We start from the raw sequence: 454559 nt of genomic DNA on the forward strand, positions 1-454559 counted from the left end.
TCCGACTTCCTGCGCGTGCTGGAGCCCTTCGGGATCCGCGAGCTCGTGCAGTCCGGCATGGTGGCCATCGGCCGCGGGCCGCGCTCCATCTCGGAGCGCAGCAAGCCCGTCGCCGTACCGGTGCCGCCTGCCGCCAACGCCTGAAATCACCCCACCACCCCAACCAGCAAGGAGAAGCCCGACGTGGCTGAGATCTACTACGACGACGACGCCGACCTGTCCCTCATCCAGGGCAAGCACGTCGCTGTCATCGGTTACGGCAGCCAGGGCCACGCGCACGCGCTGAACCTGCGCGACTCCGGCGTCGACGTCCGCGTCGGCCTCAAGGAGGGCTCGAAGAGCCGCGCCAAGGCGGAGGAGGAGGGCCTGCGCGTCCTCACCCCGCGCGAGGCCGCGGAGGAGGCCGACGTCATCGTCATCCTCGCCCCCGACCAGGTGCAGCGCCACCTGTACGCCGACGACATCGCGCCGGCGCTCGCCGAGGGCGACACCCTGGTCTTCGGCCACGGCTTCAACATCCGCTTCGGCTACATCCAGCCCCCGGCCGGCGTCGACGTCATCCTCGTCGCCCCGAAGGCCCCGGGCCACACCGTGCGCCGCGAGTACGTCGCCGGCCGCGGCATCCCGGACATCATCGCCGTCGAGCAGGACGCCTCGGGCAAGGCCTGGGACCTCGCGAAGTCCTACGCGAAGGGCATCGGCGGCACCCGCGCCGGCGTCATCAAGACCACCTTCACCGAGGAGACCGAGACCGACCTGTTCGGTGAGCAGTCGGTCCTCTGCGGTGGTGTCTCGCAGCTGATCCAGTACGGCTACGAGACCCTCACCGAGGCCGGCTACCAGGGCGAGATCGCCTACTTCGAGGTCCTCCACGAGCTCAAGCTCATCGTCGACCTGATGTGGGAGGGCGGCATCGCCAAGCAGCGCTGGTCGGTCTCCGACACCGCTGAGTACGGCGACTACGTCTCCGGCCCGCGCGTCATCGACCCGCGTGTCAAGGAGAACATGCAGGCCGTCCTCGCCGACATCCAGAGCGGCGCGTTCGCCGAGCGCTTCATCGCCGACCAGGACGCCGGCGCGCCGGAGTTCACGGCGCTGCGCGAGAAGGGTGCCCAGCACCCGATCGAGGCCGTCGGCAGGACCCTGCGCTCGCACTTCTCGTGGGCGCACACCGACGACGACTACACCGAGGGCTCGGCCGCGCGCTGACCTCCCGTCGTACTCCGCTCGACACCCCCGGACCCGTCACGGCCGGGGGTGTCGGCGTCTCGTGGCAAGGTGCGGCGCATGGGCTACCCACGGCTGCGCAGCACCGTCCTCGACACCACCGACGTCCCGGTGCTGGCGGAGTTCTACCGCCGGCTCCTCGGCTGGTCCTACCCCGAGGGCTTCGACATCGAGGAGTTCACCGACTGGCGCTCGATCGTCGGCCCCGACGGCGAGCGGCTGTCGTTCCAGCAGGTCGACGAGCTCGCTCCCACGACCTGGCCGAGCGCCGAGGTGCCGCAGCAGCTGCACCTCGACTTCCAGGTCGACGACCGCGCCGACCTCGACGAGAGCCACGAGCGCGCCCTCGCGCTGGGTGCGGTGGTCCGCCTCGACCAGTCCGACGACCCCGAGGAGCCGTTGCGGGTCTACGCCGACCCGGCGGGGCACACCTTCTGCCTGTTCACCCGCTGACCACCAGCAGCACCGCCCCCGCGCCGACCAGGGCGATGCCGCCCCACTGCAGGAGCGAGAGCCGCTCGCCGAGCAGGGTCACGCCGAAGACCGCCACGAGCACGACGCTCAGCTTGTCGACCGGCGCCACGAGCGAGGCGTCGCCGAGCTTGAGGGCGCGGAAGTAGCAGATCCACGACGCACCGGTGGCGAGCCCGGACAGGACGAGGAACACCCACGTCCGGGCGCCGACCGCGCCGGGGGAGTGGAACTTGCCGAGCGCCAGCAGGATCAGGCCGAGCGTCACCAGGATCACGATGGTGCGGATGAAGGTCGCGACGTCAGAGTCGATCTGCTTGACGCCGACCTTCGCGAAGATCGCCGTCAGGGCTGCGAAGACCGCGGACAGCAGGGCCCAGAACCACCAGGTCGAGGTCAGCTCCATGCCCGGATCCTCGCACGGCCGCGCCCGGTGCGGGCGCGGCCTGCGTGGTCGAGCGGGCCGGGTCAGTGCAGCGCGATCGTGACGCTGGTCCCCTTCGCCGAGGAGTCGGCGGTGGCGACCTGGTCGCCGTACTGACCCGCAGCGACGGGACCGCCGGTGTCGGCGACGAGCTGGTCGGCGTGGCCGCCGCCGGTGCCGATCAGGCGCTGCCGCATGGTCGAGCCGGCGGGCTCGGCGAAGGCCGTGGTCGCGGAGGACCGGTCGGACCACACGGTGACCACCCAGTTGCCGGGCGTGCTGACCAGCGGACTGTGGTGCGTGGTCGTCGCGGTGGTCTCGGCGAGGCCGGCGACAGCGGCGACAGGACCTCCGGGGTCGGTGCCCGAGTAGGCCAGCACGGTCAGCGTCGCCTTCACCGCCGTGGCGCCGAAGCTGACGGTCACGTTGCGGCCGGCGTCGTCGGCCGCGGCCACCTTCTGCCAGACCACGGTCGTCATCGCGTCGGTGGCGGCAGGAGAGCCGACCTGGGTCCAGCCCGCCGGCGCCGCGGGTACGGCGGTCGTGGCTGCCGAGACCACGGCGACCAGGCCGTCACCGGCCTGCGCGGTCGCGGGGATCGGCGACACGATGCTCGTCGCGTTGGTGACCTTGCCCGTGGAGTCCCGGTAGCCGATCTGGCTGGTACCACCCTGGATCACGACGGGCTGCGTCGTGGTGCCCGTGCCGCCGTTCTCGTCGGTCACGGTGAGCGTCACGGAGTAGGTGCCGGGCGCGGCGTACACGTGGCTGGGCTGGGCGCCCGTCGCCGTGCCGCCGTCACCGAACGTCCACGCCCACGAGGTGACCGTGCCGTCGGCGTCCGTCGAGGCCGTGCCGTCGAAGGAGCAGGACTGGCCGGAGCAGGTCGGAGTGAACGCAGCGGTCGGCAGCTGGTTGGCGAGCGGGCCGAGGAACATGGTGCCGCTCGACCACACGGGGCTGGTGTCGATGCCGTTGCCGGTCACCCGCGTCCAGGCGCCGCTGGTGACGCCGTCCGCGACGGGCAGGCGCCACAGCTGGTTGGTCGACATGCCGGCCCACAGCTGCCCGTCGGCGTACACGAGGTTGCGGACGTCCTGGAGCAGCGGGAAGTTCGACGACGCGACCGTGAACTCAGCCGCTCCGACGATCAGGCTCTGCGGCGAGAACCAGCGCCAGAACACCTTCCCCTGCAGGCTGCGCGTGTAGTAGAGCCGGCCGTCGGCGTACGCCATGCCGGTGACGTTGGACAGCTGCCCGTACAGGTTGGGCACCCGTCCGCGATAGGTCGCCGTGCCGCCGCTGCTGGTGACATCGCTCCAGTACGGGTCGTTGTAGGGGTCGATGACGTTGTCCGGTCCGAACGCGGTGCCGTCGAAGGTCCGGTAGTGCAGCTTGTTGTCGGTCGACCCGTAGACCAGCTTGGAGCCGATCATGAAGGCGCCGCGCACGCTGTTCCAGTTGGTGCCGCCCGTGGTGGTCACCGTGGTCGGCGTCGTGATCGAGCTGCCCGAGAACTGACGCGTGGTGACCGTGTTCGCGGAGAGCCGGTACATGCTGCGCGGGAGTACCGGGTCGGCCTGGGTGACCGGGGCCGTCCCGCCTTCCACAGGGAAGAAGGCGAGGCGGGCCCGGCGGTACTCACCGTTGCCGATGTACTCGGTGTCGCTGCCGACGTACACGCCGTTGTCGGTGGCCAGCAGCTCCTCGGCCCCGATGCCCCGCGGGTGCCGGCCCGGGTTCCAGGTCAACGGGATGCCGTTCTGCGGGTCGAGTGCGGCCAGGCCGGGCCGCGGCACCTGGCCGGCCTGCTGGTCGGCACCACTCTGGATCGCGTTCATCCACTTCTGGTGGCCGCCGACGTAGACGACGTTGTCGGCGATCGCGACCGACAGCAGGGAGTCCTGGCCGGTCGCGGCCTGCCAGGTGGGCTGCACGTCCTGCCCGGTCACCGCGGTGTCGAACCGTGCCGCGGAGTCGCACAGCGTGCCGTTGTAGCCGGCGCCGCTGGCGGCGATCACGAAGTAGGAGCCGTCGGGGGAGTAGTCGACGTCGCGCACGTAGGAGTCGAAGGAGTTCTTGCTGCACGCGGGGGTGTAGCGCGTCGTCTTCCAGTCGGGGTCGACGTACGCGTTGTCGACGCCGAGCCGGATCAGCGCGACCTGGTCGCGGTCGAGCCCGTCGGCGTGCTTGAAGTTGCCGATCGCGACCAGCCGGGTCCCGTCGGGGCTCGCGGCGAGCTTCCCGACACCGACGGGCGCCTTCGCTGTACCGGAGGGCCAGTTGTGGTTCGTGTCGACGGCGATCTTGAGGTACTCGTCCACGTCGCCGGTGGTCGCGTTCAGCGACGCCAGTCCGGCCCGCGGCAGGGTCGCGACGGTCGTGAAGGTGCCGGCGAGGAACAGCCGGCTGCCCACGAGGGCGAGGTCGAGGACGCTGCCGTTGGGGCTGGGGTTCTTGAACCCCGGCACCAGTGCCCCGGTGGACGTGTTGATCTTGATGATGTTGCGGACCTTCGTCGTACCGGCGAGCTTGAAGGTTCCGGCGACGTACAGCTCGCTGCCGTCCGGCGACGCCACGATCGCGGTCACCAGGCCGTCGAGTGCCGGTGCGAAGACCGGGTCGATGACGCCGGTGCCGCGGTCGTATGCGAACAGGTACGGCGTCGGCAGCTGCGCGCTCGTGTCCGGGTTCTGCGCCAGGGTGAACGTGCCACCCACGAACACCTTGCTGCCGACCTCCGCGATCGCCAGGGTCCGGCCGTCCAGGATGTTCGGCGTCGCCGCCGGGACCGCCGACGGGATGAGCCGTTGGTGAGCGGGTTGTCCGATTGCCGGCGGCCCGCCGGTGGCGAGCGTCGTGAGCGCGGTCACGATCGCGGCGAGCAGGACGACCGCAGTACGGATGCGGTGCTGACGGTGACGACGCACAGTGGCCCCCAAGGTGAGTCGGTCGAGACCCCACGACGCTCGCACGTTCCCGCCAGCGGCGACTCACCCATGTTGGGCATCTGCATGCACGCCGACCCGGCAGAAAGTGGCTCGGGAATTGCATCGACCCGGCAGAAACTGGCTCGGGAATTGCATCGACCCGGCAGAAAGTGACGTCCGGGGAGGTCATTTTCTGCCGGGTCGGCGCTGTTGGCGAGCTACTTCGGGCCGGGTCGGCGCTGTTGGCGAGCTACTTCGGGCCGGGTCGGCGCAGTTGACGAGCTACTTCGGGCCGGGTCGGCTACTTCACCTCGGAGCGCAGCACCAGCCGGGTGCCGATGAGCAGCGGCAGCACGATCCACAGGACCGAGGTGACGCCGAGCTGCGCCCACTCCTGGCCGGTGAGGTTGCTGTCGAAGAGCAGGAAGCGGGTCTGGTTCAGGTCGAACCAGCCGGCGTTGTCGGCCCACCACTCCTGGGCGGAGGCCAGCGCGCCGGACAGGCCGGGCAGGACCAGGTTGACCACGAAGTAGCCGACGATCGCGGCAGGCGAGCTGCGGAACAGCAGGCCGAGGGCGAAGCCGAGCAGCATGCCCATCTCGTTGGCGAGCACGATCTGGGCGAAGGTACCGACCGAGATGTCCCACACCGGGTCGACGCCCGTGATCATCGAGGTGATCAGGTTGCCGAGGGCGCCCACGCCCAGCGCGATGAGCATGCCGGCGAAGCCGATGGCCAGCGTGTTGAGCAGCTTGGCGGCCAGCACGCGGGAGCGGCCCGGGACCAGGGTGAACGTGGTCAGCGTCGTGCGCTGGCTCCACTCGCTGGTGACCGCGAGCACGCCGATCACCGGGAGGATGATCGACATCGGGCTGCCGATGGCGGCGGCGAACGAGTCGAAGGTGAGGTCGTCGCGGTTGCCGACGAGCAGCGTGACCACGGTGGCGATCGCCGAGGTGATGACGATGCTCGCCATCAGCCAGAAGCCGGAGCGGGTGTCGAACATCTTGCGCAGCTCGACGCGCTGCACCCGGCTGAACGGGGTCCGCGCGGGCACGGGACGCGTCCGCTCGGTGGTCGGTACGACGCCCGGTGCGGCGTCGAGGGTGGTGGCGGTCATGCCGCTGCTCCTTGCGTGGTCGTGGCGTGGTTGACGGTCTCGCGCTGGCTCTCGGCGGTGAGGGCCAGGAACATCTCCTCGAGGCCCTCCCCGTCGGCGGCGCGCAGCTCGGTGACGGCGATGCCGGCCGCGAAGGCGGCCTGGCCCACGCGGGTGAGGTCGGCCTCGGCGAGGACGGCGCCACCGGAGGTGGGCCGCGCGGCGATCCCGGCGGTGACGAGCGCACCGGCGAGCGCGGTGCCGTCGGCGGCGCGAACCAGGGTGCCCGCGCCGGCGAGCAGCTCTTCCTTGGTGCCCTGGGCGACGATCCGGCCGTTGCCGATGACGACGAGGTCGTCCGCGATGACCTCGATCTCGTGCAGCAGGTGGCTGGAGAGCAGCACGGTGCCGCCCTGGTCGGCGAAGCCGCGCAGCAGGTCGCGCATCCAGCGGATGCCGGCCGGGTCGAGGCCGTTGGCGGGCTCGTCGAGGATGAGCACCTCGGGGTTGCCGAGCAGCGCCGTACCGATGCCCAGCCGCTGCCGCATGCCGAGCGAGTAGTTGCGGACCCGGCGGCTGGCCTCGTCCGGCGTCAGGCTGACCCGCTCGAGCATCTCGTCGACGCGGGTGCGCGGCAGGCCCATGGTGAGGGCCGCGATGGTGAGGATCTCGCGGCCGGTCCGGCCCGCGTGCTGCGCCGAAGCGTCGAGCAGCACGCCGACCTCGCGGCCCGGGTCGGGCAGGTCGGCGAACCGGCGCCCGAGGACGCGGACCTCGCCGCTTCCGGGCGCGGTCAGGCCGACCATCACCCGCATGGTGGTGGACTTGCCGGCGCCGTTGGGTCCGAGGAACCCGGTGACGCGGCCCGGCGCTGCGGTGAACGACACGTCGTCGACGGCGGTGAAGCTCCCGTACGACTTGCTGAGGGACTCGACTGTGATCATGTCCCGAAGCCTGTCGCCGGTGGGCCTCCCGGCGCTTCGGGCACATCCCTTGACCCGTCCCTGACCTCGACCCCGAGGCCCCTAGGGGATCTCCGGGGAAGCAATCAGGGGTACGACGCGTTGGACCCCACGTGCGTATCGAGATCTGGGCCGACGTCGTGTGTCCGTGGTGCTACATCGGCAAGCGCCGACTGGAGAAGGCGCTCGCCTCGTTCGAGCACCGCGACGAGGTCGAGGTCGTCTACCGCTCCTACGAGCTGGACCCCTTCGCCCCCGAGGTCGGCACCGAGACCACCGTGCAGGTGCTGGGCCGCAAGTTCGGCGCCGACGAGGCCGGGACCCGGGCGATGATGGCCCGCGCCGACGAGGTCGCCGCGGGGGAGGGCCTGGAGTTCGCCCACGCCGACGCGCTGCACTCCCGGACCCTCACCGCGCACCGCCTGCTCCACCTGGCGGCGGCCGAGGGCCGACAGCACGAGCTGATGGAGCAGGTCCTGGCGGCGTACTTCACCCGTGGTGAGTCGCTCGGCGACCACGACGTGCTCCGCAAGGCCGCGGCCGAGGCGGGCCTGGACGCCGGCCGCGTCGAGGAGGTCCTCGGCAGCGACGAGTTCCGCGACGAGGTGATGGCCGACGTCGCGCAGGCCCGGGCCTACGGCTCGAGCGGCGTCCCGTTCTTCGTCCTCGACGGCCGCTTCGGCATCTCCGGCGCGCAGCCGACCGAGCTGTTCGAGCAGGCGCTCGCCCAGGCCTGGGACAGCCGGGTCACTGCCTGATCAGGGCAGCAGCAGGACCACCGTCTCGGCGACGCAGGCCGGCTTGGTCTCGTCCTCGATCTCGATCGTGTGGTGCACGGTGAGCTGCTTGCCGCTGGGGATGTCGACCACGTCGCCCATCGTCACGTGCAGCCGGATCCGCTTGCCCACCAGCAGGGGCGCGGGGAAGCGGACCTTGTTGACGCCGTAGTTGAGCTTGGCGCCCGGGGTGCGCAGTGTGAACACCTGGCTGCCGAGCCACGGCACGAGTGACAGGGTCAGGTACCCGTGGGCGATGGTGCCGCCGAACGGTCCCTCCTTGGCGCGCTCCAGGTCGACGTGGATCCACTGGTGGTCACCGGTCGCGTCGGCGAACTGGTTGACCCGGCGCTGGTCGATGGTGACCCAGTCGCTGGTCCCGAGCTCGGTCCCGGCGGCCTCGGTGAGCTCCTCGAACGTCGTGAAAACGCGCATGGCCTGACTCCTTCGTCGACGGCGAAACCTGGTACGTCGACCTTAGGACTCCAGAGGTACGACGGTCAGCCACCGCCGCGCCGTCGTCTCACGTCCCGACGCATGACGGGGGATCGACGGGGGATCGCCGGGCAAGTGAGGGCACCCTCCATTAGGCAAGGCTAACCATGCGGAGTAACCTCCACGTTCGTGCTCGCCAACTTCCTGATCGGACTGCGCGAAGGCCTCGAGGCCGCGCTGGTCGTCAGCATCCTGGTGGCCTACCTCGTCAAGTCGGAGCGCCGTGAGCTGCTGCCCCGGGTCTGGGCGGGCGTCGGCATCGCGGTCGCGGTCGCGCTCGGTTTCGGCGCCGCACTGACCTACGGGCCACGCGGCCTGACCTTCGAGGCCCAGGAGGCGATCGGCGGCACCCTGTCGATCGTCGCCGTCGCGTTCGTCACCTGGATGATCTTCTGGATGTCGACAGCCGCCCGCGGGCTCGGTGCCGAGCTGCGCGGCCAGATCGACCGGGCCGCCGAGGGCGGGCGCTGGTCGCTCGTCGTCGTCGCGGTCCTCGCGGTCGGTCGCGAGGGCCTCGAGACCGCGCTCTTCCTGTGGGCGGCCACCCAGGCCGGCACCCGCGACACGATCGGGTCGGTGACCCCGACCTGGGAGCCCCTCGTCGGCGCGATGCTCGGCATCCTGGTCGCCGTCGCGCTGGGCTACCTCATCTACCGGGGCGCGATCCGCCTCAACCTCACGGTCTTCTTCACCTGGACCGGCGCCTTCCTCATCCTGGTCGCCGGCGGCGTCCTCGCCTACGGCATCCACGACCTCCAGGAGGCCGGGATCCTGCCGGGCCTGCACGACCTGGCCTTCGACGTCTCCGACGCGATCCCGCCGTCGTCCTGGTACGGCACCCTGCTCAAGGGCGTCTTCAACTTCTCGCCCGCCACGACCTGGCTCGAGGCCACCGCCTGGGTGCTGTACGTCGTCCCCGTGGGCGCGCTCTTCCTCCTCCGGACCCGCACCAAGCGACCGACCCGTCCCTCCCGACAGCTTCAGGAGCACTGATGATGCGCAAGACCCTGCTCGCCTCGGTGGCCGCCCTGGCCGTCGTACCGATGCTCGCCGCCTGCACCGAGAACGCCTCCTCCGGGAACGACGGCAAGAAGGGAGACGCCCGCGCCCTGACGGTCGGCTCGAGCGCCGACGCCTGCGAGCTCTCGGCGACCAGGGCACCGGCCGGCACGCTGAGCTTCGACGTCACCAACACCGGCTCGGACGTCACCGAGTTCTACCTGCTCGGCAGCGACGGGCTGCGGATCGTCGGCGAGGTCGAGAACATCGGCCCGAACCTCACCAAGAAGCTCACGGTCAACGCCCCCGAGGGTGACTACTTCACCGCCTGCAAGCCGGGCATGGTCGGCGAGGGCATCCGGGCTCCGTTCACCGTCACCCACTCCGACGACGAGCAGCAGGTCAGCGCGTCCGACCAGGAGCTGATCGACCAGGCGCAGGCCAACTACCGCGCCTACGTGCAGGACCAGTCCGCGCAGCTGCTGGAGAAGACCAAGCAGTTTGTCCAGCTCTACGAGGCAGGCAAGGACGACGAGGCCCGCGCGCTCTACCCGGTCGCCCGCGAGCACTGGGAGCGGATCGAGACCGTCGCGGAGTCCTTTGGCGACCTCGACCCCAAGACCGACGCCCGCGAGGCCGACGTCGACTTCGCCGCCGGCGAGAAGTGGACCGGCTGGCACCGGATCGAGAAGGACCTGTGGCCGCAGGACGCCAAGGGCTACACCGCCCTGACGCCCGCCGAGCGCACGACGTACGGCGACGACCTGCTCGCCAACGTCACCGAGCTCGACGGGCGGATCCGGGCCACCGGCGCCGACGCGCTGACCTACCCGATCGACGCGATCGCCAACGGCTCGATCGGCCTGCTCGAGGAGGTCGCCAACGGCAAGATCACCGGCGAGGAGGAGGCCTGGTCGCACACCGACCTGTGGGACTTCCAGGCCAACGTCGACGGTGCCCGGGTCGCCTACGAGGGTGTCCAGGGGCTGCTCGAGGGCAAGGACCCGGCGCTGGCGAAGGAGCTGACCGCGAAGTTCGACGCGCTGCAGGCGGTGCTCGACGAGTACCGCGACGGTGACGGCTTCGTGCTCTACATGGCGCTGGAGCCGGCCGACACGAAGAAGATGACCGATGCGGTCAACGGGCTGTCCGAGCCGCTCTCCAAGCTCACTGCGGCGGTGACCTCCTGACCGGCAACGGTCGCGTCAGCCGGCGCGGACTCCTCGGCGGTGGCGCGGCTGCCGCCGGGGTCGCCGGCGCCTTCGCGGCCGGACGCCTCGCTGCTCCCGAGACCGAGAAGGTCGCGGCTCCGGCGGCGTCGTACCCGTTCCACGGGGAGCGCCAGGCGGGCATCGTCACGCCCGCCCAGGACCGGCTGCACTTCGTCGCGCTCGACGTGACGACCCAGGACCGCGACGAGCTGGTCGCGTTGCTCAAGGCCTGGACCGAGGCGGCTGCCCGGATGACCGCGGGCGAGTCGGCCGGCCCGCTCGGAGCTGTGGACGGCCCGGGCAACGCGCCACCGGACGACACCGGCGAGGCCCTCGATCTGACGTCGAGCAGGCTCACGATCACCTTCGGCTTCGGCCCCGGCCTGTTCGTCGACGCCGACGGCAAGGACCGGTTCGGCCTCGCCGATCGCCGCCCGGAGGCGCTCGAGCAGCTGCCCCGGTTCTCCGCCGACGTGCTCGACCCGGCCCGCAGCGACGGCGACATCTGCATCCAGGCCTGCGCCGACGACCCGCAGGTCGCCGTCCACGCGATCCGCAACCTGGTCCGGATCGGGTTCGGTACGACGACCGTGCGCTGGTCCCAGCTCGGCTTCGGCCGCACCTCGACCACCTCCACCAGCCAGACCACGCCACGCAACCTGTTCGGCTTCAAGGACGGCACCGCCAACATCAAGGCGGAGGAGACGAAGGCCCTCGACCAGCACGTCTGGGTCGGCGCCGGCGACGACCCGAAGGCCGCCTGGCTGGCCGGCGGCTCGTACCTCGTCACCCGCCGGATCAACATGACCATCGAGGTCTGGGACCGGCAGTCGCTGGAGTCCCAGGAGCAGTTCATCGGCCGCACCAAGGGCACCGGTGCGCCGTTGTCCGGCGGCGAGGAGATGACCGAGCCGGACTTCGACATGTCGGGAAGCGCCGGGCCGATCATCCCGGTCGACGCCCACGTCCGCGTCGTGCATCCCGACACCAACGACGGGGTGCGGATCCTGCGCCGCGGCTACAACTTCGTCGACGGCAGCAACGACGTCGGCGGTCTCGACGCCGGCCTCTTCTTCATCGCCTACCTGCGCGACCCGCGCACCCACTTCATCCCGCTGCAGCGGGCGATGTCGAAGTCCGACGCGCTGATGGAGTACCTGCGCTTCACGGGCCAGGCGCTGTTCGCCGTACCCCCCGGCGTCGGCAAGGGCGAGTACGTCGGACAGGGGCTCTTCGAGGCCTGAGCACCCCCCTTCGGACTTGTCTGCGGGCGTGCGGGCGGTGCGAGTAGGCTGGCGGCACCGCACAGCGCCGTGCACCCCTTCTCGAACCGCACCTGCGAAGGACCCCGCTGTGACCGACCCGACCGTGCGTCCCGCCGTCCCCGTCGTCCTGATCGCCGAAGAGCTGAGCCCCGCCACCGTCGAGGCGCTCGGCCCGGACTTCGAGGTCCGGCACTGCAACGGTGCCGACCGTGCGGAGCTGCTGGCGGCGATCGTGGACGTCGACGCGATCCTGGTGCGGTCCGCGACCAAGGTCGACGCCGAGGCGCTGGCCGCCGCGGCCCGGCTCAAGGTCGTCGCGCGGGCCGGGGTCGGCCTCGACAACGTCGACGTCAAGGCCGCGACCCAGTCCGGCGTGATGGTCGTGAACGCCCCGACCTCCAACATCGTGTCCGCCGCCGAGCTCGCCGTCGCGCTGATGCTCGCCGCCGCCCGGCACGTCTCGCCCGCGCACGCCGCGCTGCGGGCCGGCGAGTGGAAGCGGTCGAAGTACACCGGCATCGAGCTGTTCGAGAAGACCGTCGGCATCGTCGGCCTCGGCCGGATCGGCGTCCTGGTCGCCCAGCGTCTCGCCGCCTTCGGCATGAACGTGATCGCCTACGACCCCTATGTCCAGGCCGGTCGTGCGGCCCAGGTCGGCGTCCGTCTGGTCGACCTCGACACCCTCATGGCCGAGTCCGACTTCATGTCGGTCCACCTGCCCAAGACCGCCGAGACGATCGGCCTGATCGACGCCGACGCGCTCGCGAAGGCCAAGCCGTCGCTGGTCCTGGTCAACGCTGCACGCGGCGGCATCGTCGACGAGGGTGCGCTGTACGACGCCCTCAAGACCGGCCGGATCGCTGCCGCCGGCCTCGACGTCTTCACCCAGGAGCCCTGCACCGACAGCCCGCTGTTCGAGCTCGAGAACGTCGTCGCGACACCGCACCTCGGCGCCTCCACCGACGAGGCCCAGGAGAAGGCCGGCATCGCCGTCGCGAAGTCCGTCCGCCTGGCGCTGTCCGGCGAGCTGGTCCCCGACGCGGTCAACGTCCAGGGCGGCGTGATCGCCGAGGACGTCCGACCGGGCATCCCGCTGACGGAGAAGCTCGGCCAGATCTTCACGGCGGTCGCCGGCGAGGTCGCCCAGCAGCTCGACGTGGAGGTCCGCGGCGAGATCGCCGACCACGACGTCAAGGTGCTCGAGCTCGCCGCCCTCAAGGGCGTGTTCGCCCACGTCGTCGAGGAGCAGGTCTCCTTCGTCAACGCGCCGCTGCTCGCGGCCGAGCGCGGGATCGTCGTACGCCTCGTGATGGACAGCGAGAGCGGCGACCACCGCAACCTCATCACCCTGCGCGGCACGCTCGCCGACGGCACCCAGGTCTCCGTCAGCGGCACCCTGGTCGGCATCGCCCAGAAGGAGCGGCTGGTCGAGGTCAACGGCTACCTCGTCGACATCGAGCCGACCGAGCACCTCGCGTTCTTCACGTACGTCGACCGGCCCGGCATGGTCGGCACGGTCGGCCAGATCCTCGGCGACGCCCTGGTCAACATCGCCGGCATGCAGGTCTCCCGCGAGACCAAGGGCGGTGAGGCGCTGGTCGCGCTGTCCGTCGACTCCGCCATCCCGGCCGACGCGCTCGCGCAGATCGAGACCGCCATCGAGGCCACCTCGATCCACGCGGTCGACCTGGCCTGAGTTGCCGGCGGCGGTGCAGGAATCGCCGCTTCAGCGGTGATTCCGTCGCTCCTTGCCCGTTGCAACGGTCAAGAAGCGACAGCAGCGGCCAAGAAGTACCCCGCTCAGGCGACCAGGAACGGCTCGGACCCCGACGGCGGCGTGGCCACACCCACCCGTCCCGAGGTGACGACCGCCCAGGCGTCCGCGATCCGTCGTACGGCCTCGACCAGCTGGGGCGCCGCGATCGCGTAGGGGAGCCTGATGTAGCGGTCCAGCCCGCCCTCCGGCGCGAACGACGGGCCCGGTGCGAGCAGCACGCCGTGCCGCTCGGCCTCGGTCGACAGGGCGGTCGCGCCAGCGACGGGCAGGTGGCACCACAGTGCCATCCCGCCGGCCGGCGGCCGGAACTCCCAGTCGGGCAGGTGCTCGGCGAGCGCGCCGGCCATCGCGTCGCGCTGCTCACGCAGGCGCGCCCGCTGGCCGCGCAGCACCGGCTCGAGGTCCCCGGTCAGCAGCCGGGTGAGCACCAGCTGCTCGAGGACGGGTACGCCGAGATCGAGCCCGACCCGGGCCCGGGTGAGCCGGTCGACGAGGGCGTGCGGCGCCCGGATCCAGCCCAGCCGCAGCCCGCCCCAGATGCTCTTGCTCGCGCTGCCCACGCAGACCGCGTCCTTCGCGAGCGCCGCGAGCGGGGTGCCCGCGCTGGCCTCGTCGTCGAGCGCCAGCAGGTGGTGCGCCTCGTCGACGACGGGAACGGCGTCGTGGCGGGCGAGCAGGCCGGCGTACCGCTCCCGGTCGGGCTCGGACATCACGAGCCCGGTGGGGTTGTGGAAGTCGGGCATCACGTGGACCAGCCGCGGCCGGTGCCGGGTCACGGTCGCGGTGACGGCGTCGAGGTCCCACCCGGACGGGTCCAGCGCGATCGTGGTCAGCCGGCCGCCGCCGGTGCGCAGCGCCTGCACGGCGTTGGGGTACGTCGGCGACTCGACCAGCACGCGGTCGCGCGGGCCGGCGAGCGCGCTGCCGATGACCGCGGTCGCCGCGAGCGCGCCCGGGGTGACGATGATCTGCTCGGGTGCGGTCGGCAGCCCGCGGGCGTCGTACGTCGCCGCGACGGCGGCCTGCAGGTCCGGCATCCCGGCGGGGAAGTAGCCGTGACCGCCGAGGTGGGCGGGCAGGTCGGCGGCCGCCTCGGCGTACACCGCCGCGATGCCCGGGGGAGCGGTCGCGGCCGCGCAGACCAGGTCGATCACGCCGTTGCCGACGTCGCTGGGCCACAGGGCGCGGTCGAGCGCACGGGTGCGCCCGCCGGGCAACCGGGTGAAGGTGCCCGCGCCCTGGCGGGCCTCGGCGTAGTGGGAGTCGCGCAGCACCGCGTAGGCCCGGGTCACCGTCGTCCGCGAGACCCCGAGCGCGTCGGTCAGGTCGCGCTCGCTGGGCAGACGGGTGCCGTAGCCGATCCGCCCGTCGCCGATCAGCTCGCGCAGGGCGTCGGCCAGCCCGACGTATGCCGGCGACCGGTGGAACCCGTCGACGAGGGAGGCCAAGCGCGGGGCGGACAGCGAAGTGGACTGCTCCATGCAGGCCACCCTCTCACGATTGGCTATTTTGGAACAGTCCAATCCCCGTCACGCTGGTGTCATGTCGATCGCCGCGCCTGCCCCTCGGGTCGCCGTCCAGCTCACCGACCTCGGCCCCGTCGCCCAGCTCCGCGCCGGGCGGCTGCCCCGCCGCGTCGTCCAGCTGTACGTCGGCCTGTACCTCTACGGCGTCAGCCTGGCCCTGATGGTGCTCGGCAACATCGGCCTGGCGCCGTGGGACGTGCTGCACTCCGGCTTCATTCGCCAGGTCCCGATCACTCTCGGGGAGGCGGTCGTGCTGTTCAGCTTCGTGGTGCTGGTGCTGTGGATCCCGCTGCGCGAGAAGCCCGGCCTCGGCACCATCTCCAACGCGATCGTCGTCGGCATGTCCGCGGACCTGACGCTCGGCATGTTCGACGCCCCCGACAACCTGGCTGCCCGGATCGCCCTCATGGTCGGCGGCATCCTCCTGTGCGGCCTCGCCACCGCCCTCTACATCGGCGCCCAGCTCGGCCGCGGCCCCCGCGACGGCCTGATGACCGGCCTGCACCGTCGTACCGGACTGTCTATCCGGCTGGTCCGCACCGGCATCGAGATCGCGGTCGTCGTCATCGGCCTGGTCCTCGGCGGCACCCTCGGGCTCGGCACGGTCGTGTTCGCGCTGACCATCGGTCCGATCACGCAGTGGATGATGCCGTGGTTCCTGGTGGAGCTGGAGTCCTGACCGGACCAGTCGAAGAAGACGTGGCGGAGACTGGATCCGCCGAGCGCGATCTGCTTGCCTGTCGCGATGGCCGTCAGCCGCTCCCCAGGTCACGACTTCGTCGCGCAGCAGGCGGTCCTGGACTCCGCCCTTCGGCTGTTGACGCATCGAACGCTGGCACTCGAACGGATCGCCTCCAAGGGACTATCGCCCGACGCGTCGATCGTCGCCTCGGGAGGTGACCTCGCGCGCTGGACCGTGTCCGCGTCGCGGGACTGGTCGAGCCTGCTCTCGACACGGCCGAGCGCATCGGTGATGGACCTGGCGCGTTCCTTGCCCAACAACCGGGCGATGGTCGACCGCGGCCTGAAGATGCGCAGCGTGTTCGACTGGGGAGGCACCGAGCCCGCGCTGTGGGAGCTCCTCGCGGCGGAACCGAACGCGGAGCGCCACTACTTCGCGAGCTTTGCCCCCGTCCTGATGCGGGTCGTCGACTACGAACAGGTGTTCCTGAGCGGGCCACCGGCCACCCGTTCCATCCTGCGGCTCTCGTCCCCGGCCGCCGTCGAATCAGCGCTCCTGCACTGGAACGAGGTGTTTGCGCACGCACAGCCGTGCCGACCGGACAACACCGTCTCTCGGCCGACGCCGTTGTCGACGCGGCAGGCTCTCGTCCTGGAGCTGCTGAGGCGCGGAGACACCGACCCCCAGATCGCGTCGATCCTGACGGTCAGCGTGCGGACGATCCAGTCCGAGATCGCGAGGCTCATGCGCCTCTACGAAGCCGGCTCCCGCTTCGCGTTGGGCTATGCCTACGCCGAACAGAAGGGTGGCTGGCCCGGCTGAGGACCTGAGCGGTTGCGGGAACCCGCAACGTGGGTCGGCCCTGCGCCCCGGTTGCCTAGCGTGCCGTAGCCAAGGTCAACCTCGACGAAAGAGCAGATGCATCATGAGCGCCATCCTCAAGCTGTTCCCGGTCACCGCCCTCCTCGCGGCCGTGCTGGCCATCCCGTCCGCGGCAACGGCGACCACAGACCCCGGCGGCGGCGGATCCGCTTGTTCCGTGCTGCTGGTCAAGGTCGTACGGTCCACGACGGTGACCGTGACGCTGAAGGGCTACTGCGACCACCGGTTCACGCGGTGGAACCACGGCATGACCCTCCAGCGCCCCGGGAAGACCGTCACGTCCACGACCGGATGCACGAACTTCTCGGGCATGACGACGTGCACGAAGACCATCTCCATCTCCAACCCGGCGGGGAGCCAGCAGTTCGTCATCAACGACGAGTGGAGCGACTACCACGCGTGGCCGGCCGACAGCGTCGTGCACCACGGCCGGTTCACCCTCGCCTTCACCGCCTGACACGTCGCCGAGGGTTCTCCGTCAGGACACGAGTGGGGCTCACCTGGTCCTGGGCACGACGTCCAGGACCAGGTGGGACCGAGATCGACCCGAGGGATCCCCCTGAACCGGACCCTGATTTGCGCCGCTGACCCTGCATGAGGAGAGGGTTCGCTGGATAGGCTCGGGCCATGACCACCGACGGTTCCCAGGCCGCTGCCCCCGAACCCGCCCCGCTCGCCCCTCCCGAGCCTGCGATCACGCTGACCGCGGCGGAGGCGCCGGCCCCGGTCGTGGAGACCCAGGCGCCCAAGATGGCGCCGCAGGTCGAGGCGGCGATGGTGCCCGAGCTCGACGCGAAGGTCGACAGCTTCATCACCGCGCTGACCTCCACCAAGGCGGGCAGCCCGGAGTTCGCGGCACAGGCCGAGAACGTGCGCACCATGGGCGACGCCGACATCCGCAAGGCGGCCGAGACGTCCAACCGGATGCTCGACAAGCCGGTCACCGCGCTCAAGTCGGGCGGCATCGCGCAGGGTTCCACTGTCGGCAAGACGCTGCTGGAGCTGCGTCGTACGGTCGAGGACCTCGACCCGGGCCAGGCGACCGGCGTGAAGAAGTGGTGGGACAAGCTGCCCTTCAACGACAAGATCGAGGACTACTTCCGCAAGTACCAGTCCTCGCAGAGCCAGCTCAACGGCATCCTCCACTCGCTGCGCAGCGGGCAGGACGAGCTGACCCGCGACAACGTCGCACTCAACCTGGAGAAGACCAACCTCTGGGGCGTGATGGGCCGGCTCAACCAGTACATCTACGTCGCCGAGAAGCTCGACGCGAAGCTGTCGGCCAAGATCGCCGAGCTCGAGCTGAGCGACCCCGAGACGGCCAAGACACTGTCGCAGGACGTGCTGTTCTACGTGCGCCAGAAGCACCAGGACCTGCTCACCCAGCTCGCGGTGTCGATCCAGGCCTACCTCGCCATCGACATCATCATCAAGAACAACATCGAGCTGATCAAGGGCGTCGACCGGGCGACCACGACGACCATCTCCGCCCTGCGTACGGCGGTCATCGTCGCCCAGGCGCTGAGCAACCAGAAGCTGGTCCTCGACCAGATCACGGCGCTCAACACCACGACGTCCGCGATGATCCAGCGCACCTCGGAGATGCTCAAGGAGAACTCCGCCGCGATCCAGGAGCAGGCGGCCTCCTCGACCATCGGCATCGAGCAGCTGCAGGCCGCGTTCGCCAACATCTACGCCACGATGGACTCGATCGACGAGTTCAAGCTCAAGGCGCTCGACAACATGTCGACGACCATCGGCGTCCTCGAGAACGAGGTGCAGAAGTCGAAGGCCTACCTGGAGCGGGTCCAGCAGCACGACGCCCGCAATGCCGCCGGCACGCTGGACATCGGCTAGGCCGAGGGGATCAGGGGACAGGACACATTTCGGGTGGGGCTGAAGTCGTGGTGGCGCAGGAACCGGGGCGCCGCGCAGGAGCCGGCGTACGTCGTACCGCCGGCGCCGACCGAGCAGGACATCCGTGCTGCGCTCAACCAGGTGGCGGCGATGCTCACCGAGAACAACGCGCCGCCGGTGGTCGTGTCGCGCGTGCAGCGGATCGCGCGCACGGTCAACCAGACGCTGCCGCGTCTCAGCCAGCTCGGGCTCGGCAGCGAGGAGAGCTACTCGGTCGTCGCGACGGCGACCGACTACCTCCCTGAGGCGCTGCAGGCCTACCTCCGGCTGCCGCGCGACTGGGCCGACACCCGGCCGATCGACGGGCCGAAGACGGCGCTGCTGGTCCTCATCGAGGCGCTCGAGCTGCTCGGCGTGACGATGGACCAGATCCTCGACGCCGCCAACCGTGCCGACGCGCAGGCACTGATCGCCCACAGCCGCTTCCTCGACGCCAAGTTCGGCCACTCCTCCTCGGGCGGCCCCGACCTCACGCTGGGAACCCCATGACGACGCTCACCGAAGCCCTCGACGACCTCGTCGCCGCGGCCCGTGCCGCCGGGCTCGACGAGGCCGCCGCCCGTGCCGAGGGCGAGGCGGTCGCCGCCACCGTCTCCGAGCGCTCGCGCGGCGCCTTCGTCGACTGGTGCGCGCAGACCGGGCGCGAACGCTCCGCCGAGGAGCACATGCTCGCCGCCAAGCGCGGCAACCGGTTCCGTGCCGGCCCGACGCCGCTGATGGCCCAGCTGCTGCTGGAGAAGTCCGCTGCGTCGGCCGACTACGCCGGTGCCCTGGCCGACGTCGCCCTCGCCGGCTCGGCGCTCGGCGAGCCCGGACCTGACGCGGTCGGCGCCGCCACCACGGTCACGACCGCCCAGCTCGGCGGGGGAGCGGCCGGGCTGACTCCGTCGTCGAGCGCCCCCGGCGCCTTCGACCTGCCGACCCGTCAGTCGGTCCCGGGCCTCGGTGACCAGGTGCTCGACCAGGTACGCCGGGTCGGTGAGCAGGTACGCCGTCAGCTCGGCGCCCTCAACGACGCGGCCCCGACACTGCCGACGCCCACGCTCGACGCCGGAACGACCTCGACGGACGTGCCGCAGCCCGCCGACGGCGTCCAGACGCAGGCAGCCGAACCGGAGACCCCGCCGGTCGAGGAACCCAAGCCGGAGGAACCGACCAAGTCGGTCGAGGAGCTGCTCGCCGAGCTCGACGGCCTGATCGGCCTGGCCAACGTGAAGGGCGAGATCCACCGCCAGGCCGCGGTCCTGCGGGTCGAGGGCCTGCGCAAGAAGGCCGGCCTGGAGAGCCCGACGATCACCCGGCACCTCGTCTTCAACGGCAACCCCGGCACCGGCAAGACCACGGTCGCCCGTCTCGTCGCCGGCATCTACCGCGCGCTCGGCCTGCTCACCAAGGGCCAGCTGGTCGAGGTCGACCGCTCCGAGCTGGTCGCCGGCTACCTCGGGCAGACCGCCGCGAAGACCGCCGAGGTCGTGAAGTCTGCCGAGGGTGGCGTGCTGTTCATCGACGAGGCGTACTCCCTCTCCGGCGACCAGTACGGCAAGGAAGCGATCGACACCCTGGTCAAGGAGATGGAGGACAAGCGGGACGACCTCGTGGTCATCGTCGCCGGGTACCCGCTCCCCATGGCCATCTTCATCTCCGAGAACCCCGGTCTCGAGAGCCGGTTCCGGACCACGATCGACTTCGCCGACTACACCGACGACGAGCTGACCGCGATCTTCGAGTCGATGGTCAAGGGCTCCGACTACGACGCCGGCGAGCCGGTGCTGGCGCGGCTGCGCGAGATCCTCGGTGCGACCGAGCGCGGGCCGTCCTTCGGCAACGCGCGGTTCGTGCGCAACCTGATGGAGGCCGCGATCGGCCGCCACGCCTGGCGCCTGCGCGACATCACCGAGCCCACGCTGGAGCAGCTGCGGGCGCTCGAGCCCGAGGACCTCGTGGTCGACCCGAACGACGAGACCCCCGCCGAGCCCGACGCCCCGCCCGCCGAGCCGGTCGACCCGTTCGGCGACGACGCCACGGTCGCCCGCAAGCCGAAGGACCCCCAGGCCGAGACCCCCGAGGAGGAGTCGTGAGCCAGACCGCCACCCCCGCGGCCGCCCCACCCGCCGCCGCACCCGCGCCGGCCGCAGCGGCACCCGCACCTGCGGCCCAGCCCGCGTCGTCGTACGTCGACACGCCGGCGCTGCTCAACCGCTGGCAGCTGATCGGCATGAGCGTGGCCATCGTGTTCGGCATCGTCAGCGCGCTCGTGCAGTTCGTCGGCTGGCAGTCCGACGGTCGCGCGGCCGACGACACCGAGCAGCTGTTGAGGGTGCAGGAGGTCAAGACCTCGCTGCTGCGCGCCGACGCACTCGCGACCAACGCCTTCCTCAAGGGTGGTCTGGAGGACCCCGCCCAGCGCAAGGAGTACGACGACGCGATCGACGGCGTGCTCAAGGACATCGCCGACGCGGCAAAGGCCCAACCCGCCGACCGCAAGGCGCTTGCGGCGCTCAACGTCGAGGTCACCGAGTACACCACCGGTGTCACGCAGGGGCGCGACAACAACCGGCAGAAGTTCCCGATCGGCGCGGAGTACCTCAACACGGCCAGTACCAACCTGCGCGCGGGCGCGCTGCCGATCCTCGACGAGCTGATCAAGGCCAATCAGGAGCGAGCCGAGGACGCCATGAACGGGCAGCACCCGATCTGGCTGTTCCTCTTCGGTGTGGTGATCCTGGTGGCGCTGGTGTGGCTCAACCGCGAGCTCGCCCAGCACTTCCACCGGCGGATCAACAAGGGCATCGCGTTCGCGGCGGTCATCGTGCTCGCGGTCACGCTCGTCACAGTGGCCGGCGCCTGGATCAGGGACAGCTCCAACGACAGCCTGCGCGCCGGCGAGTTCGCGACGGCCGTGCACGAGGCGGACGCCCGCACCGCCGGCAACGACGCCAAGGCCAATGAGAGCCTCCGGCTGATCAAGCGGGGTTCAGGCAATACCTACGAGGATCCGTGGAAGGCGGCGGCGCAGGATGTCACCGCGTCGGGCACCGACGCGATGGGCGAGTGGGACGCATACAAGGCCGTCCACGGCGAGATCGTCAAGCGTGACAACGACGGCAACTGGGACAGCGCCCGGGACCTGGCCATCGCGGACAGCGGCAAGGCATTCGAACCGTTCGACGCCGCCACCAGCGCGGCGGTCGAGAAGAACGGCGCTGCCGCGACCGACGACCTGCGGAGTGGCCGCTGGTTCGCGCTGCTGATGAGCGGGTTGACCCTGCTCCTCGGCGTGGCAGCCGGGCTCTCGGTGGCCCGAGGTATCGGCGAGCGACGGAGGGAGTTCTCCTGATGAGGATCCGAGTCCTGGCGGTGACGCTGACCGCGACGGCGGCTCTCCTGGCGGGGTGTGGCTACGACGCCACGCCGCTGCCGAAGGCCGACAAGAGCCCGGAGGCCTCAGCGGCTCCCGCTGCCACGCCCGTGGAGTGCGACAACGCCACTCAGTCCTACAAGCCCAGCAACGACAAGGGTGCGGCGCTCAGACAGCTCATCAACGACAAGCGGCTGATCGTCGGCGTCTCTGGCGACACCTACAAGATGGGCTTCACCGACCCGACCGACGGCGAGCTCAAGGGCTTCGACATCGCATTCGCCCAGGAGATCGGCAAGGCGCTCGGCGTCCCGGTCGAACTTCGCGTCATTCAGGCCTCCGACCGCATCGAGATGCTCGACACGGGCAAGATCGACATGGTGGCCCGCAACATGACGGTCAACTGCGAGCGCTGGACCCAGGTCGCGTTCTCGGCCGTCTACTACAACGCCACCCAGAAGGTGCTGGTCGGCACCGATGAGGCCGACAAGTACACCGGACCGGCGGACCTCGCCGGCAGGAGAGTCTGCGCGCCGAAGCAGACGACCAGCGTCGCCAACATCAAGAAGATCGAGCCCGACGTGATCGCGGTCGAGGCCGCCAACCACACCGGCTGCCTGATCAAGTTCCAGAACAGCGAGGTCGACGCGATCACCGGTGACGACACCGTGCTCGCCGGCCTCGCCGCGCAGGACCCGTACACCGCGGTGCCGCCGCAGGAGAAGCTGACCGACGAGCCCTACGGCCTGGCCTTCAACAAGAAGGACACGGACCTTGTGGCGTTCGCCAACTCCGTGCTCGACCAGATGCGTGCCGACGGCCGTTGGGCAGCGATCTACGACGAGTGGCTCAAGCCCACCCTCAAGGTGGACGCCACGCCCCCCACGCCCGCCTACGGTCGGCCGAAGTGAGCGTGCAGGCCACCATGACCACCACGGCCCCCGTCGCCCCCGGCAAGCTGGGGGACGCGCTGGAGCCTGCCGCGATCCAGGCCTACCTTGGCCAGCTCGACACCTGGCTGCGCGTACGACGCTCCGAGCTCGACGAGCTCGACCAGGCCGCGCTGGCGGTGGGACGCGGGGGAGAGCTGGCGGGCGACATGTCGTTGGCTCTGGCGCTGTGGAAGGCGACGTCCGACCGCTATCAGCTGGTCTTCGCGACCTGGGACGGCGGACGGGTGCTCCAGCAGGAGCGGGAGCGGATCTCGGCGCTGGTCTGGGGTCGGCTCGACGGCGCCAGCGAGCTGCCCGGTGGGCTGGCGGTGTCGCTGCCGGAGGCCGGGCGGCTGTGCGACGCGCTGACGGGTCAGCTGCGCGGCCGGCTGGCGCTGGTGCCCGGGGCCGACGCCCAGGCGGCGCGGATCCGGGAGCTGCGGGCGCAGCTGGAGCGGATCCGCGACCAGGTGGGGCTGGAGCCGGCGCTGACCCGCGACGCCGCCGTCAACCGGCTGGCCGAGCTGATGTCGCGGCTCGAGGGGATCACCGCGAAGGCCGAGCGCGGCGGCGACGCCGGCGGCATGCTCGGTCCGCTCGAGGTCGAGGCGACCACGTTCGAGCGCGACCTCATCGTCGGCAACGCTCGGCGTCGTGACGCCCGCGACCAGGTGATCTCCGCGCGCGAGCTGCGCACGGACCTGGAGGCGCGCGAGGCCGCGCTGCAGAAGCTGGCCGAGACCTGCGTGGCGACGGTCGACCCCGCGCCGCGGTACGCCGTACCCGACGTCGACCTGCTCGGCCCGGTGCCGGTCACACCCGATGCGATCGGCCCCTACCTCGAACGCCTCGACCGCGTCTCGCAGGCGCTCGAGGTCGCCCAGCACGCCTACGCCGCGGCGCTCGACGAGCACACCCAGCTGCTCGCCCTGCTCGACGCGTACGTCGCCAAGGCGCGCGCGGCCGCGGTCGCCGACCACCCCGACCTCGTCGCGAGCGAGAAGTCCGCCCGCGACCTCCTCGAGCGCCGACCGACCCCGATGGCGGTCGCGAAGCAGCTCGTCACGACGTACCAGACCTGGCTGATCAAGGAGACGAGCGCATGAGCACAGGTGCCTGCACCCAACCCGGCTGCACCGGCAGCATCGTCGACGGCTACTGCGACGTGTGCGGCATGCCCGGGGTCTCGACAGGCTCGACCGCCTTGTCGCCGTCGACCCCGGCTACCGCTCCCGCCGCTGTCGCGCCTGCCGGGGACGCCACCGTCAAGGCCCCGATCGCCGCCGCGGTCGCGGGCAACCCGGCCAGCGTGGCGGCCTCGACCTGCCAGCAGCCCGGCTGCACCGGCACCATCCTCGACGGCTACTGCGACGTGTGCGGTACGCCGGCCGTCCCCGGCGCGAAGGTCGCCGAGGTGACGGCGCTGGCAGAGTCCCAGCCGCTCTCCGGTCGCGAGGGCACCTCCGCCACCGCGGCCAGCCGGGTCCAGTCCGCGGCGATCGGCTCGAAGCGCGCCGGCGCGACGGGCAGCACGTCCACCCGACGCACCCGCACCGGCTCGCAGCGGATGCGTGCCGCCCGGATCGGCGCCGGGCTGACCGTCGTACCTCCTGCGCCGCCGGTCGACGCCGCCAAGGCGATCATGGCCAACCCGCAGGTGCCCGAGGACAAGCGCAGCTGCGCCAAGTGCGGCAACGCAGTCGGTCGCAGCATCGACGGACAGCCCGGTCGCAGCGAGGGTTTCTGCCCCAACTGCGGCCAGCAGTTCTCGTTCACCCCGAAGCTGCAGCAGGGCGACCTCGTCGCCGGCCAGTACGAGGTCGCGGGCGCGCTCGCCCACGGCGGACTCGGCTGGATCTACCTCGCACGCGACCGCAACGTCTCCAACCGCTGGGTCGTGCTCAAGGGCCTGCTCAACTCCGGCGACCCCGACGCGCTCGCCGCGGCGATCGCCGAGCAGCAGTTCCTCGCGCAGGTCGAGCACCCGCTGATCGTCGAGATCTACAACTTCGTCACGCACGAAGGTGCCGGCTACATCGTGATGGAGTACGTCGGCGGCAAGTCGCTCAAGCAGATCCTCAAGCAGCGGATGGTCGCCAACAACGGCGCCTACGACCCGTTGCCGGTCGACCAGGCGCTCGCCTACATCCTCGAGCTGCTGCCGGCGTTCCAGTACCTCCACGACCTCGGCCTGGTCTACTGCGACTTCAAGCCCGACAACATGATCCAGGTCGGCGACGCGATGAAGCTGATCGACCTGGGCGGCGTACGACGCATCGACGACGAGGAGTCGGCGATCTACGGCACGGTCGGCTACCAGGCGCCCGAGGTCGCCGAGGTCGGCCCGTCGGTCGCCTCCGACATCTACACGATCGGCCGCACCCTGGTCGTGCTGTGCATGGAGTTCCGCGGCTACCAGGGCACCTACCTGCACACCCTGCCGCCGGTCGATGCGACGCCGTTGTTCCAGCAGTACGACTCCCTCTACCAGCTCATCGCCAAGTGCTGCGCGCCCGACCCGGCCGACCGGTTCGCCTCCGTCGACGAGATGCGCACCCAGCTCCTGGGCGTGCTGCGCGAGGTGGTGGCGCGCACGCGGCAGGGGACGGCGACCACGTCGGCCGCGTCCGTGCTCTTCGAGTCGCCCGCGACCGCCCGCCCGATCACCGAGTGGAGCCAGCTGCCCGACCTGCGCACCGACACCACGGACGCGCAGTACGGCTGGCTGAGCACGATCGGCGACGACGACCCGAAGCAGCGGCTCAAGGACCTCGAGTCTGCGCCGGAGGACACCGCCGAGGTGTGGCTGGCCCGGGCCCACGCGGCGCTCGCGCTCGGCGACCCGGTGCTGGCCAGGAACCACGCGCAGAAGCTGCTCACCGACGATCCGTGGGAGTGGCGGGCGCTGTGGATCGAGGGTCTCGCCTCGGTCGAGGCCGGTGACTGGGAGACCGCGAAGGCGTCGTTCAACGCCGTCTACCAGCAGGTGCCCGGTGAGCTCGCGCCCAAGCTGGCGCTGGCGTTCGCCTGCGAGCGCGGTGGCCTGCCCGAGGTGGCCGAGGGCCTCTACCTCGTGTGCGCGTCGACCGACGCCGCCTACGTGCCACCGGCCGCGTTCGGCATGGCGCGGGTCCGCGCCGACCGGCACGACGTTCCCGGTGCCGTGGCCGCGCTCGACCTGGTGCCGACGACCAGCCGGGGCTACACGGAGAGCCGCCAGCAGCGGGCCGAGGTGCTGCTGTCCGGCAGCGCGCAGGACATCACCGTGCTCGACCAGGCGATGCGGACGATCGACTCCTCGAGCGTCGACCAGGCCACCCGGCAGCGCTTCACGGTGCGGATCCTCAACGAGGCGCTGCCCGTCATCTCCGCCGGCAAGGTGCCCGCGGGCGCGCGGATCGGGGCCGTCGAGGCGACCGAGGCCGGCGTACGTGACGGGATCGAGAACGCCCTGCGGCTGCTCGCGCGCGACGCCGTCGACCTCAAGGAGCGGGTCACCCTGGTCAACCAGGCCAACGCCGTCCGGAACTGGAGTCTCACGTGAACTGCCCCTCCTGCCAGGCCGCGCTCGCGCCGGGTGCCCGCTTCTGCGAGAACTGCGGTGCGCAGCTCGGCGGTGCGGCCACTGCGGCGGCTCCCGCGGCGGCTCCCGTCGACCACCCGCTCGGCGACGCCCCGATCAGCGCCCCCACCCGCAAGCCGGCGGCCTCCCTGCCCGACCCGCCGGCCCCGGCCGGACGGCGTCCCTGCACCGAGTGCGGGGGAGAGGTCGGCCCCGACCTCTACTGTCTCGAGTGCGGCACCAAGGCGCCCAGCGAGCGCGACCACTTCCAGGAGCAGCCCGCACCCTGGGTCGCCGGCGTGTGCGACAAGGCGATCGGCAAGAACCGCAACGAGGACGCGATGGCGCTGCTCGCCGGCGCCGAGCCGGGCTCGCGGGCGGTGCTGATCGTGATGGACGGGGTCTCGAACTCGATCGACTCCGATGTCGCGTCCCTGGCCGGCGCGCGTGCGGCGCGCGAGGTGCTGCGGATGCCGTTGCCGGCGGGGATGGGTACGCCGGAGAGCCGCGACGCCGCCGTGCGCAAGGTCTTCACGGATGCCGCGGCCGCCGCCAACACCGCGATCGTCGCGGTCACCGACCCCGACTCGACCAACCCCGCGTCGGCGACCTTCACGACCGCCGTCCTCGAGGGCCGGCGGATCACCTGGGCCAACATCGGCGACTCCCGCTCGTACTGGCTGCCCGACGACGGCACCCCCGTCCAGCTCACCGTCGACGACTCGGTCGCGCAGGCCCAGATCGCCTCCGGCGTGGCCCGCGAGATCGCCGAGACCGGACCGCAGGCGCACGCCATCACCAAGTGGCTGGGCCGCGACTCCGAGGACCAGAAGCCCACCGTCGGTGCGCTCGAGGTCGACCGGAACGGCTGGCTGCTGGCGTGCTCCGACGGCCTGTGGAACTACGCCTCCGAGCCGGAGGCGCTGGCCGCGCAGGTCCGCGCCGCCGCCACGAGGGACCCGCTCGCCCTCGCGCTGGCGCTGGTCGCCTTCGCGAACGGCGCCGGCGGGCACGACAACATCACCGCTGCCGTGGCCCGGGTCGACCTGACCCCGCCCCCGCCGCCCCCGCCGCCGCCACCGGCTGTCGGGCAGAATGACCAGACGCCGACCCCAGGAGGAGAGCCGAGCGATGGCTGAGTTCAGCGCCGCCGTCTACCAGAACGAGTTCCTGCCCGACGGCGGGACCGACGTCAACGCGATCGTCACGATCACCTGCAAGGGCGCCGGCACCGCCGGACAGTCCGGTGCGGGCAGCGCGGGCGAGATCATCATCGTCGACACGTCCGGCTCGATGGGCCCGGCGACGATGGCCGCCGCCAAGGAGGGCGCCCAGGCCGCGCTCGCCGAGATCGTCGACGGCACCTACTTCGCAGTGATCGCCGGCGCCGACCGCGCGATGCTCGCCTACCCGCAGGTCTCCAGCGGTCCGGGCATGGTCCAGATGGACGTGCGCACCCGCCACGAGGCGTCGTTGGCGATCGACCGTTTCGTCGGCAGCGGCGGTACGGCGATCAGCACCTGGCTCGACCTCGCCGGTCAGCTCTTCTCCTCGGTCAGCGCCGTCACCCAGCGCCACGTGCTGCTGCTCACCGACGGCGAGAACCGCGAGCGCCCGGGTCGTCTCGACGACGCGATCAACCGCGCCACCGGCTACTTCCAGGCCGACTGCCGCGGCGCCGGCACCGACTGGCAGGTCGCGGAGATCCGCCGGATCGCGCAGGCGCTGCTCGGCACGGTCGACATCATCCCGAGCCCGGCCGAGATGAAGGCCCAGTTCGAGGAGATCATGCGCAACGCCATGGCCCGCGGTGTCGCCGACGCGTCGCTGCGGGTGTGGACGCCGCAGGGCGCCGAGGTGCTGTTCGTGCGCCAGGTGTCGCCGACCGTCGAGGACCTGACCAGCCGTCGTACGCCGGTCAACCCGCTCACCGGCGACTACCCGACCGGCGCGTGGGCCGACGAGTCCCGCGACTACCACGTCGCGGTCCGGGTGCCAGCCAAGGCGATCGGCCAGGAGCAGCTCGCCGCCCGCGTGCAGCTCGCGCTGGGCAGCGACGTCGTCGCCCAGGGCCTGGTCAAGGCGACCTGGTCCAACAACTCCGAGCTCACCACCCGGATCGACCAGCAGGTCGCCCACTACACCGGCCAGGCCGAGCTCGCCCAGGCCATCCAGGAGGGCCTCGCGGCCAAGGCCGCCGGCGACGAGGCGACCGCGACCACCAAGCTCGGGCGCGCCGTCCAGCTGGCCGCCGAGACCGGCAACGACGAGGCCACCTCCAAGCTGCGCAAGGTCGTCGACGTCGACAACGAGGAGACCGGCACCGTCCGGCTCAAGCGGTCGGTCGAGAAGGCCGACGAGATGGCCCTCGACACCGCGTCCACCAAGACCACGCGGATCCGCAAGGAGCCCACGGCATGAACACCTGCCCGTCCGGGCACGAGTCGGCCTCGGACGACTACTGCGACGTCTGCGGCCTGCCGATCCCGGCGGGCGGCGGTACGCCGGCACCGGACGGGGCGGGTGCGCCGCCTGCTCCCGAGCAGCCGGCCGCTCCGGCGGCTCCGGCCGCGCCCTCGGCGGCCGAGTGCCCGAACTGCCAGGCGGCCAACCCGCCGAACGCCCTGTTCTGCGAGGCCTGCGGCTACGACTTCACCACCGGCTCGATGCCGCGCCCGATCACGCCGTCGGTCCTCGACCTCGGTGTGCCGGCACCGCCGGACCCGGCCGCACCTGCCGGCGCCGACGACGCCGGCACGGCCGACGCGAAGAAGCTCGCCGCGCCGGACGCATCGATCGCGCCCCCGCTCGCCGACGCGTGGGTGGCCGAGGTCTGGATCGACCCGGACTGGTACACCGACCAGGAGTCGACCGACCCGCTCCCGTCCGCGGGCGTGCCGACCGTCGTACCCCTGAGGACGACGTCGGTCCTGGTCGGCCGCACCTCCCGCAGCCGCGGGATCCACCCCGACATCGACCTCGCCACCGACAACGGCATCAGCCGGCGCCACTGCCAGCTCACCACCGACGGCAGCCGCTGGTGGGTCGAGGACCTGGGCTCGTCCAACGGCACCTACCTCGGCTCGGCCGTCGGCCCACTGCCCAAGGACCCGGTGCCCGCGGGGGAGAAGCGCGAGATCGCCCCGGACGCGCGGGTCTACCTCGGCGCCTGGACCCGGATCGTGATCCGGAGGGCCCAGCCCGGCGAGGTGTGAGCGTCCCGCCCCTGGGGTAGGTTCGGCGCCAGCATCGCGTGCGGGTGACGGACTGCGTCACGCATGGAGGTGCCGGACCAGGAAGGCGATGATCATGACGATCACGTCGACTTCCTCGTTCCTCGCCGATGGCTGAGGGACGAGAGCACGCCAGGCTGGTCGCCTGGCACCACGAGATGGAGAACGCGCACGCCCGGCTGCGGCGGGCGCTCGAGGTCACTCGACAGGCCCTCGCCACGGGTGTCGAGGTGCCCGCCGCCGAGCGGGACCTGCTGCTGTACTGCCACGGTTTCTGCGCGGCTCTCGACGGCCACCACCGGGCCGAGGACGACGGACTGTTCCCGGCGCTGCTCGCTCAGCGGCCCGAGCTGGCCGGCGTGGTCCGGACGCTGGAGCAGGACCACGGGATGATCGCCCACCTGCTGCACGCGCTCCGGGCGGCGCTGGACGACGGCCGGAGCGGCGTCGACCTGGAGCGGCACCTCGACGGGATCGGGGCGATCATGGAGTCGCACTTCAGGTACGAGGAGCGGCAGCTGCTCGGGGTGCTCGCCGGCCTCGACCTGCCGCTCGGCGTACCCGAAGGACTGGGTCCCCTGTGAGCCCGGATTCTGCGAGCATGCGTCCATGGCGATCAAGGACCAGGTCATCCTCATCACCGGCGGCGCGCGTGGCATCGGGCTCGAGACCGCGAAGGCGCTGGCGGCCGGGGGCGCCCGACTGGCCCTGACCGACCTCGACGCACCGGCGCTGGCCGACGCGGTCGCGGCCATCGGCGCCGACCGGTGCGAGGGGATCGTGGCCGACGTGTGCGACCTGGCCGCGATGGAGGCGGCGGTCGCGACGACGCTGGAGCGGTTCGGCCGGATCGACACCGTGCTCGCCAATGCGGGCATCGCCAGCTACGGCTCGGTGATGGCGATCGACCCGGCCGCGTTCCAGCGCACGATCGACATCAACATCGTCGGCGTCTTCAACACCGCCCGGGCCTCGGTGCCGGCGCTCGCGGAGAGCAAGGGCTACCTGCTGGTGGTCTCGTCGCTGGCCGCCTTCGCGGCGGCACCGGGCCTGGCGGCGTACAACGCCAGCAAGGCCGGGGTCGAGCACTTCGCCAACGCGCTGCGGCTCGAGGTCGCCCACCAGGGGATCGCGGTCGGGTCGGCACACATGTCGTGGATCGACACCCCGCTGGTGCAGGACGCCAAGAGCGACCTGCCGACCTTCCAGGAGCTGCTCAGCAAGCTGCCGCCGCCGCTCAACCGGACCACTGGCGTCGAGGCGTGCGTCAAGGCGTTCGTGAAGGGCGTCGACAAGCGCTCGCGGCACGTCTACTGCCCCGGTTGGGTGCGCGGCGCCGGCCTCAATCGCAACGTCATCAACTCCGCCGCCGGCAACCGGCCGATCCTCAAGCTGGTGCCGGACCTGCTGCCGCGGATGGACGCCGAGGTGCGGGCGCTCGGTCGCTCGACCAGCGCGCGCAACATCGCCAACGACGCGCGCACGGCCCGCGAGGAGGGCTGAGCAGCGCGCGGAAGGTCAGCGACGCGTCGCGATCAGCGCCGACGCGTCGGGCGCGACCATCACCTCGACGGTGGTGAACCGCTCGTCGGTGAGCCACTCCTCGCGCAGCGTGTCGACCCGGCCGCCGGTGATCGGCGGCCACATCTCGCACGGGAAGAAGTCGTCGAGCACGACGATGCCGCCCGGCTCGACCAGGTCGGCGATCTTGTCGACCCCGACGGCCGACGGGTCGCCCGAGTCGAGGAAGAGCAGCGAGAACGGGCCCTTGTCCATCAGCGTGGACCAGTCCGCCTCGAGGACGTCGACCAACGGGTCCTCGTCGAAGATCTCGATCGCGGCTGCCGCGAGCTTGGGGTTCAGCTCGGCGGTGAGGATCCGCGCCTTGTCGTTGCGTACGCCGGAGCGCAGCCAGGCGGTCCCGACACCGCAGCCGGTGCCGAACTCGGCCATGGTCCCCTCGCGGGTCGCGGCGAGCGCGGCCAGCAGCCGGCCGGTCTCGTTGCGGCAGAACGACACGTAGCCCGCGCGCCGGGACACGTCGAACGCGCGGTGGACCACGTCAGGAAGCTCGGGGGGCGCGCTCATACCTTGAGTCTCACCCGTGGGTTCAAGGGGCGGGACACCGGTCTCGGATCTTGGTCGGGTCGCACCGCGACTTGTCGGGCACTTCCTGCAGCCCGCCGCCCGCATGCTGGACGAAACAGGGACAACGACCAGTCGGCTCCTCTACAGTCTTCTCATCATGCGGAGCGCTCTTCTCGTAATCGTGCGCCGCGGCGAGGCCTGAGAGAGGCCACCTCGCCGCGGTGATTGCGGCGTTCCCGATACCGCGTCGGGCTTCTCGATCAAACCGAAGAAGTCCTGACGCATCTCCGATCCGCACCGCGGCGGGCCCACCGGCCGGCAACGCGTGATCCGTATCCCCGTCGTAGTCGAGCTCCCGTGAGACCCACGAGCTGACGCCCCACCCGCCGTGGTGGGAGACGCGCAGGACAGCAGTCGTCCAGCACCGTCCTCAGCACCCTCAGCTCTCACGGAGACCCAGCGATGTTCACCACCTCGACCCGCCCCGACGCCCAGTACCGCGACTCCCGCGAGTGGGGCCCCGCCAAGCACGACCCCGAGCACCCCTTCCACCTCGCCCAGCTCGACACGCCCGCCGCGGGGACTGACCTGCGAGACGGTGACGCCGGGCTCCCTGACGACAACTAGGTTTTCCTCCCATGACCGACTCCTCTGCTGCAGCCCCCGTCGCCACCGGCCAGGTCGCGCTCGGCGTCATCCCCGGCGACGGGATCGGCCCCGAGGTGACCGCCGAGGCACTCAAGGTCCTCGAGGTCGCGGCGCCGGCCGACCTGAAGTTCGCGCAGACCCAGTACGACCTCGGTGCCGAGCGCTACCTGCGCACCGGCGAGGTGCTGCCCGGCAGTGTGCTCGAGGAGATCCGCAACCAGGACGCCCTGCTGCTCGGCGCGGTCGGCGGCAAGCCCAACGACCCGAACCTGCCCCCGGGCATCCTCGAGCGCGGCCTGCTGCTCAAGCTGCGCTTCGAGCTCGACCACTACGTCAACCTGCGCCCCTCGCGCATCTACCCGGGCTCGGTCTCGCCGCTGTCCGACGAGGTGCTGAGCAAGGGTGAGGTCGACTTCGTCGTCGTCCGCGAGGGCACCGAGGGCCCCTACACCGGCAACGGCGGCGCCCTGCGCGTCGGTACGCCGGCCGAGGTCGCCACCGAGGTGTCGGTCAACACGGCGTACGGCGTCGAGCGGGTCATCCGCGACGCGTTCGAGCGCGCCCGCAAGCGCCCCCGCAAGAAGCTCACCCTCGTCCACAAGACGAACGTGCTCGTCCACGCCGGCCAGGTCTGGTGGCGGCTGTTCCAGCAGGTCGGCCAGGAGTACCCGGACGTCGCATGCGACTACAGCCACATCGACGCGGTGATGATCTACCTGACCACCGACCCGCAGCGCTTCGACGTCATCGTCACCGACAACCTGTTCGGCGACATCGTGACCGACCTCGCCGCCGCAATCAGCGGTGGCATCGGCCTGGCCGCGTCCGGCAACGTGAACCCGGACCGCACCGCGCCGTCCATGTTCGAGCCCGTGCACGGCTCGGCGCCCGACATCGCGGGTCAGCTCATCGCCGACCCGACCGCCGCGATCCTCTCCGGCGCGCTCCTGCTCGACCACCTCGGCCACCCCGAGGCGGCGGCCCGCATCGAGTCGGCGGTGCTCGCCGACCTCGAGGCGCGCGAGCCGGGCCAGCAGCGTCGTACCCCCGAGGTGGGCGACGCGATCGCTGCGCGAGTAGCCGGCTGAGTCCGCGCCGGGGCAGATCGCCCCGGACGCGGGCAGACGGCCCACTCCCGACCCGCGTTAACGAGGACTAACCTGATGACCATGCAGATCACCACCACGCTCTCTGCGACCCCGACCGACGACGCCCGCCTGGCGGAGATCCTGGCCAATCCGGGCTTCGGGGTGCACTTCTCCGACCACATGTTCACCGCCGAGTGGACGCCGGAGCAGGGCTGGTACGACGCCCGCATCACGCCGTACGGCCCGATCACGCTCGACCCGGCGGCCGCCGTCCTGCACTACGCGCAGGAGACGTTCGAGGGCATGAAGGCCTACCGCCACGACGACGACTCGCTGTGGCTGTTCCGGCCCGAGGCCAACGCGGAGCGGATGAAGCGCTCCAGCCACCGCCTCGCGCTGCCGGTGCTCGAGGTGCCCGACTTCCTCCAGGCCGTGGAGGAGCTGGTGAAGGTCGACGCCCGCTGGGTGCCCGGCAACCCGGACGGTGGCGAGAAGAGCCTCTACCTGCGGCCGTTCATGTTCGCCTCGGAGAAGTTCCTCGGCGTCCGCCCGGCCCAGCACGTCACCTTCATGGTGATCGCGAGCCCGGCCGGCGCCTACTTCAAGGGCGGCATCAAGCCGGTCACCCTGTGGCTGACCGAGGACTACACCCGCGCCGGGCGCGGCGGCATGGGTGCGGCCAAGACGGGCGGCAACTACGCCTCGTCGCTGGTCGCGCAGCAGGAGGCCTACGCCCAGGGGTGCGACCAGGTGGTCTTCCTCGACGCCCAGGAGGGCACGTACGTCGAGGAGCTCGGCGGGATGAACATGTACTTCGTCTTCGACGACGGCTCGATCGTCACCCCCGAGACCGGCACCATCCTCGAGGGCATCACCCGCTCGTCGATCATCGAGCTCGCCGGCAAGATGGGCCACCAGGTCACCGAGCGGAAGTTCGGCATCGACGAGTGGCGCGACGGCGTCGCCAGCGGCCGGATCACCGAGATCTTCGCCTGCGGCACCGCCGCCGTGGTCACCCCGGTCGGCTCGCTGAAGTACGCCGGCGGCGAGACCCCGGCGCCCGCCAGCCAGGACCTCACCATGCGGATCCGCGACGCGCTCGTCGGGGTCCAGCTGGGCCGTGCCGAGGACACCTTCGGCTGGATGCGCCGCATCGACTGACAGCTCCGCAACAGCGACACGGACACCCGGGACCAAGGTCCCGGGTGTTTCCGTTCGAGGTCCCTGCCGGGGCAGGATGAGCGCATGTCTTGGTGGAGGGTCTCGGGAACCGCCGTCGTCGCGTCGCTGCTGCTGCTCGGAGGGGGAGTGGTCACGCCCGCCACGGCGATGACCGACACCTGGGCGGCCTGGACCGCGCCGACCGGCACGTCCAACGCCTACACCGCGACGATGCGCCAGCAGGCCGCCGGCTTCCCGGTGGCGACGATGGTCAGCGACTCGCGCGCCAACGTGCAGCTGCCGACCGGCGCCTCGACCTTCCTCGGCGCGAGCACCCCGCCGGGCGCGAAGTACGGCTCGAGCAAGGACCGGCCCTACGTCGTGCTGCGCCCGAAGGCCGACACGGCGACGACGCCCTCCACGACGACGTACACCTTCGCGCACCCGACGCCGGAGACGGGCTGGGCGTTCGTCCTCGGCGACATCGACGCCGACGCCGTCCGGGTGAGTGCGACCGACGCCAACGGCGACACCGTCCCGGCCGCGCGCGTGGATTCCTGGTTCCGCGGCACGTTCAACCACGCCGGCGGCGCCGACCTCCCGACCTGGAACGGCGGCACCAGCACGCTCACCGGCAACGCCGGCGCGATCGACACCGACGGCGCCTCGGGCTGGTTCGAGCCGAACGAGCCGATCACCAGCCTGACCTTCACGTTCACCCGGCGCGCGGGCTTCCCCGTCTACCAGACCTGGTTCGTCAGCCGGGCCCGGCCGATCGGCGGCACCGTCGACGATGTGTCGGTGGTCGGCACCTGCGCGGTCGAGAACAGCACGGTGACCCTGCTGTCGCCGTACGGCGAGGAGCTCGCCACCACCCAGCCGGCACCGGACGGCAGCTACTCCTTCGGCGAGTACGCCACCCAGGCCGGCTACACGGTCCGTCTGGACGCACCGGCCGACTGCGCGACGGTCGGGCCGGTCGAGCAGACGGTCTCCAATGCCGGCAACGACAACGACCCGGCCTCGCGGGCCGACTTCGACGTCCGCGCGATCATCCCGCACCCGATCAGCGGCACGGTCCGCGACGACGACGGCAACCCGGTCGCGGGCGTCGAGGTCACGCTGACCCGGCCCGGCGGCGGCACGGTCACCACCACGACCGGGGAGGACGGCGGCTACCTCTTCGACGACAACCTCGCCGCCACCGGCTACGCCATCGCGATCGGCGTCCCCGACGGGTACGCGGCCGGCCCGGCCGGCACGACCATCACCGGGGTCGACGTGGTCGCCGCGCCGGTCACCGGCCAGGACTTCGTCGTCGTCGGCCTGCCGTCGGTCGCCGGCACCGTGACCGGTGGTGGCCACCCGCTCGGCGGCGTGCAGGTCACGATCACCCCGGCCGGTGGAGGTACGCCGGTCACCACGGTCACCGACGGCGACGGCCACTACCTCGTCCCCGGCCTGCCCGCGGGCGACTACACGATCGTGATCGACGCCCCCGCCGGCTATACCGGTACGACGACGCGCCCGGTCACCGTCGCGGCCGCGGACGTCACCGGCCAGGACTTCGCCCTCGGCCGGCCCGGCGCCCTCGGCGGCACGGTCGCCCAGGACGGGACCGGTGTCCCGCGTCCGGGCGTCACGGTCACGGTCGACGGCCCCGGCGGCACGCGGACGCTGACCACCGACGCCGACGGCGGGTACTTCGTCGACGGTCTGGCGCCGGGCAGCTACACCGTCCGGGTGACCGCGCCCGACGGCAGCGACGTGGTCGGATCCGCCGAGCGCACGGTGACGATCACGGCCGCAGGGGAGATCCGCGGCGGGCAGGACTTCGTGCTCGGCGCGGAGCCGGTCACCCCGACCCCGACACCGACGCCCACGCCGACGCCGACGCCGGCACCCGGGGGTCACGGTGGATCGGGTGGCGCCAGCGGTGCCGGCGCGGGGACCGGCGGCAACGGGACCGCGCTGCCCGACACCGGGGGCCCGGACCGCGGCTGGCTGGCCGTCGGCGGGGCCGTGCTGCTGGTCGGCATCGGCCTGGTCAGGTGGTCGCGACGCTGTCCAGGAACCGCCTGATCCCGGCTGCGGCCGCGGCGGCGTGGGTGACCGCGAAGCCGTGATCGGCGCCGGGGACCACCACGTCACCGGCACCGGGGAACCACGCCAGCACCTGCCGTCGTACGGCGGCCCACCACGGCCCGCTGGCGTCGCCGCCGACGTACAGCACCGGGCAGGCGACCCGGGCCGCGGCCTCGTCGCTGAACGACCAGGCCAGCAGGGCGGGCAGGTCCGCGTCGAAGAAGGTCGCCGCCTCGCGCCCCGCCTGCGCGCGGGCGCCCGGGACGACCCGCTCCAGCACCGCCCACCAGGCGGGCGGCGCCAGCATCGCGAGGGCGGCGTCGAGTGCGGCGTCGAGACCCTGGTGGCGACGCAGGTCCAGCAGGTCCGTCACGACCGCCAGGAACTCGGCGCGGTGCTCCGCCACGCTCGGAGGTGGCTCGAGGAGGAGCAGGCTCGCCGCCCGCTCCGGGTGGGTCACGGCCAGGTCGAGGGCGACGGCGGCGGAGTAGGAGTAGCCCAGCACGTGGGCCCGGTCGAGGCCGAGGTCGTCGAGCAGGCCCACGCAGTCGCGGGTCTCCGCCGCGATCGAGGGCGGGTCGTGTGCCGGCCCGCTGCCGCCGTACCCGCGCCGGTGCAGGACGAGGCGGCGCCAGCCCGCGAGGTCGGGCTGCAGCGCGAGGGGGAGCAGCTCGTCGGCGGTCAGCCCGGTCTGGATCATCAGCACCGGGGCGCCGTCGCCGAGGTCGTGGACCTCCAGCGTGGGAGCCATGACCCATGGTGGCACGTGATACTGGCGGGCATGGCCCACCCGATCATGTTCAGCGACGACGACCCCGGGCTCGCCGCGCTGCGGGCGATCTGCCTGGCGCTGCCGGGCGCCGAGGAGCGGGTCAGCCACGGCCGGCCGACCTTCCGCGCGGGCAAGATCTTCGGTGCCTTCGGAGGCAGCGAGAAGCTGAGGCCGGGGGAGCACCGAATGGTCCCGAGCGCCTTCATCTTCACCCCCGACGCCGTCGACCTGCCGGCGATCGACGAGGATCCGCGCTTCTTCGTGCCGGCCTACTACGGCCCGTACGGCGGCCGGGCGATCGACCTCGCCGGCCCCGACGTCGACTGGGCAGAGATCGCCGAGCTGGCCGACGCGTCGTACCGTCGCGTCGCGCCGAAGCGACTGGTCGCCGAGCTGGACGCGCGGTCCTAGGATCGCGCCATGAACGATCTCTGGGGGACGATCGCGCAGGAGCGGGGCGCCCTCGCGGCCGACCTCGCCGACCTCGCCGGCCTCGGCGAAGCACGGTGGAGCACGCCGTCGCTGTGCGACGGCTGGTCGGAGCGCGACGTGCTGGCGCACATGACCAACACCGCGCACACCAGCCCGATGGGCTTCCTCGGCGGCATGGCGAAGGCCGGCTTCAACTTCGACAAGTTCGCGAACGCCGGCATCGCCCGCCAGGTCGGCACCTCGCCGGCCGACACGCTCGCGCGCTTCACGGCGATCCAGGACTCGACCACCTCGCCGCCCGGACCGCGGACGACCTAGCTGGGCGAGGCCATCGTCCACGCCGAGGCCATCCAAGCGCCGCATCGACGGGCTCACCCTGCGCGCCACCGAGACATTGCGCACCCGGTGAGCCCATCGGTGTGCCCGGGCCTGATCCGGTGCCCGGCTGGGTAGCCTCGGGACGTGACCCTCCAGCCGGACAGCAGCGCACCCACGTACGTGGGCCGCTACGCGCTGCTCACCAAGCTGGGCGAAGGTGGCATGGGCATCGTCCACCTCGCCCAGGGCCCCGACGGGCAGCGCGTCGCGCTCAAGGTGCTGCGCCCCCAGATCGTGGGCGACCAGGAGGCCCGCAACCGGCTGGCGCGCGAGGTCGGCTCGCTGACCCGGGTGCGCAGCCCGTGGGTCGCGGAGATGCTCGATGCCGACCCGTGGGCCGAGGTGCCGTACGTCGTCACCCGCTACGTCCCCGGTTTCTCGCTGCACGAGCACGTCGCCACCGAGGGCCCGGTCACCGGCCGCGATCTGCTCTGGCTCGCCGGCTGCCTCGCCGAGGGCATCGCCGCGGTGCACGCAGCCGCGGTCCTGCACCGCGACGTCAAGCCGGGCAACGTGCTGATGGAGGGCCGCACCCCGATCCTCATCGACTTCGGTCTCGCGCGCGTCGCCGACGACGTCCGGCTCACCCAGACCGGCTGGCTGCTCGGCACGCCCGGCTACCTCGCTCCCGAGATCCTGTACGGCGACGAGGCGACCCCCGCCGCCGACGTGCACGCGTGGGCCGCGACGGTCGCGTACGCCGCGAGCGGGCGGGCGCCGTACGGACGTGGTCCGTCGATGGCCGTCATGGACCGCACCCGCCGTGGTCAGCACGACCTCGCCGGCATCGAGAGCCCGCTGGCCGAGGTGCTCGCCGCCGCGCTCGACCCCGAGCCGCTCGAGCGGCCGCTGCTCGAGGAGCTGCTCGCGTGGCTGCGTCCCCTCAGCACCCGTCCCGAGATGCCGCCCGCACCGCCGCCCGGCGCGCTGTTCACCCCGTCGGGGCCCGTGGCCGACGACTTCACGCTCCCGCTGGCCCTCGCCGCGCAGGGCGGTGCGCCGGTGCCGCCCGGTCCGGTCACGCCGCCGACGGTGCCCGAGCCGGCCGCCCCCGGCACCCAGGTGCTGCCGACCGCGGTCGAGCCGACCACGGCCGGTCCCACCGCTCCCGCGTTGCCGCCGCCGCCGCCCGTGCCGCCGGGCGCGGCGATGGTGCGGATGGAGGAGCAGTTCGACCAGGCGTGGGACCTCGAGCAGGCGTTCGTCGCGCAACCGAAGCCGCCGCTGGCCGAGCGGCTGCGTCGCTGGACGGCCGTCGGCCTCGGCGCGGTCGCGCTCGGTGCCGGCTTCGCCGCCGCACCGTGGGTCGCCACCGCCGTGGTCGTCGTGACGGTGTGGCTGCTGCGCGCCGGATCGCTCGCCGCGTCGGCGGTCGCCAGCCGTCGTACCGTCCGCGGCGTCAAGTGGTACGACGGCCTGCGCTGGGTCACGACGAGTCCGTGGCACCTCGTGCGGGCCGTGACCGGCACCGTCGTGCTCGTGGCCTGGAGCGCCGGCCTCGGGGGCGCGGCGGGGCTGCTGGGCTACGCGCTCGCGCTCGACGTACCGAGCACCCTGCTGGCCGGCGGGGCCACCCTCGGCGTCGCGCTGTGGTCCGGGCCGGGCAGCAGCCGGTTCCGCTCGCCGGTCTCGCGGGTGCTCGACCCGCTCGCGCGCCGGCCGGTGCCGTGGCTGCTGACCTGCGCGCTGCTGCTCGCGGTCGCCGCCGGACTCGGTGTGCTCGTCGTCGGCAACGGCGTCGCGTGGTTCCCGTGGGCCACGGGACCGTTTGGACTCTGAGCCGGGGGACCGGGCATCCGTGGCACACTGACCTCGTGAGCACCATCACCGTCATGATCCTTGGATCGAGGAGGTCGCGCAGCGACCGTCTCGAGATCATTAGTTAGCGCGTCCGACGCCCCGTCGGACGCGCCAGCCTCTCGTTCTCGGGAGGCTTTTGTTTTGCCCAGGTGACACCCAGCGAGAGATCCACGATGAACCAGCAGCTCGACCTCCACGGCGCGTTCCACGTCTACGACACCACCCTGCGCGACGGCATGCAGCAGGAGGGGCTCAACCCCACGGTGGCCGACAAGCTCGCCATCGCGCGGCACCTGGACGGGCTCGGCGTCGGGTACATCGAGGGCGGCTGGCCGGGGGCGAACCCCAAGGACACCGAGTTCTTCCGCCGCGCGGCGCTCGAGCTGGACCTCAAGCACGCGCGGCTCGCGGCCTTCGGCTCGACCCGACGTGCCGGCCTGCTCGCCGCCGACGACCCGCAGGTCGCGGCGCTGCGTGACAGTGGTGCAGGCGTTGTCACGCTGGTCGCGAAGTCGCACGTGGGCCACGTCGAGAAGGCGCTGCGGACCACGCTCGAGGAGAACCTCGCGATGATCCGCGACACCGTCAGCCACCTGCGGGCCGAGGGCCAGCAGGTGTTTCTCGACGCCGAGCACTTCTTCGACGGCTACCGGCTCGACCGGTCCTACGCGCTCGAGGTGCTGCGGACGGCGTACGACGCCGGCGCCGAGGTCATCGCGCTGTGCGACACCAACGGCGGCATGCTGCCGGGCTGGGTCTCCGACGTCGTGAACGACGTCCTCGAGACCACCCAGGTACGGGTCGGCATCCACTGCCACAACGACACCGGCCTCGCTGTCGCCAACACGCTCGCCGCCGTCGAGGCGGGCGCGACCCACGTCCAGGGCTGCATCAACGGCTACGGCGAGCGCACCGGCAACGCCGACCTCGTCAACGTCGTCGCCAACCTCGAGCTCAAGCTCGACAGGCAGGTGCTGCCGCCGGGCCTGCTCACCGAGGCCACCCGGATCGCGCACGCCGTCGCCGAGGTGACCAACGTGCCGCCCGCCGCGCGCCAGCCGTACGTCGGCGCCTCGGCCTTCGCGCACAAGGCCGGCCTGCACGCCAGCGCGATCAAGATCGACCCCGACCTCTACCAGCACATGGACCCGGCCGGCGTCGGCAACGACATGCGCCTGCTCGTCTCCGACATGGCCGGCCGCGCGACCATCGAACTCAAGGGCAAGGAGCTCGGCTTCGACCTCTCCGACAACCCCGAGCTGGTCACCCGGGTGACCAACCGGGTCAAGGAGCTCGAGCTGAGCGGCTACACCTTCGAGGCCGCGGACGCGTCCTTCGAGCTGCTGCTCGCCGAGGAGGTGGACGGCCAGCGGCCGTCGTACTTCGACGTCGAGAGCTGGCGCGTGATCACCGAGACCCTCACCCACGCCGCGCCGGGCGAGGAGGCGGTCTCCGAGGCGACCGTGAAGCTCACGGCCGCCGGCGTGCGCTACGTCGTGACGGGGGAGGGCAACGGCCCGGTCAACGCGCTCGACCAGGCGCTGCGCTCGGCGATCGAGCAGGCGTACCCGGAGATCGCGAAGTTCGAGCTGATCGACTTCAAGGTCCGCATCCTCGACCAGGGCCACGGCACCGACGCCATCACGCGGGTGCTGATCGAGACCACCGACGGGGTGTCCTCGTGGGTGACCGTCGGTGTCGGCGCGAACGTCATCGAGGCGTCCTGGGAGGCGCTCGTGGACAGCCTCACCTTCGGGCTGCTGCGGCACCACCGGGACTGAGCTCTCCCGGCAGCCGATGACTCCTGCCCGCCTCGCCGGTCCATCCTGCATGGACATCCTCGTGAGCGGGCTGGGCCTGGTGGAGTCGCCGCGGTGGCACGACGGCCGGATCTGGTTCAGCGACTGGACCCACGGCCGGATCATCGTGGTCGACGAGCACGACTGCGTCGAGGTGGTCGTCGAGCACACGTCGCTGCCGCTGTGCTTCGACTTCCTGCCCGACGGGCGGCTGGTCCTGGTGTCCAACCAGGAGAACGCGCTGCTCGTGCGGGAGCCCGACGGCACGCTGGCGCCGTACGCCGACCTGGCCGGGCTGTCGTCGTACGGCCACAACGACATCGTCGTCGACCGCCTCGGCCGGGCGTACGTCAACAGCTGCGACTTCGACTTCGCGGTCGGCCCGCCGGACGCTGATCGGGCGCCGGGCTTCGTGGCGCTCGTGCTGCCCGACGGCACCGCCCGTGTGGTGGCCGACGACCTCGCCTTCCCCAACGGGATGGCCGTCACCGCCGACGGCAGCACGCTCGTCGTCGCGGACTCCTACCGCTCGCAGCTGGTGGCCTTCGACATCGCCGACGACGGATCGCTGTCGGGACGGCGGGTCTGGGCCGACCTCGGCACCGACAACCCCGATGGCATCTGCCTCGATGCCGAGGGAGCCGCCTGGTACGCCGACGTCCCGCACCAGCACTGCGTCCGGGTCGCCGAGGGTGGGCAGGTGCTGCGCACCGTCGAGCTGGACCGCGGCGGCTTCGCCTGCGCGATCGACGGCGACCGGCTCTACGTCGTCGCCGCGCACTGGCCCGGACCGGCGGAGCTCCCCACCTTCCAGGACTGGGACGGTCAGCTGCTGCGGGTGTCGCTGGGCTGAGCGACGACCCGGGCGACCAGGTCGTTCCAGCCGGCGACGACCTGCGCCTCGCTCATCCCGCCGGCGTCGATCTGCTGGCGCAGCACCGGGACGGCCAGCGGCGCGACGAGCGCCGTGGACAGGTAGCCCAGGTCGCCCTGCACCCCGAGCTGGGAGAGCAGCATCCGCACGTGCAGCGACACGAAGCCGAGCACGGCGTAGTTCTCGCCCCACGTGCTCCCCGCTGCCTCGATCAGCGCGGCCTGCTCACGGTGGTGGCGCAGCCGGGACGCCCCGAACGCCAGCAGCCGGTCCATCGGCGGCGCCCCCGGGCCCAGCGGCGGGGGACCGCTGATCACGCTGGCCTGCCACTCCTCCTCGCGGTGGTTGAGCAGCGAGGCCATCAGCCCCTCACGGCTCCCGAACCGCCGGAACACCGTGCCCTTGCCCACGCCCGCCCGAGCGGCGACTGCCTCGGTGGTGAGGTCGTCGACCCCACAGCTCTCGATCAGCTCGGCCGCCGCCTGCAGGAGCGCCTCCCGGTTGCGGGCGGCGTCGCGTCGTACGACGGGCGCGCTGGTGAGCAGGGGGAGGTCCTTGGACATGGTGAGGCCACCCTAGGCGGCGGCGTCGACAGCCGTTCGGGAAGAACTTCTCCCACCCCGGGAATGAAAGCGGACCACGGTCCGTTTCGACCTTCATGACTGACACCCAGAGCACCCGCGTCGCCGTTCTCGTCGGATCCCTCCGGGCCGACTCCCTCAACCGCAAGCTCGCCGAGATCCTGCGCGACGAGGCGCCGGCCGGCGTCACGCTGGACATCGTCGAGGGTCTCGACCAGGTCCCGTTCTACAACGAGGACATCGACGGCGAGTCCGCCCCGGCCGCCGCCGTCGCCCTGCGCGACCGCGTCGCCGCCGCCGACCGCGTCCTCGCGGTCACTCCCGAGTACAACGGCACCATGCCCGCCGTCCTCAACAACGCCATCGACTGGATCTCGCGCCCGTACGGCGCCGGCGCCGTGGTCGGCAAGCCGTTCGGCGTCATCGGTGCCACCCCGACGCCGTACGGCGGCAAGTGGGCCCACGGCGACACCGTCCGCTCCGCGGGCATCGCCGGTGCGATCGTGGTCGAGGACGTCACCGTCTCCCAGCCGGCCGTCGACGTCGACCCGACCACCGACCCCGAGGTCCGTGCCAAGCTGCTCGCCGCGCTCGGCACCCTGGTCGAGTTCGCCCCCGAGGTGACCGCGGCCTGACCTGGCCTAGGGTCGGGTCGTGGCCGAACTCCACGACCTGACCGCCCTCGAGCAGGGGGCGCTGATCCGCAGCGGCGAGATCAGCCCCGTCGAGCTCACCGAGCACTACCTCGAACGCGCCGCGCGTCTCCCGCAGGAGTACGTCGACGGCGCGTTCGTGTTCCGTGACCCGGATGCCGCGCGGCGCCGCGCGCGGGAGGTCGCCGCGGTCGGACCGGTGGGGGACGGCGCATCCCCGCTGGCCGGCGTACCGACGGCGATCAAGGACCTCAACCTCACCCGCGGCATCCCGACCGCCTTCGGGTCCCCGGCGTTCGCGGGCTACGTGCCCGACGTGTCCGACAGCGTCGCGCTGGCGATCGAGGACGCCGGGATGGTCAGCCTGGGGAAGACGAGCACGCCCGAGTTCGGCTCGCCCTGCTACACCGAGCCGGAAGGCCGCCCGCCCGCCGTCACGCCGTGGGACACCACGCGGATGGCAGGCGGCTCGTCGGGCGGCGCCGCCTCCGCCGTCGCGGCCGGGCTGGTGCCGGTCGCGCAGGGCTCCGACGGCGGCGGCTCGATCCGGATCCCGGCGTCCTGCTGCGGCCTGGTCGGGCTCAAGCCGACCCGGGGCCGGATCAGCGGCTTCCCGATGTACGGTGACCCGGTCGGCCTCGCCGTCTCCGGCCCGATCGCCCGGACCGTCGCCGACGCCGCCGCGCTGCTCGACGTGCTCGCCGGCCGCCGTGCCGGCGACCCCACCTGGGCGCCCGACCCGACCGGGACCTTCCTCGCCGCCGCCGGCCGCGAGCCCGGTCGGCTGCGGGTCGCCCGCTTCGACCGGCCGGTCATCGCGGACGTCGAGGTGCACCCCGAGGTCCAGCGGGCCTACGACGACGCGTCCCGCCTGCTCGCCTCGCTCGGTCACGTGATCGAGGACGTGCAGGTGCCGCTGCCGCCCGAGGCAGTTGCCGTCTTCGAGACCTGCTGGGCGGTGCTCACCGCGCTCTCGACCGTCCCGCTCGACCCGGCCCAGCGCCAGCAGGTCCGGCCGCTGACCCGCTGGCTCGGCGAGCGCGGCGAGGCGGTGACCGGGCCGGAGTTCGGGCTGGCGATCGGGGCGATGCGCCGCTACGCCGCTGACGCGCTGGTCGCGCTGGCGCCGTACGACATCGTGCTCACGCCGACCCTCGCCACCCCGCCGTTGCCCGTCGGTGCGATCCGCGACGACGCCGACCCGGCGGCCGACTTCGAGGCGCAGAAGCGCTTCACGCCGTGGACCTCCGCGTGGAACGTCACCGGCATGCCGGCCATCTCGCTGCCGCTCCACCAGACCCCCGAAGGGCTCCCGGTCGGGGTCATGCTGGCCGCCCGCCCCGCCGAGGAGGAGCTGCTCATCTCGCTGGCCGCGCAGGTCGAGGCCGCGGCCCCGTGGAAGGACCGCCACCCGCCGCTGTGGTGACCTGCAGGAATCCCCGCTTCAGCGGGTATCCCTGCGCTTCCTGACGGTTGCAACGGGCAGGAAGCGCCAGTTTCCGTCAGGAAGTGGGGGCGAACCAGTCGGGCGCGGCCTCCGCGAACGCATCGGGATGCAAGGCCCCGGCCCCCGCCGGTAGGACCGCCAGCACCGGGACGCCGGTGAGCCGGGTGAGGTCGGTGCGGTTGCAGGTCTCGGCGACGCCGGGCTCGGCCGGCCAGGCGCCGATGATCAGTCCGGCGGGCTCGACCTGGACCGCCCGCAGAGCGGTGGTGGTCAGCTCGGTGTGGTTGAGGGTGCCGAGGCCGGCGCGGCACACGACGACGACCTCGACGGGGGAGGAGACGACGTTGCCCGTGCGCCGCCGCAGGGCGAAGGTCAGGTCGCGGGCGAGGTCGAGCAGCGTGCCGCCCTCGGTGTCGAGACGGACGAGCAGGCCGCCGGCCCCCTCCACCACCACGAGGTCGTACGCCGGTTCGGTGGTCAGCAGCTCCCGGATCCGCGCGACGTGCTCCCGCACGGTCGGGATGGCCACGCCCTGCCGCCGCGCGGCGGTGTCGGGAGCGAGCGGCTCGTCGAGCGCGACGAATTGCACGGTGTCGGCTCCGGTGAGGTCCCGGACGGTGTCGACGTCGGGCACGTCCGGCTCGGCCCCGCCGATGCCGGTCTGCACCGGCTTCACGACGAGCACCCGGTCACCCTCGGCAAAGGCGCGCGCGGTGATCGCCGCGGTGGCGACGGTCTTGCCGACCCCGGTGTCGGTGCCGGTCACCACGACCACTCGGGTCACTGGTGCTCCTTCACGAGGTCCACGAGCACCGCGACCGCACGCGCCCAATCGTCCTCGGAAACCCCCGCGGTGACGGTGATCCGCAGCCGCGAGATGCCGTCGGGCACCGACGGCGGGCGGAAGCAGCCGACCCGCAACCCGGCCTCCAGCGCGGCGGCCTGCGCGGCGACGGCGGCCTGCGGCGAGGACATCGGCACCGAGAGCACGGCGCCGGCGGGTGCCACGACGCCGAGGGTGTCGGCGAGCGCGGCGACCCGGGTGCGTACGGTCGCGCCCAGCTCGGGCCGCTCGCGGATCGCCCGCAGTGCGGCCAGTGCGCCGGCGGTGGGGGCCGGCGCGAGGCCGGTGTCGAAGATGAAGGGACGGGCCCGGTTGACGAGGTGCTCGCGCAGCGCGGGCGAGCCGAGCACGGCGCCGCCCTGGGCGCCGAGCGACTTCGAGAGGGTCGCGGTCACGACCACGTGGGGGAGCCCGGCGACCCCCAGCGTGGTGACGAGCCCGGGACCGTGCACGCCGACACCGTGCGCCTCGTCGACGACCAAGAGGGCGTCGTACTCCTCGCACAGGGCGGCCAGCTCGACCAGCGGCGCGGCGTCGCCGAGGACGGAGTAGACCGACTCGACGAGCACCATCGCCCGCTCGCCGGCTTCCGCGGCGGCGGCCAGGCCGGTGTGGACGGCGTCGACGTCGCTGTGCGGTACGACGCTCAGCTGGGCCCGCGACAGCCGGACCGCGTCGACCAGCGACGCGTGGATGTGGGCGTCCGAGAGGACCCGGGTGGTGCGGTCCGCGAGTGCGGTCACGATCGCCAGGTTGGCGTGGTAGCCGGTCGAGAAGACCAGCGCGGCCGGCTGCTCGAGGTAGACGGCGAGCTCGCGCTCGAGCTCCTCGTGCAGCGCGAAGGTACCGGTGACCAGGCGCGAGGCGCTGGCGCTGGATCCCCACTCCAGCGCGGCATCCGCGGCCGCTTGCCGGACGCCGGGGTCGCGCGCGAGGCCGAGGTAGTCGTTGCCGGCGAGGTCGATCGTCGCGTCGTCGGCCGCTCGTGCGCGCAGCCGGCGGGTGAGTCCCGCGGCCTCCCGCTTCTCGGCCTCGGCCTCGAGCCAGTTCTCCCAGGTGGTCATCCTGCCTTCACCGCCTCCGTGATGCCGCCGATGAGCTGGTCGATCGCGTCCGGCCCGGCGACGTACGGCGGCATCGCGTACACCAGGTCGCGGAAGGGCCGCAGCCACACGCCCGCGGCGAGCGCGGCGTCGGTCGCGGCGACGACGTCGACGGCGTGGTCGAGCTGCACGATGCCGACCGCGCCGATGGTGCGGACGTCCGCGACGCCGGGCAGGTCGCGCAGGGGAGTGAGGCCGGAGGCGAGCCGGTCGCCGATCGCGGCGACCGTCGCCTTCCAGTCGGACGCGAGCAGGACGTCGATCGACGCGCTCGCGACCGCGCAGGCCAGCGGGTTGCCCATGAACGTCGGGCCGTGCATGACGACGCCCGCCTCGCTGCCGGAGATCCCGCGCGCGACGGGGTCGGTCGTGAGCACGGCCGCGAGGGTGAGGTAGCCGCCGGTCAGCGCCTTGCCCAGGCACAGGACGTCGGGCGTGACGAGCTCGCTGACGAACAGGTGGCCGGTGCGGCCGAAGCCGGTCGCGATCTCGTCGAACACCAGCAGCAGGCCGTGCTCGTCGGCGACCTCCCGCAGCACCTCGAGGCACGCGACGGGGTAGGGCCACATGCCGCCGGCACCCTGCAGCAGCGGCTCGACGATGATGCCGGCGAGCTCGTGGGCGTGGCGCTCTGCGAGGGTGCGCACGGCGTCGGCCCACTCGGCGACGGTGGCCGCGTCGGCGTCGTACGACGGCGGCTGGGGCGCGAACACCTGCTCGGGCAGGAGCCCTGCCCACAACGAGTGCATCCCGCCGACCGGGTCGGTGACGCTCATGCAGTCGAAGGTGTCGCCGTGGTAGCCGCCGAGGACGGTGAGCATGCGGGTGCGCTCGGGCCGGCCGACGCCGCGCTGGTACTGCAGCACCATCTTCATCGCGACCTCGACGCTCACCGAGCCCGAGTCGGCGAGGAAGACCCGCTCCAGCGGCTCCGGGGTGATCTCGACGAGGCGTCGGCCGAGCGCCACTGCGGGCTCGTGGGTGAGGCCGCCGAACATGACGTGGCTGAACCGGCCGGCCTGCTCGGCGACCGCGGCGTCCAGCGCCGGGTGCCGGTAGCCGTGGATCGCCGACCACCACGACGACATCCCGTCGACGACCCACCGGCCGTCGACCTCCAGCTCACAGCCGCGGGCGGCGGTGACCAGCCGGACCGGGGTCGGCTCGGTCATCGACGTGTACGGGTGCCAGAGGTGCTCGCGGTCGAACGCGAGGGTTTCGACAGGCTCAACCAACGGGGGGACCTCAGCCATCAGGGAACCTCAGGCGTTGGCGGCGACTTCGGTCCCCGCGCCCCGCGCGCGGATGACGGGCTTGGCGTCGGCCTTGTCGGTGGCGACCGAGCAGCCGCCGCAGCCGTCGCCGCAGCCGGTGCCGGCCGAGGAACCGCACGGGGTGGTCGCGTGGGCGCGGTGGGTCACCCCGGCCTCGTGCGAGGCGATCAGCTCGTCGAACGCGCCCTGGTCCATGCCGAGGATCGAGAAGCCGTTGTCGCGCAGCATGTGCAGGTCGGTCAGCGCGTCCTGACCCTCGGAGGTGAGGTAGTCGCCGAGGAAGATCGAGTTCGCGACCTGCAGGGCGGTGGCCTGCAGCGTGCGCAGGTGCATCTCGCGGCCGCCGGCGATCCGGATCTCCTTGTCGGGGCACACGAAGCGCGCCATGGTCAGGATCTTCACGCAGCGGATGGGGGAGAGCTCCCAGGTGTTCTGGTACGGCGTCCCGTCGAACGGCATCAGGAAGTTGACCGGGATCGAGTCGGTGTCCAGCGCCTTGAGCGCGAACAGTGCCTCGACCAGCTGCTCGTCGGTCTCGCCGAGACCCGCGATCAGGCCGGAGCACGGCGACAGACCGGCGTCCTTGGCCTTGCCGATCGTGTCCACGCGGTCGTCGTACGTGTGGGTCTGGACGATGTTGTCGTGGTGCGACTCGGCGGTGTTGATGTTGTGGTTGTAGGCGTCGACGCCGGCCGCCTTGAGCCGCGCGGCCTGCCCGTCCTTGAGGAGGCCGAGACAGGCACAGACCTCGACGCCGTCGTACTCGTCCTTGAGGGCCTCGGTCATCTCGACGACCTTGTCGATGTCGCGCTCCGAGGGACCGCGGCCCGAGGACACCATGCAGACGCGGGTCGCGCCGCCGCGGAGGCCGGCGCCGGCCTGCTTGAGGGTCTCCTCCTTGGAGAGCCAGGAGTACTTGAGGATCGGCGCCTCCGAGCCCATCGCCTGTGAGCAGTAGTTGCAGTTCTCGGGGCACAGGCCGGACTTGAGGTTGACCAGGTAGTTGACCTTCACCGTGTTGCCGAAGTGCTCGCGCCGCAGCCGGCCGCCGGCGGCGACGATCGACATCAGGTCGCCGTCAGGCGCCTGGAGCACGGCGAGCGCGTCCGCCTCGGTGGCCGCGCCTCCGCCGAGGATGCGGGTGGCCAGCTCGTCGAAGTTCGGGGCGGTCTTCGTGGTGGTCATGGTGCTCCTCGTGCGGGTCCTGGATCCGAACTGAACAGTGTTCAGGTCGCTCAGGATAGCCGGGATCCGTACGGACGTCGAGGTTCAGTCGTCGCCGAGGCCGCGCGCGTGCAGCGCGTCCCCGGTGGCCCGGGCGTGCGCGACGACCCGGATGACGAGCGGCGTGAGGTAGGCCCGCGGGTTGCGCTCGAGCCCCCGCGCCCGCGCGGCGTCGCGGGTCTCGCCGGCGATGGCGAGCGTGAGCGGGATGCCGCGGATCATCAGCGAGAAGGCGAGGGCGACCAGCTCCGGGTTGACGCCGAAGCGGCGGAACGGCCCGAGCCAGCGGGTGATCGCGTCGACCATCCGCTCGACGGAGGTGGTCGTGGTGAAGACGGTGGCGAGCAGCAGGAGCGCGATGAGGGCACCGACGACGACGAAGGCGTGCTCGGCGCCCCGCTGCCAGGTCTGGTACGCCGCCAGCAGGGTCATCGCGACCACGACCCCGCGCAGAGCGCGGACCGCCCGGCCCAGGCGGACCCCGGCGACCACGCAGCACAGGGCGGCGAGCGCCAGGAGCCCGCCGGTCGTCCAGGCGCCCCGGAAGGTCACCGCGACGATGCTGAGCACCAGTAGGCCGAGCAGCTTCGCGCCGACCGGCAGCCGGTGGAAGACGGAGGTGCCCGGCTGGTAGTCGCCGAGCGGGCTGGCGCTCAACCCGCGCTCGCGCGGTAGTGGTCGACCACCTCGCCGGGTGCTCCGTCCGCGACGACGGCCCCGTCCTCGACGAGCAACACCCGGTCGCAACGCAGCGCCAGGTCGAGGTCGTGGGTGGCGAGCACCAGCTGCTGGGGGAGGCCGAGCAGCAGGTCGCCGATCATCCGGGCGTTGCGGAGGTCGAGCAGGGTGGTCGGCTCGTCGGCGACCAGGATCGCCGGGTCGGTGGCGAGCACTCCGGCCAGGGCGAGCAGCTGGCGCTGGCCGCCGGAGAGGGTGTGCACGCTGCGATCGGCCAGCTCGTCGAGTCCGTACGACGCCAGCACCTCGCGTGCGGCGGTTGCCCGCTCCTCGCGCCTGCGCACCTGGTGGCGCAGCGACAGTGCGACGTCCTCGACGACGGTCGGCATGACCAGCTGGGCGCTCGGGTCGGTGAAGACGAAGCCGACGCGGCGTCGTACCTCCCGGCCCTTCTTCGCCACGTCCAGCCCGTCGACGCCGACCCGGCCGGACGTCGGCTCGACGAGTCCGTTGACCAGGCGGGCGAGGGTCGACTTGCCCGAGCCGTTGGGGCCGATCAGCGCGATCCGCTGCTCGGTGAGGTCGAGCGTGGTCTCCCGCAGGACGGTGACCTCGGGGACCGGGCCGCCGGGCGTCGCGGCCCGGACGACGACCCGGTCGAGCTCGATCCGGCTCACGCCGCGGAGGTCTCCACGACCTCGGCAGGGCGCTTGCGGGCGGCGAGGTCGGGGAACGCGCGGTGCACGGCGGTCGCGACGAGCGCCATCACGACGTTCTTGGCGATGTCGCCGGGGAAGTAGGCGGCGTCGAAGCTGAACGCCTCCTTGAGGCTCAGGTCCGCGCGCCAGGCGAGGTTGAGCGGCCCGAGGGTGTGCACGACGAGGAAGCTGCTGAGCAGGCCGCAGGTGAAGACGAACGCGAACTGCGTGGCGTTCCGCCGGTTGCGGTAGACGAGGAAGCCGCACAGTGCGGCCGCGATCGGGAACGCGACGAGGTAGCCGGCGGTGACGCCGCTGTAGTGCGAGATGCCGGACGCGCCGCCGGAGTAGATCGGCAGCACCAGGCCGGCGACCAGGTAGAGCACCACGCACAGGAACCCGCGCACCGGGCCGAGCACGGCGCCCGCGAGCAGAACGCCGAAGGTCTGCAGCGAGTACGGGACGCCGATGCCGGTCTTGATGTCCGGCAGGATGGCGCACACCGCGATGAGCGCGGCGAAGCCAGCGATCAGGGCGACGTCGGTGGTGGGGGTACGGCGGGTCATCGGGGGTCACTCTCGGTTCCGGGGGAGCGCGGTGGCGCGCAGTTGAACGGTGTTCAGGTTAGGCTGGGCGTCGCACCGGGGTCAACGCGGCCCCGGGCTGGGACGAGGAGCAGCAGGGTGCGGTACCGGAGGGACGACGTGGTCGCGCGGGCGATCGAGGTGCTCGACGCGCACGGTCTCGACGCGCTGTCCATGCGTCGCCTGGCCGGCGACCTCGGCGTCCAGCCCGGCGCGCTCTACCACCACTTCACCAACAAGGACGCGCTGCTCGCGGCGATCGCCGACGAGATCCTGCGCCGCGGCCGGCGCCCCGCCGAGATCATGGCCTGGGACGCCGAGGTGCAGCTGCTCTGCCTCGGACTGCGCGACGCGATGCGCCGCCACCGCGACGGCGCCGTCCTCATCGCCCAGGTCAACCGCGCCGACGCCGAGGCCCTCGAGCGCCCGTTGCGTGAGGCCCTGGGGCGCGCCGGCGCCGAGGCCGACCTCGCCGGGGTGGGTGCCCGCACGCTGCTGCGTTACGTGCTCTCCCACGAGGACGCCGACGACGCCGACTTCGCCCTAGGCCTCGGCCTGCTGCTCGACGGGCTGCGGGTACGGGTCGGTTGAGCGCTACTCGCCTTCGCTGAAGGTGATGCTGTCGGCGATCCAGGCGACGGCGTCCACCTCGGCGGCCGTGCACTCCCAGCAGGCCTGCTGGATCACGACGCGCTGCCCGTCGACGTCCAGGACCCACCAGTGGCCGACGTACGGCGCCGGGCTGTCGACGGCGCTCGTCGCCGTGCCGGGCAGTCGCACCTTCCCCTCCATGCACCGGCTCACGTCGTACGACGCGGGCAGGGTGGCCTCGAGGTAGGTGCCCCGGGCGCCGCCGAGGGTGACGGGACGCGGCTCGCTGACCTCGTAGGGGGCGAGGTTCCGGAGCGCCTGGACGAGGTCGTCGACGCTCGGGCCGACGGGGACGATGCGGTGGTGGGTGCAGGCATCGGCCGGCACGCCGTAGTCGGCACCGGCGAGCTCGGTCTTGAGGACGACCGGCCCGCTGGCCACGAACACGCCACGGTCGTGGGCGTAGGTGTCCTCGGGGACGGTCACGTCGAAGGCCAACGTGGCGCCGAGCGGGATCCGGTAGCGCGCGGCCGCGAGGGTCGCGAACTGTTCCCCGGCATCGTTGCGGGGGAGCTCGCGGGCGGCATCCGGCAGGTCGGTGACGTGCTGGGTCGGATCCTTGGCGGGCAGGCCGGCGTCGTCGCGGCCACGGTCCAGCGCGGCCACGCCACCGCCGGCCAGCACGATCCCGGTCAGCACCCCGACAGCGGCACGAGCCCGCCGCGCCCGGCGCCGGGCCGTGCGCGTCAGCGTCCCGAAGTCCGGCGGCACGATGTCGTGGCCCATCTCCTGCAGCCTGTCCCAGTCAGCCATGGCTCGGCTCCTCCCTCTCGGCCAGCAGCTCCCCAAGCCGCTGCCGTCCTCTGCCCAGTCGTGACTTCACGGTTCCGACCGGGATCTCCAGCTGCTCGGCGATCTCGGCCACCGACAGGTCGGCCAGGTGGTGCAGCACCACCACCTCACGCTGCCCGCGGTCGAGCAGGGCCAGTGCGGCGACCAGGGCGACGTGGTCCGGACCGACCTCGCCCGAGCCGGTACCGGTGTCGGGGGAGATCGCTGCCTGGTGGCGGCGTACGACCGCACGGTGCCGCCAGCCGCGGTGCAGCCGGTGCAGGGCGACCGTGCGGATCCACGCCTCCGGGTTCTGCACCGACCGGAGGGTCCGGCGCTTGCGCAACGCCGTGATGAAGGCCTCCTGGACCGCGTCCTCGGCATCGGCGCGGTCCCCGCAGATCGCGTACATCTGAACGACGAGCCGACGGTACGACGCGGCGTAGAGGGCGTCGAGGTCGTGGACCTCGCCCGTGTCGGCCATGAGTACCCCCGTCATCCTCGTCAACCGTCCCGCATCAGCTCGCCGGTGTGAAGGCGATGCTCTCGGGGATCGATGCGACGGTGTCGACGTCGGTGGCCGTGCACTCCCAGCAGGCGTGTTGGACCACGACGCGCTGTCCGTCGACCTCGAGGACCCACCAGCGTCCGACGTACCTCGCCGGGCTGTCGACCGCGGTCTCTGCGGTGCCGGGCAGCCGCACCTTCCCGTCCGTGCACTGCGTGAGGTCGACCGATGGGGGCAGCGTGGCCTCGAGATAGGTGCCCTGGGCGCCGCCGAGGGTGACGGTCCGCGGCTTGCTGACGTGGAAGGGCGAAAGGTCGCGGAGCGCTTCGACGAGGTCGTCGACACCCGGGCCCGCGGGGACGATCCCGTGGTCGGTGCAGGCGTCGGCCGCGACGCCGAAGTCGTCGCCGGCGAGCTCGGTCTTGAGCACGACCGGTCCGGTGGCGACGAAGAGGCCGCGGTCGTGGGCGAAGCTCTCGCCGGGGACGGTCACGTCGAAGGCCAGCGTGCCGCCGAGCGGGATCCGGTAGCGCCCGGCCGTCAGGGTGGCGAAGTCGGCTCCTGCGTCGTTCGCGGGCAAGGTGATCACCCCGGCGGGGAGCGGTTCCGTGGATGGCGCGTCGGCGGCGTCGGTCGCGTCGGCGTCGTCATCCGAGCAGGCGGTGGCGAGCGCGCTCACTGCTGCGAGGGCGGCCGCCGTCGAGAGAAGGGTGGTTCGGTTCATGACTCAGCGAGGTCTGAGAGCCCCGGCAGGTTCCCGGTGACCGCGAGTCCTTGCCGGGCTGTCGGCGTACGTCGCTCGTTATCGTTGCCGTAACCACGGGGAGCACACGAGGAGGCAGAGTGGACGACATGGCACCGAAGACCCAGAAGCCCGTGACGGTCGTGCTCTTCGGAGCGACGGGAGACCTCGCCCGACGCAAGCTGCTGCCGGGGATGCTGCACCTGTTCGAGACCGGGTTGCTGCCCCAGCTCCAGATCATCGGCACCTCGCTCGACGAGCACGACACCGACTCCTTCGTGCAGTTCGTGCACGAGGCCGTCCAGGAGTTCTCCGGGGACGACGGCGACATGGCGGCCTGGCCGGAGTTCGCCAAGCTGCTGCACTGGGCGCCGGGCAGCGAGGGCCCGGCGGGGCTGAGGGCCGCGGTCGAGAAGGCCGAGTCGGAGTGGTCGGGCGACCGGGTGCGGCTGCACTACCTGAGCGTCCCGCCGAAGGCCGCCCTGTCGGTGGTGAAGACCCTCGACGACGCCGGCCTGGCCGAGGGCAGCCGGATCATCATGGAGAAGCCGTTCGGCGTCGACCTCGCCTCGGCGAAGGCGCTCAACGCCGAGCTGCACAAGACCTTCGACGAGTCGCAGATCTACCGGATCGACCACTTCCTCGGGAAGGAGGCCGCGCAGAACATCCTCGCGTTCCGCTTCGCCAACGGCCTCTTCGAGCCGATCTGGCACCGCAACAACATCGACCACGTGCAGATCGACGTACCCGAGGAGCTCGGGCTCGAGCAGCGCGCCAACTTCTACGAGTCCACCGGCGCCTACAAGGACATGGTGGTCACCCACCTGTTCCAGGTCCTCGCGTTCACCGCGATGGAGCCGCCGACCTCGCTGCACCCCGACGCCATCAACGAGGAGAAGAACAAGGTCTTCCGCTCGATGATGCCGATCGACCCGGCGAACGTCGTACGCGGTCAGTACCAGGGCTACCGCGACATCGAGGGCGTCGCCGCCGAGTCGGAGACCGAGACCTTCATCGCGCTCAAGTGCTTCATCGACAACTGGCGCTGGGCCGGCGTGCCGTTCTACCTGCGCACCGGCAAGCGGATGGCCGAGGGCGCGCGGATCATCTCGATCGCGTTCAAGGAGCCGCCTCGCTCGATGTTCCCGAAGAACTCGGGCGTCGGCGACCACGGCCCCGACCACCTGACCTTCGATCTCGCCGACAAGGCCAAGATGTCGCTGTCGTTCTACGGCAAGCGCCCGGGACCGGGCATGAAGCTCGACAAGCTCTCGATGCAGTTCGCGATGGGCGACACCACCTGGGCCGGCTCGGTGCTCGAGGCCTACGAGCGGTTGATCTACGACGCCGCGCGCGGCGACCAGACACTGTTCACCTCCGCCGAGGGCATCGAGCGGCTGTGGGAGGTCTCCGAGCCGCTGCTCGAGAACCCGCCGGTCGTCCGGCCGTACCGGCAGGGCAGCTGGGGACCGAACCAGATCCACCAGCTCGTGGCGCCGTACGCCTGGCGGCTGCCCTTCGAGCGGCAGTGGCGCAACCCGAACTCGATGGGCGGCTGACCCGGGCCGTGCTCCGGCGGTGCGTGGTCGCACTGGCCCTCGTGCTCGTCGCCTGGGGGCTGATGGTGGCCGCCCGAGACCCGGGGCCGGTGCAGGTCGGAGCCACCGGCCCGTCGGCGCGACGGGGCGCGTACGTCCTGGCGCTCGGTGACTCGGTCCCGGCAGGCAGTGCCTGCGACTGCGAACCCTTCCCGGTGCGGTACGGCGACCTGCTCGGCGCCACAACGCACACCCGGGTCACCGTCGACAACCGCGCCGTCGGCGGCAGCGACACCGCGGACCTGCTCGGCGCGTTGCACAGCGCGGACCTGCGGTCGGCCGTCCGGCGTGCCGACATCGTGCTGGTCACCATCGGTGCCAACGACTTCGGCGACCAGCACGACGACATCGTCAGCGGTAGCTGCTCACCCGACGACCCCGACTGCGTCGGCGACGAGCTCATCGCACTCGACGACCGCCTCACCTCGGTGCTGCGGATCATCCGGATGCTGCGGGGAGACCAGCCCACGACGGTGCTGGTGACCGGCTACTGGAACGTCTTCGAGGACGGCGACGTCGCGCGTGACGACTACGGCCCGGCCGGCCTCGCCGCCGCCCGCGAGCTGACCGTGCGCGCCAACACGGTCATCCGGACGGTGTCGGACGCGACCGGGGCGCGCTACGTCGACCTGGCCGCGGCCTTCAGCGGCGCCGGCCCCGACCCGACCGCGCTGCTCGCCGACGACGGTGACCATCCCGATGCAGCCGGCCACGAGCTGATCGCGCGGGCCCTGCTCGCGGCCGGGACGGTCACGGACGGAACCCCGCCACGTTCTGCCCCAACCAGCGCAGGGACTGGGGCAGCAGGCTGATCCACACCGAGTCGCGGTGGCCGGCGTTCTGCAGGATCACGGCCCGCACGGCCGTGGGTGCTGCGGTCGCCCGCAGGAACTGCGCGCTGGACTGGTAGCTGACCGGGTCGGCGTGGGAGGTCTCCAGCCACAGCGACACTGGCGGGTGCCGGTCGGCGACCGCACGGACCAGGTCGTAGTGCCGGGCGGAGGCACTGGTCGGCCCGAAGGGTTCGTAGAAGGGACCGAACTCGGGGTGGAAGTAGCCGCCCAGCAGGATCCCCGCGCCGTACTGCGCCGGGTGCAGGACCGTCGCCATGGCCGCGTCGAAGCCGCCGGCGGAGTAGCCGACCGTCGCCCACGCATCGCGGTTCGCGACCACCCGGAAGTGCTGGCCCAGCCAGGCGGGTACGTCGCGGGTCAGCCAGGTCTCGACCTGCGGCAGGCCTGCCGGGCCGTCGACGCCCTCGGTGTCCACCCCGCGCGGGAACTCGATCTGCGGCATCACCACCAGCGCAGCCCGCAGCCGGTGCGCGGCGACCGCCTGGTCGACCAGCTGGGGCAGGTGGAAGACGCTCACCCAGCTCGGCGGGTCGCTCGGGTAGCCGTGGAAGGCCTCCAGCACGGGGTAGCGGGTCGACGGCGGTGTCGATGCGTAGTCCGCCGGCAGCTGGACCAGGACCTTCCCGGTGAGCCCGCTCGTGGCGCCGTGGACGACGTACTCGGTCAGGCCGGACGGGTCCGCAGGCAGCGCGACCGGATCGGTCGCGACCGGCTCGACGTGTCCGCGCACGGCGGTGCCGGGTGCCGCCTGCTCGGCCCCGCCGCGGTGCTGCGAGGTTTGGGTGAGGGTGCCGGTCAGGGCGCCGCGCAGGTCCGCCCAGTCCGCGAAGAAGAGGTACGTCGCGTTCAGCTGGGTGGCCGCGGTCAGCAGCACCAGAAGGTTCACCGCAGCGAGACTGCCGGCACGACCGGCGACGTGCCACGGCGTACCCCGGGTGAGGCGCGGCCACAGCCAGACCACCGCGACGAAGGCGGCGACGGTCAGCGCGATGATCCCGTCGAGGAAGATCGGTCCGGTGAGCGACATGCTGTCTCCCAGGTGCCGCATCGCCTGACGCGGCCGATGCGCCCATCAAAGCGCGGGAACCTGAGACCAGCCTGATCGCCTGGTGCCTAGCGGACCACCGCGTCGCTGTAGCTGAGCGGACCGCCGAGCAGGCTCCGGCGGGAGACCGGGGTGCGGCCGTCGACGTCGGTCACTCCCAGCTCGACCGCGAGCTCGGCACCGATCAACGCGCGCCCTGACCTCTTCCGCTTGGCGTTGCTGGGTCCGGTGTCGAGGGAGGCGATCGCCCGGCCGGTGAGCTCGGGGTGCTCCATGATCGGCAGCGACGCGGCGTACAGCTCCGGGTCGGCGTCGACGACCCGCATCGTGCGCTCGGTGCGCAGCAGGCCCGGCCACAGCGACACGACACTGACCCCGAGCCCGTCGAGGTCGACGGCCATGTCGTGGGTCATCTTGTCGACGCCGGCCTTCACCGCGCCGTACGCCGGACCGTGGAGGTAGCAGACCGCACCGAAGCCCGAGATGTTGACGACGAGCGGTGCCCGGTCCGCCGACTCCAGCAGCAGGGGAGTCGCGTGCCAGGTGGTCGTGTACGTCGAGCGCAGGCCCACGTCGAAGGTCGCCACCGCGTCCAGCGACTTCTCCCAGAAGTGACCGCTCGCGGTGATGTCGTCGGGCACCGCGAACGCGTTGTTGACCAGCAGGTCCAGCACCCCCTGCTCGCGCCGCACCTTCTCGACCAGGGCCGCGCCCGCCGCGTCGTCGCGGTGGTCGCACGCGACCGCGATCCCGGTCCCGCCCCGCTCGGTCACCTGCTCGGCGGTCTCGCCGACGGTGCCGCCGAGGTCGTGCGCCCCGGACTCGACGCTGCGGCCGGTGACGTAGACGGTGTAGCCCGCGTCGCCGAGGGCGAGGGCGATCCCCTTGCCCAGCCCACGGCTGGCTCCGGTGACGACGGCGACGCGGTTCTGTGGTGCAGGCACGCGGCGACGCTAGCCGACGGCACCGGCGTGTGGGATCGCCGCATCCGTGGCGTCAGGGATCATCTGAGCATGGCCAGCAGGGACCGCTACGAGATTCGGACCGTCGCCGAGGACTGCAGCGCCCTCCTGGCCCTGCGGCAGAAGTGGTTTCCGGTCGCAGACGATGGTTTCGCGGACGAGTTCCGCACCTGGTGGTCGCGCGAGCGCCACCACCGACACGCCGTGGTCGCATACGCAGGCGACGCCCCCGTGGGCATGGCGAACGGGCAGATCTTCTCTCGCATGCCTGTCCCGGGGCGGGCTGGCGCACGGTGGTTGTACGGAGCGAACGTCTATGTCTCCGAGCGCCACCGTCGCGAAGGCATCGGACGTTCGCTCATGACGGCGCTCATCGATTTCGCCCGTGACCAGGGCATGGTCCGAGTGGTGCTCGCACCTTCCGAGATGTCGATACCGCTCTACGAGTCGCTCGGTTTCTGCACCGCGCACGACCTCATGCGTCTGGACTTGGTCGGCACTGCCTTCCCGCACACGCCCGGCTGAACGGTGCGCTCAGGCGGCGCGTGGTCGTGCTGGTGCGTAGGTGATCCCTGCCTTGCGGTGGTCCTCGCGGGTGTTGCGGGGCGGTGGGGTCCAGACGGGTTGTCGGGTGTCGGTGTCGATGTGGACGGCCCAGGGGGTCTGGTGGATGAGGACGTGGTGGTGGCGGCAGAGCATGACGAGGTTGTCGAGGCTGGTGGGGCCGCCGTCGGCCCAGTGGACGACGTGGTGGGCGTCGCATGCGAGGGGCATGCGGGTGCAGCCTGGGAACGCGCAGTGTCGGTCGCGGATGACGAGGGCGAGCCAGATCGCGGCGGTGACGAGTCGTTGGGTGCGGCCGACGTCGAGGACCTGGCCGTGGGTGCCGAGCACGGTGGGGATGATCTCGGCGTCGCAGGCCAGGCGTCGTACGGCGCTCGCGGAGAACCTGGCGCCGGTCGGGCTCGTGCCGTTGCGGGCCAGGCCGGCGTCGATGATCTGCTGCTTGAGTGATTCCTGGTCGATGAGCACCATGATGCGGGGCTTCGAACCGTGGTCACGCGGTAGCTGGTCGTCGGTCGCGGCGAGCCGATCGCAGGCGTCGACGAGGGCGTCCCACAGTCGGGCGCCCGCCTCACGCGGGTCACGCCCGTCGTGCCCACATCCCGGCGTCAGACACGCCGCGCTCGTGGCGACACCATCCTCGTCGAACATCGCCTCACCCGGTGCACGGCTCACCCCACCGCACGAGCCCGGCTCGGACGCGACCGGTGCAGCGAGCGGGTGGAGGGTGGCCTTGATCTTCTCGGCGTCCTCGACCGTGCCGTAGCCCTTGACCCGCACTCCGCCGTGGCCGTCCTCGGCGAAGGAGAGGTGCCGGGCGTGGTGGGCAGCGCGTTCGGCCTTCGCGCGTTCTTTCTCGGCGTTGACGAGGGCGCTGTCGGGGTCGAGCTCCCGCACCACGTCAGTGAATGCAGACTGCAGATCGGAGGCATCGTGGCCGTGCGCGTCGACCAGGTCGAGCATCGCTCCAGCGACGGCAGTGCGGAACTCCGCCACTCGGGGCAGGGTGTGCACCTTCGACGCGATCGCGCGGGCCTGGGGCAGCGTCACCCGGCCGGCTTCGAGGGCGGCCTGGACCTCGGGCAGGTCATGCAGCTGCTCGGCCGCGCGGACCAGCCCACCACCGGTGCCCTTGTGCCCGCCGGTGACATGGGTCAGGTAGTCCTTGACCGACGCCCACCCCAACGGCCGTACCGCGTCGGTGGCTTCGAGCCGAGCAACCCCGCGCAACAGTGCGGCGTCCAGGAACGACCGCGCCGCGGTGATCGCCTCCACGCCCGCGACCGCCTCGGGGCCGTCGAGCAGACCCCAGTCGGCGCCGGCCAGCTCCGCGGCGCGCTCGGCCACCGCAGTTGCCGTGTCGAGCGCCCCGAGAGAAGACATGCGCTCATCCTACTCGAACATATGTTCGACCACAAGGGATCTGGGGACTGGCTCACGGCCGAGCGGCCTCAGGTCGACTCCGGATGCCTCGAGCTCGCTTCGTGGCTGCAAGCTCGGGGGACGACGATCGCGATGCCGTTGCGCGCGTGATGCGTGTCGACGGGGAGGGCGATGACGCCTGCGTGTCTTCCAGAGGGAATGAGGCGAACTGCTTACCCAGCGGACAGTTCGCACTGCTCTTGAAGTCGAGACTGAGGCTGGCGTTCCAGTGGGCGATGTCGATGCGGTCGAGAGGGCCCCCGGAGTACGGAAAAGTCCCGGTGACGGAGTCGCCCTCGACCAGCAAGGCGTCATCAAGGTCGGTGATCCCGCTGCTGTCCTTCGAAAGGTCCGACACGGTGTAGCCGCTCTGTTCGCCGTCTCGGAACCTCATTGCCAGTTCCGCGCCGTGCTTGAAGTCCTCGTCCCATATGACGATTGAGGCCCACCACGACTGATCGTCGGGGATGGGCATTCCTCGCACCGTTACTCGGAGCGCATTCGATGCCTCGGTCAGGGTCACCTCGCCGCTGCGGCCCAACCGGCATGAGGCTTGGGACTTGTGATTGTTCGAGTCCGAGCCGGCACGCGTGCTGCAGGCCGAAAGGGCGAATGCCGGCATTGCCACCGTGGCCAGGAGCGCCGACATGCATGCAATCGCGAAGCGGCGAAATCTGGAGTGAGGTCTGCGTCGTACCGTCGATTCGTGCGTCAGGCGAGCGGAATCGTTCGGCGGGAACACGTCGTCCATGTCTGCCGTGTCCGCGTCCCGCGTTCGCGTCGTCTTCCATGCCATTCGGACATTGTCTGCGCGCGCGACTGCGCTCCGCGGGGATCTCGGCAGATCGGGATGCTGGCGGGACGACCGCCGGGCCACCCGCCTACTCGATGACGCCGGCCTCCCGCGCCAGCCGTACGGCGTGCACGCGGTTGGTCGCGTGCAGCTTGCGCATCGCGTTCTTGAGGTACGACTTCACGGTGCTCTCGACGAGCCCGAGTGACGCCGCGACCTCACGGTTGCTCTGGCCGAGGGCGACCTGGGCGAGCACGTCGATCTCGCGGGCGGCGAGGCCGGTCGGCATGGCGGCAGAGGTACGACGGGCGGCGGGCTCCGCGGGGGAGCGGCCATGGTCCACGCGGCTGCGGACCTCCTCGAGGCGGGCGCGCAGGGCATCGTCCTGCACCAGCGAGGCGAGGTCGGCGAGCTCGTCGGAGATGTCGCGCAGGTCGGCGCGGGTGAGCTGTACATCGGGTTGGGGCGAAGGGGCTGCGGGCCGGCCGAGGGAGCGCAGGGCGCCGACGCGGCGGCGTACCTCGTCGTCGACGGCGATCTCGCGCTCGAGGCGGCGCACGAGGGGCAGGAAGGCGTCGTACCAGACGTCGCCGAGGACGACCTGGGCCCGGTGGCCGACGTAGACGACCATCCGCGGCATCCGGTCGACGACGATCGGCAGGGCCGTCACGGTCTCCAGCTGCTCGGCGCGGACCGGCCCGTCGTACTGGTGGGTGATGCCGCGGGCGTCGTGGTAGTTGGTGACCGACACCGGCCGGCCCATCATCAGCGCCTTGCCGCCGAGACCGTAGCCGGAGCGCACCCGCAGGCCCTGCAGCGAGCGGGTCTGGGCGCTGTGCAGGCCGGTGATGGCGAGGGTGCTGCCGTTGTCGACGACCGGGCCGCCGAACGCCATGTCGCTGTGCCCCGTGGCCCGGAAGGCCGCGAGCGTGCGCAGCAGCCGGCCGCCGTCGTGCGGCGCCTCCTGGACGAGGTCGAGGGACATGCGCTCCACGGTAGGTGACTGCGGTCACAAGCGGCAACGACGGCACCCTCCTTGGGAGGTAGTACCCCCTTCGAGGGGTTCGGGTCGGCTGTGGCCCGGCTCACACTCCCGGCGATCGACCGAACCCCGAGGAGTGGATTCCATGACCGAACGACCGACCCCGATGCGGCGGGTGGCCTTCGCGAGCTGCGCCGGCACGACCATCGAGTTCTACGACTTCTTCATCTACGGGACCGCCGCGGCGCTGGTCTTCCCGACGGTGTTCTTCCCGGCGCTGGGGGACTCCGCCGCGAGCGTGGCCTCCTTCGCCACCTTCGCCGTCGCGTTCATCGCCCGGCCCCTGGGTGCGATCGGCTTCGGTCACTTCGGTGACCGGCTCGGCCGCAAGAAGACGCTGATCAGCACGCTGCTGCTCATGGGCGCGGCCACCGTTGCGATCGGGCTGCTGCCCGGCGCCGCGACGATCGGCATCACCGCGCCGATCCTGCTGGTGGCGCTGCGCTTCCTGCAGGGCCTGGCGGTCGGCGGCGAGTGGGCGGGCGCGACGCTGCTCGCGGCGGAGTACGCCCCGGCCCACAAGCGCGGCCTGTACGGCGCCTTCCCGCAGATGGGCCCCGCCCTCGCGTTCGCCCTGTCCAGCGGGACCTTCCTCCTCGTCAACCGCGTCGTCGGCGACTCCAGCCCGGCGTTCCTCGACTGGGGCTGGCGGGTGCCGTTCATCGCGAGCTCGCTGCTCGTGGCCGTCGGCCTCTACGTGCGGCTGAAGGTCGAGGAGACCCCGATGTTCAAGGAGAACGCCCACACCCGCGCCTCGACGCAGGGTCCGCTCGCCTCGGCGCTGCGTCACCAGTGGAAGGAGATCCTCCTCGGCGGTGGCTCGCTCGCCATGCTGTTCGCGTTCTTCTACGTCGGCACGGCCTTCCTGACGTCGTACGGCGCCACCACGCTCGGCCTGTCCCGACCGACCGTGCTCACCATCGGCGTCGCCGCCGCCTTCGTGTTCGGCTCGATCACGCTGCTCTCGGCCGTGTTCAGCGACCGGATCGGTCGCAAGAAGGTCGTCCTCGGCTCGTGCATCGTCGCCATCCCGTGGGGCTTCGCGCTGTTCCCGATCCTCGACCACGGCACGACGGCGTCGTTCGCGATCGGCCTGTTCGGCACGCTGGCGATCTTTGCGATCTCCTACGGCCCGGCCGGCGCGATGCTGCCCGAGATGTTCCGCACCGAGTACCGCTACACGGGCGCCGGGATGGCGTACAACCTCGCCGGCGTGATCGGCGGCGGCACGGCGCCGTACCTCGCCTCCGACTTCGCGGAGGCGGGCAACACGTCGGCGATCGGCTGGATGCTCGCGGCCTTCGCCCTCGGCAGCGTCGTGTGCGTGCTGCTCATGCCGGAGACCCGGCACCGGGCGATGACCCGGGCCGGGCAGGACGATCAGGAGGCCGAGGCGGCGACCCTCGCGCCGGTGAACGTGTAGTCCTCCAGCGGGAAGCGGGTGGCCTCGCGTGCTGCGCTCAACGTCGACGTCGGGCGCAGCAGCACCGCCTCCCCGTGCTGGTTGAAGTAGTAGCTCCGTGCGGTGGCGCAGCTGCCGGCGTTGAACACGGAGTTGTCGAGGAGGCCGGTCATCCGGTCCAGGAACTGGTCGTTGGCCTCCTCGGTGACCTCCACGACGTCGGCGCTGCGCTTCCGCATCGTCCGCAGTACCCGCCCCATGTGGGCCATCTGGGTCTCGATGGTCGTGAAGTACGACAGGCCCGAGTAGGAGTAGGGGCTGTTGAGCGAGAAGAAGTTCGGGAACTTCGGGATCGTGATGCCCTCGTAGGCGCAGAACCGGTTCTCCCGCCACCAGGCGCCGAGGTCGCGTCCCTCGCGGCCGACGATCCGGATCGCCGGGAAGTTCACGTCCCACAGGTTGAAGCCGGTGGCGAGCACGAGGACGTCGAGGTCGACCCGGTTGCCGTCGGCGGTGACGATGCCACTCGCGTCGACGTGGTCGATGCTCGTCGTCTCGAGGTCGACGTGCGGCTTGGTGAACGTCGGGTAGTAGGTGTTGGAGAACGTCGGTCGCTTGCAGCCGAAGTCGTAGTCCGGCGTCAGCTTCGCGCGCAGCTCCGGGTCCTTCACCTGGCGCTTGAGGTGGGCGTCGCACACGCGCTTGCCGGTCGCGTTCGCCCACGGCAGGTCGCGGAAGTGCAGCACCCCGGCGACCATCAGCACCTCGAGGATCGAGGTGCTGACCAGGCGCGCGGCCCGCTGGGTCAGCGGCACCTTCGCGAACGCGCCACGGACGACGCCCGGCACCGGACCGTCCATCTTCGGGCTCACGTAGATCGGCGTGCGCTGGTAGACGGTGAGGTGGTCGGCCACCTTCGCGAGCTCGGGGATGAGCTGGACGGCGGTCGCGCCGGTGCCGATGATGCCGACCCGCTTGCCCGCGAGCTCGACGTCGTCGTCCCAGCGGGTGGTGTGCATGACCGTGCCCGCGAAGTCCTCGACCCCGGGGATGTCCGGGAGCTTCGGCTGGGACAGGAAGCCGGTCGCGGTGAGCAGGAAGCGGCCGCGGACCACCTCGCCACCCGCGATCGTCACCTCCCAGGCCGAGGCCTCCTCGTCCCAGTGCGCGCCCTCGACGACGGTGCCGAAGCGCATGTGGCGGCGCAGGTCGTACTTGTCGGCGACGTGCGCGGCGTACCTCTTCAGCTCCGGACCCGGCGCGAACAGCCGCGACCAGTGGGGGTTCGGCTCGAACGAGTAGGAGTACGTCGAGCTCGGGATGTCGACGGCGAGGCCGGGGTAGCGGTTGACGTGCCAGGTGCCACCGAGGTCGTCCTCGCGCTCGAGGATGACCAGGTCGTCGTACCCCTGGCGGTGGAGCTCGATGGCGGCGCCCATGCCGCCGAAGCCGGCGCCGACGATCACGGCGTCGTGGAGGGTCTGGGTCATCGGGTGGTCCTCTCGGTGGCGGCGCTGCTGAGGCGCGCGGTGTAGCCGGCTCGTTCGGTGGTGTCGGTGTGCAGGGCGCGGTCGTCGCGGACGACCCTCCGGATCCGGTCGAGCACCCCGACCGGGACCAGCACGGTGCTGGCGGCCAGCGCGCCGACGTACCTCGGTACGGCGATCTCGGCCTCGCGGGTGCGGACCGACGCGACCACCGCGTCGGCGATCCGCTGGGGGCTGACCTTGGGGATCGGCTTCATGTCGAGGCCGGAAGCGAGGTCGGTGTCGACGGCCGACGGCAGCACGGCGGTCAGGGTGACGCCGTGGGGCGCCATCTCCAAGCGGGTCGCGGCGGTCAGACCGACCACTGCGAACTTGCTGGCGTTGTAGACCGCGAGTCCGGGGATCGGGAACTTGCCCGCGAGCGAGGCGACGTTGACGACGTGGCCGCGGCGGCGCTCGACCATGCCGGGCAGCACCCGGCGCATGCCGTGCAGCACGCCGTGGACGTTGACCTCCATCATCAGCCGGTCCAGCGCGGGATCCATGTCCAGGAACGCACCGTTGGGCATCACGCCCGCGTTGTTGACGAGGACATCGAGTGGACCGTGCTCCTTCTCGGCCGCACTGACGAACGCGTCGTACGACGCCCGGTCGGCCACGTCGAGGTGGTGGGCGCTCGCGCCGGTCTCCCCGGCGGTCGCCCTCGCGAGGTCGAGGTCGAGGTCGCCGAACGAGACCTTGGCGCCGCGAGCCAGGAAGGCCTCGACGGTGGCGCGGCCGATGCCGCGGGCGCCGCCGGTGACGACGATGTGCGCACCGGCGAGGTCGATCGGGGTGGGACGGGTCATCGGAGGACCTCCTGCTGGGAGACGAGGGTGCGGGCGGAGCGGGCGGCTTCCTCGCGGACCCGGGGGAGCCGGGAGCCGTCCATGAAGTTGGCTCCCATCGCCTCGAGGTCGGCGGCGGTCGGCTCGATCCGCACGACGCGGGCGCCGGCGGCGCGCAGCTGCGCGACCTCGTGGTCGACGCGGCGGGTCATCGGCCGGCGCAGCAGCCGCTCGACCCGGGTGAGGCCGCGAGCGGGAGCCCCGCCCTGGCTGGACATCGGGGCCACGACGACGACCTCGTCGATGCTGCCGTCCTGCACTTGCGGGAGCAGGAGGTCGGCCGAGGTGGGGGAGACGGCGCCGCCGTCGAGGAACCGACGGTCGTCGATCCGGACCGGCGGGAACCAGCCGGGGATCGCCCAGGAGGCCGCGATCGCCTGTCCCAGTGCGGCCTTCGGGGCGTCGGCGCGACCGAGCGCGACCCGCTCGCCGGTGCGGGCGTCGGCCGCGACCAGCCAGGTCTGCGGGTGCGTCGTCCAGCCGGTCGCCGGGTCGGTGAGGGCCTCGCCGAGGTCGACCAGCCACTGCGCGTCACCACCGCCGCGCGGGAGCAGGCCGGCGAGCCCGGCGAGCAGGTCGGTGCGGCGGGTGAGCGCGGCGCGGGTCAGGCCGAGGCCGGGCAGAGCAGGGCGGGGGAGCCCGGGCAGCGCGCCGGGTGCGCGCGGTGAGGACAGGTGGGCGGCGACGAGGTGGTCGGTGCCGTCGTGGATCGCGGTGCCGGGTACGCCGGAGCCCAGCAGGGCGACCAGCTCGGCACCGGCCGACGTACCGACGAGGACGTCGGCGGTGCGCGGGTCCCAGCCCTGTCGTTCCAGCTCGGCGAGCACGGCGGCGGTCCAGGCGAAGCCCAGCGTGCCGCCGCATCCGATGACCAGTGCGCGCCCCATGCGACCACCTCAGATCCAGAAACGGAATAGAATGTCAGTTTCGGAACGTATCGTCAGATCTGGTCCATTGCAATAGGCTCCGGTGTCATGACGGCGACCACGGAGGGACTCTCGCGGCTGGAGCGGCGCAAGGCCGAGACCCGGCGCGAGATCATCGACGCCGCCTTCACCTGCTTCGCCGAGAAGGGCTACCACGCGACCGGGATCGCCGACATCGCCGCGCGTCTGGGCATCGGGCACGGCACCTTCTACCGCTACTTCGAGAACAAGCGGGACATCGTCGAGCACGTCATCGACGACCTGATCGGCCGCATCGTCGAGGCGCTGGGAGCGGAGAACGCACCGGACGCGGTCAGCACCCTGGAGGAGTACCGCGCGCAGACCGCGCGGATCGGCACCGCGCTGGCGCAGATCTTCAGCGAGGACCCGCGGGTCGCCCAGCTGCTGCTGTCGGCGGCCGGCATCGACGACGCGATGCGGGAGCGGATGCTCGACCTGTTCGCGATGACCACGCCGCTCACGGCGGCGTACCTCGAGCACGGCGTGCGGCTCGGCTACCTGCGCCCCGACCTCGACGTCGAGCCGACTGCCCAGTCGATCAACGGGATGATCCTCGGCTCGGTGCTGGTCGGCATGCGCGACCCCGCGCCCGCTCAGCAGGAGCGACTGAGCGCCGCGATCCGCGCCGTGATGTACGACGGGATCGCGGCGCGCTGAGGCCCCTGAGCCGCTGAGTGACGGGACCGACGCCGTCGTCGAACTGATGGTTGTCGCCGGACTCAGCCGACTGACAGCAACCGCTCGCACTCCTCGACCAAGCGCGCCCGCAACGGCGCACCCCGCTCGCTGAACCCCCGCTGCGCCTCGACGTACACCGCCTTGCCCTCGGCCGTCTCGATGCGTACCGGCTCGAACCCCAGGTCCGCGAGGTCGTACGGCGCCGCGCGCATGTCGAGCGTGCGGATGTCCCAGGCGAGCTCGAAGCAGTCGGCCACCAGGTCGGAGGACACGAGCGGCGAGAGCCGGAAGGCGTGCTTGTAGAGGTCCATGCCGGCGTGCAGGCAGCCGGGCTGCTCGAAGGCGGGGCGGTCGTCGCGACCCGGGGCGAGGGTGTTCAGCGGGCGGGCCGGGGGAGTGAAGAAGCGGTAGGCGTCGAAGTGGGAGCAGGCGATGCGGTGGCCCTCGACGACGTCGTCGGTGCCGGTGGGACCCAGGCGCAGGGGCCAGTCGGCGTGGCGGGTCTCGTCCTCGGCGAGGCGGTAGACCATGGCCCACTCGTGCAGGCCGAAGCAGCCGAGGTGCGGGGCGCGGCCGGCGGTGGCGGTGAGCAGCCGGTGGATCGACTCCACGAGCGGCCGCTGCGAGGTGACGTACTCCTCCATGACGGTGAGTTGGGTGGCTGAGGGTGACCCAGGGGTCACGGTGGCACACCCGACTCCGTAGCCCTTGAGGTTCGCGTACTCGGCTGCGTCGTCCATCGCCACCCCGTACCCCGGGTGCCAGCGGCGCAGCTGGGCCGGCCGGTACGAGTAGTAGGTGAAGAGGAAGTCGAACACCGGGTGCTTCACGGCCGCCCCGCGGCGGGCGAGGTGCGGGGCGACGTAGCGGTCGATGCGGGCGGCGTGGTCAGCCGCTCGCCGACGCCATTCCTCCGCATTCACGACCAGCAGCGTAGGTCGATAGGCTCACTGGGTGCGCATCGTCAGATTCACGACAGGCGAGGAGCCGTCGTACGGCGTCCTGACCGGCGACCTCGACGAGTACGGCCAGCCCGGCGACGACGCGGTGATCGTCGGTCTCGTCGGTGACCCGCTGTACCAGGGGATCAAGCTGCTCGAGAAGGAGTACCGGCTCGAGGACGTGCGCCTGCTGGCGCCGGTCCTGCCGCGCAGCAAGGTCGTCGGGATCGGCCGCAACTACGCGGCCCACGCGGCCGAGCTCGGCAACGACGTCCCCGACGAGCCGCTGATGTTCCTCAAGCCGAACACCAGCGTGGTCGGGCCCGGCGACGCGGTCCTCTACCCGCGCCAGACCCAGGACCTGCACTACGAGGGCGAGCTCGCCGTCGTCATCGGCCGGATCTGCCGCGACGTCCCGGCCGAGCAGGCCACCGACGTCATCCACGGCTACACGATCGCCAACGACGTCACCGCCCGCGACCTGCAGCGCTCCGACGGACAGTTCACGCGCGCCAAGGGCTTCGACACGTTCTGCCCCCTGGGGCCGTGGATCGAGACCGACCTCGACCCCCACGACTTCAACGAGGGCCGGCGGGTCCAGACCTTCCTCAACGGAGACGTGGTCCAGGACGGTACGACGGCCGACATGGTCTTCGACGTACCGGCCCTGATCGCCCACGTCTCCAGCGTGATGACGTTGCTGCCCGGCGACGTCATCCTCACCGGCACCCCCGAGGGTGTCGGACCCATGCAGGTCGGCGACGAGGTGGAGATCTCGATCGAAGGCCTCGGAACCCTCACGAACAAGGTGGAAGCACGATCATGAGCAGCAACGTCCGCGTCCGGATGGCACCCTCCCCGACCGGGAGCCCCCACGTCGGCATGATCCGCACCGCCCTGTTCAACTGGGCGTTCGCGCGCCACCACGGCGGCACCTTCGTCTTCCGCATCGAGGACACCGACAAGGAGCGCAGCACCGACGAGTCGCTCGACTCGATCCTCGACCTGATGCGCTGGCTCGGCCTCGACTGGGACGAGGGTCCGGGCGTGGGCGGCCCGTTCGCGCCGTACAAGCAGAGCGAGCGCAGCGACCTGTACGTCGACGCGCTGGCCCGGCTCAGGGACAGCAGCTTCACCTACGACTGCTACTGCACCAACGACGAGGCCGCCGCGCGCCGCAAGGCCGCCGGCTCCAAGGTGCAGGGGTACGACGGCTTCTGCCGCGAGCTGAGCGCCGAGCAGGTGGCGGCGTTCGTGGCCGACGGCCGCCAGCCGGTCGTGCGGTTCCGGATGCCCGACGGCTCGATCACCTGGAACGACCTGGTCCGCGGCGAGGTCACCTTCGAGACCGAGTTCGTCCCCGACTTCGCGCTGTGCCGCGCCAACGGCGACCCGCTGTACACCCTGGTCAACCCGGTCGACGACGCGCTGATGGAGATCACCCACGTCCTCCGCGGCGAGGACCTGCTCTCGTCGACCCCTCGCCAGATCGCCCTGTACGAGGCGCTCAAGGAGGTCGGCATCGCCAAGGCGACGCCGGAGTTCGGCCACCTGCCCTACGTCATGGGCGAGGGCAACAAGAAGCTCTCCAAGCGCGACCCCGAGGCGCACGCGCTGGCCTACCGCGACCAGGGCTACCTGCCCGAGGGCCTGCTCAACTACCTCGCCCTGCTGGGCTGGGCGATCGCGGCCGACCGTGACATCTTCAGCCTCGAGGAGATGGTCGAGGCCTTCGACATCACCGACGTCGTCGCCAACCCGGCCCGCTTCGACCTCAAGAAGTGCGACGCCATCAACACCGCCCACATGCGGCTGCTCTCGATCGAGGAGATCACCCACCGGGTGCTGCCGTTCCTCAAGCGCGACGGTGTCGTGAGCGACCCGGTCACCGACGCCGACGCGCAGCTGCTCGAGCTCGCGATGCCGCTCGTCGGCGAGCGGATCAACAAGCTCGCCGAGGCCAGCAGCATGCTCGGCTTCCTGTTCGTCTCCGAGGACGCCTTCGAGGTCGACCCCGAGGACGCGGCCAAGCAGATCGGCGAGGCCGGCATCCCGGTCCTGCAGGCGTCGTACGACGCGCTGGCGGCGCTGCCGACCTGGTCGACCGACGCGATCCAGGCCGCCCTGCAGGGTGCCCTCGTCGACGGGCTCGGCCTCAAGCCGCGCAACGCGTTCGGCCCGGTCCGCGTCGCCGTCACCGGCCGCCGGATCTCGCCGCCGCTCTTCGAGTCGATGGAGCTCCTCGGCCGCGACCGCAGCCTCGGGCGGTTGCAGCGTGCCCTCGGCTGATCCAGCCGAACTGAGGTACGACGAGCTCCAGCGGCGCGGGCCGGCGGGCGCCTGGCGCCCGCTGGCCGGCATCCCGCTGCTGCTCGTGATCTTCTTCGCCGCCCAGCTCGTGCTGAGCCTCGTGGTCACCCTCGTGCTCGTCGCGGGCGGCGACTCGTCCACCGAGGCCGTCGACAAGCTCTCGGGCGACGTGACGACGCCGTCCTTCCTGGCCATGGTCAACCTGGGCTGGGCGGCCGCCATCCCCGCGGTGTGGGCGGTCGCCCGGCTGCTGCACGGGCAGACGCCGGGCTGGGTCACGTCGGTGGCCGGGGCGTTGCGCTGGCGCTGGTTCGCGGTCTGCCTCGGCCTCGCCGTGGTCGCCCTCGGCCTGACGCTGGTCGCCTCCGCCGTGCTGCCCGACCAGGGCACCGGCTCGCTCGACACCGGCGGCAGCATCAACCCGTGGACCTCGACCGTGCGCGACTTCCTGCTCGTGATCGTGCTGCTGACGCCCCTGCAGGCAGCGGGGGAGGAGTACGTCTTCCGCGGCTACCTCGCGCAGGCCTTCGGCGGGCTCGCCGCCCGCGCGGGATCACGCGGCGGCGCGGCGGTCTCGGTCGTCGTACCGGCCCTGCTCTTCGCGCTCGCCCACGGCTTGGGCCAGGACGTGCCGACCTTCTTCGACCGGTTCGCGTTCGGGCTCGTCGCGGGAGTCCTGGTGGTCCTCACTGGAGGCCTCGAAGCCGGTATCGCGATGCACGTGCTCAACAACTTCCTGGCCTTCGGCTTGGCCCTCGCGTTCAGCGACATGACCGAGGCGCTCAACCCGACCGGCGGCAGCTGGTGGTCGATCCCGGTGACCCTCGTCCAGTCCGTCGGCTACCTGCTCCTCGCGGTGTGGGCGGCCCGCCGGATAGGGGTCCAGAACCGCACCAGGACGCCCGAGGGTGGGGCCATTTTGGTCGCCGAGCAGCCCGACAGGTAAGGTAAGTTCTCGGTTCGCCGGCTTCGGTCGGAGACCGAAACCATTGGGATATGGTGTAATTGGCAACACAGCTGATTCTGGTTCAGTCGTTCTAGGTTCGAGTCCTAGTATCCCAGCGAGGCTCTCGCGAGAGACAGGTCACTCCGTCAGGATTTGGCCGGTCAGGCAGGAAATCGCTAGAGTTCACGACGTTGTCACGGAGAGATCCGGAACAACGAATGCCCCCGTTGTGTAGCGGCCTAGCACGCCTGCCTCTCACGTAGGTAGCGCCGGTTCGAATCCGGTCGGGGGTACAGCTTCGGGCCCGGTCCATCTGGACCGGGCCCGACTGGTTTTTCCCCTCACCGCGCAGGCCGGCGCCGTCCTCATCTTGTTGCAATGCTGCAACTTGCACGCCCAGGTCCATTGACCGTGGATTCGACCAGCCACGAGGTTGTGCTCTGGCCGCCCGGCATCCACCTCTCGCCGAGCCGGCCATCCACCCGGCTCGCCACTCCCCGGACCTCGAGGCGCGAGCGAGCCCGACTCTCAAGAGGAGTGTTGGTTCGAAGTGAAGCGCAACCTGATGGGTGGCCTGGTCGCCACCCTCGTCACGGCCTCGGCACTCGCCGTGGCGCCCCTCGCCCCACCGTCCGCCCACGCCGATCCCGGTGCGGTGGTGAAGACGAAGCCGCGCGACGACGCACACCAGAAGGCCCGCCGGTCCGCCAAGGCGCTGATCGCGAGCCAGGCTCCGCAGCTGCGGACGGGGGACGACGAGAAGTTCGCCGCCGCGCCCGTCGTCAGCGGTGGCGCGGGGCTGCAGTACGCCTCCTACACCCGGACCTACGACGGCCTGCCGGTCCGCGGTGGCGACTTCGTCGTCGTCACCGACCGTGACGGCAAGATCCTCGACACGAGCGTGGCGCAGAAGAAGGTGATCGGCCAGCTGTCGGTGACCCCGACGCAGACCGCGGGTGCCGCCACGACGACGGCGAAGGGGACGTTGCGCAACGCCGAGCTGCGGGGCACGCCCGAGCTCGTCGTCCACGCGTTGGCGTCGCCCCGGCTCGCGTGGAAGGTGACGGTCAGCGGCCTCACCACCGACGGCGACCGCTCGGTCCGCGACGTGTACGTCGACGCGAAGCAGGGCTCCGTCATCGAGTCCGACGAGCTGGTCCACTTCGCCACCGGCACGGGCAACGGCCACCACAACGGCCCGGGACTGGCCATCGAGACCACCCAGGCGTCCGCGTCGTCGTACACGCTGGCCGATCCCGGCAATCCCGGTGTCGACTGCCGCATCGACAACAACACCACCAACAGCGTCCCGGTCGTCTCGGGGCCGGACAACAGCTGGGGTGACGGCTCCGGCACCAGCACGGAGACCGGGTGCGTCGACACGCTGTACGCGCTGCAGGTCCAGGACCGGATGCTCAGCCAGTGGCTGGGTCGTGACGGCTTCAACGGCAACGGCGGCGGCTGGCAGGCGCGCGTCGGCAAGGACGAGGTCAACGCGTTCTACTGCCCGCCGGGCCTCAGCGAGCCGGGCTACTGCACCGGCACCGAGTGGGTGCGGATCGGCCACAACCAGGCCGGCACCGAGTGGCTGACCAACCTCGACGTGGTCGGTCACGAGTACGGCCACGGCGTCGATCAGAACACCCCCGGCGGCCACTCCAACGGCAACACCGGCGAGTTCGTCGGTGACGTCTTCGGCGCGCTGACCGAGCACTTCGCCAACGAGTCGAGCACGTACGACGAGCCGGACTACCTCGTCGGCGAAGAGGTGAACCTCGTCGGCGACGGCGAGATCCGCAACATGTACGACCCGTCGGCCAAGGGCGACCCGAACTGCTACTCGAGCTCGATCCCCAACGCCGAGGTGCACTCGGCTGCCGGTCCCGGCAACCACTGGTTCTACCTGCTCGCCGAGGGCACCAACCCCGCCGGCGGTCCCACCAGCTCGACGTGCAACAACGGCGGGACGCTCACCGGCATCGGCATCCAGAAGGCCGGCAAGATCTTCTACAACGCGATGCTCATGAAGACCACGAGCTCGAGCTACCTCAAGTACCGCACCTGGACGCTCACCGCCGCGAAGAACCTCTTCCCGGGCTCCTGCGCCGAGTTCAACGCCGTCAAGGCAGCGTGGAACGCGGTCTCCGTGCCGGCCCAGACCGCTGACCCGACGTGCACCACGGCCGGCAACACCGTCACCGTCACCAACCCGGGCAACCGCACCGGGACCGTCGGCACGGCCACCACGCTGCAGCTGACCGGGTCGTCCTCCGGCGCCGGGCAGACGCTGACCTGGTCGGCCACCGGCCTGCCCGCCGGCCTGACGATCAACGCCGGCACCGGCCTCGTCTCCGGTACGCCGACCACCGCCGCCACGTCGAACGTGACGGTCACCGCCAAGGACACCACCGGCGCCACCGGGTCGACCAGCTTCACGTGGACGATCAGCACGAGCGGCGGGACGACGGGCAACCTGCTCCAGAACCCCGGCTTCGAGTCCGGGGCCGTCAGCTGGACCGGCACCGCCGGACCGATCACCAACAACACCGGCCGCGCGGCGCGGACCGGCACCTGGAAGCTGTGGCTCGGCGGCAACGGCAGCACCTCGACGGAGAACGAGAGTCAGACGGTCACGATCCCCGCGACGGCCACGACGGCGTCGCTGACCTTCTGGGTGGCGATCGACAGCGCGGAGACGACCTCGTCGACGGCGTACGACACGGCGAAGGTGCAGATCGTCAGCGGTACGACGACGAGCACCCTGGCGACGTACTCCAACCTCAACAAGTCGAGCGGGTACGTGCAGAAGACGTTCGACCTCGCTGCCTACAAGGGGAAGACGATCTCGCTGAAGTTCCTGATGAACGAGGACTCGTCGCTGCAGACGAGCTTCGTCATCGACGACACCGCGATCAGCGTCGGCTGACCACTCAGGCGTTGCGGCGGGCGGTCACCGGTCTCCGGTGGCCGCCCGTCCGTCCTTGGTGGCCGCGCTCTTCGCGGTGGCCGTCTTCCTGGAGGCCCGGGTCTTCGGCGGCGTCGGCTCGGTGCCGACGATCGCGAACACCGGCGCGGTGACCTTCTCCAGCGCGGCAACGGCGTCGGCGTGCCGCTCGGCGAGCTTGGCGACGACGCCGGCGAGCTCGGCCTGCGCCTCGGCGAGGGTGTGCACGGTGTCGGCGAGCTCGCGCTGGCGGACGATGAAGTCCTGCAGCGGCTGCGCGGTCGAGCTCGCCAGGCTGGTGACCGCGCCGGCCATTCCGGCGACCGCACCGGCGAGGTCGCCGACTTGACGGGCGAGCTCGTCAGGCTGGGTGACACCGGTGACCGCGGTGTCACGCACGCCCTTGAGGACGTCGGTGGTGAGCTTGAGGGCGATCTGCTGGGACTTGATCAGCAGGTCGAGGGGATTGATCGGAGCGTCCGCCATGGGAGCAGCGTGGCAGAACCGGCCCCCTCGCGGTCACCGTCATGTCCGATTTCCGCGAGAGACTGTCGGTGGCGGACGGCAGGATGGACGACATGGAGAGCACTGTGACCACGCCGGAGCAGCTCGACTTCGGACGTTGCTACACGGCCGTGCAGTCGCGCGACCGTCGCTTCGACGGCGTCTTCTACACCGCGGTGCGCTCGACCGGCATCTACTGCCGGCCGTCCTGCCCGGCCCGCACGCCGGCCTCCCGCAACGTCTCCTTCCACCGCACCGCAGCGGCTGCCCAGGCGGCCGGCTACCGCGCCTGCAAGCGCTGCCTGCCCGACGCGACGCCCGGCAGCCCGGACTGGGACGTCGCGGCCACCGTCGCCGGCCGGGCGATGCGGCTGATCGCCGACGGTGTCGTCGACCGTGAAGGCGTCGAGGGACTCGCAGCCCGGCTCGGGTACACCTCCCGCCACCTGTCGCGGCTGCTGACCAGCGAGCTCGGCGCCGGCCCCCTCGCGCTCGCGCGCACCCAGCGTGCCCAGACCGCCCGCGCGCTCGTCGAGAGCACGACGCTCAGCCTCGCCGACGTCGCATTCGCAGCAGGCTTCTCGAGCGTGCGGCAGTTCAACGACACCATGCTCGAGGTGTACGACGCGACGCCGAGCCACCTGCGCGGCCGCAAGGCGCCCGCAGGCAGCCAGGTCCCGGGCGCCATCGACCTGCGGATCGCCGTCCGTACGCCGTTCCGCGGCTCCGCACTGCTCCGCTTCCTCGCCGACCGCGCCGTGCCCGGCGTCGAGGTCGCCGAGGTCGCGGCCGACGGCAGCGGCTCCTACTCCCGCACGCTAGCCCTGCCCCACGGGCCGGGCGTCGCCCGGGTCGAGCTCGCCGACCTCGACGGAGTCGGGTCGTCGTACCTGCCGCTGCGCCTGGTCCTCGACGACCTCCGCGACACGACGGCCGCGCTCGCCCGGATGCGGGCGCTGCTCGACGCCGATGCCGATCCCGTGGCCGTTGACGCCCACCTGTCCACCGATCCGCTGCTGGCGCCGCTCGTCGCTGCCCGGCCGGGACTCCGGGTGCCGGGGCACGTCGACGGCGCCGAGGTCGCGGTGCGCGCCGTCCTCGGGCAGCAGGTCACCGTCGTCGCGGCCCGCACCGCCGCGGCCCGGCTCGTCGCCGCCCACGGGCGTCCCGTCGAGACCGGGATCCCCGGACTGACGCGCCTGTTCCCCGACGCGGCGACCGTCGCGGCGCTGCCTCCCGAGGAGTTCCGGATGCCCCGCGCCCGCGGGCGGGCGCTCGTCGGGATGTGCGCGGCGATCGCGGCGGGCGACGTCGTGCTCGACCGCGGCCCGGACCGCGGCGACGTACGCCGCACCCTGCTCGCGCTGCCCGGCATCGGACCCTGGACGGCCGACTACATCGCGCTGCGCGCACTCGGTCACCCCGATGTGTGGCTGCCGACCGACGTCGGCGTGCGCAACGCGCTCGCCCGCCACCCCGACACCGACATCACCCCGGAGGGATGGGCGCCCTGGCGCTCGTACGCCCTCCTCCACCTGTGGACCTCGCTGGAAGGATGAGTACTGCCATGTGGACCGTCATCGAATCGCCCATCGGGCCGCTGCGCCTCGTCGAGCAGGACGGCGCGATCACCGCGATCGAGTTCTCGCCGTTCCGCGACGGCGTCCGCCCGCTCGGCACCGAGGGCACCGATCACCCCGTCCTGGTCGCCGCCGCGCACCAGCTCGCCGAGTACTTCGCGGGTGACCGCACCGAGTTCGACCTGCCGCTCGCGCCCGCCGGCAGCGCCTGGCAGCGCTCGGTGTGGGCTCAGCTGCTCGGCATCGGGTACGGCGAGACCGCGTCGTACGGCGAGATCGCCGCCCGCCTCGGCAAGACCAACGCCGCTTCTCGCGCCGTCGGCACCGCCAACGGCGCCAACCCGATCCCGATCGTGATCCCGTGCCACCGCGTGATCGGCGCCAACGGCACGCTCACCGGCTACGCCGGGGGACTCGAGCGCAAGCAGCTCCTGCTCGACCTCGAGCGGGACGAGGACGCCGCCCTGTTCTGACGATCAGGACGGGTCGTCGTAGGTCACCTGCACCGCGCAGAGACCGTTGTTGAAGCTCTTCAGGTTCGTGAGCTGGACCGCGAAGGAGTGCTGGGCGTCGACGACCTGGTCGAGGTTGACGGTGCTCGTCGTCACGACGAGGGATCCGCCTCCGCCGGAGCCGAGCGGGGTCGAGCTGTCGACGTTCAGCCCCGTGGGTGTCGGGACGTAGCGCACGAGCGTCACCGTGTAGGTGTCGGCGGAGAAGCTGTCGAACACCGAGGTCGTGATCGAGGTGATCCTCGAGCCGACCGGCAGGTTCACCGGCACGTACCCGTTGGCGGCGGCCCCGGCGTCGAAGTTCGTCACGCAGCCGTTGATGGTGCCGTAGGCCGCCGTGGCGGAGTTGGTCAGCACCATCGTCCACGGGTTGATCGAGATCGTGTGGCTCGTCGGGAGCCGGCGGTAGTAGCCCACGACATCGGCCTGCACCTTGGTCTTTCCCCTGGTCCCGGCGAGGGTGACGCGACCGCCGCCGAGGCCGGCGACGGCCTGGGTCGCCACTGCCTTGCGTGCCGAGGACCAGGCGAGCACGGGAGTGCGGGGCCGGGTGCCTCCGGTCGCCCAGACCCGGAGTGCACCGGGCGCGGACGCCTTCGCCTGGAGGTCGAGGGTGACGGCGACCGCGTCCTGCGGGACCCCGCACTGGCCGGCGACGGGTACGACGACCTGGCGCTTCTTCTTCAGCTTGACGACAGGCAGCGCGCACGGGGCGACCGGCGTGAACGCCGCCCTGTCCGGCGGGCCCGCAGGCCGCGCGAGTGCTGGTCCCGTCGAGAGAACGGTGGTCGCGACGGCGACCGCCAGACTGACGGCGACGGTGGTGAGGCTCGACCTGGACATGGGCGTCTCCGGAAGGTGAGGTGAGGGGAGCGTACTGCTCCTCGGGACACCTTCGGAAGGACTCCTTGAGCCGTTCCGCCGCCAGCTCGGCGGTTGCTGCCTAGCATCCGTCCATGCGTCCACTCCTGGCGATCCCGCTGCTCCTGGTCGTCGCTGTCGCGGCTGGCTGCGGATCGCTCCATGTCGTCGTCCCGAGCGAGTCGATGGAGCCCACGGTGACGAAGGGCGAGCGCCTCACCGTGGACCGGGTCGGCGACGACTACGAGCCGCGCGTGGGGGACATCGTCCTGTTCTGGGACGCCAACGACTGGCTGGGACCGACCGCCGGCAAGGACGGCATGCTCCTCAAGCGGGTCATCGGTGCGCCCGGCGACGTCGTCTCGTGCTGTGACGAGCGCGGTCGGCTCTCGGTCGACGGCGAGGTTCTCGACGAGGACTACATCGCCGACGACCCGGGCGCCTGCGATGCTGAGATCATCGACTACCTGCCCGCCAACGGCACGGCGCTGCGAGGCCCGTGTGACTGGACCGTCGGCCCGGTGCCCGGCGGAAAGGTGTTCGTCCTCGGCGACAACCGCGGCCACTCAGCGGACTCACGGACGTACCTGTGCCCGGAGGCCGAGGACCCGTGCGATGTCGACCCCTGGATCGACCTCGACGAGGTGCGGGGCACGGTCGACGTCGACTGAGTCAGGGCCGGGGCGGCTACTCCGCAGCGGCGCGGCGCAGCGACTCGGACAGCCGCTCGGCGGCCGCGAGCACTGCGGGTGCGTGCATCCGGCCGGGCTGGCGGGACAGGCGCTCGAGCGGGCCCGAGACCGACACCGCGGCGATCACCTTGCCGCCGGGGGAGCGGACCGGGGCGGACACCGAGGCCACGCCCTGCTCGCGCTCGCCGACCGACTGTGCCCAGCCACGGCGGCGGATCGCGGACAGCTCGGCCGCGGAGAACGCGGAGTTCTGCAGGCCGCGGTGGATCCGCTCCGGGTCGTCCCAGGCGAGCAGCACCTGCGCGGCTGAGCCGGCGCGCATGGTGAGCTGGGAGCCGATCGGGATGGTGTCGCGCAGGCCGGAGGGACGCTCGGCGGCGGCGACGCAGACGCGGTGGTCGCCCTGGCGCCGCCACAGCTGGGCGGACTCGCCGGTGATGTCGCGCAGTCGCGCGAGGACGGGGCCGGCCGTCGCGAGCAGTCGGTCCTCGCCGGCTGCCGCGGAGAGCTCCGCGAGGCGCGGGCCGAGCACGAAGCGGCCCTGCATGTCGCGGGCCACGAGGCGGTGGTGCTCGAGGGCGACCGCCAGCCGGTGGGCCGTCGGCCGGGCCAGGCCCGTGCCTGCCACCAGGCCGGCCAGGGTGGCCGGGCCGGACTCCAGTGCAGTGAGCACCAGGGCCGCCTTGTCGAGAACTCCGACGCCGCTCGAGTTGTCCATATGGCAATACTGCCGTCTCGGATCCTGGGATGCAAGAGTACGCTGGATCTCGGTCGGCGGCAGAGGTGCCGTCGACGACCCGAACGAGGAGGAGCGAGTCATGGGCAAGACCCTGGCGGAGAAGGTGTGGGACGAGCACGTCGTCCGATCGACCCCGGGGGAGCCGGACCTCCTCTACATCGACCTCCACCTCATCCACGAGGTCACCAGCCCGCAGGCCTTCGACGGCCTGCGCCTGGCCGGGCGCAAGGTGCGCCGTCCCGACCTGACCCTGGCGACCGAGGACCACAACGTCCCGACGCTCGACTGGGACAAGCCGATTGCCGACCCGGTGAGCAAGACGCAGGTCGACACCCTGCGCAAGAACGCCGAGGAGTTCGGCGTGCGGCTGCACCCGCTCGGCGACGTCGAGCAGGGCATCGTCCACGTCGTCGGCCCGCAGCTCGGCCTGACCCAGCCCGGGATGACGATCGTGTGCGGCGACTCGCACACCAGCACTCACGGTGCTTTCGGTGCGATCGCGTTCGGCATCGGTACGTCGGAGGTCGAGCACGTGCTCGCCACGCAGACCCTGCCGCAGGCCAAGCCGAAGACCATGGCCGTCACCGTCAACGGCAGCCTCGCCGAGGGCGTCACCGCCAAGGACCTGATCCTCTACCTGATCACGCAGACCGGCACCGGTGGTGGCCAGGGCTACATCGTCGAGTACCGCGGCGACGCCATCGAGGCGCTCTCGATGGAGGGCCGGATGACGGTCTGCAACATGTCCATCGAGTGGGGCGCCAAGGCCGGCATGATCGCGCCGGACGAGACCACCTTCGCCTACATCGAGGGCAAGGCCGAGGCGCCGAAGGGCGCCGAGTGGGACGCCGCCGTCGCGCACTGGAAGACGCTGGTCACCGACGCCGACGCGACCTTCGACAAGGAGATCGTGATCGAGGCGGCCGACGTCACGCCGTTCGTCACGTGGGGCACGAACCCCGGCCAGGGCGCGCCTCTCGGCGCCAACGTCCCGACCCCGTCCGACTTCGAGGACGAGCAGGACCGGATCGCCGCCGAGAAGGCGCTGGAGTACATGGGCCTCGAGGCCGGCCAGCCGCTGCGCTCGGTCAAGGTCGACACCGTCTTCGTCGGCTCCTGCACCAACGGCCGGATCGAGGACCTGCGCCTCGCCGCCGAGATCATCAAGGGCCACAAGGTCGCCGAGGGCACCCGCCTGCTCGTCGTCCCCGGCTCGGTGCGCGTGCGCAACCAGGCCATGGCGGAGGGCCTCGACAAGGTCTTCATCGAGGCCGGTGCCGAGTGGCGCGGTGCGGGCTGCTCGATGTGCCTGGGCATGAACCCCGACACGCTGCAGCCGCAGGAGCGCTCGGCGTCGACGTCCAACCGCAACTTCGAGGGCCGGCAGGGCAAGGGCGGACGCACCCACCTGGTGTCCGTCCCCGTCGCGGCCGCCACCGCCGTCAAGGGCACGCTGGCCTCCCCGGCCGACCTGTCCGCCGAGCTGGTCTGAGAAGGAGACAGAGTCATGGAGAAGTTCACCTCCCACACCGGTACGGCGCTCCCGCTGCGTCGCAGCAACGTCGACACCGACCAGATCATCCCGGCGGTCTACCTCAAGCGCGTGACCCGCACCGGCTTCGAGGACGGCCTGTTCGCCGCGTGGCGCAACGACCCGGAGTTCGTCGCCAACAAGCCCGAGTACCAGGGCGTCTCGATCCTGGTCGCCGGTCCCGACTTCGGCACCGGATCGTCGCGTGAGCACGCGGTCTGGGCGCTCATGGACTACGGCTTCAAGGTCGTGCTCTCGAGCCGCTTCGCCGACATCTTCCGCGGCAACTCGGGCAAGGCCGGACTGCTCTCGGTGCCGGTCGAGCAGGACGTCATCGAGCAGCTGTGGGCGGCGATCGAGGCCGACCCGACCACCCAGATCACCGTCGACCTCGAGTCCCGCACGGTCACCTGTGGCGAGGTGGTCGCGCCCTTCGACATCGACGACTACACCCGCTACCGCCTGCTCAACGGCCTCGACGACATCGGCATCACCCTGGGCAACGAGGGCGACATCGCGGCGTTCGAGAGCGGGCGTCCGAGCTGGAAGCCGGTCACCCAGCACGCCTGAGAAGAGGCTGAAAACCGCTCTACGACGGGCCGATCCGCGACTTTCGCGGGTCGGCCCGTCGCGTTTCCCGCATTCGTCGTGAAGACCGCGAAGAAGGCCCACAGGGCGAAAAGGGCCCGAAATGGCCGAAATAGCGCTGAAATCGCGAAAAAAGACGTACCAACTTCGGCGTGGTGATTGTGAGTGTGCCCACTAGTGCCTAGCGTTCCCATGAAAGGACGGCTGGGCGAGGGCTCGGCCGCATCAGCTCAAGGGACGCCCAGCGCGGCGTTTCGGAAGGACAGGTAGTGAACAAGTCTCAGTTGATCGACGCGCTGGCCGACCGGTTCGAAGGCAGCCGCAAGGACGCGGCTCACGCTCTCGACGCGGTTCTCGACACGATCACCCGTCAGGTCGCGAAGGGCGAGAAGGTCGCCATCACCGGCTTCGGCTCGTTCGAGAAGGCCGTCCGCAACGCCCGTTGGGTCCGCAACCCGCAGACCGGCGAGCGCGTGAAGACCAAGAAGAAGTCCGTCCCGAAGTTCAGCGCCGGCGCTGACCTCAAGAACGTCGTCTCCGGCGCGAAGAAGCTCGCGCCGCTGCCGAAGCCGGCCAAGAAGGCCGCAGCTCCGGCGAAGAAGGCCGTCGCTGCTGCTGCCGCTCCGGCCAAGAAGGCTGCCGCCCCGGCCAAGAAGGCCGCGACCGCTGCCGCCAAGAAGGCCGCTGCTCCGGCGAAGAAGGCCGCTGCCACCGCGAAGAAGGCGGCTCCGGCGAAGAAGGCCCCGGCCAAGAAGGCGCCCGCCGCCAAGAAGGCCCCGGCTGCGAAGAAGGCGGCTCCGGCCAAGAAGGCGCCCGCCGCCAAGAAGGCCCCCGCCAAGAAGGCTCCGGCCAAGAAGGCTCCGGCCAAGAAGACCGCGAAGAAGGCCTGACGCCGACTTCGACGATCACCCCGAACGGGCCGCACTCCTCATGGAGTGCGGCCCGTTCGTCATGTCAGGACCCCCGCGCGAGCAGGCCGATCGCGCGCAGCACCTCAGCCGAGGAGTCGCCGACGCCGAGCGCGATCGCGTCGGCCAGGCTGTCGACGTCGTCGACGTCGCGGCGCAGCGTGGGCAGCTCCCCGGCCAGCGGACGCGCGCCGGAACCCGCGTGGGCGGCGGCCGATCCCGCTCCGAAGCGCGGGGCGAAGTCGTCGTACGCCGCGCAGTAGAGCGTGGTTCCCGTCGCATCGGCGTCGCGGACGAAGCACGGACCGGGGTCGCTCGCCGCATCGGCCAGGGCCGTGGCGAGGTCGCCGGGCACCAACGACGGCAGGTCGCCGCACAGCGCGACGGGCCGCAGGTCGGGGCGCCGCTCGTGCAGGTGTGCGGCGGCGTGCCGAAGCGCGGCATTCAGGCCGCCGCCGGGATCGGCACAGGTCGCCGCACCGCGAGCCGCCAGGGTGGCGGCGAACGCGGCGTCGTCGCTGACGACCAGCACGCCGGCGACGCCGTCGGTGCGCAGGCACGCGTCGACCACGTCGGTCGCGAAGGCCGCCGCCAGCCGGGCCCGCTCGGCGTCGCGCAATGTCGAGAGCCGGGACTTCCCGGTGCCCGGGGACTTCACCGGAAGCAGCACGGCGAAGGCGCCCGAACGGGTGAACACCCCTGAATCCTGACAGGTCGGTCGTGCCCGGCCGTGGCCGGTGTCACCGACCGGTAACCTGCATTCTCGTGAGCGTGCGGAAGCTGCAGGAGAAGCGGGGCTGGGCCTTCAACATCGCCGTACCCATCATCAAGCCCACGCTCCTGGCCACCACCCGACGCGAGTGGATCGGCGGCGAGAACATCCCCGAGAGCGGCGGTTTCATCATCGCGCTCAACCACATCTCCCACTTCGACCCGCTCACCGCCGCGCACCTGGTCTACGACCACGGCTACAAGCCGCGCTACCTCGCCAAGTCCGGCCTGTTCGACAACAAGGCGCTCGGCTTCTTCCTGCGCGGCGCGGGCCAGATCCCGGTGCGGCGCGAGACCAAGGACGCCGTCGGCGCGTACGCCGCCGCGGTCGAGGCCGTGCGCGAGGGCCAGTGCGTCGTGATCTACCCCGAGGCCACGATCACGCGTGACCCCGACATGTGGCCGATGAAGGGGAAGTCCGGCGCCGCCCGGATCGCCCTGGAGACCGGCTGCCCGGTCATCCCGGTCGGGCAGTGGGGGGCGCACGAGATCCTGGCGCCGTACACCAAGCGTCCGCACCTGCTCCCTCGTCACGAGGTCGTGATGCGCGTCGGGCCGCCCGTCGAGCTCGACGACCTGCGGGCGAAGGAGCGGACCACCGCCGTCGTCAACGAGGCCACCGCCCGGATCATGGCGGCGATCACCCACGAGCTCGAGCTGGTGCGCGGCGCGACCGCGCCGGCCGAGCGCTACGACATGGCCGTGCACGGCGACCGGTTCAAGAAGAACAAGAAGGCGGCGAGCTGATGGGCAACAAGATCGCGGTGCTCGGCGCCGGTTCCTGGGGTACGGCGTTCTCGATCGTGCTGGCCGACGCCGGCAACGACGTGTGCATCTGGGCCCGCCGCGAGGAGGTCGCGGCCGCCATCAACGAGCGGCACGAGAACGTCGACTACCTCTCCGGCATCGAGCTGCCGCGCCGGATCACCGCCACCCACGACCCCGAGCAGGCCCTCGCCGGTGCCGACGTCGTCGTCCTGGCCGTGCCGTCGCAGTCGCTGCGCGACAACCTGCCGACCTTCCTCCCGTACGTCGAGAAGGACGCCGTCCTCGTCTCGCTGATGAAGGGCGTCGAGCTCGGCACCCTCAAGCGGATGTCGGAGGTGATCGCGGAGGTCGGCGACGTCAGCGCCAGCCGGATCGCCGTCGTCAGCGGTCCCAACCTGGCCCGCGAGATCGCCCGCCGCGAACCGGCCGCCTCGGTCGTCGCGTGCGCTGATGAGAACGTCGCCACCATGCTGCAGAACCGGCTCCACTCGCCGGCGTTCCGTCCGTACACGAGCGTCGACGTCCTCGGCTGCGAGTACGGCGGCGCCTACAAGAACGTCGTCGCCCTGTGCGTCGGCATGGCCGTCGGCCAGGGCTTCGGCGACAACACGACTGCCTCGTTGATCACGCGTGGCCTCGCCGAGACCGCCCGCCTCGCCATGAATCTCGGCGCCAACCCGCTCACCCTGATGGGCCTCGCCGGCCTCGGCGACCTCGTCGCCACCTGCTCCTCGCCGCTCTCGCGCAACCGCACCTTCGGCGAGAAGCTCGGCCAGGGCATGACCGTCGAGGAGATCTACGCCTCGACCCGCCAGGTCGCCGAGGGCGCCAAGTCCTGCTCCTCGCTGCGTGCGCTCGCTGCCCGCACCGGTGTCGACGCGCCGATCGTGGACGCCGTCGACGAGGTCGTGCAGGGGCGGTTGACCACCTCGCAGCTGATGGACGCGTTCATCTCGCGCGACACCAAGGCCGAACTGTCCTAGACCCTCAGCCGAGGGTGGAGCGCGATGCCGCACGTTGCGCTGAGCGCTTTCCGTCGGGCGCCCCGCGTGATCTGGACTGAGTGGAGCGAGCGACCGAGGAACGAGGGAGCGAGCGCAGCGAGGGAAGATCACGCGCCAAAGGGCGCCCGACATGCGCGAGCGGAGCGAGCGCCAAAACAGACACCGTGAGTCGCTCACGCAGCGCATCGGCCCGAGGCCCTACGCAACCCCGCACGGGCCGCCGAGCATCAGGCGGAGATGCGATCCAAGGCCTGCTCGAGGTCAGCCCACAGGTCCTCGACGTCCTCGATCCCGACGGACAGCCGCACCAGCCCCTCGGGGATCGTGGCCGGCTCGAGCTTCCACCGCCGCCGGCGCTCGAAGGTCGACTCCACGCCACCGAGCGAGGTCGTGTGCACCCACAGCGACGTGGCGCGGACCAGGAAGTCGGCGGCGTCGGCGCCACCTGCCAGCACGGGCGCGACGATGGCGCCGAAGCCCGGGTAGCGGACCTCCTCGACCGACGGGTGGTCGGCGAGGCGGCGGGCCAGCTCGGCGGCGTTGGCGGCGGCGCGCTCCAGGCGCACGTGCAGGGTGCGCAGGCCGCGCAGCGCCAGCCAGGCCTCGAACGGACCCGGTACGGCGCCCGCGAGGTCGCGGCGGCCCTTGAGGGCGCCGTACACCTCGTCATCGGTCCCCTCGGACGGGACGACGATCGCACCCATGAGGACGTCGCTGTGCCCGGCGATGTACTTCGTGGCCGAGTGCACGACGATGTCCGCGCCCAGCGACAGCGGCTGCTGGAGCAGGGGAGTGGCGAAGGTGTTGTCGACGACGACCCGGATCCCGAGCTCGCGGGCGGCCGCGGACAGTGCCGGGATGTCGGCGATCTCCAGGGCCGGGTTGGTGGGGGACTCCAGCCAGAGCAGGCCGCAGTCCTCGTCGGCCTCCATCGCGGCGATCACGGCCGCGGTGTCGGTGATGTCGACCAGTGTGGCCTTCAGCCGGCCGCGGGACTCGGCGTCGGCGAGCGCGGTCACCGAGCCGTTGTAGGCGTGCCGCGGTGCGATCACGCTGCTGCCGATGCCCACCAGGTCCAGGATCGTGGTCACCGCGGCCATGCCCGACGAGAACGCCAGCGCCCGGCCGCCCTCCAGCGCGCCGAGGGTCTCCTCGAACGCCGCCCAGGTCGGGTTGCCGAACCGGCCGTACTCCAGGTCGCCGGTCGCGCCGTAGGTCGACGTCATCGTGATCGGCACGTTCATCGGCTGGTCGGGCCCGTGCGGGGGACGTCCCGCCGTGACGGCGACGGTCGCGGGGCGGAGCGGACGAGGCGGTCGGGGTGCGGACTCGGGACCGGGCATGTCCCAAAGGTAGGGTCATCGGCGATGAACGCTCCTACCGGCCGCCGTGTCCGCGTCGCTGTCGTCTTCGGCGGCCGCTCCAGTGAGCACGCCATCTCGTGCGTGACCGCGGGCAGCGTGCTGCAGGCGATCGACCGTGAGAAGTACGACGTCGTCCCCGTCGGCATCGCCACCGACGGACGCTGGGTGCTGGAGGCCGACGACCCGCAGCGGCACCGGATCACCGGTCCCGGCCAGCTGCCGTCGGTCGACGGCGGCCGCGCGCCCGTCGCGCTCGCGCCCACGAGTGACGGCACCGGCCTGGTCGTCAGCGAGCCGGCCGAGACGCCGCGCGCGCTCGGTGACGTCGACGTCGTCTTCCCGCTGCTCCACGGCCCCTGGGGCGAGGACGGCACGATCCAGGGCCTCTTCGAGATGTCCGACGTCCGCTACGTCGGCTCCGGCGTGCTCGCCTCGGCGGTCAGCATGGACAAGGCGTTCATGAAGGTCGTCCTCAAGGACGCCGGCCTGCCGGTGATGCCGAGCGTGACCGTCACCGCCCGCGAGTGGAAGGCCGACCCGCAGTCCGTGCGTGAGCGGGTCGCCGTGCTCGGGTACCCGCTGTTCGTGAAGCCCGCCCGCGGCGGCTCCAGCATCGGCATCGCCAAGGCCCACACGCCCGACGAGATCGACGCCGCGATCGAGGGTGCGCTGGAGCACGACCCGAAGGTCCTCGTCGAGGTGTCCGCCGAGGGCGCCCGCGAGATCGAGTGCGGCGTCCTGGAGGCCCTCGACGGCGGCGTCGAGACCAGCCTGCCCGCCGAGATCCGGATCACCGGCGAGCACGAGTTCTACGACTTCGAGGCCAAGTACCTCCCCGAGGAGCACACCGAGCTGGACGTCCCCGCGATCCTGCCCGAGGGTGTCGAGGAGCGGATGCGCGCGATGGCCGCGGCCGCCTTCACCGCGGTGGGCTGCGAGGGCCTCGCCCGCGTCGACTTCTTCCTGATGCCCGACGGCTCGCTGGTCGTCAACGAGCTCAACACGATGCCCGGCTTCACGCCGTTGTCGATGTTCCCGCAGATGTGGGCCGCGACCGGGGTGTCGTACGGCGAGCTGGTCGACCGCCTCCTCACGCTGGCCCTGCAGCGCGACACCGGCCTGCGCTGACCTGACTAGCCGCACACCGGGAACGACGGCGGCATCAGGGTCGCGACCGGGCGCCGCAGCGCGTCCCGCTCGGTGAACGACGCCCGGTAGTCGTCGAAGACCCGCTGGGCGCGCGCCCGCATCGCCGGTACGTCGACCCCGGGCACCGCGCCGTCGCGCACGACGAACCGGCCGTCGACCACCACGTGCCGCACGTGCTGGCCGCCACCGTGCGCCACGATCGAGCGGATCGGGTCCTCGACGGGCCCCAGCCGCAGGTCGTCGAGTCCGACCACCACCACGTCGGCCTTCGCGCCGACGGCGAGCCGACCGAGGTCGGTGCGCCCGAGCGCGGCGGCACCGCCCAGGGTCGCCGCCCGGAACAGGTCGGCGACCGACCCGGCGGTGTGGTCGTGCTCGACCACCTTGGTCAGCGCCGAGCCGAGGTCGAGCGCGTGGAGCACGTTCGGCGGGAAGGTGTCCGTGCCGATGCCCATCCGGACGCCGGCGCGCCGGTAGGAGTCGAAGGACTCCAGCACGATCCCGTAACGGCCGCAGACGATCGGGCAGAACACCACCGTGGTGCCGGACTCGGCGAGGCGCCGCACGTCCCTCCCGGCAGCCGCCCCGGAGCCCCCGGTCGAGCTGTGCCCGTCGACCGCCCAGCAGTGCGGGACCAACAGGTCGGGCCCGAGCAGGCCGAGCCGGTCCAGCACCTCGACCGGGCGGGCGTCGTACCGCTCACGGAGCAGGGCGACCTCCTCGTGCGACTGGCCGGCGTGCAACCTGACCGGGACGCCGAGCCGCTCGGCTGCCTCCCGCGTGCGGACGAGCAGGTCCGGTGTCTGGGTCTCGATCCGGGCCGGTGCCAGCAGCCCACGGATGCGGCCGTCGTGGGCGCCGTCCCAGCGCTCGACGAACCGGATCGCGCCGTCGAGTCCGCGCTCGCCCTCGGCCTCGTCCCAGTGCATCGCCCGGGTGCCGTCGGCGTCGGTGGTCGGTACGCCGGCGCGGTAGCTCGGCCCCAGGTACATGCGGATCCCGAGCCGCCCGGCGATCTCGGCGAGGTCGTCGAACTCCTCCTCGGTCTCCGCCCAGGCACGGTAGGTCTCGGCGGCGATCGGCAGCGCCGTGGTGACGCCGTTGAGCAGGAGCTGGACGACGGCGTACTCCCGGCGGAACGCGAGATCCACGCGGTCGAAGACCTCGTGCCGCGCGTGCCGGGCGTAGTCGGGGGACCAGTCCTGGCCGGCCAGCAGGTCGTCGGGCTGGAAGCTGTCGAAGACCGCGTGGTCGATGTCGCCGAGCGCGTTGAGGTCGACGAAGCCCGGGATGACGACGGCCTCACCGCAGTCGACCGTCTCGTCGACCGGCCCGTCGTAGCGGCCTCCGACGTGGACCAGCCGGTCGTCCTCCCAGACCACCTCGCCGTCGCGGATCAGGCAGTGGTCGCCGTTCTCGTGCCCGACGACGTGCCGGGCACGCAGCAGGGTCCTCACGACAGGGCCGTGCTGCGTCGGGGCGTCCAGCCCGGACGCGGGACCGCGTCGATGAGGCGGCGGGTGTACTCCTCGGTCGGGGCGGAGAGCACCTGGGCGGTCGGTCCCTCCTCCACCACCTTCCCGCCACGCATGACCAGGGTCCGCTCGCAGACCTGGTTGACGACGGCGAGATCGTGGGTGATGAACAGGAACGCGATCTCGCTGCTCTCGCGGATGTCGCAGAGCAGGTTGAGCACCTGCGCCTGCACCGACACATCGAGGGCGGCGACGGCCTCGTCGAGGACGAGCACCGAGGGCTGCGCTGCCAGCGCCCGGGCGATGGCGACGCGCTGTCGCTGGCCGCCCGAGAGCTGGCGGGGGTACACGGTGGCGTGGCGGGGGAGCAGGCCGACCTGCTCCATCAGCTCGTCCACCCGGGCCCGGCGGGCCTCGCGGGAGAGGTCGAACTGCAGCCGGACCGCGGTGTCGAGGATGTCGCCGATGCGTTGCGACCGGTCCAGGGACAGGTACGGGTCCTGGAAGACCAGCTGCATCTCCCTGGCTCGGCGCCGTCGCTCCGCGGCGCGGGGGCGGCCGCCGCTGCGCGACCGGCCGCACACCTCGATCGTGCCGCTGGTGCGCTGCTCGAGGCCCATCAGCATCCGCGCGACGGTGGTCTTGCCGGACCCGGACTCGCCCACGACGGCGAGCGCCTCCCCGGCCCCGAGGTCGAAGCCGACCCCGTCGACGGCCACGACAGGGTGGTGCCGGTCGTGGCCCGGGAACTCCTTGCGCAGGTCACGCACTCGGACGACGGGTGTGGGGTTCTGCTCAGACATCGGCGGTCGCCTCCTGCGACGTCGGGACGGTGACCGGCCCCGAGAGGCCGGAGAGCTCGGCGTGCCGGTGACACGCGACGTGACCGGTCTCGGTCGCCACCAGCGGCGGTGCCGAGGTCCGGCAGACGTCGGCGACGTGGGCACACCGGCTGGCGAAGGCGCAGCCGGTGCCGGCCTCGAAGGCCGCCAGCGGACGGCCGGGGATCACCGGCAGCCGTCGGAGGGAGGTGTCGAGGCCGGGCCGGGCGACGAGCAGCCCCGCGGTGTACGGGTGCTGGGGGTGGTCGGAGAGGGACGACGAGGACTGCTCCTCGACGATCCGGCCGGCGTACATGACGTTCGTCCGGTCGCAGGTGGCCGCGGCCAGCTCGAGGTCGTGGGTGATGAACAGCATCGCCAGGCCGCGCTGCGTCCGGAGGTCGCCGAGGATCGCCATCACCTCGGACTGGGTCGTGACGTCGAGCGCCGTCGTCGGCTCGTCGGCGAGGATGAGCTCGGGCTCGATCGCGATCGCCGTGGCGATCATGACCCGCTGCAGCAGGCCGCCCGACAGCTCGTGGGGGTACTGGCGCAGCCGCCGGTCCCCGTCCGGGATGCCGACCTCGCCGAGCAGGTCGACGGCTCGCTTCTCGGCCGCGGCCCGCTTCATGCCGAGGTTGCGGCGCATCGCCTCGGTCATGAAGTCGCCGACGCGGTGCACGGCGTTGATGTGGGCACGCGGGTCCTGGAAGATCATCGCGACCCGCCGCTCCCGCGCCGCCCGCAGCGCCTTGCGGTCACCGAGGACGGGAGTGCCGCCGACCTCGATCCGGCCGCGGACGTCGGCTCCGGGCGGGAACAGGCCGAGCACCGAGCGTGCCGTCATCGACTTGCCGGAGCCGGACTCGCCGACCAGGCCGACCGCCGTCCCGGCGTCGATCGAGAGGTGGACGCCGTCGACGATCGTGCGGTGACCGCCCTGGAAGCGGACCCCGACGCTGAGGTCCTCGATGGACAGGACGGTGTTCACGCGCGCTCCTCCGAACGACGGGTCAGGCGGTCGCCGAGCACGATGACCGAGCCGACCAGCAGGGCGATGCAGGCGCCGGCGAAGACCGCCTCGCCCGGCTGGTTGCGCAGCATCCCGTCGAGTCCCGAACGCATCGTCAGGCCCCAGTCCGGGTCGGGCGCCTGGACGCCGAGGCCCAGGAACGACAGCGCCGACAGGTCGATCAGCGCGAAGCCCAGTGAGCTGACGGCCTGGGCCACGATCAGCGGCATCAGGTTGGGCAGCAGGTGCCGCAGGCAGATCGCCGTGCCGCCGCGGCCCTGCACCCACGCAGCCGCGATGTAGTCGAGCTTCGCCTCCCGCAGCACCGCGCCCCGCACCACCCGGGCGACGTACGGCGTGTAGCCGATCGTGAGGCCGAGGACGACGCCCGTCGTGCCGGGGCCCGCGATCGCCACTGCCGAGAGGGCGAACACGATGCCCGGGACCGCGAACAGGATGTCGAGGACCCGGGACACGAACGCGTCGACGAGTCCGCCGATCCAGCCGCTCGCCAGCGCGATGGCGGTGCCGACCACCGTCGACAGCACGATCACCGAGACCGAGGCGACCAGCGCCACGCGGCCGCCGTACATGAGCCGGGAGAGGAGGTCGCGGCCGAGGGCGTCGGTGCCGAGCAGGTGCGCGCCCGAGGGTGGGGCGTACGCCTCGAGCGGTGCCGGCAGGTTCGGCGGGTAGGGGGCCAGCCACGGCGCGAGCGCCGCAGCCAGCACCACCAGCAGCAGGTACGCGACCGCCAGCGTGCCGCTGGGACCGAGCGTGCGCCAGACCGCTCGGAACGGCGTCCGACGGACGCGTGGCGCGGGCACCGCGTGGTCGAGAACGAGAGCGTGACTCATGGTTTCCTCCGTCAGGAGAGCGAGATGCGGGGGTCGACGAGTACGTAGACGACGTCGACGACCGTGTTGACGACGACGAACGTCGCGACCAGCGCGAGGATGACGGCCTGCACCACGACGAAGTCGCTGCGCAGGATCGCCTCGACCAGCAGCGAGCCGAGCCCGTCGAGGGCGAAGACGTTCTCGACGACGACCGCTCCCGCGATCAGCGTCGCGATGGTGAGGCCGAGGACCGTCGTGATCGGGATCATCGAGTTGCGCAGCACGTGGTGCCGCAGCACGTAGCCACTGCCCAGGCCGCGGCTGCGCGCGGTCTCCACGTGCTCGCTGCGCAGCTCGTCGGACACCGCTGCCCGGGTGATCCGGGCGAGGTACGCCGACGACGCGAGGCTCAGCGTGACCGCAGGCAGGACCAGGTGCACGAACCGGTCACCGAAGCCGGACCCCGCGCCGTAGAGCGGCAGCCAGTCCAGCTGGCTGGCGAAGACCCAGATCAGGGCCACTCCGCTGACGAAGACCGGCGTCGCGAGGAAGGAGGTCGTCACGAAGGTGACCACGCCGTCCACCGGGCCGGGCCGGGTGCCCGCGAGCAACCCGAGCCCGACTCCGGCGACCGCGATCAGCAGGCCCGCGAAGACTACGAGCCCGACGGTGGTCAGCACCCGCGGCCCGAGCAGGTCGAGGACGTCCTGCTTGTAGGCCACGCTGCGCCCGAGGTTGCCGTGGAGCACGTCGGTCAGCCAGGTCCAGTAGCGCACGAGGAACGGGTCGTCGAGGTGGTACTGGGCCTTGACCCGGGCGATCTGCTCGGGGGACGCGCTGCGGTTGCCCAGCAGGAAGGTGAGCGGGCTGCCGGGAGCGAGCTCCATCAGGCTGAACACCAGGAACGAGGCGGCCAGCATCACCACGAGCAGGCTCGCGATCCGCTTGCCGGCGAACGTCAGGACGGTCACGGCGTGCCTCAGCGGGTCCCGATGGCCGAGGCCCACGGGTAGTAGAGGTAGTTGGACGTCGCGATCGACCCGGTGATCCGCTTGTTCTGGACCAGGATGACCGGCAGGTACTCCAGCGGCATCCAGGCCTCGTCGGTCACGGCCTTGTGCTCCAGCTCGGCGACCAGCCCGGCCCGGGCGTCGTCGTCCATCTCCGAGCGCGCCGCGACCAGCTGGTCGGCGATCCCGTCGTACTGGCCGTAGTTGTTGTAGGCGTCCTTCTCGAACATCAGGTACGAGTCGAGCGGGTCGGCGACGCTGTAGTACGTGCTGAGGAAGGCGTCGATGCCCTTGCGTGCCTGCGGGTCGACGTAGATGTTGCCGTACTGCTCGACCGGGATCGTCTTGATCTCGATGTGGAGACCGATCGCCTCGCCCGCGGCCTGGAGCAGGTTGGCGGTCTGCTCGTGGACGACCGAGCTGCCCTGCACGGCGATCGTGATCGGCGCGTCGCCGACGCCGGAGTCCTTGACCAGCTTGGTCGCGGCCTCGATGTCGACGTCGGTACCGGGCAGGTCGTCGTACGCCTTCTCGAAGATGCTCTTGCCGTAGGTCCAGGACGCCGGCGTGGCCAGGGAACGGGCCGGGATGGCGGTGTTCTGGAGCACGGTGGCCGCGATCGCGGCCCGGTCGGTCGCCATCGACAGCGCGCGGCGGACGTCCGGGTCGGCGAACGGCCCGTCGGAGGCGGCGCCGAGGAGGTACCAGCCGGCGAGCGAGTTGCCGAGGACGACCTCGGTGTCCTTGCCCTTGCGCAGCTTGTCGAGGCCGGCCGGGGGCAGGTAGAAGAACTCGCCGTCGAGCTCGCCGTTCTCCAGCGCGAGGACGGCGGTCGACTCGTCGGTGACGAACGAGAGCTCGAGCTTCGCGGAGAGCGGCTTCAGCGCGTCGTCCCAGTAGGAGTCGTTGCGTGTCAGCTCGATCGCCTGTCCCGGCTTCCAGACGTCGAGGCGGAACGGGCCGGTGCACATCGGGAGGTGCTGCGGGGTGCCGAAGTCCTCACCTGCGGCCACGCTGGACGCCTTCTCCGTGACGATGCCGCCCAGGGAGGCCAGCGCCTGCGTGAGCAGGGCGTCGGGCTTCTTCATCTTCATCGTGACCTCGAGCGGTCCGCTCGCGGTCACGGAGGCGACATTGGTCAGGTACGTCGCGACGTAGGACCCGGAGTCGGGGTCGAGGTGACGGCCGATGCTCCAGGCGACGTCCTCGGCGGTCAGCGGCTTGCCGTTCCAGAAGGTGACGCCGGAGCGCAGGTGGAAGACCCAGGTCGTCGGGTCGGGCTGGTCCCACTTCTCGGCGAGGCCGGGACCGACGGTGAAGTCGGGGTTCGCGCGCAGCAGCGACTCGCAGGAGTTGGCCAGTGCGGTGTTCTCGGCGTAGTTGAAGGTCTTGATCGGGTCGAGGCTGAGCGGCTCGTAGGGCAGGTTCCAGTGGATGGTGCCGGCGTCTCCGGTGCCGGCCGGCGTGTCCTGGGCGAGGTCGGAGAAGTCGAGTGCGTCGGCGGGGTCGGGGGACGCCGGCGTACCGGCGTTGCAGGCAGTGGCGACCAGGAGCACGGAAGCGGCTGCGGTGGCGCGGAGGGCGGTGCGGGTGCGGGACATCTGGGTTCTCCCTGGGGTCAGGCCCGAGCGGCGGTGGTGGCGGCGGGGGTGAGGTGACCGTCGGTCGCGACGACGCGGCCGGCGCGGAGCACGAGGCGGGGGAGCGGGCGGTCGACGACGGCCTGGGCGGCACACTCGGCGTCGAGGACCATGAAGTCCGCCGGGTCGCCGACCCGGAGGCCGGAGTGCGGCAGGCCGAGCAGCTCGGCACCCCCGTGGGCGGCGACATCGAGGCACGCCTCGAGCTCGTCGTCGGTGGCGGCGCCGAGCTGGTAGGCGAGGATGTGGGTGCGGTCGATCATGTCGGCGTTGCCGAACGGCGACCAGGCGTCACGGATGCCGTCGGAGCCGAGGACGACGCGTACGCCGGCCGCGCGGAGCTCGGCAACGGGCAGCGCGAGGTCCGGGCCGCCCAGCGCACAGGTCGCGAGGGTGACGCCCGCCTCCGCGGTCGCCGCGGCGAGGTCGGCGAGCGCGGAGCCCGTGAGGTCGGCGTAGTAGAACGCGTGCCCGAGGGTCATCCGGCCCTGCCAGCCGGCCTCCACCGTCCGGCGCAGGACGGCCTCGACCTGGAGCCGGCCGGTCTCACCGGTGTCGTGCAGGTGGATGTCGAGGTCGACGTCGAGCTCGCTGGCGAGCCCGAAGACCACGTCGAGGTGGCCGTCGAGGTCACCGTCGAGGCCGAGCGGGTCGATGCCACCGAGGACGGTGGCGCCGGCGCCGACCGCATCCCGGAGCAGCTCGGCCGTGCCGGGCGTGCGGAGGATCCCGAGCTGCGGGAAGGCGACGATCTCGACGTCGAGCGCCGGGCCGATCGCCGCCGCCGCGTCCGCAACTCCGCGGACGTTGTCGAGGCCGTGGACCGGGGCGACGTCGACGTGCGCCCGGATCGCGCGGGCGCCGTGGGCGACGTACCGCTCGAGGAGGCTGCCGGAGCGCTCGGCGACCGATCGGGTGAGCTGCTTCTGCACCCGCACGTCGTTGTCGATCAGGTCGGACAGGCTCTGCGCGGGCTGCCGGGAGAGCCACGGCTCACCCCAGGTCGTCTTGTCCGGGTGGCAGTGGCCGTCGACGAGGGTCGGCAGCAGCAGGCCGCCGGCGCCGTCGATGACGTCGTCCGCCTCCGGACGCGGCGCGCCAAGGGGGAGGAAGGCGGCGATGACGCCGTCCTCCAGCACGACGGCGGCCGGGCTGCCGGCGGCCGTGGCGCGGACGTCGGTGAGCAGGGTCGTGGCCACGCGAGCTCCGTTCATTAGTGGTATACCGTTAATGGCAGAACGTAACAGCGCGCGTCGGCGATGTGAAGTGCCTCACCTCGAAAATCCCGATAGCATCGCCAGATGGCAAGCATCTGATCGTCTGCAACAGGCGTTGATTGCGGCATACCAATGGGTCACAGAAGGAGTGCTGATGGCGACAGCAGAGGGGCACCGCTCCCTGGCCGTCCAGGCGTTCGAGCGGATCAAGGGCGAGATCGTCTCGTTGCAGCGCCCACCCGGGCAGCGCCTCGTCGAGCGCGATCTCGCGGCCGAGCTCGAGATCTCCCGGATCCCGTTGCGCGAGGCGCTGCGCCAGCTCGAGGCCGAGGGGCTGGTCGTGATCGTGCCGCGTCAGGGCGCGATGGTCGCTCCGTTCACCGCCGCGGACGTGCGCCACCTGTTCGACGTCCGCGAGAGCCTCGAGGTGCTCGCGGTGCGGCTCGCCGCGCAGCAGGCCGACGGCCGCGGCCTCGCTGCGCTCCAGGCCCATCTCGTCGCGGCGCACGCCGCGATCGCGGCCAGGGACGTCAACGCCCTCGCTGATGCCAACGCCGGCTTCCACGAGACCGTGATCGCGATGTCCGCCAATCCGCTGCTGCAGTCGATCATGCAGCCGCTCAACGCGCGGGTGCGCTGGCTCTTCCACCTCGCGCAGGGGCCCGACGAGGACGACGACATGTGTGCCGAGCACGAGGCGATCTACCGGGCGATCGCCGCCGGGGACGCGGACCGTGGCGCGGCGCTCGCCTACGAGCACGTGCGGGAGACCCGCGAGTCGACCTTGGAGATGGCGGCCGGGTGGACGGTGCCCGACCTGGACCCGGTCGCGGTCACCCGCACCCGGCAGCGCGAGCGGCGCTCCTGAGCGGGCCTGGCCCTAGCTGCAGTCGTCGACCAGGGTGAGGTGCTGCTTGACCAGCGGGGCCAGCACGGCCATCGCGGCGGGCCCGGCGTTCGGCCGGTAGCGCGCCGGGATGCTCACCTCGACCCGCGGCCGGTAGCCGGCAGCGGTCAGGGTGAGGTCGAGGTCCTGGTCGGTGTACTGCTCGTCGGGGATGTAGTAGCCCACCCCGTTGGCCGACTCGCAGGACGCGGTCTCGTCGAAGCCCTTCGGCTCGCCGACGCCGCAGCGCACCACGATCGCCGGGTCGCCGTACGCCGCCGCGGGCGCGTCGGGAGGCTCGATGTCGACCCGCTTCTCGTCGTACAGCGTGGCGGGCAGGTCAGCGGCGAACGCCTCGCACGCCGCCTTGTCCGCCTCCGAGAGCTGGGGTACGTCGACCTGCACCGGTCCGCCGCACCCGGCCACCAGGAAGGTGAGGGGCAGCGTGAGACCGGCGAGCGTCAGATGTGGACGACGGGGCACGTCAAGGTGCGGGTGATGCCCTCGAGGCTCTGCACCTTGGACACCACGAGCTTGCCCAGCTCGTCGACGTTGCGGGCCTCGGCGCGCACGATCACGTCGTACGGACCGGTGACGTCCTCGGCCAACGTGACGCCGGCGATCTCGCCGACCTCGCGGGCGACCTCGGCCGCCTTGCCGACATCGGTCTGGATCAGGATGTAGGCCTGCACCGTCATGGGGTCACGCTCCCGCCGGATTGGATTGGTGGAACGCCTCAACCTACCGCGCACCCCCGGCGGAACAGAACTCGCGAGCCGAGGAACTTACTCATCGGTACGTCTGGTGGGATGGGGGCATGGCTGACGCGATCAACCAGGACACCACGCTGGCGGACCTCGGCGAGTTCGGGCTGATCGCCCGGATCGGCGAGCTGGTCGCCGCCATCGCGCCCGGCGAGGACGTGCTGCTGGGGCCGGGTGACGACGCCGCCGTGCTCCGCGTCCGCAAGGGCCACGTGGTCGTGTCGACGGACGTGCTGGTCGAGGGGCGGCACTTCCGCCGCGACTGGGTGGAGGCGTACGACGTCGGCCGCCGGGCCGCCGCCCAGAACCTCTCCGACATCAACGCCATGGGTGGGCGGGCCCAGTGGCTCACCGTCGGCCTGGCCGCGCCCGCCGACCTGCCTGCCCAGTGGGCGCTCGACTTCACCCGCGGCTTCGCCGAGGAGTGCGCCCTCGTCGGCGCCGGCCTCGTCGGCGGCGACGTCACCCGCGCCGACCAGGTCGTCATCTCGGTGACCGCCCTCGGCGCCTGCACGGTCTCCCCGGTGCTGCGCTCCGGTGCCGCACCCGGCGACGTGCTCGCCCTCTGCGGCCGCCAGGGCTGGTCCGCCGGCGGCCTCGCCGTCCTGGGCCGCGGGTTCCGCTCGCCGCGCGTCCTCGTCGAGGCCTACCGCCGCCCCGAGCCGCCGTACGACGCCGGCCCGGCCGCCGCCGAGGCCGGGGCCACCGCCATGATCGACGTCTCCGACGGCCTCCTCGCCGAGGTCGGGCACCTCGCGGCCGGCTCCGGGGTCAGCATCGACGTCGAGACGGCCGCGTTCGACGTACCCGAGCCGTTGCTCGCCGTCGGCCAGGCCACCGGCGCCGACCCGCTCCAGTTCATCCTCGGTGGGGGAGAGGACCACCCCCTGCTCGCCACCTTCCCGCCCGACGTCGCCCTTCCCGAGGGCTGGATCCGGATCGGCTCGGTCGGCGCCCGCGGCGACCTCCCGGTCACCGTCGACGGTGGCGCGTACGACGGCCCCACCGGCTGGACCCACTTCTGACCGACCCGGCACGAACTGGCTCCTGAATCACGCCGACCCGGCAGAAACTGGCTCCTGAATCACGCCGACCCGGCAGAAAGTGGCGTGCTGTGCATGGGCGCACGGGCCACTTTCTGCCGGGTCGGCGCCGTTTCCGGGCCACTTCGAGCCGGGTCGGCGCGAATCCCGGGCCACTTTCTGCCGGGTCGGCCAAAACACATCGACCCGCCGCGGATCGCGGCGGGTCGGTGGGAAGAGCTCAGGTCAGCGGGAGACCTTGCCGGCCTTCAGGCAGCCGGTGCACACGTTCATGCGCTTCGGGGTGCCGTTGACGACCGCGCGGACGCGCTGGATGTTGGGGTTGAAGCGGCGCTTGGTGATCTTGCGCGACCACGGCCGGTTGTTGCCGAAGGTCGGCTTCTTGTCGCAGATGTCGCACACGGCGGCCATGGTTGTCACTCCTGGATCGCGGATCTAAGTTTCACGGGGCAGCCCGTGCGCTCAGAAGGCGCTTCGGGCAACCGGAAGAGAATAGCCGACCGGGTCGCACCGGCCGAAATCGGCGGACCTCCTCTAGGGTGACCCCGATGGACGAGCGGACGGTGCCCGGGGAGGGGCGGAGCGGGATCGCGCTCTCGTCCGTGGTCCGGTTCGTCGACATCGCGGTGGACGCCCTCGCGGGTGCGCGCGAGGAGGTCGACGCCCTCAACGTCTACCCGGTGCCCGACGGCGACACCGGCACGAACATGTACCTCACCGTCGTCGCGGCCCGCGACGCGATCCGCACCGCCCTCGGCGAGCACGCCGACCACCCGGACGACGCCGGGCCGGCCGACGTACCCCTGGCGGCGCTCGCCCGCGGCGCCCTCCTCGGCGCCCGGGGCAACTCGGGGGTGATCCTCAGCGAGATGCTCGGCGCCGCCGCCCGCCGGATCGCCGGCGCCCACAGCGACGAGCGCAACGCGGTCGTGATGGCCGAGGCGCTGCGGCAGGCGTCGACCGCGAGCTACGCGGCCGTGGGGGAGCCGGTCGAGGGCACCATGCTGACCGTGATGCGTGCCGCCGCCGAAGCCGGTACGACGACCGCCACCGACCCCGACGCGCGCACCAGCGACGTGCTCACCGCCGCGGCCGCCGCCGCCCGTGAGGCGCTGGGCCACACGCCCGAGCAGCTCGAGGTGCTCGCGCAGGCCGGTGTCGTCGACGCCGGCGGGCGCGGGGTGTCGGTGATCCTCGACGCCGCCGAGACCGTGCTGACCGGGCGCCGCCCGATCCCGGTGACCGCGCCGCTCGGCAGCCACCTCATCCCGGTGCCCCACGTCGAGCACGCGAGCGACGAGCTGAGCGCGGACGGCCCGGCGTACGAGGTGATGTACCTCCTCGACACCGACGACGACCAGGCGCCGCGGCTGCGGGAGCGGCTGGGGCAGCTCGGGGACTCCGTCGTCGTGGTCGGGCGCGACGGGCTGTGGAACGTGCACGTGCACACCGACGACGTCGGCGCCGCGATCGAGGTCGGCCTGGGAATCGGGCGACCGCACCGGATCCGGGTCACCCACTTCGCCGAGCAGATCGCAGCCCAGTCAGCGCCCGCAGAAGCACCGGCGCCCCTCGCCGGCCGCCGCGTCGTGGCCGTCGCCGCCGGCCCCGGTCTGGCCGCGCTGTTCGAGGAGGCCGGTGCCGAGGTGGTGCGCGGCGGTCCCGGCCGTCGTCCGTCGACCGGTGAGCTGCTCGAGGCGATCACCTCGTGCGGCGCCCGCGAGGTCGTCGTCCTGCCCAACGACGAGCCGACCATCCGCGCTGCGCTGGCCGCCTCGAGCACCGCCGAGGCCGACCACGGCACCCGCGGCCTGCGGGTCGCGGTGATCCCGACCCACACCCAGGTGCAGGGCCTGGCCGCGGTCGCCGTCCACGAGCCCGGCCGCGCCTTCGACCAGGACGTCACCGAGATGACCGCGACCGCCCGCCACGTGCGCCACGGTGCGGTGACCATCGCCGCCCGGCAGGCGATGACGATGGCCGGTCCGTGCGAGCCCGGCGACGCGCTCGGCGTCATCGCCGGCGACTTCGCCGTGGTCGGCGACGACCTCGGCTCGGTCGCGCTGGTCGTCCTCGACCGGCTGCTGGCCGCCGGCGGCGAGCTGGTCACGATCGTCAGCGGTGTCGACGGCGAGGGCCTGGCCGACCGGGCGACCGCCTGGGTCGAGGAGTTCCACCCCCATGTCGACGTCGTGGTGTACGACGGTGGCCAGGAGCGCTACCCGCTCCTGATGTCCGTCGAATGAGAGAGCAGCACCCGTGGCGATCACCCTCGACTCCCCGCTGACCGCCGTCCTCGGCGCGGCGACCCCGGCCAAGCGCAAGCGGTTCGCGGACGGTCTCGGCCTGCAGACGGTCGGCGACCTGCTGCGCCACTTCCCACGCCGCTACCTCGAGACCGGCTCCCTGACCCGGATCGACAACCTGCGGATCGGGCAGCTGCTGTGCGTCGTCGGCGAGATCGACGAGTGCGACATCAAGAACTACACCGATCGGCGCACCGGCCGCACGGCGTACCGCGTCGAGGCGGTGCTGCGCACCGGCGGCCCCCGGCTGAAGATGACCTTCTTCGCCAAGAACCAGGGCACCGCCGGCTGGCAGGCGGGCCGGGTCGCGGTCGGCAACCGCGGCGTCTTCCTCGGCAAGGCCGACCGGTTCCGCGACCAGTGGCAGCTGGTCAACCCGGCCATGACGATCTTCGGGATGGGCGACGAGGCCGAGGGGGAGGGCGACGGCGTCGAGGACGTCCTCGACTTCGGCCCGCTGTTCCCGATCTATCCGCTCACCAAGGGCGTCGAGACCTGGGACATCGCCCGCGCGGTGACCTTCGCACGGCAGGTCATGGAGCCGGTCGCGGAGCTGCTCCCCGACGCCCTCCGTGAGGAGTACGACGTCCTCGGCATCCAGCAGGCCTACGACTGGGTGCACCAGCCCGAGGACCGCGACCAGGTCGCGCTGGCACACCACCGGTTCCGGTTCGAGGAGGCCCTGGTCACCCAGCTGGTGCTCGGCCGGCGCCGGCGCGCCCGCCAGGCCGAGGGCGCGACCGCCCGGACCGGGGGAGTCAGCGACGTCCTCGCCGCCTTCGACGCCCGGCTGCCGTTCGAGCTCACCGCCGGCCAGACGTCGGTCGGCAAGGAGATCGACCACGACCTCGGCCAGCCGCACCCCATGAACCGCCTGCTCCAGGGCGAGGTCGGCTCCGGCAAGACCCTCGTCGCGCTGCGGGCGATGCTCCGCGTCGTCGACTCCGGCGGTCAGGCCGCGCTGCTCGCGCCGACCGAGGTGCTCGCCCAGCAGCACTACCGTTCCATCGCCGCCATGCTCGGCGACCTCGGCGAGGGCGGCACCATCTTCGGTTCGGGGGACGGCACCCGCGTCGAGCTGCTGACCGGCTCGATGAACAAGACCCAGCGCACCGGTCCGCTCTCGCGGATCGCCAGCGGCGAGGCCGGCATCGTGATCGGTACCCACGCCCTGCTCCAGGACCAGGTGATGTTCGCCGACCTCGGCCTGGTCGTGGTCGACGAGCAGCACCGCTTCGGCGTCGAGCAGCGCGCCGCGCTCACCGACAAGGCCGCCGCGCCGCCGCACCTGCTGGTCATGACGGCGACCCCCATCCCGCGCACGGTCGCGATGACCGTCTTCGGCGATCTCGAGACCTCGACGCTGAGCGAGCTGCCGGTCGGCCGCGCGGCGATCCAGACCAATGTCGTCCCCCTGGCCGAGCAGCCGGGCTGGATCGGCCGGGTCTGGGAGCGGGTGCGCGAGGAGGTCGGCAAGGGCCATCAGGTGTACGTCGTGTGCCCCCGCATCTCCGGCGACGAGCACGAGGCCGGCCAGGTCGACGCGGTGGACCTGCCCGACGAGGACGCCCCGGTCGAGGACAAGCCGAAGCCGCCCGCCGCGGCCGTCGAGGAGGTCGTCGGCCGCCTCGCCCAGGGCCCGCTGTCCGGGATTCGAGTGACCGGCCTGCACGGCCGGCTCCCGGCCGACGAGAAGGACGCCACCATGCGCGCCTTCGCGGCCGGCGAGGTCGACGTGCTCGTCTCCACCACCGTGATCGAGGTCGGTGTCGACGTCGCCAACGCCACGACGATGGTCATCCTCGACGCCGACCGGTTCGGCATCTCCCAGCTCCACCAGCTGCGCGGCCGGGTCGGTCGAGGCGGCCTGCCGGGCCTGTGCCTGCTGGTGAGCCACACCGAGGCCGGCTCGCCGTCCCGCGAGCGGCTGGAGGCGGTCGCCTCGACCACCGACGGCTTCGTGCTCAGCCGGATCGACCTCGAGATGCGCCGTGAGGGCGACGTGCTCGGAGCCTCCCAGGCCGGCGGCCGCTCGAGCCTCGAGAACCTCCGGGTGCTGCGCGACGAGGACACCATCGTCACCGCCCGCCAGGCAGCCGAGGGCCTGCTCGACGTCGACGCCGACCTCGACCAGGCGCCGGAGCTCGCCGCCGCAGTCCGTGACCTCGAGCAGTCCCAGCTCGCCGAGTTCGTCGACAAGTCCTGAGGAAGGCAGATGACCCGCATCATCGCCGGCCGCGCCGGCGGCCGCCGGCTGCAGACACCCAAGGGTGACCAGACCCGCCCCACCAGCGACCGCGTGCGCGAGGCGCTGTTCTCCGCGATCGAGGCCTGGGCCGGCTCGCTCCACGACCTGCGCTTCCTGGACCTGTACGCCGGCTCCGGCGCGATCGGCCTCGAGGCCTGGTCCCGCGGCGCCGCGGCCGTCACCCTCGTCGAGGCCGACCGCCGCACGGCCGAGCTGATCCGCGCCAACGCCCGCTCGATCGACTGCGACGTCGCCGACGTGGTGGCGCGCTCGGTCGCGACCGTGCTCGCCGAGTCGGCCCGGTCGTCGTACGACCTGGTGTTCGCGGACCCGCCCTACCCGCTGTCCGACGACGCCGTCGCCACCGACCTCGCGCTGCTCGTCGAGCACAGCTGGCTCGCGGCCGGCGCCCTCGTGATCGTCGAGCGGTCGCGCCGCAGCCCCGAGCCGGACTGGCCCGCAGGCCTCACGCCGCTCGCGGGCAAGCGCCGCCTCAAGAAGTACGGCGAGACCAACCTGTGGCTGGCGGAAGCAGGCCCGGCCGATAGCCTCGCCCCATGACCCGCGCGGTGTGCCCCGGCTCCTTCGACCCGGTCACGTACGGCCATCTCGACATCTTCCGCCGTACCGCGGGGCTCTTCGACGAGCTCGTCGTCGCAACCGGCACCAACATCTCGAAGTCGCGCCTGTTCGACCCCGAGGAGCGCCTCGAGATGCTCCGCGAGGCGTGCGTCGACATGCCGAACGTCACGGTCAGGGGCTTCACCGGCCTGATCGTCGACTTCTGCCGCGAGATCGGCGCCAGCGCCATCGTCAAGGGCCTGCGCGGCGGCAACGACTACGAGTACGAGCTGCCGATGGCCCAGATGAACGCCCACCTCACCGGGATCGAGACCATCTTCGTCCCGACGACCGCGAGCCTGGGCTACGTCTCGTCCAGCCTGGTCAAGGAGGTCGCCTCGCTGGGGGGCGACGTGTCCGAGTTCGTGACCCCCGCGGTGCACGAGCGACTGACCGCGAAGCTCGCCGCCCGCCGGTGACGAACGAGGGGTGATTTGGTCGCGTTGCCGACGCCCCACTAACATCGACCTGATCTGTTGTGCCCGGACCTGGAAGTGAGACCCTGAACAACCTGGACCCGAGAGCGCCGCTCGTGCTCGACACTCGCGAGCTCGGCCGCCGCCCGGGGTCCCAGCGTCAGGTGTCACGGACAGTTCCGGCACCAGCAGATCTGGGCATCGAAGTCCTCTCCGTCCCCGAGGGCGCGCCGGTCGAGCTCGACCTGCGCCTGGAGGCGGTCATGGAAGGCGTGCTCGTCACCGGGACGGCCTCGGCCGTGCTGGAGGGTGAGTGCGTACGGTGCCTGGAACCGATCCACGACCAGTTCGAGGTGAGGTTCCAGGAGCTGTTCGTCTACGACGACATCCGTGACTCCGAGGGAGCAGAAGAGGACGACGAGGTCAGCATGCTCCAGGACGACCTGCTCGACCTGGAGACCGTGCTGCGGGACGCGGTGGTGCTCGCACTACCGTTCCAGCCCTTGTGCCAGGACGACTGTCCCGGGTTGTGCCCCGAGTGCGGGGTACGACTCATCGACGAGCCGGACCACACGCACGAGGCAGCGATCGACCCGCGATGGGCGGCGCTCACGGAGCTGACCAGCGAAACCCAGCAAGACCACCCCACGGACTGAAGAGGCGCTCGACCCCGAGCGCACCCGAACCAAGGAGAAGACAGTGGCTGTTCCGAAGCGGAAGATGTCGCGCAGCAACACGCGGCACCGTCGCTCGCAGTGGAAGGCTGTCGCCCCGTCGCTGGTGACCTGCGCCAACCCGGCCTGCGGTGCCAAGCACCTCCCGCACCGTGCCTGCGGCACCTGCGGCCAGTACGGCGCGCGCGCCGACCGTCGCCAGGTCCTCTGACCCACCCGGTCGAGCCAGGACCGTCGAGTCAGGTCAGCGGCATCACCAACTACGTCGAGCTGCGTCGAGCGCTCGGGGATCCGACACTGGACCCCGAGCTGCTCGAACGCGCGATGACGCACCGCTCCTTCGCCTACGAGAACGGTGGTCTTCCGACCAACGAGAGGCTGGAGTTCCTCGGCGACTCGGTGCTCGGCGTGGTGGTGACCGAGACGCTCTACCTGGCGCACCCGGACCTCTCTGAGGGCCGGCTCGCCAAGCTGCGCGCGGCGGTCGTCAACGCCCGTGCGCTCGCGGTCGTCGCCCGTGACATCGGGCTCGGCGCCCACATCAAGCTCGGTCGTGGCGAGGAAGCCACCGGCGGTCGCGACAAGGCGTCGATCCTGTCCGACACCGTCGAGGCGGTGATCGGCGCGATCCACCTCAGCGGCGGTATCGACGTCTCCTCGATCGTCGTGCACCGGCTGTTCGACCCGCTCATCGAGGCGGCGTCAGCCCTCGGTGCCGGCCTCGACTGGAAGACGTCGCTGCAGGAGCTGGCGGCCGACCAGTCGCTCGGCGTGCCCGAGTACGTCATCGAGGACGACGGTCCCGACCACATGAAGACCTTCACCGCGCAGGTCCGGGTCGGCGACAAGCTCTACGGCAACGGCACCGGCCGCTCCAAGAAGGAGGCCGAGCAGGGCGCCGCCGAGACGGCGTACGGCGAGATCGCCACCGCCCTCGGCCTCGACGCCAACGGCCGCCCGATCACCTCCGGCAGCTGACCTCCACGCGAGCATGCCCGAGCTCCCCGAGGTCGAGGTCGTCCGCGCCGGCCTCGAGCGCCACGTCACCGGCGCCACCATCGCCGCGGTCGACGTCCTCCACGACCGTCCCGTACGCCGCCACCCGACCGGTGCGTCCGGCTTCGCGGCTGCACTGACCGGCCGCCGGATCGAGGGCGCCCGCCGACGCGGCAAGTACCTCTGGCTCCCGCTCGACGACGGGAACGCGATCCTGGGCCACCTCGGGATGAGCGGCCAGATGCTGGTCCAGCCCGTCGACGCCCCGGCCGAGCGGCACCTGCGCGTCCGCTTCGCCCTCACCGGCACCGAGCACGGTCGTGAGCTGCGCTTCGTCGACCAGCGCATGTTCGGCGGCCTGTCCGTCTCGCTCGGCGGCGCCGACCTGCCGCCCGAGATCGCGCACATCGCCCGCGACCCGCTCGACCCCGAGTTCGACGACGACGCCTTCGTGGCCCGGCTGCGCAAGCGCACGTCGGGCGTGAAGCGACTGCTGCTCGACCAGGGCCTGATCTCCGGCGTCGGCAACATCTACGCCGACGAGTCGCTGTGGCGGGCCCGCCTCCACGGCGAGCGCCCCGGCAACCGCCTCACCCGCGCCCAGGCGGTCGAGCTGCTCGGCCACGCGCGCGACGTGATGAACGCGGCGCTGGCCCAGGGTGGCACGTCCTTCGACGCGCTCTACGTCAACGTCAACGGTGAGTCGGGCTACTTCGACCGCTCGCTGCACGCCTACGGGCGCGAGGACGAGCCCTGCGACCGGTGCGGTACGGCGATCCGCCGGGTCGCGTTCATGAACCGGTCGTCGTACTACTGTCCGCGCTGCCAGACGGCTCCGCGCTCGGCGAGGCCGGGGCCGAGGGCGACGGCGTAGCCGACGGGAGCCGCGGCACGCGCACCGTGATCCACCGCTGGACGGCGGTGTGGGTCGAGGTGCCGAGCACCCGGACCAGGACCCGCACGCGTCCGGTCCAGGCGGACAGGTCGTAGCTCGCGTCGCCCTGGTCGTCGAGCCTGCGGATCCCGATCCGCACCAGGCGGCCGTCGGCAGCGCGCCGGCTGATCGTGATCGCGTCACCGGAACCCGCGCCGAGTGTGTGGACGTCGACGACGGGGCCGCTCGAGCTCAGCGTGAGGATCGGCTGCACCCCGATCCGGCGCTTGCGGGACAGCAGGACACGGTCTGCCTCGGCGTCGCCGTCGGTGTCGACCTCGACCCGGAACCGGAAGCTGGTCGTCTCGACCAGGGGACCGATCGCGAAGATCGCGGTGCCCTCCTCGCCGGTGACCGCGGTCCCGGCGCGGGTCCAGCCGCTGGTGCCGTCGCGCTGGAGCAGCGTGATCTCGGCGCCCTCGACCAGGGCGCCGTGGTCGCGGACCAGCCCGGTGATGCTCGCGCGCCCGCCGGTGACGACGCGCCGGGTGGATGCCGTCGCGCCCACGCTGGTCGCGCTGACCGGGGTGGTGGGGGAGCCGGTGGTGGGGTCGCCGGTGCCGGGGCTCGAGGGCCCGGTCGGGCCACCCGTCGAGGGGGTGCCGGACCCGGAGGGGGAGCCGGTCGCCGTCGTACCGGTGGCGTCGGAAGTGGCGGTCCCGGTCGTGTCGACGGACGCCTCGCCACCGGTGGAGGACCGCCCACCTGGGCGGGGCGACCGCTTGTCGTCAGGGGTACGACGCTCCTCGGGCCGCTCGCTCGCGGTGGCGCTCGGCGTCGGCGTCGGCGTGGGCGTGGGCCGGGGCGCCCGGGTCTGCGGCGTCACGGGGCGGGCCGGCGGCACCCCGACCCCGCCGAACGCGTCGTGGGCGATGACCTGCACCGAGTGCGGGAGCCGCTGGGTGTAGGCCGCCGCGGCCATCCCACCGGTGAGGGTGACGGTCGCGAGCAGGGCGGCGCCGCCGACGCCGATCCGCCCGACGATCCGGCCACCCCGACCGGCCCGCCCGCCGCGGCTGCTGGGTGCGACCGACGGGTGCGCCGCACTGAACGCGGCGACGAAGCGCGCCTCGTCGGCCAGCTCCTCGGGCGAGCCGGGGGCGCGCAGCGCCCGGACCAGCGGGGAGTCCTCGAACTCCTCCAGGCCGTCGTGCTCCGTGCTCATCTGCTCACCCCCCTCGTGGTGCGGCTCTCGTGCGTGTGGGCCAGCTTCTTCAGCGCGCGGTGGATGTTGACCGCCACCGTGCCGGGTTTCTTGCCGACGATCGCGGCGACCTCTGCCACCGAGAGGCCGGCCACCACCCGCAGCATCACCATCTCTGCCTGGTGGGCTGGCAGCGTGGCCACCAGGCGGACGGCCGCCTCGGTGTCGACCCGTTCGAGGGCGGCCGCCTCGGCGCTCGGCGCCGTACCGATGTCGATCACCTCGGCCGTGGGTGTGCTCGGCCGCGCGGCCCGGGCCCGGCCGGCATCGATCGCCCGGTGCCGGCCCAGCGTGAACACCCAGGCCCGGAACTCCGAGGGGCCGCCGGAGAACCGGTGCAGGTCGCGCACGACGTGCAGCCAGGTCTCGGCAGCGACGTCCTCGGCGGCGTCGCGCTCCCGCACCTTCAGGTAGCGCAGCAGCGGTGGGTGGAGCAGGCGCCACACCTCGCCGAACGCGTCCTCGTCGCCGTCGAGTGCCCGGGCGAGCGGCTCCCCGAGGGGATCGGTGGGAGGGCGGTCGGGCGGGATCAGGACGCCTCCTCGCTCGGTGGTCAGGGCACGGACGGCAGGAGGAACCGGGACGTCCCCGAGCTCGCCCACCGCCATCGATCCTGACACACCACGGTGAGCGGGCCGGGCGAGCGATCCATTACACCTGCGATCCCACCAGCCCCACCTGTAATGCCCCACCGGCGCGATCCGCTGTGGGGGGTGTCATGTTCGACGACACCCAAGGAGTACGAACCATGAACACCAATCTTCGGCGTACGGCCGGCGCCCTCGCCCTCGTGACCGGCGGCGCCCTGTGGGCCACGACCGTCGCGTCCGGTACGGCGTACGCCGTCGACGCACCGCTGTGCAACGGCAAGGCGGCGACGATCCTCGGCACCGACGGCGACGACACCCTCACCGGCACGGCCGGCGACGACGTCGTCTTCCTCGGCAAGGGCAACGACAAGTTCGACGGCCTCGCGGGCAACGACACGATCTGCGGCGGCGAGGGCAACGACACCCTCGACGGCGGTGCGGGCGACGACTGGATCGACGCGGGCCTGGGTGACGACAAGGTGAGCGTCCTGGCCGGCAACGACTACGTCAACGGCAACGACGGCGACGACACCATCACCGCCACCGTGCCCGTGGCCGACATCCACGCCGGCCTGGGCGACGACATCGCCTACGTCACCCACCTCACCAGCGCGCTGAGCATGAACGCCGGCGACGACACCGTCGTCTTCGACCGCACCTCGGGCGAGCTGCGCGGCGGCAAGGGCGAGGACGCCTACCTGGTCGCCACCCCGAAGCCCGCGGAGGGCGAGCCGACGCCGGGCCTCAACACCGTCACCACCTCGGTCATGCGGGGCGGCTCGGGCCTCGACACCATCACCTTCGCCCCGCTCACGACCCAGGTCCGCATCGACGCGGCAGCCGGCACGGCCACCTGGGAGGGTGGCAACAGCGCGAAGCTGAAGGGCCTCCAGGCCTACGTCGGCGGTGCCGGCAACGACACGCTGCTCGGCAGCGACCGTCCCGAGACGATCCGCGGCAAGGGCGGCGACGACGTGATCCGCGGTCGCGGCGGCAACGACACCCTGCGCGGCGGCGCCGGCACCGACGTCGTCTACGGCGGCACCGGACGCGACAGCTGCACCGGTGAGGTCCAGCACGGCTGCTGACCCGGGGCATCCCTGAGCGTGTCGGGAAGGTCCGGTCTCCGGGCCTTCCCCGTTGCGGCGACCGCGGCCTTCCCGACACTTTGCCGAAGCCTCCCTGACCCGGCCGGCCCAGGTTTGACCCGGCCGTCTCGAAGTGGGACTCTTGGAGACGGCCCCCCACGGGCCGACACCCGTCGAACCGGAAGGCTCAACTTCATGGCCAAGGCGCTGATCGGCCACCTGAACAGCGACCTCCGCGACCCCCGTATCGCCCTCGAGAACGCTCGACTGCGCAACCGGGTCGCTGAGCTGGAGTCCCTCGTCCTCCGCCTCTCCGAGGAGAACGACAAGCTGATGTCGGCCCGCGCGGCCGAGATCCTGACCGGTGACGCGGAGATGCAGCCGGCCTGATCCAGGACTCCGACGACGAGCTCCCGTCGTCGCCCGCAGGTGCACCAACAACGGACCACCCCACGCCGAGTACCGGCGCCGGGTGGTCCGAGTGTCTTTTCGACCGCGCTCGCGGGGTGCAGCGAAGCGCCGAGCCCGCGGGGTAACGTGACGCCTGCCGAGCTTCCCCCGCGTCGGAACCACCTTGCCCGACCCCGAAGGGAGACCGCGTGTACCTGAAGAGCCTGACCCTCAAGGGTTTCAAGTCCTTCGCCTCCGCGACGACCCTGCAGCTCGAGCCCGGCATCACCTGCATCGTCGGCCCCAACGGCTCCGGCAAGTCCAACGTCGTCGATGCCCTCGCCTGGGTGATGGGCGAGGCCAGTGCCAAGAGCCTGCGCGGCGGCAAGATGGACGACGTCATCTTCGCCGGTACGTCGGGCCGCCCGCCCCTGGGCCGGGCCGAGGTCGTGCTGACCATCGACAACTCCGACGGCGCGCTGCCGATCGACTACACCGAGGTCACCATCAGCCGGACGATGTTCCGCACCGGTGGCTCCGAGTACGCCATCAACGGCACCACCTGCCGCCTGCTCGACGTCCAGGAGCTGCTCAGCGACTCGGGCATCGGCCGCGAGATGCACGTCATCGTCGGCCAGGGCCAGCTCGACCAGATCCTGCACGCCACCCCCGAGGACCGCCGCGGGTTCATCGAGGAGGCTGCGGGCGTCCTCAAGCACCGCAAGCGCAAGGAGAAGGCGCTGCGCAAGCTGGACTCCACCGAGGGCAACCTCAACCGGCTCAACGACCTGCTCAGCGAGATCCGCCGCCAGCTCAAGCCGCTCGGACGTCAGGCCGAGGTCGCCCGGCGCGCGGCGACGGTGCAGGCCGACGTACGCGATGCGCGGGCGCGGCTGCTCGCCGACGACCTGGTGACCGCCCGGACCTCCCTCGAGCAGGAGCTCGCCGACGAGAGCGTGCTGCTCGCCCGCCGCGAGGAGGTCGAGACCGGGATCGCGACCGCCCGCGAGCAGGAGGCCGTCCTCGAGGCCGCGCTGCGCGAGGACCTGCCCGCGCTCTCGGCGGCGCAGGAGACGCTGTCGTCGCTGACCGCCCTGCGCGAGCGGTTCCGCGGCACGCAGAGCCTGGCCGCCGAGCGGGTCCGCAACGCCGCCGGCGCAGAGGCTGAGGGCGAGCAGGCCGGAACGGGCCGGGACCCCGACGAGATCGAGGCCGAGGCCGGGCGGCTCGCCGCCCAGGAGGCGGAGATCGCCGCGCAGGTCACCGCGCAGCAGACCGCGCTCGAGCAGGCCGTGGCCGCCCGCCGGGGGGCCGAGGAGGCCGCGGCGAACGAGGAACGGCGGGTCGCCGGCCTGCTCCGCGCCGCCGCCGACCGGCGCGAGGGCCTGGCCCGACTGCACGGCCAGGTCAACACGCTGCGCTCGCGTGCCCACGCGGCCGAGGAGGAGATCGGCCGCCTCGAGTCCGCCCGGGCTGACGCGCTGACCCGCGCCGAGCGCTCCCAGCGTGACTTCACCGCGCTCGAGACCAAGGTCGCGGGCCTCGATGCCGGCGAGGAGGGCCTCGACGCCGAGCACGAGGCCGCGGTCGCCTCGCTCGACGACATCGAGGAGCGGCTGGTCAAGGTTCGTGAGGAGGCCCAGCAGGCCGACCGAGAGAAGGCCGGCCTCAGCGCCCGCAAGGAGGCCCTCGAGATCGGCCTGGCCCGCAAGGACGGCGCCGGCGCCCTGCTCGCCGCCTCCGACACCGTCTCCGGCCTGCTCGGCTCGGTCGCCGCGCTGGTCACCGTGCGCGGCGGCTACGAGGGCGCGGTCGCGGCCGCGCTGGGTGCTGCTGCCGACGCTGTCGCCGTGGCCGACGCCGACACGGCCGTCGCGGCCATCGACCACCTCAAGAACGACGACCTCGGCCGCGCCGGGCTGCTGCTCGGCGGGGGAGAGGCCGAGACCACCGACGGCTGGCCGGCGCTCCCGCCCGGGACGTCGTACGCCGTCGCCGTGGTCGAGTGCCCCGCCCAGGTCCGGCCCGCGCTCAACCGGTTGCTGCGCAAGGTCGCGGTCGTCGACGACCTCGGCGCCGCCCGCGCCCTGGTCGACGACCTCACCGACGTGGTCGCGGTGACCCGCGACGGCGACCTGCTCGGCGCGCACTTCGCTTCCGGTGGCTCCCATGCCACGCAGAGCCTGATCGAGATCCAGGCGGCGGTCGACGAGGCCACCGAGTCGCTCGTCGAGGCCGTCGCGGCCGCGGAGCGGCTCGGCTTCGACGTGGTCCGGCTCGAGAACGAGCGGCTCGAGTCCCGCCAGCGCGTCGACGTCGCGCTGGCCCGGCTCCACGAGTCCGACGCGACCCTGGCCGCCGTTGCCGAGGAGCTCGGCCAGCACGGCTCGCTCGCCCGCGCCGCCCGCGCCGAGGCGGAGCGGATGACCGAGGCGATCGCCCAGGCCGAGACCTCCCGCGAGCAGGCCCTGGTCGGCCTCGCCGAGCTGGAGCAGCGCCTCGCCACGGCCGAGCAGGACACCGACGAGGAGCCCGACACCACCGAGCAGGAGCGCCTCGTCGAGGCCACCCGCGCCGCCCGGCAGAGCGAGATGGAGGCCCGGCTGTCGCTGCGGACCTCCGAGGAGCGGGCCCGCGCGCTGCACGGCCGGGTCGACCAGATGCGCAAGGCCGCCGAGTCCGAGCGTCAGGCGCGGGCCCGCGCGGCCGAGCGTCGTACCCGACTGCTCGCCGAGGGCCGCGCCGGCCAGGCCGTCGCCACCGCGGTGACCTTCGTGCTCGCCCGCCTGGAGCGCTCGATCGAGGAGGCCACCGCCCGACGCCAGTCCGTCGAGGACTCCCGCCGCGGCCGCGAGCAGGAGCTGATGGTCGTGCGGCAGACGCTGCGCGACCTCGGCAACGAGCACCAGGACCTGGTCAGCTCGGTGCACCGCGACGAGATGGCCCGCGCCCAGCAGCGGATGCGGATCGAGCAGATCGAGACCAAGGCGCTCGAGGAGCTCGGCCTCGAGCCCGACGGCCTGGTCGCCGACTACGGCCCCGACCAGCCGGTGCCGGTGCTCGAGCCGCCTGCCGAGGGGGAGTCGGTCGATGCCGACGCCGAACCCCGGACCGTGCCCTACGTGCGCGAGGAGCAGGCCAAGCGCCTCAAGACCGCGCAGAAGGCGCTCGGGATGCTCGGCCGGGTCAACCCGCTCGCGCTCGAGGAGTTCAGCGCGATGGAGGAGCGCCACCAGTTCCTCTCTGAGCAGCTCGAGGACCTGCGTGCCACCCGCAAGGACCTGCTCGACATCGTCAAGGACGTCGACGTGAAGGTCGAGCAGGTCTTCACCGAGGCGTACGCCGACGTCACCAAGGCCTTCGACCAGACCTTCGCCCGCCTGTTCCCGGGCGGCGAGGGCCGCCTGGTCCTCACCGACCCCTCCGACATGCTCGCGACCGGCGTCGAGGTCGAGGCCCGGCCCCCGGGCAAGAAGGTCAAGCGCCTCTCGCTCCTCTCCGGCGGCGAGCGCTCGCTGGTCGCCGTCGCCTTCCTCGTCGCCCTGTTCAAGGCCCGGCCCTCGCCGTTCTACATCCTCGACGAGGTCGAGGCCGCCCTCGACGACACCAACCTCGGCCGCCTGCTGGAGATCTACGAGGAGCTGCGCGAGAACTCCCAGCTGCTCGTCATCACCCACCAGAAGCGCACCATGGAGGTCGGCGACGCGCTCTACGGCGTCACCATGCGCGGCGACGGTGTCTCGGCGGTCATCAGCCAGCGGCTGAGGGACGAGTCCGCGTGAGCGGACCCCTCCCGATCCGGTTCGGTCCGGTCGTCCGCTGGGCCCACGTGGTCGTGGGCGTCGTGTTCCTCGGGGTCGGCTTCGTGGCAGACAGCGGCCTGATCGGCTACCTCCCGGGCGTGATCGTGCTGGCACGGGCGCCGTTCCTGTGGCGCCTTCCGTACGTCGAGGTCCGTCCGGACCTGGTGATGGTGCGCGACAGCTACCTGCTGGTGCGCGCCCGCCGGGTCCCTCTCGAGCCGTCGCAGCGGGTCTACGTCGAGGGCCGTCAGCTGCGGCTCTGGCCGGGTGGTCGCGACATCGCGGACCTGCGCTGGTGCGGCGATGTTGATCTCCCCGACCGTGCGACGCTGCTCCAGAGCATCGTCGATGAGCACAGGAGCACCACCGCGTGACCACTCCCGACCGCACCCGGCCCGACCGGTCGTCGTACCGCGCCTGGCGCACGGCGACGACCCGCTGGTCCGATGACGACGTCTACGGGCACCTCAACAACGCCCGCTACTTCGACCTCATCGACACCGCAGTCAACGCGCACCTGCACGAGGCGACCGGCACCGACATCCGCCGGCTCCCGGCGATCGGGGTGGTCGCCGAGGTGTCGTGCCGCTACTTCGCCGAGATGGGCTACCCGCGCCCGATCGAGCTCGGGCTCGCGGTCGAGCGCCTCGGCACGTCGTCGGTGATCTACCGCGTCGGACTGTTCCAGGGCGACCCCGCGGGTGACGGTGCGCTGGCGTCCGCGGAGGGCCGGTTCGTCCACGTGTACGTCGACAACACCGACCCCGCGCGGCCGGTCACGCCCGTGCCGGACGTCGTCCGTTCCGTACTCGAACCGTTGGTGGCGGCGCAGGCTCGCTGAGGCTCGCTCGCCGTACGTGCTCCACGACGCGATGCGCGGCGCCGTCGTCGGCGAGACCGGCGAGGAGATCGCGGCATCGTGCGTAGCGCTCGAGCTCCTCCGGGGTGCGCTCGGCCAGCGCTCGGTCCAGGGCAGGGACGAGGTCGGCCCCGGTGCGGCACACCGGGCCGGGCAGCTCCCGCTCGGCGTGGGCTCCGTCGAGGAGGACGACAGGCTTGCCGGTGAGCAGGAAGTCGGCCAGGTGGTGGGAGTCGTCGGTGACCAGCAGGTCCGCCGCGCGGAGGAGCATCTCGACATCAGGGAACCGGCGTGCCATCAGCAGCAGCGGGTCGAGGTCGGTGAACACGTGGCCGTCCGCGTTGCTGCGGACGCCGATGACCGAGTCGGTGCGCTGCGCCCACTCGCCCAGGGCGGCGATCGCGGAGTCGCCGAGCCCGGGGATCCGGGTGCCGCCGGAAGGGAGCCACAGGACCAGGCGGCGACCAGCAAGCAGGGCCCGCAGGTCGGCGAGCTCCCTGCGCAGGTCGTCGGGCAGGGCGTCCTCGGGCCGCAGCAGGAACGCGTGCCGCGGCTGGCCGGTCGCCCACACCTCGATGGACGGGGTCACGCCGTCCCTGGTCTCCACCGGTACGGCGTCGAGCGGGCCCGTGGTCACCACGACGTGCCGCTCGGGCCGGGTGGAGCGCCGCTGCCGGTCTGTGGCGTCGGGCGAGAGTGGATGCTGCTGGCTCCCGGATCGCGGCCGTGGCAGGCCGGCGCCGACATCGATGATCCGGTGCTGGTCCATGTCCAGCTCCCAGGGGAAGGTCAGGTCGGCGCTGTGCCGGACGAACACCTGTCCCGCGCGGGCGAGGAGCTCCTGTCCGGACCGGCTGTCGAGCGGCACCGTGACGACGTTCTCGCCGGCCAGGTCGACCTCGCGGGATCGAGTCAGCACGATCTTCCTGATCGACGGGTCGTGCCGGACCTCTTCGAAGATCGCGCGCTCGTTGCCGGTCAACGACGGCTCGCCCACCGGGACCGGGAACGCCCACCAGTGGTCGAACCGGGGTGCCACCCGGTTCTCCACCCGGAACTCCTTCTTGCTGAGCCGCCGTTGGTAGTCGACCAGTCCGTCGGGCAGCGTGCGGACCCGGCCGGTGCGGTGCAGCTTGTCGGCGGGTGCGACCCGTCGCAGGTTGCGCTCGAACATCTCGACCGGTGCGTCCGGGACGTGCTCCAGCACGCGCTCCTTCCACCGGCCCAGGTCGGGCGTGCTGACGTGCTCCCCGATGAAGTTGCGCTTGAGGAGCGGGAAGCCCTGCGCCACCAGGTCGAAGTAGTCGGCCGAGTAGAGCGGGTGGAAGGGGTACAGGTCGGGGACGAAGGTCTCGAAGTCGAAGCCGGCCTTGATCAGGTAGTCGCTGAGCCCGATCTCGTACTTGAGGATCACCAGCTCCTTGTGGTCCTGCTTCACCACGTCGCCCAATCGGCGCCGGAAGCCGGGGTCGGTGACCACCGGGCGCCGGAAGGTGAGCAGGTAGGAGCTCAGGTGCATCCGGTAGTGCGGGTTCCAGTCCTCGAGGTCCGTGTGCAGCCGCTTGCCCTCGGCCAGTGGGACGGGGGAGAGGTGGCCCTCGGCGCGGGAGAAGTCCATCTTGGTGGCCTGCAGGCCCCACCAGTCGGCGCGCCGGGCGTCCATCCGGGTGAAGGTCTCGTCGAGGCTGCGCAACAGGTAACAGCTGTCGTTGGCGAACACCAGCTCGTCGTACCGGTCGATCGTCTCCCAGCCGACGAGCTCGGTCGCGAGCAGCGAGAACGAACCGAAGTCGTAGCGAGCGTGAGGGATCGACCAGGCCGCAACGGTCACGTCGGCCAGCTTCGCCAGCTCGGAGCGTGGCATCACGCCGTCGGCGAGGTAGTAGACGTCAGCGTGCCGGCTCAGCTCGCGCAGGTAGTGCAGCACGTAGTCGTCGACGATCCCGTCGGCGTCGTAGGCGGCGTACAGGCAGATCCGCCGCGGACCCGGAGCCTGCGGGAGCGTGGCCGGTCGTGCGGCGACCCTGGGCGGGGCGGTCGACAGACCGGCCCGGCGCCCGACGAGCAGGTGGAAGAGCAGCGGATTGATGTCGTCGCGCGTCGGATCGAGGTGCTCCGACCAGTACCACCACACGTCGAAGTCGGGGCGAGGACTGCGCAGCCAGCGCCACCCGACCCGGCAGAAGTGCTCGACCGGGTCCATCTGCTCCTCGCGCATGACCTTGAGATCGCGGTTGGCGCGGGCGTAGCGGCGTGGCCTCAGCGCACGAGCCCGGCGCACGACCTCGATCTCGCAGGCGAGCAGCGCCTCGGGACCCGGGTCCGCGAGGGTGTCGCCCGTGTCGGGAAGCAATCCGTGGCGGACGACATCGGCGAGGAGCGCATCAGCGGCCTTGCGGTCCTCGGTGGCCAGGGTCTCCCACCGGCCGACCAGGGCACGCCAGGCCCGGGTGAACTGCTCCGGGCTCATCGCCGCGAACGCAGGTGGTGGACGAGGGGGTTGTCCTTCGGGTCGAGCTCGGGGTGCTGGCGTCGGTAGGCACGGGTGTCGAAGCCCGGCCCCGGGTCCTTCCCCGATCCGGCGCCCCGGCGCAGGTAGTGCAGGGCCGGAGTGGCGCCGCTGCCGGCCGCCGCGGGGTACGTGCGCAGGTACCAGGCGCCGTCGAACAGCTCCGAACTGTTGATGATGGCCAGGTCCGCCCTCTCGGCGCGCGTCGGCATCTCCGGGGCCAGCCACCGGCGCAGTGGTCCCCACCAGCGCGACCTGCGCTCGCGCTTGGCGAGCCAGGTGTCGAGTGCCACCGAGAGCTTGGTCAGCTGCTCCTCGGCGCGCGCGGTGACGGCGATCAGCTCGCGGTCCGTCTCCTGCTGCTCGCGCACGGCTGCCAGCTCGAGTCGGCACGTGCGCAGGTCCTCGCGGAGCTGCGAGGGCTCACGCTGGCTGTCGGCAAGGATCTCCGGATCCACGGTCTGCTGCCCTCTTCGTCGCCTTGCTGTCGGTCGCTCGACGCTAGCATCCGAGCGCCCGCGAGAGGGAACGGGCGCGCGGGGCCGGCGGTGGCCGGCCAGGGGCCCGACGTACGATGGAGGCACCCGTTCGCCCGCTGCGATCCCTACTCGGAGGAGTCGAAGGTGCTGTTCGTCGCGCTTGCCGTGCTGCTGAGCTTGGCCGTCTCTGTCGTCGTCGCCGTCTACGTCGCCTATCCGGGCCGTGGCGAGCAGATGCCCGTCGTCCCGTGGCTCGGCGACGCGCTCGGTCGGGCTGTCGACTCCGCGCCGGTGCTGGCCGACGACGAGCGGGACCTGGCCCGCCTGGGCTGACCTCGCGGACCCCCGTGCGAACCTGAGCGGCGCCACCGGATTCCGACCCGGGCGAGCGGCGTGATGGGATGACCGCATGCAGGAGTGGCTCTACCTCGTCATCGGGGTCGCCGTCGTCGGCGTCCTCGCGATCGTCGGCTTCGTCGGGACCCGGGTCCGCCGTACGCCGAAGGCCCCGGAGGCGACGACCGATGTCATCGCCCCGCCGGCCACGCCGGCCGAGACCGAGGCGCCCGTTGCCGAGGTCGCGGTCGAGGCACCCGAGGTCGAGGCACCCGCGGAGCCGGCTGCTCCCGCCCTCGAGACGCCGGAGAAGCCGGCCTCGCGGCTGGTCCGGCTGCGCCAGCGGCTGGCCGGGTCCAACGCGCTGGGCCGTGGGCTGCTCGGGCTGCTCAGCCGCGAGAAGCTGGACGAGGACACCTGGGAGGCGATCGAGGACCTGCTCCTCGCCGCCGACATCGGCGTCGCGCCCACCCAGGAGCTCGTCGAGAAGCTCCGCACCCGCCTGCGCGTCGAGGGCGGTCAGGCGCCGGACGCCCGCACCGTGCTCCGTGAGGAGCTGATCAACCTCGTCGACCCGACCATGGACCGATCGCTCAAGGTGAGTGGCGAGGGCGACGCCCCCGGCGTGGTGCTCGTGGTCGGCGTCAACGGCACCGGCAAGACGACCACGGTGGGCAAGCTGGCCCGGATCCTGGTCGCCGACGACCGTACGGCGCTCCTCGCCGCCGCCGACACCTTCCGCGCGGCCGCGACCGAGCAGCTCGCCACGTGGGGCGAGCGGGTCGGTGTCGAGGTCGTCCGCGGCCCCGAGGCCGGCGACCCGGCCAGCGTCGCCTTCGACGCCGTCAAGCAGGGCGTGGACCGCGGCGTGGACACCGTCGTCGTCGACACGGCGGGCCGGCTGCAGAACAAGCAGGGCCTGATGGACGAGCTCGGCAAGGTCAAGCGGGTCATCGAGAAGCTGGCGCCGGTCACCGAGGTGCTGCTCGTCCTCGACGCCACCACCGGCCAGAACGGCCTGATCCAGGCCAAGGTGTTCTCCGAGGTCGTCGACGTGACGGGCATCGTGCTCACCAAGCTCGACGGTTCCGCGAAGGGCGGCATCGTCGTCGCGGTGCAGCGCCAGCTCGGCGTACCGGTCAAGCTGGTCGGCCTCGGCGAGGGCCCGGACGACCTGGCGCCGTTCGACGCGGCCGCGTTCGTCGACGCGCTCCTCGGCTGACGTCCGGACCCGCCCCGGGCGGCCGTCACCGGACCGTAACCGCTGTGCGGCACCCGTTACAGGCGTGAAACATCCGGTCGCCTGAGCCGAAACCTGCGCCGCCGAGTCTTCGGGCATGGAAAACGGCTACTACACCTGGATGCTGGTGTCGGCCTCGCTCGTCCTCTTGATGACCGCCCCTGGCCTGGCGCTCTTCTACGGCGGCATGAGCCGGACCAAGTCAGTGCTCAACATGATGATGATGTCCTTCAGCGCCCTCGGCGTGGTGGGCATCGTGTACGCCCTGTGGGGCTGGTCGATGTCGTACAGCACGACGTTCGCCACCGCCGGGGGTACGACGGGCAAGGAGATCGGCAAGCTCTTCTCCAACCCGTTCACGCAGTTCGGCCTCGAGAGCACGGATCCCGCGAACTACGTCTTCGTCGCCTTCCAGCTGACCTTCGCGGTGATCACCGCGGCGCTGATCAGCGGTGCGGTGGCGGACCGGATGAAGTTCTCCGCGTGGCTGGTGTTCCTGCCGATCTGGGTGACCCTGTCGTACTTCCCGCTGGCGCACATGGTGTGGGGCGGCGGCTTCCTCAGCGGGGTGGAGAACGGTCTGGCCGACCTGGTCTTCCCCGGTGACGGTGGCGCCCAGGTGGCGCCGATCGACTACGCCGGCGGCACGGTGGTCCACATCAACGCCGGTGTCGCGGGCCTGGTCCTCGCGCTCCTGCTCGGCAAGCGGCTCGGCTTCGGCAAGGAGCCGATGAAGCCGCACAACCTGACCCTGACGATGATCGGCGCGGGCCTGCTCTGGTTCGGCTGGTTCGGCTTCAACGTCGGCTCGATCGTCAACCTCGACGACTACACGACCGAGACCGGCCTGGTCTGGCTCAACACCACCCTGGCCACCTGCGCCGCGATGATGGGCTGGCTGCTCGTCGAGAAGATCCGTGACGGTCACGCCACCTCCCTGGGTGCTGCATCCGGCGCGGTGGCCGGCCTGGTCGCGATCACCCCGGCCTGCGGCAACCTGGTGCCCTGGAGCTCGATGGTGCTCGGCCTGGTCGCCGGTGGCGTCTGCGCCCTGGCGGTCGGCCTGAAGTACCGGTTCGGGTACGACGACTCGCTCGACGTCGTCGGTGTCCACCTCGTCGGCGGCCTGATCGGCACCATCGGTGTCGGCTTCCTCGCCTCCAACGACGGTGGCCTGCTCACCGGCGGTGGTGCGAAGCAGCTGGTCGTCCAGGTCCTGGTCGCGGCGTTCGCGATGGTCTGGTCGGGTGTCGCGACCCTCGTGGTGGGCCTCGGCATCAAGGCCGTCATCGGCCTGCGGCTCCCGGAGGAGGACGAGGTCGACGGGATCGACTTCGCCGAGCACGGCGAGGCGGCCTACGATCTCACCACCGGCGGCGGTGCCGCCCGTCGTACCTCGCTCCTGAGCACGTCGTCGACCACCCCTTCGGAGGTAAACGCATGAAGCTGGTCACCGCGGTCATCAAGCCGCACAAGTGGGAGGACGTCCGGGAGGCGCTCGAAGCCTTCGGCGTCACCGGGATGACGGTCAGCGAGGTCAGCGGCTACGGCCGGCAGAAGGGCCACACCGAGGTCTACCGGGGCGCGGAGTACGACATCGCGCTGGTCCCCAAGATCCGGATCGAGATCGTCGTCGACGACGCCGACGCGGCCGACATCGTCGGGATCATCACCAAGACGGCCCACACCGGCCGGATCGGTGACGGCAAGGTCTGGGTGAGCCCGGTCGAGTCGGTGGTGCGGGTCCGCACCGGCGACACGGACACCGCGGCTCTCTGAATCAGATGAACCCCGAGCCGGGGTCCGCCCACGCGGCGGGCCCCGGCTTCACGGGCGTGTAACCGCTGTCGGGAGACGCGTTACACGCTCGAAACATTCGGACTTCACAGTGTCCGGATGCCCGATCTGCTCCTCGCCACCGCCACCGCGGCCCCTGCTTCGGCGGCCGGTGACACTGCCTGGCTCCTCGCTGCGGCCGCCCTGGTCCTGTTGATGGCGCCGGGCCTGGCGTTCTTCTACGGCGGCATGGTGCGCTCCAAGAGCGTGCTCAACATGATGATGATGGTCTTCGGTGCCCTCGCCGTCGTCATGGTCGTGTGGGTCGTCGTCGGCTACTCGCTGGCGTTCGGCGACGACCTCGGCGGCGGGCTGCTCGGCGACCCGGCGCAGTTCTTCGGCTTCAAGGGGATGCTGGAGGCCGACCCGGCGGCGTCGTACCCGATCACGCTGTTCGCCGCCTTCCAGGGCCTGTTCGCGGTGATCACCGTGGGCCTGATCGCCGGTGCGATCGCCGACCGCACCCGGTTCGGGACCTGGCTGCTGTTCGCGGGGCTGTGGACGGTGCTGGTCTACGCCCCGGTCGCGCACTGGATCTTCGGCGGCGGCTGGATGGCTGCCAGGCTCGGCGCTCTCGACTTCGCCGGTGGCACGGCGGTCGAGATCAACTCCGGCGCCGCCGGACTCGCCGCGGCGCTCGTGCTCGGTCGCCGCGTCGGCTTCGGGCGCGACCCGATGAAGCCGCACAACCTGACCCTGGTCATGGTCGGCGCCGGCCTGCTGTGGTTCGGCTGGTTCGGCTTCAACGCCGGCTCCGCGCTCGCGGCGAACAACACGGCGGCGATCGTCTTCGTCAACACGCTGCTCGCCGGCTGCACCGGCCTGCTGGCCTGGCTCGGTGTCGAGCGCTACCGCGACGGCCACGCCACCTCCTTCGGCGCCGCGTCCGGTGTGGTCGCGGGCCTGGTCGCGATCACCCCGTCCTGCGGCGCGGTCACCCCGATCGGCGCGATGCTGGTCGGCGTCGCGGCGGGCGCGATCTGCGCGCTGGCGGTCGGCCTCAAGTACACCTTCAAGTACGACGACTCCCTCGACGTCGTCGGTGTGCACCTCGTCGGCGGGCTCGTCGGCACCATCGCCATCGGCCTGCTCGCGTCGTCGTCGGTGACCGGCGTCGACGGCCTGTTCTACGGCGGGGGAACGCACCAGCTCGGCAAGCAGCTGGTGGCGGCGGGCGTGACTCTCGTGTTCTCCTTCACCATGACCGCGCTGCTGGTGTGGGTGCTGGAGAAGACCGTCGGCTTCCGGGTCGACCCGGAGCACGAGGTCGCCGGCGTCGACCTCGTCATCCACGCCGAGACCGCCTACGACCTGCACACCGCTACCGGCGGCGCTCGCCCGCACTTCGGCCAGGGATGACCTCAGCCGAGCGGGCCGCCCGGACCGAGGCGGCCGACGCGCTCTGCCTGGGTGCGTACGACGCCGCGGGCGGCCCCGACACGGGCATCGCCCTGGTGGCGGTCGGCGGCTACGGGCGGGGCGAGCTAGCGCCGTACTCCGACCTCGACGTGGTCCTGGTCGCCGACGAGGGCGTCGACGAGGAGCTGTGGCACGAGCTGGCCAGCCAGGTCTGGTACCCGCTGTGGGACTCGGGCGCGAAGCTCGACCACGCGGTCCGCACGCTGCCGGAGATGCTCGCGGCGGCCGAGGGCGACGTGCGGGTGGCCTCCGGGCTGCTCGACGTGCGGCACGTCGCCGGCGACCACAGCCTGGCGCTGCGGCTGCGTACGACCACGCTCACGCACTGGCGCCGGCAGGCCCGCGAGCGGCTGCCCGAGCTGCGCGAGCTGGTCCGCAGCCGGCACCGGCTGGTCGGCGAGCTCGCGCACCTGTCCCTGCCCGACCTCAAGGAGGCCGAGGGCGGGCTGCGCGACGCGACCGTGCTCAAGAGCCTCACCGCGACCTGGCTGGTCGACGTACCGGCGGCTGACCTCGAGCGCTGTCGTCAGCAGCTGCTCGACGTGCGCGACCTCCTGCACGACGCCGCGGGCCGCGCGTCCGACCGGATCGCCCCCGAGCACTGGGGACCGCTCGCGGAGGGGCTCGGGCTGCCCGACGAGGCGGCGGCGCAGCGCTACGTCCGCGAGCTCGGACGCCGGGTGACCCACCTGTCGCGACTGGCCTGGCGGCGTACCGACGACGCGCTGCGACGTACGCCGGCCGCCCGGCCCCGGCGTCCCGAGCTGGAACGGGTCGCCCCGGGCATCGCGCTGTCGCGGGGCGAGATCGTGCTCGAGTCGGGCGCCAAGCCGGCCGCCGATCCGGTCCTGCTGCTGCGCGCAGCGGCCGAGGCGGCGGTGCGTGACGTCGTCCTCGCGCCGCCGACCGCCGCCCGCCTGGTCCGTGAGTGCCCTCCGCTGCCCGAGCCGTGGCCCGACGAGGCCCGCCAGCAGCTGGTGCGGCTGCTCGCCGCGGGCCCGGGTCTGCTGCCGGTCTGGGAGACCCTCGACGAGACCGGCGCCCTCGACCGGATCCTGCCCGAGTGGGAGCGGATCCGGATGCTGCCGCACGCCTCGGCCATCCACCGCTTCACCGTCGACCGGCACGTCGTCGAGACCTGCGTCGAGGCGGCCGCGCTGATCCGGGACGTGTCCCGGCCCGACGTGCTCGTCGTGGCGGCGCTGCTCCACGACATCGGCAAGGGCGAGCTGACCGAGCACAGCGTCGCCGGCGCCCCGATCGCGCGCACCATCGCTGCCCGGATGGGCTTCGGCCCCCACGAGGTCGACCTGATCGGCCAGCTGGTCCGCTGGCACCTGCTGCTCGCCGACATCGCCACCACCCGCGACCCCGACGACCCGGCGACCATCGACGCCCTGCTCGAGCACGTCGACAGCCTCGACGCGCTGGCGCTGCTGACCGCGCTCAGCGAGGCCGACGCCAAGGCCGCGTCGCCGAAGGCCTGGTCGTCGTGGCGGGCCGGCCTGGTGCTCGACCTGTCCCGACGGGCACGGGCGGCGCTGGAGCGGGGGAGCGCGCCGCCGGCGTTCACCGTGGATGAGATCCCGGTCCCGGCCGGCGTCGTCGACGGCGACGTCTCGATCGTCGTGGAACCGGTCGTCGACGGCTCGCGGGTGACCGTCGTGGCCCTCGACCGGGTGGGCCTGCTCGCCGACGTGGCCGCCGTGTTCGCGCTGCGCCGGGTCACGGTGCGGGCCGCCAGACTGTGGGCCCAGGGGGAGTACGCCGTCTCGGTCTGGGACGTCGCGGAGGCCGGACTCGACCCTCGTGCGCTCGGGGACCAGCTGGACGCGATCACCTCGCGTCGCGTCGATCCCGCGGCGCGGCTGGCGGCACGGCACGTGGCGGGCGAGCTGGACCCAGCGGTCGTCGTACGGCCGGAGGCCAGCGACCACGCGACGGTGATCGAGATCCGGGCCGCCGACCGCCTCGGTGTCGTGTACGTCGTCAGCGCGGCGCTCGCTGCCCTCGACATGACGGTGCGCTCGGCGCACATCTCCACGTTGGGACCTCAGGCCGTGGACGTGTTCTACGTCCAGGAGGTCGCGGCCGGAGGGCTCTCCGAGACGCGGGCGGCCGAGGCCGCCCGCGTCGTACGGAAGGCGATCAGCTCGAGCTGATCGCCGGGTTGGTCAGGAGAGCGGCGACGTCACCTGGGTGGCGACGCCGGTCACCGGGTCGACCTCGTAGTAGTAGTGCGGCGAACCGTCGCGGTTCGGCATGCTCGCCGGGTCGGGGCTGACGCCGAACGCGGTGCAGACCAGGGTGCCGTTGGGGTTGAGGTGGGCCTTGATCATCTCCGTGTTGCCCGGGAACCGCTCCGAGAACGGCAGCTGCGGCTTGTTGGCGCAGGTCTCGGGCAGCATCAGGCCGTAGATGCCGCCGTGGGCGACGACGACGCCGGTGCCGCGGTCGTTGCGGTGCTCGCGGGCGTACTGGGTCCGCCAGCGGTCCCAGCGCTGCTTGACGTCGTAGTAGTTCTCGGCGCCTCCGAAGCTGTTGCCACGGGTGGACGGGTCCAGCACCCAGCTGGCCAGGATCCCGCCCGCGACGCGCTCGTCCTTGGAGACGAGCTCGACCTCGCGGAGGTCCTCGTCGGCCAGCACCGGGACGTCGTGGTCCGCGGCGACACCGTCGGCGGTCTGGTAGGTCCGGACCATGATCGAGGAGTCGACCGACTCGATCGGCTGGTCGTGGAGGAACGTGACCAGCTTGGCCGCCTGCTGGATGCCGAGGGGCGACAGCTCCTCCTCCGGGACGGGGTAGGTGCTGTTGGCGTGGCGGACGAAGAGGATGTCGTAGCCGGAGTTCGCCAGCTGGGGCTTCGGGTCGGCGTCGGCGCCCTGCAGGCCCACCACGGCGGGCGTCGTGGCGAGGACGGCGATCGTCGCGGCGAGGGCGGAGAGTCGGGTACGGCGCTTCATGGTGCCTCCGGTCGGAAGTGGTACGGAGCGCCGAGCATCGGGAGGCGGGACTGCGCCGGGGCGTGGGGTCCCGGTGAGTGAGACCTGCGTCACGTTCGCCCGGGCTGCTGCCGGGTGTCCGGTCAGCGGGGCCGGCGCACCCTCGCCACGCCGGAGGCGAGGTCGACCCGGACCGGGCGGTCGTCGTCGTCCGGGTCGGGGGTGACCGTGCCCTGGTTGTCGTGGGACTTCAGGTCCCGGTCCGCGCGGGCCCGGGCAGGGTCGAAGACGTCGATGAAGCTGCCCATCCCGTCGGCCATGCCGCTGCCGGTCGGGCCGCCGTGGCGCAGTGTGCGGTGGCCGGCGACGAGCACCAGCACGAGCAGCAGGAAGCCTGCGCCGAGGAAGACGGCGACGGTCATGCTGGCGAGTGTAGATGGCTCAACTAGAGTGGAGCCCGCCGCTTTCCGTCTGCACCGAGGACTCGCTCTTGTTCGCCACACTGTCCGACCGCCTCAACGCGACCTTCAAGAACCTTCGCGGCAAGGGGCGGCTCTCCGAGGCCGACATCGACGCCACCGCCCGGGAGATCCGGATCGCGCTGCTCGAGGCCGACGTCGCGCTGCCGGTCGTCAAGGAGTTCGTCGCCGCGGTCAAGGAGCGCGCCCGTGGCGAGGAGGTCAGCGGTGCGCTGAACCCCGCCCAGCAGGTCGTCAAGATCGTCAACGACGAGCTGGTCGAGATCCTCGGTGGCGAGACCCGCCGGCTGCGCTACGCCAAGACCGGCCCGACGGTCATCATGCTCGCCGGTCTGCAGGGTGCCGGCAAGACCACCCTCGCGGCCAAGCTCGCGCTGTGGCTCAAGGACCAGGGCAAGACCCCGATGCTCGTGGCCTGCGACCTGCAGCGCCCGAACGCCGTCCAGCAGCTCCAGGTCAACGGCGAGAAGGTCGGCGTCCCGGTCTACGCCCCCGAGCCGGGCAACGGCGTCGGCGACCCGGTGTCGGTCGCGAAGGCCTCCATCGAGGAGGCCAAGCGCAGGCTCCACGACGTGGTCATCGTCGACACCGCGGGCCGCCTCGGCGTCGACGCGGAGATGATGGGCCAGGCCGCCGCGATCCGCGACGCCGTCCAGCCCGACGAGGTCCTCTTCGTCGTCGACGCGATGATCGGTCAGGACGCGCTGGTCACCGCACAGGCGTTCCTCGACGGTGTCGGGTACGACGGCGTCGTGCTCACCAAGCTCGACGGTGACGCCCGCGGTGGTGCCGCGCTGTCGATCCGCCAGGTCACCGGCAGGCCGGTCATGTTCGCCTCCTCCGGCGAGAAGATGACCGACTTCGACGTCTTCCACCCCGACCGGATGGCCTCGCGCATCCTGGACATGGGTGACGTCCTCACCCTGATCGAGCAGGCCGAGAAGGCCTTCGACCAGGAGGAGGCGCTCAAGGCAGCCGAGAAGCTCACCCAGGGTGACTTCACGCTCGACGACTTCCTCGCCCAGATGCAGCAGCTGAAGAAGCTCGGCTCGATGCAGAAGATCCTCGGGATGCTGCCCGGCATGGGCCAGGTCCGCGAGCAGCTCGAGAACTTCGACGACCGCGAGATCGACAGGATCGAGGCGGTCATCCGCTCGATGACGCCGGCCGAGCGCACCAACCCCAAGCTCATCGACGGTTCGCGTCGCGCCCGCATCGCCAAGGGTTCGGGCCGCAGCGTCTCCGACGTCAACACTCTCGTCGACCGCTTCTTCGAGGCGCGCAAGATGATGATGCAGATGGCCCGTGGCGGCGGCATGCCCGGAATGCCGGGCATGCCGGGCATGGGTGGCCCCGGTGGCGGCAAGCGGGTCAGCGCCAAGCAGAAGGCCAAGCAGACCAAGGGCAAGGGCGCGCGTCGCTCCGGGAACCCGGCCAAGGCCGCCCAGGACGCCGCCGCCGCGAAGGCGAAGGCTGCCGAGGCCACGCCGAACCCGTTCGGCATCGGCCAGGACATCGACTACGAGGCTGCTGCCGAGAACCTGCAGCTGCCGAAGGACTTCTCCAAGTTCCTGAAGTGAGCACGCTCATCGTCGACGGCGCCAACGTCGTCGGCGCGCGCCCGGACGGCTGGTGGAAGGACCGGGCGGGCGCGGCGGCACGCCTGCACGAGCAGCTCCTCGTGGCCGACGTCGAGTACGACGTCGTCGTGCTGGTCCTCGAGGGCCAGGCCAAGGGCGGCGTCCGGGCCGGTCGTGACGCGCACGTGCGGACGGTGCACGCCCCGAAGGACGGCGACGCGACGATCCTCGCCGAGGCCCGCAAGGCCGCCGAGAAGGGCGACCGGGTCGTGGTGGTGACCGCCGACCGGGCGCTGGACGCCCGGGTCCACGGCGTCGGTGCCACGACGCTCTCGCCCACCTGGCTGCTGTCCCACCTCTGACTCCCTTCGGGGGCATCGGTCGCGCGGCGGGCGTTGGTAGCGTCGCCCGCGTGAGTGCGCTGCGGTTCTCCGGTCCGGTCCTGCCCGACGGCGAGACGCGGGAGGTGTACGTCGTCGACGGACGGATCACCTACGAGCGCCCAGCCGGGCTGGAGGGCGCCGAGACCGCCGCCGAGGGCTGGATCGTCCCGGGCCTGGTCGACGCCCACAACCACCTCGGCCTCGAGGACGGGGGAGCGGTCGACGACGCCGAGATCGAGCGGACCGCCATCGCGGACCGCGACAACGGCGTGCTGCTCACCCGCGACTGCGGCTCCCCGGCCGACACCCGCTGGGTCCACGAGCGCGAGGACCTGCCCCGGCTGATCCGCTGCGGACGCCACGTCGCCCGCACCCGCCGCTACCTGCGCAACTACGGGGTCGAGGTCGAGCCCGACGGTCTGGTCGACACGATCGCCGAGCAGGCGCTCGACGGCGACGGCTGGGTCAAGCTGGTCGGCGACTGGATCTCCCGAGACGAGGGCGACCTGACACCGTCCTTCCCGGCCGACGCCCTCACCGCCGCGATCGAGGTCGCGCACGCGCAGGGCGCCAAGGTGACCGCGCACTGCTTCGGCGAGGACGCGATCGGCCCGCTCCTCGACGCCGGCATCGACTGCATCGAGCACGGCACCGGGCTCACCGCCGCCCATCTCGAGCAGATGGTCGCGCACGGCGTCGCGCTGGTCCCGACCGTGCTGCAGACCGCCAAGTTCCCGGAGTTCATCTCGGCCGCACGCGACAAGTTCCCGACGTACAGCAGCACCATGGAGACCCTCCTCGCCCGCCGCCAGGCGGTCCTGATGGACGCCTACGACGCCGGCGTGGCCCTCTACGTCGGCAGCGACGGCGGCGGCTCGGCCCGCCACGGCGTGCTCCACGAGGAGATCCTCGCGATGGCGGCGATGGGTCTGCCCAACGCCTATGTGCTCGGTGCCGCCTCGTGGCGCGGGCGCGCCTGGCTCGGCTGGAACCCCGGCCTCGATGAGGGCGACCCGGCCGACTTCGTGGTCTACCCCCGCGACCCGGTCGAGGACCTGTCGGTGCTCGCCGAGCCGTCGCGCGTGGTGCTGCGCGGCAAGGTCGTCGCCTGACGACCTCGCAATCCGGCGTATCAGGCACGCCACCCCCGGGCTCCTAGGAAGGAGCGACCACTCGGTCGCGCCCCCTCTCCAAGGAGCCCACCATGCACCGCTACCCCGAGCACCTCACGCACCCCTCCGGTGTGGAGCTCACCCCCAAGCCCGACCGCGTGCTGCTCTCGCCCCGCTCCGGCGGTCCCGCCGCCGCGGGCCAGGCCGACGTCCTCGACTCCCTCGGCCTGGTCCGCGAGGGTGCCGACAGCCAGGGCGGCCCGGCGGCCGCCGCCGACGACGGGGCGCGCAAGCAGCCCGCCAACGAAGGGCCGGACTTCCTCTTCGCGCGCACCGCCGACGGCGCCGATGTCGACGGCGACGCGATCGCCGCGGCCACCACGAGCGGCAGCGTCGCCTGGTCGTCGCCCGTCTACACGGCCGACTTCGGTGCCGGGGCCGAGGAGCTCGCGCCGGCCGCGGACGCCGTCGTGCTGCTGCACGCCGACGTCGCCGACCCGGACGACCTGGCCAAGGTCACCGCGCTCGGCCTGCAGCGCGACGAGGTCCGCTCGGCGCTCCTCGGCGACCACGACTACTTCACCGTGACCGACCCGGCCGCCAGCCCGGCCTACGACCTCACCGAGCGCATCGGCGAGGCGTTGGGGCGCCCGGTCGAGGTGCGCCTGGAGTGGGTGCCGGCGCGGGTGCCGGTGGCGTACACGCCCAACGACCCGATGTACGTCGACCAGTGGAACCTGCGCCAGATCCACGCCGGAGGTCCCGGCACCACCGGTTGGAACCTCACGACCGGCTCCTCGGCGGTGACCGTGGCGATCCTCGACGAGGGCGTCGAGCTCGGCCACCCCGACCTCGTCGGCGGCTTCCTGCACAACGGCATCAACCTCGGCACCATGTCCGGCACCGGCGCCCCGACCGGCAACCACGGCACCGCCTGCGCCGGCATCGTCGGTGCCCGCATCGGCAACGGCGTCGGCGTCTCCGGGCTCGCGGGCGGCTGCCGCCTGCTGCCGATCGCGTTCTCGCGGTGGACCGACACCGAGGTCGCGGCCGGCCTGCGCTACGCCCGGATGCAGGGCGCCCAGGTCGTGTCGATGAGCTTCGGGTGGAACGCGTGGAGCCACGCGGTGATCGACCCGGCGATCCAGGAGGCGTTCAACGCCAACATGGTCATGTGCGTCGCCACGCACAACCAGAACCTGGCCAACGGCATCACCTACCCGGCGACGAACCCGCTCGTGATCGCGGTCGGCGCCAGCGACCAGGTCGACAACCGCAAGTCGCCGACCAGCCCGGACGGCGAGCAGTGGGGCGCCAACTACGGCCCGCAGATCTCGGTGGTCGCCCCCGGCGTCCGGATCCCGACCACCGACCGGCTCGGCGCCAACGGCTACACGGGCACCGACTACACCGGCACCTTCAACGGCACGTCGGCCGCGACGCCGCACGTGGCCGCGCTCGCCGCGCTGATCCGGTCGCGGAACTCCTCGCTCAGCAACGTGCGGGTCCGCCAGATCATCGAGACCACCGCGGACAAGACCGGCACCGTGGCGTACGCCAACGTCTCGGGCCACCCGAACGGCACCTGGAACGAGCAGACGGGCTACGGCCGGATCAACGTGTACGACGCCCTGGTGGCGGCCAGCCGGATCGTCAAGCGGTTCCACTTCGAGGACGACCTGATGAAGCACGTGCGCGACGACGTGTTCGAGAAGCGGTTCAAGGAGATCCGCGAGATCGACATCTACAAGCGCGCCGGCCGCGAGATCGACCACCTCGACCCGGGCGACCTGGTCATCAACCCGGTGATCGACGAGCGGGAGGGTCTCGAGGAGGTCATCCAGCGCCTCGACCGGATCGAGCGGGTCGTCGGCAGTCTCGGCGCCCCGTTCGTCGGGGCCGAGGACCGGCCCGACGTGTCCGGTGAGGTGGTCGAGGCCGCCCTCAACGGCGCCCACGCCGAAGGGGCGTCGTGATCCTGGTCCTCGCCTCCGAGCGGGACCCCGGGGCCGCGGCCCTGGTCGCGGGGTGGGCGGGCGCACGCCTGCTCACCCCGGCGGACCTGTCGCTGCCCGGCTGGGAGCTCGCGGCGGGCCCGTCCTCCCGGACGGGCCCGTCCGCGGGCCGGGGGATCGCGGACGGCGAGCCGTTCACCGATGACCGGGTGCGCTGTGTGGTCTCGCTGCTCGCCGGTGTCGAGGCCGGGGACCTGGCCTGGATCGCCGAGGAGCACCGGACGTACGTCGCCGGCGAGATGACCGCCTTCCTCGGGCACTGGCTCGAGACGATCGGCGACCGCTGCCTGGTCGCGCCGTCCCACGCCAGCCTCGCCGGTCCCTGCCTGCCGACGTCCGTGTGGGCGGCGTCCGCGGGCCTGGCGATGACCGACGACGAGGAGCCGGTCGCCCCTGTCGTGGTGACCGTGGTCGGCGGCGAGGTGTTCCGGGTCGCGGGCGACGGCCCCGCCCCGAGCGCCGAGCTGCGCCGCCGCCTGGTGCGGATGGCGATCACCCGCGCAGCGCCGCTGCTGACCGCAGTCGTCGACCTCGGCGGTGGTCGTGCCCTCCCGCGGCTGCACGCGGTGTTGCCGGCACCCCTGGCCCGGACCGCCCCGGTCCGCGCTGCGATCCGCACCCAGGTCCGCCGGGTGATCGGCGTGGAGGTGGCGTCGTGATCGTGCTGCACGGCTTGCGGACCGACACCCCGCTGGACGACGTACGCCGGGCGCTCGCGGACCGCGGTACGCCGTACCTCTTCGTGGACCAGGCTGCCTGCGCCGACACCGTGGTCGAGCGGACCGAGGAGGGGCTGGTCCTGCTCGTCGGTGGTCGCGAGGTCGTGGTCGAGGACGTGCGGGGGATCTACCTGCGGCCCTACGACCTCGGCGACGCCGTCGACGCGGCGGAGCGGGTCCGGCTCCTACGGCTCGCGACGGACCTGCGCGAGTGGGCCGAGTCCGCACCGGAGTCGGTGCGGGTCGTCAACCGGCCCTCCGCCGGACTCAGCAACCACTCCAAGCCGCGCCAGTCCCGCGCGATCGCCGCGGCCGGGTTCGCCGTACCGGAGACGTTGCTGACCACCGACCCGGAGGCCGCGGCCGCCTTCGTCGCCCAGCACGGCCGGGCGATCGTGAAGTCGATCAGCGGCACCCGCTCCATCGTGCGCACGCTCGGTCCCGGCGACGACTTCACCGCGGTCCGCTGGTGCCCGACCCAGCTGCAGCGGTTCGTCCGCGGTGCGGAGTACCGCGTGCACGCCGTGGGGGAGCGGCTGTTCGCGAACCGGATCCGGACCGAGGCCGTCGACTACCGGTACGGCGGCTTCAGCCTCGAGCCCGCCGACCTTCCGGACGTCGTCGCCGAGCGCTGCCGGGCGCTCACCGCCGCGCTCGGGCTCGAGCTCGCGGGCATCGACCTGCGCTTCGGCGAGGACGGACGCTGGTACTGCTGGGAGGTGAACACGTCGCCGGCGTACACCTGCTTCGACACCGACGACCGGGCCATCGCCACCGCCCTCGCCGAGCACCTTGCGCAGGGTCCGGTCCAGGGGTGAGCCTCGATCCACCGATGCGCCGCGTCGTGAGCGTGCCCATCCGGTGAGGCGCAGCAGCGGGGAGTCGGTGGTTCGAGGCTTAGGGTGGATTCGTGCCGTACGTCGGGCGTCTGGCAGACTGTCCGACTGAGTTCTGCGACTTCCGGTCCCTCTCTACCGGTGGTGGCAGAACCCGTCCGAGTCCGGGCGCCGGTGTTCCCCACCTGGTCGTCCCTGGCTCACCCACCACCAGTTCTCAAGGAGACACCACAAACGTGGCCGTCAAGATTCGTCTGAAGCGCCTGGGCAAGGTCCGGGTCCCGCAGTACCGCATCGTCATCGTCGACTCGCGCAAGAAGCGCGACGGCGCGGTGATCGAGGAGATCGGCAAGTACCACCCCAAGGAGGACCCGTCGTACATCGACGTCGTCTCCGAGCGGGCGCAGTACTGGCTGGGCGTCGGCGCGCAGCCGTCGGAGGCCGTCGAGGCCATCCTCAAGGTCACCGGCGACTGGCAGAAGTTCAAGGGCATCGATGGCGCCGAGGGCACCCTCAAGGTCAAGGAGCCCAAGCGCGACAAGCTCGAGATCTTCAACGAGGCCCTCAAGGAGGCCGCCAGCGAGCCCAAGGCTTCGGCGACCACCGCGAAGAAGAAGGCCGAGAAGAAGGCTGACAAGGTCGAGGCCCCCGCCGACACCGCCGAGGCCAAGGCCGAGGTCGAGGAGCTCGTCGAGAACCTCGCCGCCGAGGAGCAGGCCGCCGACGTGGCTGCCCTCGCCGACGCCCCGGCCGAGACCCCCGAGGCCTGAGCCGATGCTGGCTGACGCGCTGGAGCACCTCGTCCGCGGAGTGGTCGACCACCCCGACGACGTCGTCGTGCGCGACAAGCAGCTGCGCCGCGGCGCCGTGCTCGAGGTCCGGGTCCACCCCGACGACCTCGGCAAGGTGATCGGTCGCAACGGTCGCACCGCGACCGCGTTCCGCACCGTGATCTCCGCGATCGCCGGCAACAGCAGCGCCCGGATCGACTTCGTCGACACCGACCGCCGCTGAACCCAGCACCACACCGAACGGGCGTCTCCCTCAGGGAGGCGCCCGTTCGGCGTTCCCGGGGCGGTGGCCCTAACCTCGGACGCGTGGAGAGCATCGAGGTCGTCGTCGGCCGGATCGGCAAGCCGCACGGCATCCGGGGCGAGGTGACCGTCGACGTCCGCACCGACGAGCCGGAGCGCCGCTACGCCGACGGTGCCGTGCTCGACGTCGAGGCGCCGCGCGGCTCGGCGTTCGCTGCCCGCACCCTCACCGTGAGCCGCACCCGTTGGCACCAGGGCGTGCTGCTCGCGACCTTCGCCGAGCTGTCCGACCGCAACGCGGCCGAGGCCGCGCGGGGCGTGGTGCTGCGGGCCGTCGTACCTGCCGACGAGAGCCCGGACGACCCGGAGGAGTTCTACGACCACCAGCTCGTCGGCCTCGCCGCCCACGACCTCGAGGGCACGCACCTCGGCGAGGTGGTCGGTCTCACCCACGGCGCCCAGGACCTGCTCCGGATCAGGACGCTGGACAGCCGTGAGGCGCTGGTGCCGTTCGTGACCGCGCTGGTGCCCGAGGTCGACGTCGCCGGCGGCCGCGTGGTCATCGCGGACCGGCCCGGCCTGGTCACGCCGTTCCCCGACGACGAAGCGGACGAGGGCGACGACGCGTGAGGCTCGACTACCTCACCATCTTCCCCGACTTCTTCGCGCCCCTGGAGCTCTCGCTGCCGGGCAAGGCGGCGGCGAGCGGGCTGCTCGACTTCGCTGTCCACGACCTGCGGGACTGGACCCACGACCGGCACCGCAAGGTCGACGACACCCCGTACGGCGGCGGCGCCGGCATGGTGATGAAGCCCGAGCCGTGGGGTGAGGCGTTCGACGAGCTGCTCGTCCCGGGCGCGACCGTCATCTTCACGACCCCGTCGGGGGAGCCGTTCGACCAGCGCCTGGCCGAGGAGCTCGCGACGCGCGAGCGCCTGGTCTTCGCGTGCGGGCGCTACGAGGGCATCGACCAGCGGGTCATCGACCACGCCCGCGAGATCGCCGAGGTCCGCGAGATCAGCCTGGGTGACTACGTCCTCAACGGCGGCGAGGTCGCGGCGCTCGCGATCACCGAGGCCGTCGTCCGCCTGCTGCCGGGCTTCATGGGCAACGCCGAGTCGCTGGTCGAGGAGTCGCACGCCGAGGGCGGGCTGCTGGAGTACCCCGTCTACACCAAGCCGCCGGAGTGGCGCGGCCACGAGGTCCCCGCTGTGCTGCGCTCGGGCGACCACGGCAAGGTCGCGAACTGGCGCCACGAGCAGGCCGTACGACGGACGGCCGAGCGCCGCCCGGACCTCCTGGCGCCGTCCGTGCTCGACGACGGCACCCCGATCGTGCGGGCCACGCCCGGCGACGCGGGCGAGATCCTCACCCTCCAGCGGGCCTGCTGGGTGCAGGAGGCGCAGGCCAACGACACCCTCGACATCCCGGCCCTGCAGGAGTCGCTCGACGACGTCCGCGCGTGGCTGGGGGAGTGGGACACCTGGGTCGTGCGGCGCGCCGGACGCCTGGTGGGTGCCGTGCGCGGTCGGCTCGAGGGCGAGCACACCTGGGACATCGGCCGGATCATGGTCGCGCCGGACCTGCAGGGCAGCGGGCTCGGGCGGGTCCTGCTCGAGCACATCCAGGCCGTGGCGCCGGCCGGCGTGACGTCGTACTTCCTGTTCACGGGGGCGGCGAGCGCCCGCAACCAGCGCCTGTACAAGAAGGCCGGCTTCCGGCTGCGCACCGACCTCCCCGCTCCGCCGCACACGGTGGTCCTCACCAAGCGTCACTGACTGCGCCGGCTTTTGGGGCGCCGGTCCCGGCTGTGCGAGGATTGCTGGTCGGTGTCACGGACGCTTCTGCCACAGGGGAATCGCCGATCGTGACGCTCTCATCCGTTTCCATCACCACCACCGCGGCTGACCTGTGCGCATTCGCGAGGAGAATCATGAGCAACCCCACCCCCGCCGTGGTCACCGACCTCGGCAACGCCGCCAAGCGCTCCGACGTCCCGGCCTTCCGCGCCGGTGACACCGTCAAGGTCCACGTCAAGGTCATCGAGGGCAGCCGCTCGCGTGTCCAGGTGTTCCAGGGCGTCGTGATCCGCATGCACGGTGCCGGCATCGGCCGTACCTTCACCGTCCGCAAGGTCTCCTTCGGCGTCGGTGTCGAGCGGACCTTCCCGCTCCACTCGCCGATCTTCGAGTCCATCGAGGTCGTCACCCGCGGTGACGTGCGTCGCGCGAAGCTCTACTACCTGCGCAACCTCACCGGCAAGAAGGCCAAGATCAAGGAGCGCCGCGAGGTCTGACCTCTGCGAGAAGCGCTACCACGAAGGCCCGACCGGAAACGGTCGGGCCTTCGTGCTTCCTGCGTGGGCCGTGCTCCTAGAGTGTGTCTCGTGACGACCGACGACCCCGCCGCGGAGCCCGCCGCCCAGGTCCCCGACCCGAAGGCGACCGACGAGGCAGGCTCCCGGTCCTCCTCAGCCCCGCGCAAGCACCTGCCGGTGTGGCAGGAGAGCATCCTGCTGCTCGCGGTGGCGCTGGGCCTGGCCGTCGTCATCAAGGCGCTGTTCGTCCAGGCCTTCTACATCCCGTCGGAGTCGATGGAGCCGGGCCTGGTCAAGAACGACCGGATCCTGGTCCAGAAGGTCTCCTACTGGTTCGGTCGTACGCCGAAGCGCGGCGACGTCGTCGTCTTCCAGGACCCGGGCGAGTGGCTCGGGCCGACCGACAGCCAGGGCCCCACCGGTGTCGCGAACCTGCTGTCCAAGGTCGGGCTCTACCCGACCGGCGGCCACCTCGTGAAGCGCGTCATCGGCACCGAGGGCGACGTGGTCGAGTGCTGTGACGCCCAGGGCCGGATCAAGGTCAACGGCAAGCCCATCGACGAGACCGAGTACCTCGCGAAGAACCCCGGGCAGTGCAACGCCGAGATCGACGACTTCATCAGCGAGCGCGAGACCGGTCTGTCCCAGCCCTGCGACTGGATCATCGGGCCGATCCCGCAGGGCAAGCTGCTCGTCCTCGGTGACAACCGCGGTCACTCCGCCGACTCCCGGGCGCACCTGTGCACCCCCGGCGAGGATCCCTGCACGCAGAGCCCGTGGGTCGACACCGACCTCGTCGTCGGCAAGGTCTTCACCCTGATCTGGCCCCGCGACCGCTGGCGCTGGATCAGCCGCCCCGAGGTCTTCGACAGCGTCCCCGACAGCCCGCCGGCCGACCTGCTGGAGAAGGCGAAGAAGGCCGACACCGTCCCGGGCAACTGACCTCGGAGGGAGAGCACAGGGCATGTCCACGCTGCCCAGGGGAGCGACGGTACGGCGTGACGCCGGCATCTACGGCTACGAGCGCGCCCTGCGCCGGCACGGGTTCGAGCCGATCGCCGGGGTCGACGAGGCCGGCCGCGGGGCCTGCGCCGGCCCGCTCGTGGCCGGGGCGGCGATCCTGCCCGCCGGCAAGGCCGGCATCGTCCCCGGCCTCGCCGACTCCAAGCTGCTGACCGCGGCCGCCCGCGAACGCTGCTACGACCAGGTCGTACGTCGGGCGCTCGCCTGGTCGGTCGTGGTGATCCCGCACGACGAGTGCGACCGCCTCGGCATGCACGTCGCCAACGTCCAGGCGCTGCGGCAGGCCGTGGCGAAGCTGGACCTGCCGGCGTCGTACGTGCTCACCGACGGGTTCCCCGTCGACGGCCTCGGCGTCCCCGGGCTCGCGGTGTGGAAGGGCGACCGGGTGGCGGCGTGCGTCGCCGCCGCGTCGGTGCTCGCGAAGGTCACCCGGGACCGGATCATGCTGGACCTCGACGAGCAGTGGCCGGCGTACGACTTCAAGACGCACAAGGGCTACATCACCGCCACCCACACTGCGGCCCTCGACGAGCACGGCCCCTCGCCGATCCACCGGATGCGGTTCGTCAACGTGCGACGCGCGGCGGGACTCGAGCCGCTGCCGGGCGGCGAGGGCTAGGGTGGGATCGTGAGTGCAGAGGAGCTCGAGAAGTACGAGACCGAGCAGGAGCTGAACCTCTACCGGGAGTACCGCGACGTCGTCGGCATCTTCAAGTACGTCGTCGAGACGGACCGCCGCTTCTACCTGTGCAACTCGGTCGACGTGAAGGCCCGCTCCGAGGGCGGCGACGTCTTCTTCGAGGTCACCATCGCCGACGCCTGGGTCTGGGACATGTACCGCCCGGCGCGCTTCGCCAAGAACGTGAAGGTGCTGACGTTCAAGGACGTCAACGTCGAGGAGCTGGCGACCTCCGACCTGGAGCTGCCGAAGCCTTGATCCCTCGGTGGGTGGCGTAGCGAGCGCCGCCCCAGGGGTGTGATCGCAAGGCGTGGGCGCGACGACGTGCTTGTCCGCCCTTCGAGCGTCCGCAACGCAGCGAGCGCGCCGCTGGGGTGGCGCGCAGTAGCCACCCACCGAGGGATCAAGGCTGTGTCTTGAGGCGGCTCAGCCGCTGAGGTGCAGGCCCGACGGTGGCCGGCGCCACTCGCGGTCCAGACCGTTGGTCACCTTCAGGTGGGAGTTCTGGCCGTTCATGTAGAGGTCGTTGACGACGATCGAGCCGCTGGTCACGCCGTTGCCCGAGTTGCCGTTCGCGTAGAGCATCGAGCTCAGCGCGTAGATGCTGCCGAAGATGTTGGTCTGGCCGTTGCCCTGCACGTGGACCGGGCTGGTGTTGTGCCGGTCGTAGACGATGGCGAGGTCGCTGAAGCCGAGCGCTCCGGCCGTCAGGCTCAGCTCGTTTCCGTTGCTGGCGTCGAACTGGCCGCCGGCCTCGCCGGTCGTGGCGCAGAACCGCGGTGCGGTGGGCGTGCCGCACACGACGTACAGGGTCACGCCCGTGCCACGGAAGACGGTGTTGTTGCCCATGTCCCAGGTGCCGGTCAGGACGTACAGCCCGGGGGTCAGCACGCAGGTCTCGTTGTTGCCGAAGGTCCGGGACCCGTAGACGCCCGGTCCCTGCGTGCAGGGGTTGGTCAGTGCCGGCCCTGAGGGAGCCGGGAGGACCATGCCTGCGAGCGGGTCGCCCATCTTGGTGGCGACGTGCTCGGCGGGTGGGTCGTAGTTGCCGGTGGCCGTGTTCTCGACGGTGATCTCGTTGCCGTCGCCGATCGCCTCGACGATGCCGTTGGGTCCGGTCGAGACGCTGCCGTTGAAGTGCACGCTGCTCGCCGTGACCGTGGCGTCGCCGTTGCCGAGGGTGTGCGTCCCGTCTCCGAGCACGCACAGCGAGCACTTGAAGACCACGCCCGGGTCGAGGGTCGCGGTCGCTGTCGCGCCGATGTGGAACTCGCTGACCCCCATCAGGCCGGCGAGCGCCGTCTTCACCGTGCGGTCCGGAACCCGCACCCGGACCCGGCTCGGGCGGTCCTGGTCGTCGAAGGAGATGCACTGCGAGACGGGTGCGTACGTCAGGTGCCCCGGGTCCTTGCAGGACCCCCACGACGCGGCGGCGACGCCGAAGTTGTCGGCGGCGTAGGCCTGTGCAGCGGCGCTCGCCACGGCGACCTGGGCCTGACCCTCGTCGTCGTAGAGCACGTTGCCGGCCGCGAGCGCCGAGGCGTCTGCCGCGTTCTGGGCCTGGCCGCGGACGTCACGGGCCAGGCCGAGGTCGATGACGAGGGAGGCGGCCATCAGCAGCACGACGGCGATCAGAGCGGTCAGGACGGCGACGACACCGCGCTCGTCGGTCGTGTCCCGGCGGCTCGGGCGGCGGCTCACTTGCACCACGCCCAGCTCTGCCCGGTCGGCACGGCCTCGGCGGACCCGGTCCCGCTGGGCTTGGTGGTGTCCTCCTCGATCGACATCCGCAGGCTCGCCCGGACGTAGCCGCCGTTGGGCATCGGCAGCATGCCGAAGTCGCCGCGCGACCGGACCAGGACGCAGACCTGGAGGAGGTTGCCGCGCGCCCAGCCGTCGGGCGCGGAGATCTTCACGTAGGTGTCTGCAGGTGCCCGGTCGACCATCGTCTCGACGGTGCACGAGATGCCGGGCCAGCCGAGCGTCGTACTGCAGCCGGAGGAGGTCTTTCCGACCACCGACATCCGGGCCGTCTCGCGCACGCCCTGGTTGGCATTGAGCGAGTCGTCGAAGTACAGGCCGTACTGGAGGATCCCGAAGACGATCATCACCAGCAGGCCGCCGACGAGGGCGAACTCCACCGCGGCGGCACCGCGCTCGTCGCCGGTCACGCCGGCGCGACGCGCACGTCGTCGTCCCAGAGCCATGTCTGCCTCCCCCTCGTCGGCCCGAGCCGACCGAACTCCCAGTTCGATTGTCGGCACCGGGACCGCCCGAGCGAAGCCCGAACGGGGGTCATTTCCCCGCTGGGCGCGAAGTCGGGTCGACCGACAGGGACCCCCGTGACGACGTGGCACCATGGGCGGGACCTGAACGGGTGAGGCTCCTGAGGACCATCGTCCCGGGCGACAGGGACCACGGGCCCTAGTCAGAACGAACTAGCCCGCTCCCGTCGTCCGAGTGGAATGACCCGGGATTCGTTCCACGGCTGTTCTCCGCGCCACTACTGTGTGCGCAACGCCGCTCGGGGGCGTCATGGGAGCGAGTCCGGGGGAGGCCGGCCGATGAGGCGTTGTGTGCGAGGGACGGGTGTGCTGCTGCGCCGTCGAAGGACGAGCGACAGGGGTGCAGCTGCGGTCGAGTTCGCGCTGATCCTGTTCCCACTGATGCTCATCGTGTTCGGCATCATCAACTACGGCGACATGCTCAGCGTGCGTCAGTCCGTGAGCCAGGCTGCGTCCGAGGGGGCGCGGGCGGCGGCGGTCGAGCTGGACGCGGCCAAGCGCACCATCAGCGCGCAGAACGCCGTCAACGCCGCGCTGGCGACCCAGGGCAGCCAGTACAGCTGTACTTCCTGGGGGTCGGGAGCGAACGACTGCAGCGTGTCGGTCGCTGCCTGCAGCAACGACGCCACGAAGTCCTGCGCGACGGTCAAGGTCGTGATCCCCTACGACGGGATGATCCCCGGATTCGGCCTGGTGCTTCCTGACTGGCTCCGCTACACCGCCGTCGCGAGGGTGAGCTGACGTGAGCCGGACCGCCCGGGACGAGCGCGGGGCGGCGGCGCTGCTCATCGCCTTGCTGATGTCGAGCGTGCTGCTGGTGTCCGCTTCCTTCGCGGTCGACATCGGGATGCAGCGGGTCGCCCGGACCGACGCCCAGACGCTGGCCGATGTCGTGGCCCTGGACCTCGCCCAGGAGCTGAACAAGGGGAAGACGCTCGCGCAGCTGACGGCAGCCGCCCAGGACCAGGCCCTTGCGAACGCGAGTCGCGACCGCAACAGCAGCGTTCTCGGCACCCACCAGGGGCGGGTGCCGACCCTGGATGTCGCGTGGGGCGTCATGGAGGACGGTTCCTTCAAGGCGTATGTCCGGCCGGCGGACGACGCCAAGATCCCGACTGCGGTCAGCGTCGTCGCCCACACCGAGACCGGCTTCTCCATCGAGGTGGCGAAGACCGGCAAGGCACAGCGGCGGGCTGTGGCGTCGGCCGACAAGGGGGCCTGCTTCCGCATCGGCTCCTTCATCGCGCGGGTGAGGTCGGGTGACAGCGCCCTGCTCGCGACCCTGCTCGGCGGACTGCTCGGCTCCAACCTCGACGCGACGGTCGGTGGCTACTCAGGTCTCGCCGACGCGAACGTCAGCCTGCTGGACCTGGTCAAGACCGGGCAGCTGGGCGTCGGAACCGTCAGCGAGCTGCTGAAGGCCGACCATGTCAACGTCGCCGATCTCATCGGCGCCTCTCTCGACGTGCTCTCCTCGCCCGGGCACGGTGCCAGCGCCGCCACGGTGACCGCGCTCGGGGCGATCAAGGCCGCCGCCCTGCTCAGCGGGCTGACGGTCAAGATGGGGGACCTCATCTCCGCAGCGCCCAGCGATCCAGCTGCCCTCGCATCCAGCGTCAACGTGCTCGACCTCGTGACCGGGGCGATCATCGTCGCCAACAAGGACCACCTGGTCGACATCCCGGGGCTCAAGGTCGGTCCGATTGCAGGCGTCACCGCGACCACGACCCTGAAGGTGATCGAAGGTCCGCGAAAGGTCTGCTCGGGCGACCCGAACGACGTGGCGCACACGGCTCAGGTGCAGCTGACGACGACGATCCACTCGGACGCGCGGGACATCGGCGTCTCCATCGGTGGTCTCGCCAGTGCCAAGGTGCACGTCGATGCGATCGACCTGACACTCGAGACGCGCCTGGCCCAGGCGAATGCGAGGATGCTGAGCCTGAACAACTGTGATGCCACGGGTGCGCAGAGCGTGACCTTCCAGGTGAACTCGGCCGCGGTCGGGGTCCCCACCCTGACTTCTGGCACGATTCACGCCTCCGTGTCGGGCGATCTGCTGACCGGCACCGGAGCGAGTGCGTCGCTGATCGACAGCCTGCTCTCCGGGCTCTCGGGGATCCTCAGCCCGCTCGCTCCCATCGTCGCGGTGAACTCGACGATCCTGAAGGGTGCGCACCTCTCGCTCGACGTCAACGCCGGGGTGCAGCTCAACGGGACGCCCGGCGTGGCGCCCACGGATCCGACGTACACCGTCGACGCACCGCATTGGGACCTGACCAACCCGACCGCCTTCACGGTTCCGGGAACCTTGATTCCGTCGATCAGCGCGTTCTCACTCACGCCGTTGAGCGTTGCCGTGGGCGGGACGTTCAGCACGCAGCAGGCGTTGGTGGTGCTCCTGGGCGTGCCCATCAGCCTCGGCCCGCTGGTCACCAAGCCGCTCAACAGCCTGGTCGCCGGCCTGTCGACGCAGCTGCAAGGCGTGGTGACGTCTGCGGTGACTCCGCTGCTCAACGGACTGATCTCGGAACTCCAGTCCAAGGTGATCAACAAGGTGTCGGCGATGCTCGGCCTCAACATCGGTGGGTTCGACCTGTGGGTCGAGCATCAGCCGAGGTGCGGCGCCCCGCGGCTCGTCAGGTGACGGGTCGTCACATGATCGCCTCATCGTTCCGTCGAGTCGCCTGCGGTGACGTCAACTGTCCACAGCGGGCCGTCTCGACCTGACTCTCCACAGCCGGAGCGGTGCTGATCCGCGGCCCGGTCCTGGCGTGCCGATGCTGGGGGCATGACGACAGCACAGGCCCGCCGGGCGATCGGCGCGTACGGCGAGGACGTGGCGGTGCGCCACCTGACCGGGCTCGGGATGGTGCTGCTCGAGCGCAACTGGCGTTGCGCCGACGGCGAGGTCGACGTACTGCTGCGCGACGGCGCCACCTTGGTGGTGTGCGAGGTCAAGACCCGCACCTCGCTGGTGGCCGGCACCCCGCACGAGGCGATCACCGACGCCAAGCTCGACCGGTTGCGCCGGATGGGGGAGCGGTGGGTGCTCGAGAGGGGCATCCGGCCCGACGGGATCCGGGTCGACCTGGTCGCCGTGCTGCGCCCGGCCCGTGGACCCGCGGTCGTCGACCACGTGCGGGGGCTGTGCTGATGCCGTTCGCGACCGCGCGGTGCGTGGCCCTCGACGGTGCGGTGGGGCACCTGATCGACGTCCAGACCGACGTCTCGGTCGGGCAGCCCACGACCGTCGTCGTCGGGCGGGCCGACACGTCGCTGCGCGAGGGCGTCGACCGGGTGCGCATGGCGCTCGTCAACACCGACCTGGCCTGGCCGGCGACCAAGCGGTGCACCTTCCTGTTCTCGCCTGCCGACCTGCGCAAGACCGGCACCCACTTCGACCTGGCGATGGCGGTCAGCCTGCTCGCAGCCGACGCTCAGCTGGAGCCGCAGTGGCTGGAGGGCACCGTCTTCATCGGCGAGCTGACCCTGGCGGGCGGTCTGCGGCCGGCACTGGGCGTGCTGCCGATGGTGCTGGCCGCCGCGGCCGCCGGGATCGGCCGCGTCTACGTTCCCGAGCCCCAGGTCGCCGAGGCGACGATGGTGCCGGGTGTGGAGGTGATCGGCGTTCGCTCCCTCGGACAGGTGGTCGCCGAGCTCCGGTGCGACGAGCTGCCGCTCGCCCCACCCGTGGCCGCCTCGACCGGCCTCCGGCTGATCTCGTGGCGCGGCGACGAGCGGCTCGACGAGCTGGACCTGGCCGACCTGCGCGGCATGACCGAGGAGAAGTACGCCCTCGAGGTCGCCGCTGCCGGCGGCCACCCGCTCCAGCTCTCCGGGCCGAAGGGGTGCGGCAAGACCAGCCTTGCCGAACGGATCCCGACGATCCTGCCCGATCTCACGCCCGAGGAGTCGCTCGAGCTCACCGCCCTCCACTCGTTGGCCGGGGTGCTCGACCCCGGCGGCGGGATGGTGGTGCGACCGCCCTTCGCCGCGCCCCACCACGACGCGAGCAAGGTCAGCGTGATCGGCGGCGGCTCGGGCCGGGTGCAGCCCGGCGAGCTCAGCCGGGCCCATTGCGGAGTCCTCTTCCTCGATGAGTTCGCCTTGTTCCGCTCTGACGTCATCGAGGCCCTGCGCCAGCCCCTCGAGAACGGCGACATCACGATCGCCCGCCGCGACGAGTCCGTGACCCTTCCTGCCGGCGCGCTGCTGGTGCTCGCCAGCAACCCGTGCCCGTGCGGCAACTGGACCAGGACCTCCCAGACCAACCGCTGCACGTGCGCCGAGACCGTCCGGCGGGCCTACCGGGCCAAGCTGTCCGGCCCGATCATCGACCGCATCGACGTCGTGCGCAACGTCGTTCCGGCCTCGCCGTCGAGCCACGACCCGTTCCGCACGGTCGAGACCTCGGCCGAGGTGCGGCTGCGGGTCGGTGCTGCGCGTCTGCGACAGCACGAGCGGTACGCCGGCCGGGGCTGGCGCCTCAACGGCCACGTGCCCAGCCCACGCCTCAAGGACACCTGGCCGCTGCCGCCCGCCGCTCAGCAGGTCATCGACGCCGAGATGCTGGCCGGTCGCCTCAGCGCCCGCGGCGCCGTCCGCGTCCACCGGCTGGCGCTCACCGTCGCCGACCTCCGTTCGGTGCGGGCCGGCCGTGACGTCGAGGCCGGTGTCGACGAGGTCCGCACCGCGCTGCGGCTCCGGTCCGGCCAGCCGCTGGACCTCGCGATGTTCCGGGCCGACGCCGGTACGGAGGGGGTGGCATGACCGACCTCGAGCGCGAGCGGTTGGCCCGCGCCACCATCAACCTGGTCACCGAGCCCGGTGACCTGCGCTGTCTGGGCCTGACCCGCGAGCTGGGCGGTCCGCGCTTCCTCGAGGTGCTGCGCGAGCAGCCCGACCTGCGCCCCGAGCTCACCGCCGCGGCCGGTCGGCTCTCGAGCGCCCAGCCCGACCGGGTCCTCGAGCGCGCCGCACGCCGCGGGATCCGGTTCGTGATCCCCGGCGACGACGAGTGGCCGGCCTCGCTCGACGACCTGGCCGGTGCCGGCGTGCTGCACGCTCGCGGCGACGTACCGGTCGGGCTGTGGGTGCGTGGTCCGTACCGGCTCGACCAGCTCGAGACCGCGGTCGCCGTGGTGGGCTCGCGCTCGTCGACGCAGTACGGCGACCAGGTGGCCGGCGATATGGCGGCCGTCCTCGGTGCGGCGGGACGCCCGGTCGTCTCCGGGGCGGCGTACGGCGTCGACTACGCCGCCCACCGCGGCGCCGTCACCGCGGGTGCGCCGACCGTCGCCGTCCTGGCCTGCGGCGTCGACCGGGTCTACCCCCTCGGCCACCGCCAGATGCTCGACCACCTCGCCGAGCACCACGCGATCGTCTCCGAGGCCCCACCCGGCTCGGCGCCGTTCCGGATCAGGTTTCTCTCGCGCAACCGGATCATCGCGGCCCTCACCCGCGGCACGGTCGTCGTCGAGGCCGCCCTCCGCAGCGGCGCGCTCAACACCGCGTCCTGGGCCGACCAGTTGCACCGGACCGTGATGGGCGTTCCCGGGCCCGTCTCCAGCGCCGCGTCCGAGGGCGTGCATGAGCTCATCCGCGCCGGCGCCGCATCGCTGGTCACCCGCGGGGAGGACGTGCTCGAGATGCTCGGCGCCTCCGGCGAGGACCTCGGCGAGATCGCCCGCGCTCCCGCTGGCCCCCGCGACCGGCTCTCCGTCCGCGCCCGCCAGGTGCTGGACGCGGTCCCGGTCTCCTCGCCGGCGCCCACCACCTCCGTCGCGGTCGTCGCCGGCCTCGGAGCGGTGGAGGTCGAGCGACTGCTCGGCGGGCTCGCGGCCGACGGCCACGTCGAGCGACTCCCGGCGGGTTGGCGGCTGCCCGGAGGTGATCGACCTACGATCGAGCGGTGAGCGTCGACCCAGTGAGCGTTGCGGCCGAGGACGCGGCCGAGGAGCAGGCCGACGTCCTGCCCGAGGCGTTCGCGCGCGTCCTGGGGGAGTACGAGCGCCACCTCGTCGCCGAGCGCGACCTGACCCAGCACAGCGTTCGGGCCTACCTCGGCGACATCGCCGGCTTGCTCGAGCACGCCGGGCGGCTCGGCCTGGCCGACGTCGACGAGCTCGACCTGCGGACCCTGCGCAGCTGGCTCGCCAAGCAGCAGACCATGGGCCTGTCCCGTACGACGCTCGCGCGCCGGGCCACCGCGGCGCGGGTGTTCACCGGGTGGCTCGCGCGCACCGACCGTACGCCGAACGACGTCGGCTCGGCGCTCGGGTCGCCGCGCCCGCACCGCACGCTGCCCGACGTGCTGCGGGTCGACGAGGCCACCCGGCTGATCAGCGCCGCGACCGAACTCGCCGACGACGGGAGCCCGGTCGGCCTGCGGGACGTGGCGATGCTGGAGCTGTTGTACGCCACGGGCATGCGCGTCGGCGAGCTCTGCGGGCTCGACATCGACGACGTGGACCGCGACCGCAACGTCGTGCGCGTCTTCGGCAAGGGCCGCAAGGAGCGCACGGTGCCCTTCGGCCAGCCGGCGGCCGCGGCCATCGACCGCTGGCTCGGCCAGGGCCGCACCGCCCTGGCCCGTCCGGGCTCCGGTCCGGCCCTCTTCCTCGGTGCCCGGGGCGGCCGGATCGACCAGCGAGCGGTCCGCACCCTCGTCCACCGCCGGCTCGCCGACGTCCCGGGCGCCCCCGACCTGGGCCCGCACGGACTCCGGCACACCGCCGCTACCCACCTCCTCGAGGGCGGCGCCGACCTGCGCTCGGTGCAGGAGCTGCTCGGGCACGCGTCCCTGGCCACGACCCAGCGCTACACGCACGTCACCACCGACCGCCTGCGCCGTGCCTACCAGCAGGCGCACCCGCGGGCGTGAGCCAGGGGCGGCGCTGTTCAGGCCGGTGTTGCCGTCGTGAGCCCTCGCTGTCTGGCCGCCTCGCCCAAGCGGAGGTCATAGGTCACGTCTCGGTCACCTCGCCTGCTCGGCGCCGTGGCGGGTCGCAGCCCGGCGGGTCTCGGTCGCCAGGAGGGCGGACGAGAACACGCCGCCGTCGGGCACCGTTGCCAAGAAGTCGACCAGTGCCTCCGACTCCGGTTCTTCGACGATCGGCTTCACTACCGCGGACGTGTCGAGGTAGGTCCTCACAGCCGCTCCTCACGTAGCTCGGCGAGCACGTCTTCGCTGCGGAGTGCCGACCGCACGCGCTTCACGTTGCGCCAGCTCTGATGCTTGGTCGCAGGCGTTGAGATCTGGGAGCGCCAATGCTCGTCGTTCGTCGGCTGGCGCAGGATCGCCACCATCTCGCCGTGATTGGTGATCTCGAAGGACTCGCCGGCAGCCACCCGTCGCAGGATCTCGGCGCTGTTGTTGCGCAGCTCGCGATGGGGAATCCTCTCCACGGCTCTGGTCCTGACGTTCGCGGCCTTCATCGGGCCGCCCCGAAGGCTGTGGCAATCGTGGCAATTCCGCGAGGGGCGATCGCGCGGGCGACAGGCAGGTCCCGCCACAGCGGCAGCAGCCGGACCGGTCCGGCGCCGACCAGCCGGAGCGGGTCGAGGTACGTGTCGCCGGCGACCCAGCCCCAGTGCAGGCAGGCCCGCGGGAAGCAGTGCGAGCCCGGCAGCTCGAGAGTGCCGATCACGTCGCCCGCGGCGAGCCTGGTGCGGACGGTCACGACAGCGGTCACGGGCTCGTACGTGGTGCGGGTGGCGCCGTGGCTGACGACGACCACGCCGCGGCCGGCGATCCGGCCGGTGAAGACCACCGTGCCGGAGAGCGCGGTGCGGACCGGCTGGCCGGCGTGCCCGGCGAGGTCGACCCCACGATGCCCGGAGCCGTAGGGGGAGTCGGGTGGGTCGAAGTGGCGCACGACCTCGGGCACGGGCGCGAGCGGCCAGACGCCGACCGGGTCCTCGGAGCCAGGTGCAGCTCGGGCCGGGGCGGTGTGCAGGAGCAGTCCGAGGAGAAGGGCGAGCAGCGGGAGGAAGGGAAACGGGCGGGGCATGGGACGAGCATGCGCGGCGGGTCCGGCAGGACCCGGTCGGAGCGGGTAGGGGTTGTGGAGAAGGGGTGGGGACAACGGGGGTTGTGGAGAGCCCAGGTCACGGATTGGTGCGACCAGCGCCCGACGCCGTACGCTTGGAGGCACCGGTCCGCCCTGGGCCGGAATTCGCTCGTCCGCAGACCACGTCGGCACCTCTCCGGAGCCGATCACCCGTGGGCGTCGATCCTCAGTCCGTCAGACCTCCGGGTCGGGCGGTCGGATCACGCGCAGGCGACAGGCTCAACTGAAAACACACAGGAGAAAACATCATGGCTGTCGTGACCATGCGCCAGCTCCTCGAGAGCGGCGTCCACTTCGGACACCAGACCCGTCGTTGGAACCCGAAGATGAAGCGATTCATCCTCACGGACCGCAACGGCATCTACATCATCGACCTGCAGCAGTCGCTGGCCTACATCGACCGCAGCTACGCCTTCGTCAAGGAGACCGTGGCCAAGGGCGGGACGATCATGTTCATCGGCACCAAGAAGCAGGCGCAGGAGTCGATCGCCGAGCAGGCGACCCGCGTCGGCATGCCCTACGTCAACCAGCGCTGGCTGGGCGGCATGCTCACCAACTTCGCGACCATGAACCAGCGGATCAACCGCCTCAAGGAGCTCGACGACGTCGACTTCGACGACGTGGCCGGCTCGAACCGCACCAAGAAGGAGCTCCTGCAGATGAAGCGGGAGCACGCCAAGCTCGAGAAGACCCTGGGCGGTATCCGCGAGATGTCCCGGGTCCCGTCGGCCGTGTGGATCGTCGACACCAACAAGGAGCACCTCGCCGTCGAGGAGGCGCGCAAGCTGCGCATCCCGATCATCGCGATCCTCGACTCCAACTGCGACCCCGACGACGTCGACTTCCCGATCCCGGGCAACGACGACGCCATCCGCGCCGTGGGCCTGCTGACCCGCGTCATCGCGGACGCTGCGGCCGACGGCCTCATGTCCCGCTCCGGCGCCGGCTCGGCCTCGAGCACCGCCGCCGAGGAGCCCCTCGCTGCGTGGGAGCGCGAGCTCCTCGAGGGTGACGCTGCCGCTCCGGCCGCCGAGGCTGCTGAGGCCACCGAGGCGCCCGCCGAGGCCACCGAGGCGCCCGCCGAGGCTGCCGAGGCACCCCTGACCGAGGCCGTCGCGACCGACGCCGAGGTCACCGAGGCGACCGACGCTCCGGCCGAGGCCTGAGCTCTCCCCGTCCACCCCTGAGAATCGAACGAGGATCCATGGCATTCACTGCTGCTGACGTCAAGAAGCTCCGCGAGCTGACCAGCGCCGGCATGATGGACTGCAAGAAGGCGCTCGACGAGACCGACGGCGACTTCGACAAGGCCGTCGAGCTGCTCCGCGTCAAGGGCACGGCCAAGGCCGCAGCTCGTGCCGCTGAGCGCGAGGCCTCCGCCGGTCTGGTCGCCGCCTCCGGCAACGCCCTGATCAGCCTCAAGGCCGAGACGGACTTCGTGGCCAAGAACGAGGCGTTCATCAACGCCGCGCAGGCCATCGCCGACGCCGCCGACTCCACCAAGGCTGCCGACATCGAGTCGCTGCGTGCCGCCGCGCTCGGCGACACCACGGTCGGCGAGACCGTCGACGAGCTGGCCCGCACGATCGGCGAGAAGATCGAGCTCGGTGAGGTCGCCTACTTCGAGGGCCCCGTCGCGGTCTACCTGCACAAGAAGGCCTCCGACCTGCCCCCGACCCTCGGCGTCATCGTCGAGTTCGAGGGCGACGAGGCCGCGGCCAAGCAGGCCGCGCAGCAGGCTGCTGCCCTCAAGGCGCAGTTCCTGACCAGCGACGAGGTCCCCGCGGACGTCGTCGCGGCCGAGAAGGACGTCCTGACCAAGAAGACGCTCGAGGAGGGCAAGCCCGAGGCTGCCGTCGCGAAGATCGTCGAGGGTCGGATCAACGCCTTCTTCAAGGAGATCGTCCTGCTCGACCAGGAGTCGGTCTTCGAGGCGAAGAAGTCGGTCAAGCAGGTCCTCGACGCGGCCAACACGACCGTCAAGCGCTTCGCGCGCTTCGAGGTCGGCGCCTGATCGCGCACTGATCGCACCGGACGGCCGGTGGTCACCTCGGTGACCACCGGCCGTCTGCTTTTTCGCCTGTGCCGCCACCTGCCAGGAGGTAGGTTTGTGCCGCCCGGCCATCGGACATGTGTCGGACCTGCGCGCCCGCACTCGCGGGTGCACTTCGGTGTCAGAAGGAGAGCGTCACGTGGGACTCATCCAGGCTGCAATCGGTGCCATCGGCGGCACCCTCGCCGACCAGTGGGTCGACTTCTACGGCGTCCCGGACGGCGTGGGCTCGACGGTCGCGATCTTCCCTGCCGTCGCGAAGGGCCAGAACGCCGGCCGCGGCAGCAACACCCAGGGCTCCGAGGGCGTCATCACCAACGGGTCCAAGATCATCGTGCCCGAGGGCTACGGCCTGGTCCTGATGGAGGACGGCGCCTTCACCGGCTTCGCCGCCGAGCCGGGCGCCTACATCTGGAACTCCGACGACCCGGCCTCGCAGTCGATCTTCACCGGCGGTGGCCTGGTCGACTCGCTGATCAAGCAGAGCTGGGAGCGCTTCAAGTTCGGCGGTCGTCCCTCCGCGCAGCAGTCGGCGATCTTCGTGACGCTCAAGGAGCTGCCCAACAACAAGTTCGGCACCCAGTCGGAGATCTACTGGGACGACGCCTTCCTCAACACCCAGGTCGGCGCGATCACCCGCGGCACCTACACCCTGAAGATCACCGACCCGCTGACCTTCATCCGCAACTTCGTGCCCGCCGACGTCATCGGCGGCCGCAGGTCGTTCGACTTCACCGACATCGACAACCCGGCCGGCGAGCAGCTGTTCAACGAGGTCGTCGGGTCGCTGGCGCCGGCGTTCTCGATGTACACCAACGACCCCGCCAAGGGGAACCGGATCACCAAGCTCCAGCAGGACTCGATCGGCTTCGCCCAGTCGCTGTCCGCGGCCGTCGAGCAGAACTACCAGTGGCGTACCGACCGCGGCCTCGAGATCGTCAAGACCGCGATCATCGCGATCGAGTACGACGCCAACACGCGTGAGCTCCTCAAGAACGTCCAGCGGGCCGACGCGCTGTCCGGGTCGCGCGGCAACTCCAACCTCCAGGCGTCGGTCGCGGCCGGCATCGAGGCGGCTGGCGAGAACGCCGGTCCGGGCGGCCTGATCGGCATGGGCATGGCGACCGGCGGCATGGGCCTGGGCGGCCTGCAGCAGCCCGTCGCGCCCGCGCCGGCCCCGGCCGCCCCCGCCGCTGCCGCGCCTGCTCCCGCGGCCCCGGCCGCTCCCGCCGCCGACGACCCGATGGCAGTCCTCAAGCGCGCCAAGGAGATGCTCGACGCCGGACTGATCACCCAGGAGGACTACGACGCGGCGAAGGCGAAGGCGCTCGGTCTGTGAGCCAGGAGTCCGCCGAGCCGAAGCAGCCCACCTTCGACGGGCCACCCCTGTCGCTGGAGGAGGAGCTCGCTGCGGCCAAGGCCGAGCCGGAGGCCGGCCCGAGCATCGAGACCGTCAACGAGTCGCTCAAGGACGGCCTCAACCGCTGCCCGAAGTGCGGCTCGACCGACGTCCAGCTGCGCGGCTCGACGGGCATGCTGGTGTGCCTCTTCTGCCGCAACGAGTGGCAGGAGGCCCGCGTCGAGGAGGAGTTCGGCCTCGGCGAGGGGATCGACCAGCTCGAGGGCACCGTCATCGCGAGCGGTGCAGGCGACATCGCGGCCGACGCGGCGGACCAGCTCACCTTCAAGTGCGAGGCGTGTGGTGCCGAGGTCGTCGTCGATACCGCCCACGCGCTCAACGCCCGCTGCCACTGGTGTCGCCACACGCTCAACGTCAACCAGCAGATCCCCAACGGCGCCGTACCCGATGCGGTGCTGCCGTTCCGGTTGACCAAGGACGAGGCGGTCGAGAAGATCCGCGAGTTCGCCTCGAAGCGACGGCTCTTCGCGCACAAGCGGTTCAAGAAGGAGTTCGTGCCGGAGAACGTCCTGGGCGTCTACCTCCCCTACCTCGTGATCGACGCCCGCGCGGAGTCCCAGTACTGGGGCAAGGGTGAGGTCCAGACCCGGCGCTGGACGGAGAAGCAGGGCGACAACAACGTCACCTACTACGCCGCCGACGTCTACCAGGTGGCGCGGCAGGTGTCGTTCACGGTCGACGACCTGACCGTGGAGGGCTCGTCCGAGCGCGCCCAGATCGGTCCGGCCAACACCAACAACATCATCAACACGATCCTGCCGTTCGACACGAAGAACGCGGTCCAGTGGAACGCCAGCTACCTCGTGGGCTTCACCAGCGAGAAGCGCGACCTCAACGTCGAGGCGGTCCGCCCGCACCTCGAGGACCAGCTGCTCTCCATCGGCCGCTCCGAGGTCCGGGGATCGCTCGGCCGGTTCGACCGGGGGGTGCGCTGGGAGCAGGAGAAGCTTGACGTGGGCGGCTCCCGCTGGGTGGCGATGTACCTCCCGGTGTGGATCTACTCCTACCGGCAGGAGAGCAACGGCCTGCTGCACTACATCGCGGTCAACGCCCGCACGGGGGAGACGATGGGCAGCATCCCGGTCTCCCAGCCCAAGCTGCTCCTCGCAGCATTCACGGTCGGCACCTTCCTCGAAGGCATCGCCGGCGCGATCCTGGTGGCGACGGCATGACACTCGACCTGATCACGGCCCTGGTCCCGCTGTCCGGCGACAGCAACCCGGTCTGGCTGCTCGCGGCCGGGCCGGCCGGCGGCGCGGCGACGTACTGGGCCTTCTACCGCTACTACCGCAACACGGACAAGTCCCACCAGTTCGAGCGGGACACGCTGATCGCGGCGCAGCCCGTCCAGGGCGGCGAGGAGAAGGTCGGGCACATCTCGAAGACCCGGGACTCCGACATCGACGGCGACAACAGCGGCAACTACCGCCAGCGGGTCCAGCGGGTGCAATGACGAGGTGCCGCCTCCACCCCGGTAAGGTCACCCCGTGCCCGGTTACAAGCGCGTCCTCCTGAAGCTCTCCGGTGAGGTGTTCGGCGGTGGCAAGGTCGGGGTCGACCCCGACGTCGTGCAGGCCATCGCCAAGGAGGTGAAGGCCGTCGCCGACGCCGGCGTGCAGATCGCCGTCGTCACCGGCGGCGGCAACTTCTTCCGCGGCGCCGAGCTCCAGACCCGCGGCATGGACCGCGTCCGGGCCGACTACATGGGCATGCTCGGCATCGTCATGAACTGCCTCGCCCTCCAGGACTTCCTGGAGAAGCAGGGCGTCGAGACCCGCGTGCAGACCGCGATCACGATGGGCCAGGTCGCCGAGCCCTACATCCCGCGGCGCGCGATCCGGCACATGGAGAAGGGCCGCGTGGTCATCTTCGGCGCCGGCATGGGCCTGCCGTACTTCTCGACCGACACCGTCGCCGTCCAGCGCGCGCTGGAGAGCAAGTGCGACGTGGTGCTGGTCGCCAAGAACGGCGTCGACGGCGTCTACAGCGCCGACCCGAACGTCGACCCGACCGCCACGAAGTACGACGAGCTGACCTACGACGACGCGATCGCCCAGGGCCTGCGGATCATGGACCAGACCGCGTTCGCCCTGTGCGGCGAGAACAAGCTTCCGATGATCGTCTTCGGCATGGAGCCCGAGGGCAACATCCTGCGGGTCGTGCAGGGTGAGAAGATCGGCACGCGGGTCAGCGCAGGCTGAACAGGCTGAGGTCTCGACAGGCTCGACCAGCTCTTAGACGAAGGAGAACCGGTGATCAACGACACCCTCAACGAGGCCGACCAGAAGATGGGCAAGTCGGTCGACGCGACCCGTGAGGAGTTCGCGGCGATCCGCGCCGGGCGTGCGCACCCGAGCATGTTCAGCAAGATCATGGTCGAGTACTACGGCACCCCGACGCCGATCCAGCAGCTCGCCTCGTTCACGGCTCCCGAGCCGCGCATCATCATCGTCGCCCCGTTCGACGTGGGCGCGATCGGCAATGTCGAGCGGGCGATCCGCGACTCCGACCTGGGCATCAACCCGTCCAGCGACGGCAAGCAGCTGCGCTGCGTCTTCCCCGAGCTGACCGAGGAGCGCCGCAAGGAGTTCATCAAGCTCGCCAAGGAGAAGGCCGAGGGCGGCAAGGTCGCCGTGCGCCAGGTGCGCCAGAAGGCCAAGCAGGGCCTGGAGAAGCTCGAGAAGGACGGCGAGGTCGGCAAGGACGACGTCACCGGTGCCGAGAAGCGTCTCGACGGCCTCACCAAGAAGCACACCGACGCGATCGACGAGCTGCTCAAGAACAAGGAAGCCGAGCTGCTCGAGGTCTGACCTCCAGCTGCTCCCACACCTCATGTCATCGACAACGCCGTCGACGCCTGCCCCGAAGAAGGACCACGGCCGTGCCGGCCGGGACCTGAAGGCCGCGGTCGGTTCCGCGGTCGTGCTGCTGGGCGCGATCGCGGCCTCGCTGCTGTTCTGGAAGCCGGCGTTCATGGTGATCGTCGCGATCGCCGTGGTCGTCGCGGTGTGGGAGCTGCGCAAGGGGCTGCTCGCCAAGGACATCGACCTGCCCGAGCAGCCGTTGATGATCGGCGGCGTCGTGATGGTCGTCGTCGCCTACCTCTGGGGCTCCGCGGCCCTGGTGACGGCGACGGCCGTCAGCGCGCTGGTGATCATGCTGTGGCTGCTGCGCCGCGGCATCGACGGCTACGTCAAGAACGCCACCGCCTCGGTGTTCGCGCTGGTCTACGTGCCCTTCCTGGGCTCGTTCGTGGCGCTGATGCTCGCCGAGGGCGGCCGTGACGGTGGCGGCCTCGACGACCCGGGCGTGAAGGGCATCATCACCTTCATCCTGGTGACGATCGCCTCCGACATCGGTGGGTACGTCGCCGGCGTGCTCTTCGGCAAGCACCCGATGGCGCCCGTGATCTCGCCCAAGAAGTCCTGGGAGGGCTTCGCCGGCTCGACCCTGGCCACCGTCGGCGCCGGTGTGGCGCTCGTGGTCTACCTCCTCGACGGCGACTGGTGGATCGGCGTCGCGCTCGGTCTGATCGCCGTCGTGATGGCCACGCTCGGCGACCTGTGCGAGTCGGTCATGAAGCGCGACCTCGGCATCAAGGACATGAGCCAGGTCATTCCAGGTCACGGCGGCCTGATGGACCGCCTCGACTCGCTGCTCGCCACGATCGCCCCGATCTGGCTGCTGCTGCACTACGGCATCTTCACCTGAGTCACCCTCGGGCGGCCGCGACCTCCCCGAGCACGCCCATCGCCTCGATGAGCTGGTCGTCGGTGAGGTACGGCGCCGGCCCCAACCGCAGGTGCTGCCCGCGGTTGTCCGCGTGCACCCCGCGCTCGGCCAGCGCTGCGCGCAGCCGCGCTGCGTGGGGTGACACGAGCGAGAGGAAGCCACCGAAGCGTTCGGCCGGGGTGACCCGGTCGCGGGTGAGGATCTCGTCGGGCAGGTCGAGCGCGTCGAACTCGCGGGCCAGCAGCCCGCGCTGGTGCAGCGAGATCTCGCGCAGCCGCGCGGGCGTCAGGCCCTGTCCGACGAAGAAGTCGAGGACCCGGGCCGCGCGGTAGTGGCTGGTCGGGTCGTACGTCGACCCGGCGAACCGGTCGCCGTCGTGTGCGAACCAGCCGGTGACCACCGGCTCCATGCCGCTCGCGTGCGGCGGGATCCGTAGGAAGCAGTTGCCCTCGCCGAGCTGGAGGTACTTGTAGCCGCCGCCGAGGATCCAGGCGTCACGCAGCCCGTCCGTCTCCACGGACAGGGGCACGACTCCGAGCTGGTGGTAGGCGTCGACCAGCAGCTCGGTGAGGGTGACGTCGCACGCCTCGGCGACCGCCGCGAGCCCCGGCACGACCTGCGAGGTCTCGAACAGCACGGACGAGATGACGACACCCGCGGTGCGGCTGTCGACCGCGGCCGCGACCCGCTCGGCGAGCGTGTCCACGGGCGCCACCGGAACCCGCACCACCTCGACCCCGACCTCGGCGAGCCGGTCGAGCTGGCGGCGGGCCGAGTCGAACTCGCCGTCGGTGGTGACCAGCCGGGGCCGGGTGCGCAGGGGCAGGGCGGACAGGAAGCGCACGAGCAGCTCATGGGCACTCGCGCCGAGGGCCACCTCCGCACCGGGGTCGTCGACGAGCATCCGTACGCCGGCGCGCAGCCGTTCCGCGCGGGCCTCGGCCCGGGCCCACTTGCGGTCGACGTCGAGCGCGGCGTCGTCGTACGCCTCGATCACGCCCTCGCGGGCGACGTCGGGCCAGGCCTGGTGGGCGTGGCCGGTGAGCAGCAGCCGGTCGGCGACCCGGAACCGGGTGTAGTGCCCGGCCAGGTCGCCGCCCAGGCTCACATCTCGCTCCGGATCGCCCACAGGTCGGGGAACAGGGCCTGGGTGACGGTGCTCCACAGGTACGCCGCGCCCGAGGAGCCACCGGTGCCGGGCTTGGCACCGATGGTGCGCTCGACCATCTTCACGTGCCGGTAGCGCCACTCCTGGAGGCCCTCGTCGAGGTCCACGAGGCGCTCGGCGACCTGGGCGGCACCGCCGTCGTCGTCGTACGCCGCCAGCAGCAGCCGCTGCACGTCCGGCGACGGCTCCCACGGGGTGGTGAGGTCGCGCTCGAGGGCGGCCGCGGGGACGTCGTACCCCTGGGTGACGAGGTAGCGCAGGAAGGAGTCGAAGATCGACGGGCGTGACATCGCCGCGGCGATCCGGGTCCGGCCGTCGCTGCCCTCGGGGTAGTGCTCGAAGACGCGCGGATCGCGGCGCCCGAGGGTGGCCTCGAGCTCGCGGAACTGCGCGGACTGGAAGCCGCTGGAGGCGTCGAGGCGGCCGCGGAAGCTGGTGAACTGGCGCGGGGTCATCGTCTCGAGGACGTCGACCTGCGCGACGTTGACCTTGAGGATGGTGCGGACCCGGCCGAGCGTGTGCAGCGCGCGGGGCGTGTCACCGTCCTCGAGCCGCTGCTGCAGTCCGGTGATCTCGTGGAGCATCTGCTTGAACCAGAGCTCGTAGACCTGGTGGATCACGATGAAGAGGAGCTCGTCGTGCTCGTCCGAGCGGGGGTGTTGCGCGGAGAGGACGTCGTCGAGGGCGAGGTAGCTGCTGTAGGTCAGCGACGGGTGTGGATCGGTCACCGCCCCACTCTCACAGAGCGGCCAGCTTCGCGGCCAGTACGACGCGCTCGGACTCGTTGCGGCACAGGCCGAGCGCCAGCTCGAGCTCGGCACGGGCGTCCTCGGTGCGGCCCATCCGGCGCAGCAGCTCACCACGTACGCCGGGCAGCAGGTGGGACCCGGCGAGCGCTCCCTCGGCGGCCAGCTCGTCGACGAGCGGCAGCGCCGCGGCCGGCCCGGACGCCATCGACACGGCGACTGCACGGTTGAGCTCGACGACGGCCGACGGCGCGATCCGGCCGAGCGCCTCGTAGAGCAGCACGACCCGGTCCCAGTCGGTCTCGGCGACCGATGCGGCCCGGGCGTGGCAGGCGGCGATCGCGGCCTGCAGCCCGTAGGCGCCGAGGCCGCGGCCGACGGTCTCGGCGCGGGCGAGGGTGGCCAGGCCGCGCTGGATCGCCCGGTGGTCCCAGCGGCGGCGGTCCTGGTCCTCGAGCAGGACGGGGGTGCCCGTGGCCGTCGTACGCGCCGGGAAGCGGGCCGCCGTCAGCTCGAGCAGCACGAGCAGGCCGTGGACCTCCGGCTCGTCGGGGACCAGCCGGGCCAGCACCCGCGCCATCCGGATCGCCTCGCGGGCCAGGTCGGCGCGGATCCAGGCGTCGCCGGAGGTGGCCGAGGAGCCCTCGGTGAAGATGACGTAGACGACGCCGAGGACGGCGCGGAGGCGCTCGCGTCGCTCCTCGGGAGGAGGTACGACGAACGCGACCCGCGCCGCCGCCAGGGTCTTCTTCGCGCGGGTGATCCGGGCCTGGACGGTCGCGGTCGGCACCAGGAACGCCCGGGCGATCTCGTCGCTGGTGAGACCGCCGACGGTGCGTAGCGTCAGCGCGACCTGGGACTCGGGGGAGAGGGTGGGGTGGCAGGCGATGAAGACGAGGGCGAGCAGGTCGTCGTCGATCCGGCCGGGGTCGGCGAGCAGGTCGAGGTCGCCGTCGTCGGCCGCCGACGCACGGGTCGCGAGGTCGCGGCCGAGGGCGGCGTACCGCTCGTCGCGGGCGGCCCGGCGCCGGAAGCCGTCGATCGCGCGGCGCCGGCCCACGGTCAGCAGCCAGCCCGCCGGGCTCGCCGGGACGCCGTCGCGCGGCCACGCGACGAGCGCCTCGGCGAACGCCTCCTGGGCGAGGTCCTCGGCGAGGGTGAAGTCGCCGGTGTAGCGGGCCAGCGCGCCGACGATCCGGGCGGACTCGATCCGCCAGACCGCCTCGACGGCGCGCCGGCCCTCAGCGCCCTGCCCGGAGGGGGTGGTCACAGCTGGCCGGTCGCCTCGCGCCAGGCGCGCTCCTTCTGGATCCACGGGTTGTCCTGCGGGAACTCGTCGATCGAGGTGATCCGGCGGATCTCGGACTTCATGCCGGGACCGGCGAGCGGTGCTCGCTTCGCCCACGCGGCCGCCTCCTCGAGGGAGGCGACGTCGACGATCCAGTAACCGCCGAACAGCTCCTTGGTCTCGCCGTACGGGCCGTCGGTGACGACCGGGGGCTGGCTCGAGTAGTCCACGACCAGCCCGGTGGCGGGGTCCGGGTCGAGGCCCTCGGCGGCGATCAGCACCCCGGCCTGGAGCATCTCCTCGGTGAACCGGCCCATCGCCTCCATCACCTCCTCGAAGGGGAGGTTGCTCTCGGCGAAGGCGGCCTCGGCCTCGGCGGTGGCGCGCATGATGAGCATGTACTTCACGGTCGGTCTCCTCAGGACTGGGGGTCGCGTCTCGACCCTTCCACCCCTCGGTCGATCGGGGAACCTCCGGATCGACACTCGCCGGATATCCGATCCTTGGTGTGCGGCCGCTACGATCGCCCGGACATGACTGAGGCAGGCGAGGGCCGCGTGGGCGGCGAGGCGGAGACGCTGGACGAGAAGTCCCGGCGCCCCGACTGGTTCCACCGCGGACACCCCGTCTTCTTCCCGCTCGCCGGGTTCTTCACCGGCATGGTGGCGGTCATCGTCGTACCCGGCCTGTACGCCGCCATCATCAAGTGGGTCGCCGGCTACAAGCGCGTCGAGGAGCTGTTCCCCTTCGTGCTGCTGATGTTCGTGGTGCCGATCGGGATGCTGGTCCCGCAGCACACTCGCCGGTTCGGGCGCTACATGCTGCTCGGGATGCTCGCCACGCTGCTGGTGGTGGTCGGGGTCGGGGCCGCCGTCGTGTGGTTCCTGCTCAACAAGGACGCCTGAGCGCGCTCCCCGGGCGGGTTCCGGGGGTCTGCAGGGGATTGGGTCACCGCGCTCCCGGGTGGGAGAATCGTCGGGCCATGTCCGAGCAGCCCGACGCGCAGCCCCGCAACCTCCCCCTCGTCTTCACCGAGCCACGGGGACGCAAGAAGCCACCCCGGCACCTCGCGGACCTGAGCGACGCGGAGCGCAAGGACCTGCTGGTCGAGATGGGCCTGCCCGGCTTCCGGGCCAAGCAGCTCGGCATGCACTACTTCGGCCGGCTGGTCCACGACCCCGCCGAGATGACCGACCTCCCGGCCGCCCAGCGTGCCGCGCTGGTCGGCGCCCTCCTGCCCGACCTGATGGACCCGATCCGGCAGCAGAGTGCCGACAAGGGCAAGACGGTCAAGACGCTGTGGAAGCTCTTCGACGGCTCGCTGGTCGAGTCGGTCCTGATGCGCTACAAGGACCGCGCGACGATCTGCATCTCGAGCCAGGCCGGCTGCGGCATGGCCTGCCCGTTCTGCGCGACCGGCCAGGGCGGCCTGCAGCGCAACATGTCGACCGCCGAGATCGTGCACCAGGTGGTCGTCGGCGCCCGCGCCATGGCCAGCGGTGACGTCGCCGGCGGGCCGGGGCGGCTCTCGAACGTCGTGTTCATGGGCATGGGCGAGCCGCTCGCCAACTACAAGGCCACCCTGGGCGCCGTACGCCGCCTCACCGAGCCGGCCCCGTCCGGCCTCGGCCTGTCGGCCCGCCACGTCACGGTCTCGACCGTCGGCCTGGTGCCCCGGATCAGGCAGCTCGCCGACGAGGGCATCCCCGTCACGCTCGCGCTGTCGCTGCACGCACCCGACGACGAGCTGCGCAACGACCTGGTGCCCATCAACACCCGGTTCTCGGTCGCCGAGACCGTCGACGCGGCGTACGAGTACTTCGAGAAGACCGGTCGCCGGGTCTCGATCGAGTACGCCCTGATGCGCGACATCAACGACCAGGGCTGGCGCGCCGACCTGCTGGCCGACGTGCTCTCGGGCGACGGCCGCGGCACGGGCTGGGTCCACATCAACCCGATCCCGCTCAACGAGGTCCGGGGCTCACGGTTCACCCGCTCGCGCGAGGAGGACATGGACGAGTTCGTCCGCCGCCTCGAGGCCAAGGGCATCGCCACGACGATGCGCGACACCCGGGGCAGCGAGATCGACGCGGCCTGCGGGCAGCTGGCCGCTCTGGAGAACTGACAGGGAGACTGGCGCCGGGTCGAAGGCGCAGCGAGGGGCCTTGTCGGTGGCCACGCCTAGCATCCGGTGACGTGTCTACTCTCCCTGATGTCATCTCCCGCTACTACGCCGCCGCTGCTGTCGGTGACCTGGGCACCCTGATCTCCTGCTTCGCCCTCGATGCGCATGTGCTCGACGAGGGGGCTGACTACAACGGTGTGGACGAGATCCGCCGCTGGCGGGAGGCTGTCGCGACGAAATACACGTACACCACCGCGATCACCGCAGTCGAGATGCCGGCGGACGGTGCGTACGTGGTCTCGACCCACCTCGAAGGCGACTTCCCCGGTGGAGTCGTCGACCTGGAGCAGCGGTTCACCGTGAGCGGCGAGTTGATATCCGAGCTGCTGATCTGAGTTCGCATCAGGTCGACAAGGGCCCTGCGACTGGTTCTCGGGCGCTGCCGCCCCGCTCGTGCCCATTGGTGGCAGGTCCGCTGACCGATCGAGCATGATCGGACCATGACACATCAGGCTCGGGAGCGTGTCGACGCCGCGAGCGCGGCGTGGGTCTTCGTGCCGGTGGGAGCGCCGCGGGTCGAGGCGGAGGAGTACCTGCTCGTCCGCCATCCCGACTGGAACGAGCGCCCGGTCCAGGTCGCCCGCACCGGTGCCGGCCGGCCGGTCGCGGAGGTCGTCGACGAGGTGCTGGTGCGCGCCCGGGACCTGGTGGACCCGGCGGCGCCGGGCACGGCCGAGGTCGCCTGGTGGGTACTGCTGGACGCCCCGGAGGGGCTGGAGCGCGAGCTCGTCGACCGGGGAGCGGTGCTCGACGAGACGGTCGACGTGCTGGCGATGGAGCTCACCGACGCCGACCCGTCGACGCTGGCGCCTGCAACGGACGTCGAGCTGCGCTGGAGCGACGACCTCGACGTGTTCGTCGATGCCGTCGGGCTGACCACCGCGGTGCTCGGGGGTGCCGTCACCGACCGTGCGGTGCTCGCGGACGTCTTCCCGGGGGAGGCGGCCAAGGTCCGCGGCGGGGGCGGCGGAGCCGTGGTGGCCTACCTCGACGGGCGCCCGGTCGGGTCCGGAGGACTCACGGTCGTCGGGGCCGACGGCCGGCTGTGGGGTGGGGCGGTGCTGCCCGAGGCGCGTGGGCGGGGCGTCTACCGGGCCCTGCTCGCCGCCCGACTGCGGTACGCCGCCGATCACGGTGCCGACCTGGTGATCGTGAAGGGTCGGGTGCAGACCTCCGGACCGATCCTGCGGCGCGCCGGCTTCACCGCTCACGGCCAGGAGCGCTCCTGGCTGCTCCCGGTCGGCTGACGGGCACATGTAACTAAGTGTTACGGCACGAAATCCACGGCAACGACGCCCGGGTAGTGGCCACAGCACCCGGGTAGTTGCGGAAACCAGCGCCGCTGATGTCGGCGACCACCCCTCCTTGGGGATCTCCGTGCCCGCACCATCTACCTCGGTGTTGTGACACCTGCCCGGGCGTTGTTGCACCGGTTTTCGCGATGTAACACTTAGTTACAAGCGGCTCAGGCCAGCGGGTTGCCCACCAGCAGCTCGACGTTCCGGTCGTCCGCGCTGCCGAGGCCCGCGCCGTGGTCGTGCCAGTCGTTGGCGGCGAGCTCGCGGGCCAGGCCGGCGAGCTGCTCGGCGTTCGCGGTGCCCGCACCGGCAGAGGCGGGGCCGGCGTGGTCGACCATGGTCGTGAAGATCGACAGGGTGCCGTCGCGGTTGTCGGCGACCTCGATGATCCGGGCCTGCTGCGGCCAGTCGATGTGGGAGGCCGTGGTGATCTCCCACAGGCCGCCACCGCCGGTGCGCGGACGCGGGGTGATCTTGTTGCGGTGGGTGTGGCCGTTGACCCAGGCGATGACCGACGGCGTCGCGAGCAGCGCGTCGAGGACCTTGGCGCCGGTGACCCGGGTCTCCAGGGAGCCGCCGGTGGCGATCAGCGGGTTGCCCATGGTGTCGGAGGTGTGGTGGCTGAAGACGAGCACCACCTTGTCGGAGGACTGTGCGAGCAGCGCGGTGAGCCAGGCGAACTGGGTCTTGTCGAGCGAGCCGTCGGCGTACCCGTTGGGGTTGACGGTGTCGAGGACGATGAAGCGGAACTGCCCCTGGTCGAAGGAGTAGTACGCCGTGCCCTGCTGCCGGTTGGTGCTCGTGAAGCCGTGGCCGAAGGGCGCGCCGCCGAGCGCGAAGTGCTGCTCGACGATCTGCTTGCGGGTGAGCAGGCGGCGGTTCAGGTCGGGGGCGACGGCGCGGACGCCGGCGTTGGTGACGCCGCTGAGCAGGCCGGTGAGGACGGCGCCGGGGTCGGCGGTGAGGTCCTGCAGCAGCTGGCCCGGGTCGAGGCCGAGCGGCGGCGACACGATCTTGAGGGCGCCGAGCGCGATCAGGTTGAGCTGCAGCGTGGAGGCGGGGAAGTTGCCCTGGGCGAGGCCGTCGTGGTTGCCGAAGACGGAGTACCACGGGATGGTCAGGCCCTCGGCGGTGAACGGGCGACGGGCGGCGTCGAGGAGGCCGGGCACGACGGGGAAGCCGTACTCCGAACGCGGGTGGTCGACCGGCTTGCCGGCGGGGTTGCCCTCCGGGTGCCAGTACGCCGGGTCGTAGGTCAGCGGGGTGCTGTCGGCCACGCCCTCCCACCGGGTCAGGTTGCCGGAGTCGAAGCGGACCGGGCCGCCGTTGAGGACGTTGATGTTCCAGCGGACCTCGTTGAGCTGCGAGTTGTCCGAGTTGTCGCCGGTCTGGATCGCGAGCGCGAACGGCGTGCCGGTGACCGGGCCGCTGCCGATCCGGTTGATCGCCCTGACCATCGAGTCGGCGACGTGGCCCGTGAGCATCTCGTGCGTCCGGTACGACGAGGTGAACAGCCCGGTCGACGGCAGCGGGCTCGGGTCGTCGAGCCGGTCGGTCCACTCCAGGCGCAGCGGCGACTGGGCGTCGACGACGTGGATGTCACTGAGCTGCACGAAGGAGATCAGCCCCTGGCGGCGGCCGGTCCGGCCGGCGTCGCTGAGCACGCCGAGCGCCGTGCGCGCGACGTGCGGCTCGCCCGAGGCCGTGATCACGCTGCGGTAGCCGCCGGTGCCGGCCGGCCCGTGGGCGAACGTCCGGCCGAGGGTGGCGGGCGCCGGGGCCGGGTCGGCCGAGGCGGAGGAGCGGAGCACGCCCGGGAGCGTGGTGGCGGCGGCCGCGAGACCGCCGGCGGCGATGGCGTTGCGGATCAGGTTTCGGCGAGAGATCTCCACGAAGCAGGCAACGAGGCGAGGGTGAACCGGGTCACGTCGTACCCCAGCCGTTCACGAACGGGACGCCCGACACTTGCGCAAGTCCGACTCCGTGTTGACGCGCGCTTCCTAGCGTCGGTGTCATGAGCAAGGCCATGAACGAGGTCATGGGGGAGAAGAGGAAGCTCCGCGTCCTGGTGGTCGCCGAGTCCTTCCTCCCGCAGGTCAACGGGGTGACCAACTCGGTACGGCGGGTGCTCGAGCACCTCGCGGCCGAGGGCCACCACGCCGAGCTCGTCGCTCCGACCGGCCCGGACACGTACGCCGGCTTCCGGGTCCGTCGCGCCCGCGGCGCCAACCTGCCGTTCTACCCGGACTTCCGGCTCGGCCTGGAGACCCGCCGGCGGCTGCGCCAGCGGATGCTCCAGTTCCGCCCGGACGTCGTCCACATCGCGTCGCCCGCGACGCTCGGCTTCCAGGCCGCTCGTGCCGCCGGGGAGCTGGGCATCCCGACCGTCGCGATCTACCAGACCGACCTGGTCGGCTTCGCGGAGCGCTACGACGTCCCGGGGGGTGTGCGTGCGGCAGCCGGCCTCACGCGGCGCATCCACCAGCACGTCGACCGCACCCTCGCGCCGTCGACCGCCAGCATCGACCAGCTCGAGGCACTGGGCGTCCCCGAGGTGCACCGGTGGGGCAGGGGCGTCGACCTGGTCGCCTTCCACCCCCGGCGCCGCGACGAGGCTCTGCGGCAGCGGCTCGCGCCGGACGGCCGCCTCCTGGTCGGGTACGTCGGCCGACTGGCTGCCGAGAAGGAGCTGGACCTGCTGACCCACCTCGCCGACGACCCGCGCTACGCGCTCGTCGTCGTGGGCGGCGGACCCGAGGAGCAACGACTGCGCGGCCTGCTCGGCGACCGGGCGAGCTTCCTCGGCCTGCTGCACGGCGACGAGCTGAGCCGGGCCTACGCCTCGCTCGACGTCTTCGTGCACACCGGCCGCTACGAGACCTACTGCCAGTCGGCGCAGGAGGCGCTCGCCTCCGGCGTACCGGTGGTCGCTCCCGCCGCCGGCGGACCGGTCGACGTCGTCGCGCACGGCGCCACCGGCCTGCTCTACCGCCCCGGCGACGGTGCGGACCTCGCGGCGTCCGTCGACCGGCTGGCCCGCGACGCCGAACTGCGCGGCCGGATGGGCGCGACCGCGGTCCGGGCCGTGCAGGACCGGTCCTGGTACGCGATCAACGAGCAGCTCGTCGCCCACTACCGCGCGGTCCTGGGTGAGCAGGTCAGCGCACGGGCTGCCTGAGCTCGTCGAGTAGCCGCGAGCGCCAGCGAGCGGCGTATCGAGACGTCTCGCCGTGCGTCTCGATACGCCGCCTCCGCTCGTCCCTCGCTGCGGCGGCTACTCGACGAGCTCAGGGGGCTGCCTGACGAACAGGGCCGCAGCCTCCTCGACCGTGTCGACGAGATGGACGTGTTGCTCCATCGCGCGACCCCGGGACAGGGACCGCAGCAGCGGCCACGCGGGGAGCTCCTCGGTCCAGTAGCGCCGGCCCACGAGCACCATCGGCGCGACGGCGTCGTCGGTCGCGTAGTAGTTCTCGCACGCGTCCTGGAAGATCTCCTGGACCGTGCCACCGGCGCCGGGCAGGAACACGATCCCGGCGTCGCACACCATCAGCAGGATCGCCTCGCGCAGCGCGTTGCGGAAGTACTTCGCGATCGCCGTCGCGAACAGGTTCGGCGGCTCGTGCCCGTAGTGCCAGGTCGGGACGCCGAGCGACGGTGTCGGGTCCGCGACGAGTGCGAGCGCCTCGCGGGCCGCGCTCACCCAGTCGTCGACCGACGGCCGGAAGGAGGGTACGGCGGCCACCCGGCGCAGCGCCTCGGCGAGTGCCTCCGGGGGAGCCGCCGCCATCCGGCCGCCGAGGTTGGCCGCCTCCATGGCGCCCGGCCCGCCGCCGGTGGCGACGACGTGGTCGCGGCCGAGCAGCGCCCCGAGGCGGGCCGCCTCGTCGTACCCGGGCGTGCCGCGGTCGGCGGCGTGCCCACCCATCACGCCCACCAGCCCGCGGCCGGCGCCGGCGACCCACGCGCCGAGCGCGTTGTCGATCGCCTGGTCGTGCAGCACCTCGGCCAGTGCCTCCGCCGGGCCCGAGGTCGCCAGCGCCCAGCGGTACGCGCGGCCATCGAAGGTGTCGGCGTAGCGCGGCGCGTCGTACAGCTCGTCGGCGGTGTAGAGCCGGGCGCGGGTGATGTCGAGGCCGGCGACGTGGGTGCCGGCGACGGCCCCGGCACCGGCCTCGAGGGCGTGGTCGTCGTCCGTGCGGCACTCGACGACGACGCTGCGGGTGCGGGGTCTCCTCACCGTCCGGAACCTACCGGAGTCCATCTCGCGGACAGCCCCTCTGAATTAATTGGAGTAAGTAACTACAGTTAGATCAGAAATGTCACCGCCGACAAGGAGCCCCCGATGACCCACCGCCCCGAGACCCTCGCCGTGCACGCCGGCCAGGAGCAGCCCGACCCCGCGACCAACGCGCGGGCGGTGCCGATCTACCAGACGACGTCGTACGTCTTCAACGACACCGAGCACGCCGCCAACCTGTTCGCCCTGGCCGAGCCGGGCAACATCTACACGCGGATCATGAACCCGACCCAGTCGGCGTTCGAGGAGCGCGTGGCGCAGCTCGAGGGCGGCGTGGGGGCCCTCGCGGTCGCCTCGGGCTCGGCGGCGATCACCTACGCGGTGCTCAACCTCACCTACGCCGGCGACAACATCGTGGCCATCTCCACGCTGTACGGCGGCACCTACGCCCTGTTCGCGCACACGCTGCCCCAGTACGGGATCGAGGTCCGCTTCGTCGACCCGAACCGGCCCGAGGACCTCGCCCAGCACGTCGACGAGAGGACCAGGCTGGTCTTCGCCGAGACCGTCGGCAACCCGAAGATCAACGTGGTCGACATCCGGGCCTGGGCCGACGCCGCCCATGCCGAGGGGCTGCCCCTCGTCGTGGACAACACGGTCACGACGCCGTACCTGGAGCGGGTCTTCGACCACGGCGCCGACGTGTCGGTGCACTCGGCGACGAAGTACATCGGTGGTCACGGCACCTCGATCGGCGGCGTCATCGTCGACTCCGGCAGCTTCGACTGGGCCGCGCACTCCGATCGGTTCCCCGGCCTCACCACCCCGGACAGCGCGTACCACGGCGTGGTCTGGACCGAGGCGGTCGGCAACCTCGCCTACATCATCCGCGCCCGCACCGTGCTGCTGCGCAACACCGGCGCCGCGATCGCCCCACTCAACTCGTTCCTGTTCCTGCAGGGCCTCGAGACCCTGCACCTGCGCCTGGAGCGGCACAGCGAGAACGCGCTCGCCGTCGCGCAGTACCTCCAGCGCCACGAGGCCGTCGCGTGGGTCAACTACCCGGGCCTGCCGACCGACCCGTCGCACGCGATCGCCAACCGGCTCTTCACCGGCAAGGGGTACGGCGGCCTGGTCTCGTTCGGGCTGAAGTCCGGGCGCGACGGCGGCAAGCGGTTCATCGAGTCGCTCGAGCTGTTCAGTCACCTGGTCAACATCGGCGACGCCAAGTCCCTCGCGGTGCACAACGCGACCACCACGCACTCGCAGCTCACGCCGGGGGAGCTCGAGGCGGCCGGCGTACCCGAGGACCTGGTGCGGCTCTCGGTCGGCATCGAGAACGTCGACGACATCATCGCCGACCTCGAGCAGGCGCTGATCGCGGCCAAGTGAGCACCACTGCCGCGACCGGATCGGTCGGGCTCGTCACCACCCGGCGGGCCGTGCTCACGCAGCACGGCCCGCTGGTGCTGGCCTCGGGCGCTCGCCTGGAGCACGTCGAGGTCGCCTACGAGACGTACGGCGAGCTGTCACCCGCCCGCGACAACGCGGTGTTCGTCTGCCACGCCCTCACCGGTGACGCGCACGCCGCGGGTTGGCACGACGGCGCGCGCCGCCCCGGCTGGTGGGACAACCTGATCGGCCCGGGCAAGGCGCTCGACACCGACCGGTTCTTCGTCATCTCCGCCAACCTGCTCGGCGGCTGCTCGGGCACGACCGGACCGTCGTCGCTCGACCCGGCGACCGGCCGCGTGTACGGCCCCGACTTCCCGGCCCTCGACATGGCCGACTTCGTGAGCGCCCACCGCGGCCTGCTCGACCACCTCGGCATCGAGCGCCTGCACGCGGCGGTCGGGGGATCGCTCGGCGGGATGCAGGTCCTGGAGTGGGTGCTGCAGGAGCCGGACCGGATCGACCGTGCCGTGCTCGTCGCCGCGAGCTCGCGGCTGACCACGGAGAACATCGCGTTCTCGGCGGTCGCCCGCGCGGCGATCCTCGAGGACCCCGACTTCCGCGAGGGTCGGTACGCCGAGCACGGCGTCACGCCGCGGCACGGCCTCAAGGTCGCCCGGATGATGGCGCACATCACCTACGTCTCCGGGACCTCGCTCGCCGAGAAGTTCGGCCATGCCCGCGACACCTCCGGGACCGAGAAGCGGTTGGCTGCCGACTTCGAGGTCGAGCGCTACCTGCAGCACCAGGGGGAGAGCTTCCTGAATCGGTTCGACGCGTTGTCGTACCTCCACCTGACCCGTCCGATGGACTACTTCGACCCGTTCGCCGCTCACCCGGCCGTCGTACCGTCGACGCGGTTCCGGCTGGTCTCCTTCGACTCCGACTGGCGCTTCCCCACCGCCCACTCGCTGCGCATCCGTGACGAGCTGCTCGCCCGCGGCGGCGCCGTCGACCACACCGAGGTCGTCTCGCCCTGGGGGCACGACTCGTTCCTGCTGGAGCCCCCGGGCTACCACCACCTGGTGCGATCCTTCCTCGCCTGACGGTCGCCGCCCTACCATGGCGAGGTGACGACCCGCCCGGTGCTCGAGAGGTTCTCGGTGGTCGATGCCGACGACCTCGACGAGTTCCGGGCATCGGTGTCGCGGGCGCTCACGCCCCACCGGCTCGTGCCGCTCGACCACGCCGGACGCGTCGAGCACGCATCGGTCGCGGTCGCGCCGCTCGGCTCCCTCTCCCTCGTGTACGGCGAGCACCGCGGCACCGAGCTCGGCGCGACCCTGACCGAGCAGGTCGACTACTACGACGTGAATCTCTCGTGGGGTGGACGCAACCTGATCAGCTGCGGTGACGACGAGGTGGTCGTCGACCCGCACACGGCCGGGATCATCTCGCCGCGGATGCAGGCCACCATGCGGCTCAGCGACGACTACCGCCAGCTGCACGTGCGCTTCGAGCGGTACGCGCTGGAGCGGCACCTCGAGCAGATGCTGGGTCGGACGGTGGTCGCGCCGATCCGGTTCCGGATGGCGATGGACCTGCGCGGACCGGCAGCGGCCTCGTGGGCGCGCGCGGTCCGGCTGCTGGTCGACGACCTCGACGAGCCGATGGGGCTGGCCGGAACGGTCGACGCCGCCAACCCGTTCGCCGGGTTCCTGATGACCGGCCTGCTGCTCGCCCAGCCCCACAACTACAGCGACCGGCTCGCGGAGCGGCGCCGCGGCGCACACCGGCCGACCCCGGTCAAGCGGGTGGTCGACCTGATCGAGGCGCACCCCGAGGAGGAGCTGTCCGTCGAGCGGCTCGCCGAGGAGGCCGGCGTCAGCACCCGCTCGCTGCAGCGCCACTTCCACGACCACGTCGGGATCTCGCCGCGCCAGTACCTCCAGCAGGTGCGCCTCGCCCGGGTCCACGCCGACCTGCGCGCCGCCCGGCCGGGGAGCGGCCTGACCGTCGCCGACGTCGCGCTGCGGTGGGGCTTCACGCACGTCCCGCGGTTCGCCGGCGCCTACCTCGAGCGCTACGGCGAGTCGCCCTCGACGACCTTGCGCGGCCTGCCCGGGTGACCGTCGGCACACTCGTGTCGCTCACCGGATCACCCTGACGCGAAGCGGATCGCCCCACGCCGTTGCCGAACCTAGCGTCGCCGTCATGAGCAACGAGTACGACGTCGCGATCGTCGGATACGGACCGGCCGGCCTGGTGCTGGCCTCTGCCCTCGGGAAGGCCGGCCACAAGGTGGTCGTCTTCGAGCGCTGGCCCGGCCTCTACGGCCTGCCGCGCCTGACCCACATCGACGGCGAGACCGCCCGGGTCATCGCCTCGGTCGGGGACATCGACCACGCGCTGCGCGACGCGCTCCCGGTCGACCATTTCCGCTTCTTCAACGCCGACGGGGAGCAGCTCGTCGAGCTGGACTGGCGGGGCACCTCCGCGGGCTTCCCCGCCCACATCTCGATGTACCAGCCCGACATCGAGGACGCCGTCGACGCCGCCGCCCGGGCGAGCGGCAACGTCGAGGTCAACCAGGGCTGGTCGGTCGTCAACATCCGCCCGCACGACTCCGGTGTGGAGGTGACCGCCCGGCCGTGGAGCCAGTCCCGGACCGGGCAGTGGTCGCACGCCGACGAGGAGCGGACCTTCACCGCGTCGTACCTGGTCGGCGCCGACGGCGCGAACAGCTTCGTGCGGGCCACGCTCGGCATCGAGCGCAGCGACAACGGGGTGGACGACCGCTGGCTCAACATCGACACCGAGCGGCTGCGGGAGCTCCCCGAGCACTTCAGCCGCACCACCCAGTTCTGCATCCCCGAGCGTGGACACATGTTCATGCCGATCGGTCGCAGCCGGCAGCGCTTCGAGCTCGCCGTCCTGCCCGGCGAGGACCAGGCGGCCTTCGAGGACCCTGACTTCGCCTGGCGGTGGCTGGAGGAGACCCACGGGATCGGCCCCGAGGACGTGAAGATCCTGCGGCAGGTCGTCTACACCTTCCAGGGCCGGATCGCCGAGCACTGGCGGGAGGGGCGCGTGCTGCTCGCCGGCGACGCGGCGCACACGACGCCGCCGTACATGGGCCAGGGCGCCTGCTCCGGCATGCGCGACGGCATCACCCTCGCCTGGAAGCTGGACCTGGTCCTGCGGTGCCTGGCCGGCGACGCACTGCTCGACAGCTACGAGGCCGAGCGGCGCCCGCACGCCACCGCGATCACCGAGATCTCCACGATGCTCGGCACGGTGGCCAACACCCACGACCCGGTCGAGGGGGCCGCTCGGGACGAGGCGTTCCGGACCGGCAACGTGCCGCCCCCGCCGCCGTTCCCGACCCTGGTCGCCGGCGTGGTCCACCATGACGACGCGGGTGCGGTGAGCCCGCTCGCCGGCACCCTGACCCCGCACGGCGTGGTGCGTCACGGTGACATCGAGGGGCTGTTCGACGACGTCCTCGGCCGCGGCTTCAACCTGGTCACCGCGACCGCCGCATCCCTCGACGCGACCGACCTCGCGTTCCTCGACAAGCTCGGCGTCGTGGCCGCCTCCCTCGACACCGTCGCCGACGTGGACGGCACTTATGCGGCGTGGTTCGCCGAGCACGGCGTCGAGGCGTTCCTCGGCCGCCCGGACCACCACCTGTTCTGGGCCGGTGCGCTCGCCGACCTCCCGGCCGCGCTCGGCCAGCTCCGCGAGCGGCTCGACTGGACCGTCGCGTGACGCCGCCGGCCGACGTCCTGTGGCGGTCGATGTCGCCGGAGCGGCTGGTCGACGGAGGGCTGGCTGCGGCTGACGTACGACGGCTCCGGGCCGCGACCGACGCCGGCACCTCCTGGGACGAGGCGCTCGTCGCGATCGCCGACGACCGCGCGGCGCAGGCCGATAAGGCGCTGGCGGCCGGACGCGTCGCGACGGCCCGCGAGGCGTTCCGCTGGTCGGCCGCCGCTCTGCTGTTCGCGCAGATGGCGTGGAACGACGACAGCCCGCACCGTTCGGCGCTGTACGCGCGGTTGACCGCGACGGTCGCGCGGGCCGGTGCGCTCGCCGAGCCGGCGTGGGAGCAGGTCGAGCTGCCGTTCGGCGAGGGACGGCTCTTCGGCTGGCTGCTCCGTCCGCAGGGAGAGGCGCGGGGGACGGTGATCGTGCTCGGCGGGCAGAGCGGCTGGGGTGCGACCTACCTGCGCGCCGCCGATGCGCTGCTCGACCGCGGCCTCGCCGCCTTCCTCGTCGAGGGACCGGGGCAGGGGGAGTCCCGGATGCGCGGCGGCGTGCTGCTCGACGTCGACGTGCGGGCGGCGTACTCCACCTTCGTCGACCACGTCCTCGCCGACCCCACGCTCGGTGGCAGCGTCGGCATCTGGGGCAACAGCATGGGCGGCCTGTTCGCCGGTACGACGGCCGCGAGCGACCCGCGGATCTCCGCTGTCTGCGTCAACGGCGCGCCCGCACGCCCGCGGCTGCTGGGCTTCCGGACCTTCGGCGAGCAGGCCGCGGCCATGCTCGGCGGAGCCGACGAGGCCGCCGTGCAGGCCAACTTCGACCGGATCGCGCTGCAGGACGACGACCGGATCGCGGGAGCGGTGCTCGTCGTCCACGGCGGCGAGGACCCGATCGTGTCGCGCGAGGAGCAGCAACCCTTCCTGGACGCTGCGCTCGGCGTGGCCGACCTGTGCGAGTGGGAGGACGGCGACCACACGATCTACCGGCACGGGGAGGAGCGCAACGCCGTCGTCGCCGACTGGTTCGCCGACCACCTCGCGCCGCCGCGCGCGACGCTGCTGGACGAGGTCCGGGCGAGCTTCGCCGCGACGCCGGACCTGCGGACCCGGGCGGTCCTCGACGCCGTCACCCGGCACGTGCACGCGCTCGTGCGGGAGGTGCGGCCGACGCTCGCCGAGTGGGGGCAGGCGGTCGACTTCCTGACTGCGGTGGGCCAGAAGTGCGACGAGACCCGGCAGGAATTCGTCCTCCTGTCCGACGTGCTCGGGGTCTCGATGCTCGTCGAGACGCTCAACGGCGGGGACCACGGCACGGAGAGCACGGTGCTCGGCCCGTTCCACATGACCGAGTCGCCGCGGCGTGCGCTCGGGGACTCGATCAGTGAGGTCGGCCTCGACCGGCCCGCGGTCGTGACGGGTGTGGTCGTCGACCTCGACGGCCGGCGGGTCCCCGGTGCCAGCGTGGACGTGTGGCAGTGCGACGAGGACGGCTTCTACGACGTCCAGCGGCCCGACGTCCAGCCTGCGGGCAACGGGCGGGGGATGTTCACGGCCGACGGTGATGGTGCCTTCTGGTTCCGCACGGTGGTGCCCTCGCACTACCCGATCCCGACCGACGGCCCGGTCGGCCGGCTGCTCGCGGCCAGCGAGCGGCACCCGTACCGTCCCGCGCACGTGCACCTCATCGTCGACGCCGCCGGCTTCGAGCCCGTGACCACGCACCTGTTCGTCGCCGACAGCCCCTACCTCGACAGCGACGCGGTCTTCGCGGTCAAGCCCAGCCTGGTCCGCGACTTCGCGGTGAGCGAGGACCCGGCGGAAGCGGAGAGGTACGGCGTGAGCGCGCCCTTCCGTCGGGCACACTTCGAGGTGCAGCTGGTCGGCCAGCGAGACGAGGAGACAGCGTGACCGGGTTCGTGCACGACGCCCTGCCGATGCGGGTGGTCTTCGGCTGCGGAGCCGTCGACCGCGTCGCCGAGGAGGTCGACCGGCTCGGCCTGCGCCGGGTGCTGGTGCTCTCCACGCCCCGGCAGGGCGCGCTCGCCGCGCGGGTCACCGGCCTGCTCGGGGAGCGGGCCGCCGGTACCTTCGACGGGGCTCGGATGCACGTCCCGGTGGAGACCGTCGCGACTGCTGTCGAGGTCGTCGAGGAGCTCGGCGCTGATGGCTGCCTCGCGATCGGCGGCGGTTCGACGATCGGCCTGGCCAAGGCGCTGTCCCTGCGGCTCGGCCTGCCGTCGGTGGCCGTGCCGACGACGTACGCCGGCTCCGAGATGACCCCGGTCTGGGGCCTGACCGAGGACGGGCGGAAGACGACCGGCCGCGACCCGGTCGTGCTGCCGAGCTCGGTCGTCTACGACCCCGACCTCACCCACGCCCTGCCCGCCGCGGTGTCCGGGCCGAGCAGCCTGAACGCGATCGCCCACGCCGTCGAGGCGCTCTACGCCCCCAACGGCACTCCGGTGACCAGCGCGATGGCCGAGCGCGGGGTGCGCGACCTGGCGGCCGCGCTGCCGCTCGTCGTGGCCGACGGCTCGGACGGCGCCGCGCGCAGCCTGGCCCTGGAGGGCGCGTGGTTGTGCGGCGCCTGCCTCGGTGCGACCACGATGGGCCTGCACCACAAGCTGTGCCACGTCCTCGGCGGGATGCTCGACCTCCCGCACGCCGAGACCCACGCGATCGTGCTGCCGCACGTCGCCGCGTTCAACCTGCCCGCCGCGCCCGAGGCCGACGCCGTGCTGCGGCGCGCGCTCGGCACCGACGACGTGCCGGCGGCGCTGCTCTCGCTCGCCGCGGCGGTCGGGGTACCGGACGGGCTGCAGGCGCTGGGGGTGCGGCACGAGGACCTCGCCCGGGTCGCGGACGAGGTCCTCGCGGCGCCGTACAGCAACCCGGTCGCGCCGACCCGGGCCGACCTCGAGGCGATCCTCGACGCCGCCTGGCGCGGGGGCCGCTAGAACGCCTGCGCCATCAGGTCGCCGAACAGCTCCTGCGGGTCGACCTCGAGCCCGCGGCGCTGGAACCACGTGCACACGTTGGTGCAGTCGCGCAGCAGGAAGTCGAAGCCCTGGACGTTGCCGACCAGGTCGACCAGCTGGGGCAGGTCGATGATGACGACGCGCTCACCGGCGGCGAGGATGTTGTAGGGCGACAGGTCGCCGTGCACCAGCCCGTTCCGCACCAGCGTGGCCATGGCCTCACGCAGCTGGTCGAAGTACGACGCGAGCAGCGCCGGCTCCGGCCGGGTCTGCGCAAGCCGTGGCGCGCTGTCGGTGCCGTCGGGGCCCTCGACGCTGATCCACTCCATCAGGATCTCGGTACCGTCGATCTGCACCGGGTAGGGGACCGGCAGCCCGAGCGACCAGCAGCGGTTGAGCGCCGACCACTCCGAGATCGCCCACTCGCCGGCGGCGACCTCGCGACCGAACGTGCTCTTGCGCTTGACCGCGCGCTCGTCGCGGGAGCGCTTCATGCTGCGGCCCTCGGTGTAGGTGGCCGAGCGGTGGAAGCTGCGGTGGTCGGGGGAGCGGTAGCGCTTCGCCGCCATCACGACGCCCTGCCGCGGGTCGTGCGGGTCGGAGCGGTCGAGCAGGAAGACGTCGGCCTCCTTGCCGGTCTTCAGGATGCCCAGATCGGTGTCGATCGCGCCCTGGGACGTGACGACCCACTCGGGGCGCGGCTCGGGGCCGCGGGACAGCGGCTCGACGTCGAGCCAGGTGGACCAGCGCTGGCCGGGGCCGAGGTCGTCGTACGCGTCGAAGGCGAAGACGAAGCGCGGATCGATGTCAGAGGTGCTGACGTCGGTGACGTCAGAGGTGGAGATGTTCTCCTGGAACAAGGTGGATCCTCGGGGTCGAGAGGGTGCGGACTGAGGGCAGGCCGACGACAACGATCGACATGTCACGCTCCTCTCGACGGGGGTCCGCACGGACTGCGCGGACCAACGGGCCCACCCTGCCGGTCCGCTGCTTCGGCTCGCAACCGATTTACGGCGGCACGCTCCCGGTGACAGGGAGCGACCGCGGCGGGTGCGGTCCGGTCGTGCCTACGGTGCGGGCCATGGCCACCACGACGGGACGCAGGACGGCACTGGTCACCGGCGCCAGCCGGGGGATCGGACGGGCCACGGCACTCGCCCTGGCCGAGGCCGGGTACGACGTCGCCTTCACCGCCCGCACCGTGCACGAGGGCGAGGGCACGGTCGCGGCCCGCACCTCCCGTGAGGGCGGGGTGACCCATGCGGTCGCCGGGAGCCTCGCGACCACGGCTGCCGAGATCGAGGCCAGGGGAGTGCGCGCCCTGCCGCTCCGGATGGACCTCACCGACCCCGGCGCGCCGGCCGCGGTCGCCGGCGAGCTCCTCGCGACCTGGGGAGCGCCGTACGTGCTGGTCGGCAACGCCGTGCACCACGTGCCGCACGCCCGCTTCCTCGAGCTGGACCTCGCGGCTCTGCGCGAGAGCCTCGATGCCAATCTCGTGCACCAGGTGGGCCTCGTCCAGGCCCTGCTGCCGGCGATGGTGGGCGCCGGCGGGGGCGTCATCGCCAACATGTGCTCGGGATCGGCGGTCCTCGACCCGCCGGCCCCGCCGGGCGAAGGCGGCTGGGGGCTCGCGTACGCGGCGGCGAAGGCGGCCTTCGGCAGGATCGCCGGTGCCGTGAACGCGGAGTACCGCCAGGCAGGGATCCGCGCCTTCAACGTGGAGCCGGGCTTCGTCGTCACCGAGTCCGGGCGCGCCCGCGGCGGCACCGAGGAGATCGAGGCGAAGGCGGTCGCCGGCTCGAGCAGCGACGCGTCCGGTCGCGTGATCGCCTGGCTCGCCGCGTCCGACGTGGACGACGCCGAGGTCAACGCGCTGCTCGGCACCGTGATCTCGGCGCCGCGGATGGCTGCTCGCCTGCCCTCATCAGCCGCGCGGGCGGGCGCGTAGATTGACCGGGTGCGCCGACTCGTAGCCCCGCTGGGCCTCCTGCTCGCCCTCCTGCTCTGCCTGCCCGGCCTCGTCGGCCTGGCCGGCCCGGCGCCTGCCTCGGCCCTCCCGGGCGTCGAGGCGAGCGACGTCGGCAACGGTTCGGCGCAGGGCACCGATCCGTACTGGCCGCTCGACGGCAACGGCGGCACCGACGCCCAGCACTACGACGTCCGGGTGGGCTACGACTTCGCGACCGGCCGGCTGCGCGGGCGCACCGCGATCACGATGGTCGCGACCGCCGACCTGCGCAGCTTCTCCCTCGACCTGCTGCTGCCGACCACCGCGGTGAAGGTCGACGGCCGCACGGCCCGCTTCCGCAAGGTCGGCAAGCACGAGCTGCGCGTCGTACCGAAGGCCCCGATCGCCGCCGGCGCGTCCTTCCGCGTCGTCGTGCGGTACGCCGGCAAGCCGGGCACCTACCGCTACGCCGGCGAGCGCAACTGGCTCGCCAGCCGCACCGAGGTGGTCGCGATGAACCAGCCGCACATGGCGCCGTGGTGGTTCCCGTCCAACGACCACCCCAGCGACAAGGCCACCTTCGACGTACGGGTCACCGTGCCGAAGGGCAAGCAGGTCGTCGGCAACGGCGTCCGGGTCGGCCGCACGGTCAAGCGCGGGATGGCCACCACGCACTGGCGGATGAGCGACCCGATGGCGACCTACCTCGCCTTCTTCGCCGCCGGGAGCTACGCCATCGACCAGGGCACGACCGCCGCCGGCATCCCCTACTACAACGCCGTCTCGCGCGGCCTCGAGCCGAAGCTGCGCGCCTACGTCCGCGGCCAGCTCGCCCGCACCGGCGCGATCACCGACTGGCTGCAGTCCGAGCTCGGTCCCTACCCGTTCGCCACCACCGGTGGCCTGGTCACCGGGCTCGACGTCGGGTTCGCGCTGGAGAACCAGTCGCGGCCGACGTACGGCAGCTGGATCTACCCGGGCGTGATCGTCCACGAGCTGGCCCACCAGTGGTTCGGGGACAGCGTCGCCGTCCAGCGCTGGCGCGACATCTGGCTCAACGAGGGCTTCGCGACGTACATGGAGGCCGTGTACGCCGCCGACCACGGCGGGCCGCCGGTGCTGTCGTACCTCGACAAGATGTACGACAAGGAGTGCACCTCCCCAGCCACGGACTTCTGGCGACTCGACATCGCGAACCCCGGCGCGGACCACATCTTCGACGGGGCGGTCTACGACCGCGGCGCGATGGTGCTGGCGGCGCTCGGGAACCGGATCGGTGCGGGCGAGCTCGACACGCTGCTGCGGACCTGGGTGGCCTCGCACCACGACGGCAACGCCACCGTCGAGCAGTTCGAGGCGCTCGCCGAGAGCGTCTCGGGCGAGGACCTGGACGGGTTCTTCGCCGCCTGGCTGAGCGCCGGGACGGTGCCGCCCGCGACGGCTGCGAACGGGCTGGCCGGGGTCACCTGCGGCTGACCCCCGCGCGCCTCCCGTGTGACCCCTGGTGCCTTTGGTACCAATGTGGGGATCTGTGCCCTCGGGGGCGCGCCTGCACACGGATGGAGAAGCCCGCACATGGACGCCAAGAAGCTGATCGCGCTCGTGGTGATCGTGTTCCTCGGGTTCTGGATGTTCACCGACCCGGCGGGCCTCGCGGACACCTCGAAGTCCGCGGCCAGCAGCGGGTGGGACCTGACGACCCAGGCGTTCAACGGGGTCATCGACTTCGTCGGCGCGATGGACTGACCCGCGGCGTCGACCGATGGTCCTGTCCTTCGTCTCCGGCGTCGTGGCCCGGATGGGTGACCCGAAGATCGGGAAGCACCTGCTGCGCGACGAGGGCGAGGTCGTCGTCGACGAGGTGACCCACCACTGGTTCGCCTACGTCCGGCCCGCACTGGAGACCGGCCTGGCGTTGGTGCTGCTCGTCGCCAGCTGGTTCGTCGACGTCCACGTGGCGTGGGCGCTGATCATCGTCGCGGTGGTGTTCCTGCTCCGCGCCGGCTGGGTCGCGCTCGGGGTGGTCCGCGACCGGTTCGTGATCACCAACATGCGCGTCTTCCGGGTCCACGGCGTGCTGTCGCAGAGCCTGGCGACGATGCCGCTGAGCCGGATCCTCGACATCTCGGTGCAAAAACCGCTGCACGGGCGCATCCTCGGCTTCGGCCACTTCTGCTTCGAGTCCGCCGCGCAGGAGCAGGGCCTGCGTGACATCAGGTACGTCGGCCGCCCCGACGACCGCGACCTCGCCATCCAGCGCGTGGTCCAGCGGGCGGGACTGCGGGGACCCCGCGTCCCGAACTGAGGCTCCTCAGTCGAGCAGGTGCCTGCTGAGGTCGCCCCAGAGATCGAACCGGGTGTAGTCGCGGTAGCTGAACCGCCAGATGCCGTCGACGCGCTCGAACTCGTCGCGATAGCGACCGGCGGCGACCACCTGGAGCGCGAGCCCGTCGGCGGCCTGCAGCACCGTGTAGTAGGACTGGCAGGTCGCCCGGTCACCGGAGGGATCGATCTCGAGGATCGGATTCGTGATGACGTGCTTCGTGCGGGGGTGCCGTCGGCGTGGATCTGCACCCTGCGGCGGAAGGTCTCCAGCATCTCGGCCGCACCGACGAGCTCGTCGGGCCCCATCCGGAGCCGGGCGTGCTCGAACATCCCGGCTGCGCGCTCGAGGTCGCCGGTGTCCATCGCGTCGGCATACCGGTAGAGAAGATTGGTGATCGCGGTCTCGGCGTTCATCGGTTTCCTTCCTCGACAGGTTGTGCCCGGTCGAGCTGGGGCAGGCGGCAGATTGGCAAGGGCGTCTGATCCGCGGTCAGGGTGTCCCGCTGACCGGACGCAGAGGCCCGGCGCTGGCCCCGCGGGGTGCTCCGTAGGATTGCGCCCATGACGCAGCAGCCGTTCTCCCGCCCCGGAGCGATCGACCTGTCCGCGATGAAGCGCACCCCGCCGGCCGGTGCCGGTGCTGCGGGTGCACCCGCGGGCGGAGCCGCAGCGGGCGGCGGCTCGACGTCGGCGTACTCCGTCGCGGTGGACGAGGCGAACTTCCAGGCGGTGCTCGAGGCGTCGATGACCGCGCCGGTCGTGCTGGTCTTCTCCTCGCCGTCGCAGTCGCCGGAGAGCGCGCAGCTCGCGCTGGACGTGGCGACCGTCGCCGACGAGTACGACGGCCGGTTCCTCGCGGCGACGATCGACGTCGACGCCGTGCCGCAGATCGCGCAGGCGATGCAGATCCCGCAGGTCCCGCTGATGCTGGTGCTGCTCGACGGTCGCCCGGCGACGCAGCCGATCCCCGGTGCCGCGCCGATCGACGACATCCGCGCGCTGTTCAACCAGCTCGCCCAGCAGCTCACCGCGCAGGGCATCTCCGGGCGCCACCAGCCCAACGCCTTCGGTGCCGCCGGTGGTGAGGTCGCCGAGGGCGAGGAGCCGGCGATCGACCCGCGCTACGTGCCCGCGCAGGACGCGCTCGCGTCCGGTGACATCGATGCCGCCGTCGCGGAGTACCAGAAGCTCGTCGACGCCAACCCCGCCGACCACGAGGCCGCCGCCGGCCTGGCGATGGCCAAGGTGCTGCAGCGCACCCAGGGCGTCGACCTCAACGCAGCCCGGGCCGCGGCCGCCGCCAACCCCGACGACGTCGACGCGCAGACCATGGTCGCGGACATGGACATGCTCGGTGGCCACGTCGAGGACGCCTTCGCGCGGCTCGTCGAGCTGGTCCGTCGTACGGCGGGCAAGGAGCGCGACCAGGCTCGCGAGCACCTCGTCGGCCTCTTCGGTGCCGTCGGCAACGACGACCCGCGGGTCCTCAAGGGCCGCCAGGCGCTGGCCTCCGCGCTGTTCTGACCCGCTGACATGGGCTTCGGGCGCGGTGCCGGCTACCTGCTGCGCGGGCTGCGGCTGTGGCGCGAGCGCCCGGCCCTGATGCTCCTCGGCATCGTGCCGGCGCTGATCGTCGCGGCGTTCGTGGCCGCGGCACTCGTCGTCCTCGTCATCTACGCCGACGACGTGGTCAGCTGGGCGACGCCGTTCGCCGACGGCTGGGACGACGCGGTGCGCGGGCTGTTCCGCGGCGCGCTCTACCTGGTCGTGCTGGCCGGCGCGGCCATGCTGGCGATCATCACCTTCACCGGTCTCACCCTCGCCGTCGGCGATCCCTTCTACGAGAAGATCTGGAAGGAGGTCGAGCTCTCGCTCGGCGGCGACGTCCCCGACCGGGGGGTCGGCTGGATCCGCGGTGCCATCGACGGCCTGGCGCTCGTCGTCCTCGGCATCGCTACGGCGATCGTGGTCTTCCTGATCGGGCTGCTGCCCGTCATCGGGACCATCGTCGGGGCGGTGCTCGGCCTCGTCGTCGCCGGCCGGCTGCTCGCCGGCGAGCTCGTCTCCCGCCCGCTCGAGGCGCGCGGCATGGACCGCGCAGCCCGCGCTGCCCTGATGCGCAGCCACCGCGGGGCGATGCTCGGCTTCGGGGTCTGCGTGCAGGCCTGCTTCCTCGTGCCGTTCGGTGGCATCCTGGTCATGCCCGCGGCGGTGGCCGGGGCGACGTACCTCGCCCGCGAGGCGCTGGAGGGTCAGCGGGTCGGCGGCAGCTGACCCAGGGCGCCGGTCCGCAGCAGGCCGTGCGCCAGCTCGTGGCCGTCGAGGAGGCGGCCGGTGCGCACGGTCGCGCGCCAGCCCTCGTCGGTGCGGCGCAGCTGCCAGTGGTTGGCGGTCGCGCGGTTGACCCGGAACGCGCCGTCCTCGTGCAGCACCATCAGCGAGTGGGTGACCGCGATCGCCGTGTCGCCGTCGACCTGCACCGAGACCGGCCCGTTGAAGTGGGCGCAGCCGCCCGCGATGAAGCCCTGATGGGACGCCGAGCGGACCATCGCGCGGATCTCGTCACGCCCGGTCATCACGATGACGTCGTTGTCGTAGACGCCGTCCTCGGTCCAGATCGCCGCCACCTCGTCCGCGCAGCCGGAGTCCACCAGCGGTCCGTACGTCGTCAGCAGCTGCACGATCTCGCGCTCGTCCTCCAGGCGCTGGAGCCGGCGCTCGAGTGCGGCCAGGCGGTCGTCGGTCATGAGATCTCCTTCGCGAGGACGGCCAGCGCTTCGAGCTGGTCGCAGTAGTGGTCGGCGGACGTGGCCTCGACGGCCGTGGTGACGAGAGTGGCACCTGCGTCGCGGACGCGGGCCAGGCGGGTCGTCGTACCGCTGGGATCGCCGATCGGGTCGACCATCCGGCCGGGGGAGAGGATCACCTCGAAGCCGTCGGGCAGCTCCCGGCTCGCGAGCATCGTGCGCAGCTCGTCGAGGCCGAGGCCGAACGGCACCCAGCCGTCGCCGAGCTCGACGGCGCGGCGCAGGCTGCGCGCCGTACGCCCGCCGATGAGGAGCGGGACCCGCTCCTGGACCGCGTGCGGCTCGACGACGAGGCCGTCGAAGTCGTAGTGGGTGCCGTGGTACGACGGCTCGCGCCGCCCCAGGCTGGCCCGCAGCGCGCGCAGGGCGTCGTCGGCGCGCTCGCCGCGACCCGCGAACGGGGCGCCCAGGAGGGTGAACTCCTCCTCGAGCGAGCCCACCCCGATGCCGAGCATCAACCGGCCGCCGCTGACCAGGTCGAGGGTGCCGTAGCGCTTCGCGATGGCGAGCGGGTGGTGGTAGCCGATCACGAGCACCTGGGTCATCAGCCGCAGCTGCTCGGTGACGGCGGCGAGGTGGCCGAAGGTCGCCAGCGGGTCCCAGTAGGTGCCACCGCGCTCGTCGGCTGCCGCGGTGGGTACGGCGACGTGCTCGCTGCAGGTGAGGTGGTGGAAGCCGAGCCGGTCGGCGGCCTGCGCGACCTGCACGAGCTCGGCGATGCCGGCCTTCTCCTCCCAGGGCGCGTGCGCGCCGGGGTTGGCGGTCACGATCGGGCTGACGATGCCGAGCTGCACGGTGCTTCCTTCCGGTGGGGACGGCCGGCAGTCAAGCAGTCCGCCGGCCGCGGAGGGCGGCGCGCTCCCGGTGAGTGGCCGGCCCCGCCGCTCGCGAAGGGGGCTTGTGATGACCGTCTCCTCTTGCTACCTTCGGATCCAGAAAACAAGAATTCATTTCAGTTTTGACCCAGGGGAGCAGTCATGAGCGCTCAGATCGTCGAGCCGGTCGTGCAGGGTGCCGCCACCAGCGCGGGCCGGGACCTGCCGCCGTCCATGGTGGAGCGGATGTCGCTGATCCTGGACGCCTTCGAGTCGCCCGCTGCGCGGCTCACCCTCGAGCAGGTCTCGCGGGCCACGCACCTCCCGCGCTCGACCGCCCACCGGATCCTCGACCAGCTGGTCCGCCTCGAGTGGCTCGCCCACACCTCGTTCGGCTTCTCGCTCGGGCCGCGCTCCCTCGGCCTGGGTGGCGGCGGCCGCGCCGACACCGAGCTGCGCGAGGCAGTGGCGCCGTACCTCCACGAGCTGCAGGTGCGCACCGGACTGGTCGCCCACCTCGCCGTGCTCGACGGCCCCGACGTGCGCTACCTCGACAAGATCGGCGGCCGCTTCGCCGTCCGGGTGCCCTCCCGCGTCGGCGGCCACGCCGCGGCCCACGCCACCGCCCTCGGCAAGGCGATCCTCGCCTGGTTGCCGGCCGAGCGCGTGGACGAGATCGTCGAGGCGCGGCCCGCCCGGCTGACCAAGTCGACCATCACCGACCTGACCCTGCTCCACCAGGAGCTGCACCGGATCCGTGGTCGCCACGGCGTCGCGTACGAGCGCGGCGAGGCGCACCCCGACATCGCCTGCGTCGCGGCCGCCATCCGCAGTCCCGAGGGTGCCGTCGGGGCGGTCTCCCTCGTCGGTGACCTGCGCGCTCCCGTCGAGCGGGTCGCCCCCCTCGTGCTCCGTGCTGCCCGGCAGACCGCGGCCGACCTGTTCCCGGAGCCGGTGCCCGCGCCCGCTCCGGTCCGCCCGTCGCGCGCCCCCGCGTCGGCCCCCGTGCAGCCCACCTGGTCCGCCGCGACCATGGAGCGGCTGGTCGCCGACGCTGCCTCGGGCGCCTGGTCCTAGCCGACCCGGCTCGAACTGGCTCCGGATTTCGGCCGACCCGGCACAAACTGGTCACGAAAAGTCGCCGACCCGGCAGAAAGTGCTTCTGCGGAAGCCACTTTCTGCCGGGTCGGTGCGATTTCGGAGCCAGTTTCTGCCGGGTCGGCGTGATCTGGGAGCCAGTTCGAGCCGGGTCGGCGTGATCTGGGAGCCAGTTCGAGCCGGGTCGGCGTGATTGGGGAGCCAGTTCGAGCCGGGTCAGCCCCAGTGGTCGCCCCAGCCCCACAGGTCGGGAGCGAGCTGCTCGTGCTGGTCCTCGACGCCGAACTTCCCGCGGAAGAACAGCATCGGGGTGGTCCGGTGCGGGGTCTCGAGCCGGGTGACCCGGCCGATCACGACGTCGTGGTCGCCGGCGACGACGACGTTCTCGACGGTGGCGTGCACGCGCATCAGCGTTCCGGGCAGGCTCGGGGTGCCCTCGGGGGAGAGGTCCCAGTCGAGCTCCTCGAACTTCCGGCCGCGGCTCGAGCCGAACCGCTGGCACAGGTCGGCCTGGTCCTCGCCGAGCACGTTGACGGTGAACCGTCCCGAGCGCCGGATCCGCGGCCAGGCCCGACCGGAGTGGTCGGCGCAGAACAGGACGAGTGGCGGCTCGAGCGAGACCGAGGCGAAGGACTGGCAGGCGAAGCCGACCGGCTCGCCGTCGTCCTGTCCGGTCACGATCGTCACGCCGGTCGCGAAGTTGCCCATCGCGGCCCGCATCTCCAGCGGGGACGGCTCGATTGCGGTGCTCATGGCGACGACGCTAGCGACGGCTTCCCGCGGTGGGCGGGGACGTCCCGGTGAGTGACGGACGGGCCTGCAAGCGGACCGCGGACGGCGTACGACGGACCGGAATCGCCCTACAGCACAGGGCTTTCCGGTCACCGGAAAGGCCGCGGACCCGTGCGCGCACCGCCACCTAGCGTGCGGAGCGTGACCGACCTGACCCACGATTCCACGCGACGCGAGCTGGCCACCGACGCCGGCGTGCTGCGCTACCACGAGGCCGGAGACGGCCCGCCGCTGCTCATGCTGCACGGGTCGGGCCCGGGCGTCACCGGGTGGCGCAACTTCGGCGACAACCTCCCGGCGTTCGCGCCGCACTTCCGGTGCCTGGTGCTGGAGCTGCCGGGCTTCGGCGTCAGCGACACCACCGACCAGCACCCGATGGTGGCGGCGCTGCCGGCCGTGCAGCGCTTCCTCGACGGGCTCGGTCTCGACCGGGTCGACGTCATCGGGAACTCGATGGGTGGCGGTGTCGCGACCCGCCTGGCGATCAGCCAGCCGGAGCGGGTACGACGACTGGTCACCGTCGGCGGCGTCGGCCGCAACATCTTCAGCCCCGCCCCGGGCGAGGGCATCAACCTGCTGGTCGAGTTCGTCGAGAAGCCGAACCGCGAGAACCTGGTCGCCTGGCTGCGCTCCATGGTCTTCGACCAGTCCATGGTCACCGAGGAGCTGATCGAGCAGCGGTGGGCGCTGGCCACCGAGCCCGACACCCTCGAGGTCGCGCGCCGGATGTACGGCCGGGCCGCGATCACCGCCGCGTTCGCCGGTGCCGGGAGCTCGGCCCAGGCGACGCCCGGCTGGGCGCAGTTCGACCAGATCAAGGCGCGCACGCTGCTCACCTGGGGCCGTGACGACCGGGTCAGCCCGCTCGACATGATGCTCATCCCGATGCGGACGATCCCCGACGTCGAGGTGCACGTGTTCGCCAACTGCGGCCACTGGGCGATGATCGAGCAGAAGCGCGCCTGGGAGCGCACCGTCCTCGCCTTCCTCACCGAGCAGGACGGGGAGGGCGGCCGGTGAGCGAGTGGACCGAGGAGTTCGACCTCGTCGTCGTCGGCAGCGGTGGTGGCGGCATGACGGCCGCACTGGCCGCGGTCGACGCCGGCCTGTCCGTCGTCGTGATCGAGAAGGGCGCGAAGTTCGGCGGCAGCACCGGCATCTCCGGTGGCGGCATCTGGGTGCCCAACAACCCGACCCTGCGCAAGGCCGGCCACGACGACTCACGCGCGTCGGTGTTGGAGTACCTCACCACGATCACCGGCTGGACGGTCCCGGCGACCCGGCTGGCGGCGTACGTCGACCACGGACCTGCCGCGATGGAGCTCCTGGAGCGGTCGCGGTGGGTGAGGTTCGCCTGGACCAAGGGGTACGCCGACTACCACCCCGAGCTCGCCGGCGGCCGCCCGCAGGGCAGGTCGATCGAGGCCAAGCCGTTCGACACCCGCAAGCTGGGGGAGGACGAGGCGTTCCAGCGGCCGAACAACATGAAGGGCCCGCTCGGGCTCTGGGTGACCGCGAAGGACTACCACGACCTCGCCATGGTCAAGCGGACCTGGCAGGGCCGTCGCGCCTCGCTGCGCGCGGCCTGGCGGGTCAGCTCGAACGCCGTGCGTCGCCGCCACATGGCGACCGGCGGCCGGGCGCTGGTCGCCCGGATGCGGATGGCGCTCAAGGACGCCGGCATCCCGCTGTGGCTGGAGACCACCATGACCTCGCTGGTCGTCGACAACGGATCCGTGACCGGAATCGTCGCGACGCGCAACGGCGCCGAGGTCCGGATCCGCGGCCGCAAGGGCGTCCTGCTCGCGGCCGGCGGCTTCGACCACAACCCGACGATGCGCGACCGGTACCTCCCCGCGGGAGCCCGCCCCGACCACAGCCTCGGCGCGGTCGAGAACACCGGCGACGCCATCACCGCGGGCCAGGCGGCCGGTGGCGCGGTCGACCTGATGGACGACGCGTGGTGGATGCCGTCGGTCACGCATCCCGCCGGCGCGACGATCCCGCTCGTCTCGGAGCGCGCGATCCCCGGGCAGGTGATCGTGGGCACGGACGGGAAGCGGTTCACGAACGAGGCCTCGCCGTACGTCAACTTCGTCCACGACCAGCTCGCCAGCGGCAACGAGTTGGCCTGGCTGGTGATGGACTCGCGGGCCCGCTCGCGCTACCCGTTCGCGCAGATCCTGCCGGGAGCTCCCTTCCCACAAGGGTTCTACGACCAGGGGATCGTGCACCGCGCGGACAGCATCGCGTCGCTCGCCAACGAGATCGGCGTACCTGCCGACACGCTCGAGGCCACCGTCACCCGGTTCAACGGCTACGCACGGGCAGGGAAGGACGAGGAGTTCGGACGCGGTGAGAGCGCCCATGACCGGTACTACGGCGACCCGACGCTGGCCAACCCGAACCTGGACGTGATCGACCGGGCGCCGTACTACGCCGTCCGGATCGAGGTCGGCGACCTCGGCACCAAGGGTGGCCTCGTCACCGACGACCGCGGCCAGGTGCTGCGCGAGGACGGCACCGTCGTCGCCGGGCTCTACGCGACCGGCAACTGCGCCGCGTCGGTGATGGGCAACGACTACGCCGGCCCCGGCGCCACCATCGGTCCCTCGATCGTCTTCGGCTACCTGGCCGCGCGCCACGCCGCCGGCCTTTCCGATGACCGGAAGACCCCGCCCGTCGCAGCCGCGCCGGGTGCCACCGTGCAGAGCCACCGCTGAGGAAGTGAGTTCGTGATGAGTGAGGTGCTCGAGAAGATCGAGGCCCGCGCCGAGGAGATCGCCGCGCTGGGTCCCAGCAACGAGAAGCTGGGTCGGCTCGACGACCGCGCCGCCGAGCTGCTGCGCGAGACCGGCGTGATCCGGATGCTGCAGCCCGCGAAGTACGGCGGTGCCGAGGCGCACCCCGCCGAGTTCGCCGAGGCCGTGATGCGGCTGGCCAGCCTGGACGGCTCGACGGGCTGGGTCGCCGGCATCGTCGGCGTGCACCCGTGGGAGATGGCGATGTGCGACCCGCGCGTGCAGGAGGAGGTGTGGGGCGAGGACAACGACACCTGGATCGCGTCGCCGTACGCACCGATGGGCGTGATCCGCCCTGTCGACGGCGGCTTCGTCTTCAACGGTCGCTGGCAGTTCTCGTCGGGCACCGACCACTGCGACTGGATCTTCCTCGGCGCCTACCTCGGCGACGAGAACGGCGAGGCGATCATGCCGCCGCGGGTCCACCACGTGATCCTGCCGCGCTCGGGCTACACGATCGTGGAGGACTCCTGGGACGTCGTCGGCCTGCGCGGCACCGGCTCCAAGGACATCATCGTCAAGGACGCGTTCATCCCCGACTACCGGGTCGTCGAGTTCTCCCGGTTCACCGACGGCAGCCAGCCGCGCGAGGCCGGACTGACCAACCCGACGTACCACATCCCGTTCACCACGGCCTTCCCGCTCGGCATCACCTCGGCCGTCATCGGCATCGCCGAGGGGGCGCTCGCCGCCCACCTCGCCTACCAGCGCACCCGAGTCCAGATCACCGGCACCAAGGTGAAGGACGACCCGCACGTGCTGTTCGCGATCAGCCAGGCTGCGGCGGAGATCCACGCGTCGCGGGTGACCATGCTCGACAACGCGCGCCGCTTCTACGACAAGGCCGAGCGCGGCGAGGAGGTCACCTTCGCCGAGCGGGCCGAGTCGCGTCGTACCCAGGTCTCGGCGGCGTGGCGCGCGGTCGCCGCGATGGACCAGGTCGTCGCCCGCTCGGGTGGCAACGGGATGCGGATGGACAACCCGATCCAGCGGTTCTGGCGCGACGGGCACATGGGCCTCGCCCACGCCATCCACGTGCCCGGCTCGGTGTTCCACGTGCAGTCGCTGACCGCGATGGACGTGACCCCACCGCCCGGACCGATGCTCTCGATGATCTGACCCCCTGAGACTGAGGAGAACAAGATGACCGCGATCCGTGGCCTCGGCTACCTGATCGTGCAGAGCCAGGACCTGCCCCGCTGGCGCGAGCTGACGGTGGACTGCCTGGCGATGCAGGAGACCACCGGGCCGGTGGCGGACGGCCTCTACCTGCGCATGGACGAGCGGTACGCGCGGCTCGTCGTGCTGCCCGGGGACGTGGACCGCGTGGTCGCCGTCGGCTGGGAGGTGCGCGACCAGTTCGGCCTCGCCGAGGTCGCCGCCGCCGTCGAGGCCGCGGGCGTGTCCTTCAAGGAGCTCAGCCAGGCGGAGTGCGACGAGCGCCGGGTCGAGGCGGCCATCCGCTTCGACGACCCCGCCGGTACGCCGGTCGAGGTCTTCTTCGGCCCGGTGCTCGACCACAGCCCGGTCCTCACCGGCCACGGCCAGACGTTCGTCACCGGTGACCAGGGGATGGGCCACGTCGTCCTCCCGACCACGGTCGCCGAGGACACGGTCGCGTTCTACACCGAGGTGCTGGACTTCCTGCCGCGCGGCTCGATCCGGATGGGGGCGGCGCTGCCGCCGCGCCGGGTGCGGTTCATGGGCGTCAACCGGCGCCACCACAGCCTCGCGGTCTGCCCCGCGCCGCACGGCGAGGCGCCCGGCCTGGTGCACCTGATGATGGAGGTCGACAGCCTCGACGCCGTCGGCCGCGCCCTCGACAAGGTCAACAAGGCCGGGTTCTCGCTGTCCTCGACCCTGGGCCGGCACACCAACGACAAGATGGTGTCGTTCTACGTGCGCGCGCCCGGTGGCTGGGACCTGGAGTACGGCTGCGAGGGCGCGCTCGTCGACGAGGCGTTCTACACCGCCGAGGAGATCACCGCCGACAGCTACTGGGGCCACGACTGGTCCGGCTCCGAGCCGCTCGCCGCCTTCCTCCCGCCGGCGTGAGCGTGGACGTCGACGTTGTCGTCGTCGGCTTCGGGTGCGCCGGTGGCGCCGCGGCCCTCGAGGCCCGGCGCTCCGGCGCGTCTGTCGTCGTCCTCGAGCGGGCCAGCGGTGCGGGTGGCTCGTCGGCGCAGTCCGGCGGCGAGCTCTACCTCGGCGGCGGGACTGCTGTACAACGTGCCCTGGGGTTCGAGGACGACGCCGACAACATGCTGGCCTTCCTGCGCGCGGCGCTCGGTCCGCATGCCGACGAGGAGAAGCTGCGCCTCTACTGCGCGGGCAGCGTCGAGCACTTCGACTGGTTCTGCTCGTTGGGGATCGACTTCGAGAAGTCGCTCTACGACGCGCCCTCCTGGATGCCGCCCACCACCGACGGGCTGATGTGGCTGGGCGAGAACGCCTGGCCGTACGACGAGATCGCGCGGCCCGTCCCGCGCGGACACCGGCCCGCCACCGGCGGCTTCGGCGGCTGGCTGGTCATGGACCGCCTGGTCGCCGCGTGCGCGTCGGCCGGCGTGGTGACCGAGACCGACACCCGCGCGGTGTCGCTGGTGGTCGAGTCCGGCCGGGTGGTCGGCGTACGTGCCCGCCGGTTCGGCGAGGACGTCACCTACGGCGCCCGCCGCGGCGTGGTCGTCACCACCGGCGGCTTCGCCGACAACCCCGAGATGCTCGCCGCGCACGCGCCCGACCTGTTCGGCCACGGCGTGGTCAGCGACGGGGGAGACGACGGCAGCGGCATCGTGATGGCCCAGGCGGTCGGCGCCGCCGTACGCCGGATGTCGGTGGTCGAGGTCGCCTACACCGCGCTCCCGGCACTCGCGTGCCGCGGCATGCTGGTCAACGCGCGCGGTGAGCGGTTCATCAACGAGGACGTCTACCCGGGGCTGTTCAGCCATGCCGCGCTGCACGAGCCCGGCCCCTGTTGGGTGGTCGTCGACGCGCAGGCGCTCGAGGAGGTGGACGAGGCCGACTTGTGGGGCACCGTGCCGTCGTACGCCGCCGAGACGATCGAGGAGCTCGAGGCCGACCTCGGCATGCCGGTGGGCTCGCTCGCCCGCACCCTTGCGGGCTACAACGAGGGCGCTGCCGCCGGTGGGGACCCGCTGTTCCGCAAGAACGCCCGCTGGACGCGGGTCCTGGCGGGTCCGTTCGCCGCGATCGACCCGCGAATCGGCTTCCACAACCCGACCCACCGAGCCGCTCCCGGCGCCACCGGGTTCGCCGGCTTCACCCTCGGCGGTCTGCACACGACGGTGGACGGGCAGGTGCTGTCGCTCGACGGCGACCCGATCCCCGGGCTGTACGCCGCCGGCCGGGCCAGCTCCGGCATGCACGGGCACGGGTACGTCTCCGGTACGTCGCTCGGGGACGGCACCTTCTTCGGCCGCCGGGCCGGTCGGGCGGCTGCTCAGTCCCGCTGACCCGGCGCGAAGTGGCTCCTGCAACCCGCCGACCCGGCAGAAAGTGGCGCGCGAATCGCACCGACCCGGCAGAAAGTGGCACACCTCAGTCGCAGCGGCCACGACCGCGCCGGGCCTCCGCGACGCCGCGACGCAGGACTGCCTCGACATCCGCACGCGGGCCGAACAGGTTCTCCTTGCGTACGGCGGCGATCCGGAACGGGGTCTCGCTCTCCACGAGGGCGCGGCGCGCCCGGTCGTGCCGCAGCTGGTCGGGACTCGAGTGCCACTCGTCGCTGTCGTACTCGGCGCCGAAGGCGAGCTCCTCGTTCCCGAGGTCCAGCCTGGCGAGGAAGGTGCCCTCGACGTCGTACACCTCGAGCTGGGGGACGGGCGCCGGGAGATGCGCCTGGATCCAGCGCAGCCGCAGGATCGATTCCGGCGGCGACTCGGCACGGCCGTCGACGTACTCGACCATCACGCGCAGCACAGTCACCCAGCGCATCCCCTTGAACCGGGGTACGCCGGCAGCGAGCTCGGCGGCGGAGAACAGGCCTAGGCGGAGCATCTGGTCCATCGCGGCCAGTGACGGCTCGACGTACCGCTGGCGGCCGAGGTCCCACGTCGTCCGCAGCGGCGAGGTGACACGCAGTCCATTGAGCTCCACGACGTCGCCGGGTGCGAAGCTGCGCTCCCCGCTGGCTGTCAGGCAGTTGCGCAGGCGGCGGCCGGGCGCGGGCAGGAAGACACAGACCGGCACGAGGTGCAGGTGCTCGTTGGGAGCGAGCACCATGTCGGCGCCGTGCAGCCATCCGGCGTGACGATCGCACACGACCGCGTCCTCCGGTACGACGAGGCGCAATGCTGCGCAGCGCAGCTCGAGGCTGTCGGGGACCGGACTGGCGACGTACACGCTGCGGACGAGGCGGCGCAGGAATCCCTGCTCGACGAGCCAGGCGAGCTGGTGTGAGGACAGCCCGGCCTCACGGCGCGCAGTCGTCGTCGTGAACGGTACGTCGAGCGGCAGTGGGAAGTCGGCGGGCAGGAAGGGCAGGTGTTCGAGGTCGGTGTGTCTCATGGTTGGCCGCGTGCCTCGCGGGGGCAGCGGCCAACCATGGGCCTTCGCGGCCTGTGGACGGGAGCGTGAAATGACTGTCGCGAGCGACCAAACTCGTCCGGGTCGGCAGAAATCTGAGGACACTTTCTGCCGGGTCGGCGGAAATCCGGAGCCACTTTCTGCCGGGTCGGCGGAATGCAGGAGCCAGTTCCTGCCGGGTCGCGCTACTCGGAGGCAGCAGGCAGCAGCTTCTTCGACTTCGCCAGCGCATCCCGCACGAGCGCCGACCGGTCGTGGCCGCTGCGGATCTCCGCGACCTTCTCGTTGCCCTCCGCGACCCGGACCGGACCGTCCTGCAGCAGGGAGAGGGCCTGGCGGGCGACGTCGTCGGGCTCGGAGACGTGCATGCCGGGGATGTCGAAGTTCAGGCCGGCGCGCTCCATGGCGGGGGTGCGGGTGACGCCGAGGACGAACTCGAGGACGTCGACGTCGTACTCCTGCATCTCCAGCCACAGGCCCTCGGCGAAGACCCGGCAGAACGACTTCACGGCGGCGTAGATGCTGATCTGGGCCGAGCCCATGTATCCGGCGAGGGAGCCGATCAGCAGGATGCCGCCGCGGCGTCGCTCGCGCATCGGGGCGCCGAAGAGCTGGACGAGGGCGAGCTGGGCGGTGACGTTGAGGTCGATGACGCCCTGGAAGCGGTCGAGGTCGCCGGTGACGAACTCGTGTCCGTAGGTGTTGGCGCCCGCGTTGAAGACGAGCAGGCCGACCTCCAGGCCGTCGGTGACCTCGGCGACCTGCTTGATCGCGTCGGGGTCGGTGAGGTCCACCGCCAGGGTCCGTACGTCGACCCCGAGCGCGCGGCATGCCGCCGCGGTCTCCTCCAGCGGGCCGGGCTTGCGGGCCAGCAGGACCAGGTTCAGGCCGGTCTCGGCGAGCTGCCGGGCGAAGGACGCGCCGACGCCCTCCGAGCCGCCGGCGATGACGGCCCACGGGCCGTGGCGTTCCAGGTCGACGCCCATCAGGCGTGCACCTCCGTGTCGTGCTGGTCGGGATGATGGTCGGGGTTGGTCCTGAGCGGCTCGTCGTCCACGACGTCCAGGGTGCCGCGTACGGCGGCCTCCCGGATCGCGTCGCGCAGGGCGGCGCACCCGGTGAAGGTGGCGCCGTTGGGGCCGGGCCGCGGGGTGGAGGCGCGGCGCTCGATGCAGGTGGCGAGCGCCGCGTCGTTCCACTGGATGCTGGTCTGGTCCCACGAGCTCTTCCGGGCCTCGACGAGCGCCCCGCAGGTCCCGCACGGGACGGGCTGCATGGGGGCGTCGTCGAGCCGGACGTCGGGCCGCACGGCCATCAGACCGGCTGGCCGGAGGCGGCCGCGCGCTTGGCGATGTTCTCCTCGACCTCGTGCCGCCAGGCCTCGTTGGGCTTGGTGGTGTCGATCTCGAACTCGAAGCGCTCGACCATCTCGGGGGTGACGGCGGCGGCGTCGACGTAGAACTGCTCGTACCAGCGGCGCAGCTGGTAGACGGGCCCGTCCTCCTCGCACAGCAGCGGGTTCTCGATGCGGGCCTTGTTGCGCCAGATCTGCACGTCCTGCTCGAAGCCGATCCGGATGAAGTCGCCGAGCTTGCGGGCAGTGGCGGTCGCCGCCTCGTCCTCGACGCCGGCCGGCTTCTTCGTCATGATCCCGTACTGCAACACGAACGAGTTGGCGTCGATCGGGTAGTGGCAGTTGATCAGCGTCGTGGGCATGTCGTTGCCGTCGCTGTAGTGGTACGTGACGTCGTCGATCATGAACGACGGGCCGTAGTACGCCGCCGTCGACGTCGTCCCGGTGCTCCTCGGGCCGTCGCCGCTGTTCTGCGGGCGGGCGACGTCCTCGCGGCCGGTGCCGGTCATCAGCTGGGTGGCGACCGAGCCCTCGAAGATGTTCTTGAAGTACGTCGGGAAGGTGAAGTGCACGTAGAAGAAGTGCGCCATGTCCACGACGTTGTCGACGATCTCGCGGCAGTTGGAGCCCTCGATCTTCGTGGTGTACCAGACCCAGTCGGTCCACTCGGGGTTGTCGTAGCCCTCGATCCGCGGGATGACGGCGTCCTCGGTCGGCGGATTGCCCTCCGGGTCGTTCCAGACGAAGAGCATGCCGTCCTGGGTCATCGTCTGCCACGCGGCGGTGCGGGCGCGCAGCGGGACCCGGCGGGCGTAGGGGATCTGCTTGCAGCGCCCGTCGCCGCCCCAGCGCCAGTCGTGGAACGGGCAGGCGATCTCGTTGCCCTTGACCTCGCCCTGCGACAGGTCGCCGCCCATGTGACGGCAGTAGGCGTCGAGCACGTTGATCGCGCCGTCCTCGCCGGCGAACACCACGAGCTTCTGGCCGAAGGCGTTGATCTGGTGGGGCTTGCCGTCGTTGAAGTCGCGGACCAGCCCCAGGCAGTGCCAGCCACGGGCGAAGCGGGTGGGCGGCGGACCCGACTCGATGTGGCGGACCTCGTCTCCGACTGCGGTCATGTGCGGATCTCCCCTCGAGGATTCGTCGCGCCGGTGGCGGTACGCCGGGCGCGGATGTCTGGTCCGGCGAGTCTGTCCGGCGCCGTACGACGGCCGGTGCCGTCGGTCCCACTCACCGGAAGGGGCGCGGCCTGCGATCAACCGCTCCGGGATCCCACTGACCGGTAGGCTGCGATCCGATCGCCCCCGTCTGGTCCGACCATCGGGACGCAGCCACCGGAGGGAGTCAGCAGTGCCACGGATCGCCGAGGGCCGGCCTGCGGCCAAGCCGAGCTCGAGCGTCCAGAAGGATCGCTACCAGCGGATCCTGCGGGCGGCGGCCAAGCTCGGCGCCGAGCACGGCCTCGAGCACGTCCAGATGAACGACGTCGCCAAGCAGGCGAACGTCGCGATCGCCACGCTCTACCGGTACTTCCCCTCGAAGGTCGACCTGTTCAGCTCGGTGATGCGCTGGCGGGTGGGGGAGTACGACCAGCAGCCCGACGGCGTCGCGGTGGCCGACCCGGCCGCCGGCGTGGCCGACCTGCTGATCCGGATCAGCCGCGAGATGGCCCGGATGCCGAAGCTCTCGCTGGCGATGATCCAGGCCAACAGCCAGGCCTACGCGATGGGCTCCCAGGAGTCGGCCTTCGACGACGTGCGCTTCGCGCGGATCGTCCAGCGGGCCGCGGGGATGAGCGAGGTGACCGAGGAGGCCGAGCGCCAGGTCCGGCTGATCATCTCCTGCTGGTTCGGAACCCTGGTCTCGCTGCTCAACAAGCGGTTCTCGGTCGAGGACGCCGAGGACGACATCAGGGCCGCCTGCGCCCTGCTGCTGCGCCCGCTCGAGGGCTGAACCACCGCCACTCCCGCTGACCGGTGATCGCCGACGCCCCGGGACGTGATCGTCCCTAGGGTCGCGGCCATGCAGAGGTTCAGCGGCACCAACGTCATCGTCACCGGCGCCGCGTCGGGCATCGGCCAGGCCACGGTCGTCCGGCTGGTCTCGGAGGGTGCGGCCGTCTTCGCCGTCGACCGCGACGCGGCCGGCCTGGCCGACACCGTGGCGACGTCGGTCGGGACCGGCCGGGTCACGACCGCGGTCGTCGACGTCACCGACGAGGCCGCGGTCGTCGCCGCGGTCCAGGCGGCGCACGCCGAGCTCGGCAGCGTCGAGGCGCTGGTCAACGTGGCGGGCGCCCACCGCACGACACCGATCACGTCCCTGTCGGTCGCCGACCTGCGGGACCTGTTCGAGATCAACCTGGTCGGTACGGCGCTCTTCTGCCGCGAGGTGGTCCCGCTGCTGCCCGACGGCACCGGCGTGATCGTCAACGTCGCCTCGACGTCAGCCGCCCACGGGAACCCCTACATGTCGGCGTACTCCGCTTCGAAGGGTGCCGTCCTCGGCTTCTCGCTGAGCCTCGCCGCCGAGCTGATCGGACGCGGGATCCGGGTCGTGCCGGTCTCGCCGGGCACCGTCGACACCCCGCTCACCCGCTCGGTCGCCGTCGAACCCGGCCTCGACCTCAGTGCGTTCGACCGGATCCGCTCGCCCCTCGGCCCGGCCCGGCCGGAGCAGGTCGCGGCCGCGATCGCCTTCGCTGCCTCGCCCGACGCGTCGTACCTCACCGGCCTCGACCTGCGGGTCGACGGCGGCTCCCACATCTGATCCCACCACCCGACAGCACCCACGGAGGAACGTCCATGTCCCGCACCATCGCCGTCACCGGTTCCGCCTCCGGGATCGGCGCCGCCCTCGTGAGGATCCTCGAGGCCCGTGGCGACCGCGTCATCACCGTCGACCGGGTCGACGCGGACCTCGTCGCCGACCTCGCGACCGCCGAGGGCCGGGCCGCCGCCGTCGCCGGCATCACCGAGCGCTGCGACGGCGTCCTCGACGGGCTGGTGACCTGTGCCGGCACCTCGGTCCCGAGCCCGCTGATGGTCGAGGTCAACTACTTCGGCACGGTCGAGCTCGTCACCGGGCTGCAGCCGGCGCTGGCCGCGTCGGAGGCCGGTCGGGTGGCCGTGGTCGGCTCGATCTCCGGCACCCAGCCCAACGACCCCGAGCTGGTCGACCACCTCCTCGCCGGCCGTACGACGGCCGCCACCGACCGCGCAGCGGCCCTGGTCGGGGAGGGCGCACCGACCCTGATCTACCCGTCCACCAAGGCCGCGCTCGCCCGGTGGGCCCGCACCACCTGCGTCGCGCCCGGCTGGGCCGATGCCGGCGTACCGCTCAACGTGATCGCGCCCGGCGTCATCCTCACCCCGATGAGCGCCGGGCTGATCGACGACCCGAGGATGCGCGCGGTGATGGACGCCGCCGTGCCGATGCCGCTCAACGGGTACGCCCCGCCGGAGGCACCGGCCGAGGTGCTCGCCTGGCTGGTGAGTGAGGCCAACAGCCACGTCACCGGGCAGGTCATCTACGTCGACGGTGGCGCCGAGGCGACGCTGCGCCCGGCCGAGCACTACTGAGCGGGGACCCGATGCCGATCGACCTCGCCACCGCGCTCTCCGCACCGCCGGCGGTCCGGACCATCTCGTGGACCCGGCGCGACGTGCTGCTCTACCACCTGTCCCTCGGCGCCGGCCGGCACGCGGACGTCGACCCCGAGCTGGCCTACACCTTCGAGCGCGACCTCCAGGTGCTGCCGACCTTCGCGGTCGTCGCGGGCAGGACGATCTCGGCCGGCGACGAGCCGAGCGCCCCGGCGATGCGGATGCCCGGCATCGACGTCGACCTGCGCCGGGTCCTGCACGGCGGCCAGGCGCTCACCGTGCACCGGCCGATCCCGGCCGCCGGCACGGCCGAGCTGAGCACCAGGGTCGCCGACGTGTGGGACAAGGGGAAGGCCGCCGTGGTCGTGCTCGAGCACCGGGTGGCCGACGCCGACGGGCCACTGTGGACCGCGCAGATGCAGGTCTGGGCGCGCGGCGAGGGTGGCTTCGGCGGCGAGCCCGGGCCGGACACCTCGTGGAGCGCCCCCGACCGCGCTCCCGACCACGTCCTCGACAGCCCCACGGACCCGGGACAGGCGCTGCTCTACCGCCTCAACGGCGACCTGAACCCGCTGCACGCCGAGCCGGCCTTCGCCGCGTCCGCCGGCTTCGACCGGCCGATCCTGCACGGCCTCGCGTCGTACGGCATCGTCGCGAAGGCGCTCGTCGACGGGCTCCTCGACGGCGACGCCACCCGGCTGCGCAGCATCGCGGTCCGCTTCGCCGGCACCCTGGTCCCCGGCGAGACGATCCGCACCTCGGTCTGGCGCGACGGCGACCGGCTCGTCCTGTCGGCGTACTGCCCCGAGCGCGGCGAGCAGCCGGTGCTCAGCCACGCGGTCGCGGAGGTGACCCGATGACGCTGACGGAGCTCACTGCACGACCCGACGACTCGGGCATCGACACCGCCGTGGCCGCCGTACGACGCCTCGCGGCCGCGCTCCTCGCCGCCGGCGGCCGGGTCGACCTCGATCTCGACAACCTGGCCCGGCGGCTGACCGCGATGGCCAGCGAGGTCGAGGACCTTGCCCCCGCGCTCGCCGACCGGATGGTCGACATGTGGTCGGGGGAGGGCGTGACCCGCCACGACCCGGTCACCGGACCCGAGAACGCGATCGCGCCGCCACTCGTCCTCTCCGCCGAGCCAGGGGGATCGGTTGCCGGCACCGTCAACCTCGGCGTCCCGTACCAGGGCCCGCCCAGATGCGTGCACGGCGGCATCAGCGCGCTGCTCCTCGACCACACCCTCGGCGTGGCCAACGCGCACGCCGGCACCTCGGGGATGACCGGCACCCTGACCCTGCGCTACGAGCGCCCGGTGCCGCTGCACACCGACCTGGTCGTGCGCGGCTGGCAGGAGCGTGTCGAGGGCCGCAAGATCTGGTCGCACGGCACGATCACGGCCGGTGACGAGGTCCTCGTCCGCGCCGAGGGACTGTTCATCGACAAGCACCTGGCGCGGCCCCGATGAGGGTCCTCCCGGTCAGTGGGAGCCGTCGCGTCGCACGCTCCGAACGGCGCCCTACGCTGCCCGACGTCCTGGGGGATCGTGACCCCCGACACCGTCTGAAGGGATGCGAGCGGATGTCCTTCGATCCGATGCCAGCCGCGCCGGCTGGCCCGGAGGCGGCCCGATGAGCCGCCGCCTGGCGCTGCGGCTCGGCGAGCTGGTCGCCGTGCTGCTGCTGGTCAGCTTCGGCGTGTTCATGATGGTGTCGCTGATGCCGGGCGACCCTGCGGTCGCCGTGCTCGGCGAGGGCCACACGCCCGCGGAGTACGCCGCCAAGCGCACCGAGCTCGGCCTCGACGGCAACGTCTTCGCGCGGTACGTCGACTGGCTCGGCAACGCGCTGACCGGCGACCTCGGCCGCTCGTTGGTGCCGCCCAACAGCGACGTCGTGCACCGCGTCCTCACGGCGCTGCCCGTCAGCGTCGAGCTCGCGGGCCTGGGCCTGCTGATGGCGCTGGTGCTGGCGATCCCGCTGGCGATGTGGAGCGCCTCGCACGAGGGCGGCCTGGTCGACCGGGCCATCGGCGCCTCGATGTTCGCGATCCTGTCCGTGCCGTCGTTCCTGGGGGGCCTGCTGCTGATCGCGATCTTCGCCAACGGCCTCGGCTGGTTCCCGCGGGCCCAGTGGGTGCGCTTCGGGGACGGCCCGCTCGACAACCTCTACCACGCGTTCCTGCCGGCGCTGACGATCGCCCTGATGGAGCTCGCGCTGTTCACCCGGGTGCTGCGCAACGACCTGCTCGTGACCCTGCACGAGGACTACATCCTCGCGGCGCGTGCCAAGGGCATGCCGCCGCTGCGGATCCTGCTCCGCGACGCGCTGCGGCCCTCGTCGTTCTCGCTGGTCACCCTGCTCGGCATCAGCATGGGCCGGCTGATCGGCAGCACCGTGATCGTGGAGTACCTCTTCGCGCTGCCGGGCATGGGCAGTCTGGTCATCAAGTCCGCCAACACCGGCGACTTCCCGATGGTGCAGGGCGCCGTGCTCCTCATCGCCGCGATCTACGTCGTCATCAACGCCGGGATCGACCTCTCCTATGGCTACCTCGACCCAAGGACCCGCCGTGCTCATGCCTAGGAAGAACCCCATCGGGTCGAAGCTCTCGGCCCGCAGCCTCGGTGGCCTCGGCGCCGGGATGGTCGTCGCCGGCCTCGCGCTGCTCGTCGTCGGTTGGAGCGCGCCGCTGCTGCTGTTCGTGAAGGCCGTGCTCTTCCTGGCCGGCGTCATCGTGCTCGCCCAGGGCCTGTCCCGGGTCGTGTGGGCGGTGCGCGGTGGCCGGCCGGACATCCTGCTGTGGCTGTGCTGCGGCTGGCTGGTGCTGCTCGCCGTCGTCGCCCTGCTCGCGCCGGTGCTGCCGCTCGGCGAGCACGTCGACGTGGTGAAGGCGCTGGACGCGCCGATCTACGAGCCGCCGAAGCTGCTCTCGGCGTACCCGCTCGGCACCAACAACTACGGCCTCGACATGCTGTCCCGCTCGATCTACGGCGCCCGGACCTCGCTCGTCATCGCCCTCTCGGCGGTCGCCATCGGCACCGTCGTCGGCGGCAGCATCGGCGTCGTGGCGGGCTTCCTGCGCTCGGGCGTCGACAGCGTGATCGGCATCTTCACCAACGCCCTGCTCGCGGTCCCGCCGCTGGTGCTGCTGATCGCGCTCGCCACGGTGCTCGAGCCCAAGCTGCGCAACGTCGCCCTGGCCCTGGCCCTGCTCACCATCCCGAGCATGATCCGCCTGGCCCGGGCCAACACGATCGCCTTCGCCCAGCGCGAGTTCGTCCTCGCCGCCCGGGCGATGGGCGCGACCAAGCTGCGGATCATGTGGCGTGAGCTGGTGCCCAACGTCGTACTGCCGATCTTTTCGATGATGGTCGTGATGATCTCGGTGCTGATCGTGGCCGAGGCGTCGCTCAGCTTCCTCGGATTCGGCGTCCAGGCGCCCGAGCCGACGTGGGGCAACATGATCTCGGAGGCGGAGGGCAGCACCATGCAGGAGCACCCGCACATCGTGCTGGTGCCCGGTGTGTTCCTGTTCCTGACCGTGTTCTCGTTCAACCTGCTGGGCGAGAAGGCCCAGAAGCGCTGGGACCCGAGGAGTGCGAAGCTGTGAGCGACCAGACCGTTCTCGAGGTCGAGGACGTCCGAACCGAGTTCCAGACCGCCCGCGGCCTCGTCCGCGCCGTCGACGGCGTCTCGCTCAGCCTGCGCGCCGGCGAGACGCTGGGCATCGTCGGCGAGTCCGGCTCGGGCAAGTCCGTCCTCGGCCGCACCATCATGGGCCTGATCACGACCGGCCCCACCACGAAGGTGCACGGCACAGTGCGCATCGCCGGCAAGGACGTCCACGCGATCAGCGCCAAGGAGCGCCGCAAGCTGTGGGGCTCCGAGGTCGCGATGGTGTTCCAGGACCCGATGACCTCGCTCAACCCGGTCAAGCGGGTCGGCACCCACATCACCGAGGCCCTGCGGCTGCACCTCGGCCTGGGCAAGTTGGCAGCGGCGGAGCGGGCGATCGACCTGCTGCGCCAGGTCGGGATCCCCGAGCCCGCCCGCCGGATGAGCCAGTTCCCGCACGAGCTCTCCGGCGGCATGCGGCAACGTGTCGTCATCGCGATGGCGCTGTGCTGCGACCCCAAGCTGCTCATCGCCGACGAACCCACCACGGCCCTCGACGTCACCGTTCAGAAGCAGATCCTCGACCTGCTCACCTCGCTGGCCGAGAGCCGGCAGATGGCGACCATCCTGATCAGCCACGACCTCGGCGCCGTCGCGGGGCGCACCGACCGAGTCCAGGTGATGTACGCCGGCCGCGTGGTCGAGCGGTCCGCCACCGGTGAGGTGTTCGAAGGCCCCCGGCACCCCTACACCGAGGGCCTGCTCGCCTCGATCCCGCGCCTGTCCGACCCGCCGCACACCACGCTGCGGGCGATCGTCGGCTCGCCGCCCAACATGGCCAACCCGCCGGACGGCTGCCGGTTCGCGCCGCGCTGCCCCTACGTGCAGGACCGCTGCACCGCGGATCAGCCGGAGCTGCTGGAGATCGGCGTGCGTCGTACCTCCCACGTGGCGGCCTGCCACTTCCCGCTGCCCGACGTCGACCTCGGCGCCCCACAGGCCGCCCTCGCAGAGGAGATCAGCTGATGGCCGGAAGCGGAACCGCGCACCTGCGCCCCGAGCAGGCGCCCGTCCTCACCGTTGACGACATGGTCGTCGAGTTCCCCGTCGGCCGCGGGCAGAAGGTGCACGCGGTCTCGGGCCTGAGCCTCGACCTGCTGCCGGGGGAGACCCTCGGCATCCTCGGCGAGTCCGGCTGCGGCAAGTCCACCGCCGGCCGCGCGGTGATGCAGCTGCCGTCGCCGACGTCCGGCACCGTCCGCCTCGGCGAGCGCGAGCTGACCGGCCTGACCTCGCGCCCGCTGCGCAAGGCACGCTCGCGGATGCAGATGATCATGCAGGACCCCACGTCCTCGCTGAACCCGCGTCGCAAGGTCAAGGACCTGGTCACCGAGGGCCTGGCGATCTGGGGCTTCGAGGGCACGAAGCAGGAGAAGGAGGACCTCGTCCGCGAGACCCTCTCCGCGGTCGGCCTCGACCCCGACGTGGTCTGGGACCGCCGCCCGCACGAGCTGTCCGGCGGCCAGTGCCAGCGCGTCTGCATCGCCCGGGCACTGATGATGAACCCCGAGGTCCTCATCTGCGACGAGCCGGTCTCCGCGCTCGACGTCTCGGTGCAGGCCCAGATCCTCAACCTGCTCGAGCGCACCAAGGAGCGCTACGACCTGAGCATGGTCTTCATCGCCCACGACGTCTCGGTCGTGAAGAACATCAGCGACCGGGTGATGGTCCTCTACCTCGGCAAGACCTGCGAGGTCATCCCGTCCGGCCGGATCGATCAGGACGCCGCGCACCCGTACACGCAGATGCTGCTCGCCTCGATCCCCGGCGCCGGCGACCGCGAGCTGAGCGCGTCGGCCGCCGCCACCGAGCTGCCCTCGCCGCTGAACCCGCCCTCGGGCTGCCGGTTCCGCACCCGCTGCCCGCTGGCCACCGAGCGCTGCTCAGCGGAGGAGCCGGAGCTGCGCGAGGTCCGTCCCGGGCAGTACGTCGCCTGCCACCACCCGATCGTCGAGGAGTGACCCACCGATGACCAGTCCCGCTCTGCCCGACGCCATCGCCACCGCCGCCGCGATCCGCAGCGGCGAGACCAGTGCCCGCGAGGTGGTCGAGGAGAGCATCCGCCGCATCGAGAAGCTCGACCCGCAGCTCAACGCGATGGTCGGCACCCGGTACGACGAGGCGCTCGCCGAGGTCGCCGCCGGCCTGCCCGACGGCCCGTTGACCGGCGTCCCGGTGGTCATCAAGTCCCTCGCCGCCGACGTGGCCGGGCTGCCGACCACCGGCGGCAGCCGCCTGTGGGCCGACAAGGTGGCGAGCGCCGACAGCGAGCTGGTCCGGCGCTACAAGGCCGCAGGAATGGTGGTCCTGGGCACGACCAACACTCCCGAGCTCGGCAAGAACGCGAGCACCGAGCCGGTCCTGCACGGCGCCTGCCACAACCCGTGGTCGCTCGACCACTCGACCGGCGGCTCCAGCGGCGGGTCCGCCGCGGCGGTCGCGGCCGGACTGGTCCCGGTCGCCCACGGCAACGACGGCGGCGGCTCGATCCGCATCCCGGCCGCGGTCTGCGGCCTGTTCGGGCTCAAGCCGAGTCGCGGCGTGATCCCCGGGGCGCCGTACGCCTCCACGATCTCCTCACCCACCAGCATCCACGGAGCCCTCACCACCACCGTCCGCGACTCCGCGCTGATGCTCGACATCTCCGCTGGGCGGGCTCCGGGGCAGGCGACCTTCGGTGCCACCGCGCCCGTGGGCGGCTACCTCGGCTGCGTCGACAAGGAACCCGGCCGCCTGCGGATCGGCATAGCCACCGTGGTCCCCGACGGCCCGGTGGTCGATCCCGCGGGCGTCGAGGCGGCCCGTCGTACGGCGGACCTGCTGACCGACCTCGGGCACCAGGTCGTCGAGATCGCCCTGCCCGTCGCCTATCCCGACTACGCGCGCCACTCGGGCGTGATCATGGGCGCCAACCTCGTCGCGCACGTCGACGACCGCCTCGCCGAGCTCGGGCGGGAGCTGCGCGAGGACGACATCGAGCCGTTCACGCGGGTCATGTACGACCGCTACTCGACGATGCCGATGGCGGACCTGCTGCGGGCGCTCGAGGGCTTCGAGCAGGTCGGCTTCGCGACCGCGCGCCTGTTCGGGGACGTCGACGTCGTGCTCACCCCGACGCTGTGCATGCGCACGCCCGAGCTCGGGGTCCTCGACACCACGAAGCCCGAGGTGATGTACACCGTCGCACCCGGCATGGCCGGCTTCACGAGCCTGGTCAACGTCACGGGCGGCTCGGCGATGTCGGTGCCGGCCGGGTTCGACGCCGACGGGTTGCCGCTGGGGGCGCACTTCTTCACGGACCTCGGCGGCGAGCCGCTGCTGCTGTCGCTGGCCGGCCAGCTCGAGCGGGCCGCGCCCTGGCCGCGGCACGCGCCCCTCGCCGGCTGACACCGGACCCGTCGATAGCCTGCCGCGGTGGAGCTGATCGTCCTCGCCGCCGTGGCGGTCGCGGTCTTCGTGGTGGCCGCACTGGTCCAGGCGGTGACGGGCTTCGGGTCCGCGCTGGCCGCCGTACCCGGCCTGCTGCTGGTCACCGACCCGGCCCGGGCGGTGGTGGCGGCGACCGTGGTCAGCTTGGTGCTGACGGCCGGGATCGCGATGCGAGAGTGGGAGCACGTCGACCGGCGCGACGCCGCCGTGCTGACGGTGGCCGGCTTCGCCGGCATGCCCGCGGGGCTGGTGCTGCTCGCCGTCGCCGACGAGGAGCCGCTGTCGGCCGGCATCGCGGTCGCGATGCTGGTGATGGTCGCGCTGCTCGCCGCCGGGCTGCGCGTGGGCCGTCGTGGCCTGCCGTTCGTCGGGATCGTCAGCGGGGGACTGCTGACCTCCACCGGGATGAACGGGCCGCCACTGGTGATGGCGCTCGTCGACCGGGAGCCGCGGCGCTACCGGGCCACCCTGCAGGCCGTCTTCGCCGGCCAGGACGTCGTCGCCGTGGCGGCCTTCGTGGTCCTCGGCCACGTCGACGCGGACGTGCTGGCGCTCGCCGTCGGCGGAGTCGCCGGGCTGCCGCTCGGGTGGCGGCTGGGAGACGCGATCTTCCACCGGGTCTCACCGGCCCAGCTGCGTCCGCTCGTCATCGGCACGCTCGTCGCCTCCGCGGTCGCCGTGCTGGTCACCGCCGTCGCCTGAGGAGGTCCATGAGCCCGCCTGTCGGACGCGCCTGCACCCCCGCGATCGTCGGAACTCGCGGGATGCGGGGCGGGGTCGCTACTCGTCGGGTGGGCTGGTTTCGCCGGTGGTGTGGATGGGGTGGGTGCCGCGGTGGTCGACCCTGAACTGGTAGCCGGTGGGACTTGTCCACACGTAGGAACCGGGCATCGGGATGTCGTAGCGCCATCGTGAGTGGGTCTTGGCGCGGTGGTGGCGTCGACAGAGTGGGACGAGGTTGCAGGGACAGGTCGGTCCGCCCTCGCCGTAGGGGCGGTGGTGGTCGATGTCGCACCAGGTTGCTGGGCGGGTGCAGTACGGGAACCGGCAGGTGTGGTCGCGCAGGATCACGCGCGTCCGGTGCCGGTCGGGGATCTCGTACGCCGTGACCTGGACGTGGTCGGCCAGGTCGACGACCGGACGCACGATCACGGTGGTGTGACGCACTCGGAGCCACTCCCGGATCTGCTCGGAGGCGATGGGGCAGCGGCCCTCTTCCCACCGGCCGACCGGGTTGTGGCCGGTGAGGGTGGTGTCGGTGATGTGGACGTTCAGGACCACCGTTCGGCCGGGGTCTCGTGACGGTCGCTGCGCGACCTCCTCGACCTCCGGCGCGGTGTCGATGAGCAGGTCCAACGCGAGGTCCTGACGGGCGAGCTCCGCCGCAGCCTTCGAACGGCGCACATCCAGCGACGAGTCGTCACCCAACCGGCCGAGGACCTCCGCACGACGAGACACCGCAAGGTCCAGGTCGTGGCCGTCGGCGGCATCCATCAGGCCGTCGAGGTGCACGAGACCGTGGTCGTCGACCTCGCTGATGTCGAAGTGCCGCCCGTCAGCGGCCTCGCGACGATCGGCTTCGGCCTTCTCCGGGTCGAAACGGACAATCGCTTCGGTCACGAGGCGTTCGAGCTGGGCCCAGCCGACGCCGGAGGCGTTGAACAGCTGCCGGTCGACGAACGCCGCTGCCTCTGCCGACAGGCTGTGGGTGAGGTCGGCGATCCGTTCGGCCCGCCACGGCGCCAGCCGACCAGTGGCGACGGCGTCGTAGACGTTGGGGAGCCGCCAGGCGCACTCGATGACCCGCCCGACATAGGCCTTCCCGCCATCCGGGCTGCGGCCGAGCACGGCGACGAGCTCCATCAACGCGAACTCGCTGACCAGGGGTGCGCCGTCGCCGGCGATCGGGATGCCGGTGTCGAGGTAGCCCTCGGTGATCGTCGCGGCACCCTCGGGTGAGGACACGATGTGGTCGTTGGCCCAGGCAGCGATGTCCTCCCACTCCTCGACCACGAGGGCGTTGCGGGAACGGATCCGCTCACCCACCCGTGACAGCAGTGCTGCTGTCGAACGGGGCTGGGTTCCGAGATCCATGACTGAATTCTCCCACCCACCTCCGACACAAACGAACGCCGGAAACCCGCCTGTGGACAGGGGAAACTCGATCGGTGGGGTGTGGAGAATCGACGTCACCAGGTGCAGCTCGAGTGTCGTCGCGGGGCCGCAACCCGACCATCGGACCCGACCACCTACGGTCCTTCCTCGTCAGCGCCTTTCCGAACCCAACCACGACGCGGCCGAAGCCAACGGACAGTTCCGGCAGCATCCCGGATGGTCTCGTGACGGTCGCTGCGCGACCTCCTCGACCTCCGGGGATCCTGCGCGACCTCCTCGACCTCCGGCGCGCCCAGCCGCCCGCGCAGGTCAGCCGGTGATGTTCTCGATGCCGGTGGTGTCGAGCTCGGCGACGCTGAACGCGGCGTACGTCTGGTACGGCGAGCGCCCCTCGAAGTACGGCGTCAGCTGGGCGTCCAGCGCGTCGACGGTGAACGTGCCGTCGGCGGCGACGAACTTGTTCTCCACGGTGGGCGCCGCCATCAGGGCGACCATGTCGCCGTACACGACGAAGACCTGGCCGTTGATCCCTGCAGCGGCGGGGGAGGCGAGGTAGCCGACGAAGGAGGCGACCCGCTCCGGCGCGAGGATGTCGAGCCGCTGGGTGTTGCCGTCCTCGGCGAACACCTCGGAGGTCATCGCGGTGCGGGCACGCGGGCAGATCGCGTTGGCGGTGACGCCGTAGCGCTCGAGGCCGCGTGACGTCGACAGGGTCAGTGCCACGATGCCGGCCTTGGCGGCCGCGTAGTTGGACTGCCCGGCGGCTCCGAACAGGAATGCCTCGGAGGCCGTGTTGACGACCCTGCCGAACACCGGCCCGCCGACGGACTTCGACGCCGATCGGAAGTACACGGCGGCCGCGCGGGAGACAGCGGCGTGACCCTTGAGGTGGACCCGGACGACGTCGTCCCACTGCTGCTCGGTCATGTTGAAGAGCATCGTGTCGCGCGTGATGCCCGCGTTGTTGACCACGACGTCGAGGCTGCCGAAGGTGTCGACCGCGGCGTCGACGAGCTGCTGGCCCATCGCCCAGCTGCCGACGTCGCCCTTCACCGCGACCGCCTTGCTGCCCAGCGCCTCGACCTCGGCGACGACCGCGTCGGCCGCGTCGCCCATGTCGTTGACGACGACGTTCGCGCCCTGGGCGGCGAGCGCCAGCGCCTCGGCGCGGCCGAGCCCGGCGCCCGCGCCGGTGACGACGGCGGTACGACCGGTGAGGTCGGTGTTGCCCACGATTGCTCCTTCGGTTGGTGCTGCCCCTGTCGGCGCCGCGAACCTAGTGACGGGAGCCGGGGCCCCGCGAGCAGGACTCCCGCTCACCGGTCGCGGGCGGGCGCGACCCGGCTCCCGCTGGGCATGGTGGCGCGATGAGCACCCTTCCCGCACCCGGCGCACCCGCCGGCGACTGGCTCGGCCTGACCGTCGGTGAACGCACCGTCGCCTGGTCGGACCGCGACCCGATCCTGTTCGCGCTCGCCGTGGGCGCTCGCCCCGACGACCTGGACCTGGTCTTCGAGGACCGCCTGCGGGTGCTGCCCGGATTCGCGCTCACCCTCGCGCAGTGGGCGCCGGACGTGCTGGGCTCGGCCGGCGCCTGGGAGGTCGGTACGGCGCTGCACGGCGCCCAGTCGCTCACGGTGCTGAAGCCGCTGCCGGCGAGTGGCGAGCTGACCATGTCCGCGCGGGTCACCGGGGTGTGGGACAAGGGAGCGGCCGCTGTCTACGACCTGGCCGTCGAGAGCGACCACTTCGTCGCCACGTGGTCGCTCTTCGCGCCGGGCCGCGGAGGCTTCGGTGGTGAGCGCGGCCCGGGCCGTCCGACCGCCCCGCAGGGCGACCCGGCGTGGACGGCGCAGACCGCGACCGCGGACAACGCCGCCCTGCTCTACCGCCTGCTCGGCGACCGCCACCGCATCCACGTCGACCCGGCCGCAGCGGCCGGGATCGACCAGCCACGCCCGATCCTGCACGGCCTCGCCACCCTCGCGGCCGCGACCCTCGTCGCTGCCCGGGAGACCGGCGTACACCCGGCCGACCTGACGCGGTTGGAGGGACGCTTCGCGTCGCCGGTGTTCCCGGGGGAGCCGCTCGTCGTCAGCGGCTGGGCCGACGGCGCCCTCGAGGTCGCCACCGAGCGCGGTCCGGCGATCACCGCCGGCAGGGCGGTCCTCGGCTGATTCCGCTCAGCAGGAGCGTTCGCCAGCGGATCCGCCCGTCCCGACCATCATGGCCGCGGGACCGCGCGGTGCGGTCATGATCGAGGAGGCTGGAATGGGTTCGCTGACGGGACAGGTCGCACTGGTGACGGGAGCCGGCCAGGGCGTCGGCCAGGGCATCGCGCTGGCGCTCGCCTCCGAGGGCGCCGACGTCGCGGTGGTCGGCCGGACTGCCGCCAAGCTCGAGACGACGTGCGCGATGCTCCGCGAGCGCGGGGTGAGGGCGGAGCCGTTCGTCTGCGACATCATCGAGACCGGCACCATCCCCGCGACGGTCGCCGAGGTCGTCGCCACGATGGGCGGCGTCGACATCCTCGTCAACAACGCCTACTCCGGCGCGTTCGGCCCGCTGCTCACCATCGACGACGACGCCGTCGAGCGCAGCTTCGCCTCCGGCCCGTTCGCCACCCTCGCCTTCATGAAGGCCTGCCACCCGCACTTCGTGGCCCGCGGTGGCGGCCACATCGTCAACCTGGTCACCTCCGCGATGGTGCGCTGGGACCCCACGACGTACGGCGTCTACGCCGCCGCCAAGCAGGCCGTGCGCTCCCTGACCCGCACGGCTGCGGTCGAGTGGGCCCGCGACGGGATCCGTGCCAACAGCATCGCCCCGCACGCGTTGTCCCCGGGCCTGAAGCGGTGGACCGAGAACAACCCCGAGGAGGCCGCCGAGTTCGTCGCCGCCATCCCCGCGGGTCGTATCGGCGACTGCGAGGACGACATCGGCCGCGCCGTCGTCGCCCTCGTGAGCAGCGACCTGCGCTACCTCACCGGCGCCACCATCCCGCTCGACGGCGGGCAGGCCTTCTTCGGCTGACCCGGCCCGAACTGGCTCCTCAATCACGCCGACCCGGCACAAACTGGCCCCGAAATCACGCCGACCCGGCAGAAAGTGGCACTTGGTTCGAGCCACTTTCTGCCGGGTCGGCGTGTTCTGCGAGCTACTTTCTGCCGGGTCGGCGCGAAATCCGGGCCAGTTTCTGCCGGGTCAGAGGTCCCGGGCCACGCGCCAGGCGGAGTGGATGGCGCCCTGGATGTAGCCGACCTCGCCGGCGTCGCCGACCACGTGCACGTCCAGGCCGCGGGCACGGAGGTCGTCGGCGAGCGGCGCGCCGGACTCGACGTACGACGCGACGACGACCAGGTCCGCGGGGACGCGGGCCATCTCGTCGCCGATCCGGTAGTGCACCTCGGCGGCGGTGATCTCGACGACCTCGGCGTCGCGGTGGACGGTGACGCCGTGCTCGGTGGCCTTGCGTACGGCGGTCCAGCGGCGCGGGATCGCCATCGGGAGACCGGCCTGGGCGCCGTGCTCGAGGACGGTGACGTTCTTGCGCCGTTCGGCGAGGAACTCGGCGAGCTCCAGTCCGACCAGCGAGCCGCCGACGACGACGACGTCCTTGCCGATCGGGAGCACCTTGCGGGTCAGGTCGCGGATCCGCTCGGGGTCGCGCGTCAGGCCGCTCATCCGGCCGGCCGCGCCGAGCAGGCGCAGGGTGCGGCTGCCGGAGCCGCCCTCGCCGGTGATCAGGCCGCGCAGGGTGTCGCCGGTGTGCACGTGGGGGAGGTCGGCGCCGGGCACGGGCGGCAGGCCGCGGTGGGCGCCGGTGGCGAGCACGACCGCGTCGGGGGAGAGAGCCGCGACGTCGTCCGCGTCCACGCACTCACCGAGACGTACGTCGACCCCGAGCCGCTCGACCTCGTGCTGGAGCCAGTCCAGCAGCGGACCGTTGGCGGGGGTGGTCAGCTGGGAGAACCAGGCCGAGCCCCCGAGCCGGTCGCCCTTCTCGACGAGGGTGACCCGGTGCCCGCGCTCGGCCGCGACGCGCGCTGCCTCCATGCCGCCGGGACCGCCACCCACCACCACGACGTGGCGCCGCGAGGCGACGCTGGGGAAGGGAAGCAGCGTCTCGTTGCCGAGAGCCGGGTTCACCGCGCACACGGGTACGCCGTCCCAGAAGTTCTGCTCGACGCACACGTAGCAGTTGATGCACGGCCGCACCGATGCCGCGCGCCCGTCGCGAAGCTTGGCGACCAGGTCGGGGTCGGCCAGCAGCTGGCGCCCCATCGCGACGAAGTCCGCGCCCCCACTGGCGATCAGCTCCTCGCCGAGCGCGGGCAGCACCCGACCCACGGCGATGACGGGGATGGAGACGGCGTCCTTCGCGGCGCGGGCGAGGTCGGCGTACGCGCCCACCTGGTTCGGCAGCGGGCCGTCGGTGAAGTCGCGGAACGGGTTGCGCGCCCAGCCGGTGACGTGGATGGCGTCGGCGCCGGCCTCCTCGAACAGACGGGACGCGGCCACGGCCTCGTCGGTCGTGAGGGCGCCGTCCTCGCCGTACTCCTTGCCCGCGACGCGGACCAGGATCGCCAGCCCGTCGCCGACCTCGGCACGCACCGCGCGGATCACGTCGCAGGCGAGGCGGGCCCGGTTCTCGAGTGAGCCGCCCCAGGCGTCGGTACGCCGGTTGTCGGCCCGGCTGAGGAAGGTGCCGAGCACGTAGCCGTGCGCGGCGTGGATCTCGATCGCGTCCGCCCCGGCCTGCAGCACGCGCCGGGCCGCGGCGGCGAACTGCCCGACCAGCCAGGCGATGTCCTCCTCGGTCGCCTCGCGGAAGGTCGGCGTCCTCCCCTCGGAGACGGCGGTGGCCATCGCGCCGAGCTCGGTCGGGGTGTTGTCGCGCAGGGCGGACATGTCCCGCTCGCCGACGGGCATCGAAGGCACGAAGAGCGGCCGGCCGTCGGCGGTGTCGACCTTCGACATCTTGCCGTGGTGCGTGGCCTGGACGCAGAGCTTCGCGCCTGCGGCGTGGACGGCGTCGGCGAGGGCGGTGAGTCCGGGGATGAACCGGTCGTCGGAGAGGCCGGGCTCCTTGCGGCTGGTGGCACCCACCGGGTAGGCGACGGCGGCGGCCGAGGTGATCACCAGTCCGGTACCACCGGCGGCGCGGGCCGCGTAGTGCGCGACGTCCTGCTCCTCGATGGCGCCCTCGTCGCACAGGTTCATGTCCATCGCGGGCATGACGACGCGGTTGGCGAGGTGCATCGGGCCGATGGTCCCGGGGGCCAGCAGGTGCTCGTAGGTGGCGGTTCGCGAGGTGTGCACCCGCGCAGACTGCCGTCCGCGGCTGTTCGGGGCGCGCCGTCCTCCCGCACACCGGAAAGGTCACCCGGACGGCCTGCCCGAACCGGATATGCAAAGCCCTTCATAAACCAAGCAAGTGCTTGCTAAAGTGCCGGAACTCGAGCAGGAGGTGGCGATGAGCGCGTCGGGCGGGGTCCTCGAGAGGGCCGATCGGGACGGGGCCGAGGAGCGCCCGCTGTCGATGGTCGAGCGGATGACCACGATCATGGTCGCCTTCCGGGGGCCGTCCACGCGGCTCTCGCTGGAGGACGTCCAGGACGCGACCGGGCTGCCGCGGTCGACCGCGCACCGGATCCTCAACCAGCTGATCGCGCTGGACTGGGTGCGGCACACGCCGGCCGGCTATGCGCTCGGCAGCCAGGCGCTCGGTCTCGGTGGCGGCGACGCCCCGGAGATGGACCTGCGCGCCGCGGCGGCCGAGACCCTGCGCAGCCTGCACCTGGAGACCGGGCTGGTGGTCCACCTCGGCGTGCTGGAGGGCGCCGGCGTGCGGATCCTGGACAAGGTCGGCGGGGCCTTCGCCGCACGCGTCCCGACCCGGGTCGGCGTACTGCTGCCGGTGGCGCCTTCCCTGATCGGCAAGGCCCAGCTGGCGCTCCTGCCGCCCGAGGACGTCGACGCGCTCTTCGCGGTCCAGCAGGAGCACTCCCCGGACCGGCCGCGGGTGGACCTGGCCGCGCTCCACCGCGAGCTGGCGCGCGTTCGCGCCCGGGCAGGTGTCGTCCTGGACCGTGGGCGCAACCACCTGCGGCTCGGCTGCGTCGCGGCGCCGATCATCGGCCGTACTGGCCCGTGCGGCGGGATCTCGCTCGTCGGCGGGGCGCAGGTCGACGTCGAGAAGCTGGCACCGATGGTCGTGCGCGCGACCCGGGTGATCGCCCACCGGCTGGCGACCTTCCGCTGATCGGGAGCCGGACCGGCGCCGTCACGAGGACGACGCCAAGGTGGTCCGGAACGTTCCCCGACGCAGGAGGCCCGATGACCACGCAGCACGACGAGACCTACGACGTGGTCGTGGTCGGCTCCGGAGCCGGCGCGATGGCCGCCGCCGTCACCGCCGCCCGCAACGGGCTGAGCACCGTCGTGCTGGAGAAGTCCGCGCTGCTGGGCGGTACGTCGGCGTACTCCGGCGCCGCGGCCTGGCTGCCCGGCAGCGACGTCACGCGCCGCGCGGGGTCGGCGGACTCGACCGAGTCCGGTCGCACGTACCTGCGCGCGCTGCTCGGTGAGTCCGAGGCCGAGCGCCAGGAGGCCTTCCTCGAAGGCGCGCCCGCCGTGGTCGCCGAGCTCGAGGCGGAGCCGGCGATCGAGCTGGCGGCGCAGGCGTTCCCCGACTACTTCGACGCGCCGGGCCGGGTACCGGGCGGCCGCTCGATCGTCCCGGTCCCGCTGCCTGCCGATGCACTGCCGGCCGGGCTGGCCGACCTGGTGCGTCCGGTCGTCGACCGCGACCGTGCCGGTCTCGGCCACCACCCGGACCAGCCGCTCGTCGGTGGCCGGGCGTTGATCGGGCGCTTGCTCCACGCCTTCCACGACAACGGCGGCACCGTCCGCACCGGCACCGAGATGACCGAGCTGGTCGTCGCCGACGGTCGCGTCGTCGGTGTCCTCGCCGCCACCGCCGACGGCCCACGCCGGATCGCCGCGCGCCGCGGTGTGCTGCTCGGCAGCGGTGGCTTCGAGCGCAACCAGGACCTCCGCGCGAAGTACGGCGTCCCCGGGGCCGCCGCGTGGGCGATGGCACCGGCCGCGACCAACACCGGCGAGCCGATCGCGGCCGCGGTGGCGATCGGCGCGACGACGGACCTGATGGACGAGGGCTGGTGGTGCCCGGGCCTGGTCACCCCTGACGGCCAGGCGGCCTTCACGCTCGGGTTCCGCGGCGGCGTGGTCGTCGACCAGCAGGGCCGCCGGTTCGCGAACGAGTCGCTGCCCTACGACCAGATGGGCCGCCGGCTCTCCGCCGAACCCGGCCGGATCCCCGCGTGGTTCGTCTTCGACTCCCGCTCCGGCGGCGTCGCACCGGCGATCACGATGCCGGCTGCGCCCGTGGAGGAGCACCTCGCCGCCGGTACCTGGGTCCGCGCCGACACCGTCGCCGAGCTCGCCATCGACACCGGGCTCCCGGCCGACGAGCTGCAGGCGACCCTCGACCGGTTCAACACCTTCGCCGCCGCCGGGACCGACGAGGACTTCGGCCGCGGCACTGACGAGTACGACCGCTTCTTCGCCGTCGGTGACGGCCCCAACCCGGCGCTCGTCCCGCTCGACCGGCCGCCGTACTACGCCGCGAAGCTGGTACTCGCCGACCTCGGCACCAAGGGTGGGCTGCGCACCGACGTCGACGCGCGCGTGCTCGGCGCCGACGACCAGCCGCTGCCCGGGCTCTACGCCACCGGCAACGCGAGCGCCTCGCTTTCGGGCGCCTGCTACCCGGGACCGGGCGTGCCGATCGGCACCGCCATGGTGTTCGGCTGGCGGGCGGTGCAGGACATGCTGCGCGCCGAGCTCGTCGAGTAGCCGCCCGAGTTCGTCGAGTAGTCGCCGTCGCGAGGAACGAGCGAGGCGGCGTATCGAGACGTCTCGATACGCCCTCGCCTAGCGGCTCGGGCTACTCGACGAACTCAGGCTTACTCGACGAGCTCGCCGTTCAGACGAGCGTGTCCTCCACGTCGAGGCCGAAGGCGTGGCGTCCGTACATCGTCAGCGCGCGCTCCACGTCGTTCGCGACGTGGACGCCGCCGGCGTGGGCGTCGCGCCAGGCCCGCTCGATCGGGTTGCCTCGGCGCAGCGAGGAGCCACCGGCGGTCTTGAAGAGCGCGTCGACCGCAGCAAGCGCCCGCTCGGTCGCGGTGACCTGGTCGCGGCGGGCCCGGAACCGCCAGTCCATGGGGATCTCCTCGCCCCGCACGGCGCACGCGTAGACGTCGCGGACGCTGCGCTCGGTCTGCAGGATCGCGGCGTCGATCTCGGAGGCGGCGCGGGCGACCGTGACGTGGGCGTGCGGGTCCTCGGCGAACCGGCCGCCGCCGAGGCTGAGCCGGACCCGGTCGCGCATCGCCGCCATGTAGCCGTCGTGGGCGCCGGCGACGATGCCGATCACAGGGGCCGTGATCGCCATCGGGAAGATCGTGCCGAAGGGCATCGCGTAGAGCGGGCCGGTGTTGACGGCGCGGCCCGGCGCCTGCAGCTGGTGCTGCTCGTAGTTGCGCAACGCCCGGTGGTCGGGCACGAGCACGTCGTCCACGACGATGTCGTTGCTGCCCGAGCCGCGCAGGCCCATCGCGTCCCAGACGTCGACGATCGTGTAGTCCGCGCGCGGCAGCAGCATGGTCATGAAGTCCTGCGGCCGTCCGTCGGCGTCGACCAGCAGGCCGCCGAGGGTCGCCCACGCCGCGTGGTCGCACCCCGACGAGAAGCTCCAGTGCCCGCTCAGTCGGAAGCCGCCCTTGACCCGGGTGATCGTCCCGACGGGGGCGTACGACGACGCGACCAGCGTGTCGGGATCGGCGCCCCAGACCTCCCGCTGGGCCGCGTCGGGGTACTGCGCGACCTGCCACGGGTGGCAGCCGACGACGCCCGCGACCCAGCCCGTCGAACCGCAGGCACCGGCGATCGCCCGCACGACCTCGTAGAACTCGAGCGGGTCGCCCTCGCGGCCGCCGTACCGGCTCGGCTGGAGCATCCGGAACACGCCCGCCCCGACCAGCTCGGCCATCGTCTCGTCCGGGATCCGCCGCGCGTCCTCGGCGGCGGACGCCCGCTCGGCGATCCCGGGGAGCAGCTCTTCGACGGCGATGAGGACCTCGTTGCTCACGCCGGGATGCTACTGCCGGCACGCCTCGCGGCGGGGCCGTCGCTCCCGGCCAGCAGAAGGCTGCTTCCCACGGCGGGCCGGACTCCGCCAGAGTGCGGGCATGGATGTCCAGGAACCCCTCGCCGACCGCGTGGCCCGGCTCGAGGCCGTGGCGGCGATCAAGGCGCTCAAGCACCGCTACCTGCGCGCCTGCGACGCCAAGGACCCCGCCGGGTTCCGCGCCGCCTTCGTCGCCGACGGCGCCGTGCTCGACTACGGCGAGCGGATCGGCCGGTTCGTGGGTGCCGACGCGCTGGTCGGGGTCTTCGAGGGCATCGCACTGCGCAAGGTCGAGGGCAGGTACGCCGTCCTCGACATGCACCACGCCCTGAACGCCGACATCGAGGTGCTCAGCGCCACCGAGGCAACCGGCCGATGGACGCTGCGCTTCCGGCAGGTCGACCTGGTCGCGGAGGTGGAGCGGGTCAGCGCGATCGAGTACGACGACGCCTACGCCCTCGAGGACGGCGAGTGGCGCATCGCCCGCTCCGCCGTGACCACCCTGTGGACCCTCGAGCAGCCGCTTGCCGAGGGCTTCACGGTGAGCGGGTCGCTGCTGTGAGCGCCGATCGGGTCGCCCTCGTCACGGGCGGCAGCAAGGGCGTCGGCCAGGGCATCGCGGTCGGTCTCGCCGAGGCCGGCTGGACCGTCGTCGTCTCCGGGCGGGACGAGGACCGGCTCGCCGGGACGGTGGCGCGCATCGACGCTGCCGGCGGCCGTGGCAGCGCCCGTACCTGCCACCACGAGGACGACGTCGAGGTCGCCGCGCTGGTCCGTGGCGTCGCGCAGGAGCACGGCCGACTGGACCTGCTGGTCAACAACGTCTGGGCCGGGCCGCGGATGAACCACGCGCGCCCCGAGCGGTTCTGGGAGCGCCCCCTCGACGACTGGGACAGCCTGGTCGGGCTGGGTCTCCGCGCGCACTTCGTCGCCACCCATGCCGCCGCACCTCTCCTGGTCACCCAGGGGAGCGGGCTGGTCGTCAACGTCTCCTCCGTCGGCGCCCGGGCCTACCTGCACTCCACGCTGTACGGCGTCGCCAAGGCCGGCCTCGACAAGATGACCCAGGACATGGCGCTCGAGCTGGGTGCCACCGGCGTCACGGTGCTCTCGCTGTGGCCCGGCCTGGTCCGCACCGAGCAGCTGCTCGCCAGCGGCCTGGAGTCCATCGCCGGCGTTCCCGTCTCCGACGCGGAGACGCCCGAGCTTCAGGGCCGTGTGCTCGCCGCGCTCGCCGCGGACGCGGCGGTCCACGAGCGCACAGGTACGACGGTCGTGACCGCCGAGCTGGCTGCCGAGTACGGCATCGCCGAGCCGGGCGGGGGAGTGCCGGTCTCGCCGAGGGTGATGTTCGGGCTGGCCTGAGCTCGACGGCCTCAGGCCCGGAACCCGCCGAGGAACATCGACGCCATCAGGTCGGCGAACTCCTCGGTGGACCACGACGACCGGTTGGGCCAGTGCATGGTGCCCCACAGCGTGTCGCGCAGCGACCGGTAGAACACGTCGCCCGGTACGTCGGCGCGGAAGTCACCGGCCGCGATGCCGGCGTCGATCGCGGACCGCCAGTGCCGGCGTACGGCGCGCGACTTGCTGTCGATCGCGTCGAGCAGGCCGTGCGTGCGCAGGTACGCCCGGTCGCGCTGGTAGATCCGGGTCGCGTGCGGGTGGCTGTCGACGCACTCGAGGGTGGCGCGGACCAGGCCGCGCACGGTCTGCTCGGGTGAGGTCGAGGACGCCGCGACGGCGGAGAAGGCCCGCTCGATCTGGTCCATGAAGTCGGCGAGGACCTCGCGCACGATCTCGTCCTTCGACGTGAAGTGGTGGTAGAGGCTGCCGGAGAGCACGCCGGCCGACTCGCCGATCTCGCGGACCGTGGTCGCGCCGATGCCGCGCTCGGCGAACATCGCCGCGGCGACCTCCATGATCTCGGTACGCCGCCCGGTGGTCGTGCGCATGGGGTTCCTCCTGGTCGGGTCGTCCCGGATTCTTTCCGGCTGGCCGGAACGCGGGGGAGTCGTGCCCGCTCAGCGGGAGTGCCGTTCGCGCCGGACCGCCCGGGGCCGACATCGTGAGCGAGCAGAAGGGGCCGGTCCCACGGTCTTTAACCAAGCGCTTGCTCAAGAGGGCGCGATGTGGCGGAGGAAGGTCGATGCAGGAGCTCGAGGCCCGGTTCGGGGAGTTCGTCGGCGAGGTGGCCGAGCCGCCCCGCGTGGCCCGGTACGCCGTCAACGAGGCGATGATCCGCAACTGGGTCGAGGCCCATGACGACCTCAACCCCGTGTACGTCGACCCGGAGGCCGCACGCGCGACCGGCCGTGACGACGTGATCTGCCCGCCGGCGATGGTCACCACCTGGGTGATGCAGGGCTACCGCCGCTGGCGGCAGGTCCAGGCGCTGCGGGCCGAGGGCGTCCAGGAGGACCACGCCTACTCGCGACTGCTGGCCCTGCTCGACGAGCACGGCTTCACCTCCGTGGTCGCGACGGCGCAGGAGCAGGAGTACGTCCGCGAGCTGACGCCCGGCACCCGGGTCACCTGCCACTTCACGATCGAGGACATCTCCCCGGTCAAGCGCACCGGCCTCGGCAACGGCTGCTTCATCACGCTCCGCAAGCGGTACGTCGACCAGGCCGACCAGCTCCTCGTCGACGAGAAGTTCGTGATCCTCCGCTTCGACCCCACCACCAAGGACGCACCCAAGGAGCCCGCGGCATGAGCGACGCCACCCCGGAGCGGCGCACCGCCGTACCCGGCCTGACGGTCACCCAGGACAACGAGTTCTTCTTCACCGCCGCCCGCGAGGGCCGGCTGGAGATCCAGCGCTGCACCGACTGCCAGACCCTGCGCCACCCACCCGGCCCGGCCTGCCCGTCGTGCCGCTCCTTCGCGTGGGACACGGTCGAGTCGACGAGACGAGCCACGCTGCACAGCTGGACCGTGGTCCACCACCCGCAGGACCCGGCGTTCACCTACCCGCTCGCGGTCGGCCTGGTCGACCTCGAGGAGGGCACCCGGCTGGTCGCCGACATCAGCGGCGTCGACCACGCCGACCTGCGCCGCGGCCTCGAGCTGGAGGTCGGCTTCGCCGAGCACGCCCACGGCGAGGTGCTTCCGCAGCTGCGCCCGGCCGGCGCGAAGGACGGTGCCCGATGAAGGCCGGCGACGTCCTGCCCGAGCTGGCGCTGCCGCTCGACCGGACCACCATCGTCGCGACCGCGATCGCCAGCCAGGACTTCGAGGACGTGCACCACGACCCCGGCAAGGCGACCGACCGCGGCACCCCCGACATCTTCATGTCGATCAACTCCACCAACGGGTTCCTGGACCGCTACGTGACCGACCTGTTCGGCCCGGCGACCCGGATCCGCAAGGTGGCGCTGCGCCTCGGCGTACCGAACTTCCCCGGCGACACCATGACCTTCTCCGGCGAGGTCGCCGAGGTCACCGACGCCGCCGTGACGCTGAGGATCGCCGGCCGCAACGCCCGCGGTGCGCACGTCACCGCCACCGTCACCCTCGACAACCCCAGCGGAGGAAACCAGTGAGCACGACCTTCTCCGGCGGCGCCGCGATCGCCGGCATCGGCGCGACCGAGTTCTCCAAGAACTCCGGGCGCAGTGAGTGGCAGCTGGCGTGCGAGGCCGTGCTCGCCGCGCTCGAGGACGCGCAGATCGGTGCCGAGGAGGTCGACGGGTTCGCGCTGTTCACGATGGAGACCAACCCGGAGATCGCCGTCGCCCGCGCGCTCGGCATCCCGGAGCTCACGTTCTTCAGCCGGATCCCGCACGGCGGCGGCGGTGCCTGCGCCCCGGTGCAGCAGGCCGCGCTCGCGGTGACGTCGGGCGTCGCCGACGTCGTCGTGGTCTACCGCGCGTTCAACGAGCGCTCCGGCCACCGCTTCGGCCAGGGCCCGCCGCCGTTCGCCTACAACCAGAACACCGACCAGGAGTACCGCAACTGGATCAACCCCTACGGCCTGCTCACGCCGGCCCAGCAGGAGGCCTTCCTCGCGCGGCTCTACATGGAGAAGTACGGCGCCACCAGCGCCGACTTCGGCCAGATCTCGGTGCTCTCCCGCAAGCACGCGGCGACCAACCCGAAGGCCTGGTTCTTCGAGCGGCCGATCACGATCGAGGAGCACCAGGCCTCGCGGATGATCGCCGACCCGCTGCGCCTGCTCGACTGCTGCCAGGAGAGCGACGGCGGCCAGGCCCTGGTCATCGTCAGCACCGAGCGGGCCCGCGACCTGCCGCACCCGCCGGCAGTCATCACCGGCGCCGCGCAGGGCGTCGGCCCGCAGCAGATCTCGATGAGCAGCTACTACCGCGACGACATCGACGCGATGCCCGAGGTCGAGCTCGTCGCGCAGCAGCTGTGGCGCCAGGCGGGGATCGGACCCGACGACATCGATGCCGCGATCCTGTACGACGCCTTCACGCCGATGGTGCTGCTGCAGCTCGAGGAGTACGGCTTCTGCGGCCGCGGCGAGGCCCGGCACTTCATCGCCGACGGCAACCTCGAGGTCGACGGCCGGCTCCCGGTCAACACCAACGGCGGCCAGCTCGGCGAGGGCTACATCCACGGCGTCAACGGCATCGCGGAGGGAGTGCGCCTGATCCGCGGCAGCTCCGTCAACCAGCCCACCAAGACGCTCGACAACGTGCTGGTCACCGGCGGATCGCCGGTCCCGCACTCCGCGCTCGTCCTCGCCGCGGACCGCTGAGCCGGGTTGCGATGACCAAGCGATTGGTGGGACGCAGGGCACTGGTGACCGGTGCCAGCCGCGGCATCGGTGCCGGCGTCGCCGAGCGGCTGGCCGCCGAGGGCGCCGACGTCGTCCTCGTCGCCCGCACGGCCGAGCCCGGCGGCAGCCGCCTCGACGGCAGCCTCGCCGAGGTGACGACCCGGCTGGCGTCGTACGGCACCCGGGTGGCGTCGTACGTCGCCGACCTGGCCGACGAGGAGAGCAGGGACGGGATCGTGCCGGCCGCCGAGGAGCTGCTCGGCGGCACCGTCGACATCCTGGTCAACAACGCGGCGGCCGCGATCTACCAGCCGCTGGCCGACTTCCCGCTGCGCCGGCGGCGGCTGACCTTCGAGGTCAACGTGCACGCGCCGCTCGACCTCGTCCAGGCCGTGCTCCCGGGCATGCGCGCCGCAGGGGAGGGCTGGATCGTCAACGTCTCCAGCGCCTCCGCCCGCCACTTCGACGGACCGCCGTTCGAGCTGGTCGAGCCCGGCACCGACCTCGCGGTGTACGCCGCCTCCAAGGCGGCGCTCAACCGGATCACCAACGGACTCGGCGCCGAGCTCCACGGCACCGGCATCCGGGTCAACACCGTGCAGCCGCGGGCCGCCGTCCTCAGCGAGGGCGCGTCCCTGCTCGTCGGCGACACGATCCGCCCCGACCAGGTCGAGTCGCTGACGGAGATGGTCGAGGCCGTGCTCGCACTGTGCGACTGCCCGGCCGACGTCACCGGCCGCACGACCGTCAGCCTCGACCTGATCCGCGACTGGGGCCTCACCGTCCACCCCCTCGAAGGAGCACCCGCATGAGTCCCGTCATCGTCGACGCCGCGCGCACGCCGTTCGGCAAGCGCGACGGCTGGCTGTCCGGCGTGCACGCTGCGGAGCTGCTCGGCCACGCCCAGCGCGGCGTCCTCGACCGCACCGGCATCGACCCCGCACTCGTCGAGCAGGCCATCGGTGGCTGTGTGACGCCGATCGGCGAGCAGTTCGGCAACATCACTCGCACCTCCTGGGTGCACGCCGGACTGCCCACCGCGACCGGTACGACGACCATCGACGCCCAGTGCGGCACCGCCGCCCAGGCGGTCAACCTGGTCGCCGGCCAGATCGCGATCGGCTCGCTCGAGGTCGGCCTGGCCTGCGGCGTCGAGCTGATGTCGCGGGTCCCGCTGACCTACAAGGTCGGCACCGGACTCGGCACACCGCGCCCGGAGAGCTGGTCGGTGGACAACCCCGACCAGTACACGGCCGCCGACCGCATAGCCGTACGCCGGGGACTGACCCGCGAGGACCTCGACGCCTTCGGCCTGCGCTCCCAGCAGCGCGCCGCTGCCGCCTGGGACGCCGGCTTCTTCGACGACCAGGTGATCCCGGTTGCCGGCGTGACCCGCGACCAGGGCCTGCGCGAGTCCTCGATGGAGGGCCTGGCCCGGTTGAAGCCGGTCAAGGACGGCGGCCTGCACACCGCCGGCTCGTCCTCGCAGGTCTCCGACGGCGCCAGCGCCGCGCTGCTCATGTCGCAGGCGAAGGCCGACGAGCTCGGTCTGGAGCCGAAGGCGCGGCTGCTCAACCAGTGCGTGATGGGCGGCGACCTGGAGTACATGCTCGACGCCCCGATCGAGGCCGCCGCGAAGGTGCTCGCCCGCGCCGGCATGACGATCGGCGACGTCGACGTGTTCGAGGTCAACGAGGCGTTCGCGTCGGTGCCGATGTCCTTCGCGCAGGTCCACGGCGTCGACGAGGACCGGCTCAACCCCAACGGTGGCGCCATCGCGCTCGGCCACCCCGCGGGCGCCACCGGCATCCGGTTGATCGCGACCGCCCTCGCCGAGCTCGAGCGCCGCGACGCCCAGGTCGCGATGGTCGCGATCTGCGCGTCCGCCGCCACCACCTGCCTCCTGATCGAACGGCTCTGACATGGCACTCGCCCTCACCGACGACCACCGCGACCTCGCCGACTCCGTTGCCGCCTGGGCCCGTCGCGCCGCACCGATCGAGGCGACCCGCGCCCGGCTCGACGACCTCGCCGCCGGCAAGCGCCCCGAGGCCTGGGACGGCCTCGTCCAGCAGGGCCTGCACGCCATCCACCTGCCCGAGGAGGACGGCGGCGCGGGCGCCGGTCTCGTCGAGCTCGCTGTCGTCGCCGAACAGCTCGGCCGCGCGCTGCACCCCGGCCCCTTCCTGAGCACCGTCCTCGCCAGCGCGGTCGTCGCGGCAGTACCGGCGAGCCCGGTCCGCAGCGTCGTGCTGCAGCGCTTCGCCGAGGGCGCCACCGGTGCCCTGTCCGACGGCGACGGCATCACCGCGACGCCGTACGACGGCAGCTGGATCCTGCACGGCAGCACCCGTCCTGTCCTCGGTCTGCCCGGTGCCGACCTCGTCGTGGTCCGCGCGACCACGGCCACCGGCGAGCCGGTGTGGTGCGTCCTGACGCCTGCCGCCGGCGAGGTCGTCGGCGAGCCGGCCACCGACCTCTCCCGTGCGGTCGGCCGGCTCGTCCTCGACGGCCGCAGCGTGACGACCGCGGAGCTGCTGCCCGCGCCCGCCGCCGAGCAGGTGGAGCTGGACACCGCCGCCCTGCTCGCCGCCGACGCTGCGGGCGTCGCTCGCTGGTTCGTCGACGCGGTCGTCGCGTACGTCTCCACCCGCGAGCAGTTCGGCGTCCCGGTCGGCAGCTTCCAGGCGGTGCAGCACAAGGCCGCCCTGCTGCTGGTGAAGGCCGAGATGATCGGCGCCGCCGCGTGGGACGCGGCCCGCGCGGCCGACGACGCTCCGGTCCAGCAGCGCCTCGCCGCTGCCCAGGTCGGCCTCACCGCGCTGCCCGCGGCGGTCGACGTCGCGGCCGAGGCCGTGCTGCTCTTCGGCGGCATCGGCTTCACCTGGGAGCACGACGCCCACCTCTACTGGCGCCGCGCGGTCAGCCTCTCCGCCGCCTTCGGCGAGGAGTCGACCTGGGCGGCCCGCCTCGGTGCGGCGGCGCTCGATGCCGAGCGGGACTTCGGCTTCGTCGCCGATGACGCCCTGCCCGAGCTGCGCGCCGAGCTGGCCACGGTCCTCGACGCCGCGCTCGAGATCCCCGACGACGGCGTACCGGCCGCCGGGTGGGCGCCCTCACGGGGCGGCCGCCGCCAGGAGCACCTCGCCGACGCCCGCCTCGTCGCGCCGCACTACCCCCAGCCCTGGGGGCGTGCGGCCGGCCCGGAGGCGCAGGCGGTGATCGCCCAGGAGTTCGCCCGCCGCGCGCTCGCCCAGCCCTCGACCGTGATCGGCGAGTGGGTGCTGCCCACACTGCTGCTCCACGGAACCCCCGCCCAGCAGCAGCGGTTCGTCGACCCGACCCTGCGCGGCGAGGTCTTCTGGTGCCAGCTGTTCTCCGAGCCGGGCGCCGGCTCCGACCTCGCCGGCCTGTCGACCCGCGCCCGCAAGGTCGACGGCGGGTGGGTGCTCAGCGGCCAGAAGGTCTGGAACTCGATGGCCGCCGAGGCCGACTGGGGCGTGTGCCTGGCACGCACCGACCCGGACGCCCCCAAGCACGCGGGCATCTCCTACTTCCTCGTCGACATGCGCAGCGAGGGTGTCGACGTCCGGCCGCTGCGCCAGGCGACCGGGCTCTCGGAGTTCAACGAGGTCTTCCTCGACGACGTCTTCGTGCCCGACGAGTGCCTCGTCGCCGAGCCCGGCGCGGGCTGGCGGCTCGCCGTCACCACCCTCGCCAACGAGCGCCTCAGCATGGGCGCCCGGCTCAGCCACGGCTCCAGCGACCTGGTCCGCGCGGTGCTCGCCTCCGGCGCCCACGAGGCATCCCGCGACGCCGTCGTCGAGGTGCTCGGCCGCTGTGTCGGCCGCGAGATGGCGCTGTCCGCGCTCAACCTGCGCAACGTCCTCGCCCGGATCGACGGCCTCGATCTGGGCGCCGAGATCAGCGTGCAGAAGGTCTGCAACGCCATCGCCCAGCGCGACAACTCCCGCGACCTGCTCCGCGTCCTGGGACGCGACGCGCTGGTCGCCGTACCCCCGACCGGCAAGCACACCACCGATCCCGTCATCGACCACCTCGGCCTGCCGGCTGTGCTCGTCGGCGGCGGAACCATCGAGATCCAGCTCAACGTGATCGCGCGCCGGGTGCTCCGGCTCCCGCGCTGACATCCCCACCCACCAAGGAAGCAAGCCATGTACCCAGAGCTCTCCGACAGCTCCAAGGCACTGCGCGCCGAGCTGCGCGCCTACTTCGCCGCCACGATCAACGACGAGGACCGCGCGGCCCTGGCCGAGCAGACCGAGGGCGGGCCGGTGTTCGACCGGGTCCTGCGCCAGATGGGCAAGGACGGCTGGCTCGGCCTCGGCTTCCCGGAGGAGTACGGCGGCCGCGGCGAGGACCCCGAGGCGCTCTACGTCTTCTACGACGAGGCGCTGCGCGCCGGCGCCCCGCTGTCGCTGGTCACCCTCAACACCGTCGCGCCGACGCTGATGAAGCACGGCTCGCAGGAGCAGAAGGACTTCTTCCTCCCGAAGATCCTGCTCGGCGATCTGATGTTCGCCATCGGCTACACCGAGCCCGGCGCCGGGACCGACCTTGCCAGCCTGCAGACCCGCGCCCGGATCGACGGCGACGAGCTGGTCATCAACGGCAACAAGATCTTCACCAGCGCCGGCGTCTTCGCCGACTGGGTCTGGCTCGCGGTCCGCACCGACCCCGACGCACCGCGCCACCAGGGGATCTCGGTCGTGCTGGTCCCGACCAGCAGCCCCGGCTTCTCGGTCACGGAGATCCACACCGTCGGCGGGATCAGCACGTCGGCCACCTACTACGAGGACGTCCGCGTGCCGCTGAGCAACGTGGTCGGCGAGCTCAACCAGGGCTGGAAGCTGATGACCAGCCAGCTCAACCACGAGCGGGTCGCGCTGGCCGCCCGTGGTGGCATCGCCAACCAGATGTACGACGAGGTGCTGGCCTGGGCCCAGGCCGAGAAGCTCGGCACCGGCACGCTGTACGACGTCCCGTGGGTGCGCAGCGCCCTCGCCGAGGTCTACGCCCTGCTCAGCGCGGCCGACCTGATGAGCCTGCGCCTGGTCTCCGACGTCGCCACGAACACCCTCGGCGGCGGCGACTCGGCGGCCGCCAAGATCTTCGGCACCGAGGCCGTCGTGACCGCCTACGGCCGCCTGCAGCAGGTGCTCGGCGCCGCCGGCCTGCTCCGACCGGGCTCGCCCGGTGCGGCGCTCGAGGGCCGGGTCGAGTCTCTCGGCCGGCGCGCCCAGAACAACACCTTCGGTGGCGGCACCAACGAGGTCATGCGCGAGATCGTCGCGGCCAAGACGCTCGGCATGACGCTCGGTGCCCGCCGCAAGGAGAACCCCCGGAACCAGAAGGACGGACAGTGAGCATGGACTTCGAGATGCAGGAGGACCACGCCGAGGTCCACGACCTCGCCGCGCAGATCCTCGGTGACCTCGCCCAGGTGGAGCGCGTCGTCGACGTCGAGCGCAACCACGGCGGCTTCGACGCGAAGCTGTGGGAGGTGCTCGCCTCCTCCGGCCTGATCGGCATCGCCGTCCCCGAGGACAAGGGTGGCGCCGGGCTCGGCACGGGCGGCCTGGTCGCCGTGCTGCAGCAGCAGGGCCGCCACGTCGCGCCCGTGCCGCTGTGGTCGGTCGTCGCCGGCGCGGCGCTGCCGCTCGCCGAGTTCGGCTCGGCAGCGCAGGTCGAGCGCTGGCTCGGGCCGATCGTCGAGGGCGAGACGATCGTCACCGGTGCCTTCGACGCCGCTCCAGGCGAGGTCGCCCGGCTGACCGGGCTACGGGTGGAGGGCGGGCTGCGGGTCAGCGGCGAGCTGCCGCAGGTGCCGGCGGCGCCGGTGGCCGCGGCGATCGTCGTACCCGTTGCGGTGGAGGACGGCGGCCTGCGGGTGGCGGTCGTCCCCGTCGACCGGGCAGGGGTGAGCGTGGTCCCGGTCGCGGCGACCAGCAACGAGAGCGCGGGCGCGGTCGCCTTCGAGGACGTCGTCCTCACCGAGGAGGACCTGCTGCCCGCCGACGGTGCGGCGGTCGTCGCGTGGACCCGGCGCCGGCTGCGGATCGCGCTCGCCGCGGTCGCGCTGGGCGTCTGCGAGGAGGACCTGCGGATCACTGCTGCCTACACCTCCGAGCGCGTGCAGTTCGGCCGGCCGCTGTCGACCAACCAGGCCGTCGCCGTGCGGGCGACCGACGCCTACCTCGACACCGAGGCGATCCGGCTGACGACGCTCAAGGCCGCGTGGCTGCTCGACCAGGGCGACGAGGAGGCCGCGGAGTCGGCCAGCCTGGTCGCCAAGTGGTGGGCCTCGGTCGGCGGGCTGCGCGTCGTGCTCGCCGGGCAGCACCTGCACGGCGGCATCGGTGCCGACATCGACTACCCGATTCACCGGTACTTCCTGTGGGGCCGCCAGGTCGCCTTCTCGCTCGGCAGCGGCGACGCCATCGCCGCCGAGCTCGGCGACGTGCTGCCCACCGCCCCGCGCATCGGCGCGCCGGCCTGACCACCCAGCGACCAGGAGACCCCATGTCCCGACCCGTCATCGTCGACGCGATCCGCACGCCCTACGGCCGCCGTGGTGGCGCGCTGTCCGGTCTGCACGCCGTCGACCTGCTCGGCCGCGCCCAGCGCGGGATCCTCGAGCGCACCGGCGTGGACCCCGCCAGCATCGGCGAGGTCATCGGCGGCTGCGTCACCCAGGCCGGCGAGCAGTCCGGCAACGTCGTCCGGTTCGCCTGGTTGCACCAGGGCTTCCCCGACGACATCGGCTCGACCACCATCGACGCCCAGTGCGGCTCGGCCCAGCAGGCCGTCCACCTGGTCGCGGCCCAGATCGCGGCCGGGTACGTCGACGCCGGCATCGCGTGCGGCGTCGAGGCCATGTCGCGGGTGCCCCTGCTGGCGAACCTCGGCGACGGCACGGTCGGCCGCCCCCGGCCCGACGACTGGACCGTCGACCTGCCGGCGCAGTACGAGGCCGCCGACCGGATTGCCGAGCGTCGTGGCCTGACCCGCGCCGACCTCGATGCCTTCGGCCTCCGGTCGCAGCAGCGCGCCCGCGCGGCGTGGGACTCCGGCCGGTTCGCCAACCAGGTGATCGAGGTGAAGCTGCCCGACGGCACCGTCGTGACCCGCGACGAGGGCCTGCGGGACACCAGCCTCGAGGCCCTGGCCGGACTGAAGACGATCCGCGAGGGCGGCCTGCACACGGCAGGCACGGCCTCGCAGATCTCCGACGGCGCGACCGCAGCGATGCTGATGTCGGAGGAGCGGGCGCGGGCCGAGGGCCTGCGCCCGCGCGGGCGGATCGTCGCCCAGACCCTGCTGGGGGCGGAGCCGCAGTACCTGCTCGACGGCCCGGTCCGGGCGGGGGAGCGGCTGCTGGAGCGCACCGGCATGACGATCGGCGACATCGACCTGTTCGAGGTCAACGAGGCCTTCGCCTCGGTGCCGCTGTCGTTCGCCCGCGCACACGGAGTCGACGAGGACCGGCTCAACGTCAACGGCGGCGCGATAGCGCTCGGTCACCCGGTCGGCTCGACCGGCGTCCGGCTGATCGCGTCCGTCCTCGACGAGCTCGAGCGCCGCGACCAGCAGCTGGCGATGGTGGCCATCTGTGCCGGCGGCGCCCAGGTCACCGGCGCGATCATCGAGCGGGTCTGACCATGACACTGACCCCCGACACCACCCACGACACCGGCGACCTCAGCGAGGACGTGGCCGAGCTCACGGAGGCCACCCGGCGGCTGATGCTCGCCGCCGCGACCACCGACGTCGGCGCCGACGAGCTGCGCGCGGCCCGCGCCCGGATGGACGAGCTGAGCGCGGCGCTCGGGCGCAGGTCGCGTCCGCGGGCGATGCGCACCGGCTTCGACGGGCCGCGGGAGGCTCGTCAGGCGGGCCGGGCGTGGTCGCTGGGCCGGACCAACCCGGAGACCTTCCCGCTCGACCTCCACTTCGACGGGGACACCGTCCGGGCCACGACCGTCCCGAACGCCCTCTACGAGGGTCCGCCGCACTCGGTGCACGGCGGCTTCATCGCCCACCTGATGGACTGCATGCTCGGCACCCTGGTGCAGTCGACCGGCAGGCGGGCGATGACCGCCAGCCTCGAGCTGACCTACCGCTCCCGCACGCCCCTCGACGTCACCGTCGACCTCGGCGCACGGATCGTCGAGACCACCGGCCGCAAGATCCTCGCCGAGTCGTGGATCGACGTGGATGGCGAGCGCACTGTCGACGCGCGGGGCCTGTTCATCGAGCTCCAGGAGATCCCGTGGCCTACGAGCTGACCGGCCTGGCCGGCAAGGTCGCCGTCGTCACCGGCGCCGGGCGGATGCGCTCGATCGGGCGCGCGCTCGCCGTCGAGCTGGCCCGGGCCGGCTGCGACGTCGTCGTCACCGGCTCCGGCAGGCGTCCCGAGGACCGGCCCGCCGACGAGATCGCCGCCGGGTGGAACGACATCGCCTCGGTCGCCGACGAGGTGCGTGCGCTCGGGCGCCGGGCGCTGCCGGTCGTGTGCGACGTCGCCGACCCCGATGACGTACGCCGGCTGCTGGACCTGACGCTCGCCGAGCTCGGCCGCGTGGACGTCGTCGTCAACAACGCCGCCGCGTCCCGGGGTGAGGACCGGGTCCCGCTGACCGAGCTGTCCGTCGAGGCGTTCGACCGGGTGATCGCGGTCAACCTGCGCGGCACCTTCCTGATGACCCAGGTCTTCGGGCGGCAGCTGGTCGCGCAGGGCGACGGCGGCAGCATCATCAACATCTCGTCGATCGGCGGGAAGCTCAGCGGGGCCCGCACCGGCGCGTACTCCGCGTCCAAGGCGGGCGTGCAGTCGCTGACGTCGTCGGCCGCCAAGGAGCTCGGCAGCCACGGCATCCGGGTCAACGCGCTGTGCCCGGGCGTGACCGAGACCGGCCGGATCGCCGACCGGGATCCCGAGACGTGGCAGGCGTACGTCGGTGCCAACCTCCCGCTCGGCAGGACCGGCGAGCCGTGGGAGGTGGCCGCGGCAGCGGTGTTCCTCGCCAGCGACCAGGCCGCCTGGGTCACCGGGCAGGCGTGGAACGTCGACGGCGGACAGCTGACGATCCGGTGAGCAACGTGAGCCCAGTAGTGAACGAGGAGAGCCAGAGGATGACCACGCGTGAGGAGGCCGTCGCGCGACTGACCGCGCCCGGCGCGCCGTACGAGATCCGGGTGGAGGACGTGCGGGGCGAGGACCTCGAGGTCTACGCCCACCGGCAGCACTCGCTGCGCGAGCTGCTCGACGCGTCCCGTGCCTTCGGGGACGCGGAGTACCTGGTGACCCGCGAGCGCCGGATCAGCTTCACGCAGCACCACGACGAGGTCGCCGCGCTGGCCCACGTGCTGCGCACCGAGCACGGCGTCGGGAAGGGCGACCGGGTCGCGCTGTGCGCGGCCAACTGCCCGGAGTGGATCGTCGGCTTCTGGGCCGCGGTCTCGATCGGCGCCGTCGCCGTCGGCATGAACTCGATGTGGGCGCGGCCCGAGCTGGTCCACGGCATGGAGCTGACCGCGCCGAAGGTGCTCATCGCCGACGCTCCCCGAGCCCGGATGGCTGACGGGCTGGGCGTTCCGGTGCTCACTGTCGAGGAGGACCTGCCGCGGATCGCGGCCGAGCACCGCGGCATCGCGCTGCCCGAGCCCGACGGGGAGATCGCCGAGGACGACCCGGCCGTCATCCTGTTCACCAGCGGCACCACCGGCCGCGCCAAGGGGGCTACCCACTCACACCGCAACGTGATCGCGGCGGTGTGGTTCCACCTGCTCAACGACGCGATCGCAGCAGAGACGGGCTTTCCGCAGGCTGATCGCCGCTTCCTCCTGGTCACGCCGTTGTTCCACATCGCCGCGCTGCACAACCTCGCGGTGGTCCGCCTGGTCGTCGGCGACACGGCCGTGCTGCACCTCGGGAAGTTCGACATCGAGCAGGTGCTGCGGCTGATCGAGTCCGAGCGGCTCACCAACTGGGGAGCGATGCCGACCATGCTCAGCCGGGTCGTCGAGCTCGGCGACCGGCTCGCCGACTTCGACCTCTCGTCGCTGCGCAGCATCTCGGTGGGCAGCGCGCCATCGTCACCCGAGCTCAAGGAGGCGCTGCGGCAGGCACTGCCCGCGGCCGGCCGGTCCCTCGGTACGACGTACGGCCTCACCGAGTCGAGCACCGCTGCGACCCTCGCGCTGGCCGCCGAGCTCGCCTCCGATCCGTCGACGGTCGGCCGTGCCGTGCCGACCATGCAGGTGGAGATCCGCGACACCGCGGGCCTCCCCGTGCCCGACGGCGTCGAGGGAGAGATCCACCTGCGCGGCGCCCAGATGATGCTCGGCTACTGGGACAACCCCGAGGCGACCGCGGCCTCGACCGCTCAGCACGGCTGGTTCCGCACCGGCGACCTCGGCCACCTCGCCGACGGCCAGCTGCACATCGCGAGCCGGCGCTCCGACCTGATCCTGCGTGGGGGAGAGAACATCTACCCGGCCGAGGTGGAGGACCGGATCGTCGCCCACCCGGCCGTGCGCGAGTGCATCGTGATGGGGGTCCCCGACCCCGACTACGGCCAGGGCGTCGCGGCCGTCGTCGTGCTGCACCCCGGGGCGCAGGTCTCCCAGGAGGAGCTGTGCGCCCACACCGAAGCCGGTCTCGCTCGCTACAAGGTGCCCACCCGCTGGCAGATCACGCTCGAGGAGCTGCCCCGCAACGCGACCGGCAAGGTCAACCGCCGCGACATCCGCCTCGTCTGACCTGGTCTCAATCCCCCCAACAGAAGGAGATCGTCATGTCCACCCACGTCCCGGGACTGCGTCGTACCGCCGCCGTCGTCGTGGCCGCAGCGCTGCTCGTGAGCGGCTGCGCGTCCGAGGAGGAGAAGAAGCCACGCGGCCAGGGCAAGGCCCTCGCCGAGGGCTTCCGCAACGTCGACGACGGCGGCAAGCCCGTCGACGGCGGCACCCTGACGTACGGCGCCTACACCGAGCCCGCGTCGCTCGACCCGACCGTGACCATCGCGGCCGCGACCACGGGCGGCACCGAGATGGCCAACATCTACGACACGCTGCTCAACTTCGACCCCGGCAAGCGGGAGTTCGTGCCGCGGCTGGCGAAGGCGATCGAGCACGACGCCGACTACACGACGTGGACGCTCACGCTCCGTGACGGGGTCACCTTCTCCGACGGCACGCCGCTCGACGCCGAGGCGGTGGTCTGGAGCCAGCAGCGGTATGCCACCGCGAAGGCGCCCGAGACCGCGCTGTGGGCCGGCAACGTCACCTCGGCGACCGCGACCGACGCACACACGGTCACCTACGAGCTGGCCCGTCCGTGGCCGCTGTTCCCGGGCATCCTCAGCACCGGTCCCGGCATGGTCGTGGCGAAGTCGTCGGTGGGGGCCGACGGCAGCTTCACCCCCGTCGGTGCCGGTCCGTACACGCTCGGCGACTGGAAGCACGGCGAGTCCCTCGAGCTCGAGGCCCGCGACGACTACTGGGACGGCGCCCCGCGTCTCGACAGCGTGAAGATGGCGTTCCTCGGCGACCAGCGCACCAGCCTGGACTCGCTCGAGGGCGGCGACATCGACGCCGCGCTGGTCCGTGACCCCGACCTCGTCGACGAGGTGCTCGACAAGAAGCTGCCGGCGTACGTCAACATGCGTGCAGCGAGCAACGTCGCCATCATCAACGCCTCCGAGGGCGCTGCCGGCCACGACGTCCGGGTCCGCAAGGCGATCGCCTTGGCCATCGACCCCGACCTGATGCGGGAGCGGATGTTCGGCGGCACCGGCATCGCGTCCTCCGACCTGTTCCCCGACTACTCCGTGTGGCACACCGATGCCGCCGGGCTCGAGCCCGACCGCGCGGCGGCGACCAAGCTCGTCGAGGAGGCCAAGGCGGACGGCTGGGACGGTGTGATCCGGTACGTCGACGGCACCGACCCGGCGTCGCGGGCCGCCACCCAGGCGGTCAAGGCGTCGCTCGAGGCGGTCGGGATGACCCTCGACCCGAAGCCGGCGCGCACGATCTCCGAGCAGATCACCAGGATCGCGGTGGAGCGTGACTACGACCTCGCGGGCTGGAGCATCAACTTCGTCGAGGCCGACCCGTTCGCCCGGATGTACGCCACCATGCACAGCGGCGGCACCCAGACCTACGGGATGTACACCAGCCCGGCCATGGACGAGCACATCGCCGCCTTCCAGGCTGCGACCACGAAGGACGACCAGCTCGCAGCGATCACCGCACTCCAGGAGCAGGTCAACGAGGACGTCCCGTTCGTCACCTTCGGCCCGTTCTCCGAGCTGAGCGTGTGGACCACGAAGGTCCACGGCATCACGGGCGGCTCGAACTCGATGATCCTGCTCGACGACGCGTGGCTCGGCTGACTCCCGCGATGACCACCGGCCAGGAGGCCCGGGAGGACCGTTGGGTCCTCCCGGGCATCCTGCTCGTCACGACCGTCACCGGCGTCGTCGGCAGCCTCGGCACCCCGCTCGTCACCGGCATCGCCCGGACCGAGGGCGTCTCCTTGGTCACCGCCCAGTGGGCGATCACCGCCACCCTGGTCACCGCGGCCGTGGCCTGCCCGGTCGTCGGGCGGCTCGGTGCCGGACGCCGCCGCCGGCCGGCGCTGCTGGGCTGCCTGGTGCTCGTCGTGGTCGGCACCGCGCTCGGTGCCCTCCCGCTCGGGTTCGGCCCGCTGCTGGTCGGCCGGATCCTTCAGGGCCTCGCGTTCGCGATCGTGCCGCTGGCGTTCTCGATCGCCCGCAGCGAGCTGCCCGAGGAGAAGGTCCGTGGTGCCGTTGCGGCGATCTCGGTGGCCAACGTCACCGCCGCCGGACTGGGATTCCCGGTCACCGCGTTCGTCGCGACCTTCGCGGGCACGAAGGGCGCCTTCGGCTGGGCCTGCGCGCTGGCCGTCGCGGCGTTGGTGGTCGCGCTGCTCGTCGTACCGGACAGCGACGAGGAGGCGCCCCGCGGCGTCGACTGGTTCGGTGCGGTCCTGCTCAGCACCGCCACCGCCGCGGTGCTCTTCGCCGTGACCCAGGCGAAGGCCTGGGGGACCACCTCGCCGCTGACCCTCGGGCTGCTGGGCGGCGGCGTGCTGACGTACGTCGTCTGCGGCTGGTGGCTGCTCCGCGCGGAGCGGCCGCTGGTCGACCTGCGGGTGGCGGTCCGGCCCGGTGTGCTGGTCGCCAACGTGTGCGGACTGCTCGCCGCGCTCGGCATGTTCGTGCTGCTGTCGCTGTCGATGATCCTCGTGCAGACCACCGAGGAGCACGGCTACGGGCTCGGCAGGTCCGTCGCCGTGGCCGGCCTGATGTTGACGCCGTACGCCGTCACCAGCGTGCTCGGCTCGCGGATCGCCCTGTGGGTGGGGCGATTCGTGGCACCTGACCTGCTGCTGGCCTGCGGCTGCCTGCTGTTCGCTGCCGCCAACCTCGCGCTCGCCCTCGGCCACGACGCGCTGTGGAAGGTGACCGTCGCCGTCGTGATCGGCGGCTTCGGCAGCGGGATGACCTTCAACTCGATGCCGTGGCTGATGGTGCGCTTCGTGCCGCCGGCGGAGACCGGGAGCGCTCTCAGCTTCAACCTGGTCCTGCGCTTCCTCGGCATGTCCACGGGCAGCGCGCTGGCGCTGGCCGTGCTGGCCGCGTCTGCCGAGAGCGGGCGCCAGACGAGCGAGTCCGGCTTCGTCGCCGGAGGCGTGGCGGGGGCGGCCCTCTCGCTGCTCGCCGCCGTCACCTGCCTGGTCCTCGGACGGACCCGGCGCACCGACCCCGAGAGACCCGAGAGAATCGAGACGCCGACGCGACCGTCGGCCGAGGAGAGAGTGTGATGGAGACCTTCGCGCAGATCGTGGCGAGCCGGACGGGTGACGACAAGCCGGGCCTGCTCTTCGAGGACCGGCAGTGGACCTGGGACGAGGTGGTCCGCGAGGGTGCCGCGCGCGCCGCTGCGCTGCGGGCCGTCGTACCGACGCCCGAGGGACGCCAGGTCCACGTCGGGGTGCTGCTCGAGAACGTCCCCGACTACGTCTTCTGGATCGCCGCGGCCTCGCTCGCCGATGCCGTCGTGGTCGGGCTCAACGCCAGCCGCAGCGGCCCCGAGATCGCGCAGGACGCCCGGCACGCCGACGTCGACCTGGTCGTCACCGAGGGCCGGCTGCGGCACCTCGCCTCCGAGCTGGATGGCGTGCGGGTGCTGGACGTCGACGACGACGCGTACGACGGGTGGCTGGCGCCGTACCGCGAGGCACCGGTGCCCGACACCTCCGCGCTGCCGGGACCGGACCACCTCGCGATGCTGCTGTTCAGCTCCGGCTCGACCGGTGCCCCGAAGGCGGTCGTGGTCGGCCAGGGCCGGCTCGGCCGGCTCACCCAGGCGATCGTCGGCCGGGTCCGGATGCGCCGCGACTCGGTGACCTACCTGTGCATGCCGCTGTTCCACGGCAACGCGGTGATGATGAACCTCGCGCCTGCGATGGCGACCGGGGCCACGGTGACGATGACCCGCAAGTTCTCCGCGAGCGCGTTCGCCGACGACATCCACCGCCACGGCGCGACCTACGTCAACTACGTCGGCCGCGCGCTGTCCTACGTCCTCACCCGCCCCGAGGACCCGCGCGACCGCACCAGCACGCTCGAGCTGGCGTTCGGCACCGAGGCCTCGGAGGCCGACGTCGCCCGGTTCACCGAGCGCTTCGGCTGCGAGGTGATGGAGGGATACGGCCTCAGCGAGGGCGTGTTCCGCATCAACCGCACCCCCGACACCCCGGTCGGATCGCTCGGCCTGCCCGCCGGCGAGGTCGACGTCCGGGTCCTCGACGAGGACACGGGGGAGGAGTGCCCCCGCGCCCGCTTCGACGCGCAGGGCCGGCTGGTCGACGGCGCCGCTGTGGGGCAGATGGTCGCCGTCGGCACGGCCGGCACCTTCGAGGGCTACTACAAGAACCCGGGCGCGATGGCCGATCGCGTGCGCGGCGACGACTTCTGGTCCGGCGACCTGGCCTACCGCGACGAGGCCGGCTTCTTCTACTTCGCCGGCCGCTCCTCGGACTGGCTGCGCGTCGACAGCGAGAACTTCTCCGCGGCGCCGGTCGAACGCGTCGTCCAGCGCCTCCCGTGGATTGCGGCCGCGCCGGTGTTCGCCGTACCCGACCCGCGCACGGGCGACAACGTCATGGTCGCCGTCGACCTCGAGCCCGGCGCGGCCTTCGACCCGGTCGCGTTCGGCGAGCACCTCGCCGCCCAGCCGGACTTCGGCGCCAAGTGGTGGCCGGCGTACGTCCGCGTCGTCGAGACGATGCCACTCACCGGGAGCGGCAAGATCGACAAGGCTCCGCTGCGTCGCGCGGCCTGGAACACCACCGATCCGGTGTGGGTGCGGGTCGGCCGGACCGCGGAGTTCGAGCTCCTCGACGACGCCGGCCGCGACGCCATCGAGAAGGAATTCGTCGAGCAGGGACGCCAGGCGCTGCTGCCCTGAGGTGGTCGAGGAGGTCGCGCAGCGACTTCGGAGGTCGAGGAGGTCGCGCAGCGACTTCGGAGGTCGAGGAGGTCGCGCAGCGACTTCGGAGGTCGAGGAGGTCGCGCAGCGACCGTCTCGAGACCCCCGGCCGTGCTGCCGGAACCGTCCAGCGACAGTCCCGGCAGCACGTCGCCGGGTCTCGAGACGCGCCGCGATCTCGGTTGCTTCGCGGCGCGAGCTCGCCGGCGCTCCTCGACCTTCGGCCGCTCTCCGCGGGTTCGCAAGCTCACCCGCGGGCGGCCTTGCCCGCTGAGTGGGAATCGCGCCGACTCGTCGGGCTGGCGGCTTCCTAGTGTGACGCCACGCACAGGCCACCGAGGGCCTGCAGGCGCCCGACAGCCCCAGTACGAGACCCACCTGGAGTGAACAGTGAAGACACGCATTTCCGTGCGCACGCGGATGGCCGCGGCCCTGTGTGCGACCGCTCTCGCCGCCACGGCCTGCGCCAGCAGCGACGGCGGGGACAAGGAGTCCTCGGGCACGCAGGCCTCGCCGAAGGACCTCTACAAGGACGGGATCCTCAACCCGGAGAAGGACCCGGGTACGCCGGTCGACGGGGGCACCCTGCGGATGGCGGAGTACTCCGAGGCGGTCGTCCTCGACCCGACGAAGACCTACCCGACGGGCTCGACCGGCCTGAACGTGATGGCGTCGATCTACGACACCCTCATGCGCTACGACCCCGAGACCAAGGGCTACGACCCGCAGCTCGCCGAGTCGCTCACCACCGACGACAACGTCACCTGGACGCTCGGGCTGCGCGACGGTGTGACGTTCACCGACGGCACGCCCCTCGACGCGGACGCCGTCGTGGCCAGCATCCAGCGCTTCATCACCAACCGCGGCCTGCACGGCCAGATCCTGGGCGCCAACCTGAAGTCGATGGTCGCGACCGACAAGTCGACCGTCACCTTCACCTTCAACGGTGCCTGGGCGCGCTTCCCCAGCCTGCTCGCGGCCGGCCCCGGCCTGATCCTGGCCCCGGCGGCGTACGCCGACCCGGCGAGCTTCAAGCCCATCGGCGCCGGCCCGTTCGTGCTGGAGAGCCAGTCGCCGGGTGAGAAGACCGTGGTGAAGGCCAACGAGGACTACTTCGGCGGCCGCCCCCACCTCGACAAGATCGAGTTCCTGCAGCTCGGCCCCGACCAGACCAAGCTCGAGTCCCTCGAGGCCGGCGAGGTCGACGCGATCTACGTGTCGAGCGAGGAGGTCGTCAAGGACCTGGTCGGCAAGGGCTACACCGGCAACATGAGCGCCGTCAGCGGTGCGCCGACCATCAACTTCAACCACCGCGAGGGCACGGCCACCGCCGACGTCCGCGTGCGCCAGGCGATCGAGCTGGCCTTCGACGCCAACACCTTCCTCAAGCGCACCACCGACAGCGACCTGCTCGCCGACCGCGGCCTGATGGGCCCCAACTCCATCTGGAAGACCGGTGTCGCGCCGGTCACGACCGACACGGCAGCTGCGAAGAAGCTGGTCGACGAGGCGAAGACAGACGGCTTCGACGGCAAGCTGCACTACGTCGGCCTCAGCGACGCCGCCTCCAAGTCGGGCGCCGTGGCCATCAAGGCGATGCTCGACGCCGTCGGCTTCGACGTCCAGCTCGACCTGGTCTCCGCCGTGGGCGACATCGTGAAGAAGGTCTACGTCGACGGCGACTTCGACCTCGCCCGCGGGTCCAACAGCATCCCGGACTCCGACCCGTACGCCGCCCTCGACACCGCGATGGACAGCACCTCGGGCGCCAACCCGGGCCGCTACGCCAGCCCGGAGATGGACGGCCTGCTCGCCGAGCTGCGCGCCGCCGACGGCCCCGAGGAGGGCGACGCCACCCTCGCGAAGATCGAGGAGCTGTGGAAGAAGGACGCCGTCTACCTGAACGTCGGATTCGGTGGCTTCCTCGAGGCGTGGAACAAGAACGTGCACGGGATCACGCCCACCACGCAGACCGCGGTGCTGTTCGATGACGCATGGATCGGCAAGTGAGCTGACCCCGCCCGGCCTGCAGTGACCCCTACGGTGTCCCGGACGTCCCACGACGTCCGGGACACCGTCGTATCGAGAGGAACCCACCATGGACGACCGCGCAGCACTGATCGAGCGCCTCGCCGAGATCGCCGCCGCCATCGACGGGCGCGACTGGGAGACCATCGCTCGCGCGTTCACGCCCGACGCCCACGGCTACGGCAAGGACGGCGGCCCCGACGCCATCGTCGCGCAGATGCGGGCCCACCTCGACGGGGTCGGCCCGACCCAGCACCTGCTCGGCAACCACCGGGTCGAGGTCGACGGCGACCACGCCCGCACGCTCGCCTACGCCCGGGTGTACCACGTCGGCGCCGGCCCGATGGAGGGCTCGTTCTACGAGTGCATGGGCGAGTACGACGACCGGTGGGTCCGCGACGGCGACCGCTGGCTGCTCGCCCGGCGCAGCTTCGAGATCCGGATCGGGCTCGGCGACTTCGCGGTGCTGCGCGGCGCCTGACCTTCCGGTCAACCGCCCGAGGGCCGCACTCCGTCGAACGCCGCCAGCACCGCACGAACCGCGGGGGAGTCGGCCATCGTGCGCCGGTGCAGCGCGTCGACCAGGCGCACCGGCTCCGGATCGGCCACCGGTACGGCGACCAGGTCCTCGCCGAGCGCCGCCCGCCCCATCCGCGGGACCAGCGCGACGCCGAGCCCGGCGCGCACCAGGGCCAGGTGGGACTCGAACTCCGCGGAGACGTGGGCGATCCGGGGCGGACGGCCGGTGCCGTCGTACATCCGCGAGAGCCACTGCCGGCAGATCGTGCCCTCCGGCGTGGCGATCCAGCCGACGTCGACGAGGTCGTGCGGCGTCACTCGCGGGCGGGCGGCGAGCGGGTCGTCGCGGTGCACGATCAGGTCGGCGACGTCGCCGTGCAGGGGAGTGGCGGCGACGTGGTCGGGTACGGCGAGCGGGACCCCGCCCCAGCGGTGCACGATCCCGAGCTCGACCTGGCCGCTGGCGACCAGCTCGACGACATCCCACGGCTCGGCCTCGCGCAGGGTGAGGGTCAGGCCGGGGTGGGCGTCGCGCAGGCTGCGGGCGATCGGCGCGACCAGGCCGCGCATCGCGGTGGAGAACGCGGCCAGCCGGATCCGCCCCGCGACCACGCCGGCGCGCTCCTGCAGCGTGGCCTCCAGCTGCTCGAGGTCGGCGAGGACCTGCTCACCGGCGTCGACGAGGTGCTGGCCGTGGCTGGTCAGCATCACGCCGCGGCCGACCCGCTCGAGCAGCGGGACGCCGGTCTGCCTCTCCAGGCGCTTGACCTGCTGGGAGATGGCACTGGGCGTGTACCCGGTCGCCGCCGCGGCCCCGACCACGGACCCGTGGGTGGCGACCGCGCGGAGGCCGGCGAGCGCGTCCAGATCAATCATGCAGCAACGCTACATCTTTCACGGCAGATCTCTTTGCTGGTGCTTCAACGTCGTGGCCGGGACGATGGACGACGTGAGCCGCCGTGACCAGTCCCTCGCCGCCCTGGTGGCCGCGATCTGGGGCTTCAACTTCGTCGTCATCGACTGGGGGATGGGCGACGTACCGCCGCTGCTGTTCCTCGCCGCGCGCTTCCTCGCCGTCGTCGTCCCGGCGGTCTTCCTGCTCGACCCGCCGCCGGTTCCGTGGCGCACCGTCGCCGCGGTCGGCACCTTCATGTCGCTGGGCCAGTTCGCGTTCCTGTACGTCGCCATGGACGCCGGGATGCCACCCGGGCTCGCCGGGCTGGTGCTCCAGGCCCAGGTGGTGCTCACGATCGTGCTGGCCGCCGCGGTGCTGCGCGAGCGCCCGACCCGGCCGCAGGTGGCCGGTGTCGTGCTCGGTGCGGTCGGGCTGGTCGTCGTCGGCCTCGGCCGGGGCGGGCACGTCCCGACAGTGGCGCTGCTGCTGTGCCTGATGGCCGCCCTGATGTGGGCGATCGGCAACGTTGTCTCGCGGGCCTCGGGCGCCACCGGCGGGCTGTCGCTGACGGTGTGGTCCGCGCTCGTCGTACCCGTCCCGCTGGTGCTGCTCTCCCTCGTCGTCGACGGCCCGGCCGCCGTCGTGGACGGGCTCGGTGCCTTCGGCTGGCGCGCCGCGCTCTCCACGCTCTACACTGCCGGGCTCGCCTCGCTGGTCGGCTACGGGATCTTCAACACCCTGCTCTCGCGCAACCCCTCGGCCGCGGTCGTGCCGTGGATCCTGCTCGTCCCGCCGGTCGCGATCGGCTCGGCGTGGACGCTGCTCGACGAGGTGCCCTCGACCGGTGAGCTGGTCGGGGGTGCGGTGCTCGTGCTCGGCGTGCTCGTCGCGCAGGGACGGGCACGCGCGAGCCGGGAGGTCAGCGACCCGACTCGGAGTACGCCGGACCCGTCCCGGCCAGGCTCGCCAGGGCGGCCCGCACCCGCCGGGCGGTGAAGTCGGCTGCTCGCTCGTCGATCTCGGCAAGGGTGAGGAAGTCGGCGGTCTTGATCTCGCGGGGCTGGGGGACGACCTGCTGCACGATCGAGGCGGGGTGCACGCCGCCGTCGAAGACCAGGCACAGCGCGTCGTCCCAACCGCCCCACGGCGGCAGCCAGTCGGTCAGCAGCAGCGCGCCGGCCTCGATGGTGAGGTCGAGCTCCTCCTCCACCTCCCGGGAGACCGCGACCCGCGGCGACTCGCCGACCTCGACCACGCCACCCGGCAGGTCCCAGTCGGTCTTGTAGGTCAGGTTGCACATGAGCACCCGTGGCTCGGACCCGTCCGACCCGTCGGCGTCGCGCACCAGCATCTGCCCGATCCCGCGCTTGCGCGGCAGGAACGAGTTCAACAGCGCCCGGAACCCACCGGGCTCGTGCACCGGCACGTCGTCGACCAGCCGCGCGTAGATGACCACGTCACCCGCGCGCCCGCGCTGCACGCCCTCGCGCCGCATCCCGGACCAGGTCGCGATCCGCTGCGCCTCGGCGTCGTCGATGGCGACCTTCACCTCGACCCGCTCGTGGTCGGTGAGGGCGTCGGCCACCTGGCGGCGCACGATGTCGACCGCGGCCTGCCAGCCACGCTCGGTCAGGTCCGAGGTCCAGGTCAGCCGGGCCACGCCGTCGTCGACGGTCCAGTGGCTGATCTCGGGCTCGGGCACGGGGTCACCCTACGGGTGCTCGCAACCACAAGGTGGCGAGAGGGGGCACGACCAGGTCGGCGTACGCGGGGCTGCCGCCGGGCGCACCCGACTCGAGCGGCCCGGCCGCCCGGGCGTGGACCGCGCCGAGGTTGCCGACCCCGCTGCCGGCGTACGTCGTCGCGTCGGTGTTGAGCAGCTCGACCCACTCGCCGGCCACCGGGAGGCCGAGGCGGTAGTCGTGGGGGACGGCGGCGAAGTTGGTGACGCAGACCAGGTCGGGGGTGCCGGCGTCACCCGAGCGTCGGACGAACGAGAAGACGTTGTGGCCGGCGTCCTGGGCGTCGATCCACGCGAACCCGGCCGGGTCGTTGTCGAGGCGCCACAGCGCGGGCTCCTCGCGGTAGCGCGCGTTGAGGTCGCGCACGAAGTCGCGGAACGCGGCGTGGTCAGGCTTCTGCAGCAACCACCAGTCGAGCTCGCGGGCCTCGGCCCACTCGGTCTCCTGGGCGAGCTCGGTGCCCATCATCACCAGCTGCTTGCCGGGGTGCGCCCACATGTAGGCGAGGTAGGCGCGCAGCGTCGCGAGCTGCTGCCAGCGGTCGCCCGGCATCTTGCGCACCAGTGAGCCCTTGCCGTGGACCACCTCGTCGTGGCTGAGGGGGAGGACGTAGTTCTCGGAGAACCCGTAGACGAGCGAGAACGCCATCTCGCCGTGGTGGTAGGAGCGGTGCACCGGGTCGTGCGCGAGGTAGCGCAGGCTGTCGTGCATCCAGCCCATGTTCCACTTGAACCCGAACCCGAGCCCGCCGCCGGACGTCGCGCCGGTGACGCCCGGCCACGCGGTCGACTCCTCGGCGATGGTGACGATGCCGGGGACCCGCTTGTACGCCGTCGCGTTCAGCTCCTGCAGGAGCTGGACGGCCTCGAGGTGCTCGTGGCCGCCGTACCTGTTGGGCGTCCACTCGCCGTCCTTGCGGCCGTAGTCGAGGTAGAGCATCGACGCGACGCCGTCGACGCGCAGACCGTCGACGTGGAACTCCTCGAGCCAGTACAGCGCGTTGGCGACGAGGAAGTTGCGGACCTCGGGACGGCCGAAGTCGAAGATGTACGAGCCCCACTCGGGGTGCCAGCCGCGCTGCGGGTCGGGGTGCTCGTAGAGCGGCGTCCCGTCGAAGCGCACCAGCGCCCAGTCGTCGGTCGCGAAGTGCCCGGGCACCCAGTCGAGGATCACCGCGATGCCTGCCCGGTGCAGGGCATCGACCAGGCGCCGGAAGCCGTCGGGGTCGCCGAAGCGCGCATCGGGGGCGAAGTACCCGGTGACGTGGTAGCCCCAGGAACCGCCGAACGGGTGCTGCATGACCGGCATCAGCTCGACGTGGGTGAAGCCCAGGTCGGCGAGGTAGCCGGGGAGCTCGGCGGCCAGCTCGTCGTAGGACCAGAAGGCGCCGTCGGGATGGCGCTTCCAGGAGCCGAGGTGGAGCTCGTAGGTCGCCATCGGCTCGTTGACCGGCTGTCTCGTGGCGCGGGCGGCGAGCCAGGCGTCGTCCTGCCACACGTGGGTGCTGGTGAAGACGCGGGACGCGGTCGCGGGCGGGACCTCCGCGTGGAAGGCCATCGGGTCGGCCTTGTGCCGCCACAGCCCGTCGGCGCCCTCGACGACGTACTTGTACGACGCGCCGGACCCGACACCCGGGACGAAGACCTCCCACAGGCCCGACCCGATCGTCGTCAGCCGGTGGGCGTTGCCGTCCCAGCCGTTGAAGTCGCCGACGACGCTGACGTTGCGGGCGTTGGGGGCCCAGACGACGAAGCTGGTGCCCGGCTCGGGCTCCTCGTGGACGTGGGCACCGAGGACGTGCCACAGGAGCTCGTGTCGACCTTCTGCGACGAGGTGGAGGTCGACCTGGCCGACGGAGGATCCGGAGGTGCTGCGCTCAACAGGCGGCATCTCGTTGAGTCTAGTGCGTGCGCGATGATGCGGAGGTGAGCGAACGCATCGGCTGGCGGTACACCGTTCTCGTCCCCGCGGTCCTGGCGGTCTTGTCGATGATCGGGCCGTTCAGCATCGACACGCCGTTCCCTGCGTTCCCGGAGATGGGGCGCGACCTCGGCGTCGACACCGGTGCCCTGCAGCTGATCGTCACCGTCTACCTCGGCTCGTTCGCCCTGATGAGCGTCTTCCACGGCCCGCTGTCCGACGCGGTCGGTCGGCGTCCGGTGATGGTCGGCGGCATCGCGGTCTACGTCCTCGCCTCGCTGGGCTGCGTGGTGGCCGGCAGCCTGCCGCTCCTGCTGGTGTGCCGGTCGCTGCAGGGCCTCAGCGCCGGCGGCGCGACCATCGTCAGCCGGACCGTGATCCGTGACCTCTTCGACGGTGCGCAGGCGCAGAAGCTGATGAGCCGGGTCGCGATCATCTTCGGTCTCGCCCCGGCCGTCGGGCCGCTGCTCGGTGGCCTGCTCCTGCAGCTCGGTCCCTGGCAGCTGATCTTCGGCTTCCAGGCGACGATGGGCGTACTGCTCATCCTCTCCGTGATCTTCCTGCTCCCCGAGACCCACCCGCGCGAGCGCCGGGTCCCGCTGCGGGTCGGCGCGGTCCTCGGCGGCCTGGTCGAGGTCGGCCGGGTCGGCGCGTTCCACCGCCTCGGCTGGGCGACCGCGTTGATCTTCGGTGCGCAGTTCCTCTACATCGGTGGCGCCGCCATCTTCGTCGTCGACGTCCTCGGCGAGGGCGAGCTCGACTTCTGGAAGCTGTTCGTCCCGATGATCGGCTCGATGATGCTCGGCTCCTGGCTCTGCGGTCGCGCCGCCGGCCGGATCTCCGCGCGCCGCCTCGTCTCCTGGGGGTGCACGACGTCCTTCGCCGGCGGGGTGGTCGGCGTGTTGGTCGCCGCTCTCGGCGCCGGCGACGAGCTGCCCTGGGCGGTCGTCGGGGTCTCCCTCATCGCCCTCGGCAACGGCATCACCTACCCGACCATGCAGCTCATGCTGCTCGACCGGTTCCCCACCCGCCGCGGAGCCGTGGTCTCGCTCGCCACCTTCCTCGCCCTCGTGCTCAACGCGATCACGGCCGTGGCCGTCGTACCCGTCATCGGCGGCTCGGCCCTCGGGTTCGCCGTCGCCGCCCTCGTCGGCGTCGGCGCCGGCCAGCTGTGCTGGAGCTGGCACGTCGCCGTCGAGGACCGGGACTGCGCCGTCTCCGCCGACGTCAGCGAGCGCGAGCCGGTCGAGCTGCTGTAGCCGGCTCAACGCCGGCTCAATGCTCTCGGCGCCAGGTCTGCCGCGGCGCGTACCCGCTGCGCCGCAGCCAGTGCTCGGTGTAGACGATCCGGTCCGGCGTGATCACGGTGAGCGGGTCGGCCGGCGGCTCCGAGAGTGAGCGGCCGCGCTCGACGTGGTCGGCCTGCCAGCGCACCGCCTCCCAGTACGCGTCGGCGTCGGGGTCGTCGCGCTCGAGGGTGCGGGCGGTGCCGAAGAGCTGCGCGCCGCGGCTGCTCGCCTGGCCGACGAGCGGGGCCACGATCCCGGCCGAGACGCGCGGGTCGCGGGCCAGGTTGCGCGACTTCGGTGACGCGTTCCAGCTCGTGTAGAAGATCTCCAGGCCGAGGCTGAAGTAGCGCACCGGTGTGGCCGCGGGGGAGCCGTCGGCGTTCACGGTCGCGATCACCGCGGTGTTGTGGCTCGAGAGCAGGTTGAGGATCCGCTCCTCCAGCTCATCACGGGGGAGGACGGTGTCGGGGGAGGGGCCGGCGAGCCACGGGTTGGTGACGGGCATGCCCGATCCTCACATGTCGACCCCGATGAACTCCGGGTCCCCGCCCTTCCCGCTGAGCCGCCCCAGCTCGGTGCAGCTGCCGGGAGCGATCACGCAGTCGTAGACCTTGTTGTCGGCCGTCGCGACGAGGATGGTGCCGTCGGTGTCGACGGCGTACCAGGCGGGTCCGTCCTGCCGGGTGCGCGGGCCGACGGCGAGGATGACGGGCTCGTCGCCGGGTCGGGTCGGCTGAAGGGTGCTGCTCCAGTACAGGACGTAGCGGCCGTCGAGGGTGAGCTGGGCGTCGATCCCCGGGGCCTCGACCAGGCGCAGGTCGCCGGGGTCGGTGGGTCGCGGGCCGGTGTAGAGGACCACGCCGCCGCGTACGTCGGCCACTCGGGTCTTCGGTGGCGCGAAGTCGTGCCACGTGTCGTCGGCCCAGGTCCAGGTACGGGTGCCGGCGGCGTCGCGCACGAACACCCGACCGCTGTCGATGCCGTCGATGACGAGGTCGCCGCACGAGCCGCAGTCGAGCGTCGTCGATCCCACGTCCGCGGCGCTGTCCAGGTCGCGGACGGTGATCGTCGCGATCCCGCCGCGCAGCGTCGCCCAGGCCACGAGCGGTGTCCGGGCATCGACCTTCGCCGTCGGGTGGAAGCCGCTCGGGGCGTCGAGCGGGCCGGTCACCAGACGCACCACCGAGCCGGATGCGTCGAGCAGCATCGGCCGGCCGGCGTCGAAGAACACCACCCCGCGGGGCGTCGCGACGGCGTCGGTGTCGAGGTAGCCCAGCTTCCCCTGGTCGAACGTGCGCCCCCCGAGGTGGATCGCCACCCCGGGGTCGGCGTACGCGCGGGCGCCGTGGCTGAGGTCGAGCGCACCCACGGAGGCGTACGCCGGGTCGCGGACCGTCCGTCCGTCGCGGCCGGTCCCCGGGAGACTGAGAGCCAGGCCGACACCGACGGCGATCACGGTGGTCGCGGCGAGCGCGGCCGTCGTACGCCGCCGTCGACGCAACCGTCGTCCGGCGGTCTGCGCGACGCCGGGCTCCGCGGGCGGCACGGTGAAGTCGTCGATCCGCTCGGCGAGGAGGTCGCTCAGGTCGATGGTCATGCGTCGTCTCCCGTGGTGAAGGCGCCGCAGCGGCGCAGGCTGGTCAGGGCCGCCGCGGCCTGGGACTTGACCGTCCCGCGCGAGCAGCCGAGGGCGGTGGCGATCTGCTCCTCGCTGAGGTCCTCGTAGTAGCGCAGCACGATGACCGCGCGCTGCCGCGGCGGCAGCGCCCGGACCGCGGCCCACATCCGGTCCCGCTCGGCGACCGCGGCGTCGTGGGCCTCGGTGACCAGGCCGGTGTCGACGGCCGGGTGCGGCCGCTCGCGGCGCGACCACGCCTTGCGGCGCAGGCCGAGCACCTCGTTGAGGACCATCCGGCGCAGGTAGGCCTCCGGGCTGTCGGCCCGTCGTACCCGTCCCCAGGAGGCGTACGCCCGCGCGAACGCCGCTTGTACGGCGTCCTCGGCGGTGGCCGCGTCGTCGGACACCGCACGTGCCAGCCGGTACAGCCGCGGCCACTGCGCGGCGAACAGGTCGGCGTACTCCCGCTCGTCGTCCACCAGCACCTCCTGGACGAAGGATGCCGGAGGTTGGGTGGTCCCGAGGCTCTCCATACCTTCTTGACGTCGGTGGCGGCCGGTTCGGTTGGGTCGGTGTGATGATGCGGGCATGGCCCGTCTCGTGGTGCTCGCCGTCCTCGCCGCCCTGCTCACGCCCGCCGCTCGGGCATCAGCCCAACCGCCGACTTCCCCCGCCGACCTGCCGCTCGCGGGCCGGGCGATCGTCATCGACCCCGGCCACCAGCTCGGCAACTCCCGCCACCGCGCCGAGGTCAGCCAGCCGGTCCCGGCCGGCAACGGCCAGACCAAGCCCTGCAACACCACGGGTACGGCGACCAACGGCGGCTTCCCCGAGGCCACCTTCACCTGGCGCGTGGCCAGCCGGCTCGCCGCCCGGCTCCGCGTCCTCGGCGCCGAGGTCGTGCTCACCCGCACCACCAACAGCCGTGCCGACTGGGGACCGTGCGTCGACGTCCGCGGCCTGCTCGGCAACGCCGGCTACCGCGGCTGGGACCACCCCGCCGACCTCAAGCTCAGCATCCACGGCGACGGCTCGCTCAGCGGCGGCCGCGGCTTCCACGTCATCGTCGCCGCCAAGCCCGACGGACGCGCCGCCTCCACGGCCTTCGGACGCACCGTCCGCGGCGCCCTCCACGACCGCGGCTTCCGCAACGCCACCTACACCGCCGGCGGCCGCGGCTTCACCTACCGCTCCGACCTCGCCACGCTCAACCTGTCCGAGGTCCCGACCGCGATGGTCGAGCTGGGCAACATGCGCAGCGCCGCCGACGCCCGGGTGATGAGCTCGCGGAAGGGGCAGAAGCGGTACGCCGCCGCGCTGGCGACCGCGGTCAGTCGCTACCTGCGGTGAGCCGAGCCACCCCCGCCAGCGGGATCGGCAGCCAGGTGGGCCGGTTCCGGGCCTCGTAGGTGCACTCGTAGACCGCCTTGTCGACGACGTACGCCGTCAGCAGGGCGCGCGCCGCCGGCCACAGCGGCTGTCCGCCCAGGTAGGCGGCCAGGAACGCCTTGCGGTTGCGGCGCGCCCACTCGTCGGCCCGGACGCCGCGCTGGTGCAGCACGTCCGGGTCCTCCTCGGGCATCGACTCGGCGACGGCGTGCGGCGCGTAGTCGAAGGAGCGCAGCATGCCGGCGACGTCGCGCCAGGGGGAGTCGGGCAGGACCCGCTCGGCCAGCGGCTTGGCGGGCTCGCCCTCGAAGTCGACGAGCTTCCAGCCGAGCACGGTGCGCAGGGTCTGGCCGAGGTGGAGGTCGCCGTGCACGCGCTGGACGGGTACGTCGCCCAGCCCGGCCACCGTGGCGAACACCTCGCGCGCGGCAGTGGCGTACTCCGCCAGCTCCGGCACCACCTCGACGGCCGCCGTCAGCCGGTTGCCCATCGCAGCGGCCAGCTCGGCGCCGGTGACGGACGACGTCGGGAAGGACTCCGCGAGCTGGGCGTGCACCTCGGCGAGCGCGGTGCCGAGCCGGGCGGCCTCGCTGGCGAAGTCGCCGCCGACCTCCTCGGCGTGCAGGTCGGCCTCGGCGAACAGGTCGCGCACGCTGGCCAGCGCCAGGTCCCAGCCGTCGCTGGCGGTGCGCAGGAACTGCTGCAGCATGCCGAGCTGCAGGTCCTCGACCTCGATCCAGCCGTAGAGCTGCGCGACGTGCGCCGACCCGGCCTCGGTGAGCACCCGGTGCGTGGTGATGTCGGGGTTCTCGCCCGGCGTGACCTTGCGGAACAGCTTGAGCACCGAGTCCTCGCCGAAGAGGATCGACGAGTTCGACTGCTCGCCGCTGAACAGCGAGCCCGGGGCGTCGAGGTCGAGGTCGTGACCGGGCAGCCGCACGAAGCCCGGCCGCTCGCCGAACGCCCGCAGCAGGTGAGCCGTCGCGGCCCGGTCGGCCGGCGCGTCGTACGCCGGGCGACCGGTCTCCTCGTCGGGCCAGCGCCCGACCAGGGCGTGCTCCAGGCGGTCCTGCGGCTCGTCGTACAGCGCGAGCGGCACCTGGTACAGCTCGCGGTCGCCGCCCTCGTAGCTGACCTCGACGAGCAGCAGCACCACCTCCGGGGCGGCCCCGAGGCGCAGCAGCTCACGGGCGCCGGTCACGGTGAACGTGCGTCCCTTGCCGCCGAACCAGCGGCTGCGCTCGAGGAACGGGGCGAGGAAGGAAGCAGTCACAGCACCGGCCTCCCGGTCGTCTCCGGATCCGTCAACCGGAACCAGTAGAAGCCGTGCCCACTCAGCGTCAGGAGATACGGGAGCTCGCCGATCCGGGGGAACGGGACGCCGCCCAGCAGCTCCACCGGCACCCGTCCCTCGAACCGCCGCAGGTCCAGCTCGACCGGCTGCGGGAAGCGGGACAGGTTGTTGACGCAGAGGATGACGTCGTCGGTGACGTGCTCACGGACGTACGACAGCACGGTCGGGTTGGAGCCGCCGAGGTCGCTGAACGTGCCGAGCCCGAAGGCCTCGTGCTGGCGGCGGATGTGGATCATCCGGCGGGTCCAGTGCAGCAGCGAGGACGGGTTCTCCAGCTGAGCCTCGACGTTGACGCTCTGGTAGCCGTAGACCGGGTCCTGGATCGTCGGCAGGTGCAGCTTGCCGGGGGTCGCGGACGAGAATCCCGCGTTGCGGTCGGGGGTCCACTGCATCGGCGTACGCACGCCGTCGCGGTCACCGAGCCAGATGTTGTCGCCCATCCCGATCTCGTCTCCGTAGTAGAGGACGGGGGAGCCGGGCAGCGAGAGCAGCAGCGCGGTGAACAGCTCGATCTGGTTGGTGTCGTTGTCGAGCAGCGGGGCGAGCCGGCGGCGGATGCCGATGTTGGCCTTCATGCGGGGGTCCTTGGCGTACTCGCCCCACATGTAGTCGCGGTCCTCGTCGGTGACCATCTCGAGGGTCAGCTCGTCGTGGTTGCGCAGGAAGATGCCCCACTGGCAGCCCTCCGGGATCGCCGGCGTCAGCTCCATGATCTCCGAGATCGGGAACCGCGACTCGCGCCGTACGGCCATGAAGATGCGTGGCATCACCGGGAAGTGGAAGGCCATGTGGCACTCGGTCCCGACGACCGTGCCGTCCTCCCGCTCCTCGGGCCCGAAGTACTCGACGACGTCGGTCGGCCACTGGTTCGCCTCGCACAGCAGCACCCGGCCGGGGTAGTTCTCGTCGACGAAGCGGCGCACCCTCTTGAGCATGTCGTGCGTCTCGGGGAGGTTCTCGCCGTTGGTTCCGGGGCGCTCGTAGAGGTACGGCACGGCGTCGAGCCGGAAGCCGTCGAGACCCATGTCGAGCCAGAAGGCCATCGCCTCCAGCATCGCGTCCTGGACCTCGGGGTTGTCGAAGTTGAGGTCCGGCTGGTGGTGGAAGAACCGGTGCCAGTAGTACTGGCCGCGGGTCTGGTCCCAGGTCCAGTTCGACGGCTCGGTGTCGACGAAGATGATCCGCGCGTCCTGGTAGAGCTCGTCGGTGTCGGACCAGACGTAGAAGTCGCCGTACGGGCCGTCGGGGTCGCTGCGCGAGGCCTGGAACCACGGGTGGGCGTCACTCGTGTGGTTCATGACGAAGTCGATGATCACCCGGATCCCGCGCTCGTGGGCGGCGTCGAGGAAGGCGTGGAAGTCCTCGACGGTGCCGATCTCGGGGAGGATCCCGGTGTAGTCGGCGACGTCGTACCCGCCGTCGCGCAGCGGCGAGGTGAAGAACGGCGGCACCCACAGGCAGTCGACGCCCAGCCACTGCAGGTAGTCGAGCTTCTCGGTCAGGCCCTGGAAGTCACCGGTGCCGTCGGCGTTGGAGTCGCGGAACGAGCGGACCAGCACCTCGTAGAAGACCGCTGTCCGGAACCACTCGGGCTCCTCGTTCAGCACGGTGGTCTCGGCGACGCTCACGGGTGCTCCTTCACGCTCAGGATGTGCGCCGGCTGCGCGGGATCGAGCCGGACGTAGTTGTGCTCGCCCCAGGTCCACTCACTGCCGCTCAGCTCGTCGTGGACCGTGAACGACGTGCCCGGCTCGAGGCCGAGCGCCGCCAGGTCGAGGTGGACCGTCGACTCGCGGACCTGGTGGGGGTCGAGGCTGAGGACCACGATCACCGTGTCGCTGCCCGCGCGCTTCGACCACGCCACGACGTGGTCGTCCTCGGCCCGGTGCAGGCGCAGGTTGCGCAGCAGCTGCAGCGCCGGGTGGGCGCGCCGGATGGCGTTGAGGCGGGTGACGTACGACGTCAGCCCGTTGCCGTTCACGGCGCTCGTGGCGGCCGCCCAGTCCCGGACCCGGACCTGGTACTTCTCCGAGTCGAGGTACTCCTCGCTGCCCGGCTTCACTGCGACGTGCTCGCCGAGCTCGTACCCGGCGTACATGCCCCAGCTGGGCGAGGACATCGACGCCAGCACCGCCCGGATCCGGAAGGCGGCCGGGCCGCCGTACTGCAGGAACTCGTGGAGGATGTCGGGGGTGTTGACGAAGAAGTTCGGCCGGATCCGGTGCGCCGACTCCTGCGCCACCTCGACCAGGTAGTCCTCGACGTCGACCTTCTCGGTACGCCATGTGAAGTAGGTGTAGGACTGGTGGAACCCGATCGCGCCGAGGGTCTGCAGCATCGGCGGCTTGGTGAACGCCTCGGCGAGGAAGAGCACGTCGGGGTCGGTACGCCGGACCTCGGCCAGCAGCCACTGCCAGAACGCGACCGGCTTGGTGTGCGGGTTGTCGACCCGGAAGATCCGCACGCCGTGGTCCATCCAGTGGCGTACGACGCGCAGCACCTCGGCGGCGATGCCGGCGGGGTCGTTGTCGAAGTTGACCGGGTAGATGTCCTGGTACTTCTTCGGCGGGTTCTCGGCGTACGCGATCGTCCCGTCGGCGCGGGTGGTGAACCACTCCGGGTGCGCGGCGACCCACGGGTGGTCGGGTGCGCACTGCAGCGCGAGGTCGAGCGCGACCTCGAGGTCGAGGGCCTTCGCGGTGGCGACGAAGGCGTCGAAGTCCCTGATAGTGCCGAGGTCGGGGTGGACGGCGTCGTGGCCGCCGTCCTTGCTCCCGATCGCCCAGGGGGAGCCCTTCCAGTCCGGGGGAGTGGGCTCGCCGTCGGGCAGCACCGTGTTGTTGGGGCCCTTGCGGTTGACCTCGCCGATCGGGTGGATCGGCGGCAGGTAGACGACGTCGAAGCCCATGGCGGCCACCGCCGGCAGCCGCTCGGCCGCCGTGCGGAAGGTGCCACTGGCGACCTCGCCGGTCGCCGGGTCGTAGGTCGCGCCCTCGGAGCGGGGGAACAGCTCGTACCAGCTGCCGAACAGGGCGCGGGACCGGTCGACGTACACCGGGAACGGGCCCTCGACGGTGAGCAGGTCGCGCAGCGGGTGTGCCTCGAGCGCGGTGACCACCTCGGGCGACTCGAGCTGGGCGAGGCGGGCCTCGACCGGCCGCTGGTCGTCGCCGGCCGCGGCGATCGCGGCCTTGACCGTCTTCTGCTCCGCCTTCGTGAGACCGCCTCCGGCGAGCACGCGCTCGAACAGCAGGCGACCCTCGGCGAACATCAGCTCCACGTCGACGCCGGCGCGGATCTTGATCCCGGCGTCGTGGAACCAGGTCCCGAGCGGACTCGACCAGGCGTGGATCTCGAACGACCACGGGCCCTCGGCGTCGGCGCTCACCCACGCCTCGTACCGGTCCACGGTGAACCGGTCGCGGGCCGGGAGCGTCTGCATCCGCACCGGTGGTCGTCGTACGCCGTCCGGGCCGACCAGCACCACCTCGGCACCGAGGCGGTCGTGTCCTTCGCGGAACACGGTCGCGCTGACCGGGAAGGGCTCGCCGAGGCTGGCCTTGACCGGCAGGCGGCCGTTCTCGGTGGGGTTGCTGGTTCCGGCCTCGAGGACCGGCTCGACGTCGATCACGGGGATGCGTCCGACCATGACTCGAACCTATCGAGTCTGCTGCCGTGTCCCTAGTCCGACGTCAGGTCCCAGACGTCGACCGGGTCGCCGGCCGCCAGCGGAGCGCCGTCGGCGGGCAGGTCGATGAGCGCGTCGGCACCGGCGAACCAGCCGAGGAAGCCCGAGCCGGGCGGGCCCCACGGTGCGACCGTCCCGGTGGTCCGGTCGAGCCGGGCGCGGCGCAGCTGGCGCTTGCCCCTCAGTGGTTGGAGCGCCTCGGTGAGGGTGGCCCGGACGACCGTGCGCTGCGGACGCGGGTGCCCGAAGGCCAGCCGCAGCGCGGGCCGGACGAAGACCTCCCACGAGGTGAGGGCGCTGACCGGGTTGCCGGGCAGGCAGATGACCGGGGTGTTCTCGACGAGGCCCGAGCCCTGCGGCATGCCGGGCTGCATCGCGACCTTCACGAACTCGATCCCACGCGGGCCCAGGCCGTCCTTGACCACCTCGTACGCCCCCGCGCTGACGCCACCGGAGGTGATCACGAGGTCGATGTCGCCTGCCGCGAGCTCGCCGTCGAGCAGCGCGAGGAAGGTCGGTACGTCGTCCTCGACCCACAGCTTGCGCACCGCCACCCCGCCGGCCTCCTCGACCGCCGCGGCCAGCAGCGCTCCGTTGGCGTCCCGGATCTGCCCGGACCCCGGCGCCGGGTCCTCGGCCAGCTCGGAGCCCGTCGACACGACGAGCACCCGCGGGCGCCGTCGTACGACGACCTCGCGGACGCCGAACGCCGCCAGCACCCCGAGCTGCGCCGGTCCGAGCGTGACTCCCGCCGCGAGGACCTCCTGGCCCTGCGCCACGTCCGACCCGGCGGTCCGCACGAAGCTGCCGACCGCGCGGGCCTCGCGGATCTCGACCGTCTCGGTCCCGCCGTCGGTCGCCTCGACCTCGACCACCGCATCGGCACCCTTCGGCACCGCGGCACCGGTCATGATCCGCCGTACCGTCCCCGGCGCCAGCTCGCCCACCGGCGCCCCGGCGGGGATGTCCTCGCCGACTGTCAGGCGCGTGGGGTTGTCGGGGGTGGCGCCCGCGACGTCGGCCGCGCGGACGGCGTACCCGTCCATCCCGGAGTTGTCGAACGCCGGCAGCGGCTCCGGCGCGTTGATGCGCTCCGCCAGGACGCGTCCCCGGGCCTGCTCGAGGGGGACCCTCTCGGTCGGCCACGGCCGGTCCGGGCCGTGGCCCGCGGCGAGGAGGGCGGCGACGTGGCGCTGGTGCTCGGGGACCGGGCGGAGGGGTGCGGTAGTCATCGGCGCCAGCCTAGGCCCGGCGAAGCCGGAGTTCGTCGAGTAGCCCGAGCCCCTGGGCGAGGGCGTATCGAGACGCCCGGTCAGATCTCGATACGCGCATCGCGACCTCGTGCCTCGGTCGCGGCGCTACTCGATCTCATCGTCTGAGCCGTCGGTCGCGAGCAAGCTCGCGACCGACGGGCCGATGACGACGGGCGAGGCAGCCCCCATGACTCCACCCCGCCCGTCTGTACCACCCCAACGGCCTTGGGTACGTCCGCGTTACGCGGAACCCCGTGTCGCATCTACCGGCCACCCCGCGGACGCGTATTGGATCGTTCAAGTCGGATTGGCTACCGTCGGTCCATGCGTGCGATCCGGAGGTTCACGGTCCGCCCTGTCCTGCCCGACGCGCTCGCCTCCCTGGGCGAGCTCGCGGCCAACCTGCGCTGGTCCTGGCACCCGCCGACCCAGGCGCTGTTCGAGGCGATCGACGCGGGGCTCTGGCAGGACTCGGGGCACGACCCGCTGCGGATGCTCGGCGAGGTCAGCGCGGAGCGGTGGTCCGAGCTGGTGGCCGACGGCGACTACGTACGACGGGTCGCGGACGCCCGGGCCGACCTGGCGTCGTACCTCTCCGAGGACCGCTGGTACCAGCGCGCCCGGGCCGCCGCCCCTGAGGAGACGTGGCCGACCTCAATCGCCTACTTCTCGCCGGAGTACGGCATCACCGCCGTGCTCCCGCAGTACTCCGGCGGCCTCGGCATCCTCGCCGGCGACCACCTCAAGGCCGCCAGCGACCTCGGGGTGCCGATCCTCGGCGTCGGCCTCCTCTACCGCCACGGCTACTTCAAGCAGGCGCTCTCGCGCGACGGCTGGCAGCAGGAGAGCTACCCGGTCCTCGACCCCGACGAGCTCCCGCTGTCGCTGCTGCACGAGGACGACGGCAGCCGTACGACGATCGCCATCCGGATGCCCGACGGCCCGGACCTGCTCGCCCGCGTGTTCGTGGCCAGCGTCGGCCGGGTGCCGCTGCTGCTGCTCGACACCGATGTCGAGGAGAACCCCGAGGCCTACCGGCTCGTCACCGACCGGCTCTACGGCGGCAACACCGAGCACCGGCTGCGCCAGGAGCTGCTCCTCGGCGTCGGCGGCGTGCGTGCCCTGCGCGCGTACTCCCGGATCACCGGCGCCCCCGCGCCCGAGGTGTTCCACACCAACGAGGGCCACGCCGGGTTCCTCGGCGTCGAGCGGATCCGCGAGCTGACCGCCGACAGCGATCTCGACTTCGCCACCGCGCTGGAGGCCGGCCGCGCCTCGACCGTCTTCACCACCCACACCCCGGTGCCGGCGGGCATCGACCGGTTCCCGCGCACGCTGGTCGAGCAGTACCTCGGCGAGCACGGCGCCACCCCCGGCGTACCCGTCGACCAGGTGCTCGCCCTGGGCGCCGAGGACTACGACGGCGGCGACCCGGGCGTGTTCAACATGGCGGTGATGGGCTTCCGGCTCGCGCAGCGTGCCAACGGCGTCTCGCAGCTCCACGGCCACGTCAGCCGCGGGATGTTCAACGGGCTGTGGCCGGCGTTCGACGAGGCCGAGGTGCCGATCACGTCGATCACCAACGGCGTGCACGCGCCGACCTGGGTCGCGCCCGAGGTCGCCGCACTCGCCGAGGCGCAGGGCGCCGACTACCACGGCGACGACGCTGCCGCGTTCTGGGCGGCCTTCGACAAGGTGCCCGGCACCGACGTGTGGCGCACCAAGCGCGCACTGCGCCAGCGGCTCGTCGACGACGCCCGCCGTCGGTTGCGCAAGTCGTGGGAGAAGCGCGGCGCCTCGCCGGCCGAGCTCGGCTGGATCGAGGACGCGCTCGACCCCGACGTGCTGACGATCGGCTTCGCGCGCCGGGTGCCGTCGTACAAGCGACTCACGCTGATGCTGCGCGACCCCGACCGCCTCAAGGCCCTGCTGCTGCACCCCGAGCGCCCGGTCCAGCTGGTCGTCGCCGGCAAGGCCCACCCCGCCGACGACGGCGGCAAGCGGCTGATCCAGGAGCTGGTCCGCTTCGCCGATGCCGAGGACGTGCGGCACCGGATCGTGTTCCTGCCCAACTACGACATCGCGCTCGCTCAGCCGCTGTACCCGGGCTGCGACGTGTGGCTCAACAACCCCCTGCGCCCCTACGAGGCCTGCGGTACGTCGGGCATGAAGGCCGCGCTCAACGGTGGCCTCAACCTGTCGATCCTCGACGGGTGGTGGGACGAGTGGTACGAGCCGGAGTTCGGCTGGCCGATCCCGTCCGCCGACGGCCTGGAGGACTACTCCGACCAGCGCGACGACCTCGAGGCCTCCGCCCTCTACGACCTGATCGAGAACGAGGTCGCGCCGCGTTTCTACGACCACGACCACGAGGGCGTGCCCGCCGGGTGGGTCGAGATGCTGCGCCACACCTGGGCCAACCTCGGCCCCAAGGTGCTCGCCACCCGGATGGTCCGCGACTACGTCGACAAGCTCTACGCCCCGGCCGCCCGCAACGCCCGCGCGCTCGCCGCCGTCGAGAACGGCGCCCGTGACCTGGCCCGGTGGAAGGCGCACGTCCGCGGCGCCTGGCCCGGCGTCCGGGTCGAGCACGTCGAGGCCGAGGGGATCGGCGACGTCGCCGAGGTCGGCGCCGTCCTCCACGTCCGCTCGTACGTCGCCCTCGGCGAGCTCGCGCCCCACGACGTCGAGGTCCAGCTGGTCCACGGCCGGGTCGACGCCGAGGACGACATCGTCGCCGCGTCCGTCGTACCGCTCACCCTGGTGGAGTCGTACGACGGCGGCCGCCACCGCTTCGACGGCGACGTCGCCCTCGGCCACTCCGGCCCGTTCGGCTACACCGTCCGGGTGCTCCCGGCCAACCCGCTGCTCGTCGCACCCGCCGAGCTCGGCGTCGTCGCCCTGGCGTAGCGAGCGTCGGCCGCGGCTTCATCACGGTATGTAGGCGAATCCGAGCTTCTGTAGCGGAGTTCCGCACGGGAAGCGAGGGTTTGCCTACATACCGTGATGAACCGCCGCCCCCGCCGCCCCGCCGGCGTCAGGCGTCGGTCTCCCGCATGACGACCACGCTGCGCGCGCCGATCGTCAGCACCGACCCGACGGCGACCTCGGTACCGTCCGGGAGCCCGGGGTCGGTGGACAGCACGACCGACCCGGCGTGCACCCAGTCATTGTCGGGCAGGTGCACCTCGACGGCCTCGGCGCCGGCGTGGAACCAGATCAGGAACGACGTGTCGATCTGCTGCTCGCCGCGCGGGCCGGGCTCGCGCAGCGGCTTGCCGGACACGAACATCCCGATCGTGTGCAGCGAGGAGTCGTACCAGTCCTCGTCGGTCATCTCGCGCCCCGACGGGTGCAGCCAGGCCAGGTCCTTGGGGCCGCCGACGATGGCGGGCCGTCCCTCGAACCAGTGCCGCTGCCGCAGCGCGTGGTGCTCGCGGCGCAGCGTGAGCGCGGCCCGGGTCACGGCGTACACGTCCAGCCAGGCGTCGTCCGCTCGCCAGTCGACCCACGAGATCTCGTTGTCCTGGCAGTAGGCGTTGTTGTTGCCGCGCTGCGTGCGCCCGCGCTCGTCGCCGGCCGTCAGCATCGGTACGCCGTTCGACAGGCACAGCGTGGCCATCAGGTTCGCCGCTTGCCGCCGCCGCAGCGCCACCACCTCGGGATCCGGTGTCTCGCCCTCGACCCCGTGGTTCCACGAGCGGTTGTTGTCGGTGCCGTCGCGGTTGTCCTCGCCGTTCGCCTCGTTGTGCTTCGCGTCGTACGACACCAGGTCGCGCACCGTGAACCCGTCGTGGGCGGTGACGAAGTTGACGGAGTTGTACGCCGACCGGCCGTCGTCGGCGTACAGGTCCGAGGAGCCGGCCAGTCGGGTGGCAACGGCGTGCAGCCCGTCGGACCGCCCGCGCCAGAAGTCGCGGATCGTGTCGCGGTACTGGTCGTTCCACTCCACCCACGGCGGCGGCATGCCGCCGACGAGGTAGCCGTCCATCGAGGTGTCCCACGGCTCCGCGATCAGCTTCACGTGCCGCAGCACCGGGTCCTGGCCGATCGCGATGAGCAGCTTGCAGGCCATGTCGACGGGGATCCCGTCGGTGCCGGCGGTGCGGGTGAGCGCCGACATCAGGTCGAACCGGAAGCCGTCGACGTGCATCTCGGTGACCCAGTACCGCAGCGAGTCGAGGATCAGCCGCAGCGCCAACGGGTCCTCGGTGTTGACCGTGTTGCCGCAGCCCGTGACGTCCCAGTACGCGTCGTCGTACCCGTCGCTCGACGGCACGCGACGGTAGAAGCCGCGGTCGTCCAGCCCCCGGAAGGAGTACGTCGGCCCCTCGGCCCCCGCCTCGGCGGTGTGGTTGTAGACGACGTCGAGGATCACCTCGATGCCGGCGGCGTGCAGCGAGCGCACCATCTGCTTGAACTCGGCGACCTGGCCGCCGCGATCACCCGTCGAGGAGTACGACGCGTCGGGCGCGAAGTAGCCGATCGGGTTGTAGCCCCAGTAGTTCACGGTCCCGCGCTCCAGCAGCGCCGGCTCGGAGAAGAACTGCTGGACCGGCAGGAGCTCGACCGCGGTGATGCCGAGGTCCTGGAGGTACTGCGTCACGACCGGGTGCCCGAGCCCGGCATAGGTGCCTCGCAACGAGGCAGGGACCCGGTCGTGCAGCTGGGTGAACCCCTTGACGTGCAGCTCGTAGATCACCGTGTCGCGCCAGCGCCGCCGCATCGCGACGTCGTCACCCCAGTCGAAGGCCGGGTCCACGACCACGCTCTGCGCGTCGCCCTCCGTGCCGGCGACCGCGAGGCCGTAGGGATCGAGCAGCAGCGTCTCGGCGTCGAAGCGCAGGCCCTCCTCGGGCTGCCAGGGGCCCTCGACCCGGTAGCCGTAGCGGGTGCCGGGGGAGACGTCGGGGACGGCGCCGTGCCAGATTCCGAGGGACTGCTCGGTCAGCGGCAGCCGCCGCTCACCGGCCTCGTCGTCGTACAGGCACAGCCACACGGCCGTCGCGGCGGGGGAGTACACGGCGAAGTTGGTGGACTCGGACGACCAGGTCGCACCCAGCGGCCAGTTGCGTCCGGGCCACACCGGGGCCTGTTCTCCGAGGGTGCGCCAGAGGCCGGGGGTCACCCGCCCCATTGTGCCCGCGCGCCCCCACCTGACCGGCGACAGCACCAGCGACGCGCCCGGGCGGCACGCCCAGGTGGCGGGTTCAGGTGACCCGGCCGGTCCGGACGCGGCAGAATGCGGACGGGGACGGGGTCCCAACCTCACAACGAGGCCCCAGTACGTCGTGACGAGAGGGAGCAGATGACTGCGGAGTTCGTGCGCCTGGAGGTTGCCGAGGGTGTCGGGACCATCCGGCTCGACCGGGCCAAGGCGATGAACGCGATCAGCATCCAGGTCCAGGACGAGCTGGCGCTCGCCGCTGCTGAGGCGACCGACCGCAGCGACGTGCGCGCCGTCGTCGTGTGGGGTGGCGAGAAGGTCTTCGCCGCCGGCAACGACGTCAAGGAGATGGCCGACATGTCCTACCCGGACATGGTCGACCGCGTGCAGAAGCTGCAGGACGCCGTCAACGCGGTGGCCCGGATCCCCAAGCCCGTCGTGGCGGCCGTCAACGGCTACGCCCTCGGCGGTGGCTGCGAGCTCGCGCTCGCTGCCGACGTTCGCTTCGCCGCCGACAACGCCGTGCTCGGCCAGCCCGAGGTGCTCCTCGGCATCATCCCCGGCGCCGGCGGCACCCAGCGGCTGCCCCGCCTCATCGGGCCCAGCAAGGCCAAGGACCTGCTCTACACCGGCCGTTTCGTGAAGGCCGAGGAGGCGCTCGCGATCGGCCTGGTCGACCGCGTCGTCCCCGCCGCCGACGTGTACGCCGAGGCCGTGGCCTGGGCGTCGAAGTTCGCCACGGCGGCGCCGTACGCGCTGCGTGCGATCAAGGAGACCGTCGACCGCGGTCTCGAGGTCGACATCGAGACCGGCCTGCAGGTCGAGCGGCACAGCTTCGCCGCGATCTTCGCGACCGAGGACAGCCGTACCGGCATGCAGTCCTTCATCGAGAACGGCCCGGGCAAGGCCACCTTCGAGGGACGGTGACGCAGGTGAGCAGCAGCGACGACAAGAACACCGCGGCCGACGACGCCGTCGACCGTGGCCGTACGACGTCCGCCGCGACCCGGTCGCTCACCGCGGCCCGGGTCCGCGACAACGTCGCCCGCGCCGTGTGGGTCATCTGCATGGCCCTCGCGCTGGTCCTCGCGGTCGCGGCGTTCACCTACGCGCTCGAGGCCAACCAGGACAACGGTCTGGTCAAGCTGGTCCGCGACCTGGCCGACGCCTTCGACCTCAGCGTGTTCGACCTCGACAACCCGGTGAAGGCCTTCACGGGCAAGAACGCCGTGGTCAAGACCGCGCTGTTCAACTACGGCCTCGCCTCGGTCGTCTACCTCGTGATCGGCCGGGTGCTCGAGCGGGTCATCCGCCCCTGAACCAGGCTCGATCCGGGCCGGCTCCCTGTGGCGGACGCCACGTGGACGAGGTTCCCGTCGCTGGTGACCGGGCGGTAGCCTGCGAGACGCTGTCCTCAGCGGACCAGAGCTGTTCCCTGCCCGATCACGCGGCAGGGCTCACGTTGCACAGGAAGGGGCCGGTCCGGCCACAACCATGACTCTCTCCAACATTGTCGTCCTTGTGAAGTACGTCCCCGACGCCACGGGTGACCGGAAGTTCGAGGCGGACAACACTGTCGACCGCGTCGGCGTCGACGGTCTCCTCTCCGAGCTCGACGAGTACGCCGTCGAGCAGGCTCTCCAGATCAAGGAGAAGCGCGCCGACGAGGAGATCACCGTCACCGCGCTGACCGTCGGTCCGGCCGAGGCCGAGGCCGCCGTCCGCAAGGCGCTGCAGATGGGTGCCGACAAGGCCGTCCACGTGCAGGACGACGCGATCGCCGGCTCCGACGCCGTCGCGACCTCGCTCGTGCTCGCCAAGGCGATCGAGAAGATCGGCGTCCCGGAGCTCGTCCTCGGTGGCCTCGCGTCCACCGACGCCGGCCTGAGCGTCGTCCCGGCGATGCTCGCCGAGCGCCTCGGCCTGCCGCAGGTCACCCTCGCGGCCGTCGTCGAGACCCAGGGCGACCAGGTCCGCATCAAGCGTGACGGCGACACCGCCACCGAGGTCGTCGGCGGCACCCTGCCGCTCGTCCTCTCGGTCACCGACCAGTCGGGTGAGGCGCGCTACCCCTCCTTCAAGGGCATCATGGCCGCGAAGAAGAAGCCGCTGGAGTCGCTCACCCTCGCCGACATCGGCGTGGACGCCTCCGAGGTCGGCCTCGACGCCGCGTGGACGAAGGTCGACAACGTGACCGCCCGTCCCGCGCGCACCGCCGGCGAGATCGTCAAGGACGAGGACGGCTCGGGCGCCACGGCGCTGGTCGAGTTCCTCGCGTCGAAGAAGTTCATCTGAGGAGCCTGATCCATGTCTGAAGTTCTCGTTCTGGTCGACCACGTCGACGGCGCGGTCCGCAAGCCCACCTACGAGCTGCTCGCGATCGCCAAGCGCATCGGTTCCCCCTCGGCCGTCTTCATCGGCGGTGCCGACAAGGCCGCTGCCGCCGCCGACGCGGTCAAGGCGTACGGCGCCGACAAGGTCTACGTCGTCGACGACGCCGAGATCAAGGGCTACCTCGTGGCCCCCAAGGCCGAGGTGCTCCAGCAGCTCGCCGAGAAGACCTCGCCCGCCGCGATCCTGATCCCGGCCTCGGCCGAGGGCAAGGAGATCGCCGGCCGTCTCGCGATCAAGCTCTCCTCGGGCCTGATCACCGACGCCGTCGACGTCCAGGTCAACGGTGGCGAGATCGTCACCACGCAGTCGGTGTTCGCCGGCAACTTCACCGTCGAGGCCAAGGTCGTCAAGGGCACGCCGATCATCGCGGTCAAGCCCAACGCCGCCGCTCCCGAGGAGGGTGCGGGCGCCGGTGCCGTCGAGCAGTTCGCCGCCGCGATCTCCGACGCTGCCAAGACCGCCCAGATCGTCGCCTCGCAGCCGCGCCAGGCCACCGGTCGTCCCGAGCTCACCGAGGCCGCGATCGTGGTCTCCGGTGGTCGTGGCACCGGCGGTGACTTCAGCGCGGTCGAGGGCCTCGCCGACGCGCTCGGTGCCGCCGTCGGCGCCTCGCGTGCCGCCGTCGACTCCGGTTGGAAGCCGCACACCTTCCAGGTCGGCCAGACCGGCAAGGTCGTCTCGCCGCAGCTGTACGTCGCCAACGGCATCTCCGGTGCGATCCAGCACCGCGCCGGCATGCAGACCTCGAAGACCATCGTGGCCGTCAACAAGGACGAGGAGGCGCCGATCTTCGAGCTCGTCGACTTCGGCGTCGTGGGTGACCTCCACACCGTCCTCCCGGCCGTGACCGCGGAGATCGAGAAGCGCAAGGGCTGAGCCAGCCGCTCACCCCGCCGCGGGACGTCGTACTCCGGTACGGCGTCCCGCGCTGCTTTTCCCAGAACTTTGGTCGATTAAATACAGTGGCTTAGTGTTCTTCGAGTGAAGACCGTCGCCGTGCTGCTCCTAGTGCTCGCCACCCTCCTCGTCGCTCCCGCCCCGGCCGCGACAGCCGACGACACCTGGCTGCCCACGACCGGGCCGACCTTCAACAACCCGATGGGCGGGTACAAGGCGCGCACCAAGGTGGTCCGGCGGGTGCACGCGGCGATCCGGCACGCCCCGACGGGATCGACGATCCGGATCGCGACGTACAACATCGACCGCAACGACACCGCCCGGCTGCTGCTCAACGCGCACAAGCGCGGCGTGCACGTCCAGATCGTCGTCAACGACAACATCATCGGGAAGACCATCCGCGGGCTGCAGGCGCGGCTCGGCGGCAACCGCAAGGCGGAGAGCTTCCTGTACATCTGCACCAGCGCCTGCCGCAACGGCTCGCGCACCGGCAACCTGCACATGAAGGTCTACTCCTTCAGCCAGACCGGTGCCGCCCGTTCGGTCGTCATCAGCAGCTCCAGCAACCTCGGGTACGGCGCCGCCGCGGGCCAGTGGAACGACGCACTCACCGTCAGCGGCGACGACGCCCTCTTCGCCGCCTGGACCACCGTGTTCGAGCAGCTGAAGCGGGACCGGACCGCGAAGCCGCGCCACCTGGAGTACTCCAGCGAGACCGTCGGCGCCGACTTCCAGCGGGTCCGGGTGACCCCCGTCGCCCGGGCGGCGACCGGTGACCCGCAGCTCCAGCGGCTGCGCCGCGTCGACTGCACGGCACCCGGCGGCTTCGGCGACGGCCAGGGCCACAGCGTGGTCCGGGTCAACATGTACGCCTGGTACGCCGGCCGCGGCGAGGCGCTGGCCCGCGAGCTCGCCTCGATGCGTGCCGAGGGTTGCGACATCGCCGTCGTCGGCTCGGTGGTCAGCGGACCGGTCGTGCGGATCCTGCAGAAGGCGGGCATCCCGGTCCGGATCGCCGACTGGGACTGGGGCGAGAAGCTCTCGACCGCAGGCGACGAGATCGTCTTCGGCGCTCGCTGCTACTCGCACCTCAAGTACGTCACGGTCAACGGCACGTTCCGCGGCGCCGCCACCCACGTGGTCTGGACCGGCTCCGAGAACTGGTCGCCGCCCGGGCTGAGCAGCGACGAGGTCACCTTCGAGGTGCACGACCCGGCCGTCGTGGCGGCGTACGACGCGCAGTGGCAGAAGATGTTCGCCAGCCCCCGGATCACCCACAAGCCCGGCATCCAGCCCAAGAGCCGACCCTGCGCATGACGCTCCTATCCTTGGTGTCATGACTGCCGAGGTCGAGGTCCGCGAGGTCGCCCAGCGCGCCCGGGTCGCCAGCCGCTCGCTGGCGCTGGCAACGCGCGCCCAGAAGGACGCCACCCTGCACGCCATGGCCGACGCCCTGCTGGCGCGCGCCGACGAGATCCTCGCCGGCAACGCCGAGGACGTCGCCCGCGCCGAGGCCGACGGCACGCCGCCCAACATCATCGACCGGCTCCGGCTCACGACCGAGCGGCTCGAGGGCATGGCCCAGGGCCTGCGCGACGTGGCCGGCCTGGCCGACCCGGTCGGCGAGGTCGTGCGCGGCAGCGTGCTGGCCAACGGCCTCGAGCTGCGCCAGGTGCGCGTCCCGTTCGGCGTCGTCGGCATGATCTACGAGGCCCGGCCCAACGTGACCGCCGACGCCGCCGGCATCTGCCTGAAGTCCGGCAACGCCGTCCTGCTGCGCGGCAGCTCGTCGGCCCGGTCGAGCAACGCCGCCATCGTGGCCGTGCTGCGCGACGCGGTCGCCGCGTCCGGCCTCGAGGCCGACGTCGTCCAGCTCGTCCCCGGCGAGACGCACGACAGCGTCAAGGCGCTGATGCGCGCCCGCGGCCAGGTCGACGTGCTCATCCCGCGCGGGGGAGCGGGCCTGATCCAGTCGGTCGTCAACGAGTCCACGGTCCCCGTGATCGAGACCGGCGTCGGCAACTGCCACGTGTACGTCGACAGGGCAGCCGACCTCGACAAGGCACTCGCCATCGTGCTCAACGCCAAGACCCACCGCACCAGCGTCTGCAACGCCGCCGAGTCGCTGCTCGTGCACGCCGACGTCGCGGGGGAGTTCCTGCCGCGGGTGGTCGCCGCGCTGCAGGAGGCCGACGTCACGATCCACGGCGACGACTCCTTTGCCGGGTACGACGGCGTGCTCGCGGCCACCGACGAGGACTGGGCGACCGAGTACCTCTCGCTCGACATCGCGGCGCGCGTCGTCCCCGACCTCGACGCGGCGCTGGAGCACATCCGCACCTGGTCGAGCGGTCACTCCGACGCCGTCGTCACCGAGGACCTGGCCGCCTCGCGGCGCTTCGTGGCCGAGGTCGACTCAGCCGCGGTGCTCGTCAACGCGTCGACCCGGTTCACCGACGGTGGCGAGTTCGGCTTCGGCGCCGAGATCGGGATCAGCACCCAGAAGCTGCACGCCCGCGGCCCGATGGGGCTGCCCGAGATGACCTCGACCAAGTACGTCGTCATCGGCGACGGCCACGTCCGCTGAGGCGAGCCTCCACAACCCCCACGCCATCGCGCCCAGGGCGAGCCCCGACACCGCGGTCGAGACGGGTGTCCGGTGCGGCACCTCGCCGAGCACGAGGTGCGCGAAGCCGAGCGTCAGCAGGCAGTTCACCACGTTGAGCACCGGCATCGACGCCGACAGTCGGGCTGCGCGGTAGGCCAGCTGGTTGACCACGACCCCGCCGACGCCGCAGGCCGCCAACACGACGTACCACCGGTCGGCCTCGACCAGCACCGACATCAGTGCGAACAGGATCCCCGAGGCGCTGCCGAGCAGGAACGCCCGCCCCGTCGCATGCGGTACGCCGCCCGCCACCGCGATCAGCAGCGCCGCCACCACCGCGCAGGCACCCACGGCAACGACCAGCAGTCCGGCGTCCACCGGCGCCGCGCTCTCGCGGGCGTCGGTCGCCAGCAGCAGCGCGGCGATCGCGAGCCCGGTCACCGCCACCGCGACGAGCTCGGTCCGCCCCGGCCGGCTCCGGGCCAGCGCGGCGCGGAGGGGTACGGCGAGCACGATGCCCAGGATGGCGATCGGCTGGACCAGCCCGATCGGGCCGTGGTCGAGCGCGAGCACGTGGAACGTGAACCCGACCGGCCCGAGCACCGCTGCCAGCAGCAGCGCCACCAGCGGGGCGCGCGCCGCGGCGAGGTGCTGGGTCGAGGTCGACACTGCAGTCGTCACCGCGCTCGCGAGCGCGAACACCACGGCCAGCCAGAGCACGGTGGCAACGCTAGGAGCGGGAGGTGGACGGTCGGTGAATCCCCGGTACTCCGGGGGGTCTGGCGTCAGGACAGTTCCTGTGACCGGGTAGGTTTCGAGACATGGCAGGCTCCCCGGACCGGATCTACGCCGACCCCTCGGTCGAGCGACTCTTCACCGGTGCGACCGTCATCACGTTCGTCCGCACGGTCATCACGCTCGCGATCGCGGTGTGGGCGGCGTACGACCACAGCCTGACCCTGATCGTGGTCGGCCTGGTCGCCTACTGGGTCGGCGACAGCATCGACGGCGAGTGGGCGCGCTGGCGCGACTGCGAGACCCGGATGGGTGCGGTCGTCGACATGATGTGCGACCGGCTCAGCTGCGGGGCGCTGTACGTCGGGCTCGTGTGGCTGCAGCCCGGCGGCTGGATCAGTGACGAGCCGATGAAGTGGATCGGGATCCCGATCGCCATCTACCTCTTCGAGTTCATGGTCATCGACATGTACCTGTCGCTGGCCTTCCTGGCCTGGCCGATCCGCAGCCCCAACTACTTCCACGTGATCGACCGCCGGATCTACCTGTGGAACTGGTCGCGCATCGGCAAGGCCGCCAACTCCGGCGCCTTCGCCGTCATCCTGCTGGTCAGCGGCTGGGTCTGGCTCGGCACGCTGATCGCCGTCGGGCTGCTGGTCCTCAAGTGCGTCTCGCTGGGCTGGCTGCTCAAGCTCGGGCTGCCGGTGCCGACGCGTGAGGCCAGCCCAGAAGGAGCCCCGGCAGCATGATCCTGTGGCTGACGACGTTCGCCTTCAGCATCGCGTCCGCCCTGCTCCCGTTCCTGCCCATCGAGGTCTACATCCTCGGGGCCGGCGCCGCCGAGGCCGGTACGGCGACCGCGATCTCGCTCGGCATCGCCGCCGGTGCGGGCGCCACGATCGGCAAGGTCATCGTCTACGAGGCCGCCCGCCGCGGCTCGGAGTCCAGGTGGGCCCAGAAGAAGCTGTCCGGCCCCAAGGTCAAGGCGTCCTACGACAAGTGGATGCAGCGGATGCAGGGCCGGCCCTGGTACGCCGCCGCGGTCATGTTCGTCGCCGCGTCGGCCGGCATCCCGCCGCTCCTGGCGATGGCGGCCATCGGGGGCATCCTGAAGATGCCGATGTGGGTCTTCGTGCCCACCGTGTTCCTCGGTCGGACACTGCGGTTCTCGCTGCTCTTCCTGGGCGTCGACTTCGCAGTGCACTGAGCCGAGGCGGGGATCCGGCCGCACGTTGGATACGATGCGGCCATGCTCAGCCAGATCAGCCAGGTCGCCCTCCTTGTCGCCCGCGCCGCGGAGGAGCACGGCGAGCCCGCCGTGAACCCGTGGTTCATCGGTGGCGGGGTGCTGACCTTCCTCCTCTTCCTGCTCGTCGGCCTCGTCTGGTTCGGCGGCGGCCGCGACCACAGCTGAGTCCGGCCGTGTCGTTGGTGAGTCTGTGACCGACGCGCCCCGTCGTACCCGGATCGGGGTGATGGGCGGCACCTTCGACCCCATCCACCACGGCCACCTCGTCGCCGCCTCGGAGGTCCAGGGCTGGTTCGACCTCGACGAGGTCGTCTTCGTGCCCACCGGCCAGCCGTGGCAGAAGGCGGATCGGCAGGTCGCGCCCGCCGAGCACCGCTACCTGATGACGGTCATCGCGACCGCCGCCAACCCGAGGTTCACGGTCAGCCGGGTCGACATCGACCGGGCCGGGCCGACGTACACCAGCGACACGCTGCGGGACCTGCACGCCCAGCGGCCCGACGCGGACCTGTACTTCATCACCGGTGCCGACGCGCTCACCGACATCTTCAGCTGGCGCGACGCTGACCAGCTCTTCGAGCTGGCGCACTTCGTCGGCTGCACCCGGCCCGGGTCGGAGATGGACCCGACCACCCTGGCCCGGATCCCGCACGACCGGGTCACCATGGTCGAGATCCCCGCCCTGGCGATCTCGTCCACCGACTGCCGTGAGCGACAGCGGGCCGGCCAGCCGGTCTGGTACCTCGTCCCCGACGGCGTCGTCCAGTACATCACCAAGCACGGCCTCTACCCGGCCGCACCCGGAACGGATACCCCATGACCGCCACCGACCACGCCGTCCGGCTCGTCCACGCTGCCGCCCTGGCCGCCGCCGACAAGCTCGCGACCGACCAGCTCGCCTTCGACGTCAGCGAGCAGCTCGCCATCACCGACGCCTTCCTGCTCGCCACCGGCGCCAACGACCGCCAGGTCCGCGCCATCGTCGACGAGATCGAGGACAAGCTCCGCGAGCTCGAGGCCAAGCCGATCCGCCGCGAGGGCCATCGCGACGGCCGCTGGGTGCTGCTTGACTACGGCGACGTCGTGATCCACGTCCAGCACTCCGAGGAGCGCGAGTTCTACGCCCTCGAGCGCCTGTGGCGCGACTGCCCGACCATTGACCTCCCCGCCGAGGTCCACGGTCCGGTGGCGTGACCGCCCGCCGCATCGTCCTGGTCCGCCACGGGCGGACCGCCTGGAACGCCGAGCGCCGGATCCAGGGCCAGCTCGACGTCGAGCTCGACGCCACCGGCCTCGAGCAGGCCCGTGGTGTCGCCCCGTTGATCGCCGCCCTCGACCCGGTCCTGGTCTGGTCCAGCGACCTGGCCCGTGCCCGGCAGACCGCTGACACGATCGCCAAGGAGGCCGGGCTGGTGCCGACGTACGACGAGCGCCTGCGCGAGTTCCGCCTCGGCGACTACCAGGGCATGACGCACGCCGAGCTCGACGCCCGCGACCCCGCGGCCTTCGACCTGTTCCAGCGCGGTGAGTGGGACGCCATCCCGGGCGCCGAGACCACCCGCGAGGTGGCCGACCGATTCACCGCCGCCGTCACCGACCTCGCCGCAGCCCTCGGCCCCGGCGAGACCGGCGTCGCCGTCTCCCACGGCGCCGCCACCCGCTCCGGCCTGGTGACCTTCCTCGGCTGGCCTCTCGAGCTCGCCCACGACCTGCGCGCTCTCGGCAACTGTGCCCGCGTGGTGCTCGAGGAGCGCTCGACGGGGCAGTGGGCGCTCGCGTCCTACAACCTCGGTGGTTGAGGTGCGAGCGCAGCGAGCCTCGGAACCACCCCCCGATTTCACCTTGGCTGGAGGGTGTGGCTAGTATTTCCGTCGTTGCCCCGCCTTCGGGTGGAGCGATGACCCCGGGGGTGTGGCGCAGCTGGTAGCGCACCTGCATGGCATGCAGGGGGTCAGGGGTTCGAGTCCCCTCACCTCCACCGGAAAGCACTGGTCAGGGCCGTGTTCCGAATCCCGAACAGGGAGAAGGAACATGGCCCTCCAGCATTTATTCAGGATTTTGTTCCCTCGCCGCCGCGGTCGGGCTCACAGCAGTTCCTGCGGGGGAGCCGGCGGGGGCGGCAGCCATTCGCCGGTTGAGTACAACCTCGACATGCCCGAGCCCCTCCCGACCCTGTTGGATTCCGCCTCCAACCCCACCAGCGACGCCCGTCTGACCGACCCGATCGTTCCGGTCGTCGCCGGTCCTGCCGCGCTGAGCGCCACCGATGTCGACCGGGTCGCCGCCGTGCTCGCCGCCGCCCGCGCACCGGCCACCCGATCGGTCTACACCTGCGCCTGGGGACTCTGGGAACGCTGGTGCCAGGCCCGCGGACTCCATGCGCTGCCCGGCGACCCGACCGTGTTCTGCGCCTACCTGACCGAACGCGCCGCCCAGGGGATCGCGGTGGCCAGTCTCGGGGTGACCTGCTCCGCCGTGCGCCACGTGCACCGCAGCCACGGCCTGCCCGACCCCACCGCCGCGGAGATCGTCCGGCAGGTTCGCAGTGGCCTGCGCCGCACCTACGGCATCGCGCCGCGCCGCCAGGCCCGCCCGCTCGACCCCGACGACATCCGGGCCATCGTGACCGGGATCGATCGGCAAACCGCAAAAGGCGCCCGCGACGCAGCGCTGATCCTGGTCGGGTTCGCCTCCGCGATGCGTCGCTCCGAGCTCGTCGGGCTCGACCTGGTCGACATCGCGATCAAGCCCGCCGGCCTCCTGCTCGCCGTGCGGCGTTCCAAGACCGACCAAGCCGGTGAGGGTGCGATGGTCGCGGTCAGCCACGGTCGTCACGTCGACACCGACCCGGTCGCCGCCTGGCGTGCCTGGCAGCGACGCCGCGGCACCGCACCAGGGCCGGCATTCACCCGAATCCGCGCCGACGCCGCCACGCTGGAGCCGATCTCCGGCAACGCCGTGGCCCGGATGCTGCGCGAACGCGCCGAAGCAGTCGGCCTCGACGGCACCCGGATCACCGGCCACTCACTACGCGCCGGCCACGCCACCACCGCCGCCCTCGCCGGCGTCAGCCTCGACCGGATCGCCGCCCAAACCCGGCACAAAGACCTCGACACGCTTGTCGATCGCTACATCCGCCCCCTCCAGCTCCTCGCCACCACCTCCAGCCGCGACCTCGGGCTATAGACACCGTCGGCGGACACGCGTTCGAGCGCAAGCCAAAGTTGCGATTTCAGGCACGCCACGACCGACGTCGAAGGACGTCGCGCGGCTTCGCCGCGGTCAATATCCCTAGTCGTGCCGTGGCACGCAGCAGCCCCCATCTCTACCTAGGCGATCGCGATGAGCCGGCGCGATCAACCTGCGGAAACTCCTTCTTGGCGGTCGGGTCTGCGGCACGACCAGGCGACAGGACCAAACGTCCCTATGTGTGCAGCGGACCCGCTCATTGACGAGGCCTCAGGCGCGGCTCGACCTGCGGCAGCTCACGTCAGCGGTGCCCGGTGCGCCGAGCACCTGAGCGCGCGGACACCCTTCGTTGTGAGGGGTAGCGAGATTTGCTGTGAGGCGTAGCGGGGGCCGATCCGGTCCTTCGCCCTGACCGGTCCGTTTGAGGTGAACTCTCGAAGGAGAGGTCGCGCCTCGGCCGGTTGGCTAGGGGAGAATGGCGATCCGCAGCCGTGGTTCCCCGCCTGCGATCGTGAAGTCGCCTCCGATGGCTACTCCCAGGGCGCCGAGGCTGTGCACGGTCATCACGCCGCGGGGGGAGTTGGCTCCGGGGTTCCACGGGAGCAACGCTCCGGCCGGTGTCAGGGCGGCGACCTTGTGACGGATCTGCTGGGCTCCAAGGCAGTCCCCGTTGACCGGGTTGGCGCTGTCGATGTCGCAGATCGCGTCGAAGTGACCGCCGACGTAGATGTCGCCTCCATGGAGCGCCAGGGCCGCGACGTCTCCGTCGAACCTGCGCAGCCAGCTCTGTGCGCCGTTCGCGCGGGCGAAGGCCGCCACGTAGCCGCCGCCTGCGCCGCCCGCGGCCGCCACGACGGACGGGCCGCTGACCGCGATCTCGAAGATCGGCTTGTCGACGGGCGGGTCGAACGTTCCGATGAGCGTACCGCCCGTGCCGTCGACCAGGGCCAGGCGTCGGGAGCCCGGCACACCGTTGACCTGGTGGAAGTTGCCGGCCAGGTAGATGCCTGATGAGGTGGCTGCCACGTCGTAGACCGCGCCCTTGCTCGCGACAGGGCTCCACCGGGTCAGCCTCCCTCGGCGGTTGAACGCCGCGAGTTGGCCGCGGGCTCGCCGATCCACCTTGGTGAAGCTGCCACCGACGTAGAGACGCTTCCCGAAGACGGACAAGGCAGTCACGCCGCCGTCGATCCGGTGCCGAAACTTCAGCACCCGGCCCTTGCCGTTCGCCGATACTCGGGCGATCTTCGGGCGGGAGTGACCTCGCACCCGGGTGAAGTCGCCGGCGAGGTAGACGGTCTTGCCCTTCACGAGCAGGTCGAGGACTCGGCCGTCGACCCGCGGATTCCACTTGAGGAGCTTGCCGGTGCGCGCGTCGAATGCCGCAGCGTGCTTGCGGACCTTCGTCCCGGACGCGTCGGTGGCGCGGGTGAACTCGCCGCCGACGTATACCCGTGCGCCTTGGTGAGCGATGGCACGGACTGGCCCGTTGAACCCGGGCGTTCGCGCCAGGTTCGTGCCCACCTCCGCCGCCGGTGCGCGGACGGACAGTGCGTCTCCGGGGGCTACCGGGGCGGAAGGAGCGGGGTGCGCCGGTGGCGCCGCCAACATCAGCGCAACGAGCGCGGCTGCACCCACACCTAGTTTTCGACAGATTCCCATTCTGGACTTCCTCCTAAGCCCGAGACGGTTTCGTGGGACCGCACGCCTGCTCTGGTTCCCATGCTCAGGCGAGGCGAGCTGACCGGCAAGGTCGACTACTGATAGATCACCGCTGGACATTCGCTGCACACGAGCTCGGTCACAGGTCCGCCGGGTTCGTTCTCGATGCTCGCCACGTACCACTCGTGTTCGTGGGTGTCTGGTGGGGCCGGGGCGGGCGGGGCGCTCGTCATGGTGGTCGGTGATGTCGTCTAGAGGCGCGGACCGTCGCGGTGGCGAGCAAACGTGTCACCGGCCTCTCGGCGCCAGGGCGGCGCGCAGAGGAGTGACAGGACGATGACCCAGGACTCCGGCGACGATGAGGATCATTCCGAGGGCGTCGTCGTTGATGAAGTCGAGGTCCACGGTGATCACGTCCAAGACGAGAATCAGGCCGAGGACCAGCAAGACGATTCCCAGTCCGATGTACATGTCGCAGCGGTGCCCGCGGCGCGGCGAGCCATATGGGCCGGCGTTCCCGGCTGCGCTGCGGGGGTGGGTCCTGGGGCCCAGCCGCGGCGGGTCGGTCGATCAGCTCTCCGCGTGCTCCTCCAGCGTGTCGGCGAGCTCGTGCTTGGTCATCGACGCCGCCCCGGACACGCCGGCGTTCGCGGCCTGCTGCTCCAGCTCGGCCTTGGTGATGTCGTCGGGCTGGGCACCGAGGTGTTGCTTGCGGGCTGCTAGGAATGCGACGCCCAGCTGCTCGCGTCGTTTGTCGTCGATGTTTGCGCGGATGCCGGGCAGGACGGTCTTCTCTTCCTCCGCGACGTGGTGCTTCACCGCATCGACGAGCTCGCGGAGAGCAGCGGCGAAGGACGGGTCCTGCGGGTCGATGGAGGCCACCTTCTTGGCGAGCTGGTCGGCCTGGAGGTGTTCCTTCTGGCTGTGCTCGACGTCGTCCTGAGCTCCGGTGTTCCGGGCAGCGGGGTAGACCTCGGCCTCCTCGGCTCGGCTGTGGGCGGTCAGCAGGGTGGTCATCACGGGAGTCAGGCTTGCGCGTCGCTCGGGGGCGTTGAGCAGCTGGTCGAAGAGCCGCTCGAGCTCGCGGTGGTCTTGGAGGATCAGGTCGACGACGTCTTGGTTCACGATCGGTACCTCGGTTTCAGGAGTTGTCGGGTGCGGTGGAGGCGGGTTCGACGAGTCGGCCGACCAAGGAGGAGGAGGCACACGTGGCGAGCCACGTGTGCCTGGCTGACGATCCCGACCAGCGCGGGTCCGTCGACGACGGGGAGCCGGCGCACTTCCTGGTCGTTCCTGTCTGGCCCTGAGCGGCGACCCCAGCTGGCTGGCCTTGCCCACCTGATCGGAGCCTCGCCGGCGCGTGGTGCACCGACTGTTCCCTGAACTACCCAATGACGGGTCGCGCAGACGTGGCCGGTCCGTGATTCCCTGCATGAGGGCGGCTTGGACCCGTTGGGCGCCGGCCCTGATGGTCGCCGCGACCGGTGAGCTCGTTGACAGCGCGTCGACACGGTGTCAGGCCAGGGCCGCGGTCGACGTCGCCCGACCAGAAGGCCGGAAACTCGAGTGTGTCGCAGGCTGCCGTTCAGCCGGCTCTCGACGTCAGCGGTACGAGGAAGAGGGCTGGGAGCCACTCGGTCACGAGCCTGCCGTCTGCGGTCTCGCGGCTTACGAGGGCTTCCCAGACATCGCCGCGTCGCCGCCATTTGAGCACGAGCCCAGCCTCCACCTGGGTGCAAGACGGCAGTTCGACGGCCACCTCGCAGACTCCGCTGAAGACGTCGTCGTCAGTCATGGCTTGATCCCAACCGAGCACGGGGCTCCGCTTCGCCGCACAGGTGCGGCTGGATGGTGTGCCCGGGATCAGGGTCTGGGACCTCTGGCGCCTTGCTTGCGACGATACGCCGTCGGGTGATGCGGCAACAGGCACGTGGCGATCCCGGCTGCGGGGCCGGATGCGGGGCCGGCTGCGGGGTCATCAGTGCCGTACCGGCGACAGCGGCCGGGTGGCGGGCCCTTTCGATCACGTCCCCGTCCTCGGTGAACCGGGAGCCGTGCAGCGGGCAGTCGCGAGATCCCTTGATGCTCGAGACGACACCGAACTCGCCAGCCAAGTCGAAGAGCTCTCGCTCACGGTCCCGCGGTTGGGACCGCCAGGCCCCGTCGAGGGCCTGGCTGGTGCCTGATGGGTGGTGACGTCGTCATGACGTCCGTATTCCTAGGCCTCCTTCGGGTCTATCGGCCAGTCGGCCGGGCGTCGTTTCAGAGCGGCGCGGTCACCTTTGACTGTGCTCCGCACGACCGCGGACAGACCTGGCCTCGAGTCTGCCGATACGCGCCTACCTAGCGCAGGGTGAATCGAGGTGATAGGAAGATCGATACAGACCCGCCTGGACCCCGCGAGTCCTTCGTGCTGGCACGCCAGGGGGTCACATGTCAGAGCTGTCAGGGTTGCCGGGGCTGCTGCCGGCGACAACAGCCGGTCGAGCGCAACGGCTGCAAGTACCTGTGCCGCGCGATCACGCACTGCACCACGGCACGGCGACTGCAGAGGCAGCGCGGGACGGCGGCCCCCCGCGCCCGGCGCGGGTCACCATCCTCGACGGTCACATGCACTTCGCTGATTCAATCGCGATGGCTTTGGAGCCCGAGGGCTTCATCGTCACCGTGATCGACCCTGGTGAGCAGCACGCGTCGTTGGCCAGGGTACTGGCCGCCGCGCTTCGCAGCGCTGGAAGGCTCGTGTTTCCTGAGCAGCACCTGGGACTGGTGGGCGACGGCCTCCGACTTGTCGCACCACTCATTGCAACCGGGGCGACGGTGGAGCTCCTGACCGACAGCACCGACCAGACTCGGTGGGGCGCTGCGGTGCATCAAGGCGCCAAGGACGTCCTGCACAAGACATGCTCGCTGGAACAGGCAGTAGGCGCTGCCCGACGGGTCCGTGACGGCCTGCCGTTGATGAGCCGAGCACAGCGCACCACCTTGATCGAGGCAGCGCGTGCCGAGCAGGACGAAGCACGGGCCATCCGAGCGCGACTGGACCGGTTGACGCGACGCGAAATGGAAGTCCTCGGCGCACAGATGAACGATGACCTGGTCCAGGAGATCGCCCGAACCGCCATGGTCGCAGTGGCAGCGGTGCGGACCCAGGTCAAGTCGATCCTGGGCAAGCTCGAACTGCAATCACAGATCGCAGCGGTAGGCGCTGCGGCCCGGGCGGCCTGGCGTCCACCCCAGACCCCAACGCGAGCGCTGACGGCATGACCGCCTGGCTGTGGATCCTAGGAGCCCTTCTGTGGGCGGTGATCGTCGCTACTGCCTGGGTCTCGATCGCCCGGCGTGCCCACCGGGTGGCCGGGCGAGGAAGTGCCTAGGAAAGGACCGACCTTTGACCACTGGACCGATGCCACCGAGCAGCGACCGGATCCCGCCCACCGGGAATGCAACGCACCCCGAGTCGCGACCGCCGGCCGTGCCGAGAAGACTCCGCTTCACTCGCCTGAGCGCTGCTTGGGTGGCCGTCGGCATCGCGCTCGTACTGCTCGTGCTGCTGATCATCTTCATGCTCCAGAACTCCACGAAGGTCGACGTCCGGTTTCTGGGCGCCGAGGGGAGGATCCCCGTCGGGCTCGCCATGCTGATCGCGGCCGTGGGCGGCGGAGCCGTGGTGGCAGTCGTCGGGATCGGTCGCATCGCCCAGCTTCGTCTCAGGCTCCGCCGCAGTAGGCGCCACTCGACCGACCGCGCCTGAAGACCGCGTACCGGTCTGGCTAGGAGGTACGGGGCACGGCGCCGCCACGGTCCTTGTTGTCCTGCGCATTGATCGCGAAGGGCGCGACGCCACCGAAGTGGCTGCGAGCCGTCTCCAGGAGGGCTGTTGTCGAACTCTCATTCCGCTCGTCGGCGGCCCTGCGCAGAAGATCCTCGGCGATGTCGCTCTCGGTGCTGCTCGGGATCACGAGGAGGTGAACGCGCTCGCCGGAGGACGTCACGACGATCAGCAGGTGCGTGTCGTCGGTGGGGAAGGAGCCCACCATGACAGCGCCACGGCTCGCCCTGATCGTGCGCACCGACGAGCCCTCCGCCGCGGCGTCCCAGTCCGGACGTGAGAAGAGCAGCCGAGAGGGCAGGCCGACCAGACCCGGGAGGTGGTCGACCAGGTCGGAACACTCGACCTGGAGGTCCCGCGACTGAGGCCACCACGCGCCGTCGAGCGGCCCCGACGGGAAACCGTTGTCGAGCAGAACCCGCAGCGGGACTCTCGCGGTCGGCCGCTGGGCCGGCTCGGATGGATCAGATGCAGTCGTCATCCCGCCTCCAAAGCCCAGCCAGTTCTGGGCGACCCTGACAGTGTCGGGAACCACCTCCCATGCTACTCCGCTCGCCGCGCGCGGCTTGCCTCCGGACGACCGGTCAGGCTGATCGGATCGGTCTGGACGGCCGCTCCGCCAATGTCCTGCTCAGCGGCTTTGCTGGCTCGGTCGAGACACAGGTGGCCGGAGCGGCCATGATCGTCTCTGCCATCCTCGAGCAGCTCAACCAAGCCCGCTCTCAGCCCCGCCCAGCAAACCAGCCCACGGGTCTGCTGCACGGATAGGTGACATCTGATCTGCGTCGATGTGTGTCGGCGCTGGAAGGATGTGCACCATGCCGAAGGCGTTCCTCAAGGAGTTCCGCGGGGACGTGATCCGGGTCTACCGCGACTCCGATGCCTCCCTGGCGCAGGTCGCTAAGGATTTCGGTATCTCGCCGTCATGCCTCAAGCGATGGATCACCATCGACGACCGCACCTCGGCCAACCCCTCGCCGGCCGCCCGGGCCGCAAACGAGTCCGACGCGCTGTGTGAGGCGAACAAGCGGATCAAGCTCCTCGAGCAAAGAGAACGAGGTCCTGCGCAGGGGTGCCGCGTACCTCTCCCAGGCACACCTTCCGACGGGAACGTGACCATCGACCCGGAAGGGTCCACCTTGAAAGTCCAACGGTTCCTCGCGGGGTGCGAGCGCCTCGGTCAACTCCCTGGATACCGTGAGTGCCCTCGTGGATCTCAAGACCACGTTCAACGAGCTGCCCGGCGTCGAGACCGTCGAAGTCACCATCGACGGAAAACGCCCTGCAGCCTCGACCAGGAATGCGAGGCTGAGAGGGGGTTGGTAGAACCTGGAAAACGTGAGACGCAGGTGGCGCGCGGGTGGCACGGTGTGCGGCCCAGAGCCGCCCTCCCCTCGCTCTCTGAGTCCTCTGCTGGTCGGGTCGAGCAGGGGAGAGGGCAACACCGGTAGTGGAGATGCGCCCATATCGGCATGTGCGATCACATCTGGAACTAGGGCCGTATATGGCCACGTTTCAGGCCCGTAGTCGTCAGCGCGATCGCTGACGGGAGGTGCAACGATGTGCTTCGATTCCGGGGTCCTGATGAATCCCGGGCGCGGATTTATGGATGCGCCCGTTTTCGACTCTTCGCAGCCTCGACCCGGCACCGAGCGAGGCATTCTGCGACCCGTTCGGGAGCCAGGCTGGCATCAACTCCAGCGAGTCCTCGAGGTCGATTAGCGCAGTGTTCGGGTCGGCAAGCCGATTCTCTTTGACGGCCGGGCGGGCGGGTACCGAGGGTGAAGGAAGCGTGGCCGCCCGGGCTGCAGCGGACCTACCCAAGCTCCGCAACTCCCCGATGGACCAGAACCTGGGCCACGCCCTTGTATCGCGCGTTCCATGACCCCGGATGGGCGTCCAGTCGCGCTCCGGCGGGCAGAAATGTTCTGACAATTCCCACACTGCCCCCACAGGGCGGCGTGAACTCAGACTGGGTGCGTTTCGATAGCGCCGTACAGACCACCTGGCCACGCGCGCCGGGGCAGCACGTGCGTGCATTCCTACTTGAAGGCGTCCTTGACCTTTTCGCCGGCCTGCTTCAAGTCCGCCTTGGCCTTGTCAGTCCGGCCCTCAGCCTCAAGGTCGCCGTCGTCGGTGTGGTCGCCGATCTCTTCCTTGACCTTGCCCTTGACCTCTTGGGCCTTGTTCTTGATCTTCTTTTCGGTTCCCACGACAATCTCCTGTGATTCGAACGGTTACGGCAAAATGAACTTCGGTCCGGAAGTACCCGACCTGGCGGAGTTCATCCCGATTCGGGTTTCACGCGACGAGGCCCGTGAGACCGGGCCCGATGAGGGGCTTCAGGAGCCCCCTGCATCGAGGCCTGCATGCGAGGATCGCGCAGAGCGACCTGCACCACGGATCTCGGAGAGTGCCCGGTCGGTCGGCTACATTGCGCCGGGCGCCGGTGCGGATGTCATCCACCTCACTGGCGCCTCGATGCATTGACTGAATCCACCGTTACCTCGCCCTTGGCCCCGACGACCCGTCTTGACCCGTTTGACCCTCCAAACTAGACATCGCTCCAAGGGAGAGGAGACCACGCGAGGATTCCGATGGCGACAGGCGCCAACGGCCCGCCATGACTTCTGCCCCGGCCCAAACAAGTCACTGTTTGGCGGAGTCGAGTCCAGGGGCGTGGTGTACGACGGGCCCGGTGTGAGCGGGGCGTCCTGACACCAGGACGGGCACCGCGTGATCCTTCAGAAGACCTGCGACAGCACGACTGAAGGCGACACAACCATGACCGTCGACCGCAACTCCATTGACCTTCCTGCGTTCATGGCTGAGCACCTGCAGCGCGCCGAGCTCGACCTGCTCCGTTCAATGCTGTCGACGTTCGTGGAGGCGTTGATGTCGGCCGAGGCCGATGCGATCTGTGGTGCTCCCTAGGGCGAACGCAGCCCAGAGCGGACCAACTTCGGCAACGGCTACCGGACCGCGAGTTCGACACGCGGACCGGGAGTGGAGGTCGCGATCCTGAAACTGCGTGCCGGGGTCCTCCATTCCCGACTGGCTGCTCGAGCGCCGCCGGCGGGCCGAGCGGGCACTGGCCACCGTGGTCGCGCGGAGTGCCGGTCGGCGTCGGACGAGGTCCGGCGTCAGGCGCCGTCTCGTCCGACGCGCACCCTGAGGCAGGCAGGCTGCACCGCGAATCGCAGATGGCCTGCTTCGGCGAGCACGTCACCGTCGACCTCGCAAAGCTGTGGCGGGTCGACCCGCACCGTGATGTTGCGACCCTGGTCACGTTGGAGAGACGGTCCGTCGCCCCACTTGGCCAGCACCCGTGAGGCCAGCCCGACCCACTCGGTCAGGCTCTCAGGGCTGAGCGCCGCCACATTCAGGAGACCGTCGTCGACCTCGGCATCGGGCAACAACACCATCCCGCCGATGAGCTCGCCGCAGTTGCCCACTACGACCGTGCGGACCTGGCGGGTGGCCGTGGCGCGTCCATCCACCTCTAGGACGAGCGCGAACGGGTCGTCGGTTAGGTGCCTGCTGCCGCTGACGACGTAGGCCGCCCAGCCCGCCTTGTCCTTCACGCCCTCGGGCGCGTCGGCCATGATCTGCGCGTCGAAGCCGACGCCGGCCATCACGGTGAAGCAGTGGATGTTGTCCGCGCCGGTGTCGAGGTCGCCGGTGCGCTGGCTTTCGTCGGGGTCGACGGCCAACCAGCCGACGTCGATCGTGCGGTCCTGGCCGGAGAACGCGGCGGCGGCGGCGTCGGCCAGGGAGTCGATCGGGAGGCCGAGATTGCGGGCCAACAGGTTTCCGGTTCCGCCCGGGAGGAGCCCGAGGACGACGCCGGTGCCGACGAGCTCCTGCGCCACGGCCCGGACGGTTCCGTCGCCACCGAGGGCGCACACCAGGGCCACGCCGTCCCGGACAGCCTGGCGGGTCTGCCCGAAGCCGGGATCCTCCTCGGTCGTCTCGACCAGCGTCAGGGTCACAACGCCCGACTCGGCGGCCGCGACCTCGAGAACCTCACGCACCTCGTCGAGGTCGACTTTGGTCGGGTTGACGACGACCACGACGTCAGACCCCCTCGTCTCCATGTTCGCACTCTCGCACCGCGCTGCAATGGTTGCCAGTGCAGGGGCTGGGTACCTGAGCGCATGAGGGAGGCACCATGAACAGCATCGGTGGCCGCGCCAGCAGCGCAAGCGCCTCGGCGAAGACGACCGCAGCCAAGGCCAGCGACAATCCTGTGGTCCAGTGGGGGGCTCGTCTCGGCTACGGTGCCAACGGCGTCATCCACCTGCTCCTGGCCTACTTGACCGCACGAATCGCTCTCGGCGGTGGCGGCAAGCAGGCGAGCGCGTCGGGCGCGTTGTCGACGCTCGCCAAGGAGCCCGTCGGGCAGTTCCTGCTCTGGGTGATCGCAGTGGGGTTTACCCTGCTCGCCCTGTGGCAGCTGACCGAGCTCTTCACGCGGCACGAGCCGTTCGACAAGGCGAAGGCCGGCGGCAAACTTGTGGTGTACGGCGCCCTGGCCTGGACGTCGTTCACGTTCGCCTCGGGCGGTCGAACGTCGAGCAACAAGCAGACCAAGGACTTCACGGTCGCCCTAATGAAGGCACCGGCCGGCCGAGTGCTCGTCGGTCTGATCGGCGTCGCCATCCTCGGCATCGCCGTTTACCACGTCTACAAGGGCTGGAGGGAGAAGTTCCTCAAGGACCTGAACGAACAACCTGGCCAGTGGGCCATCGTCGCCGCCAAGGTTGGCTACATCGCCAAGGGCATCGCTCTGGCGGCCGTGGGCATCCTCTTCGTCGCGGCCGCGCTCCAGCACCGGGCGGGCAAGACCACCGGTCTGGACGGGGCGCTCCGATCGATGCGGGACCTGCCCGCAGGCACAGTGATCCTGCTCGGCATCGCGCTCGGCCTGGCGGCCTACGGCGTCTACTCCTTCGCGCGGGCGCGCTACGCGCGCGTCTGATCCTCGACATCGTTGCGAGCGTCGCTGCGACGCAGCCAGCACCAGGCGACCAGGACGGCCACCAAGCCGTTGAGGACGCCTACCAGCACGTCGCTGACGTGGTGCATGCCGCGATAGAGCCGTGCGGTCGCCACGAGAAGCGGGATCGCGAGGCACACGCTGACCGCCACGCGGCGGAGGACCGGGTTCGGGATCCGCAGTGCCAGAAGCGCCAGCGTGAAGTACAGCCCGGTTGCGGCACCGGCGTGCCCACTCGGGAAGCTGGAGTTCGGCCGTAGCGAGTGGTCGAGCTTCTCGACGTCGGGGCGCTCACGGTCGATGACGAGCGTGGTGAAGAAGAAGAATGTCGTCGCGAGGCTGATCGCGATCAGCGGCACGGCCGCGAACCACCATTGCCGGGTCCTCCACCAGGCCAACGCGACCACGACTAGGCACACGCCGATGATGCTGACGGTCGCGCCCGTCCACGAGAAGAACAGCGTGACCGTGTCCCACAACGATGTGCGCGACGACTCCAGACCCTTGTTGACGCTCTCCTCGGAGATGCCCAGCTCCTTCAGCGGACCTTCGGTGATCAGCCAGCCCATCGCGACCACGGCTAGCCACCACAGGAGGGCCGGGGCCAGTACGCGGACCACCAGGTCACGGCCCGCCTCCTTGGCGGTGGGTCGGGTCATGTCGTCCTGCCAGCGGGTGAGAAACGACATCATTCCGAGCCTTTCGGCGTACCGATGGTGGGGATCGGCGGGCTCCAGTCCACGTACCCCGCATACGAGGCCGCCGACAGCCCGCATCCGAGCAGCACGCCGGCTATGACATCGGACGGAAAGTGCGCGCCCGCGAAGACCCTGTCGGCACACGTCACGATCACCCAGGCCGCGCCGACGCCGACCAGCAGCCAACGCAAGCCAGTACCCAGCAGGGGCCACAACAACACGAGGACCACGGTGAACACGATGGCGTTGTTGGTGGCGTGACCGGAAGGGAAGGAGAACCCGGTGTGCTGGGCGATCGGGTCGTCGATCTCGGGACGCGCGCGGTGTACGAGCAGCTTGAGCACCGACGCGATGACCCAACCGACGGCCATCGTCGCTGACGCCCACCATGCGCGAGTACGCAGGTGCTTGCCGAACCAGACGTAGAGGCTCACCGGCAGCCCGAGGAACAGGTACATCACGAACGGCTGACTAATCGCCTCCCAGGTGGCGACGAACGACCGGAACCGCGGGTGGCCGCGCGTGTAGTCGGTCGCCGCACCGATGACGTCTTGGTCGAAGCGCACCAGCGGGTCGAACTTGGTACGAACCAGGAATGCCAGCATCCCCAGCGGCACGGCGACGATGACCGCGTAGACGACCGCCCGCGTCAGCCGACGCCAACGCGAGACGACAACGGGGTCCATGAAGGCATGATGACACTGCCAACGTCATGAACTCGCAGGTCGGAATGGACACCTCCAGCGTGACAGATTGACAAAGAAGACAAGATGGTTCTGTGGATGTGCGCGCCTGGTTCCTGAGCAGCGAGGAGAGGGAGAACCCGCATACCCGCATCGACGACATCCGCGGCGACGGCACCGCCTGGAGCAGCGGCAACACGGTCCGGGCCATCATCCACGGGCGTCCCTATTTCGAGGAGCTCCACGGACGCATCAGCAACCTGGGCCCCGGAGACCGCCTCTACTTCGCCGACTGGCAGGGCGACCCCGACCAGCAGCTCACCGACGACCCAAGCTCGACCCTGAGCGCAACGCTCGTCGCCGCGGTGAAGCGCGGCGTCGACGTCCGCGGACTGCTGTGGCGCTCCCACTGGCACCGCCTCGGCTACAGCGCACAGCGCCACCGGCACCTGGGCGAGGAGATCAGCGAGGCCGGTGGGCAGTGCCTGCGGGACATGCGGGTGCGCACCCGCGGCGCGCACCACCAAAAGTTCGTCGTGATCCGTCACGGCGACGACCCGACCCGCGACGTCGCCTACGTCGGTGGGATCGATCTCTGTCACGGCCGACGCGACGACCACCACCACCGGGGCGACCACCAGGTGGTGGAGCTCGCGAAGGCCTACGGCCCGACCCCAGCGTGGCACGACGTCCAAGTGGCCATCCAAGGCCCGGCGGTGCACGACGTCGAAACGACGTTCCGCGAACGCTGGGAGGACAGCACCCCACTCACCGTCAACCCCGGACGGCTGTTGTCGAGCCTGTTCCACCGCGAGGACCTGTCCGCCGAGCCGCTCGGCGACCAGTCGCCCCCACCCGATCCCCGTCCCGACGGTAACGACGTAGTGCAGATCATCCGCACCTTCCCGGTGATCGCACCCAAAGGGTTCGACTTCGCACCCGAGGGTGAGCGCTCGGTGATGCTGGGCAACCTCAAGGCGATCCACCAGGCCGATCGTCTGATCTACGTCGAGGACCAGTACCTGTGGTCGGACGACGTCGGCGAGCACTTCGCTGCTGCCCTGCGGGACAAGCCCGAGCTCCACCTGGTGGTGGTGCTGCCGATGGTGCCAGACCTCGAGGGGGCGCTGGCCGAGGTGCCGCAGCTGTACGGGCGTTCCCTCGCGATGCGCGCGATCATCGAGGCCGGGGGTGACCGGGTCGCACTGTTCGGCCTGTGCAACGAGGCGGGCCTGCCCATCTACGTACACTCCAAGACCTGCGTCATCGACCACCGGTGGGCCAGCGTCGGTTCCGACAACCTCAACCGGCGTTCGTGGACGGGCGACAGCGAGATCGCGTGCACCATCGTCGACGCGCGCGGACACCCCGACCAGGCGGCCCCCGAAGACGCCTTCCCCCGGGTGCTGCTCCGCACCCTGATCGCTGAGCACCTGAGCTGCGAGACCGACGACCTACCCAATGACCCTCGCGAGCTGTTCGACGCCATGGTGGCCTGTGCAGACGCCCTCGATGAGTGGTACGGCGGCGGCAGCCCCGACACGCTGAGCGGCATCCGCGGAAGGCTCCGGAACTGGGCGCCCCATCGCATAATCCCGATCCCCCGCTCGATGGCGACCCACATCCCCGGCCATCTCAAGCGCCGTGAACGGGTACGCCTCCTTGCCGAGGGCCTATCGCAGGCTGGCGGACGTCCCCCCGGCCGGCTGCGCCGGCTGGCCACACCCGAGCTCACAGCGGCTCAGCTCGTCTGGGCCCCGCGCCTCTATGAAGTCCTGTTCGACCCCGATGGTCGACCCGACCCAGGAGTAGGGACCTGATCATGGCCAAGCAGAAGCCGGGCACCGGGGCCTGGAGTGCGGACCCGCGGGAGGCCCTGGTGGCCGCCCCGGACTTCGACCTGGACCAGATGCACTGTGGCGGCACTCCGGGCTAGGAGGACGACAAACGCGCCGCCACGAAGTTCAGCGTCAACCGCGGCGACCTCCTCAGCGAGTTGCAGGATCGGTTCTTCGCAGAAGGTCAGGCCGGAGGCACGCGGGCGCTCCTGGTGATCCTCCTGGGGCTCGACACCGCCAGCAAGGGTGGCGTGGCCAGACACGTCATGAGCAAGGTCGACCTGCAAGGGGTGACCAACACCTGGCCTGGCTGCTCGAGCGCCGCCGGCGGGCCGAGCGGGCACTGACCACTCGGCGCTGAGTTGTCGATTCATTGATCGTCAGGCGCGTTAGTTCCTTCATGCGACGCCCACGTCGAGGACTTTCCCCACCCGCCCCCTGGACTAGGGACCAGGGGCTCTACACGTTCCTGGCCGCGGACGCAGCTGGGGGTGGGCTGCGGCGGTGCTGCACTCGATCTATGACAGCCCGACGCCAAGTCGGTGCACGCCCCAGTTCGGCCGCGTGGTGGAGGCCCTGGCCGAGAAGCTCCCCGCGGTGGCCGAACGCCTCGACGACGCCCGTGCCGGTCTCCTCGCCTTCACCCCGGTCCCCAAGGAGATCTGGCCAGCGCTGGTCCAACAACTCCAGCGAGCGGCTCAACCGCGAGGTCCGCCGCCGCAGCGACGTCGTGGGGATCTTCTCCGATCGCAACTCCGCGTTCCGCCTCATCGGCGCCGTCCTGGCCGAGCAACACGACGACTGAGCCGAAGGGCGTCGCTACCTCGGCCTCGACGTCCTGGCCCGCTCTCGCATGGTCCTGGTCGACACCGAGGAGACCACCGAAGACGAGGAGGACTGACACCCGCGGCACTGGCTGCCCACGGTCGTGGTGAATGAACGGGCCGCCTAGAGTGCAGCCACCGGATCACGCGGTGAGCAGGAACTTCGAGTACCAATCTCCAGATCGGAGCGTTGGATCCTTGGCGTTGGGTACTCAACACACATGTTGTGGATCATCGTCATCGTCGTCCTGCTCGTTCTGCTCCTCGGGGGGTTCGGATGGAGTCGACGCGGAAGGTAGATGCCGCCGCGGTGGAACAAAGTGCCGACGAGGCTGAAGCCGATCCGCAAGGACTTGATACCGCGGCCGGCAATGACGTCGACCTTGGCGTCGACGGCGCACCGAGCAAGCCGCTCCCCACGACCAGCACGCGGTCCCAGCCGGTAGTTGTGGGCCTACTTGTCGGCTCGTTGATGCCTATCGCCCTCGTCCAAGGTGGGAGCGCCTTGGCTGCCGTTCATCATGACGCGCCTTGAGGAGTCCTGCAGATCCTCGACCACGCGCCGCCGGTGTCGGTGCTGCGGCTCCAAACGAGCCCGCACAACAGAACCGCGCCAGTCGGTGACCGGAATCGCCTGGTTTGGTGCCTTGTTCCGCGCGCAGGAGTAGGGTGGGAGAGCAGTGCTGCCTCGGACCCCGGCGGATCCCTAATCGGCTAGACGGAGTCCACATGTTTGCCCGCCAGCAGCACATCTACGGCCGGTCTCACCGAAGCCATCTCACGTCGTTGACGGTTGGTTCGTCTCCTCACCTCACGTTCGTGGTCGCCATGGCTTCCCGCGCGCGAGTCGTAGCGGCCGCTCTGGTCTGGAGCCCCCTGTACCTCCGAGACGCGCGCAGACGATGACGGTCGTGACCGTCCAGACGCTCGCGGAGCGCCGGGCGCTGCGCCAGAGGTCACAGCGTCCTGCCGATCTCGTTCGGACCCAACAGACGCGCGGCTACCTTCTGCTCGCCTCCTCGACTACCGATCCCGTCGCCAAGGCCCGCCTTCTCGACAAGGCGGTGCTGGTCAACCTGCCTGTGGCCGACCGCCTCGCGATGCGCTACGTCGGCCGCGGGATCCCGTCACAGGACCTGGTCCAAGTTGCTCGACTCGGGTTGGTCCAGGCGGTCCACAGGTTCGACCCCGGCGCCGGTTCCGACTTCCTCTCCTATGCGGTGCCCACCGTCCTCGGCGAGCTGAAACGACACTTCCGCGACCAGGGCTGGACCGTGCGACCACCCCGGCGCATCCAAGAGCTCCAGCCAAGGATCTCGGCCGCTACCTCGGCCCTGACCCAGACACTGGTTCGGACGCCGACTCGGGCTGAGGTCGCCGAGTACCTCGGCGTCGATGAGACCACCCTCGTCGAGGCGCTGACCGCCAATGGCTGCTTCACTCCGACCTCGCTGGACCGCCCGGCCGTCACGGACTCTCGCAGCGACTCGACGTGGATCGAGGCGATGGGCCACGACGACCCGGCCCTTGCATGGGTGGAGGCCAAGCTGACTCTGGCACCGGTCTTTCGCAATCTCTGCGACCGCGACCGGCTCGTGTTGCGGCTGCGGTTCATCGACGACCTGACCCAGCAGGAGATCGGAGGAATCGTCGGCGCCACCCAGATGCAGGTCTCGAGGATCCTTGCCCGCATCCTGCGTTTGGCCAGGGACGAGCTCGCCGGTTGAGGTCGATGACCGGCTCCCGCGACGACCCACCCCAACATCGCGTCGGCGTTGGGGCTGTGGCGTGAGAACCGCGGGCCAGATCCTGTCCTCGGTGACAGCCGAAGGTCGAGGCTCGTACACCCTGCCTGAACGGCTGTGCCAAGACTGCGCCGAAGCCCTGCCGATCAACGGCGTTGGCTTGGCATTGATGAACGACGCTGGACACCAGGGAGTCATCGCGGCAACCGACGGGCCAGCCACCCTGATTGAAGACCTGCAGTTCACCCTCGGCGAGGGCCCCTGCCTGGATGCCTCCCTCGACCGTCGACCCGTCATGCAACCCGACCTTGCCCGGACTGAAAGCACCCGCTGGCCAGGGTATGGCCCTGCAGTGCTCGAGGCCGGAATCGCCGCCATCTTCGCGTTCCCCTCGCAGGTCGGAGCGATTCGCTCGGAATCCTCGACCTCTACCGCGCCACCCCCGGAAACCTCGACGCCGAGCAGCTCGGCGACGCCCTCGCCTACGCGGATGCGGCTGTCGTCATCCTGCCGCACCTGCAAGGCAAGATGACGCCAGGGCAGGGACTGCACCCACGACTCGGCGAACCCCTCGAGAGCCGCGCCGAGATCCACCAAGCCACCGGGGTGATCTCTGTCCAGGCCGTAGTCGGCCTGACCGAGGCCCTACTTCTGCTCCGAGCGCACGCCTACGCCGCCGATCGGCCGATTCTCCAGATCGCCCGGGAAGTGCTGGCCGGCAACCTTCGCTTTCACCTTGACGAGGACGATCATGAAGGCATGGGAAACGAGTGACCCGCGGTCTCCGGATCAGTCAGGAAGGAACAAAGCATGAACGAAGAACAGCGAATCACTCGCGTCTTTGTCGAGCTCGCGGACACGCTGGTCGACGAGTTCGACGCCCTCGATTTCCTCCACACGCTGACCGAGCGGAGCGTCGAGCTGCTCAACGCCGACGCCGCCGGAGTGATCCTCAGTGACCAGCACGGACACCTGCAGGTGGTCGCATCCACCAGCAACCGCGCGCAGGTGCTGGAGCTCTTCGAACTGCAAAGTGCGGAAGGACCATGTCTTGACTGTTTCAACACCGGCCGCGTGGTGGCCAACGTCGACCTCTCCGATGCCGAAACCCGCTGGCCACGGTTCACCGCAGCGTCCATCGAGGCGGGCTACCGGTCCACCCACGCCATACCGCTGCGTCTGCGCGATCAGGTCATTGGCGCAATGAACTTGTTCTGCCTCCACCAGTCCACCCTCAGCGACGACGACCTCGCCCTCGGGCAGGCGCTCGCCGACGTCGCCACGATCGGGCTCCTCCAAGAGCGCGCCGTCCGGGAGTCCGAACTCATTGCCGAGCAGCTGCAGACCGCCCTCAACAGCCGGGTCCTCATCGAGCAAGCCGAGGGGGTCCTTCACGCCCGCGCCGGCATCGCCATCGACGAAGCCTTCCGGCTAATGCGCAACCAAAGCCGACGGAACAACCAGCCACTCAGGGACGTCGCCGCCGCGGTTATCGACGGCTCCTTCACACCCCACCAACTCGGCGCCAACTGAAGGCTCGACGCTCGAGCCAGACGCTGACCTCAACCGGGCACGACCGGCACGCCCAAGGTCACAAGGCGGCGGTGGTCGGAGTCGCTCAGGTGAAGATACTGACACCGCCCGGACCGACCAGCAGCCCGACCACAATCAGAATGATTCCGAAAAGCATCTGCCCGCGCACCAGCGTGACCACTCCGGCGATCACCAGCACTACTGCGACAACCCATAGCAACGTCATCATGTCGTTTCCTCCTCGCCATGGGTACCCAACCGAATGTCGTCAAACCCAAACTCCGCGAACCAACTCGACAACGCAAAGCTTCTCAGCGAGAGTCCATGTTTGAACGGGGATCCGCTTGTTGGCTTCACGCAACTGCGTGCGCTCGTCCACACTCAGGCCAGGACGGCGGCCATCCTCGATGTCGGCCTTCCTCATCCAGTTGGCCGGCGAGCCGTGGGAGACGGCCGCCCTGGGGCATCCCGACGAGAGGCAGCACGCCGTCGCTCGCTCGAGAAGGCGGCGGGCCACTGAGCACACCGCCGCTCGTCGATGGGGTCCCCTCGACCATCGGATCACCACGCTAGGTGGTACTCAGCCGGGGAGGGCTCCTCACACTCATCGGCCCGAAGACGGCCAGCCGATCGCGAAGTGACCGCCGTTGCCCATTCAGGTGACGATTCTGCTCGCCGGTCTCCGTGTCTGCATGGGCCAGCTGGCATCGGGTACGGCGTAGCGACGACACGGCGCTGGAGGACGCATGACGAGTAGATCTGCGAACATGAAAGGCGAGAGCCAGCACGGGTTCTTGAGCGTAAGAAGCCTTGAGCGCAAGAAGCGCAGCATGGCTGGTACGACCGCCATGACGACAGCCGGCAGCATGGGCGGCTGGGCCGCCGCGAGGAAGAGCTGATCGGTATGGCACTGACGGCGCTGGTCTTGTCCTGCACACTCAAGAAGTCTCCTGCCGAGTCGAGCTCGGTTCTCATCGGTGAAGAGTTCCTCGCGGCGCTCCGTGCCCATGGCGTCGCCGGCGAGTTGGTGCGCGTTGTCGATCGCCACATTTCTTTCGGTGTCAGCACCGACGAGGGTGACGGGGACGAGTGGCCGGTGATCCGGGAGAAGATGCTGGGCGCCGACATCCTGGTCGTCGCCACTCCAGTGTGGATGGGGCAACCCTCGTCGGTCTGCAAGTTGGTGCTGGAGCGGCTGGATGCCGAGCTGAGCGAGACTGACGACGAAGGCCGGATGTTGACCTACGGCAAGGTCGGGGCGGTTGCTGTCGTGGGCAACGAGGACGGCGCGCACCATGTGACTGCTGAGGTGTTGCAGGCACTGAACGACACTGGGTTCAGCGTCGCCGCCAACGGGTCGACGTACTGGGTGGGCGAGGCCATGCAGGCCGTCGACTACAAGGACCTCGACGAGAAGCCGGAGAAGACGACAAGCACCACCAGGACGGCGGCCGCCAATTCAGCCCACCTGGTCAGGATGCTGGCAAACGAGGGGTATCCGCCCGCATGAGGATCGGCGACTTTCTGTCCTGTGAGGAGTACAGCCCCGCACGACGACTGGAGCAGGCCAAGGAGGCCGAGGCGGCCGGGTCCGAGAACCTGTGGATCAGGGGGGTCTGCCGCACGAGCTGGTGACAGTCGGGTTAGGCCCGCTTGGGTGCCTGTCGGTGTCATGATCGACTCGTACTCGACGGGGTCAGCAAGAACCCAGCACATATCACGCCGAAACCGGCCGAGAAGCAGCCAGAAACGCCCCGCCGAAGGCATACGATCGGGCAGACCGATCGCCCAGATTCGGTGCATCGGCCCAGGTCAGCGGTGTACCGGGCGAGAGCGAGCCAGGCCAGCCGAGAAGGAGCTGGCAAGGACGCCCGTGCAGGGGGTCAGGGGTTCGAGTCCCCTCACCTCCACCGGAGCGAAGGCCGGATCCGTCAGGATCCGGCCTTCTGCATTCCGTCGCATCTGCGCTGGTTGGCCGAAGACCTGCAGGGCTACGGCCATCCGGGCGCCCGTACGCTCGAGACATGACCGTCGTCCCGCAGCAGGTCGCGGTGCTCCAGCACCGGTACGCGACGGCGCTGCCCGAGCTGGCCCTGCCGTCGGTGGCGGCCGCCGTACCGGACCCGCGGGTGGTGGTCCTCAACGAGCCGCTCGCAGCCGAGCTCGGTCTCGACCCGGACCGGCTGCGCACGCCCGACGGCGTCGGTCTGCTCTCCGGCACGGTCGTGCCGGAGGGGGCGAAGCCGGTGGCCCAGGCGTACGCCGGGCACCAGTTCGGCGGCTTCGCGCAGCTCGGTGACGGTCGCGCCCTGTTGCTGGGTGAGCTTGTGGGCGTGGACGGGCGGTTGCGCGACCTGCACCTCAAGGGCTCGGGACGTACGCCGTTCGCCCGTGGCGGTGACGGTTTCGCTGCGCTCGGGCCGATGCTGCGCGAGTACGTCGTCAGCGAGGCCATGCACGCCCTGGGGATCCCGACCACGCGCTCGCTCGCCGTGGTCGCGACCGGCCGCGCGGTCCGCCGAGAGGAGTCCCTGCCGGGCGCGGTGCTGGCGCGGGTCGCCAGCAGTCATCTGCGGGTCGGCACGGTGCAGCTTGCGCGCGCCACGGGGGACCTCGGGCTGCTGCGACGGGTGGTCGACCATGCGATCGAGCGCCACCACCCGGACGCGGCACGCGAGGCCAACCCGTACCTCGCCTTCTATCGTTCGGTCGTCTCTGCGCAGGCCGGGCTGATCGCCCAGTGGATGCTCGTGGGCTTCGTCCACGGCGTGATGAACACCGACAACATGACGTTGTCCGGCGAGACCATCGACTACGGGCCGTGTGCCTTCATCGACGCCTTCGACCCGGCGACCGTGTTCAGCTCGATCGACCGGGGTGGCCGCTACTCCTACGCCAACCAGCCCGCAGCGGGGGAGTGGAACCTCGCCCGCCTGGCCGAGGCGCTCCTGCCCCTGATCGACGAGGACCAGGACCGAGCGATCGCGGCGGTCACCGAAGCACTCGGCTCCTTCCGTGCCGAGTACGACGCGGCCTGGTCCACGGGCATGCGCGCGAAGCTGGGTCTGGCCGGCCACCGCTCGACCGGCGACGAGCTGCTCTCCCCGCTGCTCGACCTGCTCCGGGACAGCCGCGTCGACCACACGTCGTTCTGGCGCAGGCTGGCAGATGCGGCCCGCGGGGACGTCGAGCCGGTGCGTGGGCTCTTCCTCGACCTCGCGGGGTTCGATGCCTGGCTGGGGCAGTGGCGTGCGCTCGGGCCGGACGCCGACGCGATGGCCGAGGTCAACCCGCTGCACATCCCTCGCAACCACCTCGTGGAAGAAGCACTCGCGGCAGCCACGACCGGCGACCTCACCGCACTGGACGACCTCCTTCAGGCGGTGCGGTCGCCGTACGAGCAGGTGGTGGGACTCGAGAGGTACGCAGAGCCGCCGCCTGCCGACTTCGGGCGCTACCGCACGTTCTGCGGCACCTGATCCGACCAGTCAGAGGCGCGCCTCGGTGTCGGCGTACACGACCGCCTCGACCTCCTCGAACAGCTCGATGCGCGGCGGGCTGGTGACGCCCGCGTCGCCCATGGCCGCCTTGAGCTCGGGGTCGTTGTGGAAGGCGCGCGCGGCGTCGGCGGTCGCGAAGCCGGCGACGACGGTGATGTTGTTCGGGTCGTCCACGTTGCGGTTGAGGCGGTGGAACACGGCGCCGCCGCGTGCGGGCGGGAAGGTGTCGAACACGGTCTTCCAGGTCGCGTAGTCGGCGACGTCGTGGTTGATGGCGAGGACGTACATGGCGGTTCTCCTTCGATGAGGTGGTGCCTGCGGGGGTCTGCACCATTCGGGGACTGGGTCGAGAATGCCCCGGCCGGAGGTGGCGCCACATGAGGGAGAGCCGACACACAGGCGTCGCGCGGTCCTCACTTAAGAGCGGTCGACCCGCGCCGCGAACGCCACCAGCGCGCTTCGGGAGGGCAGGTCCGTCTTCGCGGACAGGTTCGCGATGTGCCGCTCGACCGTTCGCGGCGAGAGGAACAACCGGCCCGCGATCTCCTTGTTGGAGAGGCCCTCGGCCAGCAGCGCCAGGACCTCGTCCTCGCGGCCGGTGACGCCGAGCTCGCGGAGCGCGACCGGCACGGTTGCGTGCGACTCCGAGCGCTGGCGGGGGACGGGGGCGCCGGTCCGGCGGAGCAGCGAACGGCAGGCCGCGAGCAGCTTGTCGTGGCCGTGCCGCTCGAACTGCGCCATCGCCCCGCGCAGCCAGGTGCCGGGGTCGCCCCAGCCCTGCTCGATCGCGGCCTCCGCGACGAGGCGGCGCCCGAGATGGCGGTACCACGCCACGCTCGCCAACAGGTCGTCCGCCTCGGCCACCGCGAGGCCGGCCTCTTCGTACCGGCCGGCCCGTCCGGCGATGACTGCCTCGGCGTACCGCACGAACCCCAGGTTCAGCTGGAGCGCCGTCGCGCCCGACCTGCGGACCTCGGCGCAGGCGCCCTCGGCGTCGCGGTCGCCGAGGGCGTGCAGGAGCGCCCACAGCCCACGCTGGGGCAGCGGCGGGCTGGTCGGCAAGGAGCGCAACAGGTCCATCTGGGTGTCCAGCTCACGTCCGGCCCGATCCCGTTCCTCCTCGATGAGGGACAGCTCTGCCCGGCAGTGTCCCCACATCACAGCAGCCACCCCCACGTGGTCGCCCGCGCGATCGAGTGCCTCGGCGATGAGCTCTTCCATGCGGTCGAATCGTCGCTCGCGGCCGTGCGCCGCCGCCTCCGCCATCAACGGCAGGGCAGTCAGCTCGCGCATCCCGAGGCGGCGACCCGCCTCGCTCGCTCGGCGCGCAGCCGCGATGGCTTGCTCGTTCTCGAACCTGAACAGCGCGTCGACGGCGAGGTGCAGGTCGATCTGTGCCACCAGGGCCAATGCCCCCATGCCGGAGGCGAGCTCTCGCGCTGCCTCCAGTCGGTCGGGCGGGCGGAGCCGGAGGAAGTCGATGGTCCCGATCTCGAACATGGCGCGGGCACGCCGCAACACGAGCCCGTGCTGCTCGGCGACTGCCGCGGCCTCGATGTACGTCTCCTCGGCCAGGGCCGGGTCCGTGACGCGAGCGCAACGGCCGATCAGCTCGAGCGCCTCGCAGGCGAGGTCCGGCAGGTCGAGCTGCCGGGCCGTGACGAGGGCCCCGCGCGCGAGGTCCTCGGCCACGGGCAGGTCGCCCCGTCCGAAGGCGATCTCGGCGGCGATCACGTCGACGCGCGAGGAGAGGAGGCCGTCGTCGGCCTTCTCGGCATGGCGTCGCGCGCGGGCCAGGTGTCGTTCCGCTTCTTCCCAACGGGTCGCATCCGCTGCCACCGAGGCGAGTCGCAGGTGCGCCATTCCCAGTCGATCGAACGGTGCCGCCACGATGTGCAAGGTGGTGATCAGGTGCTCCCCGATCTCGAGCGTCGCGTCGACCTTCCCCGCCGATGCCAGCGCGATGCAGAGTGTCTCGAGACCGTCAGCGCGGACCTGGGGGTCCTCGGACAACGCGTGAGCGCGAACGAGTGCATCCTCAGCACTGGCGAGCGCTCCGCTGGCGAGTGAGCGGCGCCCGGACTCGACGAGCAACGCCGCTGCTCGTTGATCTCCTGCTCGCTCGGCCAGGCCGGCGCTCAGGTCGCACCATTCCCCGGGCAGTCCGGGGTGGGCCAGCTCGATCGCGTCCAGGGCCCTCCGGGCGATGGAGGCACGCTCGACCGGCAGCAACCGCGAGAGCAGGGCGTCGACGGTCAAGGCGTGCCTGAACTGGAACCGACCTGCCTGGGTGGCGTCAGCCGTCAACAGCTGGGCCTCGACGCCGGCTCTCAACGCACGGAGCACGACCTCGTCCGGCTCACCCGTGAGCTCGCGCAGGAGCGACCACTCGAAGCGTCGGCCCAGGACCGCTGCCGTGAGGAGGACGTGCCCGTCCCCCAAGGAGTCGAGCCGGCGGTTGACGCTGTCCACGAATGTGCGCGGCACCTGTGGCTCGACCTGACCGTGCACGGCCCAGCCGCCGTCCTGCCGGACGAGCGCGCCGGCGTCGACCGCACCGGCCAACAGCTCCTCGACGAAGAACGGCAGGCCGTCTGCGTTCTTGGAGACAAGTGCCCGCACCGGGCCCGGAAGCTCGACCGCATCGATGCATGCGCCCGCCATCGCAAGCGCTTGCGCCGGGGAGAGCCTCCTGAGGTTCGTGACCTCGGCTGCCCGACTCGCAGCGAGCATGTCGATCAGCTCCGTGGCGGGACCGGACTCCTCCGCACGCACGGTGCAGAGCAGAAGAAGTGGTTCGGAGTGGAGGTTCTCGCAGAGGTACTCGACGATCGACAGGGTTTCCGGGTCCGCCCAGTGCAGGTCCTCCAGCACGAGCACACAGGCCCCTCCGTCGGTGCCGATCCAGCGCAACAGACGCAGCAGCGCTTCGGCAAGCACGACGATCGAGCTGTCGACCTGCGGGGCGGCGTCGTCCTGCCACTGCGGGACGAGCCGGGACAGCGAGCCCCGGAAAGGCTGGAGCTCCGGCTGATCGGGGAGGTCCCGGTCTCGAAAATGAGAGAACAACGCTTCGGCGATCGGACGGAACGCGACCGTCGACGACGACGGCGTCGCTCGTCCCACCAGCACCGGGAGACCGTCGCTCCGTGCCCGCTCCACCAGCTCCCGCGCCAGGCGTGACTTGCCGACCCCGGCTTCGCCGAGGAGGAACGATGCCGACCCGCGGGACTGGACCGACTCTCCGAGCGCGTGCTGCAACGAGGCAAGCTCGCTGTCCCGCCCGATCAGAACGGGGCAGAGCAGCTCGGGGGTACTCGAGGACACTCCCACCACCGTACAACTGACGGGCTCCCAATTGGACACCCGTGCGTCGCCCGGCATCGGAGGCCCGCAGAGGGCTGAGGCCCGCCGGGACCGCTCCTCAGGGAGCGGTGACCGTCACCGGGACGTCGGTGTCGCACGGCTGGGCCGCGCACATGTCCGCGACGGCGACGTACCCCCGTTCCAGCTCGCCGGTGGCGGCGTCGACGAGGCGGTACCGCTGGGTCTGGCGGTGGATCGGCTGGGCTTCGAGGAGGACGACGCGCACGTCGCCGTCCTCGAAGCCGCACCGCTCCTGGAGGGCTGCGATCAGCTGCTCGTCGTGGAGGTGGCCGTCACCGAAGTTCCAGCCGAGGACGGCGCCCGCCACCAGCTCGCCCTCGATCGCCCGGTAGTCCGTGTCGTGCCGGGGACCGCAGGCGCGGGGGATGAGCGTGAACAGGGCCCGGCCGTGGCTGTGCAGGGCGCGGAAGGCGTACCCGATGTACTGCGGGAGCTCGGCCTCCTCGGGGCCGTAGATCTTCTCCAGCTGCTGGTGGGGAAGCAGTGCGGCCTTGACCGTGCCGGCGTCGAGCTTCGCCAGCCCCGCCTCGGTGAAGCACCAGTACGACGTGTCCCAGTTGCCGGCGTAGTACCTCATCGCGGGCAGGAAGGAGACCCGGTGCGGGGCGAGGTTGCCGAGCACGACGGTGCCGGCGACGAGCGCCATCAGCAACAGGATCGGCCACCACGTCGTGACGTCGGCGGGACCGAGCGCCGCGTCGTGGACGAAGAGCGTGAGGATCCCGTAGATCATGAAGACGTTCCACTCCAGCGGCACACCCATCGGGAAGCTGGTGAGGATCTGCAGGTGGAAGGCGATCATCACGGTCGCCGCCACCGCCGTCGGCCAGCCGCCGTGGGACAGGAACAGCGCCAGCGGTACGGCGTACTCGACGAGCGTGCCGCCGTGGGCCAGCGCGTGCGCGAGCCACGAGGGCTGCAGGTCGTCGGCGAAGTCGCGGTGGAACAGCCGCTTGATCCGCCGCGAGCGCAGCACCGGGCTGTTGCTCATCATCGCCTGGACGACGAAGGGGAAGTGCCGGTTGAGCTTGGAGGTCGCCGCTCCCCACCAGATCGCGAGCATCACCAGCTGGGCCGCGACGACCGCGTCGGCACCGGTGAGCAGGAAGGTGACGGCCAGCGTGCCGTAGACCTCGGACCGGGCGGCCAGGAAGATCGTCTTGTCCCGCAGGCCGACTAGTGCCAGGGCGGCCAGGACGGCGATCACGGGCTCCCGCGCCAGCACGGGGCCGGGGGAGAGCAGCGCCCAGAGCAGGGCGCCGAGCAGCACGGCGTACAGGGCGACGTCCACGACGCCCCGACGGGTGCCGCGGGTCAGCGGGACCCGGCCCGGCCACGGAGGAAGTCGGATCGTGCCCGGCCGCAGCCAGTAGAGGAACGAGCCGAGCGGCGGGACCATCCGCAGGTTCAGCGGGCCGAAGCCGCACCCCAGTCCGAGCACCTCGAAGAGCATCGTCCACAGCACGACCTTCTGGAACGCGCCCGGGTCGGTGGCGTCGACGCCCGGTGTCGTGAGCGCGAACGCCGCGCCGCCGCCGGCGTACAGGCCGATCTTGAGGACGTACATCAGGAACACGACGTCCGGGGTGCCGAAGCCGATCTCCGCGACGTGCCGGGCCATCGGCCGCATCCGCTCGGCGCGCGTCTGGGCGCGCCAGGCGGTCAGGTCGAGGTCGGGGAGGTTCGGCTGGAGGAAGCCCATGCCCGGACGCTAGGGGCGGTCGGTGGTCCCGAGCATCCAGCGGGCAGCACGAGGCTCGATGGACGGGGTTGTGCGCTCAGCACAGGACCTGGCTGCCGAGCACCCGGCACACCCGGAGGGCGACCTCGACGTTGAGCCGGCCGTCGCCGATCGGGCGGCCGCGGACCTCCTCGGCCCTGCGCACGCGGTAGAGCACGGTGTTGCGGTGCACCGACAGCTCGGCCGCCGCGGCCGTGTGGCTGCCGCGGTGCGCGAGCCAGGCCGCGACGGTCTCGCGCAGGCGGGCATGCTGCTCGTCGTCGGTCGCCAGCGGGCCGAGGACGTCGCGCACCCAGGCCGCGAGGTCCGCCGGCTCCGAGTGCAGCAGCGCGATCAGCCCGGCGTCGGCGTACGACGTGACGACGGACCGCGCGTCCGGACCGGCGCCGAGCGCGACCTCGCGTGCGGTCAGCGCCTGGCGGTGGGTGGACCGGAAGCCCGCGATCCCGGCGCCGGGCTCGCCGACGGAGAGCCGGACCCCGGCGGTGGCCGTGTCGAGTGCGAGCGGGTCGGGCCCGCTGCGGGGCAGGGGGAGCCACGCCCACAGCGTCGCGAGGTCCGGGCTGACCACGAGCGGGTCGCGGACGCAACCGAGGGCGCTCGCGATCCGGCGTACCTCTCGCTCGAGAAGGTCGGGCACGTCCGGATCGCACCACGCGACCACGCCCAGGTGCGTCCCGTCGAGCGGGTAGCCCAGCAGCCGCTCGGCCTGACCGGCCTCGAGCGCGTCGCCCGCCAGGACGGCCGCGACCTGCGCGGCACGCGTCGCCGCGCCGCTGGTCAGCCAGCGCCGGCGCTCGTCCTGGTGGGCCCGCACGACCTGCTCGGAGAGCCCGTCGATGTAGGCGAAGGTCGCCGTCGAGAACTCGACGGTCGCCGCCACGATCGTGGCCGGATCGTCGATGTCACGGGCGAACGCCTCGATCATCAGCTGCTGGCACTCGGCCTGCCCGAGCCGGTAGGCGCGTAGCAGCGCGCTGACCGGGATGTCGCGCCGGGCCAGCCGCCGGGCGTACTCCAGCGCGGTGGCCGGCGGCTCGGCCTCGCGCCCGCCCGCCGCGAACCGCTCCATCGCCACCCGGATGTTGTCGGCCACGCTGGCCGCCAGCAGGTCGGTGAGGACCGGGTCGCCGTCCAGCTCCGGGATCTCCGCCAGCATCCGCTCGACGAGGTGACCGGCCAGTCCGGTCATCTCGCCGGTCAGCGCGGCGGCGGTGCGTGCGAGGAGGTCGGCCACCTGCGGACAGTACTGCCGTTCGGCCGCCGGATCAGCCGACCGCCGCGGTCTGCCCGTCCGCGTCGAGGTCCGCGTCCTGCTCGACGACGGTACGACGGGCGCGGAGCGCTCCGAGGACGGCGACGACGGGCAGCGGCACCAGCAGGGCCCAGTTCACCCAGTCGGTGCGCCCGGTCAGCAGGTCGAGGTTGGACAGCATCAGGTAGATGCCCGCGAGGAGCCCGACCAGGCCGAGCAGCGGAGCGACCACGACGCGGAGCGTGCTGTGACCGCGTCGGTCGCGCAGGAAGAACCGGACGATGCTCACCATGCACACGGCCTGCAGCGCGACGACGCCGATGATGCCGGCACCGTTGGTCCACAGCAGCAGCTCGAGGTAGGGGTCGCCCTTCAGGACCAGGGTCAGGACGACGAGCGTCAGGGAGGCGAGGGTGGTCACCACGCTGGCGTTGGCGGGGGAGCGGAACCGCGGGTGGGTCTGCCCGAGGCGGGCCGGGAGCATCCCGTCGCGGCCGAGCGCGAACAGGTAGCGCGAGGTGGCGTTGTGGAAGGCGACGGTGGCGGCCAGGATGCTGGTCACGATCAGCGCCTCCATGGTGTGCGCCGCCCACGGCCCGAGGTAGGAGTCGGCGAGCATGAAGTACAGCCCCTGGAAGGCGTCGGAGAGGGCGTACTCCTCGAGGCCGGGCACGCCGAGCGCGGCGACGGCGATCCACGCGATGAACCCGTAGAAGAGGGCGAGGAAGCCGACGGCGGCGTACGTCGCGCGGGGCACCGTGCGCTCCGGGTCGCGGGCCTCCTCGGCGTAGATCGCCGTGCCCTCGAAGCCGATGAACGCGCCGAGGGCGAGCACGAACATCGCGCCACTCGAGCCGTTGAAGACGTGGCTCGGCTCGAACGGGACGGCCGCCTGGTCGGGGACCCCGTCGGTCACCAGCACCGCGACCGCGAGCACCACCAGGATGAGCACCTCGAGCGACATGAGGACGGCGAGCACCCGCGCCCCGACGTCGATCTGGCGGTACCCGAGGAACGCCACGACGACCACGCCCGCCAGTGCCCACACGGACCAGTGGGCGTGCAGGCCGAGCAGGTCGTCGAAGGTGGTCGTGGCGTAGAAGCCGAGGAAGCCGTAGAAGCCCGCGCAGATCAGGCCGTACGACAGCAGCGCCACCAGCGCAGCCGCACCTCCGGCGCGGTGGCCGAGACCTCGGCCGATGAACGCGTAGAAGGCTCCGGCGTTGCGCACGTGCTGGGCGAAGGCGGTGAAGCCGGCTGCGCACAGCACGTAGACCACGCCGCTGAAGACGTAGGCACCCGGTGTGCCGATCCCGCCGAGGCGGAAGGCGAGCGGCGCGGCGCCCGCCATCACGGCGAGCGGAGCCGCGGCCGCGACGACGAAGAAGAAGATGTCGAAGGTGCCGAGCTTGCCGGAGGCGAGCCCGGTCCGGCCCTCCGCCGTGGTCACCGGGCCGCTCCGTCCGTGACGTCCGTGATCGCGGGCCACCACGAAGGATCGGTCCACAGCCCGAGCTCCTGCTCCAGGGCGGCACCGATGCCGAAGACCGTCGCGTCGTCGTACGTCCGACCGACGATCTGGACGCCGGTCGGCACGCCGTTGGGGGCGAGCCCGGACGGCACGGCGAGCACGGGCACCCGGCCGATCACGTTGAACGGCAGCGTCATCAGCTTGTCGAACACCGCCCGGGTGTCGGTGCCCGGCTCGTCGGCGGCGAAGCCCGTGGTCGCGATGGTCGGGCAGAGGAGGACGTCGTGGTCGGTCATCAGCTCGGCGAACGGCCGGTAGAAGGCCGACTCCTCGACCAGGCCCTGGACGTGGTCGCCGGCGCTGGACGCGGCCGCGGCGAACGCCCGGGTGTAGGGCATCAGCTGGTCGGCCCGCGTCGGGTCGCCGTGCAGGACCTCCTCGATGAACGGGCCCATGATCGCGCCGAAGTGCGGCCACGCGGTGTCCAGGACCCGCTGCGGTCCCCACGGCAGGTCGACCTGCTCGACGACGGCGCCGGCGTCCTTGAGCGCCGCCGCGACCGCACGGGTGTTGGCCTCGACGGCGGGATCGACGTCGTAGCCGCCGAGGTCCAGGCACAGCGCGACCCGGACCCCCTCGAGGCTGCGGACGACGCCCGCGACGGCGGCGCGGTCGCGCAGGGAGGCGGCGTCACCGACCCAGGGGCCGGAGATGACGTCCTGGAGCAGGGCGACGTCCGCGACGCTGCGCCCCATCGGGCCGTCGGCGCAGTAGGTGTCGGAGTTGAACGGCGCCAGGCCGGGCACCCGGCCGAAGGGCGGCTTGAACCCGACGACGCCGCAGAAGGAGGACGGGATCCGGATCGAGCCGCCGATGTCGGAGCCGGTGGCGAGCACGGTCGACCCGGCCGCGAGCACCGCGCCCGCGCCGCCGGAGGATCCGCCCGGCGTCAGGTCGGTGTTCCACGGGTTGCGGGTGACGCCCCACAGCTTGGTGTGGGTGACCGGCGCGCAGCAGTACTCCGGTGTCGTCGTCCGACCGTGGACGACCGCGCCGGCGTCGATGATCCGGTCGACGATCGGGTGGGTCTCGGTGGCGACGTGGCCCTGCTCGAGGAGGCAGCCCTCCTCCTGGAGGTGCCCGGTGATCGGCTGCTCCTCCTTGAGCATGAGCGGGATGCCCTCCAGCGGGCGCAGCGGCTCGCCGGCGGCGATCCGCTCCTGGGAGACGACGGCGGCCGCGCGTGCCTCGTCCAGCCACTGCTCGGTGACCGCGTTGACGACCGGCTCGGTGGCCTCGGTGCGCGCGATCACCGCCTCGAGCAGGTCGACGGGCGAGAGCTCGCGGCGCCGGAACATCTCGGCTGCCTGCGTCGCGGTGATTCGGAACAGGTCCACGGTGGCCTCCACGAAGTCCGTACGCCGTACGGTCCGTACGGTGTACGGACGATAACGTGGCGCCATGACGGCACGTCAAGAGGTCGAGCGGGAAAAGTCCGAGGGACGGCAGTACGTCAGCCGTGACGACGTCGTCGAGGCGGCCTTCGCGCTCGCCGAGAGCGACGGGCTCGACGCGCTGACGATGCGCAAGCTCGCCGCCCGGATCGGCCGGGCGCCGATGAGCCTCTACACGCACGTGAAGAGCAGGGAGGACCTGGTCGACGCGATGGTCGAGCGGCTGATCGCCCGCCTCGACCTCGGCGAGCAGCCCGGCGAGACCTGGCAGGAGGCGCTGCGCTCCGCCCTCGGCGGCTACCGCGACCTCGCCGTGCGCTTCCCCCGGGTGTTCGAGCTGCTGGCGCTGGCGCCGTACGACTCCTCGCCCGTCGCCCCCCACCTCGCCCGGATGCTCGCCCGGCTGGAGCGCGGCGGGCTCGAGCCCGACCAGGCTCGCGAGGTCCTCGGCATCGCCGACGCCTACGCATCGGGCTTCCTCGTGGTCTGGGCGCGCACGCAGTTCGAGCACGCGACGAACACCCCGACCGACCTGCGGTCGGGCGTCGCCGGGCTGCGCGACCTGGCGACCTTCGAGCCGGGCCTCGAGGCACTCATCGCCGGGCTGGACGCCACCTTGGTGCGTCCTCCCGGCCGGTGACCCGCGACCGGGAGTGGGCGGAGCGCGCGGAGACGTCGCTCCGGATGGTCTGGTCGAGTGGCCGGGTCTGGTGCGAACGGGCCATGCGGGCCGCACAAAGGTCGGAACGTCTGCAAATCCCCTGCGAGTTCTCGATCGGGCACCGATCGTGATATAGGCCGCGCCACAGGGGCCGCGGTGACAGGCTTGGGGGTTGGCATGGATCGCACGGGGCGTTCGGCCGTTCGCGGCCAGCCGGCGACACCTGCCGAGCGCTTCTCCCGGCCCCCGGGAAGGCGCTGGCTCCGGATCTACGTCGCGGCCGTGCTCCCGGTCTGCGTCGTGTACGTCGCGCTCCCTGATCCGCCGCGCTACCTGTGGACCCTCATCGGGCTCCTCTCGCTCGCCGGGTTGGTGACGGGGACGGTCGTGAACCGACCCCGCCGCCGGCTGCCCTGGTGGTTGGCCGCCGGCGGCGTGAGCTCGCTGATGATCGGAGACGCGGTCTACGACGTCCAGACGGTGGTGCTGGGCGACGCCAACCCGTTCCCGTCGGTCGCGGACGGGCCGTACCTGGCGATGTACCCGCTGCTCGCGAGCGGGTTGTTCGTGCTGATCCGCGCCACCTCGCCGCGTGGCGACAAGGACGCGCTCCTCGACGCGACCTTCGTCACCGTGGCGGTCGGGCTGATCGTCTGGGTGGACCTGGCCCAGCCGTACGCGCAGGACCCCACCTTGAGCTGGATGCAGAAGGCGGTCTCGATCGCCTACCCGCTCGGCGACGTGCTGATCCTCGCGGTGCTGGTGCGGCTGCTGATCGGCGGCCGGCGGCGCAACCGAGCGTTGTGGTTGCTGAGCGTCGGCACGGTCGGCCTGTTCGGCTCCGACGTGCTCTACGGCTTCATCCAGCTGAACGGCTCCTGGTCGACGGGCGGGGTCGTCGATGTCGGCTGGATGCTGTTCTACGTGGCCTGGGGCGCGGCCGCCCTGTCGCCGGACATGGCGCGGCTGACCGAGCCGGTCCGCTCGGCGGGGCTGCCCACCTCGCGTCGACGGCTGTTCGTCTTCGCGATGATCCCGTTGCTGGCTCCGGTCCTCCAGGTCTGGAACGTCACGCACGGGACCATCGCGAACGTCCTGGTCACCTCGGTGGCGTCGGCGATCATGTTCCTCCTGGTCGCGCTGCGGCTCAAGGACCTGGTGAACGCAGCACGCCACTGCGCCGAGCGCGAGAACGCCATGCGGCGCACCGGCGAGGCGTTCGTGGCCGCCTCGGACCCTGCCGCGGTCCACCGCGTCGGAGTCGCCGCGATCGGCGATCTCACGGGTCAGTCGCGCAGGATCCTCATCGCCACCGGATCGCCCCTCCGGCTCGTCTTCGACTCCACCCGGGGGGACGCTCCGACGGTGGAGGACGTCGAGGGCGTGCTCCAGCGGCACCGCGACGAGCTCCGCCGGCAGGGGTTCGTGCTCACCACGGCGGATCGGTGCGGCCCCGAGCTCTCGTCGGCGTGGGCCCCCGACGCCGTGGTACTGCTCGCCGCGATGGTGCGCGGGGACCAGATCAGGGGCGTCCTGGTGGTCAGCGGAGAGGGAGTCGACCGGCCGGAGATCATCGACCCGATGTGCTCGCTCGCGTCGCAGATGATGCTCGCGATCGACAGCATCGAGCTCACCGCGCAGGTCACCCAGCGCCGCAGCGAGGCGCACTTCCGGGCGTTGATCCAGACCGCCGCGGACATCATCCTCGTCGTCGACGAGCAGCTGCGGCTGAGCTTCCACACCCCGTCGGCCGAGCTGGTCCTGGGCTGGGACGCGGCAGACACCGTCGCCCGATCGATCGACTCCGTCGTGGTGGCCGCCGACGTGGCGCGCGCACGGCTGCTGCTCCAGCGGGTGATGGCCGGTGAGTGGGGTTCGCGCGCCGCGGGCCGGCCGTACGACGAGTGGCGCGTCGCGGACCGCCACGGCGTCGTACGCCTCTTCGGGGTCTCGTGCAGGAACCTGACCGACGACCCGAGCGTGGGCGGGGTGGTGGTGACGCTCCACGACATCACGGATCGGCGCAAGCTCGAGGACGACCTCAAGTACCAGGCCTTCCACGACTCGCTGACGCAGCTGCCCAACCGTTCACTGTTCCTGAACCGGGTCGAGCACGCGCTGGCGAGGAGCGGGCGGCACCGCGAGCGGCTGGCCGTGCTGCTGGTGGACCTGGACAACTTCAAGGTCATCAACGACACCCGTGGCCACGCGGCCGGCGACGAGCTGCTCCGTCAGGTCGCCTGCAGGCTACGGGGCACGATGCGGGCCGAGGGTACCTGCGCACGGCTGGGCGGCGACGAGTTCGCGATCCTGGCCGAGGGCCTGGCGACCGACGCGGAGGCGGGCCAGCTGGCCGACCGGCTCGCCGAACGGCTGCGGACTCCGTTCGAGATCTGCGGCGAGTCGATCACGGTGGGCGCCAGCATCGGGGTCTCCACCAGCGACTACGAGGCCAGTGCGTCCGATCTGCTGCTCCAGGCGGACCTGGCGATGTATGCGGCGAAGGACGCGGGCAAGGGCAGCACCCGGTTCTTCCAGCCGGAGCTGCTCGACCTCATGCAGCTGCGGGCACGGAAGGCGAAGGAGCTCGAGTGGGCCGTCGAGCGTGAGGAGTTCACCCTGCACTTCCAGCCGGTCGTCTCCCTGGTCACCGAGCGCGTGATCGGCTTCGAGGCCCTGCTCCGCTGGGAGCACCCCGAGCACGGCCTGCTCCTCCCCGGAGAGTTCATCGACATCATCGAGGAGAGCGAGCTGTCGGTGACGGTCGGTTCCTGGGTGGTCGATCGTGCGATCGCCCAGGCCGCCGCGTGGCAGCGATACGCGCCCGTGGACGGGCCGCTCAAGATGAGCATCAACGTCACCCCCCGGGAGCTGGCGAGCCCCGGTTTCGTCCCGTCGGTGGTGGCCGCGCTCCAGCGGCACGGTCTGCCGTCCGAGGCGGTGGTCCTGGAGATCACCGAGCGCGTGCTGGTCGGCACCGAGCCCCAGATCATCGGTGCCATGGCCCGGCTGCAGGAGCTGGGCGTGCGGCTCGCCGTCGACGACTTCGGGACCGGGTACGCCGCACTGGGCTACCTGCGCCGGTTCCCGGTCAGCACCCTCAAGATCGATCGCAGCTTCGTCGCCGGCCTCGGCACGTCGTCCGACGACCACGCCCTGGTCGAGGCGATCATCGGTCTCGGCAGGACCTTCGACCTGGACCTGATCGCCGAGGGCCTCGAGACAGACGAGCAGCGCCGTGAGCTGCTGCTGATGGGCTGCCACGGAGCCCAGGGCTTCCTCTACTCCCGCCCCATGCCCGCTCAAGACGCCGAGGCCTACCTCGACGCGATCGTTGCCGCTGGCTCCGAGCCGGCACTGACCGACCTCGATTCCGGTCGCTGAGCGCGCCTGCGCTCGTCCTGCCCGCCACCCCGTACGTCTGTGCCCCATTGCCCAGGAGGGAACCGTCCATGACCACCATCCCCACCCCGAACCACGTGCGGAACAGGCACTACGAGGACCTGGACCGGCTCCGCCGGCTGAGCCCGATGTACGACGCCGTCATCGAGGAGGTCGACGGCCGGATGATCCGCATCGGCGACAAGTGGCTGGCGGACTTCGCCTCCTGCAACTACCTCGGGTTCGATCTCGACCCGGAGATCATGGACGCGGTCGAGCCGATGGTCCGCCGCTGGGGGACCCACCCGAGCTGGTCGCGCCTGCTGGGCAACCCGCGGCCCTACCTCGAGATCGAGGAGCGGCTCACCGCGCTGCTCGGCGCTCCGGACACACTGGTGCTGCCGACGATCTCCCACATCCACACCACCGTCATCCCCCTGCTCGCCGGTCAGGGCACCGTGCTCATGGACAGCCAGGCCCACAAGACGATCTACGACGGCTGCGCGATCGCCCGCGGCCGGGGGGCCAGCCTGGTGCGCTTCCCCGCCAACGACCCGTGGGCGCTGGAGCAGGAGCTGCGGCTCACCGCCCCGGGAGCGCCGCGCCTGGTCTGCATGGACGGGGTCAACAGCATGACCGGCAACGTCCCGGACATCAGCACCTTCGCGCACATCTGCCGGGAGTACGACGCCCTCCTGTACGTCGACGACGCGCACGGATTCGGTGTCATCGGCGAGGGACCCGGCGCCGACCAGCCCTACGGACGGAGCGGCAACAGCCTCGTTCGCTTCGCCGGCGAGACCTACGACAACGTCGTGCTCGTCGGAGGGTTCTCCAAGGCCTACTCCTCGCTGCTGGCTTTCCTGGCGCTGCCGACCGAGCTGAAGAACTTCCTGAAGGTGGCCGCGCCGACGTACCTCTACTCGGGGCCCTCGCCGACCGCGTCGCTCGCGACCGTGCTGGCCGGCCTCGACGTCAACGCCACCCGCGGCGACGGCATCCGCGCCGACCTGCACCGCAAGACCGCCCGGGTGCTCGCGACGGTGCAGGCCCTCGGCCTCCACACGCCCAACGTCTCGGGCCTGCCGATCATCGAGCTGCCGCTCGCGCGGGCCGAGGACATCGACGAGGTCGGCGACTTCCTGTTCGAGCGCGGGATCTACGTCACGCTCGCGGCGTACCCGCTCGTCCCGCGCAGTCAGGTCGGCTTCCGTGTCCAGGTCACCGCAGCCAACAGTGACGACGAGATCACCCTGCTCTGCGCGGTCCTGGACGAGCTGTGCCAGCGGTTCGACATGGCGACCTCGGCCCCGGAGGCGGCCTGATGCGGGTCGTCGACGACGACGGCGTGCGCACCGAGGTCGCCCTGCTCCGGCCGCTGAGGATCCGCGACTTCCGGCTGCTCTGGACCGGGATGACCCTGTCGCTGCTCGGGGACGGTGTGCTGCTCGTGGCACTCGCCTGGCAGGCCTACCAGCTGTCGAACCGACCGGGCGCGATGGCGGCCGTCGGGGTCGCTCTCACCCTGCCCCAGGTGCTGCTCGTGCTCTTCGGGGGCGTGGTCAGCGATCGGTTCGAGCGCCGCCTGGTCATGCTGGGCGCGGACCTGGTGCGCGGCGTCGCCCTCGTGGTGCTCGTCGTGCTGTCGGTGACCGGGTCGTTGCAGCTGTCGCACCTGGTGGCGTTCGCCGTCGTGTACGGCGCCGCGTCGGCCTTCTTCATCCCGGCGTTCGACGCCCTGGTGCCGAGCATCGTGCCCGAGGAGCATCTCGTCGAGGCGAACGCCCTCGACCAGGTCGTCCGCCCCGCCGCGCTGTGGCTGACGGGGCCCGCGCTGGGCGGCGTGCTCGTGGGCTGGGGGAGTGCCTCGACGGCGTTCGCGCTCGACGCGGCCACCTTCGCCGTCTCCGCCGGCTGCCTGGCTCGGATGTCGCGCCTCCCCGGCCGCGAGCCGGACGCGATGACGGTGCGGTCCGCGGTCCTCGAGCTGCGCGAGGGCTTCCGGTTCGTGCGCAGCCAACCCTGGCTCTGGGCGACCTTCGTCGCCGCGACGTTCACCTACCTGCTGTTCCTGGGGCCGACCGAGGTGCTCCTGCCGTACCTGGTGCGCAACGAGCTCGGCGGGAGCGCCGGCGACCTCGGCCTGGTGCTGGCCGCCGGCGGCCTGGCGGCGGTCGCCGCGGCCCTGCTGATCGGCCAGACCGGGCTGCCGCGCGGGACGATGGTCTTCACCTACGTGGTCTGGACCGTGGCCACCCTCGGTGTCGCCGGATACGGCGTGGCGACCTCGAAGTGGCACGCCATGGGCGTCGCGGCGCTGATCGCGTGCTTCGAGGCGCTGGGGGCGGTCGCCTGGACGACCACGAAGCAGCGGCGGGTGCCCCCGACCCTGCTCGGCCGCGTGTCGTCGTTCGACTGGTTCATCTCCATCTCGCTCGTGCCGCTGTCCTACGCGCTGACCGCCCCGGCGGCCGCCGCCTGGGGAGTCCGGGAGACGCTCGTGGGAGCCGGCGTGCTCGGTGCCGGGGTCACGCTCGCGTTCCTCTTCGTGCCGGGCGTCCGGACGCCCGATCAGCAGCTCGCGACGGTGCCGGCATGAGCGGTTCCGTCGTCGCTGCCGCCGTGGACGCGCTCGGCACTGCGTTCCTCACCGGAGACCCGGACGAGGTCCTGGGGCACTTCGTCACCGACGGCGAGCCGGTCTACGCCGGCTCCGAGCCGGACGAGGTCGCCGTCGGGAGGGACGCGCTACGGGCCCTCCTGGCGGGGCTGTTCTCCCGCGACGAGCGGTACACGTGGCACACGACGCGGGTGTCGTCGACCCGAGCGGGCGACGGGTTGTGCCTGGTCGCCGACGCGATCTTGAGCGTCCACCCCCACCGCGACGGCGTGACGGCGCGGGAGCCCGCCGAGCAGGTCACGTACCGGATCTCCGGCGTGCTCGAGCGGGAGGCCGCGCACTGGCGCTGGCGGATGTGCCAGGGATCCGAGCCCGCGCAGCCCTAGGCTCCTCGCATGACGTCGGAGACAGCCGCGAGCGCACGTCGTACCGGAGAGGTGTCCTTCTGGTGGGCCGACCTCGGCCTCCCCGAGCCGCAGGACCCGCTCGCCGGCGATGTCGAGGCCGACGTCGTGATCGTCGGCGCGGGCTACACCGGGCTGTGGACGGCGTACTACCTCGCCGGGCTGCGCCCCGACCTCGACGTGCGCGTCGTCGAGCAGCGGTTCGCCGGGTACGGCGCATCGGGCCGCAACGGCGGCTGGCTGTCGGCGTCGGTGACCGGTGGGCTCGACGGCTACGCGCGCACCCACCCGCGCGCCGACGTCGCCCGTTTCCAGCTGGCCATGAACGACGCGGTCGACGAGGTGATCCGGGTCGCGGAGCAGCACGGCATCGACGCCGAGGTACGTCGGGGAGGGACCCTGCTGGTCGCCCGCAACGCCGCCCAGGCGGGTCGCGCGCAGGTGGCCGCAACGAGAGCAGAGCGGTGGCCGGAGACCGGCGCCCGGCTGCTGGGCGCCGACGAGGCCGACGCCCGGATCCGGGTCGCCGGGACGCAGGCCGCGATCTGGGAGCCGCACTGCGCACGGATCAACCCGGCGCGGCTGGCCGACGGTCTCGCGCGGGTCGTCCGCGAGCGCGGGGTGCGGATCCACGAGGGCACGACGGTCCGCTCCATCGCGACCGGCAGCGTGGAGACCGACCGCGGCACGGTCCGGGCGCGGCACGTCATCCGGGCGACCGAGGGCTTCACGGCCCGGCTCGCCGGCGAGCGTCGTACCTGGGTCCCGATGAACTCCTCGATGATCGTCACCGACCCGCTGCCCGAGGAGACGTGGGCCGGGATCGGGTGGGAGCACCACGACACCCTCGAGGACTTCGCCCACGTCTACTCCTACGCCCAGCGCACGCCGGACGGCCGGATCGCGATCGGCGGGCGCGGCAACCCCTACCGCTTCGGCTCGCGCACCGACCTCGACGGCGACATCCCCGACCGCACCGTCCAGCACCTGCGGGCCGTGCTCTGCTCGTGGTTCCCGCAGCTGGCCGACGTCGGCATCGCCCATGCCTGGAGCGGCGTCCTCGGCGTTCCGCGCAACTGGCGCGCGACGGTCGCGTACGACGCAACGAGCGGCCAGGGCTGGGCCGGCGGGTACGTCGGCACCGGGGTCACCGCGACCAACCTGGCCGGCCGCACCCTCGCCGACCTGGTCGCGGGGGACCGGACCGACCGCACCACGCTGCCGTGGGTCGACCAGCGGGCCCGGCCGTGGGAGCCGGAGCCGTTCCGCTGGCTCGGCATCCACGGCCTGTACCGCGCGTACGGGCTGGCCGACCGGCTCGAGGCACGCGGCGGGCGTCGTACGTCGTGGATCGCGACGGTCGCGAACCGGGTCAGCGGTCGGTAGGACCTTCGGGGTTCTCCTCGCGCAACCGCGGCTCGGTGCGGTTCTCCGGCCGGATGCCGTGCTTGTCGGCGTAGAACGCGCGGACCAGGTCCATGTCGGCGACCACGTCACCGGTGGGGTGGAAGGTCGGCCCCATGCCGAGCGTGCGGGTCGGGCCGTCGACGAACCCGAGGGTGATCGGGAGGCCGGTCTGCTGGGAGATGCGGTAGAAGCCGGGCTTCCAGAACTCGCCCTTGCTGCGGGTGCCCTCCGCGGCGATCACCAGCTGGAAGCTGTCGTCGCCCTCCGCCGCCTTCAGCAGTGCCCGGATGGTGGCGCCCGGGCTCGACCGGTCGAGCGGGATCCCGCCGGTGCGGCGCAGGATGAAGCCCATGGCGCCCTTGAAGTAGTGCGCTGCGATGAGCACGCGGGGTCGCGCACCGTTGGCCCAGGCGATCATCAACATCGCCGCCCAGTCCCACTGCGAGGTGTGCGGGGCGCCGACCAGGATCCCGCTCTCGGGAACGTTGCCGACCAGGCGCCAACGGGTTGCCCGCAGGACGCCTCGGGCCAACGTGCGACGGACCCTCATCCGGTGTGCCATGGCGTGACCGTAGCGGGTGCTCAGCCCGGATCAGTCGTCGAGGTCCGGCTGCCCGGCGGTCCAGGTCAGGTCCACCTCCTGCAGTCCGCCGTCCGGCGTCCAACGGTGGCTGGGCAGGCCCTCGAAGTAGAGGTCGTGGCCCACCCGGATCCCGGTGCCGGAGGCGTCGAACGAGGTCCAGGTGCGACCGTCCTCGCTCACCGCCGTCGGGTACGACCAGGCCCACCCCTCGTCCGACGCGAGCCGGGTGCGGCAGCGGAGGTTGACGTACAGCGGGTCCTCCTCGCCCCAGGTGTACGTCGGCATCGGTTCGATCGCGATGCACCGCCACCCCGGGCGAGCGCGGCCGACGACCTGCGGCGCGCTCCACTTCTCGGCGCCGGGCACGTGGACCTGGACCACGAGGCTGCGGCCGTCGGGCGAGGAGGCCACCAGCTCGTGCCAGTGCCAGAAGCCGCTGCGCGCGAACCGCCCGGCCAGCCGGTCCGAGCCGCGCGGGTAGCGGACCTGGCCGCTCGGGTCCCTGGCGACCCGGTGCCAGCGATCGCCGCGGAGGGCCAGGAACCACGCGGCCCGGCTGCGCGGGTCGACCACGACGTACGACGGAGAGAACGTCTCCAGGGGCAGCGCACACGTCCCGTCCCGACTCGTCGGCGCCGTGGTCCGCACCGCCTCGGTGAAGCCGGGGTCGCCGGGAGCGGCGGTCAGCAGCGTGAACGCGCAGGCCCCTCCTTCGCGCCGCCCGGCCACGACGCGCAGCGACCCGTCCGGAGCGAGGAGCGGCTGCCCGGCGCCGTACTCCTCGTCGGGCAGGCCGTTCGGGTGCTCGACGTGGATCTTCGCGCCGTCCCAGCGCAGGAGGCCGTCGTCGTGGGACGTCAGCACCACGTGGGCGCCGTCGGGCGTCACCTGGGGCCGGTCGCCCGTGGACCCGCCGAGCGCGCCACTCGAGGTGCAGCGGTGCTCGCGGCACACGACCAGCACCGTCACGTCGTCGGCAGCCAGGTCCTCGAGCGGGCGGTCGTCGTCGGGCATCGTGGCGCGAGGCGAGTACGTCACCGCCGCGGCCAGCGTCGGTCCGGCCACCCGGGCGCGCAGCACCAGCGCTCCGCGGTCGTCGTGGTGGGCGGCGGCCGGCGCGGACCAGGCGCCGCCGGCGTCGCGCCACCGGACGAGCAGGTCGCCGCTCTCGGCGGGCGCGATCGCGATCGCCTCCCCGTCGGGGAGGGCGAAGGTGCGGTCCCGTTCGCTGTTCCAGGTCGTGCGGGGGACGCTGTCGGCACCGTTCGCCGTGCAGGCCGCGGTCAGCGCCGACCCGACGAGGGTCGCGGCGACCACTGCCGCGGCGAACCGTGCTCCCACCGGCTCACGGTAGGTGCTCTCCGGCCGTGGCGGCGAGCAGCTTCTCCAGGATCAGGTACGACGCCACTGGTCGCGCCGACGCGACACGCCTCCGCCGTGTCTTGACTCGTTCAAGAAAAGTGGCATGCTGGGTCCCATGACGGCGCCCGACTTCCAGCAGCAGCTGCGGGACGTCGAGCTCCGGGTCACCCGGCCCCGGCTCGCGGTCCTCGAGGCGGTGCACGCGCACCCGCATGCGGACACCGAGTCGATCATCTCCGCGGCGCGTGCGCTGCTGCCGGAGGTGTCCCACCAGGCGGTGTACGACTCGCTGCACACGCTGACCCACTCCGGACTGGTGCGCAGCATCAAGCCGGCCGGGTCGGTCGCGCGCTACGAGACCCGCACCGGCGACAACCACCACCACGTCGTGTGCCGGACCTGCGGGTCCATCGCCGACGTGGACTGCGCGGTCGGCCACGTGCCGTGCCTGACCGCGTCCGACTCCCACGGTTTCGTCATCGACGAGGCCGAGGTCATCTATTGGGGCCTGTGCCCCGACTGCTCACCCCGCCCCCAGTAGGTCCCGGAAGGAACCCGATGCCCGACAACACCCAGCACACCGAGCCCCTCGTCACGGAGGAGCCGCAGGACGCGCAGCAGGCGGCCGGCAAGTGCCCGGTCATGCACGGTCTGACCCACCCCACGCAGGGTTCGCCGAACCACCAGTGGTGGCCGAACAAGCTGAACCTCAAGATCCTCGCCAAGAACCCGACCGTCGCTGACCCGTTCCGCGGCGAGTTCGACTACAAGGCCGCGTTCCTCGCTCTCGACCTCGACGCGGTGAAGGCCGACATCAAGGCGACGCTGACCGACTCCCAGGAGTTCTGGCCGGCCGACTTCGGCCACTACGGCCCGCTGTACGTCCGGATGGCCTGGCACTCGGCCGGCACCTACCGCGCCCAGGACGGTCGCGGCGGTGGCGGCACCGGCCAGCAGCGCTTCGCGCCGACCAACTCGTGGCCCGACAACGGCAACCTCGACAAGGCCCGCCGCCTGCTGTGGCCGGTCAAGAAGAAGTACGGCCGCGCGCTGTCGTGGGGCGACCTGATGATCCTCGCCGGCAACGTCGGCCTCGAGGACATGGGCTTCCCGACCTTCGGCTTCGGTGGCGGTCGCCCCGACGTCTGGGAGGCCGACGACGACATCTACTGGGGGCCCGAGTCGGAGTGGCTCGACGACCAGCGCTACACCGGTGAGCGCGACCTCGAGGACCCGCTGGCCGCGGTCCAGATGGGCCTCATCTACGTCAACCCCGAGGGCCCCAACGGTCACCCCGACCCACTGGCCTCCGCGGTGGACATCAAGGACACCTTCACCCGGATGGGCATGACCAACGAGGAGACCGTCGCGCTCATCGCCGGCGGCCACACCTTCGGCAAGACCCACGGTGCCGGTGACGCCGCGCTCGTCGGCCCCGAGCCGGAGGCCGCCCCGATCGAGGAGCAGGGCCTGGGCTGGAAGTCCTCCTTCCAGTCGGGCAAGGGCATCGACGCCATCACGTCGGGCCTCGAGGTCACCTGGACCTACCACCCGACCCGGTGGGACAACGAGTTCTTCCACATCCTGTTCGCCTACGAGTGGGAGCTCTTCCAGTCGCCCGCCGGTGCCAACCAGTGGCGGCCGGTCGACAACGGCGGCGCCGACCTCGTCCCCGAGTCGTTCGGCGACGGCAAGCGCGAGCCGCGCATGCTCACCTCCGACATCGCGCTGCGCGAGGACCCGGAGTTCCGCGAGATCTCGCTGCGGTTCAAGGAGGACCAGGCCGCGTTCACCGACGCGTTCGGCCGCGCCTGGTTCAAGCTGACCCACCGCGACATGGGCCCGAAGGCGCGCTACCTCGGCGCCGAGGTTCCGGCCGAGGACTTCACCTGGCAGGACCCGATCCCCGCCGGCACCCCGCTCACCGACGCCCAGGTGGCCGACCTCAAGACGGCGATCGCCGGCGCGGGCCTCTCGGTCTCCCAGCTCGTCTCGACGGCGTGGGCCTCCGCGTCGACGTACCGCAGCTCCGACAAGCGCGGCGGCGCCAACGGTGCCCGCATCGCCCTCGAGCCGCAGAAGTCGTGGGCGATCAACCGTCCGGCCGAGCTGGCCACGGTGCTCGCGAAGCTCCAGGAGATCGCGACCGCGCAGGGTGCCTCGCTGGCCGACACCATCGTGATCGCCGGCTCCGTAGGTGTCGAGCAGGCGGCGAAGGCCGCCGGCTACGACGTCACCGTCACGACCACCACCGGTCGTGGCGACGCCACCCAGGAGCAGACCGACATCGAGCTGGTCAACCACCTGGAGCCCAAGGCCGACGGCTTCCGCAACTACCTCGCCAAGTCGAGCAAGTTCCCGGCCGAGTTCACGCTCATCGACCGCGCCAACCTCCTCGGCGTCAGCGCGCCGGAGCTCACCGCCCTCGTCGGCGGCCTCCGCGTGCTCGGCACCAACTGGGACGGCTCGGACCTCGGCGTGCTCACCGACACCCCGGGCGTGCTGACGAACGACTACTTCGTCAACCTGCTCGAGCTCGGTACGACGTGGACCGCCACCGACTCCTCGCAGGAGGTCTTCGCGGCCACCACCGGGTCCGGTGCGACCTGGACCGGCAGCCGCAACGACCTGGTGTTCGCCTCGAACTCCGAGCTGCGCGCGCTCGCCGAGGTCTACGCCAGCGACGACGCGAAGGAGAAGTTCGTCAACGACTTCGTCGCCGCCTGGACCAAGGTCATGGACGCCGACCGCTGGGACCTGCGCTGATCGCGTGACCCGCTGACGCACTGAGCGGAGGCCGCCCCACCCGGGGCGGCCTCCGTGAGTTTTTCGGGTTCTACCGGCAGGATGTCCGCATGAGCGAGGCACCCGACAACAGCGGTATCGCGTACGTCCACGTCCCCGGCAAGCACCGCTACGAGATCCGCGACGGCGAGACCCTCGCCGGGTTCACGCAGTACCGGCTGCCGGACGACGTGCACGTCGACTTCGTGCACACCGAGGTCGACGACGCGTACGGCGGCCGTGGGCTCGCCGGCGAGCTGGTCGCCGCTGCGCTGGCCGACGTCCGCGAGCAGGGCAAGCGGATCATCGCGCACTGCCCCTACGTCGCGAAGTGGCTGACCAAGCACCCCGAGTACGACGACATCACCGACCCCGCCCGGTGAACGCCACCCCACGCCGGCACGTCTTCCTCGACAAGGCCCGGCCGGCGGCCTACAAGGCAGCACTGGCGTTGTCCGAGCAGGCCGGCGCCGCTGCCGAGGTCGCGGGCCTCGACCGGCGCTTCGTCGAGCTGATCAACCTCCGCGTCTCGCAGATCAACGGCTGCGCCTACTGCCTGGACCTCCACCACCGCAACGCGATCGAGGCGGGCGAGTCGGAGCGGCGGATCGCCGTGCTGGACGCGTGGTCGGAGACCGGCCTGTTCAGCGAGCAGGAGCGGGTGGCGCTGGCCCTGGCCGAGTCGATCACGACGCTGCCCGAGCCCGACGAGCGCATCTACGCCGAGGACATGGCCCGTGCGGTGCTGGGCGACGAGGCCTACACCGCGGTCGCCTGGGTCGCGATCACGATGAACGCCTTCAACCGGATCTCGATCACCAGCCACCACCCCGTGCGGTAGCGCGAGCCGTTCACCTCGCGCATGCCTCGTGGCCAACTGCTGCTGGTGACCGGTTGATGCTGGCTCCCTAGCCTCCGGGCGATCGCGCCGAACAGCGGCGCGGAGGAAAGGGACATCCCGAGCATGCGATCTCGCATCAAGACGACCGCACTGGCCGCGGTGCTGCTGGCCGGAACCGCCGGTGTCGGCGCGGGCCTGGCCAACCAGGCCACTGCCGCCGAGCCCGCCGCGGGCAAGGCGAAGAACGTGATCTACCTGCTGGGCGACGGCATGGGCCGCACCCACGTGACGGCGGGCCGCGAGCGCTTCTACGGCGCCGACGGCAAGCTGAACATGGAGACGATGCCGGTGGTGGGCCAGGTGTCGACGTACGCCATCGACAAGAACTCCGGCCAGCCCGGCGCTGCCGACTTCCACCCGAACCTGGTCACCGACTCCGCCTCGGCCGCCACCGCGTGGTCCTCCGGCGTCAAGACCTACAACGCCGCGCTCGGCATCGACGGCAAGGGCAACCTCGCGCCGACCGTCATGGAGCAGGCGCACGCCGCCGGCATGGCGACCGGCAACGTGTCGACCGCCGAGATCACCGACGCGACCCCCGCCGGCCAGATGTCGCACGCGCTCGCGCGCGGCTGCCAGGGCCCGACGTACTCGGCTGCCAGCTGCCAGGACAACGCGATCACCGGCACCGACCTGCCGACCAGCGACGTCCGGGTCACCCCGATCGCCGACCAGATCGCCCGCAACCAGACCGCCGACGTCATCCTCGGTGGCGGCCTGTCGCGCTTCGACGCGGCTGACGAGACCGCGCTCGAGGCGAACGGCTACAACGTCCTCGGCTCGCCGACCAGCCAGACCGTCGCGACCGAGGCGGACCTCAACGGTGCGAGCGGCCAGAAGGTCTTCGGCCTGTTCAACAAGGGCAACATGACGATCGAGAAGTCCAAGCAGGACAACCCGGCGTCGCCCGAGGCCCTCGAGCCGACCGTCGCCGAGATGACCAGCAAGGCGATCGACCTGCTCAAGGCCAAGAGCGCCGGCACCGGCGGCAAGGGCTTCTACCTGCAGGTCGAGGGCGCGCTCATCGACAAGCGCTCGCACGCCAACGACGCTGCCCAGACGCTCGAGGAGATCAAGGCGTTCGACGACGCGGTCAAGGTCGCGCTCGACTTCGCCAAGGCCGACGGCCACACCCTCGTGATCGTCACCGCCGACCACGAGTGCGCCGGCTTCAACATCATCGAGAAGGGCAGCTTCACCAACGCCGAGGCCGACGTTCCCCCGGTCAACAAGGACTCGGGCAACCCCGCCAACAGCTCGACCCCGCTGCGCACGGCCAACCAGGTCAAGGCCGCTGGTCGCGAGGCGTTCGCCCCGGCGACCTTCCGCACCAAGGACGACGCGGCGTCCGTCCACGACGGCGACGCCTCGGCCAGCCTGTGGCTGACCTACCTGTCGGGCAACCACACCGGCGCCGACGTCCCGATCTTCGCCTACGGTCCCGGCTCGTCCGCGATCGGCGCCGAGATCGACAACACCGACCTGTTCGGCATCGTCCGCAGCGCGCTGAACCTCGACGGCTCGGGCAACGTGGCCAAGGCCGCGTCGACCACCTCGCTCCAGGCGCCGAAGTCGGTCAAGGCGGGCAGGAAGGTGACCGTCAGCGTCGCCGTCACCCCGGCCGCCGCGACCGGTTCGGTGAAGATCCTCGACAAGGGCAAGGTCGTCAAGACGGTCGCCGTCTCCGGCACCACCGTCACGGTCAAGGTCAAGCTCAAGAAGGGCAAGCACAAGCTGGCGGCGCAGTACGCCGGCAGCACGTCGTACGACCCGTCGACGTCGCCGACCGTCAAGGTCCACGTGCGCTGACCATGAAGTTCCGCACCACTGCCGTCTCGGTCGCCGCCGCACTCGCTCTCGCGGGTTGCGGCGGCGCCGGGAACGGCGGCGGCTCCGCCGCCCCCTCGACCCCGTCGACCACGCCGAGCCCGGTGATGGTCACGTCCTTCCCCGACCTCCCGGCCGCGACCGGAGAGCCGGACCTGCCGGGCATCGCCACGGCCGCGCCCGCGTCCGCCGACACCGTGGGCCACATCCCCGGCCCGTTCGACGACCGCCTGCGGCTCGGCAGGCTGACCTTCGACGGCCAGCGCGTCGTCGGCGCGCTCGACGTCACCAGCGACGTGTCCGACCTGCTCGAGCTGCAGGTGCTCGCCGGCTTCTACGACGCCTCGGGCACGCTGATCGGCCGCGGCCGGTTCACCCACCACCTCGACGAGGACACTCACCACGACGACGGCCCGCCGTCGGAGCACGAGTCGTTCACGATCGCCGTACCGAAGAAGCTGCGCGGGCAGGCCGTCTCGGCCGCCGTCGGGGTGCCGGTCCTCGTCAACGAGTAACGCTTGGAGCTCGTCGAGTAGCCCGAGCCGCTAGGCGAGCGGCGTATCGAGACGTCTCGATACGCCGCTCGCTGGCGCTCGCGGCTACTCGACGAACTCAGTGCTCAGGTGATGGTCATCCCGCCGTCGACGGCGAGCGTCTGGCCGGTGACGTAGCCGGCGGCGTCGGAGGCGAGGAAGACGAGCGTGGCAGCCAGCTCGCGCGGGTCGCCCTTGCGGCCGGCGGGGATCCGCGCCTGCTGGGCCTCGAGGTAGCCCGGCGGGTAGCCGTCGGTCATCTCCGAGACGAAGAAGCCGGGCGCGATCGCGTTGACCCGGATCCCCTTGCGGCCGGTCCACTGCTGGGCCAGGTCGCGGGTCAGGCCGATGACGCCCGCCTTCGAGGCGGCGTACGCAGCCTGGGGGAGGCCGGCCGTGGTGATGCCGAGCACCGAGGAGATGTTGACGATGCTCGAGCCCGGCTGCATCACCCGGCCGCACGCCTGGGCCATCCAGTAGCTGCCGTTGAGGTTGATGTCGATGACCTGGGTGAACTGCTCGGGCGTCTCCCGCGTGGCCGGTACGGCGGTCCCGACGCCCGCGTTGTTGACCAGGATGTCGACCCGCCCGAACTCCGCCATGGTCGCGTCGACGAGCGCCTGGCACGAGGCGGGGTCGGCGACATCGGTCGCGACGCAGAGCGCCCGGTGGCCCGCGGCCTCGACGAGCGCGGCGGTGTCGGCGAGCCGGTCGACGCGGCGCGCGCCGAGGGCGACGTCCGCGCCGGCCTCGGCCAGCGCCTTGGCGAAGTCGACGCCCAGCCCGGAGCTGGCGCCGGTGACGACGGCGACCTTGCCGTCGAGGCGGAAGAGATCGGTGACGGTCATGCCCCGACGGTAGCGGCCCTGCCTGCGGCCCGACCGCGGCCAACAACTAAGGTTCACCTAACTTCCCTGATCCCGAGGAGGAGACACGGTGCAACCGGTCGCCGACCGCCCCCTGGCCGCGCTCTGGCAGCGCTACCGCCGCTTCCGTGGCCGGTTCGTGCTCGCGGTCGCGATGTCGAGCCTCAACAAGGTCGCCGACGTCGTCCCCGAGCTGCTGATCGGCGCGGCCGTCGACGTGGTGGTCCGGGGCGCGGGCTCGTTCGTGGGCGACGTGCTCGGCGTCGAGTCGCGCTACGCCCAGCTCGGCTGGCTCGCGGTGATCAACCTCGTGGTGTGGATCGTCGAGTCCGCCTCTGAGTACGCCGCCGACGTGCTCTGGCGCGGCCTGGCGCAGGGGATCGAGCACGAGCTCCGGATCGAGGCCTACGACCACGCGCAGCACCTGCACCTGGGCTGGCACGAGGCCCGCCCGCAGGGCGCGACGCTGGCCACCCTCAACGACGACGTCAACCAGCTCGAGCGGATGCTCGACGTCGGCCTGCCGCGGATCCTGCAGACCGCCCTCAACGTGCTGCTCGTGGGCGCGGTGTTCGCGGCCGCCTCGTGGCAGCTGATGCTCTACGCCTTCGTGCCGATCCCCGTCATCGTGGTCGGCTCGCTGGTCTTCCAGCGCCGGCTGGAGCCGCTCTACGACCGGGTCCGCGTCGCCGTGGCCGACCTGTCCGGCGCCCTCGGCGCCAACCTCGCGGGCATCGCCACCATCAAGGCGTTCACGGCCGAGGACCGCGAGCGGGACCGGATCGCGGCGGTGTCCGACGCGTACCGGGAGGCCAACGTCGCGGCCATTCGCTCCTCGGCCGCGTTCGTGCCGCTGGTGCGGATGGCGATCCTCGCCGGCTTCACCTGCACCCTGCTGCTCGGTGGCCGAGCCACCCTCGACGGCGACCTCGAGCTCGGCCTGTACTCGGTGCTGGTCTTCATGACCCAGCGGCTGCTCTGGCCGCTGACCGAGATCGCCGAGGTGCTCGACCTCTACCAGCGCGGGCGCGCGTCCACGGCCCGGATCCTCGCGCTGCTGGCCGTGCCGGTCGACGTACCGGCGGGGTCGGTGACGCTCGCCGGTCCGGTCGGCGGGCGGGTCGAGCTGCGCGGCGTCCGGGCCGGGTACGCCGACGGGCCGGACGTCCTGCACGACCTGGACCTCGTCGTACCGGCGGGGGAGACGCACGCGATCGTCGGCCCCACTGGCGCAGGCAAGTCCTCGCTGCTGCGGCTGGTGCTGCGCTTCGACGACCCGCGCGCGGGTCAGGTGCTGCTCGACGGCACCGACGTGCGCGACCTCGCCTGGGACGCGCTGCGCGGCTCGATGGGCTACGTCGCCCAGGACGTCTACCTGTTCAGCGGCACGATCGCCGACAACATCGCCTACGGCCGGCCCGACGCGAGCCGCGAGGAGGTCCGTGCTGCGGCGGAGGCTGCGGCGGCCGCGGAGTTCGTCGAGCGCCTCGACGGTGGGTACGACGCGTGGGTGGGCGAGCGGGGGATCACCCTGTCCGGCGGGCAGCGGCAACGGATCGCCCTGGCCCGTGCCCTGCTGCGCGAGCCGGCCCTGCTCGTGCTCGACGAGGCCACCAGCGCGGTCGACAACGAGACCGAGGCGGCCATCCAGCAGTCCCTGCGCCGGGCGGGGGAGAGGTGCACCACGATCGTGGTCGCGCACCGGCTCTCGACGGTCCGGCACGCCCACCGGATCTGGGTGCTCGACGGCGGTCGCGTGGCCGAGGCGGGCACCCACGACGAGCTGGTCGCGCGCGCCGGCGCCTACGCGGCGTTGTGGCGTGTCCAGACGGGTGAGGCCGTGGTCTGAGCAACGCCCGGCGACGACTATCCTTTGGCCGTGAGTGAAACGGCTGCATCCCCCGAGGTCCACTACGACGCCCATGCCGTCGAGGAGAAGTGGCTTCCGGTCTGGGAGCGCCTCGATGCCTTCCGTGCCGACGACGCGGCCGTGCTGGCGGGGGACAAGCCCAAGTTCTACGGGCTGACGATGTTCCCGTACCCCAGCGGTGACCTGCACATGGGCCACGCCGAGGTGATGGCGCTGCACGACGTCCTGTGCCGCTACAAGAAGTTCCGCGGGTTCGAGGTCCTCAACCCGATGGGCTGGGACTCCTTCGGCCTGCCCGCCGAGAACGCCGCGATCAAGAACGACGAGCACCCGGCGACGTACACGTACGCCAACATCGAGACCCAGTTCACCTCCTTCCAGAAGTACGGCCTGAGCTTCGACTGGTCGCGTCGCCTGCACACCTCGGACCCCGAGTACTACAAGTGGACCCAGTGGCTCTTCCTCAAGCTGCGCGAACAGGGGCTGGCCTACCGCAAGAACTCGCCGGTCAACTGGTGCCCCAACGACCAGACCGTGCTGGCCAACGAGCAGGTGCTGGCCGACGGCACCTGCGAGCGCTGCGGCGCCGAGGTCACCAAGAAGGAGCTGACGCAGTGGTACTTCAAGACCACGGCGTACGCGCAGGAGCTCTACGACTCGCTCGATGACCTGCAGGACAGCTGGATCCCCAAGGTCGTCAACGCGCAGCGCAACTGGATCGGCCGCTCCGAGGGCGCCCACGTGTCCTTCGACATCGAGGGCCACGACCCGATCACGGTCTTCACCACGCGTCCCGACACCCTGGTCGGTGCGACCTTCATGGTCGTCGCCGCCGACGCCAAGCTGGCCCAGCAGCTGGTCGCGCCGGAGCGCGCGCAGGCGCTGGAGGCGTACGTCGCCGACGTGCGCAAGGCGTCCGACATCGACCGGCTCGCGACCGACCGCCCCAAGACCGGTGTCGACCTGGGCGTGACCGCCACCAACCCGCTGACCGGCGAGCAGATCCCGGTCTGGGCGGCCGACTACGTGCTGGCCGACTACGGCACCGGCGCGATCATGGCGGTCCCGGCCCACGACGACCGCGACCGCGAGTTCGCCGAGAAGTTCGGCCTCCCGATCGTCCCCGTCTACGACGACGAGCAGCCCTACGACAAGGCCGTCGAGGTGTCGAAGGCGATCGCCGCCGTCGAGGCCAACGGCCACGGTGAGGGCACCGTCAACTTCCGTCTGCGCGACTGGCTGCTGTCCCGCCAGCGCTACTGGGGCGCGCCGATCCCGATCATCCACTGCCCTGTCGACGGCGAGGTCCCGGTCCCCGAGGACCAGCTGCCCGTCGAGCTGCCCGAGCTGCGCGGCGCCGACCTCAAGCCCAAGGGCACCTCGCCGCTGGGCGCGGCCACCGAGTGGGTCAACGTCAGCTGCCCGACCTGTGGCGGACCCGCGACCCGCGACACCGACACCATGGACACCTTCGTCGACTCGTCCTGGTACTTCTTCCGCTACCTCTCGCCCCACGACAGCACGCAGGCCTTCGACCCCGCGCTGGCCAAGGCCTGGGGCCCGGTCGACTTCTACCTCGGCGGCTCGGAGCACGCCGTGCTCCACCTGCTCTACGCGCGCTTCTTCACCAAGGCGATGCGCGACATGGGCCTGATCGACTGGGACGAGCCGTTCTCGGCGTACCTGTCGCAGGGCACGGTCATCAACAACGGCCACAAGATGAGCAAGTCGCTCGGCAACGGCGTCGCGCTCGGTGCCCAGCTCGACGAGTTCGGCGTCGACGCCGTCCGGCTGACGCTGGTCTTCGCCAGCCCGCCCGAGGACAACATCGACTGGGCCGACGTCTCGCCCGCCGGGTCGGCGAAGTTCCTGCAGCGCGCGTGGCGGCTGTCCGGCGACGTGACGTCCGCCGTCGGCGTGGACGTGAGCGCCGGTGACGTCGCGCTGCGCAAGGTCACCCACAAGACGGTGCACGAAGCCGCGCAGCTGCTCGACACCTACCGGTTCAACGTGGTCGTGGCGCGCACCATGGAGCTCGTCAACGCCACGCGCAAGGCGATCGACTCGGGCTGCGGCCCGGCCGACCCGGCAGTGCGCGAGGCCGCCGAGACGGTGGCGATCCTGCTGTCCCTGGTGGCGCCGTACACCGCCGAGGAGATGTGGGCCCGGCTCGGCCACGAGCCGTCGGTCGCCCAGGCCGCCTGGCCCACCGTCGACCCCGCGCTGCTGGTCGAGGACTCGGTGACCGCCGTCGTCCAGATCCAGGGCAAGGTCCGCGGCCGGCTGGAGGTCGCGCCCGACATCAGCGAGGCCGACCTCGAGGCCGCCGCGCTCGCCGACCCGGCGGTCGTCAAGGCGATCGACGGGCGTCCGGTGCGCAAGGTGATCGTGCGGGCACCGAAGCTCGTCAACATCGTCGTCTGAACCCGAGCGGCGTCCCCGACTGGGGGAGCCGCTTTGGTGTTCCCTTGCAGGAACCCGCTCCGAATGATTGACTGGTCAGTCAAACAACCAGAGGAGCGGCCATGGCCAGGGCGAGCGTCGAGGCGGAGCGCAAGGAGCAGATCCTCGCGGCTGCCTGTGAGGTCGTGTCGGAGATCGGCTTCAAGTCGCTGCGCATCGCGGACGTCGCGAAGCGGGCCGGCACCAGCACCGGCACGGTGCACTACTACTTCGACACCAAGCGCGACCTCATGCACGCCGCCTTCGACTGGAACTTCACCCAGTCGCTGGGGCGCCGGCGCGAGATCCTCGAGAGCGACGCCTCGCCGAGCCAGCGGCTGCGTGAGTTCGTCGAGTCCTACCTGCCCGAGGGGGCGGCCACCGTCGGCGCCTGGCACGTCTGGGCGGAGCTGTGGGTCGAAGCCCTGCACGACCCTGACCTGCAGGAACTCAACGAACGTGTGTACGGCGAGTGGCGCCGCGCCGTCGCCGCGATCATCCGCGACGGGCAGGATGCGGGGGAGTTCCGCGAGGGTGATCCCGTCGTCTTCGCCAACGGCCTGATCGGCATGATCGACGGGCTCAGTCTCCAGGTCCTCCTCGGCTCGCGCAGCATGACCGCAGACCGCATGCGCGCGGTCTGCGAGCAGGTCCTGGGCTGGTTCTTCCTGGCGCCCTGACGGACTCTCCTGACGTCCCCGCGAGGGGCCGGCGGCCCTGTGCCGCCGGCCCCTCGCGGCATTTCTGACTCGCGAATCAGGAATCTTCGGGGTAACCCTTGACACACCCCTGTGGCGGCGATCACGCTGGTGCAACATAACTGACGCACCAATCAACTTTGGAACCAGGGGTCTCACATGAAGCGAGTTCTGTCGGCGGGTGTCGCACTTTCGGCCGTGCTGGGCCTGGCGGCCTGTGGTGCTGCGGGCAGCAGCGGCGACCAGCTCACGGTCGTGATGTGGGGTGGCCAGGACCAGAAGACCCACGTCAAGGAGGCCATCCAGCCCTGGGCCGACGAGGCAGGTGTGACGATCAAGCAGGACTCCCCGAGCGACTACGCGAAGTTCCGCGCCCAGGTCGAGTCCGGCAAGGTCAGCTGGGACGTCGTCGAGGTCGAGCCCAACTTCGCGCACACCGCCTGTGACAAGGGATGGGCCGAGAAGCTCGACACCGGCGTCGTCGACACCGCCGACCTCAACCCCGTGGAGGTCACCGACTGCGCGATCCCCGTCCTCGAGTACGCCTTCACCATCGGCTACAACACCGACACCTTCAAGGACGCGCACCCCACGACCTGGGCCGAGTTCTTCGACACGAAGAGGTTCCCGGGCAAGCGCGGCTTCTGGAAGTACGCCACCGGCGCGATCTTCGAGGCCGCTCTGCTGGCGGACGGCGTGAAGCCCGACGAGCTCTACCCGCTCGACATCGACCGGGCCTTCAAGAAGCTCGACACGATCAAGGACGACATCGTCTTCTACGAGACGGGCGAGCAGCAGCAGCAGCTCGTCGCCTCGGGGGAGGCGCCTCTCGTGCAGGCCTGGAACGGCCGCATCTACTCGGCCGCCAAGGAGGGCCAGCCGGTCGCCAACGAGTGGAACGAGCACCTGCTCTCCTACGACCAGCTGGTCATCCCGAAGGGCGCGAAGAACGCGGCGAACGCCCAGAAGTGGATGAAGTGGTACGTCGAGCACCCGGAGGCCCAGGCCGGCTACTCCAACGCCACGGCCTACGGCCCGATCACCGAGGCAGCGCTCGAGTACGTGAAGCCCGACGTGCTCGCCGAGCTGCCGACGTCGCCGGAGAACGCCCACAAGCGCGCCGCGATCATCGACTACGCCTGGTGGGCCGACAACTACGACGAGGTCTCGGAGCGGCTGAACGAATGGGCCGCCCAGTGAGCTCGACCGTCACCCCGACGATGCCGCAGGAAGCGGGCCACGCGCCCGGCGCCGGGAGCTCGCCGTCGCCGGCGCGACGCCGGCCGCGGATCCTCGACGGCTGGGGCCTGCTGGTCCTGCCGCTCGTGGCCTTCCTGCTGGTCGTCTTCGTCGCGCCGCTGGTCTCGATCTTGGCGCGCAGCTTCACCGACCCGACGACGGGCCTGGACAACTACCGCGACTTCCTCGGTTCGCCGGTCTACCTCGACGTCCTCGGCAACACCTTCCGGATCTCCGGCCTGGTCACCCTCGTCACCCTGCTGCTCGGCTTCCCCTACGCCTACATGATGACGCTGGCACCGCCGTTCTGGCGCAACCTGATGCTGGTCGCGGTGCTCATCCCGTTCTGGACCAGCCTGCTGGTCCGCACCTTCGCCTGGGTGCTCATGCTCGGCGACACCGGCGTGGTCAACCAGTTCCTCATGTCGATCGGACTGATCGACGAGCCGACCCAGCTGATCCGCAACCAGACCGGCGTCCTGGTCGGCATGGTCCAGGTGATGCTGCCGTACGCCGTGCTCCCGATGTACGCCACCATGCGGCAGATCGACCGGCGCCTGGTGCAGGCCGCCGAGGGTCTCGGCGCCCGCCCGATCTCCGCCTTCTGGCGGGTCTATGCACCGCTGACCGTGCCCGGCGTCGCCGCATCCTGCCTGCTGGTCTTCATCTCCTCGATCGGGTTCTACGTCACGCCGGCCCTGCTCGGCGGGCCGAAGGACATGATGATCGGCGAGCTCATCGTCCAGCAGCTGTCCGCCGTACTGCGATGGGGCTTCGCCTCCGCGCTGGCCGTGATCCTGCTCCTGGTGACCGCCGCCCTGCTCCTGCTCGTGTCGCGCATCGTCAACATCGGCAAGTTCATGGGAGGCGAGCGATGAATACCAAGCTCCTGTGCCGCGGCGCCCTGGTCGCCCTGGTCGTTCTGACGGCGCTCTACCTGGTCGCCCCGGTCTTCTTCGTGATCCCGACGTCCTTCAACGACAGCTCGTTCCTGGAGTTCCCGCCGAAGGCGTTCTCGACCCGCTGGTACCAGGCGTACTTCGACGACCCGGCCTGGATCAACGCCACCCTCAACTCGCTGCAGATCGGCTTCTGGGTCACGATCTTGTCGGTCGTCCTCGGTACGGCGGCTGCCATGGCCATGGTCCGTGGTCGCTACCCGGTCAAGGCGCTGGTGAGCGGGCTCGTCCTGGCGCCGGTGCTCGTGCCCTACGTGATCATCGGCCTCGCCGTCTACGCGGTCTTCCTCAAGATCGGTCTCACCCAGTCGGTGCTCGGCTTCGTGCTCGTCCACACCGCGCTGGCCGTGCCCTTCGTCGTGATCAACGTCAGCGCCGCTCTGGTGAGCTTCGACGAGCGCCTCGAGATGGCCGCGATGAGCCTGGGAGCCAACCGGGTCACGACCTTCCTCAAGGTGACCCTGCCGTGCATCGCGCCCAGCGTGGCGGCCGGAGCCCTGTTCGCCTTCATCACCTCCTTCGACGAGGTCGTCACCAGCGTCTTCCTGGCCGGCCCCGACCTGAGCACCCTGCCGGTGCAGATGTGGAGCGGCGTGCGGGTGCAGATCGACCCGACGGTCGCGGCCGTCAGCACGATGCTCCTGCTCGTCACCCTCGCCCTGTTCGCCTCGGCCGGGCTGGTGCGCCTCTTCCGCGCCCGCCGCCTGGCCAAGGCCGCCTGACCACCGACCACTCCACGCACCAGCAACGGAGCACCCTGATGTCCCAGAACCCCAGCACCACCAGCACCCTCGCCGGCACCGGCGTCTCCATCGACATCCGCAACGTCGTCAAGACCTACAAGACGATGACAGCCGTCGACGACGTCTCCCTCACCATCGAGCCGGGGGAGTTCCTCACCCTGCTCGGCTCGAGCGGCTCGGGCAAGTCGACCCTGCTCAACATCATCGCGGGCTTCATCAGCGCCGACGGCGGCTCGATCGAGGTCGGCGGCAAGGATCTGACCAAGGTGCCGCCGTACCGCCGCGACCTGGGCATGGTGTTCCAGCACTACGCCCTGTTCCCGCACATGTCGGTCTGGGACAACATCGCCTTCCCGCTCAAGCGCCGCGGGGTCGCGAAGGCGCAGGTCGCCGAGCGCGTGCAGCGCGCGCTCGACGTGGTCGAGCTCGGCCACCTCGGCAGGCGCCGCCCGGCGCAGCTCTCGGGCGGCCAGCAGCAGCGCGTCGCACTGGCCCGGGCGATCGTCTTCCAGCCCCAGGCCCTGCTCATGGACGAACCGCTCGGCGCCCTCGACAAGCGGCTGCGCGAGCAGCTGCAGCTGGAGATCAAGCGGCTGCACCGCGAGCTCGGCACCACCTTCGTGTTCGTGACCCACGACCAGGAGGAGGCGCTCGCCATGTCCGACCGGATCGCGGTCCTGCGCGACGGCGCGCTGGTCCAGGTCGGGACCCCGGTCGAGCTCTACGAGCGCCCGGCCAGCCGCTACACCGCGGAGTTCCTGGGCGAGTCGAACATCTTCACCGGCCGCAAGCACGGCGTCGACGACGGCTCGGCCCTGGTCGTGCGTCCGGAGCACGTGCGGCTCAGCGCGGCGGGGAGCGACCTGCCGTCGGGCCACAGCACGATCGACGGCGTCGTGCGCGAGGTCGTCTACCTCGGCTCCGGCCTCCGGGTCGAGGTCGCGCTGCCCGACGGCCGCCACCTGATCACCCGCTCCGAGGTCCGCGGAGCGCTCACCCCCAGCCCGGGCCTGCCGGTCGCCGCCCACTGGCACCCCGAGCACGCCCTGGTCGTCGCCGATGACTCGGCCGACACCGCCGCCTGACCTCCCCCGACATCCCTCATCGAGCAAGGAACCGAGATCACCATGAGCCACACCATCCGCGACGGCATCGCACTGACCGAGGAGCAGCGGGAGTTCGTCGCGCTGGCGCGTGACTTCGCCGAGCGTGAGATCCGCCCCCGCGCCCGCGAGGTCGACGAGGCCGACACCGAGTCGCCGCTCGACCTGTGGGCCAAGGCCGCTCAGATCGGCCTGGCGTCGTACATGCTCCCGGCGGAGTACGGCGGCGGCGGGATCACCGACCTGGTCACGCAGTGCCTCGTGCAGCAGGAGCTCTGCTACGGCGATGTGGGCATCGGCAACTTCCTGACCTCGAGCGCGTTCTTCTCCGGTCCGGTCGAGGCACTGGGCAACGAGGAGCAGAAGAAGCGCTGGCTGACCCCGCTCGCCGGCGACAACCCGCCGGTCACCGCGCTCGCCGTCACCGAGCCGGGCGTCGGGTCGGACTCGGCCGCGCTGCAGACGCGCGCGGTTCGCGAGGGTGACGAGTACGTCCTCAACGGCCAGAAGACGTGGATCTCCAACGCGCCGTACGCGAGGTGGATCATCGTGTTCGCCACCGTCGACCCGTCGCTGCGCTCGCGCGGTGTCACGGCCTTCGTCATCGACCGCGACCTGCCCGGCGTCACCATCGGCCAGCCGATGAAGAAGATGGGCCAGCGCGGGATCACCAACGCTGAGGTCTTCCTCGAGGACGTCCGGGTGCCGCTCGACCACCGCCTCGGCGAGGAGGGGCAGGGCTTCTACGGCCTGATGCGCACCTTCGACGCCTCGCGCATCCTGATCGGCGCGGGCGCCACCGGCCTCTCGCGTGCCGCCCTCGACCAGTCGACGCAGTACGCCCGGGAGCGCACCCAGTTCGGCAAGCCGATCATCGAGCACCAGGCGGTCGCCTTCCGGCTCGCCGACATGGCCGCGAAGACGGACATCTCGCACCTGGTGACGATGCGCGCCGCGCGCCTCTACGACCAGGGTGAGATGACCGCCATGGAGTCGGCGGTCGCCAAGCTGACCGCGTCCGAGAACACCTCGTGGGTCACCAATGCGGCGCTGTCCATCCACGGCGGCTGGGGCTACAGCCGCGAGTTCCTGCTGGAGAAGTGGGTCCGCGACGCCAAGCTCGAGGAGCTCGAGGAGGGCACCAGCGACATCCAGCGGCTCATCATCTCCCGGGCAGTCGCTGCGCGATGAGCCTCCCTGATCTGTCCGTCTTCTCCGACCCGCGTTCGGTGGCGGTCGTCGGGGCCTCCGCCGACCCCGCGAAGTGGGGGTACTGGCTGGCCCGGGGTGCCGTGCGGGGTGCCGGGCGCCGCGGGGTCCACCTGGTCAACGCGAGGGGCGCGACCATCGAGGGCGCGACGTCGGTCCGCTCGCTGGACGAGCTGGCTGCGCGCGGCGAGGCTCCCGAGCTGGTGGTGCTCTGCGCCCCGGCGGCGACGGTCCCCGACGTGATCGACCAGGCGCTCGCGATGGGTACGAAGGGCTTCCTCGGCATCACCGCCGGCATCGACGCCGCCCACGGCGAGCCGGGCCTCGAGCGCCGGCTGGCCGAGCGGATCCGGGCCGCCGGTGCCCGGATCGTCGGTCCCAACTGCCTGGGCCTGTACGACGCCGCGACCGACCTCGAGCTGGCCTGGGGCACCTTCACGCCGGGCCACCTCGCGGTCATCTCGCAGTCCGGCCAGCTCGGCCTCGAGCTCGCCGGCCTGGCTGCCCACGAGGGCCTCGGTGTCTCGCGGTTCGTGTCCGTCGGCAACCAGGTCGACGTGACCGCTGCCGAGCTGCTCGACGACCTCGTCGACCACGAGCAGACCCGCGCGGTCGTGCTCTACCTCGAGAGCTTCGCCGACGCCCGCGCCCTGGTCGCGACGATGGCCCGGCTCCGCGAGGCCGGCAAGCCGGTGGTCGTGCTGACCGTCGGTGCGTCGGAGGCCAGCCGCGCGGCCGCCCAGTCCCACACCGGTGCGCTGACCGCGGCGACCGACGTGGTCCGGGCGGCCTGCCGGGCCGCGGGCGCCTCGCTCGTCGAGACCCCGGCCCAGGCGGTCGAGCTCGCGCACCTGCTGCTCGGCGGACCGCTCCCGAGCGGGCGCCGGGTCGCGATCGTCAGCGACAGCGGCGGCCAGGGCGCCGTCGCGGCCGACACCTTCGCCCGTCACGCACTGCAGGTCCCGCGGCTGTCCGACGCCACCCGTGGGGCGCTGGCCGACCTGCTGCCGGCCGCGGCGGCAGTCGCCAACCCCGTCGACCTGGCGGGTGCGGGGGAGCAGGACCTGTCGACGTACGCCCGCGTCGTCGAGGTCCTCGCCGCCAGTGGTGAGGTCGACGCGGTCGTGCTGTCCGGCTACTTCGGCTGCTACGGAGCCGACACCCCCGAGCTGGTCGAGCGCGAGCTCGAGGTCGTCGGCGCGCTCGCCGGCGTCGTCGGCGCGCAGGGCCGGCCGGTGGTCGTGCACAGCATGAGCCACGACTCCGTCGCGGTGCGGTCGATGCGCGAGCAGGCGGTGCCGACGATGCACACGATCGACGCCGTCGCCCGGTCCCTGGAGCTGGCCACCACCATGGCCGAGGACGCCTCTCGGGTCGTGCCGGGGCCGGTCACGGAGCCGACCGCAGAGAGCGGCAAGGCGCTCGACTACCTCGCCGGACGCGCCCGGGTCGCCGCCGCCGGCGTCACCTACCCGGGCGCGGCTGCGGTGCGGACCGTGGCGGACCTGCGGGCTGCGGCAGCGCGCCTGCGGGCGCCGTACGTCCTCAAGGCGGGCTGGCTGGAGCACAAGACCGAGGTCGGTGGCGTCGCCGTCGGCCTGGCCGACAGCGGCGCTGCCGAGGATGCGTTCGTCGCGATGAGCGGGCGGCTCGGGGAGGGCGAGTACGTCCTCGAGGAGATGGACCGTCAGACCGACACGGTCGAGCTGATCGTCGGTGCCCGGCGCGACGGGTCGTTCGGCCCGGTCGTGCTGGTCGGGCTCGGCGGCGTGCAGGCCGAGCTCTACCGCGACGTGCAGATCGCCCTCGCCCCGGTGGGCGAGGAGGAGGCGCGGACCATGATCGAGTCGCTGCGGGCCTACCCGCTGCTCGACGGCTGGCGCGGCCGGCCCGCGGTCGACGTCGATGCCGCGGCCCGGGTGGTCGCGGGCGTCTCGCGTCTGCTGGCCGAGGACCCCGACCTCGTCGAGTGCGAGATCAACCCCCTGCGGGTCGGACCGGAGGGCGCCGTCGCCGTCGACGCGCTCGTCCTGGCCGCCGACCGCACCGAGAACTCTGGAGAGAACCGATGAGTGAGTCCACCGAGTTCGCCGGCAAGGTCGCCCTCGTCACCGGCGGCGGGTCCGGGATCGGCCGCGCCATCGCCGTGCGGTACGCCGCCGGCGGCGGTGACGTCGTCGTCCTCGGCCGGCGCAGCGAGCCGCTCGAGGAGACCGTCCGTCTCGCCGAGAAGCACGGTGTGCGCGCCGGCTTCGCGAGCTGCGACGTCCGTGACGCCGACGCCGTCACCGCGGCGGTCGACGGGGTCGTCGCCGACCTCGGCCGGATCGACGCCCTGGTCAACAACGCTGCCGGCAACTTCGTGTGCGCGGCCGAGGACCTCTCGCCGGGTGGCTGGCGGGCGGTGGTCGACATCGTCCTCAACGGCACCTTCTACGCGACCCGCGCGGCCGCGCGGCACATGCTGGCGCAGGGCGAGGGCTCGATCCTCAACGTGATCGCGTCGTACGCCTGGCACGGCCACCCCGGCACGGTGCACAGTGCGGCGGCCAAGGGCGGCATCCTCGCGATGACCCGCACGCTCGCCTCGGAGTGGGGCGCACGCGGCGTCCGGGTCAACTGCATCTCTCCCGGGCCGACCGAGACCGAGGGCGCCGGCGCGGCGCTCTGGCCGACCGAGGAGGACCGGGCCCGGGTGCTCGGCTCGGTGCCGGCCGCGCGGTTCACCACCCCCGAGGAGGTCGCCGAGTCCGCGGCCTTCCTCCTCGACCCGCGCCGGGCCGGCTACATCACCGGTGACGTGCTCAGCGTCGACGGAGGACAGTGGCTCGGCAAGGTCGTCTACGCCGACTCGTCGAAGGAGGTCTGAGCATGGCGCTGATGACAGGAGGGGAAGCGCTCGTCGCCGCCCTGGCCGCGCACGGTGTCGACGTCGCCTTCGGCATCCCCGGCACCCACAACCTCGAGATCTACAAGCACCTGCCGGCCCACGGCGTGCGGCACGTCAGCACCCGCCACGAGCAGGGCGCCGGGTACGCCGCCGACGGCTACGCCCGCACCACCGGCCGCGTCGGCGTCGCGATCGTCACCAGCGGACCTGCCCTGCTCAACGCCGCGACCGCGGTCGGGCAGGCGTACTCGGACTCGATCCCGGTCCTCGTCGTGTCGCCGGGCCTGCCGCTGCGGCACCCGGCGACCGGCAACGGCCTGCTGCACGAGACCCGGGACCAGCAGGCCGCGATGGCCGCCGTGGCCGCCGCCAGCCTGCGCCCGACCAGCGTCGCCGAGATCCCGACCGCCGTCGCCCAGGCGTTCTCGATCATGTCGTCCGGCCGGCCGCGCCCGGTGCACCTCGAGGTCCCGCTCGACGTGCTGGAGGAGACCGCCGAGGTCTCGGTGGTCGCACCGGTCGTCGCCGCTCCGGCGCCGGCTCCGGAGGCCTCGGTCGCCGCTGCTGCGGCGATGCTCGCGTCGGCCGCTTCTCCGGTGCTGCTCGTCGGCGGCGGAGCCCGGAGTGCTGCCGCGCAGGTGCGGGCACTCGCCGAGCGCCTCGGTGCGCTCGTCGTCTCGACCACCAACGGCAAGGGCGTGCTGCCCGAGGACCACCCGCTCGCCCTGGGCGCCGGCATCCACCTGCCGGCCGTCAAGGCGCTCGTCGAGGAGTCCGACGTCGTCGTCGCGATCGGCACCGAGCTCGCCCCCGCCGACCTCTGGTACGGCGCCCTGCCGGTCGCCGGCAAGCTCGTGCGCGTCGACGTCGACCCGGTCGGCATGGTCACCAACGCCACGCCGACGGTCGCCGTGCTCGGCGACGCGGCGCTCGCGATCGACGCGCTGCTCGGTGCTCTCGGTGCTCTCGGTGCTCTCGGTGCCGGCGAGCCGGCCCGGCCGGACGCCGGTGCCTGGCGGGAGCGCAAGGCCAAGGACGCGCAGGCCGAGGGCGCCGAGTGGCTCGACGTGGTCGCGGCGCTCGCGGCCGCCGTACCGCGCGACGTGGTGATGGCGACCGACAACGCGATGGCCTGCTACCTCGGCACCCTCGCGAACCTGGCCACGCACACCCCGGCGTCGTACCTGTTCCCGACGGGCTACGGCACGCTCGGCTTCGGCCTGCCCGCCGGCATCGGCGCCAAGGTCGGCAACCCGGACCGGCCCGTCGTGGCGATGCTGGGCGACGGCGGTGTCATGTTCACCGTCGCCGAGCTCGCGACGGCCGCCGAGCTGCGGATCGCGCTGCCCGTCGTGGTGGTCGACAACTCCGGTTACGGCGAGATCCGCAACGAGATGGCCGAGCGCGGCGACCCGGTCCACGCGGTGAGCTTCCCGGCACCCGACTTCGCGGCTCTCGGCCGGTCGGTCGGCTGCCTCGGCGTCACCGTCGACCTCGGTGCGGACGGCACGCCCGCCGACCTCACCACTGCGGTCCGCGACGCCCTCGTCGCCGACCGACCCACCGTGATCCACGTCCGCATGCCCCGTGAAGGAGGAGCCCGATGACCACCCCCGGTCGTGACAGCCTGCTGGAGATCACCTGGACCGACCCGGTCACCGGCCGCAAGGGGTACGTCGTGATCGACACCCTCGTGCGCGGCCTGGCCAGCGGCGGCCTGCGCCTGCGCGAGGGCTGCTCGCTGGCCGAGGTGCGCGGCCTCGCGCAGGGCATGACCCGCAAGGAGGCGCTGGTCTACGACCCGGCCGACCGCTACCTGCCCCTCGGAGGCGGCAAGGGCGGCATCGACATCGACCCGGCCGACCCGCAGGCCACCGAGGTGCTGCACCGCTTCCTCGCGGCCGTCCTGCCCGTCGTGCGCGAGCAGTGGAACACCGGTGAGGACTTCGGCCTGCGCCAGGAGACGATCGACAAGGTCGTCGCCGACCTCGGCCTGCCCTCGACCGTCGAGGCCGTGTTCGCCACCCTCGACGACGCACCCGCGGCCCGCGAGCGCCTCGCGACGGCCTTCGCCGACATGGTCGGCGGCATCTCGCTCGGCGACCTCGTCGGGGGGTACGGCGTCGCGCAGGCCGCCCTCGTCGCCGCCGAGCGTCAGGCGATCGCCGCCGGCGAGGCCACGGCCGTGGTGCAGGGATTCGGCTCCATCGGCGGTGCGGCGGCGCGCTACCTGGCCGAGGCGGGCGTCAAGGTGATCGCCGTCGCCGATCGCGACGGCCTGATCCGCGACGACCGCGGTCTCGACGTCGAGGCGCTGCTCGCCGCCCGCGACGGCCTCGGCGTGATCGCGCGCGACAGCCTGCCCGAGGGCGTCGAGCTCGGCGACCGTGACGCCTGGCTCGACGTGCCGTGCGACCTGCTCGTGCCGGCCGCGATGTCCTACGTCATCTCGGCCGACGACGTCGACCGGATCCAGGCCCGCATCGTCGTCGAGGGCGCCAACATGCCGACCCTTCCCGAGGCCGAGGTGGCCCTCGTCGCGCGCGGGATCCCCGTCGTACCGGACTTCCTGGCCAACGTGATGACCAACGCCTGGTGGTGGTGGGTCGTGTTCGGCGACGTCGCGCCGACCGCGGAGTCGTCGTACGACAAGGTCCGCACGGTCATGCGTCGCCTCCTCACCGAGGTCGGCGACACCGCCGACGCGTCCGGCCGGACCCTGCGGGAGTGCGCGCTCGAGCTCACCGCCCGCAACTCCGACGCCCTGCGGGAGCGGTTCGGGGTCACGGGGTGACGACGCGGGGTTGCCTGTTCATCGGTGGTCGCTGGCAGGCTCCCCACGACGGAGGGACCCGCGAGGTCGAGAACCCAGCGACGGAGCAGGTGATCGCGCGGGTCGCCGAGGGCGGCTCGCGTGACGTCGACGACGCCGTCTCCTCCGCGCGGGCTGTGTTCTCGGCGTGGTCGGGGCTGCCGGTGGCGGACCGGGTCGCGGTCCTGGAGCGGTGGTACGACGAGCTGCGGGCCGCGTACGCCGAGCTGGTCGCGACCACGGTGGCCGAGGTCGGCGCGCCGGTCGCGATCGCACGCGAGGCGCACGTCGACCTCGGTCTCGCCGTGCTGCGGGGCTACCTCGACGCGTCGAAGGACGTCGCCTGGGAGGAACAGGCCGGCAGCTCCCTCGTGCTGCGCGAAGCCGCAGGCGTCGCGGCCTGCATCACGCCGTGGAACTACCCCTTCTACCAGGTGCTCGCGAAGCTCGGCGGCGCGCTGGTGGCGGGCTGCACCGTCGTCCTCAAGCCGGCCGAGCTGACTCCGTTGTCGGCGTACCTGCTGGTCGAGGCCGCCGAACGTGCGGGCCTTCCTGCGGGCGTCCTCAACCTGATCCCCGGCGCGGGCTCGGTCGTGGGGGAGGCGATGGTCACGCACCCGGACGTCGACGTCGTGTCCTTCACCGGATCGACCGGCGTCGGTGCGCGGATCACCGCGCTCGCGGCGCCGACGGTCAAGCGGGTCTGCCTCGAGCTCGGCGGCAAGTCCGCCAGCATCGTGCTCGACGACGCCGCCCTCGTCGCAGCCGTGACCGGGACCGTGCACGCGGCGATGCTCAACTCCGGGCAGACCTGCAGCGCCTGGTCGCGGCTGCTGGTGCCGGCGGCCCGCGTCGGCGAGGCCGAGGAGATCGCGGCGGCTGCCGTCGCCGACCTGGTGCTCGGCGACCCGCTCGACGAGCGGACCTGGCTGGGGCCGGTCGTCTCGGCCGCCCAGCGCGCCATGGTCGCGGGTTTCGTCGACAGGGCGGTCGCCGCGGGGGCACGGCTGGTCGCCGGCGGCTCGGCCCGGCCCGTGGCGGTCGGGCACTTCCACGCCGCCACCGTGCTGTCGGGTGTCGCTCCCGACGCCGAGGTGGTGCGCGAGGAGGTCTTCGGACCGGTCCTCACCGTCCAAGCCTTCGGCTCGGACGACGAGGCCGTCGCGATGGCCAATGCGACGGTGTACGGCCTGCACGGGGGCGTGTGGTCCGCGGATCCCGCGCGGGCACGGGGGATCGCGCGCCGGCTGCGCACCGGTCAGGTCGACGTCAACGGTGCCGCGTTCAACCCGGCCGCCCCCTTCGGCGGCTACGGGCGCTCGGGGAACGGTCGCGAGCTCGGGCGCTTCGGGATCGAGGAGTTCCTCGAGACCAAGTCGGTCCAGCAGTGACGGCCGTCGCCGTCGACGGGGTGAGCACCCCTCGTGCCGCTGCTCTTGCGCTGGTCGCGGTCACCGCCGTGTGGGGCTCGACCTTCGGCCTGTCCAAGGACCTGATCGCGCGCCTGCCCGTCGCCGACTACCTCGGACCGCGCTACCTGGTCGCCGCCACGGTGCTGCTCGCCGTCTGCCCGCGGCTGCTGCGCGGCATGACGCCGCACACGCTGAAGGTCGGGACCGGCCTCGGCACGCTGTACGCCGCCGCGCAGCTGTTGCAGTTCCACGGCCTGGCCCACACCGCGCCGACGGTGTCGGCCTTCGTGGTCGCGATGTACGTCGTGTTCACGCCGCTCCTCGCCGCCACGCTGCCGGGGCGAGGCGTCGACCTGACCACCTGGTTGGCGGTGGCCGTCGCGACCGCGGGAGTCGCCGTGATGTCCCTGCGGGGCTGGGCCTTCGGCCCCGGCGAGGCGATGACGCTGCTCGCCGCGTTGCTGTACGCCGTGCACATCCTCGCTCTCGGACGCTGGGCCCGGCCGGGCGAGGCGTTCGCGGTCACCTTCCTCCAGCTCGCCACCATGGGCGTGCTGCTGACCGCGGTGGGCGCGGCCGACGGGCTGACCCTGCCGGGACGCGCGGACCTGCCGACCTTCGCCTACCTCGCCGTGGTCGCCGGCACCGTCACTCTGCTCGTGCAGACCTGGGCGCAGGGGCACCTCGACTCCGGGCAGGCCGCCGTGCTGATGGTCCTCGAACCCGTGTGGGCCGCCGTCTTCGGCGCCCTGCTCTGGCACGAGACGCTCGGCCCGCGCACGCTCGGCGGCGGCGTGCTCGTCCTCGCGGCGATGCTCATGATCGTCGACCGCCCGGCCGCCGAGCCGCTCCCCGAACCCCCGACCTCCCACGCCTAGGAGAACCCATGCCCGACGTCATCGTCGTCGGCGGCGGCATCGCCGGCGCCTCGATCGGCCACGAGCTCGCCGCCCGCGGGCGTACCGTCTGCGTGCTCGAGGCCGAGCACGAGCTCGCACGGCACACCACCGGCCGCTCCGCCGCGACCTGGATCGGCGGCTACGGTCCGCCCGAGGTGCGCCGCCTCACCTTGGCCAGCCGTCACTTCCTCGAGGACCCGGCGATCGACGTCGCCGGCCCGTTGCTGACCCCGCTTCCCTGCCTGTACGTCGGCGGGCCGGACGCCTCGCCGGCGTCCGCCGCCGACATTCCCGGCGTGGTCCTCGACCCTGCAGAGGCGGAGCGGCTCAACCCGTTGCTGCGACCGGGCTGGACCAGCGTCGCCGTCATCGACGACACGGCCTGCGAGCTCGACGTGGCCGGTCTGCACCAGGGTTATGTGCGCGCGCTGCGCGCCGGTGGGGGAGAGGTGCGCCTCCGCGCCCGGGTGACCGGCGCGGTCCGGGAGGCCGGGCTGTGGCGGCTCTCGCTGGCCTCGGGTGAGGTGCTGTCGGCTCCCGTGGTCGTGGTCGCCGCGGGTGCCTGGGGCGACGAGGTCGGCCGCCTCCTCGGCTCGGCGGGCGTCGGCCTCGAGGCCCGCCGGCGCACCATCTTCGGCTCGCCGGCCGCCGTACCCCTGGCGGGGATGCCGTTCACCTGCGACATCGAAGGAGGCTGGTACGTCAAGGCCGAGGGCGAGCTCGCGCTCTGCTCGCCGGAGGACGCCGAGCCGCACGCCCCCGGCGACCCGAAGCCCGACGAGCTCGAGATCGCCCGCACCATCGAGGCGGTCAACGAGGCGACCGTGCTCGGGCTGCGCAGCGTGCGCACCGCCTGGGCCGGGCTGCGCACCTTCGCCCCCGACGGCAACCCGGTCGCGCGCTACGACGACGACGTCGAAGGGCTGTTCTGGTTCGTCGGCCAGGCCGGGTACGGCATCCAGATGGCTCCGGCACTCGCCGTGGAGGCGGCGGAGCGGCTCGCGCGTCAGCCCGGATAGGCAGCCGCCGCGAGGGCCGCGGCGAGGGCCTCGAGCTCTGCGCGCCGGTGGGCGTCGTACGGGAAGGTGTGCTCCGCGCCGATCCCGCAGTGGATCCGCGCCTTCGGGCGCTTGCCGTCGAGGATCTCGAGACGGGGGCGCTGCCAGATGTGGATGCGGTGGGCGTCGACGCGCCCGAACATCTCCAGCACCTGACCGTCGAACACGAGCAGCGTGGTGTCGTCGGGCTGCGCCTTGATCGTCGTCATGCGCCCGACTGTAGGCAGGTTCCTCCAGGACATGCCCTAGCATCGGCGGCACCCGGGCCCCCCGGGGACGACCGAGGAGGGGACATGGCGGTGGACGCCGAGTCGCGACGGCAACGCATCATCGACGCGACCCTCGACGTGATCCGTGACCGCGGCCTCGCCAGGACCCGGACCCAGGAGATCGCCCGCCGGGCAGGGGTCAGCTCGGGTCTGCTCCTCTACCACTTCACGACCCTCGACGGCGTGATCGCTGCGGCGATGACCGAGTCCGAGGACCGCTACTACCGCAGCCTCGAGGAGGAGTCCTCGTCCGGACGGCCGGCGGTCGAGCGGCTCCGGCTGCTGGTGGAGCGCTCCGGCGACGCGGCGAGCGTGATCTCCGCCTGGACGCTGTGGATGGAGTTCTGGGTCCGCGCGCTGCGCGACCCGGCGACCGCCACGCTGTGCACGACCCTCGAGGCCAGGTGGCGCGCGGTGCTGCTCGACGTCGTCGAGCAGGGTGTGCGGGAGGGGGCCTTCACCACCGCGTCGTCGCGGATCTCGACGATCCGCCTCGCGGCGATGCTCGACGGGCTCTCGGTCGCGGCGACGCTGGGCGACCGAGAGGTCCCCGTCGACGCCGTCCCGGACCTGTGGCTCGCCGCGGCCGCGCTCGAGCTGGGGTGCGACCCGGCGCTGCTGGGGATCGGCTGAGCAGGGGCCTCACTCGCGCAGCGCGATCAGGACCTCCGCGGCGACCCGCTCGCCCGAGCGGATCGCGCCGTCGATGTAGCCGTTCCCCACGCCGGCGGTCTCGGTGCCGGCCCAGTGCAGCGGTCCGACGGCGTCCCGGCGGCCGGCGGCGTGTGCGTGCCACGTTCCCGGGGTCGGTACGGCGGCATAGGCGCCCTCCGCCCACAGCTCCTCCGGCCACCGCCGCTCGAGGTAGCCCGTCGGCTCGCCGGCCTCCGGGCCGAGTGCGGTGAGCGCGTCGAGGACCGCCTTGCGCCGCGCCTCGGGCGACTGCACCGACCAGGCGCGGTAGTGGTCGGCATAGACGAAGGCGGCGATGACGCCGCAGGACTCGTCGGCAGGGGAGCTGTCGAAGGTGTAGGCGACCGCGCTGCCGTCGTACGTCGTGACCTGGCCGGACAGCCCGCGCTCGCGCCAGAACGGCCGGTCGTAGGTGACGTGCACCTTGGCGACGTCGCCCATCGGGCTGCGCGCCAGCCATCGCCGACGCGGCGTCGGGAGCAGCGGTGAGAAGGCGATCCGGGCCTGCGCGGGCGGCGTCCCGGTGACGATCGCGCGGCGGGCACAGACGGTTCCGGTGGTCGTGGTGAGGGTGACGCCGCCGTCGCCCCACGCGACCGCGGTGACGGCCGCCCCGAGCCGGACGGCCTCGCCCAGCGAGGCCGCCGCGGCGCGGGCGGGACCGTCGGCGCCGTCGACGAAGCGGCTGTCCTGGGCGCCGCCGGTCGTCCCGAGCAGCGGGTCGAGCCCGCCCCCGGCCGCGACGTAGAACAGCACGTGGAACAGCGAGACGTCGCGCGGCTCGCAGGCCCACAGCCCCTGGATCACCAGGCGCATCCGCCGGTGGGCGTCGGGGGAGGGGGCCTCTGCCCGCAGCCAGTCCTCGAACGTCCGGGAGTCCCACGCCGCGAGGTCCGGGCAGGCCTCGGGGTGCTCGGGGTCGACCTGCGTGGCGAGGGCGTCGACGCGGGCCACCAGGTCGTCGTACCCGGCGGAGTCGTGCTCGGCCGGGTGCTCGCCACTGGTGTGGGGGAGCGGAGCCGAACCGGGCCACAGCTCGAGGTGCGTGCCGGCGTCGTACGTCGGGAAGCGGGCGCACCCGAACCGGTCCGCCCAGCGCAGGATTGCGGTCTGCGCGGGCCCGACCCACTGTCCGCCGTGGTCGACCGGGACACCGTCCTCCTCGCGGGTCCAGACCCGGCCCCCAACCCGCTCCGTGGCCTCGAGGACGACCACCTCCAGACCGGTGGCGGTCAGCTCCAGGGCGGCGGCGAGGCCGGCGTACCCGGCCCCGACGATCGCGACGTCGACGTGCTCCATGCGGTCCTCCATTGCTGGTTGCTCGGTTGCAGAACGGCTCTTGACAGGTGTGAGCGGTGTCACTGATCCTATCCTGACTGACTGTTCAGTCAAGACTTCAGGAGGATCGGATGGACGACGCGACGCGCGCCGAGCTCGAGAACCGGCTGGCCCTGATCGAGGACCCCGGGGGAGCCGAGGCGGCGTTGCCGCCGCTGCCGCTGCTGGACCTGGTCGCCGCGGTCGTGGGCCTCGCCCTGATCACCGTCGCCCTGCTGTGGTGGGCCCTGTGAGCGCCGCCGCGCAGGCGCCGGCGGCGGCGCCGGACCAGGACGCCACGCTCAACGAGCTGCCGCTGCTGCGCCGGGAACGGATCTGGGGGTTCTGGGACTACTCCTCGGTCAACATCGGCCTCGCGATCGCGACCTGGGCGTTCCTGCAGGGCGGCGCGGTCGCCTACTACGTCGGCGCGAAGCAGGCGATCGCGAGCATCGTGATCGGCTACGGGATCAGCGTCCTGCTCGTCTCGCTCGCTCCGTGCCTGCCCTGCGGGAGGTACGGCGTCGAGCAGTTCGTCTCCATGCGCAGCGTGCTGGGGGAGCGCGGCGCCCGGGTGCTGATGGTCGTGATGTCCGCGCTGCTCGCCGCCGCCTGGTCCGCCGTGCTGGCGATCATGTGCGGGCACGCGCTGGCCAACGTGGCCAACCAGGTCCTCGACACGGAGATCTCCTCGGGCGCCGGCGTCGTCAGCGTGCTCGCGGTCGTGGCCCTCTCGGCCTCCTGGGCGATCGTCGCGCGTGGCCCGCGCTCGATCGAGCTGGTCAACCGGTTCGTCGCGCCCGGGCTCGTGGTGGTCACGCTGGTCATGCTGGCGCTGGTGTTCACCCGGACCAGCTGGACCGAGCTCGCCGCCACGCCCGCCCTCGACCCGTGGGGAGACAGCCACCTCGACTTCATGCTCGCCGTGGAGCTCAACATCGCCGGCGGCTTCGCCTGGTGGCCCAACGTCGGCAACCTTGCCCGGCTCACCCGCACCACCCGCAGTGCCTTCTGGCCCAACGCGATCGGTCTCTTCCTCGCCTCGGTGATCGCGGCCATCGTCGGTGTGTTCGCCGCGCTGGCCCTCGGCTCGGAGGACCCGACGCTGTGGATGGTCCCGCTCGGCGGCGCCCTGCTCGGCGTGCTGGCCCTGGCGTTCGTCGGCATGGCGAACGTGACCAGCGTGGTCGCGCAGAGCTACGCGGCGCTGGTCGCGATCAAGGGTGGTGGCGGCGGCGCCGTACGTCGGGTGTCGTGGTCGCTGCTCGCCGCGATCATCCTCGCGCCGGCTGCCGTGCTGGTGTTCTTCCCCGAGGCGGTCTACGACAACTACGCGCGGTTCGTGTCGTGGGGCGCGATCGTCGTCGCGCCGCTCTGCGCGGTCCAGGTCGTCGACTTCTTCGTGCTCCGTCACCAGGTGCTCGACGTGCGCGCGCTGCACCTGCCGCACGCCGAGTCGCGCTACGGCTTCCTGCGCGGTTGGAACCCGGTCGCCCTGGTGGCCGTCGTGCTCGGCGCCCTCACCTACGCGCTGCTGCTCAACCCGGTCACCTACGAGCCCGCGGGGTGGTTCCGCCACCTCACGGCCTCGCTCCCGGCGTTCGCGGTCGCCGCGGTGGTCCACTGGGTGGGGACGCGACTGGTGCTCACGCGCCGGGCGGACTGGGGCGGGTACCGATAACCTCTGCGGCATGTCGATCGTCGTGGTCACCGACTCCACCTCGACCGTCCCGGCCGAGGTCGCGGAGGCCAGCGGGGTGCACGTCGTACCACTGCAGGTGGTCATCGACGACGACGTCTACGACGAGGGCGCCGAGGAGGTCACTCCCGAGCGGCTCGCCGTCGCGCTGAAGGGGAAGCACGCCGTCAGCACCTCGCGGCCCGCGCCGACGGTGTTCGCCGAGCTGTACGCGCGCCTCGCGGCCGAGGGCGCCACCGAGATCGTCTCCATCCACCTCTCCGCCGAGGTCAGCGGAACCTTCGAGTCCGCGCTCGTCGGCTCCCGCCAGTCGCCGGTCCCGGTGACCTGCGTCGACACCCGGCAGGTCGGGGTGGCGACGGGGTACGCCGTCGAGTCGGCCCTCGACGTCATCGCTCGTGGCGGTACGGCCGCCGAGGCCGCCGAGGCGGCGCGGGTCCGGGCCGCGGGCGCGACCTCGCTGTTCTACGTCAACACCCTGGAGTACCTCCGCCGCGGTGGCCGGGTCGGTGCCGCTGCCGCGGTGTTCGGGGGCGCGCTCGCGGTCAAGCCGTTGCTCGGCATCGTCGACGGCGTGATCTCGCCGCAGGCCAAGGTCCGCACCGCTGCCAAGGCGATCGCCCGCCTCGAGGCGCTCGCCGTCGAGGCTGCGGGGGAGGCCCGGGTCGAGGTCTGCGTCGCGCACCTGGCCGCCGAGGAACGGGCGTCGGCGATGGCCGTGCGGCTCGCCGAGGTGCTGGGCGACCAGGTCGTGCCGGCGTGCTCGGGGGAGGTCGTGCGCTGCGTCGAGCTCGGCGGGGTGCTCGGTGCGCACGTCGGTCCGGGCATGCTGGCCATCTGCGTGGCGCCCGTCCTCTGAGCCGCCCGGGCGTCCCTCTGGCGTCACTCTGGTTGCGGGCGGGGACGTCGGCTGTCCACAGGCGGGGTACGGGCTGGTGCTCATCCCCAGGCGGGCTCGCTCCGGCGGCTCGATGACCGGAGGTCGGACCTAGCGTGCCGCCATGTCCGTACGCCGCTCCGCCGCCCGCTCCGACCCGCCCGCCGCCGATGCCGCAGCGCGCCGGCTGGCGCTGATCGCGGCCGACCTGGGCGTCGCGCCGGCGGCACCTTCCGGCGCTGCGGCGGATCCGGCCGAGCCCTGGTGGGCCGACCACACCCGGGTGGCCGACCAGCCGGACGCCCGGCCGTCGCTGGCCCTGGTGCCCCAGGTGGCGCGAGGGCCGGCCGCGCCCGAGGCTCCTGCGCTGCCCGAGCCGGGGCGCCACGCCGCCCGCCGACGACGACCGCGGCCCGACCCGCGGGCCGCGCTTGCCCCGCTCACGGACCGGCTCCCCACGCTCGGAGTGCCCCAGGTCGCCGTGGTCGCGCTGGCCGTCGCCCTCGGCCTGGCCGTCACCACCTGGTGGGTGCTGCGCGACCGCCCCGAGTCGCTGTCGCCGGTCGCCGCCGAGCCGACCGCTCCGCTGGTGGCGACCACGCCCACCGGTCCGCCGGCGACGGTCCCCTCCGCTTCCGGTGCTGCGGGCGCGCCGGCCGCCAACCCGGGGACCGTCACGGTCGACGTGGCGGGCAAGGTACGCCGGCCGGGGATCGTCGTACTCGATGCGGGGGCGCGGGTCACCGACGCGCTGGCAGCCGCCGGCGGCGCCCGCAAGGGCGTCGACCTGACCCCGCTCAACCTGGCCCGGGTGCTGGTCGACGGCGAGCAGATCGTGGTCGGGGGACCGGCCCAACCACCGGCCACGGCGGGTGGTGCCACCGGGCCCGGCGCAGGGGCCGGCCCGCTGGTCGACCTCAACACCGCCGGGCAGACCGAGCTGGAGTCACTGCCCCAGGTCGGCCCGGTCACGGCCCAGTCGATCATCGCCTGGCGCGACGCCCACGGTGGCTTCACCAGCGTCGACGAGCTGCTCGAGGTCGACGGGATCGGACAGAAGACGCTCGAGCAGATCACGCCCCACGTGACGGTGTGACCGTGGCAGACGCGGTGACGGGATCAGGTGGCGCCGAGGAGCGCGCGGTGCAGCACGGCGACCAGCTCGCCTCGGGTGATCATGCCGACGAGCCGGCCCTCGTCGTCGACGACGGGGACGTTCTTGTACCCCTCGGTCGTCATGATCGGGACCAGGTCGGCGACGGGGGTGTCGGCGGTGATGGTCGTGACGTCGGTCCGCATGATCGAGTCGACCGACTCCAGCTCGACGATGTCGCGGGTGAACAGGTCGATGATCGAGACCACCCCCACCACGTGCCGCTCGGCGTCGACGACCGGCAAGGTCTTGACCTGGCGCTGCACGAGCAGGGTCCGGGCTCGATAGATCGACTCGAACGGGTGCACCACCACGACGTCGGTGTTCATGATCCGCGAGACCGGGATCGAGCCCAGCCGCCGGTCGAGGGCATGGGTCTCGGCGTCCCGCACGATCGAGACGATGTCGGCCGGCAGCACGTCGAGCCGGTCGGCCAGACGCTGCATCGCCTGCTCGACGTCGGGAGCCGTGATGCCGAGGGTCGCGGCGGCCGGCGAGGTGGCGGCGGGAGCGGCCGGCCGGTGCGGGTACCTCCGTCCGCTGAGGTTGTTGACCGCGATCGCGATCAGCAACAGCACGACCGTGTTCACGGCGACCGGCGTGAGGACGAAGAGCGGCCCCTGCTCGTGGATGGCGGGCGTGGCGGTGGCGGCCAGCAGGGCGCAGGCGCCACCGGGCGGGTGCAGGCAGCCGAGCAGCATCATCGCGCCGATCGCGGTCCCCACACCGAGGGCGGCGGCGAGCAGGACGTCGTCCACGACCCAGTGCGCGGCCAGGCCGATCGCCGTCGAGACCAGGTTGCCGCCGAGCACCGGCCACGGCTGGGCGAGGGGACTGGCGGGCACCGCGAAGAGCAGCACCGCACACGCGCCCATCGGGGCGACGATGAACGGCAGCAGCTCGGGTCCGCCCGGGACCGCCCGGGCGGTCGCACCGGCGACGGCGATCCCGAGCAGGGCACCGAGCGCGCCGCGGGCGAGCTCGGCGGAGCTGTAACGGGTCACGCGCCCGACCCTAGGGCAACCACACCCGACCTGCGGATGCCGGCGCTGGGCGCCGCGGCGTGGCTCGGCGGCATCGCCGCGCAGCAGTCCGGACGGAGCGCGTACGCCGCCCTCGCCGGCCTCGGCCTCCTGGTCTGGGTGCTCGCCCCACGGCTCCCGCCGGGCGGGCTCCGGCTGCTGCTCGCCGCCCTCGTGGTCGCGGGTGCGGCGGTCACCGGCACGGCGCTGCGCCACGACGCGGTCCGGGGCTCCCCGCTCCACGACCTGGCTGCCGAGCGGGCCACCGCCGACCTGGTCGGCACCGTCGTCTCCGACCCCCGGCAGATCGCCGGGCGGTCGGGGCCGCAGGTCGTGGTCCGGCTCCGGGTGCGGGAGATGACCTCCCGTGGCCACCGGTTGCGCACCGGCGGCAGCGTGGTCGTCATCGGCGCCCCGGGCTGGTCCACGGCCGAGCTCGGCTCTCGAGTCCTCGCCGAGGGACGGCTCGCCGCCTCGGACGACCCGGGCACGGCAGCGCTGCTCACCGCAGCGCGCGACCCGGTCCGGATCCGCGGCCCCGATCCGTGGTGGCGGGCGTCCGCGGCGGTGCGCACCTCGATCAGGCGTGCCGTCGCGCACCGTCCGCCCGACCAGGCCGGCCTCGTGCCGGCGCTCGTCGACGGCGACGACGCCGGGTTGCCCGACTCGGTCGAGCGGGACTTCCGCACGACCGGGCTGACCCACCTGACCGCCGTCAGCGGTACCAACCTGACGTTGGTGGTCGGCTCGCTGCTGCTGATCGCCCGCGCGGCAGGGGTGCGCCGGCGCTGGCTCGCGGTGGTCGGCCTGGCCGGCATCGTCGGGTTCGTGCTGCTGGCCCGGACCGAGCCGAGTGTGCTCCGTGCGGCGGTGATGGGGACGGTCGGACTGTTCGCCTTCGGCCCGGACGGCCGACGGCGGGGCCTGCGCGCCCTCGGCGTCGCGGTGGCCGGGCTGGTGCTGGTGCAGCCGGACCTCGCCGTTGCGGCGGGCTTCGCGCTCTCGGTGCTCGCCACCGCGGGGATCGTGCTGCTCGGCCCGCCGCTCGTGCGGGCCCTGGTGCGGTGGCTGCCGCGGGGCGTTGCCGAGGCGGTCGCGGTGCCGACCGCTGCCCAGCTGGCGTGCACGCCGGTCATCGCCGGTCTGTCCGGCCAGGTGAGCCTGGTGGCGATCGGCGCCAACCTGCTCGCCGGTCCGGCGGTCGGGCCGGCGACGGTGCTCGGCCTGGCCGGCGGCCTGGTCGGGCTGGTGTGGCCGTGGGCAGGTCGGCTGTGCGGCACGGCAGCGGGCTGGAGCGTCGGCTGGATCATCGCCGTCGCCGAGCACGCCGCCGCCCTGCCCGGCGCCGCCATCGGCTGGGGGAGCGGGGCGCTCGCGATCGCGGCGCTCACGGCGCTCTGCCTCCTGCTGGGGCTGGCCCTGCCACGGCTGGTGCGGTACCGCGCCGCCGGGGCCGCGCTCGTCGTCCTGCTGCTCCTTGTCGTGCTCGGCATACCCGGACGGCTCTGGTCGGCCGCCTCGGGACCGTGGCCACCGCCGGGATGGGTGCTGGCGGCCTGCGACGTCGGGCAGGGCGACGCCCTGGCGCTCGCCGTCGGCCCGCGTTCCGCGATCGTGGTCGACGCCGGCCCCGACCCGCAGGCGGTCGACCGCTGCCTCGACCGGTTGGGGGTCGAGCAGGTGCCGCTGCTCGTGCTGACGCACTTCCACGCCGACCACGTCGACGGGCTCGACGGGGTCCTCGACGGACGGAGCGTGGGCGGGATCGAGACCACGGCGCTGGCCGACCCGCCGGGCGGGGTGGAGCTCGTACGACGGGCGGCGGCGGGCGCGGGCGTGCCGGTGACGACGGCGCCGTACGGCGTCACGCGGCGCATCGGCGATGCCACCGTGCAGGTGCTCCACCCGGACCTTCCCGCAGCGGCGGGCGGGACGGTGACAGGGCCGGGGGACGGGAGCACCGCCAACGACGCGAGCGTGGTGCTCCTGGTCGAGGTGGTCGGCCGGCGGCTGCTGCTGACCGGCGACCTCGAGCCGCCGGGGCAGGCCCAGGTGGCGGCGCTGGTGGGGGACCTCGACGTCGACGTGCTCAAGGTGCCGCACCACGGCAGCCCCCACCAGGACCTGGCCTGGCTGACCGGCCTGCGCCCGGAGGTGGCGCTGGTGTCGGTGGGCGCCGACAACGACTACGGGCACCCGTCGCCGGAGGTGGTGCGCGGGCTGGAGGCGGCAGGGGCGGAGGTGCTGCGGACCGACCGGGACGGCGACATCGCGGTGGTCGCCGACGCCTCGGGCGGGGTGCGCGCGGTCACCCGGCGGTGAGCGCCGAGGTGCCGGGAATCGTGTCGGAGACGTGTGGGAGGGTGAGCACATGCGGGCCGAGGACGTGCTGGGTCGGGTCATCCTGGTCACCGGCAAGGAGGAGTACCTCGGCGCTCGGACCGTCGACGAGGTCAAGGCCGCGGTGCGCGCCCACGACGCCGAGGCCGAGTTCGCCGACAGCCCTGCCTCCGACCTGACCCTGGCGACGCTGGGGGAGATGGCGGCGCCGTCGCTGTTCTCCGCGGTGCGCTGCGTCGTGGTCCGCGGCCTGGAGAACCTCCCGGACGAGTCGGTCGACGGCCTGCTGGGCTACGTCGCTGCGCCGGTCGAGGACGTGGCGCTGGTGCTCGTCCACGGCGGTGGCCAGAAGGGCAGCGGCGTGCTCACCAAGCTGCGCAAGCTGAAGTCCGTCACCGAGCACAAGTCCGAGGAGCTCAAGCCATCGGACTTCCCGGCCTTCGTGGCCAACGAGGTACGCCGCCACGGTGCCACCATCGACCGCGAGGCGGCCGACGTGCTGATCGAGGCGATCGGCCGCGACCTGCGCTCGCTCGCCGGTGCCGCCCACCAGCTCACCAACGACTTCCCGGGCGAGCGGATCAGCGAGGAGCAGGTCCGCCGCTACTTCGGCGGCCGGGCCGAGGCGAAGTCCTTCGCCGTGGCCGACGCCGCCTTCGCCGGCCGCGACCGGGTGGCGCTCGAGGAGCTGCGCTGGGCGCTCGACGCCGGTACGGCCGCCGTCCTCATCACCTCGGCCTTCGCGGGCAGCGCCCGCGGCCTGGCCCGGATGGTCAGCGCCCCGCGCGGCATGCGCGAGGCCGACCTGGCGCGCGAGATCGGCGTCCCGCCGTGGAAGCTGCGCTCCCTGCGCGACCAGGCCCGCGGCTGGACCGACGTCGGTCTCGCCCGCGCCATCCGTGCCGTCGCCCAGGCCGACGCCGACATCAAGGGCGCGGCCAGCGACGCGTCGTACGCCCTCGAGCGGCTGGTCCTCACCATCACCGCCCTGCGCCGCGGCTGAGCCGCCGCCGTAGGTCTCGATACGCGCGTCGCGGCTTCGCAAGCTCAGCCGCGGCGCCCCTCGACCTCCCCGGCCCTGATCCGTGAAAAATCACGAAGGGAGCCCCCGATGACGGGGACTCCCTTGACGTGATGGCTCAGGACCGGAGCCAGCAGGGTGGTCTCAGAGAGAGGCGGCCTGCTTCGCGATCGACGACTTGCGGTTCGCGGCCTGGTTCTTGTGGATGACGCCCTTGGAGGCAGCCTTGTCGAGCTTCTTGGTGGCCTCACGGCCGAGCGCGACGGCAGCGTCCTTGTCGCCGGACTCGGCGGCCTCGCGGAACTTGCGGATCGCGGTCTTCAGGCCGGACTTGACGGCCTTGTTGCGCTCGTGGCGCTTCTCGTTCTGCTTGTTGCGCTTGATCTGGCTCTTGATGTTCGCCACGGGTTACTCGCCTCTGTGTCAGGTGGAAAATGCTGGTTCTGGTCCGGAGCGCGCCTCGGTCACCGTGATCCTGACCGTTCCGGACGGGTCCGGGGGCGGGCAGGAAGGAACGCGTAGTCGCGACCAGCAAGGTTAACAGCGGTCGATTCGCCACCAAAATCGGGCAGGATGACCGGCGTGCGCGAACCCTCCCAGCCGCCGTTCCCGCTCGGCGTCCTGTTCGTCCTGCCGACCATCCTGTTCTGGTTCCTCGTGGTCAAGGGTGCCACCAGCGGGGACGAGGGCGATGCGGGGAGGTACGCCGGGTACGCGTTCGGGATCGCCGGGGTGACGCTGGCGGTGTTCGCCTTCTTCAAGGTCCGCCAGGTCCGTGCGCGCACCGCTGACCAGCGGCGGGCGGTGCGCGACGGGATCCGTACGACGGCCCGGATCGTCAGCACCCGGGTCAAGGGCCACCTCAACCAGGACCCGTACGTCGTGTTCGAGCTCGAGGTGACCCCCGAGTCCGGCGCGAGGTACCGCACGAGCGTCACCGAGCTGGTCTCGCAGCTGGCGATCCCGCGGATCCAGCCGGACGCGGTCATCGACGTGCACGTCCATCCCGACGACGACCGGTTCGTGGTCATCGACCGCGCCGCCCTCGGGCGCAGCTGACCTCAGGAGTCCCAGCCGCGACGCTCGGCCAGCCAGTGGTCGATGACGTCGCGCTGCCAGGCCTGCGCGGCGCGCAGGTGTGGGGAGGTGGCGGGGACGGGCTGGTCGGCGCTGGCCGCGAAGTAGCCGAGGACCAGCGCGAGGAAGACGTCGACGTCCTCGGCCGGCACGCTCGCGAGCAGCGGGTGAGCGGCGATGTGGGCCTCGACGTCGAGGCCGTCGCCCCGCGGGCCGATGAGGAGGATCAGCGAGTCGAGCCAGGCGGCTCCGACCGTGGGCCAGTTCCAGTCGCAGAGCAGCGCGGTGCCGTCGGCGCGGATGAGGATGTTGTCGTCGCGGATGTCGGTGTGGACGAGCGTGTCGCCGGCGACGACCTCGGCGTACCGGTCGGCCAGGGCGCGCAGCTCGTCGCGCCGCGGGTGGGCGACGCGGTCCCACAGGGCCGGCCAGGACGCGAAGTCGTCGACGGCACTGTCGAGCGCGATCCCCGGTGCGGGGGTGAGGGACGCGGCGATGGCCACGGTCATCGCGGACGCGGCGGTGAGGTCCTCGGCGGCCCAGGGACGGTGCGGGGCACGGGCGTCGACGTACTCGGTCGCGAGCAGGAACCAGTCGGCGACGTCCTCGGTCCACAACAACCCCGGAGCAGGTACGCCGGCCGGGAGCCCCGCGAGCTTGCGCGCCTCCTCGCGGTACGCGTCGGCGAAGACCCCCTGTGCCTTGGTCGAGGCCGCCTTCACGAACGTGCGGGTCCCGTCCGCGCAGGTGAGCACCGAGGCGAACCCGGGCGTGAACCCGCTGTCCTGCGAGACCGCGTCCACGACGGGCGCGCCGAGGCGCTGCTCGACCGCGCGCCGGACGAGCGGGGGCAGGTGCACCCAGGACAGGCGCCGGGCGGTCCGGCCGTGGGGGATGACGGTGGGGAACACGCGGCCCATCATGGCTGAGACGGCGGCGGGGTCGAGGAAGCACGCACGACGAGGCGCCCCACCCGTTGCTCACCGTGGTCGGGGAGGGGGCGGTCGTCGAGTCGGGCAGCGAGCAGCTCCACGGCGCGACGGGCGAGCTCGTCGGGCTGCAGGTCGATGGAGGTGACGGCGGGGTGGGCGGCACGCAGGCTCTCGGCGTCGGACCCGGCGACGAGCCGGACGTCCTCGGGGACGCGCAGGCCGTGCTCGGCGAGGACCTCCATCACGCCGAGCGCGTGGTTGCTGGTGAGCGCGTAGACGCCGTCGGGAGCAGGGCCGGACCCCAGCAGCGTGGCGGCGGCGCGACGGCCGCCCTCGTCGTCGAGCTGCTCGGGGACGTGCACCATCGACGGCGTGATCCGGCGGTACCGGGCCCAGCGCTGGTAGACGGCGGCGCTGCGCAGGTTCCACTCGTTGCGGTCGGTGCCGGTGACCAGCGCGATCCGGCGGGCACCCGATTCCCAGAGGTGGTCGAGCGCGAGGGTGGTGAGTCGGCCGGACTCGATGTCGACGTGGGGAGGGGAGTCCGGCGCGAGCGGCACGCCGGGGATCTCGCCGACCGTCACGAACGGGATCCCGGCGCTGGTGAGCATCACGACCAGGGGGTCGTCGGTGACCGGCTCGGTGACGATGAAGCCGTCGCTGGCCAGTGCGGCACCGGCGGCGCGCGGTCCCGTCGGGTCGGAGACGAGCATCAGGCCGAGCCCCTCGGCGAGCGACGCGATGGCGGCGGCCCCGGCGAAGCGGGCGAAGTAGTCGACGTCGACGAGCAGGTCGGGGCGCAGCGCGTCGAGCTGGCGCGCCACGAGGGCGATCACCCCGAGCCGGTTGCGGCGCAGGCCCTGGGCGATCACGTCGGGCCGGTAGCCGAGGTCCTGGGCGGCGGTGCGCACCCGCTGCTGGGTGGCCGGCGCGACCGTGCCGTTGCCGGTGAAGGTGTGCGACACCGTCGTGACCGAGACGCCGGCGCGGCGCGCCACGTCGCGGATCGTCGGTCGCCGGGTGCTCACCAGACACACGCTAGGACGGCCCAAACCGTTTTGGCCAGGGGGGCGCAAGGTCTGGCCCAAATCGGTTTGGATGCCTAGCGTGACGGCCGACACACCGACCGAACCCGGGGGAGCCATGGCCATCGACCAGACACACGCAGCGATCGACGGCGGGCCACTGCCCGGCCACGTCGAGGCGCACGGCATCGACGTCATCCCGGACAGCGAGCGCACCGGCACCGCCCGCAGCCTGTTCGCGCTCTGGGTCGCGCCGAACGTCAACTACCTCTCGTTCGTCGTCGGCGGCGTGCTCGTGCTGATGGGCCTGAGCCTGGGCCAGGCGATCGCCGCGGTCGTGGTCGGCTGCCTGTTCTCGATCGCCACCGGCATCGTCGCGGTGACCGGCCCGGTCTCGGGCACGCCCAGCCAGGTCGCGACCCGGGCCATGTACGGCGTCCGCGGCAACCGGGTCGCGATCGCGGTCAACGGCTGGTTCGTCTCGGTCTGCTACATCGCGCTGAACTGGCTGACCGCCTCGGTGATCGGCTTCGCGCTCACCGAGCGGATCGGGCTCGGCTCCTCGACGCCGGTCCAGGTGCTCGTCGTGCTGGTCATCGCGTCGGCGACGACCGCGATCTCGATCTACGGCCAGGGCCTGATCATGCGGCTCTACGGCCCGCTCTCGGCGGGGCTGACGGTCGTCTTCCTCCTCGTCTCGGGCTTCCTCGTCGCCAAGGCCGACTTCTCCTACACGCCGCCGGTCGCCCTGCACGGCGCCGACCTCTGGCTGACGTGGATCGCCGGTGTCACCCTCATCGCCGCGACCCCGCTGTCGTACACGATCAGCTCCGACTTCGCCCGCTACCTGCCCCGCGACACGAGCCCGGTGGCGGTCGCGACCTGGACCGCCCTCGGCAACGCAGTCCCCGGCATCGCCCTGCTCACCGTCGGCATCCTGGCCGCCACCGTCACCGACCTCTCCGACCCGGAGGCCGGCCTGAAGGGCATCGTCCCCGGCTGGCTGGTCACCGTCTTCCTGGTCGCGATCATCGTCGGCATCCTCGCCAACAACGCGCTCACGACGTACAGCTCCGGCCTGGCGCTCCAGGCTGTCGGCCTGCCGTTCTCCCGCGTGGCCAGCGTCGGCGTCACCGCCGTCGTCGGCGTCGCGATGACGCTCTACGCGCTGTTCGTCTTCGACTTCCTCGACACCGTCAGCAGCAGCCTGGTCCTGCTGGTCAGCCTGGTCGGCCCGATCATGGCGATCTACGTGACCGACGTCCTGATGCGCCGCAACTCCTACGACGGCGCCGAGCTCAGCGACAGCAGTCCCGGCTCGCGCTACTGGTACACCGGCGGCGTCAACCTCGCCGGCGCCATCGCCTGCCTCACCTCGTTCGTCGCCGCGCTGATGTGCGCCAGCACCGAGGCCTTCACCGGCCCGGTCGCGAAGTCCCTCGACGGCCTCGACCTGTCCGTCCCGGTCGGCATGATCGGAGCCTCGGTGCTGTACGTCGGCCTGACCCGCCTGTTCTACGGAAAGGACGCCCGATGACCGCCGAGACCGTCGTCCTGCGCAACGCCCGGATCTTCACCGCCGACCCCGACCACCCATGGGCCGAGTCGGTCGTCCTCGCCGGCGGCCGGGTCCAGGGTCTCGACCAGGCCGCGCCCGAGGGCGTCGAGGTCGTCGACCTCGACGGCGCCTTCGTGCTGCCGGGCTTCGTCGACGCCCACACCCACCTCGTCGAGATGGGCGCCTCCGCGGAGGAGGTCGGCCTCGTCGACGCCGCCGACATCGCCGAGATCCAGGCCCGCGTGGCCGCTGCCGCGGCCGAGGGGCGCACCCGGGTGATCGGCAACAGTTGGCTGTTCCCGGCGCTCGAGGGCCGGGAGCCGCACAAGGACATCCTCGACGCGGTCGTCGCGGACGTGCCGGTCTACCTGCAGGCCAACGACCTGCACTCCACGTGGTGCAACTCCGTCGCGCTGCGCGAGCTCGGCATCGACGCGGACACCCCGGACCCGATCGGCGGCACCATCGAGCGCGACGCCGACGGAGACGCCACCGGCCTGCTCAGCGAGATGGCCGCCCTCGGCCTGGCCCGCAGCTTCCTCGCCTCCCAGGTCACCGACGCCGACCGTGACGCCTGGTTGCAGGCCGGCATGTCCCGCTACCTCGCCGACGGCGTCACCACGGTCGTCGACATGGGCGTCGAGGAGCACGACCTCGCCGCCTTCGAGCGGGCCCTGGCCGCCGGCGCGCTGCCGCTGCGCGTCATCGGGCACTGGCTGGTGAAGCCGTCCGCGACCGAGGCCGAGAACCTCGCCCAGGTCGAGACCGCGCTGGCCCACGCCCGCCGCCTCGACGGCGACCGGCTGCGGATCACCGGCATCAAGATCATGGCCGACGGCGTCATCGACAGCTGCACGGCCTCGATGGCGAAGCCGTACGCCGACGGCAGCAACGCCGCTCCCATCTGGGACCGCGAGGCGCTGATCCCCGTCGTCGTCGCGGCCGACGCAGCAGGCTTGCAGATCGCGATCCACGCGATCGGCGACGAGGCCTCGGCCATCGCCCTCGACGCCCTCGAGGAGGCGATCCGGGTCAACGGCCCGCGCGAGCGCCGGCACCGGATGGAGCACCTCGAGGTGATCTCCGAGGAGAGCGTCGCCCGCCTGGCCCGACTCGGCGTCGTCGCGTCCATGCAGCCGGTCCACGCCGACCCCGCGGTCCAGGACAACTGGCGCGCGATGCTCGGCGACGAGCGGGTCGAGCGTGGCTACCCGTGGCGCGAGATGACCGACGCGGGCGCCGTGCTCGCGTTCGGCACCGACGCCCCCACGGCGCCGCACCTCCCGCTGCACAACATGTACATCGCCACGACCCGCCGCTCCGCGCTGGTCGAGGGCCTGCCGGCCAACACGCCGCACCTCGCCGTACCGCTGGCCGAGGCGTTGACCCACGCCACCCGGGACGCGGCGTACGCGTCCCGGATGGAGGGGGTCATCGGCACCATCGCGCCGGGCCGCTCGGCCGACCTCGTGGTGCTGGCCGCCGACCCGTTCGCGACCGTCCCCGATGAGCTGCTGACCACCGAGGTGCTCCGCACCTTCGTGGCCGGCGTCGAGCGGGCTCAGCGCGACGCAGGGTCCAGCGTCCTGGTGTAGATCGCCGCACCGTCGACGTCGCGCAGCGTCACCGTCAGCTGTCCGCTGCGGCCGTCGACCTCGACCTCGCCGAAGAACTGGAAGCCCTGCGCCGGCGAGGCGTTGGGTGCCGGCGGGGCCGCGACGAAGTCGGCGACCGGGCCGAACGTGCCGTCCAGCGCATTCGGCCCGAACGCGCCCGCGTTGAGCGGACCGGAGACGAACTCCCAGAACGGGTCGAAGTCCTGGTACGCCGCCCGGTCGGGTGAGTAGTGGTGGGCCGCCGTGTAGTGCACGTCGGCGGTCAGCCACACGTGGTTGCGGATCCCGGCCCGCCGCAGCGCGGTCAGCACCCGCGCGATGTCGATCTCGCGACCCAGCGGCGCGCCGGGGTCACCCTGGGCGAGCCCCTCCTGCGCGCTGGCACCGTCGGGCACGACCAGGCCGAGGGGCAGGTCGTTGGCGATCACCTTCCAGGTGGCCCTCGAGCACTGCAGCTCGCGGATCAGCCACGCGGTCTGCTCCTCGCCGAGCACCCCGCCGTCGCCGACCGTCTCGCGGTTGCCGGTGTTGGGGTCCTTGTGGGTGCGCATGTCGAGCACGAACAGGTCGAGGTGCCGGCCGTAGCGGATCACCCGGTAGACCCGGCCCTCGGAGTCCGGGGAGATCGCGGCGACCGGGACGTAGTCGTGGAAGGCCCGGTGCGCCCGCGCCGCCAGCACGTCGACCCGCTTCTCGGTGTAGCGGGCGTCGTCGAGGACCTGTCCGGGGAACCAGTTGTTGCGCACCTCGTGGTCGTCCCACTGCGTGACCTGGGAGGTCTCGGCGAGGAAGGCGCGCCAGTTGTCGGCCATCAGGTTGTAGCGGTACTGGCCGCGGTACTCGTCGAGGGTCTCGGCGACCTTGGTCTTCTCCGGGATCACCAGGTTGGTCCAGGTGCCGCCGCCGGGGAGTGCCACGGATGCCTGGACCGGGCCGTCGGCGTACACGTTGTCGCCGCTGCAGAGGAAGAAGTCGGCGTCGCGCGAGCGCATCGCGTCGGCGATCCGGAAGCCGCCGTACGCCGGGTTCACGCCCCAGCCCTGCCCGGCGATGTCGCCCGACCACAGGAACCGTACGTCGTCGCGACGGCCGGGCGCGGTCCGCAGTCGGCCGACGGTCGGCTCGCTGGTGGCGCGGTGGTCGTGGAGGTCGACGGCCCGGATCCGGTAGTGCAGGTCGGTGCCCTCGGGCAGGTCGCCCAGCACGATCTGGCCGGTGAGGTCGGTGTCGGGCGTGACGACCGGGCCCCGCACGGTGCGCGCCCTGCGGAAGGACGGGTCGCGGCTGATCTCGGCGACCAGCCGCGAGGGCCGGTCGGCCTTCGACCAGAGCACGGCCGAGCCGGGCCGGACGTCGCCGGACTGGACGCCGAGCGGCAGGACGGGGCGGTCGCGGCGGACGAGCAGGGGAGCGGCGGCGGCGCGTGCGGGCAGCTGGCCGGTGACCAGCCCGGAGGTCGCGGCGGTGCCGGCGAGGAGGGCGGCGCCGCGCAGCAGATTGCGGCGGGAGGTGGGGGCGGGGGAGTCCGAGGTCATGGTCCCCAGCCCACCGTTCGCGGGCGAACGCCGACCTACGACGAGGTGCCGCGCGGGAGAGGCGACGGTGAATCGCGGGCGGCGAATTCCTGAACCCGTCCCGCTTTGGGAGGATGGGTCCACCATGTCTGCCGCCGCCCCGCAGCCGGGTCACACCGACCCCGCGATCATCCGCAACTTCTGCATCATCGCGCACATCGACCACGGCAAGTCGACGCTCGCCGACCGGATGCTGCAGCTCACCGGCGTGGTCGGCGAGCGCGAGGCCAAGGCGCAGTACCTCGACCGGATGGACATCGAGCGCGAGCGCGGCATCACCATCAAGAGCCAGGCCGTCCGGATGCCGTGGACGGTGACGGCCGGCAACGAGGCGGGTGCCGAGCCGGGCACCTACATCCTCAACATGATCGACACCCCGGGCCACGTCGACTTCACCTACGAGGTGTCCCGTTCGCTGCAGGCGTGCGAGGCCGCGATCCTGCTGGTCGACGCCGCCCAGGGCATCGAGGCGCAGACCCTGGCGAACCTCTACCTCGCGATGGGCGCCGACCTCCACATCATCCCGGTGCTCAACAAGATCGACCTGCCGAGCGCCAACGTCGAGAAGTACGCCGCCGAGCTGGCCAACCTGGTCGGCTGCGAGCCCGAGGACGTGCTGCTCACCTCGGCCAAGACCGGTGTCGGCGTCGAGGCCCTGCTCAACGAGATCGTGAAGTCGGTCCCGGCGCCCGTCGGCGACGCGAGCGCTCCGGCCCGCGCCCTGATCTTCGACTCGGTCTACGACACCTACCGCGGCGTGGTCACCTACGTCCGGGTCGTCGACGGCGAGCTGTCGCACCGCGACAAGATCAAGATGATGTCGACCGGTGCGCTCCACGAGATGCTCGAGGTCGGCGTGATCAGCCCCGAGCCGATCAAGGCCGCCAAACTGGGCGTCGGCGAGACCGGCTACCTGATCACGGGCGTGAAGGACGTGCGCCAGTCCCGGGTCGGTGACACGGTGACGGTCAACGGACGCCAGGCCACCGAGCCCCTCGGCGGCTACGAGCACCCCAACCCGATGGTCTTCGCGGGTCTCTACCCGATCGACGGCGACGACTACCCGACGCTGCGCGACGCCCTGGAGAAGCTCCAGCTCAACGACGCCGCGCTCACCTTCGAGCCGGAGACCTCCGGTGCCCTCGGCTTCGGCTTCCGCTGCGGCTTCCTGGGCCTGCTCCACATGGAGATCAGCCGCGAGCGGCTGGAGCGCGAGTTCAACCTCGACCTCATCTCGACCGCCCCCAACGTGGTCTACGAGGTCGTCATGGAGGACGGCACGCAGCTCACGGTCACGAACCCGAGCGAGTACCCCGACGGCAAGATCGCCGAGGTTCGCGAGCCGATCGTCGACGCCACGGTTCTCGCGCCGGCCGACTACATCGGCACGATCATGGAGCTGTGCCAGCAGAAGCGCGGCACCCTGCAGGGCATGGACTACCTGTCCGAGGACCGGGTCGAGATGCGCTACGTCCTGCCGATGGGCGAGATCGCCTTCGACTTCTTCGACCAGCTCAAGTCCAAGACCAAGGGCTACGCCTCGCTCAACTACGAGTTCTCCGGCGACCAGGCCGCCGACCTGGTGAAGGTCGACATCCTGCTCCAGGGCGAGCCGGTCGACGCGTTCTCCGCCATCGTCCACAAGGACGCCGCCTACTCCTACGGCGTGATGATGGCCGGAAAGCTCAAGGAGCTCATCCCCAGGCAGCAGTTCGAGGTGCCGATCCAGGCCGCCATCGGCGCCCGGGTGATCGCGCGCGAGAACATCCGCGCCATCCGCAAGGACGTCCTCGCCAAGTGCTACGGCGGTGACATCACCCGCAAGCGGAAGCTGCTGGAGAAGCAGAAGGAAGGCAAGAAGCGGATGAAGATGGTCGGCCGCGTCGAGGTGCCCCAGGAGGCCTTCGTCGCTGCGCTGTCGACCACCGGTCCCGCGGGCGACAAGCCCAAGAAGTAGCGCCGGGCCTCAGGGCTCCCACACCGCCGCGTCGTGCGCGAACACGACGCGGCGCGGGTCGAAGGCAAGGATCCGCCGCATCCACGGGCTCGGGTCGTCGGCTGCGGCGTGCGCCGCCCACTCCGCGGCCGTGTCATGCGCCTGCCCGGCCAGCACGACCGTGCCGTCCGTGCAGGCGACGACCAGCGACTGGTGGCCGTCGACGTGCCCCGGGGTCGGTACGACGAGCACACCCGTCGCGATCTCGGTCTCCCCGTCGAGCAGCTCGTAGCGAGCGCCCGGGAAGTCGACGAGCTCCGGCACGGTGTAGTCCGGTCCGCGCGCCGCGTCCAGCTCGCCGCGCTGGGCCAGGACGGGGCGTCCGGCGAGAAGAGGGTTGCCGCCGATGTGGTCGAAGTGCAGGTGGCAGTTGACCACCAGGGCGACCTCGTCGAGGGCGACGCCCACGCGCGCCAGCGCCTCGGGGAGCGGTACCCGAGAGGGGCGGTAGTGCGCCTCGGTCTCCGCGCCGGCGTCGCCCATCCCGGTGTCGAGCAGGACCAGACCGGCCGGGGAGCGCACGACGTACCCCAGGACGTGCTCGACGCGGGACTGCCCGGTGCCGGTCTCCTCGGCCGGGCGGACGAAGGCGCCGAGCTCCACGCGTCGTACGTCGTCGGACCGCATGCCCTGCACGTTACGTCGCACCACCGCTGTGCTGGGATGGATGCGTGCCCCTGACCGTGCCCGCCGAACTGGACAGCCAGCGTGCGCTCGGACCGGAGTGGGTGGCCTGGCTGGACCGGCTGCCGGCCACCACGCAGTCGGTCCTGGACGACTGGGAGCTCACCCCCGAGGGCGAGAGCTGGCACGGCTTCTGCTCACTCGTGCTGCCGGTGACCACGGCGGACGGCACGCCGGCGGCGCTCAAGGTCGGGCTGCCCGACGACGAGTCGCAGCACGAGCACGTCGCCCTCCAACGCTGGCGTGGCCGGGGCGCCGTCGAGCTCCTGCGCGCGGACCCCGGCCGGCGGGCGCTGCTCCTGGAGCGCCTCGAGCGGGAGGACCTCACCGAGGCCTGGGACGTCGAGGCCTGCGAGATCGTCGCGAGCAGGTACGCCGACCTGCACGTGCCGCCGATGCCCCAGCTGCGCGCGCAGGCGTCGTACGTCGAGCGCTGGGCGACCGCCCTCACCCGCGACGCCGCGACGGTGCCGGTCCCGCGCCGCCTCGTCGAGCAGGCCCTCGGCCTGGCCCGGGACCTGACCGCTGAGCCCGCGACCGCCGTCATCCACGGCGACCTCCACTACGGCAACGTGCTGCGCGGGCGCCGCGACGGCGAGGACACCTGGCTGGTCATCGACCCGAAGCCGACGAACGGCGACCCGCACTACGAGCTGGAGCCGATGCTGCGCGACCGGTTCGAGGAGTACGCCGCTGCGTGGGCGGTCGGCTCGGTGCGCGACGGGATCCGGCGCCGGTTCCACGCCCTCGTCGACGCCGCCGGGCTCGACGAGGCCCGTGCCCGCGACTGGGTCGTCGTCCGCTCGGTCCTCAACGCCCACTGGGCGCACGAGGACGCCGTGCGCGCGCATCGCTCCCTGGACGCCGAGGAGCGTGCCCACGTGACCGCGTGCATCACGGTCGCGAAGGCGGTCCAGGACTAGGGCGTGTCCGAGGCCGCTAGGCGGAGTGGGCCGCCTCCACCTCGGTGACGCCTGCGCCCTCCGCGCTCCCGTCGGCGTACAGCGACCGCAAGCTCCCGGAACTCGCGCAGCAGCCGGCGCCGCGGTGCGCCGTGTCGCACCAGCAGCCGCAGCGTCGCGGCGGTGGCAACCGTGGGCGTGAAGACCTCCCACGGGTCGGAGCGGTGGTTGAACATGTCGAGCATCCGGTCGTAGGTGCCCTTCGCGACCATCCGGACGTCGGCCCCGGCTGCGGTGGCCGCGCCGACCAGGATCGGGTCGAGCACGAACCGGCGCACCGGCACCGCGCCACCGACGTCACCGGCGACCTGCGGAATCGCCTGGGTCGTGGTCAGGTCGTCGACCCGCACGTGGGAGCGCATGACGAACGGCGCCCCGGTGGCTCGCACCTGCTCGATCACCCCGAGCCGGTCGAGGAACGCGAGCACGTTGGCCTCCATGACGTGCGTCGACATGGTGTCGCGCGGGAACCGCGCCTGCTCGAGGAGGACGACGTCCACCCCGGCTCGGGCGAGGAGGGTGGCGAGGGGAGCGCCGGCGCACCGGGCTCCGACGACGACCACCTCGGTCTGCTGGTCCGTGCTCGGCATGGCTGCTCCTCGGGGTGGGCCCGAGAGCATGTGCCCGAGAAGCGGTTCCCAGCGGTATCGCCCGCCCGGTACGGCGCGGGAAGGGCTCAGCCTCGGCGGACCGAGGCGACCAGGTCGTCGTACCTCGACCGGTGAGCGCGCCACCACTGCAGTCCGTCGGCCGGTCCCCATGGGCTGTAACACGCTGTCCGCGCGACTACCCGGCTGTTGTCAGCAAGGGGCACGGCGTGTCGGCGGCGTGTCGTGCTGAGAACCGGCGACCAGACGGGCGGACAGCGTGTTACAGCGACTGCGGCCCAGCGCCAGCCCCACCCAGGAAATCAGGAGGAGCCGCGCCATGCCTCGACGGTAGCCTCGCGTCATGGCGTTCGTGCGGAGCATCAGTGTCGGCCAACCACAGGACAAGGACTGGGCGGGGATCGGTCGCACCTCGATCGACAAGCGCCCGGTGACCGGGCCGGTCGCGGTCCACGAGCTCGGCATCGACGGCGACTCGGTGTCCGACACCGAGCACCACGGCGGCCCCGACCAGGCGGTCTACGCCTACGCCCGCGAGGACCTGGACTTCTGGGAGACCGAGCTCGGGACGCCGATCCGCGACGGCCAGTTCGGCGAGAACCTCACCACCGAGGGCATCGACCTCAACGCCCTGGCGATCGGGACCCGGCTGCAGATCGGCGCGCCCGGGGTCGGCGTCGTGCTCGAGGCGGTCTACGTCCGCACGCCGTGCAACGACTTCAAGGGCTGGATGGGGGAGAGCGGCTACGACCCGCGCGCGTGGGTCAAGAGGTTCACGCTCGAGGCCCGCCCGGGGCCGTACCTGCGGGTGCTGGAGACCGGCACCGTCGCGCCCGGCGACCCGATCGAGCTGGTGCACGTCCCGACCCACGGGAGGACGATCCGCGACATGTTCGTCGCCCTCAACACCGACCGCAGCCTGCTTCCGGACCTGTTGGTCGTGGACGGGCTGCTGCCCAAGGTGCGCGCAAAAGCGGAGGAATTCGTCCAGAGGACGGCCGGTTCGCTACCTCCTGCGGAGCCGGTGGCTTAGGTTACTGCCCAGTCACTGTCTCGGACGAGCACCACAGGGAGCGACATGCCCGTCATCCACGACACCAATTTCCTCGATCACATGCCGGCGAACTGCGCGGTGCAGTTCCTCGACCGCGTCGAGAAGAGTGCCGACCGGGAGGCCTTCCGCTTCCCGCGGGGTGAGGCGTGGGAGTCGGTGACCTGGCGCCAGGCCGGTGACCGGGTACGCCGCCTCGCGGCCGGCCTGCTCGCGCTGGGGCTCGAGCCCGAGCAGCGCGTCGGCATCGCGTCGTCGACCCGCTACGAGTGGATCCTCGCCGACCTGGCCGTGATGTGCGCCGGCGGTGCCACCACGACGGTGTACCCGTCGACGGGCGGCGAGGACACGGCGTACATCCTCAGCGACTCCGCCTGCCGGATCGTGTTCGCCGAGGACGACTCGCAGCTGGCCAAGCTGCGCGCCCACCGCGCCGAGCTGCCCGAGCTGATGAAGGTCGTCAGCTTCGACGAGACCCTCGCCGACGGCGACTGGGTGATCTCGCTCGACCAGCTCGCCGAGCTCGGCGACGCGCACCTCGCCGAGACCCCCGACGCGGTCGATGCCGTCGCGAAGGCGATCGGCCCCGACCAGCTCGCGACCCTGATCTACACCTCCGGCACCACCGGCAAGCCCAAGGGCGTGCGCACGCTCCACCGCGCCTGGGTGTTCGAGGGCGAGGCGATCAAGGCCCAGGACATCCTCCACGAGGACGACCTGCAGTTCCTGTGGCTGCCGATGGCGCACTCCTTCGGCAAGGTGCTGCTCTCCACGCAGCTCGCCTGCGGCTTCGCGACCGCGATCGACGGCCGGGTCGACAAGATCGTCGACAACCTGGGCATCGTGAAGCCGACCTTCATGGGTGCCGCGCCCCGCATCTTCGAGAAGGCGCATGCCCGGATCGTCACCATGCAGGCCGCCGAGGGCGGTGCCAAGGAGAAGATCTTCCTCAAGGCGTTCGAGGTCGGCCGTAAGGTCGACGCGCTGCGCCTGGCCGGCAAGTCCGTGCCGCTGCCGCTCAAGGTCCAGCACGCGCTGTTCGACAAGCTGGTGTTCAGCAAGGTCCGCGAGCGCTTCGGCGGCAGGGTGAAGTTCTTCATCTCCGGCTCGGCCGCGCTCAACGCCGACATCGCCGCCTGGTTCCACGCGGCCGGCGTCCTCATCCTCGAGGGCTACGGCATGACCGAGAACGCCGCCGGTGCCACGGTCAACCACCCCGACGCCTACAAGCTCGGCTCCGTCGGCCAGCCGTTCCCCGGCACCGAGGTGCGCATCGGCGAGGGCGGCGAGGTCCAGCTCAAGGGCCCGCACGTCATGGCCGGCTACCACAACCGGCCCGAGGCGACGAGCGATGCGCTGACCGCGGACGGCTGGCTGCGCACCGGCGACAAGGGCGAGCTCGACGCCGACGGCTTCCTGAAGATCACCGGCCGGATCAAGGAGCTCTTCAAGACCTCCGGCGGCAAGTACATCGCCCCGCCGGCCATCGAGGCCAAGTTCAAGGCGATCTGCCCGTACGTCAGCCAGTTCATGGTGTTCGGCGCCGAGCGCAACTTCGTCTCCGCGCTGATCACCCTCGACCCCGACGCCATCGCCGGCTGGGCCGCCGAGAACGGCAAGGAGGGCAAGGACTACACCGCCCTCGTCAACGACGACGCCGTGCAGGCGATGGTCGCGGAGTACGTCGACGAGCTCAACGCCCAGCTCAACCGCTGGGAGACGATCAAGAAGTGGAAGCTGCTCGACCACGACCTGACCATCGAGTCCGGTGAGCTCACCCCCTCGCTGAAGGTGAAGCGCAACGTCGTCGAGAACAACAACGCCGAGCTCATCGACTCCTTCTACTCCTGACCTACGGCCGGCACGTCCGGCGGGCGGCGGTCCGGGTCACCTCCTGGTGACCCGGACCGTCCGCTCCGCGGGCAGCGTGCCGGCGTCGCCGGTCCACCTCACGACGTACGACGTCGTCCTGGCCGGCTGCTTCTTCAGCACCACGACGGCGCGCCCGCTCGCGTCGACGGCGACGGTCGCGACGACCTTGCCCTTGCGGGTGACGACGACCGTGCCGCCGGTGCCGTTGACCTGCACGGCCAGCCGGACCTTCCGCTTCTTCGCGGGACCCTTCGGCTTGCCCTTGGACACCGTGACCGTGATGTCCGCGGCCGCGCGGGCGACCGGTGCGGTGGCGCTGCTGGTCGTGGTGACCGGTTCGAACCCGGTGCTGGTCAGCACGACCCGCACCCGCAGCGCGCGTCCGGCGTGCGCCGGGCCGAGCAGGAGGGAGGGTCCGGTGGCGCCGGGGATCGCGACGTCGTCGGCCAGCCACTGGTAGCTCGCCGCGACCCCGTCCGGGAGGCCGGGGAGGGCGGCGGTGAGCTGCTGCCCGACGACCGGCTGGCCGGTCACGGACGCGGTGACGTCGAGGTCGCGGACGGCCGCGCGGACCGGCGCACTGGGCTCGGACTGCGGGTACCGGTTGACGTACCCCGCGCGCCCCAGCTCCGCGTGCGCCACCAGGGACTTGCCGATGTCGGCCGGCTGGATCGTGTAGGTCCGCCCGGTGCCCCGCGTCTCTCCGTCCACGGTCCAGTGCCACGTGATCCAGTCCGGCTGCGGGGTGACCTCGATGCCGGCCGTGACGGTGCTCCCGACGACAAGGTCCCCGGTGATGAGCGGGGTCGAGAAGGTCGGTGCGTTGTAGCCGACGTAGCTGAGGTTCGAGATCGCCACGACGTCCTCGTAGCCGGCGCGAGAGCCAACCGCCCGGACCGAGAGCCGCTTCGCGGTGTCGGCCGCCGAGGTTCGGTACGTCGTGCCGGTGGCGCCCTCGATGGGGACGCCCTCGCGCAGCCACTGGTAGGACACCGAGGTCGCGGCCGGCGTGGTCCGCGGCGCGGTGACCTCCGCGACGTCGTCGGTCTCGAGGCCGAGGGTCACCTGGGGAAGCTCCTGGATGACGAAGGCGCCGGTCACCACCTCGTAGGTGACTGCCTTGGTGGAGGTCCGCCCAGCGCGGTCCGTGGCGGTCACCTCGACGCGGTGCGTGCCGAGCGAGGAGGTGTCGATCGGCGTCCCGCTCGGCACGGTGCCGGCGCAGGAGGCGATGCCGGAGACCGCGTCGGCGCAGGTGTAGGTGAGGGGGAGGTTGCTGTGCTGGACGGCGAGGAAGTTCTCGAGCGGCGTGCTGATCGTCACGGTCGGGGCGGTGCGGTCGATGCCGAACCAGGCGGTCCGGCTTCCCTCGTTCTCGGCGCGGTCGGTGGCCGTGACCGTGACCTCGGTGACGCCCTCGGCGCCGAGGGTGATCGTGCCGCCGGTGCGACCGAGCGGCCCGGTGGCCTCCTGGGCGCCGGTGAGCTGGTACTCGGCGTACGACACCGATCCGCCCGGGTCGGACACGGCCGCGTTCAGCGTCACGGTGTCCTGGAACCACTGGTTGCCGGCCGGGTCGAAGGCGACCACCGGCGGCTGGACGTCGTCGCCGGGGTCGATCTCGGCGTGGGCGGGGGCGGTTCCGAGCAGCAGCGCGGCGGCGGTCAGCGCGCCGGCGGCGGTCGGGAGGGTGGCTCGCACAGGGCTCTCCTGGGGGTCGGGTCAGGTGCCCCGGTCCGGGACACATCAGGCCTGTGCCGGTGAGGGTGCCGATCGGTTCGCCGTCGTACCCGGCGTCCCGGCTCGTGCGCTCCCGACAGGGAGCCCACAGGAGGCGCACAGGGACGGTCGTGAGACTCGCGGCATGAGCCACCACAGCCACGCATCCGACGTGACCGAAGAGCACGACCTCGGGCTGTCCCACGACCTGCCGAAGATCATGGCGCGGCGTGGGCTGCTCGGGCTCCTGGGCGGGGTCGGCGCCGCCGCGGCGCTGACCGCGTGCGGTGCCGACGACACGACCGCCTCCAGCACGAGCACCGGATCGTCCGGTACGCCGGGCCAGCCGCCGAACGGCGCACCTCCCGGCGGGATGGGCGGCGACAGCAGCGTCGAGGTCGCCGACGGCGAGATCCCCGAGGAGACGGCCGGTCCCTACCCCGGCGACGGAAGCAACGGCCCCGACGTGCTCAGCGAGTCCGGCGTCGTCCGCAGCGACATCACCCCCAGCTTCGGTACCGCCTCCGGTGTCGCCGAGGGCATCCCGACCACGGTCAAGCTCAAGGTCTACGACCTCAACGGCGACGAGGTCACCCCGCTCGCCGGCGCCGCGATCTACCTGTGGCACTGCGACCGCGAGGGCCGCTACTCGATGTACGACGACGAGATCGCCGACGAGAACTACCTGCGCGGCGTCCAGGCGGCCGACGCCGACGGCAACCTCACCTTCACCACGATCTTCCCGGCCTGCTACTCCGGCCGCTGGCCGCACATGCACTTCGAGGTCTACGAGAGCCTCGACGCCGCGACCGACGTGGCCAACAAGCTGCGCACCTCCCAGCTCGCGCTGCCCGAGGCCGTGTGCAACGACGTGTACGCGACCGAGGGCTACGAGCAGAGCGTGCAGAACCTCGCGCAGCTCAGCCTCGACACCGACGGCATCTTCAGCGACGGGTACTCGCTCCAGCTCGCCAAGGTCACCGGCTCGGTCGACGGGGGCTTTACGGTCACCCTGAACGTCCCGGTCTAGCCGTGCGACTGGGAGGATGGCGCCGTGCCGTCCGCCCTGCCCGAAGGTGATCCCGTCCCGACCGACGGATCGCTCCCGCCGTCCGCCCTGGCCGAGCTCGGCACCAGGCCGTTCGCGTTCTACGTCCACGTCCCGTTCTGCCGGGTGCGCTGCGGCTACTGCGACTTCAACACCTACACCGCCGAGGAGCTCGGGCCCGGCGTCTCGCGGGCGACGTACGCCGACCAGGCGGTCGCCGAGGTCCGCCTGGCCCGCCGCGTGCTGGGCCAGCGCGACCTGCCGGTCGACACGGTCTTCCTCGGGGGCGGCACCCCGACGCTGCTGCCGCCCGAGGACCTCGGCCGGGTCCTGCGGGCCATCGACGACGAGTTCGGCCTCGCGCCGGACGCCGAGGTGACCACCGAGGCCAACCCGGACTCGGTCGACCTGTCCTACCTCGAGCGGTTGCGGGAGGCCGGCTACACGCGGGTCTCGTTCGGCGTGCAGTCCGCGGTGCCGCACGTGCTGGCCGTGCTCGACCGGACCCACGACCCGCTGCGCGTGCCGCGCGTGGTCGAGGCGGCGCGGGCGGCGGGCTTCGAGCCGGCCGGGGGCGGAAGCATCAGCCTGGACCTGATCTACGGGACGCCGGGGGAGAGCAACGACGACTGGGAGGAGACGCTCGAGGCGGCGCTCGCGTGCGCGCCGGACCACGTGTCGGCGTACTCCCTCATCGTCGAGGACGGCACCGCCCTGGCCCGCCGGGTGCGCCGGGGCGAGCTCCCGATGCCGGACGACGACGACCTGGCCGACAAGTATATCCAGGCCGACGAGCGGCTCGTCGGCGCCGGGCTGGGCTGGTACGAGGTCTCGAACTGGGCACGCGACGACGCCGCCCGCTGCCGCCACAACCTGGGCTACTGGGCGGGCGCGGACTGGTGGGGGATCGGGCCGGGCGCCCACTCCCACGTCGGCGGGGTGCGCTGGTGGAACGTCAAGCACCCGGCGGCGTACGCCGGACGGCTGGCCGAGGGTGTCACGCCGGCCCACGCGCGCGAGGTCCTCGACGCCGGGACGCGGCGCGTGGAGCGGGTGCTGCTGGAGGTCCGGCTGCGCTCCGGCCTGCCGGTCGACGTCCTCGACGACGATGCGCGGGCCGCGCTCCCGGGCCTGGTCGCCGACGGCCTGGTCGAGGACCGGGCCGACCGTGTGGTGCTCACGCTGCGCGGGCGGCTGCTCGCCGACGGGGTCGTGCACCGCCTCCTGACGTGAACTTGTATTAAATCTAGTGTTACACTCGACTTTATGAAGAAGTCGGGTGACGTCGTCGACTCCGTGATCGGCCCGGTCATCGGGTACGTCCCGGGGGCCTTCGACCTGTTCCACGTCGGGCACCTCAACGCGCTGCGCCAGGCACGGCAGTGGTGCGACGTGCTGGTCGCCGGGGTTGTCGCCGACGAGGTGTGCGTCGCGACCAAGGGCGTGCTCCCGACCGTCCCGCTCGCCGAGCGGCTCGAGATCGTCGAGGCGATCGGCATCGTCGACGCCGTCTACGCCGAGTGCACTCCCGACAAGACCGACTCCTGGCGCGACGTGGGCTTCCACCGGATCTTCAAGGGCGACGACTGGCAGGGCACCGCGAAGGGCCGGCGCCTCGAGGGGCAGATGGCCGAGCTCGGCGTCGAGGTCACCTACTTCCCGTACACGCTGCAGACCTCCTCCACCGCGCTGCGCAAGGCGCTCGCCCACCGCGGCACCTCCGGGGCGTCGACGGCATGAGCGTCGCCGTGTCCGACGACGGCCTGCTGGTCCCGCCCGGGGGCGCGCCGCTGGTCGTGGAGATCGACGGGCACTACGTCTGGTCGCTGACCCCGCTGCGCGACGGCCGGCCCGCCGCCGGGGGAGTCCTGGTGCCGTGGCCCGGTGCGCTCCGCCCGCACCTCAGCGGCCGCGGCCGGGTCCGGGTGACCGATGCCGCCGGCGACGCGGTGCTGTACGACGACGAGGTCGGCCTCGGCTCCGGCGAGGGCACCCTCGCCGTGGTCGACCCCGCCGGGCACCGGCTCAGCGTCGACAAGGTCGGCCACCTGGCCCGCTCCTTCGCCGCGACCGACGAGGGCGTGCGCGACGAGATCCTCGCCGGGACCCGCCGGGCGATCGACGACCTGCGCGAGCACGCCGGCGTGGCGGCGTACCTCAACTACGGCGCGCTGCTCGGCGCCGTGCGCGAGGGCCGGATGCTCGCCCACGACTCCGACACCGATCTCTGCTACCTCTCCGAGCACGCCTCGCCGGCCGACATCGTCCTCGAGTCCTACCGGATCACCCGCGCCATGCGCGCCCGCGGCTGGCGGGTGCTGCGGATGTCGGGCGGCGACGTGAAGCTGCTGCTGCCGCTCTCCGACGGCCGGGTCTGCCACATCGACGTGTTCTCGGCGTTCCACATCGACGGCACCTTCTACCAGTTCGGCAACCGCAGCGGCCGCCTGCCGCGGGAGGCGATCGAACCGTTCTCGACGATCACCCTGCACGGGCACGAGTTCCCCGCGCCGCGCGACCCCGAGGCGATGCTCGCCTTCCTCTACGGCCCGGGCTGGCGCAGCCCCGACCCGTCCTTCAAGTACGCCGACCCGCCGGCCGGCGTACGACGCCTCGACGGGTGGCTGCGCGGGTTCCGCACCGAGATGGGGCGCTGGACCGAGCTCCACAACGGTCCGCGCCGCGCTGCGGTGCCGAGGACGCCGTCGTCCTTCGCTCAGTGGGTGGAGCCGCAGCTCGGCTCGTTGCCTGTCGCGGATCTCGGCACCGGCACCGGCCGGGACGCGATCTGGTTCGCCTCGACCGGGCGCCGGGTCACCGCCCTGGACTTCTCGCGCGGCTCGCTCGGCGTCGTGCGGCGCCGGGCCCGTCGCCATGGTGTCGAGGTCGACGTGGACCAGCTGATCCTCGGCGAGCTCCGCTCGACCCTGCTCCACGGCACCCGCCTGGCCCGCGACCCGCACCACCTCTACGCCCGCCACCTCGTCGGCTGCCTCGACCCGGCCGCCCTCGACCAGCTGTGGCTGCTCGCCCGGATGGCCCTGCGCCCCGGCGGCCGGTTGTTCCTCGAGCTCGCCGTCGGCGAGCCGTCCGCGGAGGACGGCCTGGTCCGTCGTACGCCGGTCGAGGTGGTCCGCCGCGGCATCGAGGCCTCGGGCGGTGTCGTCGAGAGCCTCACCACCGGCCCCGGCGAGGACATGTTCGACCTGCCCGACCCGGCCGTGTGCCGGATCCGCGCCGCCTGGCCGGCGCCCGTTGCTGTGCCCGACCTGAAGGAGACCCCATGACCGACCTCGCCCACCGCGCCCGCGATGCCCGCCGCCGGCTCCGCGAGCGTGCCGGCCTGCGCGAGCGGGTCCGCGTCCTCGAGGCGGAGGTGCAGGAGAACCGTCAGCTCAACCGGCGCATCGCCGAGCTGACCGACGTGGTCACCGAGCTGCTCATCCCGCTCGAGTCACGGGACCAGGAGCAGGTGGACGAGGTCGTGGCGAGGTTCCGCGCGGGGCTCTGAGACACGCAGTCGTTGAGGGGGTTTCCGTCGGGCGCCCCGCGTGATCTGGACTGAGCGGAGCGAGCGAGGAACGAGCGAGCGCAGCGAGGGAAGATCACGCGTCAAAAGGGCGCCCGACATGCGCGAGCGGAGCGAGCGCCAAAATCACGCCGTCACGAAGTCGATGAGTTCCTCGACCCGCCCGAGCAACGTCGGATCCAGGTCCTGGAACCCCCGCACGCCGCCGAGGATGTGCTTCCACGCCCGGGCGATGTCGGCCTGGTCGCGGTGCGGCCAGCCGAGCTGCTGACAGGTGCCCTTCTTCCAGTCGATGCCCTTGGGCACCTTGGGCCACTCCGCGAACCCCAGCCGCGCCGGCTTGACCGCCTGCCAGATGTCGATGAACGGGTGGCCGACGATCAGCACGTCCTTGCCGACCGGCGACTTCATGATGTTCTGCGCGATCCGGCTCTCCTTGGAGCCCGCGACCAGGTGGTCGACCAGGACGCCGACGCGCCGGTTGGGGCCGGGCTTGAAGTCGCGCAGGTGGTCGGCGAGGTCGTCGACGCCGCCGAGGTACTCCACGACCACGCCCTCGATCCGCAGGTCGTCGCCCCACACCTTCTCGACCAGCTCGGCGTCGTGCCGTCCCTCGACGAAGATCCGGCTGGCCCGCGCGACCCGCGCCTTGGCGTCGTGCACCGCGATCGACCCGCTCGCCGTACGCGTCGGCTTCACCGGGCCTGCCTTGGTGATCGGCGCGGTCAGGACGACCGGCTTGCCCTCGAGGAGGAAGCCGGTGCCGAGCGGGAAGGTACGCCGCTTGCCGTGCCGGTCCTCGAGCGTGACCGTGTCGAGGTCGCGGTCGACGGCCACGATCTCGCCGCACCAGTCGGTGGTGACCTCCTCGACCACGAGACCGGGATCGGCCGGCGTCTCCACGGCCCGGCCCCGCTTGGGGACCTTCCAGTCGCCTGACAGCACGTCGGTCCCGTAGCGATCCACGACGAAGCAGCCTAGGCCGAACCCCCGGCACTTCCCGGGCCGAACACGCGGCGGAGTCAGGGTTGTGACGCGACCTTCACCGCCGCCATGATCGCTGCGATCGCATCGGGGTGGACCCGGGTCATCACGAGCAGGTCGTCCTGCTGGCGGAAGCCGACCGTGTGGACGAGCCCGTTGCCGATGCCGAGCACGAGAGCGCCGACGGTGAGGCAGAGGAACGCGCCGGCGTGCGGCACGTCGGAGGCCGATGCCCAGATCGCCCCCGCCACACCTCCGCCTCCGAGCACCCAGGCGAGCCGGCGGATCCGGTTCCAGCGGTCCCAGGCGCGGTGCTGGAACGGCACCTCGACCCGGTAGCGGCGCGAGGACATCGCCTGGGCGAAGATCCAGCCCAGGAACGTGAAGACGAGGAGCACGTGCACCCAGGCGGGCACGGTCGCGCCCCGGATGGTGACGCGTTCCCGGGTGGGGACGCCGGTCTTGACGCAGACGTCGCCCGGCACGACGACGTCGCTGCCCACGCGCCCGATCGCGATCTCAGCCATGGCGGCAGCCTAGGCGGGCCCGGCACCGAGCGGGCGGAATCAGGCAACCGGCTGCTGGCTGGTGAGGAGCGACTTCAGCGGCACCGAAGCGTCCCGGGCCGCGACCGGGTCGATCGACAGACCGCGCGCGAGAGCGTCCCGGACGGCGTTGAAGTCGCGCGGGTTCCCGGCGACGTCCGCGCCGATCAGCAGGCCCGCGCGGTAGTAGAGAACGCTGAGGCGGCCGGCGCCGTCGGTGCCGCCGTCGCCGCGGACGACGTGCTCGTCGTGCCCGTCCGAGATCCCCGCGAGCTGCAGCTTGAGGCCGCCCTGGTTCGACCAGAACCACGGGACGCCGCGCGGTGCCGGGTCCTGCCCGACCAGGACGGCGGCCGCGGCGGTGGCCTGGTCGACGGCATTGTTGACCGACTCGACGCCGAGCAGCCGGCCCGCCTCGTGGGGGTGCGGCTGCACGGTGCAGTCACCGACGGCGACGACGCGGGGGTGGGAGGTGCGGCCCGACGGGTCGGTCACGATGCCGCGCTCCACCCGCAGGCCCAGCGAGCTCGCGACGCTGGTGACCGGCGTGGCGCCGACACCCGCGACGACCAGGTCGGCGGCGATGAGGCGGCCGTCGCCCAGGACCACGCCGCTCACCCGCCCGGAGCCTGCCAGCGCGGCAACGGTCCGCCCGGTCAGCACGGTCGTGCCCTGTGCCTCGTGCCACCTCTGGACGTGGGCCGAGAACGGCGCCGCGGCGACCCGGGCCAGAAGACGGTCGGCCGCCTCGACGACCGTCACCCGCCTCCCCTGCGCCCGAGCCGTCGCGGCCACCTCGAGCCCGACGAAGCCCCCGCCGACCACGACGACGTCGGAGGCGTTCGCCAGGCCGGCCCGGAGCCGTTCGGCGTCCGCGACGCTGCGGAGGCCGAGAACCCCGGGCAGGTCGGCGCCGGGGAGCGACAGCCGGCGCGCGGTGGCGCCCGTGGCGAGAGCGAGGCGGTCGAACGCGAGCGTGCTGCCGTCGTCGAGCCCCAGTCGGCCGCCCGAGCCATCGACCGACGCCTCGACCACCGACCGGCCGAGGACCAGGTCGATGCGCTGCTCGGCCAGGTACGACGAGTCGCGCAGCTCGAGCTCCTCGATCGGCACGGTGCCGGCGAGGAACCCCTTGGACAGCGGCGGGCGCTGGTAGGGGAGCCGAGGCTCGGCGCCGACCAGCACGACCCGGCCGTCGTACCCGAGCGCCCGCAGGCTGAGCGCGAGCTGGAGCCCCGCCTGCCCCGCGCCGACGATCGCGATCGTGCCGGTCACTGCTGCTCCTTGGCGATGGTCACCCGCAGCCCGTCGAGCGCGTCGCTCATGGTGATCTGGCACGACAGCCGGCTCAGCTCGGTCGGTGGGGTCAGCGCGTCCTCGAGCATCTCCTCCTCGAAGTCCGTCGCGCGACCGGTGAGGTCGATCTGGTCGACGTCGACGAACACGTGACAGGTCGCGCACGAGAGGCCGCCGCCGCACTCGCCGACGATCCCCGGGACGCCGAGCTTGACGGCGGTCTCCATCACCGACGCGCCGATGCGCGCCTCGACCGTACGACGGCTCCCGTCCGGGCAGGTGAACTCGATGGTGGGCATGACGGCTCCTCGTCAGGCAGGTGGGCGGGTCAGAACAGGTCGAAGTACTCGCGGTGCTCCCAGTCGGAGACCCCGTTGACGTGCGTCGACTCGTCGGGGTTGGCCTCCACCCAGGCCCGGTGCCGGTCCACCTCGCTGCGCTTCATCGCGACCAGGTAGTCGACGAACGCGTCGCCGAACGACTTGCGGTAGAAGGCGTCGCCCTCGAGCGCGTCAACGGCCTCGGCGAGTGACGTCGGCAGCTGCGGCACGTCCGCGGCGTACGGGTCGTGGCTGATCGGACCGGGATCGATCCGGTTGACGATGCCGTCGAGGCCGGCCGCGGCCTGGGCGGCGATGTAGAGGTACGGGTTGGCGGCGGAGTCGCCGACCCGGTTCTCGACGTGCGAGGCGGTGTCGCCCGGAGCGCTGATGACGCGCATCATCGCGGCGCGGTTGTCCTGGCCCCAGGTGAGCCGGTCGGGGGCGAGCGAGTACGGCCGACGCCGGCGGTAGCCGTTGACGGTCGGCGTCGTGAAGACGGACGCCGCGACACCGTGGGCGAGCGTTCCGCCGACGTAGTGGCGGCCGAGCTCCGAGAGCGACTCGCCCTCGCCCGGCACCATCAGGTTGCGGCCGTCGTGGTCGACGATCGAGGTGTGCAGGTGCCAGCCGTTGGCGTAGAAGCCGGCGATGGCGGGGGTGCACATGAACGACGCGTGGTGGCCGTGGCGCTTCGCGACCTGCTTGGCGGTGGTGCGGAACAGCGCCGCGGAGTCGGCCGCAGCGAGACCCTCCAGCACGTCGAAGGTCGTCTCGACCTGGCTCGGCGCCCACTCGTCGTCGAACGAGCGGAGGGGGAGACCCATCGCGAGGAGCGCGTCGCGGATCGGTGCCAGGATCGGGTCGATCTCGTCGAGGTGCTCGAGCAGCAGGTAGCTGTAGCCACGCGCGACGGGCGCGACGGCGGGCGGGTCGGCCGGGGTGCCCGGCGCGCCGAGCGAGACTCCGGCGAGGCTCTCCTCGAGGACCTTCGTGAGGTACCACTCCATCTCGACGCCGGCGATCAGCCGCATCCCGGAGTCGGCGAGCTCGGTCAGCACCTGCTTGAGGATCGAGCGCGGCGCGAGCGGGAACGGGCGTCCGTCGACGAGGTAGAGGTCGCAGAACACCAAGGCGGTCTTGTCGAGCCAGGGCAGGACGGTGAACGTTCCCGGGTCGGGGACCATCTTCACGTTGGGGCTGCCGCCGAGGCCGTCGACGGCGAAGCCTCCGTCCGGCGTGAACGGGTTGAACACGATCGCGTTGGCCGGGTCGAAGAAGAACGGAGCCATGGTGATCTCGTTGCCGGCGGCGAGCGCGGCGCGGTAGGCGTCGGTCGTCAGTGCCTTGCCGCGCAGCAGGCCGTGCTGGTCGGGCCAGACCAGGCGCACGATCTCGATGCCCTGCTGCTCGATGGTCTTCAGCGACTGCTCGGCGGCGGCCGCCTGGTCGGCCGTGTAGAGGCCGTGCTTCTCGATGAACTTCGCGGACATGGCGTCCTCCTGTGTGGTGGGTGAGGGTTCAGGGGCGGGCCGGGAGACCGGCCAGCCAGGTGTCGATCAGTCGCTCGCCGGGGGGCGGCGAGGGCTGGGGTGCGGTGATCTCGTCCCGCAGCGCCGCGACGTCGACGCCGAAGCGGGTGAGCTTGTCCTCCTCGACGTCGAGGACGGCCTCGAAGCCGGCGACGTCGAGCTCGGGGTGGAACTGCACGGCCAACGCGCTGCGGTAGCGCCAGGCCTGGAGGTAGCGGTCGCTCTTCGCCAGCAGCTCGGCGTCCGGCGGCGGCTCCATGGAGTCGGAGTGGAACGACAGGTACCGGCCCGAGGGTGGTTGCGCGGCGCTGGATTGGACGTCGATCAGGCCGGCCTCCAGACCGCGGCCGCCGGCGAACGCACTGCCGCCGGTGGCGACCGCCAGCAGCTGGGCGCCGAGGCAGATCGCGAGCAGCGGGACGTCGTGCTGGACAGCCCCGGTCAGGGCATCGATCTCCGGCTGCAGCGCCGCCCGGTCGTCGTGCGCGCTCTGCGCGCCGCCGAGCACCACCCAGGCGACGTGGTCGCCGGGTGCGGGGAGCTCGTGGTCGTGGGCGGCGTAGATCTCGAGCTCCCGACCCGCGCGCGCCGCCCGCTCGCGCAGGACGGCGATCGACGGCTCGGGGACGTGGCTGAGGACAGCGATGGTCATGCGTGGGGCCTCGGTTCGATCGGGGTGCGCCAGGGCGCCCAGTGGTCGACGGCGGCGAGCGCGGCGAGCAGCTCCTCCATCCGCCGGCGGTCCACGGCGACCCAGTCGCCGTCGGGCCGCACCTGGTACGGCGTGAAGTCCCAGGGCGCCAGGTGGCGCGCGGTGCGGACCAGCGGCTGGACGGAGGCGAGCTCGCGCTCCAGCCGCTGCACCCGCGTGCGGAGGAGGACCGCCTCGCGCTCGAGGCGCGTGACGTCGGACGGCTCCACGTCAGAACACCAGGGTGAGGTTCTCGTGATACTGCTCGGAGTCGAGCAGGTTCACCATCTTGAGCCGGATCCGCCACGCGTCGCCGCACGGGGACAGCACGTGGCCGTACCAGCCGGCGTACGTCTTGGCGACGCCCGCGCGGAACTCGTGGACGACGAAGCTGGAGCGCACCAGGCGATTGCCCGCCGGGTCGCGGACCGTCTCGACGTTGGTGACCGTACGGCGCGTTCGCGACGCCGGGATCTGGCTGTAGGCCAGTCCGGTACGCAACCAGTAGACCCGGTCGGTGAGCCGACGGTGGTCGTCGAACGCGTGGCTCACCTCGCGGCGCGGGTCGCCGCCCCCGGCGGTGACCGGGACCCAGTAGAGGCCGTCGCCGGCGAACAGCCCGAGCCAGTCGTTGAACCTGCCCTCGTCGACCAGCCGGGCCTCGTGGGACAGGAACGACTGCGCCTGGTGCCACTCCTCGACCGGCGCCGCCGGCCAGTCGTCCTCGAGCAGCGCACGGAAGGCGTCGAGCTCGTCGTACCAGGCGGCGTCGACGTGGAACGAGTGCGCGGAGGTGTCCTGGAACTGCGGGGGAAGGGCGGAGAGCCTCATCGGACCTCCTCCCGCATCCGGCGCAGCCACTCGACGTAGTAGCTGCGCATGTGCAGCTCGTCGGTGACGGCCGTGACGATGACGCCGTCGTCGCCGAGGGACTGCCACTCGGTCACGTCGAGGCCGCGGTTCATCAGGATCCACTCGGCCTCGGGCGCGGCGAGGCCGCGCTGTGCCTCCTCGAAGTTGGCCTGGTCGTCCGGCTCGCCGAACGCCGGGAAGTCCTCCTGGGTGCGCATCCGCAGGGTGTTCACCTCGTCGGGCACGCCGCCCACGCGGGTCGCGTGCCACGTCAGCTGGGTACGGTCGACGGCCAGGGGCTCGACGACCTGTATCTGGTTCCCGATGATCAGCAGGTTCGGGAAGATGCTGAGGTTGATCTGGGCGCCGATCGCCAGGTCGAGCAGCCGGTCGGCGTCGGCGCCGTGCTGCTCGCGGATCCGGTCCTCGAACGACTCGCGTCCGGGCTGCGGCCGCTGGTTGCGCCAGAAGCTGCCCGGCTCGTCACCGTGCGCCGGTCGCTGGTCGATCACGCTGTGGCCGTTGCCGAGGGAGTACGACAGCATCGGGCCGTCGTCCGGCGTGCGGCCGAAGTACGACATGTCCTTGGACTCGCCCATCCGCGACGCCATCTCCAGCAGCGAGCGGTGCGAGAACGACGGGTGGTAGCCGTCGCCTGCGTTGTCGTAGGCCAGCTTCCAGTTGCCCCGGAAGCCCATCCGGTAGGCGGCCGAGCCGAGCAGTACCTCGCCCTCCGGCGCCCGGTCGATCCAGTAGTCCAACCACGGACGCGCGTGACCCAGCCAGTCCTCGACCGACGGCGCGTCGCCGTTCATCGTGCCGAACACGAAGCCGCGGTAGCTCTCGACCCGGGGCACCCGGGTCAGGCCGAGCTCCGACTTGTCCATGTCGCCGTACCCCTGCGGCCAGGGGACACCGACGAGCTCGCCGGTGTTGCGGAAGGTCCAGCCGTGGTAAGGGCACTGGAAGCTCTTCGCGGTGCCCGACTCCTCGCGGCACACGGTCGCCGCCCGGTGTGCGCAACGGTTGAACACGGCGTGCAGCGCGCCGTTCCGGTCCCGGGTCACGAGGACCGGGCGCAGCCCCATCCGCACCGACACGAAGGCGTTCGGCCCGGGCAGCTGCGACTCGTGGGCGAGGTACACCCACGACTCGCCGCCGAAGACCTTCACCATCTCCTCGGCGAAGACCTCGGGCTGGGTGTAGAGGGTGCGGTGCACCCGGTCCGCGTGGACCAGGCCGTCCCACCGGTCGGGGAGGTCCTTCCCGGGTGCTGCGGTCGTTCGTTGTTCTTGCACGGTCATCTCGCGCCTCGCTCGGATCGCTGTCGATGAGCAGCGGTGGAGGTTCGCCAGAGAGCGTCCGCCTCCACCGCGCTGCGGGTGGCGGCACGCTATTGACGGCGCGCGTCCCGGGACCATGCCGGGCGTGCTGAATTTCCCCCAGGGAAATTCGCGACGATCAGGACGCAGAAGTGCCGAGCGCCTCTTCGGTCTGCTCGACGGCGTAGCGCAGCGCCTCGACGTAGTCGGGCACCTTGGCGCGCTCGAAGCGCGAGCTCGGGATCGCCAGCGAGATCGCGAAGATCGGGCGGCCCAGGGCGTCCTTGGAGCAGACGGCGACGCCGTCGACGCCCTGCGCCGACTCCTCGATGCTCAGCGCGTAGCCGCGGGTGCGCACCGCGTGCAGGTGCCGCTTGAGCGACTGCATGCTGGTGATCCGCGAGGAGCGGGCCGGCGGCAGCCCGTCGACGAAGACCTCCTCGAGCTGCTTGCCGTTGAGCTCGGAGAGCAGCGCCTTCCCGGCCGCCGACGCGTACGCCGGCACGCGGTCCCAGCGGTCGGTGGCGACGTGGGACGGGGTCGGCCCGGCGACGCCGTCGACCCAGCGCAGCAGGGGGCCCTGGCGCACCCAGACGTGCACGGTCTCGCCCACGGCCTGGCTGAGTCGGTCGATGACCGGGTGCACCAGGGTGCGGAACTCGCCCACGTCGCGGCCGCGGACCTGCTCCGGCCGCATCTCCGGGCCGAGCCGGTACTGACGGTCGCGGTCCTGCATCGCGAAGCCGTCGTAGCAGAGCGCGGCGAGCAGCCGGTGTGCCGTCGAGGGGACGACGCCGAGGAGCTCGGCGGCCTCCTTGACGCCGAGGACGCGGCCGTCGCGGAGCTCCTTGAGCAGCACCAGCCCGCGGTGCAGGGAGTCGATGGGTGGTGTGGAATTCGCCACAACGAAAACGATAGCGCCGAGGATTCTCGACCTTGTTTCGCCGGGACTACGTTCACGGCACTTCGAGGTTCCGGTCCGGCCGATCGCGTGCTCTTCGCGATCCGGATCGCACCGAACCCTCACCGTGTCGGGCGCGACGGCCCTCCGCCGTCGTACGCCCGTGTCCTCTCGAGGAGGTTTCCCCATGTCCCAGTCCATCGACGAGCGGGATCGGCGCTGGGCCGTTCTCGACAAGGCGATGGTCGAGCACGACCTGGACGCCCTCGTCTTCGCCGCCAACGACTATCGCGGCCACAAGGGCTCCCTGCGCTACGTCGCCGACTACAACCTGTGCCACAAGTACGGCAACGCCGTGCTGCTGCGCGACCGCGAGCCGGTGCTCGTGCTGTCGGGGAGCCTGGTCAGCGCCCGCAAGCCGGTCTCCGGCTGGGTGCGGGACTACCGCTTCCCGGCGACCACGGGCGCCGGCCTGGTCGAGGCGCTCAAGGAGGCGAGCCGGCTGGAGAAGGTCGGCGTCGTCGGCCTCGGGCAGGTGCTCAAGGTCAACGAGTACCTCGCCCTCACCGAGGCGTTCCCCGGCTGCGCGTTCGTCGACTTCACCAAGGAGTTCGAGCGGATCCGCGCCGTCAAGAGCGCCTACGAGCTGGTCGGCGCCGAGGAGTCGGCGCACATCCTCGACCAGTGCTTCCACCGGCTGCTCGAGGTCGCGCACCCCGGCATCACCGAGCGTGAGATCGGCGCCGAGATGCACCGGGTCGGGCACCTGCTCGGCGGGGAGGACCCGATCTTCCTCTCCATGCACACCGACGAGCAGAACGAGCACTCCCGCTCGACCTTCGACAGCCCGCGCGACCGGGTCCTCGGCACGCACGACGTGCACACCTTCTCGTTCGAGATGATCGGGCCGCGCGGCTACTGGACCGAGCTCGCGCGGATGGTGACCTTCGCCAGCCCCGACGAGGTCACCGCGCGGATGGCCCGCGCGGTCACCGAGGGCATCGAGAACGGCGCCCGCGCCATGGCGCCCGGCGCGATCCCCAGTGACATCCAGCGCACCGTGCTGGTCGGGGTCGAGCAGCACGGAGGGACGACGTCGTACTGGTCCGGGCACTCCCTGGGCCTCGACGTCATCGAGGACCCGATGATCGGCCTCGACGTCGTCGAGGACCCCGACCAGTCGCCCGACAACACCATCGAGACAGGCATGGTCCTGACGCTCCACCCGATGGTCCAGGACACCGAGGGGCGCCACTCCGGCTACATGTCCGACACTTTCATCGTGGAGTCCGGTGGTAGCCGGAAGCTGTCCGAGCACCCCACCGGTCTCCACCGCATCTCCCGAGGAGGGGTCTCCATCCATGACCACTGACCAGAGCACCGCACCGGCAACCTCGGCCGCCGGCATCGACCCGATCACGGCCTCCGTGCTGCAGCGTCGCGTCGACTCCATCACCAAGGAGATGGCGACGATGCTGATGCGATCGTCGCGCTCGCCGATCTTCAACGAGATCGGCGACCTGGTGACGGTCATCTTCGACCGCAACGGCAACACCCTGGCCCAGGCCGAGTTCGCCGCGATCATCGCCTTCGGCGCGCACCCGTCGCTGGAGTACATCATCGAGTACTTCGGCGACGACATCCACGAGGGCGACGTCATCATCCACAACGACGTCTACCACGGCGGCAACCAGAACGCGGACACCGGCATCTTCCTGCCGATCTTCGCCGAGGGGCAGCTGATCGGCTGGACCGCCGCCAAGGGCCACCTGGCCGACATCGGCGGCATGACCGCCGGCGGCTACAACCCCAACGCCCGCGACATCTGGCAGGAAGCGTTGCGGATCCCGCCGCTCAAGCTCGCCGAGAAGGGCGTGCCGCGCAAGGACGTCTGGGACCTGCTCGCCGCCAACATCCGGTTCGGCTTCGTCATGGAGGACATCCGGGCGATGGTCGGCTGCTGCACCGTCGGCGCGCGTCGCGTGGTCGAGGTGGTCGAGCGCTACGGCCTCGAGAGCTACGAGTCGCACTGGCGCTACATCCTCGACAGCTCGCGCCGCCAGGTCGAGGCCGAGGTCGGTCGCTGGCCCGACGGGCGCTACCACGGCGAGAGCTTCATGACCTCCGACGGCGTGGACCCGAACAAGAAGTACAAGATCGCCGTCGACATCGAGATCGCGGGCAGCGACATCACCTTCGACTTCTCCGGCTCCGACGACCAGTCGCCCGGCATCTGCAACATGCCGCCCGCGGCCGCCAAGGGCGCGGTCCGCATCGCGTTCCTGATGCTGATGGCGAGCGGGGGCATCCGGATCCCCACCAACCAGGGCCTGTTCGCCCCGATCGCGACGAAGTTCCGCAAGGGATCGATCGTCGACCCGGAGTTCCCGGCCGCGACGATCTACGGCAACCAGCTGTGCGACGAGGTCGTCGAGGCGATCATGCTCGCGCTCGCCGACGCGCTGCCCGACCGGGTCTGCGCCGGGTGGAACAAGTACATGTGCACCGCCACCAACGGCATCGATCCGCGGACCGGCGAGCCCTTCGCGGCGTTCACCGTCTTCCAGCGGACCGGTCCGGGCGGGGTCCAGGGCCAGGACGGCTGGGACGCGCTCGGCTTCACCGGCACCGCCGGCCAGATGCGCTACCCCGACCCGGAGATGCTCGAGATCACCACGCCGCACTTCCTGGAGTACAACGAGTACCTCCCGGACTCGGCCGGCTCGGGCGAGTTCCGCGGAGGCTACGGCACCCGTTCGGCCTGGCGGACGTACGGCGAGGGCCAGATCGGCGTGACACTCGCCGACAACATGGCCCACGAGGGCGCCTTCCCGGCCCGCGGACTCTTCGGCGGCCACGACTCCGGGCTCAACGAGCTGCAGGTGGAGTACCCCGACGGGAGCGGCCAGGACTGGGGCTCCAAGGAGATCATCGACCAGCCGGTCGGCACCCGGATCATCTCGCACGCCGGCGGCGGAGCCGGGTACGGCGACCCGCGCCGCCGTCCCGTTGCGAAGGTCCTCGCGGAGGTCCGCGACGGCCTCCTCTCGGCCGAGAAGGCCCGCGCCGACTACGGCGTCGTCCTCACCGCCGACGGCCAGGCCGTCGACGAAGCCCAGACCGCGGCGCTGCGCGCCTGACCTGCAAGGACCCCACCATGAGCATCCGCATCGGAATCGACGTCGGCGGCACGTTCACCGACTTCCTCGTGATCTACCCCGACGGCAGCCGCCGCATCCACAAGACCAGCTCGGTCCCGTCCGACCCGCCGCAGGCGGTGCTGAACGGGCTGCGCGAGCTGGCCGACCTCGAGGGCACCACGGTCGAGGAGCTCGTCGACCGGATCGGCCTGATCGTCCACGGCACGACCGTCACCACCAACGCGCTGCTGACCCGGCGCGGCCCGAAGACCGCCATGCTCGTCACGGAGGGCTTCCGCGACGTGCTGCCGATGCGGCACGGCACCCGCGAGGACGGCTACGACAACCTCCTCGCGATGCCGGAGCCGCTGGCGCCCCGGCACCTGCGGCTGCCGATCGAGGGCCGGATGGACTACGAGGGCGGCGAGGTCACGCCGCTCGACGAGGACGGCGTGCGCGCAGCGGCCGCGACCCTGCGCGAGCAGGGCGTCCAGTCGGTCGCCATCTCGTTCATGCACTCGCACGCCAACGCCGCGCACGAGCAGCGTGCGGCGGAGCTCCTCGGCGAGCTGCTGCCCGACGTCTACCTGACCGAGTCGGCCGAGCTGCTGGGCCAGGCGCGCTACTACGAGCGCTCGAGCGCCGCGGTGCTCAACTCGTACGCCGGGCCGATCATCTCGTCGTACCTCGCCACGCTGACCGGCCTGCTGGAGGAGGTGCGCTTCGGCGGGCTCCTGCTGATGATGCAGTCCAACGGCGGCGTCGCCACGCCGGAGCAGCTGGCCCGGCGCGCCGCGCTCTCGTTGCTGTCCGGCCCGGCCTCCGGCCCGACCGCGGGTCTGCTGGTCACGGCCGAGCACGGCTGGGACTCGTGCCTGACCGTCGACATGGGCGGCACCAGCTTCGACGCCGCGGCGGTCAAGGGCGGCAAGCCGTTGGTGATGACCGACGGCAGCATCGACCGCTGGTCGCTGGCCCTGCCGTCGGTGGACATCCACACCATCGGCGCCGGCGGTGGCTCGATCGCCTCGGTCGACGAGGGCGGCCTGCTCAGCGTCGGCCCGCAGAGCGCAGGTGCCGTTCCGGGCCCCGCCTGCTACGGCCGCGGTGGCGACCGGGCGACGACGACCGACGCGGACGTCGTCCTCGGCTACCTCGACCCGGACAGCTTCCTCAACGGCCAGATGGCGCTCGACAAGACGGCCGCGGAGGAGGCGATCCGTCGTGACGTGGCCGAACCGCTCGGGATCAGCGTGCTCGAGGCGGCCGCCGGCATCTACGAGATGGTGAACGTCTCGATGGCGTCGGGCGTCCGTGACATCACGGTACGACGCGGCCTGGACCCCCGGGACTTCCCGATCGTCGTCGCGGGCGGCGCCGGGCCGGTGCACGCGGCCGCCATCGCCGGCGAGCTCGACATCCCGGTCCTGATCACGCCACGTGACTCGTCGATCTTCTGTGCGGCCGGCATGCTCGTGTGCGACTTCAAGCACGACTACGTGCAGAGCGCCAACGACCGCCTCGACACCCTCGACCTGGCCGGCCTCGTCGGGATCTGGAAGACGATGGCGGAGGAGGGGCGCGCGACGCTCCACGGGGAGGGGGTCGGCGACGACGCGATCACCTTCGAGCCCTCACTCGACCTGCGCTACAAGGGACAGTGGTACGAGCTCAACATCCCGCTCGACGCGGCGATGCTGACCGCGCCGGACGTCGCCACGATCGCGGCGGCGTTCCACGCCGAGCACGAGCTGCTGTTCGGCTACCACAGCGACGAGATGCCCATCGACGTCCTCAACGTCCGCCTGTCGGCGGTCGGCCGGACGTCCGACGAGCGGATCGACCTCAGCTCCGAGGTCGCCGTCGACAAGCCGGAGCGCCCCGCCCGCAGGGAGATCTGGTCGCCGGCCCGGAAGGCGATGGTCGAGGTCGACGTCCACCAGGGCTCGGCGATGGGACCGAACGCCCGGATCAGCGGCCCGGCCGTGATCGAGCTCGGTACGACGACCATCGTGGTCCTCGACCAGTACGACTGCGTCGTCGATCGCGGCGGCTCGTTCGTGATGTACCTGCGCGACCGCGCAGCGGAGATCGAGGCCCGGCTCAACCTCTGAGTCCCGCCTCTCTCGGGCTCCCACACCGGCCCGGCGCACTGGGCGCCGGGCCGGGCACCTCACCCACCCCGTCAGGAGTTCCGTCATGCCCGAAAACACCTCTCGACGGCCCGATCTGCGGGCCGTCATCGAAGACAACGCCCTGCAGTCCGTCCCGCTCGACCAGCGCCAGAGCGGCTGGTCGCTCTTCGCCAACACCGCCGGAGTCGGCTCGACGCTCGTCGTCCTCGGAGTGGGCGCAGCGGTCACCTTCACGGCCGGCACCCGATGGGGGCTCGTCGTCGCACTGGTCGCCGCGGTCTTCGGGTCGAGCATCGGCTGGGCGGTCGGTCGGATCTGCCAGGTCGCCGGCACCTCGTCGACCGTCACCGCCCGCTTCCACGGTCTCGGCAACCGTGGCTCGGCGCTCGCCTCGCTCGTGTTCGCCTTCATGATCCTGGGCTTCCTCGCCCTGGAGAACGCGCTGCTCTACTACGGCACGATCTTCATGTTCGGCTGGGAGCCGTCGACGGGCAACAAGATCGCGATCTACGGCGTCCTGACCGTCGCCTGGATCGTGCTGACCACGTTCGGCCTCGGCCTGGTGCAGAAGGTGTCGCTGCTGCTGACGGTCGTGTGCGGCGTGCTCTTCGTCGTGGTCACCGTGATCGCGCTCAACAAGTCCTCGGTCTCGCTGGGCGACGTGTGGGCCTACGGCCCGCCGCACGTGGGCTTCACCGAGATCACCGCCGCCCTCTCGATCATCGCCGGCATCGCCGGCGCGCTGGCGCTCGTGGGTGCCGACTTCAGCCGCTACGCACGCACCTCGGGCGACGTCAAGGTGCTCTCGATCGGCGGTGCGATCGTCGTCAACATCGTCGTCGTCGCGATCGGCACCATCGTCTTCCAGGCCGGCAACGTCGTCGTCGCCGAGTACCTCGCCGACCCCGCCAATGCCGCCCAGGCCGCCAGCCAGGCCGGCGCGACGGTCCCGGAGAAGATCGCCTTCATGTCCGCGGCCAACCCCGGCGCCTACTTCATCGTCCTCTCCGGCTTCCTGGGCTTCTTGGTGATGTATGCCGCGCAGGCCAAGGCTCAGGTCCTCAACACCTACTCGGGCTCGCTCGCACTGAGCAACCTGTCCGACGCCGTGTTCGGCCGCAGCCCGGGCCGCCTGGTCATGGTCGTGCTCGGCAACGTGATCGCCCTGCTCGCGATCTGGGGTGACATCCTCGACCGGATCAACTCGTTCCTCGGGCTGCTCGGCATCCTCACCACCGCGCTGTGCGCCTTGATGATCGCGGACTTCTTCGTGGTCCGTCGGGGCGTGGAGCGGCTCCCCGAGCGGGTCGAGCAGTTCAACTGGGCCGGCATCGTCGCCATGCTCAGCTCGTCGGCGATCGCCTACGCCCTGCAGGACTCGGGCCGCACAAACCTCGGCTTCCTGGTCGCCCTCGTCCTGTGCCCCCTCGTGTACGTCGTCCTGCGCTCCTCGCTGCTCCCCGAGGGCCGTGGCACGGGCACCGTCGAAGCCAGCGCGGCGCTGGAGCTCGCCGAGTAGCGCCGCCCCCGCCGCACCGACCTGGCGCGCTGACCTCCCGGGGTCAGCGCGTCAGCGTCTGTGACGGGAGCTCCTGGAACCGGTCCCGGTAGGCCTGTGCGAAGCGGCCGAGGTGGAAGAAGCCCCAGCGAGCCGCCACGACCGCGACCGTGGTGGACAGCGGGTCGGCAGAGACGAGGTCCTGCCGGGCCCGCTCGAGCCGGGCTCGGCGTACCTCTGCGAGCGGTGTGGTGCCGAGGTCGCGGTGGAAGGCCTCCTGGAGCGTGCGCGCCGAGACGCCGCTGAGCTCGGCCAGGTCCGCGACCCGCCACGCCCGGCCGGGGTCGCCGTCGATCAGCGAACGTGCGGTCCGCACGGCGTGCGAAGGAGCGGCAACGGGCGCGTGCTCGAGTGCGCTGTTCGGCTGCAGCGCCAGCAACGCGGCGACGAGCGTCTGCTCGTAGCTGGTCGCGACGACAGGGGAGCGGAGGAGCTCGCCGCCCACCTCCAGCTGCTCGACGGAGAGCCAGAGCAGCCTCATCCAGTCGCGTGCCGCGGGCCGGTCGAGCGCGAGGACGGGGTCGAAGGCGAGGCCGGGAGCGCCGAGCTCCTCGACAGCGCCCCGCCGGATGTAGACGACGAGCTTCGCGCAGTCCGCGGACCACCGCATGTCGACCGGATCATCGGGGGATCCGACGAACGCCGTCCGCCGGTCCGCGACGAGCTCCCGGCGTCCCGAGCGCACCCGGGCACGCCCGTCGAGGGGCACCTGGACCAGGTAGAAGTCGAGGAAGCGGCCCGGTGTGATCCGGACCTCGTCGCCGTACCTCATGTAGTTGAGGACGACGTCCTCGCCGATCGCGCCGGCGTTGTGGACCAGGTCGAGGCGGCCGCCGCGACGGGCCAGGGCGAGGGTGTGCGAGCAGTAGCGCGCGGCAACCTGCTCGCGGGCGACCTCGAGCTCGGTGGTGGCGACCACCAGGTGCTGGCTGAGCAGGTCGGCGGCCATGGGCTGCTCCTTGCAAGACGCGGGTCCGCCGACCCTAGGGGCGGCGGACCCGCGTGCACAGGATTCCTCTCGTGATTGCGTCACGGAGAATTCGTGGCGGCCGCCCGTCGTACCAGGCGTCGGGTCACCCGGCGGTAGGAGGACGGGCGGACCGGGACCAGCCACTGCAGCGCCTTGGCGGTGCGACCGACGTCGAGGCCGACCTCGCTGAGCACCTCGTCGATGTTGTGCATCGAGAACGGCACGACATTGGTGCCGCGTGCGGAGTGCCCGTCGGTGCGCTCCTCCATCCACGTGACCCGCTCGCGCACGACGGCGCGCATCGTGTCGGGGTCGGGCACCGTGTGGTGGCCGGCCAGGTAGGAGCCGATCCAGACGGCCGACATCTCGGCGGAGAGCGGGGAGAAGAACGAGGAGTTGTAGCCGGCGAACGTCAGGTCCGGTACGTCGACGGGCAGGATCTGCCGGTAGAGCGCGAAGTTCCCTCGCTCGTCGAGCAGGCGCTGCTGCACGCTGTCGGGGAGGAACGGGACCTCCTGCCGGAACCCGGTCCCGCAGATGACCACGTCAGCGGGGACGACGGTGCCGTCGGAGAGCTCCGCGTACGGGGTGCCGTCCTTCTCGAGGAAGCGGGCGACGACCGTGTCGCGCTGGACGCAGATCGTGCCGGCGCGCACGCCCTCGTAGAAGCCCTCCGTGGCCAGCGAGACGGACGCCTTGGCGATGCTCGCGAAGGGTGCGTCGGGCAGCAGGCCCAGCTCCTTCAGCCCGAGCTGGGAGGTGACGACCTTCTCGACGCTGCCGAGCATCGCGCCCGGTAGGGCGGAGTTGCGGGCGTGCAGCGCGCGCTCGACCCCGGTGAGCCGCTGGTAGGGGAAGAGGCCCTCGCCGAGCCGGGTCAGCAGCAGGTACTTGTAGTTGAGCACGCCCTTGATCCGGCGCGGCACCTTCCACAGTAGGCCGCGCGCCACGACGGTCGTGCTGGCAGCGACCCGGCTCACCTCGACGGCGACGTCGCACGACGACTTGCCGTAGCCGACCATCAGCACGTGGCGGTCGCGAACCTCGTCGAGGCTGGCCAGCTGGCTCGTCGCGATCAGCCGGCCGCCCGCGGCGGTCAGGTCGGCGACGCCCTCGAAGTCGGGGAGCGCGGGCTCGCAGAAGATGCCGTTGGCGACGACGAGGTGGTCGTAGCGCTCGGTGGCGTCGGGCGTCGTGACGTCCCAGCCGCCACTCGCGGCGGGGACGGCACGCTCGACCTCGGTGCCCAGGCGCAGGCACGGAGCGAGGCCGAAGCGCTCGACGTACGTCTCGAGGTACTCCTGCACCTGGGCGCCCTCCAGCCACTGCGGGTAGGAGCGGGGCATCGGGTGGTCGGAGAAGCGGTAGGTCTGCTTGTTGTTCTGCGTCCTCAGGCCCGGGTAGCGGCGCGTGCGGCTCCACACTCCGCCGACGTCCGGCGTGCGGTCGTGAACGGTGACGTCGTGGCCCAGCTCGCGCAACACCCTGGCCGAGGCGAGGCCGGCGAAACCGGCGCCGATGATCGCGATCCTCATCGTCGTCTCCTCACGCCTTCAGCAGCGGGATCGCGGGCACGGTCTGCTCGGGGCCGAGCGCGGAGTAGCCGCCGTCGACCGCCCAGTCGGCGCCGGTGACCACCGACGCCGCGTCGGAGACCAGGAACGCGACGACCTCGCCGACCTCGGCCGGGTCGGCGACGCGCCCGGTGAGGTGGAAGGGCGCCGCGACGGCGTCGGTCCTGGCGCGATCCCCACCCGAGAGCTGGTCCATGACCTTGGACCAGGTCCAGCCCGGGCTGACGGAGTTGACCCGGATGCCGTCGGCGGCGAGGTCGAGCGCCATGCTCCGGGTCAGCTGGACGACGGCAGCCTTGCTCGCCGGATAGGTCCACCGCCCGGGCTGGGCGACCTTCGAGGACACCGAGCCGAAGTTGACCACGGCTGCGTGCCGACTGGCGCGCAGCCAGGGAAGGGCGGCCTGGACGACGGCCACCATCGACACCACGTTGACGTCCAGCGCGGTGAGCCAGTCGGCCCGCGAGGTGTCCGGTCCGTCGTCCAGGTAGACGCTGGCCAGGTTGACGACGACGTCGATGCCACCGTGGCGCTCGGCGGTCTCCCGCACCAGCGCCGCGACGTCGACGTCGTCGGTGACGTCGGTGCGTCGGAAGGCGACCGAGCCTCCGACGAGGTGCGCGGCGCCGTCCGCGTCGAGGTCGGCGACGACGACCCGCGCGCCGGCCCGGGCAAGTGCGGTGACGACGCCGTGCCCGATCAGGGTCGAGCCGCCGGTCACGATGGCCGTGCGGCCGTCGAGTGCTCCCATGGTTCCTGCCTCCTGTGTCTCGGATGAGATTGGGAGGGGACGCTAGGGAGGTCGCGCAGGTGCCGACTATCCGTTCCGCGCAGGCCTGGTCCGGTCTGCGCGAACGGACTCAGGCCAGTGGGAGCTGGCGCCGTGCGGGGGGCAGTTGCGCGTACCCCCGCCCGATCGCGTGGTGCAGCGCCTCGACGGGGAACGGCCAGTCGGCCGACGCGAGCGCCTCGGCCTCGGGTACGCCGCGGGCGGCGAGCTCGCGGATCGTCTCGGCGACGGCGCGCAGGTCGTCGCACTGGTCTTCGACGAAGCGCCGGTCGACGATGCCGCCGTGCCCGGGGACGACGACCGTCGCGGGCGTGGTCAGGCCCAGGACGAGGTCGAGGGTCTGCGGCCAGTCCATCGGCCAGGAATCGCTGCCGATCGACGGGGGAGCGGACTCTTCGACGAGGTCGCCGGCGAGCAGCACGTCGGCGTCGGGGACCCGGACCACGAGGTCGCCGGCGGTGTGGCCGCGGCCGGGGTGCACGAGCTCGAGCTGACGGTCGCCGAGGTCGATGACGGTGGCGCTGGAGAAGGTGTGGTCGGCCGGTGGTGCGGCGGGGTCGGTCCGGGCGGCGGCCTCGTCGGTCGCGTGGACCGGCAGGTCTTCGTAGCGCGCCTTGAAGGTCGCGTTGCCGAGCACGTGGTCGAAGTGGTCGTGCGTGTTGACGACCGCGACGACCGGCCCGGCGCGCAGGTCGCCGATCGCGGCGATGGCGGCGCGGGCCTCGGCGGCGGTCGCCAGGGTGTCGACGACGACGAGGCCGCGCTCGCCCCCGACGGCGACCAGGTTGACGTCGTACGACGGAACGCGGCGGACCCAGACCCGGTCCGCGACCTCGGTGAACGGCACCCGTCCACCGTAGCGATCAGGTGACGATCAGCAGAGCCCGGCGTGCAGCTCCGTGCGCAGCAGCTCGCCCAGGTCGTGGGTGGACGTGGCGGAGTGGGCGAAGCGGAGGACGCTGCGGTGCGCGCCGGTGAGGTCGACCCAGCGCACCTCGACGCCCTCGGGGTGCAGCCCGGTGAGCTGCACGCCGACCACCTCGCCGAGGCGGGTCTGCGTCATCGACGCGACGGCGCGGCGCAGCTCGTCCTGGTGGCAGTGGTTGGCGTGCTCGGTCGAGCGTTGGAGGAAGCCGCGGTTGAGGTCGTGCTCGGGGGAGGCGTACGCCGCGAGCGGGACCCGGACGCGGGTCTCGTCGGGGGCGTCGTCCGGTGCGCTGGCCCGGGCGAGCAGGGCGAAGTCGAGCTCGACGCCGATCCGCATCCGGATCTCGTCGCAGCACTCGCACTGCTCGAGCCCGAGCGCGTCGAGGCGCCCGGACAGGGTGAGCGTGGCGTCCCGGTCGGGGGAGTCGGGGCTGCCGAGGCCGCTGGTGACGGTCAGGAGGGCGCCGCGGCCATCGGTCGCCGCGATCGCGAGGGCGGAGCCGGCGGGGCAGCTGAGCACCGGGCGGCCGCCGTGGTCCTGCATCTCGAGCCCGCCGTCGTCGAGCCCGGCGGTCACGTCGTCGAGGCCGTCGACAACCAGCTGCACCTCGAGCGGGCAGGCGAGGATGCTGCGCGCCGCGGCGGCGAGGCGGCGTACGTCGAGACCGGGGTCGAGCGTCATGTCCGCTCCTTGCAGTTCGGGACGATAAGATTAGGTGAGCCTAACCTATCTGAATCGCGAAAGGGAGGGAAGGGCGTGTCCCGCGGGTCCGGGGATTCGACCGGGTCAGGGCTAGGATTGGCACTCCCAGCGGTGGAGTGCCAAGTTCCACCGGGGCTCGGCAACGTTGAGGAGGTGGGCATGCAGGAGGAGCGCAGGCTCGCCGTGCTGCGTGCGATCGTCGAGGACTACGTCTCGACCGAGGAGCCGGTCGGCTCCAAGGCGCTCGTCGAGCGCCACCACCTCAACGTCTCGCCGGCCACGATCCGCAACGACATGGCGGCGCTCGAGGAGGAGGGCTACCTCCACCAGCCGCACACCAGCGCCGGGCGGGTGCCGACCGACAAGGGCTACCGGCTCTTCGTCGACCGGCTCTCCACGGTCAAGCCGACCACCCAGGCCGAGCGCCGCGCGATCGCGGGCTTCCTGGAGGGGGCGGTCGACCTCGACGACGTCGTGCACCGCTCGGTCCGGCTGCTCGCGCAGCTGACCCGGCAGGTCGCCGTCGTGCAGTACCCCACGCTCTCGCGCTCGACCGTGCGCCACATCGAGGTCGTGGCGCTCACCCCGGTGCGGCTGCTGCTGGTGCTCATCCTGAGCTCGGGCCGCGTCGAGCAGCGCCTGGTCGAGCTCGACGCCGACATCAGCGAGGACGAGCTCGCCACCCTGCGCTCGCGGATCAACCTCGCCGCCACCGGCGAGGTGATCGCCGACGCCGCCACCGCGCTCCACGCGCTGGTCCGGGCCGACGGCGCCGAGGGCCGCGCCCCGGCCGCCTCGCCCGCCACGACCGCGGTCGTCGACACCCTGGTCGAGGCGATGAGCGACCACCGCTCCGACGAGCGCGTCGTCGTCGGCGGTACGGCGAACCTGGCCCGGTTCGGCGACAGCTTCGAGACCTCGGTCCGCCCGCTGCTCGAGGCGCTCGAGGAGCAGGTCGTGCTCCTCAAGCTGCTCGGCGAGGCGCAGACCGGCGGCGCGGTGACGGTGCGGATCGGCGCCGAGGGGCCGTACGAGAACCTGGCCTCCACCAGCGTCGTCGCCACCGGCTACGGCCCCGACGACGCGTTGGCCGCGCTCGGGATCGTCGGCCCCACCCGCATGGACTACCCCGGAACGATGGCGGCGGTGCGTGCCGTGGCGCGCTACGTCTCCCGCATCCTCGACGAGAGCTGAGAAGAAGAGAAGTGAGCCAGGACCCCTACGAGCTGCTGGGCGTCGGCCGTGACGCGGACGCCGACACGATCAAGAAGGCGTACCGCAAGCTCGCCCGCCAGCTCCACCCGGACGTCAACCCCGACCCGGAGAGCCAGGAGCGGTTCAAGCAGGTCACCGCCGCCTATGAGGTGCTGTCCGACCCGCAGAAGCGGGCGGCCTACGACCGCGGCGGCGACCCGTTCGGCGGCGGCTTCGGTGGCGGCCAGGGTGCGGGCTTCTCCTTCACCGACATCATGGACGCCTTCTTCGGCGGCCAGGGCGGCGGCGCCGCCGGTGGCGGCCGCGGTCCCCGCCCGCGCGTGCGTCGCGGCCAGGACGCCCTGATCCGGATCGAGGTCGAGCTCGCCGAGGCCGCGTTCGGCGTCTCCCGCGAGCTCAAGGTCGACACCGCGGTGCGCTGCACCACCTGCGACGGCGAGGGCGCCGCGCCCGGCAGCCACCCGGTGCCGTGCGAGACCTGCCACGGCCACGGCGAGGTCGCCCACGTCCAGCGCTCCTTCCTCGGCGAGATCCGCACCCTGCGCCCGTGCGCGGCCTGCCGCGGCTTCGGCACCGTGATCCCCGACCCGTGCCGCGAGTGCGCGGGCGACGGGCGGGTCCGCTCGCGTCGTACCCTCACCGTCAAGATCCCCGCGGGCGTCGACAACGGCACCCGCGTCCAGCTCAGCGAGCAGGGCGAGGTCGGGCCGGGCGGCGGCCCCGCCGGCGACCTGTACGTCGAGATCCACGTCGCGCCCCACGAGGTCTTCGAGCGCCACGGCAGCGACCTGCACTGCACGGTGTCGGTGCCGATGACCGCCGCTGCCCTCGGTACGACGATCGAGCTGCCCACGCTCGAGGCCGACCTCGACGAGAGCGCCGACGTCGAGCGGTCCTTCGACCTGCAGGTCCCGACCGGCACGCAGTCCGGCCACCAGGTCCTTCTCCGCGGCCGCGGCGTCCCCGGCCTGCGTGGCGGACGCGGCGACCTCGCCGTCACCATCGCCGTCGACACCCCGACCCGGCTCGACCCGCGCCAGGAGGAGCTGCTGCGCGAGCTGGCCGCGATCCGCGGCGAGGAGCAGCCGACCGGCGACGTCCGACCGGCGCACAAGTCGATGTTCGGCCGGCTCCGCGACGCGTTCACCACGCACTGAGCAGATGACGCTTCCCCAGCACCTCGTGCCGACGCTCGACGGCGTGCGCGCGGGTGACGCCGTCACCGTCGAGGGCGACGAGGCGCACCACGCGGTCGTCGTACGTCGGCTGCGGGTGGGGGAGCAGCTGCTGCTTGCCGACGGGCTCGGCCTGGTCGCGACCGGCGAGGTGACGGAGACCGCCAAGCGAGCGTTCACGGTCGTCGTGGGCGAGGTCGAGGACCACCCCGAGCCCCGGCCGTCGGTGACCGTCGTCCAGGCGTTGCCGAAGGGCGAGCGCGGTGAGCTCGCCGTCGAGGTGCTCACCGAGATCGGCGTCGCCCGGATCGTCCCGTGGGCCGCGGCCCGCAGCGTCGCGGTCTGGAAGGGCGAGCGCGCCACCAAGTCGCACGCGAAGTGGCAGGCCACCGCCCGCGAGGCCGCCAAGCAGGCCCGCCGCGCGTGGCACCCGTCGGTGCTGCCGCTGGCCGCGACCGACGAGGTCGCCGACCTGATCGCCTCGGTCGACGTCGCGATCGTGCTCCACGAGGACGCCGCGGAGCCGCTCGGCGCGCTCGCCCTGCCCGCCGACGGCGACCTGCTGGTCGTCGTGGGTCCCGAGGGCGGGCTGACCGAGGAGGAGGTCGGCCGGTTCGTGGAGCACGGTGCGGTCGCCGTCCGGCTCGGGTCCGAGGTGCTGCGCACCTCCACCGCCGGGGTCGCCGCCGTCGCTGCGCTGCTGTCGCGGACCCCACGCTGGGGAGCCTGACGCAGCTCAGCGGGCGAGCAGAGCCTCGACCCGCGCGATCTCGTCGTCCAGCCCGGCCCGCTCGGCCCGGGTCAGCTCCCGGACCAGCTCGACGACCGCGACCCGGCCGTCCTCGATCCGCCACAGTCCGGCCAGCCAGCCGTTGGCGTAGATCGACAGCGCCTGGGCGCCGTTGACGCCCATCCACAGCCGGCGGTGCTCGGGTGCGGTGACCCGATCGCGGCCGGCGTGGGAGAGCCAGACGTTGTCGTAGTTGCCGAGCAGCCGCACCGGTGCGGGCGTCTCCTCGTCGGCGACGGGCGCGCCGGCGACGTCGTAGAGGACCTTGCCGTCCTCGTCCTCGTGCACCTCGAGGTCGTCCATCGCCTTGACGACAGGTCCCAGCCGGGTGATCCCGGACCACGCCGTCACGTCCGCGGCGGTGCCGGGGCCGAACGCGGTGAGGTAGCGGCGCACGATCGCGGGCACGTCCGGCTCGGCCAGCGGGAGGCCGGTCCAGCGGTCGGCGTGGTCGTAGGCGACCGCGGTCGACCCGGTCGGCTTCCAGCAGCCGCGCGGCGGGAGCTGGACCAGCACCTCGGCGACCCGCGCGACCTGGCCCAGCTGGGTCGCGGTGTACGCCGGGAACCGCTCGGCCAGCGCCGCGCCGAGCTGGCGCTGGGGGAGCGGACCGCCGGCGAGGACCTCCTGCACCGCGGCCGAGAACGCTGCGCGGTCGACCTCGCGCGCCGTACCGATCGTCTGGCTGACCTTCATCTCGCGCTCGCGCACCGGCGCCGCCCACACCGGCAGCGACACCGCGTCGGCCGGCAGGTGCAGGTGGACGGTGTCGCGCAGGCTGAGGACCCGCACCAGCGAGCGGTCCTCGATCGCCGTGCTCACCTGCCACGGGTCGACGTCGGTGAGCCGCGCCGCCAGGGAGAGGTACGGCGGCAGCGGCTCCTGCGCCTGCAGGCCGACCAGGTGCTCGACCATCGCGGCCGGTTCCATCGTGACCCGCTCGAGGAGGTGCTGGCGCAGCAGCAGGGTCCGGTTCAGCCGGAGCCGGGTGAACCTCACTTGATCGTGATCCCCTTGGTGTCCTCGGTCGGGCCGCCGCCCTCGCCGCCCGACGGGTCGTCGGTGCGGGCGATGAAGGTGTAGCTGCCGGGCGGCAGCTCGCTCACGTCGACCTCGGTGGTCCACGGGTAGAGCTTGTCGGTCCAGCCGTCGGCCATCGCGGAGCTCTCGAGCACGACCTTGCCGGAGGAGTCCTGGATCTCCCACGGCACCGTCGCCTCGAACGAGCTGGCGCGACCGGAGGCGGTGAAGGTGCCGCTGACGACGCTGCCCTGCGCGGGCTCGGTGACGTTGACCAGGGCGAGCACGTCGAGCTCGGGGGCGGCGGTGAGGCCGTCGCCGACGGGGACGCCGAGCAGGGTGGTGGCCGGCTTGCCGTCGTACGTCACGCGGACGGGGAGACGCTCGCCGATCACGCCCTGCAGGGAGTAGACGAGCTGCTGGACAGCGAGCTTCGCCTCCGCGGGCTGCAGCGAGCCGGCCGTGAGCCACGCGTCGTCGGCCAGCCCGACCTCGATCGCGTCCGCGGTCTTGGTGACCGACGCGAACCGGCCCTGGGGCCACAGCGTGCGGTAGTCGGGGTCGACCGGGTCGCCGCTGGTGATCGCGGCGGCGGTCGCGACGAGGCGGTCGGCGCCGGCGACCTGGATGAACTCGCGATAGAGCCGGTCGCCCTGCGGCGTCGTGCCGACGTAGTACGCCGGCACCGCCGACGCCTCGTCACTCGGGGTGCCGGTCGCGGACGCCGTGGCCGAGCCGCTCTCGGTCGTGACGTCGGACGGGGCCGCGCTGGGGGTCGGCTTGTCGGCGGGCTCGTCGTCTCCGCAGCCGGCCAGCACGCCCAGGGCGAGGACGGCGCCGGCGGCGGCGAGGGTGCGGGGGAAGGTCATGCCTCGATCCTCCCCGATGCCACGGACACTCGGCGGAGGACGCCGGCCCGCGTGTCGACGTGTCGCTGACCGTGCGGCACCGGCGGGGTGTTGCACCATGAGCGGCGTGGGAGATCGTCCCGGAACCGCTCCGACCACCTTCGCCGACGCCCTGGGCGCGGCGATGGAGAGGCGTGGCGTGACGCTGACGCACCTGCGCGACCGGCTCGCCGGGCGCGGTCACCCGGTGTCGCTCACGGCCCTGTCGTACTGGCGCTCCGGGCAGCGCGAGCCCGAGCGGGTCACGTCGCTCGACGCGGTCCCGGAGCTCGAGGCACTGCTCGGACTCGAGGAGGGGGCGCTGAGCAGGCGGCTGTCCGGCCGGTCGCGGCGCCGCGTCGGCCCAGTCAAGCCGTTCGACGAGCTGCTCGGCGATCCGGCGGGCGACGCGGTGATCGGCGAGGAGGACGTGTGCCGGGTGTCCTCCCACCTCGTCGTCGACGTCGGGGCGCGGGGCGAGATCGTGCGCGCCCGGGTGCGGCAGGTCGTCGTGGCCGACCGGGACGGCGTCGACGGGGTGACCCTCTTCGTCGGCCCGGACGTCGGGACCCAGGAGAACGCGGTGGTGATGACCCCGGTCGCGGGGTGCACCATCGAGGAGACGCACGACCTGGAGAACGGCATCCGCGGCTCCAGGCTGGTCTTCGAGCGCCCGCTCGCGCTGGGGGAGTCCACGGTGACGGAGATCGAGGCCCGGACCGAGGGACTCGACCTCGAGACCGACTACGCGCTGGCGGCCGAGCAGCGGCTCGAGGAGGCGTTGGTCTGGGTGCGCTTCCACCCCGATCGGCTCCCGGCGCGGTGCTGGGTGTACTTCGCCGAGGGCGGACTGAGCCACGAGTGGCCGGCCGACCTCGCCGGTGGCAGCAGCGTGCACTACCGCCAGACGGCCTTCGGCCCCGGATGCCTCGGCGTGCGGTGGGAGTGGTGAGCCGGGCCCGGGCGACGTCCTAGGGTGGTGCCCGTGACGGATCCCGACTGCCTGTTCTGCAAGATCGTCGCCGGTGACATCCCGGCCGAGATCGTCCACACCGGCGAGCGCACGGTCGCCTTCCGTGACATCAACCCGCAGGCGCCGCTGCACGTCCTCGTCGTGCCGCGCGACCACGAGCCGAACGCCGCCGCATCGGCCACCGCCGACGCGTCGATGTTCGCCGAGATCGCCACCACGGCGCGCACCGTCGCCACCGGTGAGGGGTACGACGACTACCGGCTCGTCTTCAACACCGGCGCCGGCGTCGGGCAGACGGTCTTCCACACCCACTGCCACGTGCTCGCCGGCCGTCCCATGGGCTGGCCCCCGGGCTGAGCCTGGATCCGGGCTGAGAGCTCTGGTGACGGTCCCGCAAACGAGTGGGCGTCGCGGCGCCCCGCCACGTACCATGGTGGGGCCGCATCGTCGTACCTGAAAGGCCGCCCGTCCTCGGGCATCCATGACCGACTCACTCCCTCACGCCGCCACCGCCGCCGTCACGCCCGCGGCACCCACCCGTCACACGGTGGTCGTGCCCAACAGCATCGACATGGTCACCCTGTTCGGTCCCGGTGACGAGCACCTCGGCATCATCGAGAAGCGGTTCGGCATCACCGTCCACGTCCGCGGCAACCGGATCACGCTGGCCGGTGACGTCCACGAGATCGAGCTGGCCGAGAAGCTCATCGACGAGCTGGTGGCCATCCTGCGCACCGGCCAGGGCATCACCGCCGAGGTCGTCCAGCGTGTCGAGGCGATGCTGCGGGTGCAGACCGCGACCTCCGAGCGGCCGGCCGACATCCTCTCGCTCAACATCCTGAGCAACCGTGGCCGCTCCATCCGGCCCAAGACGCTCAACCAGAAGCGCTACGTCGAGACCATCGACAAGCACACGATCACCTTCGGTATCGGCCCCGCCGGCACCGGCAAGACCTACCTCGCCATGGCCAAGGCCGTGCAGGCACTGCAGGCCAAGCAGGTCAACCGGATCATCCTCACCCGCCCGGCGGTCGAGGCCGGCGAGCGGCTGGGCTACCTGCCCGGCACGCTCAGCGAGAAGATCGACCCCTACCTGCGCCCGCTGTACGACGCGCTGCACGACATGCTCGACCCCGAGTCCGTGCCCAAGCTGCTGGCCGCCGGGACCATCGAGGTCGCGCCGCTGGCCTACATGCGCGGCCGCTCGCTCAACGACTCCTTCATCATCCTCGACGAGGCGCAGAACACCACGCCGGAGCAGATGAAGATGTTCCTCACCCGGCTCGGGTTCGGCTCCAAGATCGTGGTGACCGGTGACGTCACCCAGGTCGACCTGCCGTCGGGCACCACCTCGGGCCTGCGGATCGTGGAGAAGATCCTCGACGGTGTCGAGGACCTCGCGTTCGTGCGGCTCACCAGCCACGACGTCGTCCGCCACCAGCTCGTGGCGCGGATCGTGGCGGCGTACGACGAGTTCGATGCCATCAAGGAATCGCAGAAGGTGGCCAGGAAGGCCGTCAAGAAGGGCGACCAGGAGTGACGATCGAGATCCTCGACGAGTCCGGCAGCGGGCTCGACGTGAAGCACTTCTCCCAGCTGGCGCGCTTCGTGATGGACCAGATGCGCGTCCACCCGCTCGCCGAGCTGTGCATCAAGGCGGTCGACGAGGACACCATCGCCGAGCTCAACGAGAGGTGGATGGAGAAGGAGGGCCCGACCGACGTGCTCGCCTTCCCCATGGACGAGCTGCGGCCCGGCCTGGTCAACGAGGAGCCCGAGGAGGGCGTCCTCGGCGACCTCGTGCTGTGCCCGGCGGTGGCCGAGCGTCAGGGTGAGGCGGCCGGCCACGGCACCCTCGCCGAGCTCGAGCTGCTCACGACCCACGGCATCCTCCACCTGCTCGGCTACGACCACGCCGAGCCGGAGGAGCACAAGGTGATGTTCGGGCTCCAGGACCAGCTCCTGGCCCAGTGGCGGGCCCAGCCGGCCACATGATCGCCGACAGTCTCTGGCCGCTGGCAGCAGCGGCCGTCCTGGTGGTGCTGGCGGGCCTGTTCGCAGCGGCGGACGCGGCCCTCGCCGGGTTCTCGCGCGCCCGCGCGCAGGAGATGGTGGGGGAGCGGCGTGCCGGCGCGCAGCGCCTCGTCGCCGTCCTGGAGGACGCCCCGCGCCACCTCAACACCGCGCTGCTGCTGCAGCTGCTGTGCGAGATCGCGGCGATCGTCGTCGTCACGCTGTACGTCGACGACCGGCTCGACTCCTCCTGGTGGGCCCGTGCCGGCGTGGCCCTCGCGATCATGCTCGTGGTGTCCTTCGTCGTGATCGGCGTCGCGCCGCGCACCGTCGGCAGGCAGCACGCCGAGACGATCGCCGTCTGGTGCGCCTGGCCGCTGTCCGCGCTCACCACCGTGCTCGGCCCGATCCCGCGGCTGCTCATCCTGGTCGGCAACGCGATCACGCCGGGCCGCGGCTTCCGCGAGGGCCCGTTCCAGACCGAGACCGAGCTGCGCGAGCTCGTCGACATCGCCGAGGCCACCGAGCTGATCGAGGCCGACGAGCGCAAGATGATCCACTCGGTCTTCGAGCTCGGCGACACCACCGTGCGCGAGGTGATGGTCCCGCGCGGCGACGTGGTCTACATCGAGTGCCACAAGAACCTGCGCCAGACCATGTCGCTGTTCCTGCGTTCCGGCTTCTCCCGCGTCCCCGTCGTCGGCGACAACCTCGACGACGTGCGCGGCATGGCGTACCTCAAGGACGTCGTCCGCCGCGACTTCGAGGCCCCGGACGTCGAGCTCACCCAGAAGGTCGAGGAGGTCATGCGACCGGCCATCTGGGTGCCCGAGTCCAAGCCGGTCGACGACCTGCTCCGCGAGATGCAGCTGCGCCGCCTCCACGTCGCCATCGTCGTCGACGAGTACGGCGGCACCGCCGGCCTGATCACCATCGAGGACCTGCTCGAGGAGATCGTCGGCGAGATCACCGACGAGTACGACGAGGCCGAGGTCGAGGTCGAGCACCTCGGCGACGGCCTCGACGACCCCCAGCGCAAGGTGCGGGTCTCGTCGCGCTACCCGGTCGACGACCTCGACGAGCTCTTCGGCTTCACGATCGAGGAGGAGGACGTCGACTCCGTCGGCGGCCTGCTCGCCAAGCACCTCGGACGGGTCCCGATCCCCGGCTCGGTCGTCGAGGCGCACGGCCTTCGCTTCGAGGCCGAGCACGCCGCCGGGCGCCGCAACAAGATCGGCACCGTGCTCATCTCGCGCGTTCCGCAGGACGACACTGTCGCCGACTGACAGGATGCGGGCCGTGCCCCTGCTGCGTCGGTTCGCAGTCCCGCTCCTGGTCTGGGTGGTCGCTGCGGCGTACTGCTGGTGGCGGGTCCCCGCTGCCGCCCGAAGCCGGATCTGGGCCGAGGACGGCGCTGTCTTCCTCCAGGGCAGCATCGCCGGGGCCCCGCCCTGGCGGCCGTACGACGGCTACCTCCACGTCGTGCCCCGGCTGGTGACCGATGCCATCGTCCTCGTCGTGCCCGCCGGGCAGTGGGACGTCGCGATCACCCTCGCCGCGGTCACCCTGGTCGCTCTGGTCTGCGCACTGACCTGGCTCCTCACCGAGGACGTCATCGCGCAGCCGTGGGTCCGGGTGCTGGTTGCCCTCGCCCCGGTCCTGCTGCCGGCCGGCGCGACCGAGGTCCTCGGCAATCTCGCGAACCTGCACGGCTTCGGCCTGTGGCTGGCCTTCTGGATCGTGGTGCACCGCCCGACCAGTCGCGCCGCCGCGATCGCCTGGGCCGTCGCAGGCCTGCTGGCCGGCCTGACCGAGGTGGTCGTCGTCCTGCTGGTCCCGCTGATGCTGGTGGGCTGGCGGGACCGGCTGCGCTGGATCGCGCGCGCCGGCGTCCTCGCAGGAGCGCTGGCTCAGGTCGTCGCGACGGTGCTCCACCCACGCCCCGACAAGGGCAGTGCTGCCTTCTCGCTCCCCGACCTGGTCGTGGGGTACGCCGGCCACGCCGGGGCGGCGGCATGGACCGACGACGGCCAGGTTGCAGGTCGACTGGTCGACGTCGCCGGACCGCTGGGGTTGGTCGTGCTCGTGCTGCCGGCTCTCGTCGCGGCCGGTCTCGTGCTCCGGCGCGGCGAGCGCGGGCTCCGTGCCGCGGCGCTCGGCCTGGTGATCGGGTCCGGACTGCTCTGGTCCGCCAGCACCGTCGCCAACGGGTACGCCCTGGTGTTCGCCGGCTGGACCGGGGACCAGTGGCGCGCGGGCGGCGTGCTCCGCTACGGCACCAGCTCGGGCCTCTACCTGTTCGCCGTCCCGCTCCTCGCCCTCGACCTGGCCCGGTCCCGCGGCCAGCGGGTCGTGGCGGCCGGCGTGGCGGTCATGGTGCTGGGTTCGGCACTCCTCGCTGCGCGGCCCGGTCCGGTGGCCCGTGAGCAGGGGCCGCCATGGCCGCCGGCCTCGGAGCTGATCGACCGGTGCTCGGCCGCGGCTGGGGAGATGCAGGGCGACATCGAGGTCCAGGTCGCGCCGGACCTCCCCGGATGGCAGGTCGTGCTGCCCTGTGACCGTGTCGATCGCTGAACCTCAGCGGTCGAGCAGCGCCCACGGGTTCTCGCGCGTCCAGACGGTCGGGAAGTGCAGTCCGACGCCCTGCTCCCCGGCGAGCCGGGTGAGCACGTCCATGGTCGCGTCCAGGTCGTCCCCGAGGTAGGGCAGCGCGCGCAGCGGCCGGTCCAGGGGGCGGAAGAAGTCGTCCCAGTGGATCAGCACGACCTGCCGGGCGCCGACGGTCTCGACCGTCTCCGCCCAGTACTGCTCGATGTACGCCCGGTTCTGCACGCCCAGCTGGCCGATGCCGAGGTAGGCGACGTCGGCCCGGTGCCCGGCGAGCGCGCCCGGCCGGAACCCGGCGCTGCCCTGGACCAGCGCCGTGCGGCCGCTGTCGTGCTCGACCAGGATCGACCAGGCCTCGCCGCACCGGTACGCCTCGGTCCGGACCGGCGGTACGACGGGCGCTGTGATCGTCCCCGGATACCGGTCCGGCGGGCAGTGCTCGCCCTCGACCCAGGTCAGCCGGAAACCGCCGACGGTCATCGGCGCACCAGGGACGACCACCTCGACCTGCTCAGCGGGAAGTCCGCCGCCGCGGCCGACCTGGGCGACCGAGGTACCGCCGACGAGGCGGGCGCCGGTGCGCTGTGCGACGACGGCGGAGTCCATCACGTGGTCGAAGTGGGTGTGCACGGGCGCGACCAGGGTGACCCGGTCGATCCCCGCCCGGGCCAGGGTGGCGTCGATGCGCGCCTCGTCGGGCGCGATCTTGCCGAGCGCGACGCGGGGGAGCGAGGGACGCGAGAAGAAGCCGTCGGTGAGCACGGCCGTGGTGCCGTCGTCGATCAGCAGGCTGGCGACGCCGAGGAAGGTCACGGCGAGTCCGTCCACACCGCCGCCGGGCTGCTCGGTGGCCCGGGGGAGTCCGAACCGGTCGGCGTACCGACCGATCTCGGGGCGCCCCAGCCGCAACCGCAGACTCAGTCCCACGCCCGGCCGCCTCAGGCGCCCGGGACGATCCGGATGTCGCGCTCGGCGCCGTCACCCAGCGCGGCCAGAGCGTCCTGGTACGCCGGGGTGTCGTGGGCGGCGACGGCGGCCTCGACGCTGTCGAACTCGATGACCACGACCCGCTCCTGCAGACCCGCCTCGTAGACCTGCTCGGGCAGGCCGCGGGCCAGGAACCGGCCGCCGGCCCCGATCAGCGCCGGAGCGGCCAGAGCGGCGTAGGCCGCCATCTTCTCGTCGTCGCGAACCGCGCGGTAGTTGCTGATCCAGTAGGCAGGCATGACCCCATCCTGCCGCAGGACACCGCGCCGGCTCGCAGAGGGGACGTCCGGTGGGTGGGACGGCCATTGACCCTGACTGACCGTTCAGTCACGGTGGTCGACGTCACATTTGTACGTTGTTCAAAGTCGAGGTTGCGATGACCGCTGTGTCCCCCTCCGAGCCCACCGGGCCCGCCACACCCGTCTCACCCGGAGCGCCCGTCGAGCAGCTGACTGCTCCCGTCGCCGGCCTGACGCCCGTCCTCGGCGTCAAGGCGGCGATCCTGCTCACGATCTCGTGCATCACCCCGGCATCGAGCCTGTTCATCATCGTGCCGACGCTGCTGGCCTCCCAGGGCTCGGGCGTGGTGCTGACGATCCTCGCCGGCGTCCTGGTGTCGATCGGTGTGGGCGCCTGCTACGCCGAGCTGGGCACCCGCACGCCCAGCTCCGGCGGCGAGTACGCGATGGTCACCCACACGCTAGGCCGCCGCCTCGGCTGGCTGACCTTCGTGCTGACCTGCGCGACGCTCGTCGTCATCCCGCCGGTGATCGCCCTGGGCACCGCCGACTACCTCGCGCCGGTCCTCAGCCTCGACCGCGCCACCACGGGTGCCGTCGTCATGCTCCTGGCCACCGCCACCGCAGTGCTCGACATCAAGGCCAACGCGATCGTCACCAGCGCCTTCCTCGCCATCGAGACCGTCGCCGCCGCGGTCGTCGCCTACCTCGGCTTCACGCACAGCGAGCGCAGCGTCAGCACGTTGTGGCACCCCCAGGCGCTCGACAGCGCCGGGAACCTCGCACCCTTCTCCTTCGGCATCCTCCTCTCCGGCCTCGCCGTGGCCATGTTCGTCGCGAACGGTTTCGGCACCGCGTCCTACCTGGCCGAGGAGATCATCGATCCCCGACGCAATGTCGCCCGCGCCGTCTTCGGCTCGCTGTTCATCGGGTCGCTGATCATCGTGGTCCCCACCGCGGCGACCGTGCTCGGCGTCGCGGACCTGCACGACCTGGCGACCGGCACCTTCCCCGACTTCGTCACCTCGTGGGGCGGCTCGCGGGTCTCCGCCGCGATCAGCGTCGGCATCGCCGTCGCGATCCTCAACGCGGTGATCGTGATGGTGCTCCAGAACGGCCGCGTCATCTACGCGTCCGCCCGCGACCGCGCCTGGCCCGACGCCGTCAACAAGCGACTCAGCCGCCTGCACCCGCGCTTCAACTCGCCGGCTGCCGCGACGCTCGTGATCAGCCTGCCGGGTGCGGTGCTGGCCTACCTGGTCGACATCGAGTCGCTGCTCGGCGTCACCTCGGTGACCGTCTCCGCGGTCTACCTGCTGCTCGCGTTGGCCGGCCTCGCGGTCCGTCGTACGCCGCACCCCGGCTGGAGGATGCCGCTGTGGCCACTCCCGTCGGTGCTGGTGATCCTCGGGGTCGGGTACGCCCTGCTCGAGTCCGCACGTGCCGACCTGGTCATCGTCGGCGGCATCGTGCTCGCCGCCCTCGTCTACGACCAGCTCTACCTGCAGCCGCGCCGCGACACCCGCTTCGTCGTCGATGCCAAGGAGGACCGATGACCATCGACACCCTGCTCACCGGCGGCACCGTGCGGCCCCTCGCGGGTGACCGCGAGGTCGTCGACAGCATCGCTCTCGCCGGCGACCGGATCGCGTGGGTGGGCGACCTCGCCGACGCTCCGGACGACGTACGCCGGGCGGCCCGGACCCTCGACCTCGCCGGCCGCACCGTGCTGCCCGGCTTCGTCGACGCCCACAACCACGTGCGGCTCGGCTCGGATGCCGCCTGCGCACAGCTGGCCGGTGCCGAGACCCTCGACGAGGTCGCGGAGCGGCTCCGGGACTGGTGCGTGGCCAACCCGGGCGACGGCTGGGTCGAGGGCGAGGCCTACGGCTACGCCGGGCTCGAGGACGGCGCCCACCCCACCGCGGCGATGCTCGACGCCATCGTCCCGGACCGCCCCGCCGCCGTCTTCAGCTACGACGTCCACACGCTGTGGCTCAACACCGCCGGGCTCGCGGCGCTCGGCGTCACCCAGGCGGACCAGCCGTTCGGCACCGCCGAGCTCGACGACCAGGGCCGGCCGACCGGCTTCGTCGCCGACTTCGCGGTCAAGGGCCTGGCCCGCGCCGGCATGCGCGCCCTGAAGGAGCGCGGGCTGCCGTGGGCGAGCACCGAGCGGCAGTACGAGCGCCTGCTCTCCAGCCTCGACCTCGCCGTCGCCAGCGGCATCACCACCGTCGTCGAGCCGCAGAACTCGCCCGACGACCTCGCCCTGTTCGAGCGCGCCCGCGACGAGGGCCGGCTCGGGCCGCGCCTGGTCCTGGCGATGTTCCACCCGCCGACCACGACCGACGCGGACCTCGCGGAGTTCAAGGCCCTCGCGACGACGTACGCCGACGACCGGATCCGCGTCGGCCCGCTCAAGCTCTACATCGACGACGTCGTCGAACCGCACACCGCGGCGCTGCACGAGCCGTACGCCAACGAGCCCGGCACCCGCGGCCGCACCTACTACGACCCCGACGCCTTCGCCGACCTGGTCACCCGGCTCGACGCCGACGGCTTCCAGCTCTTCGTGCACGCCACCGGCGACCGCGGTATCACCACCGTCCTCGACGCGGTCGAGGCGGCCCGCACCGCCAACGGCCCGAGGGACGCCCGCCACCAGGTCGTGCACGTCGAGTGCCTGCGGCGTACCGACCTGCCCCGGTTCGCCGAGCTCGGCGTGGTCGCGTGCATGCAGCCGCGCCACGCCAGCCCGGAGATCGCCGGCCCCGGCCATGCCTGGGCCGAGGCAGTCGGCGAGGGCCGCTGGCACCAGGCCTGGCCGCTGCGCTCGCTGCAGGAGCACGGCGCGGTGCTCGCCTTCTCCAGCGACTGGAACGTCGCCGAGATGGAGCCGATGGTCGGCGTCCAGTGCGCCGTCACCCGGGCCCCGCTCGACGGCGGCACGCCCTGGCAGCCCGAGGAGGCCGTCACCGTGGACGAGGCGATCCGCGGGTACACCATCGGCAGCGCGTCGTCCGTGCACGCCGAGGGCGACCGCGGGACCCTCGAGCCCGGCAAGCTGGCCGACCTCGTCGTCCTCGACCGTGATCCGTACGACGTCGCGCCGGCCGAGCTCGCCACCGTCGCCGTCCGCGAGACCTGGGTGGCGGGGGAGCCCGTGCACCGGGCCCGACCCTGACCTCGGCCGACCTGACCGGAACGGGGAGGTCGGGCTCTGGGAGGATCGTCCCCATGCCCGACCTCTCCACCGAGGACCAGAAGCTCGTCACCCTCGCCCGCGCGACCCGGGCCCGCATCCGGGCCGCGGAGGGCGCCGCCGTCCGCGACACCGACGGCCGCACCTACGCCGCCGCCACGGTCGACCTGCCCTCCCTGCGGCTGACCGCGGTCCAGGCCGTCGTCGCCATGGCCGTCGCCTCGGGCTCGACGGGTGTCGACGCGTGCGTCGTGCTCGGCGACGCGCAGGACCTCACCGAGCCCGACGCAGCCGTCCTCACGGACTTCGCGGGCGCGAGCGGCGTCGTCGTCCACCTCGGCGACGCCCGCGGCACCATCTCCGCCACCGCCACCGCCACCCAGGGCTGATCCCGCCCAGCCGCCGACGAGCGCGGGCATGACAGATGTCATGCCCGGGTCGTGACGCCTGCCAGAGGCGCCGGGCCCCGCCGCCGACGAGGCTGGGGACATGACGACGACCACGAACCTGCTGGCGGTCCGGCTGGCCGGGGTGACCAAGGAGTTCGGCCAGGTGCAGGCGGTGCGGGGCATCGACCTCGAGCTGCACCCGGGCGAGATCGTGGCCTTCCTCGGACCGAACGGGGCGGGCAAGACCACGACCATCGACATGGTGCTCGGCCTGAGCCGACCCACCACCGGCACCGTCGAGGTGCTCGGCCTCGAGCCGCGCAAGGCGATCGCCCGCGGCCTGGTGTCGGCCGTGATGCAGACCGGCGGCCTGCTCAAGGACCTCACGGTCCGCGAGACGGTGGCCTACACGGCCAGCCTGTTCGCCGACACCCGTCCGGTCGACGAGGTGCTCGAGCGTGCCGGGATCACCGGCATCGCCGACCGGCGGGTCGGGAAGTGCTCGGGCGGCGAGCAGCAGCGGCTCCGGTTCGCGATGGCGCTGCTCTCCGACCCGGCACTGCTGCTCCTCGACGAGCCGACGACGGGCATGGACGTCGAGGGCCGGCGCTCCTTCTGGAGCGCGATCCGCGCGGATGCCGCCACCGGTCGCACCGTCATGTTCGCGACCCACTACCTCGAGGAGGCCGACCAGTACGCCGACCGGATCGTCCTCATCAGCAAGGGCCGGGTCGTCGCCGACGGCACCGGTCCGCAGATCCGCGCGCTCGCCTCGGGCCGCACCATCCGGGCCTGGCTGCCGGGCGCGGACGAGGCGGCCGTCGCCGCGATCACCGCGCTGGGCGGTGTCGACCACGTCGACCTGCGCGGCGAGTCGGTGACCGTCCACGCCAAGGACAGCGACTCCGTGGCCCGCTACCTGTTGACGGAGACCGACGCCCGCGACGTCGAGATCACCGCCCAGGGCATCGAAGAGGCCTTCCTCAGCCTGACAGGAGACAACGCATGAGCACGAGCGCCACCACCGCGACCATCGACCCGACCACCCGCCGGGTCCCGCCGCTGGGCGGGTTCAACACCACCGTGCTGCGCATCGAGCTGCGCCGGATGCTGCGCAACCGCCGCACCATCATCTTCACGCTGCTCTTCCCCGGCGCGATGTTCCTCGCCTTCGGTGGCCAGCACGGCTGGCAGGACAAGGTGGGGGACGGCAACGTCGCGGCGTACATCCTCGCCTCGATGGCGCTCTACGGCTCCGCCCTCACCGCAGCCGCCGGCGGCTCGATGGTCGCCCTCGAGCGTTCCCTCGGCTGGTCGCGCCAGCTGCGCCTCACCCCGCTCAACCCGGTCGTCTACATCCTGATGAAGGCCCTCGTCGCGCTGGTCATGGGCGGTCTCGCCATCGCCGCGGTCAACGTCGTGGGCATCCTCCAGGGCAACGCGCAGATGCCGACCCACGTCTGGATCGAGTGCGCCGTCGTCACGCTCTTCTGCACCCTGACCTTCGCCGCCCTCGGCGTCTTCATCGGCTACGTCGTCCCCGGCGAGAACGCCATGCAGATCCTCGGTCCCGGCCTCGCCCTCCTCTCCTTCCTCGGTGGTGTCTTCGTCCCGCTCGACAACTATGCGGAGACGGTCCGACAGATCGCCTACTGGACCCCCATGTACGGGGTCGCCGAGATCGCCCGCTGGCCGCTCACCCACGAGCTGCCCTGGTACGCCGTCGTCAACGCGGTCGCCTGGTTCGCGGTCTTCGTGGCCGGTGCGGCGTGGCGGATGAGCAAGGACACGGCACGCGTCTGACGGAGGTGACCACTAGCGTGACCGACATGGAGACAGCGGCACCCAACCCCCTGCAGCGTCCGCTCGGGAGGTGGGGGCCGCTGTTCGCCGCCGTCTGGCTGACCTTCCTCATCGACCCGCTGCGCACCGCGTGGAGCGAGCTGCCCGCACCACACGCCTGGGCCGGCCTGGTCGCCACGGTCCTGTTCGCGGCCAGCTACCTCGGCCTGTGGATCACGCTGCGCACCGGCCGGGCTCGGCTCGCGATGGCCCCGCCGGTCCGCGCCCGGGTCGCCTGGACGGTCGGCCTCGGCGGTCTCGCGGTGGTCATGGTCGCGACCCTCGGCCAGGTCGGTACGGCGAGCGTGGTCTACCTCGCGGTGACCTTCGTGATGCTCTACCCCGCGCGGATCTTCCTGCCCCTGGTGCTGGCGCTGACCGCGACCGTCCTCGTCCTCGGCCTGGTCGTCCCCGGCTGGGAGCACAACACCTGGTTGGCGTTCTCGGTCGTGGCGGCGTCGATCGCGGTCTTCGGCGTGCGGTCGATGATGAACCGCAACATCGAGCTGATCCGGGCCCATGCCACCAACGCCGAGCTCGCCGCGGAGAGCGAGCGCAACCGCCTGGCTCGCGACCTGCACGACATCCTGGGCCACTCCCTGACCGTCATCACGATCAAGGCCGAGCTCGCCGGGCGGCTCTTCGACGCGGATCCCGAGCGTGCCCGCCAGGAGATCACCGACCTCGAACGGTTGAGCCGCGACGCCCTGGCCGACGTACGACGGGCGGTCGAGGGCTATCGCGAGCTGACCCTGCCCGGCGAGCTCGCCCGGGCCCGGACCGCGCTCGAGGCCGCCCAGATCGAGGCCCGCCTCCCCAACAGCACCGACGAGGTTCCCAGCGAGCTGCGCGAGCTGTTCGCGTGGACGGTGCGCGAGGGCGTGACCAACGTGGTGCGGCACTCCGGCGCCCACCGCTGCGAGGTGCTGCTCGCCCCGGACCGCGCGGAGGTGCGCGACGACGGGACCGGGCCGGACGCCGTACCTGTGCGGGGTTCGGGGCTCACCGGCCTACAGGAACGGGCGACGGCACTCGGCGCCCGGCTGGTCACGACCCGGCTCGATCCCGGCTGGTCGCTGGCGGTGGTCGTCGAATGAGCATCAGGCTGCTGCTCGCCGACGACCAGGCACTGGTCCGCGGCGCCCTGTCCGCCCTGCTCGGACTCGAGCCCGACCTCGAGGTCGTCGCTGAGGTCGGCACGGGGGAGGACGCCGTCACCGCCGCGGCCGAGCACACGCCCGACGTCGCCCTGCTCGACGTCGAGATGCCCGGCATGGACGGGATCGCCGCCTGCGCGGCGGTGCGCGAGGCGAGCCCCGGTACCCGCGTCCTCATCGTCACGACCTTCGGCCGCCCCGGGTACCTGCGACGTGCCCTGCAGGCCGGTGCCTCGGGGTTCGTCGTCAAGGACACCCCGGCGCCCCAGCTCGCGGACGCGGTACGGCGCATCCACCAGGGCCTGCGCGTCGTCGACCCGGCGCTGGCCACCGACTCGCTGCTGACAGGGGAGTCGCCCCTGACCGCGAGGGAGACCGACGTGCTGCGCGCGGCGCGCGACGGTGCCTCCGTAGCGGTGATCGCGGCCGAGCTCTTCCTCTCCGAGGGCACCGTGCGCAACCACCTCTCGGCGGCGATCGGCAAGACCGGTGCGAGGAACCGCACCGAGGCGGTTCTGGTCGCGGTCGGGAATGGCTGGCTCTGAAAAGCACTTGGCCCCTACAAGGCGCCACTGGTTGAGTGAGGTCAACCACCCGGCTGCCGGATGTCGGCGGACAGGAGTATTTTCGAACCATGGCAAACCGCTCTTGGGGAGAGCACGCGCGGGCTGTCCAACGGCTCTCCGACTCCTACGCCGCCATCCCCGCCGGCCAGCCGGTCCGGCTCGCGAAGCGCACCACCAACCTGTTCCGCGCCCGCGCGGCCACCTCCGCGCCGGGCCTCGACGTCAGCGGCCTCGCCGGGGTCATCGAGGTGCTGCCCGACAGTCCCGACGGTCCCGTCGCCGAGGTCCAGGGCATGTGCACCTACGAGGACCTGGTCGACGCGACGCTGCCCCACGGACTGGTCCCGTACGTCGTCCCGCAGCTGCGCACGATCACCCTCGGCGGCGCCGTGACCGGCCTCGGCATCGAGTCGACCAGCTTCCGGCTCGGCCTGCCGCACGAGTCGGTGCTGGAGATGGACGTCTTCACCGGCAGCGGGAAGGTCGTCACCACCCGACCCGGCGACGCCCTCTTCGACGCCTTCCCCAACTCCTACGGCTCGCTCGGCTACGCGACGCGGCTGCGGATCAAGCTGGCGAAGGTGCCGCCGTACGTCGCCCTGCGCCACGTCCGCATCGACGACGCCGACCTGCTCGCCAAGACGATCGCCGAGATCGCCGCCACCGGGGAGCACGACGGCGAGCCGGTCCACGGCCTCGACGGCGTCTCCTTCGGCCCGGGCGAGCACGTCCTCACCCTGGCGCGCTGGACCGAGGAGCCCGGCCCGACGTCCGACTACGCCGGGCAGCAGATCTTCTACCGCTCGCTGCAGACCTGCGACCGCGACCGGCTCACCTTCCACGACTACCTGTGGCGCTGGGACACCGACTGGTTCTGGTGCTCGGGTGCGTTCGGTGCGCAGAACCCGCGGATCCGACGGTTCTGGCCGCGGCGCTACCGCCGCTCCGACGTCTACATGCGGATGCTCCACCTCGACCGGCGCTTCGGCATCGCCGACAGGCTGGACCGCCGCGCCGGACGCCCGCTGCGCGAGCGGGTGGTGCAGGACATCGAGGTCCCCGTCGAGCGGCTCGGCGAGTTCCTCGCCTGGTTCGACGAGGAGGTCGGGATGCGGCCGGTCTGGCTGTGCCCGCTCGCGACCACCCGGCCCTGGCCGCTCTACCCGCTCGAGACCGGCAAGGTCTACGTCAACGTGGGCTTCTGGGGCACCGTCCACGTCGGCCCCGAGGCCGTCGACGGCCCGCGCAACCGGGCGATCGAGGCCAAGGTCCACGAGCTCGGCGGCCACAAGTCGCTCTACTCCGACGCCTACTACGACAAGGCGACCTTCGACGCGCTCTACAACACCGACCGCCTCGCGGCGGTCAAGCGCGTCCACGATCCCGACGACCGACTGACGACCCTCTACGACAAGGCGGTGAGAAGCCGATGACGGCCCCGACGAGTGCCCCGACAGGCAAGGGCATTGCTCCCACGATCGCATCCCTCTTCCCGGGCGGCCTGCCCCTCTGGCTCAAGGCGTACGACGGCTCCTCCGCGGGAGACCTCGACCTTCCGTTCGGCATGGAGCTGGTCAACGAGCGCGGCCTCTCCTACATCATGACCGCGCCCGGCGACCTCGGCCTCGCCCGTGCGTACGTCGCCGGAGACCTGGTCCTGCACGGCGCCCACCCCGGCGACCCGTACCCCGCGTTCTCGCTGCTCAAGGACCACACCGACTTCGGTGTCCCCGGCCCGCTCGAGCTGGTCGGCATCCTGCGCTCGCTCGGCCTGAGCCACCTGGTCCCGCCGCCGCCCCCGCCGCAGGAGCACCTGCCGGCCTGGCGCAACCGGCTCGAGGGCCTGCGCTCGCTGCAGTGGTGGGGCCGCCACTCCGAGGATCGCGACGCCGACGCGATCCACCACCACTACGACGTCTCGAACACCTTCTACGAGCACGTCCTCGGCCCGTCGATGACCTACACCTGCGCGGTGTACCCGACCGACGACGCCACCCTCGAGGAGGCGCAGGCCCACAAGTACGACCTGGTCTGCCGCAAGCTCGGCCTGCAGCCGGGCCAGCGCCTGCTCGACATCGGCTGCGGCTGGGGTGGCATGGTCCGCCACGCCGCGAAGCACTACGGCGTCAAGGTCCTCGGGGTGACGCTGTCGCGTGAGCAGGCCACCTGGGCCCAGGAGGAGATCAAGAAGCAGGGGCTCGACGACCTCGCCGAGGTGCGCCACTCCGACTACCGCAAGGTCGAGGAGGGCGACTTCGACGCCGTCAGCTCGATCGGACTGACCGAGCACATCGGCATCGCCAACTACCCGGCGTACTTCTCGTTCATGCGCGACAAGCTGAAGCCGCAGGGCAGGATGCTGAACCACTGCATCACGCGCCACGACAACATCGATCGTCGTACCGGTGCCTTCATCGACCGCTACGTCTTCCCCGACGGTGAGCTCGCCGGGTCCGGCACGATCGTCGCTGCGGTCGAGAACGCGGGCCTCGAGGTGCAGCACCACGAGAACTTCCGCGACCACTACGCGAAGACCCTCGCCGGGTGGTGCCAGAACCTCGCCGACAACTGGGACGCCTGCGTCGCCGAGACCGACGAGGGCACCGCCCGGGTGTGGGGCCTCTACATGGCCGGCTCCCGGATCGCCTTCGAGCGCAACGAGATCCAGCTCCACCACGTGCTGGCGACGCGCAGCGACGACGGGGTGAGCGGCTACCCGCTGCGTCACGAGTTCTGACCCTCTGCGCCGAGCACCTCCGACGACCCGGGACCTTGGTCCCGGGTCGTCGCATTCCCGCCCGGCATCGGTCCCGGGGTGCCAGACTCGTCGCCCTGGGGGCGGTGCTGCGTCGTGCGCACTGGACGACAACACAGCTTGGGGACGGTCATGACGATCGGTCGTGTGACGACGCGTGCAGTGGCGGCGGCGAGCTGGGTCGGAGCGGGGGCGCTCCTGATCGCCTCGGCCCTCCCGGCCACGGCAGTCGCCCCGGGCATCCCGGCTCGCAGCGCCTGCACGATCGCGGGCACCCCGGGCTCCGACGTGCTGGTGGGCACCTCCGGGCGCGACGTCATCTGCGGCCTGGGCGGGGACGACCACATCTCCGGCGGCGGCGGTGACGACGCCATCAGCGGCGGGCCCGGCGACGACGTGATCGACGGCGGTGCGGGCGACGACCTCATCTGGGGGAGCAGCGGCGACGACGTCCTGCGCGGTGGCAGCGGCTCGGACCAGCTGTACGGCGGCACCGGCGACGACAGTCTCCGCGGCGAGGCCGGCGACGACCAGCTGCACGGTGGCCCCGGTGGCGACGACCTCCGGGGCGGATCCGGAGCCGACGCCCTGTACGGCGGCCGCGGCGACGACCGGCTCGACGGCGGTCCGGGCGCTGATGACCTCGGCTGCGGCCGTGGCACCGACACCTCCGTGGGCTCGGCCGACGACCACCTGGGCCGCAGCTGCAACGACGACGCCACCCCACCGGTGCCGCCGACGGTGCCCGGTGCGCCCGTCGCCGTGGACGACACCGTGGTGACCGACGAGGACACCGTCCTCGAGCTGCCCGTGGGCGGTGCCGGCAGCCCGGTCGCGAACGACACCGACCCCGACGGCGATCCGCTGGCGGTGACCTCGGTCGCCACACCCGTCGGCGGCACGGTGGCGCTGACGGGCGGCGTCATCCGGTTCACGCCCCACGCCGATCTCTGCGGCGCCGGCGCCGGGAGGTTCGACTACACCGTGGGCGACGGCACCGGCCGCACGGACGTCGGCCGGGTCACGGTCGACATCACCTGCCAGCCCGACGACCCGACGGCCGTCGACGATGTCACGACGGTCGGTGAGGACGCCCCGGCCACCCCTGTGAACGTTTTCGGCAACGACGGCGACGTCGACGGCGACCAGCTCGCCATCGCGTCCGTGAACCAGCCGGGCGACGGCACGGTCGTCATCACCGGCGGCGGGACCGGCCTGACGTACCAGCCGGATGCCGACTTCTGCACCGACCCGCCGGGTACCTCCCCGGACACGTTCACCTACACGCTGACGCCCGGCGGTGCCACGGCAACCGTCTCGGTGCAGGTGACCTGCGTCGACGACGCGCCGGTGGCCGTCGCGGACACCGCCACCGTCAGCGAGGACGCGTCGGCGACCGCCGTCGGTGTCCTGGCCAACGACACCGACGTCGACGGCGGCGACAAGGACGTCGTGTCGGTGACGCAGCCCGACCACGGCACCGTCGCGATCACCGGTGGCGGTTCGGGCCTGACCTACCGGCCCGTGGCCGACTACTGCACCACGGCCCTCGGCGGCGTACCGGACACCTTCACCTACACGATCACCGGCGGCACGACCGCCTCGGTGGCGATGACGGTCACCTGCGTCGACGACCCGCCGGTGGCCGTCGACGACGACGAGACGGTGCTGGAGGACTCCGGCGCGACCCCGTTCCTCGTGCTCGACAACGACAGCGACGCCGACGGCGACTCGTTCGTCATCGGGTCCGTCACGCAGCCCACGAACGGCACGGTCGCCCTCGTCGGGGGTGGCACTGGGCTGACCTACACGCCGTCCGCGAACTACTGCAACAGCGGGCCCGGGGGAGCGGCGGACACGTTCACGTACTCGCTGACGCCGGGCGGGGACTCCGCGACCGTCGCGGTCACCGTCACCTGCGTGGCGGACGCGGCGACCGCTGTCGCCGACACCGCCACGGTGAGCGAGGACAGCGGCGCGACCTCCGTTCCCGTCCTGGCCAACGACCTCAACCCCGACGGCCTCACCCTGTCGGTCACCGCCGTGACCCAGCCGGTCCACGGCGCCGTGGTGATCACGGGCGGCGGCACCGGGCTGACCTATGCGCCCGCGGCGAACTACTGCAACTCCCAGCCGGGCGGGACGGCCGACACCTTCACCTACACGATCACCGGTGGCACGACCGCCTCGGTCGCCATGACGGTCACCTGCGTGGTGGACCCGTCGGTCGCCGTCGACGACGCCGTGACGATCAACGAGGACCAGGCCGGTCCGCTCACGGTGATGGTCAACGACCAGATCGGCGACGACTCGCCGCAGATCCTGTCCGTCACCCAGCCGGCCAACGGGACCACGACCACCAACGGGTCCACGGTCGGCTACACGCCCGACCCGGACTACTGCAACACCGAGCCGGGCGGGACGGCGGACACCTTCACCTACACGATCACCGGCAACTCCACGGCGACGGTGTCCGTGACCGTCACCTGCGTCAACGACGCCCCGACAGTTGCTCCGCTCACCCTGAGCGCCGCGGCGGCCGCCGTCGGCAACACCGTCCTGGTCGTCGACGACCCGACCGACGGCGTACCCACCGCGACCGGACCCCGCAAGACCACGACCGCGGACGTGCTGTCCGGCGCGGACGACGCCGAGACGCCGGGCGCCGTCACGGTCGTCGCGGCCACCGTCAGCACGAGCCAGGGCGGATCGGTCACCCTGCAGGCCGACGGCGACTTCGTCTACACGCCACCGGTCGGCTGCATCGCCAGCGACAGCTTCAGCTACCAGGTCACCGACAACGACCCCGGCGGCGCGGCCACCGGCACCGGCACGGTGACGGTCCCGGTGAGCGGCTGTGTCTGGTACGTCGCCAACAACGGCCCCGGGAACGGCGGCACCTCGACCGCGCCCTTCGACACCCTGGCCCAGGCCCAGACGGCCTCGGGCGTCGACCAGACCATCTACGTCGACGCCGGCGACGGCACCAGCACCGGGTACGGCGCCGGGATCGTCCTCAAGACGGATCAGCGTCTCCTCGGCGAGGCCGAGGACCTGGTGGTCGGCGGTGTGACCCTCAGCTCCGGCGTCGCCGGTCAGCGGCCCCAGCTCACGGCGAGCGGGACCGACGTGGTCACCCTCGCTGCCGGCAACACGGTCGCTGGCCTGACGATCGATCCCTCCGGGACCAGCAGCGGCATCGCCGGTGCGGCCGGTGACGCGGGCGGCGTCCTGCGGAACCTGCGCGTCGTCGACACCGCCACCGCCGGCACCAGGGCCGCCGTCTCGCTGGTGAGCACCACCGGTGCCTTCTCGCTCCAGGACGTGGTCATCGACAACACCGCGACATCCGGGTCGGGCGGGGCCGCAGGCCTGCTGCTGCAGGGCACCGGCGCCGTCACCGTGCAGACCACCGACGTGCGCACCAAGGGCGGCCCGGCGGTCGATGCGACCACCGCGCCCGGCTCCACCCTCTCCTTCGGCGAGGTGACCTCGACAGGCAGCGCCACCAAGGGCATCAACCTCGACGGCCTCGGCACCGGCACGTTCGGCGCCACCAGCGGATCCGTCTCCGGGGCCCAGGTCATGGCGTTCGACGTCAACGGCGGCAGCGGCGCGATCACCTACCCCGGCCCGATCACCGACGGGACGGGCGGCACCCTCGAGGTGACCGGCCGCTCGGGTGGCACCATCACGCTCAGCGGCTCGCTCACCGACGGCGTCGACGCCGGCGGCGGCATCGCGTTCAGCAGCAACACCGGTGGCACCACCGTGCTGAGCGGCGCCGCCAAGACGTTCACCACCGGCGCGAGCACCGCCGTGTCGATGACCTCCGGCGCCGGCCACACGCTCAGCATCACCGGTGGTGGCCTCGCGCTGACCACGACCAGCGGCGACGGCATCCGGGCCGCCTCCAGCGGCACGATCGCGGTGACCGGCAACGGGAACACGATCAGCTCGGGTGCCGGTCGTGCGCTGTGGATCACCGCAACCGGCATCGACGCCACCGGCCTGACCTTCGCGCGGATCGACTCGACCGGCGGCGCGGGGGGCATCCTGCTCGCCGACACCGGCAACAGCGGATCGCTCACCGTCACCGGCACCGGCGGTACGTGCACCGCGGCCGACACCAGCGGCTGCACCGGTGGCACGATCAGCGGCAGCACCGGCGCCGACAGCTCGAGCACCAGCCCCGACGGTGCCGGCGTCGTCCTGACCAACACCAGGGCGCCGTCGCTGACCCGGATGTGGATCCACGACCACAGCAACTACGCCGTCCGCGGGTCCGGCGTCTCCGGCCTGACGCTCGCCAACAGCGTGGTCAACGGGACCAACGGCACCAACGGCGCCACGCCGTACGACGACTCGGCGATCCTGCTCCAGAACGCCACGGGCGCCGTGTCGGTCACCAACAGCCACGTCAGCGGCGGGGTCGAGGACGGCCTGCGTGTCGACAACTCCAGCGGCTCGGTCAACCTGACCGTCGACCACGTCACCTTCGGTGCGAACGGCGCGCTCACCGCGAACGACGCCCTGTCGATCATCACCGAACCGGGCGCGGGCGCGGTGGACGCGACGATCACCGCCAACACGTTCAGCAGCGCCGAGGGCGACCTGCTCGGCGTCGACCTGAGCGGTACCGCGGCGTCGTCCCTGACGGTCACCGGCAACACCTTCGCCAACAGCCACCCGGCGATCGCCACCGGCGGGGGCGGCGTGTCGATCTTCCAGAGCGGCACCGGCGGCGACGCGACGATGGACCTCGAGAACAACACCTTCCGCGATGCCGTCGGGCCCGGCGTGCTGGTCGTCAAGCGCGTCGGCAACGCCGTCCAGCAGGGTGTGTTCAAGAACAACACCATCGGAGTGAGCGGTGTGGCCAACTCGGGCTCGGCCGAGGGCTCGGCGCTCAAGCTCCAGCAGATGGGCGGCGGAGTGTCGACCTGGTCGGTCACCGACAACGCGATCCATCAGTACAACAACTTCGGTATCGAGGTGCTGGCCGGCGGCGGGGCCGGCGTCGAGTCGGGCTTCCTGAACACCACCGTGCTGCGCAACGTCGTGGCCGGGCCCGGCACCACGGTCGGCACGCTGGCGATCCCGAAGAACGGAATCCACTACAACATCGGCACCCAGATCGGCGACAGCTTCACCGCGTGCGCTGACATCCGGACCAACGACATCGCGGCGAGCGGGTTCGACCAGGCAGGCCCCGCGTCGTCGTACGACATCCGGCTCCGGCAGCGCCAGGCGACCACCGTCCAGCTCCCGGGCTACGCCGGGGCTGCGGGGGACAACACCGCGGTGCAGACCTTCCTGGTGGCCAACAACCCGCTCAACGGGCCGCTCGCGCTCGCCAGCAACAACGTGCCGACCGGTGCCGGCTTCGTCAACGTCGCGTCCTGCCCCGCCCCGGCGGTCCCATGAGCCGCCGCCCGTACCCCGTCCGCTCCACGACCGCCAGGAGGCCCCGTGGCTGAGCCCTTCCTCTCCGAGATCCGGCTGATGTCGTTCAACTTCCCGCCCAAGGGCTGGGCGCTGTGCAACGGCCAGTTCCTGCCGATCAACCAGAACCAGGGCCTGTTCTCGCTGCTCGGCACCACCTACGGCGGCAACGGCCAGACCACCTTCGCCCTGCCCGACCTGCGCGGCCGCGTGCCGATCCACATGGGCAACGGGTTCACGATGGGGCAGGCCGGCGGCCAGGACTTCCACACGGTGACCGCGAACGAGCTCCCGGCCCACACCCACGCGGTCCGGGTCTCGACCGCCGCGACCGGTGGCACCGTCAGCCCGGCCGGCGCCTTCCTGGGCGGCGCCAACAACGCCTACCGGTCGGGCCCGGCGTCGACGACCCTGCACCCGGGATCCGTCACGTCCCTCGGCGGCGGCCAGGCGCACGAGAACCGTCAACCGTTCCTGACCGTGAGCTTCTGCATCGCGCTCCAGGGCATCTTCCCGAGCCAGACCTAGGAGAAACCGTGGCACAACCCTATGTCGGCGAGATCCGAATGTTCGGGGGCACCTTCGCCCCGGTCGGGTGGGCGTTCTGCAACGGAGCGCTGATGCCCATCAGCGAGAACGAGACTTTGTTCCAGCTGATCGGCACGACGTACGGCGGCGACGGCCAGGAGACCTTCGCGCTGCCCAACCTGCAGAGCCGCATCCCGATCCACATGGGCACCAGCACCGCGTCCGGGACGACCTACCAGATCGGCGAGACCGGCGGAGCCGAGTCGGTGACCCTCAGCAGCCAGCAGATCCCGTCCCACACGCACGCGCTGACGGCGGTGGACGGCCAGCCGGGCAACCAGGTGTCCCCGGCCGGCAACCTGCCCGCGATGTCGCTCAACGTCGTCCCGTTCACCAACGAGGCCCCGAACGGCAGCTTCGCGCCGAGTGCGATCGACCCGGTGGGCGGGTCCCAGCCGCACGAGAACATGCAGCCGTTCCTCTGCGTGAGCTTCATCATCTCCCTGTTCGGCATCTTCCCGAGCCAGACCTGAGGACGGACCATGGCCGACCCCTTCGTTGCGGAGATCCGCATCTTCCCCTTCAACTTCGCGCCCCGCGGGTGGGCGTTCTGCGACGGACAGCTGATGCCGATCTCGCAGAACACCGCCCTCTTCTCGCTGCTCGGCACGTTCTACGGCGGCGACGGGAAGTCGACCTTCGCGCTGCCGAACCTGCAGGGCTCCGCGCCGTTGAACCAGGGGCAGGGGCCCGGGCTCTCCGAGCGGTTCCTCGGCGAGGCGTCCGGCTCCGAGACGGTGACCCTGCTGCAGTCCGAGATCCCCGCGCACACCCACACGCTGCGCGCCGACACGGCCGACCTCGCCGACACCAGCACGCCGAACCCGAACGCGTCGTTCGCGCTGTCCTCGGGCGGCACGCTCTACCAAGCGTCGTCGAACGAGTACCTCGCGTTCTCGGCACTGTCGGTCGCCGGCGGGTCGCTGCCCCACAACAACATGCAGCCCTACCTGACGCTCAACTTCTGCATCGCGCTCCAGGGCGTGTTCCCTGCGCGCGGATGAGCCCGCGATGACCGCCCTGATCGTGGAGGGTCGCAGCGTGCGGCTGCGGCCCGCGACGGCAGCAGACATCGAGCTCCTCGTCGCGGTGTACGCCGCCGGCCGGGCCGCCGAGCTGGACGGGGCGACCTGGCAGCCGGGGCAGCGCGAGGCCTTCGAGCGGATGCAGTTCGAGCTCCAGGACCGGCAGTACCGGGCTGCCCACCCGCAGGGGTCCTTCGACGTCGTGGAGGTCGACGGCCGGCCGGCCGGTCGGCTGTACCTCTCCGAGCGGTCCGAGCGTGAGGACGACATCCGGATCGTCGACATCGCCCTCCTGCCGGCCTTCCAGGGGCAGGGGATCGGCAGCGCGCTGGTGCGTGCCGTGACCGACCGGGCCGCGGCCCAGCGCCGTACCGTCAGCCTGCACGTCGAGATCGGCCACCGCGCGAGCGGGCTCTACGAGCGGCTCGGATTCCGGCAGGTCGAGGACCGGGGGATCCGCCGTCTCCTCGAGTGGCGGGCCGGACCGACGGGTCCGGGCTCAGGCGAAGACGGCCTGGTAGCGGATGCCGTCGGCGTCGCCACCGACGGGGACCAGGAAGAGCGCGACCGCGCCGAGACCGGCGTGGCTGAGCTCGCGGGTGCCCTGGCCGAGTGCCGGGTGCGCGGGTCCGGAGAAGACCAGGGAGAACTGCCGTCGCGGGGTGCCGTCCGGGCCGCGGCCACCCAGCTCCGCGCCGAGCGTGGCCTCCGCGAGCACGAGGGTGACCTCGGCGTCGTCCGTGACCACGGTCGTGAAGGGCTCGCCCACCAGGCCGGAGAAGTCGTCGAAGTCCAACCACGCAGTCATGCAGCCAGCCTAGGAGAGCGTCGATGACCGAGCTGACCCGCCGTACCGCCCTCGGGGCGGCCGCCACCGGCGTCGCCGTGGCCGCCGTCGGCATCACGCTGCCGCCGGCGGTCGCCGTACCGGACCTGGTGGTCGGCCCGTCCGAGGTCGCCGAGCGCGCGATCACGCGGGACGCGAAGCTGTACCGACGCAAGCGGTTCACGAAGCATCGCAAGGCGCGCTTCACGGTGACCGGGCCGGGCGTCCGGCTGAAGATGAAGCTGGTCGACGTCTCCAACATCCCGCTCGTGACCAAGGGATCGAACCGCAGCTTCGAGCTCACCTTCACCACGAAGCGGCCGGGCCCCGAGCAGGGGACGTACTCCCTGAGGCGCCGCTCGTTCCGGCGTACCTCGCTGTTCCTCGTCCCCACCGACTCCTCGCGCCGGCGCTACCGGGCCACGGTCAACAACCGCTGAGTGGGTGTCGCGCCCGCTGACCACTAGCCTTGGTGGGTGAGCACCCGGGCCCAGCAGTACGACGCCACGGTCCGCGGCCGTGAGCAGGTCACCCCGCACCTCGTGCGGCTGACGCTCGACGTCCCCGGCTTCGCCTCGACCGGGATCGCCGACGAGTGGGTCGGCCTGGTCGTGCCCGGCCAGTTCCAGAGCCGCTACTACACGGTGCGCTCGTTCGAGGCCGGGCAGATGGTGCTCGACGTCGTCGTCCACGACATCGGCCTGGTCACCGAGTGGGCCTCCGGGCGCTCAGGAGACGTGGTCGGCCATCAGGTCGTGCTCACGGAGGCCAAGGGGTCCTTCCTGCCGCCCGACGACGCGCAGTGGCTGCTCCTGGTGGGCGACCTCACCGCGCTGCCGGCCATGGCCCGGATCGCCGCCGAGCACGGCGACCGGCTGCCGGTGCGGATCCACGCCGAGGTGCCGGCCGACTCGCGGATCGAGGGCTACTTCCCCTCGGCTGTCGAGGTCAGCTGGCTGGAGCTGGGCGACGAGAGCCGGCTGGCCGAGGTCGTCGAGGGGATCGACTGGCCCGAGGGCGACGGCTACTTCTGGATGGCGGGGGAGTCCGCGCAGATGCGCGCGATCCGCAAGCACCTGATGCGGGAGCGCAAGCTCCCGAGCACCCACTACGACGTCATGGGCTACTGGCGCTCGGTCGCGAAGCGCCAGCCCCGCGCCGTCGACCCCGGCCCGATCTGGCGGGCCGGCAAGGCCGCAGGGAAGTCCGACGAGGAGATCTGGGCCGACTACGACGCCGCGCAGGTAGGAGCCGAGCAGTGAACGACGAGAAGGACTTCGAGGACGATGTCGACACAGAGCTCGACGAGGACCTCGATGACGACGAGCTCGAGGACGACGACGAGGACGAGTTCGACGAGGACTTCGGCGCGCTGCCGCCGCCGGCCGCGCCGGTGTTCGGGATGGGCGACGTCCCGGAGGGCTACCGCAGCGGCTTCGCCTGCTTCGTCGGGCGACCCAACGTCGGCAAGTCCACGCTGACCAACGCCCTGGTCGGCCAGAAGATCGTGATCACCTCCGACAAGCCGCAGACCACCCGCACCGTGGTGCGCGGCATCGTGCACCGCCCCGACGGCCAGCTGGTCCTCGTCGACACCCCCGGCCTGCACCGCCCCCGGACCCTGCTCGGCGAGCGCCTCAACGACCTGGTGAAGACCACCTGGGCCGAGGTCGACGTCGTGGCGGTCTGCTTCCCGTCCGACGAGAAGATCGGTCCCGGCGACAAGTTCCTCGTCAACGAGCTCGCCAAGGTGCGTCGTACTGTCAAGATCGCCGTCGCCACCAAGACCGACCTCGTCACCGCGGACCGGATCGGCGAGCACCTCCTCGACATCGCCGAGCTCGGCCGCGAGACGGGCACCGAGTGGGCCGAGATCGTCCCCGTCTCCTCGGTCGGCGGCGACCAGATCGACCTGCTCGGCAACCTGCTGGTCGGCCTGATGCCCGAGGGCCCGCCGCTCTACCCCGACGGCGACCTCACCGACGCCCCCGAGGAGATCCTCGCCGCCGAGCTGATCCGCGAGGCCGCCCTCGACGGCGTACGCGACGAGCTCCCGCACTCCATCGCCGTCGTCGTCGAGGAGATGGGCCTGCGCGAGGGCCGCCCCGACGACAAGCCGCTGCTCGACATCCACGCCAACCTGTACGTCGAGCGCGACTCCCAGAAGGGCATCGTGATCGGCAAGAAGGGCGCCCGCCTGCGCGAGGTCGGCACCGCCGCCCGCCAGCAGATCGAGGCGCTCCTGGGCACCCCGGTCTACCTGGACCTGCATGTCAAGATCGCCAAGGACTGGCAGCGGGACCCGCGGCAACTGCGCAAGCTCGGTTTCTAGCGCGACCCGGCAGAAACTGGCTCGGGAATCCCGTCGACCCGGCAGAAAGTGGCGGGGAGCGAGTCGGGTGCGGGATTGATGCGCTGCGTGAGCGACTCACGGTGTTGGTTTGGCGCTCGCTTCGCTCACGCATGTCGCGCCGCCTGCCAACGCCGTTTCTTCCTCCCCCGCGCGCTCCCTCGTTCCTCGGTCGCGCGCTCCTCCGTCCAGAAACGGCGGGCGGCGCGACGAAAGGAAGCCGCTGAATGTCATGCGCGCACGCACGGCATTCAGCGGAATCTCGTCGGGCGCCCCGCGTGGTCTGGACTGAGCGGAGCGAGCGAGGAACGAGCGAGCGCAGCGCGGGAAGACCACGCGTCAAAAGGGCGCCCGACATGCGCGAGCGAAGCGAGCGCCAAGATCACTCAGCAGTCCAGCAGCGGCCGAACTTCTGGCCCATGGCCCACTGCTCCTTGGTCGGCCACTCGTAGCCCCACTTGAACGTGAGCGGATCCTTGGCGACCTCCGCAGCAGCGTCCTCGCACCGCGTCCGTCCGGCCTCCTGCACCTTCTTGGCGCCGGGGTAGTCGGCCTCCTGGAAGGCGACGACGTCGATCGCACGCCAGGAGTGCTTGGCCGAGCAGCGGACCCGCTCGAAGGCGGGGGCGTCGGGGGCGGCGGTACCGCACATGGCGTACGCGTCCGGGACGCCCTTGGTCAGCACCCCCTTGAGGTCGCCGTCGAGGTCGGCGAGCTTGGAGGCGCCGTCGAGGACGACGGCGTCGCAGCGGTACCAGGTGGCGCCCGCGTCGGACTGCTCGACAGTGGGGGTGAACCAGATCGAGCGGATCATGCTCAGCCGCAGGTTCGTCAGCGTGCCGCCGACGTACGTCAGCAGCTGGGCGGGGCAGGCGGAGGAGACCTGGGACTGGACGCGGTCGGAGTCGACGGCGAGCAGGTGGCCGTCGACGACGGCGTCGATGGCGCCGATCGCGAAGGTGACGCTGGTGTGCGCCTGGCCGCAGTCGATCGCCTCGACCTTGGACGTCGGCGCGACGGCGGCGTCGTACGGCAGGGAGTAGCAAGCGCCGGAGGCGGGACCGGGGTCGGGCGCGGACGCGGTGGTCTGCGTCGTCGGCTCCTGCTTCGGCGCCTTGCTGTCGTCGTCGCCACCGCTGCTGCAGGCGGCGAGTCCGGTCAGGGCGAGGAGCGCCGCGGCCACGGCGCCGGTACGACGAACCAGGGGAGTCCGGCTGCTCATCAGGTCACTCACTCGTCCTCGCCCAGCACACCGAGCGTCGGATCCCGGCGTCCCACTCGGCCTTGTGGAAGAAGGTGTAGCCGTACTCGAACTCGGAGGGGTAGTTCAGCCAGGCCTTGACCGAGCCCGAGCAGAACGACTCGGTGCGGCTCTCCATCACGCGGTCGCCGGGGTAGGCGTCCTCAGGCTGCCCGAGCTTCACGGTCGTCACCGCGCGCCAGTCGTGCTTCTGCGAGCACGGGACCTTCTCGCCCTCGCCGACCGACGGGCCGCGCGCACAGCTGAGCCACACGTCCGGCGGCCGCCCGGCGAGCATGCCCTTCGCCGTCTCCGGAAGTGGCCGGTACGACGTGCTCGCGGTGCTCCCACCGAGCACGTCGCAGCGGTACCAGCGCGCGCCCTTGCCCCACGCCTTCTCCGAGGGCCGGAACCACGCCCAGCTCAGCGTCGTGCGCAGCACCAGGCTCTCGTCCGCGGCGACGAACGTCGCGAAGGCCGTCGAGCAGGTCGTGTAGGCGAACCGGCCGAGGTCCTTGTCGTCGTAGTCGGCGTCGTCGAACTCCGAGGGCAGCTCGCCGGTCGCGAACGTCTCGGCCGTGTGCTCCTTCGAGCACGCGACGGTCCGGGTCGCGTTGGCGGGGTGGGCGACGTCCTCGGGCGTCAGCGAGCGGCACACGCCGTTCGCCGGCACCTCGAGCGAGTCGACCAGGTCGTCGTCGGTGTTGCTGCCCTGGCCCTGGGCGCCGCACGCGGCGAGGACGGGTGCCAGCAGCGCGAGCGCGATCAGCACGACGGCTCGGTGCAGCACGCGGTCAGCCCCTCGGTGGTCAGTCGGTCAGGAGTGCCGCGATCGTAGCGCCCAGGGCGTAGGCCGCCTCCAACGCGGCGTCGCCCACGTCGCCGAGGACGCCGAGGACGTCGTACCCCTGACGCCAGCCGAGCGCCCCCACGATCGACTGCACCGAGCGCTCCGCGCCGGTGAGGTCGTAGCGCCCGTGCAGCCACAGTCCGTACGGCCGCCCCGCGGTCGCCCCCGCCCCGTCGGCCGGGGCGCCGGTGGGGTCGAGCGCACCACCGACCGCGAGGAAGGTCGAGTCGAAGAAGTGCTTGAGCGCGCCGCTCATGTAGCCGAAGTTGGCGGTCGTGCCGAGGACGTACCCGTCAGCCGCAAGTACGTCGTCCGCGGTCGCCTCCAGCGCCGGCCGTACGACGACCTCCACCGCCGCGGCCGCCTGCACCTCCTCGTCACCGGCGCCAGCGACGACCTGCTCGAGCAGCGCCTGCATCGAGCGGCTGGGGGAGTGGTGGACGATCAGCAGCCGAGGCACCCCGCCAGCCTAGGGCGCGGGACTGCTACCCTGACTCCAATCATGACGCGAGCGCTCCTTCTTAGCGGCCGCAGCGAGGTCTGAGAGCCGGACCCCTCGTTGCGGAGTGAGTCGCGCGCCCGGCGCCCATCTCAGAACCCGAAACAGCCGAGGAAGTCATGACCAAGCCGAGCGTCACCATCCCGTCCCAGCAGTCCAGCGGGATGCCGTACCACCGCTACACGGCCTTCGAGCCCGTGACCGTGCCGGACCGCACCTGGCCGGACCAGAAGATCACCCACGCGCCGCGGTGGCTGTCCACCGACCTGCGTGACGGCAACCAAGCGCTCATCGACCCGATGAGCCCGTCGCGCAAGATGAAGATGTTCGAGCTCCTGGTCCGGATGGGCTACAAGGAGATCGAGATCGGGTTCCCGGCCGCGAGCCAGACCGACTTCGACTTCGTGCGCCAGCTCGTCGAGGAGGACCGGATCCCCGACGACGTACGCGTGTCCGTGCTGACCCAGGCCCGCGAGGACCTGATCGCGCGCACCGTCGAGTCGCTGAAGGGCGCCGACAAGGCGACCGTCCACCTCTACAACGCCACCGCGCCGCTGTTCCAGCGCGTCGTCTTCAACGTCACCGAGGCCGAGTGCATCGCGATCGCGACCCGCGGCACCGAGTGGGTGATGAAGTACGCCGACCAGCTGCTCGAGGGCACCGACTTCGGCTACCAGTACAGCCCGGAGATCTTCACCCAGACCCCGACCGACTTCGCGCTCGAGGTCTGCGAGCGGGTCTCCGACATCTGGCAGCCGGAGGCCGGTCGCGAGATCATCCTCAACCTGCCGGCGACCGTCGAGATGTCGACGCCGAACACGTACGCCGACCAGATCGAGTACTTCGCGCGCCACCTGACCCGTCGCGCCCACTCGATCATCAGCCTGCACCCCCACAACGACCGCGGTACGGCGGTCGCCGCGACCGAGCTGGCGCTGATGGCCGGTGCCGACCGGGTCGAGGGCTGCCTGTTCGGCCACGGTGAGCGCACCGGCAACGTCGACCTGGTCACCCTGGCGATGAACCTGTTCAGCCAGGGCATCGACCCGCAGGTCGACCTGTCCGACATCGACGAGATCCGCCGCACGGTCGAGTACTGCACGCAGCTGCCCGTCCACCCCCGCCACCCGTACGCCGGCGACCTCGTCTACACCGCCTTCTCCGGCTCCCACCAGGACGCCATCAAGAAGGGCCTGGAGGACCTCGACCGGATCGCTGCCGAGCAGGGCAAGCCGGTCGGCGAGATCCCGTGGGAGGCGCCGTACCTGCCGATCGACCCGAAGGACGTCGGCCGCACCTACGAGGCGGTCATCCGGGTCAACAGCCAGTCCGGCAAGGGCGGCGTCGCGTACGTCCTCAAGGCCGAGCACAGCCTGGACCTGCCGCGCCGCGCGCAGATCGAGTTCAGCCGTGTGATCCAGCAGCACACCGACGCCCAGGGCGGCGAGGTCACGCCGGAGGCCATCTGGCAGATCTTCCGCAACGAGTACCTCGACCGCGAGGCGCCGTACAACCTGGTCTCGTTCTCCTCCGCGACCAGCGAGGACGGTGACGACCGCCAGGAGGTGCGTCTCGCCGTGCGCGGCGAGGAGCAGACGTTCACCGGCATGGGCAACGGCCCGGTCGCCGCGTTCGTCGACGGCATGCGACAGGCGGGCGCCGACATCCGGGTCCTCGACTACGCCGAGCACGCGCTCTCCGCGGGCGGCGACGCCGTCGCGGCGGCGTACGTCGAGTGCGAGATCGCCGGCGAGATCGTCTGGGGCATCGGGATCCACCACAACATCGTCACGGCCTCGCTCCGTGCGGTGGTCTGCGCCGCCAACCGCGCGCGGGCGACCACCATCCCGGCCGCTCCCGTCGAGCCGATCGGCTGACCGGCATGGGTCGCGCCGCGCTGGCCTCCGAGCAGGTCGGACAGGTCTTCGTCGAGGGCCGGCGCGGTCGCGACCGACTGGAGTTCACCGAGTACGGCGCCGGCGACGCCTGGGTCGTGCTCCTCCCTCCGCTCCTGGTGCCGCGGCGGGTGCACGACCGCACCGCCCGGATGCTCGCCTCCAGCGGGCTGCACGTCCTCGTCCTCGACCCGCTCGGCCACGGCCGCTCCGACAAGCCGGCCGACCCGCTGTCCTACTCGGTGACCGCGTTCGCCGACCAGGTCGTGGCCCTGCTCGACCACGTCGGCGCCGCGCGGGCCGTCGTCGGCGGCAGCTCGATCGGCGCGAACGTCGCCCTCGAGGTCGCCGCCCGCGCCCCCGAGCGGGTCGCCGGCCTGCTGCTCGACGGCCCGGTCCTCGAGAACGCTCTCGGCGCCCAGCTCTCCGTGCTGACCCCGGTCCTCACCACCGCCCGGTTCGCGCCCTTCGTCCTCACCGCCCTGCGCCTGGTCACCCGACCGCTCCCGCGCCGCCTGGCTCCCGAGTGGGTCCGGCTCGCGCTCGAGACCCTCGACACCCGCCCCGGCCCGGTCGCCGCGGTCGTCCACGGCGTCCTCTTCGGTCGCTTCGCGCCCTCGTCGGCCGAGCGCGCCGGGCTGACGGTGCCCACGTTGGTCCTCGCCCGCACCGCCGACCCGTTCCACCCCCTCGGCGACGCCGAGACCGTTGCCGGCGAGATCTCCGGCGCAGTCCTCGAGCGGACCGAGGTGCCGCTCGAGTGGCGGCGGCGTCCCGAGCGGCTGGACCTCGTGGTCACCCGGTTCGCGCTCGAGTGCGTGCGGCCGGCGCGGCGCGGGCGTCGTACGCGATCGTCCTGAAAGCTCCCGCGGAGCGGTCGGCGCTGACGTAGTGTCCCGACATGGGGAACCTTCACCGATTGCTCTCGATCATCGGCCTGAGTGCCGCACTCCTGCTCTCGTCCGGCGGCGTCGCCGCAGCGGACACGTGGTCCCACACCGACGCGACGGGCGATGTCCTCGACCTCGCGCTGTTCGACCACGACGTCACCGGATCCACCCCGGCGCCTGAGCGCGCGGAGGGCGACATCCACTCCGTCGTGGTCAAGCACACCAAGCGACAGGTCAGGATCCGGACTGTGATGCGCGCGCTGCCGGCCGGTCATGGCTGGGTCACCGTCGGTCACGTCGTGACGCCGGGGGTGAGGTACGAGGCCCGTGCGATCTGGCTGTCCGAGGGCGGGCGTGCGCTCGTCCTGGTCCGCAAGCCCGGCCGCAAGGAGACGGTGCGGCGCTGTGGCGGTCTGCGCGGCGTCTTCGACCGCAGCGGCGGCATGGTCAGCATCAGGATCCCGCGGTCGTGCCTCGACAACCCGCGCTGGGTCCGGGTCAACGTGTCCGTCTACGACTGGAACGGCGACTCCAGCACCTTCGCGGACGACGGGATGGACGACACCGGCTGGGAGCAGCAGGTGCTCTCCCCGAAGGTTCGCCGCGGCTGATCGGCAGCCTGCTGGGTCCGGCACGGAACGCACCCGGCATTTCGGTCGCTGGAGTGACGGATCCGCGACCCAGATGCCGGGTACGACGCGACGACCGGGCCCGCGATCGGGGTGGCGCCGGGCTTCGTCACGCGTGAGGCCGCACAATGGAGGCGTGCCGCTCTACCGCGACGAGGCGATCGTCCTGCGCACCCGCAAGCTGGGTGAGGCGGACCGCATCGTCACGCTGCTGACCCGCGAGCACGGCGTGGTCCGTGCGGTCGCCAAGGGCGTGCGCCGTACGACGTCGCGGTGGGGCTCGCGCCTCGAGCCGTTCACCCACGTCGACCTGCAGCTCGCCGAGGGCCGCAACCTCGACACGATCACCCAGGCCGAGACCCGGGCCGCGTACGCCGCCCCGCTGGGTGCCGACTACGAGCGCTACACCGCCGGCACCGCGATGCTCGAGACCGCCGAGCGGCTGGTCGTCGAGGAACGGGAGCCCGCTCGCCAGCAGTTCACGCTGCTGCTCGGCGGGCTCAACGCGATGGCGGCGGGGACGCGCAACCAGTGCCACGTCCTCGACTCCTACCTGCTGCGCGCGCTCGCGATCGCCGGCTACGCCCCGGCCTTCGTCGACTGCGCCCACTGCGGCCGTCCGCCGGTCACCGCGACCGGCGAGCTCGGCCACCACCGCTGGTTCAACCCGTCGATGGGTGGCGTGCTCTGCTCGACCTGCCGGATCCCCGGCTCCGCCACGCCCGCCCCCGAGACCCTCACCCTGCTCGGCGGCCTGCTCTCCGGCGACTGGTCGGTCATCGAGGCCGCCGATCCGCGCCACGTCCGCGAGGCCAGCGGCCTGGTCGCCGCGTTCGTTCAGTGGCAGCTGGAGCGGGGCCTCCGGTCGTTGGCGTACGTCGAGCGCTGAGCGCATGAACTGCGTCTCCCAGGACACGCGTGGGACTGGTGTGACCACATCTCGCCGCCTGACAGACTGCTCCCGTGACCCGCTCCACCCGTCGTACCCGCGCCGCCGCGGCGGCTGCCGCCCTCCGCGGCCCGGTCCGCCCGCCCACGCCCCACCCGTCGGGCGCAACGCCGCCGGCGATCCCCGCGGAGCTGGTCCCGCACCACGTCGCGGTCGTGATGGACGGCAACGGCCGGTGGGCCAAGGAGCGCGGGCTGCCGCGCACGAAGGGCCACGAGGAGGGCGAGTCGAGCCTGTTCGACGTGGTCGAGGGCGCGATCGAGATCGGCGTGAAGGCGATCTCGGCGTACGCCTTCTCCACCGAGAACTGGTCGCGCAGCCCCGAGGAGGTCAAGTTCCTCATGGGCTTCAACCGCGACGTCATCCGCCGCCGCCGCGACGAGATGCACGAGCTCGGCGTCCGGGTCCGCTGGGCCGGTCGTGCGCCCCGGCTGTGGAAGTCGGTGATCACCGAGCTCCAGGTCGCCGAGGAGATGACGAAGCACAACGACGTCCTCACGCTCACCATGTGCGTCAACTACGGCGGCCGCTCCGAGCTCGGCGACGCGGCCAAGGCGCTGGCCCGCGACGTCGCCGCCGGCCGGGTCAACCCCGACAAGGTCGACGAGCGCACGCTGGGGCGCTACCTCTACGTCCCCGAGCTCCCCGACGCCGACCTGATCTGGCGTACGTCGGGCGAGCAGCGGCTCTCGAACTTCATGCTCTACCAGGCGGCGTACTCGGAGTTCGTCTTCTCCGACGTGCTCTGGCCCGACGTCGACCGCCGCCACCTGTGGGCCGCGATCGACGAGTACGCCCGTCGCGACCGACGGTACGGCGGCGCCGAGCCGAACCCCACCAGCCAGGGTTAGTGCTCGTCGTAGTGCGCGCCGTGGACCGCGTGGCGGTGCCCGTCGTGCACGTAGTCGACGTGGTCGTCGTGGGGGACGGCGAGGTGGCCGCACCCGGGGCCGTGCGCATGCGGGTGCGTACCGCAGGCATCGTGCGACGGGACCGCCTGGCCTGACGCGAAGGGCTCGCGCAGGCGGGCGCGGTGGCGCTGCCAGATGCCGATCGGCCACGCGACGGCGTAGCAGGCGAGGGCGAGCAGCACGATGGTCGGGCCGGGCGCCACGGTTGCCTTGTACGACGCGAAGGTGGCTGCCACCAGCCCGCCGACGGAGGCCAGGGTGCCGAGGACCATGGCGGCGCCGATGGTCGTGCGGAACGACCGGGTCAGCTGCTGGGCGGTGGCGACCGGGACGACCATCAGCGCGGAGACGAGCAGCAGGCCGACCGTGCGCATCGCGACCGTGACCGACACGGCGGCCAGCACGGCGACGAGCACGTTGTAGACGCGCACCCGCAGCCCGGCGACCCGGGCGAACTCCTGGTCCTGGGCGACCGCGAACAGCTGCGGCGCGAGTCCGACGCACAGCCCGACGACGGCGATGGCGAGCACCATCGTGATCAGCACGTCGCCCGGGGAGATGGTGGTCAGCGAGCCGAAGAGGTACCGGTTGAGGGCAGCGCCGCTCTGACCGGACAGCCCGCTGATGAAGATGCCGCCGGCCAGGCCGCCGTAGAACAGCAGCGCCAGGGCGACGTCGCCGTTGGTCTGGCCGCGCTCGCGGATCACCTCGATCAGCACCGCCCCGAGCACGGCGACCAGGACCGCCGTCCACAACGGGGAGGCGCCGGTGGCAAGGCCGAGCGCGACACCGGTGACGGCGACGTGCCCGATCCCGTCGCCCATGAGGGCGAGCCGGCGCTGGACGAGGAAGGTGCCGATCGCCGGCGCGGCGAGGCCGGTGAGCAGCGCGGCGATGAGCGCACGCTGCATGAACGGCTGGCTGAACAGCTCGATGGCGCTCACAGGAGGTCTCCCGGCAGCTGGTCGTCGGAGCTCAGCGGCGCCGTCGGGTGGGGGACGTGGTCGTGATGGTGATGGTGGGTGTGCGGCTCGGCGAACCAGGGCTGGTGCACCTCGTGGTCGCGCAGCGCGGCGCCGTCGTACGCCACCCGGCCGTCGCGGAGCACGACGGCCCGGTCGACGAGGGGTGCCAGCGGCCCGAGCTCGTGGGCGACGAGCACGATGGTCGCGCCGCGCTCCTTGAGCCGGCGCAGCGTGTCGGCGAGCACCTGCTGGTTGGGCAGGTCGACGCCGGCGGTCGGCTCGTCGAGGAAGAACAGCTCCGGCTCGCCGGCGAGCGCGCGGGCGATGAGCACCCGCTGCTGCTGGCCACCGGACAGGTTGGTGACGGCGTCGCGGCGGCGGTCGGCGAGCCCGACCACCTCGAGGGCGTCGTCGATGGCCGCGCGGTCCACCTTCGACAGCGGCCGCAGCAGCCGGCGCCGGGTCAGCCGGCCGGCCGCGACGACCTCCCACACGGAGGCCGGGATGCCCGAGCCGGCGGTGGCGCGCTGGGGGACGTAGCCGATCCGGCTCCAGGCGTCGTACTCGTCGAGCAGGGTGCCGAACAGCCGTACCTCGCCGCCGATCAGCGGCCGCAGGCCGACCATCGCCCGCACCAGCGTGGACTTGCCCGAGCCGTTGGCGCCCATCAGCGCCACGAAGTCACCGGGTACGACGGCCACGTCGATGCCGCGCAGCACCGGTCGTCCGCCCAGGGCGACGCTCACGTCGCGGACCTCGACCGCCGGGGTGGCGCTCATCGGCAGCCGTTCGCGGTGCGCAGGGTCGCGAGGTTGGTCTTCATCAGCGACAGGTAGTCCTCGTCGGCAGTCGCGTCGGTGAGCCCCTCGACCGGGTCGAGGACCCCGTTGGTCAGGCCGAGGTCCGCGGCGAAGCTCTCGCCGAGCGCCGGCTTGAGCGGCTCGCTGAACACCGTGGTGATGCCTTCCGTCTTGATGAGCTCCTGCAGCTCCCCGAGGACCGCGCCGGTCGGCTCGGCGTCGGGGGAGAGGCCCACGATCGAGGCGACGTGCAGGCCGTACTTCTCCAGGTAGCCGAACGCGTCGTGGGACACCACGATGGTGTCACGCTCGCAGTCGGCCAGACCAGCGGTGTAGGCCTCGTCCAGGGCGGTCAGGTCGGCGCGCAGCTCCTTCGCGTTGGCGCGGTAACGGTCGGCGTGGGCGGCGTCGACGTCGGCCAGCTTCCCGGCGACGGCGTCGGCCAGGTCGGCGACGCGGACCGGGTCCTGCCAGAAGTGCGGGTCGAGGTTGCCGTGGTCGTGGTGCTCGCCCTGCCCCGAGCCCTCCTCGGCGTGCTCCGCGTGCTCGTCGGCGTGCTCCTCGAACGGGACCGGGTCGACGACCTTCGTGGCGTCCAGCGTCGCACCGGTCGCGTTCTGCTCGACGGCGTCGTCGACGGCCGGCTGGAAGCCCGACTCGTACACGACCAGGTCGGCGTCCGCCAGGTCCGCGGTCTCCTTGATGGTGAGCTCGAGGTCGTGCGGCTCGGTCCCCGGCTGGGTCAGCAGGTCCACCCGTGCGCCGGTGCCCTCGGTGACCCGCTCGGCGACGTACGCCAGCGGGTAGAAGGCCGCCGCCACCGTCACCTTGCCGTCGTCGGCCGGGTCGCTGAACGCCGAGCAGCCCGCGAGGAGCGGGCCGGCGAGGGCGACGGCGGACAACGTGGCGAGACCGGAAGACAAGCGCATGAGAATCATTCTCAACAACGCGCGTCCTCCGGTCAAGTCCACGTGCCTCAGCCCAGGTGGCGCACCAGCTCCCGCCCCACGGCCCGCAACGGCGCATCGGTACGACGAGCGCGACTCACCAGCAGTGCCCCCTCGATCGCGGCGACCACCAGTGCGGCCCGGTCGGCGGCCTCGGCGGGGGAGACGCCGCGCTCGCGCAGGGCTCCCGCGAGCAGCTCCTCCCACTGCCCGAACGCCACCCCGGCCGCGTCCCGCGCGCTCGCCGTGTCGTCGGGCGCCAGGGCTGCGGCAGCGATCGGGCAGGTCGCGGCGAAGTCGCTGCCGAGCAGCACGCCGGACCAGTGGTCGACGAGCAGGTCGACCAGTGCGCCGGTGTCGTCCGCCTCGACGAGCCGGGCGATCAGGCCGGCGATGTAGTCGCCCGCCCGCTGCGTCGCCTCGCGCGCCAGCTCCTCCTTGCCGCCCGGGAAGTGGTGGTAGATCGACCCGCGCGGCGCGCCGCTGTGGGCGACCACGTCGCGCAGCGAGGTCGCCGCCACCCCGCGCTCGCGGAAGAGCGCGATCGCGCTGTCGAGCATCGCGTCGCGCGGAGAGCGGGCCCGGGTGGTCACACCCGCTCCAGCCGGGCCGGGACGTACTTGTGCCACGGCGTGCCCGCCAGCCAGTCGCGGTGGTGCAGCGACGTCAGCTCGTTGGGGGCGACGCCGGGTGTGCCGTCCGGGTGCGTGACGCCGAGCCCGTTGGGCAGCGACACGTGCCCAGGCTGCAGGGTGTCGGTCACCTCGACCGTCGCCAGCGCGGACCCGGCCTCGGTCACGACCCGCAACGAGTCGCCGGTCCGCACGCTCAGCGCCCACGCGTCGTCCGGGCTGATCCGCAGTGCGCCCGCCGCGTCGCGCCGGCGCCACGACGGGTCGCGGATGATCGTGTTGGCCGTGAACGCGCGCCGCTCGCCGGCGGACAGCACGAACGGGAACTCCTCGCTCGTCCACGAGCTCGGCTCGTCGGCCAGGGCCCGCAGCCGCTCGAGCAGCTCGGGGATCTCCAGGGTGAAGCGGCGCTCGGGGCGTCGTACGTAGTCCCAGGCGTTCTCGTGGTCGTCGCGCGTGAACACCACGGCCTCGCCGGTGAGGATCCGCTCGAACAGCCGGTTGCCCGGCTCGAAGCCGGTGCCGGTGAAGCCCGCACGGGCGACCGCGTCGGGCTGGTTCATCGCGCACAGCTGCGCGACGCCCCACAGGGCGGCGGTCCCGCGCGCGCTGCCGAGCGATGGCCCGAGCGTCTCGTGCAGCACGAACCCGGCGAGCCCCATCAGCCGCGGGTCCGCGGAGACGGCGGCGAAGAAGGCGTCGGCGTACGCCGGCAGGCCCGCCTCGGCCGCGGCCCGCAACGGCTCCAGCGCCGTGTCGTCGACCACGCCGAGCGCCCGGACCACCCGCGCGTAGACCTCCGGCTCCGGCAGCGTCCCGGCCAACGGCTCCATCAGCGGCGCGCGCAGGTGGAAGACGTTCTCCGGGAAGTCGACGTTGAAGAACGTGCACTCCCACTTCTCGAACTGGCTCGCCGCCGGCAGCACGTAGTCGGCCTCGCGCGCGGTCTCGGTCATCGCGATGTCGACCACGACGCTCAGCTCGAGCTTGCGCATCGCTCGCCGGAAGGCGGCGGAGTCGGCCAGCGAGTGCGCCGGGTTGACGCTGTCGATCCATATCGCCCGGAACCGGTCGGGGTGGTGGGTGTCGATCTCCTCGGCGATCGAGTTGCACGGCACCAGCCCCGAGATGATCCGTGCCCCCGTGACCGGCGTGGCCTTCGATCCGCCGCCACCCGGGCCGCCGGCGAGCGCCGCGAAGGTGGAGTGCAGGAACATCCCGCCCTTCTGCGCGAAGCTGCCGTTGAGGATCCACAGCATCTTGTTGAGGTACGACGACAGCGTGCTGTGCGGCGCCTGCTGGATGCCGAGGTCCTCGTAGGTGCACACGCTGGCGGCCGCGGCCATCCGCCGGGCGGTCGAGCGGATCAGCTCCTCGTCGACCCCGCAGCGGGCGGCGAAGTCGGCGACGTCGACCTCGGCGTACGCCGCCAGCACCGGCTCGGCGCCGGTGGTGTGCTCGCGCAGGAAGGCGTGGTCGACCAGGTCCTCCTGCACGAGGACCGCACCGAGCGCGGCCAGGCACCACGCGTCGGTCCCGGGACGTACCTGCAGGTGGACGTCGGCCATCGCCGCGGTCTCGCTGCGCCGCGGGTCGATGACCACCATCGTGCGCGCCGGGTCGGCCGCCATCTCCTTGAGCACCGGCCGGGCACGGGGGAAGGAGTGCGACTGCCAGGGGTTCTTGCCGACGAACACCACGACCTCGGCGTGCTCGAAGTCGCCCTTCGTGTGGCCGCCGTAGAGCCGGCCGTCGACGTACATCTCACCGGTCTTCTCCTGCGCCAGCGCATTGGAGCGGTAGCGCACGCCGAGCGCGGCCTGCAGTGCCTGGCCGTAGCCGGCGCCGAGGTGGTTGCCCTGGCCCCCGCCGCCGTAGAAGAAGATCTTGTCGCCGCCGTGCTCGTCGCGGATCGCCACCAGCCGCTGCGCGATCTCGGAGACCGCGGTGTCCCAGTCGATCTCGTCGTACCCGCCGTCCGCGCGCCGCCGCAGCGGGCTCGTCAGTCGCGGCGTGCCGTTCTGGTAGCGGTCCAGCCGCAGCGGCTTCTCGCACGTGTATCCCGCGGACGACGGGTGTGACTTGTCGCCGCGGATCCTCAGCAGCCGGCGGTCCTCGACCTGCACCTCGATCCCGCAGTTGCACTCGCAGAGGATGCACGCGGTCTTCTGCCAGGTCGCGTCGGTCGTCTCGGTCGTCATCGGGAGCTCCTGTCGGCCGGGTTATGACGTCTGTCATAGTCGGCGTCGCCGCCCGGCCGCGTCAAGGGGCGCGGCCTGCGTAGAGTGCGGCCGTGCTCGTCGTGAACCGCTTCCGCGCAGGGGAGGACCCGGCCCGTCTCCGGGCCGAGCTCGAGCTCGTCCACGGACTCCTCGCCGCCCAGACCGGGTACGTCGACGGCTGGGTCGGCCGCAACCTGGACGACCCGGACCTGTGGACGCTCACCACCCGCTGGGCCAACGTCGGCGCCTACCGGCGCGCCCTGTCGACGTACGACCTCAAGCTGCACGGCGTCCCCGTGCTCAGCCGGGCCGTCGACGAGCCCGGCGCCTACGAGGTCGTCGAGCCCGGCGGAGTGCTGAACGTGGTGGAGCCTCGCGTAACCTAGGGCCTTCGCCGACGGCTCGCTCCGCGAGCAGTCCACACACCCGCCCGACAGCCAGCCGGGCTCGTCCCCCACAAGGAAATCACCGTGGCCAAGCCGCCCCCGTCCACCGTCGACCAGGTCGTCTCCCTCGCGAAGCGTCGAGGCTTCGTCTACCCCTGCGGCGAGATCTACGGAGGCACCCGCTCGGCCTGGGACTACGGCCCGCTGGGCGTGGAGCTCAAGGAGAACATCAAGCGCCAGTGGTGGCGCTCGATGGTGCAGAGCCGTGACGACGTCGTCGGCCTCGACTCCAGCGTGATCCTGCCGCGGCAGACCTGGGAGGCCTCGGGCCACGTCGCGACGTTCAACGACCCGCTGACCGAGTGCCTCTCCTGCCACAAGCGCTACCGCTACGACCACCTCCAGGAGCAGTACGCCGAGAAGAAGGGCATCGCGAACCCCGACGACGTCGACCTCAAGGACGTCGTCTGCGCCAACTGCGGCACCCGCGGCGCCTGGACCGAGCCCCGCGAGTTCTCCGGCATGCTCAAGACCCACCTCGGTGTCGTCGAGGACGAGTCGGGCCTGCACTACCTGCGCCCCGAGACCGCGCAGGGCATCTTCCTCAACTTCGCCAACGTGGTCACCTCGCAGCGGATGAAGCCCCCGTTCGGCATCGCGCAGATCGGCAAGAGCTTCCGCAACGAGATCACGCCCGGCAACTTCATCTTCCGCACCCGCGAGTTCGAGCAGATGGAGATGGAGTTCTTCGTCAAGCCGGGCGAGGACGAGGAGTGGTACCGCTACTGGATCGAGGAACGCACCCGCTGGTACGTCGACCTCGGCATCAACCCCGACAACCTGCGCCACTACGTGCACGCCGAGGAGAAGCTGAGCCACTACTCGAAGGGCACCACCGACATCGAGTACCGCTTCAACTTCGCCGGCTCCGAGTGGGGTGAGCTCGAGGGCATCGCCAACCGCACCGACTTCGACCTGTCGACTCATGCGTTGCACTCGGGCAAGGACCTGTCGTACTTCGACCAGGCCTCCAACACCCGCTACGTCCCCTACGTCATCGAGCCGGCAGCCGGTCTCTCGCGCAGCCTGATGACCTTCCTCGTCGACGCGTACGCCGAGGACGAGGCGCCCAACACCAAGGGCGGCGTCGACAAGCGGACCGTGCTGCGCCTCGACCCGCGCCTGGCCCCGGTCAAGGCCGCGGTGCTGCCGCTGAGCCGCAACGAGGACCTCACCCCGAAGGCGAAGGCCGTCTCCACCGAGCTGCGCACCCTGTGGAACGTCGACTTCGACGACGCCGGCGCGATCGGCAAGCGCTACCGCCGCCAGGACGAGATCGGTACGCCGTACTGCGTCACGGTCGACTTCGACACCCTCGAGGACCAGGCCGTCACCGTCCGCGACCGGGACACCATGTCCCAGGAGCGGGTCTCGCTGTCCAAGCTGACGTCCTACTTCGCCGAGCGGCTCGTCGGGTGCTGACCCTCCGGTCCGTCGCCGTGCCGGTGGCCGCCCTCGTGGTGGCCGCCGGCCTCTCGGGCTGCGGATCGGACGACACCAAGGACGCGAAGAAGGCGAAGCCGACCGAGGCGACCTCGAGCGCCGCGGCCGACTACCTCCCGGTGCCGAGCGACGTCACCCTCACCGAGCCGGGCACGCGGCTCGGCCTCGGCCAGGAGGGCGTCGTGGCCTTCCAGCGTCGCCAGGACGAGGTCGGGGTGCTCGCGGTGAGCGTCGAGCGGATCGAGCGCACCTCCTTCCAGGAGTCCTTCCCGGGGTGGAACGTCGACGCGGCCACGGCCGCACGCACGCCGTACTTCGTTCGGGTGAAGGTCACCAACGTCGGTGACACCGACCTCGGCGGGCTGCGGCTCGACAACGTCCTGTGGGGCGACGACGGCACCACGCTCGAGGCGCCCAACTACTACAAGGCCGACCAGCTGCCGGTCTGCTCCGGCGACCCGCTGCCGACGCCGTTCGCGGCCGATGCCACCGCCGAGCTGTGCCAGGTCTACTTCATCGCCCCGACCCACGCGCTGGAGAAGGTCTCGTTCCCGCCGTTCGGAGGCCTCGACCCGATCACGTGGAGCGGGGAGCTGAGCCCGGTCCAGAAGCCGGGGAAGAAGGGCAAGAAGCACAAGGCCGGCGAGCAGGCGTCGGAGTCGCCCTCGGGGTCGGCCTCGGCCACCCCCTCCGCCACGCCCTCCGACGCTGCCACCGGGGCGTCGTGACCGGCCTGCGCCTGGGCACCCTCGACGTGCCCACCCCGGTGGTGCTCGCCCCGATGGCGGGCATCACCAACGCGGCCTACCGTCGGCTGTGCGCCGAGCACGGCGCGGGGCTCTACGTCTGCGAGATGATCACCAGCCGCGGGCTGGTCGAGGGCGACGAGACGACCAAGCGGATGCTGGTCTTCGACGAGCTCGAGACGGTCCGCTCGGTCCAGCTCTACGGCACGGACCCGACGTACGTCGGCCAGGCGACGAAGATCCTGTGCGAGGAGTACGGCGTCGCGCACGTCGACCTCAACTTCGGCTGCCCGGTCCCCAAGGTCACCCGCAAGGGCGGCGGCGGCGCGCTGCCGTGGAAGCGGAACCTGCTGGGGGCGATCCTCGAGGAGGCGGTCGCCGCCGCGGCGCCGTACGACGTACCGGTGACGATGAAGACCCGCAAGGGCCTCGACGACGACCACCTCACCTTCCTCGACGCCGGCCGGATCGCCCAGGAGACCGGCGTCGCCGCGATCGCGCTGCACGGCCGCACCGTCGCGCAGGCCTACTCCGGTCAGGCCGACTGGGACGCGATCGCCGAGCTGGTCGCCGCCGTCGACATCCCGGTGCTCGGCAACGGCGACATCTGGGAGGCCGCCGACGCGCTGCGGATGATCGAGGAGACCGGTGCTGCCGGTGTCGTCGTCGGTCGCGGCTGCCTGGGCCGGCCCTGGCTGTTCCGCGACCTCGCCGCGGCCTTCTCCGACGACGGTCCGGGCGAGACGACGCTGCCGACCCTCGGCGAGGTGGCCACGATGATGCGCCGGCACGCCGAGCTGCTGTGCGAGCACATGGGGGAGGAGCGGGGCTGCAAGGAGTTCCGCAAGCACGTCACCTGGTACCTCAAGGGCTTCCGCGCCGGTGGCGAGCTGCGCCGCTCGCTGGGCCTGGTCGACTCGCTGGCCGCGCTCGACCGGCTGCTCGCCGAGCTCGACCCGGCCGAGCCGTTCCCGGCCTCCGAGCTGGGTGCGCCGCGCGGCCGGCAGGGCGCGCCGCGCTCGCGGATCGTGCTCCCGGAGGGCTGGCTCGACGACACCGACGGCCTCTCCGGCGGGGGTGTCGGCGTGCTCGAGGACGTCAACGAGACCACCGGCGGGTGACCCGTGGGGTGAGCCGGCTCACCTTGATGAGCGGTCTCACCAATTGGTTGAAGGCTTGATCGTTGTGCTCTAGTAGCACGATGCTCTGGCGCAGGTCAGGGTTCTCGGGATGCATCTGTAAGCGACAGCAAAGGATCAGCGCGTGGCCACCAGCCACAAGCGGGAAACCGCGCGACGTACGCCCCGAGCCGCCGTACTGGCCGGCTCCCTCGCCGCCCTCGCGACCACTGCGGTCGTCACGGGAGGCGTCCTCAACTCCGCAGGCCCCAGCGCCGACCTCGTGGCGGTCGACCGCTCGAAGGCCGCCGCGGGCTCCGTCGGCGACACCGGCAACCGGCTCCCGCTGATCTCCCGCAGCACGGACCGCTCCGCCGACGCGATCGGCACCAGGCTCGACGCCCTGCTCTCCGACTCGGCGACCGCCCTCGCGGTCGCCGACGCGAAGAAGCAGTGGGCCTCGACGTCCCTCAACCTGTGGTCGCGCCCCGACAAGCGCGGCAAGGAGGTCGGCGAGGTCGAGGAGGGCGACAAGGTCCTCGTCACTGGCCGCAAGTACGCCGACCGCGCCGAGATCGTCGTCGACGGGAAGTCCCGCTGGGTCACCGCCGGCTACTTCACCGACGAGAAGCCCCCGACGCTCGGTGGCGCCTGCACCAACGGCACCACGGTGCCCGACGCGGTCAGCGCGAGCATCAAGAAGATCCACGACGCGGTCTGCGCCAACTTCCCCGACATCAGCGTCTACGGCACCTTCCGCGGCGCCTCGATCTCGGGCGATCACGAGACCGGTCGTGCGGTCGACATCATGATCTCGGGCCCCGAGGGATGGAAGGTCGCCGAGTTCGTCCGGGCCAACTACGCCGCCCTCGGCGTCTCCTACATCATCTTCTCCCAGAAGATCTGGTCGGTCGAGCGCTCCGGCGAGGGCTGGCGGGGCATGCCGAACCGGGGTTCGGCCACCGCCAACCACTACGACCACGTGCACGTCTCGGTCTACTGAGACTGCTCCAGGTGCGCGCGTAGCGCCGCCAGGGTCGCCCGGGCGGCGGCCGACGGCGTCGGGTCGGCGCGCCAGACCAGACCGAGCCGCGAGGTGGCGTTCGCCGAGGTGACCGCGACGTGGCGCAGGTCGCTGGGGGCGTCCGCCGACGAGCTGGTCACGACGGCGACGCCGAGACCCCGTGCGGCCAGGGCGCGTGCCGTGGTCGGCAGGGTGACGTCCCAGGTCACGGGTGCGGGCAGGCCCTCGGCCCGCATCAGGGTCGTGTAGGCCAGCCGCATGCCGGTGCCCTCCGAGGTGCAGATCACCGGCTCGTCGAGGAGCTCGGCGGGCGAGACCTGCGTGCGCCGGGCCCAGGGGTGCCGGGGCCCGACGACGGCCACCACGCGCTCGTCGAGGGCGACCCAGGAGGCGAGCCCGGCCAGCGGCCGGTCCGGCCAGGAGACCAGGGCCAGGTCGAGGTGGCCGGCCGCGACGTCGGCCTGCAGCTCGAAGGAGCGTCCTTCGCGCAGCGAGAGCTCCAGGCCGGGGTGGTCGTCGTGGACCGACTGGATCCCGTCGAGGAACGCCGGCCAGGTCAGGCCGGCGACTGCGCCCACCGCGACCGCCCCGCTGACCAGACCGTTGATCTCGTCGGCCGTCGTTCGTACGCGGTCGAGCTCCGCGACGGTGCGACGGATCTGGTCGAGGACCGGGGCTGCCGAGGCGGCCACCCGGGTGCCCTTCGGCGTCCGGTCGAAGAGCCGGGTGTCGAGCTCGCGCTCGAGCAGCGCGACCTGGGCGCTGACGCCGGACTGGGTGACGTGCAGGGCCTGCGCGGCTGCCGTGAACGAGCCCTCGTCCGCGACCGCGAGCGCGTACCGGAGCTGATGCACCTCCATAAGTGTTGATACTAGCGAGCAGTAGCAACATCTGTTGGACTACTGAGCCACGGCGGCGCACGCTGAACTCATGGACACCACCACTCGGCAGCGACTGATCCGCACCGTCCAGCTCGGCACCGCGACGGTCGAGGGCATCGTGCTCTCCACGATCGTCCTGCACGCCACCGTCGCCCTCGACCTGCCGCCCGCGTCCGTGGGCGTCATCCTGGCGTTGGGCGCCGGCACCGCGATCGCCCTGGCGGTGCCGCTGGGCCTGCTCACCGACCGGCTCGGGCTGGGCCGTGCGGCGGCCGCGTTCTCCGCGCTGGCGGCGATCGCCCTGGCCGGGTACGCGCTCGCCGACACCGGCGCCGGGTTCACCGCGGCCGCGATCGCCTTCGCGGTCGCGCAGTCCGCCTCGGGGGCCGCCCGCCAGGCCCTCGCCGTCGAGGGCGCCGATCCCGCCGACCGGCTGGCCATCCGGGCCACGATGCACATGCTGCTGAACGCCGGCATCGGAGCCGGTACGACGATCGGCGCCCTCCTGGCCGCCGTCGACCTCGGACCCACCACCGCGACGGCGTACGGCGTCGGTGCGGTCGCCATGACGATCGCTGCCCTTCTCCTGGTCGCGCTGACCGGCCGCCGGCGTCCCGGTGCGGCCGCCACGAGCCCGGCGCGGGGCGGGATGCTGCTCGCCCTGCGCGATCGCCGGTTCGCGACGGCCCTCGGGCTCGCCGCGGCCATCCAGCTGACGATGCCGGTGCTCTCGGTCATCCTCCCCGTCTGGGTGGTGCTCCGGGCCGGCGGTCCGCCCTGGCTGTCCGCAGTCGCGCTGGCGCTCAACACCGTCGCGGTGATCGTGGGGCAGCGACCGTGGGCGGCGCGGGTCACGTCGACGCGGACCACCGTCCGGACTGCCGTCGTCGCCGCGCTCGCCCTGGGTGTCGCCAGCGCACTGCTGGCGATCTCCGCCCGGGCCGACTCGCCGCTCGCCTTCAGCGTCGTGGTGATCCTCGGCGTCCTCGCGCTGACCGTCGGCGAGGTCGGCGGCGGACTGGCCACCTGGCGGGTCGCGCTCAGCGACGTCCCGGCCGCCGCTGAGGGTCGCTACCAGGCGGCGTACTCCATGTCGACCAGTGCGGCCCGGATCGTCGGTCCCAGCATCGCCCTGCCGCTCGTGCTCGCCCTCGGTCCGGTCGGCTGGCTGGTCCTCGGCGCCACGATGGTGGCCGGCTGCCTCGGCATCGCCGTGCTGGCGGCGGCCGACGGATCCTCGTTCAGCTCCGGGTCCGCTCATGGATCGCGTCGAGACGCTCTCGCAGCGCCGGCGGTCCGTGGACGGTGAACGCGCAGTCCAGCAGGAGCAGCCGCATCGCCAACCACTCCGGGGTGTCCTCGGCGCTGCGCCACCGGGTGTGCTCGCCCTCCGGGGCGAGCGCGCCGTCGCCGAGGTGGTCCCGGAGCCGTTCCCGGGCCGTGGCGAGGGGCAGGTGCAGTGTCACGTCGGCGCGGTACGTCGTACCGAGGGCCTGCTCGCTCTGCTCGAGGTAGGCCGAGACGTCGGGCGCGGGCAGGTCGTGGCGGGCCCGCGCCCCTGTGGCACGGGGGTCCTGGATCCGGTCGACCCGGAAGGTGCGCCAGTCGTCGCGGTCGAGGTCGAAGGCGACGAGGTACCAGCGCCGGTGGGCGCTGACCAGGTGGCGGGGCTCGACGTGGCGGGGACCGTGGGAGCCGTCGCGGGTCTCGTAGGACATCCGGACCCGTTCCCGGTTGGCGGCCGCGGCGGCCAGGGTCGTCAGCACGTCGGGATCGGCGGCCGCGCCGGTGGGGGAGCGCCAGGTGGTGGTGCTCGCGGCGAGGGTGCGGACCCGGTGCCGCAGGCGTGAGGGCAGGGACTGGCCGAGCTTGGTGAGCGCCCGGACGCCGGCGTCCTCGAGCTCCGGGAGGCCGAGCACGGCGATCGCGCGCAGGCCGAGCGCGACCGCGACCGCCTCGTCGTCCTCGAGGAGCAGCGGCGGCATCGACGTACCGGCCACCAGGCGGTAGCCGCCGTGGACGCCCAGCTCGGCCTCGATCGGGTAGCCCAGCTCGCGCAGCCGGTCGATGTCGCGCCGCACCGTGCGGTGGGTGACCTCGAGCCGCTCTGAGAGCTCGCTCCCGGACCAGGTCCGCGCGGTCTGCAGCAGCGACAGCAGGGAGAGGAGGCGCGAGGTCGGTCCGGACATGTCGTCATCCTCTCCCGAAAGCAGGACAGGAACGGTCCTATCTCGGTCCTAGCGTGGCGCCCGACACCCCCACCGAGAGGAATCCACCATGATCGAGACCCACGTCCCCGCCGGCTACACCACCGTCGCTCCCTGGGTGGTCACCGACGACACCGGCGCCTTCCTCGACTTCGTCACCGACGTCCTCGACGGCGAGGAGCTGGCCCGGGTGGCGACCGCGGACGGCACCGTCGGCCACGGCGAGATCCGGGTCGGCGACACCGTCGTCCTCGCCTTCGACCGCCGGCCCGAGTGGCCCGCGATGCCCAGCCTGCTGCGGGTCTGGGTCGCCGATGCCGACGCCGCCTTCGCCCGGGCCGCCGCCGCGGGCGCCACGGTTGTTACCGAGCTGGGCGACAGCGCCTTCGGGCAGCGCGACGGCCGGATCAAGGACCCGTTCGGCAACATCTGGTGGGTCGTCAGCCAGGTCGAGGACGTCCCCGAGGACGTCATGTGGCAGCGCCTGCAGGAGCCCCGGTACGCCGACCTGATGCGCGTCGCGCAGGAGACGCTCGACGCCGAGCTCAGCGGACGCGCCGAGGGTCGAAGCAGCGCGCCGGTGCGCTGAGGACCACTAGGGTCGCTGCGTGGACCCGGTCGAGCAGCGGTACGACGCGCACGCGCGCGAGCGGATCGTGCCCGAGCCGCCGAAGCGCGTGGAGGCGCCCGAACGGCTGCCCTTCGAGCGCGACCGGGCGCGGGTGGTGCACGCGGCGTCCTTCCGACGTCTCGCCGCCAAGACCCAGGTGGTCGGCCCGCAGAGCGACGACTTCGTCCGCAACCGGCTGACCCACAGCCTGGAGGTCGCCCAGATCGCGCGGGACCTCTCCCGCGCGATGGGCATCCACCCCGACATCACCGAGACGGCGGCCCTCGCCCACGACCTCGGCCACCCGCCGTTCGGCCACAACGGCGAGCGTGCGCTGGCCGAGCTGGCGTCCACCTGCGGCGGCTTCGAGGGCAACGCCCAGACCCTGCGCCTGCTGACCCGGCTCGAGGCCAAGACGCCCGGCGCCGGGCTCAACCTGACCCGGGCCACGCTCGACGCCTGCACCAAGTACCCCTGGGGGCCCACGGAGGCGGCCGGGCACGCCGGCAAGTTCGGGGTGTACGACGACGACCTGCCCGCCTTCGAGTGGCTCCGGGCCGGCGCGCCCGACGGTGGTCGCTGCCTCGAGGCACAGGTGATGGACCTCGCCGACGACGTCGCCTACTCCGTCCACGACGTCGAGGACGGCACCGTGGCCGGCAAGGTCGACCTGACCCGCCTCGACACCGCGGCGCTGTGGGACACGGTCCGGGTCTGGTACCGCCCCGACGCGACCGACGCCGAGCTCGACGCCGTCCTCGACCGGTTGCGTGCCGTCGGGAGCTGGCCGCGGACGCCGTACGACGGCGGGCGCGCGGGCCTCGCCGCGCTCAAGAACCTCACCAGCGACGTGATCGGGAGGTTCTGCGGCGCTGTCCAGCAGGCCACCTTCGCCGCCACCGAGGGCCCGTTCGTGCGCTACGCCGGCGACCTCGTGATCCCCGCCGAGACCTGGGCCGAGATCACCGTGCTCAAGGGGATCGCGGCGCACTACGTGATGGAGGCGGCCGACCGGGTCGCGCTCCAGGTCCGCCAGCGCGAGCTGCTCGCGGCCCTGGTCGAGGTGCTCCTCGACCGCGGCCCGGACGCCCTCGACGAGATGTACGCCGCCGACTGGCACGCCGCGCGCGACGACGCGGCCCGGACCCGCGTCGTCATCGACCAGGTCGCCTCGCTGACCGATGCCAGCGCCGTCGCCTGGCACGACCGACTACTGGGCTGATCAGGTACGACGAGACAGGAGCTCGCGATGCGCAAGGTCACCTACTCGATGGGCGTCTCCCTCGACGGCTTCGTGATCGGGCCGGACGGCGAGTTCGCCTGGACGGCGCCCGACGAGGAGGTGTTCCGGTTCAGCACCGAGGAGGTCGGCGGGGTCGGCGTCCACCTGCTGGGCCGCCGCCTCTACGAGGCGATGCTGGTGTGGGAGACGGTCGAGGAGATGCCGGGACTCGGCTTCTCCACCGGCGAGTTCGCCCGCCGTTGGCGCAGCATCCCGAAGGTCGTCTTCTCCACGACGCTCACCGAGGTCGAGGGCCATGCGCGGCTCCTCGCCGGCGGGCTGGTCGAGGAGGTCGAGCGGCTCCGCGCCGAGCCGGGGGAGGGTGACATCGCCATCGGCGGCGCCGACCTCGCGGCCCAGCTCCTCGACGCGGGCCTGGTCGACGAGTTCCGGATCCGGGTCTACCCGGTCCTGGTCGGCGGCGGTACGCCGTACTTCCTGCGTGACGAGCGCCGCGTCGACCTCGAGCTGGTCGAGACCCGCACCTTCGGCTGCGGCGTCGTCTTCCTGCACCACCGGGTCGTCCGCTAGCGCCAAAGACCGATCGGCCCGCCGCGCTGGTGCGCGACGGACCGATCGAGTCGATCAGGGGTTCCGGTGTCAGCCGGTGACCGCGACGTGCTCCTTGACCGGCTTCGGCGCCGGCGCGTCGCCGGGGACCGGCGCCTTGTCGCTGGTGACGTTGCCGCAGGTCGCCGAGGCGACGGTGAGCTTGATCTGGTCGAGGATGTTGACGTAGAGCGCGTCGACGGTGAAGGTGCCGTCGGCGTTGGCCGTCTGCCGGTTGACGACGAGCTCGACGACCGGCGGGACGCCGGGGACGTCGAAGACCTTGACCGACTGGTTGGCCTTCTTGGTGTCCACGTTGACCGGGAGGCCGAGGGCCTTGAGGTTCGCGATCGTGGTGGTGCCGGTGTTGCCGGTGCACTTGGCCTCGACCGCGCCGGCGCCGACGACCTTGAGGTCACCCGCGAGGACCGAGCACAGCGCCTTGAGCTGGTCGGGGTCGGTCAGCTTGGTGATGTCCAGGGCACCGAGCGCGCTCAGGTTGAGCGGCGTGCCCTTCGTCGCGTCCGCGACCTGGTCCAGGGCGCCCTGGAGCTGCGGGAGGATCGTGTCGAGCGCGTCGCCGACCGGGCCGGTGAGGGCCTCGAGGGCCGTGGTGAGCTGGGTGCAGCCGCTCTGGAGCTGCGTGGTGACCTCCTTCGGCAGGCCGAGGGTCTTGATCAGGCCCTCGCCGACCGCGAGGTCCGTGACGCTCGCGCTGGCCGCGCCGTTCTGGGCCGAGGCGTTGACGATGCCGCCGCTGGCAACCGGGTTGGTGGGGAGCCCGATGAGGGAGTCGGTCTTGAGCGAGCCGTCCGTCGAGCTGACCGCGGGGGTCCGCGGGATCACGCCGTTGCCGGCGATGGCCAGCTCGAGGCCGAAGGCAGACGACGGGGTACCCGCCGCGGTCGCCGTACCGCCCGTGAGGACGGCCGCGGACGTCGCCGCTCCCGCCACCAGGACGAGGGCGCCGGCCAGCGGAGCCAGATGCCGCTTGTTCTTCATGGTGTTCCCCTTCATCTTCATCACTTGTCCCCGAGATGGAGCAGTTCGTGGTGGTCAGGCCTCGTCGACCATGACCGGGGTGCCGATCGGGACGGTGCGCAGCAGGTCGAGGGCGTCATCGGGCACCCGCACGCAGCCGTGGCTGATCGCCTTGCCGAAGACCGACGGGTCGGTCCAGCCGTGCAGCGCCACCGTCCCGGGCCCGCCGCCGTAGGAGTCGAGGGTCTCGCTGTGCGTGCCGAGCGGCATGATCACCGGCGAGAACGGCTGCTGGTCGTCGATGATCTGACCGAGCACGAAGGTCCGGCCGACCGGCGTCGGGGTGCCGCTGGCACCGATCGCCACGGTCCACGTCCCGACCACCGCGTCGTCCTCGAACAGCGCCAGCGTGCGCTCGCCCAGGTGCACCTCGACCCGGAACCGGCTGTGCGCCTCGGCCAGCTCGGAGCCCCGGATCCACCCCGTCGAGCCGTTCGGCTTCGACGGCAGCAGCACCTGCACCCAGTCGCGGTTGCGGGTGATCACCGGCAGCCAGACGTCGCCGAACTCGGTCGGCCGCAGCTTGCCGAACGGCTTGCCGTCGGGCTCGTCGTACAGCGCCGTCACCCGCTTCGGGTGCACCACGGTGCCGGAGGGAGTCCTGGTCGGGCGCGGGTCCTGCGGCGCCGCCTCGATCGTCGTGTGCGTGGAGCTGACCGGCAGCTTCTTCAGGTCCAGGTCGACCGACGCCGCCGGCGTCGTGCCCGCCTCGGTCTCGTCGTCCCCGCTGTCCTTGAGGACCATGACCAGGGTCGAGAGCGCGAAGAGCATCACGACGAGGGTCACCGGCCAGCTGGTGCGGCGGCGTGACTGCTCCATGCCCGGCCCCTCCCCGAACGCTCATCCCCAGACCCCTTCGTGCGGTCCTCCCGATCGAGCAACGAGACGGAGCGACGAAGGTCACGCCGACCTGCGCGAACGCGTCCCCGTCCACAGGCAGGTCGACTGCCGCTCGCTGCTCGCGGACCGCTCAGTAGGATCGCCGCATGGTGGGCCGGATTCGTGACGAGGACATCGCCGCGGTCCGTGAGCGGGTCAAGATCGACGAGGTCGTGTCGTCGTACGTCACCCTGCGCAACGCCGGGGGCGGCTCGATGAAGGGCCTGTGCCCGTTCCACGACGAGAAGTCCCCGTCCTTCCACGTGACGCCGAGCCGGGGCTTCTTCCACTGCCTGGCCGGCGAGACCCGGGTGCTGACCTGGGACGGCCCCCGCGAGATCCGCGACCTCGCGGGCGGCGTTCACCGGATCCTCGGTGCCCGGGGCGACTGGATCGATGCCCCATTCAAGTCGTACGGCGTCCAACGGCTCCACCGGATCACGGTCACCCGCAACCGGCAGCGCAAGGACCTCTACGCCACTGACGGTCACCGCTGGTTCATCCGGTCAGGCAAGGCGCAGAAGAACGCGCGCGAGATCCTCACGACCGACCTGAAGTCCGGCGATCGACTGGTCTCGAAGTTCCCGCGGTCCCGGATCCGGCGCAGCACGCCGTCGCCGTTCGGCATCGCGCACGGCTTCACCTACGGCGACGGCACCCTCAATGGCACCGGATCGATGGCGTTGATCTGTCCGCCCAAGGACGAGGCGATGCTCAAGTGGTTCCCCAACAGCCACACCAGCGACCGCGGTGACGGCAACCTGCTCGTCCATCACCTGCCGAAGTTCTTCAAGGACCGCCCCTCCCTCGACGAGTCGGTGCCCTACCTCTACGGATGGCTCGCGGGCTACTTCTCCGCAGACGGCTGCGTAGCGGCCGACGGCACCGTCATCATGAACTCGGCCGACCGTGACGACCTCGAGTTCTTCCGCACCGTGTGCACGCGGCTCGGCATCGCTACGTACGGCATCACCTCGCAGACGAGGCTAGGACTCGGAACCGAGCCGTCTGAGCTGTTCCGGATCCACCTCGTCAACGAGGACCTCGAGGAGGACTTCTTCCTCCTCGACTCCCACCGCCAGCGGTTCGTGGAGGCGCACAAGGCGTTTGCCCGGCGCGGCTGGGTGGTCGAGAGCGTCGAGGAGACCGACCGGGTCGAGGAGGTGTTCTGCGCCGAGGTCGAGGACGGCCACGCATTCACGCTCGAGGACAACATCCTCACCGGCAACTGCTTCGGCTGCCAGGAAGGCGGCGACGTCTTCACCTTCCTGATGAAGATCGACGGCCTCAGCTTCGGCGAGGCCGTTGAGCGGATGGCCGACAAGTACGGCATCCAGCTGCGCCGCGACGAGACCGGCCAGGACGATCGGCCCAAGGGCCCGCAGCGGCGCCGGCTGGTCGAGGCGCACGCCGTCGCGCAGGAGTTCTACGCCGAGCAGCTCGGCACCCCCGACGCGCTGGCCGCTCGGCAGTTCCTGGCCGAGCGCGGGTTCGACCAGCACGCCGCCCTGAAGTTCGGCGTCGGCTTCGCGCCGCGCGACGGTGAGGCGCTGTGGCGCCACCTCAACGGCCGCAAGTTCACCCGCGAGGAGGTGATCGCCGCCGGGTTGGTGGCGATGGGCCGCTCGCTCTACGACAAGTTCCGCGGCCGCCTGCTGTGGCCGATCCGCGAGACCAACGGCGACACCATCGGGTTCGGGGCGCGCCGGATCTTCGAGGACGACCGGATCGAGGCCAAGTACCTCAACACCTCCGAGACGCCGATCTACAAGAAGAGCCAGGTGCTCTACGGCATCGACCTGGCCCGCAAGCCGATCGCGCTCACCTCCAAGGCCGTGGTGGTCGAGGGCTACACCGATGTGATGGCCTGCCACCTCGCCGGCGTCGAGACCGCCGTCGCCACCTGCGGCACCGCGTTCGGCGACGACCACGCCCGCGTCCTGCGCCGCTTCCTCGACGACCACGCCGAGCTGCGCAGCGAGGTCGTGTTCACCTTCGACGGCGACGAGGCCGGCCAGAAGGCCGCGCTGCGCACCTTCGAGGGTGACCAGCGCTTCGTGTCCCAGACGTACGTCGCGGTCGCCCCCGACGGCATGGACCCCTGTGAGCTGCGGATCACCGAGGGCGACGACGCGGTCCGCGAGCTGATCGCCAGCCGGCGCCCGCTGTACCGCTTCGTGCTCGAGAACGTCGTCAAGCGCCACGACCTCGACCGCGCCGACGGCCGCATCGACGCCGTCCGCGACGCGGCTGCCCTAGTCGCCTCGGTGCGCGACCAGTCCAAGGTCACCGCGTTCGCCCAGGAGATCTCGCGGCTGGTCGGAGCCGACATCGACACCAACCAGGTCCTGGCCGCCGTACGACGCGCCGCGGCCAAGGGCCCCCAGACCGACCGCGGGATGAAGACCGCCCGAGCCGCCGAGCGGGCCCCGGAGCCGTCGTCGCCCGCGAGCCGGGTCCCCGACCTGCGCGACCCGCGGTTCGGCATCGAGCGCGAGACCCTCAAGCTGGTCCTCCAGCACCCGGTCGCGATCGGCCGCACCAGCGCCGACATCGGCCTCAACGACTTCGTCCACCCCACCTACCGGGGTGTCTGGGAGGCGATCACGGCCGCTGGCGGAGCGGTCGCGGGCCAGAACGACGCCGGCTGGGTCTCCCACGTCCGCGACGCCGCCACGGACCCCGCGGTGTCGTCGATCGTCAGCGCGCTCGCGGTCGAGCCGATCCCCGCCAATCGCGACATCGACACGGGCTACATCGCCACCCACCTGTTCCGGCTCCAGGAGCTCACCGTCCTGCGCCGCATCGACGAGGTGAAGTCGCGCCTGCAGCGCACCAACCCGCTCGACAACCCCACCGACTACAACAAGATGTTCGGCGAGCTCGCCGCGCTCGAGCAGCACCGGCGGACCCTGCGCGAGAAGATCGTCGGCGGCGGTCTGTGAGGTTTCCCCCGCTGCCGTCCCGTCGCCCGCCGTTCCCGGTCGGCGCGGGGGAGCGGCTGCTTGCGTGGGCCAGCCTCCGGCAGCCCGGCGACGGCCCGCATCTCGTCGGCGGCACCCGTGATGCGCTCTACCTGCCCGACCGGGTCCCGTGGGAGCAGGTCGCCAGCGCGGACTGGGACCAGGAGGAGCTCACGCTGCGCGTGGTCGAGGTCGCTGGCTTCGGTGAGCCGAGCCCGGTCCACCTGCTCCGCCTCGACGACGCCGGCCGCCTCCTCGAGCTGGTCCGCGAGCGGGTCACCGCCAGCATCGCCGTCCAGCGTCACGTCGTGGTCTCGGGTCGCCGCGAGGTGCGGATCCTCGCCCGCCGCGCTCCCGGCGCTCGCGGCGAGCTGGCCTGGTTCGTCGAGTACGACGACGGCCTGGACCCCGCCGACCCGCAGGTCGACGCCGTCGTCCGGGAGGCGCTGGCCGCTGCCCAGGCCGACGTCACCCCCTGAGCGCCACCTCGATTTCAGGCGACGGCCGCGTCCTTGCTAGTGTTTCCCCGCTTCCACCACGCGGTGGAGAGCAGCTTTCCCCCGTAGCTCAACTGGCAGAGCATGCGACTGTTAATCGCAGGGTTATTGGTTCGAGTCCAATCGGGGGAGCCAACGCGAAAGCCCCGCCGGGATCTCCCGGCGGGGCTTCGTCGTTCCCGGCCCCCGACGGTCGGTCTCAGCTGCTCGACGGCGCCTGCGACGTACCGCCGGAGGAGTCGTCCTGCTGCTGCGACGACCCGGGCGGCACCTGGCCCATCCCGGGCGGCGGACCGTCCTGGTCGTTGCGCCCGCCCCATCCGGGGAAGCCGCGCTCACCGGGCCCGTCCATCCGCTGGTGGCGGAAGTCGGGGCCGTCGTCGTGGCCGGCGACCAGCGCCGTACCCGCACCGGCGCCCGCGCCGAGCACCAGTCCGGCCAGGCCGACCGCGACCATCGCGCGCAGGTTGAAGGCCCGGTCGCGCCAGCGGGTCTTGAGGACCGGCGCGGGCGCCGGGGGAGCGGCCGGCGGATCGGGCGGTACGTCGGCCGCCCGGTCGAGCGCGGGGTCGGGTGCGGGGTCGGGTGCGGGGTCGTGCGCGGGGGTGGGGTCGGGGGTCGGGTCGTCGTGCTGGGTCATGCCTCCACGTTCGCTCCGGACCCTGTGATGACCCTGTGACCCGGCCGTGAAGAGCCGCAGGATCCGCACAAGGGATCCACAGGATCCGCACAGGTTGCTGGCACAGTCTCTTGTCATGAGCCAGACCGCGACCCGTCCCGACGGCACCCCGCTGCGCGCCCTCGTCGTCGACGACGAGGTCAACATCGCCGAGCTCGTGGCGATGGCGCTGCGCTACGAGGGCTGGGCGGTGGAGACCGCCCACACCGGCACCGACGCCGTCACGGCGGTGCGCAGCCACGGCCCGGACGTCGTCGTCCTCGACATGATGCTGCCCGACCACGACGGCATGGAGGTGCTCCGCCGGATCCGTGCCGACGACCCGAGCGTCCCGGTGCTCTTCCTGACCGCCCGCGACGCCGTCGAGGACCGGGTCGCGGGCCTCACCGCCGGCGGCGACGACTACGTCACCAAGCCGTTCTCCCTCGAGGAGCTCGTCGCCCGTCTCCGGGCGCTGGTACGCCGGGCCGGCACCGCCGTCGAGCAGAGTCGTTCCACCCTCGTCGTCGGCGACCTGGTGCTCGACGAGGACAGCCGTGAGGTCACCCGCGCCGGCGAGGAGATCGCGCTGACGGCGACGGAGTTCGAGCTGCTGCGCTACCTCATGCGCAATCCGCGCCGGGTACTCAGCAAGGCCCAGATCCTCGACCGGGTCTGGAACTACGACTTCGGCGGCCAGGCCAACGTCGTCGAGCTGTACATCTCCTACCTGCGCAAGAAGATCGACGCCGGCCGCGATCCGATGATCCACACGATGCGGGGCGCGGGCTACGTGCTGAAGCCGGCCGGCTGATGGGTCGGCTCTGGCCGCACTCGCTCACCGCGCGGCTCGTCATCACCGCCGTGGCCCTGGTCGCGGTGGTGTCGCTGCTCGTCGGCACCGTCACCACGCTGGGCATGCACGCGTGGCTGACCCACCGGCTCGACTCCGACGTCGCGTCGTTGACCCGCGGCGGTCCCGGGGAAGGTGGTCCACCGGGCGGCTTCGGTGCCAACGGCCGGGTCCTGGCACGGTTCGCCGGCAACGTGGGTCAGGGTGACATCGTCGTGTTCACCGATGCAGGCATCCAGCAGCGGTCGTTGGACGCATCAGTCCTGGCGATCCTGCACGACGCCGGCCGGGAGCCGAGCACCGTCGACCTTCCCGGCCTGGGCAGCTACCGCGTCCTCCGCAGCCGCGAGGAGCGAGACGGGATCACCCTGGTCGCGGGCCTGCCCACCGAGGACGTCGACGAGGCGACCGGCTCCCTCGTCCGCCTCGAGATCGTCCTGGGCCTGCTCGGCACGGTGGTCGCCGCGATGGCCGGCACGGCCGTCGTACGCCGCCAGCTGCGTCCCCTCACCGAGGTCGCCGCCACCGCACACGCCGTCGCCGCGACCCCGCTCGACGAGGGCGAGATCGCGATCACCCAGCGTGTTCCCGAGCGCCTCACCGATCCGCGCACGGAGGCCGGACAGGTCGGCCTCGCCCTCAACCAGCTGCTGGCCCATGTCGAGTCGTCGCTCTCGGCGCGGCACCGCAGCGAGCAGCAGGTCCGCCAGTTCGTGGCCGATGCTTCCCACGAGCTGCGCACGCCGCTGACCACGATCGCCGGCTACACCGAGCTCGCCCGTCGTCGTGGCGACGCCGACACCACGGCGGTCGCGCTGGCCAAGGTCGAGGAGGAGGCGGGCCGGATGACGGCCCTCGTGGAGGACCTGCTCCTGCTGGCCCGGATCGACGCCGGCCGTCCGCTCGCCGCCGAGCCGGTCGACCTGACCCGGATGTTGCTCGAGGCCGTCGACGACGCCCGGGTGATCGCCCCGGACCACCGCTGGCGGATCGTGCTGCCCGAGGACGGTGAGCCGGTCGAGACCACGGGCGACGAGCAGCGGCTGCACCAGGTCGTGACCAACCTGCTGACCAACGCCCGCAAGTACACGCCCGCGGGCACCACGGTCACGGTGACGGTGCGGCCCGACGGCTTCGACGTGCACGACGACGGACCGGGCTTCCCGCCGGACCTGGTCGACACCGCCTTCGAGCGCTTCACCCGTGGTGATGCGTCCCGGCACCGCTCCGACGGCATCGGGCTCGGGCTCGCGCTGGTGCAGGCGATCGTCAGCGCCCACGGCGGATCGGTCGCGCTGCACAGCGTCCCGGGGGACACCCGGATCAGCGTCACCCTCACAGCGCGCCCATAGGTACGGCCGAGGGGCGCCACAGTCCGGCCGAACAGAGTCGGGCCCGTGAAACGCAAGCTCCTGCGCCGCGTCGGCGGCCTCCGTCGTCCCCGGCGGCTCGTCCTCGGACTGGTCGCCCTCGTCGTGATCGCCGCAAGCGCCGGCGGCTGGCTGCTGCTGCATGACGGCGAGCCGGCGGCTGCCGCGACCACCACGGCCACCGTCGCGACCCAGACCCTCCAGCAGACCGTGACCGCCAGCGGCACCGTGGCCGCCGCGACGACCGCCGACCTGGGCTTCGACGTCAGCGGCACCGTCACGGCCGTGTACGTCGAGCCGGGCGACAAGGTGAAGAAGGGCCAGAAGCTCGCGGCCGTCGACGACGACGTCCTCCAGGCCGAGCTCGACGCCGCCGACAGCGCGCTCGACGCCGCGAGGACGGCCCGTTCCGAGCACCTCTCCGACGGTGCCTCCGACGAGCAGACCAGCGCCGACGAGGCGGCGGTCCTCGCCGCGGAGTCGAGCCTGGCCCAGGCGAAGGAGGCGGTCGCGGACGCCGTACTGCGCTCGACGACAGCCGGGACCGTCACCGCGGTCGGCATCGAGGTCGGCGACACCGTCGGTTCCTCCGGCAGCCCCTCGAGCTCGGGAGACAGCACGGACGGGACCATCACGGTGGTCTCGACCGGCACGTACGTCGTGGAGGCGACCGTCGCCAGCGGTGACGTGGCCAAGGTGAAGAAGGGTCTGCAGACCGCGATCACGGTCAGCGGGATCGACGACACCGTCTACGGCACCGTCTCCGAGGTGGGCCTCGTGGCGGAGGCGGACTCCTCGGGCGCCGCGGTCTTCCCGGTGACCATCGAGGTCACCGGTCAGCGCGACGACCTGTACGCCGGCACGTCGGCCGACATCGCGATCGTCGTCAGCCAACGCACCGACGTGTTGACCGTCGACAGCCGGGCGCTGCACACCGACGGCGACACGACGTACGTCGACAAGGTCACCGACGCCGCGACGGGCGCCACCGAGCGGGTCACCGTCACCACCGGCGAGACGTCCGGCATGGTCACCGAGGTGCTCACCGGCCTCACCGCGGGTGACGTCGTCGAGATCCCCGGCTTCACCGGCCCCGGCGGGTCCGGCGGCAACGAGCAGATGCAGGAGCAGATCCAGCAGTTCCGCGAGCAGATGCAGCAGGGCGGCGGCATGCCGCCGGGCGGCTTCAGCGGCGTCCCGGGCGGAGCCGGCCAGTGAGCGCCATCATCGAGCTGACCGGCGTGCGCAAGACGTACCGCTCCGGCAGCCTCGAGTTCGAGGCGCTGCGCGGGATCGACATCCGCATCGACGAAGGCGAGTACGTCGCGGTGATCGGTCCGTCCGGATCCGGCAAGTCCACGTTGATGAACCTCCTCGGTTGCCTCGACCTCCCCACCGAGGGCCACTACGTGCTGGCCGGCGAGGACACCTCGAGCCTCGACGATGCTGCCCTGGCCGCGATCCGCAACCGCCGGATCGGCTTCGTCTTCCAGCAGTTCCACCTGCTGCCGTCGATGAGCGCGTGGCGCAATGTCGAGCTCCCGCTGGTGTACGCCGGCCTGTCGCGTCCCGAGCGCAAGGAGCGCGCGATCGCCGCGCTGACCAAGGTGGGCCTCGGCGACCGCGTCGACCACCGGCCCGGGGAGCTGTCCGGCGGCCAGCAGCAGCGGGTCGCGGTGGCGCGGGCGCTGGTGACCGAGCCCGCCCTCCTGCTCGCCGACGAGCCGACCGGCAACCTCGACTCCCGCTCCACGAGGGACGTGCTCGGGC

General features: G+C 71.8%; 428 protein-coding genes, 4 tRNA genes and 6 pseudogenes (2 of these 438 running past the window's edge). 291 read left to right on the forward strand and 147 right to left on the reverse strand.

The annotated features are described in order from the left end of the window. The 3 genes from ilvN to ACZYRU_RS16785 all read left to right on the forward strand — a co-directional run. Positions 1 to 144, forward strand: the 3' portion of a protein-coding gene (gene ilvN, locus ACZYRU_RS16775; protein WP_488958238.1) for an acetolactate synthase small subunit. The gene continues 396 nt to the left of window position 1, outside the view; the window shows 144 of its 540 coding nt (coding positions 397-540); its start codon lies off the left edge, out of view; its stop codon occupies positions 142 to 144. A 39-nt stretch (positions 145 to 183) separates the two neighbouring features. Then, positions 184 to 1209, forward strand: coding sequence for a ketol-acid reductoisomerase (gene ilvC / locus ACZYRU_RS16780; protein WP_141799710.1), 1026 nt, complete (start codon positions 184 to 186; stop codon positions 1207 to 1209). 78 nt (positions 1210 to 1287) lie between these two features. Further along, positions 1288 to 1680, forward strand: a complete 393-nt coding sequence (locus tag ACZYRU_RS16785; RefSeq protein ID WP_488958239.1) for a VOC family protein — start codon at positions 1288 to 1290, stop codon at positions 1678 to 1680. Here ACZYRU_RS16785 and ACZYRU_RS16790 read toward each other — a convergent pair. From ACZYRU_RS16790 to ACZYRU_RS16805, 4 genes are all read right to left on the reverse strand, one after another. After that, positions 1670 to 2104: an EamA family transporter gene (locus tag ACZYRU_RS16790; RefSeq protein ID WP_488958240.1), complete on the reverse strand. Its 435-nt coding sequence runs from the start codon at positions 2102 to 2104 to the stop codon at positions 1670 to 1672. The genes ACZYRU_RS16785 and ACZYRU_RS16790 overlap by 11 nt on opposite strands. Positions 2105 to 2166: 62 nt before the next feature. Next, positions 2167 to 5052 (reverse strand): PKD domain-containing protein, encoded by a 2886-nt coding sequence (locus tag ACZYRU_RS16795; RefSeq protein ID WP_488958241.1) that lies wholly within the window; start codon positions 5050 to 5052, stop codon positions 2167 to 2169. Between the two features lie 301 nt (positions 5053 to 5353). Then, positions 5354 to 6172 (reverse strand): ABC-2 transporter permease, encoded by an 819-nt coding sequence (locus ACZYRU_RS16800; protein WP_488958242.1) that lies wholly within the window; start codon positions 6170 to 6172, stop codon positions 5354 to 5356. Continuing rightward, positions 6169 to 7095 (reverse strand): ABC transporter ATP-binding protein, encoded by a 927-nt coding sequence (locus tag ACZYRU_RS16805; protein WP_488958243.1) that lies wholly within the window; start codon positions 7093 to 7095, stop codon positions 6169 to 6171. The genes ACZYRU_RS16800 and ACZYRU_RS16805 overlap by 4 nt, the downstream gene beginning before the upstream one ends. A gap of 131 nt (positions 7096 to 7226) precedes the next feature. On the opposite strand from ACZYRU_RS16805, the gene ACZYRU_RS16810 reads away from it, so the two are divergent. After that, complete coding sequence (locus tag ACZYRU_RS16810) at positions 7227 to 7871, forward strand: DsbA family oxidoreductase (RefSeq protein WP_488958244.1); 645 nt, start codon at positions 7227 to 7229, stop codon at positions 7869 to 7871. Here ACZYRU_RS16810 and ACZYRU_RS16815 read toward each other — a convergent pair whose 3' ends face one another. After that, on the reverse strand, positions 7872 to 8324 hold the full coding sequence (locus ACZYRU_RS16815) for a MaoC family dehydratase (RefSeq protein ID WP_488958245.1): 453 nt from the start codon (positions 8322 to 8324) through the stop codon (positions 7872 to 7874). Between the two features lie 189 nt (positions 8325 to 8513). Here ACZYRU_RS16815 and efeU point away from each other — a divergent pair, with 189 nt between their 5' ends. The 4 genes from efeU (at position 8514) to serA (ending at position 13555) form a co-directional block, all read left to right on the forward strand. After that, positions 8514 to 9377, forward strand: coding sequence for an iron uptake transporter permease EfeU (efeU, locus tag ACZYRU_RS16820; RefSeq protein ID WP_488958246.1), 864 nt, complete (start codon positions 8514 to 8516; stop codon positions 9375 to 9377). Continuing rightward, positions 9377 to 10573: an iron uptake system protein EfeO gene (gene efeO, locus ACZYRU_RS16825; protein ID WP_488958247.1), complete on the forward strand. Its 1197-nt coding sequence runs from the start codon at positions 9377 to 9379 to the stop codon at positions 10571 to 10573. Before efeU ends, efeO begins: the two co-directional genes overlap by 1 nt. Beyond that, positions 10570 to 11838, forward strand: a complete 1269-nt coding sequence (efeB, locus tag ACZYRU_RS16830) for an iron uptake transporter deferrochelatase/peroxidase subunit (RefSeq protein WP_488958654.1) — start codon at positions 10570 to 10572, stop codon at positions 11836 to 11838. The genes efeO and efeB overlap by 4 nt, the downstream gene beginning before the upstream one ends. 109 nt (positions 11839 to 11947) lie before the next feature. After that, on the forward strand, positions 11948 to 13555 hold the full coding sequence (gene serA / locus ACZYRU_RS16835; protein ID WP_488958248.1) for a phosphoglycerate dehydrogenase: 1608 nt from the start codon (positions 11948 to 11950) through the stop codon (positions 13553 to 13555). A 104-nt stretch (positions 13556 to 13659) separates the two neighbouring features. On the opposite strand, the gene yczR is transcribed toward serA, so the two are convergent. Next, positions 13660 to 15117 (reverse strand): MocR-like transcription factor YczR, encoded by a 1458-nt coding sequence (yczR, locus tag ACZYRU_RS16840; protein ID WP_488958249.1) that lies wholly within the window; start codon positions 15115 to 15117, stop codon positions 13660 to 13662. 61 nt (positions 15118 to 15178) lie between these two features. On the opposite strand from yczR, the gene yczE reads away from it, so the two are divergent. The 15 genes from yczE to ACZYRU_RS16915 all read left to right on the forward strand — a co-directional run bounded on the left by yczE (position 15179) and on the right by ACZYRU_RS16915 (position 31231). Beyond that, positions 15179 to 15841, forward strand: a complete 663-nt coding sequence (yczE, locus tag ACZYRU_RS16845) for a membrane protein YczE (protein WP_488958250.1) — start codon at positions 15179 to 15181, stop codon at positions 15839 to 15841. Positions 15842 to 15907: 66 nt separating this feature from the next. Then, on the forward strand, positions 15908 to 16666 hold the full coding sequence (locus ACZYRU_RS16850; RefSeq protein ID WP_488958251.1) for a helix-turn-helix transcriptional regulator: 759 nt from the start codon (positions 15908 to 15910) through the stop codon (positions 16664 to 16666). Positions 16667 to 16769: 103 nt separating this feature from the next. After that, the gene (locus ACZYRU_RS16855; RefSeq protein ID WP_488958252.1) at positions 16770 to 17183 is read left to right on the forward strand and encodes a hypothetical protein; all 414 of its coding nucleotides are present in this window, start codon (positions 16770 to 16772) and stop codon (positions 17181 to 17183) included. Between the two features lie 170 nt (positions 17184 to 17353). After that, positions 17354 to 18583, forward strand: a complete 1230-nt coding sequence (locus ACZYRU_RS16860; RefSeq protein ID WP_488958253.1) for a toxic anion resistance protein — start codon at positions 17354 to 17356, stop codon at positions 18581 to 18583. A 33-nt stretch (positions 18584 to 18616) separates the two neighbouring features. After that, on the forward strand, positions 18617 to 19132 hold the full coding sequence (locus ACZYRU_RS16865; protein WP_488958254.1) for a hypothetical protein: 516 nt from the start codon (positions 18617 to 18619) through the stop codon (positions 19130 to 19132). After that, positions 19129 to 20721, forward strand: coding sequence for an AAA family ATPase (locus ACZYRU_RS16870; protein ID WP_488958255.1), 1593 nt, complete (start codon positions 19129 to 19131; stop codon positions 20719 to 20721). The genes ACZYRU_RS16865 and ACZYRU_RS16870 overlap by 4 nt, the downstream gene beginning before the upstream one ends. Next, entirely contained in the window at positions 20718 to 21980 is a 1263-nt protein-coding gene (locus ACZYRU_RS16875; RefSeq protein WP_488958256.1) for a hypothetical protein, read from the forward strand. Before ACZYRU_RS16870 ends, ACZYRU_RS16875 begins: the two co-directional genes overlap by 4 nt. Then, positions 21980 to 22912, forward strand: a complete 933-nt coding sequence (locus tag ACZYRU_RS16880) for a glutamate ABC transporter substrate-binding protein (protein ID WP_488958257.1) — start codon at positions 21980 to 21982, stop codon at positions 22910 to 22912. Before ACZYRU_RS16875 ends, ACZYRU_RS16880 begins: the two co-directional genes overlap by 1 nt. Positions 22913 to 22926: 14 nt before the next feature. Then, positions 22927 to 24039, forward strand: coding sequence for a hypothetical protein (locus ACZYRU_RS16885; RefSeq protein ID WP_488958258.1), 1113 nt, complete (start codon positions 22927 to 22929; stop codon positions 24037 to 24039). Next, positions 24036 to 26477, forward strand: a complete 2442-nt coding sequence (locus tag ACZYRU_RS16890) for a serine/threonine-protein kinase (RefSeq protein ID WP_488958259.1) — start codon at positions 24036 to 24038, stop codon at positions 26475 to 26477. The genes ACZYRU_RS16885 and ACZYRU_RS16890 overlap by 4 nt, the downstream gene beginning before the upstream one ends. After that, complete coding sequence (locus ACZYRU_RS16895; protein ID WP_488958260.1) at positions 26474 to 27634, forward strand: PP2C family protein-serine/threonine phosphatase; 1161 nt, start codon at positions 26474 to 26476, stop codon at positions 27632 to 27634. Before ACZYRU_RS16890 ends, ACZYRU_RS16895 begins: the two co-directional genes overlap by 4 nt. Next, entirely contained in the window at positions 27627 to 28916 is a 1290-nt protein-coding gene (locus ACZYRU_RS16900; protein WP_488958261.1) for a vWA domain-containing protein, read from the forward strand. The genes ACZYRU_RS16895 and ACZYRU_RS16900 overlap by 8 nt, the downstream gene beginning before the upstream one ends. Beyond that, the gene (locus ACZYRU_RS16905) at positions 28913 to 29710 is read left to right on the forward strand and encodes a double zinc ribbon and FHA domain-containing protein (protein ID WP_488958262.1); all 798 of its coding nucleotides are present in this window, start codon (positions 28913 to 28915) and stop codon (positions 29708 to 29710) included. The genes ACZYRU_RS16900 and ACZYRU_RS16905 overlap by 4 nt, the downstream gene beginning before the upstream one ends. A 128-nt stretch (positions 29711 to 29838) precedes the next feature. Beyond that, a complete protein-coding gene (locus ACZYRU_RS16910) occupies positions 29839 to 30312 on the forward strand; it encodes a hemerythrin domain-containing protein (protein ID WP_488958263.1) in 474 nt (157 codons plus the stop codon). A 25-nt stretch (positions 30313 to 30337) separates the two neighbouring features. Further along, positions 30338 to 31231, forward strand: coding sequence for an SDR family oxidoreductase (locus ACZYRU_RS16915; RefSeq protein ID WP_488958264.1), 894 nt, complete (start codon positions 30338 to 30340; stop codon positions 31229 to 31231). A 15-nt stretch (positions 31232 to 31246) separates the two neighbouring features. On the opposite strand, the gene ACZYRU_RS16920 is transcribed toward ACZYRU_RS16915, so the two are convergent. Continuing rightward, a complete protein-coding gene (locus ACZYRU_RS16920; RefSeq protein WP_488958265.1) occupies positions 31247 to 31816 on the reverse strand; it encodes an O-methyltransferase in 570 nt (189 codons plus the stop codon). 462 nt (positions 31817 to 32278) lie between these two features. Between ACZYRU_RS16920 and ACZYRU_RS16925 the strand changes: the two genes are divergently transcribed. The 4 genes from ACZYRU_RS16925 to ACZYRU_RS16940 all read left to right on the forward strand — a co-directional run bounded on the left by ACZYRU_RS16925 (position 32279) and on the right by ACZYRU_RS16940 (position 36795). Further along, positions 32279 to 32443 (forward strand): hypothetical protein, encoded by a 165-nt coding sequence (locus tag ACZYRU_RS16925; protein ID WP_488958266.1) that lies wholly within the window; start codon positions 32279 to 32281, stop codon positions 32441 to 32443. Between the two features lie 11 nt (positions 32444 to 32454). Continuing rightward, the gene (locus ACZYRU_RS16930) at positions 32455 to 33552 is read left to right on the forward strand and encodes a 3-isopropylmalate dehydrogenase (protein ID WP_488958267.1); all 1098 of its coding nucleotides are present in this window, start codon (positions 32455 to 32457) and stop codon (positions 33550 to 33552) included. An 81-nt stretch (positions 33553 to 33633) separates the two neighbouring features. Next, positions 33634 to 34713: a branched-chain amino acid aminotransferase gene (locus ACZYRU_RS16935; protein WP_488958655.1), complete on the forward strand. Its 1080-nt coding sequence runs from the start codon at positions 33634 to 33636 to the stop codon at positions 34711 to 34713. A gap of 84 nt (positions 34714 to 34797) precedes the next feature. Next, complete coding sequence (locus ACZYRU_RS16940) at positions 34798 to 36795, forward strand: carboxypeptidase regulatory-like domain-containing protein (protein WP_488958268.1); 1998 nt, start codon at positions 34798 to 34800, stop codon at positions 36793 to 36795. Here ACZYRU_RS16940 and ACZYRU_RS16945 read toward each other — a convergent pair. Then, positions 36761 to 37549, reverse strand: a complete 789-nt coding sequence (locus tag ACZYRU_RS16945) for an alpha/beta fold hydrolase (RefSeq protein ID WP_488958269.1) — start codon at positions 37547 to 37549, stop codon at positions 36761 to 36763. The genes ACZYRU_RS16940 and ACZYRU_RS16945 overlap by 35 nt on opposite strands. Before the next feature lie 30 nt (positions 37550 to 37579). On the opposite strand from ACZYRU_RS16945, the gene ACZYRU_RS16950 reads away from it, so the two are divergent. The 5 genes from ACZYRU_RS16950 (at position 37580) to ACZYRU_RS16970 (ending at position 42832) form a co-directional block, all read left to right on the forward strand. Further along, a complete protein-coding gene (locus ACZYRU_RS16950) occupies positions 37580 to 37981 on the forward strand; it encodes an MmcQ/YjbR family DNA-binding protein (protein WP_488958270.1) in 402 nt (133 codons plus the stop codon). 9 nt (positions 37982 to 37990) lie between these two features. After that, a complete protein-coding gene (locus ACZYRU_RS16955; RefSeq protein WP_488958271.1) occupies positions 37991 to 38320 on the forward strand; it encodes a maleylpyruvate isomerase family mycothiol-dependent enzyme in 330 nt (109 codons plus the stop codon). A gap of 144 nt (positions 38321 to 38464) precedes the next feature. Next, positions 38465 to 40159, forward strand: a complete 1695-nt coding sequence (locus ACZYRU_RS16960) for a serine/threonine-protein kinase (RefSeq protein WP_488958272.1) — start codon at positions 38465 to 38467, stop codon at positions 40157 to 40159. Between the two features lie 194 nt (positions 40160 to 40353). After that, entirely contained in the window at positions 40354 to 41961 is a 1608-nt protein-coding gene (cimA, locus tag ACZYRU_RS16965) for a citramalate synthase (RefSeq protein ID WP_488958273.1), read from the forward strand. 49 nt (positions 41962 to 42010) lie between these two features. Next, complete coding sequence (locus ACZYRU_RS16970) at positions 42011 to 42832, forward strand: SMP-30/gluconolactonase/LRE family protein (protein ID WP_488958274.1); 822 nt, start codon at positions 42011 to 42013, stop codon at positions 42830 to 42832. Here the strand turns inward: ACZYRU_RS16970 and ACZYRU_RS16975 are convergent. Next, a complete protein-coding gene (locus tag ACZYRU_RS16975; RefSeq protein ID WP_488958275.1) occupies positions 42805 to 43416 on the reverse strand; it encodes a TetR/AcrR family transcriptional regulator in 612 nt (203 codons plus the stop codon). The genes ACZYRU_RS16970 and ACZYRU_RS16975 overlap by 28 nt on opposite strands. A 95-nt stretch (positions 43417 to 43511) precedes the next feature. Here ACZYRU_RS16975 and ACZYRU_RS16980 point away from each other — a divergent pair, with 95 nt between their 5' ends. Continuing rightward, complete coding sequence (locus ACZYRU_RS16980) at positions 43512 to 44069, forward strand: NAD(P)H-dependent oxidoreductase (RefSeq protein ID WP_488958276.1); 558 nt, start codon at positions 43512 to 43514, stop codon at positions 44067 to 44069. 19 nt (positions 44070 to 44088) lie between these two features. Continuing rightward, positions 44089 to 45513 carry an amidase gene (locus ACZYRU_RS16985; RefSeq protein WP_488958277.1) on the forward strand — a complete coding sequence of 475 codons (1425 nt, stop codon included), beginning with the start codon at positions 44089 to 44091 and terminating at the stop codon, positions 45511 to 45513. A 76-nt stretch (positions 45514 to 45589) separates the two neighbouring features. Here ACZYRU_RS16985 and bioD read toward each other — a convergent pair whose 3' ends face one another. The 7 genes from bioD to ACZYRU_RS17020 all read right to left on the reverse strand — a co-directional run bounded on the left by bioD (position 45590) and on the right by ACZYRU_RS17020 (position 51921). Continuing rightward, positions 45590 to 46318, reverse strand: a complete 729-nt coding sequence (gene bioD / locus ACZYRU_RS16990; protein WP_488958278.1) for a dethiobiotin synthase — start codon at positions 46316 to 46318, stop codon at positions 45590 to 45592. Next, positions 46315 to 47442 carry an 8-amino-7-oxononanoate synthase gene (locus ACZYRU_RS16995; protein WP_488958279.1) on the reverse strand — a complete coding sequence of 376 codons (1128 nt, stop codon included), beginning with the start codon at positions 47440 to 47442 and terminating at the stop codon, positions 46315 to 46317. The genes bioD and ACZYRU_RS16995 overlap by 4 nt, the downstream gene beginning before the upstream one ends. Next, positions 47439 to 48734 (reverse strand): adenosylmethionine--8-amino-7-oxononanoate transaminase, encoded by a 1296-nt coding sequence (locus tag ACZYRU_RS17000; RefSeq protein WP_488958280.1) that lies wholly within the window; start codon positions 48732 to 48734, stop codon positions 47439 to 47441. The genes ACZYRU_RS16995 and ACZYRU_RS17000 overlap by 4 nt, the downstream gene beginning before the upstream one ends. A gap of 9 nt (positions 48735 to 48743) precedes the next feature. Next, on the reverse strand, positions 48744 to 49940 hold the full coding sequence (bioB, locus tag ACZYRU_RS17005) for a biotin synthase BioB (RefSeq protein ID WP_488958281.1): 1197 nt from the start codon (positions 49938 to 49940) through the stop codon (positions 48744 to 48746). Between the two features lie 84 nt (positions 49941 to 50024). After that, a complete protein-coding gene (locus ACZYRU_RS17010; protein WP_488958282.1) occupies positions 50025 to 50636 on the reverse strand; it encodes an energy-coupling factor transporter transmembrane component T family protein in 612 nt (203 codons plus the stop codon). Further along, positions 50633 to 51334 (reverse strand): energy-coupling factor ABC transporter ATP-binding protein, encoded by a 702-nt coding sequence (locus ACZYRU_RS17015; protein WP_488958283.1) that lies wholly within the window; start codon positions 51332 to 51334, stop codon positions 50633 to 50635. Before ACZYRU_RS17015 ends, ACZYRU_RS17010 begins: the two co-directional genes overlap by 4 nt. Continuing rightward, positions 51331 to 51921: a biotin transporter BioY gene (locus tag ACZYRU_RS17020; RefSeq protein WP_488958284.1), complete on the reverse strand. Its 591-nt coding sequence runs from the start codon at positions 51919 to 51921 to the stop codon at positions 51331 to 51333. Before ACZYRU_RS17020 ends, ACZYRU_RS17015 begins: the two co-directional genes overlap by 4 nt. Before the next feature lie 117 nt (positions 51922 to 52038). Here ACZYRU_RS17020 and ACZYRU_RS17025 point away from each other — a divergent pair, with 117 nt between their 5' ends. Further along, entirely contained in the window at positions 52039 to 52530 is a 492-nt protein-coding gene (locus ACZYRU_RS17025; protein WP_488958285.1) for a TetR family transcriptional regulator, read from the forward strand. A gap of 3 nt (positions 52531 to 52533) precedes the next feature. Here the strand turns inward: ACZYRU_RS17025 and ACZYRU_RS17030 are convergent, their stop codons facing one another. Genes ACZYRU_RS17030 through ACZYRU_RS17040 form a run of 3 tightly spaced genes read right to left on the reverse strand, consistent with a single transcriptional unit; the run spans position 52534 to position 54593 of the window. Continuing rightward, entirely contained in the window at positions 52534 to 53343 is an 810-nt protein-coding gene (locus ACZYRU_RS17030; RefSeq protein WP_488958286.1) for a hypothetical protein, read from the reverse strand. After that, entirely contained in the window at positions 53336 to 53860 is a 525-nt protein-coding gene (locus ACZYRU_RS17035; protein ID WP_488958287.1) for an RNA polymerase sigma factor, read from the reverse strand. The genes ACZYRU_RS17030 and ACZYRU_RS17035 overlap by 8 nt, the downstream gene beginning before the upstream one ends. A gap of 19 nt (positions 53861 to 53879) precedes the next feature. Then, on the reverse strand, positions 53880 to 54593 hold the full coding sequence (locus ACZYRU_RS17040) for a hypothetical protein (RefSeq protein ID WP_488958288.1): 714 nt from the start codon (positions 54591 to 54593) through the stop codon (positions 53880 to 53882). A 128-nt stretch (positions 54594 to 54721) separates the two neighbouring features. Between ACZYRU_RS17040 and zwf the strand changes: the two genes are divergently transcribed. Next, positions 54722 to 56170 carry a glucose-6-phosphate dehydrogenase gene (zwf, locus tag ACZYRU_RS17045; RefSeq protein WP_488958289.1) on the forward strand — a complete coding sequence of 483 codons (1449 nt, stop codon included), beginning with the start codon at positions 54722 to 54724 and terminating at the stop codon, positions 56168 to 56170. Further along, positions 56140 to 57021, forward strand: a complete 882-nt coding sequence (locus tag ACZYRU_RS17050; protein ID WP_488958290.1) for an SGNH/GDSL hydrolase family protein — start codon at positions 56140 to 56142, stop codon at positions 57019 to 57021. Before zwf ends, ACZYRU_RS17050 begins: the two co-directional genes overlap by 31 nt. Here the strand turns inward: ACZYRU_RS17050 and ACZYRU_RS17055 are convergent. Continuing rightward, a complete protein-coding gene (locus ACZYRU_RS17055; protein ID WP_488958291.1) occupies positions 56960 to 58090 on the reverse strand; it encodes an alpha/beta hydrolase in 1131 nt (376 codons plus the stop codon). The genes ACZYRU_RS17050 and ACZYRU_RS17055 overlap by 62 nt on opposite strands. 86 nt (positions 58091 to 58176) lie before the next feature. Then, positions 58177 to 59052: an SDR family NAD(P)-dependent oxidoreductase gene (locus tag ACZYRU_RS17060; RefSeq protein ID WP_488958292.1), complete on the reverse strand. Its 876-nt coding sequence runs from the start codon at positions 59050 to 59052 to the stop codon at positions 58177 to 58179. 69 nt (positions 59053 to 59121) lie between these two features. On the opposite strand from ACZYRU_RS17060, the gene ACZYRU_RS17065 reads away from it, so the two are divergent. Further along, a complete protein-coding gene (locus tag ACZYRU_RS17065) occupies positions 59122 to 59595 on the forward strand; it encodes a GNAT family N-acetyltransferase (RefSeq protein WP_488958293.1) in 474 nt (157 codons plus the stop codon). Positions 59596 to 59604: 9 nt separating this feature from the next. Here ACZYRU_RS17065 and ACZYRU_RS17070 read toward each other — a convergent pair whose 3' ends face one another. The 3 genes from ACZYRU_RS17070 to ACZYRU_RS17080 all read right to left on the reverse strand — a co-directional run bounded on the left by ACZYRU_RS17070 (position 59605) and on the right by ACZYRU_RS17080 (position 62834). After that, the gene (locus ACZYRU_RS17070; protein WP_488958294.1) at positions 59605 to 61017 is read right to left on the reverse strand and encodes an HNH endonuclease signature motif containing protein; all 1413 of its coding nucleotides are present in this window, start codon (positions 61015 to 61017) and stop codon (positions 59605 to 59607) included. A gap of 52 nt (positions 61018 to 61069) precedes the next feature. Then, positions 61070 to 61807 (reverse strand): hypothetical protein, encoded by a 738-nt coding sequence (locus ACZYRU_RS17075; protein ID WP_488958295.1) that lies wholly within the window; start codon positions 61805 to 61807, stop codon positions 61070 to 61072. A gap of 130 nt (positions 61808 to 61937) precedes the next feature. Further along, positions 61938 to 62834 carry a helix-turn-helix transcriptional regulator gene (locus ACZYRU_RS17080; RefSeq protein ID WP_488958296.1) on the reverse strand — a complete coding sequence of 299 codons (897 nt, stop codon included), beginning with the start codon at positions 62832 to 62834 and terminating at the stop codon, positions 61938 to 61940. A gap of 142 nt (positions 62835 to 62976) precedes the next feature. Between ACZYRU_RS17080 and ACZYRU_RS17085 the strand changes: the two genes are divergently transcribed. Beyond that, positions 62977 to 64314 carry an MFS transporter gene (locus ACZYRU_RS17085; RefSeq protein ID WP_488958297.1) on the forward strand — a complete coding sequence of 446 codons (1338 nt, stop codon included), beginning with the start codon at positions 62977 to 62979 and terminating at the stop codon, positions 64312 to 64314. On the opposite strand, the gene ACZYRU_RS17090 is transcribed toward ACZYRU_RS17085, so the two are convergent. From ACZYRU_RS17090 to ACZYRU_RS17100, 3 genes are read right to left on the reverse strand one after another with little or no spacing between them, the layout of a single operon-like run. After that, a complete protein-coding gene (locus ACZYRU_RS17090; RefSeq protein WP_488958298.1) occupies positions 64272 to 65783 on the reverse strand; it encodes a flavin-containing monooxygenase in 1512 nt (503 codons plus the stop codon). The two genes, ACZYRU_RS17085 and ACZYRU_RS17090, sit on opposite strands and share 43 nt — an antisense overlap. Further along, positions 65780 to 66628: an SDR family oxidoreductase gene (locus ACZYRU_RS17095; RefSeq protein ID WP_488958299.1), complete on the reverse strand. Its 849-nt coding sequence runs from the start codon at positions 66626 to 66628 to the stop codon at positions 65780 to 65782. The genes ACZYRU_RS17090 and ACZYRU_RS17095 overlap by 4 nt, the downstream gene beginning before the upstream one ends. After that, complete coding sequence (locus ACZYRU_RS17100; RefSeq protein ID WP_488958300.1) at positions 66625 to 67554, reverse strand: patatin-like phospholipase family protein; 930 nt, start codon at positions 67552 to 67554, stop codon at positions 66625 to 66627. The genes ACZYRU_RS17095 and ACZYRU_RS17100 overlap by 4 nt, the downstream gene beginning before the upstream one ends. An 87-nt stretch (positions 67555 to 67641) precedes the next feature. Between ACZYRU_RS17100 and ACZYRU_RS17105 the strand changes: the two genes are divergently transcribed. Further along, positions 67642 to 68271 carry a TetR/AcrR family transcriptional regulator gene (locus ACZYRU_RS17105; protein WP_488958301.1) on the forward strand — a complete coding sequence of 210 codons (630 nt, stop codon included), beginning with the start codon at positions 67642 to 67644 and terminating at the stop codon, positions 68269 to 68271. Positions 68272 to 68333: 62 nt separating this feature from the next. On the opposite strand, the gene ACZYRU_RS17110 is transcribed toward ACZYRU_RS17105, so the two are convergent. After that, entirely contained in the window at positions 68334 to 69215 is an 882-nt protein-coding gene (locus ACZYRU_RS17110) for a 3-methyladenine DNA glycosylase (RefSeq protein ID WP_488958302.1), read from the reverse strand. A 31-nt stretch (positions 69216 to 69246) separates the two neighbouring features. On the opposite strand from ACZYRU_RS17110, the gene ACZYRU_RS17115 reads away from it, so the two are divergent. From ACZYRU_RS17115 to ACZYRU_RS17140, 6 genes are all read left to right on the forward strand, one after another. After that, positions 69247 to 70059, forward strand: coding sequence for a fumarylacetoacetate hydrolase family protein (locus ACZYRU_RS17115; protein WP_488958303.1), 813 nt, complete (start codon positions 69247 to 69249; stop codon positions 70057 to 70059). Further along, a complete protein-coding gene (gene gltX, locus ACZYRU_RS17120) occupies positions 70056 to 71522 on the forward strand; it encodes a glutamate--tRNA ligase (protein WP_488958304.1) in 1467 nt (488 codons plus the stop codon). The genes ACZYRU_RS17115 and gltX overlap by 4 nt, the downstream gene beginning before the upstream one ends. Then, a complete protein-coding gene (locus tag ACZYRU_RS17125) occupies positions 71509 to 72489 on the forward strand; it encodes a CPBP family intramembrane glutamic endopeptidase (RefSeq protein WP_488958305.1) in 981 nt (326 codons plus the stop codon). The genes gltX and ACZYRU_RS17125 overlap by 14 nt, the downstream gene beginning before the upstream one ends. A 44-nt stretch (positions 72490 to 72533) precedes the next feature. Further along, positions 72534 to 72605, forward strand: a tRNA-Gln gene (locus ACZYRU_RS17130). A 104-nt stretch (positions 72606 to 72709) separates the two neighbouring features. Next, positions 72710 to 72782: transfer RNA gene (locus ACZYRU_RS17135), tRNA-Glu, on the forward strand. Between the two features lie 257 nt (positions 72783 to 73039). After that, entirely contained in the window at positions 73040 to 75415 is a 2376-nt protein-coding gene (locus tag ACZYRU_RS17140; protein ID WP_488958306.1) for a M4 family metallopeptidase, read from the forward strand. Positions 75416 to 75439: 24 nt separating this feature from the next. On the opposite strand, the gene ACZYRU_RS17145 is transcribed toward ACZYRU_RS17140, so the two are convergent. Further along, on the reverse strand, positions 75440 to 75919 hold the full coding sequence (locus ACZYRU_RS17145) for a hypothetical protein (RefSeq protein WP_488958307.1): 480 nt from the start codon (positions 75917 to 75919) through the stop codon (positions 75440 to 75442). A 92-nt stretch (positions 75920 to 76011) separates the two neighbouring features. On the opposite strand from ACZYRU_RS17145, the gene ACZYRU_RS17150 reads away from it, so the two are divergent. Continuing rightward, positions 76012 to 77496 carry an AlkA N-terminal domain-containing protein gene (locus ACZYRU_RS17150; RefSeq protein WP_488958308.1) on the forward strand — a complete coding sequence of 495 codons (1485 nt, stop codon included), beginning with the start codon at positions 76012 to 76014 and terminating at the stop codon, positions 77494 to 77496. Then, on the forward strand, positions 77493 to 77990 hold the full coding sequence (locus ACZYRU_RS17155) for a methylated-DNA--[protein]-cysteine S-methyltransferase (RefSeq protein ID WP_488958309.1): 498 nt from the start codon (positions 77493 to 77495) through the stop codon (positions 77988 to 77990). The genes ACZYRU_RS17150 and ACZYRU_RS17155 overlap by 4 nt, the downstream gene beginning before the upstream one ends. Positions 77991 to 77993: 3 nt before the next feature. On the opposite strand, the gene ACZYRU_RS17160 is transcribed toward ACZYRU_RS17155, so the two are convergent. Further along, positions 77994 to 78872, reverse strand: a complete 879-nt coding sequence (locus tag ACZYRU_RS17160; protein WP_488958310.1) for a hypothetical protein — start codon at positions 78870 to 78872, stop codon at positions 77994 to 77996. A 113-nt stretch (positions 78873 to 78985) separates the two neighbouring features. Here ACZYRU_RS17160 and lepB (ACZYRU_RS17165) point away from each other — a divergent pair, with 113 nt between their 5' ends. After that, positions 78986 to 79561: a signal peptidase I gene (lepB, locus tag ACZYRU_RS17165; RefSeq protein WP_488958311.1), complete on the forward strand. Its 576-nt coding sequence runs from the start codon at positions 78986 to 78988 to the stop codon at positions 79559 to 79561. Between the two features lie 16 nt (positions 79562 to 79577). Here lepB (ACZYRU_RS17165) and ACZYRU_RS17170 read toward each other — a convergent pair whose 3' ends face one another. After that, positions 79578 to 80300 carry an IclR family transcriptional regulator gene (locus tag ACZYRU_RS17170; protein ID WP_139622247.1) on the reverse strand — a complete coding sequence of 241 codons (723 nt, stop codon included), beginning with the start codon at positions 80298 to 80300 and terminating at the stop codon, positions 79578 to 79580. A gap of 100 nt (positions 80301 to 80400) precedes the next feature. Between ACZYRU_RS17170 and leuC the strand changes: the two genes are divergently transcribed. The 3 genes from leuC to ACZYRU_RS17185 all read left to right on the forward strand — a co-directional run bounded on the left by leuC (position 80401) and on the right by ACZYRU_RS17185 (position 83330). Then, positions 80401 to 81813 (forward strand): 3-isopropylmalate dehydratase large subunit, encoded by a 1413-nt coding sequence (gene leuC / locus ACZYRU_RS17175; RefSeq protein WP_488958312.1) that lies wholly within the window; start codon positions 80401 to 80403, stop codon positions 81811 to 81813. Between the two features lie 15 nt (positions 81814 to 81828). Next, positions 81829 to 82422: a 3-isopropylmalate dehydratase small subunit gene (gene leuD, locus ACZYRU_RS17180; RefSeq protein WP_488958313.1), complete on the forward strand. Its 594-nt coding sequence runs from the start codon at positions 81829 to 81831 to the stop codon at positions 82420 to 82422. 287 nt (positions 82423 to 82709) lie between these two features. Beyond that, complete coding sequence (locus ACZYRU_RS17185; RefSeq protein ID WP_488958314.1) at positions 82710 to 83330, forward strand: HU family DNA-binding protein; 621 nt, start codon at positions 82710 to 82712, stop codon at positions 83328 to 83330. Positions 83331 to 83394: 64 nt separating this feature from the next. Here the strand turns inward: ACZYRU_RS17185 and cofC are convergent, their stop codons facing one another. After that, positions 83395 to 84045: a 2-phospho-L-lactate guanylyltransferase gene (gene cofC, locus ACZYRU_RS17190; RefSeq protein WP_488958315.1), complete on the reverse strand. Its 651-nt coding sequence runs from the start codon at positions 84043 to 84045 to the stop codon at positions 83395 to 83397. A gap of 68 nt (positions 84046 to 84113) precedes the next feature. On the opposite strand from cofC, the gene ACZYRU_RS17195 reads away from it, so the two are divergent. Both ACZYRU_RS17195 and ACZYRU_RS17200 read left to right on the forward strand, forming a co-directional pair. Next, entirely contained in the window at positions 84114 to 84866 is a 753-nt protein-coding gene (locus ACZYRU_RS17195) for a lysophospholipid acyltransferase family protein (protein ID WP_488958316.1), read from the forward strand. After that, on the forward strand, positions 84866 to 85870 hold the full coding sequence (locus tag ACZYRU_RS17200) for an NAD(P)H-dependent glycerol-3-phosphate dehydrogenase (protein ID WP_488958317.1): 1005 nt from the start codon (positions 84866 to 84868) through the stop codon (positions 85868 to 85870). Before ACZYRU_RS17195 ends, ACZYRU_RS17200 begins: the two co-directional genes overlap by 1 nt. A gap of 248 nt (positions 85871 to 86118) precedes the next feature. Here ACZYRU_RS17200 and ACZYRU_RS17205 read toward each other — a convergent pair whose 3' ends face one another. Further along, on the reverse strand, positions 86119 to 87234 hold the full coding sequence (locus tag ACZYRU_RS17205; RefSeq protein WP_488958318.1) for a trans-sulfuration enzyme family protein: 1116 nt from the start codon (positions 87232 to 87234) through the stop codon (positions 86119 to 86121). 24 nt (positions 87235 to 87258) lie between these two features. Between ACZYRU_RS17205 and ACZYRU_RS17210 the strand changes: the two genes are divergently transcribed. After that, on the forward strand, positions 87259 to 88383 hold the full coding sequence (locus ACZYRU_RS17210; RefSeq protein WP_488958319.1) for a D-alanine--D-alanine ligase family protein: 1125 nt from the start codon (positions 87259 to 87261) through the stop codon (positions 88381 to 88383). 5 nt (positions 88384 to 88388) lie between these two features. Here the strand turns inward: ACZYRU_RS17210 and ACZYRU_RS17215 are convergent, their stop codons facing one another. The 7 genes from ACZYRU_RS17215 to ACZYRU_RS17245 are packed head-to-tail and all read right to left on the reverse strand — an operon-like array spanning position 88389 to position 96400. Further along, positions 88389 to 89861 (reverse strand): chlorohydrolase family protein, encoded by a 1473-nt coding sequence (locus ACZYRU_RS17215; RefSeq protein WP_488958320.1) that lies wholly within the window; start codon positions 89859 to 89861, stop codon positions 88389 to 88391. After that, complete coding sequence (locus tag ACZYRU_RS17220; protein WP_488958321.1) at positions 89858 to 90682, reverse strand: ABC transporter ATP-binding protein; 825 nt, start codon at positions 90680 to 90682, stop codon at positions 89858 to 89860. The genes ACZYRU_RS17215 and ACZYRU_RS17220 overlap by 4 nt, the downstream gene beginning before the upstream one ends. Further along, complete coding sequence (locus ACZYRU_RS17225; protein WP_488958322.1) at positions 90675 to 91691, reverse strand: ABC transporter ATP-binding protein; 1017 nt, start codon at positions 91689 to 91691, stop codon at positions 90675 to 90677. The genes ACZYRU_RS17220 and ACZYRU_RS17225 overlap by 8 nt, the downstream gene beginning before the upstream one ends. After that, positions 91688 to 92569, reverse strand: a complete 882-nt coding sequence (locus ACZYRU_RS17230) for an ABC transporter permease (RefSeq protein ID WP_488958323.1) — start codon at positions 92567 to 92569, stop codon at positions 91688 to 91690. Before ACZYRU_RS17230 ends, ACZYRU_RS17225 begins: the two co-directional genes overlap by 4 nt. Before the next feature lie 11 nt (positions 92570 to 92580). Continuing rightward, the gene (locus tag ACZYRU_RS17235; RefSeq protein ID WP_488958324.1) at positions 92581 to 93522 is read right to left on the reverse strand and encodes an ABC transporter permease; all 942 of its coding nucleotides are present in this window, start codon (positions 93520 to 93522) and stop codon (positions 92581 to 92583) included. Between the two features lie 8 nt (positions 93523 to 93530). Beyond that, a complete protein-coding gene (locus tag ACZYRU_RS17240) occupies positions 93531 to 95162 on the reverse strand; it encodes an ABC transporter substrate-binding protein (RefSeq protein WP_488958325.1) in 1632 nt (543 codons plus the stop codon). Between the two features lie 17 nt (positions 95163 to 95179). Next, a complete protein-coding gene (locus ACZYRU_RS17245) occupies positions 95180 to 96400 on the reverse strand; it encodes an amidohydrolase (RefSeq protein WP_488958326.1) in 1221 nt (406 codons plus the stop codon). A 172-nt stretch (positions 96401 to 96572) separates the two neighbouring features. Here ACZYRU_RS17245 and ACZYRU_RS17250 point away from each other — a divergent pair, with 172 nt between their 5' ends. Next, positions 96573 to 97286 carry a GntR family transcriptional regulator gene (locus tag ACZYRU_RS17250; protein WP_488958327.1) on the forward strand — a complete coding sequence of 238 codons (714 nt, stop codon included), beginning with the start codon at positions 96573 to 96575 and terminating at the stop codon, positions 97284 to 97286. Between the two features lie 12 nt (positions 97287 to 97298). Here the strand turns inward: ACZYRU_RS17250 and ACZYRU_RS17255 are convergent, their stop codons facing one another. Both ACZYRU_RS17255 and ACZYRU_RS17260 read right to left on the reverse strand, forming a co-directional pair. After that, the gene (locus ACZYRU_RS17255; RefSeq protein WP_488958328.1) at positions 97299 to 97787 is read right to left on the reverse strand and encodes a DUF3515 domain-containing protein; all 489 of its coding nucleotides are present in this window, start codon (positions 97785 to 97787) and stop codon (positions 97299 to 97301) included. After that, on the reverse strand, positions 97766 to 98002 hold the full coding sequence (locus tag ACZYRU_RS17260; RefSeq protein ID WP_488958329.1) for an Lrp/AsnC family transcriptional regulator: 237 nt from the start codon (positions 98000 to 98002) through the stop codon (positions 97766 to 97768). Before ACZYRU_RS17260 ends, ACZYRU_RS17255 begins: the two co-directional genes overlap by 22 nt. A 119-nt stretch (positions 98003 to 98121) precedes the next feature. Between ACZYRU_RS17260 and ACZYRU_RS17265 the strand changes: the two genes are divergently transcribed. Next, positions 98122 to 99093 carry a thiamine-phosphate kinase gene (locus ACZYRU_RS17265; protein ID WP_488958330.1) on the forward strand — a complete coding sequence of 324 codons (972 nt, stop codon included), beginning with the start codon at positions 98122 to 98124 and terminating at the stop codon, positions 99091 to 99093. Positions 99094 to 99336: 243 nt separating this feature from the next. Here ACZYRU_RS17265 and rpmB read toward each other — a convergent pair whose 3' ends face one another. Next, entirely contained in the window at positions 99337 to 99522 is a 186-nt protein-coding gene (gene rpmB / locus ACZYRU_RS17270; RefSeq protein ID WP_179724818.1) for a 50S ribosomal protein L28, read from the reverse strand. A gap of 137 nt (positions 99523 to 99659) precedes the next feature. On the opposite strand from rpmB, the gene ACZYRU_RS17275 reads away from it, so the two are divergent. From ACZYRU_RS17275 to mutM, 8 genes are all read left to right on the forward strand, one after another. Further along, positions 99660 to 101357 (forward strand): DAK2 domain-containing protein, encoded by a 1698-nt coding sequence (locus ACZYRU_RS17275; RefSeq protein ID WP_488958331.1) that lies wholly within the window; start codon positions 99660 to 99662, stop codon positions 101355 to 101357. A 13-nt stretch (positions 101358 to 101370) separates the two neighbouring features. Continuing rightward, positions 101371 to 103623 carry an ATP-dependent DNA helicase RecG gene (locus ACZYRU_RS17280; RefSeq protein WP_488958332.1) on the forward strand — a complete coding sequence of 751 codons (2253 nt, stop codon included), beginning with the start codon at positions 101371 to 101373 and terminating at the stop codon, positions 103621 to 103623. Between the two features lie 9 nt (positions 103624 to 103632). Further along, a complete protein-coding gene (gene rsmD / locus ACZYRU_RS17285) occupies positions 103633 to 104226 on the forward strand; it encodes a 16S rRNA (guanine(966)-N(2))-methyltransferase RsmD (protein ID WP_488958333.1) in 594 nt (197 codons plus the stop codon). Then, a complete protein-coding gene (gene coaD / locus ACZYRU_RS17290; RefSeq protein ID WP_488958334.1) occupies positions 104223 to 104705 on the forward strand; it encodes a pantetheine-phosphate adenylyltransferase in 483 nt (160 codons plus the stop codon). Before rsmD ends, coaD begins: the two co-directional genes overlap by 4 nt. Before the next feature lie 83 nt (positions 104706 to 104788). Further along, the gene (locus ACZYRU_RS17295) at positions 104789 to 105358 is read left to right on the forward strand and encodes a YceD family protein (RefSeq protein WP_488958656.1); all 570 of its coding nucleotides are present in this window, start codon (positions 104789 to 104791) and stop codon (positions 105356 to 105358) included. A 43-nt stretch (positions 105359 to 105401) separates the two neighbouring features. Beyond that, on the forward strand, positions 105402 to 105587 hold the full coding sequence (gene rpmF / locus ACZYRU_RS17300; protein WP_028655951.1) for a 50S ribosomal protein L32: 186 nt from the start codon (positions 105402 to 105404) through the stop codon (positions 105585 to 105587). A 113-nt stretch (positions 105588 to 105700) separates the two neighbouring features. After that, positions 105701 to 106354 carry a ribonuclease III gene (rnc, locus tag ACZYRU_RS17305; protein WP_488958335.1) on the forward strand — a complete coding sequence of 218 codons (654 nt, stop codon included), beginning with the start codon at positions 105701 to 105703 and terminating at the stop codon, positions 106352 to 106354. Positions 106355 to 106367: 13 nt separating this feature from the next. Next, positions 106368 to 107246 (forward strand): bifunctional DNA-formamidopyrimidine glycosylase/DNA-(apurinic or apyrimidinic site) lyase, encoded by an 879-nt coding sequence (gene mutM / locus ACZYRU_RS17310; protein WP_488958336.1) that lies wholly within the window; start codon positions 106368 to 106370, stop codon positions 107244 to 107246. Here mutM and ACZYRU_RS17315 read toward each other — a convergent pair. Continuing rightward, positions 107164 to 108471 (reverse strand): hypothetical protein, encoded by a 1308-nt coding sequence (locus ACZYRU_RS17315; RefSeq protein WP_488958337.1) that lies wholly within the window; start codon positions 108469 to 108471, stop codon positions 107164 to 107166. The two genes, mutM and ACZYRU_RS17315, sit on opposite strands and share 83 nt — an antisense overlap. Then, positions 108468 to 109112, reverse strand: a complete 645-nt coding sequence (locus tag ACZYRU_RS17320) for an RNA polymerase sigma factor (protein WP_488958338.1) — start codon at positions 109110 to 109112, stop codon at positions 108468 to 108470. The genes ACZYRU_RS17315 and ACZYRU_RS17320 overlap by 4 nt, the downstream gene beginning before the upstream one ends. 146 nt (positions 109113 to 109258) lie before the next feature. Here ACZYRU_RS17320 and ACZYRU_RS17325 point away from each other — a divergent pair, with 146 nt between their 5' ends. From ACZYRU_RS17325 to ACZYRU_RS17345, 5 genes are all read left to right on the forward strand, one after another. Then, positions 109259 to 110188, forward strand: coding sequence for a calcium-binding protein (locus tag ACZYRU_RS17325; RefSeq protein ID WP_488958339.1), 930 nt, complete (start codon positions 109259 to 109261; stop codon positions 110186 to 110188). A 195-nt stretch (positions 110189 to 110383) separates the two neighbouring features. Further along, positions 110384 to 110578, forward strand: coding sequence for a hypothetical protein (locus ACZYRU_RS17330; protein ID WP_141799620.1), 195 nt, complete (start codon positions 110384 to 110386; stop codon positions 110576 to 110578). A gap of 209 nt (positions 110579 to 110787) precedes the next feature. Beyond that, positions 110788 to 114360: a chromosome segregation protein SMC gene (gene smc, locus ACZYRU_RS17335; RefSeq protein ID WP_488958340.1), complete on the forward strand. Its 3573-nt coding sequence runs from the start codon at positions 110788 to 110790 to the stop codon at positions 114358 to 114360. Further along, entirely contained in the window at positions 114357 to 114755 is a 399-nt protein-coding gene (locus ACZYRU_RS17340) for a hypothetical protein (protein ID WP_488958341.1), read from the forward strand. The genes smc and ACZYRU_RS17340 overlap by 4 nt, the downstream gene beginning before the upstream one ends. Continuing rightward, positions 114752 to 115222 carry an acyl-CoA thioesterase gene (locus ACZYRU_RS17345; RefSeq protein ID WP_488958342.1) on the forward strand — a complete coding sequence of 157 codons (471 nt, stop codon included), beginning with the start codon at positions 114752 to 114754 and terminating at the stop codon, positions 115220 to 115222. Before ACZYRU_RS17340 ends, ACZYRU_RS17345 begins: the two co-directional genes overlap by 4 nt. Here the strand turns inward: ACZYRU_RS17345 and ACZYRU_RS17350 are convergent. Together ACZYRU_RS17350 and ACZYRU_RS17355 are read right to left on the reverse strand one after the other, a co-directional pair. Further along, positions 115158 to 117710, reverse strand: coding sequence for a rhamnan synthesis F family protein (locus ACZYRU_RS17350; RefSeq protein WP_488958343.1), 2553 nt, complete (start codon positions 117708 to 117710; stop codon positions 115158 to 115160). The two genes, ACZYRU_RS17345 and ACZYRU_RS17350, sit on opposite strands and share 65 nt — an antisense overlap. Further along, positions 117707 to 118207, reverse strand: a complete 501-nt coding sequence (locus ACZYRU_RS17355) for a hypothetical protein (RefSeq protein ID WP_488958344.1) — start codon at positions 118205 to 118207, stop codon at positions 117707 to 117709. Before ACZYRU_RS17355 ends, ACZYRU_RS17350 begins: the two co-directional genes overlap by 4 nt. Before the next feature lie 165 nt (positions 118208 to 118372). Between ACZYRU_RS17355 and ACZYRU_RS17360 the strand changes: the two genes are divergently transcribed. The 6 genes from ACZYRU_RS17360 (at position 118373) to ACZYRU_RS17385 (ending at position 125221) form a co-directional block, all read left to right on the forward strand. Next, a complete protein-coding gene (locus tag ACZYRU_RS17360) occupies positions 118373 to 118561 on the forward strand; it encodes a hypothetical protein (RefSeq protein ID WP_488958345.1) in 189 nt (62 codons plus the stop codon). Positions 118562 to 118637: 76 nt separating this feature from the next. After that, the gene (gene ftsY / locus ACZYRU_RS17365; protein WP_488958346.1) at positions 118638 to 119786 is read left to right on the forward strand and encodes a signal recognition particle-docking protein FtsY; all 1149 of its coding nucleotides are present in this window, start codon (positions 118638 to 118640) and stop codon (positions 119784 to 119786) included. A 115-nt stretch (positions 119787 to 119901) separates the two neighbouring features. Continuing rightward, the gene (locus ACZYRU_RS17370) at positions 119902 to 121248 is read left to right on the forward strand and encodes an ammonium transporter (RefSeq protein WP_488958347.1); all 1347 of its coding nucleotides are present in this window, start codon (positions 119902 to 119904) and stop codon (positions 121246 to 121248) included. Further along, the gene (locus ACZYRU_RS17375; protein ID WP_141799615.1) at positions 121245 to 121583 is read left to right on the forward strand and encodes a P-II family nitrogen regulator; all 339 of its coding nucleotides are present in this window, start codon (positions 121245 to 121247) and stop codon (positions 121581 to 121583) included. Before ACZYRU_RS17370 ends, ACZYRU_RS17375 begins: the two co-directional genes overlap by 4 nt. Positions 121584 to 121700: 117 nt before the next feature. After that, positions 121701 to 122999 (forward strand): ammonium transporter, encoded by a 1299-nt coding sequence (locus tag ACZYRU_RS17380; protein WP_488958348.1) that lies wholly within the window; start codon positions 121701 to 121703, stop codon positions 122997 to 122999. Next, entirely contained in the window at positions 122996 to 125221 is a 2226-nt protein-coding gene (locus ACZYRU_RS17385; RefSeq protein WP_488958349.1) for a [protein-PII] uridylyltransferase, read from the forward strand. The genes ACZYRU_RS17380 and ACZYRU_RS17385 overlap by 4 nt, the downstream gene beginning before the upstream one ends. A gap of 12 nt (positions 125222 to 125233) precedes the next feature. Here ACZYRU_RS17385 and ACZYRU_RS17390 read toward each other — a convergent pair whose 3' ends face one another. Both ACZYRU_RS17390 and ACZYRU_RS17395 read right to left on the reverse strand, forming a co-directional pair. Next, positions 125234 to 126025, reverse strand: a complete 792-nt coding sequence (locus ACZYRU_RS17390; protein ID WP_488958350.1) for a histidine phosphatase family protein — start codon at positions 126023 to 126025, stop codon at positions 125234 to 125236. Between the two features lie 122 nt (positions 126026 to 126147). After that, positions 126148 to 126426: a hypothetical protein gene (locus tag ACZYRU_RS17395; RefSeq protein ID WP_488958351.1), complete on the reverse strand. Its 279-nt coding sequence runs from the start codon at positions 126424 to 126426 to the stop codon at positions 126148 to 126150. Positions 126427 to 126494: 68 nt separating this feature from the next. Here ACZYRU_RS17395 and ffh point away from each other — a divergent pair, with 68 nt between their 5' ends. The 15 genes and pseudogenes from ffh (at position 126495) to ACZYRU_RS17470 (ending at position 138439) form a co-directional block, all read left to right on the forward strand. Beyond that, on the forward strand, positions 126495 to 128063 hold the full coding sequence (ffh, locus tag ACZYRU_RS17400; protein ID WP_488958352.1) for a signal recognition particle protein: 1569 nt from the start codon (positions 126495 to 126497) through the stop codon (positions 128061 to 128063). Next, positions 128060 to 128425, forward strand: coding sequence for an NYN domain-containing protein (locus ACZYRU_RS17405; RefSeq protein WP_488958353.1), 366 nt, complete (start codon positions 128060 to 128062; stop codon positions 128423 to 128425). Before ffh ends, ACZYRU_RS17405 begins: the two co-directional genes overlap by 4 nt. A 50-nt stretch (positions 128426 to 128475) precedes the next feature. Then, positions 128476 to 129558: an amidohydrolase family protein gene (locus ACZYRU_RS17410; RefSeq protein WP_488958354.1), complete on the forward strand. Its 1083-nt coding sequence runs from the start codon at positions 128476 to 128478 to the stop codon at positions 129556 to 129558. Positions 129559 to 129650: 92 nt separating this feature from the next. Then, on the forward strand, positions 129651 to 131534 hold the full coding sequence (locus ACZYRU_RS17415; protein WP_488958355.1) for a S8 family serine peptidase: 1884 nt from the start codon (positions 129651 to 129653) through the stop codon (positions 131532 to 131534). Further along, entirely contained in the window at positions 131531 to 132232 is a 702-nt protein-coding gene (locus ACZYRU_RS17420) for a hypothetical protein (protein WP_488958356.1), read from the forward strand. Before ACZYRU_RS17415 ends, ACZYRU_RS17420 begins: the two co-directional genes overlap by 4 nt. Further along, positions 132229 to 133110 (forward strand): ATP-grasp domain-containing protein, encoded by an 882-nt coding sequence (locus ACZYRU_RS17425; RefSeq protein ID WP_488958357.1) that lies wholly within the window; start codon positions 132229 to 132231, stop codon positions 133108 to 133110. Before ACZYRU_RS17420 ends, ACZYRU_RS17425 begins: the two co-directional genes overlap by 4 nt. A gap of 254 nt (positions 133111 to 133364) precedes the next feature. After that, positions 133365 to 133898: a 30S ribosomal protein S16 gene (rpsP, locus tag ACZYRU_RS17430; RefSeq protein WP_488958358.1), complete on the forward strand. Its 534-nt coding sequence runs from the start codon at positions 133365 to 133367 to the stop codon at positions 133896 to 133898. A gap of 4 nt (positions 133899 to 133902) precedes the next feature. Beyond that, complete coding sequence (locus ACZYRU_RS17435) at positions 133903 to 134142, forward strand: RNA-binding protein (RefSeq protein WP_488958359.1); 240 nt, start codon at positions 133903 to 133905, stop codon at positions 134140 to 134142. An 83-nt stretch (positions 134143 to 134225) separates the two neighbouring features. Further along, a complete protein-coding gene (gene rimM, locus ACZYRU_RS17440) occupies positions 134226 to 134792 on the forward strand; it encodes a ribosome maturation factor RimM (protein WP_488958360.1) in 567 nt (188 codons plus the stop codon). Then, positions 134789 to 135460: pseudogene (trmD, locus tag ACZYRU_RS17445) on the forward strand (tRNA (guanosine(37)-N1)-methyltransferase TrmD); the annotation flags it as partial. The gene rimM and the pseudogene trmD, both read left to right, overlap by 4 nt. A 93-nt stretch (positions 135461 to 135553) precedes the next feature. After that, a complete protein-coding gene (locus ACZYRU_RS17450; protein WP_488958657.1) occupies positions 135554 to 135940 on the forward strand; it encodes a GNAT family N-acetyltransferase in 387 nt (128 codons plus the stop codon). Positions 135941 to 136095: 155 nt separating this feature from the next. Then, positions 136096 to 136458 (forward strand): 50S ribosomal protein L19, encoded by a 363-nt coding sequence (rplS, locus tag ACZYRU_RS17455; protein ID WP_488958361.1) that lies wholly within the window; start codon positions 136096 to 136098, stop codon positions 136456 to 136458. Positions 136459 to 136548: 90 nt separating this feature from the next. Beyond that, on the forward strand, positions 136549 to 137421 hold the full coding sequence (gene lepB, locus ACZYRU_RS17460) for a signal peptidase I (RefSeq protein WP_488958362.1): 873 nt from the start codon (positions 136549 to 136551) through the stop codon (positions 137419 to 137421). A 22-nt stretch (positions 137422 to 137443) separates the two neighbouring features. Next, positions 137444 to 138121 (forward strand): ribonuclease HII, encoded by a 678-nt coding sequence (locus ACZYRU_RS17465; protein WP_488958363.1) that lies wholly within the window; start codon positions 137444 to 137446, stop codon positions 138119 to 138121. A 9-nt stretch (positions 138122 to 138130) separates the two neighbouring features. Further along, on the forward strand, positions 138131 to 138439 hold the full coding sequence (locus ACZYRU_RS17470) for a DUF2469 domain-containing protein (protein ID WP_141799600.1): 309 nt from the start codon (positions 138131 to 138133) through the stop codon (positions 138437 to 138439). Positions 138440 to 138607: 168 nt separating this feature from the next. Here ACZYRU_RS17470 and ACZYRU_RS17475 read toward each other — a convergent pair whose 3' ends face one another. Both ACZYRU_RS17475 and ACZYRU_RS17480 read right to left on the reverse strand, forming a co-directional pair. Next, positions 138608 to 139882: a TadE/TadG family type IV pilus assembly protein gene (locus tag ACZYRU_RS17475; protein WP_488958364.1), complete on the reverse strand. Its 1275-nt coding sequence runs from the start codon at positions 139880 to 139882 to the stop codon at positions 138608 to 138610. Continuing rightward, positions 139879 to 140388, reverse strand: a complete 510-nt coding sequence (locus ACZYRU_RS17480) for a TadE family protein (protein ID WP_488958365.1) — start codon at positions 140386 to 140388, stop codon at positions 139879 to 139881. Before ACZYRU_RS17480 ends, ACZYRU_RS17475 begins: the two co-directional genes overlap by 4 nt. A 357-nt stretch (positions 140389 to 140745) precedes the next feature. On the opposite strand from ACZYRU_RS17480, the gene ACZYRU_RS17485 reads away from it, so the two are divergent. The 6 genes from ACZYRU_RS17485 to ACZYRU_RS17510 all read left to right on the forward strand — a co-directional run bounded on the left by ACZYRU_RS17485 (position 140746) and on the right by ACZYRU_RS17510 (position 147352). Continuing rightward, positions 140746 to 141207 carry a TadE/TadG family type IV pilus assembly protein gene (locus tag ACZYRU_RS17485; protein ID WP_488958366.1) on the forward strand — a complete coding sequence of 154 codons (462 nt, stop codon included), beginning with the start codon at positions 140746 to 140748 and terminating at the stop codon, positions 141205 to 141207. Position 141208: 1 nt separating this feature from the next. Next, a complete protein-coding gene (locus ACZYRU_RS17490) occupies positions 141209 to 143113 on the forward strand; it encodes a Tad domain-containing protein (protein WP_488958367.1) in 1905 nt (634 codons plus the stop codon). A 144-nt stretch (positions 143114 to 143257) separates the two neighbouring features. Beyond that, positions 143258 to 143623 carry a YraN family protein gene (locus ACZYRU_RS17495; protein ID WP_488958368.1) on the forward strand — a complete coding sequence of 122 codons (366 nt, stop codon included), beginning with the start codon at positions 143258 to 143260 and terminating at the stop codon, positions 143621 to 143623. Beyond that, on the forward strand, positions 143623 to 145239 hold the full coding sequence (locus ACZYRU_RS17500) for a YifB family Mg chelatase-like AAA ATPase (RefSeq protein WP_488958369.1): 1617 nt from the start codon (positions 143623 to 143625) through the stop codon (positions 145237 to 145239). The genes ACZYRU_RS17495 and ACZYRU_RS17500 overlap by 1 nt, the downstream gene beginning before the upstream one ends. Next, positions 145236 to 146384: a DNA-processing protein DprA gene (gene dprA / locus ACZYRU_RS17505; protein ID WP_488958370.1), complete on the forward strand. Its 1149-nt coding sequence runs from the start codon at positions 145236 to 145238 to the stop codon at positions 146382 to 146384. Before ACZYRU_RS17500 ends, dprA begins: the two co-directional genes overlap by 4 nt. Beyond that, the gene (locus tag ACZYRU_RS17510; protein ID WP_488958371.1) at positions 146381 to 147352 is read left to right on the forward strand and encodes a tyrosine recombinase XerC; all 972 of its coding nucleotides are present in this window, start codon (positions 146381 to 146383) and stop codon (positions 147350 to 147352) included. Before dprA ends, ACZYRU_RS17510 begins: the two co-directional genes overlap by 4 nt. A 93-nt stretch (positions 147353 to 147445) precedes the next feature. On the opposite strand, the gene ACZYRU_RS17515 is transcribed toward ACZYRU_RS17510, so the two are convergent. The 3 genes from ACZYRU_RS17515 to ACZYRU_RS17525 are packed head-to-tail and all read right to left on the reverse strand — an operon-like array spanning position 147446 to position 148481. Beyond that, on the reverse strand, positions 147446 to 147622 hold the full coding sequence (locus ACZYRU_RS17515; RefSeq protein ID WP_488958372.1) for a PIN domain-containing protein: 177 nt from the start codon (positions 147620 to 147622) through the stop codon (positions 147446 to 147448). Then, positions 147619 to 147906, reverse strand: coding sequence for a type II toxin-antitoxin system Phd/YefM family antitoxin (locus ACZYRU_RS17520; RefSeq protein ID WP_488958373.1), 288 nt, complete (start codon positions 147904 to 147906; stop codon positions 147619 to 147621). Before ACZYRU_RS17520 ends, ACZYRU_RS17515 begins: the two co-directional genes overlap by 4 nt. Continuing rightward, positions 147903 to 148481 carry a peptidoglycan DD-metalloendopeptidase family protein gene (locus ACZYRU_RS17525; RefSeq protein ID WP_488958374.1) on the reverse strand — a complete coding sequence of 193 codons (579 nt, stop codon included), beginning with the start codon at positions 148479 to 148481 and terminating at the stop codon, positions 147903 to 147905. The genes ACZYRU_RS17520 and ACZYRU_RS17525 overlap by 4 nt, the downstream gene beginning before the upstream one ends. Before the next feature lie 308 nt (positions 148482 to 148789). Between ACZYRU_RS17525 and rpsB the strand changes: the two genes are divergently transcribed. The 8 genes from rpsB to ACZYRU_RS17565 all read left to right on the forward strand — a co-directional run bounded on the left by rpsB (position 148790) and on the right by ACZYRU_RS17565 (position 155725). After that, entirely contained in the window at positions 148790 to 149707 is a 918-nt protein-coding gene (rpsB, locus tag ACZYRU_RS17530; RefSeq protein ID WP_488958375.1) for a 30S ribosomal protein S2, read from the forward strand. A gap of 38 nt (positions 149708 to 149745) precedes the next feature. Next, positions 149746 to 150555, forward strand: a complete 810-nt coding sequence (gene tsf, locus ACZYRU_RS17535) for a translation elongation factor Ts (RefSeq protein ID WP_488958376.1) — start codon at positions 149746 to 149748, stop codon at positions 150553 to 150555. A 178-nt stretch (positions 150556 to 150733) separates the two neighbouring features. Then, positions 150734 to 151933, forward strand: a complete 1200-nt coding sequence (locus tag ACZYRU_RS17540; RefSeq protein ID WP_488958377.1) for an SHOCT domain-containing protein — start codon at positions 150734 to 150736, stop codon at positions 151931 to 151933. Then, complete coding sequence (locus tag ACZYRU_RS17545) at positions 151930 to 153186, forward strand: TFIIB-type zinc ribbon-containing protein (protein ID WP_488958378.1); 1257 nt, start codon at positions 151930 to 151932, stop codon at positions 153184 to 153186. The genes ACZYRU_RS17540 and ACZYRU_RS17545 overlap by 4 nt, the downstream gene beginning before the upstream one ends. Continuing rightward, entirely contained in the window at positions 153183 to 153467 is a 285-nt protein-coding gene (locus ACZYRU_RS17550; RefSeq protein ID WP_488958379.1) for a hypothetical protein, read from the forward strand. The genes ACZYRU_RS17545 and ACZYRU_RS17550 overlap by 4 nt, the downstream gene beginning before the upstream one ends. Before the next feature lie 34 nt (positions 153468 to 153501). Next, positions 153502 to 154215 carry a UMP kinase gene (pyrH, locus tag ACZYRU_RS17555; RefSeq protein WP_179724902.1) on the forward strand — a complete coding sequence of 238 codons (714 nt, stop codon included), beginning with the start codon at positions 153502 to 153504 and terminating at the stop codon, positions 154213 to 154215. Between the two features lie 54 nt (positions 154216 to 154269). After that, positions 154270 to 154824 (forward strand): ribosome recycling factor, encoded by a 555-nt coding sequence (gene frr / locus ACZYRU_RS17560; RefSeq protein ID WP_488958658.1) that lies wholly within the window; start codon positions 154270 to 154272, stop codon positions 154822 to 154824. 22 nt (positions 154825 to 154846) lie between these two features. Continuing rightward, complete coding sequence (locus ACZYRU_RS17565; RefSeq protein ID WP_273519960.1) at positions 154847 to 155725, forward strand: phosphatidate cytidylyltransferase; 879 nt, start codon at positions 154847 to 154849, stop codon at positions 155723 to 155725. Position 155726: 1 nt separating this feature from the next. On the opposite strand, the gene ACZYRU_RS17570 is transcribed toward ACZYRU_RS17565, so the two are convergent. Genes ACZYRU_RS17570 through ACZYRU_RS17585 form a run of 4 tightly spaced genes read right to left on the reverse strand, consistent with a single transcriptional unit; the run spans position 155727 to position 159346 of the window. Then, on the reverse strand, positions 155727 to 156854 hold the full coding sequence (locus ACZYRU_RS17570) for a hypothetical protein (RefSeq protein ID WP_488958380.1): 1128 nt from the start codon (positions 156852 to 156854) through the stop codon (positions 155727 to 155729). Continuing rightward, the gene (locus tag ACZYRU_RS17575; protein WP_488958381.1) at positions 156851 to 157642 is read right to left on the reverse strand and encodes a tryptophan 2,3-dioxygenase; all 792 of its coding nucleotides are present in this window, start codon (positions 157640 to 157642) and stop codon (positions 156851 to 156853) included. The genes ACZYRU_RS17570 and ACZYRU_RS17575 overlap by 4 nt, the downstream gene beginning before the upstream one ends. A 10-nt stretch (positions 157643 to 157652) precedes the next feature. Then, positions 157653 to 158930, reverse strand: a complete 1278-nt coding sequence (locus ACZYRU_RS17580; protein WP_488958382.1) for an RNA polymerase sigma factor — start codon at positions 158928 to 158930, stop codon at positions 157653 to 157655. Next, positions 158927 to 159346 (reverse strand): YciI family protein, encoded by a 420-nt coding sequence (locus ACZYRU_RS17585; protein ID WP_488958659.1) that lies wholly within the window; start codon positions 159344 to 159346, stop codon positions 158927 to 158929. Before ACZYRU_RS17585 ends, ACZYRU_RS17580 begins: the two co-directional genes overlap by 4 nt. A 135-nt stretch (positions 159347 to 159481) precedes the next feature. On the opposite strand from ACZYRU_RS17585, the gene ACZYRU_RS17590 reads away from it, so the two are divergent. From ACZYRU_RS17590 to ACZYRU_RS17605, 4 genes are all read left to right on the forward strand, one after another. Beyond that, a complete protein-coding gene (locus ACZYRU_RS17590; protein ID WP_488958383.1) occupies positions 159482 to 159853 on the forward strand; it encodes a hypothetical protein in 372 nt (123 codons plus the stop codon). A 77-nt stretch (positions 159854 to 159930) separates the two neighbouring features. Further along, positions 159931 to 161073 (forward strand): dual-specificity RNA methyltransferase RlmN, encoded by a 1143-nt coding sequence (gene rlmN / locus ACZYRU_RS17595; RefSeq protein WP_488958384.1) that lies wholly within the window; start codon positions 159931 to 159933, stop codon positions 161071 to 161073. A gap of 71 nt (positions 161074 to 161144) precedes the next feature. After that, positions 161145 to 161468, forward strand: coding sequence for a nuclear transport factor 2-like protein (locus tag ACZYRU_RS17600; protein ID WP_488958385.1), 324 nt, complete (start codon positions 161145 to 161147; stop codon positions 161466 to 161468). Positions 161469 to 161573: 105 nt separating this feature from the next. Beyond that, positions 161574 to 162380: a GNAT family N-acetyltransferase gene (locus ACZYRU_RS17605; protein ID WP_488958386.1), complete on the forward strand. Its 807-nt coding sequence runs from the start codon at positions 161574 to 161576 to the stop codon at positions 162378 to 162380. Between the two features lie 218 nt (positions 162381 to 162598). Here ACZYRU_RS17605 and ACZYRU_RS17610 read toward each other — a convergent pair whose 3' ends face one another. Further along, positions 162599 to 164323 carry a TIGR03767 family metallophosphoesterase gene (locus tag ACZYRU_RS17610; RefSeq protein ID WP_488958387.1) on the reverse strand — a complete coding sequence of 575 codons (1725 nt, stop codon included), beginning with the start codon at positions 164321 to 164323 and terminating at the stop codon, positions 162599 to 162601. Positions 164324 to 164445: 122 nt separating this feature from the next. On the opposite strand from ACZYRU_RS17610, the gene ACZYRU_RS17615 reads away from it, so the two are divergent. Then, positions 164446 to 165609, forward strand: a complete 1164-nt coding sequence (locus tag ACZYRU_RS17615) for a glycosyltransferase family 4 protein (RefSeq protein WP_488958388.1) — start codon at positions 164446 to 164448, stop codon at positions 165607 to 165609. Positions 165610 to 165705: 96 nt separating this feature from the next. Here ACZYRU_RS17615 and ACZYRU_RS17620 read toward each other — a convergent pair whose 3' ends face one another. Beyond that, complete coding sequence (locus tag ACZYRU_RS17620) at positions 165706 to 166671, reverse strand: LOG family protein (protein WP_488958389.1); 966 nt, start codon at positions 166669 to 166671, stop codon at positions 165706 to 165708. A gap of 105 nt (positions 166672 to 166776) precedes the next feature. Here ACZYRU_RS17620 and ACZYRU_RS17625 point away from each other — a divergent pair, with 105 nt between their 5' ends. The 6 genes from ACZYRU_RS17625 (at position 166777) to ACZYRU_RS17650 (ending at position 174790) form a co-directional block, all read left to right on the forward strand. Then, positions 166777 to 168063 (forward strand): O-acetylhomoserine aminocarboxypropyltransferase/cysteine synthase family protein, encoded by a 1287-nt coding sequence (locus tag ACZYRU_RS17625; protein ID WP_488958390.1) that lies wholly within the window; start codon positions 166777 to 166779, stop codon positions 168061 to 168063. Beyond that, a complete protein-coding gene (gene metX / locus ACZYRU_RS17630; protein WP_488958391.1) occupies positions 168060 to 169169 on the forward strand; it encodes a homoserine O-acetyltransferase MetX in 1110 nt (369 codons plus the stop codon). Before ACZYRU_RS17625 ends, metX begins: the two co-directional genes overlap by 4 nt. Positions 169170 to 169193: 24 nt before the next feature. Further along, entirely contained in the window at positions 169194 to 170192 is a 999-nt protein-coding gene (locus tag ACZYRU_RS17635) for a cupin domain-containing protein (protein WP_488958392.1), read from the forward strand. 85 nt (positions 170193 to 170277) lie between these two features. After that, on the forward strand, positions 170278 to 171834 hold the full coding sequence (gene mhpA, locus ACZYRU_RS17640; RefSeq protein ID WP_488958393.1) for a bifunctional 3-(3-hydroxy-phenyl)propionate/3-hydroxycinnamic acid hydroxylase MhpA: 1557 nt from the start codon (positions 170278 to 170280) through the stop codon (positions 171832 to 171834). Then, positions 171831 to 173741, forward strand: a complete 1911-nt coding sequence (locus ACZYRU_RS17645) for a dioxygenase family protein (protein ID WP_488958394.1) — start codon at positions 171831 to 171833, stop codon at positions 173739 to 173741. The genes mhpA and ACZYRU_RS17645 overlap by 4 nt, the downstream gene beginning before the upstream one ends. After that, entirely contained in the window at positions 173738 to 174790 is a 1053-nt protein-coding gene (locus ACZYRU_RS17650) for a maleylacetate reductase (RefSeq protein WP_488958395.1), read from the forward strand. Before ACZYRU_RS17645 ends, ACZYRU_RS17650 begins: the two co-directional genes overlap by 4 nt. On the opposite strand, the gene ACZYRU_RS17655 is transcribed toward ACZYRU_RS17650, so the two are convergent. Then, positions 174787 to 175671, reverse strand: coding sequence for a serine protein kinase RIO (locus ACZYRU_RS17655; protein ID WP_488958396.1), 885 nt, complete (start codon positions 175669 to 175671; stop codon positions 174787 to 174789). The genes ACZYRU_RS17650 and ACZYRU_RS17655 overlap by 4 nt on opposite strands. Positions 175672 to 175892: 221 nt before the next feature. Here ACZYRU_RS17655 and ACZYRU_RS17660 point away from each other — a divergent pair, with 221 nt between their 5' ends. The 4 genes from ACZYRU_RS17660 (at position 175893) to ACZYRU_RS17675 (ending at position 179067) form a co-directional block, all read left to right on the forward strand. Next, a complete protein-coding gene (locus ACZYRU_RS17660) occupies positions 175893 to 176762 on the forward strand; it encodes an SDR family NAD(P)-dependent oxidoreductase (protein ID WP_488958397.1) in 870 nt (289 codons plus the stop codon). Between the two features lie 9 nt (positions 176763 to 176771). Then, positions 176772 to 178238 carry a M1 family metallopeptidase gene (locus tag ACZYRU_RS17665; RefSeq protein WP_488958398.1) on the forward strand — a complete coding sequence of 489 codons (1467 nt, stop codon included), beginning with the start codon at positions 176772 to 176774 and terminating at the stop codon, positions 178236 to 178238. Positions 178239 to 178337: 99 nt separating this feature from the next. Then, a complete protein-coding gene (locus ACZYRU_RS17670; RefSeq protein ID WP_273519947.1) occupies positions 178338 to 178508 on the forward strand; it encodes a hypothetical protein in 171 nt (56 codons plus the stop codon). A gap of 16 nt (positions 178509 to 178524) precedes the next feature. After that, positions 178525 to 179067 (forward strand): PH domain-containing protein, encoded by a 543-nt coding sequence (locus ACZYRU_RS17675; RefSeq protein WP_488958399.1) that lies wholly within the window; start codon positions 178525 to 178527, stop codon positions 179065 to 179067. A 6-nt stretch (positions 179068 to 179073) separates the two neighbouring features. On the opposite strand, the pseudogene ACZYRU_RS17680 reads toward ACZYRU_RS17675, so the two are convergent. Further along, positions 179074 to 179310: pseudogene (locus ACZYRU_RS17680) on the reverse strand (nuclear transport factor 2 family protein); the annotation flags it as partial. A 14-nt stretch (positions 179311 to 179324) separates the two neighbouring features. Here ACZYRU_RS17680 and ACZYRU_RS17685 point away from each other — a divergent pair. The 3 genes from ACZYRU_RS17685 to ACZYRU_RS17695 all read left to right on the forward strand — a co-directional run bounded on the left by ACZYRU_RS17685 (position 179325) and on the right by ACZYRU_RS17695 (position 181361). Beyond that, a complete protein-coding gene (locus ACZYRU_RS17685) occupies positions 179325 to 179570 on the forward strand; it encodes a hypothetical protein (protein ID WP_488958400.1) in 246 nt (81 codons plus the stop codon). A 78-nt stretch (positions 179571 to 179648) separates the two neighbouring features. Beyond that, complete coding sequence (locus tag ACZYRU_RS17690) at positions 179649 to 180611, forward strand: co-chaperone YbbN (protein WP_488958401.1); 963 nt, start codon at positions 179649 to 179651, stop codon at positions 180609 to 180611. A 9-nt stretch (positions 180612 to 180620) separates the two neighbouring features. After that, complete coding sequence (locus ACZYRU_RS17695) at positions 180621 to 181361, forward strand: EI24 domain-containing protein (RefSeq protein WP_488958402.1); 741 nt, start codon at positions 180621 to 180623, stop codon at positions 181359 to 181361. On the opposite strand, the gene ACZYRU_RS17700 is transcribed toward ACZYRU_RS17695, so the two are convergent. Both ACZYRU_RS17700 and ACZYRU_RS17705 read right to left on the reverse strand, forming a co-directional pair. Beyond that, entirely contained in the window at positions 181340 to 181834 is a 495-nt protein-coding gene (locus ACZYRU_RS17700) for a nuclear transport factor 2 family protein (RefSeq protein WP_488958403.1), read from the reverse strand. The genes ACZYRU_RS17695 and ACZYRU_RS17700 overlap by 22 nt on opposite strands. Then, positions 181831 to 182688 carry an LLM class F420-dependent oxidoreductase gene (locus ACZYRU_RS17705; RefSeq protein WP_488958404.1) on the reverse strand — a complete coding sequence of 286 codons (858 nt, stop codon included), beginning with the start codon at positions 182686 to 182688 and terminating at the stop codon, positions 181831 to 181833. The genes ACZYRU_RS17700 and ACZYRU_RS17705 overlap by 4 nt, the downstream gene beginning before the upstream one ends. A gap of 183 nt (positions 182689 to 182871) precedes the next feature. Here ACZYRU_RS17705 and ACZYRU_RS17710 point away from each other — a divergent pair, with 183 nt between their 5' ends. Continuing rightward, positions 182872 to 183786 (forward strand): IclR family transcriptional regulator, encoded by a 915-nt coding sequence (locus ACZYRU_RS17710; RefSeq protein WP_488958405.1) that lies wholly within the window; start codon positions 182872 to 182874, stop codon positions 183784 to 183786. Between the two features lie 237 nt (positions 183787 to 184023). Here ACZYRU_RS17710 and ACZYRU_RS17715 read toward each other — a convergent pair whose 3' ends face one another. Further along, on the reverse strand, positions 184024 to 184560 hold the full coding sequence (locus ACZYRU_RS17715) for a flavin reductase family protein (protein WP_488958406.1): 537 nt from the start codon (positions 184558 to 184560) through the stop codon (positions 184024 to 184026). A gap of 180 nt (positions 184561 to 184740) precedes the next feature. Between ACZYRU_RS17715 and ACZYRU_RS17720 the strand changes: the two genes are divergently transcribed. The 5 genes from ACZYRU_RS17720 to ACZYRU_RS17740 are packed head-to-tail and all read left to right on the forward strand — an operon-like array spanning position 184741 to position 190876. Further along, a complete protein-coding gene (locus ACZYRU_RS17720; protein WP_488958407.1) occupies positions 184741 to 185619 on the forward strand; it encodes an alpha/beta fold hydrolase in 879 nt (292 codons plus the stop codon). Beyond that, complete coding sequence (locus tag ACZYRU_RS17725) at positions 185616 to 187322, forward strand: FAD-binding protein (protein ID WP_488958408.1); 1707 nt, start codon at positions 185616 to 185618, stop codon at positions 187320 to 187322. The genes ACZYRU_RS17720 and ACZYRU_RS17725 overlap by 4 nt, the downstream gene beginning before the upstream one ends. A gap of 15 nt (positions 187323 to 187337) precedes the next feature. Further along, positions 187338 to 188519: an acyl-CoA dehydrogenase family protein gene (locus tag ACZYRU_RS17730; protein WP_488958409.1), complete on the forward strand. Its 1182-nt coding sequence runs from the start codon at positions 187338 to 187340 to the stop codon at positions 188517 to 188519. A 24-nt stretch (positions 188520 to 188543) separates the two neighbouring features. Beyond that, a complete protein-coding gene (locus ACZYRU_RS17735; RefSeq protein ID WP_488958410.1) occupies positions 188544 to 189455 on the forward strand; it encodes a VOC family protein in 912 nt (303 codons plus the stop codon). 2 nt (positions 189456 to 189457) lie between these two features. Next, positions 189458 to 190876: an FAD-dependent oxidoreductase gene (locus ACZYRU_RS17740; protein WP_488958411.1), complete on the forward strand. Its 1419-nt coding sequence runs from the start codon at positions 189458 to 189460 to the stop codon at positions 190874 to 190876. 85 nt (positions 190877 to 190961) lie between these two features. On the opposite strand, the gene ACZYRU_RS17745 is transcribed toward ACZYRU_RS17740, so the two are convergent. From ACZYRU_RS17745 to ACZYRU_RS17760, 4 genes are all read right to left on the reverse strand, one after another. Next, positions 190962 to 191933, reverse strand: coding sequence for a type IV toxin-antitoxin system AbiEi family antitoxin domain-containing protein (locus ACZYRU_RS17745; RefSeq protein WP_488958412.1), 972 nt, complete (start codon positions 191931 to 191933; stop codon positions 190962 to 190964). Between the two features lie 203 nt (positions 191934 to 192136). Then, positions 192137 to 192937, reverse strand: coding sequence for an SDR family NAD(P)-dependent oxidoreductase (locus ACZYRU_RS17750; protein WP_488958413.1), 801 nt, complete (start codon positions 192935 to 192937; stop codon positions 192137 to 192139). Next, the gene (locus ACZYRU_RS17755; protein WP_488958414.1) at positions 192937 to 193266 is read right to left on the reverse strand and encodes a hypothetical protein; all 330 of its coding nucleotides are present in this window, start codon (positions 193264 to 193266) and stop codon (positions 192937 to 192939) included. The genes ACZYRU_RS17750 and ACZYRU_RS17755 overlap by 1 nt, the downstream gene beginning before the upstream one ends. After that, a complete protein-coding gene (locus ACZYRU_RS17760) occupies positions 193266 to 194423 on the reverse strand; it encodes a 3-ketosteroid-9-alpha-monooxygenase, oxygenase component (protein WP_488958415.1) in 1158 nt (385 codons plus the stop codon). The genes ACZYRU_RS17755 and ACZYRU_RS17760 overlap by 1 nt, the downstream gene beginning before the upstream one ends. A gap of 232 nt (positions 194424 to 194655) precedes the next feature. On the opposite strand from ACZYRU_RS17760, the gene ACZYRU_RS17765 reads away from it, so the two are divergent. The 11 genes from ACZYRU_RS17765 to ACZYRU_RS17815 all read left to right on the forward strand — a co-directional run bounded on the left by ACZYRU_RS17765 (position 194656) and on the right by ACZYRU_RS17815 (position 204721). Further along, positions 194656 to 195258 carry a TetR/AcrR family transcriptional regulator gene (locus ACZYRU_RS17765; RefSeq protein WP_488958416.1) on the forward strand — a complete coding sequence of 201 codons (603 nt, stop codon included), beginning with the start codon at positions 194656 to 194658 and terminating at the stop codon, positions 195256 to 195258. A 69-nt stretch (positions 195259 to 195327) separates the two neighbouring features. Beyond that, a complete protein-coding gene (locus tag ACZYRU_RS17770) occupies positions 195328 to 196074 on the forward strand; it encodes an SDR family NAD(P)-dependent oxidoreductase (RefSeq protein WP_488958417.1) in 747 nt (248 codons plus the stop codon). Between the two features lie 35 nt (positions 196075 to 196109). After that, entirely contained in the window at positions 196110 to 196886 is a 777-nt protein-coding gene (locus ACZYRU_RS17775) for an SDR family oxidoreductase (protein WP_488958418.1), read from the forward strand. Between the two features lie 11 nt (positions 196887 to 196897). Continuing rightward, the gene (locus ACZYRU_RS17780; protein ID WP_488958419.1) at positions 196898 to 197770 is read left to right on the forward strand and encodes a MaoC/PaaZ C-terminal domain-containing protein; all 873 of its coding nucleotides are present in this window, start codon (positions 196898 to 196900) and stop codon (positions 197768 to 197770) included. Continuing rightward, positions 197767 to 198381, forward strand: coding sequence for a PaaI family thioesterase (locus ACZYRU_RS17785; protein WP_488958420.1), 615 nt, complete (start codon positions 197767 to 197769; stop codon positions 198379 to 198381). Before ACZYRU_RS17780 ends, ACZYRU_RS17785 begins: the two co-directional genes overlap by 4 nt. Positions 198382 to 198544: 163 nt before the next feature. Next, positions 198545 to 199498, forward strand: coding sequence for an ABC transporter permease (locus ACZYRU_RS17790; protein ID WP_488958421.1), 954 nt, complete (start codon positions 198545 to 198547; stop codon positions 199496 to 199498). Further along, positions 199491 to 200525, forward strand: a complete 1035-nt coding sequence (locus tag ACZYRU_RS17795) for an ABC transporter permease (RefSeq protein WP_488958422.1) — start codon at positions 199491 to 199493, stop codon at positions 200523 to 200525. The genes ACZYRU_RS17790 and ACZYRU_RS17795 overlap by 8 nt, the downstream gene beginning before the upstream one ends. After that, the gene (locus ACZYRU_RS17800) at positions 200522 to 201556 is read left to right on the forward strand and encodes an ABC transporter ATP-binding protein (RefSeq protein ID WP_488958423.1); all 1035 of its coding nucleotides are present in this window, start codon (positions 200522 to 200524) and stop codon (positions 201554 to 201556) included. Before ACZYRU_RS17795 ends, ACZYRU_RS17800 begins: the two co-directional genes overlap by 4 nt. Beyond that, a complete protein-coding gene (locus ACZYRU_RS17805) occupies positions 201556 to 202551 on the forward strand; it encodes an ABC transporter ATP-binding protein (protein ID WP_488958424.1) in 996 nt (331 codons plus the stop codon). Before ACZYRU_RS17800 ends, ACZYRU_RS17805 begins: the two co-directional genes overlap by 1 nt. A gap of 7 nt (positions 202552 to 202558) precedes the next feature. After that, the gene (locus ACZYRU_RS17810; RefSeq protein ID WP_488958425.1) at positions 202559 to 203977 is read left to right on the forward strand and encodes an amidase; all 1419 of its coding nucleotides are present in this window, start codon (positions 202559 to 202561) and stop codon (positions 203975 to 203977) included. Positions 203978 to 204004: 27 nt separating this feature from the next. Then, a complete protein-coding gene (locus ACZYRU_RS17815; protein WP_488958426.1) occupies positions 204005 to 204721 on the forward strand; it encodes a sulfite exporter TauE/SafE family protein in 717 nt (238 codons plus the stop codon). 78 nt (positions 204722 to 204799) lie between these two features. Here the strand turns inward: ACZYRU_RS17815 and ACZYRU_RS17820 are convergent, their stop codons facing one another. Beyond that, positions 204800 to 206113 (reverse strand): HNH endonuclease signature motif containing protein, encoded by a 1314-nt coding sequence (locus ACZYRU_RS17820; RefSeq protein WP_488958427.1) that lies wholly within the window; start codon positions 206111 to 206113, stop codon positions 204800 to 204802. A 330-nt stretch (positions 206114 to 206443) separates the two neighbouring features. Continuing rightward, positions 206444 to 207367: a 3-oxoacyl-ACP reductase gene (locus tag ACZYRU_RS17825; RefSeq protein WP_488958428.1), complete on the reverse strand. Its 924-nt coding sequence runs from the start codon at positions 207365 to 207367 to the stop codon at positions 206444 to 206446. A gap of 134 nt (positions 207368 to 207501) precedes the next feature. Here ACZYRU_RS17825 and ACZYRU_RS17830 point away from each other — a divergent pair, with 134 nt between their 5' ends. Both ACZYRU_RS17830 and ACZYRU_RS17835 read left to right on the forward strand, forming a co-directional pair. Continuing rightward, the gene (locus ACZYRU_RS17830; protein WP_488958429.1) at positions 207502 to 208311 is read left to right on the forward strand and encodes a MaoC/PaaZ C-terminal domain-containing protein; all 810 of its coding nucleotides are present in this window, start codon (positions 207502 to 207504) and stop codon (positions 208309 to 208311) included. A 94-nt stretch (positions 208312 to 208405) separates the two neighbouring features. Next, on the forward strand, positions 208406 to 209167 hold the full coding sequence (locus ACZYRU_RS17835; RefSeq protein ID WP_488958430.1) for an SDR family NAD(P)-dependent oxidoreductase: 762 nt from the start codon (positions 208406 to 208408) through the stop codon (positions 209165 to 209167). Positions 209168 to 209338: 171 nt separating this feature from the next. Here ACZYRU_RS17835 and ACZYRU_RS17840 read toward each other — a convergent pair whose 3' ends face one another. Continuing rightward, positions 209339 to 211456 (reverse strand): oxidoreductase, encoded by a 2118-nt coding sequence (locus ACZYRU_RS17840; protein ID WP_488958431.1) that lies wholly within the window; start codon positions 211454 to 211456, stop codon positions 209339 to 209341. A 154-nt stretch (positions 211457 to 211610) separates the two neighbouring features. Between ACZYRU_RS17840 and ACZYRU_RS17845 the strand changes: the two genes are divergently transcribed. Both ACZYRU_RS17845 and ACZYRU_RS17850 read left to right on the forward strand, forming a co-directional pair. Next, entirely contained in the window at positions 211611 to 212399 is a 789-nt protein-coding gene (locus tag ACZYRU_RS17845) for an IclR family transcriptional regulator (protein WP_488958432.1), read from the forward strand. Between the two features lie 74 nt (positions 212400 to 212473). Then, complete coding sequence (locus ACZYRU_RS17850; RefSeq protein ID WP_488958433.1) at positions 212474 to 214015, forward strand: FAD-dependent oxidoreductase; 1542 nt, start codon at positions 212474 to 212476, stop codon at positions 214013 to 214015. Positions 214016 to 214145: 130 nt separating this feature from the next. On the opposite strand, the gene hsaA is transcribed toward ACZYRU_RS17850, so the two are convergent. Then, positions 214146 to 215312, reverse strand: a complete 1167-nt coding sequence (gene hsaA / locus ACZYRU_RS17855; RefSeq protein ID WP_488958434.1) for a 3-hydroxy-9,10-secoandrosta-1,3,5(10)-triene-9,17-dione monooxygenase oxygenase subunit — start codon at positions 215310 to 215312, stop codon at positions 214146 to 214148. A gap of 100 nt (positions 215313 to 215412) precedes the next feature. Between hsaA and ACZYRU_RS17860 the strand changes: the two genes are divergently transcribed. Continuing rightward, complete coding sequence (locus ACZYRU_RS17860; RefSeq protein WP_488958435.1) at positions 215413 to 215913, forward strand: nuclear transport factor 2 family protein; 501 nt, start codon at positions 215413 to 215415, stop codon at positions 215911 to 215913. Next, positions 215910 to 216716, forward strand: coding sequence for an SDR family NAD(P)-dependent oxidoreductase (locus ACZYRU_RS17865; protein ID WP_488958436.1), 807 nt, complete (start codon positions 215910 to 215912; stop codon positions 216714 to 216716). Before ACZYRU_RS17860 ends, ACZYRU_RS17865 begins: the two co-directional genes overlap by 4 nt. 11 nt (positions 216717 to 216727) lie before the next feature. On the opposite strand, the gene ACZYRU_RS17870 is transcribed toward ACZYRU_RS17865, so the two are convergent. Then, positions 216728 to 217306, reverse strand: a complete 579-nt coding sequence (locus ACZYRU_RS17870) for a TetR/AcrR family transcriptional regulator (RefSeq protein WP_488958437.1) — start codon at positions 217304 to 217306, stop codon at positions 216728 to 216730. Between the two features lie 194 nt (positions 217307 to 217500). Between ACZYRU_RS17870 and ACZYRU_RS17875 the strand changes: the two genes are divergently transcribed. From ACZYRU_RS17875 to ACZYRU_RS17960, 18 genes are all read left to right on the forward strand, one after another. Then, positions 217501 to 218067 carry an FAS1-like dehydratase domain-containing protein gene (locus ACZYRU_RS17875; RefSeq protein WP_488958438.1) on the forward strand — a complete coding sequence of 189 codons (567 nt, stop codon included), beginning with the start codon at positions 217501 to 217503 and terminating at the stop codon, positions 218065 to 218067. Continuing rightward, positions 218064 to 218504 (forward strand): Zn-ribbon domain-containing OB-fold protein, encoded by a 441-nt coding sequence (locus tag ACZYRU_RS17880; protein ID WP_488958439.1) that lies wholly within the window; start codon positions 218064 to 218066, stop codon positions 218502 to 218504. Before ACZYRU_RS17875 ends, ACZYRU_RS17880 begins: the two co-directional genes overlap by 4 nt. Then, positions 218501 to 218896: a hotdog family protein gene (locus ACZYRU_RS17885; RefSeq protein WP_488958440.1), complete on the forward strand. Its 396-nt coding sequence runs from the start codon at positions 218501 to 218503 to the stop codon at positions 218894 to 218896. Before ACZYRU_RS17880 ends, ACZYRU_RS17885 begins: the two co-directional genes overlap by 4 nt. Continuing rightward, a complete protein-coding gene (locus ACZYRU_RS17890) occupies positions 218893 to 220074 on the forward strand; it encodes a lipid-transfer protein (protein ID WP_488958441.1) in 1182 nt (393 codons plus the stop codon). The genes ACZYRU_RS17885 and ACZYRU_RS17890 overlap by 4 nt, the downstream gene beginning before the upstream one ends. Positions 220075 to 220085: 11 nt before the next feature. Continuing rightward, entirely contained in the window at positions 220086 to 220907 is an 822-nt protein-coding gene (locus tag ACZYRU_RS17895) for an SDR family NAD(P)-dependent oxidoreductase (RefSeq protein ID WP_488958442.1), read from the forward strand. Beyond that, a complete protein-coding gene (locus tag ACZYRU_RS17900; RefSeq protein ID WP_488958443.1) occupies positions 220904 to 222016 on the forward strand; it encodes a steroid 3-ketoacyl-CoA thiolase in 1113 nt (370 codons plus the stop codon). Before ACZYRU_RS17895 ends, ACZYRU_RS17900 begins: the two co-directional genes overlap by 4 nt. 1 nt (position 222017) lies before the next feature. Then, on the forward strand, positions 222018 to 224243 hold the full coding sequence (locus ACZYRU_RS17905) for an acyl-CoA dehydrogenase family protein (RefSeq protein WP_488958444.1): 2226 nt from the start codon (positions 222018 to 222020) through the stop codon (positions 224241 to 224243). Positions 224244 to 224270: 27 nt separating this feature from the next. Continuing rightward, entirely contained in the window at positions 224271 to 225482 is a 1212-nt protein-coding gene (locus tag ACZYRU_RS17910; RefSeq protein ID WP_488958445.1) for an acyl-CoA dehydrogenase family protein, read from the forward strand. A gap of 2 nt (positions 225483 to 225484) precedes the next feature. Then, a complete protein-coding gene (locus tag ACZYRU_RS17915; RefSeq protein ID WP_488958660.1) occupies positions 225485 to 226615 on the forward strand; it encodes an acyl-CoA dehydrogenase family protein in 1131 nt (376 codons plus the stop codon). A 23-nt stretch (positions 226616 to 226638) separates the two neighbouring features. Then, positions 226639 to 227775, forward strand: coding sequence for a steroid 3-ketoacyl-CoA thiolase (locus tag ACZYRU_RS17920; RefSeq protein ID WP_488958446.1), 1137 nt, complete (start codon positions 226639 to 226641; stop codon positions 227773 to 227775). 2 nt (positions 227776 to 227777) lie between these two features. Then, complete coding sequence (locus ACZYRU_RS17925) at positions 227778 to 228404, forward strand: PaaI family thioesterase (RefSeq protein WP_488958447.1); 627 nt, start codon at positions 227778 to 227780, stop codon at positions 228402 to 228404. Further along, complete coding sequence (locus ACZYRU_RS17930) at positions 228389 to 229213, forward strand: SDR family NAD(P)-dependent oxidoreductase (RefSeq protein WP_488958448.1); 825 nt, start codon at positions 228389 to 228391, stop codon at positions 229211 to 229213. The genes ACZYRU_RS17925 and ACZYRU_RS17930 overlap by 16 nt, the downstream gene beginning before the upstream one ends. 38 nt (positions 229214 to 229251) lie before the next feature. Next, positions 229252 to 230880 (forward strand): steroid-24-oyl-CoA synthetase, encoded by a 1629-nt coding sequence (gene casG, locus ACZYRU_RS17935; protein ID WP_488958449.1) that lies wholly within the window; start codon positions 229252 to 229254, stop codon positions 230878 to 230880. 35 nt (positions 230881 to 230915) lie between these two features. Further along, the gene (locus ACZYRU_RS17940) at positions 230916 to 232514 is read left to right on the forward strand and encodes an ABC transporter substrate-binding protein (protein ID WP_488958450.1); all 1599 of its coding nucleotides are present in this window, start codon (positions 230916 to 230918) and stop codon (positions 232512 to 232514) included. Positions 232515 to 232522: 8 nt separating this feature from the next. Then, a complete protein-coding gene (locus tag ACZYRU_RS17945) occupies positions 232523 to 233968 on the forward strand; it encodes an MFS transporter (RefSeq protein ID WP_488958451.1) in 1446 nt (481 codons plus the stop codon). Further along, a complete protein-coding gene (locus ACZYRU_RS17950) occupies positions 233968 to 235617 on the forward strand; it encodes an AMP-binding protein (protein WP_488958452.1) in 1650 nt (549 codons plus the stop codon). Before ACZYRU_RS17945 ends, ACZYRU_RS17950 begins: the two co-directional genes overlap by 1 nt. A 411-nt stretch (positions 235618 to 236028) precedes the next feature. Further along, the gene (locus ACZYRU_RS17955; RefSeq protein ID WP_488958453.1) at positions 236029 to 237648 is read left to right on the forward strand and encodes an ABC transporter substrate-binding protein; all 1620 of its coding nucleotides are present in this window, start codon (positions 236029 to 236031) and stop codon (positions 237646 to 237648) included. Positions 237649 to 237736: 88 nt separating this feature from the next. Further along, positions 237737 to 238147, forward strand: coding sequence for a nuclear transport factor 2 family protein (locus ACZYRU_RS17960; protein WP_488958454.1), 411 nt, complete (start codon positions 237737 to 237739; stop codon positions 238145 to 238147). Positions 238148 to 238155: 8 nt separating this feature from the next. Here ACZYRU_RS17960 and ACZYRU_RS17965 read toward each other — a convergent pair whose 3' ends face one another. After that, positions 238156 to 239061 (reverse strand): LysR family transcriptional regulator, encoded by a 906-nt coding sequence (locus ACZYRU_RS17965; RefSeq protein WP_488958455.1) that lies wholly within the window; start codon positions 239059 to 239061, stop codon positions 238156 to 238158. 64 nt (positions 239062 to 239125) lie between these two features. Here ACZYRU_RS17965 and ACZYRU_RS17970 point away from each other — a divergent pair, with 64 nt between their 5' ends. Next, positions 239126 to 240076, forward strand: coding sequence for an EamA family transporter (locus tag ACZYRU_RS17970; RefSeq protein ID WP_488958456.1), 951 nt, complete (start codon positions 239126 to 239128; stop codon positions 240074 to 240076). Here ACZYRU_RS17970 and ACZYRU_RS17975 read toward each other — a convergent pair. After that, a complete protein-coding gene (locus ACZYRU_RS17975; protein ID WP_488958457.1) occupies positions 240000 to 240782 on the reverse strand; it encodes an NUDIX domain-containing protein in 783 nt (260 codons plus the stop codon). The two genes, ACZYRU_RS17970 and ACZYRU_RS17975, sit on opposite strands and share 77 nt — an antisense overlap. Before the next feature lie 4 nt (positions 240783 to 240786). After that, the gene (glgB, locus tag ACZYRU_RS17980) at positions 240787 to 242712 is read right to left on the reverse strand and encodes a 1,4-alpha-glucan branching protein GlgB (protein ID WP_488958458.1); all 1926 of its coding nucleotides are present in this window, start codon (positions 242710 to 242712) and stop codon (positions 240787 to 240789) included. 35 nt (positions 242713 to 242747) lie between these two features. Here glgB and ACZYRU_RS17985 point away from each other — a divergent pair, with 35 nt between their 5' ends. Next, a complete protein-coding gene (locus tag ACZYRU_RS17985) occupies positions 242748 to 244001 on the forward strand; it encodes a multidrug effflux MFS transporter (protein WP_488958459.1) in 1254 nt (417 codons plus the stop codon). A gap of 16 nt (positions 244002 to 244017) precedes the next feature. On the opposite strand, the gene ACZYRU_RS17990 is transcribed toward ACZYRU_RS17985, so the two are convergent. Genes ACZYRU_RS17990 through ACZYRU_RS18000 form a run of 3 tightly spaced genes read right to left on the reverse strand, consistent with a single transcriptional unit; the run spans position 244018 to position 246182 of the window. Continuing rightward, a complete protein-coding gene (locus tag ACZYRU_RS17990) occupies positions 244018 to 244536 on the reverse strand; it encodes a pyridoxamine 5'-phosphate oxidase family protein (protein WP_488958460.1) in 519 nt (172 codons plus the stop codon). Positions 244537 to 244545: 9 nt separating this feature from the next. Next, positions 244546 to 245628 carry a hypothetical protein gene (locus ACZYRU_RS17995; protein ID WP_488958461.1) on the reverse strand — a complete coding sequence of 361 codons (1083 nt, stop codon included), beginning with the start codon at positions 245626 to 245628 and terminating at the stop codon, positions 244546 to 244548. Continuing rightward, the gene (locus tag ACZYRU_RS18000; RefSeq protein WP_488958462.1) at positions 245625 to 246182 is read right to left on the reverse strand and encodes a SigE family RNA polymerase sigma factor; all 558 of its coding nucleotides are present in this window, start codon (positions 246180 to 246182) and stop codon (positions 245625 to 245627) included. Before ACZYRU_RS18000 ends, ACZYRU_RS17995 begins: the two co-directional genes overlap by 4 nt. Before the next feature lie 55 nt (positions 246183 to 246237). Between ACZYRU_RS18000 and ACZYRU_RS18005 the strand changes: the two genes are divergently transcribed. Next, entirely contained in the window at positions 246238 to 246999 is a 762-nt protein-coding gene (locus ACZYRU_RS18005; protein ID WP_488958463.1) for an N-acetylmuramoyl-L-alanine amidase family protein, read from the forward strand. On the opposite strand, the gene ACZYRU_RS18010 is transcribed toward ACZYRU_RS18005, so the two are convergent. Genes ACZYRU_RS18010 through ACZYRU_RS18025 form a run of 4 tightly spaced genes read right to left on the reverse strand, consistent with a single transcriptional unit; the run spans position 246980 to position 253312 of the window. Then, a complete protein-coding gene (locus ACZYRU_RS18010) occupies positions 246980 to 248311 on the reverse strand; it encodes a maltokinase N-terminal cap-like domain-containing protein (RefSeq protein WP_488958464.1) in 1332 nt (443 codons plus the stop codon). The two genes, ACZYRU_RS18005 and ACZYRU_RS18010, sit on opposite strands and share 20 nt — an antisense overlap. Next, on the reverse strand, positions 248308 to 250020 hold the full coding sequence (gene treS / locus ACZYRU_RS18015) for a maltose alpha-D-glucosyltransferase (protein WP_488958465.1): 1713 nt from the start codon (positions 250018 to 250020) through the stop codon (positions 248308 to 248310). Before treS ends, ACZYRU_RS18010 begins: the two co-directional genes overlap by 4 nt. Continuing rightward, on the reverse strand, positions 250017 to 252041 hold the full coding sequence (locus ACZYRU_RS18020; protein WP_488958466.1) for an alpha-1,4-glucan--maltose-1-phosphate maltosyltransferase: 2025 nt from the start codon (positions 252039 to 252041) through the stop codon (positions 250017 to 250019). The genes treS and ACZYRU_RS18020 overlap by 4 nt, the downstream gene beginning before the upstream one ends. Positions 252042 to 252073: 32 nt before the next feature. Beyond that, positions 252074 to 253312, reverse strand: a complete 1239-nt coding sequence (locus tag ACZYRU_RS18025; RefSeq protein ID WP_488958467.1) for a molybdopterin molybdotransferase MoeA — start codon at positions 253310 to 253312, stop codon at positions 252074 to 252076. Positions 253313 to 253657: 345 nt separating this feature from the next. Between ACZYRU_RS18025 and glgP the strand changes: the two genes are divergently transcribed. After that, positions 253658 to 256243, forward strand: coding sequence for an alpha-glucan family phosphorylase (gene glgP, locus ACZYRU_RS18030; RefSeq protein WP_488958468.1), 2586 nt, complete (start codon positions 253658 to 253660; stop codon positions 256241 to 256243). A 127-nt stretch (positions 256244 to 256370) separates the two neighbouring features. Here glgP and glgX read toward each other — a convergent pair whose 3' ends face one another. After that, complete coding sequence (glgX, locus tag ACZYRU_RS18035; RefSeq protein ID WP_488958469.1) at positions 256371 to 258461, reverse strand: glycogen debranching protein GlgX; 2091 nt, start codon at positions 258459 to 258461, stop codon at positions 256371 to 256373. Between the two features lie 180 nt (positions 258462 to 258641). Between glgX and ACZYRU_RS18040 the strand changes: the two genes are divergently transcribed. The 14 genes from ACZYRU_RS18040 (at position 258642) to ACZYRU_RS18105 (ending at position 269569) form a co-directional block, all read left to right on the forward strand. Next, positions 258642 to 259427, forward strand: a complete 786-nt coding sequence (locus tag ACZYRU_RS18040; RefSeq protein WP_488958470.1) for an enoyl-CoA hydratase/isomerase family protein — start codon at positions 258642 to 258644, stop codon at positions 259425 to 259427. Between the two features lie 5 nt (positions 259428 to 259432). Further along, positions 259433 to 259819 carry a hypothetical protein gene (locus tag ACZYRU_RS18045; RefSeq protein ID WP_488958471.1) on the forward strand — a complete coding sequence of 129 codons (387 nt, stop codon included), beginning with the start codon at positions 259433 to 259435 and terminating at the stop codon, positions 259817 to 259819. Between the two features lie 202 nt (positions 259820 to 260021). After that, on the forward strand, positions 260022 to 260795 hold the full coding sequence (locus ACZYRU_RS18050) for an electron transfer flavoprotein subunit beta/FixA family protein (RefSeq protein WP_488958472.1): 774 nt from the start codon (positions 260022 to 260024) through the stop codon (positions 260793 to 260795). A 12-nt stretch (positions 260796 to 260807) separates the two neighbouring features. Then, positions 260808 to 261770 (forward strand): electron transfer flavoprotein subunit alpha/FixB family protein, encoded by a 963-nt coding sequence (locus tag ACZYRU_RS18055; protein ID WP_488958473.1) that lies wholly within the window; start codon positions 260808 to 260810, stop codon positions 261768 to 261770. Positions 261771 to 261875: 105 nt separating this feature from the next. After that, a complete protein-coding gene (locus ACZYRU_RS18060) occupies positions 261876 to 263108 on the forward strand; it encodes a phospholipase D-like domain-containing protein (protein WP_488958474.1) in 1233 nt (410 codons plus the stop codon). Positions 263109 to 263127: 19 nt separating this feature from the next. Further along, positions 263128 to 264378, forward strand: coding sequence for a glutamate-5-semialdehyde dehydrogenase (locus ACZYRU_RS18065; protein ID WP_488958475.1), 1251 nt, complete (start codon positions 263128 to 263130; stop codon positions 264376 to 264378). An 842-nt stretch (positions 264379 to 265220) separates the two neighbouring features. After that, a complete protein-coding gene (locus tag ACZYRU_RS18070) occupies positions 265221 to 265883 on the forward strand; it encodes a CDP-alcohol phosphatidyltransferase family protein (protein ID WP_488958476.1) in 663 nt (220 codons plus the stop codon). Beyond that, positions 265880 to 266341: a hypothetical protein gene (locus tag ACZYRU_RS18075; protein ID WP_488958477.1), complete on the forward strand. Its 462-nt coding sequence runs from the start codon at positions 265880 to 265882 to the stop codon at positions 266339 to 266341. The genes ACZYRU_RS18070 and ACZYRU_RS18075 overlap by 4 nt, the downstream gene beginning before the upstream one ends. Before the next feature lie 42 nt (positions 266342 to 266383). Further along, positions 266384 to 266548: a hypothetical protein gene (locus ACZYRU_RS18080; RefSeq protein ID WP_218234181.1), complete on the forward strand. Its 165-nt coding sequence runs from the start codon at positions 266384 to 266386 to the stop codon at positions 266546 to 266548. A gap of 25 nt (positions 266549 to 266573) precedes the next feature. After that, positions 266574 to 267203 carry a nicotinate-nucleotide adenylyltransferase gene (nadD, locus tag ACZYRU_RS18085; protein WP_488958478.1) on the forward strand — a complete coding sequence of 210 codons (630 nt, stop codon included), beginning with the start codon at positions 266574 to 266576 and terminating at the stop codon, positions 267201 to 267203. Next, positions 267200 to 267577, forward strand: coding sequence for a ribosome silencing factor (gene rsfS / locus ACZYRU_RS18090; protein WP_141799494.1), 378 nt, complete (start codon positions 267200 to 267202; stop codon positions 267575 to 267577). Before nadD ends, rsfS begins: the two co-directional genes overlap by 4 nt. Beyond that, positions 267574 to 268182 (forward strand): histidine phosphatase family protein, encoded by a 609-nt coding sequence (locus ACZYRU_RS18095; protein WP_488958479.1) that lies wholly within the window; start codon positions 267574 to 267576, stop codon positions 268180 to 268182. Before rsfS ends, ACZYRU_RS18095 begins: the two co-directional genes overlap by 4 nt. A gap of 106 nt (positions 268183 to 268288) precedes the next feature. Continuing rightward, positions 268289 to 268361: transfer RNA gene (locus ACZYRU_RS18100), tRNA-Ala, on the forward strand. Positions 268362 to 268414: 53 nt separating this feature from the next. Then, positions 268415 to 269569 carry a tyrosine-type recombinase/integrase gene (locus ACZYRU_RS18105; RefSeq protein WP_488958480.1) on the forward strand — a complete coding sequence of 385 codons (1155 nt, stop codon included), beginning with the start codon at positions 268415 to 268417 and terminating at the stop codon, positions 269567 to 269569. A 468-nt stretch (positions 269570 to 270037) separates the two neighbouring features. On the opposite strand, the gene ACZYRU_RS18110 is transcribed toward ACZYRU_RS18105, so the two are convergent. The 4 genes from ACZYRU_RS18110 to ACZYRU_RS18125 form a co-directional block, all read right to left on the reverse strand. Then, entirely contained in the window at positions 270038 to 271096 is a 1059-nt protein-coding gene (locus ACZYRU_RS18110) for a hypothetical protein (protein ID WP_488958481.1), read from the reverse strand. 426 nt (positions 271097 to 271522) lie between these two features. Beyond that, complete coding sequence (locus tag ACZYRU_RS18115; RefSeq protein WP_488958482.1) at positions 271523 to 271705, reverse strand: hypothetical protein; 183 nt, start codon at positions 271703 to 271705, stop codon at positions 271523 to 271525. 99 nt (positions 271706 to 271804) lie between these two features. Beyond that, positions 271805 to 272359: a hemerythrin domain-containing protein gene (locus ACZYRU_RS18120; protein ID WP_488958483.1), complete on the reverse strand. Its 555-nt coding sequence runs from the start codon at positions 272357 to 272359 to the stop codon at positions 271805 to 271807. A 460-nt stretch (positions 272360 to 272819) separates the two neighbouring features. Further along, positions 272820 to 273029 carry a hypothetical protein gene (locus ACZYRU_RS18125; protein ID WP_488958484.1) on the reverse strand — a complete coding sequence of 70 codons (210 nt, stop codon included), beginning with the start codon at positions 273027 to 273029 and terminating at the stop codon, positions 272820 to 272822. Positions 273030 to 273667: 638 nt separating this feature from the next. On the opposite strand from ACZYRU_RS18125, the gene ACZYRU_RS18130 reads away from it, so the two are divergent. Together ACZYRU_RS18130 and ACZYRU_RS18135 are read left to right on the forward strand one after the other, a co-directional pair. After that, positions 273668 to 274501 (forward strand): LuxR C-terminal-related transcriptional regulator, encoded by an 834-nt coding sequence (locus ACZYRU_RS18130; RefSeq protein WP_488958485.1) that lies wholly within the window; start codon positions 273668 to 273670, stop codon positions 274499 to 274501. A gap of 250 nt (positions 274502 to 274751) precedes the next feature. Continuing rightward, on the forward strand, positions 274752 to 274988 hold the full coding sequence (locus ACZYRU_RS18135) for a lipopolysaccharide assembly protein LapA domain-containing protein (RefSeq protein ID WP_488958486.1): 237 nt from the start codon (positions 274752 to 274754) through the stop codon (positions 274986 to 274988). A 19-nt stretch (positions 274989 to 275007) separates the two neighbouring features. Here the strand turns inward: ACZYRU_RS18135 and ACZYRU_RS18140 are convergent, their stop codons facing one another. Then, complete coding sequence (locus ACZYRU_RS18140) at positions 275008 to 275547, reverse strand: DUF5994 family protein (protein WP_488958487.1); 540 nt, start codon at positions 275545 to 275547, stop codon at positions 275008 to 275010. A 1561-nt stretch (positions 275548 to 277108) separates the two neighbouring features. Continuing rightward, positions 277109 to 277279 (reverse strand): CsbD family protein, encoded by a 171-nt coding sequence (locus tag ACZYRU_RS18145; RefSeq protein ID WP_488958488.1) that lies wholly within the window; start codon positions 277277 to 277279, stop codon positions 277109 to 277111. 571 nt (positions 277280 to 277850) lie between these two features. Here ACZYRU_RS18145 and ACZYRU_RS18150 point away from each other — a divergent pair. Then, positions 277851 to 278175, forward strand: a pseudogene (locus tag ACZYRU_RS18150) (transposase); the annotation flags it as partial. A 34-nt stretch (positions 278176 to 278209) separates the two neighbouring features. Here the strand turns inward: ACZYRU_RS18150 and ACZYRU_RS18155 are convergent. Beyond that, a complete protein-coding gene (locus tag ACZYRU_RS18155) occupies positions 278210 to 279139 on the reverse strand; it encodes a diacylglycerol/lipid kinase family protein (RefSeq protein WP_488958489.1) in 930 nt (309 codons plus the stop codon). Positions 279140 to 279237: 98 nt separating this feature from the next. Here ACZYRU_RS18155 and ACZYRU_RS18160 point away from each other — a divergent pair, with 98 nt between their 5' ends. Next, the gene (locus ACZYRU_RS18160; RefSeq protein WP_488958490.1) at positions 279238 to 280047 is read left to right on the forward strand and encodes a DUF1206 domain-containing protein; all 810 of its coding nucleotides are present in this window, start codon (positions 279238 to 279240) and stop codon (positions 280045 to 280047) included. Here the strand turns inward: ACZYRU_RS18160 and ACZYRU_RS18165 are convergent. Beyond that, entirely contained in the window at positions 280032 to 280754 is a 723-nt protein-coding gene (locus ACZYRU_RS18165; protein WP_488958491.1) for a phosphatase PAP2 family protein, read from the reverse strand. The genes ACZYRU_RS18160 and ACZYRU_RS18165 overlap by 16 nt on opposite strands. After that, the gene (locus tag ACZYRU_RS18170; protein ID WP_488958492.1) at positions 280754 to 281449 is read right to left on the reverse strand and encodes a phosphatase PAP2 family protein; all 696 of its coding nucleotides are present in this window, start codon (positions 281447 to 281449) and stop codon (positions 280754 to 280756) included. The genes ACZYRU_RS18165 and ACZYRU_RS18170 overlap by 1 nt, the downstream gene beginning before the upstream one ends. A gap of 92 nt (positions 281450 to 281541) precedes the next feature. On the opposite strand from ACZYRU_RS18170, the gene ACZYRU_RS18175 reads away from it, so the two are divergent. The 5 genes and pseudogenes from ACZYRU_RS18175 to ACZYRU_RS18195 all read left to right on the forward strand — a co-directional run bounded on the left by ACZYRU_RS18175 (position 281542) and on the right by ACZYRU_RS18195 (position 287386). Further along, a complete protein-coding gene (locus tag ACZYRU_RS18175; RefSeq protein ID WP_488958493.1) occupies positions 281542 to 283266 on the forward strand; it encodes a phospholipase D family protein in 1725 nt (574 codons plus the stop codon). A gap of 522 nt (positions 283267 to 283788) precedes the next feature. Next, a pseudogene (locus tag ACZYRU_RS18180) lies at positions 283789 to 284089 on the forward strand (transposase). A gap of 930 nt (positions 284090 to 285019) precedes the next feature. Beyond that, on the forward strand, positions 285020 to 285835 hold the full coding sequence (locus tag ACZYRU_RS18185) for a sigma-70 family RNA polymerase sigma factor (RefSeq protein ID WP_488958494.1): 816 nt from the start codon (positions 285020 to 285022) through the stop codon (positions 285833 to 285835). A 61-nt stretch (positions 285836 to 285896) separates the two neighbouring features. Then, a complete protein-coding gene (locus ACZYRU_RS18190) occupies positions 285897 to 286385 on the forward strand; it encodes a GAF domain-containing protein (protein WP_488958495.1) in 489 nt (162 codons plus the stop codon). A 278-nt stretch (positions 286386 to 286663) separates the two neighbouring features. Further along, a complete protein-coding gene (locus ACZYRU_RS18195) occupies positions 286664 to 287386 on the forward strand; it encodes a GAF and ANTAR domain-containing protein (RefSeq protein ID WP_488958496.1) in 723 nt (240 codons plus the stop codon). 85 nt (positions 287387 to 287471) lie between these two features. Here the strand turns inward: ACZYRU_RS18195 and ACZYRU_RS18200 are convergent, their stop codons facing one another. Continuing rightward, positions 287472 to 287615: a GPGG-motif small membrane protein gene (locus ACZYRU_RS18200; protein WP_488958497.1), complete on the reverse strand. Its 144-nt coding sequence runs from the start codon at positions 287613 to 287615 to the stop codon at positions 287472 to 287474. Positions 287616 to 288290: 675 nt separating this feature from the next. Between ACZYRU_RS18200 and ACZYRU_RS18205 the strand changes: the two genes are divergently transcribed. Both ACZYRU_RS18205 and ACZYRU_RS18210 read left to right on the forward strand, forming a co-directional pair. After that, on the forward strand, positions 288291 to 288896 hold the full coding sequence (locus tag ACZYRU_RS18205; protein ID WP_488958498.1) for a flavodoxin family protein: 606 nt from the start codon (positions 288291 to 288293) through the stop codon (positions 288894 to 288896). A gap of 514 nt (positions 288897 to 289410) precedes the next feature. Continuing rightward, a complete protein-coding gene (locus ACZYRU_RS18210) occupies positions 289411 to 290865 on the forward strand; it encodes a protein adenylyltransferase SelO (protein WP_488958499.1) in 1455 nt (484 codons plus the stop codon). Positions 290866 to 290874: 9 nt separating this feature from the next. On the opposite strand, the gene ACZYRU_RS18215 is transcribed toward ACZYRU_RS18210, so the two are convergent. The 6 genes from ACZYRU_RS18215 to ACZYRU_RS18240 form a co-directional block, all read right to left on the reverse strand. After that, positions 290875 to 291174, reverse strand: coding sequence for a hypothetical protein (locus ACZYRU_RS18215; RefSeq protein ID WP_488958500.1), 300 nt, complete (start codon positions 291172 to 291174; stop codon positions 290875 to 290877). A gap of 129 nt (positions 291175 to 291303) precedes the next feature. Continuing rightward, positions 291304 to 294213, reverse strand: coding sequence for a helix-turn-helix transcriptional regulator (locus ACZYRU_RS18220; protein ID WP_488958501.1), 2910 nt, complete (start codon positions 294211 to 294213; stop codon positions 291304 to 291306). Positions 294214 to 294310: 97 nt separating this feature from the next. Continuing rightward, positions 294311 to 295975 (reverse strand): DUF3556 domain-containing protein, encoded by a 1665-nt coding sequence (locus ACZYRU_RS18225; RefSeq protein WP_488958502.1) that lies wholly within the window; start codon positions 295973 to 295975, stop codon positions 294311 to 294313. Positions 295976 to 296051: 76 nt separating this feature from the next. After that, entirely contained in the window at positions 296052 to 297251 is a 1200-nt protein-coding gene (locus ACZYRU_RS18230) for a PucR family transcriptional regulator (protein ID WP_488958503.1), read from the reverse strand. 31 nt (positions 297252 to 297282) lie between these two features. After that, the gene (locus ACZYRU_RS18235) at positions 297283 to 298719 is read right to left on the reverse strand and encodes an APC family permease (protein WP_488958504.1); all 1437 of its coding nucleotides are present in this window, start codon (positions 298717 to 298719) and stop codon (positions 297283 to 297285) included. Next, positions 298716 to 300137, reverse strand: coding sequence for an amidase (locus tag ACZYRU_RS18240; protein WP_488958505.1), 1422 nt, complete (start codon positions 300135 to 300137; stop codon positions 298716 to 298718). The genes ACZYRU_RS18235 and ACZYRU_RS18240 overlap by 4 nt, the downstream gene beginning before the upstream one ends. Before the next feature lie 64 nt (positions 300138 to 300201). On the opposite strand from ACZYRU_RS18240, the gene ACZYRU_RS18245 reads away from it, so the two are divergent. The 6 genes from ACZYRU_RS18245 to ACZYRU_RS18270 all read left to right on the forward strand — a co-directional run bounded on the left by ACZYRU_RS18245 (position 300202) and on the right by ACZYRU_RS18270 (position 308646). Further along, positions 300202 to 300834: a TetR/AcrR family transcriptional regulator gene (locus ACZYRU_RS18245; protein ID WP_488958506.1), complete on the forward strand. Its 633-nt coding sequence runs from the start codon at positions 300202 to 300204 to the stop codon at positions 300832 to 300834. A gap of 198 nt (positions 300835 to 301032) precedes the next feature. After that, on the forward strand, positions 301033 to 304239 hold the full coding sequence (locus ACZYRU_RS18250; protein WP_488958507.1) for a putative bifunctional diguanylate cyclase/phosphodiesterase: 3207 nt from the start codon (positions 301033 to 301035) through the stop codon (positions 304237 to 304239). A gap of 68 nt (positions 304240 to 304307) precedes the next feature. Further along, positions 304308 to 305561: an aminotransferase class I/II-fold pyridoxal phosphate-dependent enzyme gene (locus tag ACZYRU_RS18255; protein WP_488958508.1), complete on the forward strand. Its 1254-nt coding sequence runs from the start codon at positions 304308 to 304310 to the stop codon at positions 305559 to 305561. After that, positions 305561 to 306835, forward strand: coding sequence for an MFS transporter (locus tag ACZYRU_RS18260; RefSeq protein WP_488958509.1), 1275 nt, complete (start codon positions 305561 to 305563; stop codon positions 306833 to 306835). The genes ACZYRU_RS18255 and ACZYRU_RS18260 overlap by 1 nt, the downstream gene beginning before the upstream one ends. Continuing rightward, entirely contained in the window at positions 306832 to 307242 is a 411-nt protein-coding gene (locus ACZYRU_RS18265) for a nuclear transport factor 2 family protein (protein ID WP_488958510.1), read from the forward strand. Before ACZYRU_RS18260 ends, ACZYRU_RS18265 begins: the two co-directional genes overlap by 4 nt. Positions 307243 to 307251: 9 nt before the next feature. Next, complete coding sequence (locus tag ACZYRU_RS18270) at positions 307252 to 308646, forward strand: NAD(P)/FAD-dependent oxidoreductase (RefSeq protein WP_488958511.1); 1395 nt, start codon at positions 307252 to 307254, stop codon at positions 308644 to 308646. Here the strand turns inward: ACZYRU_RS18270 and ACZYRU_RS18275 are convergent. Both ACZYRU_RS18275 and ACZYRU_RS18280 read right to left on the reverse strand, forming a co-directional pair. Continuing rightward, the gene (locus tag ACZYRU_RS18275) at positions 308633 to 309229 is read right to left on the reverse strand and encodes a 1-acyl-sn-glycerol-3-phosphate acyltransferase (RefSeq protein ID WP_488958512.1); all 597 of its coding nucleotides are present in this window, start codon (positions 309227 to 309229) and stop codon (positions 308633 to 308635) included. The genes ACZYRU_RS18270 and ACZYRU_RS18275 overlap by 14 nt on opposite strands. A gap of 30 nt (positions 309230 to 309259) precedes the next feature. Beyond that, positions 309260 to 310591, reverse strand: a complete 1332-nt coding sequence (locus ACZYRU_RS18280; protein ID WP_488958513.1) for a hypothetical protein — start codon at positions 310589 to 310591, stop codon at positions 309260 to 309262. 136 nt (positions 310592 to 310727) lie between these two features. On the opposite strand from ACZYRU_RS18280, the gene ACZYRU_RS18285 reads away from it, so the two are divergent. The 6 genes from ACZYRU_RS18285 to ACZYRU_RS18310 all read left to right on the forward strand — a co-directional run bounded on the left by ACZYRU_RS18285 (position 310728) and on the right by ACZYRU_RS18310 (position 316639). After that, positions 310728 to 311153 carry a Fur family transcriptional regulator gene (locus tag ACZYRU_RS18285; RefSeq protein ID WP_488958514.1) on the forward strand — a complete coding sequence of 142 codons (426 nt, stop codon included), beginning with the start codon at positions 310728 to 310730 and terminating at the stop codon, positions 311151 to 311153. A gap of 17 nt (positions 311154 to 311170) precedes the next feature. Continuing rightward, positions 311171 to 313378, forward strand: a complete 2208-nt coding sequence (gene katG, locus ACZYRU_RS18290) for a catalase/peroxidase HPI (RefSeq protein WP_488958515.1) — start codon at positions 311171 to 311173, stop codon at positions 313376 to 313378. A gap of 89 nt (positions 313379 to 313467) precedes the next feature. Next, positions 313468 to 313779 carry a GNAT family N-acetyltransferase gene (locus tag ACZYRU_RS18295; RefSeq protein WP_488958516.1) on the forward strand — a complete coding sequence of 104 codons (312 nt, stop codon included), beginning with the start codon at positions 313468 to 313470 and terminating at the stop codon, positions 313777 to 313779. After that, entirely contained in the window at positions 313776 to 314237 is a 462-nt protein-coding gene (locus ACZYRU_RS18300; protein ID WP_488958517.1) for a carboxymuconolactone decarboxylase family protein, read from the forward strand. Before ACZYRU_RS18295 ends, ACZYRU_RS18300 begins: the two co-directional genes overlap by 4 nt. 123 nt (positions 314238 to 314360) lie before the next feature. Then, positions 314361 to 316106, forward strand: a complete 1746-nt coding sequence (locus tag ACZYRU_RS18305) for an alkaline phosphatase (RefSeq protein WP_488958518.1) — start codon at positions 314361 to 314363, stop codon at positions 316104 to 316106. Positions 316107 to 316108: 2 nt separating this feature from the next. After that, complete coding sequence (locus tag ACZYRU_RS18310) at positions 316109 to 316639, forward strand: hypothetical protein (protein ID WP_488958519.1); 531 nt, start codon at positions 316109 to 316111, stop codon at positions 316637 to 316639. A gap of 104 nt (positions 316640 to 316743) precedes the next feature. On the opposite strand, the gene ACZYRU_RS18315 is transcribed toward ACZYRU_RS18310, so the two are convergent. Next, on the reverse strand, positions 316744 to 317505 hold the full coding sequence (locus ACZYRU_RS18315) for an SDR family NAD(P)-dependent oxidoreductase (protein ID WP_488958520.1): 762 nt from the start codon (positions 317503 to 317505) through the stop codon (positions 316744 to 316746). Between the two features lie 88 nt (positions 317506 to 317593). On the opposite strand from ACZYRU_RS18315, the gene ACZYRU_RS18320 reads away from it, so the two are divergent. The 15 genes from ACZYRU_RS18320 to ACZYRU_RS18390 all read left to right on the forward strand — a co-directional run bounded on the left by ACZYRU_RS18320 (position 317594) and on the right by ACZYRU_RS18390 (position 336818). Continuing rightward, entirely contained in the window at positions 317594 to 319372 is a 1779-nt protein-coding gene (locus ACZYRU_RS18320) for an ABC transporter ATP-binding protein (protein WP_488958521.1), read from the forward strand. A 30-nt stretch (positions 319373 to 319402) separates the two neighbouring features. After that, positions 319403 to 321817: a leucine--tRNA ligase gene (gene leuS / locus ACZYRU_RS18325; RefSeq protein WP_488958522.1), complete on the forward strand. Its 2415-nt coding sequence runs from the start codon at positions 319403 to 319405 to the stop codon at positions 321815 to 321817. A 101-nt stretch (positions 321818 to 321918) separates the two neighbouring features. Next, positions 321919 to 322515: a TetR/AcrR family transcriptional regulator gene (locus ACZYRU_RS18330; protein WP_488958523.1), complete on the forward strand. Its 597-nt coding sequence runs from the start codon at positions 321919 to 321921 to the stop codon at positions 322513 to 322515. A 177-nt stretch (positions 322516 to 322692) separates the two neighbouring features. Next, positions 322693 to 323733: an ABC transporter substrate-binding protein gene (locus ACZYRU_RS18335; protein ID WP_488958524.1), complete on the forward strand. Its 1041-nt coding sequence runs from the start codon at positions 322693 to 322695 to the stop codon at positions 323731 to 323733. Continuing rightward, positions 323730 to 324650 (forward strand): ABC transporter permease, encoded by a 921-nt coding sequence (locus tag ACZYRU_RS18340; protein ID WP_488958525.1) that lies wholly within the window; start codon positions 323730 to 323732, stop codon positions 324648 to 324650. Before ACZYRU_RS18335 ends, ACZYRU_RS18340 begins: the two co-directional genes overlap by 4 nt. Continuing rightward, the gene (locus ACZYRU_RS18345; RefSeq protein WP_488958526.1) at positions 324647 to 325453 is read left to right on the forward strand and encodes an ABC transporter permease; all 807 of its coding nucleotides are present in this window, start codon (positions 324647 to 324649) and stop codon (positions 325451 to 325453) included. The genes ACZYRU_RS18340 and ACZYRU_RS18345 overlap by 4 nt, the downstream gene beginning before the upstream one ends. A 38-nt stretch (positions 325454 to 325491) precedes the next feature. Then, a complete protein-coding gene (locus ACZYRU_RS18350) occupies positions 325492 to 326559 on the forward strand; it encodes an ABC transporter ATP-binding protein (protein WP_488958527.1) in 1068 nt (355 codons plus the stop codon). A gap of 42 nt (positions 326560 to 326601) precedes the next feature. After that, positions 326602 to 327768, forward strand: coding sequence for an acyl-CoA dehydrogenase family protein (locus ACZYRU_RS18355; protein ID WP_488958528.1), 1167 nt, complete (start codon positions 326602 to 326604; stop codon positions 327766 to 327768). Next, positions 327765 to 329858: an acetate--CoA ligase family protein gene (locus tag ACZYRU_RS18360; protein ID WP_488958529.1), complete on the forward strand. Its 2094-nt coding sequence runs from the start codon at positions 327765 to 327767 to the stop codon at positions 329856 to 329858. Before ACZYRU_RS18355 ends, ACZYRU_RS18360 begins: the two co-directional genes overlap by 4 nt. Next, complete coding sequence (locus tag ACZYRU_RS18365) at positions 329855 to 330655, forward strand: SDR family oxidoreductase (RefSeq protein WP_488958530.1); 801 nt, start codon at positions 329855 to 329857, stop codon at positions 330653 to 330655. The genes ACZYRU_RS18360 and ACZYRU_RS18365 overlap by 4 nt, the downstream gene beginning before the upstream one ends. A gap of 11 nt (positions 330656 to 330666) precedes the next feature. After that, on the forward strand, positions 330667 to 332283 hold the full coding sequence (locus tag ACZYRU_RS18370) for a 5-guanidino-2-oxopentanoate decarboxylase (protein ID WP_488958531.1): 1617 nt from the start codon (positions 330667 to 330669) through the stop codon (positions 332281 to 332283). Continuing rightward, on the forward strand, positions 332280 to 333470 hold the full coding sequence (locus ACZYRU_RS18375) for a Glu/Leu/Phe/Val dehydrogenase dimerization domain-containing protein (RefSeq protein ID WP_488958532.1): 1191 nt from the start codon (positions 332280 to 332282) through the stop codon (positions 333468 to 333470). The genes ACZYRU_RS18370 and ACZYRU_RS18375 overlap by 4 nt, the downstream gene beginning before the upstream one ends. Further along, on the forward strand, positions 333467 to 334879 hold the full coding sequence (locus ACZYRU_RS18380; RefSeq protein WP_488958533.1) for an aldehyde dehydrogenase family protein: 1413 nt from the start codon (positions 333467 to 333469) through the stop codon (positions 334877 to 334879). Before ACZYRU_RS18375 ends, ACZYRU_RS18380 begins: the two co-directional genes overlap by 4 nt. A gap of 20 nt (positions 334880 to 334899) precedes the next feature. Further along, entirely contained in the window at positions 334900 to 335778 is an 879-nt protein-coding gene (locus ACZYRU_RS18385; RefSeq protein ID WP_488958534.1) for a DMT family transporter, read from the forward strand. Positions 335779 to 335786: 8 nt separating this feature from the next. Next, on the forward strand, positions 335787 to 336818 hold the full coding sequence (locus ACZYRU_RS18390) for an NAD(P)/FAD-dependent oxidoreductase (RefSeq protein WP_488958535.1): 1032 nt from the start codon (positions 335787 to 335789) through the stop codon (positions 336816 to 336818). Here ACZYRU_RS18390 and ACZYRU_RS18395 read toward each other — a convergent pair. Further along, on the reverse strand, positions 336806 to 337066 hold the full coding sequence (locus ACZYRU_RS18395) for a hypothetical protein (protein WP_488958536.1): 261 nt from the start codon (positions 337064 to 337066) through the stop codon (positions 336806 to 336808). The genes ACZYRU_RS18390 and ACZYRU_RS18395 overlap by 13 nt on opposite strands. 84 nt (positions 337067 to 337150) lie before the next feature. Here ACZYRU_RS18395 and ACZYRU_RS18400 point away from each other — a divergent pair, with 84 nt between their 5' ends. Then, positions 337151 to 337759 carry a TetR/AcrR family transcriptional regulator gene (locus ACZYRU_RS18400; RefSeq protein WP_488958537.1) on the forward strand — a complete coding sequence of 203 codons (609 nt, stop codon included), beginning with the start codon at positions 337151 to 337153 and terminating at the stop codon, positions 337757 to 337759. A gap of 9 nt (positions 337760 to 337768) precedes the next feature. On the opposite strand, the gene ACZYRU_RS18405 is transcribed toward ACZYRU_RS18400, so the two are convergent. Beyond that, positions 337769 to 339118 (reverse strand): flavin monoamine oxidase family protein, encoded by a 1350-nt coding sequence (locus ACZYRU_RS18405; RefSeq protein WP_488958538.1) that lies wholly within the window; start codon positions 339116 to 339118, stop codon positions 337769 to 337771. A gap of 110 nt (positions 339119 to 339228) precedes the next feature. On the opposite strand from ACZYRU_RS18405, the gene ACZYRU_RS18410 reads away from it, so the two are divergent. From ACZYRU_RS18410 to ACZYRU_RS18425, 4 genes are all read left to right on the forward strand, one after another. Continuing rightward, on the forward strand, positions 339229 to 339390 hold the full coding sequence (locus ACZYRU_RS18410) for a hypothetical protein (protein ID WP_488958539.1): 162 nt from the start codon (positions 339229 to 339231) through the stop codon (positions 339388 to 339390). Next, entirely contained in the window at positions 339387 to 340817 is a 1431-nt protein-coding gene (locus ACZYRU_RS18415; RefSeq protein WP_488958540.1) for a cytosine permease, read from the forward strand. Before ACZYRU_RS18410 ends, ACZYRU_RS18415 begins: the two co-directional genes overlap by 4 nt. Positions 340818 to 340827: 10 nt before the next feature. After that, positions 340828 to 341694, forward strand: coding sequence for a DegV family protein (locus tag ACZYRU_RS18420; RefSeq protein WP_488958541.1), 867 nt, complete (start codon positions 340828 to 340830; stop codon positions 341692 to 341694). Positions 341695 to 341836: 142 nt separating this feature from the next. Further along, positions 341837 to 342808, forward strand: a complete 972-nt coding sequence (locus tag ACZYRU_RS18425; RefSeq protein WP_488958542.1) for a ComEA family DNA-binding protein — start codon at positions 341837 to 341839, stop codon at positions 342806 to 342808. Positions 342809 to 342831: 23 nt separating this feature from the next. Here ACZYRU_RS18425 and ACZYRU_RS18430 read toward each other — a convergent pair whose 3' ends face one another. Continuing rightward, on the reverse strand, positions 342832 to 343869 hold the full coding sequence (locus ACZYRU_RS18430) for an HPP family protein (RefSeq protein WP_488958543.1): 1038 nt from the start codon (positions 343867 to 343869) through the stop codon (positions 342832 to 342834). A gap of 36 nt (positions 343870 to 343905) precedes the next feature. Between ACZYRU_RS18430 and ACZYRU_RS18435 the strand changes: the two genes are divergently transcribed. Both ACZYRU_RS18435 and holA read left to right on the forward strand, forming a co-directional pair. Continuing rightward, positions 343906 to 346209, forward strand: coding sequence for a ComEC/Rec2 family competence protein (locus ACZYRU_RS18435; protein WP_488958544.1), 2304 nt, complete (start codon positions 343906 to 343908; stop codon positions 346207 to 346209). Between the two features lie 49 nt (positions 346210 to 346258). After that, positions 346259 to 347230 carry a DNA polymerase III subunit delta gene (gene holA, locus ACZYRU_RS18440; protein ID WP_488958545.1) on the forward strand — a complete coding sequence of 324 codons (972 nt, stop codon included), beginning with the start codon at positions 346259 to 346261 and terminating at the stop codon, positions 347228 to 347230. 162 nt (positions 347231 to 347392) lie between these two features. Here the strand turns inward: holA and rpsT are convergent, their stop codons facing one another. Continuing rightward, entirely contained in the window at positions 347393 to 347653 is a 261-nt protein-coding gene (gene rpsT, locus ACZYRU_RS18445; protein ID WP_488958546.1) for a 30S ribosomal protein S20, read from the reverse strand. Positions 347654 to 347830: 177 nt separating this feature from the next. Between rpsT and ACZYRU_RS18450 the strand changes: the two genes are divergently transcribed. Further along, complete coding sequence (locus ACZYRU_RS18450) at positions 347831 to 348307, forward strand: hypothetical protein (protein ID WP_488958547.1); 477 nt, start codon at positions 347831 to 347833, stop codon at positions 348305 to 348307. A gap of 2 nt (positions 348308 to 348309) precedes the next feature. Here ACZYRU_RS18450 and ACZYRU_RS18455 read toward each other — a convergent pair whose 3' ends face one another. Both ACZYRU_RS18455 and ACZYRU_RS18460 read right to left on the reverse strand, forming a co-directional pair. Then, on the reverse strand, positions 348310 to 349236 hold the full coding sequence (locus ACZYRU_RS18455; protein WP_488958548.1) for a phosphotransferase family protein: 927 nt from the start codon (positions 349234 to 349236) through the stop codon (positions 348310 to 348312). Positions 349237 to 349244: 8 nt separating this feature from the next. Further along, positions 349245 to 350285, reverse strand: coding sequence for a LacI family DNA-binding transcriptional regulator (locus ACZYRU_RS18460; protein WP_488958549.1), 1041 nt, complete (start codon positions 350283 to 350285; stop codon positions 349245 to 349247). A gap of 79 nt (positions 350286 to 350364) precedes the next feature. On the opposite strand from ACZYRU_RS18460, the gene ACZYRU_RS18465 reads away from it, so the two are divergent. Both ACZYRU_RS18465 and ACZYRU_RS18470 read left to right on the forward strand, forming a co-directional pair. Then, positions 350365 to 351819 (forward strand): purine-cytosine permease family protein, encoded by a 1455-nt coding sequence (locus ACZYRU_RS18465; RefSeq protein ID WP_488958550.1) that lies wholly within the window; start codon positions 350365 to 350367, stop codon positions 351817 to 351819. After that, on the forward strand, positions 351816 to 353435 hold the full coding sequence (locus tag ACZYRU_RS18470) for an amidohydrolase (protein ID WP_488958551.1): 1620 nt from the start codon (positions 351816 to 351818) through the stop codon (positions 353433 to 353435). Before ACZYRU_RS18465 ends, ACZYRU_RS18470 begins: the two co-directional genes overlap by 4 nt. Here the strand turns inward: ACZYRU_RS18470 and ACZYRU_RS18475 are convergent. Next, on the reverse strand, positions 353402 to 354991 hold the full coding sequence (locus ACZYRU_RS18475; protein WP_488958552.1) for an alkaline phosphatase D family protein: 1590 nt from the start codon (positions 354989 to 354991) through the stop codon (positions 353402 to 353404). The genes ACZYRU_RS18470 and ACZYRU_RS18475 overlap by 34 nt on opposite strands. 124 nt (positions 354992 to 355115) lie before the next feature. On the opposite strand from ACZYRU_RS18475, the gene lepA reads away from it, so the two are divergent. Further along, positions 355116 to 356987 (forward strand): translation elongation factor 4, encoded by a 1872-nt coding sequence (gene lepA / locus ACZYRU_RS18480; protein WP_488958553.1) that lies wholly within the window; start codon positions 355116 to 355118, stop codon positions 356985 to 356987. A gap of 9 nt (positions 356988 to 356996) precedes the next feature. Here the strand turns inward: lepA and ACZYRU_RS18485 are convergent, their stop codons facing one another. Next, complete coding sequence (locus ACZYRU_RS18485) at positions 356997 to 357653, reverse strand: MBL fold metallo-hydrolase (RefSeq protein ID WP_488958554.1); 657 nt, start codon at positions 357651 to 357653, stop codon at positions 356997 to 356999. A gap of 44 nt (positions 357654 to 357697) precedes the next feature. On the opposite strand from ACZYRU_RS18485, the gene ACZYRU_RS18490 reads away from it, so the two are divergent. After that, entirely contained in the window at positions 357698 to 358633 is a 936-nt protein-coding gene (locus ACZYRU_RS18490; RefSeq protein ID WP_488958555.1) for an aminoglycoside phosphotransferase family protein, read from the forward strand. On the opposite strand, the gene ACZYRU_RS18495 is transcribed toward ACZYRU_RS18490, so the two are convergent. Then, a complete protein-coding gene (locus tag ACZYRU_RS18495; RefSeq protein ID WP_488958556.1) occupies positions 358630 to 359262 on the reverse strand; it encodes an FAD-dependent oxidoreductase in 633 nt (210 codons plus the stop codon). The genes ACZYRU_RS18490 and ACZYRU_RS18495 overlap by 4 nt on opposite strands. Positions 359263 to 359623: 361 nt before the next feature. Between ACZYRU_RS18495 and ACZYRU_RS18500 the strand changes: the two genes are divergently transcribed. Continuing rightward, complete coding sequence (locus tag ACZYRU_RS18500; protein WP_488958557.1) at positions 359624 to 360313, forward strand: MOSC domain-containing protein; 690 nt, start codon at positions 359624 to 359626, stop codon at positions 360311 to 360313. A gap of 45 nt (positions 360314 to 360358) precedes the next feature. Beyond that, positions 360359 to 362182: an AMP-dependent synthetase/ligase gene (locus ACZYRU_RS18505; protein ID WP_488958558.1), complete on the forward strand. Its 1824-nt coding sequence runs from the start codon at positions 360359 to 360361 to the stop codon at positions 362180 to 362182. Between the two features lie 36 nt (positions 362183 to 362218). Here ACZYRU_RS18505 and ACZYRU_RS18510 read toward each other — a convergent pair whose 3' ends face one another. Further along, complete coding sequence (locus ACZYRU_RS18510) at positions 362219 to 363904, reverse strand: hypothetical protein (RefSeq protein ID WP_488958559.1); 1686 nt, start codon at positions 363902 to 363904, stop codon at positions 362219 to 362221. A gap of 163 nt (positions 363905 to 364067) precedes the next feature. On the opposite strand from ACZYRU_RS18510, the gene ACZYRU_RS18515 reads away from it, so the two are divergent. Genes ACZYRU_RS18515 through ACZYRU_RS18535 form a run of 5 tightly spaced genes read left to right on the forward strand, consistent with a single transcriptional unit; the run spans position 364068 to position 368481 of the window. Next, positions 364068 to 364952, forward strand: coding sequence for a dioxygenase family protein (locus tag ACZYRU_RS18515; RefSeq protein ID WP_488958560.1), 885 nt, complete (start codon positions 364068 to 364070; stop codon positions 364950 to 364952). 24 nt (positions 364953 to 364976) lie between these two features. Beyond that, entirely contained in the window at positions 364977 to 366203 is a 1227-nt protein-coding gene (hemW, locus tag ACZYRU_RS18520) for a radical SAM family heme chaperone HemW (protein ID WP_488958561.1), read from the forward strand. Between the two features lie 33 nt (positions 366204 to 366236). Further along, positions 366237 to 366710 (forward strand): FAD synthase family protein, encoded by a 474-nt coding sequence (locus ACZYRU_RS18525; RefSeq protein ID WP_488958562.1) that lies wholly within the window; start codon positions 366237 to 366239, stop codon positions 366708 to 366710. After that, entirely contained in the window at positions 366707 to 368257 is a 1551-nt protein-coding gene (locus ACZYRU_RS18530; RefSeq protein ID WP_488958563.1) for a class I SAM-dependent methyltransferase, read from the forward strand. Before ACZYRU_RS18525 ends, ACZYRU_RS18530 begins: the two co-directional genes overlap by 4 nt. Next, complete coding sequence (locus tag ACZYRU_RS18535) at positions 368254 to 368481, forward strand: DUF6752 domain-containing protein (RefSeq protein ID WP_488958564.1); 228 nt, start codon at positions 368254 to 368256, stop codon at positions 368479 to 368481. The genes ACZYRU_RS18530 and ACZYRU_RS18535 overlap by 4 nt, the downstream gene beginning before the upstream one ends. A 144-nt stretch (positions 368482 to 368625) precedes the next feature. Here the strand turns inward: ACZYRU_RS18535 and ACZYRU_RS18540 are convergent, their stop codons facing one another. From ACZYRU_RS18540 to ACZYRU_RS18585, 10 genes are all read right to left on the reverse strand, one after another. Continuing rightward, a complete protein-coding gene (locus ACZYRU_RS18540) occupies positions 368626 to 369465 on the reverse strand; it encodes a DUF3097 domain-containing protein (protein ID WP_488958565.1) in 840 nt (279 codons plus the stop codon). Between the two features lie 56 nt (positions 369466 to 369521). Further along, complete coding sequence (locus tag ACZYRU_RS18545; protein ID WP_488958566.1) at positions 369522 to 370010, reverse strand: hypothetical protein; 489 nt, start codon at positions 370008 to 370010, stop codon at positions 369522 to 369524. 39 nt (positions 370011 to 370049) lie between these two features. Continuing rightward, positions 370050 to 371303 (reverse strand): NAD(P)/FAD-dependent oxidoreductase, encoded by a 1254-nt coding sequence (locus ACZYRU_RS18550; RefSeq protein ID WP_488958567.1) that lies wholly within the window; start codon positions 371301 to 371303, stop codon positions 370050 to 370052. Next, the gene (locus tag ACZYRU_RS18555; protein WP_488958568.1) at positions 371300 to 371623 is read right to left on the reverse strand and encodes a 2Fe-2S iron-sulfur cluster-binding protein; all 324 of its coding nucleotides are present in this window, start codon (positions 371621 to 371623) and stop codon (positions 371300 to 371302) included. The genes ACZYRU_RS18550 and ACZYRU_RS18555 overlap by 4 nt, the downstream gene beginning before the upstream one ends. Positions 371624 to 371652: 29 nt before the next feature. Then, complete coding sequence (locus tag ACZYRU_RS18560; protein WP_488958569.1) at positions 371653 to 373137, reverse strand: glutamine synthetase family protein; 1485 nt, start codon at positions 373135 to 373137, stop codon at positions 371653 to 371655. A 28-nt stretch (positions 373138 to 373165) separates the two neighbouring features. Then, positions 373166 to 373828, reverse strand: a complete 663-nt coding sequence (locus ACZYRU_RS18565) for a type 1 glutamine amidotransferase (RefSeq protein WP_488958570.1) — start codon at positions 373826 to 373828, stop codon at positions 373166 to 373168. Continuing rightward, positions 373825 to 374097 carry a hypothetical protein gene (locus ACZYRU_RS18570; protein ID WP_488958571.1) on the reverse strand — a complete coding sequence of 91 codons (273 nt, stop codon included), beginning with the start codon at positions 374095 to 374097 and terminating at the stop codon, positions 373825 to 373827. The genes ACZYRU_RS18565 and ACZYRU_RS18570 overlap by 4 nt, the downstream gene beginning before the upstream one ends. A gap of 1 nt (position 374098) precedes the next feature. Continuing rightward, a complete protein-coding gene (locus ACZYRU_RS18575) occupies positions 374099 to 374698 on the reverse strand; it encodes an aromatic-ring-hydroxylating dioxygenase subunit beta (protein WP_488958572.1) in 600 nt (199 codons plus the stop codon). After that, complete coding sequence (locus ACZYRU_RS18580; RefSeq protein WP_488958573.1) at positions 374695 to 376023, reverse strand: aromatic ring-hydroxylating oxygenase subunit alpha; 1329 nt, start codon at positions 376021 to 376023, stop codon at positions 374695 to 374697. Before ACZYRU_RS18580 ends, ACZYRU_RS18575 begins: the two co-directional genes overlap by 4 nt. 157 nt (positions 376024 to 376180) lie before the next feature. Next, complete coding sequence (locus tag ACZYRU_RS18585) at positions 376181 to 376945, reverse strand: IclR family transcriptional regulator (RefSeq protein WP_488958574.1); 765 nt, start codon at positions 376943 to 376945, stop codon at positions 376181 to 376183. A 184-nt stretch (positions 376946 to 377129) separates the two neighbouring features. Between ACZYRU_RS18585 and ACZYRU_RS18590 the strand changes: the two genes are divergently transcribed. From ACZYRU_RS18590 to ACZYRU_RS18605, 4 genes are all read left to right on the forward strand, one after another. Next, complete coding sequence (locus ACZYRU_RS18590) at positions 377130 to 378314, forward strand: M24 family metallopeptidase (RefSeq protein WP_488958575.1); 1185 nt, start codon at positions 377130 to 377132, stop codon at positions 378312 to 378314. Next, positions 378304 to 380082, forward strand: coding sequence for a hydantoinase B/oxoprolinase family protein (locus tag ACZYRU_RS18595; protein ID WP_488958576.1), 1779 nt, complete (start codon positions 378304 to 378306; stop codon positions 380080 to 380082). Before ACZYRU_RS18590 ends, ACZYRU_RS18595 begins: the two co-directional genes overlap by 11 nt. Positions 380083 to 380099: 17 nt before the next feature. Next, complete coding sequence (locus ACZYRU_RS18600; protein ID WP_488958577.1) at positions 380100 to 382196, forward strand: hydantoinase/oxoprolinase family protein; 2097 nt, start codon at positions 380100 to 380102, stop codon at positions 382194 to 382196. An 85-nt stretch (positions 382197 to 382281) separates the two neighbouring features. Then, positions 382282 to 383736, forward strand: coding sequence for a purine-cytosine permease family protein (locus tag ACZYRU_RS18605; RefSeq protein WP_488958578.1), 1455 nt, complete (start codon positions 382282 to 382284; stop codon positions 383734 to 383736). A 43-nt stretch (positions 383737 to 383779) separates the two neighbouring features. Here ACZYRU_RS18605 and ACZYRU_RS18610 read toward each other — a convergent pair whose 3' ends face one another. The 5 genes from ACZYRU_RS18610 to ACZYRU_RS18630 all read right to left on the reverse strand — a co-directional run bounded on the left by ACZYRU_RS18610 (position 383780) and on the right by ACZYRU_RS18630 (position 388718). After that, positions 383780 to 384724, reverse strand: a complete 945-nt coding sequence (locus ACZYRU_RS18610) for an AraC family transcriptional regulator (protein ID WP_488958579.1) — start codon at positions 384722 to 384724, stop codon at positions 383780 to 383782. Positions 384725 to 384804: 80 nt separating this feature from the next. Then, positions 384805 to 386280: a flavin-containing monooxygenase gene (locus ACZYRU_RS18615; RefSeq protein WP_488958580.1), complete on the reverse strand. Its 1476-nt coding sequence runs from the start codon at positions 386278 to 386280 to the stop codon at positions 384805 to 384807. Positions 386281 to 386290: 10 nt separating this feature from the next. Further along, on the reverse strand, positions 386291 to 387070 hold the full coding sequence (locus tag ACZYRU_RS18620) for an SDR family oxidoreductase (protein ID WP_488958581.1): 780 nt from the start codon (positions 387068 to 387070) through the stop codon (positions 386291 to 386293). Positions 387071 to 387179: 109 nt separating this feature from the next. Next, positions 387180 to 387956: an MBL fold metallo-hydrolase gene (locus tag ACZYRU_RS18625; protein WP_488958582.1), complete on the reverse strand. Its 777-nt coding sequence runs from the start codon at positions 387954 to 387956 to the stop codon at positions 387180 to 387182. A gap of 27 nt (positions 387957 to 387983) precedes the next feature. Further along, positions 387984 to 388718 (reverse strand): hypothetical protein, encoded by a 735-nt coding sequence (locus tag ACZYRU_RS18630; protein ID WP_488958583.1) that lies wholly within the window; start codon positions 388716 to 388718, stop codon positions 387984 to 387986. Positions 388719 to 388898: 180 nt separating this feature from the next. Between ACZYRU_RS18630 and hrcA the strand changes: the two genes are divergently transcribed. From hrcA to ACZYRU_RS18645, 3 genes are read left to right on the forward strand one after another with little or no spacing between them, the layout of a single operon-like run. Further along, the gene (gene hrcA, locus ACZYRU_RS18635; protein ID WP_488958584.1) at positions 388899 to 389933 is read left to right on the forward strand and encodes a heat-inducible transcriptional repressor HrcA; all 1035 of its coding nucleotides are present in this window, start codon (positions 388899 to 388901) and stop codon (positions 389931 to 389933) included. Between the two features lie 11 nt (positions 389934 to 389944). Beyond that, positions 389945 to 391111, forward strand: a complete 1167-nt coding sequence (gene dnaJ, locus ACZYRU_RS18640; RefSeq protein ID WP_488958585.1) for a molecular chaperone DnaJ — start codon at positions 389945 to 389947, stop codon at positions 391109 to 391111. Between the two features lie 4 nt (positions 391112 to 391115). Beyond that, complete coding sequence (locus ACZYRU_RS18645) at positions 391116 to 391859, forward strand: 16S rRNA (uracil(1498)-N(3))-methyltransferase (protein ID WP_488958586.1); 744 nt, start codon at positions 391116 to 391118, stop codon at positions 391857 to 391859. A 6-nt stretch (positions 391860 to 391865) separates the two neighbouring features. On the opposite strand, the gene ACZYRU_RS18650 is transcribed toward ACZYRU_RS18645, so the two are convergent. Further along, a complete protein-coding gene (locus tag ACZYRU_RS18650) occupies positions 391866 to 392918 on the reverse strand; it encodes a winged helix DNA-binding domain-containing protein (RefSeq protein ID WP_488958587.1) in 1053 nt (350 codons plus the stop codon). Beyond that, positions 392915 to 393808: a Gmad2 immunoglobulin-like domain-containing protein gene (locus ACZYRU_RS18655; RefSeq protein WP_488958588.1), complete on the reverse strand. Its 894-nt coding sequence runs from the start codon at positions 393806 to 393808 to the stop codon at positions 392915 to 392917. Before ACZYRU_RS18655 ends, ACZYRU_RS18650 begins: the two co-directional genes overlap by 4 nt. A 106-nt stretch (positions 393809 to 393914) precedes the next feature. Here ACZYRU_RS18655 and ACZYRU_RS18660 point away from each other — a divergent pair, with 106 nt between their 5' ends. From ACZYRU_RS18660 to ACZYRU_RS18685, 6 genes are all read left to right on the forward strand, one after another. Next, positions 393915 to 394778, forward strand: a complete 864-nt coding sequence (locus ACZYRU_RS18660) for a hypothetical protein (protein WP_488958589.1) — start codon at positions 393915 to 393917, stop codon at positions 394776 to 394778. 33 nt (positions 394779 to 394811) lie between these two features. After that, positions 394812 to 395156 (forward strand): HIT domain-containing protein, encoded by a 345-nt coding sequence (locus ACZYRU_RS18665; RefSeq protein WP_179725265.1) that lies wholly within the window; start codon positions 394812 to 394814, stop codon positions 395154 to 395156. Between the two features lie 124 nt (positions 395157 to 395280). Next, on the forward strand, positions 395281 to 396339 hold the full coding sequence (locus tag ACZYRU_RS18670; RefSeq protein WP_488958590.1) for a PhoH family protein: 1059 nt from the start codon (positions 395281 to 395283) through the stop codon (positions 396337 to 396339). After that, complete coding sequence (gene ybeY / locus ACZYRU_RS18675) at positions 396336 to 396794, forward strand: rRNA maturation RNase YbeY (protein WP_488958591.1); 459 nt, start codon at positions 396336 to 396338, stop codon at positions 396792 to 396794. The genes ACZYRU_RS18670 and ybeY overlap by 4 nt, the downstream gene beginning before the upstream one ends. Continuing rightward, positions 396791 to 398098 (forward strand): hemolysin family protein, encoded by a 1308-nt coding sequence (locus tag ACZYRU_RS18680; RefSeq protein ID WP_488958592.1) that lies wholly within the window; start codon positions 396791 to 396793, stop codon positions 398096 to 398098. The genes ybeY and ACZYRU_RS18680 overlap by 4 nt, the downstream gene beginning before the upstream one ends. A gap of 13 nt (positions 398099 to 398111) precedes the next feature. After that, positions 398112 to 399386, forward strand: coding sequence for a hypothetical protein (locus ACZYRU_RS18685; protein WP_488958593.1), 1275 nt, complete (start codon positions 398112 to 398114; stop codon positions 399384 to 399386). 3 nt (positions 399387 to 399389) lie between these two features. Here ACZYRU_RS18685 and ACZYRU_RS18690 read toward each other — a convergent pair whose 3' ends face one another. Together ACZYRU_RS18690 and ACZYRU_RS18695 are read right to left on the reverse strand one after the other, a co-directional pair. After that, positions 399390 to 400346, reverse strand: coding sequence for an MBL fold metallo-hydrolase (locus tag ACZYRU_RS18690; RefSeq protein WP_488958594.1), 957 nt, complete (start codon positions 400344 to 400346; stop codon positions 399390 to 399392). A gap of 11 nt (positions 400347 to 400357) precedes the next feature. Continuing rightward, positions 400358 to 400645 (reverse strand): DUF1330 domain-containing protein, encoded by a 288-nt coding sequence (locus tag ACZYRU_RS18695; protein WP_488958595.1) that lies wholly within the window; start codon positions 400643 to 400645, stop codon positions 400358 to 400360. A 137-nt stretch (positions 400646 to 400782) separates the two neighbouring features. On the opposite strand from ACZYRU_RS18695, the gene ACZYRU_RS18700 reads away from it, so the two are divergent. From ACZYRU_RS18700 to ACZYRU_RS18765, 14 genes and pseudogenes are all read left to right on the forward strand, one after another. Continuing rightward, positions 400783 to 402201, forward strand: coding sequence for an APC family permease (locus tag ACZYRU_RS18700; RefSeq protein ID WP_488958596.1), 1419 nt, complete (start codon positions 400783 to 400785; stop codon positions 402199 to 402201). Further along, the gene (locus ACZYRU_RS18705; protein WP_488958597.1) at positions 402198 to 403832 is read left to right on the forward strand and encodes an amidohydrolase; all 1635 of its coding nucleotides are present in this window, start codon (positions 402198 to 402200) and stop codon (positions 403830 to 403832) included. The genes ACZYRU_RS18700 and ACZYRU_RS18705 overlap by 4 nt, the downstream gene beginning before the upstream one ends. Before the next feature lie 53 nt (positions 403833 to 403885). Beyond that, complete coding sequence (locus tag ACZYRU_RS18710) at positions 403886 to 404239, forward strand: cytidine deaminase (RefSeq protein WP_488958598.1); 354 nt, start codon at positions 403886 to 403888, stop codon at positions 404237 to 404239. Between the two features lie 100 nt (positions 404240 to 404339). Next, positions 404340 to 405248 carry an ABC transporter ATP-binding protein gene (locus tag ACZYRU_RS18715; protein WP_488958599.1) on the forward strand — a complete coding sequence of 303 codons (909 nt, stop codon included), beginning with the start codon at positions 404340 to 404342 and terminating at the stop codon, positions 405246 to 405248. Beyond that, positions 405245 to 406042: an ABC transporter permease gene (locus ACZYRU_RS18720; protein ID WP_488958600.1), complete on the forward strand. Its 798-nt coding sequence runs from the start codon at positions 405245 to 405247 to the stop codon at positions 406040 to 406042. The genes ACZYRU_RS18715 and ACZYRU_RS18720 overlap by 4 nt, the downstream gene beginning before the upstream one ends. A gap of 26 nt (positions 406043 to 406068) precedes the next feature. Next, complete coding sequence (locus ACZYRU_RS18725; RefSeq protein ID WP_488958601.1) at positions 406069 to 407178, forward strand: sensor histidine kinase; 1110 nt, start codon at positions 406069 to 406071, stop codon at positions 407176 to 407178. Then, complete coding sequence (locus ACZYRU_RS18730) at positions 407175 to 407783, forward strand: response regulator transcription factor (RefSeq protein ID WP_488958602.1); 609 nt, start codon at positions 407175 to 407177, stop codon at positions 407781 to 407783. Before ACZYRU_RS18725 ends, ACZYRU_RS18730 begins: the two co-directional genes overlap by 4 nt. A gap of 89 nt (positions 407784 to 407872) precedes the next feature. Next, positions 407873 to 409237, forward strand: coding sequence for an FAD-binding oxidoreductase (locus ACZYRU_RS18735; protein WP_488958603.1), 1365 nt, complete (start codon positions 407873 to 407875; stop codon positions 409235 to 409237). After that, the gene (locus tag ACZYRU_RS18740) at positions 409234 to 410541 is read left to right on the forward strand and encodes a class I SAM-dependent methyltransferase (protein WP_488958604.1); all 1308 of its coding nucleotides are present in this window, start codon (positions 409234 to 409236) and stop codon (positions 410539 to 410541) included. The genes ACZYRU_RS18735 and ACZYRU_RS18740 overlap by 4 nt, the downstream gene beginning before the upstream one ends. Before the next feature lie 150 nt (positions 410542 to 410691). Continuing rightward, positions 410692 to 415986, forward strand: coding sequence for an Ig-like domain-containing protein (locus tag ACZYRU_RS18745; RefSeq protein WP_488958605.1), 5295 nt, complete (start codon positions 410692 to 410694; stop codon positions 415984 to 415986). 45 nt (positions 415987 to 416031) lie between these two features. After that, positions 416032 to 416532 carry a phage tail protein gene (locus ACZYRU_RS18750; RefSeq protein ID WP_488958606.1) on the forward strand — a complete coding sequence of 167 codons (501 nt, stop codon included), beginning with the start codon at positions 416032 to 416034 and terminating at the stop codon, positions 416530 to 416532. Between the two features lie 8 nt (positions 416533 to 416540). Continuing rightward, positions 416541 to 417065: a phage tail protein gene (locus tag ACZYRU_RS18755; protein WP_488958607.1), complete on the forward strand. Its 525-nt coding sequence runs from the start codon at positions 416541 to 416543 to the stop codon at positions 417063 to 417065. 9 nt (positions 417066 to 417074) lie between these two features. Further along, positions 417075 to 417596 (forward strand): phage tail protein, encoded by a 522-nt coding sequence (locus tag ACZYRU_RS18760; protein ID WP_488958608.1) that lies wholly within the window; start codon positions 417075 to 417077, stop codon positions 417594 to 417596. A 7-nt stretch (positions 417597 to 417603) separates the two neighbouring features. Further along, positions 417604 to 418017 (forward strand): annotated as a pseudogene (locus ACZYRU_RS18765) (GNAT family N-acetyltransferase); the annotation flags it as partial. A 99-nt stretch (positions 418018 to 418116) separates the two neighbouring features. On the opposite strand, the gene ACZYRU_RS18770 reads toward ACZYRU_RS18765, so the two are convergent. Beyond that, on the reverse strand, positions 418117 to 418425 hold the full coding sequence (locus tag ACZYRU_RS18770; protein WP_488958609.1) for a DUF6916 family protein: 309 nt from the start codon (positions 418423 to 418425) through the stop codon (positions 418117 to 418119). 23 nt (positions 418426 to 418448) lie between these two features. On the opposite strand from ACZYRU_RS18770, the gene ACZYRU_RS18775 reads away from it, so the two are divergent. The 3 genes from ACZYRU_RS18775 to era all read left to right on the forward strand — a co-directional run bounded on the left by ACZYRU_RS18775 (position 418449) and on the right by era (position 420775). Continuing rightward, positions 418449 to 418883, forward strand: coding sequence for a DUF6916 family protein (locus ACZYRU_RS18775; protein ID WP_488958610.1), 435 nt, complete (start codon positions 418449 to 418451; stop codon positions 418881 to 418883). Positions 418884 to 418919: 36 nt separating this feature from the next. Continuing rightward, positions 418920 to 419705 (forward strand): siderophore-interacting protein, encoded by a 786-nt coding sequence (locus tag ACZYRU_RS18780; RefSeq protein WP_488958611.1) that lies wholly within the window; start codon positions 418920 to 418922, stop codon positions 419703 to 419705. A 140-nt stretch (positions 419706 to 419845) separates the two neighbouring features. Beyond that, entirely contained in the window at positions 419846 to 420775 is a 930-nt protein-coding gene (gene era / locus ACZYRU_RS18785) for a GTPase Era (RefSeq protein WP_488958661.1), read from the forward strand. A 400-nt stretch (positions 420776 to 421175) separates the two neighbouring features. Here the strand turns inward: era and ACZYRU_RS18790 are convergent, their stop codons facing one another. The 3 genes from ACZYRU_RS18790 to ACZYRU_RS18800 are packed head-to-tail and all read right to left on the reverse strand — an operon-like array spanning position 421176 to position 423343. Beyond that, on the reverse strand, positions 421176 to 422015 hold the full coding sequence (locus ACZYRU_RS18790) for a septum formation family protein (protein WP_488958612.1): 840 nt from the start codon (positions 422013 to 422015) through the stop codon (positions 421176 to 421178). A gap of 4 nt (positions 422016 to 422019) precedes the next feature. Next, a complete protein-coding gene (locus tag ACZYRU_RS18795) occupies positions 422020 to 422823 on the reverse strand; it encodes a septum formation family protein (protein ID WP_488958613.1) in 804 nt (267 codons plus the stop codon). 19 nt (positions 422824 to 422842) lie between these two features. Next, entirely contained in the window at positions 422843 to 423343 is a 501-nt protein-coding gene (locus ACZYRU_RS18800) for a flavodoxin family protein (RefSeq protein ID WP_488958614.1), read from the reverse strand. Positions 423344 to 423501: 158 nt separating this feature from the next. Here ACZYRU_RS18800 and leuA point away from each other — a divergent pair, with 158 nt between their 5' ends. The 5 genes from leuA to ACZYRU_RS18825 all read left to right on the forward strand — a co-directional run bounded on the left by leuA (position 423502) and on the right by ACZYRU_RS18825 (position 428596). Further along, positions 423502 to 425259, forward strand: a complete 1758-nt coding sequence (gene leuA / locus ACZYRU_RS18805; RefSeq protein ID WP_488958615.1) for a 2-isopropylmalate synthase — start codon at positions 423502 to 423504, stop codon at positions 425257 to 425259. A 5-nt stretch (positions 425260 to 425264) separates the two neighbouring features. Next, positions 425265 to 426137, forward strand: a complete 873-nt coding sequence (locus ACZYRU_RS18810) for an alpha/beta fold hydrolase (RefSeq protein WP_488958616.1) — start codon at positions 425265 to 425267, stop codon at positions 426135 to 426137. 41 nt (positions 426138 to 426178) lie between these two features. Next, on the forward strand, positions 426179 to 426778 hold the full coding sequence (locus tag ACZYRU_RS18815) for a hypothetical protein (protein WP_488958617.1): 600 nt from the start codon (positions 426179 to 426181) through the stop codon (positions 426776 to 426778). Positions 426779 to 426932: 154 nt separating this feature from the next. Continuing rightward, entirely contained in the window at positions 426933 to 427685 is a 753-nt protein-coding gene (recO, locus tag ACZYRU_RS18820; RefSeq protein ID WP_488958618.1) for a DNA repair protein RecO, read from the forward strand. A 74-nt stretch (positions 427686 to 427759) separates the two neighbouring features. Beyond that, positions 427760 to 428596 (forward strand): isoprenyl transferase, encoded by an 837-nt coding sequence (locus ACZYRU_RS18825; RefSeq protein ID WP_488958619.1) that lies wholly within the window; start codon positions 427760 to 427762, stop codon positions 428594 to 428596. Here ACZYRU_RS18825 and ACZYRU_RS18830 read toward each other — a convergent pair. From ACZYRU_RS18830 to ACZYRU_RS18850, 5 genes are read right to left on the reverse strand one after another with little or no spacing between them, the layout of a single operon-like run. After that, positions 428593 to 429600, reverse strand: a complete 1008-nt coding sequence (locus tag ACZYRU_RS18830) for a metal ABC transporter permease (RefSeq protein ID WP_488958620.1) — start codon at positions 429598 to 429600, stop codon at positions 428593 to 428595. The two genes, ACZYRU_RS18825 and ACZYRU_RS18830, sit on opposite strands and share 4 nt — an antisense overlap. Next, complete coding sequence (locus ACZYRU_RS18835; RefSeq protein ID WP_488958621.1) at positions 429597 to 430400, reverse strand: metal ABC transporter ATP-binding protein; 804 nt, start codon at positions 430398 to 430400, stop codon at positions 429597 to 429599. The genes ACZYRU_RS18830 and ACZYRU_RS18835 overlap by 4 nt, the downstream gene beginning before the upstream one ends. Then, a complete protein-coding gene (locus tag ACZYRU_RS18840; protein WP_488958622.1) occupies positions 430397 to 431350 on the reverse strand; it encodes a metal ABC transporter substrate-binding protein in 954 nt (317 codons plus the stop codon). The genes ACZYRU_RS18835 and ACZYRU_RS18840 overlap by 4 nt, the downstream gene beginning before the upstream one ends. A gap of 47 nt (positions 431351 to 431397) precedes the next feature. Continuing rightward, positions 431398 to 431961, reverse strand: a complete 564-nt coding sequence (locus ACZYRU_RS18845; RefSeq protein ID WP_488958623.1) for a TetR/AcrR family transcriptional regulator — start codon at positions 431959 to 431961, stop codon at positions 431398 to 431400. Further along, on the reverse strand, positions 431958 to 434201 hold the full coding sequence (locus ACZYRU_RS18850; RefSeq protein ID WP_488958624.1) for a molybdopterin-dependent oxidoreductase: 2244 nt from the start codon (positions 434199 to 434201) through the stop codon (positions 431958 to 431960). Before ACZYRU_RS18850 ends, ACZYRU_RS18845 begins: the two co-directional genes overlap by 4 nt. Positions 434202 to 434293: 92 nt before the next feature. On the opposite strand from ACZYRU_RS18850, the gene ACZYRU_RS18855 reads away from it, so the two are divergent. The 5 genes from ACZYRU_RS18855 (at position 434294) to ACZYRU_RS18875 (ending at position 438978) form a co-directional block, all read left to right on the forward strand. Beyond that, positions 434294 to 434608, forward strand: a complete 315-nt coding sequence (locus ACZYRU_RS18855; RefSeq protein ID WP_488958625.1) for an antibiotic biosynthesis monooxygenase — start codon at positions 434294 to 434296, stop codon at positions 434606 to 434608. An 84-nt stretch (positions 434609 to 434692) separates the two neighbouring features. Next, positions 434693 to 436090 carry a glycine--tRNA ligase gene (locus tag ACZYRU_RS18860; RefSeq protein ID WP_488958626.1) on the forward strand — a complete coding sequence of 466 codons (1398 nt, stop codon included), beginning with the start codon at positions 434693 to 434695 and terminating at the stop codon, positions 436088 to 436090. Then, positions 436084 to 436839: a hypothetical protein gene (locus ACZYRU_RS18865; protein WP_488958627.1), complete on the forward strand. Its 756-nt coding sequence runs from the start codon at positions 436084 to 436086 to the stop codon at positions 436837 to 436839. The genes ACZYRU_RS18860 and ACZYRU_RS18865 overlap by 7 nt, the downstream gene beginning before the upstream one ends. After that, positions 436836 to 437978 carry a tRNA dihydrouridine synthase DusB gene (dusB, locus tag ACZYRU_RS18870; protein ID WP_488958628.1) on the forward strand — a complete coding sequence of 381 codons (1143 nt, stop codon included), beginning with the start codon at positions 436836 to 436838 and terminating at the stop codon, positions 437976 to 437978. The genes ACZYRU_RS18865 and dusB overlap by 4 nt, the downstream gene beginning before the upstream one ends. A 142-nt stretch (positions 437979 to 438120) precedes the next feature. Continuing rightward, the gene (locus ACZYRU_RS18875) at positions 438121 to 438978 is read left to right on the forward strand and encodes a VldE C-terminal domain-containing protein (RefSeq protein WP_488958629.1); all 858 of its coding nucleotides are present in this window, start codon (positions 438121 to 438123) and stop codon (positions 438976 to 438978) included. Here ACZYRU_RS18875 and ACZYRU_RS18880 read toward each other — a convergent pair. Continuing rightward, positions 438972 to 439853, reverse strand: coding sequence for a LysR family transcriptional regulator (locus ACZYRU_RS18880; protein ID WP_488958630.1), 882 nt, complete (start codon positions 439851 to 439853; stop codon positions 438972 to 438974). The genes ACZYRU_RS18875 and ACZYRU_RS18880 overlap by 7 nt on opposite strands. 76 nt (positions 439854 to 439929) lie before the next feature. Here ACZYRU_RS18880 and ACZYRU_RS18885 point away from each other — a divergent pair, with 76 nt between their 5' ends. Beyond that, on the forward strand, positions 439930 to 441189 hold the full coding sequence (locus ACZYRU_RS18885; protein ID WP_488958631.1) for an MFS transporter: 1260 nt from the start codon (positions 439930 to 439932) through the stop codon (positions 441187 to 441189). On the opposite strand, the gene ACZYRU_RS18890 is transcribed toward ACZYRU_RS18885, so the two are convergent. After that, entirely contained in the window at positions 441122 to 442069 is a 948-nt protein-coding gene (locus tag ACZYRU_RS18890; protein ID WP_488958632.1) for a helix-turn-helix transcriptional regulator, read from the reverse strand. The two genes, ACZYRU_RS18885 and ACZYRU_RS18890, sit on opposite strands and share 68 nt — an antisense overlap. An 88-nt stretch (positions 442070 to 442157) precedes the next feature. On the opposite strand from ACZYRU_RS18890, the gene ACZYRU_RS18895 reads away from it, so the two are divergent. Genes ACZYRU_RS18895 through ACZYRU_RS18905 form a run of 3 tightly spaced genes read left to right on the forward strand, consistent with a single transcriptional unit; the run spans position 442158 to position 444510 of the window. Next, complete coding sequence (locus ACZYRU_RS18895; RefSeq protein WP_488958633.1) at positions 442158 to 442676, forward strand: VOC family protein; 519 nt, start codon at positions 442158 to 442160, stop codon at positions 442674 to 442676. A 19-nt stretch (positions 442677 to 442695) separates the two neighbouring features. Then, complete coding sequence (locus tag ACZYRU_RS18900; RefSeq protein WP_488958634.1) at positions 442696 to 443919, forward strand: deoxyguanosinetriphosphate triphosphohydrolase; 1224 nt, start codon at positions 442696 to 442698, stop codon at positions 443917 to 443919. 27 nt (positions 443920 to 443946) lie between these two features. Next, positions 443947 to 444510: a dihydrofolate reductase family protein gene (locus tag ACZYRU_RS18905; protein ID WP_488958635.1), complete on the forward strand. Its 564-nt coding sequence runs from the start codon at positions 443947 to 443949 to the stop codon at positions 444508 to 444510. 69 nt (positions 444511 to 444579) lie between these two features. Here the strand turns inward: ACZYRU_RS18905 and ACZYRU_RS18910 are convergent, their stop codons facing one another. After that, entirely contained in the window at positions 444580 to 445530 is a 951-nt protein-coding gene (locus ACZYRU_RS18910; protein WP_488958636.1) for a hypothetical protein, read from the reverse strand. Positions 445531 to 445584: 54 nt separating this feature from the next. Beyond that, a complete protein-coding gene (locus ACZYRU_RS18915; protein ID WP_488958637.1) occupies positions 445585 to 446388 on the reverse strand; it encodes a L,D-transpeptidase in 804 nt (267 codons plus the stop codon). Between the two features lie 167 nt (positions 446389 to 446555). Here ACZYRU_RS18915 and ACZYRU_RS18920 point away from each other — a divergent pair. The 4 genes and pseudogenes from ACZYRU_RS18920 to ACZYRU_RS18935 all read left to right on the forward strand — a co-directional run. Next, positions 446556 to 446741 (forward strand): annotated as a pseudogene (locus ACZYRU_RS18920) (CHC2 zinc finger domain-containing protein); the annotation flags it as partial. Positions 446742 to 447158: 417 nt separating this feature from the next. After that, a complete protein-coding gene (gene dnaG / locus ACZYRU_RS18925; protein ID WP_488958662.1) occupies positions 447159 to 449393 on the forward strand; it encodes a DNA primase in 2235 nt (744 codons plus the stop codon). Beyond that, positions 449390 to 449890, forward strand: a complete 501-nt coding sequence (locus ACZYRU_RS18930; protein WP_488958638.1) for a hypothetical protein — start codon at positions 449390 to 449392, stop codon at positions 449888 to 449890. Before dnaG ends, ACZYRU_RS18930 begins: the two co-directional genes overlap by 4 nt. A gap of 77 nt (positions 449891 to 449967) precedes the next feature. Then, positions 449968 to 450043, forward strand: a tRNA-Asn gene (locus tag ACZYRU_RS18935). Positions 450044 to 450107: 64 nt separating this feature from the next. Here the strand turns inward: ACZYRU_RS18935 and ACZYRU_RS18940 are convergent. Continuing rightward, complete coding sequence (locus tag ACZYRU_RS18940) at positions 450108 to 450548, reverse strand: hypothetical protein (RefSeq protein WP_488958639.1); 441 nt, start codon at positions 450546 to 450548, stop codon at positions 450108 to 450110. Between the two features lie 115 nt (positions 450549 to 450663). Here ACZYRU_RS18940 and ACZYRU_RS18945 point away from each other — a divergent pair, with 115 nt between their 5' ends. The 4 genes in view from ACZYRU_RS18945 to ACZYRU_RS18960 are tightly spaced (at most 45 nt apart) and all read left to right on the forward strand, a layout consistent with a single transcriptional unit that may run on beyond the window. Beyond that, complete coding sequence (locus ACZYRU_RS18945; RefSeq protein ID WP_488958640.1) at positions 450664 to 451380, forward strand: response regulator transcription factor; 717 nt, start codon at positions 450664 to 450666, stop codon at positions 451378 to 451380. Then, on the forward strand, positions 451380 to 452771 hold the full coding sequence (locus ACZYRU_RS18950) for a sensor histidine kinase (RefSeq protein WP_488958641.1): 1392 nt from the start codon (positions 451380 to 451382) through the stop codon (positions 452769 to 452771). Before ACZYRU_RS18945 ends, ACZYRU_RS18950 begins: the two co-directional genes overlap by 1 nt. A gap of 45 nt (positions 452772 to 452816) precedes the next feature. Beyond that, positions 452817 to 454007, forward strand: coding sequence for an efflux RND transporter periplasmic adaptor subunit (locus tag ACZYRU_RS18955; RefSeq protein ID WP_488958642.1), 1191 nt, complete (start codon positions 452817 to 452819; stop codon positions 454005 to 454007). A 5-nt stretch (positions 454008 to 454012) separates the two neighbouring features. Next, a protein-coding gene (locus tag ACZYRU_RS18960) for an ABC transporter ATP-binding protein (RefSeq protein WP_488958663.1) crosses the window boundary here: on the forward strand, positions 454013 to 454559 show its 5' portion. It continues 146 nt past the right edge of the window; 547 of the gene's 693 nt are visible here — the first part of the coding sequence; the start codon lies at positions 454013 to 454015; its stop codon lies beyond the right edge, outside the window.

Source organism: Nocardioides sp. F233 (assembly GCF_057813895.1).

Coding starts and splice junctions, on each gene's coding strand:
- ACZYRU_RS16785 (WP_488958239.1), top strand. CDS start 1,288: ATGGGCTACCCACGGCTGCGCAGCACCGTCCTCGACACCACCGACGTC.
- ACZYRU_RS16790 (WP_488958240.1), bottom strand. CDS start 2,104: ATGGAGCTGACCTCGACCTGGTGGTTCTGGGCCCTGCTGTCCGCGGTC.
- ACZYRU_RS16800 (WP_488958242.1), bottom strand. CDS start 6,172: ATGACCGCCACCACCCTCGACGCCGCACCGGGCGTCGTACCGACCACC.
- ACZYRU_RS16805 (WP_488958243.1), bottom strand. CDS start 7,095: ATGATCACAGTCGAGTCCCTCAGCAAGTCGTACGGGAGCTTCACCGCC.
- ACZYRU_RS16815 (WP_488958245.1), bottom strand. CDS start 8,324: ATGCGCGTTTTCACGACGTTCGAGGAGCTCACCGAGGCCGCCGGGACC.
- efeO (WP_488958247.1), top strand. CDS start 9,377: ATGATGCGCAAGACCCTGCTCGCCTCGGTGGCCGCCCTGGCCGTCGTA.
- yczR (WP_488958249.1), bottom strand. CDS start 15,117: ATGGAGCAGTCCACTTCGCTGTCCGCCCCGCGCTTGGCCTCCCTCGTC.
- yczE (WP_488958250.1), top strand. CDS start 15,179: ATGTCGATCGCCGCGCCTGCCCCTCGGGTCGCCGTCCAGCTCACCGAC.
- ACZYRU_RS16850 (WP_488958251.1), top strand. CDS start 15,908: ATGGCCGTCAGCCGCTCCCCAGGTCACGACTTCGTCGCGCAGCAGGCG.
- ACZYRU_RS16855 (WP_488958252.1), top strand. CDS start 16,770: ATGAGCGCCATCCTCAAGCTGTTCCCGGTCACCGCCCTCCTCGCGGCC.
- ACZYRU_RS16860 (WP_488958253.1), top strand. CDS start 17,354: ATGACCACCGACGGTTCCCAGGCCGCTGCCCCCGAACCCGCCCCGCTC.
- ACZYRU_RS16870 (WP_488958255.1), top strand. CDS start 19,129: ATGACGACGCTCACCGAAGCCCTCGACGACCTCGTCGCCGCGGCCCGT.
- ACZYRU_RS16880 (WP_488958257.1), top strand. CDS start 21,980: ATGAGGATCCGAGTCCTGGCGGTGACGCTGACCGCGACGGCGGCTCTC.
- ACZYRU_RS16885 (WP_488958258.1), top strand. CDS start 22,927: ATGACCACCACGGCCCCCGTCGCCCCCGGCAAGCTGGGGGACGCGCTG.
- ACZYRU_RS16890 (WP_488958259.1), top strand. CDS start 24,036: ATGAGCACAGGTGCCTGCACCCAACCCGGCTGCACCGGCAGCATCGTC.
- ACZYRU_RS16900 (WP_488958261.1), top strand. CDS start 27,627: ATGGCTGAGTTCAGCGCCGCCGTCTACCAGAACGAGTTCCTGCCCGAC.
- ACZYRU_RS16905 (WP_488958262.1), top strand. CDS start 28,913: ATGAACACCTGCCCGTCCGGGCACGAGTCGGCCTCGGACGACTACTGC.
- ACZYRU_RS16910 (WP_488958263.1), top strand. CDS start 29,839: ATGGCTGAGGGACGAGAGCACGCCAGGCTGGTCGCCTGGCACCACGAG.
- ACZYRU_RS16915 (WP_488958264.1), top strand. CDS start 30,338: ATGGCGATCAAGGACCAGGTCATCCTCATCACCGGCGGCGCGCGTGGC.
- ACZYRU_RS16920 (WP_488958265.1), bottom strand. CDS start 31,816: ATGAGCGCGCCCCCCGAGCTTCCTGACGTGGTCCACCGCGCGTTCGAC.
- ACZYRU_RS16925 (WP_488958266.1), top strand. CDS start 32,279: ATGTTCACCACCTCGACCCGCCCCGACGCCCAGTACCGCGACTCCCGC.
- ACZYRU_RS16930 (WP_488958267.1), top strand. CDS start 32,455: ATGACCGACTCCTCTGCTGCAGCCCCCGTCGCCACCGGCCAGGTCGCG.
- ACZYRU_RS16935 (WP_488958655.1), top strand. CDS start 33,634: ATGCAGATCACCACCACGCTCTCTGCGACCCCGACCGACGACGCCCGC.
- ACZYRU_RS16940 (WP_488958268.1), top strand. CDS start 34,798: ATGTCTTGGTGGAGGGTCTCGGGAACCGCCGTCGTCGCGTCGCTGCTG.
- ACZYRU_RS16945 (WP_488958269.1), bottom strand. CDS start 37,549: ATGGCTCCCACGCTGGAGGTCCACGACCTCGGCGACGGCGCCCCGGTG.
- ACZYRU_RS16950 (WP_488958270.1), top strand. CDS start 37,580: ATGGCCCACCCGATCATGTTCAGCGACGACGACCCCGGGCTCGCCGCG.
- ACZYRU_RS16955 (WP_488958271.1), top strand. CDS start 37,991: ATGAACGATCTCTGGGGGACGATCGCGCAGGAGCGGGGCGCCCTCGCG.
- cimA (WP_488958273.1), top strand. CDS start 40,354: ATGAACCAGCAGCTCGACCTCCACGGCGCGTTCCACGTCTACGACACC.
- ACZYRU_RS16970 (WP_488958274.1), top strand. CDS start 42,011: ATGGACATCCTCGTGAGCGGGCTGGGCCTGGTGGAGTCGCCGCGGTGG.
- ACZYRU_RS16975 (WP_488958275.1), bottom strand. CDS start 43,416: ATGTCCAAGGACCTCCCCCTGCTCACCAGCGCGCCCGTCGTACGACGC.
- ACZYRU_RS16980 (WP_488958276.1), top strand. CDS start 43,512: ATGACTGACACCCAGAGCACCCGCGTCGCCGTTCTCGTCGGATCCCTC.
- ACZYRU_RS16995 (WP_488958279.1), bottom strand. CDS start 47,442: ATGACCACCTGGGAGAACTGGCTCGAGGCCGAGGCCGAGAAGCGGGAG.
- ACZYRU_RS17000 (WP_488958280.1), bottom strand. CDS start 48,734: ATGGCTGAGGTCCCCCCGTTGGTTGAGCCTGTCGAAACCCTCGCGTTC.
- bioB (WP_488958281.1), bottom strand. CDS start 49,940: ATGACCACCACGAAGACCGCCCCGAACTTCGACGAGCTGGCCACCCGC.
- ACZYRU_RS17020 (WP_488958284.1), bottom strand. CDS start 51,921: ATGACCCGCCGTACCCCCACCACCGACGTCGCCCTGATCGCTGGCTTC.
- ACZYRU_RS17030 (WP_488958286.1), bottom strand. CDS start 53,343: ATGGCTGACTGGGACAGGCTGCAGGAGATGGGCCACGACATCGTGCCG.
- ACZYRU_RS17035 (WP_488958287.1), bottom strand. CDS start 53,860: ATGACGGGGGTACTCATGGCCGACACGGGCGAGGTCCACGACCTCGAC.
- ACZYRU_RS17040 (WP_488958288.1), bottom strand. CDS start 54,593: ATGAACCGAACCACCCTTCTCTCGACGGCGGCCGCCCTCGCAGCAGTG.
- zwf (WP_488958289.1), top strand. CDS start 54,722: ATGGCACCGAAGACCCAGAAGCCCGTGACGGTCGTGCTCTTCGGAGCG.
- ACZYRU_RS17055 (WP_488958291.1), bottom strand. CDS start 58,090: ATGTCGCTCACCGGACCGATCTTCCTCGACGGGATCATCGCGCTGACC.
- ACZYRU_RS17065 (WP_488958293.1), top strand. CDS start 59,122: ATGGCCAGCAGGGACCGCTACGAGATTCGGACCGTCGCCGAGGACTGC.
- ACZYRU_RS17070 (WP_488958294.1), bottom strand. CDS start 61,017: ATGTCTTCTCTCGGGGCGCTCGACACGGCAACTGCGGTGGCCGAGCGC.
- ACZYRU_RS17075 (WP_488958295.1), bottom strand. CDS start 61,807: ATGGACGACGTGTTCCCGCCGAACGATTCCGCTCGCCTGACGCACGAA.
- ACZYRU_RS17080 (WP_488958296.1), bottom strand. CDS start 62,834: ATGTCCCTCGACCTCGTCCAGGAGGCGCCGCACGACGGCGGCCGGCTG.
- ACZYRU_RS17085 (WP_488958297.1), top strand. CDS start 62,977: ATGACCGAACGACCGACCCCGATGCGGCGGGTGGCCTTCGCGAGCTGC.
- ACZYRU_RS17090 (WP_488958298.1), bottom strand. CDS start 65,783: ATGACCCAGACCCTCCACGACGCCGTGATCGTCGGCGCCGGCTTCGGC.
- ACZYRU_RS17095 (WP_488958299.1), bottom strand. CDS start 66,628: ATGACCCGTCCCACCCCGATCGACCTCGCCGGTGCGCACATCGTCGTC.
- ACZYRU_RS17100 (WP_488958300.1), bottom strand. CDS start 67,554: ATGGGGCGCGCACTGGTCATCGGATGCGGCGGCACGCTGGGCTTCGCC.
- ACZYRU_RS17105 (WP_488958301.1), top strand. CDS start 67,642: ATGACGGCGACCACGGAGGGACTCTCGCGGCTGGAGCGGCGCAAGGCC.
- gltX (WP_488958304.1), top strand. CDS start 70,056: ATGAGCAGCAACGTCCGCGTCCGGATGGCACCCTCCCCGACCGGGAGC.
- ACZYRU_RS17145 (WP_488958307.1), bottom strand. CDS start 75,919: ATGGCGGACGCTCCGATCAATCCCCTCGACCTGCTGATCAAGTCCCAG.
- ACZYRU_RS17150 (WP_488958308.1), top strand. CDS start 76,012: ATGGAGAGCACTGTGACCACGCCGGAGCAGCTCGACTTCGGACGTTGC.
- ACZYRU_RS17155 (WP_488958309.1), top strand. CDS start 77,493: ATGAGTACTGCCATGTGGACCGTCATCGAATCGCCCATCGGGCCGCTG.
- ACZYRU_RS17160 (WP_488958310.1), bottom strand. CDS start 78,872: ATGTCCAGGTCGAGCCTCACCACCGTCGCCGTCAGTCTGGCGGTCGCC.
- lepB (WP_488958311.1), top strand. CDS start 78,986: ATGCGTCCACTCCTGGCGATCCCGCTGCTCCTGGTCGTCGCTGTCGCG.
- ACZYRU_RS17170 (WP_139622247.1), bottom strand. CDS start 80,300: ATGGACAACTCGAGCGGCGTCGGAGTTCTCGACAAGGCGGCCCTGGTG.
- leuC (WP_488958312.1), top strand. CDS start 80,401: ATGGGCAAGACCCTGGCGGAGAAGGTGTGGGACGAGCACGTCGTCCGA.
- leuD (WP_488958313.1), top strand. CDS start 81,829: ATGGAGAAGTTCACCTCCCACACCGGTACGGCGCTCCCGCTGCGTCGC.
- ACZYRU_RS17200 (WP_488958317.1), top strand. CDS start 84,866: ATGGGCAACAAGATCGCGGTGCTCGGCGCCGGTTCCTGGGGTACGGCG.
- ACZYRU_RS17205 (WP_488958318.1), bottom strand. CDS start 87,234: ATGCCCGGTCCCGAGTCCGCACCCCGACCGCCTCGTCCGCTCCGCCCC.
- ACZYRU_RS17210 (WP_488958319.1), top strand. CDS start 87,259: ATGAACGCTCCTACCGGCCGCCGTGTCCGCGTCGCTGTCGTCTTCGGC.
- ACZYRU_RS17220 (WP_488958321.1), bottom strand. CDS start 90,682: ATGTCTGAGCAGAACCCCACACCCGTCGTCCGAGTGCGTGACCTGCGC.
- ACZYRU_RS17230 (WP_488958323.1), bottom strand. CDS start 92,569: ATGAGTCACGCTCTCGTTCTCGACCACGCGGTGCCCGCGCCACGCGTC.
- ACZYRU_RS17240 (WP_488958325.1), bottom strand. CDS start 95,162: ATGTCCCGCACCCGCACCGCCCTCCGCGCCACCGCAGCCGCTTCCGTG.
- ACZYRU_RS17250 (WP_488958327.1), top strand. CDS start 96,573: ATGGCGACAGCAGAGGGGCACCGCTCCCTGGCCGTCCAGGCGTTCGAG.
- ACZYRU_RS17260 (WP_488958329.1), bottom strand. CDS start 98,002: ATGACGGTGCAGGCCTACATCCTGATCCAGACCGATGTCGGCAAGGCG.
- ACZYRU_RS17265 (WP_488958330.1), top strand. CDS start 98,122: ATGGCTGACGCGATCAACCAGGACACCACGCTGGCGGACCTCGGCGAG.
- rpmB (WP_179724818.1), bottom strand. CDS start 99,522: ATGGCCGCCGTGTGCGACATCTGCGACAAGAAGCCGACCTTCGGCAAC.
- ACZYRU_RS17275 (WP_488958331.1), top strand. CDS start 99,660: ATGGACGAGCGGACGGTGCCCGGGGAGGGGCGGAGCGGGATCGCGCTC.
- rsmD (WP_488958333.1), top strand. CDS start 103,633: ATGACCCGCATCATCGCCGGCCGCGCCGGCGGCCGCCGGCTGCAGACA.
- coaD (WP_488958334.1), top strand. CDS start 104,223: ATGACCCGCGCGGTGTGCCCCGGCTCCTTCGACCCGGTCACGTACGGC.
- rnc (WP_488958335.1), top strand. CDS start 105,701: ATGACGCACCGCTCCTTCGCCTACGAGAACGGTGGTCTTCCGACCAAC.
- mutM (WP_488958336.1), top strand. CDS start 106,368: ATGCCCGAGCTCCCCGAGGTCGAGGTCGTCCGCGCCGGCCTCGAGCGC.
- ACZYRU_RS17315 (WP_488958337.1), bottom strand. CDS start 108,471: ATGAGCACGGAGCACGACGGCCTGGAGGAGTTCGAGGACTCCCCGCTG.
- ACZYRU_RS17325 (WP_488958339.1), top strand. CDS start 109,259: ATGAACACCAATCTTCGGCGTACGGCCGGCGCCCTCGCCCTCGTGACC.
- ACZYRU_RS17330 (WP_141799620.1), top strand. CDS start 110,384: ATGGCCAAGGCGCTGATCGGCCACCTGAACAGCGACCTCCGCGACCCC.
- ACZYRU_RS17350 (WP_488958343.1), bottom strand. CDS start 117,710: ATGAGCCCGGAGCAGTTCACCCGGGCCTGGCGTGCCCTGGTCGGCCGG.
- ftsY (WP_488958346.1), top strand. CDS start 118,638: ATGCAGGAGTGGCTCTACCTCGTCATCGGGGTCGCCGTCGTCGGCGTC.
- ACZYRU_RS17370 (WP_488958347.1), top strand. CDS start 119,902: ATGGAAAACGGCTACTACACCTGGATGCTGGTGTCGGCCTCGCTCGTC.
- ACZYRU_RS17375 (WP_141799615.1), top strand. CDS start 121,245: ATGAAGCTGGTCACCGCGGTCATCAAGCCGCACAAGTGGGAGGACGTC.
- ACZYRU_RS17380 (WP_488958348.1), top strand. CDS start 121,701: ATGCCCGATCTGCTCCTCGCCACCGCCACCGCGGCCCCTGCTTCGGCG.
- ACZYRU_RS17385 (WP_488958349.1), top strand. CDS start 122,996: ATGACCTCAGCCGAGCGGGCCGCCCGGACCGAGGCGGCCGACGCGCTC.
- ACZYRU_RS17390 (WP_488958350.1), bottom strand. CDS start 126,025: ATGAAGCGCCGTACCCGACTCTCCGCCCTCGCCGCGACGATCGCCGTC.
- ACZYRU_RS17395 (WP_488958351.1), bottom strand. CDS start 126,426: ATGACCGTCGCCGTCTTCCTCGGCGCAGGCTTCCTGCTGCTCGTGCTG.
- ACZYRU_RS17415 (WP_488958355.1), top strand. CDS start 129,651: ATGCACCGCTACCCCGAGCACCTCACGCACCCCTCCGGTGTGGAGCTC.
- ACZYRU_RS17435 (WP_488958359.1), top strand. CDS start 133,903: ATGCTGGCTGACGCGCTGGAGCACCTCGTCCGCGGAGTGGTCGACCAC.
- rplS (WP_488958361.1), top strand. CDS start 136,096: ATGAGCAACCCCACCCCCGCCGTGGTCACCGACCTCGGCAACGCCGCC.
- ACZYRU_RS17465 (WP_488958363.1), top strand. CDS start 137,444: ATGTCCACGCTGCCCAGGGGAGCGACGGTACGGCGTGACGCCGGCATC.
- ACZYRU_RS17480 (WP_488958365.1), bottom strand. CDS start 140,388: ATGGCTCTGGGACGACGACGTGCGCGTCGCGCCGGCGTGACCGGCGAC.
- ACZYRU_RS17485 (WP_488958366.1), top strand. CDS start 140,746: ATGAGGCGTTGTGTGCGAGGGACGGGTGTGCTGCTGCGCCGTCGAAGG.
- ACZYRU_RS17495 (WP_488958368.1), top strand. CDS start 143,258: ATGACGACAGCACAGGCCCGCCGGGCGATCGGCGCGTACGGCGAGGAC.
- ACZYRU_RS17500 (WP_488958369.1), top strand. CDS start 143,623: ATGCCGTTCGCGACCGCGCGGTGCGTGGCCCTCGACGGTGCGGTGGGG.
- dprA (WP_488958370.1), top strand. CDS start 145,236: ATGACCGACCTCGAGCGCGAGCGGTTGGCCCGCGCCACCATCAACCTG.
- ACZYRU_RS17520 (WP_488958373.1), bottom strand. CDS start 147,906: ATGAAGGCCGCGAACGTCAGGACCAGAGCCGTGGAGAGGATTCCCCAT.
- ACZYRU_RS17525 (WP_488958374.1), bottom strand. CDS start 148,481: ATGCCCCGCCCGTTTCCCTTCCTCCCGCTGCTCGCCCTTCTCCTCGGA.
- rpsB (WP_488958375.1), top strand. CDS start 148,790: ATGGCTGTCGTGACCATGCGCCAGCTCCTCGAGAGCGGCGTCCACTTC.
- tsf (WP_488958376.1), top strand. CDS start 149,746: ATGGCATTCACTGCTGCTGACGTCAAGAAGCTCCGCGAGCTGACCAGC.
- ACZYRU_RS17550 (WP_488958379.1), top strand. CDS start 153,183: ATGACACTCGACCTGATCACGGCCCTGGTCCCGCTGTCCGGCGACAGC.
- ACZYRU_RS17565 (WP_273519960.1), top strand. CDS start 154,847: ATGTCATCGACAACGCCGTCGACGCCTGCCCCGAAGAAGGACCACGGC.
- ACZYRU_RS17585 (WP_488958659.1), bottom strand. CDS start 159,346: ATGCTCATCATGCGCGCCACCGCCGAGGCCGAGGCCGCCTTCGCCGAG.
- ACZYRU_RS17590 (WP_488958383.1), top strand. CDS start 159,482: ATGACTGAGGCAGGCGAGGGCCGCGTGGGCGGCGAGGCGGAGACGCTG.
- rlmN (WP_488958384.1), top strand. CDS start 159,931: ATGTCCGAGCAGCCCGACGCGCAGCCCCGCAACCTCCCCCTCGTCTTC.
- ACZYRU_RS17605 (WP_488958386.1), top strand. CDS start 161,574: ATGACACATCAGGCTCGGGAGCGTGTCGACGCCGCGAGCGCGGCGTGG.
- ACZYRU_RS17615 (WP_488958388.1), top strand. CDS start 164,446: ATGAGCAAGGCCATGAACGAGGTCATGGGGGAGAAGAGGAAGCTCCGC.
- ACZYRU_RS17625 (WP_488958390.1), top strand. CDS start 166,777: ATGACCCACCGCCCCGAGACCCTCGCCGTGCACGCCGGCCAGGAGCAG.
- mhpA (WP_488958393.1), top strand. CDS start 170,278: ATGAGCAACGAGTACGACGTCGCGATCGTCGGATACGGACCGGCCGGC.
- ACZYRU_RS17660 (WP_488958397.1), top strand. CDS start 175,893: ATGGCCACCACGACGGGACGCAGGACGGCACTGGTCACCGGCGCCAGC.
- ACZYRU_RS17670 (WP_273519947.1), top strand. CDS start 178,338: ATGGACGCCAAGAAGCTGATCGCGCTCGTGGTGATCGTGTTCCTCGGG.
- ACZYRU_RS17675 (WP_488958399.1), top strand. CDS start 178,525: ATGGTCCTGTCCTTCGTCTCCGGCGTCGTGGCCCGGATGGGTGACCCG.
- ACZYRU_RS17690 (WP_488958401.1), top strand. CDS start 179,649: ATGACGCAGCAGCCGTTCTCCCGCCCCGGAGCGATCGACCTGTCCGCG.
- ACZYRU_RS17695 (WP_488958402.1), top strand. CDS start 180,621: ATGGGCTTCGGGCGCGGTGCCGGCTACCTGCTGCGCGGGCTGCGGCTG.
- ACZYRU_RS17700 (WP_488958403.1), bottom strand. CDS start 181,834: ATGACCGACGACCGCCTGGCCGCACTCGAGCGCCGGCTCCAGCGCCTG.
- ACZYRU_RS17710 (WP_488958405.1), top strand. CDS start 182,872: ATGAGCGCTCAGATCGTCGAGCCGGTCGTGCAGGGTGCCGCCACCAGC.
- ACZYRU_RS17715 (WP_488958406.1), bottom strand. CDS start 184,560: ATGAGCACCGCAATCGAGCCGTCCCCGCTGGAGATGCGGGCCGCGATG.
- ACZYRU_RS17730 (WP_488958409.1), top strand. CDS start 187,338: ATGAGTGAGGTGCTCGAGAAGATCGAGGCCCGCGCCGAGGAGATCGCC.
- ACZYRU_RS17735 (WP_488958410.1), top strand. CDS start 188,544: ATGACCGCGATCCGTGGCCTCGGCTACCTGATCGTGCAGAGCCAGGAC.
- ACZYRU_RS17745 (WP_488958412.1), bottom strand. CDS start 191,933: ATGAGACACACCGACCTCGAACACCTGCCCTTCCTGCCCGCCGACTTC.
- ACZYRU_RS17750 (WP_488958413.1), bottom strand. CDS start 192,937: ATGGGCGTCGACCTGGAACGCCACGGCCCGTGGGCCGTCATCGCCGGC.
- ACZYRU_RS17755 (WP_488958414.1), bottom strand. CDS start 193,266: ATGGCCGTGCGGCCCGACGTCCGGCTCGACGACGCCCCCATGCAGCCC.
- ACZYRU_RS17760 (WP_488958415.1), bottom strand. CDS start 194,423: ATGACCGCAGTCGGAGACGAGGTCCGCCACATCGAGTCGGGTCCGCCG.
- ACZYRU_RS17770 (WP_488958417.1), top strand. CDS start 195,328: ATGCAGAGGTTCAGCGGCACCAACGTCATCGTCACCGGCGCCGCGTCG.
- ACZYRU_RS17775 (WP_488958418.1), top strand. CDS start 196,110: ATGTCCCGCACCATCGCCGTCACCGGTTCCGCCTCCGGGATCGGCGCC.
- ACZYRU_RS17780 (WP_488958419.1), top strand. CDS start 196,898: ATGCCGATCGACCTCGCCACCGCGCTCTCCGCACCGCCGGCGGTCCGG.
- ACZYRU_RS17785 (WP_488958420.1), top strand. CDS start 197,767: ATGACGCTGACGGAGCTCACTGCACGACCCGACGACTCGGGCATCGAC.
- ACZYRU_RS17790 (WP_488958421.1), top strand. CDS start 198,545: ATGAGCCGCCGCCTGGCGCTGCGGCTCGGCGAGCTGGTCGCCGTGCTG.
- ACZYRU_RS17795 (WP_488958422.1), top strand. CDS start 199,491: ATGCCTAGGAAGAACCCCATCGGGTCGAAGCTCTCGGCCCGCAGCCTC.
- ACZYRU_RS17805 (WP_488958424.1), top strand. CDS start 201,556: ATGGCCGGAAGCGGAACCGCGCACCTGCGCCCCGAGCAGGCGCCCGTC.
- ACZYRU_RS17810 (WP_488958425.1), top strand. CDS start 202,559: ATGACCAGTCCCGCTCTGCCCGACGCCATCGCCACCGCCGCCGCGATC.
- ACZYRU_RS17820 (WP_488958427.1), bottom strand. CDS start 206,113: ATGGATCTCGGAACCCAGCCCCGTTCGACAGCAGCACTGCTGTCACGG.
- ACZYRU_RS17830 (WP_488958429.1), top strand. CDS start 207,502: ATGAGCACCCTTCCCGCACCCGGCGCACCCGCCGGCGACTGGCTCGGC.
- ACZYRU_RS17835 (WP_488958430.1), top strand. CDS start 208,406: ATGGGTTCGCTGACGGGACAGGTCGCACTGGTGACGGGAGCCGGCCAG.
- ACZYRU_RS17845 (WP_488958432.1), top strand. CDS start 211,611: ATGAGCGCGTCGGGCGGGGTCCTCGAGAGGGCCGATCGGGACGGGGCC.
- ACZYRU_RS17850 (WP_488958433.1), top strand. CDS start 212,474: ATGACCACGCAGCACGACGAGACCTACGACGTGGTCGTGGTCGGCTCC.
- ACZYRU_RS17860 (WP_488958435.1), top strand. CDS start 215,413: ATGGATGTCCAGGAACCCCTCGCCGACCGCGTGGCCCGGCTCGAGGCC.
- ACZYRU_RS17870 (WP_488958437.1), bottom strand. CDS start 217,306: ATGCGCACGACCACCGGGCGGCGTACCGAGATCATGGAGGTCGCCGCG.
- ACZYRU_RS17875 (WP_488958438.1), top strand. CDS start 217,501: ATGCAGGAGCTCGAGGCCCGGTTCGGGGAGTTCGTCGGCGAGGTGGCC.
- ACZYRU_RS17880 (WP_488958439.1), top strand. CDS start 218,064: ATGAGCGACGCCACCCCGGAGCGGCGCACCGCCGTACCCGGCCTGACG.
- ACZYRU_RS17885 (WP_488958440.1), top strand. CDS start 218,501: ATGAAGGCCGGCGACGTCCTGCCCGAGCTGGCGCTGCCGCTCGACCGG.
- ACZYRU_RS17895 (WP_488958442.1), top strand. CDS start 220,086: ATGACCAAGCGATTGGTGGGACGCAGGGCACTGGTGACCGGTGCCAGC.
- ACZYRU_RS17900 (WP_488958443.1), top strand. CDS start 220,904: ATGAGTCCCGTCATCGTCGACGCCGCGCGCACGCCGTTCGGCAAGCGC.
- ACZYRU_RS17905 (WP_488958444.1), top strand. CDS start 222,018: ATGGCACTCGCCCTCACCGACGACCACCGCGACCTCGCCGACTCCGTT.
- ACZYRU_RS17910 (WP_488958445.1), top strand. CDS start 224,271: ATGTACCCAGAGCTCTCCGACAGCTCCAAGGCACTGCGCGCCGAGCTG.
- ACZYRU_RS17915 (WP_488958660.1), top strand. CDS start 225,485: ATGGACTTCGAGATGCAGGAGGACCACGCCGAGGTCCACGACCTCGCC.
- ACZYRU_RS17920 (WP_488958446.1), top strand. CDS start 226,639: ATGTCCCGACCCGTCATCGTCGACGCGATCCGCACGCCCTACGGCCGC.
- ACZYRU_RS17925 (WP_488958447.1), top strand. CDS start 227,778: ATGACACTGACCCCCGACACCACCCACGACACCGGCGACCTCAGCGAG.
- casG (WP_488958449.1), top strand. CDS start 229,252: ATGACCACGCGTGAGGAGGCCGTCGCGCGACTGACCGCGCCCGGCGCG.
- ACZYRU_RS17940 (WP_488958450.1), top strand. CDS start 230,916: ATGTCCACCCACGTCCCGGGACTGCGTCGTACCGCCGCCGTCGTCGTG.
- ACZYRU_RS17945 (WP_488958451.1), top strand. CDS start 232,523: ATGACCACCGGCCAGGAGGCCCGGGAGGACCGTTGGGTCCTCCCGGGC.
- ACZYRU_RS17950 (WP_488958452.1), top strand. CDS start 233,968: ATGGAGACCTTCGCGCAGATCGTGGCGAGCCGGACGGGTGACGACAAG.
- ACZYRU_RS17960 (WP_488958454.1), top strand. CDS start 237,737: ATGGACGACCGCGCAGCACTGATCGAGCGCCTCGCCGAGATCGCCGCC.
- ACZYRU_RS17965 (WP_488958455.1), bottom strand. CDS start 239,061: ATGATTGATCTGGACGCGCTCGCCGGCCTCCGCGCGGTCGCCACCCAC.
- ACZYRU_RS17970 (WP_488958456.1), top strand. CDS start 239,126: ATGGACGACGTGAGCCGCCGTGACCAGTCCCTCGCCGCCCTGGTGGCC.
- glgB (WP_488958458.1), bottom strand. CDS start 242,712: ATGCCGCCTGTTGAGCGCAGCACCTCCGGATCCTCCGTCGGCCAGGTC.
- ACZYRU_RS17990 (WP_488958460.1), bottom strand. CDS start 244,536: ATGCCCGTCACCAACCCGTGGCTCGCCGGCCCCTCCCCCGACACCGTC.
- ACZYRU_RS17995 (WP_488958461.1), bottom strand. CDS start 245,628: ATGACCATCGACCTGAGCGACCTCCTCGCCGAGCGGATCGACGACTTC.
- ACZYRU_RS18000 (WP_488958462.1), bottom strand. CDS start 246,182: ATGGAGAGCCTCGGGACCACCCAACCTCCGGCATCCTTCGTCCAGGAG.
- ACZYRU_RS18005 (WP_488958463.1), top strand. CDS start 246,238: ATGGCCCGTCTCGTGGTGCTCGCCGTCCTCGCCGCCCTGCTCACGCCC.
- ACZYRU_RS18020 (WP_488958466.1), bottom strand. CDS start 252,041: ATGGTCGGACGCATCCCCGTGATCGACGTCGAGCCGGTCCTCGAGGCC.
- ACZYRU_RS18025 (WP_488958467.1), bottom strand. CDS start 253,312: ATGACTACCGCACCCCTCCGCCCGGTCCCCGAGCACCAGCGCCACGTC.
- glgP (WP_488958468.1), top strand. CDS start 253,658: ATGCGTGCGATCCGGAGGTTCACGGTCCGCCCTGTCCTGCCCGACGCG.
- ACZYRU_RS18040 (WP_488958470.1), top strand. CDS start 258,642: ATGACTGCGGAGTTCGTGCGCCTGGAGGTTGCCGAGGGTGTCGGGACC.
- ACZYRU_RS18055 (WP_488958473.1), top strand. CDS start 260,808: ATGTCTGAAGTTCTCGTTCTGGTCGACCACGTCGACGGCGCGGTCCGC.
- ACZYRU_RS18065 (WP_488958475.1), top strand. CDS start 263,128: ATGACTGCCGAGGTCGAGGTCCGCGAGGTCGCCCAGCGCGCCCGGGTC.
- ACZYRU_RS18070 (WP_488958476.1), top strand. CDS start 265,221: ATGGCAGGCTCCCCGGACCGGATCTACGCCGACCCCTCGGTCGAGCGA.
- ACZYRU_RS18075 (WP_488958477.1), top strand. CDS start 265,880: ATGATCCTGTGGCTGACGACGTTCGCCTTCAGCATCGCGTCCGCCCTG.
- ACZYRU_RS18080 (WP_218234181.1), top strand. CDS start 266,384: ATGCTCAGCCAGATCAGCCAGGTCGCCCTCCTTGTCGCCCGCGCCGCG.
- rsfS (WP_141799494.1), top strand. CDS start 267,200: ATGACCGCCACCGACCACGCCGTCCGGCTCGTCCACGCTGCCGCCCTG.
- ACZYRU_RS18105 (WP_488958480.1), top strand. CDS start 268,415: ATGGCCCTCCAGCATTTATTCAGGATTTTGTTCCCTCGCCGCCGCGGT.
- ACZYRU_RS18115 (WP_488958482.1), bottom strand. CDS start 271,705: ATGTACATCGGACTGGGAATCGTCTTGCTGGTCCTCGGCCTGATTCTC.
- ACZYRU_RS18125 (WP_488958484.1), bottom strand. CDS start 273,029: ATGACTGACGACGACGTCTTCAGCGGAGTCTGCGAGGTGGCCGTCGAA.
- ACZYRU_RS18130 (WP_488958485.1), top strand. CDS start 273,668: ATGTCAGAGCTGTCAGGGTTGCCGGGGCTGCTGCCGGCGACAACAGCC.
- ACZYRU_RS18140 (WP_488958487.1), bottom strand. CDS start 275,547: ATGACGACTGCATCTGATCCATCCGAGCCGGCCCAGCGGCCGACCGCG.
- ACZYRU_RS18160 (WP_488958490.1), top strand. CDS start 279,238: ATGAACAGCATCGGTGGCCGCGCCAGCAGCGCAAGCGCCTCGGCGAAG.
- ACZYRU_RS18165 (WP_488958491.1), bottom strand. CDS start 280,754: ATGTCGTTTCTCACCCGCTGGCAGGACGACATGACCCGACCCACCGCC.
- ACZYRU_RS18170 (WP_488958492.1), bottom strand. CDS start 281,449: ATGGACCCCGTTGTCGTCTCGCGTTGGCGTCGGCTGACGCGGGCGGTC.
- ACZYRU_RS18195 (WP_488958496.1), top strand. CDS start 286,664: ATGAACGAAGAACAGCGAATCACTCGCGTCTTTGTCGAGCTCGCGGAC.
- ACZYRU_RS18200 (WP_488958497.1), bottom strand. CDS start 287,615: ATGATGACGTTGCTATGGGTTGTCGCAGTAGTGCTGGTGATCGCCGGA.
- ACZYRU_RS18205 (WP_488958498.1), top strand. CDS start 288,291: ATGGCACTGACGGCGCTGGTCTTGTCCTGCACACTCAAGAAGTCTCCT.
- ACZYRU_RS18210 (WP_488958499.1), top strand. CDS start 289,411: ATGACCGTCGTCCCGCAGCAGGTCGCGGTGCTCCAGCACCGGTACGCG.
- ACZYRU_RS18215 (WP_488958500.1), bottom strand. CDS start 291,174: ATGTACGTCCTCGCCATCAACCACGACGTCGCCGACTACGCGACCTGG.
- ACZYRU_RS18225 (WP_488958502.1), bottom strand. CDS start 295,975: ATGGGCTTCCTCCAGCCGAACCTCCCCGACCTCGACCTGACCGCCTGG.
- ACZYRU_RS18245 (WP_488958506.1), top strand. CDS start 300,202: ATGACGGCACGTCAAGAGGTCGAGCGGGAAAAGTCCGAGGGACGGCAG.
- ACZYRU_RS18250 (WP_488958507.1), top strand. CDS start 301,033: ATGGATCGCACGGGGCGTTCGGCCGTTCGCGGCCAGCCGGCGACACCT.
- ACZYRU_RS18255 (WP_488958508.1), top strand. CDS start 304,308: ATGACCACCATCCCCACCCCGAACCACGTGCGGAACAGGCACTACGAG.
- ACZYRU_RS18260 (WP_488958509.1), top strand. CDS start 305,561: ATGCGGGTCGTCGACGACGACGGCGTGCGCACCGAGGTCGCCCTGCTC.
- ACZYRU_RS18265 (WP_488958510.1), top strand. CDS start 306,832: ATGAGCGGTTCCGTCGTCGCTGCCGCCGTGGACGCGCTCGGCACTGCG.
- ACZYRU_RS18270 (WP_488958511.1), top strand. CDS start 307,252: ATGACGTCGGAGACAGCCGCGAGCGCACGTCGTACCGGAGAGGTGTCC.
- ACZYRU_RS18275 (WP_488958512.1), bottom strand. CDS start 309,229: ATGGCACACCGGATGAGGGTCCGTCGCACGTTGGCCCGAGGCGTCCTG.
- ACZYRU_RS18285 (WP_488958514.1), top strand. CDS start 310,728: ATGACGGCGCCCGACTTCCAGCAGCAGCTGCGGGACGTCGAGCTCCGG.
- katG (WP_488958515.1), top strand. CDS start 311,171: ATGCCCGACAACACCCAGCACACCGAGCCCCTCGTCACGGAGGAGCCG.
- ACZYRU_RS18295 (WP_488958516.1), top strand. CDS start 313,468: ATGAGCGAGGCACCCGACAACAGCGGTATCGCGTACGTCCACGTCCCC.
- ACZYRU_RS18305 (WP_488958518.1), top strand. CDS start 314,361: ATGCGATCTCGCATCAAGACGACCGCACTGGCCGCGGTGCTGCTGGCC.
- ACZYRU_RS18310 (WP_488958519.1), top strand. CDS start 316,109: ATGAAGTTCCGCACCACTGCCGTCTCGGTCGCCGCCGCACTCGCTCTC.
- ACZYRU_RS18315 (WP_488958520.1), bottom strand. CDS start 317,505: ATGACCGTCACCGATCTCTTCCGCCTCGACGGCAAGGTCGCCGTCGTC.
- ACZYRU_RS18330 (WP_488958523.1), top strand. CDS start 321,919: ATGGCCAGGGCGAGCGTCGAGGCGGAGCGCAAGGAGCAGATCCTCGCG.
- ACZYRU_RS18335 (WP_488958524.1), top strand. CDS start 322,693: ATGAAGCGAGTTCTGTCGGCGGGTGTCGCACTTTCGGCCGTGCTGGGC.
- ACZYRU_RS18345 (WP_488958526.1), top strand. CDS start 324,647: ATGAATACCAAGCTCCTGTGCCGCGGCGCCCTGGTCGCCCTGGTCGTT.
- ACZYRU_RS18350 (WP_488958527.1), top strand. CDS start 325,492: ATGTCCCAGAACCCCAGCACCACCAGCACCCTCGCCGGCACCGGCGTC.
- ACZYRU_RS18355 (WP_488958528.1), top strand. CDS start 326,602: ATGAGCCACACCATCCGCGACGGCATCGCACTGACCGAGGAGCAGCGG.
- ACZYRU_RS18360 (WP_488958529.1), top strand. CDS start 327,765: ATGAGCCTCCCTGATCTGTCCGTCTTCTCCGACCCGCGTTCGGTGGCG.
- ACZYRU_RS18365 (WP_488958530.1), top strand. CDS start 329,855: ATGAGTGAGTCCACCGAGTTCGCCGGCAAGGTCGCCCTCGTCACCGGC.
- ACZYRU_RS18370 (WP_488958531.1), top strand. CDS start 330,667: ATGACAGGAGGGGAAGCGCTCGTCGCCGCCCTGGCCGCGCACGGTGTC.
- ACZYRU_RS18375 (WP_488958532.1), top strand. CDS start 332,280: ATGACCACCCCCGGTCGTGACAGCCTGCTGGAGATCACCTGGACCGAC.
- ACZYRU_RS18390 (WP_488958535.1), top strand. CDS start 335,787: ATGCCCGACGTCATCGTCGTCGGCGGCGGCATCGCCGGCGCCTCGATC.
- ACZYRU_RS18395 (WP_488958536.1), bottom strand. CDS start 337,066: ATGACGACGATCAAGGCGCAGCCCGACGACACCACGCTGCTCGTGTTC.
- ACZYRU_RS18400 (WP_488958537.1), top strand. CDS start 337,151: ATGGCGGTGGACGCCGAGTCGCGACGGCAACGCATCATCGACGCGACC.
- ACZYRU_RS18405 (WP_488958538.1), bottom strand. CDS start 339,118: ATGGAGCACGTCGACGTCGCGATCGTCGGGGCCGGGTACGCCGGCCTC.
- ACZYRU_RS18410 (WP_488958539.1), top strand. CDS start 339,229: ATGGACGACGCGACGCGCGCCGAGCTCGAGAACCGGCTGGCCCTGATC.
- ACZYRU_RS18420 (WP_488958541.1), top strand. CDS start 340,828: ATGTCGATCGTCGTGGTCACCGACTCCACCTCGACCGTCCCGGCCGAG.
- ACZYRU_RS18425 (WP_488958542.1), top strand. CDS start 341,837: ATGTCCGTACGCCGCTCCGCCGCCCGCTCCGACCCGCCCGCCGCCGAT.
- ACZYRU_RS18435 (WP_488958544.1), top strand. CDS start 343,906: ATGCCGGCGCTGGGCGCCGCGGCGTGGCTCGGCGGCATCGCCGCGCAG.
- holA (WP_488958545.1), top strand. CDS start 346,259: ATGCGGGCCGAGGACGTGCTGGGTCGGGTCATCCTGGTCACCGGCAAG.
- ACZYRU_RS18470 (WP_488958551.1), top strand. CDS start 351,816: ATGACCGCCGAGACCGTCGTCCTGCGCAACGCCCGGATCTTCACCGCC.
- ACZYRU_RS18475 (WP_488958552.1), bottom strand. CDS start 354,991: ATGACCTCGGACTCCCCCGCCCCCACCTCCCGCCGCAATCTGCTGCGC.
- lepA (WP_488958553.1), top strand. CDS start 355,116: ATGTCTGCCGCCGCCCCGCAGCCGGGTCACACCGACCCCGCGATCATC.
- ACZYRU_RS18485 (WP_488958554.1), bottom strand. CDS start 357,653: ATGCGGTCCGACGACGTACGACGCGTGGAGCTCGGCGCCTTCGTCCGC.
- ACZYRU_RS18495 (WP_488958556.1), bottom strand. CDS start 359,262: ATGCCGAGCACGGACCAGCAGACCGAGGTGGTCGTCGTCGGAGCCCGG.
- ACZYRU_RS18500 (WP_488958557.1), top strand. CDS start 359,624: ATGGCGTTCGTGCGGAGCATCAGTGTCGGCCAACCACAGGACAAGGAC.
- ACZYRU_RS18505 (WP_488958558.1), top strand. CDS start 360,359: ATGCCCGTCATCCACGACACCAATTTCCTCGATCACATGCCGGCGAAC.
- ACZYRU_RS18515 (WP_488958560.1), top strand. CDS start 364,068: ATGAGCCACCACAGCCACGCATCCGACGTGACCGAAGAGCACGACCTC.
- ACZYRU_RS18525 (WP_488958562.1), top strand. CDS start 366,237: ATGAAGAAGTCGGGTGACGTCGTCGACTCCGTGATCGGCCCGGTCATC.
- ACZYRU_RS18530 (WP_488958563.1), top strand. CDS start 366,707: ATGAGCGTCGCCGTGTCCGACGACGGCCTGCTGGTCCCGCCCGGGGGC.
- ACZYRU_RS18535 (WP_488958564.1), top strand. CDS start 368,254: ATGACCGACCTCGCCCACCGCGCCCGCGATGCCCGCCGCCGGCTCCGC.
- ACZYRU_RS18545 (WP_488958566.1), bottom strand. CDS start 370,010: ATGGCTGAGATCGCGATCGGGCGCGTGGGCAGCGACGTCGTCGTGCCG.
- ACZYRU_RS18555 (WP_488958568.1), bottom strand. CDS start 371,623: ATGCCCACCATCGAGTTCACCTGCCCGGACGGGAGCCGTCGTACGGTC.
- ACZYRU_RS18560 (WP_488958569.1), bottom strand. CDS start 373,137: ATGTCCGCGAAGTTCATCGAGAAGCACGGCCTCTACACGGCCGACCAG.
- ACZYRU_RS18565 (WP_488958570.1), bottom strand. CDS start 373,828: ATGACCATCGCTGTCCTCAGCCACGTCCCCGAGCCGTCGATCGCCGTC.
- ACZYRU_RS18575 (WP_488958572.1), bottom strand. CDS start 374,698: ATGAGGCTCTCCGCCCTTCCCCCGCAGTTCCAGGACACCTCCGCGCAC.
- ACZYRU_RS18580 (WP_488958573.1), bottom strand. CDS start 376,023: ATGACCGTGCAAGAACAACGAACGACCGCAGCACCCGGGAAGGACCTC.
- ACZYRU_RS18590 (WP_488958575.1), top strand. CDS start 377,130: ATGTCCCAGTCCATCGACGAGCGGGATCGGCGCTGGGCCGTTCTCGAC.
- ACZYRU_RS18595 (WP_488958576.1), top strand. CDS start 378,304: ATGACCACTGACCAGAGCACCGCACCGGCAACCTCGGCCGCCGGCATC.
- ACZYRU_RS18600 (WP_488958577.1), top strand. CDS start 380,100: ATGAGCATCCGCATCGGAATCGACGTCGGCGGCACGTTCACCGACTTC.
- ACZYRU_RS18605 (WP_488958578.1), top strand. CDS start 382,282: ATGCCCGAAAACACCTCTCGACGGCCCGATCTGCGGGCCGTCATCGAA.
- ACZYRU_RS18610 (WP_488958579.1), bottom strand. CDS start 384,724: ATGGCCGCCGACCTGCTCAGCCAGCACCTGGTGGTCGCCACCACCGAG.
- ACZYRU_RS18615 (WP_488958580.1), bottom strand. CDS start 386,280: ATGAGGATCGCGATCATCGGCGCCGGTTTCGCCGGCCTCGCCTCGGCC.
- ACZYRU_RS18620 (WP_488958581.1), bottom strand. CDS start 387,070: ATGGGAGCACTCGACGGCCGCACGGCCATCGTGACCGGCGGCTCGACC.
- ACZYRU_RS18630 (WP_488958583.1), bottom strand. CDS start 388,718: ATGACGCTCGACCCCGGTCTCGACGTACGCCGCCTCGCCGCCGCGGCG.
- hrcA (WP_488958584.1), top strand. CDS start 388,899: ATGCAGGAGGAGCGCAGGCTCGCCGTGCTGCGTGCGATCGTCGAGGAC.
- ACZYRU_RS18645 (WP_488958586.1), top strand. CDS start 391,116: ATGACGCTTCCCCAGCACCTCGTGCCGACGCTCGACGGCGTGCGCGCG.
- ACZYRU_RS18655 (WP_488958588.1), bottom strand. CDS start 393,808: ATGACCTTCCCCCGCACCCTCGCCGCCGCCGGCGCCGTCCTCGCCCTG.
- ACZYRU_RS18670 (WP_488958590.1), top strand. CDS start 395,281: ATGACCGACTCACTCCCTCACGCCGCCACCGCCGCCGTCACGCCCGCG.
- ACZYRU_RS18680 (WP_488958592.1), top strand. CDS start 396,791: ATGATCGCCGACAGTCTCTGGCCGCTGGCAGCAGCGGCCGTCCTGGTG.
- ACZYRU_RS18695 (WP_488958595.1), bottom strand. CDS start 400,645: ATGCCTGCCTACTGGATCAGCAACTACCGCGCGGTTCGCGACGACGAG.
- ACZYRU_RS18700 (WP_488958596.1), top strand. CDS start 400,783: ATGACCGCTGTGTCCCCCTCCGAGCCCACCGGGCCCGCCACACCCGTC.
- ACZYRU_RS18705 (WP_488958597.1), top strand. CDS start 402,198: ATGACCATCGACACCCTGCTCACCGGCGGCACCGTGCGGCCCCTCGCG.
- ACZYRU_RS18710 (WP_488958598.1), top strand. CDS start 403,886: ATGCCCGACCTCTCCACCGAGGACCAGAAGCTCGTCACCCTCGCCCGC.
- ACZYRU_RS18715 (WP_488958599.1), top strand. CDS start 404,340: ATGACGACGACCACGAACCTGCTGGCGGTCCGGCTGGCCGGGGTGACC.
- ACZYRU_RS18720 (WP_488958600.1), top strand. CDS start 405,245: ATGAGCACGAGCGCCACCACCGCGACCATCGACCCGACCACCCGCCGG.
- ACZYRU_RS18725 (WP_488958601.1), top strand. CDS start 406,069: ATGGAGACAGCGGCACCCAACCCCCTGCAGCGTCCGCTCGGGAGGTGG.
- ACZYRU_RS18730 (WP_488958602.1), top strand. CDS start 407,175: ATGAGCATCAGGCTGCTGCTCGCCGACGACCAGGCACTGGTCCGCGGC.
- ACZYRU_RS18735 (WP_488958603.1), top strand. CDS start 407,873: ATGGCAAACCGCTCTTGGGGAGAGCACGCGCGGGCTGTCCAACGGCTC.
- ACZYRU_RS18740 (WP_488958604.1), top strand. CDS start 409,234: ATGACGGCCCCGACGAGTGCCCCGACAGGCAAGGGCATTGCTCCCACG.
- ACZYRU_RS18745 (WP_488958605.1), top strand. CDS start 410,692: ATGACGATCGGTCGTGTGACGACGCGTGCAGTGGCGGCGGCGAGCTGG.
- ACZYRU_RS18760 (WP_488958608.1), top strand. CDS start 417,075: ATGGCCGACCCCTTCGTTGCGGAGATCCGCATCTTCCCCTTCAACTTC.
- ACZYRU_RS18770 (WP_488958609.1), bottom strand. CDS start 418,425: ATGACTGCGTGGTTGGACTTCGACGACTTCTCCGGCCTGGTGGGCGAG.
- ACZYRU_RS18775 (WP_488958610.1), top strand. CDS start 418,449: ATGACCGAGCTGACCCGCCGTACCGCCCTCGGGGCGGCCGCCACCGGC.
- era (WP_488958661.1), top strand. CDS start 419,846: ATGGGCGACGTCCCGGAGGGCTACCGCAGCGGCTTCGCCTGCTTCGTC.
- ACZYRU_RS18790 (WP_488958612.1), bottom strand. CDS start 422,015: ATGAGCAGCCGGACTCCCCTGGTTCGTCGTACCGGCGCCGTGGCCGCG.
- leuA (WP_488958615.1), top strand. CDS start 423,502: ATGACCAAGCCGAGCGTCACCATCCCGTCCCAGCAGTCCAGCGGGATG.
- ACZYRU_RS18810 (WP_488958616.1), top strand. CDS start 425,265: ATGGGTCGCGCCGCGCTGGCCTCCGAGCAGGTCGGACAGGTCTTCGTC.
- ACZYRU_RS18815 (WP_488958617.1), top strand. CDS start 426,179: ATGGGGAACCTTCACCGATTGCTCTCGATCATCGGCCTGAGTGCCGCA.
- ACZYRU_RS18835 (WP_488958621.1), bottom strand. CDS start 430,400: ATGAGCGCCACCCCGGCGGTCGAGGTCCGCGACGTGAGCGTCGCCCTG.
- ACZYRU_RS18840 (WP_488958622.1), bottom strand. CDS start 431,350: ATGCGCTTGTCTTCCGGTCTCGCCACGTTGTCCGCCGTCGCCCTCGCC.
- ACZYRU_RS18850 (WP_488958624.1), bottom strand. CDS start 434,201: ATGACGACCGAGACGACCGACGCGACCTGGCAGAAGACCGCGTGCATC.
- ACZYRU_RS18885 (WP_488958631.1), top strand. CDS start 439,930: ATGGACACCACCACTCGGCAGCGACTGATCCGCACCGTCCAGCTCGGC.
- ACZYRU_RS18890 (WP_488958632.1), bottom strand. CDS start 442,069: ATGTCCGGACCGACCTCGCGCCTCCTCTCCCTGCTGTCGCTGCTGCAG.
- ACZYRU_RS18895 (WP_488958633.1), top strand. CDS start 442,158: ATGATCGAGACCCACGTCCCCGCCGGCTACACCACCGTCGCTCCCTGG.
- ACZYRU_RS18905 (WP_488958635.1), top strand. CDS start 443,947: ATGCGCAAGGTCACCTACTCGATGGGCGTCTCCCTCGACGGCTTCGTG.
- ACZYRU_RS18910 (WP_488958636.1), bottom strand. CDS start 445,530: ATGAAGAACAAGCGGCATCTGGCTCCGCTGGCCGGCGCCCTCGTCCTG.
- ACZYRU_RS18915 (WP_488958637.1), bottom strand. CDS start 446,388: ATGGAGCAGTCACGCCGCCGCACCAGCTGGCCGGTGACCCTCGTCGTG.
- dnaG (WP_488958662.1), top strand. CDS start 447,159: ATGCTCAAGTGGTTCCCCAACAGCCACACCAGCGACCGCGGTGACGGC.
- ACZYRU_RS18940 (WP_488958639.1), bottom strand. CDS start 450,548: ATGACCCAGCACGACGACCCGACCCCCGACCCCACCCCCGCGCACGAC.
- ACZYRU_RS18945 (WP_488958640.1), top strand. CDS start 450,664: ATGAGCCAGACCGCGACCCGTCCCGACGGCACCCCGCTGCGCGCCCTC.
- ACZYRU_RS18950 (WP_488958641.1), top strand. CDS start 451,380: ATGGGTCGGCTCTGGCCGCACTCGCTCACCGCGCGGCTCGTCATCACC.